The 461,373-nt window shown below is 53.5% G+C and carries 407 protein-coding genes, 2 tRNA genes, 4 pseudogenes and 1 riboswitch (2 of these 414 cut by a window edge); of the genes and pseudogenes, 188 read left to right on the top strand and 225 right to left on the bottom strand.

The window, feature by feature from the left end:
* A protein-coding gene (locus F1E05_RS05095; protein WP_150047270.1) for an adenosylmethionine--8-amino-7-oxononanoate transaminase crosses the window boundary here: on the bottom strand, positions 1–817 show its 5' portion. 533 nt of this gene lie to the left of the window's left edge; 817 of the gene's 1,350 nt are visible here — the first part of the coding sequence; it begins with the start codon at positions 815–817; its stop codon lies beyond the left edge, outside the window.
* Between the two features lie 322 nt (positions 818–1,139).
* Here F1E05_RS05095 and F1E05_RS05090 point away from each other — a divergent pair, with 322 nt between their 5' ends.
* The gene (locus F1E05_RS05090) at positions 1,140–2,249 is read left to right on the top strand and encodes a TolB family protein (protein WP_190303251.1); all 1,110 of its coding nucleotides are present in this window, start codon (positions 1,140–1,142) and stop codon (positions 2,247–2,249) included.
* Positions 2,250–2,459: 210 nt separating this feature from the next.
* The gene (locus F1E05_RS05085) at positions 2,460–3,740 is read left to right on the top strand and encodes a TolB family protein (RefSeq protein ID WP_150047268.1); all 1,281 of its coding nucleotides are present in this window, start codon (positions 2,460–2,462) and stop codon (positions 3,738–3,740) included.
* A gap of 15 nt (positions 3,741–3,755) precedes the next feature.
* Here the strand turns inward: F1E05_RS05085 and pqqE are convergent, their stop codons facing one another.
* The 8 genes from pqqE to F1E05_RS05045 all read right to left on the bottom strand — a co-directional run bounded on the left by pqqE (position 3,756) and on the right by F1E05_RS05045 (position 12,208).
* Positions 3,756–4,886: a pyrroloquinoline quinone biosynthesis protein PqqE gene (pqqE, locus tag F1E05_RS05080; RefSeq protein ID WP_150047267.1), complete on the bottom strand. Its 1,131-nt coding sequence runs from the start codon at positions 4,884–4,886 to the stop codon at positions 3,756–3,758.
* On the bottom strand, positions 4,864–5,136 hold the full coding sequence (pqqD, locus tag F1E05_RS05075) for a pyrroloquinoline quinone biosynthesis peptide chaperone PqqD (RefSeq protein ID WP_150047266.1): 273 nt from the start codon (positions 5,134–5,136) through the stop codon (positions 4,864–4,866). The genes pqqE and pqqD overlap by 23 nt, the downstream gene beginning before the upstream one ends.
* A 33-nt stretch (positions 5,137–5,169) precedes the next feature.
* Entirely contained in the window at positions 5,170–5,733 is a 564-nt protein-coding gene (locus F1E05_RS05070; protein ID WP_150047265.1) for a Uma2 family endonuclease, read from the bottom strand.
* Position 5,734: 1 nt separating this feature from the next.
* Positions 5,735–6,463: a pyrroloquinoline-quinone synthase PqqC gene (gene pqqC / locus F1E05_RS05065; RefSeq protein ID WP_150047264.1), complete on the bottom strand. Its 729-nt coding sequence runs from the start codon at positions 6,461–6,463 to the stop codon at positions 5,735–5,737.
* Positions 6,464–6,476: 13 nt separating this feature from the next.
* Positions 6,477–7,388, bottom strand: coding sequence for a pyrroloquinoline quinone biosynthesis protein PqqB (gene pqqB, locus F1E05_RS05060; RefSeq protein ID WP_150047263.1), 912 nt, complete (start codon positions 7,386–7,388; stop codon positions 6,477–6,479).
* Positions 7,389–7,492: 104 nt separating this feature from the next.
* Positions 7,493–7,567, bottom strand: coding sequence for a pyrroloquinoline quinone precursor peptide PqqA (gene pqqA / locus F1E05_RS05055; protein ID WP_054760176.1), 75 nt, complete (start codon positions 7,565–7,567; stop codon positions 7,493–7,495).
* A 393-nt stretch (positions 7,568–7,960) separates the two neighbouring features.
* Complete coding sequence (locus tag F1E05_RS05050; protein ID WP_150047262.1) at positions 7,961–8,161, bottom strand: hypothetical protein; 201 nt, start codon at positions 8,159–8,161, stop codon at positions 7,961–7,963.
* Positions 8,162–8,329: 168 nt separating this feature from the next.
* Entirely contained in the window at positions 8,330–12,208 is a 3,879-nt protein-coding gene (locus F1E05_RS05045) for a PKD domain-containing protein (RefSeq protein ID WP_150047261.1), read from the bottom strand.
* Positions 12,209–13,066: 858 nt separating this feature from the next.
* Between F1E05_RS05045 and F1E05_RS05040 the strand changes: the two genes are divergently transcribed.
* From F1E05_RS05040 to F1E05_RS04985, 12 genes are all read left to right on the top strand, one after another.
* Positions 13,067–15,760, top strand: coding sequence for a cytochrome C (locus F1E05_RS05040; protein ID WP_150047260.1), 2,694 nt, complete (start codon positions 13,067–13,069; stop codon positions 15,758–15,760).
* Positions 15,761–15,770: 10 nt separating this feature from the next.
* The gene (locus tag F1E05_RS05035; RefSeq protein WP_150047259.1) at positions 15,771–16,091 is read left to right on the top strand and encodes a hypothetical protein; all 321 of its coding nucleotides are present in this window, start codon (positions 15,771–15,773) and stop codon (positions 16,089–16,091) included.
* A 35-nt stretch (positions 16,092–16,126) separates the two neighbouring features.
* Positions 16,127–17,539, top strand: a complete 1,413-nt coding sequence (locus F1E05_RS05030; RefSeq protein WP_150047258.1) for a hypothetical protein — start codon at positions 16,127–16,129, stop codon at positions 17,537–17,539.
* Complete coding sequence (locus tag F1E05_RS05025) at positions 17,536–18,165, top strand: hypothetical protein (protein ID WP_232056787.1); 630 nt, start codon at positions 17,536–17,538, stop codon at positions 18,163–18,165. The genes F1E05_RS05030 and F1E05_RS05025 overlap by 4 nt, the downstream gene beginning before the upstream one ends.
* Position 18,166: 1 nt before the next feature.
* Entirely contained in the window at positions 18,167–19,186 is a 1,020-nt protein-coding gene (locus F1E05_RS05020; RefSeq protein WP_150047257.1) for a multiheme c-type cytochrome, read from the top strand.
* Positions 19,183–20,088 (top strand): hypothetical protein, encoded by a 906-nt coding sequence (locus F1E05_RS05015; RefSeq protein WP_150047256.1) that lies wholly within the window; start codon positions 19,183–19,185, stop codon positions 20,086–20,088. Before F1E05_RS05020 ends, F1E05_RS05015 begins: the two co-directional genes overlap by 4 nt.
* Positions 20,089–20,246: 158 nt before the next feature.
* The gene (locus F1E05_RS05010) at positions 20,247–21,278 is read left to right on the top strand and encodes a 4Fe-4S binding protein (RefSeq protein ID WP_150047255.1); all 1,032 of its coding nucleotides are present in this window, start codon (positions 20,247–20,249) and stop codon (positions 21,276–21,278) included.
* Between the two features lie 30 nt (positions 21,279–21,308).
* Positions 21,309–22,691 (top strand): multiheme c-type cytochrome, encoded by a 1,383-nt coding sequence (locus F1E05_RS05005; protein WP_150047254.1) that lies wholly within the window; start codon positions 21,309–21,311, stop codon positions 22,689–22,691.
* 3 nt (positions 22,692–22,694) lie between these two features.
* Entirely contained in the window at positions 22,695–23,474 is a 780-nt protein-coding gene (locus F1E05_RS05000; RefSeq protein WP_150047253.1) for a hypothetical protein, read from the top strand.
* A gap of 4 nt (positions 23,475–23,478) precedes the next feature.
* A complete protein-coding gene (locus F1E05_RS04995; protein ID WP_150047252.1) occupies positions 23,479–26,139 on the top strand; it encodes a 6-bladed beta-propeller in 2,661 nt (886 codons plus the stop codon).
* Positions 26,136–26,690, top strand: a complete 555-nt coding sequence (locus tag F1E05_RS04990) for a DsbE family thiol:disulfide interchange protein (protein WP_150047251.1) — start codon at positions 26,136–26,138, stop codon at positions 26,688–26,690. Before F1E05_RS04995 ends, F1E05_RS04990 begins: the two co-directional genes overlap by 4 nt.
* Positions 26,691–26,744: 54 nt before the next feature.
* On the top strand, positions 26,745–27,656 hold the full coding sequence (locus F1E05_RS04985) for an SAM-dependent methyltransferase (RefSeq protein WP_150047250.1): 912 nt from the start codon (positions 26,745–26,747) through the stop codon (positions 27,654–27,656).
* An 80-nt stretch (positions 27,657–27,736) separates the two neighbouring features.
* Here F1E05_RS04985 and ahcY read toward each other — a convergent pair whose 3' ends face one another.
* The 7 genes from ahcY to rpsU all read right to left on the bottom strand — a co-directional run bounded on the left by ahcY (position 27,737) and on the right by rpsU (position 34,684).
* Positions 27,737–29,026: an adenosylhomocysteinase gene (gene ahcY, locus F1E05_RS04980; protein ID WP_150047249.1), complete on the bottom strand. Its 1,290-nt coding sequence runs from the start codon at positions 29,024–29,026 to the stop codon at positions 27,737–27,739.
* 22 nt (positions 29,027–29,048) lie between these two features.
* Positions 29,049–30,209 (bottom strand): methionine adenosyltransferase, encoded by a 1,161-nt coding sequence (gene metK / locus F1E05_RS04975; RefSeq protein WP_150047248.1) that lies wholly within the window; start codon positions 30,207–30,209, stop codon positions 29,049–29,051.
* Between the two features lie 64 nt (positions 30,210–30,273).
* A tRNA-Ile gene (locus F1E05_RS04970) sits at positions 30,274–30,350 on the bottom strand.
* A gap of 3 nt (positions 30,351–30,353) precedes the next feature.
* Positions 30,354–32,165, bottom strand: a complete 1,812-nt coding sequence (gene rpoD, locus F1E05_RS04965) for an RNA polymerase sigma factor RpoD (RefSeq protein WP_150047247.1) — start codon at positions 32,163–32,165, stop codon at positions 30,354–30,356.
* A gap of 73 nt (positions 32,166–32,238) precedes the next feature.
* Entirely contained in the window at positions 32,239–33,969 is a 1,731-nt protein-coding gene (gene dnaG, locus F1E05_RS04960) for a DNA primase (protein ID WP_150047246.1), read from the bottom strand.
* A gap of 25 nt (positions 33,970–33,994) precedes the next feature.
* The gene (locus tag F1E05_RS04955; protein WP_150047245.1) at positions 33,995–34,444 is read right to left on the bottom strand and encodes a GatB/YqeY domain-containing protein; all 450 of its coding nucleotides are present in this window, start codon (positions 34,442–34,444) and stop codon (positions 33,995–33,997) included.
* A 6-nt stretch (positions 34,445–34,450) separates the two neighbouring features.
* Entirely contained in the window at positions 34,451–34,684 is a 234-nt protein-coding gene (gene rpsU / locus F1E05_RS04950; protein ID WP_150047244.1) for a 30S ribosomal protein S21, read from the bottom strand.
* 106 nt (positions 34,685–34,790) lie between these two features.
* Here rpsU and tsaD point away from each other — a divergent pair, with 106 nt between their 5' ends.
* The gene (gene tsaD / locus F1E05_RS04945; RefSeq protein WP_150047243.1) at positions 34,791–35,801 is read left to right on the top strand and encodes a tRNA (adenosine(37)-N6)-threonylcarbamoyltransferase complex transferase subunit TsaD; all 1,011 of its coding nucleotides are present in this window, start codon (positions 34,791–34,793) and stop codon (positions 35,799–35,801) included.
* Here tsaD and plsY read toward each other — a convergent pair whose 3' ends face one another.
* On the bottom strand, positions 35,802–36,374 hold the full coding sequence (gene plsY, locus F1E05_RS04940; RefSeq protein ID WP_150047242.1) for a glycerol-3-phosphate 1-O-acyltransferase PlsY: 573 nt from the start codon (positions 36,372–36,374) through the stop codon (positions 35,802–35,804).
* 89 nt (positions 36,375–36,463) lie between these two features.
* Here plsY and folB point away from each other — a divergent pair, with 89 nt between their 5' ends.
* The gene (gene folB / locus F1E05_RS04935; RefSeq protein WP_150047241.1) at positions 36,464–36,817 is read left to right on the top strand and encodes a dihydroneopterin aldolase; all 354 of its coding nucleotides are present in this window, start codon (positions 36,464–36,466) and stop codon (positions 36,815–36,817) included.
* 1 nt (position 36,818) lies between these two features.
* Positions 36,819–37,322 (top strand): 2-amino-4-hydroxy-6-hydroxymethyldihydropteridine diphosphokinase, encoded by a 504-nt coding sequence (gene folK / locus F1E05_RS04930; RefSeq protein ID WP_150047240.1) that lies wholly within the window; start codon positions 36,819–36,821, stop codon positions 37,320–37,322.
* Here the strand turns inward: folK and F1E05_RS04925 are convergent.
* From F1E05_RS04925 to F1E05_RS04910, 4 genes are all read right to left on the bottom strand, one after another.
* Positions 37,308–38,048 carry a pteridine reductase gene (locus F1E05_RS04925; protein WP_150047239.1) on the bottom strand — a complete coding sequence of 247 codons (741 nt, stop codon included), beginning with the start codon at positions 38,046–38,048 and terminating at the stop codon, positions 37,308–37,310. The two genes, folK and F1E05_RS04925, sit on opposite strands and share 15 nt — an antisense overlap.
* 11 nt (positions 38,049–38,059) lie before the next feature.
* Complete coding sequence (locus F1E05_RS04920; protein ID WP_232056786.1) at positions 38,060–38,293, bottom strand: hypothetical protein; 234 nt, start codon at positions 38,291–38,293, stop codon at positions 38,060–38,062.
* A gap of 322 nt (positions 38,294–38,615) precedes the next feature.
* Complete coding sequence (locus F1E05_RS04915) at positions 38,616–39,272, bottom strand: TVP38/TMEM64 family protein (RefSeq protein WP_232056785.1); 657 nt, start codon at positions 39,270–39,272, stop codon at positions 38,616–38,618.
* Between the two features lie 189 nt (positions 39,273–39,461).
* Positions 39,462–41,177, bottom strand: a complete 1,716-nt coding sequence (locus tag F1E05_RS04910) for a hypothetical protein (protein ID WP_150047237.1) — start codon at positions 41,175–41,177, stop codon at positions 39,462–39,464.
* A gap of 324 nt (positions 41,178–41,501) precedes the next feature.
* Positions 41,502–41,602: riboswitch (guanidine-I (ykkC/yxkD leader) on the top strand.
* Positions 41,603–41,665: 63 nt separating this feature from the next.
* Here F1E05_RS04910 and F1E05_RS04905 point away from each other — a divergent pair.
* From F1E05_RS04905 to F1E05_RS04860, 9 genes are all read left to right on the top strand, one after another.
* Positions 41,666–42,661, top strand: a complete 996-nt coding sequence (locus F1E05_RS04905) for an ABC transporter substrate-binding protein (protein ID WP_150047236.1) — start codon at positions 41,666–41,668, stop codon at positions 42,659–42,661.
* A 15-nt stretch (positions 42,662–42,676) separates the two neighbouring features.
* Positions 42,677–43,486 (top strand): ABC transporter permease, encoded by an 810-nt coding sequence (locus F1E05_RS04900; protein WP_150047235.1) that lies wholly within the window; start codon positions 42,677–42,679, stop codon positions 43,484–43,486.
* Between the two features lie 5 nt (positions 43,487–43,491).
* Complete coding sequence (locus F1E05_RS04895) at positions 43,492–44,331, top strand: ABC transporter ATP-binding protein (protein WP_150047234.1); 840 nt, start codon at positions 43,492–43,494, stop codon at positions 44,329–44,331.
* An 18-nt stretch (positions 44,332–44,349) separates the two neighbouring features.
* A complete protein-coding gene (locus F1E05_RS04890; protein ID WP_150047233.1) occupies positions 44,350–45,081 on the top strand; it encodes an urea amidolyase associated protein UAAP1 in 732 nt (243 codons plus the stop codon).
* 24 nt (positions 45,082–45,105) lie between these two features.
* Positions 45,106–45,744: an urea amidolyase associated protein UAAP2 gene (locus F1E05_RS04885; protein ID WP_150047232.1), complete on the top strand. Its 639-nt coding sequence runs from the start codon at positions 45,106–45,108 to the stop codon at positions 45,742–45,744.
* A 69-nt stretch (positions 45,745–45,813) separates the two neighbouring features.
* Positions 45,814–49,422, top strand: a complete 3,609-nt coding sequence (uca, locus tag F1E05_RS04880; protein WP_150047231.1) for an urea carboxylase — start codon at positions 45,814–45,816, stop codon at positions 49,420–49,422.
* Positions 49,419–51,227, top strand: coding sequence for an allophanate hydrolase (gene atzF, locus F1E05_RS04875; protein WP_150047230.1), 1,809 nt, complete (start codon positions 49,419–49,421; stop codon positions 51,225–51,227). Before uca ends, atzF begins: the two co-directional genes overlap by 4 nt.
* Before the next feature lie 122 nt (positions 51,228–51,349).
* Complete coding sequence (locus F1E05_RS04870) at positions 51,350–52,651, top strand: porin (RefSeq protein ID WP_150047229.1); 1,302 nt, start codon at positions 51,350–51,352, stop codon at positions 52,649–52,651.
* Between the two features lie 781 nt (positions 52,652–53,432).
* Positions 53,433–53,888 carry a hypothetical protein gene (locus tag F1E05_RS04860; RefSeq protein ID WP_150047228.1) on the top strand — a complete coding sequence of 152 codons (456 nt, stop codon included), beginning with the start codon at positions 53,433–53,435 and terminating at the stop codon, positions 53,886–53,888.
* A gap of 23 nt (positions 53,889–53,911) precedes the next feature.
* On the opposite strand, the gene F1E05_RS04855 is transcribed toward F1E05_RS04860, so the two are convergent.
* The 4 genes from F1E05_RS04855 to F1E05_RS04840 form a co-directional block, all read right to left on the bottom strand.
* A complete protein-coding gene (locus tag F1E05_RS04855; RefSeq protein WP_150047227.1) occupies positions 53,912–57,028 on the bottom strand; it encodes an efflux RND transporter permease subunit in 3,117 nt (1,038 codons plus the stop codon).
* Positions 57,025–58,140, bottom strand: a complete 1,116-nt coding sequence (locus F1E05_RS04850) for an efflux RND transporter periplasmic adaptor subunit (RefSeq protein ID WP_150047226.1) — start codon at positions 58,138–58,140, stop codon at positions 57,025–57,027. Before F1E05_RS04850 ends, F1E05_RS04855 begins: the two co-directional genes overlap by 4 nt.
* A 117-nt stretch (positions 58,141–58,257) precedes the next feature.
* Positions 58,258–58,917, bottom strand: a complete 660-nt coding sequence (locus tag F1E05_RS04845; protein ID WP_150047225.1) for a CerR family C-terminal domain-containing protein — start codon at positions 58,915–58,917, stop codon at positions 58,258–58,260.
* Positions 58,918–59,083: 166 nt separating this feature from the next.
* Complete coding sequence (locus F1E05_RS04840; protein ID WP_150047224.1) at positions 59,084–59,944, bottom strand: LysR family transcriptional regulator; 861 nt, start codon at positions 59,942–59,944, stop codon at positions 59,084–59,086.
* 116 nt (positions 59,945–60,060) lie between these two features.
* Between F1E05_RS04840 and F1E05_RS04835 the strand changes: the two genes are divergently transcribed.
* Genes F1E05_RS04835 through F1E05_RS04820 form a run of 4 tightly spaced genes read left to right on the top strand, consistent with a single transcriptional unit; the run spans position 60,061 to position 65,197 of the window.
* Positions 60,061–60,948: a hypothetical protein gene (locus F1E05_RS04835; protein WP_150047223.1), complete on the top strand. Its 888-nt coding sequence runs from the start codon at positions 60,061–60,063 to the stop codon at positions 60,946–60,948.
* Entirely contained in the window at positions 60,945–62,510 is a 1,566-nt protein-coding gene (locus F1E05_RS04830) for a DHA2 family efflux MFS transporter permease subunit (protein ID WP_150047222.1), read from the top strand. Before F1E05_RS04835 ends, F1E05_RS04830 begins: the two co-directional genes overlap by 4 nt.
* Positions 62,510–64,015 carry an efflux transporter outer membrane subunit gene (locus F1E05_RS04825; RefSeq protein WP_150047221.1) on the top strand — a complete coding sequence of 502 codons (1,506 nt, stop codon included), beginning with the start codon at positions 62,510–62,512 and terminating at the stop codon, positions 64,013–64,015. Before F1E05_RS04830 ends, F1E05_RS04825 begins: the two co-directional genes overlap by 1 nt.
* A gap of 24 nt (positions 64,016–64,039) precedes the next feature.
* Positions 64,040–65,197, top strand: a complete 1,158-nt coding sequence (locus F1E05_RS04820; RefSeq protein ID WP_150047220.1) for an efflux RND transporter periplasmic adaptor subunit — start codon at positions 64,040–64,042, stop codon at positions 65,195–65,197.
* A 31-nt stretch (positions 65,198–65,228) separates the two neighbouring features.
* Here F1E05_RS04820 and F1E05_RS04815 read toward each other — a convergent pair whose 3' ends face one another.
* The 9 genes from F1E05_RS04815 to F1E05_RS04775 form a co-directional block, all read right to left on the bottom strand.
* Positions 65,229–66,191, bottom strand: a complete 963-nt coding sequence (locus F1E05_RS04815) for a hypothetical protein (protein WP_150047219.1) — start codon at positions 66,189–66,191, stop codon at positions 65,229–65,231.
* Positions 66,184–66,948, bottom strand: coding sequence for a 4Fe4S-binding leucine-rich repeat protein (locus F1E05_RS04810; protein WP_150047218.1), 765 nt, complete (start codon positions 66,946–66,948; stop codon positions 66,184–66,186). Before F1E05_RS04810 ends, F1E05_RS04815 begins: the two co-directional genes overlap by 8 nt.
* An 8-nt stretch (positions 66,949–66,956) precedes the next feature.
* Positions 66,957–67,223 carry a DUF6129 family protein gene (locus F1E05_RS04805; protein WP_150047217.1) on the bottom strand — a complete coding sequence of 89 codons (267 nt, stop codon included), beginning with the start codon at positions 67,221–67,223 and terminating at the stop codon, positions 66,957–66,959.
* A gap of 67 nt (positions 67,224–67,290) precedes the next feature.
* Positions 67,291–67,491 carry a 4Fe-4S binding protein gene (locus tag F1E05_RS04800; RefSeq protein ID WP_150047216.1) on the bottom strand — a complete coding sequence of 67 codons (201 nt, stop codon included), beginning with the start codon at positions 67,489–67,491 and terminating at the stop codon, positions 67,291–67,293.
* A 2-nt stretch (positions 67,492–67,493) separates the two neighbouring features.
* Positions 67,494–67,715, bottom strand: coding sequence for a putative nitrogen fixation protein NifT (nifT, locus tag F1E05_RS04795; protein ID WP_150047215.1), 222 nt, complete (start codon positions 67,713–67,715; stop codon positions 67,494–67,496).
* Between the two features lie 107 nt (positions 67,716–67,822).
* Positions 67,823–69,394, bottom strand: a complete 1,572-nt coding sequence (gene nifK, locus F1E05_RS04790; protein ID WP_150047214.1) for a nitrogenase molybdenum-iron protein subunit beta — start codon at positions 69,392–69,394, stop codon at positions 67,823–67,825.
* Between the two features lie 153 nt (positions 69,395–69,547).
* On the bottom strand, positions 69,548–71,026 hold the full coding sequence (gene nifD, locus F1E05_RS04785) for a nitrogenase molybdenum-iron protein alpha chain (protein WP_150047213.1): 1,479 nt from the start codon (positions 71,024–71,026) through the stop codon (positions 69,548–69,550).
* Positions 71,027–71,157: 131 nt separating this feature from the next.
* Positions 71,158–72,030 carry a nitrogenase iron protein gene (gene nifH / locus F1E05_RS04780; RefSeq protein ID WP_150047212.1) on the bottom strand — a complete coding sequence of 291 codons (873 nt, stop codon included), beginning with the start codon at positions 72,028–72,030 and terminating at the stop codon, positions 71,158–71,160.
* A gap of 563 nt (positions 72,031–72,593) precedes the next feature.
* The gene (locus F1E05_RS04775) at positions 72,594–73,121 is read right to left on the bottom strand and encodes a DUF2062 domain-containing protein (protein ID WP_150047211.1); all 528 of its coding nucleotides are present in this window, start codon (positions 73,119–73,121) and stop codon (positions 72,594–72,596) included.
* A 160-nt stretch (positions 73,122–73,281) separates the two neighbouring features.
* On the opposite strand from F1E05_RS04775, the gene F1E05_RS04770 reads away from it, so the two are divergent.
* A complete protein-coding gene (locus tag F1E05_RS04770; RefSeq protein ID WP_150047210.1) occupies positions 73,282–75,162 on the top strand; it encodes a PD40 domain-containing protein in 1,881 nt (626 codons plus the stop codon).
* 82 nt (positions 75,163–75,244) lie between these two features.
* Here the strand turns inward: F1E05_RS04770 and F1E05_RS04765 are convergent, their stop codons facing one another.
* A complete protein-coding gene (locus tag F1E05_RS04765; RefSeq protein WP_150047209.1) occupies positions 75,245–76,573 on the bottom strand; it encodes a PepSY-associated TM helix domain-containing protein in 1,329 nt (442 codons plus the stop codon).
* Between the two features lie 91 nt (positions 76,574–76,664).
* Between F1E05_RS04765 and F1E05_RS04760 the strand changes: the two genes are divergently transcribed.
* Both F1E05_RS04760 and F1E05_RS04755 read left to right on the top strand, forming a co-directional pair.
* Positions 76,665–78,944 (top strand): DNA internalization-related competence protein ComEC/Rec2, encoded by a 2,280-nt coding sequence (locus F1E05_RS04760; RefSeq protein ID WP_150047208.1) that lies wholly within the window; start codon positions 76,665–76,667, stop codon positions 78,942–78,944.
* Positions 78,945–79,183: 239 nt separating this feature from the next.
* Positions 79,184–81,670 (top strand): diguanylate cyclase, encoded by a 2,487-nt coding sequence (locus tag F1E05_RS04755; protein WP_150047207.1) that lies wholly within the window; start codon positions 79,184–79,186, stop codon positions 81,668–81,670.
* 79 nt (positions 81,671–81,749) lie between these two features.
* On the opposite strand, the gene F1E05_RS04750 is transcribed toward F1E05_RS04755, so the two are convergent.
* Positions 81,750–82,139: a hypothetical protein gene (locus tag F1E05_RS04750; RefSeq protein ID WP_150047206.1), complete on the bottom strand. Its 390-nt coding sequence runs from the start codon at positions 82,137–82,139 to the stop codon at positions 81,750–81,752.
* A gap of 80 nt (positions 82,140–82,219) precedes the next feature.
* Positions 82,220–85,321 carry a TonB-dependent receptor gene (locus tag F1E05_RS04745; protein ID WP_150047205.1) on the bottom strand — a complete coding sequence of 1,034 codons (3,102 nt, stop codon included), beginning with the start codon at positions 85,319–85,321 and terminating at the stop codon, positions 82,220–82,222.
* Between the two features lie 277 nt (positions 85,322–85,598).
* Here F1E05_RS04745 and F1E05_RS04740 point away from each other — a divergent pair, with 277 nt between their 5' ends.
* From F1E05_RS04740 to F1E05_RS04700, 9 genes are all read left to right on the top strand, one after another.
* On the top strand, positions 85,599–86,717 hold the full coding sequence (locus F1E05_RS04740) for a pentapeptide repeat-containing protein (RefSeq protein WP_190303250.1): 1,119 nt from the start codon (positions 85,599–85,601) through the stop codon (positions 86,715–86,717).
* Positions 86,718–86,795: 78 nt separating this feature from the next.
* Positions 86,796–87,620 carry a hypothetical protein gene (locus F1E05_RS04735; protein ID WP_150047203.1) on the top strand — a complete coding sequence of 275 codons (825 nt, stop codon included), beginning with the start codon at positions 86,796–86,798 and terminating at the stop codon, positions 87,618–87,620.
* Positions 87,621–88,040: 420 nt separating this feature from the next.
* A complete protein-coding gene (gene nifB, locus F1E05_RS04730; protein WP_150047202.1) occupies positions 88,041–89,534 on the top strand; it encodes a nitrogenase cofactor biosynthesis protein NifB in 1,494 nt (497 codons plus the stop codon).
* Positions 89,535–89,706: 172 nt separating this feature from the next.
* A complete protein-coding gene (locus tag F1E05_RS04725) occupies positions 89,707–89,985 on the top strand; it encodes a 4Fe-4S dicluster domain-containing protein (RefSeq protein ID WP_150047201.1) in 279 nt (92 codons plus the stop codon).
* 5 nt (positions 89,986–89,990) lie between these two features.
* Positions 89,991–90,416: an ArsC/Spx/MgsR family protein gene (locus F1E05_RS04720; protein ID WP_150047200.1), complete on the top strand. Its 426-nt coding sequence runs from the start codon at positions 89,991–89,993 to the stop codon at positions 90,414–90,416.
* Complete coding sequence (locus tag F1E05_RS04715) at positions 90,404–91,693, top strand: FprA family A-type flavoprotein (RefSeq protein ID WP_232056784.1); 1,290 nt, start codon at positions 90,404–90,406, stop codon at positions 91,691–91,693. Before F1E05_RS04720 ends, F1E05_RS04715 begins: the two co-directional genes overlap by 13 nt.
* A gap of 175 nt (positions 91,694–91,868) precedes the next feature.
* A complete protein-coding gene (locus F1E05_RS04710) occupies positions 91,869–92,156 on the top strand; it encodes a 2Fe-2S iron-sulfur cluster-binding protein (RefSeq protein WP_150047199.1) in 288 nt (95 codons plus the stop codon).
* Between the two features lie 18 nt (positions 92,157–92,174).
* On the top strand, positions 92,175–92,525 hold the full coding sequence (locus F1E05_RS04705) for a 2Fe-2S iron-sulfur cluster-binding protein (protein ID WP_150047198.1): 351 nt from the start codon (positions 92,175–92,177) through the stop codon (positions 92,523–92,525).
* Positions 92,526–92,615: 90 nt separating this feature from the next.
* Entirely contained in the window at positions 92,616–93,191 is a 576-nt protein-coding gene (locus F1E05_RS04700) for a nitrogen fixation protein NifQ (protein ID WP_150047197.1), read from the top strand.
* Between the two features lie 35 nt (positions 93,192–93,226).
* On the opposite strand, the gene F1E05_RS04695 is transcribed toward F1E05_RS04700, so the two are convergent.
* The 21 genes from F1E05_RS04695 to serA all read right to left on the bottom strand — a co-directional run bounded on the left by F1E05_RS04695 (position 93,227) and on the right by serA (position 110,925).
* Complete coding sequence (locus tag F1E05_RS04695) at positions 93,227–94,066, bottom strand: HlyC/CorC family transporter (protein WP_150047196.1); 840 nt, start codon at positions 94,064–94,066, stop codon at positions 93,227–93,229.
* Positions 94,063–94,524, bottom strand: coding sequence for an rRNA maturation RNase YbeY (ybeY, locus tag F1E05_RS04690; protein ID WP_150047195.1), 462 nt, complete (start codon positions 94,522–94,524; stop codon positions 94,063–94,065). Before ybeY ends, F1E05_RS04695 begins: the two co-directional genes overlap by 4 nt.
* The gene (locus tag F1E05_RS04685) at positions 94,521–95,516 is read right to left on the bottom strand and encodes a PhoH family protein (RefSeq protein ID WP_150047194.1); all 996 of its coding nucleotides are present in this window, start codon (positions 95,514–95,516) and stop codon (positions 94,521–94,523) included. The genes ybeY and F1E05_RS04685 overlap by 4 nt, the downstream gene beginning before the upstream one ends.
* The gene (gene miaB / locus F1E05_RS04680) at positions 95,510–96,871 is read right to left on the bottom strand and encodes a tRNA (N6-isopentenyl adenosine(37)-C2)-methylthiotransferase MiaB (protein WP_150047193.1); all 1,362 of its coding nucleotides are present in this window, start codon (positions 96,869–96,871) and stop codon (positions 95,510–95,512) included. Before miaB ends, F1E05_RS04685 begins: the two co-directional genes overlap by 7 nt.
* Before the next feature lie 103 nt (positions 96,872–96,974).
* Entirely contained in the window at positions 96,975–97,703 is a 729-nt protein-coding gene (locus F1E05_RS04675) for an oxygen-binding di-iron domain-containing protein (RefSeq protein WP_150047192.1), read from the bottom strand.
* A gap of 31 nt (positions 97,704–97,734) precedes the next feature.
* Entirely contained in the window at positions 97,735–98,355 is a 621-nt protein-coding gene (locus tag F1E05_RS04670; RefSeq protein ID WP_150047191.1) for a chemotaxis protein, read from the bottom strand.
* Positions 98,356–98,428: 73 nt separating this feature from the next.
* On the bottom strand, positions 98,429–99,133 hold the full coding sequence (queC, locus tag F1E05_RS04665; protein WP_150047189.1) for a 7-cyano-7-deazaguanine synthase QueC: 705 nt from the start codon (positions 99,131–99,133) through the stop codon (positions 98,429–98,431).
* Positions 99,117–99,761: a 7-carboxy-7-deazaguanine synthase QueE gene (gene queE, locus F1E05_RS04660; RefSeq protein ID WP_150047187.1), complete on the bottom strand. Its 645-nt coding sequence runs from the start codon at positions 99,759–99,761 to the stop codon at positions 99,117–99,119. The genes queC and queE overlap by 17 nt, the downstream gene beginning before the upstream one ends.
* A 6-nt stretch (positions 99,762–99,767) precedes the next feature.
* Positions 99,768–100,604, bottom strand: coding sequence for a tol-pal system protein YbgF (gene ybgF, locus F1E05_RS04655; RefSeq protein WP_150047185.1), 837 nt, complete (start codon positions 100,602–100,604; stop codon positions 99,768–99,770).
* Positions 100,601–101,170: a peptidoglycan-associated lipoprotein Pal gene (gene pal / locus F1E05_RS04650; protein ID WP_150047183.1), complete on the bottom strand. Its 570-nt coding sequence runs from the start codon at positions 101,168–101,170 to the stop codon at positions 100,601–100,603. The genes ybgF and pal overlap by 4 nt, the downstream gene beginning before the upstream one ends.
* 41 nt (positions 101,171–101,211) lie before the next feature.
* Positions 101,212–102,495 carry a Tol-Pal system beta propeller repeat protein TolB gene (tolB, locus tag F1E05_RS04645; protein WP_150047181.1) on the bottom strand — a complete coding sequence of 428 codons (1,284 nt, stop codon included), beginning with the start codon at positions 102,493–102,495 and terminating at the stop codon, positions 101,212–101,214.
* 21 nt (positions 102,496–102,516) lie between these two features.
* Positions 102,517–104,169, bottom strand: coding sequence for a cell envelope integrity protein TolA (tolA, locus tag F1E05_RS04640; RefSeq protein ID WP_150047178.1), 1,653 nt, complete (start codon positions 104,167–104,169; stop codon positions 102,517–102,519).
* A gap of 13 nt (positions 104,170–104,182) precedes the next feature.
* Positions 104,183–104,590, bottom strand: coding sequence for a protein TolR (gene tolR, locus F1E05_RS04635; RefSeq protein ID WP_332095530.1), 408 nt, complete (start codon positions 104,588–104,590; stop codon positions 104,183–104,185).
* Between the two features lie 44 nt (positions 104,591–104,634).
* Positions 104,635–105,312, bottom strand: a complete 678-nt coding sequence (gene tolQ, locus F1E05_RS04630; protein ID WP_150047174.1) for a protein TolQ — start codon at positions 105,310–105,312, stop codon at positions 104,635–104,637.
* Positions 105,313–105,708, bottom strand: a complete 396-nt coding sequence (gene ybgC, locus F1E05_RS04625) for a tol-pal system-associated acyl-CoA thioesterase (RefSeq protein ID WP_150047172.1) — start codon at positions 105,706–105,708, stop codon at positions 105,313–105,315.
* Between the two features lie 17 nt (positions 105,709–105,725).
* Positions 105,726–106,760 carry a Holliday junction branch migration DNA helicase RuvB gene (gene ruvB / locus F1E05_RS04620; protein WP_190303312.1) on the bottom strand — a complete coding sequence of 345 codons (1,035 nt, stop codon included), beginning with the start codon at positions 106,758–106,760 and terminating at the stop codon, positions 105,726–105,728.
* Positions 106,760–107,365, bottom strand: a complete 606-nt coding sequence (ruvA, locus tag F1E05_RS04615; RefSeq protein WP_150047168.1) for a Holliday junction branch migration protein RuvA — start codon at positions 107,363–107,365, stop codon at positions 106,760–106,762. The genes ruvB and ruvA overlap by 1 nt, the downstream gene beginning before the upstream one ends.
* The gene (gene ruvC / locus F1E05_RS04610; RefSeq protein ID WP_150047166.1) at positions 107,362–107,859 is read right to left on the bottom strand and encodes a crossover junction endodeoxyribonuclease RuvC; all 498 of its coding nucleotides are present in this window, start codon (positions 107,857–107,859) and stop codon (positions 107,362–107,364) included. Before ruvC ends, ruvA begins: the two co-directional genes overlap by 4 nt.
* Before the next feature lie 24 nt (positions 107,860–107,883).
* On the bottom strand, positions 107,884–108,639 hold the full coding sequence (locus F1E05_RS04605) for a YebC/PmpR family DNA-binding transcriptional regulator (protein ID WP_150047164.1): 756 nt from the start codon (positions 108,637–108,639) through the stop codon (positions 107,884–107,886).
* A 64-nt stretch (positions 108,640–108,703) separates the two neighbouring features.
* On the bottom strand, positions 108,704–109,345 hold the full coding sequence (locus F1E05_RS04600) for an HAD-IB family phosphatase (RefSeq protein ID WP_150047162.1): 642 nt from the start codon (positions 109,343–109,345) through the stop codon (positions 108,704–108,706).
* Complete coding sequence (gene serA / locus F1E05_RS04595) at positions 109,342–110,925, bottom strand: phosphoglycerate dehydrogenase (protein WP_150047160.1); 1,584 nt, start codon at positions 110,923–110,925, stop codon at positions 109,342–109,344. The genes F1E05_RS04600 and serA overlap by 4 nt, the downstream gene beginning before the upstream one ends.
* Before the next feature lie 223 nt (positions 110,926–111,148).
* On the opposite strand from serA, the gene F1E05_RS04590 reads away from it, so the two are divergent.
* On the top strand, positions 111,149–111,646 hold the full coding sequence (locus F1E05_RS04590; protein WP_150047158.1) for a TlpA family protein disulfide reductase: 498 nt from the start codon (positions 111,149–111,151) through the stop codon (positions 111,644–111,646).
* Between the two features lie 319 nt (positions 111,647–111,965).
* Here the strand turns inward: F1E05_RS04590 and F1E05_RS04585 are convergent, their stop codons facing one another.
* The 11 genes from F1E05_RS04585 to F1E05_RS04535 all read right to left on the bottom strand — a co-directional run bounded on the left by F1E05_RS04585 (position 111,966) and on the right by F1E05_RS04535 (position 123,999).
* Positions 111,966–112,166 carry a hypothetical protein gene (locus F1E05_RS04585; RefSeq protein ID WP_150047157.1) on the bottom strand — a complete coding sequence of 67 codons (201 nt, stop codon included), beginning with the start codon at positions 112,164–112,166 and terminating at the stop codon, positions 111,966–111,968.
* Between the two features lie 432 nt (positions 112,167–112,598).
* Positions 112,599–113,447, bottom strand: coding sequence for a polyamine aminopropyltransferase (gene speE / locus F1E05_RS04580; RefSeq protein ID WP_150047155.1), 849 nt, complete (start codon positions 113,445–113,447; stop codon positions 112,599–112,601).
* A 148-nt stretch (positions 113,448–113,595) separates the two neighbouring features.
* Complete coding sequence (locus F1E05_RS04575) at positions 113,596–114,492, bottom strand: phosphoribosylaminoimidazolesuccinocarboxamide synthase (protein ID WP_150047153.1); 897 nt, start codon at positions 114,490–114,492, stop codon at positions 113,596–113,598.
* Between the two features lie 178 nt (positions 114,493–114,670).
* Positions 114,671–115,531, bottom strand: a complete 861-nt coding sequence (locus F1E05_RS04570) for an HDOD domain-containing protein (RefSeq protein WP_190303249.1) — start codon at positions 115,529–115,531, stop codon at positions 114,671–114,673.
* 32 nt (positions 115,532–115,563) lie between these two features.
* Positions 115,564–117,744, bottom strand: coding sequence for an EAL domain-containing protein (locus F1E05_RS04565; protein ID WP_269473506.1), 2,181 nt, complete (start codon positions 117,742–117,744; stop codon positions 115,564–115,566).
* Between the two features lie 484 nt (positions 117,745–118,228).
* Positions 118,229–118,666, bottom strand: a complete 438-nt coding sequence (locus F1E05_RS04560) for a hypothetical protein (protein ID WP_150047148.1) — start codon at positions 118,664–118,666, stop codon at positions 118,229–118,231.
* A gap of 328 nt (positions 118,667–118,994) precedes the next feature.
* Positions 118,995–119,465: a hydrogenase maturation protease gene (locus tag F1E05_RS04555; RefSeq protein WP_150047146.1), complete on the bottom strand. Its 471-nt coding sequence runs from the start codon at positions 119,463–119,465 to the stop codon at positions 118,995–118,997.
* A gap of 6 nt (positions 119,466–119,471) precedes the next feature.
* The gene (locus F1E05_RS04550; protein WP_150047144.1) at positions 119,472–120,962 is read right to left on the bottom strand and encodes a Ni/Fe hydrogenase subunit alpha; all 1,491 of its coding nucleotides are present in this window, start codon (positions 120,960–120,962) and stop codon (positions 119,472–119,474) included.
* A gap of 12 nt (positions 120,963–120,974) precedes the next feature.
* Positions 120,975–121,511 carry an NADH-quinone oxidoreductase subunit B family protein gene (locus F1E05_RS04545; RefSeq protein ID WP_150047142.1) on the bottom strand — a complete coding sequence of 179 codons (537 nt, stop codon included), beginning with the start codon at positions 121,509–121,511 and terminating at the stop codon, positions 120,975–120,977.
* The gene (locus tag F1E05_RS04540) at positions 121,498–122,217 is read right to left on the bottom strand and encodes a 2Fe-2S iron-sulfur cluster-binding protein (protein ID WP_150047140.1); all 720 of its coding nucleotides are present in this window, start codon (positions 122,215–122,217) and stop codon (positions 121,498–121,500) included. The genes F1E05_RS04545 and F1E05_RS04540 overlap by 14 nt, the downstream gene beginning before the upstream one ends.
* A gap of 3 nt (positions 122,218–122,220) precedes the next feature.
* Complete coding sequence (locus F1E05_RS04535) at positions 122,221–123,999, bottom strand: NADH-ubiquinone oxidoreductase-F iron-sulfur binding region domain-containing protein (RefSeq protein ID WP_150047137.1); 1,779 nt, start codon at positions 123,997–123,999, stop codon at positions 122,221–122,223.
* 35 nt (positions 124,000–124,034) lie between these two features.
* Between F1E05_RS04535 and F1E05_RS04530 the strand changes: the two genes are divergently transcribed.
* Both F1E05_RS04530 and F1E05_RS04525 read left to right on the top strand, forming a co-directional pair.
* Complete coding sequence (locus F1E05_RS04530; RefSeq protein WP_150047135.1) at positions 124,035–124,499, top strand: DciA family protein; 465 nt, start codon at positions 124,035–124,037, stop codon at positions 124,497–124,499.
* Between the two features lie 823 nt (positions 124,500–125,322).
* The gene (locus tag F1E05_RS04525; protein ID WP_150047133.1) at positions 125,323–126,051 is read left to right on the top strand and encodes a DUF445 domain-containing protein; all 729 of its coding nucleotides are present in this window, start codon (positions 125,323–125,325) and stop codon (positions 126,049–126,051) included.
* Positions 126,052–126,092: 41 nt separating this feature from the next.
* Here F1E05_RS04525 and F1E05_RS04520 read toward each other — a convergent pair whose 3' ends face one another.
* The 7 genes from F1E05_RS04520 to F1E05_RS04490 form a co-directional block, all read right to left on the bottom strand.
* Entirely contained in the window at positions 126,093–126,815 is a 723-nt protein-coding gene (locus F1E05_RS04520; protein WP_232056782.1) for a pseudouridine synthase, read from the bottom strand.
* 77 nt (positions 126,816–126,892) lie between these two features.
* Positions 126,893–127,840, bottom strand: a complete 948-nt coding sequence (locus F1E05_RS04515) for a DUF58 domain-containing protein (protein ID WP_150047129.1) — start codon at positions 127,838–127,840, stop codon at positions 126,893–126,895.
* Positions 127,837–128,304, bottom strand: a complete 468-nt coding sequence (locus F1E05_RS04510; RefSeq protein WP_150047127.1) for a CreA family protein — start codon at positions 128,302–128,304, stop codon at positions 127,837–127,839. The genes F1E05_RS04515 and F1E05_RS04510 overlap by 4 nt, the downstream gene beginning before the upstream one ends.
* Before the next feature lie 83 nt (positions 128,305–128,387).
* A complete protein-coding gene (locus F1E05_RS04505; protein ID WP_150047125.1) occupies positions 128,388–129,086 on the bottom strand; it encodes a DUF2490 domain-containing protein in 699 nt (232 codons plus the stop codon).
* Between the two features lie 93 nt (positions 129,087–129,179).
* Entirely contained in the window at positions 129,180–129,614 is a 435-nt protein-coding gene (trxC, locus tag F1E05_RS04500) for a thioredoxin TrxC (RefSeq protein ID WP_150047123.1), read from the bottom strand.
* A gap of 76 nt (positions 129,615–129,690) precedes the next feature.
* Positions 129,691–129,999 (bottom strand): chaperone modulator CbpM, encoded by a 309-nt coding sequence (locus F1E05_RS04495; protein WP_150047121.1) that lies wholly within the window; start codon positions 129,997–129,999, stop codon positions 129,691–129,693.
* 3 nt (positions 130,000–130,002) lie between these two features.
* Entirely contained in the window at positions 130,003–130,947 is a 945-nt protein-coding gene (locus F1E05_RS04490; protein ID WP_150047119.1) for a DnaJ C-terminal domain-containing protein, read from the bottom strand.
* 173 nt (positions 130,948–131,120) lie between these two features.
* Here F1E05_RS04490 and F1E05_RS04485 point away from each other — a divergent pair, with 173 nt between their 5' ends.
* Positions 131,121–132,359, top strand: coding sequence for an amidohydrolase family protein (locus F1E05_RS04485; RefSeq protein WP_150047117.1), 1,239 nt, complete (start codon positions 131,121–131,123; stop codon positions 132,357–132,359).
* A gap of 89 nt (positions 132,360–132,448) precedes the next feature.
* On the opposite strand, the gene F1E05_RS04480 is transcribed toward F1E05_RS04485, so the two are convergent.
* The gene (locus tag F1E05_RS04480; protein WP_150047116.1) at positions 132,449–134,362 is read right to left on the bottom strand and encodes a hypothetical protein; all 1,914 of its coding nucleotides are present in this window, start codon (positions 134,360–134,362) and stop codon (positions 132,449–132,451) included.
* A gap of 2 nt (positions 134,363–134,364) precedes the next feature.
* A complete protein-coding gene (locus tag F1E05_RS04475; protein ID WP_190303247.1) occupies positions 134,365–134,799 on the bottom strand; it encodes a putative lipoprotein in 435 nt (144 codons plus the stop codon).
* A 14-nt stretch (positions 134,800–134,813) separates the two neighbouring features.
* Here F1E05_RS04475 and F1E05_RS20200 point away from each other — a divergent pair, with 14 nt between their 5' ends.
* From F1E05_RS20200 to F1E05_RS04465, 3 genes are all read left to right on the top strand, one after another.
* Positions 134,814–134,966, top strand: a complete 153-nt coding sequence (locus F1E05_RS20200; protein WP_190303341.1) for a hypothetical protein — start codon at positions 134,814–134,816, stop codon at positions 134,964–134,966.
* A 721-nt stretch (positions 134,967–135,687) separates the two neighbouring features.
* Positions 135,688–138,033, top strand: coding sequence for a PKD domain-containing protein (locus F1E05_RS04470; RefSeq protein WP_150047112.1), 2,346 nt, complete (start codon positions 135,688–135,690; stop codon positions 138,031–138,033).
* Positions 138,034–138,206: 173 nt separating this feature from the next.
* Complete coding sequence (locus F1E05_RS04465) at positions 138,207–141,314, top strand: efflux RND transporter permease subunit (RefSeq protein WP_150047110.1); 3,108 nt, start codon at positions 138,207–138,209, stop codon at positions 141,312–141,314.
* A 77-nt stretch (positions 141,315–141,391) separates the two neighbouring features.
* Here F1E05_RS04465 and F1E05_RS04460 read toward each other — a convergent pair whose 3' ends face one another.
* The 3 genes from F1E05_RS04460 to F1E05_RS04450 all read right to left on the bottom strand — a co-directional run bounded on the left by F1E05_RS04460 (position 141,392) and on the right by F1E05_RS04450 (position 143,006).
* Entirely contained in the window at positions 141,392–141,655 is a 264-nt protein-coding gene (locus F1E05_RS04460) for a hypothetical protein (RefSeq protein ID WP_150047109.1), read from the bottom strand.
* A 136-nt stretch (positions 141,656–141,791) separates the two neighbouring features.
* Positions 141,792–142,625: an HDOD domain-containing protein gene (locus F1E05_RS04455; protein ID WP_150047107.1), complete on the bottom strand. Its 834-nt coding sequence runs from the start codon at positions 142,623–142,625 to the stop codon at positions 141,792–141,794.
* A 180-nt stretch (positions 142,626–142,805) separates the two neighbouring features.
* Positions 142,806–143,006: a KTSC domain-containing protein gene (locus F1E05_RS04450; protein ID WP_150047105.1), complete on the bottom strand. Its 201-nt coding sequence runs from the start codon at positions 143,004–143,006 to the stop codon at positions 142,806–142,808.
* 177 nt (positions 143,007–143,183) lie between these two features.
* Between F1E05_RS04450 and F1E05_RS04445 the strand changes: the two genes are divergently transcribed.
* The 8 genes and pseudogenes from F1E05_RS04445 to F1E05_RS20855 all read left to right on the top strand — a co-directional run.
* Positions 143,184–144,194, top strand: a complete 1,011-nt coding sequence (locus F1E05_RS04445) for a Gfo/Idh/MocA family protein (RefSeq protein WP_150047103.1) — start codon at positions 143,184–143,186, stop codon at positions 144,192–144,194.
* A gap of 42 nt (positions 144,195–144,236) precedes the next feature.
* Positions 144,237–145,994: an intermembrane phospholipid transport protein YdbH family protein gene (locus tag F1E05_RS04440; protein WP_190303246.1), complete on the top strand. Its 1,758-nt coding sequence runs from the start codon at positions 144,237–144,239 to the stop codon at positions 145,992–145,994.
* A 57-nt stretch (positions 145,995–146,051) separates the two neighbouring features.
* Entirely contained in the window at positions 146,052–146,249 is a 198-nt protein-coding gene (locus F1E05_RS04435) for a YnbE family lipoprotein (protein ID WP_150047099.1), read from the top strand.
* A gap of 11 nt (positions 146,250–146,260) precedes the next feature.
* Entirely contained in the window at positions 146,261–146,599 is a 339-nt protein-coding gene (locus F1E05_RS04430; protein ID WP_150047097.1) for a YdbL family protein, read from the top strand.
* Positions 146,600–147,247: 648 nt separating this feature from the next.
* Positions 147,248–151,573, top strand: coding sequence for an RHS repeat-associated core domain-containing protein (locus tag F1E05_RS04425; protein ID WP_190303245.1), 4,326 nt, complete (start codon positions 147,248–147,250; stop codon positions 151,571–151,573).
* Positions 151,570–151,953, top strand: coding sequence for a hypothetical protein (locus F1E05_RS04420; protein ID WP_197737413.1), 384 nt, complete (start codon positions 151,570–151,572; stop codon positions 151,951–151,953). The genes F1E05_RS04425 and F1E05_RS04420 overlap by 4 nt, the downstream gene beginning before the upstream one ends.
* Positions 151,954–151,997: 44 nt before the next feature.
* Positions 151,998–153,869: an RHS repeat-associated core domain-containing protein gene (locus tag F1E05_RS04415; RefSeq protein WP_150047093.1), complete on the top strand. Its 1,872-nt coding sequence runs from the start codon at positions 151,998–152,000 to the stop codon at positions 153,867–153,869.
* Positions 153,814–153,987 (top strand): annotated as a pseudogene (locus F1E05_RS20855) (REP-associated tyrosine transposase); the annotation flags it as partial. The gene F1E05_RS04415 and the pseudogene F1E05_RS20855, both read left to right, overlap by 56 nt.
* Before the next feature lie 58 nt (positions 153,988–154,045).
* Here the strand turns inward: F1E05_RS20855 and F1E05_RS04405 are convergent.
* A pseudogene (locus F1E05_RS04405) lies at positions 154,046–154,282 on the bottom strand (integrase core domain-containing protein); the annotation flags it as partial.
* Positions 154,283–154,342: 60 nt separating this feature from the next.
* Here F1E05_RS04405 and F1E05_RS20850 point away from each other — a divergent pair.
* Positions 154,343–154,693, top strand: coding sequence for an REP-associated tyrosine transposase (locus F1E05_RS20850; protein ID WP_408631326.1), 351 nt, complete (start codon positions 154,343–154,345; stop codon positions 154,691–154,693).
* A gap of 128 nt (positions 154,694–154,821) precedes the next feature.
* On the opposite strand, the gene F1E05_RS04395 is transcribed toward F1E05_RS20850, so the two are convergent.
* The 5 genes from F1E05_RS04395 to F1E05_RS04380 all read right to left on the bottom strand — a co-directional run bounded on the left by F1E05_RS04395 (position 154,822) and on the right by F1E05_RS04380 (position 156,912).
* Positions 154,822–155,202, bottom strand: a complete 381-nt coding sequence (locus F1E05_RS04395; RefSeq protein ID WP_232056781.1) for a HigA family addiction module antitoxin — start codon at positions 155,200–155,202, stop codon at positions 154,822–154,824.
* Positions 155,136–155,414, bottom strand: a complete 279-nt coding sequence (locus tag F1E05_RS04390) for a type II toxin-antitoxin system RelE/ParE family toxin (RefSeq protein WP_150047089.1) — start codon at positions 155,412–155,414, stop codon at positions 155,136–155,138. Before F1E05_RS04390 ends, F1E05_RS04395 begins: the two co-directional genes overlap by 67 nt.
* Positions 155,415–155,675: 261 nt before the next feature.
* The gene (locus tag F1E05_RS20525; RefSeq protein WP_232056780.1) at positions 155,676–155,912 is read right to left on the bottom strand and encodes a tyrosine-type recombinase/integrase; all 237 of its coding nucleotides are present in this window, start codon (positions 155,910–155,912) and stop codon (positions 155,676–155,678) included.
* Complete coding sequence (locus tag F1E05_RS04385) at positions 155,909–156,757, bottom strand: tyrosine-type recombinase/integrase (RefSeq protein WP_232056779.1); 849 nt, start codon at positions 156,755–156,757, stop codon at positions 155,909–155,911. Before F1E05_RS04385 ends, F1E05_RS20525 begins: the two co-directional genes overlap by 4 nt.
* Before the next feature lie 68 nt (positions 156,758–156,825).
* Positions 156,826–156,912, bottom strand: a tRNA-Leu gene (locus tag F1E05_RS04380).
* 377 nt (positions 156,913–157,289) lie between these two features.
* Between F1E05_RS04380 and acs the strand changes: the two genes are divergently transcribed.
* The 4 genes from acs to F1E05_RS20520 all read left to right on the top strand — a co-directional run bounded on the left by acs (position 157,290) and on the right by F1E05_RS20520 (position 162,209).
* On the top strand, positions 157,290–159,227 hold the full coding sequence (gene acs, locus F1E05_RS04375; protein ID WP_150047088.1) for an acetate--CoA ligase: 1,938 nt from the start codon (positions 157,290–157,292) through the stop codon (positions 159,225–159,227).
* 12 nt (positions 159,228–159,239) lie between these two features.
* Positions 159,240–160,118, top strand: coding sequence for a DMT family transporter (locus F1E05_RS04370; protein WP_150047086.1), 879 nt, complete (start codon positions 159,240–159,242; stop codon positions 160,116–160,118).
* Between the two features lie 21 nt (positions 160,119–160,139).
* Entirely contained in the window at positions 160,140–160,769 is a 630-nt protein-coding gene (locus F1E05_RS04365; protein ID WP_232056778.1) for a retropepsin-like aspartic protease family protein, read from the top strand.
* Between the two features lie 522 nt (positions 160,770–161,291).
* On the top strand, positions 161,292–162,209 hold the full coding sequence (locus F1E05_RS20520; RefSeq protein WP_232056777.1) for a VOC family protein: 918 nt from the start codon (positions 161,292–161,294) through the stop codon (positions 162,207–162,209).
* 74 nt (positions 162,210–162,283) lie between these two features.
* Here the strand turns inward: F1E05_RS20520 and F1E05_RS04355 are convergent, their stop codons facing one another.
* Positions 162,284–165,439 carry an efflux RND transporter permease subunit gene (locus F1E05_RS04355; RefSeq protein WP_232056776.1) on the bottom strand — a complete coding sequence of 1,052 codons (3,156 nt, stop codon included), beginning with the start codon at positions 165,437–165,439 and terminating at the stop codon, positions 162,284–162,286.
* A gap of 604 nt (positions 165,440–166,043) precedes the next feature.
* Between F1E05_RS04355 and F1E05_RS04350 the strand changes: the two genes are divergently transcribed.
* The 6 genes from F1E05_RS04350 to F1E05_RS04325 all read left to right on the top strand — a co-directional run bounded on the left by F1E05_RS04350 (position 166,044) and on the right by F1E05_RS04325 (position 178,779).
* Positions 166,044–166,745 carry a Cap15 family cyclic dinucleotide receptor domain-containing protein gene (locus F1E05_RS04350; protein WP_150047084.1) on the top strand — a complete coding sequence of 234 codons (702 nt, stop codon included), beginning with the start codon at positions 166,044–166,046 and terminating at the stop codon, positions 166,743–166,745.
* A gap of 394 nt (positions 166,746–167,139) precedes the next feature.
* Positions 167,140–169,917 carry an FG-GAP repeat domain-containing protein gene (locus F1E05_RS04345; protein ID WP_190303244.1) on the top strand — a complete coding sequence of 926 codons (2,778 nt, stop codon included), beginning with the start codon at positions 167,140–167,142 and terminating at the stop codon, positions 169,915–169,917.
* 198 nt (positions 169,918–170,115) lie between these two features.
* Positions 170,116–172,518, top strand: a complete 2,403-nt coding sequence (locus tag F1E05_RS04340; protein ID WP_150047079.1) for a TonB-dependent siderophore receptor — start codon at positions 170,116–170,118, stop codon at positions 172,516–172,518.
* A 16-nt stretch (positions 172,519–172,534) separates the two neighbouring features.
* Positions 172,535–173,155, top strand: a complete 621-nt coding sequence (locus tag F1E05_RS04335) for a YfiR family protein (RefSeq protein WP_150047077.1) — start codon at positions 172,535–172,537, stop codon at positions 173,153–173,155.
* Positions 173,156–173,170: 15 nt separating this feature from the next.
* On the top strand, positions 173,171–176,086 hold the full coding sequence (locus F1E05_RS04330) for a PAS domain S-box protein (protein WP_150047075.1): 2,916 nt from the start codon (positions 173,171–173,173) through the stop codon (positions 176,084–176,086).
* 5 nt (positions 176,087–176,091) lie between these two features.
* Positions 176,092–178,779, top strand: coding sequence for an EAL domain-containing protein (locus F1E05_RS04325; RefSeq protein ID WP_150047074.1), 2,688 nt, complete (start codon positions 176,092–176,094; stop codon positions 178,777–178,779).
* 49 nt (positions 178,780–178,828) lie between these two features.
* On the opposite strand, the gene gltX is transcribed toward F1E05_RS04325, so the two are convergent.
* The gene (gene gltX / locus F1E05_RS04320) at positions 178,829–180,226 is read right to left on the bottom strand and encodes a glutamate--tRNA ligase (RefSeq protein ID WP_150047072.1); all 1,398 of its coding nucleotides are present in this window, start codon (positions 180,224–180,226) and stop codon (positions 178,829–178,831) included.
* A 377-nt stretch (positions 180,227–180,603) separates the two neighbouring features.
* On the opposite strand from gltX, the gene F1E05_RS04315 reads away from it, so the two are divergent.
* Positions 180,604–181,773 carry an OmpA family protein gene (locus F1E05_RS04315; RefSeq protein WP_150047070.1) on the top strand — a complete coding sequence of 390 codons (1,170 nt, stop codon included), beginning with the start codon at positions 180,604–180,606 and terminating at the stop codon, positions 181,771–181,773.
* A 44-nt stretch (positions 181,774–181,817) separates the two neighbouring features.
* Here F1E05_RS04315 and F1E05_RS04310 read toward each other — a convergent pair whose 3' ends face one another.
* Positions 181,818–182,663: a thermonuclease family protein gene (locus F1E05_RS04310; RefSeq protein ID WP_150047068.1), complete on the bottom strand. Its 846-nt coding sequence runs from the start codon at positions 182,661–182,663 to the stop codon at positions 181,818–181,820.
* Here F1E05_RS04310 and F1E05_RS04305 point away from each other — a divergent pair.
* Entirely contained in the window at positions 182,662–183,222 is a 561-nt protein-coding gene (locus F1E05_RS04305) for a DUF1415 domain-containing protein (RefSeq protein ID WP_150047066.1), read from the top strand. The two genes, F1E05_RS04310 and F1E05_RS04305, sit on opposite strands and share 2 nt — an antisense overlap.
* 36 nt (positions 183,223–183,258) lie before the next feature.
* On the opposite strand, the gene F1E05_RS04300 is transcribed toward F1E05_RS04305, so the two are convergent.
* The 19 genes from F1E05_RS04300 to rpsB all read right to left on the bottom strand — a co-directional run bounded on the left by F1E05_RS04300 (position 183,259) and on the right by rpsB (position 200,856).
* Positions 183,259–184,845 carry a coiled-coil domain-containing protein gene (locus F1E05_RS04300; protein ID WP_150047064.1) on the bottom strand — a complete coding sequence of 529 codons (1,587 nt, stop codon included), beginning with the start codon at positions 184,843–184,845 and terminating at the stop codon, positions 183,259–183,261.
* Between the two features lie 76 nt (positions 184,846–184,921).
* Positions 184,922–185,863, bottom strand: coding sequence for a YbgA family protein (locus tag F1E05_RS04295; RefSeq protein WP_150047062.1), 942 nt, complete (start codon positions 185,861–185,863; stop codon positions 184,922–184,924).
* On the bottom strand, positions 185,863–187,236 hold the full coding sequence (locus F1E05_RS04290) for a cryptochrome/photolyase family protein (protein WP_150047060.1): 1,374 nt from the start codon (positions 187,234–187,236) through the stop codon (positions 185,863–185,865). Before F1E05_RS04290 ends, F1E05_RS04295 begins: the two co-directional genes overlap by 1 nt.
* Before the next feature lie 6 nt (positions 187,237–187,242).
* On the bottom strand, positions 187,243–187,755 hold the full coding sequence (locus F1E05_RS04285; RefSeq protein WP_150047058.1) for a hypothetical protein: 513 nt from the start codon (positions 187,753–187,755) through the stop codon (positions 187,243–187,245).
* 5 nt (positions 187,756–187,760) lie between these two features.
* On the bottom strand, positions 187,761–188,669 hold the full coding sequence (locus tag F1E05_RS04280; RefSeq protein ID WP_150047056.1) for a TIGR01777 family oxidoreductase: 909 nt from the start codon (positions 188,667–188,669) through the stop codon (positions 187,761–187,763).
* A gap of 35 nt (positions 188,670–188,704) precedes the next feature.
* A complete protein-coding gene (locus F1E05_RS04275) occupies positions 188,705–189,346 on the bottom strand; it encodes a protein-methionine-sulfoxide reductase heme-binding subunit MsrQ (RefSeq protein ID WP_150047054.1) in 642 nt (213 codons plus the stop codon).
* On the bottom strand, positions 189,346–190,305 hold the full coding sequence (gene msrP, locus F1E05_RS04270; RefSeq protein WP_150047052.1) for a protein-methionine-sulfoxide reductase catalytic subunit MsrP: 960 nt from the start codon (positions 190,303–190,305) through the stop codon (positions 189,346–189,348). The genes F1E05_RS04275 and msrP overlap by 1 nt, the downstream gene beginning before the upstream one ends.
* A 33-nt stretch (positions 190,306–190,338) precedes the next feature.
* Positions 190,339–191,166, bottom strand: a complete 828-nt coding sequence (locus F1E05_RS04265) for a sterol desaturase family protein (protein ID WP_150047050.1) — start codon at positions 191,164–191,166, stop codon at positions 190,339–190,341.
* A 20-nt stretch (positions 191,167–191,186) separates the two neighbouring features.
* Complete coding sequence (locus F1E05_RS04260) at positions 191,187–191,639, bottom strand: PAS domain-containing protein (protein ID WP_150047048.1); 453 nt, start codon at positions 191,637–191,639, stop codon at positions 191,187–191,189.
* Positions 191,640–191,669: 30 nt separating this feature from the next.
* Positions 191,670–192,149, bottom strand: a complete 480-nt coding sequence (locus F1E05_RS04255; RefSeq protein WP_150047046.1) for an SRPBCC family protein — start codon at positions 192,147–192,149, stop codon at positions 191,670–191,672.
* Positions 192,150–192,658: 509 nt separating this feature from the next.
* The gene (locus F1E05_RS04250; protein ID WP_150047044.1) at positions 192,659–193,369 is read right to left on the bottom strand and encodes a DsbC family protein; all 711 of its coding nucleotides are present in this window, start codon (positions 193,367–193,369) and stop codon (positions 192,659–192,661) included.
* Positions 193,370–193,433: 64 nt separating this feature from the next.
* Complete coding sequence (rseP, locus tag F1E05_RS04245; RefSeq protein WP_150047042.1) at positions 193,434–194,798, bottom strand: RIP metalloprotease RseP; 1,365 nt, start codon at positions 194,796–194,798, stop codon at positions 193,434–193,436.
* A complete protein-coding gene (ispC, locus tag F1E05_RS04240; protein WP_150047040.1) occupies positions 194,798–195,982 on the bottom strand; it encodes a 1-deoxy-D-xylulose-5-phosphate reductoisomerase in 1,185 nt (394 codons plus the stop codon). Before ispC ends, rseP begins: the two co-directional genes overlap by 1 nt.
* Positions 195,979–196,902: a phosphatidate cytidylyltransferase gene (locus tag F1E05_RS04235; protein WP_150047038.1), complete on the bottom strand. Its 924-nt coding sequence runs from the start codon at positions 196,900–196,902 to the stop codon at positions 195,979–195,981. The genes ispC and F1E05_RS04235 overlap by 4 nt, the downstream gene beginning before the upstream one ends.
* A gap of 29 nt (positions 196,903–196,931) precedes the next feature.
* On the bottom strand, positions 196,932–197,696 hold the full coding sequence (locus F1E05_RS04230; protein WP_150047036.1) for an isoprenyl transferase: 765 nt from the start codon (positions 197,694–197,696) through the stop codon (positions 196,932–196,934).
* 35 nt (positions 197,697–197,731) lie between these two features.
* On the bottom strand, positions 197,732–198,289 hold the full coding sequence (frr, locus tag F1E05_RS04225) for a ribosome recycling factor (protein ID WP_150047034.1): 558 nt from the start codon (positions 198,287–198,289) through the stop codon (positions 197,732–197,734).
* Between the two features lie 10 nt (positions 198,290–198,299).
* Positions 198,300–199,019, bottom strand: coding sequence for a UMP kinase (gene pyrH / locus F1E05_RS04220; RefSeq protein WP_150047032.1), 720 nt, complete (start codon positions 199,017–199,019; stop codon positions 198,300–198,302).
* Between the two features lie 88 nt (positions 199,020–199,107).
* The gene (tsf, locus tag F1E05_RS04215; RefSeq protein WP_150047030.1) at positions 199,108–199,992 is read right to left on the bottom strand and encodes a translation elongation factor Ts; all 885 of its coding nucleotides are present in this window, start codon (positions 199,990–199,992) and stop codon (positions 199,108–199,110) included.
* 120 nt (positions 199,993–200,112) lie between these two features.
* Entirely contained in the window at positions 200,113–200,856 is a 744-nt protein-coding gene (gene rpsB, locus F1E05_RS04210; RefSeq protein ID WP_150047028.1) for a 30S ribosomal protein S2, read from the bottom strand.
* A gap of 267 nt (positions 200,857–201,123) precedes the next feature.
* Between rpsB and map the strand changes: the two genes are divergently transcribed.
* Positions 201,124–201,888 (top strand): type I methionyl aminopeptidase, encoded by a 765-nt coding sequence (map, locus tag F1E05_RS04205; RefSeq protein WP_150047026.1) that lies wholly within the window; start codon positions 201,124–201,126, stop codon positions 201,886–201,888.
* Positions 201,889–201,905: 17 nt separating this feature from the next.
* A complete protein-coding gene (gene glnD, locus F1E05_RS04200; protein ID WP_232056854.1) occupies positions 201,906–204,530 on the top strand; it encodes a [protein-PII] uridylyltransferase in 2,625 nt (874 codons plus the stop codon).
* 137 nt (positions 204,531–204,667) lie between these two features.
* Here the strand turns inward: glnD and F1E05_RS04195 are convergent, their stop codons facing one another.
* Positions 204,668–205,888, bottom strand: a complete 1,221-nt coding sequence (locus tag F1E05_RS04195; RefSeq protein WP_150051789.1) for an FAD-dependent monooxygenase — start codon at positions 205,886–205,888, stop codon at positions 204,668–204,670.
* A 253-nt stretch (positions 205,889–206,141) separates the two neighbouring features.
* Between F1E05_RS04195 and F1E05_RS04190 the strand changes: the two genes are divergently transcribed.
* The 7 genes from F1E05_RS04190 to ilvD all read left to right on the top strand — a co-directional run bounded on the left by F1E05_RS04190 (position 206,142) and on the right by ilvD (position 220,226).
* Positions 206,142–211,625 (top strand): glutamate synthase-related protein, encoded by a 5,484-nt coding sequence (locus F1E05_RS04190; RefSeq protein WP_150047022.1) that lies wholly within the window; start codon positions 206,142–206,144, stop codon positions 211,623–211,625.
* Between the two features lie 154 nt (positions 211,626–211,779).
* Positions 211,780–213,522, top strand: coding sequence for a sulfite reductase subunit alpha (locus F1E05_RS04185; RefSeq protein ID WP_150047020.1), 1,743 nt, complete (start codon positions 211,780–211,782; stop codon positions 213,520–213,522).
* 136 nt (positions 213,523–213,658) lie between these two features.
* Positions 213,659–215,383, top strand: coding sequence for a L,D-transpeptidase family protein (locus F1E05_RS04180; protein ID WP_232056775.1), 1,725 nt, complete (start codon positions 213,659–213,661; stop codon positions 215,381–215,383).
* Between the two features lie 290 nt (positions 215,384–215,673).
* Positions 215,674–216,852, top strand: coding sequence for an acetylornithine transaminase (locus tag F1E05_RS04175; RefSeq protein WP_150047018.1), 1,179 nt, complete (start codon positions 215,674–215,676; stop codon positions 216,850–216,852).
* A complete protein-coding gene (argF, locus tag F1E05_RS04170; RefSeq protein ID WP_150047016.1) occupies positions 216,849–217,751 on the top strand; it encodes an ornithine carbamoyltransferase in 903 nt (300 codons plus the stop codon). The genes F1E05_RS04175 and argF overlap by 4 nt, the downstream gene beginning before the upstream one ends.
* Positions 217,752–217,799: 48 nt before the next feature.
* Positions 217,800–218,438 carry a TIGR04211 family SH3 domain-containing protein gene (locus F1E05_RS04165; RefSeq protein WP_232056774.1) on the top strand — a complete coding sequence of 213 codons (639 nt, stop codon included), beginning with the start codon at positions 217,800–217,802 and terminating at the stop codon, positions 218,436–218,438.
* A gap of 102 nt (positions 218,439–218,540) precedes the next feature.
* The gene (gene ilvD, locus F1E05_RS04160; RefSeq protein WP_150047012.1) at positions 218,541–220,226 is read left to right on the top strand and encodes a dihydroxy-acid dehydratase; all 1,686 of its coding nucleotides are present in this window, start codon (positions 218,541–218,543) and stop codon (positions 220,224–220,226) included.
* Positions 220,227–220,304: 78 nt separating this feature from the next.
* Here the strand turns inward: ilvD and F1E05_RS20710 are convergent, their stop codons facing one another.
* Complete coding sequence (locus F1E05_RS20710; RefSeq protein WP_269473493.1) at positions 220,305–220,436, bottom strand: hypothetical protein; 132 nt, start codon at positions 220,434–220,436, stop codon at positions 220,305–220,307.
* Positions 220,437–220,843: 407 nt separating this feature from the next.
* Between F1E05_RS20710 and F1E05_RS04155 the strand changes: the two genes are divergently transcribed.
* The 5 genes from F1E05_RS04155 (at position 220,844) to F1E05_RS04135 (ending at position 226,874) form a co-directional block, all read left to right on the top strand.
* On the top strand, positions 220,844–221,686 hold the full coding sequence (locus F1E05_RS04155) for an AlbA family DNA-binding domain-containing protein (protein ID WP_150047010.1): 843 nt from the start codon (positions 220,844–220,846) through the stop codon (positions 221,684–221,686).
* 17 nt (positions 221,687–221,703) lie between these two features.
* Positions 221,704–223,935 carry a spermidine synthase gene (locus F1E05_RS04150; protein ID WP_150047008.1) on the top strand — a complete coding sequence of 744 codons (2,232 nt, stop codon included), beginning with the start codon at positions 221,704–221,706 and terminating at the stop codon, positions 223,933–223,935.
* A gap of 8 nt (positions 223,936–223,943) precedes the next feature.
* Entirely contained in the window at positions 223,944–224,969 is a 1,026-nt protein-coding gene (gene lpxD, locus F1E05_RS04145) for a UDP-3-O-(3-hydroxymyristoyl)glucosamine N-acyltransferase (RefSeq protein ID WP_150047006.1), read from the top strand.
* 22 nt (positions 224,970–224,991) lie between these two features.
* A complete protein-coding gene (gene rpiA, locus F1E05_RS04140) occupies positions 224,992–225,693 on the top strand; it encodes a ribose-5-phosphate isomerase RpiA (protein WP_150047004.1) in 702 nt (233 codons plus the stop codon).
* Positions 225,694–225,794: 101 nt separating this feature from the next.
* Complete coding sequence (locus F1E05_RS04135) at positions 225,795–226,874, top strand: PA0069 family radical SAM protein (protein WP_150047002.1); 1,080 nt, start codon at positions 225,795–225,797, stop codon at positions 226,872–226,874.
* Between the two features lie 163 nt (positions 226,875–227,037).
* Here the strand turns inward: F1E05_RS04135 and F1E05_RS04130 are convergent, their stop codons facing one another.
* The 3 genes from F1E05_RS04130 to F1E05_RS04120 all read right to left on the bottom strand — a co-directional run bounded on the left by F1E05_RS04130 (position 227,038) and on the right by F1E05_RS04120 (position 231,160).
* Entirely contained in the window at positions 227,038–228,621 is a 1,584-nt protein-coding gene (locus F1E05_RS04130; RefSeq protein ID WP_190303243.1) for a methyl-accepting chemotaxis protein, read from the bottom strand.
* Between the two features lie 126 nt (positions 228,622–228,747).
* Entirely contained in the window at positions 228,748–230,553 is a 1,806-nt protein-coding gene (locus tag F1E05_RS04125; protein ID WP_150046998.1) for a PAS domain S-box protein, read from the bottom strand.
* 304 nt (positions 230,554–230,857) lie between these two features.
* Positions 230,858–231,160 carry a DUF6156 family protein gene (locus tag F1E05_RS04120; protein WP_150046996.1) on the bottom strand — a complete coding sequence of 101 codons (303 nt, stop codon included), beginning with the start codon at positions 231,158–231,160 and terminating at the stop codon, positions 230,858–230,860.
* A 232-nt stretch (positions 231,161–231,392) separates the two neighbouring features.
* Here F1E05_RS04120 and F1E05_RS04115 point away from each other — a divergent pair, with 232 nt between their 5' ends.
* The 3 genes from F1E05_RS04115 (at position 231,393) to F1E05_RS04105 (ending at position 234,854) form a co-directional block, all read left to right on the top strand.
* Complete coding sequence (locus F1E05_RS04115; RefSeq protein ID WP_150046994.1) at positions 231,393–232,739, top strand: (Fe-S)-binding protein; 1,347 nt, start codon at positions 231,393–231,395, stop codon at positions 232,737–232,739.
* A complete protein-coding gene (locus tag F1E05_RS04110) occupies positions 232,736–234,436 on the top strand; it encodes an AAA family ATPase (RefSeq protein ID WP_150046992.1) in 1,701 nt (566 codons plus the stop codon). Before F1E05_RS04115 ends, F1E05_RS04110 begins: the two co-directional genes overlap by 4 nt.
* Positions 234,437–234,635: 199 nt before the next feature.
* Positions 234,636–234,854 carry a Nif11-like leader peptide family natural product precursor gene (locus F1E05_RS04105; protein ID WP_150046990.1) on the top strand — a complete coding sequence of 73 codons (219 nt, stop codon included), beginning with the start codon at positions 234,636–234,638 and terminating at the stop codon, positions 234,852–234,854.
* A gap of 100 nt (positions 234,855–234,954) precedes the next feature.
* Here the strand turns inward: F1E05_RS04105 and F1E05_RS04100 are convergent, their stop codons facing one another.
* The 15 genes from F1E05_RS04100 to F1E05_RS04030 form a co-directional block, all read right to left on the bottom strand.
* Positions 234,955–235,269: a hypothetical protein gene (locus F1E05_RS04100; protein ID WP_150046988.1), complete on the bottom strand. Its 315-nt coding sequence runs from the start codon at positions 235,267–235,269 to the stop codon at positions 234,955–234,957.
* 127 nt (positions 235,270–235,396) lie between these two features.
* Entirely contained in the window at positions 235,397–238,174 is a 2,778-nt protein-coding gene (locus tag F1E05_RS04095; protein WP_150046987.1) for a glycosyltransferase, read from the bottom strand.
* 232 nt (positions 238,175–238,406) lie between these two features.
* Positions 238,407–238,604: a winged helix-turn-helix domain-containing protein gene (locus F1E05_RS04090; protein ID WP_150046985.1), complete on the bottom strand. Its 198-nt coding sequence runs from the start codon at positions 238,602–238,604 to the stop codon at positions 238,407–238,409.
* Positions 238,605–238,681: 77 nt separating this feature from the next.
* Positions 238,682–238,936, bottom strand: a complete 255-nt coding sequence (gene minE, locus F1E05_RS04085; protein WP_150051785.1) for a cell division topological specificity factor MinE — start codon at positions 238,934–238,936, stop codon at positions 238,682–238,684.
* The gene (gene minD / locus F1E05_RS04080; RefSeq protein WP_150046983.1) at positions 238,936–239,748 is read right to left on the bottom strand and encodes a septum site-determining protein MinD; all 813 of its coding nucleotides are present in this window, start codon (positions 239,746–239,748) and stop codon (positions 238,936–238,938) included. The genes minE and minD overlap by 1 nt, the downstream gene beginning before the upstream one ends.
* A gap of 21 nt (positions 239,749–239,769) precedes the next feature.
* A complete protein-coding gene (minC, locus tag F1E05_RS04075; protein WP_150046982.1) occupies positions 239,770–240,510 on the bottom strand; it encodes a septum site-determining protein MinC in 741 nt (246 codons plus the stop codon).
* Between the two features lie 72 nt (positions 240,511–240,582).
* Positions 240,583–241,941, bottom strand: coding sequence for a magnesium transporter (mgtE, locus tag F1E05_RS04070; RefSeq protein ID WP_150046980.1), 1,359 nt, complete (start codon positions 241,939–241,941; stop codon positions 240,583–240,585).
* Positions 241,942–241,972: 31 nt separating this feature from the next.
* Positions 241,973–242,830 (bottom strand): RNase adapter RapZ, encoded by an 858-nt coding sequence (rapZ, locus tag F1E05_RS04065; protein ID WP_150046978.1) that lies wholly within the window; start codon positions 242,828–242,830, stop codon positions 241,973–241,975.
* A gap of 57 nt (positions 242,831–242,887) precedes the next feature.
* Positions 242,888–243,178, bottom strand: coding sequence for a ribosome hibernation-promoting factor, HPF/YfiA family (hpf, locus tag F1E05_RS04060; protein WP_150046976.1), 291 nt, complete (start codon positions 243,176–243,178; stop codon positions 242,888–242,890).
* 41 nt (positions 243,179–243,219) lie between these two features.
* Complete coding sequence (locus F1E05_RS04055; RefSeq protein ID WP_150046974.1) at positions 243,220–244,656, bottom strand: RNA polymerase factor sigma-54; 1,437 nt, start codon at positions 244,654–244,656, stop codon at positions 243,220–243,222.
* A 14-nt stretch (positions 244,657–244,670) separates the two neighbouring features.
* Positions 244,671–245,396 carry an LPS export ABC transporter ATP-binding protein gene (gene lptB, locus F1E05_RS04050; protein ID WP_150046972.1) on the bottom strand — a complete coding sequence of 242 codons (726 nt, stop codon included), beginning with the start codon at positions 245,394–245,396 and terminating at the stop codon, positions 244,671–244,673.
* A gap of 1 nt (position 245,397) precedes the next feature.
* Positions 245,398–245,904: a lipopolysaccharide transport periplasmic protein LptA gene (gene lptA / locus F1E05_RS04045; RefSeq protein ID WP_150046970.1), complete on the bottom strand. Its 507-nt coding sequence runs from the start codon at positions 245,902–245,904 to the stop codon at positions 245,398–245,400.
* A complete protein-coding gene (lptC, locus tag F1E05_RS04040; RefSeq protein ID WP_150046967.1) occupies positions 245,891–246,457 on the bottom strand; it encodes an LPS export ABC transporter periplasmic protein LptC in 567 nt (188 codons plus the stop codon). Before lptC ends, lptA begins: the two co-directional genes overlap by 14 nt.
* A complete protein-coding gene (kdsC, locus tag F1E05_RS04035) occupies positions 246,454–246,999 on the bottom strand; it encodes a 3-deoxy-manno-octulosonate-8-phosphatase KdsC (protein ID WP_150046965.1) in 546 nt (181 codons plus the stop codon). The genes lptC and kdsC overlap by 4 nt, the downstream gene beginning before the upstream one ends.
* A gap of 6 nt (positions 247,000–247,005) precedes the next feature.
* Positions 247,006–247,986 carry a KpsF/GutQ family sugar-phosphate isomerase gene (locus F1E05_RS04030; protein WP_150046964.1) on the bottom strand — a complete coding sequence of 327 codons (981 nt, stop codon included), beginning with the start codon at positions 247,984–247,986 and terminating at the stop codon, positions 247,006–247,008.
* Between the two features lie 139 nt (positions 247,987–248,125).
* On the opposite strand from F1E05_RS04030, the gene F1E05_RS04025 reads away from it, so the two are divergent.
* Genes F1E05_RS04025 through hisD form a run of 7 tightly spaced genes read left to right on the top strand, consistent with a single transcriptional unit; the run spans position 248,126 to position 253,760 of the window.
* On the top strand, positions 248,126–248,944 hold the full coding sequence (locus F1E05_RS04025; RefSeq protein WP_150046962.1) for an ABC transporter ATP-binding protein: 819 nt from the start codon (positions 248,126–248,128) through the stop codon (positions 248,942–248,944).
* Between the two features lie 16 nt (positions 248,945–248,960).
* Entirely contained in the window at positions 248,961–249,743 is a 783-nt protein-coding gene (gene mlaE / locus F1E05_RS04020; RefSeq protein ID WP_150046960.1) for a lipid asymmetry maintenance ABC transporter permease subunit MlaE, read from the top strand.
* A gap of 1 nt (position 249,744) precedes the next feature.
* Complete coding sequence (gene mlaD / locus F1E05_RS04015) at positions 249,745–250,209, top strand: outer membrane lipid asymmetry maintenance protein MlaD (protein ID WP_150046958.1); 465 nt, start codon at positions 249,745–249,747, stop codon at positions 250,207–250,209.
* Positions 250,209–250,520, top strand: coding sequence for an STAS domain-containing protein (locus tag F1E05_RS04010; RefSeq protein ID WP_150046955.1), 312 nt, complete (start codon positions 250,209–250,211; stop codon positions 250,518–250,520). The genes mlaD and F1E05_RS04010 overlap by 1 nt, the downstream gene beginning before the upstream one ends.
* 27 nt (positions 250,521–250,547) lie before the next feature.
* Complete coding sequence (gene murA, locus F1E05_RS04005) at positions 250,548–251,813, top strand: UDP-N-acetylglucosamine 1-carboxyvinyltransferase (protein ID WP_150046953.1); 1,266 nt, start codon at positions 250,548–250,550, stop codon at positions 251,811–251,813.
* A gap of 13 nt (positions 251,814–251,826) precedes the next feature.
* Positions 251,827–252,462, top strand: coding sequence for an ATP phosphoribosyltransferase (gene hisG / locus F1E05_RS04000; protein ID WP_150046951.1), 636 nt, complete (start codon positions 251,827–251,829; stop codon positions 252,460–252,462).
* Positions 252,459–253,760: a histidinol dehydrogenase gene (gene hisD / locus F1E05_RS03995; protein ID WP_150046949.1), complete on the top strand. Its 1,302-nt coding sequence runs from the start codon at positions 252,459–252,461 to the stop codon at positions 253,758–253,760. Before hisG ends, hisD begins: the two co-directional genes overlap by 4 nt.
* A 46-nt stretch (positions 253,761–253,806) precedes the next feature.
* On the opposite strand, the gene mscL is transcribed toward hisD, so the two are convergent.
* The 3 genes from mscL to F1E05_RS03980 form a co-directional block, all read right to left on the bottom strand.
* Positions 253,807–254,223 carry a large-conductance mechanosensitive channel protein MscL gene (mscL, locus tag F1E05_RS03990; RefSeq protein ID WP_150046947.1) on the bottom strand — a complete coding sequence of 139 codons (417 nt, stop codon included), beginning with the start codon at positions 254,221–254,223 and terminating at the stop codon, positions 253,807–253,809.
* Positions 254,224–254,408: 185 nt separating this feature from the next.
* Positions 254,409–257,528 carry a DEAD/DEAH box helicase family protein gene (locus tag F1E05_RS03985; protein WP_150046945.1) on the bottom strand — a complete coding sequence of 1,040 codons (3,120 nt, stop codon included), beginning with the start codon at positions 257,526–257,528 and terminating at the stop codon, positions 254,409–254,411.
* Positions 257,519–261,037 (bottom strand): site-specific DNA-methyltransferase, encoded by a 3,519-nt coding sequence (locus F1E05_RS03980; RefSeq protein ID WP_190303242.1) that lies wholly within the window; start codon positions 261,035–261,037, stop codon positions 257,519–257,521. Before F1E05_RS03980 ends, F1E05_RS03985 begins: the two co-directional genes overlap by 10 nt.
* Before the next feature lie 333 nt (positions 261,038–261,370).
* Between F1E05_RS03980 and F1E05_RS03975 the strand changes: the two genes are divergently transcribed.
* The 3 genes and pseudogenes from F1E05_RS03975 (at position 261,371) to F1E05_RS03965 (ending at position 265,375) form a co-directional block, all read left to right on the top strand.
* Positions 261,371–262,615 carry a murein hydrolase activator EnvC family protein gene (locus F1E05_RS03975; protein WP_190303241.1) on the top strand — a complete coding sequence of 415 codons (1,245 nt, stop codon included), beginning with the start codon at positions 261,371–261,373 and terminating at the stop codon, positions 262,613–262,615.
* 190 nt (positions 262,616–262,805) lie between these two features.
* Positions 262,806–264,164: a S41 family peptidase gene (locus F1E05_RS03970; protein ID WP_150046940.1), complete on the top strand. Its 1,359-nt coding sequence runs from the start codon at positions 262,806–262,808 to the stop codon at positions 264,162–264,164.
* Positions 264,165–264,288: 124 nt separating this feature from the next.
* Positions 264,289–265,375, top strand: a pseudogene (locus F1E05_RS03965) (IS5 family transposase).
* Positions 265,376–265,754: 379 nt separating this feature from the next.
* Here the strand turns inward: F1E05_RS03965 and F1E05_RS03960 are convergent.
* Together F1E05_RS03960 and F1E05_RS03955 are read right to left on the bottom strand one after the other, a co-directional pair.
* Positions 265,755–266,213, bottom strand: a complete 459-nt coding sequence (locus tag F1E05_RS03960; protein ID WP_150046938.1) for a DUF934 domain-containing protein — start codon at positions 266,211–266,213, stop codon at positions 265,755–265,757.
* Positions 266,200–267,852, bottom strand: coding sequence for a nitrite/sulfite reductase (locus F1E05_RS03955; protein ID WP_150046936.1), 1,653 nt, complete (start codon positions 267,850–267,852; stop codon positions 266,200–266,202). The genes F1E05_RS03960 and F1E05_RS03955 overlap by 14 nt, the downstream gene beginning before the upstream one ends.
* Before the next feature lie 208 nt (positions 267,853–268,060).
* Between F1E05_RS03955 and nhaD the strand changes: the two genes are divergently transcribed.
* From nhaD to rpmE, 3 genes are all read left to right on the top strand, one after another.
* Complete coding sequence (gene nhaD / locus F1E05_RS03950) at positions 268,061–269,365, top strand: sodium:proton antiporter NhaD (protein WP_150051783.1); 1,305 nt, start codon at positions 268,061–268,063, stop codon at positions 269,363–269,365.
* Positions 269,366–269,396: 31 nt separating this feature from the next.
* Positions 269,397–270,752 (top strand): AmpG family muropeptide MFS transporter, encoded by a 1,356-nt coding sequence (locus F1E05_RS03945; RefSeq protein WP_150046934.1) that lies wholly within the window; start codon positions 269,397–269,399, stop codon positions 270,750–270,752.
* Between the two features lie 93 nt (positions 270,753–270,845).
* Positions 270,846–271,046, top strand: a complete 201-nt coding sequence (gene rpmE, locus F1E05_RS03940) for a 50S ribosomal protein L31 (protein WP_150046932.1) — start codon at positions 270,846–270,848, stop codon at positions 271,044–271,046.
* Between the two features lie 63 nt (positions 271,047–271,109).
* On the opposite strand, the gene F1E05_RS03935 is transcribed toward rpmE, so the two are convergent.
* Complete coding sequence (locus F1E05_RS03935) at positions 271,110–273,482, bottom strand: penicillin-binding protein 1A (protein ID WP_150046930.1); 2,373 nt, start codon at positions 273,480–273,482, stop codon at positions 271,110–271,112.
* A gap of 315 nt (positions 273,483–273,797) precedes the next feature.
* On the opposite strand from F1E05_RS03935, the gene F1E05_RS03930 reads away from it, so the two are divergent.
* The 5 genes from F1E05_RS03930 to pilQ are packed head-to-tail and all read left to right on the top strand — an operon-like array spanning position 273,798 to position 278,905.
* On the top strand, positions 273,798–274,859 hold the full coding sequence (locus F1E05_RS03930; protein WP_150046928.1) for a pilus assembly protein PilM: 1,062 nt from the start codon (positions 273,798–273,800) through the stop codon (positions 274,857–274,859).
* A complete protein-coding gene (locus F1E05_RS03925) occupies positions 274,859–275,431 on the top strand; it encodes a PilN domain-containing protein (RefSeq protein WP_150046926.1) in 573 nt (190 codons plus the stop codon). Before F1E05_RS03930 ends, F1E05_RS03925 begins: the two co-directional genes overlap by 1 nt.
* Complete coding sequence (locus tag F1E05_RS03920) at positions 275,428–276,039, top strand: type IV pilus inner membrane component PilO (protein WP_150046925.1); 612 nt, start codon at positions 275,428–275,430, stop codon at positions 276,037–276,039. The genes F1E05_RS03925 and F1E05_RS03920 overlap by 4 nt, the downstream gene beginning before the upstream one ends.
* Positions 276,040–276,042: 3 nt before the next feature.
* Positions 276,043–276,591 (top strand): pilus assembly protein PilP, encoded by a 549-nt coding sequence (locus F1E05_RS03915; protein ID WP_150046923.1) that lies wholly within the window; start codon positions 276,043–276,045, stop codon positions 276,589–276,591.
* Positions 276,592–276,604: 13 nt separating this feature from the next.
* On the top strand, positions 276,605–278,905 hold the full coding sequence (gene pilQ, locus F1E05_RS03910; RefSeq protein WP_150046921.1) for a type IV pilus secretin family protein: 2,301 nt from the start codon (positions 276,605–276,607) through the stop codon (positions 278,903–278,905).
* Positions 278,906–278,970: 65 nt separating this feature from the next.
* On the opposite strand, the gene F1E05_RS03905 is transcribed toward pilQ, so the two are convergent.
* From F1E05_RS03905 to F1E05_RS03895, 3 genes are read right to left on the bottom strand one after another with little or no spacing between them, the layout of a single operon-like run.
* Positions 278,971–280,479, bottom strand: a complete 1,509-nt coding sequence (locus tag F1E05_RS03905; RefSeq protein WP_150046919.1) for a YifB family Mg chelatase-like AAA ATPase — start codon at positions 280,477–280,479, stop codon at positions 278,971–278,973.
* Positions 280,480–280,485: 6 nt separating this feature from the next.
* Complete coding sequence (gene ubiK, locus F1E05_RS03900) at positions 280,486–280,737, bottom strand: ubiquinone biosynthesis accessory factor UbiK (RefSeq protein WP_150046917.1); 252 nt, start codon at positions 280,735–280,737, stop codon at positions 280,486–280,488.
* Between the two features lie 4 nt (positions 280,738–280,741).
* Entirely contained in the window at positions 280,742–281,317 is a 576-nt protein-coding gene (locus F1E05_RS03895; protein WP_232056771.1) for a MarR family winged helix-turn-helix transcriptional regulator, read from the bottom strand.
* A gap of 103 nt (positions 281,318–281,420) precedes the next feature.
* Here F1E05_RS03895 and F1E05_RS03890 point away from each other — a divergent pair, with 103 nt between their 5' ends.
* From F1E05_RS03890 to F1E05_RS03870, 5 genes are all read left to right on the top strand, one after another.
* The gene (locus F1E05_RS03890) at positions 281,421–282,347 is read left to right on the top strand and encodes an AAA family ATPase (RefSeq protein WP_150046913.1); all 927 of its coding nucleotides are present in this window, start codon (positions 281,421–281,423) and stop codon (positions 282,345–282,347) included.
* Positions 282,344–283,291, top strand: a complete 948-nt coding sequence (locus F1E05_RS03885) for a DUF58 domain-containing protein (protein ID WP_150046911.1) — start codon at positions 282,344–282,346, stop codon at positions 283,289–283,291. The genes F1E05_RS03890 and F1E05_RS03885 overlap by 4 nt, the downstream gene beginning before the upstream one ends.
* 318 nt (positions 283,292–283,609) lie before the next feature.
* Positions 283,610–285,796, top strand: a complete 2,187-nt coding sequence (locus F1E05_RS03880; protein WP_232056770.1) for a hypothetical protein — start codon at positions 283,610–283,612, stop codon at positions 285,794–285,796.
* Between the two features lie 193 nt (positions 285,797–285,989).
* On the top strand, positions 285,990–287,489 hold the full coding sequence (locus tag F1E05_RS03875) for an alkaline phosphatase (protein WP_150046909.1): 1,500 nt from the start codon (positions 285,990–285,992) through the stop codon (positions 287,487–287,489).
* A gap of 121 nt (positions 287,490–287,610) precedes the next feature.
* Entirely contained in the window at positions 287,611–288,309 is a 699-nt protein-coding gene (locus F1E05_RS03870) for a hypothetical protein (protein WP_150046907.1), read from the top strand.
* 768 nt (positions 288,310–289,077) lie between these two features.
* Here the strand turns inward: F1E05_RS03870 and F1E05_RS03860 are convergent.
* The 8 genes from F1E05_RS03860 to F1E05_RS03825 all read right to left on the bottom strand — a co-directional run bounded on the left by F1E05_RS03860 (position 289,078) and on the right by F1E05_RS03825 (position 294,200).
* Positions 289,078–289,488, bottom strand: a complete 411-nt coding sequence (locus tag F1E05_RS03860; protein ID WP_150046905.1) for a type II toxin-antitoxin system HicB family antitoxin — start codon at positions 289,486–289,488, stop codon at positions 289,078–289,080.
* On the bottom strand, positions 289,485–289,667 hold the full coding sequence (locus F1E05_RS03855; protein WP_150046903.1) for a type II toxin-antitoxin system HicA family toxin: 183 nt from the start codon (positions 289,665–289,667) through the stop codon (positions 289,485–289,487). The genes F1E05_RS03860 and F1E05_RS03855 overlap by 4 nt, the downstream gene beginning before the upstream one ends.
* Before the next feature lie 122 nt (positions 289,668–289,789).
* Positions 289,790–290,191 carry a type II toxin-antitoxin system tRNA(fMet)-specific endonuclease VapC gene (gene vapC / locus F1E05_RS03850; RefSeq protein WP_150046901.1) on the bottom strand — a complete coding sequence of 134 codons (402 nt, stop codon included), beginning with the start codon at positions 290,189–290,191 and terminating at the stop codon, positions 289,790–289,792.
* Positions 290,192–290,195: 4 nt separating this feature from the next.
* Entirely contained in the window at positions 290,196–290,429 is a 234-nt protein-coding gene (gene vapB / locus F1E05_RS03845) for a type II toxin-antitoxin system VapB family antitoxin (RefSeq protein ID WP_150046899.1), read from the bottom strand.
* A gap of 664 nt (positions 290,430–291,093) precedes the next feature.
* Entirely contained in the window at positions 291,094–291,567 is a 474-nt protein-coding gene (locus F1E05_RS03840) for a nuclear transport factor 2 family protein (protein WP_150046897.1), read from the bottom strand.
* A 31-nt stretch (positions 291,568–291,598) separates the two neighbouring features.
* On the bottom strand, positions 291,599–292,204 hold the full coding sequence (locus tag F1E05_RS03835) for a glutathione S-transferase family protein (RefSeq protein ID WP_150046895.1): 606 nt from the start codon (positions 292,202–292,204) through the stop codon (positions 291,599–291,601).
* A gap of 15 nt (positions 292,205–292,219) precedes the next feature.
* A complete protein-coding gene (locus F1E05_RS03830; protein ID WP_150046893.1) occupies positions 292,220–293,506 on the bottom strand; it encodes a pyridoxamine 5'-phosphate oxidase family protein in 1,287 nt (428 codons plus the stop codon).
* Between the two features lie 148 nt (positions 293,507–293,654).
* Positions 293,655–294,200 carry a carboxymuconolactone decarboxylase family protein gene (locus F1E05_RS03825; protein ID WP_150046891.1) on the bottom strand — a complete coding sequence of 182 codons (546 nt, stop codon included), beginning with the start codon at positions 294,198–294,200 and terminating at the stop codon, positions 293,655–293,657.
* Positions 294,201–294,339: 139 nt separating this feature from the next.
* On the opposite strand from F1E05_RS03825, the gene F1E05_RS03820 reads away from it, so the two are divergent.
* The 9 genes from F1E05_RS03820 to F1E05_RS20190 all read left to right on the top strand — a co-directional run bounded on the left by F1E05_RS03820 (position 294,340) and on the right by F1E05_RS20190 (position 302,029).
* The gene (locus F1E05_RS03820; protein WP_150046889.1) at positions 294,340–295,239 is read left to right on the top strand and encodes a LysR family transcriptional regulator; all 900 of its coding nucleotides are present in this window, start codon (positions 294,340–294,342) and stop codon (positions 295,237–295,239) included.
* Between the two features lie 455 nt (positions 295,240–295,694).
* Positions 295,695–296,045: a Swt1 family HEPN domain-containing protein gene (locus tag F1E05_RS03815; protein WP_150046887.1), complete on the top strand. Its 351-nt coding sequence runs from the start codon at positions 295,695–295,697 to the stop codon at positions 296,043–296,045.
* Positions 296,038–300,558 (top strand): AVAST type 2 anti-phage system protein Avs2, encoded by a 4,521-nt coding sequence (gene avs2 / locus F1E05_RS03810; protein ID WP_190303240.1) that lies wholly within the window; start codon positions 296,038–296,040, stop codon positions 300,556–300,558. The genes F1E05_RS03815 and avs2 overlap by 8 nt, the downstream gene beginning before the upstream one ends.
* 61 nt (positions 300,559–300,619) lie before the next feature.
* Entirely contained in the window at positions 300,620–300,856 is a 237-nt protein-coding gene (locus F1E05_RS03805; protein ID WP_150046883.1) for a DUF2281 domain-containing protein, read from the top strand.
* 37 nt (positions 300,857–300,893) lie between these two features.
* The gene (locus F1E05_RS03800; RefSeq protein WP_150046881.1) at positions 300,894–301,106 is read left to right on the top strand and encodes a hypothetical protein; all 213 of its coding nucleotides are present in this window, start codon (positions 300,894–300,896) and stop codon (positions 301,104–301,106) included.
* Entirely contained in the window at positions 301,106–301,366 is a 261-nt protein-coding gene (locus F1E05_RS03795; RefSeq protein WP_150046879.1) for a Txe/YoeB family addiction module toxin, read from the top strand. Before F1E05_RS03800 ends, F1E05_RS03795 begins: the two co-directional genes overlap by 1 nt.
* A gap of 79 nt (positions 301,367–301,445) precedes the next feature.
* Entirely contained in the window at positions 301,446–301,715 is a 270-nt protein-coding gene (locus tag F1E05_RS03790; protein WP_150046877.1) for a type II toxin-antitoxin system VapB family antitoxin, read from the top strand.
* Positions 301,708–301,869 (top strand): PIN domain-containing protein, encoded by a 162-nt coding sequence (locus F1E05_RS03785; RefSeq protein WP_232056769.1) that lies wholly within the window; start codon positions 301,708–301,710, stop codon positions 301,867–301,869. Before F1E05_RS03790 ends, F1E05_RS03785 begins: the two co-directional genes overlap by 8 nt.
* A 10-nt stretch (positions 301,870–301,879) precedes the next feature.
* Positions 301,880–302,029 carry a PIN domain-containing protein gene (locus F1E05_RS20190; RefSeq protein ID WP_190303239.1) on the top strand — a complete coding sequence of 50 codons (150 nt, stop codon included), beginning with the start codon at positions 301,880–301,882 and terminating at the stop codon, positions 302,027–302,029.
* A 376-nt stretch (positions 302,030–302,405) separates the two neighbouring features.
* Here the strand turns inward: F1E05_RS20190 and F1E05_RS03780 are convergent, their stop codons facing one another.
* From F1E05_RS03780 to F1E05_RS20510, 5 genes are all read right to left on the bottom strand, one after another.
* Positions 302,406–309,440, bottom strand: a complete 7,035-nt coding sequence (locus F1E05_RS03780; RefSeq protein ID WP_150046873.1) for a cadherin domain-containing protein — start codon at positions 309,438–309,440, stop codon at positions 302,406–302,408.
* 46 nt (positions 309,441–309,486) lie between these two features.
* Positions 309,487–310,566: a hypothetical protein gene (locus F1E05_RS03775; protein ID WP_150046871.1), complete on the bottom strand. Its 1,080-nt coding sequence runs from the start codon at positions 310,564–310,566 to the stop codon at positions 309,487–309,489.
* Positions 310,567–310,783: 217 nt separating this feature from the next.
* Positions 310,784–311,353 (bottom strand): PepSY-associated TM helix domain-containing protein, encoded by a 570-nt coding sequence (locus tag F1E05_RS03770; protein ID WP_232056768.1) that lies wholly within the window; start codon positions 311,351–311,353, stop codon positions 310,784–310,786.
* A gap of 20 nt (positions 311,354–311,373) precedes the next feature.
* Complete coding sequence (locus F1E05_RS03765) at positions 311,374–311,550, bottom strand: FecR/PupR family sigma factor regulator (RefSeq protein ID WP_150046869.1); 177 nt, start codon at positions 311,548–311,550, stop codon at positions 311,374–311,376.
* Positions 311,528–311,884 carry an RNA polymerase sigma factor gene (locus F1E05_RS20510; protein ID WP_232056767.1) on the bottom strand — a complete coding sequence of 119 codons (357 nt, stop codon included), beginning with the start codon at positions 311,882–311,884 and terminating at the stop codon, positions 311,528–311,530. Before F1E05_RS20510 ends, F1E05_RS03765 begins: the two co-directional genes overlap by 23 nt.
* A gap of 845 nt (positions 311,885–312,729) precedes the next feature.
* Here F1E05_RS20510 and F1E05_RS03750 point away from each other — a divergent pair.
* Genes F1E05_RS03750 through F1E05_RS03740 form a run of 3 tightly spaced genes read left to right on the top strand, consistent with a single transcriptional unit; the run spans position 312,730 to position 315,942 of the window.
* On the top strand, positions 312,730–313,212 hold the full coding sequence (locus F1E05_RS03750; RefSeq protein ID WP_332095529.1) for a hypothetical protein: 483 nt from the start codon (positions 312,730–312,732) through the stop codon (positions 313,210–313,212).
* 24 nt (positions 313,213–313,236) lie between these two features.
* Positions 313,237–313,965 (top strand): tetratricopeptide repeat protein, encoded by a 729-nt coding sequence (locus F1E05_RS03745; protein ID WP_150046863.1) that lies wholly within the window; start codon positions 313,237–313,239, stop codon positions 313,963–313,965.
* Between the two features lie 18 nt (positions 313,966–313,983).
* A complete protein-coding gene (locus F1E05_RS03740; protein ID WP_150046862.1) occupies positions 313,984–315,942 on the top strand; it encodes an ATP-dependent DNA helicase in 1,959 nt (652 codons plus the stop codon).
* Here F1E05_RS03740 and F1E05_RS03735 read toward each other — a convergent pair.
* From F1E05_RS03735 to apaG, 6 genes are all read right to left on the bottom strand, one after another.
* Positions 315,939–316,394 (bottom strand): ankyrin repeat domain-containing protein, encoded by a 456-nt coding sequence (locus F1E05_RS03735; RefSeq protein WP_150046860.1) that lies wholly within the window; start codon positions 316,392–316,394, stop codon positions 315,939–315,941. The genes F1E05_RS03740 and F1E05_RS03735 overlap by 4 nt on opposite strands.
* Before the next feature lie 14 nt (positions 316,395–316,408).
* The gene (locus F1E05_RS03730) at positions 316,409–317,098 is read right to left on the bottom strand and encodes a hypothetical protein (RefSeq protein ID WP_232056766.1); all 690 of its coding nucleotides are present in this window, start codon (positions 317,096–317,098) and stop codon (positions 316,409–316,411) included.
* A complete protein-coding gene (locus tag F1E05_RS03725; protein ID WP_408631325.1) occupies positions 317,076–317,852 on the bottom strand; it encodes a 4Fe4S-binding leucine-rich repeat protein in 777 nt (258 codons plus the stop codon). The genes F1E05_RS03730 and F1E05_RS03725 overlap by 23 nt, the downstream gene beginning before the upstream one ends.
* Positions 317,849–318,403 carry a flavodoxin gene (locus F1E05_RS03720; RefSeq protein WP_150046858.1) on the bottom strand — a complete coding sequence of 185 codons (555 nt, stop codon included), beginning with the start codon at positions 318,401–318,403 and terminating at the stop codon, positions 317,849–317,851. Before F1E05_RS03720 ends, F1E05_RS03725 begins: the two co-directional genes overlap by 4 nt.
* A 340-nt stretch (positions 318,404–318,743) precedes the next feature.
* Entirely contained in the window at positions 318,744–319,571 is an 828-nt protein-coding gene (locus F1E05_RS03715) for a symmetrical bis(5'-nucleosyl)-tetraphosphatase (protein ID WP_150046856.1), read from the bottom strand.
* Positions 319,571–319,948, bottom strand: coding sequence for a Co2+/Mg2+ efflux protein ApaG (apaG, locus tag F1E05_RS03710; RefSeq protein ID WP_150046854.1), 378 nt, complete (start codon positions 319,946–319,948; stop codon positions 319,571–319,573). The genes F1E05_RS03715 and apaG overlap by 1 nt, the downstream gene beginning before the upstream one ends.
* A 69-nt stretch (positions 319,949–320,017) precedes the next feature.
* Between apaG and F1E05_RS03705 the strand changes: the two genes are divergently transcribed.
* Both F1E05_RS03705 and mpl read left to right on the top strand, forming a co-directional pair.
* On the top strand, positions 320,018–320,551 hold the full coding sequence (locus F1E05_RS03705) for an ankyrin repeat domain-containing protein (RefSeq protein WP_150046852.1): 534 nt from the start codon (positions 320,018–320,020) through the stop codon (positions 320,549–320,551).
* Complete coding sequence (gene mpl, locus F1E05_RS03700; protein WP_150046850.1) at positions 320,548–321,921, top strand: UDP-N-acetylmuramate:L-alanyl-gamma-D-glutamyl-meso-diaminopimelate ligase; 1,374 nt, start codon at positions 320,548–320,550, stop codon at positions 321,919–321,921. Before F1E05_RS03705 ends, mpl begins: the two co-directional genes overlap by 4 nt.
* 249 nt (positions 321,922–322,170) lie before the next feature.
* On the opposite strand, the gene F1E05_RS03695 is transcribed toward mpl, so the two are convergent.
* The 33 genes from F1E05_RS03695 to F1E05_RS03540 all read right to left on the bottom strand — a co-directional run bounded on the left by F1E05_RS03695 (position 322,171) and on the right by F1E05_RS03540 (position 350,877).
* Positions 322,171–322,419: an EexN family lipoprotein gene (locus tag F1E05_RS03695; protein WP_150046848.1), complete on the bottom strand. Its 249-nt coding sequence runs from the start codon at positions 322,417–322,419 to the stop codon at positions 322,171–322,173.
* Positions 322,420–322,571: 152 nt separating this feature from the next.
* Positions 322,572–322,883, bottom strand: coding sequence for a DUF2802 domain-containing protein (locus F1E05_RS03690; protein ID WP_232056765.1), 312 nt, complete (start codon positions 322,881–322,883; stop codon positions 322,572–322,574).
* 107 nt (positions 322,884–322,990) lie between these two features.
* Positions 322,991–323,164, bottom strand: a complete 174-nt coding sequence (locus tag F1E05_RS20185; RefSeq protein WP_190303237.1) for a hypothetical protein — start codon at positions 323,162–323,164, stop codon at positions 322,991–322,993.
* Positions 323,165–323,188: 24 nt separating this feature from the next.
* Positions 323,189–323,662: a chemotaxis protein CheW gene (locus F1E05_RS03685; RefSeq protein WP_150046845.1), complete on the bottom strand. Its 474-nt coding sequence runs from the start codon at positions 323,660–323,662 to the stop codon at positions 323,189–323,191.
* A gap of 25 nt (positions 323,663–323,687) precedes the next feature.
* A complete protein-coding gene (locus F1E05_RS03680; protein ID WP_150046842.1) occupies positions 323,688–324,443 on the bottom strand; it encodes a chemotaxis protein CheW in 756 nt (251 codons plus the stop codon).
* On the bottom strand, positions 324,440–325,243 hold the full coding sequence (locus F1E05_RS03675; protein ID WP_150046840.1) for a ParA family protein: 804 nt from the start codon (positions 325,241–325,243) through the stop codon (positions 324,440–324,442). The genes F1E05_RS03680 and F1E05_RS03675 overlap by 4 nt, the downstream gene beginning before the upstream one ends.
* A gap of 14 nt (positions 325,244–325,257) precedes the next feature.
* Complete coding sequence (gene motD / locus F1E05_RS03670; RefSeq protein WP_150046838.1) at positions 325,258–326,118, bottom strand: flagellar motor protein MotD; 861 nt, start codon at positions 326,116–326,118, stop codon at positions 325,258–325,260.
* A 10-nt stretch (positions 326,119–326,128) separates the two neighbouring features.
* Positions 326,129–326,875: a flagellar motor protein gene (locus F1E05_RS03665; RefSeq protein ID WP_150046836.1), complete on the bottom strand. Its 747-nt coding sequence runs from the start codon at positions 326,873–326,875 to the stop codon at positions 326,129–326,131.
* Positions 326,876–327,083: 208 nt separating this feature from the next.
* Positions 327,084–329,282 (bottom strand): chemotaxis protein CheA, encoded by a 2,199-nt coding sequence (locus F1E05_RS03660; protein ID WP_150046834.1) that lies wholly within the window; start codon positions 329,280–329,282, stop codon positions 327,084–327,086.
* Positions 329,283–329,292: 10 nt separating this feature from the next.
* Complete coding sequence (locus F1E05_RS03655) at positions 329,293–330,003, bottom strand: protein phosphatase CheZ (protein WP_232056764.1); 711 nt, start codon at positions 330,001–330,003, stop codon at positions 329,293–329,295.
* Positions 330,004–330,035: 32 nt separating this feature from the next.
* Positions 330,036–330,410 carry a chemotaxis response regulator CheY gene (locus F1E05_RS03650; protein ID WP_456299306.1) on the bottom strand — a complete coding sequence of 125 codons (375 nt, stop codon included), beginning with the start codon at positions 330,408–330,410 and terminating at the stop codon, positions 330,036–330,038.
* Between the two features lie 97 nt (positions 330,411–330,507).
* Positions 330,508–331,260 carry an RNA polymerase sigma factor FliA gene (locus F1E05_RS03645; RefSeq protein WP_232056763.1) on the bottom strand — a complete coding sequence of 251 codons (753 nt, stop codon included), beginning with the start codon at positions 331,258–331,260 and terminating at the stop codon, positions 330,508–330,510.
* The gene (locus F1E05_RS03640; RefSeq protein WP_197737411.1) at positions 331,257–332,090 is read right to left on the bottom strand and encodes a MinD/ParA family protein; all 834 of its coding nucleotides are present in this window, start codon (positions 332,088–332,090) and stop codon (positions 331,257–331,259) included. Before F1E05_RS03640 ends, F1E05_RS03645 begins: the two co-directional genes overlap by 4 nt.
* A gap of 31 nt (positions 332,091–332,121) precedes the next feature.
* A complete protein-coding gene (gene flhF, locus F1E05_RS03635) occupies positions 332,122–333,531 on the bottom strand; it encodes a flagellar biosynthesis protein FlhF (protein ID WP_150046828.1) in 1,410 nt (469 codons plus the stop codon).
* A gap of 19 nt (positions 333,532–333,550) precedes the next feature.
* The gene (gene flhA, locus F1E05_RS03630) at positions 333,551–335,656 is read right to left on the bottom strand and encodes a flagellar biosynthesis protein FlhA (RefSeq protein WP_150046827.1); all 2,106 of its coding nucleotides are present in this window, start codon (positions 335,654–335,656) and stop codon (positions 333,551–333,553) included.
* 12 nt (positions 335,657–335,668) lie between these two features.
* Complete coding sequence (gene flhB / locus F1E05_RS03625) at positions 335,669–336,793, bottom strand: flagellar biosynthesis protein FlhB (RefSeq protein ID WP_150046825.1); 1,125 nt, start codon at positions 336,791–336,793, stop codon at positions 335,669–335,671.
* Positions 336,794–337,570, bottom strand: coding sequence for a flagellar biosynthetic protein FliR (fliR, locus tag F1E05_RS03620; RefSeq protein ID WP_150046823.1), 777 nt, complete (start codon positions 337,568–337,570; stop codon positions 336,794–336,796).
* Entirely contained in the window at positions 337,567–337,836 is a 270-nt protein-coding gene (gene fliQ / locus F1E05_RS03615) for a flagellar biosynthesis protein FliQ (RefSeq protein WP_150046821.1), read from the bottom strand. Before fliQ ends, fliR begins: the two co-directional genes overlap by 4 nt.
* Before the next feature lie 12 nt (positions 337,837–337,848).
* The gene (gene fliP, locus F1E05_RS03610; RefSeq protein ID WP_150046819.1) at positions 337,849–338,601 is read right to left on the bottom strand and encodes a flagellar type III secretion system pore protein FliP; all 753 of its coding nucleotides are present in this window, start codon (positions 338,599–338,601) and stop codon (positions 337,849–337,851) included.
* A complete protein-coding gene (gene fliO, locus F1E05_RS03605) occupies positions 338,594–339,037 on the bottom strand; it encodes a flagellar biosynthetic protein FliO (protein WP_150046817.1) in 444 nt (147 codons plus the stop codon). Before fliO ends, fliP begins: the two co-directional genes overlap by 8 nt.
* Positions 339,037–339,477 (bottom strand): flagellar motor switch protein FliN, encoded by a 441-nt coding sequence (gene fliN, locus F1E05_RS03600; protein WP_150046815.1) that lies wholly within the window; start codon positions 339,475–339,477, stop codon positions 339,037–339,039. Before fliN ends, fliO begins: the two co-directional genes overlap by 1 nt.
* 22 nt (positions 339,478–339,499) lie before the next feature.
* Positions 339,500–340,480 (bottom strand): flagellar motor switch protein FliM, encoded by a 981-nt coding sequence (gene fliM, locus F1E05_RS03595; RefSeq protein ID WP_150046813.1) that lies wholly within the window; start codon positions 340,478–340,480, stop codon positions 339,500–339,502.
* The gene (locus tag F1E05_RS03590) at positions 340,481–341,008 is read right to left on the bottom strand and encodes a flagellar basal body-associated FliL family protein (RefSeq protein ID WP_150046811.1); all 528 of its coding nucleotides are present in this window, start codon (positions 341,006–341,008) and stop codon (positions 340,481–340,483) included.
* 259 nt (positions 341,009–341,267) lie between these two features.
* Entirely contained in the window at positions 341,268–342,347 is a 1,080-nt protein-coding gene (gene fbaA, locus F1E05_RS03585) for a class II fructose-bisphosphate aldolase (RefSeq protein WP_150046809.1), read from the bottom strand.
* 112 nt (positions 342,348–342,459) lie between these two features.
* Positions 342,460–343,455 (bottom strand): transaldolase, encoded by a 996-nt coding sequence (locus F1E05_RS03580; protein ID WP_150046807.1) that lies wholly within the window; start codon positions 343,453–343,455, stop codon positions 342,460–342,462.
* 277 nt (positions 343,456–343,732) lie between these two features.
* Positions 343,733–344,200 (bottom strand): hypothetical protein, encoded by a 468-nt coding sequence (locus F1E05_RS03575; RefSeq protein WP_232056762.1) that lies wholly within the window; start codon positions 344,198–344,200, stop codon positions 343,733–343,735.
* Positions 344,201–344,435: 235 nt separating this feature from the next.
* Positions 344,436–346,445 (bottom strand): transketolase, encoded by a 2,010-nt coding sequence (gene tkt, locus F1E05_RS03570; RefSeq protein WP_150046805.1) that lies wholly within the window; start codon positions 346,443–346,445, stop codon positions 344,436–344,438.
* Positions 346,446–346,624: 179 nt separating this feature from the next.
* A complete protein-coding gene (gene hxlB / locus F1E05_RS03565; RefSeq protein ID WP_150046804.1) occupies positions 346,625–347,158 on the bottom strand; it encodes a 6-phospho-3-hexuloisomerase in 534 nt (177 codons plus the stop codon).
* A gap of 3 nt (positions 347,159–347,161) precedes the next feature.
* Positions 347,162–347,809 (bottom strand): 3-hexulose-6-phosphate synthase, encoded by a 648-nt coding sequence (gene hxlA / locus F1E05_RS03560; RefSeq protein ID WP_150046802.1) that lies wholly within the window; start codon positions 347,807–347,809, stop codon positions 347,162–347,164.
* Between the two features lie 231 nt (positions 347,810–348,040).
* The gene (locus F1E05_RS03555) at positions 348,041–348,364 is read right to left on the bottom strand and encodes a ComEA family DNA-binding protein (protein WP_150046800.1); all 324 of its coding nucleotides are present in this window, start codon (positions 348,362–348,364) and stop codon (positions 348,041–348,043) included.
* A 104-nt stretch (positions 348,365–348,468) separates the two neighbouring features.
* Complete coding sequence (gene cmoB / locus F1E05_RS03550; RefSeq protein ID WP_150046798.1) at positions 348,469–349,443, bottom strand: tRNA 5-methoxyuridine(34)/uridine 5-oxyacetic acid(34) synthase CmoB; 975 nt, start codon at positions 349,441–349,443, stop codon at positions 348,469–348,471.
* Positions 349,440–350,189, bottom strand: coding sequence for a carboxy-S-adenosyl-L-methionine synthase CmoA (gene cmoA, locus F1E05_RS03545; RefSeq protein ID WP_150046796.1), 750 nt, complete (start codon positions 350,187–350,189; stop codon positions 349,440–349,442). Before cmoA ends, cmoB begins: the two co-directional genes overlap by 4 nt.
* Positions 350,190–350,238: 49 nt before the next feature.
* Positions 350,239–350,877, bottom strand: coding sequence for an MlaC/ttg2D family ABC transporter substrate-binding protein (locus F1E05_RS03540; protein WP_150046794.1), 639 nt, complete (start codon positions 350,875–350,877; stop codon positions 350,239–350,241).
* A 143-nt stretch (positions 350,878–351,020) separates the two neighbouring features.
* On the opposite strand from F1E05_RS03540, the gene hemB reads away from it, so the two are divergent.
* From hemB to F1E05_RS03470, 15 genes are all read left to right on the top strand, one after another.
* The gene (gene hemB / locus F1E05_RS03535) at positions 351,021–352,034 is read left to right on the top strand and encodes a porphobilinogen synthase (RefSeq protein WP_150046792.1); all 1,014 of its coding nucleotides are present in this window, start codon (positions 351,021–351,023) and stop codon (positions 352,032–352,034) included.
* Positions 352,035–352,060: 26 nt separating this feature from the next.
* Positions 352,061–352,615 carry a hypothetical protein gene (locus F1E05_RS03530; protein WP_150046790.1) on the top strand — a complete coding sequence of 185 codons (555 nt, stop codon included), beginning with the start codon at positions 352,061–352,063 and terminating at the stop codon, positions 352,613–352,615.
* Positions 352,602–353,453 carry a shikimate dehydrogenase gene (gene aroE, locus F1E05_RS03525; RefSeq protein ID WP_150046788.1) on the top strand — a complete coding sequence of 284 codons (852 nt, stop codon included), beginning with the start codon at positions 352,602–352,604 and terminating at the stop codon, positions 353,451–353,453. The genes F1E05_RS03530 and aroE overlap by 14 nt, the downstream gene beginning before the upstream one ends.
* 69 nt (positions 353,454–353,522) lie before the next feature.
* On the top strand, positions 353,523–354,788 hold the full coding sequence (locus F1E05_RS03520) for an HDOD domain-containing protein (protein WP_150046786.1): 1,266 nt from the start codon (positions 353,523–353,525) through the stop codon (positions 354,786–354,788).
* Between the two features lie 5 nt (positions 354,789–354,793).
* Positions 354,794–356,092: an HDOD domain-containing protein gene (locus F1E05_RS03515; protein ID WP_150046784.1), complete on the top strand. Its 1,299-nt coding sequence runs from the start codon at positions 354,794–354,796 to the stop codon at positions 356,090–356,092.
* 5 nt (positions 356,093–356,097) lie between these two features.
* A complete protein-coding gene (locus F1E05_RS03510; RefSeq protein WP_150046782.1) occupies positions 356,098–357,459 on the top strand; it encodes an HDOD domain-containing protein in 1,362 nt (453 codons plus the stop codon).
* A gap of 33 nt (positions 357,460–357,492) precedes the next feature.
* On the top strand, positions 357,493–359,532 hold the full coding sequence (prlC, locus tag F1E05_RS03505) for an oligopeptidase A (protein WP_150046781.1): 2,040 nt from the start codon (positions 357,493–357,495) through the stop codon (positions 359,530–359,532).
* A 265-nt stretch (positions 359,533–359,797) separates the two neighbouring features.
* Complete coding sequence (locus tag F1E05_RS03500) at positions 359,798–362,095, top strand: coiled-coil domain-containing protein (RefSeq protein ID WP_150046779.1); 2,298 nt, start codon at positions 359,798–359,800, stop codon at positions 362,093–362,095.
* 33 nt (positions 362,096–362,128) lie between these two features.
* Entirely contained in the window at positions 362,129–362,761 is a 633-nt protein-coding gene (locus tag F1E05_RS03495; RefSeq protein ID WP_150046778.1) for a hypothetical protein, read from the top strand.
* A gap of 311 nt (positions 362,762–363,072) precedes the next feature.
* Positions 363,073–364,482 (top strand): hypothetical protein, encoded by a 1,410-nt coding sequence (locus F1E05_RS03490; RefSeq protein WP_150046776.1) that lies wholly within the window; start codon positions 363,073–363,075, stop codon positions 364,480–364,482.
* A gap of 160 nt (positions 364,483–364,642) precedes the next feature.
* Positions 364,643–365,167, top strand: coding sequence for an NUDIX hydrolase (locus F1E05_RS20180; RefSeq protein ID WP_190303236.1), 525 nt, complete (start codon positions 364,643–364,645; stop codon positions 365,165–365,167).
* Positions 365,168–365,178: 11 nt separating this feature from the next.
* A complete protein-coding gene (locus F1E05_RS03485; protein WP_150046774.1) occupies positions 365,179–366,372 on the top strand; it encodes an NAD-dependent epimerase/dehydratase family protein in 1,194 nt (397 codons plus the stop codon).
* A gap of 11 nt (positions 366,373–366,383) precedes the next feature.
* The gene (locus F1E05_RS03480; protein ID WP_150046772.1) at positions 366,384–367,340 is read left to right on the top strand and encodes an NAD-dependent epimerase/dehydratase family protein; all 957 of its coding nucleotides are present in this window, start codon (positions 366,384–366,386) and stop codon (positions 367,338–367,340) included.
* Between the two features lie 547 nt (positions 367,341–367,887).
* Positions 367,888–371,175, top strand: coding sequence for a glycosyltransferase (locus F1E05_RS03475; protein ID WP_150046770.1), 3,288 nt, complete (start codon positions 367,888–367,890; stop codon positions 371,173–371,175).
* 224 nt (positions 371,176–371,399) lie between these two features.
* Positions 371,400–372,488, top strand: a complete 1,089-nt coding sequence (locus F1E05_RS03470) for an IS5 family transposase (RefSeq protein ID WP_150046768.1) — start codon at positions 371,400–371,402, stop codon at positions 372,486–372,488.
* Between the two features lie 297 nt (positions 372,489–372,785).
* Here the strand turns inward: F1E05_RS03470 and F1E05_RS03465 are convergent.
* Positions 372,786–374,126: pseudogene (locus tag F1E05_RS03465) on the bottom strand (IS1380 family transposase).
* Positions 374,127–374,547: 421 nt separating this feature from the next.
* Here F1E05_RS03465 and F1E05_RS03460 point away from each other — a divergent pair.
* From F1E05_RS03460 to F1E05_RS03430, 7 genes are all read left to right on the top strand, one after another.
* Positions 374,548–375,396, top strand: coding sequence for a hypothetical protein (locus tag F1E05_RS03460; RefSeq protein WP_150046766.1), 849 nt, complete (start codon positions 374,548–374,550; stop codon positions 375,394–375,396).
* A 150-nt stretch (positions 375,397–375,546) separates the two neighbouring features.
* Positions 375,547–376,320, top strand: coding sequence for a glucose-1-phosphate cytidylyltransferase (gene rfbF, locus F1E05_RS03455; protein WP_150046763.1), 774 nt, complete (start codon positions 375,547–375,549; stop codon positions 376,318–376,320).
* Complete coding sequence (gene rfbG, locus F1E05_RS03450) at positions 376,317–377,426, top strand: CDP-glucose 4,6-dehydratase (protein ID WP_150046761.1); 1,110 nt, start codon at positions 376,317–376,319, stop codon at positions 377,424–377,426. The genes rfbF and rfbG overlap by 4 nt, the downstream gene beginning before the upstream one ends.
* Positions 377,404–377,619, top strand: coding sequence for a hypothetical protein (locus tag F1E05_RS20505; protein WP_150046760.1), 216 nt, complete (start codon positions 377,404–377,406; stop codon positions 377,617–377,619). Before rfbG ends, F1E05_RS20505 begins: the two co-directional genes overlap by 23 nt.
* Positions 377,609–379,270: a lipopolysaccharide biosynthesis protein RfbH gene (gene rfbH, locus F1E05_RS03440; protein ID WP_150046758.1), complete on the top strand. Its 1,662-nt coding sequence runs from the start codon at positions 377,609–377,611 to the stop codon at positions 379,268–379,270. Before F1E05_RS20505 ends, rfbH begins: the two co-directional genes overlap by 11 nt.
* Positions 379,267–380,139 (top strand): NAD-dependent epimerase/dehydratase family protein, encoded by an 873-nt coding sequence (locus F1E05_RS03435; protein ID WP_150046756.1) that lies wholly within the window; start codon positions 379,267–379,269, stop codon positions 380,137–380,139. The genes rfbH and F1E05_RS03435 overlap by 4 nt, the downstream gene beginning before the upstream one ends.
* A 189-nt stretch (positions 380,140–380,328) precedes the next feature.
* The gene (locus F1E05_RS03430; protein WP_150046754.1) at positions 380,329–381,315 is read left to right on the top strand and encodes a UDP-glucuronic acid decarboxylase family protein; all 987 of its coding nucleotides are present in this window, start codon (positions 380,329–380,331) and stop codon (positions 381,313–381,315) included.
* 11 nt (positions 381,316–381,326) lie between these two features.
* Here the strand turns inward: F1E05_RS03430 and F1E05_RS03425 are convergent, their stop codons facing one another.
* From F1E05_RS03425 to F1E05_RS03395, 8 genes are all read right to left on the bottom strand, one after another.
* Positions 381,327–381,770 (bottom strand): Lrp/AsnC family transcriptional regulator, encoded by a 444-nt coding sequence (locus F1E05_RS03425; protein ID WP_150046752.1) that lies wholly within the window; start codon positions 381,768–381,770, stop codon positions 381,327–381,329.
* Positions 381,763–382,311, bottom strand: coding sequence for a siroheme decarboxylase subunit beta (gene ahbB / locus F1E05_RS20175; RefSeq protein ID WP_332095528.1), 549 nt, complete (start codon positions 382,309–382,311; stop codon positions 381,763–381,765). The genes F1E05_RS03425 and ahbB overlap by 8 nt, the downstream gene beginning before the upstream one ends.
* Complete coding sequence (locus F1E05_RS20170; RefSeq protein WP_190303235.1) at positions 382,304–382,762, bottom strand: Lrp/AsnC family transcriptional regulator; 459 nt, start codon at positions 382,760–382,762, stop codon at positions 382,304–382,306. Before F1E05_RS20170 ends, ahbB begins: the two co-directional genes overlap by 8 nt.
* The gene (locus F1E05_RS03415) at positions 382,759–383,949 is read right to left on the bottom strand and encodes a cytochrome D1 domain-containing protein (RefSeq protein WP_150046750.1); all 1,191 of its coding nucleotides are present in this window, start codon (positions 383,947–383,949) and stop codon (positions 382,759–382,761) included. The genes F1E05_RS20170 and F1E05_RS03415 overlap by 4 nt, the downstream gene beginning before the upstream one ends.
* Before the next feature lie 153 nt (positions 383,950–384,102).
* The gene (locus F1E05_RS03410) at positions 384,103–384,522 is read right to left on the bottom strand and encodes a DUF3465 domain-containing protein (protein ID WP_150046748.1); all 420 of its coding nucleotides are present in this window, start codon (positions 384,520–384,522) and stop codon (positions 384,103–384,105) included.
* A gap of 37 nt (positions 384,523–384,559) precedes the next feature.
* Positions 384,560–384,835 carry a c-type cytochrome gene (locus F1E05_RS03405; RefSeq protein ID WP_150046746.1) on the bottom strand — a complete coding sequence of 92 codons (276 nt, stop codon included), beginning with the start codon at positions 384,833–384,835 and terminating at the stop codon, positions 384,560–384,562.
* Between the two features lie 23 nt (positions 384,836–384,858).
* Positions 384,859–385,167: a c-type cytochrome gene (locus F1E05_RS03400; protein ID WP_150046744.1), complete on the bottom strand. Its 309-nt coding sequence runs from the start codon at positions 385,165–385,167 to the stop codon at positions 384,859–384,861.
* A complete protein-coding gene (locus F1E05_RS03395) occupies positions 385,164–386,744 on the bottom strand; it encodes a nitrite reductase (protein ID WP_150046742.1) in 1,581 nt (526 codons plus the stop codon). Before F1E05_RS03395 ends, F1E05_RS03400 begins: the two co-directional genes overlap by 4 nt.
* Before the next feature lie 209 nt (positions 386,745–386,953).
* Between F1E05_RS03395 and F1E05_RS03390 the strand changes: the two genes are divergently transcribed.
* Genes F1E05_RS03390 through rsmA form a run of 3 tightly spaced genes read left to right on the top strand, consistent with a single transcriptional unit; the run spans position 386,954 to position 389,317 of the window.
* Positions 386,954–387,517, top strand: a complete 564-nt coding sequence (locus F1E05_RS03390; protein WP_150046741.1) for a MarR family winged helix-turn-helix transcriptional regulator — start codon at positions 386,954–386,956, stop codon at positions 387,515–387,517.
* 21 nt (positions 387,518–387,538) lie between these two features.
* Positions 387,539–388,519 carry a 4-hydroxythreonine-4-phosphate dehydrogenase PdxA gene (pdxA, locus tag F1E05_RS03385; protein ID WP_150046739.1) on the top strand — a complete coding sequence of 327 codons (981 nt, stop codon included), beginning with the start codon at positions 387,539–387,541 and terminating at the stop codon, positions 388,517–388,519.
* 6 nt (positions 388,520–388,525) lie between these two features.
* Positions 388,526–389,317 carry a 16S rRNA (adenine(1518)-N(6)/adenine(1519)-N(6))-dimethyltransferase RsmA gene (gene rsmA / locus F1E05_RS03380; RefSeq protein ID WP_150046737.1) on the top strand — a complete coding sequence of 264 codons (792 nt, stop codon included), beginning with the start codon at positions 388,526–388,528 and terminating at the stop codon, positions 389,315–389,317.
* 42 nt (positions 389,318–389,359) lie between these two features.
* Here rsmA and F1E05_RS03375 read toward each other — a convergent pair whose 3' ends face one another.
* Both F1E05_RS03375 and F1E05_RS03370 read right to left on the bottom strand, forming a co-directional pair.
* Positions 389,360–391,714, bottom strand: coding sequence for a penicillin acylase family protein (locus F1E05_RS03375; protein WP_232056761.1), 2,355 nt, complete (start codon positions 391,712–391,714; stop codon positions 389,360–389,362).
* Positions 391,715–391,848: 134 nt separating this feature from the next.
* On the bottom strand, positions 391,849–395,370 hold the full coding sequence (locus F1E05_RS03370) for an ABC transporter substrate-binding protein (protein ID WP_150046735.1): 3,522 nt from the start codon (positions 395,368–395,370) through the stop codon (positions 391,849–391,851).
* Between the two features lie 319 nt (positions 395,371–395,689).
* On the opposite strand from F1E05_RS03370, the gene adk reads away from it, so the two are divergent.
* The 6 genes from adk (at position 395,690) to F1E05_RS03340 (ending at position 403,351) form a co-directional block, all read left to right on the top strand.
* On the top strand, positions 395,690–396,328 hold the full coding sequence (gene adk, locus F1E05_RS03365) for an adenylate kinase (RefSeq protein ID WP_150046733.1): 639 nt from the start codon (positions 395,690–395,692) through the stop codon (positions 396,326–396,328).
* A gap of 92 nt (positions 396,329–396,420) precedes the next feature.
* Complete coding sequence (leuC, locus tag F1E05_RS03360) at positions 396,421–397,827, top strand: 3-isopropylmalate dehydratase large subunit (RefSeq protein WP_150046731.1); 1,407 nt, start codon at positions 396,421–396,423, stop codon at positions 397,825–397,827.
* Between the two features lie 2 nt (positions 397,828–397,829).
* Positions 397,830–398,468, top strand: coding sequence for a 3-isopropylmalate dehydratase small subunit (leuD, locus tag F1E05_RS03355; RefSeq protein WP_150046729.1), 639 nt, complete (start codon positions 397,830–397,832; stop codon positions 398,466–398,468).
* A 26-nt stretch (positions 398,469–398,494) separates the two neighbouring features.
* Positions 398,495–399,574 (top strand): 3-isopropylmalate dehydrogenase, encoded by a 1,080-nt coding sequence (leuB, locus tag F1E05_RS03350; RefSeq protein WP_150046727.1) that lies wholly within the window; start codon positions 398,495–398,497, stop codon positions 399,572–399,574.
* Between the two features lie 3 nt (positions 399,575–399,577).
* Complete coding sequence (locus F1E05_RS03345) at positions 399,578–400,600, top strand: aspartate-semialdehyde dehydrogenase (protein WP_150046725.1); 1,023 nt, start codon at positions 399,578–399,580, stop codon at positions 400,598–400,600.
* 57 nt (positions 400,601–400,657) lie between these two features.
* Positions 400,658–403,351, top strand: a complete 2,694-nt coding sequence (locus F1E05_RS03340; RefSeq protein ID WP_150046723.1) for a FimV/HubP family polar landmark protein — start codon at positions 400,658–400,660, stop codon at positions 403,349–403,351.
* Positions 403,352–403,625: 274 nt separating this feature from the next.
* On the opposite strand, the gene F1E05_RS03335 is transcribed toward F1E05_RS03340, so the two are convergent.
* Entirely contained in the window at positions 403,626–404,090 is a 465-nt protein-coding gene (locus F1E05_RS03335) for an NfeD family protein (RefSeq protein ID WP_150046721.1), read from the bottom strand.
* A gap of 2 nt (positions 404,091–404,092) precedes the next feature.
* Positions 404,093–405,013, bottom strand: coding sequence for an SPFH domain-containing protein (locus F1E05_RS03330; protein WP_150046719.1), 921 nt, complete (start codon positions 405,011–405,013; stop codon positions 404,093–404,095).
* Positions 405,014–405,116: 103 nt separating this feature from the next.
* Here F1E05_RS03330 and F1E05_RS03325 point away from each other — a divergent pair, with 103 nt between their 5' ends.
* Positions 405,117–405,374 carry a hypothetical protein gene (locus tag F1E05_RS03325; protein WP_150046717.1) on the top strand — a complete coding sequence of 86 codons (258 nt, stop codon included), beginning with the start codon at positions 405,117–405,119 and terminating at the stop codon, positions 405,372–405,374.
* A gap of 4 nt (positions 405,375–405,378) precedes the next feature.
* Here the strand turns inward: F1E05_RS03325 and F1E05_RS03320 are convergent, their stop codons facing one another.
* The 8 genes from F1E05_RS03320 to F1E05_RS03285 form a co-directional block, all read right to left on the bottom strand.
* The gene (locus tag F1E05_RS03320) at positions 405,379–407,370 is read right to left on the bottom strand and encodes a transglutaminase TgpA family protein (RefSeq protein WP_150046715.1); all 1,992 of its coding nucleotides are present in this window, start codon (positions 407,368–407,370) and stop codon (positions 405,379–405,381) included.
* Between the two features lie 50 nt (positions 407,371–407,420).
* Positions 407,421–409,019, bottom strand: a complete 1,599-nt coding sequence (locus F1E05_RS03315; protein WP_332095527.1) for a phytoene desaturase family protein — start codon at positions 409,017–409,019, stop codon at positions 407,421–407,423.
* 195 nt (positions 409,020–409,214) lie between these two features.
* Positions 409,215–409,802, bottom strand: coding sequence for a DUF4166 domain-containing protein (locus F1E05_RS03310; protein WP_190303233.1), 588 nt, complete (start codon positions 409,800–409,802; stop codon positions 409,215–409,217).
* Between the two features lie 4 nt (positions 409,803–409,806).
* Positions 409,807–410,280 carry a DUF2269 family protein gene (locus F1E05_RS03305; protein ID WP_150046713.1) on the bottom strand — a complete coding sequence of 158 codons (474 nt, stop codon included), beginning with the start codon at positions 410,278–410,280 and terminating at the stop codon, positions 409,807–409,809.
* Positions 410,277–411,566 carry an NAD(P)H-binding protein gene (locus F1E05_RS03300; RefSeq protein ID WP_150046711.1) on the bottom strand — a complete coding sequence of 430 codons (1,290 nt, stop codon included), beginning with the start codon at positions 411,564–411,566 and terminating at the stop codon, positions 410,277–410,279. The genes F1E05_RS03305 and F1E05_RS03300 overlap by 4 nt, the downstream gene beginning before the upstream one ends.
* A 202-nt stretch (positions 411,567–411,768) precedes the next feature.
* Positions 411,769–412,767, bottom strand: coding sequence for a helix-turn-helix domain-containing protein (locus F1E05_RS03295; RefSeq protein WP_150046709.1), 999 nt, complete (start codon positions 412,765–412,767; stop codon positions 411,769–411,771).
* A 23-nt stretch (positions 412,768–412,790) separates the two neighbouring features.
* Positions 412,791–413,000, bottom strand: a complete 210-nt coding sequence (locus tag F1E05_RS03290) for a hypothetical protein (RefSeq protein WP_150046707.1) — start codon at positions 412,998–413,000, stop codon at positions 412,791–412,793.
* A gap of 468 nt (positions 413,001–413,468) precedes the next feature.
* Positions 413,469–414,803, bottom strand: a complete 1,335-nt coding sequence (locus tag F1E05_RS03285; RefSeq protein ID WP_150046705.1) for an AMP-binding protein — start codon at positions 414,801–414,803, stop codon at positions 413,469–413,471.
* 81 nt (positions 414,804–414,884) lie between these two features.
* Here F1E05_RS03285 and F1E05_RS03280 point away from each other — a divergent pair, with 81 nt between their 5' ends.
* The 21 genes from F1E05_RS03280 to F1E05_RS03175 all read left to right on the top strand — a co-directional run bounded on the left by F1E05_RS03280 (position 414,885) and on the right by F1E05_RS03175 (position 434,858).
* Positions 414,885–416,111, top strand: a complete 1,227-nt coding sequence (locus F1E05_RS03280; protein WP_150046703.1) for an NAD(P)/FAD-dependent oxidoreductase — start codon at positions 414,885–414,887, stop codon at positions 416,109–416,111.
* Positions 416,112–416,113: 2 nt separating this feature from the next.
* Positions 416,114–417,307 (top strand): beta-ketoacyl-ACP synthase, encoded by a 1,194-nt coding sequence (locus F1E05_RS03275; protein WP_232056760.1) that lies wholly within the window; start codon positions 416,114–416,116, stop codon positions 417,305–417,307.
* Positions 417,307–417,762 (top strand): ApeP family dehydratase, encoded by a 456-nt coding sequence (locus F1E05_RS03270; protein WP_150046701.1) that lies wholly within the window; start codon positions 417,307–417,309, stop codon positions 417,760–417,762. The genes F1E05_RS03275 and F1E05_RS03270 overlap by 1 nt, the downstream gene beginning before the upstream one ends.
* Complete coding sequence (gene fabG / locus F1E05_RS03265) at positions 417,759–418,487, top strand: 3-oxoacyl-ACP reductase FabG (RefSeq protein ID WP_150046699.1); 729 nt, start codon at positions 417,759–417,761, stop codon at positions 418,485–418,487. Before F1E05_RS03270 ends, fabG begins: the two co-directional genes overlap by 4 nt.
* Positions 418,487–419,716, top strand: coding sequence for a beta-ketoacyl-ACP synthase (locus F1E05_RS03260; RefSeq protein ID WP_150046697.1), 1,230 nt, complete (start codon positions 418,487–418,489; stop codon positions 419,714–419,716). The genes fabG and F1E05_RS03260 overlap by 1 nt, the downstream gene beginning before the upstream one ends.
* A 12-nt stretch (positions 419,717–419,728) precedes the next feature.
* A complete protein-coding gene (locus tag F1E05_RS03255; protein WP_150046696.1) occupies positions 419,729–420,481 on the top strand; it encodes a beta-ketoacyl synthase chain length factor in 753 nt (250 codons plus the stop codon).
* A complete protein-coding gene (locus tag F1E05_RS03250) occupies positions 420,474–421,262 on the top strand; it encodes a lysophospholipid acyltransferase family protein (RefSeq protein ID WP_150046694.1) in 789 nt (262 codons plus the stop codon). The genes F1E05_RS03255 and F1E05_RS03250 overlap by 8 nt, the downstream gene beginning before the upstream one ends.
* Positions 421,237–421,512, top strand: a complete 276-nt coding sequence (locus F1E05_RS03245) for a phosphopantetheine-binding protein (protein WP_150046692.1) — start codon at positions 421,237–421,239, stop codon at positions 421,510–421,512. The genes F1E05_RS03250 and F1E05_RS03245 overlap by 26 nt, the downstream gene beginning before the upstream one ends.
* The gene (locus tag F1E05_RS03240) at positions 421,509–421,757 is read left to right on the top strand and encodes an acyl carrier protein (RefSeq protein ID WP_150046690.1); all 249 of its coding nucleotides are present in this window, start codon (positions 421,509–421,511) and stop codon (positions 421,755–421,757) included. Before F1E05_RS03245 ends, F1E05_RS03240 begins: the two co-directional genes overlap by 4 nt.
* Positions 421,758–421,763: 6 nt before the next feature.
* Positions 421,764–422,354: a COG4648 family protein gene (locus F1E05_RS03235; RefSeq protein ID WP_150046688.1), complete on the top strand. Its 591-nt coding sequence runs from the start codon at positions 421,764–421,766 to the stop codon at positions 422,352–422,354.
* Positions 422,351–422,734 (top strand): ApeI family dehydratase, encoded by a 384-nt coding sequence (locus F1E05_RS03230; protein WP_150046686.1) that lies wholly within the window; start codon positions 422,351–422,353, stop codon positions 422,732–422,734. The genes F1E05_RS03235 and F1E05_RS03230 overlap by 4 nt, the downstream gene beginning before the upstream one ends.
* Positions 422,727–423,461 carry a glycosyltransferase family 2 protein gene (locus tag F1E05_RS03225; RefSeq protein WP_150046683.1) on the top strand — a complete coding sequence of 245 codons (735 nt, stop codon included), beginning with the start codon at positions 422,727–422,729 and terminating at the stop codon, positions 423,459–423,461. The genes F1E05_RS03230 and F1E05_RS03225 overlap by 8 nt, the downstream gene beginning before the upstream one ends.
* Positions 423,458–424,399, top strand: coding sequence for an LpxL/LpxP family acyltransferase (locus tag F1E05_RS03220; RefSeq protein WP_150046681.1), 942 nt, complete (start codon positions 423,458–423,460; stop codon positions 424,397–424,399). Before F1E05_RS03225 ends, F1E05_RS03220 begins: the two co-directional genes overlap by 4 nt.
* A gap of 2 nt (positions 424,400–424,401) precedes the next feature.
* Entirely contained in the window at positions 424,402–424,821 is a 420-nt protein-coding gene (locus F1E05_RS03215) for an acyl-CoA thioesterase (RefSeq protein WP_150046679.1), read from the top strand.
* A 369-nt stretch (positions 424,822–425,190) separates the two neighbouring features.
* Positions 425,191–426,177, top strand: a complete 987-nt coding sequence (locus F1E05_RS03210) for an ABC transporter substrate-binding protein (protein ID WP_150046677.1) — start codon at positions 425,191–425,193, stop codon at positions 426,175–426,177.
* Positions 426,178–426,183: 6 nt separating this feature from the next.
* Positions 426,184–429,420 (top strand): EAL domain-containing protein, encoded by a 3,237-nt coding sequence (locus tag F1E05_RS03205; RefSeq protein ID WP_150046675.1) that lies wholly within the window; start codon positions 426,184–426,186, stop codon positions 429,418–429,420.
* 203 nt (positions 429,421–429,623) lie between these two features.
* Entirely contained in the window at positions 429,624–430,187 is a 564-nt protein-coding gene (locus F1E05_RS03200) for a hypothetical protein (protein ID WP_150046673.1), read from the top strand.
* Positions 430,188–430,290: 103 nt separating this feature from the next.
* Entirely contained in the window at positions 430,291–430,740 is a 450-nt protein-coding gene (locus tag F1E05_RS03195; protein WP_150046671.1) for a GNAT family N-acetyltransferase, read from the top strand.
* A 176-nt stretch (positions 430,741–430,916) separates the two neighbouring features.
* A complete protein-coding gene (locus tag F1E05_RS03190) occupies positions 430,917–432,656 on the top strand; it encodes an NAD-dependent malic enzyme (protein ID WP_150046669.1) in 1,740 nt (579 codons plus the stop codon).
* Positions 432,657–434,060: 1,404 nt separating this feature from the next.
* Complete coding sequence (locus tag F1E05_RS03180) at positions 434,061–434,465, top strand: hypothetical protein (RefSeq protein WP_150046667.1); 405 nt, start codon at positions 434,061–434,063, stop codon at positions 434,463–434,465.
* A gap of 18 nt (positions 434,466–434,483) precedes the next feature.
* Complete coding sequence (locus F1E05_RS03175; RefSeq protein ID WP_150046665.1) at positions 434,484–434,858, top strand: group III truncated hemoglobin; 375 nt, start codon at positions 434,484–434,486, stop codon at positions 434,856–434,858.
* Here the strand turns inward: F1E05_RS03175 and F1E05_RS03170 are convergent.
* From F1E05_RS03170 to gshB, 10 genes are all read right to left on the bottom strand, one after another.
* Positions 434,855–435,604 (bottom strand): methylenetetrahydrofolate reductase, encoded by a 750-nt coding sequence (locus tag F1E05_RS03170; protein WP_150046663.1) that lies wholly within the window; start codon positions 435,602–435,604, stop codon positions 434,855–434,857. The two genes, F1E05_RS03175 and F1E05_RS03170, sit on opposite strands and share 4 nt — an antisense overlap.
* Before the next feature lie 39 nt (positions 435,605–435,643).
* Entirely contained in the window at positions 435,644–436,624 is a 981-nt protein-coding gene (locus F1E05_RS03165) for an AAA family ATPase (protein ID WP_150046661.1), read from the bottom strand.
* A 30-nt stretch (positions 436,625–436,654) separates the two neighbouring features.
* Positions 436,655–437,362, bottom strand: a complete 708-nt coding sequence (locus F1E05_RS03160; protein ID WP_150046659.1) for an LOG family protein — start codon at positions 437,360–437,362, stop codon at positions 436,655–436,657.
* Positions 437,359–438,663 (bottom strand): dihydroorotase, encoded by a 1,305-nt coding sequence (locus F1E05_RS03155; RefSeq protein WP_150046658.1) that lies wholly within the window; start codon positions 438,661–438,663, stop codon positions 437,359–437,361. Before F1E05_RS03155 ends, F1E05_RS03160 begins: the two co-directional genes overlap by 4 nt.
* A 70-nt stretch (positions 438,664–438,733) precedes the next feature.
* Positions 438,734–439,699, bottom strand: coding sequence for an aspartate carbamoyltransferase catalytic subunit (locus F1E05_RS03150; RefSeq protein ID WP_150046656.1), 966 nt, complete (start codon positions 439,697–439,699; stop codon positions 438,734–438,736).
* A 2-nt stretch (positions 439,700–439,701) separates the two neighbouring features.
* Complete coding sequence (pyrR, locus tag F1E05_RS03145) at positions 439,702–440,220, bottom strand: bifunctional pyr operon transcriptional regulator/uracil phosphoribosyltransferase PyrR (protein ID WP_150046654.1); 519 nt, start codon at positions 440,218–440,220, stop codon at positions 439,702–439,704.
* 154 nt (positions 440,221–440,374) lie between these two features.
* Complete coding sequence (gene ruvX, locus F1E05_RS03140) at positions 440,375–440,824, bottom strand: Holliday junction resolvase RuvX (RefSeq protein ID WP_150046652.1); 450 nt, start codon at positions 440,822–440,824, stop codon at positions 440,375–440,377.
* Positions 440,825–440,826: 2 nt separating this feature from the next.
* Positions 440,827–441,393: a YqgE/AlgH family protein gene (locus tag F1E05_RS03135; RefSeq protein ID WP_150046650.1), complete on the bottom strand. Its 567-nt coding sequence runs from the start codon at positions 441,391–441,393 to the stop codon at positions 440,827–440,829.
* 15 nt (positions 441,394–441,408) lie between these two features.
* Positions 441,409–442,002, bottom strand: a complete 594-nt coding sequence (locus tag F1E05_RS03130; RefSeq protein WP_332095526.1) for an energy transducer TonB — start codon at positions 442,000–442,002, stop codon at positions 441,409–441,411.
* A gap of 302 nt (positions 442,003–442,304) precedes the next feature.
* On the bottom strand, positions 442,305–443,252 hold the full coding sequence (gene gshB / locus F1E05_RS03125; RefSeq protein WP_150046646.1) for a glutathione synthase: 948 nt from the start codon (positions 443,250–443,252) through the stop codon (positions 442,305–442,307).
* 132 nt (positions 443,253–443,384) lie between these two features.
* Here gshB and rpmB point away from each other — a divergent pair, with 132 nt between their 5' ends.
* Complete coding sequence (gene rpmB, locus F1E05_RS03120) at positions 443,385–443,621, top strand: 50S ribosomal protein L28 (protein ID WP_150046644.1); 237 nt, start codon at positions 443,385–443,387, stop codon at positions 443,619–443,621.
* Between the two features lie 21 nt (positions 443,622–443,642).
* Entirely contained in the window at positions 443,643–443,798 is a 156-nt protein-coding gene (gene rpmG / locus F1E05_RS03115) for a 50S ribosomal protein L33 (protein WP_150046642.1), read from the top strand.
* Positions 443,799–443,848: 50 nt separating this feature from the next.
* On the opposite strand, the gene F1E05_RS03110 is transcribed toward rpmG, so the two are convergent.
* Entirely contained in the window at positions 443,849–444,841 is a 993-nt protein-coding gene (locus F1E05_RS03110) for a cyclic nucleotide-binding domain-containing protein (RefSeq protein WP_232056759.1), read from the bottom strand.
* Positions 444,842–445,323: 482 nt separating this feature from the next.
* Between F1E05_RS03110 and F1E05_RS03105 the strand changes: the two genes are divergently transcribed.
* A complete protein-coding gene (locus F1E05_RS03105; protein ID WP_150046638.1) occupies positions 445,324–446,676 on the top strand; it encodes a DegQ family serine endoprotease in 1,353 nt (450 codons plus the stop codon).
* A 15-nt stretch (positions 446,677–446,691) separates the two neighbouring features.
* On the opposite strand, the gene rep is transcribed toward F1E05_RS03105, so the two are convergent.
* Positions 446,692–448,698: a DNA helicase Rep gene (gene rep, locus F1E05_RS03100; protein ID WP_150046636.1), complete on the bottom strand. Its 2,007-nt coding sequence runs from the start codon at positions 448,696–448,698 to the stop codon at positions 446,692–446,694.
* Positions 448,699–448,864: 166 nt separating this feature from the next.
* Positions 448,865–450,592, bottom strand: coding sequence for a multicopper oxidase domain-containing protein (locus F1E05_RS03095; protein ID WP_150051758.1), 1,728 nt, complete (start codon positions 450,590–450,592; stop codon positions 448,865–448,867).
* 433 nt (positions 450,593–451,025) lie between these two features.
* On the opposite strand from F1E05_RS03095, the gene F1E05_RS03090 reads away from it, so the two are divergent.
* Entirely contained in the window at positions 451,026–452,720 is a 1,695-nt protein-coding gene (locus F1E05_RS03090; protein WP_150046634.1) for a glycoside hydrolase family 17 protein, read from the top strand.
* 201 nt (positions 452,721–452,921) lie between these two features.
* Positions 452,922–453,611: a hypothetical protein gene (locus F1E05_RS03085; RefSeq protein ID WP_150046632.1), complete on the top strand. Its 690-nt coding sequence runs from the start codon at positions 452,922–452,924 to the stop codon at positions 453,609–453,611.
* 67 nt (positions 453,612–453,678) lie between these two features.
* On the opposite strand, the gene F1E05_RS03080 is transcribed toward F1E05_RS03085, so the two are convergent.
* Positions 453,679–457,590 carry a DUF3683 domain-containing protein gene (locus F1E05_RS03080; RefSeq protein ID WP_150046630.1) on the bottom strand — a complete coding sequence of 1,304 codons (3,912 nt, stop codon included), beginning with the start codon at positions 457,588–457,590 and terminating at the stop codon, positions 453,679–453,681.
* A 214-nt stretch (positions 457,591–457,804) separates the two neighbouring features.
* On the opposite strand from F1E05_RS03080, the gene F1E05_RS03075 reads away from it, so the two are divergent.
* From F1E05_RS03075 to F1E05_RS03050, 6 genes are all read left to right on the top strand, one after another.
* A complete protein-coding gene (locus F1E05_RS03075) occupies positions 457,805–458,254 on the top strand; it encodes an SUF system Fe-S cluster assembly regulator (protein WP_150046628.1) in 450 nt (149 codons plus the stop codon).
* A 16-nt stretch (positions 458,255–458,270) separates the two neighbouring features.
* Positions 458,271–459,719 carry a Fe-S cluster assembly protein SufB gene (sufB, locus tag F1E05_RS03070; protein WP_150046626.1) on the top strand — a complete coding sequence of 483 codons (1,449 nt, stop codon included), beginning with the start codon at positions 458,271–458,273 and terminating at the stop codon, positions 459,717–459,719.
* Positions 459,719–460,138, top strand: a complete 420-nt coding sequence (locus F1E05_RS03065; protein WP_150046624.1) for a nucleotidyltransferase substrate binding protein — start codon at positions 459,719–459,721, stop codon at positions 460,136–460,138. The genes sufB and F1E05_RS03065 overlap by 1 nt, the downstream gene beginning before the upstream one ends.
* The gene (locus F1E05_RS03060; protein ID WP_197737410.1) at positions 460,138–460,449 is read left to right on the top strand and encodes a nucleotidyltransferase domain-containing protein; all 312 of its coding nucleotides are present in this window, start codon (positions 460,138–460,140) and stop codon (positions 460,447–460,449) included. Before F1E05_RS03065 ends, F1E05_RS03060 begins: the two co-directional genes overlap by 1 nt.
* A gap of 166 nt (positions 460,450–460,615) precedes the next feature.
* The gene (locus F1E05_RS20165; protein WP_190303232.1) at positions 460,616–460,828 is read left to right on the top strand and encodes a hypothetical protein; all 213 of its coding nucleotides are present in this window, start codon (positions 460,616–460,618) and stop codon (positions 460,826–460,828) included.
* Positions 460,829–461,036: 208 nt separating this feature from the next.
* On the top strand, positions 461,037–461,373 hold the 5' portion of the coding sequence (locus F1E05_RS03050; RefSeq protein ID WP_150046618.1) for a hypothetical protein. It continues 140 nt past the right edge of the window; the window shows 337 of its 477 coding nt (coding positions 1–337); it begins with the start codon at positions 461,037–461,039; the stop codon falls past the right edge of the window.

Here is a 461,373-nt window from a genome sequence, read left to right as displayed (position 1 = left end):
CGGCTTGTTCGCAAGCGAACAGCGTGCCGGTGCGGCCGAAACCCACCGCGATTTCGTCGGCGATCAAATGTACTCCGTACCGGTCGCAGGCCTCGCGCAGACGGGCAAGATAGACCGGATGATACATGCGCATAGTGCCGGCACATTGCACCAACGGTTCGACGATCACCGCGCAAACCGAATCGGCATGTTGCTCCAGCGTTTGCCGCATGTGCTCGAAGCGGCGTAAGGAATAAGCCTCCCAACTCTCACCGGTGTCGCGGTGAAAGCAGTCCGGCCCCGGAACCGTGATCACCTCCATCAGCAACGGCGCGTAAGTATCCTTGTACAACGCCACGTCGCCGACCGCCAAGGCACCCAAGGTTTCGCCGTGATAACTGTTTTCCAAGGTGATGAACTTGGTTTTCTGCGGCTGGCCGCAATTGCGCCAATAGTGAAAACTCATTTTCAAGGCGATTTCGACGGCCGACGACCCGTTATCCGCATAAAAGCATTTGTCCAGGCCCTGCGGCGTAATGGCCACCAGCTGTTCCGCCAGTTCCACGGCCGGCAAATGGGTAAAGCCGCCCAGAATCACATGCTCCAGCGTATCGATTTGCCGTTTGACGGCTTGACTGATGTCCGGATTGGCGTGGCCGAACAAATTGACCCACCAGGAACTGACCGCATCCAAATAGCGCCGACCATCGAAATCTTCCAGCCATACTCCCTGCCCGGACTTGATCGGAATCAGCGGCAACCATTCGTGGTCCTTCATCTGGGTGCAAGGATGCCAAACGACGGCCAGATCGCGCTCGCTAATCGCTCGATTATTCACGGCAGCCACCGGTAAAGATATACTGCCCGTTAGAGAGTTTTCCTAATGCCGTGACCACCGCTCGCTCCAAGCTCAATGCTGCGTTAAACCGGTTATTTTGCCACAGCCATAGCACAAATCGGCAACCAACCGGAAACACAGCGGCAAGCCCATTGAATGGGGCTCGCAACATCCGATTCAAAATCGCGATTGAATGACGCAAAGCCGAGTTTCATAAAATCGTTTGTCAATCTCTGCTTTAATACCCGGCCTAGGCCGCAGGAATAAATAGGAACAGGCACTCTAGCCGATGCGCAGATACAATCAATACAGGAGACAATGGATGCTGACCATAGCAAAGCCCGAATCCGCCCGCTCCGGCGGTAAATCATTGCTGCTGGCGCTGTTACTGGGGACGCAGATGTGCCCCAGCGCCAAAGCCGCCCCCATTCAGGCATCGGTCGATTCCGCCGGAGCAGCCGGCAATGCGGCCAGCGCTCACGCTACGGTCAGTAGAGACGGTTCCGTGGCGTTCGAGTCTCTGGCCAGCAATCTGGTGGCAAACGACAGCAACGCTGTGCAAGACATCTTTTTGCACCGGCGCAAAACCGGGGAAACCGTGTTGGTTTCGGTGGATTCGTCCGGGGTCCAGGGCAACAAGGCCAGCTCGGCGCCCGGTATTTCCGCCAACGGCCGCCGCATCGTCTTTCAATCCAGCGCCACGAATTTGGTAGCCAACGATAGCAACGGCGCCGCCGACATTTTTTTGCGCGATCTGGAAAGCGGGGAAACCCGGCGCATTTCGCTGAGCTCGGACGGAACGCAGAGCAACGGTGCCAGCCAAGCGCCGACCATCTCGGCGGACGGGAACTGGGTGGTGTTTAGTTCGAGAGCGTCGAATCTGGTCGAGGGGGACGACAATGGCCTGATGGATATTTTTATACACAACGTAGAAACCGGAACCACGGAACGGATCAACCCCGATTTAGACATCGGCACTATCCTCAGCTTCTCGCCGTTATGGGCATCGATTTCCCTAAACGCCCGCCGGATAGGCTATAGCTATCAATTGATTTACCGCGCGCCAGACAATGAATTGACACAGGAAACCCGGACTTACGTGTTCGACCGTAAATTGGGAAAAACCGAACGGGTTTATCGTAGCGACGGTAAAGATCCGAGCTTCATTCAAACACCTCTGATCACCAACAACGGCCGAATCTTGGCCGATTTCGGAATAGTCTCCAAGAATCTGTGGATCGTTAGAAGCCTCAACCGCAAAACCGGCAACACATCGATTTACCCGGTCGCCGCCAAGGGACTGGCCGACAGCATCACGCTCAAGCCCGGCATCGCCGCCAACGGTCGCTGGATTGCCTATCAACTTGCGAAGCCAAACTCGGACGGCTCCAGTGGAATTCAACAAGTATATGTACGCCGGTTTAAACCGTAATCACCGTTACCCTTGCTTTCGCAGTTGAAGCGATGACTGCGGACACGGCGAGGCCAAGCTCGCCGCTAGGCATTTTGAGGCTCACCGAATCTTCGCAACCAGCCGGCGCGATGGGTTCCAAAGCCGGTCCGCACCAAAATTTACTCACAGGTTTACTCACTGTTTTCTACACTTAAGCCCAAGCTGACTTAAGGTTTTCCGGTTAACACCATGGCAAATCAGATTTTTATCCCGACCAACCTGGTTTCCGGCATTTCGATGCTTTGGCTGGCGACGGTCTTGTTGGGTCCTAATGTGCACGCCGCGCCTGCCGGCATGCTGTGCGCTTCCACAGACGCGGCCGGCCGGGTCGGTAACGAAGCCAGCTTCGGACAAACTATCTCAACCACCGGCCGCTGGATCGCTTATTCGTCGGTCGCTACCAATTTAGTCGCGGGCGACAGCGGCATAGAAGACGTGTTTGTGTTCGACAGGGTGCAGAAGAAAAATCGGCTGGTTTCGGTCAACCAAGACGGCGAATCGGGCGATTCCGCCAGCTTCGAACCCACGATGTCCGGCAACGGCCGTTGGCTGGCTTTTCGCTCCTTTGCCAGCAACCTGATAGAAACCGACGGCAACCAGTTTGGCGACATTTTTTTAACCGACCGCATCAAGGGCCACACCACGCGGGTTTCGGCAAGCAGTGACGGCGGGGACGGCAACGGCGAAAGCTATGCGCCTGCGCTGTCCGCCAACGGCCGCTGGCTGGCCTTCGCATCGGCTGCGAGCAATCTGCTGGTCGGAGACGACAACGGCGTGGACGACGTTTTTTTGTACGACAAGCAACGCAAAACGCTGAGCCGGGTATCGGCCGGAACAACCGGCGCCGTTAACGACGGTAACAGCAATTTTCCCAGCATTTCCGCGACCGGCCGCTGGATTGCCTTCACCTCTGCTGCCGACAACCTGGTCGGCAACGACGGCAACGGGCACGCCGACATTTTTCTGTACGACAAAAAAGCCGCTAGTCTAGCCTTGATACCCGGCCCCGGAGCAAACGGCGACAGTAAAAGCGCGTCGATTTCCGGCAACGGCCGCTACATCGCCTTTGCATCCGCGGCCAGCAATCTGGTGAACGGAGACAACAACGGCAAAACCGACATTTTCGTATACGACGTTAAAAAAGCCAGCACTACCCGCGTCACACAGGGCATTGCGGCGGAAAGCAACGGCGATAGCGCCGATCCGTCGATTTCCGCCAACGGCCGCTGGATCGTATTCGCCTCGTCCGCCAGCAATTTGGTCGCTGCTGACGATAACGGCGTGGACGACATATTTTTGTACGACGTGAAAACCCGCCAAACCCAACTGCTGTCGGTCGGGGGCAATGGCGGCAGTTATACGCCGACGATTTCCGCTAACGGCAAATGGGCGGCGTTTGCTTCCGAAGCCGGTAATTTGATTGATAATGACGACAACGGTAAACGGGATATTTTTTTGCGCAGACGCTGAGCGCGCGGCTTGGCACTAACTAAAAAAACCCTTGGAATTTTTACTGTTGCGAAAAATCAGCGGCCGCTCCTGTTCCGCCACGGCCGCTTGCCGGGCGTCGGCAATGATTTGATCCACTTTATTGCGGTTGGGCGACTTGCTGCATACCGGATCGGTACTGAAGATGTCTTGATTGAACAAATACGCTTGGCAGCGGCAACCGCCGAAGTCCTTGTGCTTTTCGTCGCAGCTGCGGCAAGGCTCCTGCATCCATTCGGTACCGCGGAAAAAATTGAAGGTTTTCGATTCGTTCCAGATCTGTTCTATGCTGAAGTCCTTGACGTTGGGACAGTCCAGTCCCGGCAACTCGCGGGCGGAATGGCAAGGCAGCGCGGTACCGTCCGGAGCGATAGTCAAAAAAGTCGTGCCCCAGCCGTTCATGCAGGCTTTGGGTCGGTCTTCGTAATAATCCGGCACCACGTAATAAATCTTCATTTTGCCGGCGACTTTTACCTTATACGCCTGGGCGATTTTCTCGGCTTCCTCGAATTGTTCCTTGGTTGGCAGCAAGGCGTCGCGGTTGATGTGCGCCCAGCCGTAATACTGGGTGTTGGCCAGTTCCAGGTAATCGGCACCGAGGTTTTCGGCCATTTCCAGAATTTGCGGCATCTGATGAATGTTCTGGCGGTGGATTACCACGCATAACACCATAGGGTAACCGTGTTTCTTGATCAGGCGGGCGACTTCCTGTTTTTGTTGGTAGGTCGCGGTACCGGCAATGTGGTCGTTCAGCTCCTGAGTGCTGGCCTGGATACTGACCTGAATGTGATCGAGACCGGCCTGTTTTAGCTCGACGATTTTGTCTTCGCTCAGCCCGTAACCGGAAGTAATCAGATTCGAGTAATAACCCAGCTCGCGGGCGTAGCGCACCAGTTCGGTCAAGTCTTGCCGGGTCAAAGGTTCGCCGCCGGAAAAGCCCAGTTGCACCGCACCCATTTTGCGCGCCTGACTGAGCACCCGTTTCCAGTCGTCGGTACTCAGCTCATCCGGGTATTTGGCGTAATCCAAGGGATTCGAGCAATACGGGCATTGCAGCGGGCATTTGTAACTCAGTTCCGCCAGCAGCCAGCGCGGCGGGGTGATGTTAGCCTTGTTTGATCCAGCCATGTTGCAGGGCGATGTTCAGGAAATTGTGGATGTCGTTGCTCAAGCCGCTGGTCTCGAATTTGGCTTCCAGTGCCTCGACGATTTGCGCCGGGTTATGAGCGCCATCGCACAGCTTGAGGATTTCGGCAGAGCTTTGGTTCAGCTCGACCATGCCTTCCGGATAGAGAATCACGTATTTTTGCTGGGCTTCTTCCCATTGCAGGCGGTGCAACGGCGAGAATTGCAGGATTTGGTCGGGGTTGATCGTCATTGGGCTTCGGATTTGAAAAAGGTGATTGCCGGTTTACACGGCTTCGATGTCTTCAAAAATATCCGCCATCGGTAAGCGGATATTCAAACTGCTCAAGTCGCAATCGGCTTCGCCGACGTAATCGTGCAGCAGCCAATCGTTGTCGGCAGTACGGCGGAAGCATTCCACCCGACGGGCTTCGATGTCGACGACCAGGTATTCTTTTAGTGAATCCAGCTTACGGTAAGCGACGAATTTGCCGCCGCGGTCATAGTTTGCGGTCGAGTCGGACAATACTTCGACGATCAGCGTCGGATTCGATATGAATTGCTCCGATTTACGGTCTTCCGGATGACAGGACACCATGACGTCGGGATAGAAAAACGCATCGGCGGCTTCGACTTTCAATTTCATATCGGCAACGTAAGCCCGGCAAGGTGTGCCGCGCAGGCGCTGTTTCAACGCCGCGAAAATATTGCCGGAGACGATAACGTGATCCTGCCGCGCGCCCAGCATGGCAAACACCTCGCCGGCGACAAACTCGTGCTTTTCAGCCTGGGTTGCTTCCCAAGCCAGATAATGTTCGGCACTGAAACGTAGCCGTGCGGCGGTTTGCATGTTATTGCTCGATATTGAAATACGGCGGCATGTCGGCGACGTAGGCCAGATACATCGCGTCGGCCATGGTCCACAGCACGTCGAGCTTGAATTTCAGGATGTCCAGCATGCTCTCTTGTTGTTCGCGGGTTTTGTACCAGTCCAGCGTCAGTTCCAGGCCGTGCTCAACATCGCGGCGGGCCTCGGTCAGGCGCTTTTTAAAATAGGCATAACCTTCTTGCTCAACCCAAGGATACACGTCCGGCCAATTGTCCAAGCGCTGTTGATGGATTTTCGGGGCGAATAGTTCCGTCAATGACGAGCTGGCAGCCTCGTGCCATTCGGCGCGACGGGCGAAATTGACGTAGGCGTCGACCGCGAAACGCACCCCCGGCAATACGTGTTTCAGCGAAGTGATTTCCTCGCGGCTCAAACCGACCGCGATACCCAGTTGGATCCAGGCCTCAATGCCACCGGTATCACCCGGGTGGCCGTCGTGATCCAAAATGCGCTGCACCCACTTGGCGCGGGTTTCCCGGTCCGGGCAATTGGCCATGATGTTGGCGTCCTTGATCGGAATCATCACCTGGTAATAAAAGCGGTTGGCGACCCAGCCTTGCAGCTGTTCTTTGGTCAGCTTACCTTCGTTCATCAGCACATGCATCGGGTGATGGATGTGATAGTACTTTTCCATGCCGCGCAATTTGGCTTCGAATTCTTCGCGGCTCCAGGGTTGATTGTCAGCAGTCATTTAACACCTTTTGTTATAAGTCGATTTCCAAACCGTCGTAAGCCACTTCGATGCCGTTGGCCTCCAGGATCTTACGCTCAGCCGAATCTTCGTCGAGAATCGGATTGGTGTTATTGATATGAATCAAAATCTTACGAGCGTTCGGCACGCCGTTCAACACTTCGATCATGCCGCCGGGACCGGATTGCGGTAAATGGCCGATTTCGCGAGCACGCTTTTGGCTGATGCCACGAGTGACCATTTCGTCGTCGGTCCAGAAGGTGCCGTCCACCAGCAAACAATCGACGTTTTGCATCGCAGCATACACTTGCCGTTCTATCTCGCCCAGCCCCGGCGCGTAATACAGTTTTTTTCCCGTGGAGATTTGCTCTATGATCACGCCGATATTGTCGCCGTCGTGCGGATCGTGACGGTGCGGCGAGTACGGCGGCGCCTTGCTTTTCAACGCATGGGCATAAAGCCGGATGTCGTCTATGCCGGGAATCTCGAACGGGGTTTCGTCGCAGGCAATGGCATGATGGTTGACCGTGCAGTAATCCTTCAGCATGATGAACAACGGAAAACCGCTGGTCAAATCCTGCTTGACCATTTCAGTGCAATACACGTCCAGCGGTTTGCCTTCGCGCAGCATCAACATGCCGGTGGTATGGTCGATCTGGCTGTCGATCAGCAGCACGGCCTTGATGCCGGTGTCGCGTATGCCTTGCTTGGGCTGGATGGCCGGAAAGGCTTCCAGTTGGGCGCGAATGTCCGGCGAGGTATTGAACAGCAGCCAGTTGCGGTCGTCGGTACTAATAGCGATGGACGATTGGGTGCGAGCTTTGCCGTTGAATTCGCCTCTGCGGTAACGGCCGCAATTGTCGCAATTGCAGTTCCATTGCGGGAAACCGCCGCCGGCGCCGGCGCCGAGAACTCTTATTTTCATGATGAGCTTGGTTGTAAGTCGGGTTTAAATGATAAGGGATAAGAAAACGGCAGGCAAAAAAAAGGGGCAGCTACTGCCCCTTTTTCGTACACAACTGTTAATGCTTAACGGTTGTAAATGTACATGGTCACTTCGAAACCGAAACGCATGTCGTTGTAAGCTGGTGTTTCCCATTTCATTTGCATACCCTCCAGAGGTGTTTTAGTTGTGTGCTAGCTTGATCAAGCTATCCGAAGTATACGATGAAGCGTTTCTCCGTGCAATAGCGTTGACGGCCCGTAAAATACCGACTTCAATTCAAAAAACCATTACTCTCCGCTTCGCGTAAACCGAGCAAACAGGCTTTAGCTTGGAAGAACATTAGCGGCAGGCTCGAGGTCTTTACGTTCGGCACCCTGCTCAGGTTTTCGGCACGAGAAAAAGTTCAAAAAATGCCCGCCCCAGCCTGAAAACCCTAACGCGCTTATTCTAGGCTGTCGGACAATCTAACGCCTATTTGTCTCTGTCCACGATTCAAGCAGGCGCAACGGCAGCAGCTCGCCCGACCGTCGACTCATAGCTCTGCCCACCGTTCAGTTGCGCCCGTATCGCGCCTTGCTTTGCTCTTCCCCGGCCAGGGCTACAGGCTTTTGGTTAGCCGCCTGCACCGAAGCCGTTTCAAGCAGTAACAGCATAGAGACGATAATCAGCATCCTATTCAAAAACCGGTGAAACCGCGCTTCCGCCGTCATCGCCTCTCGCAAGCCGCGACCTGAACAAACATTCCTATTCATTGATTGATCTTACCTATGTTTATCGCTCACAAAATTTTTAGCGTGTGGCCAATTCGAATAACTAGGGAACTGCTCAGAACAAAAACCTAGTCATTCGAATGGGCGAAACGAATAAAAGAAAGGGACGAAAATTCGTCCCTTTCCCTGACTATAGCGAGTTAACGCCTGTTAATGGCCGCCGCCGCCACCTCCGTTAGAACCGGAAGGGCTGATCGCATCCGGCATCGGCGGCGCATGCAATGCCGCCGCCGGCCAGCCGCCGTCCTTAGCCTTGGGATTGGGCGCACGCTTGAAGCTGACCTTCATCGCATGGCACAAATCGCAACCGATCACTTGTCCGGCTTCCACCTTGATTTTCTTGCCTTTGTCGCTGACAAATTCGCGAGCCACCAAGGTTTTGGACAAACGGGTACCTTTGTGATCCTTGCCGTGGCAAGCCGCACATTGGTCTTCGCCGTCCGGGCCTGGCTTATAAGCCATCTCGCTGTGCCAGCCGCCGTTGCCGACCTTGCTCTTGAAGTCGTCGACATGAATGCCGTCGGCGTTTTTCCACCAGGCTTCGTTGACCGTATCGCCGACCGGATGCAAACCGTGCGGGCCGGCCAGGAACGCGTTTTGCGCGGTATCGTTGACGTTCGGCACTACCGTCGCGGAACCTCGGTACCCTTGCGCTACGCCGAGCTGCTTGCCGTGCACCAACTTCCCGTTGTCGGCCACCAAACCGCTGTCGAAATCGTCCTTGACGTGGCAGACCGAACATTCGGCGATATTACCGTCGTAGCCTTGCAATTGCTTGGCGGTGACGTTGTCGTTGGCGTCCGGATTCGGGTTAGGCCAAATCGCGTGCGAACCGCCGTGACAGGTCGAACAAGTCAGGTTGCCGTTAGCCCCGGAACCGTGCACGTCCCCGCTTTTGCGATACAAGGCTTGCGATAACGGTTGCTCGGCATAACTGGTGGTGGTTTTTTCCAAGCGCTGTTCGGTCAACGGCATCACTGCAAAGCGCGCGTTGATCGGCGTCATCGACCACCCCGATTTGTCGCCATCCATCCAGGCCTGCTTGAGCGAGCCGGCACTGAACACGTTGGCCAAGGTGTGATTGACGTGGCCGCTGTCGCTATGCGAGCTGGACAAGGTATCGCCTTCTTTCAGATTGGCATCGCCGATATGGCAGGAACCGCAATCCGGCTCGTCCAACCACGGACGGCGAAAGTCGACCGGTTGACTTTTCAACAGATTGGCTTCCGCTGTCGCCAAACTGCTGTAGTCGTAACCATTGTCGACGTCTACCCCCATCGCGCCGGCCCACATCAGGTTTTGATCGTAGCTGTCGTTGGGAAACACGTTACCCACCGCCAGCATGTCGCCGTGACAGGCATCGCATTTCAAGCCGGCGGCGTGATGGATGTCGCGGTAGCTTTTCTCGGTTTTACCGGTATGACAGGTGACGCAGTTGTCTTCCATCGCCACGTTTTCCCCGAACGGCAACATCAACTCGGCATCGCTACGCATCGGAAACAAATCCGGACGCCAGTTGTTTTTATCAGGCTCATAGTATTCGTTGGTACGCACGCCATTACCGTCAAAACTTGCGTTAACCTTAAATTTGGTTGAATCCCAAGTCGAAGGATCAGTGCCTTTCAAGCCGGAGTTATCGGGAAACGATCCATCCTCTTGCAATACCAGTGGAATGCCATTGTCGTCGTCCATTTGCGAATCCCAACCGCGCCCACCGTACATCAAAGGATGACCGCGGCTGTCGCGGACCAATTCGCCCTTGAGGTGCGCTTTACCGTCGGCACCACTAGTGACATCCGCCTTATACACCTGAAACTTGCCATGGAACGCGTGGAAAGCCCTGGAGTAATCGGAACGATTGGTCGCCGGCGATTTGGCGCCTATACCGACATCGAACTTCATCTGACTTTGATGGTGGCCGGAGCAAAAGTACATCGGCTGCGATGCAGAGGTGCCAAGATCGTCCTCAGAATAAGCATCCGCCAATTGCGACGAGTAGCTTTTCGGCCAAACTTTATTCAAATCAGGGTTCGGCCCCCATTTGACCATGTAATCATGCATCACCAGCGTGTTAAACAAAGCGGCCTTCTCTTGTGCGACAGGGTCTTCCGCATTGCCATAATCGGCGCCGGATCTGAATTTAAGCCGGACTTGCTCGGTCCAGCCTTGCGTATCGGCCGGCTTAGTCGTGCTAATCTCGTTCGTCGCATTACCGTTGTCGTCCAATTTAACCCACCGTACTTCTTTCACCCTATCGGTACGAATATCGGTATCGGTGTGACGTGGAATATCCGCGCCGGAATTAATCAGATTATTAAAGCTGGAATTTTCCGGGTGTTTGTTGGTAAAACGGTTATGGATAGCCGGCGGGTGAGCTTTCGCAGCCACTCGCACATCGGAGTCATTTTTGAAAAAGCTGCCTTTACCGGTAGCCGGCCCGGGAGAGCCGTCAGTCAACGTCAGTTCTGCCTCGGTAACCGGCGTGCGCCAAACTTGATCGTCGGCAGCGATACCGCCCGGCAAATGGCACTCGCGGCAACGGGTTTCCGATGCGGTGGTATAAACGGTATCGGCTTTTGCCACGGTAGCACCGTCGACTTTTGCTTCCACTCGCATCACGGGGTAAGGATTCACCCGGCCTTTGTCGTCCACGTTAGACGCCGGAATGAACTGTGCCACGAAGGCATTTTGAGCGGAATTGTAAGGGATCGCCTGCGGATCGTTGGCGTTATACGGGTCGGCTATGCCCGGCATGGCCCTGACGCCTTCGCCCATATCGACAAAACCGCGTATGCCTTCATCCGGTTGCGCCAGCGGCTTGGCCGGGCTAAAGCGGTTTTGCTGCCAAGCCATGTCGAAACCGGTTTGCGTGGTTCGATTTTTTTGATACATCCTGTCCCACTGCTCGGTTTTACGAACGGTTGCATCGACGAAGTCCTGGCCGGCAATGAACTCGTTTTGGGTGGGATATTGATAAGTTTTACTGCTGGGATCGGTATCATGCTTCGAAGCTGCATAATCGACGTTAGACCCCACTTTGCCCTCGCCGAACCAGTTCTGGCTGGTGGAGTTGATGGAATCCGAACCCACGGGATCAGTCGGGTTGACGCCGGCCGAATAATACGCGGACGCCGTGCCGTCGCCGACGATAACCGGCTTATGCTCTATCTTCTGAATGACTTGGGCGTTCAGAGAGTTATAGGGAATTAACGGGTTGTAAGGAAGGTTGACCTGGCTGCCGCCCTGCATGCCGGTTTCTTCGAACGGCAACACCACGTAGCCGCCGTCCGCCGTGTTCAAAGCGGACGCAGCCGCCGGAGCCGAGCTCTTCGCCGACGCCGCCAAAGCCTCGCTGCTAGGCGAACTGGTTGGCGCCACGGAGACCGTCACCGAATCGCTACAGGTGCCGGCAGAGTTACTACCCTTCAAATCGACCCGGTACAAACCCGTGTAATCAAAGGTGTGACTCAGACTGTTGCCGGTCGCGGTTGGGGTCTGCGTAGCGCTGGCGGTGACGGTAGGCCCGGTGTTGCTGACCATCCAGCTAAAGCTCAGCGGATCTTTTTTCGAGGTTTTGCTAGCGTCCACGCTCAAACTGACGCCGGCACCGGCTTGAATCTGTTTATCGCCCTCGGCAATCCGGCAGGTTGGCGCTTTTTTACAGGTTTTGTCGGCCCCACCGATGGAAAACGCTTGTTGCGCGTCGCCGGCCACCACGTTGACTTTACACAAGGAATCGCTGTTCGCCGGCACCGTCCATTGGAATTTACCCTTGCTGTCTATGGTTTTGGAATACAACACTTGGTTGGTGGCCGCATCGTATACCGTGACCGGCGAACCGGCCGCCAGGCCTTTCACCCTACCCGACACCACCAGATTTCCGGTTTTTTTGTCGAATTTACTTTTCGCGGCAATCTTGGTGGCGGCGTCGGCAGGCGGGACCAGCATCGCCGCCATCAAAGGCGTTAGCAGCAACAGGCCCAGCCGCTTAGCCCCAGGCGGCCCTGAGCGATTGTTATTTTTAGCCATTATTATTCTCTCTCGTGAAGATAGTAAGCGCTGACGGCCGCATGACGTAGGTGAAAAACGGCCGGCAATTCATGCGATTTCGGTTAAAAGAATGAAATCACGAGAGTGGCGTCAGCAAAAACCGTTCCACTGACGATGAACTAAAAAAATACCTTTTTATTTCAATATGCTACAACACTCATCCCTTTTGAGCCGTTCTGAAAAAAATCAGGTCGAAGCCTCTCTCTCAAAAGCCGGACCCATAGTCCCGACAGCTTATGCTGCCGCAGCCGATGTAAGCTCAAAACTACGGAAGCCCGCTATTACCCGGCCTTATCGACTTTCTAAGCACTGGCTCCCTTGAGTCCGCCGGGTTAGCGCCTGCCCATGGCTTAACCGATTCGGCAAAGCCCCGCCGTACCAGCGAGTTCCGGCGCTATCGCCCACCGGAAAACACCCGACCTCAAACAATACAGTCCGAGTTTTTTGCGCCAAGCGCCGGACAGGCTGAATGCAGAACCGGCCCCGCCGGCGCAAATGCGGCATATCCCGCATTCCCATACTTTATAATCGCTAAATAACATAGTTCAATTATTAAGCGCCATTAGCCTCACTTTCCTTACCACAGCCAGGGTTTTAGCTCATGCAAAGGCATTAACCATGCCAAGCCTGCCGGTAAGTTAAAATTTTTCTGTAATCGATTGAGCAATTACCGAAAATCAATCAACTACAGCGACAACAGTCTCACGCTTGCATCGGTACAGGCGAGACCGCAACCGGCACAAACTTAGAATTGACAAGCCCTAAAGCAACACAGGACATGGCTTGCATTTTGCTAACTGTTATCACCAATTGTCTTTATTCGGCTGCCCCCACATCATGCGCTTATCGAAAATCCTAGTACAACGGAGTTTGTTATTCGGGTTATTACTCTTGTCGGTCGCGGGCGCAGTTGCCGCCGTCAACAACTTCGACAAACCGGTCCTGCACCCGGCCATACCGCTATTGGACGAAGACGGTAAACACGTCAAAGACAGCAACAAGCCCTATAGCACCCGCATGAGCTGCGGCAACGGCGAAGGCGGCGGCTGTCACGACATCGATAAAATCGCCCATTCCTACCATTTCGAAATGGGCCGCGACGAAGCTAACGATACCTTCGGCAGCCAACGCGGCGTGGTTCCGGTGGTATCGCCCGGTTATTTCGGCGGCTATAACTGCATGCTAGACAACAACCCCTTGTGGCTATCGAAAAAATCCAATGCCTTCGCCGGCGAGTTTCTGGATTACGGCGCACCCGGCTTGGTCAAAACCTGCGGCGGCTGCCACAACGGCGGCGGCTACGCGGAAAAAGACCGCACCGGCAAGCGCTACGATCAAACCGCGGACAGCGCGATAGCCGAATGGGACGGCGACTATTTCGAGTGGCAAGGCGGCGACACCCCAAGCCGCTGGGACTGGCAACAAAGCGGCGTCATGGAGCCGGATTGCCTGTTGTGCCACGCCGATTTGTCCCAATTGAAAAACAACAGCGCCGCCTCGGCCGACCGCATCGTCGAATGCAACGGTAACGATTGCGGCTTGACCGGCACCGATACCTGGAGCGAACTCCGCGCCAACCAACTCTTGAAAAACGGTCATTTCCGCGAGGCGAATTCGGCGATTTTCCAATTCCTCAACATCGCGCCGGATTCGGAAAACGGCAGCTTTCTGCTCAGATCCGTCAGCGGTACCGCCAGCGGCGCCACACCCCAATTGACCTGGGACTCCGGCGCCTTCGACGCCAACGGCAAAATGCAGATGCCGATGCTGCGCTTTCCGGACAACGACAACTGCATGCTATGCCATTCCACCAGCCATTGGCGGCGCGGCTTTTACGGCTACGGCGCGGTCTCCGCAGTCGAATACGCCGCAGACGGCACCCTTATCGACGACTACCGGGACGACATCCACAAAAGCAAAACCTGGACCGAAGGCACGGAGTCGCGCGACATCGAAAATTGCAACGCCTGCCACAGCAAGCAGTATTACAAGGCTGGCTATTTGAACGTGGACTTGGACGCCGACCACAACTTCCGGGTCGGCAATTCCGACCAGGACGTGCGCCGCGACTTGAACTACCAGCCCGGCCCTTACAGCTGCGAATACTGCCACGGCGGCGAACGCTTCGGCGGGGCCGAAAACGCTGCGCTACCGTCCGGCCAACCCACCATTTTGGACGCACACCGGGAATTATGGCGCGCCAACGGCGACATGGTCGGCTATCCGGCCAATAGTCTGGATAGAACTACGCTGGTGCATCTGGAGGAAATCGCTTGCCAGACTTGCCATATCCCCGAGGTCAAGCACGACGGCGCGGCCTTGAACATTCGCTTCCGCTACCGGGAAGCGGAAGACGGCAGCTTGCGCATGACGCCCTATCAAGCCACCCCGCGCTATTACTGGTGGGATAAAGCCAATCAACGCATGGTCAGCCGCCGCGAACGCCTGCAAGTCGCCGGCAGCGACGCAGCCCCAGCCAGTTACGACGAGGTTAAACAGCTAAAAGCAGGCCTGGACGCCTTGTTGAGCCAAAAAGGTTACAAAAACCCCGACACCCAGTTGGTCTGGACCGAATCCAACGACTATTTGCTGTCGCACAACACCAAGCCATCGGTGGCCACCATGCCTTGCGACGATTGCCATACCCGCGACAGCCGGGGCAAGGTCAGTTCCGCAGTCAAGCCGGACGGCGTATTGGGCAGTAAAAACGTGCGGGTGGTCGCCGGCATGAGCGATAAAACCGCCTACCCGCGCCTGGTGGAAGAAGGCGTGGTGAAATTGGACATGCCTTATTACTCGCTCAGCGACGGCAACATCGTCGAAAACGTGGACGGCATTCTGGACGCCACCAACGTCGAACCTTTTATGTCGGCCTTGCGCGCCACTTCGCACAGCATCGTCGAAGGCGAATTCAAACCGCTGGCCGCCAGCACCGTGAAAACCACGCTGGAACTGGACGGCGATGCCGCGGCCGTTTCCGCGCTGCAAGCCTTGTCCGAAACCGAGGTGTTTTTCTTCAACAACCGTATCGTGGACCGGGAGATGCGCAATTTGGGGATTGTGGTGACTTATAACGAAGCCAGCCGCAACATAGTCCCCAATTACAAACTGGAAGTCGGCAGCGACAACTTGCTGGATTTTTCCCGCCGCATAAACCGCAAAAAAACCAAAACGCTGAAAAACTACTTGCTCAAACAAGGCAAGCTGAAAGGTACGGTCACCAGCTCGGTGTTCGAGTTCGCGATACGCGATCAAAACCAGCAACGCGTGCAATCGTTGGGCGGCTACAAAATGCTGATCAAACTGCCTTACGCCGGCCGCGCCACCGACCCCGGCGAAGTCGGCTTTCTGGCCATAGACGCCGACGACGCCAAGGTGTTGGCCAAGAAAAAACCGTTTGCCGCAGTCGACGCGCAAATCGTCTCGGTCACTCCCGGCACCACGTCCGATTACGGCTACGTAACCGCACTGGTCGGCGAATTGCCGGTCCGCGGCGTGTTGTACGACATCAAGTCGAAAAAGAAACGCTGAGGTAAATAGCATGAACACGATCAACGCCGACTCCGCACTCGATCTCAACAACCCCGCGCCGGATGCCGCCGAGCCCGATAACGGCCGGCTTGCCAAAGCTCGGCGGCAATTTTTGCCTTGGTTGGCCGGCTCCGGCATCGCCCTGGGACAAGCCGCGCTTGCGACCGCCTGTACCTTGCCGACCGCCGGTAAATGCGCCGGCTGCGGCAGTTGCGTGGTCGGGGTCGCCAGCTTGTACACATGGGCGTTGAAACGCCGCAAGGCCGATAGCAACCGGCAAGCGACCAGCGGCCTGGAACCCTTCGAGGTCATAACCCGAGCGACGGATTGAAGCGCATTTTCAAAGATGGAACTTTCGGACCAACGATGACGGGGGATAATCACTGCGTGCGCACCTTAACTGCCGCGCCGGCTTTTTGTCTGGCCGGCTTGGCTTGGTGTTGGCTGACGGCGCTGCCGGCTATTGCGGATAATTGGAGCGGCTCGATACGCAGCAAGCTGCAAACCGACAACCGCTACAACCGCGACGGCGACTACACCGGCGAAGTCTGGGGCCAGTTCGCCTATACCAATCCGGAGCGGCAACTCAACGCCCGGATCAGCACGCTAGGCCGCGCCAGTACCGACATTTACCGGGAAGACCTGAAGGTTTACCAAGCCTTCTTGGAAAAAGCCCTGCCGGACTGGTCGCTGACGCTTAAAGGCGGCCGCTTCGAGCGTAGCGACAGCTTAGGGTTATACCTGCTGGACGGCGCCTCGGCCGGTTACAGTTTCAACGGCCGGCCCTTCACGCTGGAAGTCTACGCCGGCCGGCCCTTGCGAGTGGACCACGTCCGCTCGCTGGACGCCGCCTGGATCGCCGGTGCGGAGGGCTTGCTGAAGCTGGCGCCGCACTGGTCGTTCGCTGCGGGCGGCGCGCAAATCAACGTCTTCGACCTGCGTTTAGGCCTGCAAAGCCTGGAACGCAACCAACTTAGCGTATTGAACGATAGCTTGGGCGAACAACTGATTAGCGACGACCAGTTCGACGCCGACGAAAGCGGCAGCGGCGGCATCGTGCAACAGCACGGCAAAACCACCTACCGCATCAACGGTACCGCTCATTTCGCCGGACATTTGCTGGCTCAGGACAAGCCGTTGGAACTGTTTCTCCAAGCATCTTATGCGGCCGACAAAAGCCGGCTGGAAAACGTGATGCTGGACAGTTGGTGGGATCCGCTCAAAGGTCTGCGAATCCGCAACTATCTGGAAGCTTACCGGCCGCGCCAACCCTACGTCAGCTTCCGCGACCGCTTTTACAGCGCCTATGCCTTGGACGAACAACGGGTGTGGCGGGGTTCCGCCGAATACGCCTACAACGAGCGGCTGAAATATTCCGTGGGCCTGCAAGCGGCCGGCCGCGACCAAGGCTACAGCGGTACCGGCCTGAACGCCGGCGTCAGCTATCAATGGCGTCCCGGTTTCAATCTGCGCGGCGAATACGACTATCTGGAACTGAATAGCGGCGAAAGCGCCAACAGCGTGTATCTGTCGGCCAGCCACGCGATGAACGCCAAGACCCGCTACTTATTCAATCTGGCCTGGCGGGTGGAAGACAAACTGCTGTACGGTCACAACCAAGCCCGCGGCATCGAGAACGAAGTCCATTACATGCTGGACTCCAGCATTATTTTGGCCTTCAAGGGCAGTTACATCGACAACACCGCCCTGAGTAACGAATATTTGGCCGCACTGCAATTGACCTATTATTTCGACCGTTTTCAAGCCAGAACCCCATGACCCGCTTTCTGCTGTTTCTATTCCTGCTGCAACTGAGCTTGCCCAGTCCGGCACAAACCATCGCCCCGGCCGGCGTTGCCATGCCGGCGGACGACGACGACGAAAAAAAATGGTGGAAACAACGGGAAAAGCGTAGCGACGTGTATTACCCGCACAACGCACACATGGAAGTGATGAAAGAAGAAGGCGACAGCTGCCTGTTGTGCCATACCTTTAACAAAACCGACATTACCGATAGCGACAAGCTCAAGCAAATCACGGTCATCGCCAACGAAGCCCTGAAGCCGATCTGCCACAGCTGCCACGTGGACGAAATGCGCGGCCCGTGGCGCTGCGATCTGTGCCACGACGATAAAACCAAAATCTGGCCGGCCGACCACCGCCTGGACTACGCCAATCACCACAACGAAATCGCCCGCCAGGACGACAAGTGGTGTCAAACCTGCCATCTGGACCGCAACTTCTGTACCGATTGCCATTTGCGCCGCGACACCGCCGGCGCGGGTTACCACCCCCTGGGCTACCGCACCCTGCACGGCCTGGAGTCGCGGTTGGACAGCGGCCGATGCGGCCGCTGCCATAACGAAATTTACTGCAGCGATTGCCATACCGCGAGGGATCGTTGAGATGCTAGCTGTACCTTCTCTCGCCAACCACTCACGGCCCGGCCCGTTAGCAACGCTCGGCCTGCTGCTGATCTTGTGCTGCTCACTAGCGGCCAACCCCGCCTGTGCCCGCAACGTCTCGCAAGCCACCGGCAATCTGTTGTTGGACGCCAGCCACGGCAACGGTGAGGCCTGGGGCAAACCCAATTGCAGCAGTTGCCACGCTCTGCAACGTTTGCATAACTCGGTGCCGGACATCAAAACCATCGTCAACCGCAAAAAATTCCGCACCTGCACCGGTTGTCACGGTAGCAACGGCAGCAACGCCGGCCGGCAATGCATCGTGTGCCATAACAGCAAAGACTTGCCCCTGTCGCCGGTCCGCGGCGGACGCCACCGCCACGATTTCAACACCCCGAAAGATCTTCGCACCACCAGCAAGCAATGCGTGGTCTGCCACCAAAGCTCGGACATGGACGGCCAATTCGAATTGAACCGGGACTTGACCGTGTTCAACGACGCCGACGTCGGTAAAAAACCGTACAACAATAAAAGCGAGTTCTGCCTGCGTTGCCACAACGTCGACCACCAACAGAAAAAATGGCGCATCAAGCATGCCGGCAACCGCGACCAGTCGCTCAGAGCCGAAGACTATTACACGCTGATCGATGCGCACGGCGTACGCGACGGCGACGGTATCGGCCTGTACAACGGTTTGCGTAGCGGCGCTTACGCTTACCAAACCATCGTCGATTGCTCGGATTGCCATAGCCTGCACGGCACCCGCAACCCCAACCTGATCATCGAAAACTCCCGGCAAGGCGTGCCGCTGTTGGAACAAGACATTCGCAATCACCCCTATCCGGTCGACATCGTCGGCGACGACTACAGCGACCTGTGCGTGCTGTGCCACAACATGAGCCAAACCTTGGATGGCGGCGATACGGTCACTCGCAACGGCTTGACCGGCGTGCATTTCAACAGCGGCAGCGACTGCGCCGTGTGCCACAACCACGGCGAAAGTGTGCAAAGAGGCTTATGAAGACTATAGCCGCCTTGTTAATGGCACTGTGGACGCCGGCTCTGCTGGCCGATACCGCCGACGATTGGCAGCGCCAGTCCTACCGGCAATCCAAACGCTTGCCGGATTTACACCACGCGGTGGACGTCAAACTAGCCGACGGCATGCAACCGCCGGCGGCATTCGAACTGAAAGACGGCAAACTGAGTTGCCAAACCTGCCACGGCCTGGAAAAAATGGACGAAACGCCGTACGACAAGATAGACAAAAAGGCCGCCAACTTTCTGCGCGGCGGCCCGTATCGACCGCTGGAAAAGTTTTGCTACAACTGCCACGACAAAGAGTCGCACCAGCGCCCCAACGTACATCTGATGCTGGACGAAAGCGGCGACATCAAAAAAGAACATTGTTTGTACTGCCACGAAAAAGTCCACGAGCAACGCGACGAACCGCTGGCCCGGGAACAATTGAAGCTGCGTCTGCCGGCAGAAAAGCTGTGTTTCGGCTGCCATTTGAAGACTCCGCATCTGAACGCGCTGGAGCATCAAGGCGCCAAGCCCAAGGACAACATGAAAAAACACATGGATCAGGCCGCCCGCGAACACGGCATCATCCTGCCCTTGGCGGCCGACGGCCGGGTGACCTGCGTCAGCTGCCATTCGCCGCATCCGGAAGGCGTCATGGATATCAACAACCCGGCCGGCGCCCAAGTGTCGGCCGACGTCAAAAAAGGCGTCAAGTACCAAGAGCATAGCTGGGACCAGGTGTTTCGCGCCGACAAAGACGAACGCCTACTGGCTTTGGCCATGCAACACGGTGAACGCCCTGACCTGGGCTACCGGCGCTTAAGCAACGAAGTGCTGCTGAGACTGCCGGCCCTGGACGGCAGCTTATGCCTGAGTTGCCATGAATTCGAACGCTAAACCGTCAGCCGCTGTCCGGAAAGTCGACCGGCTTGCGGCGGAATGTATGAATAAAGGAAATAAAGGGGGTGTCGGCGCAGCGAGACGCCACCGAAACAACAAGGACGCTGCACACAACCTTTTGGTTTTGAAACTACCCGATCTTTCAGGAGGCTAGCATGAAGCTATTGGAACAATGGCGCGAAGTGCCTAAACCGCAACGTTACCGCTATATCGCAATCGCCGTATCCTGCGCCCTTTTTTTAGGGCCTTTGGCCGTACTGCCGCAACTGGCCGGCAATAGCGATTTGTGCGGCCGGCTGTGCATGCGCCGGTTTTACTTGTACTTTCCCGGCATGACCCTGGACGATTTCATCGTGCACGCCTCGGCGGCCATGGTCGGGGTGATTGCTTTCGGCTTAATCCTGCTGACCACCTTTTTCTTCGGCCGCATCTGGTGCGGCTGGATTTGCCCAGTCGGCGGCTTCAGCGAACTGGTCAGCCGCATGCTGAACGAACGCTGGAAAATCGAATACCGCTGGCTGCCGCAAATCCAGATCCGCTACGGCTATCTCGGCACTTACCTGGTGATCTTGCCGGCCCTGGGCATCAGCGCCTGTACCTTGTGTAATTTCATCACCGTGCCGCGCCTGGTGGAAGCCTTGTCCGGCGGTTTCGTCGGCCTGGCCTTCATCTTCTCGGCGGTCGGCTTGGCGAACCTGTCGCTGTTGCTGCTGCTCGGCTTTTTCGCCAACAAAGGCCGCACCTATTGCCAATTCATGTGCCCTATCGGCGCGTTCGACGCCCTGGTCAACCGGCTGGGCGCCCGCTTCGGCTCTATGCACCGAATCCGGGTCGACAAACAGCGCTGCACCGGCTGCAACGTTTGCGCCAGAAACTGCATGTGCGGCGCGATCAAAATGGTGGATAAAGTGGCCATCGTCGATCAAACCTCGTGTATGTCCTGTCACGAATGCGTGGACGTGTGCGACTGGAATGCGATCGAATGGACCACTGCGTCGCGCAACAAAACCCCGAAACGGATCAAAAAAGGCGTGGAAATCTTTCCGGAACCGGATTGGCAAATCGACCTGCTTTCAAGTCGCAAACCGGCGTTTACCGCCCAGGAAATCAACTGGGGCCGGGTAGTCAACGGTTTGATCGTCACCGGTTTCAGTTTGGCGGTGGCGGTGGCGGTGTTACTGACTTAATTTTCATTCGATCATCCAAACAACGCGAAAATGACGGACTTTAAGGGACGCGCCCGCGGAATCGGGCCAGGGCTTGCCGGACTCTGCTTACTGTGGGCACTGCTGGTATTTTGCCTGCCGGCCTTAGCGGAAAAGCGCCATCCGGACCCGGACGGCTGCTTTTCCTGCCACGGCCTGCCGGATTTGAAATATATCGATAAACACGGCCAATTACGTTCCGCCAGCATTTTGAAAGCCGACTATTACGGCTCGCTGCACGGCTCCGTCCCTTGCAAGGATTGCCACCGCAAAATCACCGACTATCCGCACGAGGAAAAAGACGGTCTGGTCGATTGCAGCGAGAGCTGCCACGTCAAGGAACCGTCCGAAGGCAAGGCATTCACCCACAAGAAAATCGTCGACGAGTACGAAAAATCGGCGCACGGCAAGGGCTGGAGCAAAAAATTCGCGGCCGGCAACCGCATCGAGGAGGACGAAGAGTCCAGTTTGCCGTCCTGCCGTCGCTGCCACGCCAACGTGCCTTATATCGCCGACAACCAATGGGAGGCGTTCAAGGAAGCCTTCGCCCACAACGACGCCGAATGCGGTACCTGCCACGAAGGCGATGTCTGGCGCGACCAGTTCAGCGGCCATATTTTGCGCCGCTACATCGGCAACCGCTTGAACAAAAACGAATCCAACAAAATTTGCACCGACTGTCACGGCGACGTCGCCAAAATGGCCAAGGTCGAGCAAGAGGATCCTAAAACCAAGCAAAAAGTACCGGTCAGCCTGGCCTTCATTCATTCGGTGGAAACCTACGACAAAATGCTGCACGGCCGCCTGCTGGCCGACGGCAGTTTGCACGGTGCGTCCTGTCTGGAATGCCACGCGCCGGACGGTTTGCATCACGCCGTGTACAACGACAACAACCCACTGTCCAGCGTACATAAAGACAATCTGGAAAAAACCTGCGGCCAAGCCGGCTGCCACCAGGGTTATGCAAAAAATCCCCTGAACCGCGGTTTCTTCACCGTGCCGCAACACGACGTGGCAATGATCAATGTCGGTCTGCGCGACAGTTTGGAGCAATTGTTGGGCAAACACAGCGGCCATTCGGGCTGGTTCGTCGCTGCGGCAATTTTGGGATTACTGTCGCTGATTTTCGGCTTGGGCAGCGTGTATTGGCAATGGCGCGGCGACCGCAGCAAGCTGAGCAAAAACACCAATAATTCGATTTTCGGCGCGGACAAATTCCAGACCATCATCATCGGCAGCAAACCCAAGAAAAAACAGTCCAAGCTGCAGTCCTTAAAACAGCACGTCAACCTGTTGCTGGCCAAAAGTTACCGAAAATACATTCGTCTGAACATCAAACGCTTGATTCGGCTGCTGCGCCGCCAGCAACGCCGCTATCGACGTCCGGGGAAATAAGCCATGAAATTGGAAATACAAAGCCTTGCGTTGCTGCTGATGGCTTGCGCGGCCTTACCCGCTCAGGCGGTGCCGCTTTATCAACAACGCATGGAACAAGCCGTGCCGGACCGGGAAGCTTTGGAGCATGCCGCCGACTTGCTGCAAAAACATAAGGACGTGGAAATCCGCAAAAAGCCGGTGATCCAGCCTTTTCACAAACAAGCGGGCGAACTGGAAACTGCGCCCGCCACCTTCTGCCGCGATTGCCACGGCCCGCTGCCGCACAGCAAACAGCTGCGCAGCCGCGCTTTCATGAACATGCACGTGCGCTTCATCGCCTGCGAGACCTGTCATTTCCGTCCACAAGACGCCAAACTGGATTACTACTGGTTCGACTATCAAACCGGCAGCACAGTCGACGGTGCCGGTTTGTTCCGCCTGGGCAAAGACCTCGACAACGAAAAACAGCGGCCGGACAATCCGAAAATCGCGCCGTTTTACCAAGGTCAACTTGCCATTGCCCTGAAAGACGGCGATTTCAGCCGCGGCATTGCCAAACAATGGGAAAACGCCACGCCGGAACAAAAAATTCCGCTACGCGCCAAAATCCACTGGCCGCTGGAAAAGAAAGGCCCGGAATGCCAAGCCTGCCATAGCAGCGAAAAGCCGTTGCTGGATTTACCGGCCTTAGGCGCCAATCCCGAGCAAACCCGAGCCATGCAAAAACACGTGATTGCGCAGTTCTTCGGCCGTTACCAGAAGGACGACCAGCGCATCACCATCCGCGACATGCTGCGCTAAGCCGATGCGGAGCTTATTGCTTGGCCTATTGTGGCTATGGAGCGGCTTGACTGCGGCGCTGCCGGCCACCGAAATACGCACCTTCGCTCAACATCTGGCCCAACCGGCCGCCCTGGCCTGGAACGACGCCGGCCAACTGGCCGTGCTGGACTTAAACGGCCTGACCGTATTTGCCGGCGGCACGCCAAGCCAAGCCGGCGGCGTCCCCGGTTCGGCGCTGGACGCATTCGGCTACCGAAACCATTGGTGGCTGGCCGACCCGGACGGCGGCCGCCTGTTGCAAATCGACGCCGGCGGCCAAATCCGCCAAACTCTGCCGGCCAAAAATTTGCTGCCTCCCCCGCCGGCAATTAGCGCCGATGCGGAACAACCCCAGCCTTTAGCCGCGCCGGAACCGGTGGCAGTGGCGGTTTACCAGGACGTGTTATTCTGGGCCGACCGCGCCAACCACAGGATTTGCCGCTACGATGTGCAAGTGTCTAAAGTGCTGGACTGCTTCGGCCGGCGCGGCGAAATGGACGGCGAGTTTCAATACCCCTATCAAATGCTGTTCGATAGCGACGGTTACTTATACGTGACCGACATTCTGAACGCCAGGGTACAGATGTTCGATCAAAACGGCCGTTTCTTCAGCCGGATCGGCAGCTTCGGCAGCGACGCTCATCACCTGTTCCGCCCCAACGGCATCGCCATGGACCGGGAGAATAAACTGCTGTTCGTCAGCGACAGTTATTTCGGCACCGTCAAAGTCTTCAAGGCCGGCGCGGCGGCCGGCGAACTGAGCGACGCCGCCGGCAAACCGGTGAAACTGCAATCGCCGACCGGTCTGGCTTACCGCGACGGCGTGCTGTATGCAGCGGAAACCCTGGCCGGCAAGGTGGTCGCCCTGCCGATCAAAGTCGGCGAGCAAACCATAACCACCGTCGATAACGACACCAGCCCCGACGCCTCGCAAAAAAACTGCCTGATCTGCCATTTATCCTGGGCCAAGCAAGGTAACGAAACGGACAAACAAGGCATGCTGCCGGAAGCGGCGCTGGCCATGTGCTACAGCTGCCACAACGGTGCGGTGTTGGATTCGCGCCTGCGCATCGGCCAAGGCGAGCAACACGCCACGATTTACGACGAGCAGACTCGCAAGGACAAGCGCCACGAAAAGGAACGCAAGGACAAACTGCCGGACGAATTTCCGCATACCAAGGACAAAGAGCTACCTTGCACCAGCTGCCACACCCCGCATACCAAAGGCGAAGGCAACGACACCTTGTACCAAGGCCACCAAAACGCCTGGCTACGAATCCCCAGCAAAGGCGGCGACATGTGCGAGCGCTGCCACGAATCCAAAATCAAGCACGCCCGGGAAACCGACGTCAAAAAGCGCGGCATCAATCATCCCCTGGCCCTGAAACTGGCAGAGCCTCCGACTAAAGACGCCCCGGGTTACCCCAGCGACAAGAATTTGCAGGAAGGTTTGGCCGATCCGTTAAAACAAGCCGGCAGCGCCTTGGGCCACGACAACGGCCTGATTTGCCAAAGCTGCCATCAAATCCACGGCGGCCACGGCAAAGACGCCCTGACCTCGCTGGCGGAAGACAAAGGCCGGTTGTGCGGCGCCTGCCACGAACGGCAATTTTCCAAAAACAAACAGGACGCCCGCCGCAAAGGCATTCATCCGGTCAACGTCAAACCCGACAAACCGATGAAACGCCACGACAAAAAAGTGGAGTTCGTCACGTGCGAGACCTGTCACAAGGTGCACGACGGCAAGCTGGGAACACCGCTGCTGGAAGACGAGTTGGACGACCTCAACGACTTTTGCGAAACCTGCCACGAGCGCCAGCACGCCAAAGACAAGGACGACGCCAAGCATAAAGGCGTGCATCCCGTGAACCTGAAAATGGACGACGAAGTGGAGATTGCCGGCAACAAGACCAAGGAAGTCAAATGTCTGACCTGCCATTCGGTGCACCGCGGCGAGCTTAACACACCGGCATTGGTGGAGGATCACCGCGACGGCCAGCTATGTTCGCACTGCCACGCCGGCAAACAAGCCGTGGTGGGCAGCGACCACGATTTGCGCATCACCGCCGAGAAAAAAGACAACCGCTTGGAAGAACTGCCGGACAAAGGCGTGTGCGGCGCCTGCCACACCCTGCACCGCGGCAAAAACGAAGCCCCGCATCTGGACGCCACCCGGCGGGTGACGGAAGGCGCGCCGGATCCGGACGCCGACCGAGTCGAACTGAAGGAAGACAAGTTATGCGTCAATTGCCATCAAAAGGACGGCATAGCCGAGAAAAAAGTGGTGAAACATTTCAGCCACCCGCACCAGGACTTGGTACTTCGCTCGGATAAACAACGTATGCCGCTGCTGGACAAGCAGGAAAAAATCGAGGAGTTCGGGGAAATCGCCTGCATCACCTGCCACGAGCCGCATTTCTGGGACGCCGAACAACTGGCACAATCGCGCAAGCAACCGGCGGCGGTCAAGCCTACCGGGTTTAAAGACAACGTGGAAGGCTCGCCGATCAACAGCTTTTTACGCAGCAAAGGCGTCAAAGACACCTTTTGCGTGGATTGCCACGGCCTGGAGGCCATCACCAAATTCAAGTATTACCACGACAAGGAGCTGTCCAGAACCCGCGAATTGGATTATTTAAAATGAATCCATCCAAGCCGGTTCCGACATTATTATTGTGGCTACCGGTTCTGCTCGGATTAGCTTTGGCTTTATTGTTTTGGCGCGGTCTGACCTTCGACCCCAACCGCACCGCGTCCCGCCTGATCGGCAAGCCGGTGCCTGCCTTCAGCCTGCCGGCCTTGCAAGACGGCGGCCGCCTGCTGGACAGCGCCGACATCAAAGGTCCCGCCCTGATCAACGTCTGGGCCACTTGGTGCACCGCTTGCCGCAACGAACACCCGTTGTTGTTGGAAATCACCCGCCAATACGGCGTCAATATATACGGTGTGGATTACCAGGACGAAGCCGAGTCGGCCAAAGCCTGGCTGCAACAACAAGGCGATCCGTTCGTTTGGGTCATGTTCGACGGTGCCGCCTCCGCCGGCCTGGCCCTGGACGTGTTCAGCCTGCCGCAAACCTATGCGATCGACGCCGAAGGCATCATCCGCTACCGGCACATCGGCGAACTGAACGAACCGGTCTGGCGGGCGATGTGGGCGCTTATTTCCGCCCATCAACCTGTTACCGGCTCTTAAACACCCCGGACTGGCTTATAATCTGCGGTTTTTGCCGTTTAAGCGTTCCCATCGATGTACAGCATTCAACCCAATCAGGATTACCGCGACCAACTTCAAGCCCCAAAGATCACAGGCGACCGGCTGAAAGCGGACGCCACCCGCCATTACGACGAATGTTACCGCGACTACTTGTTTGCCTGGTGTAACCGCGACAATCTGGCATTGCACTACGGTTATTGGGATTGCGCTAGCCCGTATGATCAGCATCAGGCTCTATTGAACAAAAATCAGGTGTTGTACACCAAAGCCGGCCTGCAACCGGATGATAGGGTGCTGGACGCCGGCTGCGGCATAGGCGGCAGCAGTATTTGGATGGCGAAACAGCACGGCAATCGGGTCACCGGCATCACCATCAGTGCCCAACAAGCCAGCCATGCCGGCCGCCACGCCCGCCGCCACGGCGTAGCCGACTTGGTCGATTTCCAAATCGCCGACTTTTGCGCGACGCCCTTCGCCGACGCCAGCTTCGACGCGGTGTGGGCGTTGGAAAGCTCCTGCCATGCTTTGAACAAAGCGGATTTTCTGCGCGAAGCGTTCCGTGTGTTGAAACCCGGCGGCAAATTGGTGGTTTGCGACGGTTTTCTGCTGCAGCGGCACTTCGACGAGCGTCAATGGCAAGCAGTGAAAACCTGTTTGAACGGCTGGGCGGTACCCAATTTATGCGCCCGGGATGAATTCGAGGCGTTATTGGAAAACCAAGGATATGTCAATGTCGTCTGCCACGACATTACCGCCCAAACCCTGGCCTCGGCGGAGTATATGTATAAGGTAGCCAAGCGTTTGCAACCGGTACAAAAACTCAGCCAATGGCTGGGCTTGCGTACGCCGGCGCAAACCGCCAATTACTTAGTCGGTCTGGCACAACAGGTATTGTTTGCCGAAAAGCTGACCGAATATTTGATTTTTACCGCGGGTAAAGCTTGATTAACCCGCACACTCAAGAACACGGCCGCTTCCAGTCCGGCGTTTGCGATTCGGAAACGCCGGACTGAAACGTTACCGAATCAATACCGGTAATGATCCGGTTTGTAAGGACCTTCAACGGGAACGCTGATATAGTCGGCCTGTTCAGCAGTCAATTGCGTCAATTTGACCCCGATTTGCGCCAAATGCGCCCTGGCGACTTTTTCGTCCAATTTTTTCGGCAATACGTAGACCTTGTTTTCGTAAGCGGAAGCGTTGTTCCACAATTCGATTTGCGCCAGTACCTGATTGCAGAACGAATTGGACATCACGAAGCTAGGATGGCCGGTAGCACAGCCCAAATTTACCAAACGTCCTTCCGCCAGCACAATAATCCGTTTTCCGTCCGGAAAAATCACGTGGTCGACTTGAGGTTTGATGTTTTCCCAGCGGTAATGCCGCAAGGCAGCGATTTCGATTTCGGAATCGAAATGGCCGATGTTGCAGACGATGGCTTGGTCGCGCATCGCTTTCATGTGGTCGTGAGTGATGACCGAAACGTTACCGGTTGCGGTAACAAAAATATTCGCCAGTGAAGCCGCTTCGTCCATCGTCACTACCCGGTAGCCTTCCATAGCCGCTTGCAGTGCGCAAATCGGATCGATCTCGGTCACCCAAACCGTGGCTCCCAAACCGCGTAACGATTGCGCGCAACCTTTGCCGACGTCGCCGTAACCGCACACCACGGCAATTTTTCCGGCGATCATTACGTCGGTAGCGCGTTTGATGCCGTCGACCAACGATTCCCTGCAGCCGTACAAATTATCGAATTTAGACTTGGTAACCGAGTCGTTGACGTTAAACGCCGGTACTTTCAAGGTCCCTGCTTTGACCATCTCGTACAAACGGTGCACGCCGGTGGTGGTTTCTTCGGATAAACCTTTAACGTCGGCCATCAATTCCGGAAATTTTTGGTGCATCATCACCGTCAAATCGCCGCCGTCGTCCAAAATCATGTTAGGCCGCCAACCGTTAGGTCCGATAATGGTTTGCTCTATGCACCAGTCGAATTCTTCCTCGTTCTCTCCTTTCCAGGCGAAAACCGGAACGCCCGCCGCCGCTATGGCCGCCGCCGCATGGTCCTGAGTGGAAAAAATGTTGCAGGACGACCAACGCACTTGTGCACCCAAGGCCGTCAAGGTTTCGATCAAGACAGCAGTTTGTATGGTCATATGCAGACAACCGGCAATTCTCGCACCTTTCAGCGGCTGGGAATCGCCGTATTCGCTACGTAAGGCCATCAAACCGGGCATTTCGGTTTCGGCGATATTGATCTCCTTTCTACCCCAGTCCGCCAAAGCCATGTCGGCAACTTTGTAATCGGTTTGCATCTTTGAAGTCTCCTGAGTCTACTTATAAACCTGCTGCGTCCCGTAAAGCCTCGGCTTTGTCGGTTTTTTCCCAGCTAAAGGTCGCTTCGGTACGGCCGAAATGACCATAAGCGGCAGTCGGCTGGTAAATCGGTTTTAATAGCCCCAATTGAGCAATCAGGCCTTTGGGACGCAAATCGAAATGCTCTCTGATGATTTTCACTAAACGCGCTTCGTCCACTCTACCCGTACCGAATGTTTCCACGGTAATCGAGGTCGGTTCCGCCACGCCGATCGCGTAAGACACCTGAATTTCGCAGCGCTCGGCCAAGCCGGCTGCAACGATGTTTTTCGCAACGTAGCGCGCCATATAGGCCGCGGAACGATCCACTTTGGACGGGTCTTTGCCGGAAAACGCACCGCCGCCGTGACGCGCCATACCACCGTAAGTGTCTACGATAATCTTACGCCCGGTCAATCCGCAGTCGCCTACAGGACCACCGATGATGAATTGGCCGGTCGGGTTGATGAAATATTGGGTGTCTTTATGTAGCCAGTCTTTCGGCAAAGTCGGCAGTATGATCTCGTCCATGACCGCTTCTTCCAAGAATTTGCCGCCGACTTCCGGAGAATGTTGCGTGGATAACACGACCGCATCGATGGCGACAGGTTTATCGTTTTCGTATCGGAAGGTAATCTGACTTTTGGCATCCGGACGCAGCCACGGCAAGGTTTTATTTTTCCGTAGAAATGCCTGTCTTTCCACCAAGCGGTGCGCATAGGTGATGGGTGCCGGCATAAACACGTCGGTTTCGTTGGTGGCGTAACCAAACATCAAGCCTTGGTCGCCCGCCCCTTGTTCGTGATTGTCCGACTCGTCTACCCCCATGGCAATATCGGCAGACTGCTTGCCTATCGCATTCAATACCGCACAGCTATTTCCGTCAAAACCGATATCGCCATGATCGTAACCGATGCTGCATACGACTTTCCTAACCAGCTCTTCCATGTCAACCCAGGCACTGGTAGTAATTTCGCCCGCCAACAGTACCATTCCGGTTTTTACTAGAGTCTCGCAAGCGATTCGCGCACGCGGATCCTGGGCCAGCAACGCATCAACGACGGCGTCGGAAATCTGATCCGCTACTTTATCGGGATGACCTTCTGATACGGACTCTGACGTAAAAAGGTAATTTTTATTCACAGCGACACACCTCTTGAAAATAGTGTGGAAAAAGAAAAGGCCGTTGAATACGGCCTTGAATTTATGGTGGGCCCTGTAGGACTTGAACCTACGACCTGCCGATTATGAGTCGGAAGCTCTGACCAACTGAGCTAAGGGCCCTATTTATTCATCGAGAAAACAGCGCAGCTGTTCCGAACGCGACGGGTGGCGCAATTTCCTTAACGCTTTCGCTTCGATCTGGCGTATCCTTTCTCTGGTTACATCGAATTGCTTACCCACTTCTTCCAAAGTATGGTCGGTATTCATGTTGATACCGAAGCGCATGCGCAGGACTTTTGCCTCCCGAGCCGTCAAACCGGCCAGAACGTTTTGTGTCGATTCGCGTAGCCCGGCAATTGTAGCAGATTCCACAGGCGACAGCATCTTGGAATCTTCGATAAAATCGCCCAAATGCGAATCCTCGTCGTCGCCGATAGGGGTTTCCATCGATATCGGCTCTTTGGCGATTTTTAGCACTTTGCGAATTTTGTCTTCCGGCATTTCCATGCGCTCGGCGAGCTCTTCCGGCGTTGCCTCGCGCCCCAACTCCTGCAAGATCTGTCTGGAAACCCGGTTCAACTTGTTGATAGTCTCTATCATATGCACCGGAATCCTAATCGTTCTGGCCTGATCGGCAATCGAACGCGTGATTGCTTGGCGGATCCACCAGGTAGCATAGGTGGAAAACTTATAGCCTCTACGATACTCGAATTTATCGACCGCCTTCATTAAGCCGATATTGCCCTCCTGAATTAAATCCAAGAACTGCAAGCCGCGATTGGTATATTTCTTGGCGATAGAAATCACCAAACGCAAATTGGCTTCTATCATTTCTTTTTTAGCTCTTCTAGCTTTCGCTTCGCCTAAAGAAATGTTGCGGCATAGGCTTTTCAAAATGGAAATACTCAGGCCGTATTGGCCTTCTATATCCGCCAAGCGCTGCTGAGCTTGCAGCACACGACTTCTATTATCTTCCAACAACGCCGCACAACCGGAGTTGGCCGCAATAAACCGGTCCAGCCAATCTAAATTCGCCTCGTTCTCGGCAAACGAATTAATGAAGTCGCGCCGCGTGATTTTAGATTTCTTGACGCACGCATCCATGACTTGTTTTTCGTGTTCGCGAATCGTAGCTATCAATTCTTCGGCAATAGACGTCATTTTTTTCAAATACTGCGGCGTCCATTTAAAAATAGAAAACACCTCGTCCACCGCTTCGTAGGCTTTTTCCGCCTTGTCATGGCCGTAGCCATGTTTTTTAACAGCGGTGTTTGCAGCCTTGAGCGCTTTTTTCAGCAGCTCAACTTTTTGCTTGACTTCTTCGTAGTCGACGGCCTTGACTTCCTCTTCGTCGGCATCCTCCGCAGGCGCCTCCAGATCTACATCCTCAACCTCGATTTCTTCGACTTCGCTATAGTCGACAAAACCTTGCAGCAAATCGCCCAATCGAATTCCTGCTTCCTCGTCCTCTATGGAATCGAAGGTTTCGATGAAGGATTCCACGATAAAGCCTGAACGAGCGACTGCGCTCACCACTTGACGCTGGCCTTCCTCGATACGTTTAGCAATTTTCAGTTCCTGCTCGCGTGTCAAAAGCTCTACCGAACCCATTTCACGCATATACAAACGCACGGGGTCGGTAGTACGGCCAAATTCGCTATCGACCGAAGCCAGAGCGGCAACTTCGGCAACTTCTTCGTCATCGTCGACAGCTACAACGGCATCCGAACTAATCAAAGAATCATCGTCGTCAGGTGCAACTTCGTATACCTGAATGCCCATGTCATTGATCATGCCGATAATATCGTCTATCTGCTCCGGATCAATGATGTCGCTTGGCAAATGGTCGTTTACTTCCGCGTAAGTCAAATAGCCTTGCGCTTTACCTTTTGCTATCAGTTGTTTGAGTTGAGACTGCTGTTGTTCTTGATTCATTCTTTGCTCACAATAGGTTATCAGCACCAATCGCCACAGAACACGAGATTATAGCAATGTTAGTGACGAACTTCTAGACGCGGTCTTTTAACAATGCCCTCAGCAATTGTTTTTCTTCATCGCCCAATCCGCTTCTTACCTCTTTATCCAATAACTCGTCGAGCTTTTGCCGCTTAACTTGTCTGACTAGCTGCGTTAACGCTCCGGTAATCTCGGCTTCCTCGCCGCCTTCCGGAACGCCCAAGTCCATGGCGGCTAAACTATTGACGATCTTTTCATGCGGACTACCACGATAAGACTCCAATAAAATGGCGCCACTTTCCGGCTTTTCAAGCCGGATCTTCGCCAAAATTTCCGCCAAAAATTCCATCCCGGGAAATTCCAAACCCTCCAGCCGCTTTAGCCTAATTTCCATTCCGCCCGCCAATTGCGGGTATTGCATTAACAATGCCAACACTTTTCGCAGCAAACTCGGCCTGCGTCCCACTCGACCGCCCTGCCCAACCGCATTTTTCGAGCTAAGTGTAGCTCGATTTTCCTTACTATCGCCCCCGACAAGACCGGTTTCATGCCGCAAGCGTTTCCACATCATTTCGCGAAAAAAACCCTGCGGAAGTTTCTCCAGCAAAGGCTTGGCTGCCGCCATCAACGCGGCCCGACCCTCAAGCGTCGACAGGCCGGAGCCGGCAGCCAAATGCTCGAAAAAATAGTCTGACAAAGCGGTTGCACCATGCAGATACTTATCGAACTCCGGCACCCCGTATTCGCGCACTAACGTATCCGGATCCTGACCTTGCGGCAGCATGATGATTTTTATTTGCCGACCATCGCGTAAACTTGGCAACGCGGCCTCCACCGCTCTCCAAGCCGCCTGCTTGCCGGCATTATCTCCGTCGAAACAAAACACCAATTCCGCGGCGAAACGGAACAACAACTCGACTTGAGTTATCGACGTAGCCGTACCCAACATGGCCACCGCATTACCGATGCCGAATTGGCTCAGCGCGATCACGTCCATATAGCCTTCCACCACCACAATGCGTTCCGGCCGCTTTTTACGCTGCAACAATTCGTATAAGCCGTAAACTTCGCTGCCTTTCGAATAAACCGGCGTTTCCGGCGAATTCAGATATTTAGGCAAAGAGTCATCCAGAACACGCCCACCGAAACCTATCACTCGACCGCGCTTGTCGCGAATGGGGAACATGAGACGACCACGAAACCGGTCGTAAACCTTGCCGTCGTCCTTAACCACCAACATCCCCGCCGCCACTAAGTCTTCGCGCGGGAAACGACGCAGCAACTCCTCCCAAGCCTGCGGCGCAAAACCCAGCAGATATTCGCGGGCTATGTGTTTTCCAATCCCACGCTTCGCTAGATACTGATCGACACTCCGACCGACCGGTGAGTTCAATTGGTCCGCATAAAACGCCGCCACGCCCTCTAACACCGAATATAAGCGCACCAACCGGTCTTTATGCTCAACGTCGAGCTCGGCATTACGATTATCAGGAACCTCGACGCCAGCCAAAGCAGCTAAGTCTTCTACCGCTTCAACAAAGCCCAAATGGCTATACTCCATCATAAAGCTGATAGCATTCCCGCTGGCACCGCAACCGAAACAGTGATACATCTGCCGGTTGCGACTCACTGAAAAACTAGGTGTTTTTTCTGAATGAAACGGACAACGGGCAACGTAGTTGCTTCCGTTTTTTTTCAAAGGAAGGTACGAGTCGATCAGATCGACGATATCGACTCGCAATAGCAGATCGTCTATGAATTGACGCGGTATCCTGCCGGACATACTACCGACAAAAATATCGCCGAGGCTAGCCGGCGAATTTTGCTTTTATCGTTGCACTGACGGCTGCCATATCGGCCCGACCCTGCATCTGCGGCTTTAATATCGCCATGACCGCACCCATGTCTTTGATGGAGCTAGCGCCCGACTCTTGAATCGCCTTATCGATCATTTGCTCGATTTCGGCCTCGGTCAAAGCCTTAGGCAAAAAATCCTGAATAACCGCAATTTCAGCCTCTTCGACTTCCGCCAAATCGACTCGATTGGCATCTCGGTATTGCTTGATCGATTCGCGCCGCTGCTTCAGCATTTTATCGAGCACAACCACTACCCTGTCGTCTCCCAACTCTATGCGCTCGTCGACTTCAACTTGCTTGATGGCTGCCAAGATCATGCGAATTACGCCCAATCTGGCTTTATCGCCACTCTTCATCGAAACCTTCATATCCTCCTTGATACGCTCTTTTAATTCGCTCATGACCGATTAGGTTTGCGGTCTGCCGCGGCGCAAATTTTTCAACGCATAACGTTCGCGCGCCAATTTCTTCAAATGACGCTTAACAGCCGCAGCACCTTTACGTTTACGCTCAGCGGTGGGCTTTTCGTAAAATTCGCGACGACGAACTTCGGCCAAAACACCGGCTTTTTCGCATGCGCGTTTGAAACGGCGAATCGCGATATCGAAATGTTCGTTCTCTTTAACTTTTACTGATGGCATTAGCAATTATCCAGTTGTGTTAGTATCTTGAAAAAACGTTAGGCGAAAACACACCCCGTGAAACCGCCGGATTATACCGACAAATCGGCTTTATTCAAAAAAATTAATGTACGTTTTAGGCATAGAAACTTCCTGCGACGAAACTGCGGTCGCCGTCTATCATGCGCAACGCGGTTTAATCGCCCACGCCTTGCATAGCCAAGTGAGCACGCACAACGAATACGGCGGCGTGGTACCGGAGTTGGCATCGCGCGATCATGTACGCAAATTGGTTCCGTTAATTAAAACGGTACTTGCCGACGGCGGCTTAGCCGCGTCCGACTTGGCCGGCATCGCCTACACGGCGGGCCCTGGATTGATGGGAGCCTTGCTAGTCGGCGCCGCCACCGCCCGCAGTCTGGCCTGGGCTTGGCAACTTCCGGCGATTGCCGTCCATCACATGGAAGGACATTTGTTAGCACCGATGTTGGAATCTAACGCCCCCGAGTTTCCATTCGTCGCCTTATTGATTTCCGGCGGCCACACTCAGTTGATAGAAGTCAGCGCCATCGGCCGGTATCGCTTGCTCGGCGAATCCCTGGACGATGCAGCCGGCGAAGCCTTCGACAAAACCGCCAAACTGCTTGGCCTAAACTACCCAGGCGGACCTGAGTTGGCCAAGCTGGCGCAAACCGGCAAACCGCGCTATCAGTTCCCGCGACCCATGACCGACCGCCCGGGTTTGGACTTTAGTTTCAGCGGCTTAAAAACCTTCACGCTGAATACCTTCCAGACCAGTAGCGGCTCGGAACGAGACAAAGCCGACATTGCTTATGCATTTCAACAGAGCATCGCGGAAACTTTGGCGATCAAATGCCGCCGCGCCTTGCAGCAGACCGGCTTGAAGCGTCTGGTAGTAGCCGGCGGCGTCAGCGCCAATCTGGAAATTCGCAGACAATTACAGCAAACGGCGAGCCGGGAAAGAGCATCTATCCATTTCCCACGCCCGGAATTTTGTACCGATAACGGCGCGATGATCGCCTACGCCGGTTGTCAGCGCCTGCTGGCCGGCCAAACGCAGCCTTTGGAAATTTTCGCCCGCCCGCGCTGGCCGATGGACGAATTACCCAAACTTTGATTAGGACTCGCTTCCCGCCAGCAAACGCTGGATATTGCTTTTGTGGCGCCACAACAGGATCAAGGAAATCGCGCCAAACGTAAGCGTTAACGACAGGTCTCCGACAATCAACCAAACATAAAGTGGGGTCAACAGCGCCGCGACCAAGGCGGACAAGGAAGAAATCTTGCCGATTTTATATACCGATAGCCAAGTAGCCAACACCGCCAGCCCCAACATCCAGTCGACACCCAAGGTCACGCCGAACGAAGTCGCCACGCCTTTACCGCCCTTAAACCCGAAGAATATCGGATACAAATGCCCCATAAACGCAGCGAACACCACGAGCGACAATACCAAACTATCGGCCCCCAGGACTTTAGCTAACAGCACCGGAATCAACCCTTTTAACGCATCGCCCGCCAAGGTTATGGCCGCCGCCTTTTTACCGCCGATCCGCATCACATTAGTAGCCCCCGGATTGCCCGAACCGTTTTCCCTGGGGTCCGCCAAGCCCATCGTCCGGCACACGATAATCGCGCTGGATACCGATCCCGTTAGGTAAGCCAAAGGCACGAGCAGCCATTCAATCATTCCATCAACCTCTCACGTCAACACTTGTACAAGCGAGTCAGATACTCGATACTGAAACATCAAAAAAATATGATAACTGGAAATTGACGATGGATATTATCTTTTTAGGCGGCCTGGAAATTGAGACCGTAATAGGCATTTACGACTGGGAGCGCAAAATCAAGCAAAAAATCGTACTGGATATCGAAATGGCTTTCGACATTCGGCAAGCCGCTAAAACCGATAACATTATCCATACGCTAGACTATAAAGCTGTGACCGACCGAGTCGTCAACTTTGTGGAAGCCAGCGAATACTTCTTGGTAGAAACGCTGATCGAGGAAATCGCTCGGCTGTTGTTAAGCGAATTTCCAATCCCTTGGGTGAAAATCGTATTGAACAAAAAGGGCGCGATCAGCCGAGCCCGAGACGTCGGCATCATCATAGAACGCGGACAAAAATAACATGCCTCAAGGATATATCAGCGTCGGCAGCAATATTGACAAGGAAATTCACGTTCCATCCAGCTTGCGGGCATTGCAATCCCTATTTGGCCGGCTAACCCTGTCCAGCGTTTACGAAAGCGAGCCGGTCGGTTTCATAGGGGATAGTTTTTTTAATCTGATCGTCGGTTTCCAATCCGAGTTGACGGCCAAAGAGGTTGCCAAACTGCTGAAGCAAATCGAGCTGGAACACGGCCGCAGCCAAGAATCTCAAAAATTTTCCGCCCGAACCTTGGACTTGGATTTGATCTTGTACGGCGATCAAGTGATACGCGACGGCCGCCTGCAAATTCCCCGCGACGAGATCGAACGTTATGCCTTCGTTCTGGAGCCATTGGCGGAAGTCGCTCCCGAAGGCATACATCCGACTAACGGCAAATCTTACCTGGAACTTTGGCAAGCGTTCGACAAGTCGCAGGTCAACCAGCATAAAATCGACTTTGACCCGATACTAGGAAAACAATAAGCGGCCACCGTCGACCGTCAGTACCTGCCCCGTCATGTAATCGGCATCGTCGGCCAAAAAAACCACCGCCTTGGCGACATCCTCGACCGCACCTAAACGCTGCAAAGCTATCCTCTGCAATATCTCGGCTTGCTCGGCACCCGTTCCGCCTTGGTTTTGTTGCTCCGGCCATAAAATCGCTCCCGGCGCGACCGCGTTGACCCGCACGGCGGGCGCCAACTCCTTCGCCAGGCTCTTGGTCATCGCCACCAAACCCGCTTTGGCAACGCTGTACACCGAAAATCCGGGCAAACCCCGTTCGGCATGAATGTCGACGATGTTCACGACGGCGCCACGACTTTGCGATAAAGCCGGCGCCAACGCCTGAGTCAGAAAAAACGGCGCCTTTAGATTACTCGCAAATAAATCGTCCCATACCGATTCGCTGACACTGCCAAACGGGGACGCATAAAACGCCGAAGCGTTATTTACTAACAGATCCAGCCTGCCCCAAGCCGCAACGACCGCTTGTGCCAAGCTCTCGATCCTATCAACATCGGACAAATCCGCTGCAAAAATTTTTACCGTATCGGCTCGGCCGGCGTTTAACTCGTCCGCCAAACGCCGTGCCTGATCCTGCGAACTACGGTAATGCAACACGACGTAATAGCCGCGCTGGTGCAGATATCGCACACACCCAGCCCCTATCCGCTTAGCGGCACCGGTGACCAACGCGACCTTACGCATCGTTTTCCGACTCAACTTGCGGTAGTAATACCGGCAATTAACTTTTTACGAATGAAATAACAAACTCCAAGCGCGAATGCCACCGGAGTTTGAGTTAATAAAAACTCCACAACCGAATGTTTAGGCACAATATCGGCAAGCGGCACCACAAATAACATTTTCGCCAACCACCAGGTCAACCAATAACCTATCAAACCGATAATAGCCCAGTTGACCAAAGGCGCCTTATGTTCTTTAGCCGCCAAATAAAACCAAACCAACGTCAATATTCCGCATAACTTCGCCAAAAACAACATACTCCCTCCCGCTTATAAATAATAATGATTATTAGAATGCCGTTAATAATAAGCACTAATATACGCATCCAACCTGCCGTATATCCGCCGCCGGTCATACCCGCCGCCTGCCGGCAAGAATGTAACACATGCATAGGGAAACTTACAGGGCGATAAAAGTCTGCAGCCCATTACGGCAAATGGCTAAGTGTAGGGTTGGAGTTTAAGACAAAAGCAAGAAGCTAGGCGGCCATGGCGGCAAGCTACAGCACAGCCCGGGGAGAAAAAATCTTTATTTGCGTTGCAACGCCGGCCACAATAGCGCACAAGCCAGCAAAACCAGCGAGACGACATACTCGGGTTGCAACAATTGCGCGACCGACTCGATCTGCTCCAATTTGCTGCCGCCGTTCGCGTAAATCAAGGAGCTGGGAATAACGCCTAATACGGTGGCAAACAAATAGTGCTTGAACGATACCCGAGAAATTCCGGCAATTACATTGATAATGAAATAAGGTACTACCATTACTAAGCGTAGACTTAAGAAATAATAAAAGCCGTTGACCTCTATTTCTTGCTCGACTTTTTGCAACCTTTGATAATACGCCGCCTCGAATAAGTCTTTCAGCGCGTAGCGGCTTAAGTAAAAGCCTAGCAAGCAGGCGATAAGCGTCGCCGATATATTATAAACGGCTCCATAATAAAACCCAAAAAAATAGCCGCCCATCACCTTAATAACCGCCGCCATCGGTAGCGGTGAATTAATAAAAACGCTGCAAGCGATAAAAAACACAGCCACCGATAAAATATAATGGTGTGCTATGATGTTTTTGATCCATTGCTTATTACTTTTAATCCCATCCAGAGTTAAATAATCGGCAAACCAAACAGAGACTAATAAAAACATTGCGAACAATACCAGCCAATAGTATTTTTTAATTGCTTTCACGGCGCGGATCTTAATTAATGACTAACGACAGCCCGCCGACTCGTTTCGAGCGGGTTAATCGCTTGTAAATAGCAGCGTAATGTGAAGATTTCGCGACACGCGTCGACTGCCGCAGTGCGACTACGAATAAAACGGGCACCGTGGTCCGGCCGAATAGCCGGGCCACGGCAGTTTCGCAAGGAATTTACTTCAAGAAACTTTGCTCCAGGCTATGGCATCAATCGCAGCCGATATAATCGCCGGCTTTGACGTAAACCGGCCGGCCTTTACCGTTGCTAAACGTGCGGTCGACCGGAGTTTTCGACAAGCGCGTACCTTTGTGGTCGGCCCCATGGCAAGCGGCGCACTGGTCTTCGCCGTTCGCTCCGGGCTTTTTAGCCCACACGTTATGCCAGCCGCCCTGTCTGGTTTGATCGCTGCTGTTGGTAGGCCCGCTATCGCGCTGTTTCCACCAGGATGCATCGTTGACCGGGTGCATATTGTGCGGACCGGCCAGAATGCCTGTTCCATAGCGCACGCCGTCCACAGTGCCGTCATTGAAAGCGCCTTCGGTATGACAAACGTTACCTTCCAACAGCGTGCCGGCATGCCCCTGCAACTGCAACGCGGTAACGTTATCGTTGGCGTAGGGGTTCGGATTAGGCCAAATCGCATGGGTAGCGCCGTGACAGGCCTCGCACGGCACCGCGCCATGCCGGTCGATACTGTCTTAAACAAACCGCGCACGCAGACATGCTGACCTTCGTCGCTCCGTGTATCCGAATAGGTACCGGGCGGGCAGCTTTGCCCGTCCTGCACCAGCAAGGTGTAACTGGAATCGTGCTTTTTCGGTAATAGATTTTCCGCGAATCGCTCGTTAGTCACTTCCTGCAACCTGAAAATACCGGTCGTCATATCGTAAGAACGCCGTCTGACCGGTTCGTCGCCCGTGCCGGTATGACAATTCGCGCAGGATAATTCTTCGGCCCACGGAATGCGCCCAAAGCTTACCGTCCAGGCGTTCACGGAAGTTTTCACCTTGTCCAGCAACTGCACCTCGCTCAAGGTTTCGCTCTGATCGCCGTTGGTCAAAACATACGTGCCGTCGCCGTTATCGACACCGGTACCGCCGGCAAATATCAAAGCCATGTCCAAAGTCGATACAACATTGCCGTTGCGCCGGTACAAACCGTCGTCGCCTTTGATCAGCAAGTAGTAACTACCATTTGCGTCGGGACCGTAACTGCTCTGCCAGCTCATATAGGCTTGCGCCAGTTTGTCCTTGTCGATAGGTGCGTTGTAATCCGGCGGATCCCTGGAATCGATATGACTGTCCCCTTTCCCCCGGCTGACCATGGCTCCGCCGCCCGCCAACACCGCCAAGTCGCCGTGGCAGTCTATGCAATTCACGCCGGCGGCGGTCATCACGTCGCGCTGGTATTTATCCTGCCGACCGGCGTGACAATAAAAACAACTGCCGTCCGGGGTACCGTTGTCTTTAGCACTCAACAGAAAAGCCGTTTTGGAATTATCTTCCGCCAAATCGGCCAATTTCAGTTCCCGATTCAAGCTGTCGCGCTGTATGCTGCCGGTGTAATCCGCGTTCAACATCCCGAGCAAACGCCCGTGTATGTTGTGGTTGCTGTCGGAATATTCGGGGCAGGCATTGTCGGCATCGTTATTCGGCGACATGTTATAGCGGCGCGGATCGGCGCGCGGTACCGACTTGTGACAATAATCGGTGCAATTGCCGGGCTGCACCCGGATTTCGCCGGCTTTGCCGTATGGCTGTTCGGATTCGAACTCCAAAGGCCCCAACCAGCCGGAATCTTCGATGAAGTTGTAGTAAAAATCGTGCAAGCGGGCGATATTGAGCATCGCCGCCTGCTCGATCACGTCCCTGTCGCCGTTACGCTCGGCATCCACGTCTTGCGGGGAGACGAATTGCGGTATCCATTTCTCGCGGCCTTGATAGGCCCTCTCGGGCCGGGCGGCCGACTGTGTAAACTTGAGCTATTGGACTGCGCTTGGTCAAATCAAAAACAGCTCCCTTTCGGAAATCAATGTTTTTAGTTTTTGCGCACCAATTTCGATCTTTTTTTCGCTGATTGCACCATTAAAAAACAAAATACTGGATTTTGTTATCGGCATTATTTCATATCTTATTGATTATAATATAAATAATATTTAGGCATATCATTTGCTAATATTTTAAGAAACACGTGAGGCGCGATCAGAAAAGCGCCTTATCAAAATGGCGACTAGGGTTCCGGCTCGTTTTCGAGTGTCAGCGACCGAGAGTTGCCGGCTTCTTTCGGGGAGCTACACGGCGGGATAAAAGCCCGGGAGGTCAGACGGTTTAACCAACCGATCCGCCTCCACGTGTAGCTTTTTCAACCCGACCGGAGCTGCTCATGACCTCAAATTCCTCCCGCAATTTCTTCCGACTCCCGGCACTGCTGCTTGCTGCGGCGCTGTTTTGCCTGTCGATCCCGGCGCGTGCCGAAGTCAAAGTCGGCGTCAGCGATTGGCCCGGCTGGGTGGCATGGTACGTCGCCGAGAAAAACGGCTATTTCAAAAAATACGGTGCCAAGGTCAAATTGGTGTGGTTTGCCAATTACACCGACTCGATCTCGGCCTTGTCTGCCGGCCAGTTGGACGCCAATTGCCAGACCTGGTCCGACACCATGGCGCCGCTGAGCAAGAACGTGCCGGTCAAAGCGATTCTGGTCAATGACAATTCCGACGGCAACGACGCCTTGATGGTCAATCCCGCCATCACAAGCTTTGCCGACCTGAAAGGCAAAACCATCGCCCTCGAGCAGTATTCGATTTCCCATTTCGTGCTCGCCACCGCGCTGAGCAAAAACGGCCTGAGTTTCGACGACATCAAAACCGTGAATCTGTCGGCCGGCGACGCGGCCGCGGCATTCCTGAGCGGCCGGGTCGATGCGACGGTGGTGTGGAATCCCTGGGTCAACAATATCCAGGCCAGCGGCAAGGGAACGGCGCTGTTCACATCCAAAGATATGCCCGGCCTGATCCCCGATTTGCTGGTCGCTCGAGTCAAAGCCATCGAAACCCACCGCGCCGAATTGGTCGGCATGATTAAAGCCTGGCAGGACACGCAACAGTTTATACGCGAACAACCCGACCAGGCCGTTGCCATCATGTCCAAGGTGGTCGGCATGAAACCGGACGCCTACAAAGTGTTTCTGCCGGGCACTCGTTTCTTTACCCTCGAAGACAATCTCAAAGCCATGACCGCGGCCAGCGAACCAGCCTCGCTGGCCGCGGTCGGTCCTACCATCGCCAGCTTTCTGAAAGACAATCGCCTAATCGAATCCGTGCCCGATTTGGCCGCCGGCTTTGACGCCTCGTTGGTGACCGAAGCGCTCGCCGCTCATTAGCTCAAGGTGGCGACTATGACTGACAATTCGAATCCGCGCCGACCGCTGTGGGCGATACGCGGCAGCTTGGATCGGCGTATCCATTGGCTGATCGCCTGCAGCGGTTTGCTGTTGGCACTGTTGGGGTGGTGGCTGGCCTCGACCGGCGGCACGATAGACCCGGTGTTTTTGCCGACCCCGCCGCTGGTGCTAAACAGCGCCTGGGAATGGCTGCACGACGGCGATTTGCTCGGCGACGTGGCAATCAGCGTTTACCGGGTGGTGGCCGGATTTTTATTGTCGGCGGTACTGGCCTTGCCTCTGGGCGTCCTGGTCGGCACTTATGCGCCGGTCAAGGCCTTGTTCGAGCCCCTGACCGATTTCATCCGCTATATGCCGGCGGCGGCCTTCATTCCGCTGGTGATGCTGTGGGTGGGCATAGACGAAGGCGCCAAGATCGCGATCATTTTCATCGGCACCTTCTTTCAGATGCTGCTGATGATCGCCGAGGACGTGCGCCGGGTGCCGATGGAGCAAATCGAAGCGGCGCAAACCATGGGCGCCGACCGCGACGAAATCGTCATGCGGGTGATCATCCTGTCGGCCAAGCCGGCGATTCTGGATACCTTACGAGTAACGATGGGCTGGGCCTGGACTTACCTGGTGGTGGCCGAGTTGGTTGCGGCCAATTCCGGGCTGGGTTTTGCGGTATTGAAGGCGCAACGTTTTCTGCAAACCGACAAAATCTTCGCCGGCATCATTCTGATCGGCCTGTTCGGGCTCGCCACCGACCAATGCTTCCGCTGGGCACATCGCCGCAGCTTCCCCTGGCTGTACCGGAGATAGCGCCGATGACGAGTCCAATCATTCAAATCCGCCAATTGCAAAAACGCTTTGCCGCCAACGGCGCGGACATCGTCGCGCTGCAAAATGCCGATCTCGACATTGCGCCCGGCGAGTTCGTCACGCTGGTCGGCGCCTCCGGCTGCGGCAAGTCGACCTTGCTGCGCATCGTCGCCGGCCTGGAACCAGCCAGCGCCGGCAGCGTCAGCGTCGACGGCGCGGCAATCGCCGGTCCCGGTATCGACCGGGCCATGGTATTCCAGCATTACAGCCTGTATCCGTGGTTGAGCGTGACCGAGAACATCAAGTTTTGCCGGCAACTGAAGGTGCACCGCGACGTGTCCACGCTGAGCGATGTCGAATCCGCCGAAGGCCGGGCCGACGCCTTGATCCGCTTGATGGGCCTAAGCCACGTGGCCAACGCCTATCCCAACCAACTGTCCGGCGGCATGCAACAACGGGTGGCCATCGCCAGGGCCTTGATGGCACGGCCGCGCATCCTGTTGATGGACGAACCGTTCGGCGCACTGGACGCCCAGACCCGCGAGGTGATGCACGATCTGATCCTGCACGTTTCCATCCTGGAAAAAACCACGGTGCTGTTCGTCACCCACGATGTGGAAGAAGCGATTTACTTGGCGCACCGGGTGGTGTTGATGGCCCCCCGGCCGGGACGCATCGCCGCGGTGCATACGGTACCGCTGCCGGATCACCGCGACCAGGACATGAAGCAGAATCCGGACTTCATTGCCTTAAAAAAACAAATTCTGGCCGGCATTCGCGAGACTTCCGGCATGCACACCGATTACGAACTACTCGAGCGTCTGGGCCAAAGCCCGGCGCCCTAACCGATTCAGGAGACTACGATGAGCTTAGCCTCGATCAATACCACCGACCTGCTATGGAGCGAAAACCTGCCGGCCGGCGCCCATACCTCGTTCCGGATGCGGCGCGGCAACCGCCTGCGGCTGACCGACAGCGAAGGCGGCGCCAATCTGGCGGCCTTGTTTATCAACTACGACGAACGCAGCGAACGCTACAACATGGCCGACACCCTAAAGGCCCAGCATACCTTTCATCTGACTGAAGGCTTTGTCTGTTATTCGGACATGGGCCGGGTGTTGTGCTCGATTACCGGCGACACGCTGGGCTGGCACGACACCGTATGCGGGGTGTCCGATGCCGCCCACGTGCTGGCCAAATACGGTACGGCCAGCTATCAAAGCCATCGCAACGCGATGTACCGCAACGGCCGCGACAGCCTGCTGATCGAATTGGAAAAATGGGGCTTGGGCAAACGCGATCTGGTCGCCAACCTCAACTTCTTCAGCAAGGTAGCGGTCGGCGCGGACGGCAATCTGCAATTTCAAGTGGGCCATTCCACCCCAGGCAGCCAAGTAGAGCTGCGCTTTGAAATGGACACGCTGGTGTTGCTCAGCACCTGTCCGCACCCGTTGGACCCCAATCCGCACTACCAGCCCAAACCGGTGTTGCTGGAGGCCTATCGCGGCGCTTTGCCGGATCAAGACGACAAGTGCCGCAATTTCCGCCCGGAAAACGGCCGCGGTTTTACCAATACCGAACGTTATTACCTGTAACACCGATTTTACGAGGAATACCCTATGCCCATCGTCGAAAGCACGCTCGATCCGAGCAGCGCCATATACGATTACACCCTGCCGGCCGGCGAACCGTGGCTGCATACCATCAAACAAGGCCAGACCTTTCGCATCCTGGATCTGGAAGGCAACCAAGCCGTCGACACCTTGTTTTACAGCGCGGCCGACCATGAAGAACGCTACAGCGCCAGCGACACCATCCGCCGGCAAGGCAATCTGTACCTGAGCGCCGGCACCCAGCTGATCTCCGGCGAGGGCAACGTTTTATTGACCATCGTCGCCGACACCTGCGGCCGCCACGACACCCTGGGCGGCGCCTGTGCCGCCGAGAGCAACACGGTGCGCTATGCCCTGGATAAGAAGCACATGCACAGCTGCCGCGACAGCTTTCTATTGGCCATCGGCCACGCCGACTGCGGCCTGGCCAAGCGCGACATCGCCAGCAACATCAATTTTTTCATGAACGTGCCGGTCACGCCCGACGGCCAATTGACCTTTGCCGACGGTATTTCCGCGCCGGGCAAGTATGTGGAAATGCGGGCGGAGATGGACGTGATCGCGCTGATTTCCAATTGCCCGCAGTTGAACAACCCGTGTAACGCCTACAACCCGACGCCGGTGCGGCTGCTGATTTGGGATTGACCTTTGAGCCGTGCCGGGACGACCCGGCGCCGGTATGCCAAGGCGGGACGGCCCGCCAAACGAGGATTCATGTTTAACAAGGTATTGATCGCCAATCGCGGCGAAATCGCCTGCCGCATCATGCGGACCTTAAAAGAATTGGGCGTCGCCAGCGTCGCGGTATATTCCGAAGCCGACGCCCATGCCCGCCACGTCCGGGAAGCCGACGAAGCAGTGTGCGTCGGCGGCGCAGCGGCGGCGGACAGCTATTTGCGCGGCGAGCGGATTCTGGCAGCAGCGCTGGCTACCGGCGCCGAGGCCATTCATCCCGGCTACGGCTTCCTGAGCGAAAACGCCGAGTTCGCCGAGCAATGCGCGGCCGCCGGCATCGTGTTCATCGGTCCCACGCCGGAGCAGTTACGGCGCTTTGGTTTGAAACACACTGCCCGCGAGATCGCCAAAACCTGCGGCGTGCCCTTACTGCCCGGCACCGGCTTGCTGGCGGACATCGATCAGGCTTTGCAGGCGGCTACCGATATAGGCTACCCGCTGATGCTAAAAAGCACGGCCGGCGGCGGCGGTATCGGCATGCGCTTGTGCCGCACCGAGGCCGAGCTGTGCGAGGCGTTTGCGGTGGTGCAGCGCTTGAGCGCGGCCAACTTCAAGGACAGCGGCTTGTATCTGGAAAAATTCATCGAGCGCGCCCGCCATATCGAAGTACAGATTTTCGGCGACGGCGCCGGGCGGGTGATCCATTTGGGCGAGCGCGATTGTTCGGTACAGCGTCGTAACCAGAAAGTGATCGAGGAAACCCCGGCACCGGGTCTCAGCGAAGCGACCCGCGCGGCACTTTACCGCCATGCCTTGGCGCTGGCCGAGGCAGTGAGTTATCGCTCCGCCGGCACGGTCGAATTCGTTTACGACCAGGACAGCGGCGAATTTTATTTTTTGGAAGTCAACACCCGCTTGCAGGTCGAACACGGCGTCACCGAGCAAGTCACCGCCACCGACCTGGTGGCCTGGATGCTGCGGTTGGCGGCCGGCGACCGGGCATTTCTGGATCAATACCGGCATGCGCCACAAGGCTGGGCTATGCAAGTCAGGGTGTACGCCGAAGACCCGAACAAAAATTTCCAGCCTTCATCCGGCTTGCTGACCGATTGCCGGTTTCCCGAGGCGGTCAGGGTCGATCATTGGCTGGAGAACGGCCTGGAGGTCACGCCGCATTACGATCCCTTGCTGGCCAAAGTCATCGTCCATGCGGCAGATCGCGAACAGGCCTTGGCGCAAATGGATGCAGCTTTGGCCGACACCCGCTTGTACGGCATCGAAACCAATCTGGCCTATTTGCGGCGGATCGTCGCCGACGACGTATTTCGTAATGGTGACCAGATCACCGCCTACCTGGCTGGCCTGAGCTACCAGCCTCGCACCCTGGACGTGCTGGAAGCCGGCACCCAAAGCATGATTCAGGATTATCCGGGGCGCTTGGGTTATTGGGACGTCGGCGTGCCACCGTCCGGGCCGATGGATATGCTGGCCTTTCGCTTGGCGAACCGAATTTTGGGTAACCCGGAGGATGCGGCCGGGCTGGAAATGGCCATCAACGGCCCCAGCCTGCGCTTCAATTTTGCCACCCGCATCGTGTTAACCGGCGCAGCGATGCAAGCCGAGTTGAACGGTCAAGCCATACCCTACTGGCAGGCGATTGCAGTTGCGGCCGGCGACGTGTTGAAACTGGGCAATATTGCCGGCCAGGGTTGCCGCAGTTATCTGGCGATACAAGGCGGCTTCGACGTGCCGGAATATCTGGGCAGCCGAGCCACCTTCACGCTCGGCCAGTTCGGCGGCCACGGCGGCCGGGTGCTGCGGGTCGGCGACGTGTTGCCGGTCGCGGCGGAAACAGCCTTTGCCGAGGAAATCGTGCCGAATCGAGGCGCGCTGCCCCGTTACGCCGAGCACTGGCAAATTGGCGTGCTGTACGGCCCACACGGCGCGCCGGACTTTTTTACCGACGCGGACATCGCCGAATTTTTCGCGACCGATTGGGAGGTACATTACAACTCCAATCGCACCGGCATCCGTTTGATCGGCCCGAAACCGCGCTGGGCCCGTAGCGACGGCGGCGAGGCCGGTTTGCATCCGTCCAACATCCACGACAACGCCTACGCCATCGGCGCGGTGGATTTCACCGGCGACATGCCTGTGATTCTCGGCCCGGACGGCCCCAGTCTGGGCGGGTTTGTCTGTCCAGCTACCGTGGTCGCGGCCGAATTGTGGAAGCTGGGCCAATTGAAGCCCGGCAATAGCGTGCGTTTCATCCGCTTGAACCGCGCGCAAGCGGCAAAACTGGATGCCCAGGTCGAGCAGGCCTTGGCCGACCCGGCTCATGCCGCGTTACCGGAACTGCCGGCACCACCCGATTTCGCGGAAAGCTGCATCCTGGCCCAGCTTCCGGCCGGCCAAGACCGGGTGGCGGTAACCTATCGCCAGGCCGGCGACCGCAATCTGCTGATCGAGTACGGTCCCTTGGTATTGGACCTTAATCTGCGCTTTCGGGTGCATGCCTTGATGACCTGGCTGCAACAACGCCGCATCGCCGGCATCGTCGATCTGACGCCGGGCATCCGCTCCTTGCAAGTGCACTACGACCGCCGCCTGCCGCTGGACGAACTGCTGCGGATTCTGGCGCAAGCCGAAGCGGAACTGCCGGCCATCGAAGACATGGAAGTGCCGACCCGCATCGTCCACCTGCCGCTGTCCTGGGACGACCCATCCACGCAACTGGCGATCGAAAAATACATGCAGTCGGTGCGCAAGGATGCGCCGTGGTGCCCGAGCAATATCGAGTTCATCCGTCGCATTAACGGGCTGGACAGTATCGACCAAGTCAAGGACATCCTGTTCAACGCCAGTTATCTGGTGATGGGCTTGGGCGACGTCTATCTGGGCGCGCCGGTGGCGACGCCTATCGATCCACGCCACCGGCTGGTGACCACCAAGTACAACCCGGCCCGGACCTGGACCCCGGAGAACGCGGTCGGCATCGGCGGTGCTTATCTGTGCGTGTACGGCATGGAAGGACCGGGCGGCTACCAGTTTGTCGGTCGCACCGTGCCGATGTGGAACCGCTACCGGCAAACCGCCGATTTTCGCGACGGCAAGCCGTGGCTGCTGCGCTTTTTCGACCAAATCCGCTTCTATCCGGTATCCGCCGAGGAATTGCTGCGTCATCGGCAGGACTTGATCAGCGGCAAGCTCAAACTGGATATCCGCGAGGAAACCTTCAGTTTGCGCCAGTACAACGAGTTTCTGCGCACACACGCCGGCGAGATCGCCGCATGTAAAAGCCGGCAACAGGCGGCCTTCGACGCCGAACGCGAACGCTGGGCGCAAGCCGGCCAGGTTTACGCCGACGATCAGGCCGTCGCGGCGGCGGCCATCGATACCGAGCTGGACTTGCCGGCCGGTGCCCGGGCCGTGGCCAGCCATATCGCCGGCAACGTCTGGCAAGTACTGGTCAAGGCCGGCGATAGGGTCAAGCAAGGCGATGCCTTGGTGGTGGTCGAATCGATGAAAATGGAGTTTCCGGTAACGGCACCAGAGGACGGTACGGTCTGGCAAGTGTTTTGCGCCGAAGGCGGACAAATCAGCGCCGGCCAGGATTTATTGGTGTTGCAGGCCGGGGAGGAGGCATGACAACCTGGAGCGAATTACCGGAAGTCCTGAGCATCGCTGGTCTGAGCCACGCCTACCGCGACGGTATGCTGACGCCGACGGCGCTGGTAAGCATGCTGTGGCAGCGATTGGAATCGGCACCGCAGCGCGGGGTCTGGATCAACCGCGTGCCGCTCGAACGGCTGCAGGCTTATGCCGAGGCGCTGGCAGACCAGTCGCCGGACGAGTTGCCCTTGTATGGCATTCCGTTTGCGATCAAGGACAATATCGATCTGGTCGATTTACCCACGACGGCGGCTTGCCCGGCCTATGCCTACCAGCCCGAGCAATCGGCGTTCGTGGTCCGGCAACTGATAGCCGCCGGTGCGATTCCGCTGGGCAAAACCAATCTGGACCAATTCGCGACCGGCTTGGTCGGTACCCGCTCGCCCTACGGCGTGTGCTGTAACAGTTTCGATCCAGAATACATCGCCGGTGGTTCCAGTTCGGGCTCGGCAGTCGCGGTGGCGAGCGGTCTGGCCAGTTTTGCCTTGGGCACCGACACAGCCGGGTCCGGTCGGGTGCCGGCGGCCTTCAATAACTTGGTTGGTGTCAAACCAACGCGGGGCTTGTTAAGCACGTCTGGCGTGGTGCCGGCTTGTCGTAGTTTGGATTGCGTCTCGGTGTTTGCGTTGACGGCCGCCGACGCCGAGCGGGTGCTACAAGTCGCCAATGTGTACGACGCTACGGACGCTTACAACCGGCGAGACCAGCCCTCGCCGGTGCCGCCCGGCTTTGCCGGCCGCTTTCGCTGCGGAGTGCCGAAGCCGGAGCAATTGCAATTTTTCGGCGACGATGCGGCGGAAGCCTTGCTTGCCGAGGCTGTCGCGCAATTGCAGGCCCAAGGCGGCAGCATGGTCGAAGTGGACATTCAGCCCTTGCTGGATGCCGCCGACTTGCTTTACGCCGGGCCGTGGCTGGCCGAGCGTTATCTGGTGGCCGGTGACCTCCTGCAATCCAACGCCGAGGCTTTATTTCCGGTTACCAGGGACATTTTGGCCAAAGCGTCGGACTTGTCGGCCGCCGATGCCTGGCGTGCGTTTTACCGCTTACAGGACTTGAAGCGGCAAAGCGATGCAATCTGGCGACAGGTCGATGTGTTGGTCACGCCGACCACCGGCACGATTTACCCGATTGCCGCCGTCGAAACCAATCCGGTCGAATTGAACAGCCGGCTGGGCTATTACACCAATTTCATGAATCTGCTCGACCTGAGCGCCATCGCACTGCCGGCCGGGTTTCGCGGCAATGGCCTGCCGTTCGGCATCACGCTGTGCGCGCCGGCCTTTGCCGACCGGGCTTTGCTGGCGTTGGCGAAACGCCGAGAACAGTTGGCGCCGCATACATTGGGTGTCTCCGAAACCTTAAGCTCAGAATTTCCCGCAGCGGACGGCGACGACTTGGCCGGCTTTGTTCGGGTCGCGGTGTGCGGCGCGCATCTGTCCGGCCTGCCGCTGAATCATCTGTTGACCGGTCGCGGCGGCATGTTGCTGCAATGCACGCACACCGCGCCCACGTATCGGCTGTACGCATTGCCGGACGGCAAGCGGCCCGGCATGGTACGCGACGACACCGGCGCGGCCATCGCCGTTGAGGTCTGGGCTTTGCCAATTCACCGATACGGCGAATTCGTCGCCGAAATCCCGGCGCCGCTGGGCATAGGCCGGGTGCAATTGCAGGATGGTACGAGCGTACAGGGCTTTGTCTGCGAGGCGGCCGCCGTGCGCGAGGCACTGGACATCACCGGCTTCGGCGGCTGGCGCGCTTATCTCACTCGCCCGGACTAAGCCGCCGGTTTTAGCCATTTAATTTTCCTCAATCCTAACCATTCAAGCCGGATTTTCCGGCTTGCGGGGGCGTTTGCGCCCGAAAAAAGTTTGCTGACTCATTGACCGACAGGAGAATACTCATGCCAACCCCTGCTTCCCGAACTCGCGACTGGCTGTATGCCGCACCGCTATTGTTGGCGATGTCGCCATTACCGGCCGAGGAACGCGCCGGTTTATTGAACGGCCTGTCGTTTATCAACGACTTGCCCTGGATGAAGGCCGCCAATTTACACGTCCGCAGTTGGGCCGACGCCGGTATCGTTTACAACGCCAACGATCCGGGCGACCGCTACAATGGCCCCGTGGTGTTTGCCGACCGCGCCAACGAGTTCAATCTGCACCAGCTCGGCGGCGAGTTGATCCGCGACGTCGATACCGGCGGCGACCATTGGGACATCGGTGGCATGCTGACCCTGATGTACGGCAGCGACGCCCGTTTTAACACCATCAACCCCTACGGTGGCGGGCATTGGGACAACCGCTTGATCGGCTCCGACGAGCGTTTCTACAAGCTGGCGATCCCCAATGCCTATCTGGATATTTTCATGCCGCTGGGCAACGGCCTGAAGACGCGCATCGGCCGGTTTTATACGATCATGGGCTACGAGACCGGATTGTCGCCGGACAATTTTTTCTACACCCATCCCTATACCTTCCAATACGGCGAGCCGTTTACCCATTTCGGTATGACCACCACTTATCCGCTAAACGACAATTTAAGTATCACCTTGGGCGCAGTCACTGGCGGCCACACTAAATTGAATGGTGTGCTGGACGGCAATGGCGCCTGGGACGGATTCGACAAAAACATGGAGAACTGGAATTTCCTGGGCGGCGCCACCTGGGCCAGCGACGATGCGGCGACCTCCTTCACCGCCACGCTGATCACCGGCGACGTCAACAGCGACAACAATCTGCGCGAATTCCAGCGCCAGACCGGCATCGACAAACGCGATAACCGCACCTTTTACAGCCTGGTCTTTCAGCACAACTTCGCCGAGCGCTGGCACTACGTGCTGCAACACGACCACGGTATCGAGCAGCAGCATCCGTTGAACAATTTCGCCGACGCCGAATGGTACGGTATTCATTCGCAACTGAAATACGACGTGTCCGATACGTTGGGAGTGGGCCTGCGCGGCGAATGGTTTCGCGACGACGACGGCGTTCGGGTCGGTCAAATGTGCCCAAGTTGCGCGGTACTGGCGACCGGAGCGGCCAACTATTATGCCGCGACGCTCGGCGTGAACTGGAAGCCGGAGAAGTGGTTAATGGTTAGACCCGAAGCGCGCTACGATTGGTCGCAAGGTGTCGATGCATACGACGAACGCAACAAGGACAGCCAGTTTATTTTCGGCGCCGATGTGGTGGTTACCTTTTAATCCGGTCGGCTTCATCAGTGCATATGGACATACCGAGTCCTAATGTTTTTTGAACAGATAGCGCGGGGTGTTGGCGAAGTCGGTTTCGATGTAGTAGAGCGCGGCCAGACTGCCGTCGGTTTTTTGGTCGACCACGGCCAGCCCCCTTGTCAGAAGGGTTGTCGCCCAGCCACACGTAGTTGCGGGCGCTGCCGGTTTGTTCGTAGATCAAGCGGCCGGCGGTGTCGTAGACGTAGCGGGTTTGCCCGGCCCCGTTGGTTTTCAACACCCGCCGCCGGCCGCTGCTGATACCGATGTCTATTCCGCCGGATAATCCACGGTCGAATCATTTACATTCCAAGCGCCAAACAAGCCGACACTCAGTTCTCATCGGCTTCGGATTGCGGCCCATTCGGCATTACCAGAAAATTGGCTTTTATTGGTTGCGTTACTATTCGACAAAGGATTCGAGCGGGGCAGGGTAACACGGAAGCCGGTAATTCCAGACGATAGCCTTGGGCGAGCGTAAAGACAATCGCTGCGGTTGGCGCTGGCCCAACCTGCACCGGGATCGGTGCAGACGATACCGGTGCAGGTAATTTTCGATAGCCGCTTAGCCGCTCCGTGAACATGCGGATATTAATCTGCTGCTCAATGCAGCACACCAATTGCGATGGACCACTGCGTTGCCATGGTTCCAAGATATTCGATCGCCATTCTTGATCCAAAAATCTCAGGCTGCACCCCGACGAATCTGTTTACCGGTGGAGCGGATGAGCCCTTACATTCCGGAGCCGGTTTAATGAAGACCACTAACCCCCATCCCTGGCTTGCAGCTTTCATCGGCCTATTACTCGTCTCTTTGTACGCCTTGATGGTGCATCTGTTCCAACTGTTCGGTTTGCCCTCAGGCACCGGTTTTTACAGCCTGCCTATGATCGCCTTTCGGGCCGAATTGACCGAAATAGTCATCTGTTGTATCGGAGTGTTACTCGGCGCTCTGCTAATAGGGCAACGTTGGTTAGCCGGTTTTTGGGTGTTCAGTTGGAACACGTTGGCATTGCCCTGGATCACCATAGCTTTGCTTGAGAACGTAGCTGTGGCAGCGGACTTTGCCGTGTTGTTTTTCCTGCCGATTTGGTTATCGGTTTACTTGTTTATTTTTCAACTGCTAGGCATAGCCTTAAACGGTGCATGGCATATTCTCCGTTCCGAACGTTTCAACCCAACAAAGCGGGCGGATTGGATGATCCGCTAAAAAAAGGAATTGACGCAACCGTCTTAGCTTATTCCGGGCCTCGTCTCATCGATAGCCACCGCAGTACCGGTAAGCCGCCGCCAAAACGCCAGCCCGCCCTGCTTGCAGTCGTCCAAATAGGTGTAAGCCACCGGAATGACCAACAAACTGAGCAAGGTTGAGGTCGCCAATCCGCCGATAACGGCGATAGCCATAGGGCTGCGGAAGGACGGATCGGCGTCGCCGGCGCCCATCGCGATAGGCAGCATGCCGGCTCCCATGGCGATGGTCGTCATCACGATGGGCCTAGCCCTTTTATGGCAAGCGTCCAGCAAAGCCTCGACCCGGCTTAAACCGTGGTCGCGGCGGGCGACGATGGCGTATTCCACCAGCAAGATGGAATTTTTGGTGGCAATCCCCATCAGCATGACCAAGCCGATCAGAGACGGCATGGAAAACGCCTTGCCGGTCAATAGCAAGGCCACAAAGCCGCCGCCGAACGCCAATGGCAGCGCCGCCAATATCGTGATGGGTTGCAAAAAATCCTTGAACAGCAAGATCAGCACCACCAGTATGCACAACACCCCGGTCAGCATGGCCAAGCCGAAACTGCCGAACAATTCCTCCATCATTTCGGCGTCGCCGATGTTGATTTGTTTCACGCCGGCCGGCAGGTTGTTGATGCTGGGCAGATTTTGCACCGCGGCGGTGACGTCGCCCAAGGGCAGGCCGGACAATTCGATTTCGAAATTGACGTTGCGCGAGCGGTCGTAGCGGTCTATCACCGCCGGGCCGCTGGACAACTCCAGCTTGGCCACTTGGCCTACCAACACCGTAGCGCTGCCGGCTTTGCTGGACGGCACCGCCAGCCGTTCCAGCACCGCCAAATCGCGACGGCCTTCCGGCGCCAATTTGACCACCATCGGCACTTGCCGTTGCGCCAAATTCAGTTTGGACAGCGACCAATCGTAATCGCCGACCGTGGCAATCCGCAGGGTTTCGGCCAAGGCCGTCGTCGTCACGCCTAAATCGGCCGCGCGGGCGAAATCCGGACGCACGGCAATCTCAGGCCGTATCAAAGCCGCGCTGGAAGCAATGCTGCCTAAGCCGGGTATGGTCCGTAAATCCTGTTCCACGGCACGGGCGGCACGACTCAACGCTTGCGGATCGTCGCCGCTCAACACCAAGACGTATTTTTCGCCGGAAGCACCCAAACCGATTTTGATGCGGACGCCGGGTAATTGCTGCAGCGCTTGCCGGATTTGCAACTCGATTGCCTGCTTGCGCAGCGGCCGGGCGTTGCGCCCGGCCAAGGTGATGGTCAAGGTGGCTTTTCTGACCTCGCCGCTGCCTTGCGAGCCGGCCATCGGATCGGTACCGGCAGAACCGGCACCTATGGTGGTATAGACGCGTTGCACATAGGGAATTGGCGCAAGTAGCCGCCGAGCGGTTTCCGCGGCCTGTTCGGTCTGATGCAACGTCGCGCCCGGCGGCAATTCCACGAACACTTGGGTTTGCGGATTGTCGTCGGCCGGCAGAAATCCGGTCGGCAACAGCGGAATTAACAGCAGCGAGGCGACGAAAAACAGCGCCGCACCGGTGATAGTCGTCAACCGGTGCGTTAAACACCAGGCTGCGGCCCGCATGTAATGCCGCATCACGGGCCCTTCGCTTCCGCCGGCTTCGGGATGGGCTTTTAACAGATAGGCCGCCATCATCGGCGTCAACATGCGCGCCACGACTAAAGACGCCATCACCGCTAGCGCCGCCGTCCAACCGAATTGTTTGAAAAACCGCCCGGCTACCCCGCTCATGAACGCCGTAGGCAAAAACACCGCCACTAACGCAAAGGTCGTGGCCACCACCGCCAGACCGATCTCGTCGGCCGCTTCCATGGCCGCCTGGTACGGGGATTTTCCCATCCGCAGGTGGCGGACGATGTTTTCCACCTCCACAATCGCATCGTCGACCAATATGCCTATCACCAAGGACAGCGCCAACAAAGTGATCACATTCAACGAAAAGCCTAAATAGTCCATACCGGCGAATGCCGGCAGAACCGACAACGGCAAGGCTACCGCCGAAATAAAGGTTGCCCGCCAATCGCGCAGAAACAGCCACACGACCAGTACGGCCAGCGCACTGCCCTCGTACAGCATAGACATCGAGCCTTCGAATTCTTCCTCCACCGGCGCGACGAAATTGAATGCCTCAGTGAATTCTATGTCGGGATTGGCCGCGGCCAATTCCGCCAAGACGCGTTTGACCCCGCTGCCGACTTCCACCTCGCCGGCGCCCCGACTGCGGGTTACTTCGAAGCCGACTACCGGTTTGCCGTCCAAAAACGCAGCGGCGCGCGGTTCGGCCACCGAATCGTCGATTTGCGCGACTTGATCCAGGCGGATGTGCCGACCGTCCGGCAAGGTCAATTGCAGCGGTCGCAGTTCGTCTACCGAGGCCACGTTCGCCAGGGTACGCACCGGTTGCTCGCCGCTACCCAAATCGGTACGGCCGCCGGCGCTTTCGCGTTGCATGTCGCGCAATTGCCGGGAAATGTCGGCCGCCGTAGCGCCCAAGGCTTGCAGCTTGACAGGATCCAACCCAATAGTCACTTCCCGGCTGGCGCCGCCTACCCGGGTGACCGCGCCGACGCCGTTGACAGCCAACAGTCGTTTGGAAACGGTGTCGTCGACGAACCACGACAAGGCCTCGTCGTCGCGTTGTTTGGAACGGACGGTAAACGCAAAAATCGGCGAGCCGGCCAAGTCCAATTTATTGACCACCGGATCGCGCAAATCGCCGGGTAAATCGGTACGGACTTTGGTAACGGCGGAGCGCACGTCGTCCACCGCCTCCTGCACCGGTTTCTCCAAGCGAAATTGCACGGTAATCGTGACGCTACCGTCTTGGACTTTGCTGGTAATGTGCTTCAAGCCCTGTAACGTGGCCAGCGCATTTTCGATTTTTCGCGTCACTTCGGTTTCCATTTGCGCCGGCGACGCACCGGGCAAAGTCGCAGTCACGGTGACCGTCGGCAGTTCCAGGTCCGGAAAATTTTGCACCTTCATGGCCTTGAAACTGTGCATGCCGGCAAAGCTCAGCAGCACGAACAACATCATGGCCGGAATCGGATTGCGGATGCACCACGCGGATACGTTCACGGCATGACCACCCTGACGTTATCGCCGTCGGCTAAAAATGACGCGCCCGACGCGACCAGCCTATCGTCGGCTTGCAAACCGGCCAGAATTTCCAAATGGTTGCCGTCCCGGCGGCCGATTTGGACTTTGACTTGCTCGACTTGGGCCTGGTCTTGGCTGTGCGCGTGGACCCGAAACACGTAAGAAAAGCCTTCCCGTAACGATAAGGCGTCTTGCGGCACGGTCAAGGCGGCGCTATCCCCCAATGCGAATTCGCCGCGGGCAAACATGCCGGCCCGCAAACCTTTGGCCGCAGCATCGGGCAAATCCACGTAAACCAAGCCGTTTCGGCTTTGTTCGTCCAAGGTCGGTGCTAAAAATCGTAGCGTCCCGGTCACGCTGCCGACGTTGGGGACCTCGACCGTAACGCCGACGCCCGGCCGCAACCGGGTCATTTCGGCGGCGGTGACTTCGCCGCGCCATTCCAGCCGATTGCCCCGAATCAAACGAAACAATTCCTGACCATTGGTAGCTACCGCACCCAAGGTCGCGGAGCGCGAAGAGATGACACCGTCGTCGCTGGCCAGCACCTTGGTGTGCTTTAAGCGCAACTGCTGAATCTGCAACTGGGCGTGAGCCGATTGCAGTTTGGCCGCCGCGGTTTTGGCCGCAGTAGTATATTGATCGACTTGCTGCGCACTAAAAGCCCCTGACAGCGAGGCTTTTCTGGCACGTTCCGCATTGACCTGCGCTTCGGCCAGATTCGCTTCGGCCTCGGCTACCAAAGCCCGGGCTTGCGCCAGGTCGGCCAACACGCTTTCTTCCGCAAAATCGGCCAGTACCTGCCCTTTCTTCACGAATTCGCCAACTTGCACCTTGACCGCCGCCAGACGCAAATCGCCGATTTCCGCGCCGATCACGGCTTCCTGCCAGGCGGCGATAGAACCGTTAGCCGTCAGGCGATTAGGCATCTGCCGCATTTGCGGTTGGACGATAGTCACGCTCAGCGCGGGATTCGCCACGTTTGCCGGCTCTGATTGCACCGGTTGCTTTTGGTTGTTGCCGACCGCTAAACCGATGCCTAACAGCATCAATACTAGGGTCAACGATATAACGATTTTGCTGATGGTCATAAATCCTCCAGTGAAGCTGACCTTTATCCGCGAACTTGGTTCGCTGGCGATTCGACGAATTTCATGGCACCCCGTCGTACCGACATCCGGGCGCGCCGCTAATGGAAATAAGCTGGATTACTCCAGGGATTGCCTGCGCCGGGCCGCTTCGCCTTCTATCATCGACAGGGCGAAGCCGCTCAATCTGTCGGCCAAGGTGTCGATAGCCTCGGGCGTATCCACTAACGGCAAATCTATTGCGGTCAGGATGTCTTGACCGACGTAAAAATGCACTACCATGCCGACAATGGCGAATGCCAAGCGGTGCAGGTCGGTATCGGCTTGCTCTAACTGCAAATGCTTTTGCAGCAGCGATACCAGCGCGTCGTGCTGCGGTTTTAACTCCGCATCGATTTCCTGCTGCCAAGCACCGGTCGGCTCGACCATTTCCCGGAAATGCAGCTTCATGACCAGCTTCAGTTCTTCGCCTTTTTTGAAGGGTTCCAGAAATTCGGTAAAGAAGCGGCGCAACAACTCCGGCAACGGCATATCGGCATAAGCACGGACATCGCCCCCGCAGCGGGTCTCGCCCATAGGTTCGGTGAACGCCGCCCGATATAGGCCGGCTTTATCGCCGAAGTAATAGCGAATCGCCGATATATTGACGTTAGCCGCTTCGCAAATCAGCCGGGTGGAGGCGCCTTCATAGCCTTTTTCGGCAAACAATTTGAGCGCCGCGCTCACTAACCGGCTACGCGCGTCGCCCCCCTCCTTATTGTCCGTCTTGTCATTGCCCATGTACTTTCGCCGCGTCCGGTATTCAATCAATCGATCGATTGAAACCATATCAATCAATCGATTGATTGTCAACACGCGAGCGGCGGCATCCTCGGCGTGACTGATAAGCGACGGGACTCATCCACGACGGGTCGCGCGGAACTTGCTAGAACCGAAACCGGAAACGCTAACTCTGGCGTTTTTGGCTTTCCAGCGCGGCTAAAGCGCGAAAGCGCTGCAATATGGGCGTCAGCACCTCGGCATCGCCGTCTCGTTGCGAAACCATATAGGCCGGCAAGCGGAAACCGGCGCCGTCCTGTAGCAAAAACAATTTGCCGGCCGCCAACCACGGCTCGGCCAAGCGAATCGGCAAAAAGCAGGATCCGCCGTTGCACAACACCAATTGCACCGCCAACCAACCGATATTCACCCATTGTCCCGGACGCTCCGGATTCGGGTAACTATTGCTGTGCTGAGCATAAAAACCCGGCCCCCAATCCACATAGATGTAATCGTCGTTCGGCCACGGCCGATAGGGATCGCTGCCGACCAGCACCAAAATCTCGTCGAACAAATGCTCGATGATCAAGGCCGGGTTATGCTGCGGGGTGTACATCAAGCCGATGTCGATACTGCCCTCGACCAAACCGCGCATCAAATCCTCCTCGAAACCGATCTCGCTACGCAACGATATGTTCGGCATCGTCCTGCGAATTTCGCCTATCCATCGCGGCAGCAAGCCTTCCCACAAGGCAATCCGGGCGCCTATGCTCACGCTGGCTCTATATCGGCTAGGCAATCCGATGTCGTGCCTGGCTTGCTCCAAAGTCAACAACAAGGTTTTGGCGTGCCGCAAAAAGCGCTTGCCGGCCAGGGTCAAACCGGCGCCGGCCCGGTTACGCACGAACAGTTGCACCCCCAGATAAGCTTCCAGACGCTGGATGCGGGTACTGACCGTGGATTGAGTGACGTATAAACGATTGGCCGCTTCCAGAAAGCTGCCGTTGGCGGCGACGCTTAAAAACGTTTTGATTTGGTCAATGTCCATGGATTTAGTATCGACATTATCGATACGAAAGTCTAATAAATATCGTTTTACTTATACAAAGGCTCTACCTATAGTGAATCGCTATCAAATTCCCGAACCAGCTGCGGAGAGCCGATATGCCGATCACCCACCGTTTAACGCCAGCCGACGCGGTTAGATCCGGAATCGGCCAACTACTCGCAGTGACAACCCGATCCGCCCGGTATGTGCTTTTGGCTTGTTTATTGACCGGTTGCCGGACACCGGCTGTCCGCCTGCCGGAAGCGGAACTCAGCAAACTGCAATCCGTGCTGATTGTGGCGCTGGAAACGCCGCCGCTGGACATCGAGCCCGACCCCATTGAAGACCGGATACCGGCTTATGCGCACTACCGCAACATGGCCATGCCGCTAGACCCGGAGCGGCACCTGTACCGCAATGCCGGCGGCATCGTCATTGCCGGAGCCATCGCCCCGAACGAACTCGATACCTTCACGCTAGTAACGGCAGCGGAGCAAGCGAGTGGACCGGCCCCCATCTGGACGCCGACCGTCGTTTTGGCCGAAATCGCTCGCGCCAATTTATCGGACCATTGGCTACACAGCCGCGTCCATCGCGATATTCGCCCGCTGCCGATCGTCAAGTCGGAACGGAACGCACAACTGCAGCACTGGCGCCGCGCAGTGGAAAATTGGTACGCGCAGGCGGACACCGACAGCCGTTACAGCGAGCTGCACGGTTACGACGCCGTTGTGGAAATCGGAGTAAACCGTTATCGAATTTTTGCCGGTCAAGTATCGTTGCAGGTGATGCTGAAACTGATCAACCCGAAAACCGGCCGGGTCCTGGCACGCACCGCGGCCGATTCTTATTGTGTCGACGATGCGGCGCTGCATTCGCTGCAAACCGACGGCGCAGCCTTCAAAAAGCTTATCTCCGAACTGGGCGAGCGTTTGCTGGCTCGCGCATTCGACGACTTAGGCTGGCATGTTGTGCCGGCTACCCCACCGCTAGCCCTGAAATGAGCGGGGTTTATTTCAAGCGCCTACGCGGCTGGCGCTTTTTACTCTTCAACCTGTGCTTAGGCGGCGGCCATGCGTTGGTCGTATTCAACGCCGGCGCCTATATCGCCATGCTGCCCAGGGTTGCCGGCGGCTTGGGCATTCCGCTCAGTTTCGCGGCCTGGACCCAGACCGATTACATGATAGGCCTGGCGTTGGGTTATCCGGTCGGCGGTTGGCTTTCCCGACGCATCGGCGAATACCGACCTTTCATCGCCTCGTGCCTGGTTTTTGCACTGAGCTCGGCTTGCTGCGCCTACGCTACCTCGCTGCTGCCTTATCTAAGTGCGCGTATTCTTTTAGGTTTTTCCGGCGGCGTGAGCCTGCCTATCGGCCAATCGCTGCTGCTCAAAGAATACCCGGAACGGCAAAAATCTCTGGGTATCGGGGTTTGGAATCTGGTCACCCTCACACCGTTTACCCTGGGCCCGCCTTTAGGCGGCTGGATAGCGGATAGCGTGGGCTGGCGCTGGCTGTTCCGGCTCAACATCGCGCTGGCGCTGAGCATTGCCGCCTGCATCGGCGCTTTGCTGTACGCTCGCGGCAGCCGTGCGATACGCCGCCGCTTCGATAGCGTCGGCTTTGCCCTCGCGGCCTGCACCCTGCTCGGTCTGCAAACCTTATTGAACCAAGGCAACGATAGTGACTGGGGCAACTCGCCCTACCTTTCGGCAGTAGCCGGGTTCTCCGTCGCCAGTTTGGTTTTCTGGATCTGGTGGGAAGCGCGGGTCAAACATCCCTATATCGACATTCGCCTATTCGAACGACGCAATGTCGCGATAGGCGTTGTCGCCTTGTGCTGTGGGTTTCTGATGTTTCAAGGCTTGCTATCGATGTTGATCGTGCAACTGCAAGTCACGCTGGGTTATTCGTCGTTGCTGGCCGGCCTGGTATTTTTACCGATGGCCATATTCGCCAAGCCGACCGCCGGCATAATGCACGAAATCGTCAATCGCACCGACGCCCGCTTACTGGCCAGCATCAACCTTACCGCTTTCTCCGCCGTGTATTTTTGGCTCGGCCGATTCGACGATCCGGCCGCTTTCGACCGGCTGTTTTGGGCGAAATTGTGGGAGGGCATTTGCCTGGGCAGTTTTTTCGTGCCCCTGACGCGATTGATGTTGCACGATTTACCGGCGGAACGGCACTGGCAGGCCTTGGAATTGGCGAACTTTTTGCGCATAGCGGCCGGTGGATTCGGCATCTCCTTGCAAGCCATCGTGCTGTATCGCCGGACCCCGCTGCACCTGCACAGATTCGCCGAAAACCACTCCGACTTTACCGCATTGCAACGCTTAGTCGACGCCGGTTACAGCGACGCGGCGGCCTTCGCCAAGTTTGCCAAACTGGTCACGCAAGCCCAACAAATTCGCAGCATCAGCGACGCCTACTGGCTGGCCGGCTGCGCTTTCCTGACGCTGGCAGCCTTGGTTTGGTTTGCCCATCCGCCGCGCAAGCCCAACGAAGCCGGCGCACAACCGGCATTGTCGCAATTAGCGGCTGAAGTCGTCGCGGAGGAAATCTGATGCCGCCGCTTACCCGGCTGCCGAGCCGTGTCTGGGCCGCAATCTGGTTGTCCTGCCTGTGTTGCGCCTGCGCCCGGCTCGGCAGTAACGGCGACACGCCTGCCCGCATGAAAGGCATGCCCGCCATTCGACAAACCCTTGACCTAGCCGGCACCGAAGCCACCGCCAAGCGGGCGTGGCCGGAACAAAACTGGTGGCGGCAGTTCAACGATCCGGTACTGGACCGGCTGATCGCCACCGCCTTAAGCGATAACCCGAACATCCATATCGCCGCTGCTCGGCTGACACAAGCGCAAGCCCTGGTGGACGCACGCGGCGCCGAGTTATATCCGACGCTGGAGTCCAGTCTCGGTTTCAGCGCGCAACGCTTCTCCGCCAACAGCGTTCAGGCCAAGCTGGCCGGCGAGCATTTTCGACAACTGCTGATCAATCCCTTGGTGTTGCGCTACCACCTGGATTTTTGGGGCCACGACCGCGCCGCGCTGCAAAGCGCGGTCGACCGGTCGTTGGCCGGCGCGGCGGAACTGGCAGACGCGCGCCTGCTGCTTACCGCCGAACTGACCGCTTGCTATTTCGACTTACAAACCAGCCTAGCGCAAACACAGCTGGCGGAACGGATTGCGGCGGACCGGCAAGGCTTGCTGGCTTTGCAGCAGGCAAAGCGCAGGGCCGGACTTAGCGGCGACGCCCCGACGCTGCAAGCCGAAATCGCGCTGAGTGAGGCCGCGCAAGAACTGGCCCGCTTGCACGGCACGACCGAAACGCAACGCAACCGTTTGGCCGTGCTGGCCGGGCGAGGCGCCGATTGGGGGCAGGCGCTGACCATTAGGCCTAACACGGCAGCTGCACTTTTACATCTACCGACCGATTTGCCTTTACGCTTGTTGTCGAAGCGCCCCGACCTGAGCGCCGCCAGACTGCAAGCGGAGGCCGCCGCCGAGGACGTCATGGTCGCCGAAACCGCTTTTTACCCGGACGTCAACCTTTACGCGTTCAGCGGTTTACATAGCGTCAGCCTGACGGACCTTGTATTGCAAGGCGCCAGCTTGGCCTACGCGGTCGGGCCGGCCATAGAATTGCCGATTTTCGAAGGCGGCCTGCTGCGAGCCAAACTAACTGACCGTCGAGCCGCCTACGACGCCGCAGTCGAACGCTACAACGCGGCGCTATTGCACGCGGTGCAAGAAGTCGCCGACGGCTTGAGTCGCTGGCGAGAATTCGCCGCCCGCCGCAACGAACAACGTGCCAAGTTGGAAGCCGCCGCAGCCGGAAGCCGGCTGGCCGCACGTTTGCTCCAGTCCGGACTGGCCGACCGGCTTCAGGTTTTACAAGCCCGCATTGCCGAAAATCAAGAGCACTTGGTGCTGCTTGGTCTCGAAGTCGCACAAAGAAAGGTGTCGGTCGGCTTGATCAAAGCCTTGGGCGGCGGCTACGACGCCGATTCCGTCAAGGTAAGCGATGCGCCGAACCTGGCCGAAAGCAACGGCACACCGCATTTGCCGTAACGATCTCAACACCAGGCCTAAGCCATGCATAAAAAAATCCGTCCGCGCGAAATCCTGCGTCAACGCCAGCGCCGTCTAGTTTCCCTGGCAGCCACACTGACTGTCGTCGCAATCACTGCATTATTATTTTGGTGGTTGGATCAGCGCGATTGGGTCGGCACCGACGACGCTTTCGTTGCCGGACATTTGATTACGGTAAAAAATCAAAGCGAAGGTACGGTCGTCGAAGTCCTGGCGGAAAACACCTCAAAGGTTCACAAAGGCGATATTTTGGTCAGATTGGACGGCGCCCAGGCGCTGATCGCTTTGCAACAGGCCCAAGCCGAACTGGCGGAAGCGGTACGCAACGTCATGGCCCTAAAAGCTCAACTCGCAGCCTTAACGCATCGTGCCGACGCCAAACAAGCGGCTCTGCAACGGGTACGACACGACTTGGCGCGCTTGTCGATCGCGGTCGCGGACGGTGCCGCCGCCGAGCAGGACGTGCAAAATGCTGAAGATAACATTGAGGAATTGATCGCCGGCCTGCGTGAAACCGAGGCGGAACGGCAAGGCTTGCTCGCCCAATTAGGCCGGTCCGAGCCCGGCGAACACCCGGCGGTCGAACGCGCCAAAAGCCGGCTGCGACGCGCTTTCCTGGACTATAGCCGGCAAAACGTGATTGCTCCGGTATCCGGTTACGTTGCCAAGCGCAAAGTGCACGTCGGCGACCGTTTAAATCCGGGCACGCCGTTGCTGGTCATTGTCCCGTTGGATCAGGTATGGGTGGAGGCCAATTTTCTGGAAACCCAGGCCGCACCGATACGCGTCGGTCAACCGGCCGAGATTCGCATCGACGCCCAGCAAGCCCAGAGGGTATACCGTGGCCGGGTACAAGGCATCAATCCGGCCACCGGCAGTACGTTCGCGCTATTGCCGGCCGATAACGCCACCGGCAATTTCATCCATGTGGCGGAGCGCCTGCAAGTGCGAATTGCCTTGAATGCCGACGACTTGCGCGCCCAACCCTTGCAACCGGGGCTGTCGACTGTAACCCGGGTTTACGTCGGCTCCGACTCGATAACACCGGTTGCAAACGCGATAGATTTGAATCACGAAGCCTACCGCACCGATGTTTTCGAGCGGGAACTGGAGGCTGCGGAACAATTGATTCGACAAGTTATTGCGGAAAATGCCGGTTGATCTTAATCACGCCCGGCTTGAGTAAATGGATTTACACGTTGTAGGGGCTGGCAATCCAATCGCGCAGCACCGCTTCGTCGCGTTGCGGCAAATAAGCAAAATCCCCGGAAATGTCGGCGAACACGGCTTCCGCGCTATGGGTGGATACCAATTTGCCTTTCAGCATGTAAAAGTACCAGGCAAAAGGATAACCGGCTTGCCGGTCGAAACGATTCAGTAAATTACTCAAGGCACTGCCTTTTTTGCCGGCAAAGTCTTCCAAATGCGGCAAATGGCCTTGGTGCACGTTGATTAATTCGACGTTGACGATTTGCTCGCCGAAACGGCCGGTATGGCTATAAGGACGAATGATCCAATCGTCGGACATCCTATGCTTTTGCCCGGCACTACTGCGGTTCCAATCGTCCATGAAGCGCTGTACCGGATGCTCGCCGCTGTGGCGTTCGTTGACGACTTCCATGAATAAACGCACGTCGGTTTTGCGCCGGTAAGCGTACCGGGATTGCCCGAAGCAAAAGCTGTCTATGCAAAAAGGGTGTAACGGGTCGATAAACTCTTCCAAATCTTCCGGCGGGCGGGTTTCGTTCGCCAACATCCGATCCGATACCTCGTGAGTTTTATCGACTTCGATCAAGGTGAAATCTTCGGCCTGCTCGCCGGTTTGCACGACGAAATACAGGGTATGGCCGGTCTGCTTGGTGGCAATCAAGCGTTGCTCCAGCGTGTAGTCGATCAAGGTCTGTAGGTTTTGCCCGCATTCGATGTAGGTTCGTTCCACCCACTCGGTCAAATCGTTGGCAATCCGGCTGCCGTCAGAGCCTACCACGCCACCCAAGCGGTACCACTCTTCGCCCACCTGTGCCAGATGAACCGGAAATTCGGGATACAGGCTCTGCAATTTTTGCGTCAGTAATTCGTCCGTTTGGCCTGGGATACACTTTTTGCAACATTCGGCAATTTCGGGTCCGGTTACGGTCAAGCGGGCGTCAGTCATGTTTCGAATCGGTATCGCTAGTTAGATGGAGACGATGGAGCACTAATTCTCGTACGTCCGGCTCGGGGTCGTTACGCAAGGGCGGCAGATTTTCCGGGCTAACTTTAGTCGCCGCCGTATACCGCACCACCCAATCGCTGTCGTTCAACAGCGCCACGGCCTCGTCGGCCGGCAAGCGCTCCGCAACGATGCGCCTCACTTCCGGCGAAGGATCGGCCATCATCAGGCCCAAACTGACTTCCGGAAGCCGCTCGGCTACCCGTTTGCGCACTTGGGTGTCCCTGTCTTTAATGAAACGAAACAAGCGGCCGGGCGGCAAGCGTTTAACCACGGTCAAGCGTACCAGATAATCCCTGTCATCCGCTAGTTGCTCTAAGTGTTCCAAGTCTATGCGTTCGGCTACGGTCATGCGCACGTCGCGGTCGGAATCGCTTATCCAAGCCTGTAATTGGTGGGAAGGCAATCGAAAAGCGACGACGCGACGCACGACTTCGTCGCTGTCTTCGATCAAGGCGTGCAAGGCTTTTTGCGGTGCATAGCGGGCGGCAACCGCGCGTCGTTCCCAATAGGGATCGCGCAGATAGTGTTCCGCGTAGACCGGGTTGACCCTAAAAAATCGGTCGATTTGCTTGCCGCTTTCCACGCGCACGCAGGTGTGGCCGGGCATGCAGCGACCCATCAACAAGGTTTTGTTTCTAAATGGGCATAAACTGCAATCGCCGAACGGAACCTGGATATGATTTGCCGGTTCTGCCATGCGCCTGCTTACTCGTCTATCACTTCTGCGATGACGATCCCCGAGGCATATTCGTGAACGCTAGTGAAACGCAAGCAGTGTTCGCGGCCGTCGACCAAGTAAAGGTTGAAGGTTCCGCATTCCAGCACAGGCTCGTGATTGGAAATGTCGTCGTCAAGGCAATAAGTGAAATGTAGGCCGGGATATTCCGCGCGCAACGAAGCTATCGTCGTCTCACTCAACACCCGACCTTTTACCGCCGTCGCTATCTCTTGTACTTGCTCGGGACTGATCATGTGGTTTTCCTAGATTCGTCGCTAATTTGGAAAAAAATAGAAGGTGTGTCCGCGAACCGGACCGATTTTAAGCTACTAAGGGCAAGATACAGTTATCTATGGGGCAAACTCTGACGCATTGCGGCTCATCGAAATCGCCTTCGCATTCGGTGCAGGTTTTTTTACTGATTTCGAACACCACTGCGCCTTCTTTAATCGAATCGGTAGGGCATACCGGTGCGCAATCACCGCAAGAAATGCATTCGTCTGCAACGATGTAAAGCGCCATGATTAGGCCTCCGCAACTTTTTTCGCCTGCAAAGTGATAGGAATCTTAGGCGGCGCATCCAGGACTTCAAAGAAATATTTGGAACCATCCCCTAAAATCACTTCGCCGCCCCATTTGTCCGGGCTGTCGAATTCTAACGATTCTATGGTCTCTTCCAAATCTTTTTTAGCAACGTAAAACAGTAGCTTGCCGTCTTCACGCTTTCTCAGCATCACGCTAGGCATAGATTTCTCCGATTGAGATAAGATTGTACGGGCTATGTTAACACCCGACTTGAAACGATGGGAGGGTGGGCTCGGGAGATCCCGAGCCCACCCTGGTACGTCTACGCTTAGCGGATCAAGTCGTAGTTGTAGTCGGTGGTTCCCATACCTTTGGTTTCTTTGTCCAACTGTTCCAGTACGCAGTTGACCAGGGTGGTCAGGATGTACATGGAGCCTTCGTAACCCAAGGTCGTCATTCTGTGCAGATGATGACGGTCGAAGATGGGGAAACCGATACGGATCAGCGGCACTTCAAACTCTTCACCTTTGTAATAGGTGTCGCGTTGAATGAACTTGCCGTACGAGTTACCGATCATGAAGTCCGGTTTGTTGGTGAACATCAATGAACGGAAATGCCACAAGTCGCGTCCGATGTGTACGGTGGTGTTTTTGCCGTAAGGAGATTCGGCCAACATCGCTTCGCACGCTTTTTTCCAGCGTTTGTTGGCGTGGTTAACCAATACGTCGGTTACTTCAGCGCCCAATTCCAGCAAGAATTTGGTCATACCCAACACGAAGTCCGCATCGCCGTACAATGCGAATTTTTTGTCGTGCAACCAAGCGTGCGAGTCGGTCATCATGTCGACCAAACGACCGCGTTCTTTTTCCAGCGATTCGGCAATCGGCTTACCGCTCAACTCGGAGATTTTCATCAAGAACGCGTCGGTCCATTCCAAGCCCATCGGAATGTTCAGTTTAGGCACGTCTTGTTTCCAAGTGGTTTCGACGAATTTTTTGGTTTTTTCCAATTGCCAAGGTTGCAACAGCACGGTAGTGATCGCGTTCGGCGCATCTTTGACTTCGTCGTAAGAAGTACCGCCCGAGTACATACGGAAAGTACCGTCGGCAGGCGTATCCAGAACTTCGGTAGGATCGCTCAACAAGGAATAACCTACGCCCATCTCTTTCATCATGCGATGAATCACGCGGTAGTTACCCAAGTAGGTTTCGAAACCCGGAACGAAGTTGATCTTACCGTTGGAACCGACTTCTTTGTCTTCCATGTAGTTCAGGGTGTAGTACCGGATGATACCCTCGAACATGTTGTCCCAACCGGTAACATGGCTACCAACGAAACTTGGAGTATGCGCAAACGGTACCGGATACTCTTTCGGAATATGGCCTTCGTTTTTGGCGTTGTTGATGAACGCGTTCAAGTCGTCGCCGATAACTTCCGCCATACAGGTGGTCGATACGGCAATTACGTCCGGTTGATACAAAGCTTTCGCGTTTTCCAAACCGGCGAAAATATTTTTTTGTCCACCGAATACCGCTGCGTCTTCAGTCATGGAGTCGGATACGCAAGACACCGGCTCTTTGAAATGACGGTTGAAGTAAGTACGGAAGTAGGCTACGCAACCTTGTGATCCGTGTACGTACGGCATGGTTTTTTCGAAACCCAATGCGCACAATACCGCGCCCAGGGGCTGGCAAGCTTTGGCGGGGTTGATTGTGATCGCTTCACGTTGGAAGTTCAGCTCTTGGTATTCTTTGGTAGTGGTCCATTCGAATACTTCATCGATTTGTTCTTGCGGAAAACGCTCTTCGTACAGGGCACGCTTTTCGGCAAGGTTGTCCTTGTATTCGTCGTTGCGAAATAAAGGGTAACTAGGTTCAATTTTGTCGACTTGTTGGCTCATAGTAATCTCCTAACGCGCCACTAATCTGTGGACAGGCGTGATTGGATTAAATCGGGTGTTATGCACCGATGTTCGTTGGGCATCGCGCAAAGCAGGCCGCTCTTGCTTCGGAGGGCAGGTGAGCAGCGGCTGCGCCCACCTTGCGCGTGCACATTACGCGACGGCTTTAACCGGCTCGCTTGCTGCCTCGGCTTTCCAAGGGGCCTTGACTTGTTTCCAGCAAGGATTGTTCAAGGTCATGTCCATATCGCGGGCGAAGATCGCGAAACCGTCGTAGCCGTGATAAGGGCCTGAATAGTCCCAAGAGTGCATTTGCCGGAATGGGATACCCATTTTTTGGAAAATGTATTTCTCTTTAATACCGGAACCGATCAAGTCGGGTTGCACTTTTTTAACGAATTCTTCGAATTCGTAACCGGTGACGTCGTCGTACAACAAAGTCGCATTGCCGATTTCTTTAATGGTACGGTCGTAGTCGTCGTTATGACCGAATTCGTAACCGGTACCGACCACTTCCATGCCCAAATCTTCATAAGCACCGATAACGTGGCGAGGACGCAGACCGCCGATGTACAGCATGACGCGTTTGCCTTGCAGACGTGGTTTGTATTTGGCGATAACCGCTTCGTATTCGGCTTTGTAGCGTTCGATTACGCGCTCTGCACCTTCTTTGATGGTGTCATCGAAGTGAGCAGCGATTTTGCGCAAAGATTCAGCAATTTTGGTCGGGCCGAAGAAGTTGTACTCGATCCAGGGGATGCTGTACTTTTCTTCCATGTGCCGTGCAATGTAGTTCATTGAACGGTAGCAGTGGATCAGGTTCAATTTAACTTTCGGGGTTTTTTCGATCTCGGCGATGGTACCGTCGCCGGACCATTGAGCTACTACGCGCAGACCCATTTCTTCCAACAAGGTACGTGAAGCCCAAGCGTCACCACCGATGTTGTAGTCACCGATAACGGCAACGTCGTAAGGAGTGGTTGGGAAGCTGTCGTCGCCGTCGCGTTTGTCCAAAACCCAGTCACGGATCGCGTCGTTGGCGATGTGATGACCCAGAGATTGCGATACGCCGCGGAAGCCTTCGCAACGAACAGGCACAACGGTTTTGCCGATGTCTTTGGATTTCGCTTTGGAAACCGCTTCGATGTCGTCACCGATCAAACCGATTGGGCACTCGGATTGGATAGAAATACCTTTGTTCAATGGGAACAATTGATCGATTTCATCGATACATTTGGCCAGTTTTTTGTCGCCGCCGAATACGATGTCTTTCTCTTGGAAGTCAGAGGTAAAGTTCATCGTTACGAATGCGTTAACGCCGGTGGTACCGATATAGTAGTTACGACGACCGGCACGGGAATATTGACCGCAGCCGACAGGACCGTGTGAAATATGGATCATATCTTTGATAGGACCCCATACCACGCCTTTAGAACCGGCATAGGCACAACCGCGGATAGTCATTACACCCGGCAATGATTTACGGTTGGAGGTAATGCATTTGTTGGATTTTTCCAACTCGTGATCGTTGACGGCTAAGTGTTTAGCCCGGTCTTTTTTTGCTTTTTCAGGGTAGATTTCGAGCACTTCTTGGATAAGCGCTTCGGTTTCTTCTCTAGTCATGGCAGCCATGATGTAATCCTCCTATGGTCGCGGGCAATCTCCCGACATAACCAGTTTTGAGAAATCGTTGGCAAGCAACGAGTACTGCTCGCCGTTTAAAGGGTGGGACAGCACAAGGCAACCCCACCCTGCTTGGCTAATTACTCTTGAGCAGCAGTTTTACCAATAGCGGATTCGTCTTCCGCTTCCATGATGCCGAATTCCATCAACAAGTCTTCCAGCTCGTCCATGGTGATCGGGCTTGGGATGACCAATTTTTTGTTTTCGATGATTTTTTGAGCCAAAGCGCGGTATTCGTTAGCTTGTTGCGCGGTTGGATCGTATTCGATAACGGTCATACGACGGATTTCAGCGCGCTGTACAACGTTGTCGCGTGGCACGAAATGGATCATGAAAGTACCCATGCGTTCTGCCAAAGCCATGATCAGCTCGTCTTCGCGGTCGGTGTTACGGCTGTTGCAGATCAAACCGGCCAAACGCACGCCGCCGGAGTTAGCGTATTTCACGATACCTTTAGCGATGTTGTTGGCAGCGTACATAGCCATCATTTCGCCTGAGCATACGATGTAAATTTCTTGGGCTTTGTTTTCGCGGATAGGCATAGCGAAACCGCCGCAAACAACGTCACCCAATACGTCGTAGAATACGAAGTCTAAGTCGTCGTCGTAAGCGCCTTCTTCTTCCAAGAAGTTGATAGCGGTGATAACACCACGGCCTGCGCAACCTACGCCGGGCTCTGGACCGCCGGATTCAACGCATTTAACGTCGCCGTAGCCGACTTTCAATACGTCTTCCAGTTCCAAATCTTCAACGCTACCGGCATCGGCAGCCATTTGCATGATGGAGTTTTGCGCTTTCGCATGCAGGATCAAACGGGTAGAATCGGCTTTAGGATCGCAGCCGACGATCATGACTTTTTTGCCGGCTTCAGCCAGAGCCGCAACCAGATTTTGCGTAGTGGTCGATTTACCGATACCACCTTTACCGTATATAGCACATTGACGTAATGCCATGACATTCTCCTCTTGTGGGCGTGTTGTTAATGACAATGCTATTAATGCAATGGCCATGCCAAACAGTTTTTTACCCACAACATCCTGTTTATATTATATTTTTTTAAAATAACCACAATCAAGGCGTGGATGCATAACGACAATTTGTTAGCCGATGTCATGTAACCAACATAGATCATGTGGTTTTGTGGCCGTCTGCTACCGGCGTTATCTCAACAAGGCATACCCTAAACAGAAGTTTGCGCATATCAAGGCCGTCCCTACCGATAGTGCGGGCTTGTTTTTAGCGATTTGATGACTTATGAGGCGCGAGGCTTGCGCTGGCCGGTCAAGCCCGAAAGTTCGGTTATGGCCGATTAAGATTGGAAACTTGGTAAACCAGTTGTATCTGCCGGTCATGCCGCCAGCACAAATAGTTTGGAACCTGTAAAATGGTTTTGTTAGCGCGACGAGCGCTTACAAACGGTAACTCCCTGCATTTGCCGTTTATTCGGCAAACGAGGCGAGGGCTTAGCGCCTAAGAATCAGGGCGGCGGCTAGCAGCATCGCCCTGATGCCGGCACTCAAGATTGCTGCCGTCTTTCTGCGCGCTGCCGTTTACGCACCTTCCAACGGTGGGCAACATGCCAATGCCAAAAAGCGTTCATTCCGAAATAACCGGCGGCGGAACAGGTAACCCCCACCACCAAGCAACCGAACAAAAACGGCCCGCCGATGTCGGCCATGCTGGAAAATACGCTGTCCAGCGCAAATTCGCCGTCGAAATGCGGTTTATTCAACAACCAAATGCCCACTAAATAAGCAAAGTAAAACAAGGGCGGCATGGTTATCGGATTGGTAATCCATACCAGCGCAACCGAAATGGGCAAATTAGCGCGAACGAACAATGCTCCGGCAGCGGCCATCGCCATTTGCGTCGGTGACGGCACCCAGGCGAAAAACAGGCCGACCGCGAATGCCAAGGCAACCGAATGGCGATTTAAATGCCACAAATTCGGGTCATGCAAACGATCGCCTAAAAACTGCAAGCTTTTTATCGATTTGATTTTTTCGGGATCCGGTAAATATTTTTTTATTATTTTTTTAGGCATTTCTACACTCTGCGTAGCTTGGGAAGCACTTAAGAATTCTATCAGGTTTAAGCAAGGCGCGGATACGCCTGCCTCCTCGCCCCAAAGTACATAGCTCAGCGACCGATTCAATTTGTTAACATATGTTTACATTTACTAATTTTCCGACAGGAGCGCATTTATGACCTGCTCTGCCGCCCGCATTGCATCGCGCGTGCACGGTTTCCCCTGGATATTACTGTTTTCGGCGATATTACTTTCCAACGCTGCAAACGCCGTACCGACGACGACCCGCATTTCTCTAACGTCCTCGGGACAACAAGTGGCGGGCGCCAACCAAAATCCGAGCGTATCCGCCGACGGCAGCGTCGTGGTCTTCGAATCGCTGGCGCCGCTGTTACAAGACGACAACAACGGCAAGGCCGATATTTATCTGGTAGATATCGTTTCCGGCGAAGTCGAACTGATTTCGGTCAATTCCGACGGCATCGTCGGTAACGCGGCCAGCAACCATCCGACGATCTCGGCTAACGGCCGTTACGTCGCCTTCGAATCCGCCGCCACTAATTTAGTCGACAGCGACAGCAATAAAGCGGTCGACGTGTTTTTACACGATAGGCAAACCGACGACACCATTCGAGTTTCGGTGAAAAGCGACGGCAGTCAAGCCGACAACTTCAGTCAACATCCGGCCATTTCGGCCGACGGCAGCACGATCGCTTTCGAATCCAAGGCGACAAATTTAGTCGCGGGCGACACCAACGGCCTGGTCGACATCTTCGTCCGCGAATGGGTGGCAGGCGCCACCGAGAGAATATCCGTGGCCGGCACCGATACCCAAGCCAACGGCCCCAGCGAAAGTCCTACCCTATCCGGCGACGGCAAATTCGTGGCGTTCAGTTCAATAGCCGGTAATCTGGTGGCGGGCGACAGCAACGCTAAATACCACATCTATTTACGGGATAGGGCTCAAGCGCAAACGCTTAGAGTCAGCCAAACCGCCGACGGCGTATTGGCCGACGGCGACAGCTACGCACCCAGCATTTCGGCTGATGCGGTTTACGTCGCGTTCGAATCCGATGCCACGAATCTCATCACAGGGGACTACAACGGCTTGCGCGATATTTACGTGCTGGACAGGAAGTACCAAGAACACAATAACCCGCCATTCGCCCGCATGGTCAGCCCTTCGTTGGAAAACGCCTATTCCTCGAATGCCACGATCAGCAGCGACGGTCGCTATGTGGTTTACAGCTATCGAGCGAACAACGTCAACCAAATCCTGGTCGGCGATACCCAATACGGGCGTGTCAACAATGTATCGGTAGCCACGTACATACCGCCCTGGATCGCGCCTTACGGGCAAGCCGGTAACGGCAGCAGTGCCAATCCCAGCATATCGGCTAACGGCCGCTTTATCGTATTTGACTCGGTCGCTACCGACATTGCCCTTGGGGATACCAATAACAAAGACGACGTGTTTTTGCACGACCGCGGCGCTTACCAATGTTTCGGTTTTTACCCGGATATTTTCGTATTTCCCACCCAAGTCACCATCAAAGGCAGCAATGCCTCCGACGTTATTATCGGCAACAGCAAAAACAACATCATTAACGGCGGTAAGGGTGACGATATCATTTGTGGCTTGGACGGCAACGACAACATCAAGGGCGGCGACGGCTACGATTCGATAGACGGCGGCTACGGCAAAAACGTCATCAACGGCAACAACGGCGACGATTATTTAATCGCCGGCCCGGACAACAACGTCATCAACGGCGGTAACGGCAACGACATTATCATTACCGGCCCCGGCGCCGACCGCATCAACGGCAACAACGGCAACGACGAAATCCACGCCGGCGACGGCAGCAATCGGGTTAACGGTCAAAACGGCGACGACACCGTTACCACCGGCACCGGCAACGACATCGTTAACGGCTCCGCCGGCAACGATACCCTGGACGGCGGCGACGGCACCGATAAACTCAGCGGCGGCCCCGGCACCGACACTTGCAACAACGGCGAAAAATACCGCAGCTGCGAAACACTCGACCAATAATGCCTTAGCTCTCAAGGACAAGATTCAGGCTAAGCGCTGCTCTTGTCCTTGAGATTTTGATGAAATGGCAGTACGGTCCGCTTTATTCGCCACGGTTTAAGCGCTCTCTACACTGCGCGGCGAAAACCCGAAATCGGCGCGCACCGGATGCGACCGCCCAACGTGTCAGGTATTTACAACCATTCCACCAAGTCAACAGCAGCAAAATTAGATTTTTACCCGCATTTAACAGCCTGGCCGGCAAAGCTCGCGCCCACAAGCCCGGCCGGACGGCTTTATCCTGCAAGTGCCCGTGGCGGTATAACCAGTGGGCAACGCCGCTAGTCCACAGCAACAACGGTACGAACCCCAGCAAAAACCATAACAAACGCCCCCCGCTACCGAAGGCCTCGCCGGTATGTAGCGGCCATTGCCAGGTGGTGAAGGTCTGGCCGGGCGTGTATAAAATCGGATTGTTGACCGCGCGAATCTGCCCGCTCCACCGGTCTATCCACACCGTAGTAAACGAGTGGCGTTGATTGAGTTCGCGCCGCTGCCGCAAATTGACTTTGTAAGTTCCCAATTCTCCGGCCGGGGTAGTGACTCGCCGCAATTCGGAACTCGGAAACAGGCCGCGGGCGACCAATACCGCTTCCTCAACTGAAATCGGTCTGCCGTTAGGCACCGCGGTACTGCGGACATTCGGCCCGGCATCGCCGTGCCCCATGCCGCCAGCCCCGGTCCACGCCTCCAACAATGCCGGATTGGCCAGATGAAAACCGGTAAATGCCAGCAGCAATAGCAAAATCGCGCTCGTAAGTCCCAGCAGCCGATGGCTGTCCATTAATAAGCGCATCAAACCCGCATCGTGGCGTAGGCGCAACGCCTTGAGCAAATTGCTCCGTCCCGGCCACCACAGGCACAAGCCACTGAGCACGGATAGCATCAGCAGTACAGCCAAACGTGCCACCCAAACTCTGCCGGCCGCGTCCAATAACCAATGGCTGTGCCAATCGGCCACCCAGGTAGTCAAGGTTTGCCCCCAAAACCGATTGGCGAGCACCCGCCCCGTATAAGGATCCACCGCAACCATCAGCGGTGCGTACCACAGATCTACGCTTTCGCGCGGTTTTTCGAACCAGGCCGTCAGCACACCGTCAGAACTTACCGGCATTTCCAAGACCCAAGAACCGTGTCTATCCGGGTGGGCTTTTCGAATTTCCGCTAATATTGTATCTAACGGCAAAAACTGATTCGCCTTGGCCTCGACATGCAGCTCGGGATTGAACAGCTTATCCAACTCTTCCCGGTAAACGCTGAAGCTGCCGGTAATTCCCTGCAGTACAAACAACAGCCCGACCGCCAAGGCTAAAAACACATGAGATTGACGCCAAATCTTACGCAGCAAATTGTGAGGCAGGTTGAACGACATGAATAAGCAACCGGTTAATAAAATCCGCCAGTGTACAAAACGCAGCCTAGCCGCGCAAAATTCTCCGGAGATGCGCTGACACCGCAACCCCATGTGGTGGTCGCTCGCCTTCGTAGCCGGGATAGCCTGGGTACAACAATTGACCCGCTTGCCGGATGTGCCGGAAGCTCTAGCGCTGTGCGCCTTGACTTTCACGTTCGGCCGCACCCGGCTAGGCTTGCGACACTGGGGGTGTGCGTTGTTGTCGGCAATATTGTGGGCGTCGTTATTCGGCCACTGGCGCTTGGCCCAGCGTTTGGATGCACAATGGGAAGGCCGTGATGTTCGCATTGAGGGCTATATTGCCGACTTGCCGCGCATCGATCAGCATAGGATCAGCTTCGAATTCGCGGTGCTGAAAGCCGCGCCCGGCATTCCCGGAAAAATTCGTCTCAGCTGGTACGAACCTACTCCCCTGCTAAAAGGCGGACAAAGTTGGGCATTGACAGTACGCCTGAAAGCCCCGCACGGACGCAGCAATCCCGGCGGCTTCGACTACGAGGCCTGGCTGTTCGCCAACGGGATAGACGCCACAGGTTACGTGCGAACCAACCCGACCGCGGCACACGTAACATCCCCGCCGTTCTCGCCGACCAGAACGCTAGCCGCCTGGCGGCAGCGCATTTCCGACAACCTCGATCTCGCCATGCCGGCCGAGGCTGGTTTAGGCATCGTCAAAGCGCTGACGATAGGCGATCAGCAACAAATCGATCGTCCGCAATGGCAGCTGTTCCGCCGCACCGGCGTGATTCATCTCATGGTCATCTCGGGCGCCCATGTCAGCCTGATCGCCGGCCTGGTGTTTTGGGCCGCCGGCCGGGCCGCCGCTTGGCTGGGGCCCGGCAAACTAGCGCCTCCCGCAATCGCGGCAGCGGCGGCATGGTCGGCGGCCTTGCTCTACGCCGGCTTAGCCGGCTTGACCATACCGGTACAACGCGCCCTGGTCATGTTAAGCATAGCCCTGCTGGCCTTGGCTTGGCAGCGGCATAGTTCGGCGAGCCGCACCCTTTGTTTGGCCTTGGTTGCCGTCACCGCTTTCGATCCGTTGGCCGTGATTTCGCCCGGTTTCTGGCTATCGTTCGCCGCCGTCGCTTGCTTGCTGTATATATCCGGCGGACGTTTGGTACCGGATTCGGCTTGGCGGCGCGCCGTTACGCTACATATCGCCATGGCGGCCGGCTTGACGCCGCTATTGATTCTGTTTTTTCAGCAAACCTCGCTGATCGCCCCCATTGCCAACGCGTTGGCGGTCCCACTGGTCGGCTTAATCGTCACCCCGGTTGCGTTATCGGCAGCCGCTCTAGGCTTGCTATCCAGCGAATTAGCCGGCGTTTTGCTTTGGCCGCTTGGTTTTATCATCAATGGCTTATGCGATGCGCTAAACCTGTTGGCTACCATTCCCGCCGCCAGTGTCTCACTGCCGGCGCCGTCGTCCTTCGCGCTCGCATGCGCACTGGCCGGCGTCGCTTTAGCCTTGGCACCGCGCGGCTTGCCGGGCCGGCACTGGTGCGCGGTGTTTTGCCTGCCGCTGCTGTTTCCGACACGCGACCTACCGCAACATGGCGATTTTCGCTTAAGCGTGTTAGATGTCGGCCAAGGTCTGTCGGCCGTGCTGGAAACCTCGGAGCACGTACTGGTCTTCGATACCGGCCCGCGTTTCTCCGAACAGGCCGACATGGGCGAAAGCGTGGTCTTGCCGTATTTGCGTTACCGCGGAATCCGCCGAATCGACACGCTAATAGTAAGCCACGCCGACAATGACCATAGCGGAGGCACCGCCTCTTTACTGGCCGAGATGCCGGTCGACACCATCTACAGTAGCGCCCCTTATTGGGCCAAACAACAGCGCGGTCGCTATTGCCGCGCCGGCCAGCAGTGGGAATGGAACGGGATTGGCTTTCGCATGCTTGGCCCGCTGGAACACCCCTTTGCCTCGGAAAACGACAACTCTTGCGTCTTGCAAATCAACGGCCCGCACTTTGGCGTATTGTTCAGCGGCGACATCGAACGCGCAGCCGAGGATAGTTTGACAAGCGGCTATGGCGGCAGCCTGGCCAGCACTATTTTGATTGCCCCGCACCACGGCAGCAAAACCTCTTCGAGCCCGGCATTTTTGCAGCAAATCAAACCGGCTTGGGTACTCATTCCGGCAGGTCACGCCAACCGTTTCGGCTTTCCGCATCCTGCCGTTAATGCCCGCTACCAACAATTGGGCGCTTCCGTATTGATCACCGGCCGGAGCGGTGCGATTGTAGCCTCCGTAACCGGCAACCATCTGGACATGCAAACTTGGCGCGCTTCGCAACGCCGCTATTGGTTAAGCCCACCATGACCGGCACTTCTCGAATGGCAGCAACCTTGCCGCAACGGCCAAGCTAAAATCGTCAGCACATGGAAAGACGCCGTGGGGCCACCCATTCGTTACGGTTTAACAACATTGACGCTATGATAGCTGCAGCTTATTTTTCAAACGCCTTCACACTATGTTTCGCAATTTTGTATTAAAGGCGCATTCCCGCCGATAATCACAACGTACCCCCTCTCTCAAACCATGGCATCAACAACATATCGATGAACTACCGCTTTTCCGACTTGGTCGACATCGAACAGTTTCACAGTTTGCTGCAATCGTTATATGAAGCGACCGGCATACTTCATGGTTTGATCGACACCGACAATCAGATTATCAGCGCGGCCGGCTGGCAAAAAGTCTGCACGGATTTTCACCGCGCCACCCCGCGAACCTTGGAGCGCTGCCAACAAAGCAACTGCGCCTTGGCGGACAGCGTGGCGGAAGGTCAATACTGCGGCTGCGCATGCACTAACGGTCTATTCGATTACGCCACGCCTATCATCGTGGAAGGCCGGTCATTGGCGACCTTACATTTCGGCCAGGTGCTGCACGAGCCGCCCGATTTGGAGTTTTTTCGCAAACAAGCGCAACAAATGGGTTTCGACGAGGCGGAATATCTTACGGCGATTCGGGCCGTGCCTATCATTGAGCGCGAGCGTATCAAACCTATCATGAACTTCTACGTGCAGTTGGCGCAAATGTTGGCCGGCAACGGTTTGAACCGCTTAAAACAGAGGGACACCGAAAAGCGTCTTGCGGACTTGAATGAAAATCTGTCCCGCCACGTCGCCCGGCGCACCGCCGAACTCACTGAAACGAACCGGCAATTATTGGCCGAAATCGAGGAACGGGAGCGAACGGCGGATGCACTACGCGACAGCCGGATACAACTCCAGGCCATCTTGGATTCTTCGCCCATCGGCATAGGCTGGTCGAATGTGAACGGCCAAATAGAGTACATCAATGAACGCTTTATCGATTTGTTTGGTTACAACTTAACCGACATTCCCACGATAGAGCATTGGTACCGGCTGGCTTACCCGGACGAAAACTACCGTAACCAAGTCGTCGCCAAGTGGGTGCAGGAAACCGCCGAGGCTCGCTCTAAAGGCCTCAAGCCGCCGCAACTGGAAGCTTCGGTGACATGCAAGGACGGCTCGATTCGGCGGGTGGACATGATCGTCAATTGGGTCGGCAACCGCCGCTTGGTCAGCTTTCACGACATCACCGACCGTTGGCGCGCCGAACAGCACGATCAAGCCCGAAAATCGACCCTGGAATTAATTGCTACCGGCGCATCGTTACCGCAGATTTTGCTGGACATCGTGCACAATTTGGAAGCCGAAAACCCGGGGATGCTGTGCTCCATCCTGTTACTGGACCGGGACGGCCAACACCTGATACACGGTGCCGCACCCAGTTTGCCGGAGTTTTACAACGAGGCGATTAACGGCATCAGCACTGGCGTCGGCGTAGGTTCTTGCGGCAGCGCGGTCGCCACCCGCAAACGAGTCATCGTGGAGAATATTCAAACCCACCCTTACTGGGCGCCTTATAAAGAACTGGCCGCATCGGCCAAGTTAGCGGCCTGCTGGTCCGAACCGATTTTATCGTCCAAAGGCCGGATACTCGGCACCTTCGGAATCTATCACCATCATCCGCAGGCGCCGAGCGAGCAGGACTTGGAACTGATAGAAAGCGCGGCCAACCTTGCCGCCATCGCCATAGAACATTCGCAAACGGAAGCCGAACTGGAACGCCAGGCGCATACCGACTTTTTAACCGAAATCGCCAACCGCCGGCATTTTATGGCATTGGCGGAAGTCGAATTGGCCCGTGCTGTTCGCTACGGCTCGGCCTTAACGCTATTGATGCTGGACATAGATTATTTTAAAGCGATCAACGATAGATTCGGTCACGACACCGGCGATCAAGTACTCAAGCAAGTGGCCGGCATTTTGCGTCAAACCTTGCGAGAAGCGGACCAAGTCGGCCGACTGGGCGGCGAGGAGTTTGCCGCGGTTCTGCCGGAGACCGCTTGCGAGGAAGGCAAACAGATTGCCGAACGTTTGCGCATAGCGGTATCCGCCGCCGACTTGGCGAACAAAGACGACATTCCGGTGCGGGCCACTATTTCGATCGGCGTTGCAACGCTGAATCATGGCCCGGAAAATTTGAACGTCCTGCTTAAACGCGCCGACCAAGCGCTTTACGCCGCCAAAAAACACGGCCGCAACCAAGTACAAGCCGCCGACTGTTCCGCGGCGAGTAACGCCCATTATCCGGCCGGCTTAGTGAAACTGAGCTGGAACAACACCTACAAAACCGGCAACGAATTAATCGATCATCAGCATGAAACCTTGTTCCAATTAGCGAACGATTTATTAGCGGCCGCTATCGCCAAAACCCCGTCCCCGCAAGCCGCGGCCATTCTGAACAATCTGGTCGCAACGCTGCAGCAGCATTTTCACGACGAAGAAACCGTGCTAGCCCAAATCGGCTTTCCCAATCTGGAGCACCACACGAGCTGCCATAAGCGCCTTAGCGAGTTAACCCTGCAGCGCGTAGCCGCGTTTCGCCGCGGCGAATTAGGAACCAGCGAACTATTCGGATTTTTAGTCCACGAACTCATCGCCAAACATATGTTGATCGAAGATCAGGAATTTTTACCCTACCTGAAAAACCATTCGTCAACCGAGAGCTAGCCATGCGTGCGCCCGAGCGGAAAGAGTGCTAAGCCTTTGTACATTGCGCTTCCAAGCCTTTAGAAACGCCGGGGGGCCGTTACAAAGCGCGACTCAACAGCGCCGCGCCCACTCCGATAAAACCGATAGTAGTTAGCGCAAAGCTGATTGCGGTGTATACCCGCCAATGATTTTTCTGCCAGAAATCCGGGTCGAATGCGGCGATGACGAATACCGTGGGATTGGCAAAGCCGCCGATTGCCACGCACCAACAGGCGAACACCGGCAAATCGATGCCCACGCCGTAAAAAGCCAAGTTGAACAAGGCCATCAGCGCATAATCGACGTGGGCGCGGATCATGGTTTTGTAATCCACCAGAAATTTTCCGTCTATGCCCGGAATCGGAAACCAGCGGGCGAAAGTCATCAGCCACGCCGATGCGATTAAGGCCGCCATGCAAGCGACCGCGCCTATCAATAAAATCTCCATGTTGCTCCTGTTTGTGTCTGATTATTCGATGGTTTAAAGCGGCGCTATGGTAACCCGAACCGGCACAATGCAGGACGCGCTTAAAAGTTCAGCTCCACCCCGGCCCAATAGGCGCGCGGCGCGCCGGGGCCGATGAAGGTGCTGCTCAGCCATTCCGCGGAATTGTAATTCCAACCGCTGCCGCCCACGGCGCCGCGAATAGACGGCGAGAACGGATTGACCCCCAGCCGACTGGCGGTGGCGTATTCGCGGTCGAACAGGTTGTTGACCATGGCAAAAAATGCCAAACCGTTGCCGACTTCGTATCGGGTTTTCAGATGAAACACCACGTAACCCGGCGTTTTGCCCTCGTCGGCGAACTGCCGGCCTTTCAACAACACCCGCTCGCCCTGCTCGTTAAAGCCATAGTAATATTCGTAAGCCCCCTGGCTGTGTTGGTTGTTTTCGTTACCGCGCGCGTACGACGAGGAATGCGCCACCATGGTGATGCCGAATTGCCATTGCTCGGTCAGGTGCAAGTTTAACGAAGCGTTGATGTTGTGCAGCGGGATGCCCGGCATGCGGTCGCCCGGTCGCACTTCTATCATATCGTTCAAAGCCCGTAGCGGGCGGCCGGTCTCGTCGTACAACACTTGGCCGTAGCTGGCGTCCGGGCTGACCACGGCTGCGCTGCTGTTGTGTGCGCTGAGCATGAACAAATGCGATTGAAAAGTCGCATCGGTATAGCCGTAATTGACGCTGATGTCGGCAATGCCGGCCTTGCCGTTGAAGCCGAATTCGATGCCTTGCCGCCGGGTTTCGCCTATGCTGTCGAAAAAACTGCGGTCGGCGGTGATGCCCACCAAATAAATATCGTCGCGAATATCGGTGCGATACAAACCGGCATTCCAGTTCCAATCGCCGAAGGCCTTACCGCGCAAGCCGACTTCATACGAATCGGCGAAAATTTGCGGCAGATACGGATCGCCGGACAAGGCAGTAGGCAGGGTGCAAGCGCCGCCGACCGATGCCAAGCTTTTCGGGATCAGCGGCGAATTGGGATCGCCCGGCGTTTGTCTGACCAAGGTACCGTCGTAAGCACAACCCAATTCGACGCTGGACGGGGTGCGGGTACCTTGGCTCCAGTTGAAAAACGGGTTCAGGTCCCGATACGGCACGTCTTGGTCTTTAAACGGCAAATAGCTGATGCCGGCCGACGGATTGAACGACAGATAGTCGAACACTTCCGAGGTCGGCGTTTCCGAATATTGGCCCAAGCCCCAATACGGATCTTGCGACAAATACACGTCGGACAACCAAGAACGGTCCTGATAATTCGGATCGTTGGGGCAGGAAGCCGGATCGTTCGACGGACAGACGATGACGTTGGGCCGGTATTGATTGAGGTTTTGAATGTCGCTCAAGCTTTCGAAACCGGCCCGGGTCCGGGCGCGCATGCGGTTTTTGACTCGGGTGCGGTTAAAGCGCCCCGATACGCTCAAGTGCAAGTTGTCCCAAGGCGAATAGGTTTCGCTGAAATAGGCGCTGAGAGTAGTCGACTTGCCCGCAAAACTATTGTTGACGATATCTTGCTGCCCGGCGGTATAAATCGGATCCAGTGCACTCGGATCGCTGTACACCCTATGGCTGGCGTCTATCAGAGCCAAACGCTGGCTGGTGGCGAAATCGGTATTGGCGTCGTCGATCGAACCGCCGAACATGAATTTATGCTGTTTGCCGTTCCAGTTCAATTGCAAGGAAGCGCCGTCGGTCAATTGACCGACCGCAGTCTTGCTGATGACACCGATGGGCGTACCCTGGACGACCCCGCTGGGCGAATGCCTGGGATCGGTGGAAATCGGATCGGTATTGTCGCCGGCCGCACCGTCGCGCGGCCCGCTGGTACGGTCGTATTTGACCTTGCTGCATGGAAAATTCAACGACGGCAAACGAACCAGATAGTTGCTGTCGGCTAGAGACAAATTTTCCATGTTCAGCGTGCCGCTATCGACGTAGCCGTCGCCGTCGCGGTCCAAGCCGTAATCCGGCAAGCCGTCGTGGTTGACGTCCTGATACAGACAAACCGGATCGCCGGTCAGCGTGCCGTTCGCCTGCATCGGCCGGTCCAAATCCCCGGCCTCCATCTCGGAAAAGTCCTCGTAAATATCCCCGGCTACCGCCTGGCGGCTACTGTCGCGCCGATAAATTTGTCCGGTCAGACTGAGCTCGTCGTTAAAAAACAATTCGCCGCCCAAGGTGAATTGTTGCAGCTCGTTAGTGGTCGCGTCCGGCGAAGTGAATACGGCACTCGGATCCTGCCGGTACAAACTGGTCGGTACCAAGCCGTTGCCCAACAATTCGTTGCCGACCAGCAAGCTGCTGAAGCGCAACGCGTAATTGTCCCCACGTAAATCCAGGCGGGCGAAACCTTGATTGACTTGCGACGGCGAGTTTTGCCGCCAGCCTTCCTCGTCGAAACCGGTAAAGGCGATAAAGCCGCCCAAGGTGCCGTTATTCCAACCGGCGGTCAATTCGCCTTTTTTTCTATCCCAGGAACCGCCGGTAAAGCGCAACGAGGTTCCGGTATCGTCGAAACCGTTCTTGGTACGTAGCGACAGCGCCCCGCCCAGAGTATTCAAGCCGAATAGCGGGTTGGAGCCGGGAAACACATCCACGCCGGACAAGGCATTCATCGGCACCAAATCCCAATTGACGACGTCGCCGAACGGCTCGTTGACCCGTACCCCGTCGACGAACACCGACAAGCCTTGCGGGGTACCAAGCTGCGGCGACGCGGAAAACCCGCGAAAACTGATGTCCATTTGAAACGGATTGCCCTGGTAATCGTTGACGTTGATCGACTGCAGCCGGCTGTTCAGCAAATCGCCCATACTGGTGGCGAACGAGGCCTTGATCTCCTCGCCGCTCAAGGATTGCACGTTACCGGGGATTTGCTCCTTTTCCAACAGCAGACCTTCCAATGGCCCGAGTTTGGTTGCGGCTTTCTCTTCCACCACTACGGTTTCCAGTTCGGTCGCCTCGTCTACCGCAATTTCCTGCAAAACCGTTGGCGACTCCTCCGCTTGCGGTGCTTGACACCACGCCGCGTCGGCGGCCAACCCGCATAGACCGGCTAACAAAACGCGTTGAACACGGCCCGCCGGGCCGGCGGCGAAAACAATTCGGGAGAGTAATGCGGGCATGCAAGCGGTGAAGGGTTGACGGGCAAACGAAATCAATCGACCAGCCGCCTCTAACGGCCTAAGGCATTCTACAAGACCACACCCCGGCCATATATGGGAAAAATTCCTTTATATTTCAATGAATTTAAGGAGTTTTTCCTATACGCAAATCCGCCTTATCCCACTAGTCTTTTGCGGCCGGTATGTCCGGCTCGCACTGCAACCTCCCCGCTGATCCCGGTACCGCATGATGACTAGTCGCACCAGACCCTTAGGACTCTCACTACTCGCCGTAGTTATGGCTATCGCCTTGGCCGAATTATGGCTCGACGGCCGGCAAACGCAGGCGAGCGGACACTCAGCGCGCGCGCATACTGCACACGCCTCGGCCGGGACGGATGTCTCCGCGCGGCAATCCCCATCAGGGAATGACGACAGCGATCTCGGCTGGGACCGGGTATTCGTCGGACTGGGCCTCGACGGTGACACGCAAGCCGCTCCGACCGCCAGAGCGGCCGGCGAATTTCGTGGCGACTGGGGCGAGCAGCCGGTGTACGGCCTGAACGACAGCGTGCGCTACCGGCAAGTCGTCTATCAAAGCCTGATAGACGCCAACCAAAATCTGCCGCCGGACGAACATCCGCAAGCCTGGCAGCCCACCGAACGACAAGCCGGCCCGGACCCTTTCGCTTGCGCCCATCCCGAACTGTTGCGCGACATGAGCCAGTGCGATTTCAGTACCGCAGACCATTTGAAGGACTTGAACCTGCAAGGCGCGATTCTGCGCAACGCCCGCTTGGCCGGAGAGTTGGGGCAAGCCAATTTACGCGGCGCCGATTTGAGCGGTTCTGCGGTCATAGGCTCCCTGACTTTGAGCCCGCAGACCCAAGCGGCCGGCGCCAATTTCTCCAAACTGCAAACCGGCGGCAACAACCCGCTAATCGCCGCCGGGGCCGATTTGAACCATGCCGATTTTTCCGACGCGAATTTGTACGGCGCCCAACTGAATCAAGCCGACTTAAGCGCCGCCAAGTTGAACGGCGCCACGTTGAGCGGCGCGCAAATGGCGGAAAGCAATCTGCAAGGCGCGCAACTGGCCAACGGCAAACTGGCCTACGCCAATTTAACCGGCGCGAGTTTAGCCGGAGCCGAGCTGAACGCTGCCGATTTGAGTTCGGCCTACTTAGCGGATACCGATTTCAACGGCGCCGACCTGCAAAACGCCGATCTGGCCGGCGCCGATCTGGCCGGCAGCGATTTCTCCGGCGCCGACCTGCACGGCGCCAATTTGGCGGATGCGCAAAACACGGAGCACGCCGTGATCGACGCCGCCACCGATTTCACCGCCGCCGTCTGTCCGGACGGCGTCACGGTAGATGGAGTGCAGGTCACGACCTGCATAGGACACGGTTTTTAACCGCGCTCCGGCACGGATGCCTTTTCTTACCGGCTTTGCTAAGGCGCCGGCTTACTTTCACTTCAAACGGAAACTACTATGCAAAAACTCTCGATGATCAGCGGCTTGCTCGGCGGTCTGGCCGTCTCTTCCGGCGCGTTGGCGACCGGTCTAGTCAGCCTGCCGGACACCGGCGTGCCGGTGTCCGGCGGCACCTCGGCCTACGTCACCTGTAATTTGACCGGCGATTTCGGTTCCGACGAATCCACCCCGCCGACATTTTCGCCCAACGGCGGCGAAAACAACACCTGCGCCGTACCGTCCAACAGTCCGCCGGTATCCGGTTACTCGCAAAAAGCCTCCACCTCCCGCAACATCATAATCAACGGCATCACCATCGGTACTCTGACCGACCGGGTGTGGCGCAACTCCGCCGGTACCAGTTGCGTGTACGGGGTGAAAATTCGCTTGAACAACGTCGATTACGACCCCAACACCGCCGGCACCCAATATTTCGAAATCAACGACGTGGTGCGGGCAGGGTATAGAGACCGCGGCCCCATTGCCGCCGGCTATAATTTCGTCACCCGCGGCGCCCAGCAATCCGACGAAGTGTTATACCGGGCCGGCCTGACTTACACCTCGGTCGTGCACCAGCCGGGCGACAGTGCACAACCTTTGACCAGCGTGGCGCCTATCAGCACCAATTGGGTGGATTTCACCACCGACGTCAATTACCAGGATCCTGACGGCTCCTCGCAACGCGATTCCTCCTGGTTTTTCGTCCAAAGCGGCTGCACCTCCGCCACCCCGGCTTCGTTGAGCGGCGCCTTGCGCTTAAGACAAAAAGGCCAGGAAGGTCAACCGGATTTGGAGATCAGCGTCAGCGCTTACGCGCCGGCCGGCGCCAACACCTCGCAGTAATTTGGTGCTCGCACGACCGGTTTAAGCGAAGGCAAACCGCCCCCCTGACCCGGACACGGACGTCGGGTCGGCCGCCCCTGCCGCAACCTGTGATTTATCTGCCATTCCCAATGCATGGTATCCGTCCATAACGGCGAACCGATAGGCGCTCCTAACCCTACGCGGGTTACACAACCCGCGCGTCATGCCGATGGCTCTTGTGCCATCCACCTCTATTCATTGCCATAAAAATCAAACCCTTCCGTTAAATGTGGAAATTACAAATTTGTCAACTAAAACACATCGGCGAGAAGGCATCCTGTTTGGTTTCCGACAAATACAGGCGGTATTTAACCAAAGAAATCATATATTTCAATAAATTATGATTTGGCACAACCTATGCTTGAAAGCAATCGAACCAAATCAAGCGAGGTGACATTCATGGAATTGCCAGTATTAAACGAAACCCCAGCTGCCAGTGCAGGCGGCTGTTCATCCCATTCTTGCGGCTCATCCGACGACCAACTGGGTCATTTGTCGGACGAAATCCGCGCCAAGGTGGAAAATCATCCCTGCTATTCGGAAGACGCTCACCATTATTTTGCCCGCATGCACGTAGCAGTCGCGCCGGCGTGCAATATTCAATGTCATTACTGTAACCGTAAATACGATTGCTCTAACGAATCCCGCCCAGGCGTGGTTTCCGAGCTGCTGACCCCTGATCAAGCCGTGAAAAAAACCATGGCGGTGGCGGCTACCATTCCGCAAATGACGGTATTGGGCATTGCCGGCCCCGGTGATCCGTTAGCCAATCCGGACCGGACGTTCGAAACCTTCCGCCGCCTGAGCGAAGACGCGCCCGACATAAAGCTCTGCGTGTCCACCAACGGTTTGGCATTGCCGGAATCGGTCGAAGAATTGTCCAAACACAACATCGATCACGTGACCATCACGATCAACTGCGTCGACCCGGAAATCGGTGCGCAAATTTATCCTTGGATTTTCTGGGAAAACAAGCGCATTAAAGGTGTGGAAGGTGCCCGCATCCTGATCGAACAACAGCAAAAAGGCTTGGAAATGCTGGTTGCAAAAGGCATTTTGGTCAAAGTCAATTCGGTCATGATTCCCGGCATTAACGACAAGCATTTGGCCGAAGTCAGCAAAATCGTCAAAACCAAAGGCGCTTTCCTGCACAACGTCATGCCGTTGATCGCCGAAGCGGAACACGGCACGTTCTTTGGGGTAATGGGCCAACGCGGACCGACTCAAGACGAATTGATGGATCTGCAAGACGCCTGCTCCGGCGACATGAACATGATGCGCCATTGCCGCCAATGCCGGGCGGACGCGGTTGGCTTGTTGGGTGAAGACCGCGGCGACGAGTTCACGCTGGATAAAATCGAAGAGATGGAAATCGATTATCAATCCGCCATGGTAAAACGCAAAGTCATCCACGAAGCCATTGCCGAAGAGATGCACAGCAAACGCGCCAAGAAAGATGAAGCGGCCGCTAAGCATGCCGAAGCGAAAAAACTCGACACCCGTCCGGTATTGATGGCTATCGCGACCAGCGGTCAAGGCGTCATCAACCAACATTTCGGCCACGCGAAAGAGTTCTTGATTTACGAAGCCTCTCCGAACGGCGTTCGTTTCATGAGCCACCGTAAAACCGATTTGTATTGCAGCGGCGACGACACCTGCGGCGACGGCGAAAGCGTATTGCAACGCACCATTCGTGCATTGGAAGGCTGCGAAGTCGTTCTGTGCTCTAAGATCGGTTATGAACCTTGGGATATGCTGGAAAAAGCCGGCATCCAACCCAACGGCGAACACGCGATGGAGCCGATCGAAGAAGCCGTCATGGCCGTCTACGAGGAAATGGCGGCTGCCGGCAAACTGGACGACGCGGAAGGCAGAATACGCGCTACCGCTTGATCGATAACCGGCTAGGCACCCCGCCTAGCCGGCTTCGAAAAGAATAGCCTTAGGCACCTTTTCGAACAGATCGATGCATAGCGCAGATGGACTCGTCGGCAGGCTGGCTTATGGATAAGCAAGCCGGCCTGCCACTTTAATTAAAAACGAAAGAACAAGTTAAGGTGATGTCATGGCTTTAAAGATTATCAATACCTGCGTTAATTGCTACGCCTGCGAACCTCTGTGCCCAAGCAAAGCCATCTACAAAGCCGAGGCACATTTTCTGATCAACCCTAGAAAATGCACCGAATGCGACGGCGATTACGATACGCCGCAATGCGCAACGATTTGTCCGATCGAAGGCGCAATCCTGGATGCCAAAGGCATGGAAATCAATCCGCCCGGCTCGCTGACCGGCATTCCACCGGAAAAAATGGCGGAGGCCATGGCAGCATTGCAAGCGCATTAATTGTTATGGCAATAGTGCATTTTTATGAAAAGCCCGGTTGTATAAACAACAACAAGCAAAAGCAACTCTTGTCCAAAGCCGGACATTTGCTGATAGTGTACGATCTACTTCAGCAACCTTGGAAACAAGATCGCGCTAAATTGCGTTCATTCTTCGGCTCCATGCCGGTACAGGAATGGTTTAACCGAAGCGCACCGGCGATTAAAAGCGGTGCCATCAATCCCGATATTCTGAGCGAACCGGAAGCAATCGAATTGATGGTCTCAGACCCGATTTTGATCAGACGCCCGCTGCTGGAAGTCGACGGCAAACGGCGCGCCGGATTCGAGGCGGAACAGATAGACGCGTGGCTGGGTTTGGATACGAATCGGGACGCCAACGATCCGGAAACCTGTACCCGGCAACATAGGCAACAAGCATGCAGCCCATGAACGCCGCCATATTGACAAATGCCGCAGGGGCCCCTCAAGCGGTAGCATTGTCTGAACGCGTCCATTGGGTCGGTGCGCTGGACCCTAATCTGCGCACATTCGATATTATCTTGAGAACCGCTAACGGTACCAGCTACAACGCCTATGTGATCCGTGGCAGTACCGGCGTTGCAGTGGTCGACACCGTTAAAGAAGGCTTTGCCGGCGACTTTTTTGCCCGCTTGGAAAGCATCGCCGACTATTCCGAAATCAAAGTCATCGTCCTCAATCATCTGGAGCCCGACCATACCGGCGCACTTCCGGAACTGATGCGCCGCGCGCCGCAGGCGCAACTGTTCATCTCGCAAAAGGCGCAATCGATGTTAAAAGGCCTGCTCAAACAGGACGAGTTGAGCTACAAACCGGTGTTAACCGGCGATTTTGTCTCGCTAGGCGATCGCAGCATCCATTTTTTGCACACCCCTTACTTGCACTGGCCGGATACCCAATGCGCCTACGTACCGGAAGAACAAACCTTGTTTTCCGGGGATGTCTTCGGCTGCCACTTTTGCGACCAACGTTTATTCAACGATCAGGTTGGCGATTTTCGCTTTTCGTTCGAATACTACTACGCGCATATCATGCGCCCATTTAAAGAATACGTACTGCACGCCCTGGAGTTGATCGAACCCTTGCCGCTCAAACTGATCGCCCCTACCCACGGGCCGATATTACGCGACCGCCCCGATCGATACATCAATCGTTACCGGCAGTTGTCCAGCCCCGCGCTGCATAGCGAAATCAGTCCCCAGCAAAAATCCTTGTTGATTTTCTACATCAGCTCTTACGGCAACACCCGCCGCATGGCGGAGGCCATTTACCAGGGAGCCATGCAAGTACCTGAAGTCCGGGTTTCTTTGTACGACCTGGAAGGCGGCGAAGTCTCTCCATTCGTAGATTTAATCGAAGAAGCGGACGGTTTGGTGCTAGGCACGCCGACCATTAACGGCGATGCCGTCAAGCCGATTTGGGATTTGTTGTCTTCGTTAACCGTCGTCAACTTGAAAAACAAGCTGGGCGGGGTATTCGGCTCTTACGGATGGACGGGCGAAGGCGTCAGACTGGTCGAAGACCGGTTGAGAGGTTTGAAGTTAAGAGTTCCGGTACCCGGACTCCGAGTTAAGTTGATCCCTACCGACGCGGAAATCGTGGAGTGTAAAGCATTCGGCCTCGAGCTTGCCCAAGAGCTGATGGGCATCAGAGCCGCCAAAACTCTCGATATTTCAGACCTGATGTGAGGCCTTCCGACTCTGAATTAGACGAGTCCGAAGACCAAACCCGCACTTGACGCGCGGGTCACCCGCATTCGGTACGAAGCGGGTATTTATCGCCGCTAAATTGGGGCGAAAACCAAACGAAGATACCGCGGAGTCGGTTATTTTCGTGCTTGTTATTATTTACGGAGTGTTATCAATGGCGAAAGCGACCATTACGTTTGAAGATATAAGTGTGACCGTAACCGTTCCGGCTGGAACTCGGGTAATAGAAATATCCGAAAAAGTCGGTTCAGGCATTACCTACGGCTGCCGCGAAGGCGACTGCGGCACCTGTTTGATGAAAGTGACCGAAGGCTGGAATCATCTCAGCGAGCCTTCGGTATTGGAAGACAAAATTCTGAGGGAAAACATGGCCGGCAAACACAACCGTTTAGCCTGCCAAGCACAGGTGTTAGGCGGCAAAATCTGCGTCAAACCCGCATAACGTTTAGAGGTACTCATCATGGCTTTAATTACATTTACCAGTCCGGAATACCGGGACAAAACGGTTTACGCCGTTGCCGGCAGCCATACTCAAACCGTGCTGAAGTTAGCGCTGGAAAACAAAATCCCCATTAACTTTTCTTGCGAGGACGGGGAGTGCGGCACCTGCATCGTGCAGGTTTCCAGCATCGACAAGAAAAATCAGCGCATGGGCGGTCCTTTGACCGATAAGGAAAAGACTGTATTGAAGGAACTCGGCAAAATCACTCAAGAGCAAATCGACACCATGGCTGTCGACGATTTGCCGACCGATTGGCGCCTAGCCTGCCAAATGATCGTGCGCGACGAAGATATCCGCGTTCAATACTAACTTAACCTGCACGTAAAAAATGTCACACTGGCCTTGCAGCATACCCATGCGTCACCGGTGCGGCATTTCCAACCGAAGGGGAACCGCATCATGTCTATACCCGCACTCGCTTCGTATACTCGAGAACACTATTACGCGGAATTGATCGCCCACTGCGAACCCTCCGCCAATAGCCACTGGCTGGCGCAAATCGTGGCGAGCTGGCTGGTCGGCGACGGTGTATTGCCCGATGCCTTGGGCATGACTGGCGAACAATTCGAACAGTTTTCGTCTAGCCTGTTTCCCGCCTATCCACTGGCCGACTATGCAGTTTCCGGCAAATCGTTGGATTTCAGCCGCATGCTGGAAAAGCAAGACCTGGAACACTTGCTGCGTCAGTATGCAAGGGAACAATCCAATGTCACGGAATTTTTGATAACGATTATCGTGGCGGCCTGCTTGGGCAGCGACCATCTTTGGCAGGATTTGGGCTTATGGAGCCGAAAAGAACTAACGGCTATGCTTCAACACAATTTTCCGGAATTGGCCGCGCATAATAGCCGGGATATGAAATGGAAAAAGTTTTTATATAAACAATTGTGCGAAACGGAAGGTTTATACGTATGCCGCGCTCCGTCTTGCGAAGTATGCCACGACTACTCAAGCTGCTTTGGCTCCGAGGAATAGCAATAATGCGATACAAACAAGTTGAATCATGCGGCTTATTTGAGCTTAAGCCTTAGCAAGTGAACGCGACGGTTGTCGGCGCGTAGAACTTCGAATACGAAATCGTCTATTTCCACCTTCTCGCCTTTTTTTGGAAAATGTTCTAATCGCTGCAAGATTAATCCACCCACCGTATCGCAATCGTTGTCTTCCAAATCCGCAGAGAAATAGTCGTTAAATTCTACAATCGGCGTTAATGCTTTCAGGATAAACTCCCGTTCGCTGCGCTGCGAAATATATTCCTTGGTATCGTCGTCGTCGTGTTCGTCTTCAATCTTGCCGACGATTTGTTCCAACACGTCTTCTATTGTGACCAATCCGGCGGCGTTTCCGTATTCGTCGACCACGATAGCCATATGATTGCGCTCGGTACGAAACTCCTTGAGCAATACGTTCAAGCGCTTGCTTTCCGGCACGACTACGACCGGACGCATGATGTCTTCCACTTTAGCGGTTTTATCGCGTAAAGCATGCGGTAACAAATCCTTAGCCAGCAAAATACCGACAACCTTGCTGCGGTCTTCCTCGATCACCGGAAACCGGGAATGGGCAAACTCGATGACCAAGGGGAAAATAGTTTCTAACTCGGCTTCTCTGGGTACCACCACCATTTGCGAGCGCGGGATCATAATATCTCTGACCCGCAACTCCGAAACCTGCATCACCCCTTCGATCATCGCCAACGAATCGGCGTCCAATAAATGCTTTTCTTCCGATTCCCGCAGAATTTCCAACAAATCTTCTTGGTCCTGCGGCTCTCCGGTCAAAAAATGACTGATTCTTTCCAATAAGCTTTTCTGATGGGATTGACTCGTCGGGGGGATACCGTCGCTCATGGCGTACTCGCTTCCTGATAGGGATCTGGGATATGCAATACTGTTAAGATTCTGACTTCCACGGCCTCCATCTCCTCGGCGTCCTGCTCTGCGATGTGATCGTAACCTAATAAGTGCAGTATACCGTGTACGGTGATATGGGCCCAATGATGGTCAATGGGTTTATGTTGCTGCAAGGCTTCTTCGGCAATAAGCGGGGCACAGATTACCAAATCGCCGAGTAAATCGGACTCGACTTCCGCCGGCGGCTCGAAAGGAAAAGACAAGATATTGGTCGGCCCGGTTTTATTCCGAAATTGTTGGTTTAATTCGGCGCTTTCGGCAAAGTCGACCAGACGAATCACAATTTCGCTATCTCGGGTTGCGTCGCTCAACACCGTATCCACCCAGTATTGGAACTGCTGCTCGCCCGGAATATTCGCGCATTCGGTTGCAATTTGTACTTCTAGGAAATTCATGGATTGGAGCGGGACGCTTCCTGTTGTTCGTAGCGGTCGTATGCCGCGACGATGCGCTGTACCAAGGGATGCCTGACCACGTCTTTTACGCCAAAAAACGTGAAACTAATACCCTCTACGTCTTTTAACACTTTCAATACGTGCTTCAACCCGGACATCTTTTCGCTGGGCAAATCGATTTGGGTGACATCGCCGGTAATAACCGCAGTGGAACCGAAACCGACGCGAGTCAAAAACATTTTGATTTGCTCGGTCGTCGTATTCTGCGCTTCGTCCAGGATAATAAAAGAATCGTTCAGCGTTCTACCCCGCATAAAAGCCAAGGGGGCAACTTCTATCACGTTTTTTTCCAATAACTTTTCGACCCGTTCGAAACCTAACATGTCGTACAGGGCATCGTACAACGGACGCAAATAAGGGTCTACCTTTTGCGCCATATCGCCCGGCAGAAAGCCCAATTTTTCCCCGGCTTCCACTGCCGGGCGTACCAGCACGATACGTCTGACATATTCATTTTGTAAGGCTTCCACCGCGCAGGCGACCGCTAAATAGGTCTTGCCGGTACCGGCCGGACCTACGCCGAAATTAATGTCGTGAGTCAGAATTTTACGCAGATAGTCCTGTTGATTGTGCCCGCGTCCTTTAATGAAGCCGCGCTTAGTCTTGATGGCAACCGGCTCCGTTTTCGTTCCGGAATCCGCAGCCAATAATTGATCGATATTGGCGTCCTGCAAACTGAGGTGGACTTGTTCCGGAGTAATTTCTTCTTTTTCCGCCAGCTCGAACAATTTTTGCACCACTGCACAAGCCGCCTTTACCGCTGCGTCTATGCCGGTAATTTGGAAACGATTGCTGCGATTAGAAATATCGACATGCAACCTTTGTTCGATTTGCCTTAAATGCACATCCAACTGACCGCATAGGTTGGATAAGCGCTGAATGTCGGCGGGTAATAACGTGATTTCTTGAGTGAATTCGGCTGTGTTCAACATGCAACCTTAGCCACTATGCCGTCAAGCGAAGATTCCACTATCCGGCCGCGTAGAGAATTAGGTAGCGCTTCGGTAATCAGCACGTCGACGAACTGACCGATCAGACGCGGATGTGCCGCGAAATTAACGACTCGATTGTTTTCCGTGCGCCCGGTCAAATGCAGCGGATTTTTCTTGGACTTACCTTCCACCAGAACGCTTTGCACTGAACCTACCATACTCTCGGATATCGCCAGCGTCATTTCCGCCAAACGCTGCTGCAAACGTTGCAGGCGTTGCTCTTTCACATCCATGGCAACGCTATCCGGAAATTCGGCGGCGGGGGTGCCGGGCCGCGCACTAAATATGAAACTATAGGAAAAGTCGTAACCTACTTCTTCTATTAGCGACATAGTGTCCTCGAAATCTTGATCGGTTTCGCCCGGAAACCCGACGATAAAGTCGGAGGAAAGTGAAATTCCGGGACGCACCGCCTTAATTTTGCGCATAATTTCCAAATAATCCGCCCGCTTATGGCCGCGCTTCATTTCCGCCAATATGCGGTCGCTGCCGCTTTGCACCGGCAGGTGTAAATGGTTGACCAATTTCGGAATTTCGGCGAACGCGTCGATGATGTCATCGGTAAACTCCAGGGGATGCGAGGTCGTGAACCGAATTCTATCGATACCGTCGACCGCTGCAACAAAATGCAGCAGCAATGCGAAACCGGCAATTTCGCCGTCCGGTAGAACACCGCGGTACGCATTTACGTTTTGTCCCAGCAAATTGACTTCCCTGACGCCTTGTTTTGCTAAGGTTTCGACTTCCGCAACGACATCGGCAAGCGGCCGGCTGACTTCTTCGCCGCGGGTATAAGGAACTACGCAATAAGTGCAATATTTGCTGCAGCCTTCCATCACCGATACGAAAGCCTTAGGCCCTTCTGCCCGTGGCTCGGGTAAATTGTCGAACTTTTCTATTTCCGGAAACGAAATGTCGACGACGTGTTTAACCCCATTGCGCGCCTGATTCAACAATTCCGGCAAGCGATGCAAGGTTTGCGGACCGAAGACGATATCGACATAAGGTGCGCGCTGTTGAATCGCTGCGCCTTCTTGACTGGCTACGCAACCGCCCACGCCGATAATCACGTCAGGGCGTTTGTCTTTGATTTTTTTCCAGCGGCCTACTGCCGAGAACACCTTCTCTTGCGCTTTTTCCCGAATCGAACACGTGTTCAACAACAATACGTCGGCAAGCTCCGGATTTTCGGTAAACTCCATGCCGTGCGAGGCCTGCAATACGTCCCGCATCTTGTCGGAATCGTATTCGTTCATCTGACAACCGTTTGTCTGTATGTAAAGCTTTTGCGCCATGTGCGACGAGACACTCCAAAACACTGTCTAACAAAAAACCCCCGTCTCTCGACGAGGGCTATTGGTGCGCAATTATAAACATTATTCGCAGCAAATGCTTGTTTTATACGGCAATACCAACTTGTAAACCGTCGAACCATTCCAGAAAGCGCTTGACATCGTCGCCTTTGAACATTCGGCCGTGCTGGGGGGCAATGATGTCGATATCCAAGCCACGCACACGCTCTATCCATGCACGTTTAGCTTGATTAGAGGGCATCCAACGCTGATGAAAATATCGCATTTTTTCGATATGCGCTTCGAAATTTTCTACGAATAAAGGAGACTCGTTTGACTCCAGCGACGCCCCCACGTCACCGGACATCAAAATTTTTGCCTGCGGATCGTAAACATGAAAATTCGCTGTCGCATGCAAATAATGTGCAGGAATGAATTCAATCTCTAAAGCTCCCAGATTAATAGTGCCGCCATGATCCGGAATGCCGACATAGTCGATATTTTCACAGCCGAAATGCCGAATAAAACCCTCCCAAATTTTCGGGGCATGCAGTTTAGCGTTAGGCAACACCTGATCCCATAAACCCAAGGAGGATACGATATCCGGATCTTGGTGCGACGCAAACAAATCGGTGATTTCCTCGACAGGTGCATAATGCAGCACCGCCGACAACATCGGCGCAAACAGCTCCACGCCACCGGGCTCCATCAGCAAACAACGCTTGTCGGTGCGAATCATATATTGATTGGTATCGATAAGCTTTTGAGGCTTGTGCGGATCTCTACCAAACATTATCCATTGATAATTGCCTTCATAAATTTTGGTCGATTTCATTGTGTTGTTTACCTCTTCGTCTGACTGGATACTAGTGAGTATTGGTGATCAAGCCTAACGCGCTACGGCATTTATGCACTTTATCGTTAATAACTTGCGCGGCGTTATCGACACTTTCGGCTACTGCCTGCAGACTTTGCATATATTCTCCCGCTTGAGAAGCCTCGATTCGAGAATTCGCAGCGATTACCCGTGCCGCCCGGGCGGGATACATGATCTCGGTCAGCTGCATCACCAAACCACTAGCCTGATCGACAAAAGCAAAATATTCATCCTTACGCCTTTCTTCGAACCGGCGGATAGGTTCAGCTAACGAGTACGCATAGGGCGCTTTGGTCGTCGCAACCGCGGCGGCTATTTTTTGCAATTGAGCACTCGTGTAGGTCATGCGGTGTTCGCTTACCGTCATTCGGTACAGTTGGGTAGCGTGCTCGTGGATGCGGGTAACCAGATCCATCGCATCTTTGGCCAGCTCGTTGATGTAGTCGGTAATCGGTTGAAAACCTTTGGCCTTCTCCCCGGCTCGAAAGGCAATAGCTTTGGCGTTCGCGGCAGCCAATGAAATTTCTTTGGCCACTTCCATTACCGAGGTTAATTCGGCCGCAATGGACGCTACCGCAATAAATTGGGATTTCTCATGATTGATTTGCATGACGCAGGTTCCGTTTCGATTTGTAGATCGCGATTAAGCATAATCCACAAATCCGAGCCCTGCACGGCTGCCGTTAAGAATTGTTGCACTGATAACGAGTTGGGTCCGGCCGCTTCAAAGCCTCGAAGCCAGCCTTGCGTAAGCGACAGGCATCGCAACTACCGCAAGCTCTACCGTCCGCATCGGCCGCATAACACGATACGGTAGCGGAATAATCAACGCCCAACGCCAGCCCGCGCGCAATGATTTGCGCCTTGCTTAAATCGATTAGCGGCGTGTGAATGCGGATTTCCCGCCCTTCGACGCCGGCTTTGGTCGCAAGATTTGCCATGGTTTGGAACGCTTGAATGAATTCCGGGCGGCAGTCCGGATAGCCGGAGTAATCCACCGCATTCACTCCAATGAAAATATCCTGCAACTCCAAAACTTCGGCCCAAGCTAATGCAAACGCCAAAAATAGGGTGTTGCGAGCCGGCACATAGGTGACAGGAATACCTGGCTGCGGGGTCAGCGGCACATCGATATGCGGGTCCGTCAAAGCCGAGCCGCCAATATTGCCCAAGCCCAATTCGATGATCTTGTGCGACTGCACCTGATACTGGTGAGCGATACGCTTAGCCGCAGCCAGTTCGGCGTTATGCCTTTGACCGTAATTAAAGCTTAACGCATGACAGAGGTAACCCTGCCGTTGCGCACCGGCCAATACTGTAATGGAATCCAATCCTCCGGACAGTAAAACGATAGCGGACTTAGCCGTTAGCTTATTTTCCACGGGCATCGTTCCAGAGTAGCTTATGCAGTTGAATTTGAAAGCGCACGGGCAATTGGTCCGCCAATACCCGGTCCGCTAATTCGGTGGGTGACATCATTCCCATCACCGGCGAGAACAAGACCTGACAACGACCCGAAAGATTAAAATCGACCAACTGTTGTTTGGACCAAACGTAATCGGAGTCATCGCCAATTACAAATTTCACCTGATCCTGTTGCGTCAAGTGCTCGATATTTCCGTACAAATTTTTGTGCATTTCCCCGGATGACGGGGTTTTTAAATCCATCACCTTAACCACGCGTCCGTCGACTCCGGATAAGTCGATAGCACCGCTGGTTTCTAGTGAGACCAAATAATCTTCATCCGCCAAGGTTCGCAGCAATTCCTTGCATCCGGGCTGGGCCAACGGCTCGCCGCCGGTAACCGTCACATATTTTGTACGGAACCCTTTAACCTGAGCAACAATGTCGGCTAACGGCACTCGTTCGCCGCCGTTAAACGCGTAGGCCGTATCGCAATAGGCACAGCGCAACGGACAACCGGTCAAGCGCACGAATACGGTGGGGATTCCGACCGTATTCGCTTCACCTTGCAAAGAGTAAAAAATCTCCGTGATACGGAGCGAAATGGACATCGCTGCTTATTGCGGCAGTTGAGCCAGTTTTTTGGCCGCCAAATGCGCAGCGGTAGTGCCGGGGTAACCGGTAGTCACCCGCGTCAAATAGTCGCGGGCTTTTGCGGGATTTTGTTGTTCGATTTCGATATAACCCAATTTCAGCAAGGCATCCGGAACTTTGCTGCTATTCGGGTAATTACTGACTACTTTGGCGAAGGCTAGACGGGATTTATCGTAATCGCGCTCGATTTTGTAGGCCTCCCCTAACCAATACTGCGCATTATCGCTATAAGCGCCGGCCGGAAAATCGGCCAACAAAGCTTGCAGCATTTGAATTGCCTGACCATTATGACCGTTGCGCAGGGTATCGTAAGCCTCTTTGTAACGGTCTTGCTCACTGGCTGACGGCGCGGGCGCGGATTTAGGCGCTTCGCTAACCGCTGCCGGTTGTGCGGCCGCAGCCTGAGCGACAGCTTGCGGCGACGGCTGACTGGCCTCCGCCGCCGGCGGAGCGGCAACTACCGGATTCGGCGTTTGCGCTGCTAAAGCTTGAGCAGATGCCGGTTGGGCGGAAAGCAACTGTAATCTTTCGTCCAAATCGGAATACATATTGCCTTGCTTGCGTTCCAAGTCGGCGATAGTTTGCGCCTGCTCTTCCACCATGCCGCGCAGTTGCTGCACTTCCAATTGCAGTTGTTCCAAACGTCCTAACAACTCGAAAACAGCGCTGTCACTCGCCGATTCGGCAGGTGCCGCGTAATTAACGCTATTGCCATAAGCATCGCTATTAGGCTGAACCGCGCAAGCGTCGGCGCTGACTCCGATGCTTGCGCACAGCATTAGAAGTGCGTTTTTTTTCATTGATAGCCTACTTCGACCCGACGATTCATTTGCCAGGCCGACTCGTCATGGCCGGCGGACGCCGGTTTTTCTTCGCCGTAACTGACAATTTCCAATTGGCCGGCGGTTACGCCTTGCGCGCGCATCATGCGCTCCACCGCTTTAGCGCGCTGTTCGCCTAAAGCGATGTTGTATTCGCTGGAACCGCGTTCATCGGCATGGCCGGCCAAAATCACGTGTTGATTCGGATGCGAGGCCAAATACTGAGCGTGTGCGGCAACGACCGGAACGAATTCCTGTTTGACTTGGCTGCTATCCAACTCGAAGTAGATGACTTGTTTGGACAGAGGATTGTTCGGGTCGCTAAACTCCGGGCCCAAATTACTGCCGGAACCCGAACCGTATCCGGACGAATAGCCGTCTCCGTTACCGAATTGGCTACCGGACATTGACCCGTTGTTATAACCGCTGGTCGAAGCGTCGCTACCTTGCCCTTCGGTGAAACTGCTTTCTTCGTCCGTCGAACCGCAACCGGACGCCAATACCGCCAGCATTGCCAAGGCCAAACAAGATTTACTGAATTTCATACTTCGTCTCCAAAATTTTGCTAAGTCAAATAAAAATAAGGTTAAGGGGCCCAGGCCGGTTCGCGGACGCCGCCGCTTTGGAAATCCAATTTTTGCTGCATCGCGCCGTCGCTAGCGACTACTGATAATACCGAACGTCCACCACGGTTTGCCGCGAACAATATCATCGCCCCGTTCGGCGCAAAACTCGGAGATTCATCCAAGTTACCCTCGCTTAGCAAGGTCGTCGTGCGAGAAGCCAAGTCCAACACGGCAATCCGGTAACGCCCGCCGCTGCCGTTGACCATCGCCAAGCTACGGCCGTCCGGAGAAAATCGTCCCCTAGCGTTGTAGTCGCCTTGAAATGTCAAGCGAGTCGCTCTGCCCCCCGAAATCGGAATGCTGTAAAGCTGCGGTTTTCCGCCCATGTCGGAAGTGAACACAATGGAACTGCCGTCGGGCGACCAGGTCGGCTCGGTATCAATCGACAAGCCGGAGGTCAACCGGGTTAATCCGCGCGTAGCCAAATTCAATACGTAAATATCCGGGCTACCGTCCTTGGACAAGGTAATTGCCAGTTTACTGCCATCAGGCGAAAACGCCGGCGCACCATTGATTCCGGGATATGCGGCAACGCTTTCCCGCTGCCCGTTCGCCAAAGTCTGCACATATATAGCCGAGCGCTTGGTATGGAACGATACGTAAGCGATTTTGCTGGCATCGGGCGACCACGCCGGCGCCATGATAGGTTCCGGCGACTCCGCTATGGTCCTGGGATTGTAACCGTCGGCATCGGCCACTTGCAGCATGTATTGCTTGCCGCTTCCGCGCGCCGCACTAGTCACATAGGCGATGCGCGTGTTGAAAACACCTTTACGCCCGGTAAGTTTCTCGTAAATCAAGTCGCTGATATGGTGGGCCGCGCGCCGCAGCTCTTGGGGACCGACAGTCAGGCGATAACCCATCAATAACTGGCCGTTATGAACGTTGAACAAGTGAAATTCGATGTTGAAGCTATTGCCGTTGCCCTGGATTTGACCTATTGTCAAGTAATCCTGGCCCAGCGCTTGCCAATCGCGAAAATTGACTTTGTCAGGCTCGCTTGGCTGAGTGAGCATATCTTCCTCGGCCAAGGTTTTAAAAAAACCGCTGCCGGCCAGGTCCGAATCGATCACATCGGAAAGCTTGACATTGCCTATGCTGCCTTGTTGTGCAAAGGGCACGATGGCGATCGGCACCGCCGTTTGCGCGCCTTTGGTAATTTCTATTGTGAGCCCTTCCGCGCTTGCACATTCGGATATCAAAATCAGAACGCTCATGCAGAATATGTTTGCGAATAGTTTCATTGCAAGTTTTCCGTGTAATACCTAACCAGGATTGAATATCAATTTGAACACGCGATATTTTTGATTGAACAACACTTTGTCTTGCGGCACCGGTAAAGGCGTTGCTTTTCTGACCGCATTTTCCGCAGATCGATCGAATACGGGATCGCCGCTACTTTCGACCACGACGGCATCCATGACATCGCCGCCAGGTAGTAATTTTACCTGAATTGCGCACTTCAGACCGGCTGCAGCACTCATCGGTCTTATCCAAGCCGCCTCGGTTTTATTTTTGATCAATTGATTAATACGTGCTTCTTCGGCTGCCGCCGCAGCTTGACGCTCTTGTTCAGCCTTGGCCGCAGCAGCGGCCTCTGCCGCTTGCCTTTCTTGTTCCGCCTTAGCTTTAGCGGCTGCTTCCGCGGCTAGACGCTCTTTCTCGGCTTTAGCTTCGGCTTCAGCCTTTGCCCTGGCGGCGGTTTCGGCGGCCAGTCTCTCTTTTTCCGCTTTAGCCTTGGCTTCCGCCTCCGCTTTGGCCTTAGCCGCTAACTCGGCCTTTGCCTTGGCGGCGGCCTCGGCGGCCAGTCTCTCTTTTTCCGCTTTAGCCTTGGCATCCGCCTCCGCTTTGGCTTTAGCCGCCGCTTCGGCCTTTGCCTTGACGGCAGCCTCGGCAGCCAGTCTCTCTTTTTCCGCTTTAGCCTTGGCGTCCGCCTCCGCTTTGGCTTTAGCCGCCGCCTCGGCCTTTGCCTTGGCAACGGCTTCGGCAGCCAATTTTTCTTTTTCGGCTTTAGCCTCTGCCTCCACTTTGGCTTTAGCCGCCGCCTCGGCTTTTGCCTTAGCGGCAGCTTCGGCAGCCAATTTCTCTTTTTCGGCTTTAGCCTTAGCCTCTGCCTCCGCTTTGGCTTTAGCCGCCGCTTCGGCCTTCGCCTTGGCGGCAGTCTCTAGGGCCAACCGCTCTCTTTCCGCTTTTGCCTCGGCCTCGGCCTCCGCTTTCGCCTCAGCCTCTTTTCTAGCCTTTGCTTCTGCGGCCAGTTTTTCCTTTTTATGCTGTTCGGCTTTTTCAACTGCCGCTTTTTCCGCCTTGACTTGCGCTTCCTGCTTAGCTTTTTCAGCTAGCAGTGCAGCTTGTTTTTCTTGTTCGGCTCTTGCTTTAGCCTCCGCAGCGGCTCGTGCCGCCTCCTCAGCTCGTTGCTTTTCAGCAAGCAATTTGGCTTGCCGCTGTTTTTCTGCGACCTCGGCCGCTTGTTTAGCCTTTTTCTCTTCCAACAACCGCTGTTGCCGGGCTTCTTCTAATCGTTGCTCTTCCTGTCTTCTCTCGGCCTCCAGCCGTTCTTGTTGCTTGCGTTCCTCCAAGGCTTCACGCTTTAACTTTTCCGCTTGCTCCAGGGCTTTTTTTTCTTCTAATACCCGCTGAGCTTTAGCCTGCTCCAACATTTGCTGCTCTTTATTTCGAGCCTCTTCTATGGCTTGTTGTCGCTGCTGTTCCATTACACGTTGGATTTCTTCCGCCTGCCTTAAGCGCTCCGCCTCGGCATCGATTTCCGCTCCGTCCAAAACAGTCGCTTCGATAATGTCGGCCGGAGAGATTTGCGCCGTTTCGGGCTCAGCGCTGAAATTAAAACTCAATAAAAAAACGGCGAAAATGAGCACGTGCAACAGCACGGCCAACACTAGCGAAGGTCCGAATTTTCTCATAATCCACGGCAAATCATTGTTCGGGCGGCGGCGATGTCATCAAACCGACTTTGGGCGCACCGGTTTTTTTCAATTCGACCATCACTTTTACGATACTGCCGTAATCGACCTCGTGGTCGCCGCGCACATATAACTGAGCTTTGGGATTATTGCGAAACACCGCTGCTACCCGAGTTCGCAAAGCATCCTCGTCTACCGGGGTATCGGCTTCTTCGTCGCCATTGCCAATATCAACGTAAAAGCTACCATCCTTTTTGATCGATACGATCACCGGAGTCTGATCTTGCAAATCGACCGATTCCGCCTCGGCTTGCGGCAAATCGACGTCTACGCCTGTCTGGACTAAAGGTGCGGTGATCATGAAGATGATTAAAAGCACAAAGGTAACGTCGATATACGGAACAACGTTAATTTCAGCCATAGGCGCACGGCGTTTCCGTGACCGACGATTACTGTTCGCTACATTCATTTGCTGTGCGCCTGTCTTTGCAATAACACGACGAATTCGTCGATGAACAGTTCGTATCGTCCGGCCAACCGGTCCAAGCGCGTGGAAAACCGGTTATAAGCGATTACCGCCGGGATTGCGGCAAATAAACCAATAGCAGTAGCGATAAGCGCTTCGGAAATGCCGGGCGCCACGTTGGCCAACGTAGCATTTTTGACTTCGCCCAAAGCCTGAAACGAATTCATAATGCCCCATACCGTACCGAACAAGCCGATATAGGGGCTGGTAGAACCGACTGTTGCTAAAAACGGCAAAGTTTCATCCAACCGATCCAATTCCCTGGACAACTCGATGCGCATGGCCCTTTGCGCACTTTCTACCTGTATGGCCGGCTCGACATCCCCTTTTTGCCGCATACGCGCGAACTCTCGGTAACCCGCTAAAAATATTTTTTCTATGCCCTCGGGGTCGAACCGATCGCCGGACATGCGCTTATAAAGCTCCGCAAGGCCGACGCCGGACCAAAATTCGTCTTCGAACTCGTCGGTAATGTCGATGGCTTGATTCAAGTCGCGCCGCTTACTGAATATAAAAGTCCAAGATACTATCGACGCCGAAAGTAAGATAAACATGACGAACTGCACAACGAAGCTGGCTTCCTTAACCAGCGTGATAATCGACAAATCAGCGTTCATTTATGTTAACTGCTCCATAATGGCAACGGGAATGGGTTGGGGTTTCATAGTTCGCACGTCTATACACGCGATGCGTACACTACCCGTACATAATATGTCCAGGTTTCGCGTGACCGCTTGTTCGAAGGTAAGACTGGTTTTTTTGACTTCAACGATGCCGGCGCTGACGTCGAGTTGGTCATTGAATCGGGCAGGCTTTAAGTAGTCGACCCCAACCGAGCGCACCACGAAGAGGACGCCCAGTTCTACCATCAGTCTGTCTTGCTCGAAGCCCGCTTGCCGCAACATTTCAGTACGGGCGCGTTCGAAAAACTTTAAATAGTTCGCGTAAAATACCACTCCGCCGGCATCGGTATCTTCGTAGTAAACGCGAACCGGCCAATTAAATGTCTTCATGCGTTTCGGCAAATCCATTAACGATCAAATAAGTCCTCTGTTGCAGGTGGGCGCCCTGGCGGGTTCAAACCAAAATGATCATATGCTTTTTGCGTAACAACCCTGCCGCGTGGCGTTCGCATGATAAAACCTTGCTGTAACAAAAAGGGTTCCAAAACGTCTTCTACCGTACCGCGTTCTTCGCTGATCGCTGCAGCCAACGTATCTAAACCCACCGGCCCGCCGTCAAAATGTTCGAGCATCGCCAACAACAATTTACGATCCAACATATCGAAACCATGCTTATCGATTTTCAACATTTCTAACGCTTGCCGGGCTATGTTATCGCTGATTTGTCCGTTCCCTTTGACTTGGGCATAGTCTCTGACCCTACGCAACAGCCGGTTTGCGATTCGCGGCGTACCGCGCGAACGTCTGGCAATTTCTTCGGCGCCGTACTTATCGATTGCGATACCCAGCATGGCCGCCGACCGGCACACAATGTCGGAAAGCTCTTCTATACTGTAAAACTCTAAACGCTGGACGATACCGAAACGGTCTCGTAACGGGGATGTCAGCAAACCGGCACGCGTTGTCGCACCGACTAAGGTGAATGGCGGCAAATCAAGTTTTATGGAACGAGCAGCAGGACCTTCGCCTATTATAATATCAATCTGATAGTCTTCCATAGCCGGGTATAGCACTTCTTCTACGGCCGGATTCAACCTGTGGATTTCGTCGATAAACAATACGTCGTGTGCTTGCAAATTGGTCAATAAGGCGGCCAAATCGCCGGCTTTATCCAGCACAGGCCCGGAAGTCTGGCGTATGCTCACGTTCATTTCCGCAGCCACGATATTAGCCAACGTTGTTTTGCCCAAGCCCGGCGGCCCGAAGATCAACACATGGTCCAGCGCTTCCGAACGGCTCACAGCGGCCTGAATGAATATTTCCATCTGCTGCCGTAACTCGCGTTGGCCGACATAATCTTTGAGACGCTTGGGGCGAATTGCTCGGTCTAGGCGCTCTTCGTCTTTGACGCCATGAGCCGTCAGCAAACGATCGCTTTCAATCACTTGGCCGCTCCTCTCAGAGCTTGGCGAATCATGTCTTCACAACTCAACTCGTCGCCGGCAACCGCCTGTATCATCCGATTGGCATCTTGCGGCTTATAGCCCAACGCACATAGGGCGCTGATTGCTTCTTGCTTAGCATGGCTCGGCTGCGTCTCGCTTGCGGAAACGAGAGAACTCCCTGAGCCGTGCACGCTGGAAAACGCCGGCAAACGACCGCGCATTTCCACGATCAGCCTTTCCGCAGTTTTTTGGCCAACTCCAGGCAAGCGCACCAAGGCTTTAATGTCGCTATCGCTCACGCAACGTTGAAATTCCTCGGCACTTTGGCCGGATAAAATGGTTAAGGCCAATTTCGGCCCAACCCCATTTACTTTGATGAGGTAGCGAAATAGGGTGCGATCCGCCAGATTGCTAAAACCAAACAAAATATGGGCGTCCTCCCGAACAACCAAATGAGTATGCAAGCAAACTTGCTCGCCCACGGCCGGCAACTCGTAAAACGTGGTCATAGGCGCTTCGATTTCGTAACCGACGCCGTGTACCTCCAAAAGCAATTGCGGCGGGGATTTTTGAATTACCTGGCCGCGTAAATAACCAATCAAGAGATAACCCCGGCTAATCGCTGAGCGGTTTGCTGGTAATGGAAGTGGCACAAACCAATGGCTAATGCATCGCTGGCATCGATTTGCAAATCGCCCCTGATGCTTAACAGAATTTTTACCATGTGCTGTACTTGGTGTTTATCGGCGTTTCCGTTACCCACCAGAGCCTGCTTGACCTGTCGAGCCGCGTATTCGAAAACCGGCAGACTTTGATTCATGCTTGCGCAAATCGCGGCCCCCCGTGCTTGTCCCAACTTTAATGCCGAATCGGCATTTTTGTGCATGAACACTTGTTCGATAGCCATTTGCCGCGGCTGGTATAAGGCAATGATCTCGCTGATACCATCGAATATTTGCTTCAGCCGGGACGGAAAGTCTTCGGCATGAATGCGAATACACCCGCTTGCTACGTATCGGATGCCGCCCGATGTGGGTTCCAAAACACCGTATCCTGTTATTCGAGAACCGGGATCTATCCCAAGAATTCTACTCAAAGCCTTACGTATGCAGTTTCGAACTCAGCCGGCAGCAACGGCGTCCATAATCTCATCGCTAATATTGGCGTTGGTATAGACGTCTTGAACGTCATCCAAGTCTTCCAAGCGATCGATCAGTTTGAGCATTTTTTCCGCTGCCTCGGCATCCAGTTCGGTTTTTGTATCCGCATGCATGGTAATTTCACTGTTCTCGGGAACCCAGCCTGCGGCAATTAGAGCCTCTTTCACGTTCAAATAATCTTCAGGCGCCGTGAATATATCCACGGAACCATCGTCGTTGCTGACAATATCTTCGGCACCGACTTCCATAGCCGCTTCCATTAACGCATCTTCGTTAATCTCGTTACCGAAACTTATGATACCGACTTTCCGAAACATATACGCTACGGAACCGTCGGTACCCAAATTTCCGCCATGTTTGGAGAAGGCATGCCTGACTTCGGCGACGGTGCGATTACGATTGTCGGTTAAACAGTTCACCATCACAGCCGTACCGCCGGGTCCGTAGCCCTCGTATCGAACTTCTTCGAAATTGTCGCCATCCAGTGCTCCCGTGGCCTTTTTAATGGTGTTATCGATGGTGTCACGCTTCATATTGACACCCAAGGCTTTATCGATCGCAGTGCGTAGAGCGGGATTATTGGCCGGATCGCCTCCACCTGAGCTTTTAGCGGCAACGGAAATTTCACGGATTAGCTTGGTGAAAATCTTGCCGCGCTTGGCGTCTTGCGCGCCTTTACGATGTTTGATGTTCGCCCATTTACTATGCCCAGCCATTGTCTCTCTCTTAACTGTAAATTTTGAATTTTATCATTGCCCTAGCGGTTTTTTCGAGTTCTTGTTACAACACATGGGGCAATACCGCCGTCAACGATCGATCGGTTACGAACACATCGGCTTGCTCTTGTACCAGAGGTCTACTTACTACGCCACCGAAACCTATCATAAACGCACCCGCTTCTTTCGCCTCTAAATCGGTTTTTCCATCACCTACCATAGCAAGCGCTCTAAACTGCATTTTCAATCGTCGGCAAATCCGCGCCTTTCCGCCGTTAACCGCTAGCGGAGAATGGCGCACGTAATCGACGTACTGACCGGTTTCGCTTAACAGCAACTCCACGGCATGAACATTCTCGTCGGGAATACCCAGACGCGCCGCGAGCGGTAAAATCGCCTGACGCAAGCCACCGCTAATAATGTGTACGCCTACGCCGTTGGCTAACAAAGTGCTTACGGTTTCGGCCACCCCATCCACCATTTCGGCAATATACAAATCCGCCAACCAGTCGATTGCCGCTTGATCCGGCTTGATAAGCTCCAGTCTTTTGCCATAGACCTCGTTTAAAGCCAATTCGCCATTCATCGCCTTATCGGTTAATGCCGAGACTTCCTCGAATAAACCGTTGCGACGCGCCAATTCGTCTATGCCTTCAACGCGGCTTAACGTACTGTCACAATCGAAACAAACAACCTCAAAACTCATAATTTGATCTGCTTTGCACTATGAACTGCAGGAACGCTACAAACGGATTGCAGCAATTTCTCGTCTAATAAATCGGATACGCCAATAGCCATCATCGCCAACTGCTCACCATCCGCAACGCTCACCGCCATGCGTGTAATGTTTATATTACAACTACCCAATATCGAGCTAATCGCCGCGATGACTCCCGGCCTATCGGTATGACGGGTAAACAATAACACGCCTTCAGGCACCACTTCGATTTCGAATTGATCAATACTGACCAGACGCGGATGATGGTCCGCTAATAAGGTACCGGACAAGCTTAATATCCCGTCACCACAATATCCGGTGAGCTTGATCAGCGATTGATAACCTTCCGCTTCCTCAGCCTGAGACTCATGTAAGGTTATACCTTGACGCTTTGCTATACCGTCCACATTGACCCGGTTAACCGGGGTGGACAACTTATCGGCTAACAACCCGATCAAAGCCTCGTCCGAAATTGCCCGAATCTTGCAGGAAGCCGCTTTGCCGTAAACTGAAACCTCCAATTTATGGATAGGTTGATCGATCAAGCCCACCATCACTTTTCCCAGCGTACGCGCCAAGTTCATAAAGGGCTGCGCCTGTTTCAACTCCTCTGCGGTCATCCGCGGCAAATTCAAGGCATTGACCGCTTCCCCGGTCTGCAGGAATTTCACGACTTGTCGAGCGATTTCCACGCTAACCGCCACTTGCGCTTCCTTGGTGGAAGCGCCCAGATGCGGGGTAAACACAATGTTGTCCAGCTTGAACAACGGAGAGTCTTTGGGAGGCTCTTGCTCATACACGTCCAATGCCGCCCCGGCGATTCGCCCTTCGTTCAAAGCATCGAATAAAGCCTGTTCGTCGACCAATCCTCCACGCGCACAGTTGATCAGCCTCGCACTTTTTTTCATCATTGCCAACTGCTTCATGCCGATGATGTTACGCGTCTTTTCTAACAAGGGACAATGCAGAGTCAAAAAATCGGCTTGCCTGATCAGAGCATCCAAATCCACCATCTCGGCTGCATATTTTTCAAAAATTTCCGGCGCCACATAAGGATCGTACGCGATCACCCGCATACTTAAACCGTTGCCGCGTTGCGCTACGATGCGGCCTATTGTGCCAAAACCCAAAATTGCCAGTGTCTTATGGGCAATTTCGGCACCCATCAATTTGCTACGCTCCCATTTCCCTTGACGCACCGACAAGTTGGCGCTCGGCAAATTCCGGCTTAGAGAAAACATATGTGCGATGGCCAACTCTGCGGTTGTGACAGCATTCGCATCCGGGGTGTTCATTACAATGACGCCTTGTTCCATGGCCGCCTCTAAATCGACATTGTCGACGCCAATCCCGGCCCTTCCCACCACTTTGAGGCACTTAGCCGCTTTCAATACCTTAGCGGTAACTTGAGTATCGCTGCGAATCAACAACGCATCGAAGTCAGGTATGATTTCGCAAAGCGTGACTTCCGACACCCCGGTTTGTATATGAATTTGAATTCCTTCTTGCGCGTTTAAAAAATTAATACCATCATCGGCCAGTTTGTCGGAAATAAGGATTCTTTTCATCGTGTCACCCTAGGCCACAGTCAATTGTGCAATATTTTACAGAGGTATAGCTATGGAACAAACATATTCGCAGCTTCATCAATACACCGACATGCTAACGTCTGTTGTAGCGTCCTAATTAAGTGGCTTAAGCGAAAATATGTGATGAACGAAAAACGAATCCGATACAAACCAAACCCGCGTTCTTGTTACAGCCCCATAACGCACATGTCAATATCGGCCTATGCGCACTAAAAAACTTTTAATTTTTGCTTCAGGAGTATTGATAGCATGCATGTCCATTGTTTCCTTATATAGACACAATCATGACGATCACATCCCAAAAACCAGCTTTGTAACGATAAAGGGGGAGACAATCAATTCAGCTGATTTGAAACAACATCCTGTGATCGTTAGCTTTTGGTCTACCGACTGCCGGACTTGCATTCAAGAAATTCCGATACTGAGCTCTTTGCATGCCCGATACAATCATCGCGGATTAAAGATTATCGCCATAGCCATGTCTTACGATCCACCTAATCGCGTGTTGGAAATTGCAACAGCCATGCAGATACCGTATTCCATTACTTTAGATCCAACCGACGCTTTAGCAAAAGAATTCGGCGGAATAACATTCACTCCGACCACTTTACTTATATCGCCGACTGGAAAAATTGAATGGAAAAATATCGGAAAATTGGACCTAGAAAAAATTGAAAAGCAACTGGAAAGTTTTATATAGAGGGGACTTGAAAAACACTATAACTTACAGACAGGTAAATTTTAAATGGGGAGTATACATATTGTGGCTGACCCTACAACCTCATTTTTTACTTCCTAAGTAGAAATACTTTTTTTAACAAACTCAATGTAAAAATAAGTTTCATATTTAATTCCAATCGCCATTGTCGTTTTTTGTTTTGAAGCGAAAGAATCAAAAGCCCGTTTTAATATATAAAGTCAAACAATACCTTAGACAAGCTCAATAAACAAAAAGCCAATTACAACAACGATTCAAATTACCCATATTTAAGCCTTAAATTCAACTTATTACAAAACTATTAGACGGCTCTCAAGTAGCCGCTGTCTGTTGTAGTCGACTGCTTTTCATTAGATTTGGTAGAAATGTTTTCTTTACTTGAATAAGTTTGTTGTTTGCTTTTAGTCGCTTGAGGCAAATCTTTATCTGCAGGTAGCAAAAACACCAATGCAGCAAATGCTGCCAACGTAATTACAATATTAAACATCTTAACCTTAACCATTAGGATCACCCGAATTATTGTTGTTTATTCTCTACGAGCTTGAAAATTCGCGTCAGCAAAAGCAGCGCCCAAAATCGGCCTCGAGATTACTAGGGAAAATGCTATTTGTATGCCAAGTTATTCACAATTGCCCACCATTCCCGGAAAGATTCGAAAACAAATGTCTCGACTGAGCACTACCGCCTGATTTCGTTAGAGAATTTATCCCGTAACGCAATATTATGACTAAGTTTGCCTTGAAGAAATTAAGCGTAAATTAAAGCGGCTTAGAACTTTACTGATGACTAGACTGCCAACACATGACAGATATGTCATGTGTTGGCAGAGATGGAAACGTGCTAGCAAACACATTCGACTGCGTTTAAATGTAGATGTCTACAGCAGCAAATGACTATATATCAATGATTAGACTGCTAAAACAGCTTGACGCCTTTATTTCAACACATGTTTTCTGAAAAACTCAGGCATGGCTAAACTGGCCAGATGAATTTCTCGATTGTAATAGGTCGTGTCGAAATCTTTGCTAGCGCTAGCTTGCTCCCGAAATGCTGACAAGTCGCACTTACCCGCCATAGTCGCACTCCACCATCCGGACGGATAAATGCATTGTGGAAAAAACACAGTTTGCATGTTTTCGAAGCCACCAGCGCGCATTTCTTGCCGCATTTCATTTAGTATATCCATATGCAACAACGCCGATTCGCTTTGTTGGATCACTATTCCATTTTCAGTCAACGCATTAAAACAATCCTTATAAAAATCTGCACAGAACAACCCCTCGGCGGGTCCGACAGGATCGGTACTGTCGACAATAATGACGTCAACGCTATTCGGCTCAGCATCTTTTACCCATTTGATACCATCGATAAATTTCAGCTCGGCACGCGGGTCGTTGTTTGATACGCACAGTTCGGGAAAATAAATTTCCGCTAAGCGAGTAACCCTTTCATCTATATCGATTTGCACGGCTTGTTCTACGGATTGGTGCTTCAAGACCTCACGCAACGTACCACAATCCCCGCCACCAATAATCCAAACTTTTTTCGGATCAGGATGGCTGAACAAAACCGGATGACTCATCATCTCGTGATAAAAAAAATTATCTCGAGTGGAAACCATGGTACAGCCGTCGATGACCATCAGATTACCGAAATGCTCGGTTTCATAGATTTCCAAAAACTGAAACTCGGACTGCTCTTCGTGCAACTTTCGCTTAATTTTTAGAGAAAATGCAGTACCGTTTGCATGCTGCGCTTCGCTGAACCATTCCGCGTCTAGCATAAGTATTCCTCGGGTGTTATTAAAGATTCCTGATTATACTTAAAAACCGGCGACCAACTTAACAATCTTTTTAAATCAATAATTTATTACAACTCAATGACAAAATGAATAGACGTGCGCATGCTCTTAGCTACGTGAATACGGGATATTAATCCCCTATCAAAATGGCTGCAGCTTCGCGATATTTGTCGCTGCATTGCGCAGCAACTTGTTCGGGCAACCGAGGGCCGGGAGGCGTTTTATCCCAGTCCAATGTCTCCAGATAATCCCGCAAGTATTGCTTATCAAAACTTGGCGGACTAATGCCTACGCGATATTGGTCCGCAGGCCAAAATCGAGACGAATCAGGGGTAAGGACTTCGTCTATTAAATGTAAAACGCCATTATCGTCCAAGCCAAACTCAAACTTGGTATCGGCGATGATAATGCCGCGCTGACGGGCAAACTCTGCAGCATAACCGTAGATCTGCAAGCTAACGTTGCGGACTTGCTCGGCAAGGGTTTCACCTAACATACCAACCATTTGACTAAAGCTGATATTCTCGTCATGAACTCCGACTTCCGCTTTACTCGATGGCGTAAAAATCGGTTCAGGTAATTGCTGGGCTTGCTTCAATCCGTTGGGCAAGACAATGCCGCAGACCTTACCGTTTGCTAGATAATCTTTCCAACCTGAACCAATTAAATAACCTCGCACAATAGCTTCTACCGGCAGAGGTTTAAGGCGTTTAACCACAATAGCCCGCCCTTCGATTTGCCGGCGCAGCTCAGGATCGGAAACCGCCTGTTCCAAGCTCAGATCGTCCGCGATGTGATTCGCAATGATATGTTTAGTTTTGTCGAACCAAAAATTGGCTAGTCGAGTTAGAACAAGCCCTTTACCGGGAATCGGATTTGGCAATACCACATCGAACGCAGACATCCTATCCGTGGTGACGATCAAAAGATGCTTCTCGTCGACTTCATACATATCCCGCACTTTTCCACGTCCTAGCAACCTTAGATTTGGCAAATCTGATTGATAAAGTGCGGCTATGTCTGTCATAAAAATACACGGCGAAGAAAAAGATCGCTTATTTTACCATTATTTAATCCGCCCCTCTTTTTAAGTGAGTGCGTGCAACCGTTTTCCTAAAAGGATCCAAGAAATTGGTCGCGCCTAATCAACAATGGCATGAAATGTAAGCAGTTAACAGTCGTGACTTTATGCTTACCGATAATCCTCAGGAAAATATAACGCTAGACAATCTCGAGATTTCTTGGCGTTTCTCGCGCAGACGTTGCAACACCTCGTCTAAACGCTGATGATCGAGCGCTATCCCGCCCCGCTCCCGCAAAGACGGGCTTTGTTCGCTCTCCGAATTCAAAGCATCCATAAGCTCTAACGCATAGCCGACCAATACAGCACTCGGTTCCGCACAATTGGGATAATCCTCGGCACTGTGATACTCGATTGCGGACACCAGCACCTGAGGCAACTTCCACGCCCTGCCGAGCACGCCACCCGCTTCGCAATAATCGATGCCAACGACTTCGCGCAAGGCGGCTCTTACCGAAATGTCATCCCGTTCAGATTTGAGCTGCAACGCCCTCGAAGTTTCTTCGGACCAATTTCCCGCTAACCACAACAAACCTAAATTATGCAGCAATCCAGCCGTATACATCGTGGCGTTATCAGGAACATCAATTCCGACACACATGTCCGCCAATAAAGCAGAAGCCTCGGCAGCCATCAACGCGGTACACCAAAACCGTTCCGGCTCGAACGCCGGGCAACGGCTAATCACATCGAATGAAGCCGTGATGCACAACGAAATGCTTACGCTACGAACTAAAGTTACTCCTAAGCGAATACAAGCTGCTTCCAAACTTTCTATAGGCACCGAAGGCGGAGCCCACGCCGAATTTGCAACAAACAGCAGCCGCGCAGCGATAGCAGGATATTCCGAAATGACTTCGACCAAATCCTTGGGTGTGAGCGAATGCGCTTCAAAGGCTTGTAACAGGCGATTCAAACCGGTAGGCAAAATCGGGGCGGGACGATTGGATAACAAAATTTGCTCTAACTTAGATTTGGCAGCCACGCTAGCAATCCATTATTACCGTAAAAAATTCACTATAGCGGTAAAAAACCGGATACCGCCAATTCGGAAATCCGCTCCGCAGGTACCGGCTTGCTAAAATAATAGCCTTGCGCCAAGTCGCAGCCTACGGCATGCAAATAATGCAGTTGCTCCAGGGTTTCCACTCCCTCTGCAACAACCTTAAACTTCATAATTCTACTCATCGCTAATATTGTGGCTACAATCGCCGCATCATTGGTATTGTTTAAAACATCGCGGATAAACGATTTATCGATTTTCAAACAATCGAGCGGCAATTGAGTCAACGAATTCAAACAGGAATAACCGGTGCCAAAGTCGTCAATGGCGATTTTAATTCCCAAGGTCTGCAACTCCTTAAAACAATCCGAACAATCCACATTCGTTTGCAACACGCTTTCGGTGATTTCCAACTCCAGTGCAGAAGCAGGTATGGCGGTTTCGCGCATGACTTTATCGATTGTTGCCGGCAGAGACTTCGATTCGAAGTGCATAGCTGAAATGTTCACGGCGATGTAATCCAGCTCGACACCTGCCTGCCGCCAAACCATGAATTGCTTGCAGGCAGTGCTTAACACCCACTCTCCTATCGGCGTGATCAAGCCTATACGCTCCGCAACCGGAATAAACTCGTCCGGCGATACCATCCCCCTTTCCGGATCGATCCAACGAATCAACGCCTCTACGGCAACCATTCTGCCATCAAGCAACGCAATCTGAGGCTGATAATGCAAAACAAAACTCCCTAATTCCACCGCTTTTCTTAAATCGTTTTCCAAACTCAACCGCTGCTCCGCCAAGCGCGTCATTTTCGGGTTGTAGAAGGTATACCGATGTTTACCCGCGGTCTTGGCAGCGTACATTGCGCTATCCGCGCACTGCAGCAATGCTTCCGGCGTTTCGGCATCGTCGGGAAATAGAGTAATGCCTATGCTCGCCCGTGGATAAATGCAATTGCTTTCGATCAAAATAGGCTTAGCCAACTGAGTTAAACAACGCTCGGCGACAGTCTCCGGTCTAAAATAGTCTTGCTTATCTTCCAAAATCACACAAAACTCGTCGCCACCGAACCGAGCAATAAAGTCATCTTTACGCAAGCAACGGTCGCTCAGAGTTTTTGCTATGCCTTTAATCAACTGATCGCCAGCCTCATGCCCTAAACTATCGTTAATATCTTTAAAACCATCCAGGTCCAAGAATAAGATGGCCAATCTTCGGCCGTTTCGTGTAGCTTCGGCCAATGCGATTTTTAAATGGCTGACAAACAAACTGCGATTGGGCAAACCGGTTAGTTCGTCATAGGTCACCAAATACGCTAACTGCTCCTCGTTACGTTTACGCTCAGTCACATCCAACATCAAGCCTCTCAGCAAAGTGACGTGGCCTAGCGCATTTTTTTCGGCACTCACCCGTTCGCTTACCCACACCGTGCTGCCGGTTAGCGTAAAAACCCGATATTCAATCGCAAAATTTCCGCCTTCCTGACACGCTTTGGTAAACGCTTCAGCCGTATCGCGCTGATTATCCGGATGAACGATGCGCTGACGCAAACCCGAGTCTTCTAACCACTGTTGCTGCGCGTATCCGAGCAGTTTCTCTACTTTGTTGCTTACATAGCGAAAACGGCACAACGCGACATCGTATTCCCAAACAAAGCCGTCTATGCCTTGGATCAATTCGTGCAAGCGCTTATCCAGCGCCAAAACTGCCTGCTTGTTGGAAAAGTTATAGGCGTCTATGGCAAGTCCCGCGTCCAACAACACGACTTTGCCCAATGCTGCAAACATTCGGTGTAACAACTCGATGTCACCGGACAGCTGGCCGTGGAGCCGGTCGTAAACTTCCGACAAGTATTTCCGGTAAGCGCCGACGTACCATTTAATATCCAAACCGATACGTTCGTGCGCCAAACCAACGTTGAGGCGATCGCAAAAGTAATTTAGGTCGTAATTTCCATCAAGCAGAGAGGTGAAATAGTCCCCTTGGATGCGTTTGAGCTCTTCAATGCCGGTACCGCTAGCGTCGACTATATTTTTTAGTTCCGGAAAAGACAGGATAAATTCGTAAAATGCCTCGGCAATTTCAACCTGCAGAGGTTGCAGCAAATCCTTCGCTTGGGCCAGCATCCGTCTATCCTCATCCGCAAACTCTAAAAAGGACATGCGCCGAGTGATTTCGTCTTCCCCGATGCCCAAAGCGTCGGCAAGCTGGCAATTTGTATCTAGAGAGCTGTTCTTCAAGGTGGGTACAAACTGGATTAAATTTTCCGAAACCGCATCGCGAACCGGGTCAGGCTAATCAAGGCTGCAAGACGGCAGCCATCGCATAAGCATAGCGGTTGATTTCGAGACGGAGAAGCGACGGCAAAAAAATGCTATTCATTGTATTGCTTAAAGTGACGCAACATCTGATTTTCTTGACCTAGCCGGCAAGTTGAAGAGGATGATTGATCCGAATGTATATCAAATTCGAAGCATCAACAACACGAGCGGCTTACCTAAAATAGGTTACCTACTTAAGGCAAACATGGACTGCCTAACCAAGGATGACTGCCGCCACCCTCCGGGCTCACTGAAAAGCCGAATCTTCTCTCTAAAAAAATCCGGCTCTATGTTATGCACAGGCTGCGAGCGAGCCTGTGCGGGAATCTAAGAAAACTCCCAAACGGAATCTTTTCGCTTAAAGGTCCGGCAATCCTGTTATTCCGACTACCGACCAATTGTCGCCATTGTTCACGCCGGACAAATCGTCACCCTCAGTGTACTGAATCCTGCAGACATAGTGGTATAAATTAGTCGGTACATCTTTCAAAGTCACTTCCACTTCCGCGTTAACGATGTATTCGTAGTTTCCCAAACTCCAGGCATTTGCCGGTTGACTGGCAAACTGAGCGCTACCCTCTGAACCGATTTGATTGCTGACATATCGATTACATTGCAAAAACGCCAGATTCGTCATGTCGTTGGAAATAGGCATAGGGTTTGCTGTATCTTTAGACTCGACTAAAAACAAATCCGATGCGGCGATATCGTACATCCACGGTAATAAAAACTTTATTTGCAAGGCTAAAAGGCCTGCTAAACAAGCGACAAACAGGATAATTTTTTTTTTGTTCATAAGTGTGTTGTGCTGGTGTTGTAGTGTGCTTATTAAAATTCTAACAAAAAAAAACGCTTAGATAGCGAATGCTCTATTAGGATACCAAGCACCTAGCAATCATAATCTCGAAACGCTTGATAGACGAATTTCCCCGGCAGTCGCATTTCGTCTGATGGCGGACCTTGAATTTTGGGAGCTGTGAGTCGATATGTCAAAGAAAAAGATTCGATCTTAAGGGGAAAGGTCCATGCGGCTAAACCTCAATCGCATCATTTGACGGCGGTACTGAACTCTGGCCATTCGGCAAAGATTCAGGTTAAAGCGGGCAAAATGGCTTTCCACCCGCTCAATTTGCCGTTATGTTTTCACGAAAAAGCTGGGTAATCCACGCATCGACAAACCCGCAAGCCTGGATCAAATGTTCGGCAGCCGCATGGCTGAGTCCGCTTCCCAATTGAAAGGAACGCGCACGTATACTCAACATATAACTGCAGGGTGGATTTTGCCCCATAACCGCTTGATATACAGCGAGTAATGCCGACGGACTCATAGCATGACTGCTATAACTGTTATCCCGTTCAGGTTGAAGCAACGATAAAGCGTAAGGTCCATCGCCGATAACCGCAGCATCCACAAACAACACCGTCCGACGTCCGCTTAGATCCAGAACATGCTCAATCTGCAACTGAAAATCCGTTAACAGCTCAACGTCCTGCGGGCTATATCGCGACTGCAAATATTCGATTACCTTTGGCCCCAGCGCATCGTCGCCACGACTGGGATTGCCGTAGCCGAAAATCAAAACCGGCGCAACCATCGGTACTCAGCGTACAAAACCGCCGTCGCTATCCCGCGTCAAGCGGTCCAGCAAACGGCCTGCCGAATCGACCAATTCCAGTTGCAAAGGCATTTTGCCGATAGCATGGGTAGCGCAAGACAAACATGGATCGTAGGCGCGGATAGCTACTTCCAAGTTATTCAATAAAGGCTCGGTCAACTCGCGGCCGGACAGATACTCCGCCGCGACTTGCCGTATCGATTCGTTCATCCCCATGTTGTTGCTCGTGGTCGACACGATCAGATTGGCCTTAGTGACAATATCGTTTTCGTCGACTTGATAATGATGAAACAAAGTACCTCGCGGCGCTTCTATCACCCCGATGCCCTCGTAGCGCTTTTCGCCCTTAACGATGAGATCCCGACTTAACACAGCCGCATCGTGCAATAAATCCCGAATACTTTCCGCACAATGCAACAACTCGATCAAGCGCGCCCAATGAAAAGCCAACGTACTATGCACCATCATCGCGCCGCCGTGCAGCTTGAAGTCCACTCGGGCAGACTCGGCCAATGGCGTATCGATGTAATCGCAGTTGTTCAGCCGCGCCAGCGGACCGACCCTATACCAGCCTTGCTCCTTGCCGATTGAAGTCAGATACGGGAACTTCATATAACTCCATGACCTTACTTCTTCCCGTATCAAGTCGTAATATCGGCAATAATCGAAATGGTCGACCAAGATTTCTCCATCGGCATTTTTTGCGCGAATACCGCCGTGGTATAACTCTAAAGCACCATTCGGTTTAATAAGGCCCAAGTAGCTGCTGGGAACGGTAGCGAAAGTATCGTAAAAAGCCTGGTTGGACGTATGCACCTTTTTGATCAAGCCTACCGCCTCCTGCGCCCAAACGATCACTTGTTCGATGTCTTGTAACAGGTAATCCCGCTCGTCTTTGTCGAGCGCCTTATTCATTCCGCCGGCAATCGCTCCGGTTCCGTGCACCCTTTTACCGGATACCATGCGTATCACTTCCTGACCGTATTTGCGTAGTTTGACGCCTTGCATGCCGATGCCGGGATAATCCGCCAACACCGCAACAATATTGCGCCTGCTAATATCGCTTTCGAAACCGAATAACAAATCGGGGCTGGATAGGTGGAAGAAATGTAAGGCGTGCGATTGCAACACCTGGCCGAAATGCAGCAAGCGGCGCAACTTGTCGGCGGCCGGGGTTAAATCCGGCGGATCTACGCCGACTAACTGGTCAATGGCTTTAGCGGCGGCGAGATGATGACTGACCGGGCAAATGCCGCACAAACGCTGCACCATCACCGGCAGCTCCCAGTACGGGCGGCCTTGGATAAATTTTTCGAAGCCGCGAAACTCGACGATGTGCAAGCGCGCTTGTCGGACTTGATTATTCTCGTCCAGTAACAGCGTGACCTTGCCGTGTCCTTCCACGCGGGACACCGGATCCACGGCAACCCGCTTCAACCCGGCCGGATTAGCGGCAGTTTCGAGATGTTCGTACATTTGTCATCCTTATTAGTCGTAATGAACTAATTCATAAGGTAAACTCGGTTCGCGCCCAGCCAATAGCGCACTCAGAAATGTCCAGAACACGTCGGCCGATGGCGGGCAACCGGGTAAAAAATAATCAACCTTAACGATTTCGTGGATGGGATGAACCTTGTCCAGCAACAGAGGAAGTTCCGGATCGTTAGGAATATGCGGATTCTCGACGCCAATTCCGTCCCGATACGCCTCCAGCAAACATTCCTCCAAGGCAAACTGGTTACGCATGGCCGGTAAGCCGCCGTTGATTGCGCAAGCACCAACTGCAACCAGCGTTTTGCAATTTTTGCGAAATTCGCGCAACACGTGCACATTTTCCGCGTTACAAACACCCCCTTCTATCAGGCCAACATCGCAAGGACCGCAGTGCTCTATGTCCGTCAATGGCGAACGATCGAACTCAGCGACCTCAAGCAACGCGATCAGGCGCTCGTCTATATCGAGGAACGACATGTGACAGCCGAAACATCCGGCCAATGACACGGTAGCGACTTTAATCTTGGCCATGTTCCACCTCCCCGGAAAGCGCCACATCACTGATTTGCCGTTGGTCGTAAGTACGCTGACCTATGGGTAAGCGATAAGCACTGCGCTTGATCAGAATGGCTCCGGTAGGACAAATATGAGCAGCGCAATCGTCGACGCTAATGGCGCTGTCTTTCAACGTGCCGCTGACCGAGTTGACGATCAAGCGTTTATTGATCCCGCGTCCGGCGATGTCGAAAACGTTTTTCCGGTCTTTTTCCCGGCTGGCGCGCACGCACAAATTACAAAATATGCAGCGATTATGGTCGATCATGATGTCCGGGTGCGACGCGTCCACCCGCCGATCGGCGTAAAAATGCGGGAAGTGGTTATCCAGCATATTCAAATGGTAAGCAACACCCTGCAACTGGCAATTACCTGATTTCTCACAGGACGGACAAAAATGATTGCCTTCGACGAACAGCATTTGCGTGATTCGCCGCCTGTCTTGCAGCAACTCGTCGCTAGTGTTGATCACCACTTGACCGTCCGCCGCCGGAAACGTACAAGCGGAACAATTGCGCCCGTTCACCTTAACCGTGCAGAGCTTACAACTGCCGTGCGGCGTAAACCCCGGCTTATGGCATAAATGCGGAATATAGATACCCGCCGCAATGGCCGCGTCCATAATGGTTTGGCCGTCCCGATACGGCACGGTCTTACCGTCGATGTTTATCGTGCCCGACATGGTTTACTCCTCCACTTGCGACAAATGCGCCGCGGCGTCGTCGCGATTCGCCATGCGCCGGGCAACAGCCAAAGCGCCGTCCAAATCGAATCCCGGCTCGTAACTGATACGCTTCAGCTGAGCTTGATAAACGTCGGGATAGCGTTGCAAAGTCGACAAAATCGGATTCGCCGCAGTTTGTCCCAAACCGCAATGGCTGTATTGCTTGACCAACCGGCACAGACTTTCCAGCTCCGCCACATCGCCGGCCGAACCGTGACCCTCCACGATTTTATCCAGTTGTTGCTTCAATAACGAAGTCCCCACCCGGCACGGCGTACAAAAACCGCAGCTTTCGTGTGCGAAGAAATGGATAAAATTTTGGGTGATTTGCAAGATATTCCTGCTGTTATCGAACACGATAAACGATCCGCCAGTAGGCAGGTCTTCAAACGCCAAGCAGCGACCGAGTTCCCTATTGGATATAAACGTCCCGGACGGCCCGCCCACTTGAACGCCGAGTACGTCGCGTGCACCACAGTCGTTCAGTATTTGCCGGACCGGGGTACCGAAAGGATATTCATAAATGCCGGGCCTTAAACAATCGCCGCTAACGCTGAGAATTTTGCTACCCGGAGATTTTTCCGTCCCTTGCACGTTAAACCAATCCGCCCCGCGCACGACGATCTGCGCCGCCGCCAGAAAAGTTTCCACATTGTTGACTACCGTGGGTTTTTGCAAATAGCCGCTGCTGACCGGATAAGGCGGACGATTGCGGGGAATGCCCGGCTTACCTTCCAACGACTCGATCAGCGCGGATTCTTCGCCGCAAATATAAGCGCCTGCACCTAACCTAATCTCGATATCGAAATCGAAAGCTTTGTTCAGAATGTTATTTCCCAACAAACCGGCTTGTCGGCGCCGCTCGAGAACAGCCTCCAACTTAGAGTGCAAAAATTCGTATTCCGCGCGCAAATACAAAAACCCTTGCCGGGCGCCTATCAGAAAGGCGCATACCGTCATGCCTTCAAATACCTGATCGGCAAAACTATTCAGCAGCACTCTATCCTTGAAAGTACCGGGTTCCCCCTCGTCCGCATTACACACCACGTAATGGCGGTCGGAAACCTCTTCCGCACAATAACGCCATTTCAACGCGGTCTTAAAACCGGCACCGCCCCGACCGCGCAACCCGGATCGTTCCAACTCGGAAAAGACCTCAGCTCGGTCATGCGCGCATGCGGCCCGAATCGCTGCGCCGCTGTCGAGCGAAGATTTGAGCAATAAACCGGCTTTATATAGATTGTCGTTGACGGCGAATAAGGAGGCTGGCCACTGAGCTAACGGCGCTTGCCGTTCGATCAGTTCCGCGATGAGATCGATTTTTGGCCGATTCAAATTCGCAATAGCGATACCGTTGATCAAAGCCGCCGGGCCTTGATCGCATAACCCGGTGCAAGACGTCGTATGCAAACTGACCATGCCGTCGGCGCGAACCTCGCCAATCGCGACATTCCATCGCTTGGCCGCGTAATGCAGCAGATTTTGCTGGTCCAGCATACGGTCAGTAATCGAATCGCTGAACAGTACCGCGTAACGCCCTTGTGGCGTCAAATGCAGAAAACTGTAAAATTCCGCGACCGCTAGGATTTGAGTGCGTGAAATCTGCAAAGCTTCGGCCAGGATGTCGACAGCCGAAGACGGAATATGCCGAAACTCGGCTTGTACGGCCCTAAGAATAGTCAACAAGCGAACCGGCTGGAATTGCGTCTTTGTCAGTAAAGCCTGTAAAAACGTTCTCATCGTACCACCACCGTTTCCTGATCTATTGCGAGAGTATGAATCTATCGAAAAAAACCGTTTTCAAATCGGCCCTAGGCTATGAAAACCACGCCTTGGCCTATTGTCTGGTGCAGATAGCCGAACAACGGCAGTTGCTGCAGCAAGTGCGCTCCCTATTACCCCAAAATATAGCGGAAAATATCGTACATTGCTTACGTAACCGGCAACGCTTGACGATATATGCAACCTCCTCCGCCTGGGCTACGCAGCTGAGGTTTTATCAGGACACCCTGCTCAACCTTCCGACTACTATCGCTTCCGGCAAAATCGACAAGGTACGCATCAAGATTTTACCGCCGTGGCGGGACATCCGCCCGTTGCGGCCGGCCAGACTGCCTTCGGCCGATACGATTGCAGCATTGGCACCGCATAGTCCGGCTGATAGTGGTGACGAGTTGACACAAGCGATGTCCCGTTTAATGACAACGCTCAAAAGCAAGGCCGAACGACAAACAGACTGAGTAGCGGGCCTGAGCCGGGCTAACCCAGCCTCTCGCGGCTTTCGCCCCTTCCGTACTCGGCAACTGCTCCTGCGTTGCTCTACCTCCTGCCTCCATGTAGTCGTATCGAGCTCTGACGCCTGCCCGGTTTCGCGCCACCGCACAGAGCTCCTCGCTTATCTCGCACACACGTCCCAACGATCCACCTCCAGCCACAGAGCCTTGGCATACCCTGACATGGACTTTCACCATCCGATGTGTGCGCCTTCACGAGCGCACTGGGAGCGGCGTATAGTCGCGATGATGGCCTTGCAAATCGCGGCTATACGTCGCCCCCACCATGACTTTCATAGTAAACATGAGGATTACCGGTAACGGCCGCTAGCATCGCCGTAAACCCGGCCGGCTCCCTGCCTAAAGCGCTCTCAAGAAACAGCTTTTTTGTACATATAAAATCAATTACTTATAGTTGAGTAAAAGATTTAAAAAATCGCCTCAAACAGCGGTTGTTTTTGAGTAACGCCATGCCCCCCCCGAAGGAGGCTTACTTTGCTCAGCGGAATCGGCCGCATCTAAAAAGCCCATGCCGGCAGGAGCTTAACAAACGCCGGCATAAAAGCATGCTTCGATCCGAGCATCAATGCAGCAACCGGACCCTGAGCCCAACACAGAAGCTCGGCCGCCCAAACACCGGCTCCCAACGCTTATAGACCGCTTGCACTACGAACCATAGTAATCTTGAATTTTTCCAAACCGCACCCATTGATGATTCGGTCAACCTTGGAGCGCCGCCTTATCTGCGTTTCGCAACGTTAACTTCCAATCACTCGATACATCATCACTCATGGACACAAAAAAATTCCTCGACAAAAGCTTTCTCACCAATTCAATTTCCGCCTTGATCATTCTGCTTGGCTATATCAGCCCGGTAGGTTCTGATACTTTCAAGGCCATCGGTTTTTTTGCCTTCTCCGGTGCCATCACCAACTGGCTGGCCGTTCATATGCTGTTCGAGAAAGTACCTTATTTGTACGGCTCCGGGGTTATTCCCGCTCGGTTCGAAGAATTTAAAGCCTCGATCAAAGCTCTGATGATGCAGCAATTCTTTACCGTCGAGAATATCGAAAATTTTATCGAAACCGAAGAAGCGCAAGGCAGCCGGGTATTGAATTTACAGCCTTTGTTGGAGGCGGTCGATTACGACAAAATTTACCAAGGCTTGGTCGTTTCCATCATGGCTTCTCCGTTCGGCGGCATGGTGATGATGATGGGCGGCGAAGAGGCACTGGCGCCGTTGCAAGCACCGGTGTGCGAAAAAATGCGGCATACCCTGCAGGAAATGGTCGAATCCGAACGTTTTAGGCAAGCGCTGCAGCACGGTTTGAACGCGCACAAAATCGGCGAGGATTTAACCGGAAAAATCGAAGCCGTCATCGATAAACGGCTGAGCGAACTGACCCCGTTAATGGTCAAAGAAATCGTGCAAACCATCATCAAACAACATTTGGGCTGGCTGGTGGTTTGGGGCGGCGTATTCGGCGGCTTGCTGGGGCTGCTGTTCGGCTTTGCTTGATGAGGTGCATCACCCCGGCGCCAGTCTCCGGCGGACGCCTGTTAAAATATCGACAACACTTGCATGAAGCTGGCGTCCGGCTCGGCATGCAAATGCAACTCCGCGCCGGTGGCGGGATGCCGGAATCTCATTTCGGTAGCCGCCAGCATCAAGCGGCCATAACCGAAACGTTCGGCGAAATAACGATTGTGACGACCGCGTCCGTGGTTGGCGTCGCCGATGATGGGGTGACTGATGTGCTTCATGTGTCGGCGCAATTGGTGCTTGCGGCCGGTTTCCGGATACAACTCGACCAAGCTGTAGCGGCTGGTGGCGTGACCTTCGATTGCTACCGGAATTTCCGTAGTCGCCAAACGTCGGTAGCCGGTGCGGGCTTGGCGCACCGCGTGCGGCTCGCTCTTCAGACGCCGATCGTCCGGCTCATCGCGTAACGGATGATCGATCAAACCTTGCTCGGGCGGCCATCCTCTTACTACGGCCCGATAAGTTTTGCGGACTTCGCCGGCCATCAGCGCTTTACCCAAACTGCGGGCAGTCCGGGCATCGCGAGCGAAGACTAACAGCCCGGAAGTTGGCCGGTCCAACCTGTGCACCGGGTAAACGTGCGCGCCTGCGTTCAGGGCCCTAGCATACTGCAAGGCAAATTCGGTTTCGTGTTTGTCGATGGGACTGCGGTGCACCAACAAGCCGGCCGGCTTATGTACCGCCAGCAACCAACGGTCGCGATAGATTTCCTTAAGCGGATTTTCGTCGAGCGGCGTCACTGTCTTTCCTATATCCAACGTAGGTAGAAACGGATCAAACTCGAGCCACATTTACACGACGCAACACCAGCCAACACCTAAATTCGCACGCTTTTATTCGACTGAGTGGACAACGCATGGACACTGAGCACTTGTTGCGGCAATTGCCGGGTGTCGCAAGTCAGTAAGGTTAAACTCAATTTTTGACACAGCTGCATCAATCGGGCCTGACGCTGCTCGAAGCGTCGGCCATATTCCTGTCTCAGGCCAATGTCGCCGCTGTCCACGACCAAATCGCGTATTTTGTCGGTAAACCGGTAGCGGCCGGTTTGCGGCAATTGCGTTTCCAGGGCATCGTAGACTTGCAGCAATATTACTTCGCAGTGCCGGGACAGCAAGGTCAAGTGGCTTTCAACGCCGGTCGTCAAACCGCGAAAGTCGCTGATCACATACACCCGACTCCCGGGGTGGGCATGGTGTTGCAAGCGAACCAAAGCCCGCTCCAAGACACTGGAGCCTTCCGCGCCGACACTCGTATAAACCGGTTGTACCAAGGCATTCAGAAAACGCAGCAAGGCTGCTTTGCCGTTGCGCGGCTTCAATTCCATGCACCCGGCTTCACCGAATATTTGCCCGCCGATACGGTCGCCTTGTTTCAAGCCGCTCCAAGCCAGCAATGCGGCCAATTTAGCGGCTTGCACACGCTTGAACACTCCCCGGCTGGCAAAAGCCATGCAGGCCCGGTAATCCACCGAAATAAACAATGGTCGCTCGCGTTCTTCGGCAAAAATCTTGCTGTGCGCTTTGCCGGTGCGCGCGGTCACCCGCCAATCCATGCGCCGCACGTCGTCTCCCGGCTGGTACAACCGGGTTTCCAAAAACGCCATGCCGCGCCCCTTGAAACCGGACAAATAATTGCCGCTTTGCGCCGCGCGTATCCGGCCAGGCTGAAGTTTCAGCGCGGCAGCCGGTTGAGCCAGATCGATCAGGGTTTTCAGACTCACCGCAATCCGTTCTTCGGCCGCACGGGGTAATTCCTGACTCATTGCCCGCCGCCACCCCAAGGCCTAACAGCCACCGTCGAGATGCTGTTAGCCGGCGCCCCTTCGATGATCTTGCGGCTGATCGCCAAGTACACCAAGCTGTTGTGTGCCTCGTCCCACAAGCGTATGACCTTGGTTTCCTTGAATAACAACGACGTGCCTTCCGAAAATACTTCCTTTTGCTCCGGCATCTTGCCGGGTAATTGAATCGGCCCGGTTTGCTGGCAAGACAACGAGAACTGTGACGGGTCCTGCGCCACGCCCAAGGCACCGGAAATACCGCCGGTTTTGGCCTGGCTGACGTGACAGGTAACTCCAGCAATATCCGGGTCGGCGAACGCCTCGACGCAAACTTTGTGATTGGCGCCGATCAACTTCCAACTGGTGGTAACGCAACCGACGGTTTCGGCATGCAGAGGTAGGGAAAACCACAGCAAAGTCAAAGCAACTAATCGTAATTTAGGCATAAAAACTCACTTATCAAATACGCGACGCACTGCGCGTTCGAAGCGCAATGTCCGCATAAAAACCGCCGGCTTTCGGCTGCCGACTAAAAGTTGAGGTTGAAATTGGTCAACCAAACATGGTTCAACAAATCCGGCGTGCCGTAATTATGCACATAGTGCAATTGATAGCCGGTGTCGACATTGATCTTGGGCGTTAATTTGTAACCGACTCCGACATAACTTCGATTTTGGTTGACGCCGGTTTGAACCGAATGCGCTCTCGGTCCTTCGTCGATAGAGTTGAAATACACGAACAATTCGTCCAGCGCAATCAGATAGGCCTGGCTGGCGGGCAATGAATACAGCCAACGCAAACGATGACGCATGCGATGTCCGGCATCGGCTTCGTCGGCGAAAAAACGCTGTTCCACTCGAAACCGGTACTGGAAGTTGAGCTGCGGCGTCCAGTTGTCGATCCACTGCAATTGCTGCACGGCATCGTGAGTCGCCATGTCAAAATCGTTATCTTTGCTGTATTCGCCCTGCCAGGTGTAGCCGGCCCACACTTGCAATTTCGGCGTGATTTTGTATCCCAACAGCGGTCGCACAATCATCTGGGCAAATTCGCCGTTGTCGTTCTTGGTACGCGGCGCCAACTCCAAATAAGCTAGATAGGGGCTGCCGCCGAAATCGGTTTGCAAGGTGCTGTTTAGCCAGACCGACCAATCGTCCTCAGGTTCGGCAACCGCCCCTGAAGTGGCCAAGCAAAAAGACGCCAAGGCTAGAGAAACACGTTTCAGCATTGCAAAATCAATCCGTTTGAAGAAAGCGCCGATTCTATCATCCATCGAGCGCAACCCCGATTCGGGCGCAGTAAAAACCAACCGCCGGCAAGCTCATTGAGAACGCAATGCCCAGTTGACAATATCGCCGGCCGCCATGGCGCCGGCCTGCCGCGCCACTTCCCGGCCGCCGCGAAACAAAATCAGCGTGGGAATACTGCGGATAGCGTAACGGGCGGCCAGTTCCGGCTCCGCCTCGGTATCGACCTTGGCCAGCCGCATACGCGGCTCCAAGGTCCGAGCCGCTTGGGCGAAAGCCGGCGCCATCATTTTGCACGGCCCGCACCAATCCGCCCAAAAATCCACCAGCAACGGAAGCGCATTGTGCTGCAGTTGTTTGTCGAACCCTTCCGCATTCAATGCAATCGGATGACCGTCAAACAGAGCCCTATGGCACACACCGCATTTAGGTCCTTGCGCCAACCGTTCGGCCGGCAGACGGTTGACCGCCAAACAGTGCGGACAAGCCAAGTGGAGTAATTCGCTCATGCCATTTCCCCCTGATCGGAAAACTTAAAAACAAAGTCCTGCCTTGCGATGGCGGCCCCAGACACGCGCATCCGGATCAATCCAGCCCGGCCCGCTGCAAACGCTTGCGCAAAATAGCGATTTCTTCTTCCAAGTCGGCAACCAGTGCCGCCAGTTCCGGTACGGCTTCGAAATCGCGCTCCAGGCTGACGATGCGGCGTATTCTTAACAAGCTGGCACTGGAAAATCGCCATTCTCCGGCCTGTTCCTTGCCGGGCGACAATAAACCTTCGGCTATATGCCGGCTAATCCATTCCGGCTCTACCTCTGATAATTGGGCCAGTTGTTGTAAAGTCAATCCGCCTGCTTCGAGTATGGCGTCTATCACCTGCTTCGCTTCCGGCATCGCTTATATCCTCCTGTCTGCGCGCGGATCGAATGCCAGTTCCCGCGCCATTGTTTCATAGATTTCCCGCGCTTTAGCGCTAGTCGCGGGCGGCAACAATACCTGAATGTCCAAAAACAGATCCCCGGGCGGCGTACTGGGTATCCCTTGGCCACGCAAGCGTAACTGCTGACCGCTCTGCGTGCCGGCCGGTATGCGTACTTTCAGCACTGTCGAGAATAAATTGACCGAAATCGCCGCGCCCAGTGCGGCTTCCCAAGGACTGACCGGCAAACTCATGTGCAGATTGGCAGCGTCGACGCGCAACGACTTATGCGGGTTGAAATGCACTTCCAGCAACAAATCGCCCGGCTTGCCGCTACCCAATCCCGGCGCTCCTTGGCCGGCCAAGCGGATTATTTGGCCTTCGTGCACGCCTTTGGGAATTTTGACGTTCAACGTGCGATTGTCCAAACCGACTCGGCCTTGCGCATCGAGACGCGGCACCCGCAGACTCACTTGCCGGGTGGCACCGCTAAAGGCGTCTTCAATATCCAGCAATACTTTGGCATGATGGTCTTCGCCGCGGCCGTGAACCGAGCCGCCGCTTGCAAACGGACCGGTTTGACGCCTGCCCGCTCCCATGCGCCCGAACAATTGGCTGAAAAAATCGCCGAAGTCGCCGGCATCAGTAGTGGAAAACTCGAAACCGGCATCCCAATCGGGCGGAGGATGAAATTCCTGACCGGGCCGATAGCCGCGCCCCAACTGGTCATAAGCCGCCCGCTTCTCGGTATCGGACAATACCGCGTAAGCTTCGTTGACTTCTTTCATCCGCGCTTCAGCGTTGGCTTCTTTGGAAATATCCGGGTGATACTTGCGGGCCAGTTTACGATAGGCTTTTTTGATGTCCTCTACCGCCGCATCCCGATTTACGCCTAAAATCTGGTAATAATCTTTAAATTGCACTGTCGATCTCCTACCGGATATTGAGCGGCATGGCGGCTGATGCACAACCTAGCAGGACGTAGCCAGGCTTCCTCGCCGGACAAAGCGGCCACCGAATGTTGAAATGCGCCCAATATATAGCGGATAGCCTGAATCTATACAAGCGATGCTATAAGCCCGTATACAAGGATAAAATGCCTAGCTCAACCTCGCCTGAACAGCCGCACCAGGTTTCGCGCCGCCGCTTTTTGAGCATGGCCGGCCTGGGTTTGACGGCTTGCAGCCCGGCAGCCCAAGGATGGTGGCGACTGAGCAATCAATGCCTGGATCCGCGCCAAGCGCCGGCCTCCGCCTTGGAAACCGAAGCTTGGCAGGGGATAGACCCGAACGAGTGGTGGGATTGCCACGTGCATATTCTAGGCTCCGGCGACGGCGACAGCGGGATTGAACTCAATCCCGCCATGAGACAACCGCTGTTACATCCGCTGCAATCGCTGCAATACCGGGCTTACTCCAACGCGGCGTGTACCGGCCGTCCCGGCGGGCAGGACCTGGGCTATCTGAATCGCCTGTTGGCATTGCTGGACAGCATGCCTACCGGTGCCAAAGCCATGCTGTATGCCTTCGACCGCACCCATGGCGCGGCCGGCGACGCGGATCACGTCCATTCATTTTTTTACGTACCCAATGCCTATGCCCAAACCCTTGCGCAACGCTACCCGGACCGGCTGGAATGGGTAGCCAGTATTCATCCCTATCGGCAGGATTGCGTACAAGCGTTGCAACAAGCGGTAAAAAACGGCGCCCGTGCGGTTAAATGGCTGCCGCCGGCGATGGGCATAGACCCGGCCTCGCCGCTGTGCGATCGCTTTTATCGAGCCGCCGCGGCTCTGGACATCCCCGTCATCAGTCATAGTGGGGAAGAAAAGGCCGTAACCGGTGCCGACCGACCGGAGTTCGGCAATCCGCTACGTCTGCGAAGGGCTTTGGATGCCGGCGTGCGGGTCGTGGTCGCCCACTGCGCCAGCATAGGCAGCGATAGAGACGACAACGGCAAGCACGTCAGAAGTTTCGACTTATTCGCGCACATGATGACGCAATCCCAATGGCACGCTCAGCTGTTCGGCGACATTTCGGCAATAATATTGCGCAACCGCGATGCGAACGTCATCAAAACGCTGCTTAGCGAAACGGCTTGGCACCCCCGCTTGCTGTACGGCTCGGATTATCCTTTGACCGGCATTTTGCCGCTGATTTCGCCGGCCTCCTTCGCTACAGCGGGTTTGTTAGCCGAAGACGCCGTCGCGCCGCTGCAAGCTTTGCAGGATTATCACCCTTTCCGTTTCGATTTCGTGTTGAAGCGTAGCTTGTCCTGGCAAGGCAAACGTTTTTCGCCGCAAATTTTTGCTACCCGGCGTTTTTTCGCGGCTTGAGCGCCCGGTCCATGGCCACATAGTTAGGCACCAAGGCGCCTGTCCGCGCTTTGCGTATAACGATTGCCTGCCATACCGGGCACGATAATTTATGGCGTGTTCACGGCCATGTTGACAGGACCATCCCCGAGTAAATCCGGAAACGAGCCTTTGCGAATGTTGAAAAACAACAATTCCGGCAAGCTGACCGCGGCGCCCTTGAGACTGTGTTGTAAGTGCCTGCCGTCGTCCCAAGGCCAACTGAACAAGCCGAACAGGCTTTCGCCGGCCGCTGCGGCTAAATTTAAACCGCCTTGTAGCGGCCTGAACCAAATAGAGTCTTGCGTAAAAAACAAGAAGACTGCGTCGGTTTCGTTCCAACGATACACACCAGACGTTAGCGTATTGGCTTCCCTTAAGCCGCGCCAAAAATCCGCATTAGCGGCCATGGCAGCCAATGCGCGCTCGCGATAGGGTGAAATGCGGTAACTGCCGGTGATGCGATATTCCGAGCCGACTTGGGAAAATGCCTGGTTGGGAATGAAATCCCATCCTGCCGGCGGGATGTATCCGCCGAATATATCTGTTGCGGCTTCCGCCTCGCTTAGCGAAACCGCGTGCCGGTTGGCATGATAGTCGGAAGCGGCAGCATTGAGCTGGCGGAAAATTTCGGTGACGCAATTGTGGGTCAGAATTCGATACCGATAGCGCCGATCCAGGTCGGCAATCTGCTTATCAAGCTGATTTTGCAAGCGGTTTCCATATTCCCTTAGCGCGTCTGCGGAATGTACACTGGGCAGTAATTCGCTTTCGGCGGCGAGCGCCGGCGTATGGGTCAACGCTGAAACGGCCAAAGTGCCGGTTGCGGCATGCAATACCTGCCATAGCGCATTGACGCTCATTTCCCAATCGGCATAGCTCCGCTCGTCGGGTAACCGGGCCGCAGCCAGCCCGGCAGCAGCGTGCGCAACTGTTTGCAGCCCGCGTTGCAATAAGGCAGCAAATTTATATTCCGGCACCGGGCCGGCATCGGCGTTGTCGATCAGGCGGGACAACACCACCGGATAACCCGTTTGTAACGATGCGTCGACTGCGTGCAATCTGGCCAAAACCACCAAAAGTGGATAGCCCCAATCGGGGCGTTCGCTATGCAATAGGCGAAGCGCGTCTTGAATCAAGCGCTCGCGAAAATCGCCCAACGCGCGGTGCTGTGCATCTGTCAATCGCGGCGTTTGCCCGGCCAGACTTAGCATGCTTTCCGGGCGCGGCGGGACGGCTGCTTGCAATACGTCTAATGCGGCTAGTTTCGTTAATTGGTAGCGATAGCGTTGCACGAAAGGCAGTGGCGCGTTAGTCGAATGTTCCGCTTCGCTCTCTCCGGGCGAGGCGCCGGATTCCGGCGTCAAAGTCAACAACTCGTGCAACACGTTTAGCCGTTTGCGTTGGATGAATCCCGCGCCGTCGCTGCGCTCTGCCAACAATGTGACTTCGCTGAGCAAGGCACTCGACTGCGTGCGCGGCGGACTATCGGTTTCCGTGGGCCTGTAATGCTGCCGGAAATAACCGGCGCCTTGTAAATCGATCAGCGCATGGCGATCTTGTTTGGATAATCCATCGATTAAACTGAGGCCGTCGCGGGTGTTTGCCAAATTAGCCAATTGCCGGCGTTGGCTTAATAACAAGCGATCGAAATGATCTTGTAAAAAGCCGAGAAAATCGGCGTCGACCTGAATGCTATGACCATGGATGGGTCGATTCTCCCGGTCTGCATATTGAAAACGGAAAGCCGAAAAACTATCTCGGTATAGCTGCAGCCAGCCGGAGTCCTCGTGTTGGAAATGATAAACCCGGTCGCCGAAACGCAAGGCCGCATGGCCGCCGCTGGCCAAGCCTTCGTTAGCTTCGATATATAAAAAGTCGAATGTGGCTGCCCGTACCTGAGTACAAGCGGCAATGGCCGCGCACAGACAGGCGCGTAACAACAAGCCGGATACGCGCACTGCGGCCTTAACCCAAACAGGCAAGCCTATTTTTTTAGCCCTTCGTCGATGATTTGCATTTTTAAAGGATCTTTGTTGGTCAGACTTTCGCTGAATGCGGAAATTTGCGGTCTGCCCAACTTGGCTTTTTTGAGCCCGCGGCCGATGCCGATAAAGGTGTTACGATCGTTCTCCCAATCGGTGATGCCGTATTCCTGTGCCATTTCGCCGACATCGGCGCGAAAATTATCCAACGTGCCGTGATCGGATTCGACGAATTGAGCGGTATAGTTGGCGATGTCGTTTTCGTAACGCTCCTGTTTGGTCAACGAAGAATCGGAACTGGAAGTAAGCGGGCTCGACACGAGATTAAAAATTCCCGCGGAACTGTCGGACGAACTTTCGAACAACGAGCAGGCGGAGGTTAGGCCGGCAACCGCGATGACGGCACTGGCGGTAACAATGGAATGACGAATAAGCATGACAGCATCCTTGAATGTTGAAACGGCTAAGCAAAAACGAAGTCGGACAAATGTATAGCAAATACCGGCTTTATGTGCAGGAAAATATCCGACGCGGTCAACAGGATGCCGCACAAGGCAAGGCCACACCCGCGGAACAGGTGTTGCGAGATATTCAGACATGGTGAAATGGACTGATCACGCCTTGGCCCAGGGTGGCCATTTTTATTAGACCACTACAGTTCGCCGCCGGCCGGAACGCCATGCCTTCACCATCAAAGCCCGATGAAACTGCTGCCGGACGAAAACCTGTCACGCCGCCAGTATCTGGATTAATATCTAAAAAATTGAGATCATGTTGAGTTGGTAATCGAACGAATGGTTTTGTGTTGACATCATTTTTACCGGTTCAAAGATCCTATTTTTGCGAGAGCGGATGCTTTAGTCCCCGTTATCAATATGTTTCGTCGAAGCAGCCTTCGTGAGTTACCGAATGCGATAGCCTAATCGCACTCGTATTGTCGTCATATTGCTAACTGATAATTTGCTCTACCCATGATTCGTCAGGCCGCCAATCCGGTTCCTGCCTCCAAAAAGCGCGAACTATTTCGGATATTTCATCAAGAACCCCATTTGCCCCGTGCTGTTTTAAGCGGTTTAGTCCAATTCTGCCGGATTGCGCAAAGAATTGTGCTTAAAGCGACTCAAAGTGTTGTTTTATAAATATAAATAAGCAACGTCGCACAAATTGATGCGCAATTCGCTTGCGCCGCCATACGGCTGTGGCCGACTGAAAAGTAATTCACAGATTACACGCACCGTTTTTCGTTTACTAAGCCCCGACCAAATAAAAAAAACATCTTGGCAAAGACATACCCACTCTTTACCCAATCAAGCGGACAGAAGACTATGAACAGAACAACTTTTATCGTATCTGCCGTATTCACGGCTCTGGTAAGCGACACATCAACGGCATTTGCTCAAACACAGGCCCATCACACGGTATTTAACGACGCTTTCGCAAATGCGCCAGTCCAATTTCCAATCGAGCGTTTACATTTTTTCGATGTTCAAACCGCCCGGCAAGCGCTGCTTGGTTATAACTATGCATTAACCGCTCAACTCGACGGTAGCGTAGAAGCGATCGTTTCCGGCTTAAACGGTTCGGGATTGCAACAGCCCCTCTCCGTGGTTCGCGCCAATGCGCAAAGCTCCGCGAACGCTGCTAATACTCTTGTGGCGAATAATGATGCGGAAACTCCGTTTCCGCAAATCAGCTTAAAATCTAAAGCGAACGGGCAAGCGGCTATCGATGCTTTGGGCGAAAGATTGCCTGAGGTGGCTAAAGCCTACGATATGTCGGCTGAAAAACTGACCGAAATATTACGTACCGATTCAAGCGCATGGATAGACGAAAGCGGCCGCCTGCTATATGTTGAAGAAGAGAATCAAGCCGCGGCCCCTACTGTCCCCGGCCCTAAAAAAAGTGGCGCTACTGATTTTGAACAGGCGGCAACGGTAAGTTCTACCGATACCTTTAATACCATTGCATCCGGAACCGACGCCTTCGCATTGCACAGTAAACCCGGATCGAATCGGGTGATTTACCTGGATTTCAACGGTCATGCCGCAAGCAGCACCGCCTGGAATAGCGGCACGCTAAACGCGCAAGCTTACGACACCGACGGAGTTCCCGGCACATTTAGTTCGGGCGAATTAAGTAAAGTTAAAGAAATCTGGCAACGGGTGGCGGAAGATTACGCACCCTTTGATGTAGACGTCACCACCGAAGAACCGAGCGCCGATGCCTTGCAACGAACCAGTAGCTCGGATGCTCAATACGGCACTAGAGCCGTCATTACCCGTTCGATGCCGGAATTATGCAGCCAATCCTGCGGCGGCATTGCTTATCTAAACGTATTTTCCTACTACTCTTCGTCGAATCCGGATTACTACCGGCCAGCTTGGGTATTTTTCGATAAATTGGGCAATGGTGCGCCTAAATACGTGGCTGAAGCGGTATCGCACGAGGTGGGCCACAATTTGAATTTAACCCATGACGGCAATTCCAGCGTCACTTACTACGCAGGCCATGGTAGCGGAGCTACCGGATGGGCGCCGATTATGGGCTCCGGTTATTACAAACCGGCCACCCAATGGAGTAAGGGCGAATATCCCAATGCCAACAATTTGCAAGACGACATTGCAGTCATCAGCGCTGCCGGAACTCCGCTACGCGCCGATGATTTCGCCGATACGCTGGCAAACGCCGCGCCATTGGCTGGCGACGCTAACGCCGTGGTGCAAACCGGCGTGATAGAACGCAGAACGGACTTGGACATGTTCACTTTTTATACCGATGGCGGTGCAGTGCAGTTCAATGTAGCCTCCGGTACCATTGCATCCGGTTCTAACCTGGATATTTCCGTAGAATTGTTGGATTCTGCCGGAAAAGTGGTTGCTAGCGCCAATCCGGCCACCAGCTTGTCGGCTTCTATCAGCGCGACGTTAGGATCAGGACAATTCTATTTGCGCATCGACGGCGTGGGTTACGGCGATTTGACCACCGGATATTCGGATTACGCTAGCTTGGGCCAGTACCAAATAACCGGTAGCTATCCGAAAAGCACGGTTTCTATGATGGCACCGACCGCAGTGATGTCGGCCACGCCTACCGAAGGGGATGGTCCGTTGACGGCCTCTTTCAATGGCAACAGTTCGTACGATCAAGACGGTTCCATTGTCGGATTCGATTGGAACTTCGGCGACGGCTCTACCAATGCAACGGGTTCCAGCGCCAATCATACTTACAACACCCCCGGAAACTATACCGCTACCTTGACAGTAACCGATAATACCGGTCTGAAAAACAGTTCAACTCAAACCATCACTGTCATTCAAGCAGCTTCCGACGCCAATATGCTGGTAGGAAGCACCAACGTCACTCGCCAACTGTTGAGCGGCGGCAAATCCAGATGCGTAGCTACCGTTACGGTTGAATCGGCCGGTTCCATAGTCAGCGGCGCCACGGTATACGGCACATGGAGTGGATCGTACATGCCTACCAAAGGCAGTTCTAAAACCATATCCGGCACATCGTCCGTAACCACCAACAACGCCGGCAAAGCGATCTTCTACGGCGCAACCTTGTCGGCCAGCACCAGCGGTACTTGCAGTTTCGCGGTAACCAACGGCGAAAAAATCGGGTTCAGTTACGACGGTAGCGGTGCGACCTCCGGCAGCTTCAGTTGGTAATGTTTGAAAGCTAACCCCGGCAACAAGGCGTGGTTCTCCACGCCTTTTTTGTATCTACCCGCCCAGAAAGCAGACTACCAGTCCGCGGCCACTCAATCCTTGTCGGCATTAAATTAGACCGGAATCCGGCGAGCAAGGCACAATAGCGGAGTTTTTACCGATTCGCCCACGCCATGCTAGCCGCGCTAATCCGTTTCTCAATTCGCTACTCCGGTATTGTGGTTACCGTTGCCGTTCTGTTAGTCGCATACGGCATTTACCGATTTTCGGACGCCGGACTGGACATCTTTCCGGAATTCTCGCCCAAACGCGTCATTATCCAGACTGAAGCGCCCGGTTTAGCTGCGGAGCAAGTGGAAGTTTTGGTTACCCAGCCGATAGAAACCTCGATAAGACCGTTAATCGGTTTGGAAGCCCTACGCTCGGAGTCGATTCAGGGCTTGTCCATCGTTACCGCAACGTTTGCGGACGACACGGATATTTATAGAAACCGGCAATTGGTCGCCGAACGCCTGGTTAGTTTGGGACAAAAATTACCGGCCGGCATCGGTACGCCGGTTGCCGTACCGCTGTCCTCGTCGTCCGCAACGGTAATGACTTTAGGTTTGAGCTCCGACACCCGGTCCTTGATGGAATTGCGCAGTCTGGTCGATTGGACGCTCGCTCCCCGATTGCTCGCCATTCCCGGAGTGGCCGACGTCAACGTATTCGGCGGCGACGTCGCGCAACTGCAAATTCAAGTACGTCCGGAGGCGTTGCAACGCTTCAACTTAGACATCGAGCAAGTGGCCGCCGCGGCGGCTGCGGCGGCGGAAATCAAAGGCGCCGGTTTTTTGGAAAACAGCAACCAACGTTTCACCCTACAAGTGGTAGGCCAGTTAGTCACGCCCGAGCAATTCAGCTCGGTGGTGATAAAACGCTTAAACGCCGGCAACATCACATTGGCGGATGTCGCGGAGGTACGCTATTCGGCGGAACCGCCGATCAGCGCCGCGCAAATCATGGGCAGGCCTGGCGTGGTATTGATGGTCATCGGCCAATTCGGCGCCAACACCTTGTCCGTCTCTAAACAAGTCGAAGCCGCATTGGCCGCCTTCGCTCCCTTGTTTAAGCAGCAAGATATTCGCTTTTTTCCGCATTTGTTTCGTCCGGCGGATTACATAGAGACCGCAGTTAACAACTTAGCCGGTCATTTATTGTTTGGCGGCGGCTTCGTCATCCTGGTTTTATACCTGTTTTTATTCAATTTTCGCAGCTCGCTGATTGCCGCATTAGCGATTCCGGTATCACTGGTATCTGCGGTAATCGTGTTGTTGGAGATGGGCGTCAATCTGAATATTATGGTATTGGGCGGCTTGGCTATTGCGCTAGGTGAAGTTGTAGACGATGCCATCATCGATACCGAAAACATTTTTCGCCGCTTGCGCGAAAATCAAAGCCGCTTGCTCCCTGAAACGGCCGGCACTGTCATTCAACGTGCTTCGCTTGAGGTTAGAGGGTCGGTGGTATACGCCAGCTTCATCGTTGCCTTGGTGTTTGTACCCTTGCTGACCTTGGACGGCGTAACCGGGCGTTTATTTTCTCCCTTAGGCTATGCCTATATTTTGGCGATCTTGATGTCGCTGCTTACCGCGCTGACGCTTACGCCTGCACTTTGTCACCTGCTGCTAAACAAAAGTCAGCTAACGGCCGCAGAGCCACCTTTGGTGCGCTGGCTAAAGCGAGGGTACGCTCAACAATTGCAATGGGTTATCGGGCATTTTCGCATGGTGATGCTATGCGGAGTACTGGCCTGCGTAGCCGGCATCTGGGGGTTTTCCCGCTTGGAGCATCAGTTTTTACCCGAATTGCGCGAAGGGCATTTCATCGTCCATACCGCGAGCATCCCGGGAAGCTCGCTGCAAGAATCGATACGGATAGGGCAGTTGCTGACGGCGCGCTTTTTGGGCGTAGACGGCGTGGAGTCTGTATCGCAATGGGCCGGACGCGCAGAACGCGGTGCCGACACTTACGGCAGCCATTACAGCGAATACGAAGTACGCCTTAAGCCCTTGTCCGGCCGAGAACAACAGCGGGTGCTGGATCAACTCAGAACCCTATTGAACGAATTCCCCGGCATCAATTACGAAGCCAACACCTTTCTGACCGAACGGGTGGATGAAACCATATCCGGCTACACCGCATCGGTAGTCGTCAATATTTACGGCAGCGATCTTGCGGTATTAGATGAGCAAGCCGGACGGGTCGCCGAATTAATGCGCACACTTGCCGGCGCTATCGACGTACAACAACGCTCGCAATCCGCGACGGCGATGTTGCAAATCAAACTGGATTTGGACAAGTTGAAGTTTCGCGGCATCACGCCGGCACAAGCGATGACGGCACTGGAAACCGCCTACGGCGGTCGAATTGTCGGCAAAAGCATACAGGGTAACCGCGTCGTCGACGTCACGGTTACCTTAGCGCCGGAGCTGCGTTCCAGGGCCGCATCCTTGCAACAACTGGCTATCAAAAATGCCGAAGGCGAGCGCGTGCTGCTCGGTCAAATAGCCGATATCCGCCATAGCGAAGGCAGATACAACATTCTGCATCAAGGGGCTTTGCGAGCGCAAACGGTTACCTGTAACGTCGATCAGCGCGACATGGACGGTTTCATCGCCGAACTTAAGGATAAATTGTTCAAACAGCTATCGTGGAGTAGCGACAGCTATCCGGAAATCATCGGCGCCGCGTTGGAGCAAGCTAAAGCGCGGCGGGTGTTAATCGTGCATGCTCTCATCGCCGGGGCCGGGGTATTGATTTTTATCTCGCTGGCGTTGGGGAGCATACGCCACACCGCGCTAACCTTAGTGAATTTGCCCTTTGCCCTGCTCGGGGGCGTTGCGGCGGTGCTAGTGACCGACGCGTCCTTGTCGGTAGGCTCGTTCGTCGGCTTTGTCACCTTATTCGGAATCACGGTGCGCAATTCGATCATGCTCATTTCGCACTATCGTCATTTGATAGAACAAGAAGGGCAAATCTGGTCTCAGGCTACCGCGTTGCGGGGCGCTCAAGAGCGTTTGCCGTCAATTTTGATGACGGCTTCCGTTACGGCATTAGCCATGCTGCCTGTCGCATTCGACAGCGACAATCCCGGCCGAGAAATCATGGGGCCGATGGCAACCATCATCATCGGCGGTTTAACGTCTTCAACCATTTTAAATTTACTGTTGCTGCCGGCTATTTTGCTGAATTACGGCCGCTTTGAGCCGGTGGATGAGGTAAAAGCGCGGCCTAACTGAGCCGGAATTTGTAAGGGTCGTTGCCGTTTGAAACACATAATGACTATCGGCCGGCAGGATAAAGAAACAGCCGGCTGTCAGGCTGCCTGTTGCAACTGTCCGTTACGCAGGCAAGCCACGGATTTCCGGCCGGGCTCGCGAATGCAATCGTGATTGCGTAGGCGGTAGCAGATTGCACAGCGATTGAGGCGGCGTTGGTAACGGGCTTCGGCCCTCTCGAACAAGCTTTCCAATCGACTCAGCTCGGAATCGGCGGCGGCGACCCTGCGGGCATGTAGTGCGGCGTAAAGCGCTCGCGCTTGGTCTATCAATATGTCGTAATCGAATAACGATGTTTTCATCCCTACCTCCTGGCATTCGTAAAGACTAACGACTTACCGGCAAAACCATTCGAACACACGCCGCCCCGTTAAGTATTGACGTCCGTCAATCAAAAACCGCTTCTAATCGAACAGTGTTCCTGCCCGGCCTTGACGATTAAGCGGCGAGATCTTCCAGCGGCGATTCGAGCAGGAGTAGCTCGCATAAATCGGCATCGACCGCGTCTCGGTCCAGGCCGAGTTTCTCGGCCACGGGATAAGGGAAATTTTGCTCGATCGTTTCTTTAGGCATATTGCAATCGATGCAATAACTAATGAATTGTGCCAGATGCACGACGTAAGCCAAGGCGGATGGGTTTTCCCAAGTGAGGGGTTCGGCGGATTGATTGATTGCATCGATTAACTCGTCCGCAAATTTCCAGCGTCTGAACAGTTCCGCACACGCTTGTTGGTTGGTAAATCCGATGCGTTTTCGTTCCACGTCGGGCCGGCTTAGGTGGCCGGCTTTGGCGTGTTGTTCGATTTCGTTGGATTCGCTTGGGTAAGCCATGTGGATGAGTAACTTACCCATGCCGCCTATCAGGCCGGCGGTAAATGCCACGTCGGCGTCTACCCCGGCTCTTGCGGCGAACCATTTGGCGTACTCGGCCGCTCTGAAACTAGTGCTCCAGAATTTCCTTAAATCGAAATTTTGTAGGCTGGGCACCGAGGCAACCAGGCCGGACGCAATCACCAACGTCTTGAGCTGCCCCATGCCAATCAGCAGCACGGCTTCACTCAACGACCCGACTTTTCGCGATAGACCGAAGTGAGCGGAGTTGACCAAACGCAACACTTTCAAAGCAATCACCTGCTCTTTTTCGACGGTTTTAACAATATCGAGCAGTTCGGCATGAGGATCGTTGAGTTGATTAATCAAGGTTCGCACTACCTCGGGAACTTGGGGGAGTTTATGCAGGTTGTCGAATAATTTTTCGATAGATGCGGACATAATGAATTCCTTTTAGTTGACGGCAGGGTAAGTCTAGTAAAGCTGTGTGGAGTGGAGCCGATTGCAACGAAAATATTTTTGTTGCAAAAACGCCTTGCAGCGTAAGCCTGTACACGTTGCGAAGGCTAGCTTGCTTTGTACCGTCCGCCGCCGTCGGAAACTGAAGCGGCAGCGTCAGGCTCAACTCGGAAAAACTCCCAAGATGTGGCGTTTGAAAAACCTATTCTTAGAGCGCGCATGCAAAAACGCGTTGAAGACCGCTTCCGGCACGTGGCAGAAATCCAACGAGGAATCTCCCCGAAACGACACCCGCATTTTGTGCGTCGCGTCGTCGTAGCCGATCACATCGATTTTGCTGGATTTTACGGGATGCATTTTCATAACTACCTCCTTGACCGCAATGCCGATTGGATTAGCCGCAAATTCACATAGTTCCGCCGGGGATGCGTCCGTCCCTCAGCCGCTTTTGCCCGAAAATGGCGTGCGGGTTTGACTGTTCGGCATTAAGCCTGCAAACTCGGATTCGAAAATAAAACTTATCAGCAGGAGCCGAGCATCATGAACCAAGCCGAAAAACTACGTTGGGGCATTCTGGGCGCAGCCCGCGTCAACGAGCGTTTGTTGCCCGCTATCTTAGAAGCCGACAATGCCGAACTGGTTGCAATCGCCAGCCGGCGGCCGGGGGCCGCGGCGGAAACGCTCAAAAAATACGCCCCTTGCTATCCCGGCATACACGCTTACGACGACATGGAGGCCTTGCTAACCAACCCGGACGTGCAAGCGGTTTATTTACCGATGGCAAACCACGAACATGCCGAATGGGCGTTACGGGCAATAGCGCATCGCAAGCATGTGCTATGCGAAAAACCGATGGCATTATCTTTAAGCGACATCGAAGCGATCGATAAAGCCGCCCGCAACTACGATGTCAAAGTCATGGAAGGCTTTATGTACCGATTTCATCCGCAACACCGGCGCGTGATGGAAATCATCCAATCCGGCTTGATAGGCGACGTCCGTTCGGTACGCAGTTGCTTTTCGTTCATGATGCGTCCGGCCCGCATGTACCGGCTGGCCGAACACGTCGACCGGGGCGGCGGCGCCATGTGGGACATAGGCTGTTACGCGATACACGTCATCCGCATGTTTTTCGAGCAAGCGCCGTCGGCGGTTACCTGCATGGCTAAATACGCCGATAGCGGCGCCGATATTGCCAGCAGCGGAATTTTAGATTACGGCGACGGTCGCTTTGCCCAGTTCGATTTCAGCTTCCAGCGGGCTCGCCGCTGCGAATACGAAATCGTCGGCAGCCAGGGAGGGCTTAAATGCCATGTGGTTTGGCAATTGCCCGGCGATATTCCGATCATTTCCTGGTGGAGCGAAGACGGCCGCCAAGGCGAGGAGCGCTTACCCGCGGCCAATCACTTCAAACTGGAAATCGAGCATTTCAGCGACTGCGTGCTGCAAGATAAACTGCCGCTTTTATCCTTGGACGACGCCAAAGCAAATTGCCGCGTTATTGTCGCCGCGCTCAAATCGGCCGCCAGCGGACAAACGGTGAGCATTTAACCAGGCATGCGGACGGCTTCCTCGCCCGGCCGGCTTGGCCGGATGCGCTTCAAAATCGGTTTGGCCTTGTGTTGTTTGCTGACAGTATCGGCCGGATGGTTAGTCTGGCAACAACGGGATTGGCTGGGCGAACAGGCGTTACGGCGTTTAATGGCACAAAGCTTATTTGCCAATCCCGCCGTTTCCGGATTGAGCTTGACTATGGATCACGCCGCATTGGCGCATCTGCAATTCGAATTAGAGACCGGGAAAGGCTTATTGGCGGCGGAACTGAGCGAGGCGAATCTGAATTACGACTGGCAAACCTTGCAGCCGGATACCGGCGTTATCGAAAAAGCCAAGTTGACGTTTCACTATCGAGCCGACAGCGATACCGATACCACCCCGGCCGAGGATTCCGCGGCGGCGCTACGCTTGCCGCTACGCAGCCTCTCTATCAAGCAACTGGATCTGACGGTAATCGCGCCCTGGGGAGAGTCCCGATTTATAGGTCAGGCGGAATTTAATACTGCCGAACAACAAACTGTACAGGTTTTACTCAACGACTCCGAATATGCCTTGAGCATAGGGCAGGATTTCGGCGCCGGCATGCTTTCGCTGCAACTGCGCAAAGCGGACGGCAGTGCGATAGCGGCCGGCAACTATGGCCGAAATCCGCCCGATAACAGTCCGCTCATCGGCTTGCAAGCGAACGTGGAGTTGCTGCGCGGCTGGCTAACGCAATGCGCATGGCTGCCGAACCAAATCAGGCAGCCACTCGCCGCGCTCATCTGGCCGGCTTTGGATAAGATACAGGCGCAATTGCATTTGCACGGCAACAGTCCGGAAGACCATAAGCGCTTCAAAGGCTATCTGCAGTTAACCGAACATAACGACTATCTGGCCGGCGCGGAACTCGAATTAGCCGCCGACGAGTTGGCGGTAGACGCTCATCTGGCACTCAGCGCCGCTCAAGCCCGCCGGCTTGCAGCGCCTTGGCTGCCGGCGGCAACCTCGGCTTGGCAAGTTAACGCCGGCGAGATCATGGGAGCCGTGCGCATGCACTGGCAGGCCGGCAAGCCTATGACGCACGCGGTTTTTCTAAAAGGCTATGATTTGGGGCTAGCAATAGGCTCTACTCACATCTCTAAAGGATTTGTGCAATTGGACGCCGCCGAATCGACACTACCCTCATATATTGTTTCATTGACAGTGCCGAGCTGGCAATTAAATGAAAACACCGAATTTCGCGACATACAACTTAACGCCGCTTACCAAAACGGCCGCTTGGCAATCGATCAAGCCAGTCTGCCTATGTTTGGCGGCAAGTTACAGCTGGAACCGGCCGAATTGGAACTGACCGGTGGGCCGATACGCTTGATTTTAGTCGTCAACAATGTCGATCTGCAGCAGCTACTGCAAGCCATGAACTACCCCAATTTGTCGGGAACCGGCATGCTGAACGGTAAGTTGCCGTTAAGCGTCGAATCCGACACTGTGGAACTGAAGGACGGAACGTTAACGGGGATAGTGCCGGGAGTCCTGCGCTACACAGGCCCGGGGGACGACGGAAATTTGGCTTTCAGCGCGCTGAGAAATTTGCAATACCACGCCCTGCAAGCCGGCGTGGATTACCGGCCGGATGGCAGTTATAGTTTAGGTTTGCGTTTGGAAGGCAAAAATCCGTCGGTATTGTCCGGTCATCCTTTGGCGTTTAACTTGAAATTGCACGGGCAGTTGCCGGAACTCTTGCAAAAAGGCGTACTGGCAGGCGATTTCGAGCGGCCGATTCTCGAACAGGTAAAAAACGCCAAACCGTAAAACAAAATGTTCCGAAACCGTCAATACTGCGCCGCACAATGCGGCTTGGAGAACTCTATGAAATTGAAAGCGGCATTTATTGCCGGCCTAGTCTGCGATACGCTGTTAATGACAGCCTGCTCGCCGTCCGTCAGATTGGAAGCGCCGGAAAAACCGATAGAAATCAATATGAACGTCAAAATAGAACACGAAATTCGCCTCAAAGTGGAAAAAGACGTGGATGCCCTGATCAGTAGCGAAAAAGGTTTGTTTTAAAGGAGCCCTCAATGAGAATCAAAGCAACGCATTTTTTGTTGGCCGGCTTATTGTCGTTTTGGTTGGCTGCAAACCCGGTCGCCGCGGCCGACTTAGCGCAAGCAAAGTCAGCGGGACTAGTCGGCGAACTGATGAACGGTTATTTAGGCTTGGTTAATCCCAATGCACCCAGTGACGTAAAAGCCTTGGTGAACGACATCAACGCCCAACGGCGGGCCGAATACGAGCGGATAGCCGCCAAAAACGGCGTATCGGCGGAAGAGGTGGCTAAGCTGACAGCGCAAAAAGTTATAGAAAAAGCGGCGCCCGGACAATTTATCCAAACGCCGTCGGGTTGGAAGCAACGTTAAGCAAGCACGATAAATTCCCCGGCTCCGCCGGGGAGGCAGCTAAAGTTTTATGCTCATTTAAAGTCGGCGGGGAATGCCATGCGTACCTTAAGGCTTTGCATGCCGCGCAATGTATTACTAGATTACATGCCAGCGCGCCTATCTTGATAGCCTGTAAGAATATGATTACATAACTTATTAATGTATATGGAATATTGTCTCGACTGCGATTTGCTAAAGGTATTGAGTCGGCGTATTTTTTAAGTTAATATCAGCCCGCCGTATTTCGCATGGCTAATGGCGTTAGCCTGTCGGAGTCGGTTAACCGCTAACGTTATAGACAACTCAACTCAAAAGCTATTTATTGAAAGTAAAGCTTAAAGCCATGGATGCAGACCAGTGCAAGTCAACGTTGGAAATCGGGAAACCTTCCGTCACAGCCAGCCCCGGCTTATGGCTTTTTTCCTTTTTTGTTCCGGCCGGCCCGGATGGGGCGCGCACCCCTGTCCGGGCAAACGGCCGGATCTCGTCTTCCTTGCAGGCTCAGCCGCCGCGCTTTTAATGCGTTGTTTAACTGCCGTTATCCATTCAAACATCGGGATTTTTAACATGTTCAAACACCACCACCGAAACCTTTTCGTTTACGGCTGCTTGCTCTTGATCGGGCTAATGAGTCCGCTCATCGGCCGGGCCGACGAGTCCGGACTCGGTTACGAAGAATTCTCCGGCCCGCTGCAATCGACCGAAGACAAAAAGCGCATTCCGGAGGTGAAATTCGACACCGACCTGCGGGGCGGTTTCACCCTATTAAGCGAAACCGATTACCGGGGTACGGGACAGTTTCCGTTAGAGTTTACTCGCTACAACGTCTCGGCACGATCCGTCACCAGCCCGGGCTGCGATTACCGCAACAACATGGGCACGCTGTGGGGGCACAATTATTCCAGTTGCATTCTGAACCAACTGAGCACGGTGGAAAAAATCAAGGTGTGCACCATGGGCGTCTGCATCACCTTCGGCAAAAATTTAAAGCCGTTACGCGACGATCTCAGAGATACCTTGGAGAAAAAAGGCGTCGTCAACGGCCAAACCTACGATTGGGTCTATACCCAATTTTCTAGCGGCATGCGGGAAGCGTACGACAAAAACGGTAATTTATTGGCCCGGTTTAACCGGCAAGGCATCGAGCACCGGTTGGACTATGTCGACGATAAGTTATCGACCGTCACGCACGTGCCGAGCGGGCGGCAATTGCGTTTTACCTTCAACCCGGACAAATCGGTGTTAGTTACCGATCCCGACGGCCAGATTTATAAATATGTACTTGGGCTGAAAGAAGTCGTCAACGGCGTAACTCTTTACAAAAACCAATTCACCTTCCCGGCGGCGCTGGAAGGCAGCGAGCCGCTTACCAGAACCTACCGACCGGAATTCATCAATTGCGATACCAAAGATAATTTTAGGTTTTCTTATTTAAAGTCGGTGGTGGAAAATGGCAATACGTTAATTAAAAACGAATTTCTTTGCGCTGGCGCGGACTCAAGGCCAAGGTTTACAACCATCGCAATGGCCGGTCATAACGAAAAGAATTTGATTAGCGAGCGCACGCTGCGCGCCAGTCTGGCCGATCCGCACGAATTAACTTTAAAATTCGCCGACTCGGATACCGACAAATACCGCTCGTTTGTCACCCGAAAAAATTTCGATATAGTCAGTCAAGATACCGGCCCTTATTCCAGGATTTACCGAGCGGTTTCGACCAACACCCGTTGCGCCGACTGCGAGGAGGATTTTAAGAAGTCCACCTACAATATCAAAGGCGACCTGCTAACCCGTACCGATTTTCTCGGCCGGGTTACCCGCTTCACCTACCCCAAGGGCACACTCAACCGCGGCCTGCCGCTGACCCGCACCGAAGCCGACGGCACCAAACAAGAGCGCCTCACCACCTGGACCTGGGACGAGCGCTTTCCGCTGAAAACCTCGGAAGTGGTCGGCGAAGTCGCCAAGGATTGGCGTTACGACGACAATGGCCAGGTGATTCGGGAAATCGTGCGCCCGGCTACGGAAGCCTTGGTCGACGACAGCTGCCCGGCAACATCCACCACCTGCCATCAGACCGACTATGCCTACGTTTACGACAACAGCAGCCACGTCACCTTAAAAGTCAGCAAAACCGGGCCGCGCGCGGAAAACGGCAGCACGGTCACCGAATACCGCCGCAACGGCGATCTGTGGCGCACCACCGACGCCTTGGGTCGGGTGTCGTCCGTGCTCAGCGTCAACGCTCACGGCCAAATCACCGAGCAAGTCGACATCAACGGCGTACACAGCGTGACCGAATACAACACGCTGCGGCAGCCGGTCACGGAAAGCGTAGGCGACGACGTGACCCGCTACAGCTACACCACCAACGGCCGCCTGCAAAGCCAAACCCGGCCGGACGGCAGCGTACTCAACTACAGCTATACCCCGGCCGGCTCGGTAAAAACCGTCAGCCTGACGCACGGCGAGATTACCGACACGCTCGAATACCGGCGCGACAGCCGCGGCAACATTCTGCAAACCATCGCGCAACGTAGTGACGATAGCGGCCAAACCTGGAAACAAAGCTTTGACGAAAAAGGCCTGCTGATCGAAACCGCCGACGGCACGGGCGCATGGGACAAAACCCTGAGCTACGACGGCAACAATCATCAGACCCGATCCTGTATCAGCGGCGAAATCTGCGACTTGACCGACTACACCGTGCTGGATCAAATCAGTGATCGCTCCCTGGCCACACTGTCGAGCAAAGGCAAATTAGGCCCCAAAATTCCGCTGTTCAGCCTGGACTACGACGTGGCCGGCCGGGTCACGCAAGTGGTCGATCCGGTCAACGCCACCTCCTTATTGACCAACAACGAACTGGGCAAACACATTGACGAAGACTCGCCGGACTTCGGCAATCGCGGCTCGCTATACGACTTGGCCGGCAACGAAATCTACCGGGAAGACAGCGACGGCAACAGCGCCCGCAAACACTACGACGCCCTGGACCGCTTGACCCGGGTCGATTACTCCGACGGCGGCAGCGAAAGTCAAACTTGGGACAAAGCGCCGTCAGACGATAGCGCCCATGCCGCCCATTATGTAGGCCGCCTGGTGGAAAGCAGCCGCACCTCGGCCGGCGGTTTGAACGTCACCGACCGCATGCGCTACGACGCCCGCGGCAACGTCACCCACAGCGAGCAAGCCGTTACCGGCCTGCCGGCCTTGAGCACGGCCTACGAATACGGCCCCGGCAACCGCCTGCAAGCCGTCGCTTATCCCAAAGGCTTGCGCATCGAATACGCCTATGCAGACGGCGATTTTCGCATCGCCCAGGTCGGCGCCAGCCTGAACGGCACCGCCAACACCTTGGCCCGCGACGTCAGCTACCAACCGTTAGACAAGCGCCTGCGCAGCCTGACCTTCGGCAACGGCTTGAAATACATTCGTTCCCGCGATAACGGCGGACGCTTAATCGTTGTGCGGATGCGACAGGCTAACAACAGCGACATGTATAACCATTATCTCGCCTACGACAGTCGCAATCGGGTAACTGTTTACGACATAACCTCCTTCTACTACGACGACTTCGATCGCTTGGTTTCGCAAAAGTCACGCGCCAGTGCCGAAAAAACCCTGCTGGAACACGACAACAACGGCAACCTGACCCGCTTGGAAAACTACACCGCTAGCGGCACCTTAAGACGTACTGACGTTTTGTCTTACAGCGACAACCGCCTGGCGAGGGAAGACATCACCCCGACCCCGCCGGCTAACGGTAGTCAGGGCTATACCGCGGCTTACCGCTACGATCAATCCGGCTTTATTACCGGCTACGGCAGTTTTGCCTACCGCTACGGCGCCGACCGCACCCTGATCACATTCACCCAAGCCGCTACTAGCGAGCAATACCGCTACGACAGCGGCCGGCGGCGGGTGTTGAAAACCAACGGGGCCGGGCAAACCCGCTACGTCTACGACACTGCCGGCCGCTTGATCTACGAACAGGCCGGCAACGGCAGCGCCCGCAACTACGTGTGGCTGGGCGACGTGCCGCTGGCCGTGGTCGACCAAAAAACCGACGGCAGCCTGGCGGCGATTTATTACATCGAAACCGACTTCGCCAACACTCCGCGCTATCTGCGCCGCGCCTCCGGCAATCTCAGCCAGCCGGTGTGGCACTGGCCGTTCGCGCCCTACGGCGATGCCGCCGCCCAGGAAGACCCGGACGGCGACGGAATAAAGGTTACGTTCAACCTGCGCTACCCCGGCCAATACTACGACAGCACCACCGGCCTGCACTACAACCACACCCGCTACTTCTCGCCCCGCACCGGCCGCTACCTGCAACCGGACCTGATCGGCCTGGAAGGCGGCACCAATGTGTATACTTACGCCAACGGCAACCCGGTGATGTTTACTGACCCGACGGGGACGTCCGCTGAATCCAGTTTGTCGCAGCAAATTGGAAGCTATTTAGACAGTGCACTCTCCTGGTTTGGGTCAACGTCGTTTCCCAGCTATTACGGGCAATTCAGCAGTTTGGCGCAAGATACCTTTCAATTGCCGGGTGTCCAAATGTGCTTCATGCCGGCGATGTTTACGCCGATGGGTATTGAGGGGAAGGTTGCAAAGGGCGTAGGGAGCTTCGCAAGTGACGCGAAACTTCTAAGCCATTTTGAAAAGCATGGGGCAGAGTTCGGCGCACGTAGTGCTGATGACTACCTTCAGGTAGGCCGGGACATCATGCAAAGTGGTCAAAAGATCGAGTACCTCTACAAAGGGGAAACTCGAACAGGGTACGTGCAATTCATGGGCAACACGTCACGAGGTGATGCTAAGTTCGGGTTTGTTGGAACAAGCGCGGATGGTGCAATTACCACCATTCACACGCAAAGCAGCAACAGCTTTTGGAAGCTGCTTAACGGCAATCCGGCGGACAAGACGATAAGGCCAGTGCCATGATTTATGAAGCATTAGTTCTATGTGTGGATGAAGACATCGAAGAAGAGGTCATGCTTCGGATTGATGACATTGAGCTTGCTGGCTTTGCGAGTGTGTGCCCCTACAACATTGAGGTAGGTCTGTCTTACCCGGTGGAATTGCACCCCGTGGTGTTTGATGACTACAGCGTTAACGCGCTGCCAGATGGAACACTGCCATCGATTGATCGCGTCGGAACTGGTTTTGCCTATGTGATTACAGGCAAGCTTAGTGGTAGTTGTTTGGAATCTGGCGGATTGGTCATCGAAGATGAGATGCTGCAACGGAACTTTAGCTACCTTGAAGGAAAAATGGTTGCCATGAAGATTGACCGCATGGATGTGGAGTTTCTCTCTCGTTAGGCGGTGTAACGCGATAACGTGCGTTAAATTTGATAGCCGATAGTATGCTGCCGACGCAAGGAGGCGCATCGTTCGCGACCGTTGCGCCTCGCCGCTGGCTCTGCACAACCTACCCTAGGCGCATCTTCTCGCGTTTGACCGACTACACCGTGCTGGATCAAATCAGCGACCGCTCCCTGGCCACACTGTCGAGCAAAGGCAAATTAGGTCCCAAGATCCCGCTGTTCAGCCTGGACTACGACGTGGCCGGCCGGGTCAAGCAAGTGGTCGATCCGGTCAACGCCACCTCCTTATTGACCAACAACGAACTGGACAAACACATTGACGAAGACTCGCCGGACTTCGGCAATCGCGGCTCGCTATACGACTTGGCCGGCAACGAAATCTACCGGGAAGACAGCGACGGCAACAGCGCCCGCAAACACTACGACGCCCTGGACCGCTTGACCCGGGTCGATTACTCCGACGGCGGCAGCGAAAGTCAAACTTGGGACAAAGCGCCGTCAGACGATAGCGCCCATACCGCCCATTATGTAGGCCGCCTGGTGGAAAGCAGCCGCACCTCGGCCGGCGGCTTGAACGTCACCGACCGCATGCGCAACGACGCCCGCGGCAACGTCACCCACAGCGAGCAAGCCGTTACCGGCCTGCCGGCCTTGAGCACGGCCTACGAATACGGCCCCGGCAACCGCCTGCAAGCCGTCGCTTATCCCAAAGGCTTGCGCATCGAATACGCCTATGCAGACGGCGATTTTCGCATCGCCCAGGTCGGCGCCAACCTGAACGGCACCGCCACCACCTTGGCCAGCGACGTCAGCTACCAACCGTTAGACAAGCGCCTGCGCAGCCTGACCTTCGGCAACGGCTTGAAATACATCCGTAGCCGGGATGGCGGCGGACACTTATCCGCAGTGCGGATGCGACAGGCTGACAACAGCGACCTGTACACCCATTACCTTGGCTACGACAGCCGCAACCGGGTAACTGTTTACAACACAGTCCATTTCAAGTATGACGACTTCGACCGCTTGATTTCGCAACAGCTAAGCGGCAGCGCCGAGAAATCCCTGCTGGAGCACGACAACAACGGCAACCTGACCCGCCTGGAAAACTACACAGGTAGCGGCGCCTTAAGACGTACTGACGTTTTGTCTTACAGCGACAACCGTCTGACCCGGGAAGACATCGCCCCGACCCCGCCGGCCAACGGCAGTCAGGGCTATACCGCTGCTTACCGCTACGACAGCGGCCGGCGGCGGGTGTTGAAAACCAACGGGGCCGGGCAAACCCGCTACGTCTACGACACCGCCGGCCGCTTGATCTACGAACAGGCCGGCAACGGCAGCGCCCGCAACTACGTGTGGCTGGGCGACGTGCCGCTGGCCGTGGTCGACCAAAAAACCGACGGCAGCCTGGCCGCGATCTATTACATCGAAACCGACTTCGCCAACACCCCGCGCTACCTGCGCCGCGCCGCCGGCAATCTCAGCCAGCCGGTGTGGCACTGGCCGTTCGCGCCCTACGGCGACGCCGTCGCTCAAGAAGACCCGGACGGCGACGGTGCGAAGGTGACGTTCAACCTGCGCTACCCCGGCCAATACTACGACAGCACCACCGGCCTGCACTACAACCACACCCGCTACTTCTCGCCCCGCACCGGCCGCTACCTGCAACCGGACCTGATCGGCCTGGAAGGCGGCACCAATGTGTATACTTACGCCAACGGCAACCCGGTGATGTTTACTGACCCGACGGGGACGTCCGCTGAATCTAGTTTGTCGCAGCAAATTGGAAGCTATTTAGACAGGGCCGTAGGGCGGATAAGCTTGCGTCATCCGCCGAATGAAATAAACTTGTTCCATGCCAAACTATCGACGCAATCGCATTCCGGGCGGGACTTATTTTTTCACGGTTAATTTGCTTGAGCGAAAATCGGCATTGTTGATCGAGCATATTGCCGAATTACGGGAAGCGGTCCGCGCAACTCGGCAACAACAGCCCTTTCATATCGACGCCTGGGTTGTTTTGCCAGAAGTGGCCCCATTGGTTTGAACAGTAAATCGATGATTTAAAGTGAAATCCCTGCCATGGTTTAGGCGGCCAACTTGAGGGTTAGCAACCCATCGTTATACGCCTGATGAGGCGTTTTTCGTTTCAAACTGGAATGCGGTCGTTCGTGGTTGTACCACTCGAAATAATCCAGGATTGAAGCGCGGGCTTGGCCGACGGAATCGTAGGCATGCAGGTAAACCCGCTCGTATTTGACCGATCGCCATAGGCGCTCAACAAAGACATTATCCCGCCAAGCACCCCGACCGTCCATACTGAGCAGACAGGGCCGTAGGGCGGATAAGCTTGCGTCATCCGCCGAATGAAATAAACTTGTTCCATGCCAAACTATCGACGCAATCGCATTCCGGGCGGGACTTATTTTTTCACGGTTAATTTGCTTGAGCGAAAATCGGCATTGTTGATCGAGCATATTGCCGAATTACGGGAAGCGGTCCGCGCAACTCGGCAACAACAGCCCTTTCATATCGACGCCTGGGTTGTTTTGCCGGATCACATGCACGCCATTTGGACATTGCCATCTGGTGATGATCAATACTCCAATCGATGGCGAGCTATCAAAAAAGCTTTTTCAAAAGCACTCTCAAAAATCGAATATCGCTCCCAAATCAAGGCCGTAAGACGGAACGCATCGCGGTTTCGCCGTATGGTGGCTTTGAATTGCGGATAGCCTACGACCGTGCGGCGGTTTAATCTGATGTTGCGTCACTGGGTGATAGGTTGCCCAGGTTTCGCCCCGTCGGGCTAGGCGGTTTATCGGGTGTCAGCCGGCCTCATCAATGGCCTTGCCGGGTTGCTTCAGTGCGGTATCACCGCCCGTTGCACGGTAGGCGCTCCCGCTTGGCGGGCTTGCCAAAGGTCGTAGGCGGCTTGGTGGGCTATCCATAGATCGGCCCGGCCGCCATTCTCGACGCCGAGCCAGCTTTCGATTCTGAGCGCCATTTCCGGCGATATAGCCGCCCGGCCATTCAGCACTTTGGACAAGGTGCCCCGGGTGACGCCAAGCTGCTTGGCGGCTTCGGTGACCGTCAGCGACAGCGCCGGCAAGATGTCTTCGCGCAAGGTTTCGCCGGGGTGTGGTGGGTTGTGGATTTGCGTCATGGGGTTGCCTCTTAGTGGTAGTCCATGTAATCGACCAACACCACGTCTTCGCCTTCGAACTTGAAGGTCATCCGCCAATTGCCATTGACGACGATGGAGTAATGGCCGGCCAGATCGCCGCTCAACGGGTGCAAGCGCCAGCCGGGCAAGTTCACGTCGTTGGCTGTCTTGGCGATGTCCAGGCGCAACAGTTGCCGGTTGAGCTTGGCAGCGTGTTCCGGCTTGATGCCGACCTTGCTGCCCGTTTCGAAAAAGGCTTTCAGGCCTTTGTGTTGGAACGATTTAATCATGCCGGCATTGTATGCTGTAGCGTTACACCAAGCAACAGCATTCGACACAATCAAACACTATCAAGGGTGATGATGTGGGTAGCTTGTCGTTACGAAATGCGGCCGGTACCGGCGCATTGATGAGGTGTTGGTAATTTGCCTTGCTGATGTTGGTATCCAGGCCATAAACGGTGCCGGATTCGAACCGGATCATACCATCACTTTCGCGCCTGTAACCGTTCCCATTGGAAACAACCGCCCATGGCGTTTGGAGTATAGCGCTTAGGCGCTCTTGCGTTGAAACGGCACCACCGCCGCGCCTTCCTTCAAGCTGTCCAAATAATCCGCCCACCACTGCAACATCTTCACCCGTTCCGGCAGGTATTGCGCTCGGTTGTAGGCGGCGCGGACACTGTTTTGCTCGCCGTGGGCAAGCTGACGCTCGATGGCATCCGGGTTGAATAGGTGGGCTTCGTTGAGCCGGGTAGAAGCCATGCCCCGGAAGCCGTGGGCGGTCATTTCAGCGCCGGTGCTGGTGTTTCCGACATGGGCCTGGCGTTACTGCGTACCGACGGAAACACAAAGTGGCCGGTACCGGTCAGCGGCTTGCTTTCCTCGAAGATGGCTAGCGCCTGCCGGGATAACGGGCTGATGTGTTCCTCGCGCATCTTCATTTTGGCGGCCGGAATGCGCCATTCGGCCCGCTCCAGGTCGATTTCAGACCATTCGGCCTTACGCACTTCGCCAGGCCTCAACATGACCAAGAAGGACAAGCGCAACGCGCAACGGGTGGTAAAGTGACCGGTATAGCCTTCGCAGGCTCGCAGCAATGCGCCGATTTGTACCGGGTCGGTGATGGCGGCATGGTGTTTGACAGTGGTTGGTACGAATGCCCCTTGCAGATCGGGAACCGGGTTTCTAACGGCGCGGCCGGTGGTAATGGCGTAGCGAAACACTTGGCCGTTGGCTCGCCGGGTCTTCGAGGCGCTTTCATTCGCGCCGCGTTGTTCGATGCGTTTGACTGCGGCCAGCACGTCGGGTGCCTCAATGTTGACGATGGGCATTCGGCCCAGCCAGGGGAAAACGTCCCTTTCCAGGTTGAGCAAGGTTTTCTTGGCGTGGTCTGCGGTTTTGTTCGCCATGTGGGTTTCGTGCCATTCGCGGGCAATGACTTCGAAGCTGTTGGCGGCGGCGTCTTGGCTGGCCGCTTTGGCGGCTTTTTTGGCGGTCGATGGATCGATGCCGTTGGCAAGCTGCTTTTTGGCCTCTTCGCGCTTGGCGCGGGCATCGGCTAGGCCGATAGCCGGATATTCGCCAATCGCCAAGATTTTTTGCTCGGTGTTAGGTGTTGCCACGTGAGGCATAAAAAAACCCGCTAAGCCTTACAGCTTGCGGGTTTTGTTGTCAGATGCTACCACCTGAAACCGTAATATGGTGCCGAGGAGAGGACTTGAACCTCCACGGGGTTACCCCCACTAGCACCTGAAGCTAGCGCGTCTACCAATTTCACCACCTCGGCTTGACTACGACTGGCGTGTCAATTCGGGCATTATATAGTAAGCGCTTATATTGTCAAAACATAATTGTAGAACCGAATGCCTCGGATTAAAAATACCCCAAGCCCTCGGTAAGCTGAATCGCCCTGTGTTTCCTCACAATTCCTTGACAAAGCTTGAACGTCGCCAAGCTGCGCGACCAATATTGGCCTCTGGCCTTGATCGGCTTACTGTGTTTGGCCAACGCCGGCTGGCTATTTCGTCGCCGTCTGTATTGACGTGCGCCCTCTTAATCCCAGTGGACGCGGCGCCTGGCTTAGGATACGCTTGGTGGCTTTACATTTTCCCGAATGCCAGCGTCTACCACGCACAAGAACCGGACCCGACCAAAGGAATTACCATGTCAGAGCATCATGTCTATCCCGTAAAACCCGAGATCGCCCGCCGGGCGCATATCGACGCCGATACCTACCATAGCATGTACCAGCATTCGATCAGCGACCCGGAAGGTTTTTGGGCCGAGCAAGCCGCACAGTTTTTGAATTGGGAACAACGCTGGACACAGGTAACGCATTGCGACTTCGCGCAAGGCGACGTGCATTGGTTCGTCGGCGGGAAATTGAACGTCAGCGTCAATTGCTTGGATAGACATCTGGAAACCCGCGGGGACCAAGTCGCGATTATCTGGGAAGGCGACGACCCGGCCGACGACAGTACCTTGACTTATAAGGAATTACACCGGGAAGTATGCAAATTCGCCAACGTGCTGAAAGCGCAGGGCGTTAAAAAGGGCGATAGGGTGTGCATTTACTTGCCGATGATCAGCGAAGCGGCAGTAGTTATCTTAGCCTGTACCCGCATCGGCGCGGTGCATTCCATCGTTTTCGGCGGATTTTCGGCCGACGCCTTGCGCGACCGCATCCTGGATGCCGACTGCCGGGTGCTGATTTGCTCTGACGAAAGCTACCGCGGCGGCAAAATCGTCCATTCCAAGCAAACCGCCGATAAAGCCGCGGCACAGTGCCCCAACCTGCAGACCCTCATCGTCATCAAGCACACCGGCCACGACATTCCGTGGCATCCCGAGCGCGACGTCTGCTATCGCGCTGCAATGGCCGAGGCGTCGCCGCACTGCCCGGCGGAAACCATGGACGCGGAAGATCCGCTGTTCATCCTGTATACCTCCGGCTCCACCGGCAAACCCAAAGGCGTGCTGCATACCACCGGCGGTTATTTGTTGTATGCGGCGATGACCCATAAGTACATTTTCGATTACCACGACGGCGACATTTACTGGTGTACCGCCGACATCGGCTGGATTACCGGACATTCCTACGTGTTGTACGGCCCTTTGTGCAACGGCGCTACCACCTTGATGTTCGAAGGGGTACCGACCTATCCGGCCGCCGACCGTTTCTGGCAAGTGGTCGACAAACATAAGGTAAATATCTTCTATACCGCGCCGACCGCCATTCGCGCGCTGATGGCGCAAGGCGACGATTTCGTCAAACGTACCGGGCGCAGCAGCTTGCGCATTCTGGGCAGCGTGGGCGAACCGATCAACCCGGAAGCCTGGGAATGGTATTACCACGTGGTCGGCGAAACCCGCTGCCCTATCGTGGATACCTGGTGGCAAACCGAAACCGGCGGCATCATGATTACCCCGCTGCCGGGAGCGATTGCCTTGAAGCCCGGCTCCGCGACCCTGCCGTTTTTCGGAGTACAACCGGCCATCGTCGACAACGAAGGTCGTCTACTGGAAGGCGAGGCCGAAGGCATTTTGGTGTTGACCCAAAGCTGGCCGGGACAGATGCGCACGATATACGGCGACCATCAACGCTTTCTGGACACCTATTTGCGGCACTTTCCGGGCAAATATTTTGCCGGCGACGGCGCCCGCCGCGACGCCGACGGCTATTACTGGATCACCGGCCGGGTGGACGATGTAATTAACGTCTCCGGCCACCGCCTGGGCACAGCGGAAATCGAAAGCGCGCTGGTCTTGCACCACGACGTGGCCGAAGCGGCCGTGGTCGGCTATCCGCACGCCATCAAAGGCCAAGGCATCTACGCCTTCGTCACTTTGAATCTCGGCGTGCAACCCAGCGACGAGTTGAAAAAGCAATTGGTCGATTTGGTCAAGGAAGAAATCAGCGCCATCGCCTTGCCGGACGTCATTCAATGGGCGCCGGGTTTACCTAAAACCCGTTCCGGCAAAATCATGCGGCGCATCCTGCGCAAGATTGCCGCCGGCGACGTGCACGAACTGGGCGATACATCGACCCTGGCCGATCCCGGCGTCGTCGACGATTTGCTGGCGCAGCGCGCGCATCGTTGACGCCGGTCCAAGATGCGCGTTGCGTTTGCGTACGTGGTCGTCGTGGCGATTTGGGCCACCACGCCGCTGGCTATCAAATGGAGCGGCGGCGAGGTCGGTTTCGTATTCGCCGCCACCGCGCGCATGAGCATAGGCGCGTTATGCCTGTTACTGGCCATGCCGCTCGCCCGCCAACATCTGCCGCTGCACGGCAAAGCCTGGCAGACTTACGCCGCCGTCGCCTTGCAGCTTTACGCCAGTTTGCTGCTGACCTATTGGTGTACTCAATATTTGCCGTCCGGCTGGGTATCGGTGATTTTCGGCTTAAGCCCGTTGATGACAGCGCCTATGGCGGCTTTTGCGCTGAACGAAGCCAGTTTGGGCTGGGGCAAGCTATCGGCTTATTTGCTGGGAGTAGCCGGCTTGGTATTGATGTTTCAATCGGCATTGGCACTGCCCGGCGGCGCCATCCCGGCATTGGTGGGCATGCTGCTGTCAGTGCTGTTGCAATCGGCCGGCTCGGTATGGGTGAAACGGATAGACGCCGGCTTGCCGGCCATGACTCAAGTCTCGGGCGGCTTGCTGTTGTCGCTGCCGCTGTATCTGGCGACCTGGTACGCGGCGGACGGCGGCGCGTGGCCGCCGAGCATGACGCCGCAAACCCTATGGTCTATCCTGTATCTGGGCCTGCTGGCGACCCCGTTGGGCTTGGTGTTGTACTATTTCCTGCTGATCCATCTGAGTGCGACTTCGGTGGCGCTGATTACCTTAATCACCCCGCCTTTGTCCTTGCTGCTGGGCTATAGCGTGAACCACGAACCCATGACCTGGAAAATTATCGTGGGCACCGGCTTAATTTTGCTGGCCTTGGCCTTGCATAGCTTAGCCAACCGTAGACCGCGGGTAGGTTAACCGTCCTACCGGGAGGAAACCATGAGCAAACCAACCGAACGCGCCGGCTCCTGGCCGTATTTGTTGTATCCCGCCGCAACCTTGGCCTTGCTGTGGTTGGCCGCCGATGGATACTTGAACCGGGTAGCCGCTAACGCCGCCCGCGGCGAAACCGAACAGGCGCTGGTTTCTGTGGGCGAAACCACGCTCAAAATCGACCGTTACGGCCATTTTCGCGGCACCGCACTGGTCAACGGCACTCCGATACCGTTTTTGATCGACACCGGCGCGACCAAGACCGTCATACCAGCCAAGCTGGCCAGCGCAGCGCATCTGCAATACGGCCAATACATTCCGGCCAACACGGCCGGCGGCAGGATATTAGAACGCGAGACTCACATCGACAGCCTGAAAATCGGCAGCCTGGAAATCCGCAACCTGGACGCCCACATCAACGACAATTTGAACGAAGCGCTGATCGGCATGAACGCTCTTAGGCACTTTCGCATCACGCACGACGGCGAAACCATGACCCTTAGCGCGGGCGAGGCGATGGAAACTCCGGTGCAACCGGCTGCAGCCGAACCCGAACCGCGCAAAAATCTCAATATCCGCAAAAACGTAGTCTGCGACGCCCGCAACGTTTGCAAAACCGTCTATAGCGACCGTTAAACCTAAAAACAGCAGTTGCCGTGTATTGTAGGCCGTTCGTGCTGAGCAACGTCGAAGTTCGGACGATCTACAACACACCCACCCTCCGGATATTTGAAAAATTCCGCTCACCCTTCGATAAACTCCGGGCGAACGGGATTTTTCAAGACTCAACTGCTCTTTACTATGAAAGTCATGGTAAGAACGACAGATAGCCGCGATCCGCAAGGCCATCATCGCGACTATGCGTCGCTCCTACCAACTACCTTTCATTTGCCGGGGCGATTCCAGACCTTCATGATCGTTAGGTTAAAGCTGCGTGAGCAGACCCCGTGTCCGGCAACATCCCGCAACCGGCGGCCGGCCATGGTTAACGCAGGACAATTTAGATGTTAGACTAACCCGTCGGCGCCCGCTGCCGATAAGGGGATAATGTCTTTTGCCGCGCAAATGCGGACATGCTTCCATTCCCGCTACATCATCCTTTTCCAAGCAAAGGCAAATTCAGCCCGTGACAAACAATAACCACCGGAGAGTAATTCCATGAGCACCATCAACCCGATTCCGGATAGCCACCGGAGTGTAACCCCGTACTTAACCGTAAAAAACGCCGCGGCGGCATTGGCGTTTTACCGCGCAGCCTTCGGCGCCACCGAGACCATGCGCTTGCACATGCCGAACGGCGCCGTCGGCCATGCCGAATTCACCATCGGCGCATCCCATTTCATGATTGCCGACGAATACCCGGCGGCGACGTCCACCGCACCGCATACGCTAGGCGGCAGCTGTGTCAAACTGCATTTGTATGTCGCCGATGTCGACGCCTTTTTCGCCCGCGCCATCGCCGCCGGCGCAGTGGAAACCATGCCGCCGGCCGACCAGTTTTGGGGCGACCGCATGGGCGCATTGACCGATCCGTTCGGCCACCACTGGATGATCGCCAGCCACCTGGAAGACGTGGACCCGGCTGATTTGCAAAGCCGCATGGATGCTTTGTTCGCCGGCAGCGGCAGCACCCCTGAGCCGGCCGACGCCGCGCCCGGCTGTGAAGGCCACTATAACGCCCTGCAACACGGCATGTTCAGTTGGTGCGAGCTGTTAACCAGCGACGCGGAAGCGGCAAAAACCTTTTATAGCAGTTTGTTCGGCTGGCAAATGGAACCTGCCCCCACCGCCTTACCGGGAGTCGATTACACCTTGATTAATTGCGACGGCCACCACATCGGCGGCCTGATGGCGATACCGGCCGACAAAACCGGCATGCCGCCGCATTGGGGCACCTACGTGACCGTGGACGACGTCGACGCAACCGCCGCGCTGGCGCAACAACTCGGCGGTGCCGTGTGCCTGCCGCCGCAGGACATACCGGAAGTCGGCCGCTTTGCCGTATTGCAAGACCCGCAAAACGCCGTCATTTGCGTGATCCAATATGTGGCGGCAAAGAGTCCTGCCTGTGGTTGACCTGCCCCCCGGGCTAGCCCCCTATTTCAAGTCTGCCCAAGTTTGCCGGCGGAATTGGAGCCCCCGCCGGACAGCTACCAAGTCTCGGTAAAAGGGGCTTTTTCTTTTTGATCGCTGCGCCGATGTTTGTCGGCGGCACCGGCAAACACCACATACAAGCCCGGAATAACAATGACACCGAACACGGTGCCGAAGATCATGCCGCCGGCCGCCGCCGAGCCCAAGGTGTTGTTGCCGATTTCGCCGGCCCCCGACGCGAACATCAACGGAATCAGGCCGGCGACGAAGGCGAACGAGGTCATCAGGATGGGGCGCAAACGCAACACGGCACCCGCTATGGCGGCCTCGAACGCCGATTGGCCTTGTTTGTGTTTCAAGGCGGCAAACTCGATGATCAAAATCGCGTTTTTACCCAGGATGCCGATCAGCATGATCATGGCGATTTGGGCGTAGATATTGTTTTCCAGCCCCATCATCAGCAAAAAACATAAGGCGCCGAAGATGCCGATAGGCAAGGACAGGATCACCGGCAAGGGCAACAGAAAGCTCTCGTACTGGGCGGCCAGCAGCAGATAGACGAACAGCAGACAGATCAGAAAAATAAAAACGGCCTGATGGCCGGCATTGGCCTCGTCGCGCGACGAACCGGCCCAATCGTAACCAAACCCTTTGGGCAATTTTTGCGCCGCCACCTGCTTGATGGCTTCGATGGCTTGGCCGCTGCTGTAGCCCTCGGCGGGCTGACCATTGACCATGGCCGAGGTATACATGTTGTAACGGGTAACCTGTTCGGGACCGTAAACTTTTTCCACCCGTAAAAATGCAGAAAACGGCACCATATGACCGTCTTTGTTTTTTATGTACAGCTTCAGCAAATCGTCCGGTTTGGCGCGGTATTCCGGCAAGGCTTGTACCATTACCCGGTACATCTGGCCGAAGCGAATGAAATTGGTGGCATATTCGCTGCCTATCAGGGCTTGCAAGGTACTCATGGCGCTCTCGGTGGTCACGCCCTTTTGCGCCGCCTTGTCGATATCGACGTGCAGCAGAAACTGCGGGAAGCGGGTGTTAAAAGTGGTGAACGCGTTGCTGATTTCCGGCCGCCGGTTAAGTTCGTCTACGAACTCATCGGCGACTTTCTGCAAATTTTCCAGGCTGCCGCCGGTTTTATCCAACAAACGCATTTCGAAACCGCTGGAATTTCCGAAGCCTGGCACCGGCGGCGGGGTAAAAAACTCGATGCCGCCGTCTTTAATGTGGCGGGTTTTTTCCTCCAGCAGTTTGATGACCTGCTTATCGGACAGACGTCTGTCCTGCCAGTCCTTCAAGCTGATCAGATTCATGCCGTAGACCGCCCCGGTACCGTCCGACAACACGCTGAAGCCTGCCAGACTGGATACCGAATCCACCGCATCCATCTCCGACGCAATACGCTGCACGTCATCCACCACGTGTTCGGTGCGTTCCAGCGTGGCGCCGGACGGCGTAGTGATATTGGCGTAAATCGTGCCTTGGTCCTCCTGCGGAATAAAACCGGAAGGTACCTGCTTGCCGATTAAACCCGCCCCGAACGAGAACCCCAGCAAGATACCGAAGGTAATCGATCTACGGTTGGCTATCCTGCCGATCAGTCTTTTGTAACCTTCCGCCAAACCGTTATACCGGCGGTTGAAGCCGGCGAAGAATTTTTGCAAGCCGGTTTTGTGCTGCGGATGATGGTGCACGGCTTTCAGGAAAAACGCGCACAGCGCGGGCGTCAAGGTCAGGGCGGTGATGCCGGACAGCACGATGGCAAACGCCATGGTCAAGGAAAATTGCCGGAAAAAAATGCCGGCGGAGCCTTCCATGAACGACACCGGCAAAAACACCGCCGACATCACCAGGGTAATCGCGACAATCGCACCGCCGATTTCCCGCATGGCTTGTTCGGTGGCCCGTTTCGGGCCTATATTGCCTTGCTCCAGCTTGGCGTGCACTGCTTCGATCACCACGATGGAGTCGTCGATGACGATACCGATCGCCAGCACCAAGGCAAACAAGGTAATCAGATTCAACGAAAAGCCCATCAGTTGCAGGAAGAAAAACGTGCCTATCAACGAAACCGGCACGGTGACCACCGGAATCAGGGTGGAGCGGACGTCCTGCAGAAAAACGAACACCACCAAGGCCACCAGCACAAAGGCTTCCAGCAAGGTCTTAACCACTTCGTGGATGGAAGCGTCCAGAAATTTGGAGACGTCGTAGCTCAGACTGTAATCCATGCCGGGCGGAAACGACTCGGCCTTGATCCGTTCCATAGTGGCCTTGATGTTGGCTATCACTTCCTTGGCATTGCTGCCCGGCCGCTGTTTCAGCATGATGGCCGCGGAAGGTTTGCCGTTTTCCTTGGACAACACGTCGTAATCCTGCGAATCGAAAGCGACTTCGGCCACATCTCTCAAGCGTAAAATTTCGCCGTCGCTTTTACCGCTCAAAACGATGTTTTCATACTCTTCGACGGTGTTATATTTGCCGGTATATTTCAAAATATACTGCATGGCCTGGGCGTCTCGCCCGGAGCTTTCGCCTATCTTGCCGGGCGCAGCCTCGACGTTGTAGGCGCGCAATTGCTCGATGACTTCGGCCGGCGAAATGTTGTACATCAGCAATTTCTCGGGTTTCAACCAAACCCGCATCGCGTATTCCCGCGCTCCCATGATGTCGGCAAAGCCCACGCCTTCAATGCGTTTCAGCTCCCTGAGCACGTTGATGTCGGTAAAGTTGTACAGAAATTTTTCATCCAGATTCGGGTCCCGGCTGAGAATATTGATGTACAACAACATGCTGTTTTGCACCTTCTCGACGATAACCCCGGCTTTGATCGCTTCTTCCGGCAACTCGTCCAACACCGAGGCCACCCGGTTCTGCACGTTGACCGAGGCCACTTCCGGATCGGTGCCGGCTTTAAAGATAATCTGTATCACGCTGACGCCGTCGTTGCCGGACACCGACGCCATATAGGCCATGCCCGGCACCCCGTTGATCGCCCGTTCCAGCGGCGTGACGACGGTCTTGACCACGGCCTCGGCATTGGCGCCGATAAACTTGGCGGTCACACTCACCTCGGGCGGGGCGATGTCGGGAAATTGGGTAACGGACAACCGAGTCAGCGACAGCAGGCCGATCAAGATAGTCAGGATGGCCATGACGATGGAAAGCACCGGGCGGTGCACGAATTTAGAGGTGATCATGCTATCGCCTGCTTAGGCCGGCCGGCACACACGGCAGCAAACCGCTATCGCATGCCTGTTCCCGGCTACGGACGGCGTCCGTCAAACGGCAAGCAATCGCTACCGGTTGTCTGGTTTTCATAACGCTAGCGAAACCGAACCCATCGCTGGCACATAGAAACGACGAAGGCATAAGGCTGAATGGAAAGTGGCGCAAAGTCGAAATTCTAATCAGCCAAGCTTACAACAACCTTTCATTCGTGGCAGCTCAACCGGCCCGCCTATGATCACAGACCTAACCTAGCGGGCGCGGTTGAATGCGGTCAAAGTGCGGTCGTCCGGCCTGGTCGCCGAGCCGCGTTCGACAAAAGCTGCGGAGCGGATTTACCCCGGCTGTTAGTCAAGCAAGCCGGAGCACTCAGGTAAGGTATATCGAGCCGCAAACTGCACGGTGAACCGGTTGCCACTCGACTATCCAACGGTCAGCATCAAATCACGTCTTTGTCATCCGTTAAAGAGCAAGGGATTGTCAAGAGCGGCTATAGAAACACTTGACCCGAGCCCGCAAAGCTCGCATCATCGAGCCACCCACCTTAAAGACTTGACTCCTGCATGCGAGGCAATCATGGCTTACCATCGCTACACTGTTCACGATGTCAATCAACCGGCCGAATCCCTTGGCGTGTATTGGCGCTTGAGTTTCTTCGCCTCGCCGATAGCCATGGTCATAGGTTATGCGCTGCACGCGATTGCCGACTCGTCGCCATGGCTAAGCATCAGCTCCGTTCCGGTTTCGACGCCCATCGTATACATTCTGCTCGGCAATCTGACCTCATCGCACTTGTGGCGGTGCTCCGTCGCCCGCCGCTTGCTGGGCATCACCACGCCCAACATCAACGGAGTTTGGCAAGCCGGCGTCGACAAAAGTCTGGCCGGCGAACAACAGTCTCAAACCGGAACGTTCAGCATCGAGCAGACTTGGCGAACCATCAGCATTGTTTTGTCGACCGCGGAATCCACCTCGCGCAGCACCTCCGCCGCCTTAATTGTCGATGCCGGGGTGGTGCGTCTGGAACACCAATATTTCGCTACGCGCATCAACCGTCCCGGCAGCGATTTCAAATGCCACCAAGGCGCAGCTTTCGTCGATTTTCCGCTCGATAACTGCGATAAGGCCGACCATCTGACCTTGAGCTACTTCACCGAAACCGGAGAATTCGGCGTTGTCACGCTAATCCGCAAGCCGGACACTATCCAACCGGATTGCATGCTTCGGTTCTGTCGGCTATTGCGAAACGAATATGAACGGTTTTTTCGTAAACCCTGATGTCTGGTCAACACTAACTAGCCGGTTTGAATTTCAGGAATCCACAATGCCTAAGACCAACACGCCATTGCCGTTAAAGATTGATCGGATCAATCATTGGTTTCGCTTCTTTTTAACATTGTGTTCAATACGGCGCTTTGAGAGGCGTGGAAGGCTGATCCAAGCGATTTTTTTATGCGGCTTGGTTTTAATTCAAGGATGCACAAAATCATCTGATATAGATTGCGCAGATGGATCCAAAAGTAAATCAACGGCATCGAGTTCAAATTCGCTCCAGTTTTCCACGGCCAATGTCGCATCAACTACCGAGAACATCTGGCTAAGCAATCTGGGGAACGGGGAATCGTTGGTTCAGGCGCTAAAAAAGGAATGCGGCACGCATGGAGGATCTAAAGTGTTGGTTGCAACGGTTGGCGGCAAGCCCCATCGCTTTGCCGTAACCAATGCGCTGGGGCCGATCGACCTGATTTTTACCGATGTTAACGGCGATGGAATAAGCGATGCAGCCTCGGCCAACGAACCCACCAATAACATTTCCATTTACTTTGGCAAAGGAGACGGAAGTTTCGACGCCTCGACGGCAGTTCCCACCGGCATACGCCCGCAACGCATCCAGGCCGGCGATTTCAACCGCGACGGCCATATCGATCTGGTCACCGCCAATCTCGGCGATCCGTTTGCCGGCGTCGGCGACGTGTCGTTACTGCTGGGCGACGGCAGCGGCGGCTTTGCCGCGCCGCAGTCGGTTAGCATCGGCAAATTACCTTTCGACGTCGCGGTGGCCGATTTCAATCGCGACGACAAGCCGGACCTGGCGGTGGCCGATTACGACTACGAGACGCAAACCATCGCCTTGCGTCTGGGCAACGGCGACGGCAGTTTTCAGCCGATCCAAACCTTTCCGGTACCGGAGTTGGCGCAATCCTTGGCGGCAACCGACCTGAACGGTGACCAGAATCCCGATCTGGTCAGCAACGGCGCGGTGCTGCTCGGCGACGGCGCGGGCGGCTTTCTGCCGGCCAGCCGTTTTCCGCTCGGCGCGCCGCCTTATTTGGTGCGGGTCGGCGATTTGAACGCCGATAGCAAACCCGACGTGGTGCTGGCATCAGGCGGCAGCAACAACGTCAGCGTATTGTTGAATCAAGGGGACGGCAGTCTGGCACCGCCGCGTTATTACCAGACCGGAAACAATCCGGCCGAAGTGTCCATAGTCGATCTGGACGGCGACGACAAAACCGATTTGCTGGTTTCCAACAGTTACGACGACCACCTAAGCCTGCTTTACGGCAAGGGCGACGGCTATTTCAGCGGCTTGCCGGCCTATCCGACCACCGACGGAACCGGATACATCCTCGGCGCGCTCGATAGCGTGGCCGCCGACTTTTCCGGCGACGGCATCGCCGATCTTTTGGTCGCCAACCACAGCCAACAAGCCGCGCTACTGCTCGGTCTCGGCCAAGGCCGCTTCGACAGCCCCACCCTATTACCCAGGCCGATTGACGGCGTCAAGGTGGTCAGCGGCGACTGGAACGGCGACGGCAAACGGGACGCCGCCTTTCTGAACTCGGGCAGCTATCCCAATCTGCTCATCAGTTTGGGCCAAGGCGACGGCAGTTTCACCGACGCCGAGACGATAGCCCTGCCGGAGCCTAATTATTCGGCTAATCAGTTTCTGACCAGTGCCCGGCTCAACAACGACTCCTATCCCGATTTAATCGCGACCGATCCGACGCATAACAGCCTGTCACTGCTGTTGGGCAACGGCGCGGGCAGCTTCACCTTGCAACCTGCCCTGGCGGTCGGCGTGGTACCGGTCGCGGTTGCCAGCGCCGATTTCAATGGCGACGGCAAGCCGGATTTGGCAATCGCCCACTACGGCGACAACGAAAGCGCGCCGAACGGCAGCTTGCAACTGGCTCTCGGTAACGGCGACGGCAGCTTTCAGACGGCGCAGATCGTGCGCGCCGACGTCATTGCCAAGTCACTGGCCACGGCGGATTTCAACCTGGACGGCAAGCTGGATCTGGCCGCGATCATCGGCAGCAACAACCAGGACGATATTGAGTTTTTCGCCGGCCAAGGCAATGGCGGTTTTGCCGGTTCGCAAGCCTTGGGTTTGAATTTGGGCAGTTTGGCGGGTCTACAGGCCGCCGACGCCGACCGGGACGGCAAACCGGATTTGGGCTTTAGCATTAGCAGCTCGTCGCGCGCGGCCGGCCTGCGCGGCAACGGCGACGGCAGTTTCACGTTCAGCGGCTTTATTTCCTTGGGCAGCTATGGCGACGCCAAACTGGCGCAATTGAACGACGACACTGAGCCGGATTTGATCGTTTCCACCGGCATCGGCTTCATCGCCGCCTGCCTGTCGCAGGATTGTCCGCTGACGGCACCGAGCGACGATAGCGGTAGTTTGGATCCCTTCCTGTGCTGGCAAGCCAGCCCGGCCAAGGCAGCGCGCGGCACCGGTCCTTATCCCAAATTCAGTCCGGTCAATGCGTTGCCGGTAGCCGACGCCCTCGGCGTGGCCGAGGTAGAACAGGCCAGAAAAATGAACCTGCGCAAACCGGCTCAACTGTGCAATCCGGTTGCGATCGGCTCAAACGACACGCAAACAGCCAGCCACCCCGCCCATCTGACCGAGTATTTGAATCAACCGACAAAAACCAAACCGGCGCAAAGCAAATTCCAACCCAAAACCGTCGCCATCAGCAATCAACTCGGCGAACTGAGTTTAAATCTGTCCGCCCCGGCCAGTCTGTTGTCACCCGGCGCCAAAGCAGCAGGAGACGGGGGCGCCACCGCCTTGAACGACACCCGCCTGACACATTTCCAATGCTACAAGGCGAAAGTAGCCAAGGCTAAGCCCGGCCAAGCCGCATTAGCGAAATTCACGCCTACGGAATTGTTGTTGCAAGACGATCAGGCCGGTCCTCTCAGGTTTAAATTAGCGCCGCCGTCTAAGTTATGCGCCCCGGCCGCACTAGACGACAGCAGCGCTTCCGCTTTCGGCAAAACCGATTTACTGACGTGTTATCCTGTACGCTTGGCCAAAACCAAACCGGCCCAAACCAGGCCCAACTCACAGATCAGTTCCGTCAACGACCGTTTCGGCGCTCAGGTATTGATTAGCAAAACGGCAAAAACGCTGTGTTTGCCGAGTCAATTGCAATAACAGCAAGGCTGCGGATCATCGTGAAAAGAAAGTTACGCTGCCGCTAGCCCATTCTACTCAAGGCGAAACAAACCTTTAGCGCAAGGCTTCCAAATCTTCCCAGCTCGGCATAGCGCGCAGCCGTATTGCCTTCGGCCGGGCCGCCAAAAAACCTAAATTCGGTACTACAATAAGGCGGTTCCTGTCAGGAGACTGAGCATGAGACGCGACAGCCCGACATTCTTGGTTAAAACCATCGGCGCAATAGCATTGTTGTTAAGTCAGCCTGCCCGCACGGAAGACTTTTGGCAGGAAAATCCATCTACGGGCGAAAACGCTTCGCGTCCTACAACCGCCAAAACACCTGCCCAGGCCGTAGCGGATATGGACATCAGCGAACTGGTCAACGTGGTCGTTTCCCCTTTCGAGGTATCGGCACAATTGGATAGCGGCTACAAAGCATCCAATTCAGTCTCGGCGTCGCGCTTGGATACGCCGATTCGCGACCTGCCCTTCGCCGTTCAGGCGTTTACACCGGCTTTTATCAAAGATCAACAACCGCGCGACATTTTCGACATCGCCCGCTACTCGCCGGGGGTGACTTACCGCAGCAACGATTTCAACGAAGGCAACGCCAACCTGGCCATCCGCGGTTTCACGGTCGGCTCGCTACCCGGCGGCAATATCCAGGTTCTACGCGACGGCATGCACGGTCCGTCGATTTTCGACTTCACCAATATCGCCCGGGTCGAAGTCGTCAAAGGGCCGGCATCGTTTTTGTACGGCCAGGTCGCGCCGGGCGGTATCGTCAACGTCATCAGCAAAAGCCCGCAACGGCAATTCGCCGTCAATGCGGACGCCCGCTACGGTTCCTACGGCGAATACCGCTTCGACACCGACGTAACCGGTCCGGCGTCCAACACCCTGTTTTACCGGTTGGCGGCCTCTTACGATCAAGACATGCATTACTGGGACGCTTACGACGCCCATTCCTGGAATATTTCCCCGTCGCTGTTGTGGCAGCCTAACGATAGAGTCAGCGCCTCGCTGAAATACGAACATTTCGAGAAAATCGAAGAACCGCAGCTGATGCAAAAACCCGGCTACGGTACCTGGGCCGGCGTAGTGCCGACAGCGACCGATCCGAACTTGTCCGGAGTGGACGTGCCCGGCTTGCCGGATAATTGGAACAGCATGGCTTATACCGATTACCGACACAGCAACACCCACAATTTGAGCGCTTGGATCGATTTCAAGGTCGATTCCAACTGGTCGTTGCGCAGCAGCTATTCGCATCTGGAATACGATGTAGACGCTTTGTTCACCGGCAATTTGGGCATGGCCAACAACCAATCCGTGGTACAAGGCCGCCGGGTCAGGCATCAGTTCTATAGCAACCGCGACGACAGCATAGAATTGCAAGGTGTTGGAAAATACGATTTCGGCTTCGCCAGCTTGCGACTGCTGCTGGGCGGGCAATACGTCGACCGCAATTTCTATCGCACGGCCGGCCAAGCCCCCAACAATCCGGCGTTAGGCAGCAACCCTATCGGCTCGCCGTTGCCGCGCTGGGATTTAAGCGACCCCACCACTTGGAACCGCAACACCTTCATTCCACTGTCCATGCTGACCGCCGCCCGCTTCGATCAAAACGTCAATGCGGTGGACAAATCGTTGTACGGCGGCTCGACGCTAGGCTTGTTCGACGACCGTCTGTTGATCTTGAGCGGCTGGCGCTGGACCTTGACCGAATCGCAAGTATCGGACCGCCTGTCCGGTATCGACCAACCCAGCGCGGCCGTCAACCGGGTGACCCCGCAATACGGCGCCCTGTTCAAACTAACGCCGCAATGGTCGCTGTTCGGCAGCTATTCGGAATCCTTCGTGCCGGGCACGTTTTTGATCAACAACCTGGACGGCAGCCAATCGACCGCCAAACCCAGCGAAGGCCGCGGCTTCGACGTCGGCCTCAAAGCCGACCTATTCGCCGGCCGCATCAGCAGCACGCTGACCTACTTCGACATCGAAAACCGCAACATCGTCAACGATCTGGCGGTCACCGATGCATCTGGGGTCACGACCATTTACAGCGTGCAAACCGGCGCACAACGCTCGCGCGGCATCGAGTGGGATGCCAGTGCAAAACTCTTGGACGGCTGGCAAATGTATCTGTCTTACAGCTACATGGACGCCAAAATCACCGAGTTCAGCGGCCAAGACGCTGCGATTTTGGCGCAAAACCCGGCGACGCTGGACGCGGCCGGCCGCACCAATTACAAAAACGTATTGCGCTATCACGACGCGCCGCTGCAAATGAGCGCACCGCACCTGGCCAATCTTTGGACCCGTTACGATTTTCAAGACGCCAACTTAGCCGGCCTGCACCTCGGCGGCGGGGTTAACTTTGTCTACGATCAAACCTTGCTGCCGGACACCCCGAAATCGGCGCATCAAACCTATGCCTTGCTCAACGCCTTGATCGGTTACACCTGGAAATTCGGTAACCATGCCTTAACCATCGATCTCATCGGTAAAAACCTACTAGACGAACACTATCGTCCCTCGCAAAGCAGCCGGGGCCGGCCGCGCGAGTTGATGATCAACTTTTCGCTCAACTACTGAGACGTCGGAGCCTATCATGACAAGGACAGGCAAACTCCGGCTCCGTTTAGCGCGACGAACTCGGCTCACCACGCGCTTGTTCGCCGCATCCGTCTCCGGTGCTTTCGTTTTCCTGTATGCCGCCTCGGCGCTTAACGCCAACGCCATGGCACAAGAAAACCCTTATTCGGTCAAAGCCGCTTTTTTGCGCAACTTCGCTCACTATGTCGACTGGCCGGATAGCGCGTTTAATGGCGTCGCGGACCACTGGCGCATTTGCGTGATCGGCCCCGATCCCTTCGGCGAAATTTTGGACAATACCCTGCAAGACCGCAATGAAAACGGCCGCAGCTTTACCGTCGTCCGCGTCAGCAACGCCAAAGAAGCGCGCAATTGCCACATCGCCTACGTCACGTATCAAGACGACACGCTACGCCGCGCGATACTGGCCGAAACGCGCGGCATGCCTATTTTGACGGCCGGCGATGCCGATACCTTCCTCGACGAAGGCGGCATCATCCGCTTCAACGTCCGCGACCGGATAGGCATGAGCGTCAACTTGGATCAAGCCCGTTCGGTAAGTTTGAAAATTCAAACCAAGATGCTGGAAGTGTCTAACGATGTCTTGGTCAACGGCGCTTTCATCCGTGTACGCTGATTAGGGCAGTGAAGCATGAGCATTCAAACTCGGCTGGCATCGGTACTTTGGACGGCGGCTCTGCTGGCCTTGCTGCTAGGCGCAGCCGGCTTGGCCGTTTATCAGCGTTTGACCTTGGAACAAAGAGTCCGGCAAATCATAGAGCCATACGCCCGGTTTGTTGCGGTAGGCAGCGATGCCGCCATTGCCTTTCAAGACCCTAGCCGCGCCCAAGAGATTTTAGAAACGCTGCACGCCAATCCTGAAATACTCGGCGCCGAGATCGTGCTGCAAAACGGCGAACGCCTGGCCGGCTTTACCAGCGGCGACGCGCCGTCCGTAACGCTGCCGAGCAACGGTCTGCACCTCAACGGCAAGCACGCGCAACTGCGACTGGCCTTGAGCCACGGTGCGTATTTGCAGTTGCACATGAGTCTTAGACAACTGGAAAATCAAACCGCGCAATTGGCATGGTTGTTTGCCTCCGGCCTATTGGTCATGCTGACCGCCACCGCGATTCAATTGCACGTTTTGAAATGCACGGTAGCGGAACCTATCGCAAAACTGACGGCGGCCACCGAAACCATTCAAGCGGCCGCCAATTACCGGCACCGCGTGCAAACCGGCGGCAGCGACGAATTGTCCAGATTGGCCGGCAGCTTTAACGCGATGATGGATGCGATTGAGGAACGCGAAGCCGAATTGCTTAAATTGAGCAATTTTCGCCGCACCATCTTGGATAACGTCGCTTACGGCATAGTCACCACCGATGCCGACGGCATCGTCACCAGTTTCAATCCGGCCGCCGAACGCTTGCTCGGCTACCGTGCCGACGAAGTGATAGGCCGCACGACCCCGCTAAGCTGGCACGACCCGGACGAAATCGCCCGTTACGCGACAACTTTATCGGACGAACTCGGCTATCCGGTAAGACCCGGATTTACCGCCTTCGTTACCCGGCCGTTGCACCATCAGTCGGAAGAACATGAGTGGACGTTTATTCGCAAGAACGGCCAACGCTTCCCGGTCAATCTTTGCATCACCGCACTACTGAACGCCGACGGCTCTGTCGGTGGTTTCGTCGGTCTGGTTTACGATTTAACCGAACGCAAACAGACCCAGCACCGATTGAATTTACTCAGCTTCGCCCTGGATAAAGTGCGAGAAACCATTTTGCTGACCGGCGAGAAGGATCCGCGTTTTTTATACGTCAATCAAAGTACCGCCGATACCTTAGGCTATAGCCGCGCTGAATTGACCGGGAACATGGGTATCGCCGACATCGACCCGAAATGGCAGGCGGAACGCTGGCAAAATTTTTGGCAGGATTTGTCGTTCAAGCGGCAAATGCAATTCGAATCCGTCCACCGCACCCGTTCGGGCAAACTGTTTCCGGTCGAGGTGACTTGCAATTATTTCGAATACGACGGCAGCGTTTACAACCTGGCCATTTGCCGGGACATCAGCGAACGCAAACACGCCGAAGCCGAACGTTCGCGCTACAAAGACTTGCTGGAAGAAACGGTACAACGCCGCACCGAGCAATTGCGCCTGGCCTGCGAGGCAGCGGAAGCGGCTAACAAAGCTAAAAGCACCTTCCTGGCCAACATGAACCACGAGCTGAGGACGCCGTTAAACGCCATATTGGGATTCTCATCTTTGTTGTTGAGCAACGCCGAAATCCAAGGCGACGACCGTTGCAATTTGGAAATCATTCAGCACAGCGGCGAACACTTGCTGACGCTGATCAACAACGTATTGGAAATGGCCAAAATCGAAGCCGGAAGGACTCAATTGGAACAAGCGCCTTACGATTTACCGGCCATGGTGGAACAAGTTGCGAACATGATGCGGATACGCGCCCTGGATAAACAATTGCAGCTAAAGGTGGAGTCGGCGGCCGATATTCCCCGCTACCTGATCGGCGACCAAGCCCGCTTACGGCAAGTGCTGATCAACTTGGTCGGCAATGCGATCAAGTTTACCGAGCACGGCCAGGTCATCATTCGCATCGCTACCGCCTCGGGCAAACTCCCTACGTTAACCATAGAAGTCGAAGACAGCGGGCCGGGAATTCCCGCACCAGCGCGGCAGCGTATTTTCGAACCCTTCGTACAACTCAATCCGGCGGCGAATGTCAAAGGCACCGGGCTGGGCTTGAGCATTTCCCGGCAATTCGTGCAACTGATGAACGGCAAGATCAGCCTGGAGAGTACAGTGGGCAAAGGTTCCTTATTCCGCATCGAAATCCCCTTGCAGCTGGCCAGCGCAAGCGAATTTCAACGCAACAGAAAAGTCGATGAGCGCACGGTGATCGGCCTCGCCCCGGGCCAAAAACCGTTGCGCATTCTAATCGCCGAAGATCAGCCGGAAAACCGCTTGTTGTTGACGCAACTCATGAAAACTATCGGCCTGGACGTTATGGCTGTGGAAAACGGCGAAAAAGCCGTCGCCTTGTTCGAAAGCTGGCAACCGGATTTCATCTGGATGGATAGACAAATGCCGGTATTGGACGGATTGCAAGCCGCTAAAATCATCCGAAAGTTGCCCGGCGGAAACAAGGTGAAAATCGTCGCGGTATCCGCATCGGCTTTCACCGAACAGCGGGCGGAAATGTTAACCGGCGGCATAGACGATTTCGTCGGCAAACCCTTTCAAGCCGCCGAACTATACGCCTGCCTCGGCAAACAACTCGGCGTGTCGTTTCTTTACGCCGATTATCCGGACGCGGCTGCGGCCGAACCAGGCCTGGGCGCCGACATGCTGACAGGAGTGAACGCAGCACTCCGAACCGAGCTGGAAGCGGCCTTGATCAGTCTGGACGGCGCCCGCATCGAACAGGCCATAACCCGAATTCAAGAACAAAACCGCACATTGGCGCAAATCTTGGCGAAGTTGGCTGCCGATTTGAATTATCCCGCTATTCTGACTGCGTTGCGTGCCATTTCCTGATTGCTATGAGCGAAAAAAGCCAAATTTTGATAGTCGACGACACCCCGGCGTCTTTGAAATTGTTGTCCGACTTGCTCAAGAACGAAGGCTTCGACGCGCGTCCGGCGCTTAGCGGCGAACTCGCGTTGGAAGCCGTTCGCAGTCAAACCCCGGACCTTATTTTATTGGACATCATGATGCCGGTGATCGACGGTTTTACCGTCTGCCGCCGGCTGAAAGCAGACCCGCACACTTGCAACATCCCGGTGCTGTTCATCAGCGCCATTAGCGAACCGCAAGAGATACTGCAAGGCTTCGAACTCGGCGCGGTCGATTACGTCACCAAACCGTTTCGGCGCGAAGAATTGCTGGCCAGGGTGCGCACCCATCTGGAAATTTCCCGTCTGCGCCATCATCTGGAAGACGTCGTCAAAGAACGCAACCGCCAGTTGCTGGCCAGCGAACAGCAACTGAAAACGACCTTGAACGATTACATGATCGCCCATGCGCAACTGCATACCTTGCTGCGCACCATTCCGGATCTGGTCTGGTTAAAAGACCCTAACGGGGTGTTTTTGGCCTGCAACCGGCGTTTCGAATCCTTGTACGGCGCAAAGGAGGCGGATATTGTCGGCAAGACCGATTACGATTTCGTAGACAAACCGCTCGCCGACTCTTTTCGCTGTCATGACCTGCGTGCAACGGCAACGGGCCGGGTATGCGCCAACGAAGAATATTTAAACTTCGCCGACGGCAGCCACCACGGCTTGTTCGAAACCTTGAAAACGCCGATGTACGACAAAGCGGGCGGTTTGATCGGCGTGCTGGGCATCGCGCGCGACATTAGCGAACGCAAAAACGCCGAGGCCCGCATCCACAGGCAAATGCAACTTTACGCCGTGTTAAGCCAATGCAACAAAGCCATCTTGCACTGCATTCGCGAAGACGAATTGTTTTCGCAGATATGTCAAATCGCGGCCCAGTTGGACGGCATCCTGAGCGCCTGTATCGTGCTGAACGACGGAGAAAGCGGGAAACTTCGCGCCATTGCTTGTGCCGGCCGGGAAGCACGCAGCTTAGCGGAGTTGGATAGATTGATTGCGCAAGATGCCGGCCACCCGTGCAAGGCCGCCATTCAAGAACAGCGTGCGTTGTGGTCTGTCGCCCCGAACGGCACGCCGCAAGACGATAATGCGGATCATCATGCCATTTCGGCGTTACCGCTTTGGCGCGACGGCACGGTGATCGGCGCCTTGTTGTTGCAGGCCTCCATGGCTATGGCCTTCGACGAATCGGCCCGCAATCTGTTGTCGGAAATGGTCGATGAAATCAATTTCGCTCTGGAAAATTTCAGCCGCGAGCGAGCCCGCCTCGCCGCGGAAGCCGAAATCGAACGGCTGGCGTTTTACGATCAATTAACCCATTTGCCGAATCGTAAACTGCTGTACGACCGTTTGCAGCAAGCCATCGCCACAAACGCCCGTAACGGTAGCTTCGGCGCGGTACTGTTCATCGGTTTGGACGATTTCAAAAGCTTGAACGACACGCGGGGCCATGCCGTCGGCGACTTGTTGTTGACCGAAGTCGCCGGACGTTTGCAAAATTCGGTGCGCGAGGACGACAGCGTGGCCAGACCCGGCGGCGATCAATTTGTCGTGGTGTTAAACGGTGTAGGCGACGAAGTTTGCCGGGCGTCCGCACAAGTCAAAGTGCTGGCCGACAAAATCTTGACCTGCATAGATGGGCCTTATCTACTTAAAGGCCAACAACACCATTGCTCGGCAAGCGTCGGCGTCAGCGTGTTCGGAAACAGCAACCATTCGGCCGGCGAATTGTTGAAACATTCGGAAACGGCGCTATACCAGGCAAAACGCAAAGGCCGCAACAGCCTGATGTTCTACGATCCTGCCATGCAAGCCGCTTTGGAGGCCAGAACAGGGCTGGAAAACGATTTGCGTCTGGCCATAAGGGAAAATCAGTTCGTATTGTTCTACCAAATGCAAGTAGACCACCTAAACCGCATTGTCGGTGCCGAGGCCTTGTTGCGTTGGCAACATCCGCAACGCGGTTTAGTGTCGCCGCAGGATTTTATCCCACTCGCCGAGCAAACCGGCTTGATCGTGACCTTGGGCCAATGGGTATTGGAACGCGCCTGTCAACAGTTAATACGCTGGGACGAGGACGCCGGCTTGTCCAGGCTGACGCTGGCGGTGAATGTCAGTGCGTTACAGTTTCATCAAACCGATTTTGTCGAACGAGTCTGCCGAACGATACAAGGGCTGGGCAGTGCCGCCTCCCGCCTGAAACTGGAATTAACCGAATCGTTGGTGCTAAGCGACATCGACGATACGATAGATAAAATTCAGCGTTTGCGGGAAACCGGCTTACAGTTTTCGATCGACGATTTCGGCACCGGTTATTCGTCGTTATCCTACTTGACCAAATTGCCTATAGACCAACTCAAGATCGATCAATCTTTCGTACGCAATATCGGCGTGACCCCTAACGACACGATAGTCGTGCAAACCATCATTGGCATGGCCGAAAACTTGCTGCTGGAATGCGTCGCCGAAGGAGTGGAAACGCAAGCTCAGTACGAGTTTCTGAAACAATCGGGCTGCAAAACCTACCAGGGCTATTGGTTCGCCAAGCCGCTGCCGCTGGCGGAATTCGAACAGCAGGCGGCGGCAAAACTGAATACCAACCCGGTTTAGACCGAAACGTCCGTGTCCTCGCCTATACCAAGCCTGCCGGCTTTTCCGCTCAGCAATGTTGCTTGATGTATTCGATGGCGCGCGCGATTCTATCCAGCGTCTTTTCCTTGCCTAACAGATACAAGGTCTGGTCTATGGCCGGAGACACTCCGCATCCGCATACGGCAATTCGCAAGGGTTGCGCCACTTTGCCCAGGTTGAGCTCCAACGCCGCTGCGCTGTCGATGACGACTTGATGCAAAGCCTCCGGCTGCCAACCTGACAAACTGTCGAAGCGGCTCCATAAATGCTGTAATACGTCTTCGACGCCGGCCTTGAAATTTTTCTTGACGGCTTTTTCCTCGTAACTATCGAAGTCGCGGTAGAAATAGACACTTTGTTCTGCCATTTCCACCAACGTCTTGCAACGCTCGCGTTGGGCCAGCACCACATCCGTCAACGCCGGCCCGGTAGCCGGGTCTATGCCCAATTCACCAAAATGCCAGCTCAAGTGATGCGCCACCCTGGCCGGATCGCTATTCATCAAATATTGATGATTAAGCCACAACAGTTTTTCGGTGTTAAAGGTAGAAGCCGAGACGTTGACTTTTTCCAGATCGAACAGTTGTATCATCTCGTCGACGCTGAACAATTCCTGATCGCCGTGCGACCAGCCCAACCGCACTAAATAATTCAGCAAGGCCTCCGGCATATAGCCGTCCATGCGGTACTGCATCACACTCACTGCGCCGTGGCGTTTGGACAAGCGCGCTCCGTCCGCCCCCAAAATCATCGGCACGTGAGCGTAAACCGGTAAACTCGCCCCTAAAGCCTTTAGTATGTTGATTTGCCGCGGGGTGTTATTGACGTGGTCGTCGCCGCGGATTACGTGAGTCACTCCCATATCCATATCGTCGACCACAACGGTCAAATTGTAAGTAGGGGTGCCGTCCGAACGGGCGATGATCAAATCGTCCAGTTCTTTGTTGGCGACCACGATACGGCCCTTGACCAAATCGTCGATGACCACGTCGCCGTGATCCGGATTTTTGAAACGCACCACCCGCTCGCCGTCTGCGGCCTCCGCAGTACGACATTTGCCGTTGTAGCGCGGTTTTTCTTTATTGGCCATTTGTTGTTCGCGCAAGGCATCCAGCTCCTCGCGACTGCAATAGCAATAGTAGGCGTCGCCTTGATCCAGCAATTGCTGGATCACTTCTTTATACCGGTCGAAGCGGTGAGTTTGATAAAAAGGGCCCTCGTCGTATTCCAGCCCCAACCAAGTCATGCCTTCCAAGATCGCATTCACCGACTCCTGACTGGAGCGTTCCAGGTCGGTATCTTCGATACGCAAAATGAATTTACCGCCGTGTTTGCGCGCATACAACCAGGAAAACAAAGCCGTGCGGGCTCCGCCTACGTGCAGATAGCCGGTGGGACTCGGAGCGAAGCGGGTTCTAATCGTCATTTCAATAATTACCTAAATTAAGCTATAAAAAACGGTACTCATTCAGCGTCAGCCAAGATAAAGGAGTGCTCCCTGTCCTCACCCTCTCCATCGGAACAGGGATTTTTGCCTCGCGCCGAATAGTTACTAAAAACCTACAAACACCGGCTGGTTGGGATTAACCGGCGGCGCTATAGTACGCTCGCATGCCAAACTTTAAGTCCGCTTGACGTACTCTAACAATGCAAGCAAAAAACGCCGGTATTTTAAGTCCAAAAACTAAGCAGCACGTAAGCTTTAAAAATTACGCTGGTATTAGAGAGTTAGTCACAAAAAATGCTAGACTCTAAAACCAGGCCTACGAGCCGAAATTCATATAACGCACCAGGAGACCATTCATGCAAAAAATGCTCACTCTTACGGCAACGCTGACAGGCGTGATCTTGTCCGGTTGTGCAACGCAATCCAGCAATACTTTTCAACCTTTTCAAGCCGAAGACTTGAACGCTCAAGTCAAAGCCGGCCTGCTCGTACAGAAAACCAACAGCTTCTTTGTCTTGAACGACTCGTCTTCGTCGATGAGCAAAACCTACCTGGGCGCTTCCGAGTACAGCGGAACAAAATTAGACGTAGAAAAAAACTTGCTGAATAAATTCAATAAAAGCATTCCGGCCATTCCGCTGTCTTCCGGCCTGCGCAGCTTCGGTTTCGGTCCCTGTGTGGACTGGAGCACGTCCCAACTGAATCAAGGCATCCAGCCTTATTCGGCATCCGGTTTCGAAAGCGCGATTCTGTCCATGCAATGTTCGAGCGGCGGTACGCCTTTGGCGGAAGCGTTGAGCGCAACCAATGCGGATTTAGCCTCGGCACCCGGCAACATCGCCCTGATCGTCTTCAGCGACGGCATGGACGAAACCTCGCCTATACCCGCCGCAGAGGCGCTTAAGGCTCAATACGGAGACCGTTTATGCATACACACCGTCTGGGTCGGCAACGAGAGCGATGTCGGCGGCCAAGCGGTATTGCAGGAAATTTCCCAAACGTCCGGCTGCGGCGTTACGACCGATGCTACCAGCGTCGCCAATGCCGGCGGCATGAGCGCATTCGTCAAGCAGGTGTTTTTCAATGACGGCAAACCCGGGCCTAAAGACGACGACCAAGACGGCGTACTCAATGACAAAGACAAATGCCCGGACACCCCGAAAGGCGCGATTGTCGATAAAGACGGCTGCTGGGCGTTCCACGGCGTCTTGTTCGATTTCGACAGCGACGTCGTTAAATCAAAATACGATCCTTTGATCGACAATGCGGTTAAAGTGATGAAACTGAATCCGACGCTGACGGTAGAAATCGAAGGCCATACCGATAGCGTCGGCAGCGAAGCCTACAACCAAGGCTTGTCCGAACGCCGAGCACTATCCGTCAAGAAAGAAATCGTCAACCAAGGAATAGACGGCAACCGTATGACCACAGTAGGTTTCGGCGAAAGTCAACCGGTAGAATCCAACGATACCGATGCAGGCCGCGCCTACAATCGCCGCGTGGTCTATAGACGTACCGACAAATAACCCCCCACCCTCGCGTTCCAAAGGGGGCTTTATGCCCCCTTTTTTTACTTTATTTCCTTGATTTCGCCCGGATGGCGCACGCCCAACACAAAACGCTGCCGGGACTTTCTCACCCACCCCCTGGCTTCTATGCGCCGGCCCAGATATCCCTCCAGAGCCGGAAAAAGGCTTAGATTGGCGCTATCGATGCGTACCGAAACTTGATCGGACAGTTCTAAATAGCCATATTTTTTGCCCAATTTCACATCGTGCACGCGCCCGGTAATACGTTTCCAACCTTTGTAGTTGCCGTCCGTCAATTGCTCGGCCGGAACAGCCGCGTAATCAGCCTCCCGCCAAATCCCCAAACGCTCGCGCTCGGCTTGTGCCTGGGCAGCCAACAAGGTCCCTGCGTATTTTAAATTCGGCGGATGGATCGCCACCGCGGCATAACCCAACTTAACCAGCTCTACATTGATGTGCTTGCGGTCCGAGCTAAAAAGATGGGCCAACACCCGCCGGTACGCATCCTGTTTTTCCGCGTCGTATTCCAGACGGACGGTTTTTCCTTCCAGCGCCCGAATCAACCACGCCTTGGCCGCTTCCCCGCCCGTTTCGGCGGCTTTGTATCGTCCCGCCACCTCCGGGGTATTGATGCCTAACAGACGGACTTTCCAGCCGTTTGCCAATAATACGGTATCGCCGTCGTAGACCTTTTTTACCAAGTAATAGTCTGCACCGGGCTCAATCTGTAAAATTCTGGCTGGCTGCTGCGAACGGTCGGAATAATGGTGCTTACCCGCCGCGTCGTGCCACTCGAATATCTCGTTTGCGTGCGAGGCCGAAAATACCAAACACACCGAGGCTAAGCAGCCAATCGCGAAAACTTTATTAACGGTTCTAACAGCCATGAATGATCAACACATTATTGAAGCTACCGGAAGATGGCTCACCGATTTCGTGATTGCCTATGAAATCTGTCCCTTCGCTAGACGCGAACATCTCTCCAACAGTATACGTTATCAGGTGTGCCGCACGCCGCTGCCGGAACAGACTTTGGCAGCCGTAGTCGAGGAATGCGAGCATTTGGATAAAAATCCGGAAACTGAAACCACGCTGTTGATACTGCCCGAAGGTTACGAGGATTTCGACGATTATTTGGACATACTGGCTATCGCCGAACAATTGCTAATCGAGCTGGGATACGAAGGCATTTATCAAATAGCCAGTTTTCATCCCGACTATCATTTCGAGTTCAGCGAGCCGAGCAGCGAAGACGACGCCGCCAACTACACCAACCGATCGCCCTTCCCTATGCTGCATTTGCTCAGAGAATCCAGCATAGAACGGGCGATTGCCACCTTTCCGGATCCGGAAAACATACCGGCTCGCAACATACAAAAGACCAGACAACTAGGCGCTGAAACGCTGAGCGCCTTATTGGCACAATGCCGCCGAACGGCTGGCTGAGGCCGACGGAGCTTCGGCCCCAAACGGAAAAACGGTTTACTTGCCCGGTTTAAGTTTTTTCATCCAGCCGGACAGCGATGCCTTTTTCGCCGCTTCGCCATTATCGGCAAGCTCAATGCGTTCGTCGGCCTCAGCCGGCTGTGCATTTTTTTTCCGGACCGGTTTCCCGAATCCGCCCAACAGACCGCCTAGTTTGGCGGAAACGCCGTCCCCAAAGGCTTGGGTCTTATCGGCGGCATCCGCTTCAGATTGCACAGCCGTAGCGGCCAAGGTTTCGACCCTTGCGGGCTGTTCCGCTTCAACCGCTGTCATGTCCGGTTTCATGCCGAGTTTTTCGTCGATTTTAGCGATGGAATCCAGGGTTCTCGCAAAAAATCCTTTGCCTTTCGGCTGGGTATCGGGTTTGGCCGGCTCGGCTGCTTGAATAGGCAGCGTTGGCGTTTCCTCCGGAATTGCCGGTTGATTGAACATGCCGAAAATGCCGGACTTTTTGGCAACGGCGCTTGTTTCCACGCTTGCTGCTGCGCTTATCGGTGACAGCTCTTCTTCAGAAATGGCCGGCACTTCGCCGAGAACGGCATCGGTTTGCAATTCTTCTACATCGGCAGCCGTTTTCATACCCAATCTGCCGTCGATTTTGCTGAAAGAACTCATCGCCCGGGCGAATAAGCCTTTGCGCGGTCCGTCATCCTCTTTCCGACTTTCCATAACATTTACCGGCTCGGCGTCCATCGGCGCCTTCGGCGAAACAACCTCCTCGCCGGCTGCCCAATCTGCCGTTGCGGACTCTTGTTTGACGGTGCCGTCGTCTAAGTCGGCAAGCGTGTTAACCGCTACAGGTTCCAATTCCGCACCGACAGCAATCGTCGGCGCCGGCGGAGCAGCCGGAACGCTTGCCGACGCTTGCGCCAGCGCGGCTTGCGCTTTCAAGCCCTGAATTTCCGTGGTGAGACGTTGTTTATCGGCTTCCCATTGTTGCCGCGCATGCTGCAACTGTTCCAATTCCAATTCCAACTTCGCCAGCTGTTGCGTTTGAATGTTCAACCGGTCTTGCAAGCCGTTGGCCAGCATTTCTTTTTCGGCGGTTTTCGTCGCTTCCGCATGTAACGATAGTTGCAACTGCGCCTTGGCCTGCAACTCATTTCTAAAGCGCTCCGCCGCCCGGTTCAGGATGGCCGCATAGGCTTCCGGCAAATGCGCCGCATCGGCTGCCGGCAGTTTCTCCACGCTCAACTCGAAACATTCGGTCAAGCTAGCCGCACTTTCCGCCAATTGTTTGTTGCGCCGGGACAAACTCTCTGCGTTGCTTGCCGCTTGGCTGGCTTGAGCCTGGGCATCCAACTTGGCTTGCTGCAGTTCGCCATCCAATTGTGCGATTTGCTGTTGCAAGGCGGCAACATGGGTCCCGGCTTCCTCGAGTTCGGCTTGTGCGGCAGCTCTGGCCTGTTCCAATTTTCGGTAGGCGCTTTTCAGAAATCCGATGCGGATACTGTAAAAAATTGCAGTGACCAAAACCGCACACACCACCAATGCAACGGCGTATTCCCGATTGTGTAGGGTCAGTTGATACCATTGTTGCCAAAGATCTTGGCCGACCGGGACAAGTTTTTGCCATGTTTCCATAAAGTTACCTTATCGAATTTTGATGTGAGACTGCAGAGCGTTGGCCGAAAAACACCGGCATTGTATAACGAGGTCGTCAAATTTCGTTAAGCAAGGCTAATTGCGCAGGATGAGGAACCATGTAAAACGACGCATCGATAAAAGGATCGGGCTGCTTGCGAAAATGATGCCGCAACAACGTCAACGGCACGATTAACGGTACCTCGCCACGCCGATAGGATTCGATGGTCTCCACTAATTCCTTTTTGTCCTCGCCGTCTAATGTATGCTTTAAATAACCCTGTATATGCTGCAACACATTGACGTGATTACCGCGGGTGGCAACGATTTGCAAGCAGGCCATTAATTCGCCGAAATAACGGGCGGCAAGCTGATCGATAGTGCCGGTCTCGGCATCGGCCAGCATACGGCCTAAACTTTTGGCACGATTTTGCTCGTGACTCATCGCAATCAATTTATGTCGGCTGTGAAAGGTGATCAAGCCATGCTTGCTCAAGCCGCTTCGCTTTAATTCCAACCAACGATGCCGTACGAAAACCCGTTGAATGAAATTTTCTCTCAGCATCGGATCACCTAGTCTCCCTTCTTCTTCTACCGGCAAATCGGGAAATTGCCGTTGCATGAATTGGGCGAACACACCTACACCGGTCTTAGCCGGTATGTCGTTCTTATAAATCTTGACTCGCTCCATGCCGCAGCTTGGCGAATCCTTTTTCAGGATATATCCCGACAGCGGAGCAAGCCAGTCGCTCTGACGGGCGCTGGTTTCCCGCAGTTGCTCGGTAACGTCGAAACTATGATCTTTTACCCCGACGACGCGCACCTCGCCACCGAATTCTCTCAGCTGAACCGCCGGACGCGGCACGCCCAACCCGGCGGCATACTCCGGGCAGAACGGTTTAAACTGAAAATACTGACCGAGCGTGCGTTCGATATAACTGTGGTATTTATGCGCACCGTCATACCTAACCGTATGACCCAGTAAACAACTGCTTATACCGATTAATATGGGTTCCATTATTTATCAGAGGCTATGTCATGAAATAGCACTTTGGCTTGACGACTACGCTCGGCGTGGTCGAGCATGGGCGGCGGATAATCGCAGGCCAAAGGATTAATGTGCCAATTATGAATGGCATGCGGCGCGAACTGGGCAAGTTCGGGCAGCCAACGCGAGATGTAAGCACAATCCGGATCGTATTTTTTTTGCTGTAACCAAGGATTAAAAATTCGAAAATACGGCTGCGCGTCACAGCCGGTTGAGGCTGCCCATTGCCAATTGCCGTTATTCAAACAAGGATCGTAATCGACCAATCGCTGGGCGAAATAGCGTTCTCCCCAGCGCCAACTGACGTGTAGATCTTTGACTAAAAACGACGCAACTATCATTCTAAGCCGGTTGGGTAGCATGCCGGTTTGATTCAACTGCCGCATCCCTGCATCCACTATCGGAAAGCCGGTACGTCCCGCCGCCCAAGCTTCAAATTCGGCTAAATCGTTACGCCAAGACAAATGGTCGAATCGCGGCTGGAAAGCGTGGCCGAATACGTGTGGAAAATCAACGGCGATATGGTAAAAAAAGTCCCGCCAATAAAATTGTCTGAGCAGCGCGTGGTCGGAGCCAAGATTCAAAACCGCGGCGAAGTAGGCTTCCCGTATCGAGCAACAACCGAACTTCAAATCAGCGGACAATCCGCTAGTTTGCTCCAGCGCCGGAAAATCGCGTTGCAGACTATAAGCAACCAGCTTGGACAATTGCTGCAGGCGTTGCAATGCCTGAGCGCGCCCGCCCCGCAACGGACTGCTGCAGGGCCCTGCAAATCGCGCTGGTGACTCGATTTCTTCCGGTACGGCGTCGATCACGAATTCGCCGGCCGCTAACTCGCGAGGTTGCGCGACGGGAATGGCGTGCGCTTGTCGGTAGAAAGCGGTAAACACCTGATAGCGGCCGCCGTCGGCTTTGACCACTGCTTCCGGCTCGTTCAACAACGCATCGGCATGCTGAAAAAAGCCTAACCCGTGATCCCCGCAATACGCCGCCAATTCGGAATCTCTTCGTTTGCTGAACGGCGTGTAATCGCGATTGACGAAAACCGCGGCCAAATTCAACCGCCGATGCAAGACGGATAACACCTGGATGGGAGCAGCATAAAAAAGATGCAAGCGCGCACCGCGTGCGCGCAACTGTTCCTGCAAATCCTGCACGGCTTCCAACAGATAGTTCAAGCCGAAACGGCTTTGGTAGGCATGAGGCTCGATTTGTTCGGGGTCAAAAACAAATGCGGCAAACACCCGCTTGGAGTTTGTCAAGGCCGCATTCAAGCCGGCATTATCATAAAGGCGTAAATCTCGCCGAAAAATGAACAACGAGGTTGAATAACTGCGATGCATGGGCGTTTAAACGCAATCGCCCCAATGAATAATCATTTGCTGACAATTGAACATAATGTTCGGGTAATGCTGATAAATCACCCAGCGTAGTGCCAAGTCTAAATAGGCGGCAACGACCAGCCAACGCGCCGCCACCCCACTCCACCGCCGTTGACAATTTTTGGAGCAGCGCCACACCGCTCCGGTCCAGTAAATCAACGGCATAGCCATGATAATGTGCATGGTCACCCAGCTTGCGACCGTAAAAGTACCTTGGTCGATCCGGTAATCGATGTAAAACAATAAACTGTTATACAGAATAAAAAACGGCCAAAATGCGTCTTTAAGTTTGATGTAGCCCAACCAAGTCCACTGCAAATAAAAATACAAGCTCGTCGGAGTACGCGGCTCGTAGCCGACATCGGGCTCAGGGGTAACAGCATAAATCAATAAGCCAAGTGCCAACGCAATCAAGCAGACTTCGTAACCGCTTAGGAACGAGGTAAATGCCAATAATAAAGACAAAGAATCTATCAACATGCGGATTAAACCGGATTTAAAATATTGTGTAGCGCTTGACTTAACTGATTGAATTGAAAGCGAAATCCACTCGCTAAAAGGCGCTTAGGCACGACTCGTTGACTACCCAGCAACACATCGGCCATTTCGCCCAAAACCAATCTTAGCAAGCGTTCCGGCATAGGCATGAGCATGGGTCTATGCAATTGGCCCGCCAGTGCCGCGCTGAATTGGCGGTTGGTCACGGGTTCCGGCGCCACCGCGTTATAAGGGCCCGTCATCGTCGAATCGGTTAACATCGCCATAACAATGGCGATCCAATCGTCGATATGTATCCAAGACATCCATTGGTTCCCGCTACCCAATCTGCCACCAAACCCCATTCGGAACGGCAGCAACATCCTGTTTAGAATGCCGCCTTTGTCACCTAACACCAAACCGGTACGAATCAAACACACTCTTATCCCAGCAAGCTCTGCCGTGCGGGCCGCCGTCTCCCAATCCGCACAAAGCTGCTGGCTGAAATCGTTAACCGGCCTACTGTCTTCGTCCAGGATTCGCTCCGCTTGATTACCGTAATAGCCTATCGCCGAGCCGCTAACGAACGCCGGCTTGCTCTTAGCCGCCGTCATCCAAGCGACTAGCTGCAAGGTGAACTGGATTCGGCTATTCCTGATTAATGCCTTGCGCGCAGCCGTCCAAAAACCGTCGAAAATACCCGCTCCGGCCAAATTTACCACGGCAAAAAATTGATCCGCTTCAGGTAATTGGTCAATGCGAGTGACGGCTTTAACGGACGCATCGAACCGGCCGGCCACCTTAGCCGAACTTCGGCTGAATACGGTAACGGCATATCCGCCGGCCAGTAATCGCTTCACTAAAGCGCTACCCAGAAACCCTGTTCCTCCGGTCACTAATACGGCTGGCTGGTTCATGTTTCACCTCCACATATAGCGAGTTTTATATCTCCTCAATCGCTCTGATCGAGATGTACGGATTTTCCGCGGGGCAACATCAATTTACTCAACTGGCGACTTTTTAACCAAACCATCATTCTGAAAACTAATAGCAAAATCACTAAAATCAAATAAACCAAGGGTTGGATTAAATTGCCCTTCAGCTGCCAAATATAGTGAGTGACAGCAATGATTGCGGCATAATATATAAAACGGTGTAATTTTTTCCAATTTTTGCCTAAACGTTTTTTAGCTGAATTTGGAGAAGTCACCGCCAACAACAAAATGACGAAATAAGCGATTACCCCCATCCATAAATAAATGCTTTCGATTATATCCACATATATGGTATGCCAGGCCGCTGCATGGTCAACGAATAAGTATGCCAACAAATGTAACGAAGCATAAAAAAAAGCATACATTCCGAACATTTGCCTAAAATCGGCCATGCCACGCCAATTCGTAATCGTTTGAACCGGCGTTATCGCTAAGGTGATGCAAATAAATCGGAGCGCCCAATCCCCTAACCTAATAGTAATGGCTTGAATCGGATTGCCACCCAATCTATCCAATAAAATATCCAACAACAACCAAAACAAAGGCAACAAACAGCAAAGCGCCACCGGAATTCTGATATTATCAAGCTTCAATGACATTAGAAAAATTGCCGCAGATCCATTTGACTATACATTGATGCTACTTCGTCCCCGTAGCCGTTGAATAATTCGGTGTTACGTCTGGGCGTAAAAAAACCCGTTCCCAACACCCGTTCCGAATGTTGACTCCAACGAGGATGCGGCACTTTGGGATTTACGTTTGCATAAAACCCATATTCATCGGCTGCAAACTTATTCCAACTTGTTATCGGCTGCCTTTTCAACAATTCTATTTTGACAACCGCTTTTATACTTTTAAACCCATATTTCCATGGCACAATCAATCTAACCGGCGCCCCATTTTGCTTAGGCAAATATTCACCGTACATGCCAACCGCCAGGATGGTTAATGGATGCATGGCTTCATCAATTCTTAAACCCTCTACGTACGGCCAGTCCAACATGGCACCCTTAGCTTGCTTGGGCATATTTTCCGGCTGAAATATCGAGGTAAACCTTACGAACTTAGCGGACGACAAGGGCTTAGCTGCACTCAATATTCCGGATAACGGAAGCCCTATCCAAGGCACGACCATAGACCAACCTTCCACACAACGAAGTCTATACCTATATTCCTGAAGCAACGCCGACTTAAGCAAGTCTTCGATATAAACCCTTTTCGGAACCTCCACCTCGCCGGCTATTTCCAAGCTCCAATTGGATACTACAAGCTTGCTTGCCAATTGCGAGGATTCTTCTTTATCAAAAGAAAACTCGTAATAATTAGTGAAATTTTTGACGAATTGTGGCGGAGTTAGGTCCACATTTTCCAAATGAGGCGCCACCTTGTTCAGCTTAGCAAACGATTTATTCTCTATGCTATCGCGATTTGCATAGGTGTTTTGCAAAGGCAAAACAGGTGCCAGAGCGAGCGCTTTTATAATCCGCCTTCTTTGCTGAAAAATCTTCGGATCGGTTATTCCGCTATCCGGGATTTGTTTTTTGGTTTTAATAATCATCCCGATGCCTAGTTAACGTACTACATTGATTTGTTATCGTTTGCCTTTTGGAATTAAGCCTAAAAGCTGCCTGATTTTTCGTTCGGTAATAAACGCCAGCGAAAACAATTGCACGAAGTTTTCCGCCTCGATTAAATCCAAACCTATATTTGCAGGAACCAACTCCTTTCTGGTACCGAACATCTTATCCCAAACGGACAAAACAATGCCGTAGTTACTATCGTGTTCTATGCGTATTTTCGAATGATGAACTCGATGCAAATACGGGGTGATAATAAAATTAGAAACATATTCTTCATTAGGCACTTTAATGTTGGCATGATGAAAAAATATAAAAAATAATTCGATAATTTCTATCGATAAAACCAAATAGGCATTTACACCTATTAAAATAACAAATATGCATTTGTAAACTATTTCCAACAGCAAGTCGAGCACGTGAAACCTAAACCCGGTAGACACGTTAAAACTTTTATCGCTGTGGTGCACCTTATGAAATCGCCATAACCATTCAAACTTATGACCGGCAACATGCCAAAGATAAATTGCAAAATCAAATAGGGCAAATACCAACAAAAATTTAACGGGCCCGGTTTGCATTCCGTTTAACAAACCTAAATATGAAAACTCTTGCGCCACCAGAAATAATGAGGATGCTTTGAGTACGGTAAGAATGATGTTGTTAACCAAAAATGCCGTGGTATTCGTCACAATTGATTCTTTATACACTTTGGACGGAAACTGCCTATAAGGCTTTCGCTTCTCAATCACTAATAATACGACGAAGGCTAAAACCGCTAGTCCGAGTAAACTTTGATTAAGTAGCAAATCCGGATTAGAACCGTTATTAATTGAGCTCATACCTTATACACGCAAATGTTTTATTTTTTTAAAGCATTAATAATGCCGTTTAGCTCTAATAATTCATTAGTATTATTTACCTGTACCGTAATATCGTGCTGCACACCCAAAAAATAAATAACTCTTTGTTTTTTATCAAACAAAGGAACTATTTTCAATCTATTGTGAAATAAAGTTCCATCTTTTTTATAATTTCTCAGAGTTACTTCTACGGTTTCTCGATTTTTAATCGCCTCGGCAATTATAAACCTAGCTTCTTGATCTCTATCGTTACCCTGTAAAAATCGGCAATTTTTACCTACAATATCTTCTCGACTATAACCTGTTAATTTTTCAAACGCTTTATTAGCGTAAACAATTGGTGCATCTTCCAGATCAGGATCAGCTAACGTAACGCCATTGACGCATTCATCCAGGATGGCGGCCAACACTTGTGGAATCAATCCCGTATCTTTATGAACTACAAACTCCATATTGACAACTCCGAATAAATAGGTTTTATATCAGCACTCAGCCGCGATTAGGTTTTTTATATTTTCTACAGTATTTTCCGCCCCTTCTTCGATCGCATAGCGTATCAATTTTTCGAAGGGCCGCATAAATACGTCCAGCTCCAAAAGTTCGAAGCGAAACGTCAGTTTGGTTGGTTTTTCGGTTTCTTGTCCCTGCAATTGATAGTGGTGTTTATAGGGATCTCGAATGCCTTGAAACACTACTGTGGCATAAGGTTGATATTCAATGATTTCGAATATCGATTCGAATGTTCCATCGGGCTCCTGCCGTAGTTGCTTGGCTTTTGCCCCGACTCTGGCTTCAACACCATCAAGAGCCTCGAAACCAATAACTTCCTGCGCCCATTTAGGATAATTATCGAAAAATCGCTCACCTATGAAATAAAATACTTCTCTCATGGTTTTATCAATTTCGACGCTCGCTTCTCCCGCGATTGGAATATTCATTTCGAAAGGCAACTTAATTCGCATTTTCTCTCCTGATTCAGTAAAACCCGTCAATTAAATCCGGTCGCTCATATCTCAATTGTTTAGATCCGACACAAAAGCGTTGTCATCGTTCAATCAAACCATCTTGAGCTTGACTAACTTTAGACGCAAACCCAGTATGAGTGATCTTAACATTTACCAAAATAACGGATTTTACGTCTCCTATAAGATTAACGCATTAGGAGCAAACAGGATGATACCGAGCGAATTCGGAAAAACAATGGGGCCCGAACACGACTTCTGTTCTAAGGATGGGCATGCTTCAAAGTAGAAATAGCAAGACTGAATAGATTTCGGATTATGCAGGCCGCACTAATCCGGACAGCGCTTATGTCGGTCCGATTTATAGAATGGAAAGCGAATGCCCTCAGACATTCGCACTAGCTAATAAAAAAGAAAGCGTAGATGGGATAGCGGAATAGGACCTGATTGTGTTTCGGCAGACAGGTTTTTTAGGACGTCAGTTTTAGCAAAACATACATGACCGTAAACTATTCGGCATTAAGAATTTTGGCCAGCTTTTCCGCGGGAACATAACCCGGCAAAACATTGCCTTTTTCCGTCACAATCATCGGCGTTCCGCTCATACCGAATGCCTCGCCCAATTGCATATGCCGGTCTATCGGATTATCGCAGGACTTGGCTTGCACGGTTTCGCCCTTTTTGGCCGAAGTCAGAGCTTTTTGTTTGTCTGCAGAACACCAAACAGCAACAGCTTTTGCGTAAGAGTCCGAACCTTTGCCGGCTCGAGGGAAAAACAAATAACGCACGGTGATGCCCTGTGCGAGATATTGATCGATCTCCGAATGCAGTTTACGGCAATAACCGCAATCGATATCCGTGAAAACAGACACTATGTGTTTGTTAGCATCAGGCTTGAAGACAATCATGTTTTGCTCGCCAACCTTATCTAACGCCTGTTTTCTTACGCCTGCCATTTTATCTTCGGTAATATTTTTCTTTTCGACCGAATCGAACACTTGGCCTTGCAGTAAATAACGACCATCCTCAGAAACATAAAAAATGTTGCCGTCGGCAATCACTTCGTACAGACTTTTAATCTCCATCGGGGCAATCGAGTCTATACGAGCTCCGGGAACAAACTCGCCTAAAGTCTTTTTAATGGCTAACTCATCGGTATATCCGGTCGTTAAAGCAACTAACGCTGACATCGTAGTCAAAACGCGCATCAATTTTTTCATAAGATGAACCAATTAGGTTTTGGAAGATAATGGGCAGACAAGGCGGCGTTGCGTTCGTTCAGATCTACTGAAATAAACGGTCCAGGTCTAAAAATAGCGCCAAGGTCATCAAGGACATCAGCAAAAACATACCGATTTGCTGAAAATACCATTGCATCTTATCCGGTACAGGACTGCCTTTGATAAACTCAATGAAATAAAACAGCAAATGGCCGCCATCCAGAACGGGTACGGGCAATAAGTTCAATACGCCCAAACTGACGCTAACCAATGCGAGAAACTTTAAAAAGGCAGTAAACCCCACTTCAGCAGATTGGCCGGCATACTGCGCTATGCTAATAGGCCCGCTCAAGTTCTCGACAGAGGCGGCGCCGATAAACATTTTGCCTATCATTTTTAACGTACTAACCGAATAAAACCAGGTTTTATTCAACGCAACCGGCACAGCAGCCAGCGGCGACATCGAGTATTCCACCTGTAAATCCTGCATCAGGTTATCGGGAATTAAAGGACCGGCGCCAATTTTTCCCACGACTTTACCGTCTTCGGGCTCTTCTCGAATCGGCGTCAGTTGTAACGAAGTTTGTACATCGTTCCGCTCAAGCAGAACGGTAATTTCCTTATCAGGTCTAGCTTGAACGTACTCTACCCATTGTTGCCAATCGGCTATGGGACGGTTATCGGCACTAACGATAAGATCACCGACTTGCAAGCCTACCTGCTTCGCCACGCCCCCGTCCAATAGTTTTCCGATAATCGGCTTTATCTTGGGCATCCAAGGCTGCAAACCCAGACGGCTATTTAATACGTCCGGACTCACCAAATCGGCGGAAGCGAATTTCAATACCCTAAACTTCTGACTGCCGTCGCCGGCTTTTACGTCTACAACAATATCTTGAGCGCCGTCTATCGCTAAGGAAAACAATTCATCGAATGCCAAACTCCAGGTCGGAGTGCTTTTTTGGTTGACGGCGATAATTTCATCGCCGACTTCAAAACCGGCCTCGTACGCCAAACTGTCAGGGCTGATATTTCCTACCACCGGCTTTAGACCGGTTTCGCCGATAATCAATACCAACCAAAACAAAGTGACCGCCAACAGTAAATTCGCCAAAGGACCGGCCATCACTATCGCCGTGCGGACACCGACTGATTGACGGTTGAATGCATAGGGCAAGTCTTCCGGTTTAACCTCGCCTTCGCGTTCATCAACCATCTTGACATAACCACCTAGAGGTACGGCGGACAATACGAATTCGGTTTGCTCGGGCGTTTTTTGATACGCCCACAATTTCTTCCCGAATCCGATCGAAAATCTAAGGACTTTGACACCCGCTAGCCGCGCGACCCAATAATGCCCGAACTCGTGAAAAGCCACGAGCACTGCGATTGCCACGCTGAAGTAAAACAGGGTATGCAAAGTATCCATTAAGCGGACAGCGCCTGGATCACTTGTTCGGCTACATCGCGGGCCTTCCGGTCGGCGGCTAACACCAAGTCCAAGGTATCGGCCGATTCAGGTGCAAACCGGGCCATACTTTGTTCGATAATCAGCGCTATATCGGTAAACCTAACCTTCTCCGATAAAAACGCGTCGACCGCGATTTCATTGGCCGCATTTAATACGGTTGGCATAATCCCTCCTGCTTTTATCGCTTCATATGCCAATTTCAAGCATGGAAAACGCTGTAAATCCGGCTGTTCGAAATCCATATGCGCTACCTCGAAAATATTCAAAGGAGCAACGCCGGAGTCGAAACGCTCCGGCCATGCCATGGCGTGGGCAATCGGCGTCCGCATGTCGGGATTACCCATTTGCGCAAGCACGGAGCCGTCCACGTAATCTACCATCGAATGAATGATACTTTGCGGATGTATGACCACTTGAATGTCGTCAGGCTCCATGTCGAACAACAAACAGGCCTCGATTAATTCCAGCCCCTTATTCATCATGGTAGCCGAATCGACGGAAATCTTTCTCCCCATGTCCCATTTGGGATGGGCCACCGCTTGTTCAGGAGTCACGTCGGGCAATGCCTCCAAGGGGGTTTTTCTAAACGGCCCGCCCGACGCCGTCAGCAAAATCCGTCTGGCCTGTTTGGCGCGATGACCTGCAACGTAATTTGCCGGCATACACTGAAAAATAGCGTTGTGCTCGCTGTCTATAGGCAACAAGGTTGCACCCGAGGCACTAACGGCCTGCATGAATATTTGCCCGGACATCACCAAGGCTTCTTTATTCGCCAACAATACCGTTTTACCCGCTTTGGCAGCCGCAAGAGTAGGCAACAAACCCGCCGCTCCGACGATTGCCGCCATCACGGTATCGACGTTAGCCAAGGTCGCGACCTGTTCCAATGCCCGAGGACCCGACAATACGGACATATCGGCTATTGGCGACGCCGCAATTTTTTCGCAAAAATCGGCGGCCTTGGCTTCATCCACCACGACGGCATATTCGGGACGATGCTGCATACATTGTTGAAACAACCCATCGATATTGCCATTGGCCGTCAACGCAACAACTTTGTATAAGTCGGGATGCCTGCCGACAACGTCTAAGGTGCTGACGCCTATCGAACCCGTTGCCCCCAATATGCAGATTCCTTTCATGAGTAGAATATCCGGCCGATTAATAAAATACCCGCATAAAAGAACGGGGTGGCAGCAATAATGCTGTCGACTCTATCCAATACTCCGCCGTGTCCGGGCAAGAGATTGCCGCTATCTTTCACGCCTTTACGCCTTTTCATTAAACTGAAAAATAAATCGCCGTATATGGATATTAGCACGGTTAGCACTGACAGAATGATGACGTCGATTAAGACCAATTCGTTCAAAAACCACAAAGAATCGTCTTGATTTTCGCCCGAATCTCCGAATAACAATTTGCCGAATACATAAAATCCGATTCCGCAAACCATCGCCGAGGTTAAAGCTCCGTACATGCCTTGCACAGTCTTTCCGGGACTAATTTCAGGTGCCAACTTATCCTTGCCCCATTTTTTCCCTGCGAAAAAGGCCGAGATGTCGGCGGCGCTGATTAAAACCAAAAAATACAGCACCATGCTGGAACCGTAATAAGCCCGCAACTTGCTTAGGAACATCCAGGCAGAGAGTAATATCAACCATCCGACAAAGAATTCCAGCCGTGGTTTAAACTCCGCCTTCAACAGCTGCGGCGCCGCTTGGCGAATCAGTACCATGGCTGTAATCCAGAACAATACCGGTACGACAACGAACCATTCGAGCGCATCGGAGTATTCTTTCACTTCCGGCCACTCCATCGCCTCCCCCAGCAGCTCTAAAAAGAGAGTCCAATAGGTTACTCCCAACATCGGAAAAATTAACGCAGCCAAAAATATCAGCCTCCGACTCAACTTTTCCACGCCGCTCAAGGCCAACCATTCCCATGCGCCGGCCAGCGTAATCAAAGCTACAAATAACGAAAAGTAAATCGCTTCCAATTGAAATACGGCCAAAACAACGACTGCGGCCAATATGCAGGCGGTAAGAATGCGGTGGTGTAACATAATCGTAAATTTATAGTTGTAGTTATTGGTTATAAAACGCGTTTATCGACGACTTGCTCTCCGGTATGCCCAAAGCGCCGTTGCCGGCTTTTAAAACTGTCGACCGCTTTTTGCATCATTTCTTGATCGAAATCGGGCCATAATACGTCGGTAAAAAACAGTTCCGTATAAGCGAGTTGCCATAACAGGAAGTTACTGACCCGTTCCTCGCCGCCGGAACGAATGAAAAGATCGGGGTCGGGCAAATCGACCGTGGTTAAATGTTGGCTGATCACTTGCTCGCTAACCTCGTGCTCGGCGATTTCCCCTGCGCCGATCTTGGCAACAATGGTCCGCAGCGCTTGGGTAACGTCCCAACGTCCGCCGTAATTAGCGGCTATCACCAAGGTCAGTCCGCTATTTTCGGCGGTTTGACGCTCGGCCGCGTATATTTTATTTTGCAAACTTTCCGGAAATACCGATTTGTCACCGATTATCCGTAGCCGGATATTGTTTTTATCCAGCTTATCCACCTCGGATTGCAACGTGCTCATGAATAACTCCATCAGCAGGCTGACTTCCTCTTTCGGTCTGCGCCAGTTTTCGCTACTAAACGCAAACAGCGACAACACTTGAATTTCTTCCTTCGCGCAATATTCAACCACTTTTCGCACGGCTTTAACGCCGGCATGGTGTCCCATGATCCTCGGCATCATGCGCTTTTGCGCCCAGCGTCCGTTGCCATCCATGATAATGGCAATATGCTTAGGTTTTTCGCCGTTAACGATTATTTTGCCGCCAAGATCGCGAGCCATATCGGAATTCCAAAGGTCTGCAGCTAATTCGTATGTTAAATAGACAGCAGATCGGCTTCTTTCTCTTCCAGATGCTTCTCTACCTCTTTGATGTATTGGTCGGTCAATTTTTGAATCTTATCTTCACCCTGACGCGCATCGTCCTCGGAAACCAGCTTGTCTTTCAATGCATCTTTAATGGCCGCATTGGCATCGCGACGGATGTTGCGAATCGAAACCCGGCCTTGTTCCGCTTCGGCTTTGACTATTTTGACTAAATCCCGCCGACGCTCTTCGGTCAATGCCGGTAAAGGTATGCGAATGACCGTTCCCTGCGTAGCCGGATTTAAACCCAAACCGGAGGACATAATCGCCTTTTCTATCGCCTGCACCATGCCTTTTTCCCACGGCACTACTTTTAATGTTCTGGCGTCCTCAACAGAGATATTAGCAACCTGAGAAAGCGGGGATTCGGAACCGTAATAACTGACGCTGATTTGATCCAATAAACTCGGGTGAGCGCGCCCGGTACGAATTTTACTGAATGCTTTTTGCAACGCTTCAATACTTTTCGCCATACGCGCCGCGGCGTCTTGCTGAATATCACTGATCATTATTGTTTCCTCAATTCCTCACGATTAGGGAGCCTATATCTTCGCCGCGCATTAAACGCATTACTGCTCCAGGTTCAAAAACATTCATCACCCGCATCGGCAGATTATTATCCCGACATAATACCAACGCCGTCGTATCCATGACGTTTAAGCGTTGATCGATCGCTTCGTCGTAAGTCAAACGCGAATAAAACACCGCATCAGGCTCTTTATTCGGATCGGCCGAATATACGCCTTTCACTTTAGTCGCTTTAATCATCAACTCGGCGTCGATCTCAATCGCACGCAAACTCGCCGCGGTATCGGTGGTAAAAAAAGGATTGCCGGTACCGGCGGCAAATATTGTCACCCGGCCTTTTTCCAAATGCCGTACCGCTCGCCGCCGAATATAGTCTTCGCAAACCTGATTAATCTTCAACGCCGTCATCACGCGGACGGGTTGCCCGAGATATTCCAGCGCATCCTGCATCGCCAAAGCATTAATCACCGTCGCCAACATCCCCATTTGATCGCTGGTAACCCGGTTTAAACCATCCGAAGCCTTTTCAGCGCCTCGTAAAATATTTCCTCCGCCGATGACCAGGCCAACCTGCACACCCGCATCACACAATTCTTTAACTTCTTGAGCCAAACGTTGAACGATATCGGGATCAATACTGCCACCCTTTTCGCTCATCAACGCTTCGCCACTTAATTTAAGTAAAATTCTTTGACAAATAATCTGGCTCATATTCAACCGGCTAATCCTCTAGCGTGATTTAGGCAATCTTTTGATACAGAAAAAACCCGGTAAGAACCGGGTTTGTCTTTCCGAGGCATTAACCTCTGACTTGCGCCATCACTTCCTCGGCGAAGTTCTCTTCTTTTTTCTCTATGCCTTCACCGACTTCAAAACGGGCAAAGCGTACCACGTCATTGCCTTTTTCTTTCAACAGCTGAGCAACCGTTTTGCTATCGTCTTTAATGAAAGCTTGGCCTTGCAAGGTCACTTCCGCCAAAAATTTATTGATGCGGCCGGAAACCATTTTTTCGACGATATCCGCTGGTTTACCTTTGATTTTTTCTTCTTGTTGCGCCAAGAAAATTTCTTTTTCCTTTTCAATGGATTCAGGCGCAACTTGATCCGCCGAGACACACATAGGTTTACTGGCCGCAATGTGCATCGCAACATCTTTGCCTAATTCGGCATCGCCTTTTGCTAGCTCAACGATTACACCGATTTTGGTACCGTGTAGATAGCATGCTTGACCACCGCTAGCGGTGGCAAATTTTTGAAAGCGTCTTACCGTAATATTTTCGCCCAATTTAGCAATCAACGCACGGCGGGTATCGTCAACGCTCTGGCCGCTCGCCAGGGTTAAAGCTTGCAATTGCTCGTCGTTTTCCACCTCAGCCGCTAGTAAAGCACCGGCAACATCGTTCACAAAGCCGGTGAAATCCTCGCCTTTAGCCACAAAATCGGTCTCGCAGTTCACGTCGACCATGACCACGGTTTTGTTGTCGTCGGAGACTTTTACACCGATGATGCCCTCTGCCGCAATCCGACCGGACTTTTTATCCGCTTTGGCAAGGCCGGCTTTACGCATATTCTCGATAGCCAATTCCATGTCACCATTGGCTTCCACCAAGGCTTTTTTACATTCCATCATGCCGGAACCGGTTCGCTCACGCAGTTCCTTCACCATCGCCGCACTAATACTCATTCTCTATTTCCTCAAATTCGTTAACTAAAAAAACGCCTCACAATGGAGGCGTTTAAATCAAGTTGATAGCAAAAGCTAACGCCGTCGCTGTCAGCGTTAGCTAATGCCGGGCAGCGAATGTTACGATTCGGAGACAACTTCCTCGACGAACTCGTCAGACTTACTGCCCGCATCCATACGCAACGCTTTAGCTTCCAAAACCGCCGCAGCGGCGCTTTGGCAATACAAAGTGACTGCGCGGATCGAGTCGTCGTTACCGGGAATAACATAGTCGATGTTTTCCGGGGAATTATTTGAGTCAACGACGCCTACAACCGGCACGCCTAATTTTTTCGCTTCCATGACGGCATTTTTTTCATAACCGACATCCAGCACGAAAATCGCATCGGGAATACCGCGCATGTCTTTTATGCCGCCCAAGCTACGCTCGAGTTTCTCCAATTCACGTTCCATTCCCAAAGCTTCTTTTTTACTGAATTTTTGATACAAGCTACCATCCGCCTTCATCGCTTCCAATTCTTTCAAACGATTGATAGACTTTTTGATGGTTTTGAAGTTGGTTAGCATACCACCCAACCAGCGGTGATTCACGTAAGGCATGCCGCAGCGTCTCGCCTCTTCGGCCACCGCCTTGCGAGCGGCTTTTTTGGTGCCTACAAACAGAATCGTGCCTTTGTTGGCGGTCATTTGACCAAGATAATTCATTGCATCGTTAAACATAGGAAGCGTTTGTTCCAGATCGATGATATGAATCTTATTGCGGGCACCGAACAAGAAGGATGCCATTTTCGGATTCCAATACCGGGTTTGGTGCCCGAAGTGAACGCCCGCTTCCAACATTTGACGCATTGACACTGCTGCCATTGATTTCTCCTAAAAATTGCCGTTTACGGCATGGGTTACGCCTCCGCACCGCCCCGCCTGATGACCGTCATAAAAATGACCGGCACCCTATCAGACGTGTCGACGAGCGTGAGTATTAAACATAGTGAACTTGGCTTTATACCATGATTGTGATTTTACAACAATACCAAGTCTGGTAGACTGGGCGGCATAACAAGCCGCACACAGCGCCATGCCGCTAGTCCGGCCAGTCAATCTATACATCTTTTTTGAGCGCACCGCCTCACCATGAGCATCCCAATAAAAACCCCGGACGAAATCGAAAAAATGCGCATTGCAGGCAGGTTAGCTGCCGAAGTACTCGAAATGATAGAAGCTCACGTCACAGCAGGTGTCACCACCGAAGAACTTGACCGTATCTGCCACGATTACATTGTCAACGAACAACAGGCAATTCCCGCTCCGTTAAACTACCGAGGTTATCCGAAATCGATTTGCACCTCGATCAATCACCAAATTTGCCACGGCATTCCCAGCGACAAAAAATTAAAAAGCGGCGACATTGTCAACATCGACATTACCGTTATCAAAGACGGCTATCACGGCGATACCAGCAAGATGTTTTGCATAGGCGACACCAGCCCGCATGCCAAACGCTTGGTCAACATCACGCGCGAATGCCTATTTCTGGGTATAGAACAAGTCAGACCCGGCGCGCATTTCGGCGACATCGGACATGCCATCCAAACCTACGCCGAAAGCAATCGCTACTCTGTCGTTCGAGAGTTTTGCGGGCACGGCATCGGAAAACAATTTCACGAGGAACCCCATGTCATGCATTTCGGCACACTCGGCGAGGGCGCTATGATGTTACCGGGTATGATTTTCACCATAGAACCCATGATCAACATCGGTAAACGCCACATGAAAATTCTGCCGGACGGCTGGACCGCGGTAACCAAAGACCGCAGCCTTTCCGCCCAATGGGAACATACTATTCTGGTGACGGAAAGCGGATACGAAATTCTGACCTTGCGGCGGGAAGAATTTTGAACGTATCCCCAAGCCGATTGACGTTCAATTTTTCTGATTACTTTTCAGAACACGCGCCGATTTCGGCTTACAAACAAGCCATACAACAAGCCAACGCTCAACTAAAGCAGCGCTTCGACCCGACCGCATCACCGCACCTCCTGCTTGCTGAAAAAGCCCAATTCATCGACGACTTGCTGAGCACATGCTGGCAACATTTTCTCGGCGACGAGGCTAACAAACAAGCCATTGTCGCAACCGGCGGGTATGGCAGGCGCGAATTATTCCCCTATTCGGACATTGATCTTTTGATCTTACTGGACCAAAATTTTTCCGAAAATGTCCAGGAGCGGCTGTCGGCATTCAGCAACTTCCTCTGGGACATCGGCTTGAAACCCGGCCTCGGCACTTGCTTCGTATTCGAATGCACCGCTTTAGCCAGCCAGGATCAAACCATCTTCACCAGCCTGCTGGAAATGCGCCTGATCACCGGCGACCAATCCTTGTTCAGAGCCCTGAAAAAACAAGTCATCGCCAGCCAACTGTGGTCGTCGGAGCGGTTTTTCCTGGCCAAAATGGAAGAACAAGAACAAAGGCATGGCAAATACCACGATACGGCTTACAACCTCGAACCGAATATCAAAGAAGGTCCCGGCGGCTTACGGGATATACAAGTTATAGGCTGGGTGTTCAAACATCATTACAACGCCGATTCGTTGCACGAACTGATCAAATACGGCTTTTTGCCGAAATCGGAATACGACAGCTTAATCGCCGCGCGCGACAATTTATGGCGACTGCGCTTCGCCCTGCACACCGTCACTAACCGTTGCGAGGACAGGCTGCTATTCGATTATCAGCGCGAGCTGGCCAAACTATTCGGATTCGCCGATCACGAACAGCAACCGGACGTCGAAGCCTTCATGCAGTTCTTTTTTAAGACGGTGGCGGAAATTGAATGCTTGAACGAGATGCTGCTGCAGTTATTGAACGAACGCCTGATCAACAATTCTGAAACCCTAATTCCAATACCGATTACCGCAAATTTTTCGGCCATTGCCGGCTACCTGGAAGCCAGCCACGAAGACGTATTCGAGAAAGAGCCGCTCGCCCTTTTGGAAATTTTTTTGTTGTTGCAGCAAGCGCCTTCGTTAAAAGGCATCAGGGCCGGCACCATTCGCTTGATTCGCAAACATCTGCCACTGATAGACGCGCAGTTTAGACAGAACAAAACCGCCAATCGGCTGTTCGTGGAAATACTCCGGCAACCGCGCGGCATTACCCACCAGCTTAAACGCATGAACCGATACGGCGTGCTGGCCGCCTACATGCCGGATTTCGCCAACATCGTCGCGCGCATGCAGTACGACTTATTCCATATTTATACCGTCGACGAACACACGTTGTTCGTCATCCGGAATTTGCGCCGCTTTGCACTGGATAAGCACAGCAAGGAACTACCGTTTTGCAACAACATCTTCATGCTGGTCCCCAAACCGGAAGTACTATACGTCGCCGCACTGTTTCACGATATCGCCAAAGGCCGCGGCGGCGACCATTCCATGCTCGGCGAAACTATCGCCAGCCAGTTTTGCCAGCAACACGACTTAACCCAGCACGACACGAAATTGATCACTTGGCTGGTGCGTAATCACTTGCTGATGTCTATGACCGCGCAACGCAAAGACATCAGCGATCCGGACGTGATACACCAATTCGCATTGCAGGTCGGCAGCATCGAATACCTCAATTATCTCTATCTACTGACCGTCGCCGACATCCGTGCCACCAATCCCAGCCTTTGGAACAACTGGAAAGACGCGCTGCTGAAAGACCTGTACGTCGCCACTCATAGAGCACTACACCGCGGCTTACACAACCCCTTGGCCCGTTCCGAATGCATCAAAGAAAATCAAACGGAAGCCACAGCCATTTTGCGCCAACTCGGGTTAAAACAAGACACCATAGAACATTCGTGGCAGCACTTGAGCGAAGATTATTTCATGCGTTATTCGGCGGACGAAATCGCTTGGCATACCATTGCGATTGCCGCAAGCTCCGAACACGATTTGCCTTTAGTACTATTACGACCGCAAACCCAGCGCGGCAGCGCCGAAGTATTCGTCTATACCCAAAACCAGGAGCAAATCTTCACCATCTGTACAGCGACCCTAGACTATCTGGGCCTAACCATCTTGGATGCGCGTATCATTACCTCCGACGACGATTATGTACTGAATAGCTTTCAGGTATTGGAACAGTCGGGAGAAGCGATTATCGATTTGCATCGCGAAATCCACATCTGCGACGCATTAAGACAATGCTTGCGCGAAAAACAAGTCAAAACCTCTAAAAATTTTCACAAACAATCCCGTCAGGCCAAGCATTTCCCGATTCAAACACGTATTACCTTTTTGGAAGACACGCCCAAGCGCTTGAGCAGCATAGAATTGGTAACCACCGACAGAGCAGGCTTATTGTCCTCGGTAGGGCACGCGTTCAACGAACTGGGAATTCAATTGCACGACGCCAAAATCACTACCATAGGCAGCCGCGCTGAGGATATGTTTTACATTACCGACCAAAACGCCCAACCGATAACCGACCCGGACTTCAGACAACGTATCGTCAACACTTTATCTCGATACGTATCCGGCAAATAAACACAACAACCGCCTCATAGCGGCTTGAGGCGCTTGCCAAGAATTAATATACCCGAATGGCACCGGATTTTTGCTCTTTGCAACAGCAGCCGAACAAAAAAACCGATCAGCCGAGTATATTGAGGCCGGAAACCGCCCTATCTCAAGTTTAAAGATTCGCCGCGCGCCAGCTTGGGCAACTGCCCCTCCAAGCCCATCGCCGCCTTCATCACTTTTTTCCGCACCGGGGATAAACGTTGCGCCAGCCCCAATCCTATATTTCTGATTAATTTGATCGGCATGATGTCGTTGCTGAACGACTGATAAAACACGTCCATGACCGTCATCATTTTGAGATTTTCGTTGCGTCGCATGGCTTCGTAACGCCTTAACACCGTGACATCCGCAATGTCCCGCCCGGCATGCGCCGCATCGACCAACACTTCGGCCAAAGCTGCGGCGTCCAACAGGCCGATATTGACGCCTTGCCCGGCTAACGGGTTTATCATATGCGCCGCATCGCCGGCTAACGCCACCCCCTGCTTGACATACTGCTGCGCATGCTGGCGCCGTAACGGAAAACTGCCAACCGCAACGATGCGCTTGATAGTACCCAGACACTCGGGAAACGCGGCAACCAACTCCTGTTGCAATGCGTCGAACGGCAAGGCTTTCAAACGCCGCACTTCATCCGGCGAGTGATACCAAACCAACGAGGCGAAATGCCCGGTCAGCGGCAGAAAAGCCTGAGGCCCACTAGGCACAAAGCGCTGCCAAGTGATGTCTTGTTGCGGATAATCCGTTTCCACATACAACACCAAGGCGTGCTGATTGTAATCCCAGCTGGTGACGCCTAAACCGACCGCCTGCCGAACTTTGGAATGTCCGCCGTCGGCCGCCACCAATAAACGCGCATGCAACTCGGCACCGTCGGTTAATTGCACCCGAGCGGAACAGCCGTCATATAGAATTTTGTCGATCGCCTGCGGCATTAACACGCTTACGTTCTCAAAATCCGCAAGACGCTCGAGCAAGGCTAATTGCGTGACTCGATTCTCGACTATATAGCCTAATTCCGGAAAACGGATATCGCCACTATCGAACGTGGTATCGCCGCTACTTTCCCAAACCCGCATGCGTCGAAACGGACAGTATCTTCTGGCAACCACGCCATCCCAGGCGCCGACGGATTCCAAAATTTTTCTGGATGCGATGCTTAAAGCCGAAACCCTTAAATCGTGCGCTTGTTCGGGAGCAAAAGGCTCCGGTGCTTGCGCTTCTATCACGGCAACCTTCAAAGCGCTGCCACCCAGGCCGCAAGCAATCGCAGCACCGACCATTCCGCCGCCAACCACGATGACATCGAACTCTTGTTGCAGATTAGTCATAAATCAATACTCGCACCTTTTAGCTAAAGGCTAACGCTGCCACGCACACCATGACAGAGAAGCCGGCGCATGGTATCATTAGTAAGTTTCTCTAGCCGAAAAACTTAAGAAAATCTCACAGAATTTTTGCTGCTATTGGCGACTGTAACACGCAGCTGCCATAAACACCATTTCGGCACAGTCGCCCTCTGCGCAAATCGGCACGAGGGCGCGTTTAAACCAGCAAGACAGGATCTGGATAGCAATGATCAATAACGCCCAGAAATATAACGCAATTCACATGCTCTACGATGCCGACCTATCGCAAGACAGTTGCGGCGTAGGTTTCATCACACGCAAGGATAGCAAACAGACGCATGACCTGTTGTTGAAATCGCACGAAGCCTTGTGCACCATCCCTCACCGCGGCGGCATGAGCGCCGAAGGCATAGGTGACGGTGCCGGCGTCAATATAGATCTGTCGTTAACCTTCTTCCGCAAGATCACCGGCAATGAGAGTTTGCAACCGGGTCAATTCGGGGTTGCCAATTTCTTTTTTCCGGAAAATCACGCCCAATACGACGCGATTGCCACACAATTAATCGAAACGCATTTAAAAGAGTTCGATCTGCCGGTTATCAAATGGCGCGAGGTCCCGGTCGACAAAGCAGTGCTGAACGCCGCATCAGTCAAAGCGCAACTGCCGATCAAACAGCTTATTTTCGGGCGTCCCGCTTCTTTAACCGACGCAAGCCATGACGCCTTCGAAAGACATATTCAACAAGCCTTGCTGGCCATAGAGGCGGACGGCTTCAAACGCCCGGAATTGCAAGGTTTTTATCCGCTGTCCATGAGTTCGCGCACCTTGGTCTACAAAGGCCGCCTGAACTCGTTTGAAGTCATTCCGTACTTCGTCGACTTGTACGACAAAGACCACGAAATCAGCACCCTGTTTTTCCACACCCGCTTCTCGACCAATACCGCGCCGGCCACGATGATGGCACAACCGTTCCGTTACATGGCGCATAACGGCGAACTGAACACCGACAAAAAAAACCGCCTCAGCGAAAACGCCATTGCTCGACAAAACAATAAACACATCGTATTCCCCTGCGGCCAATCGGACTCCGGCCGCCTGGACCAAACCCTAACCCGCCGCATTAACGAAGACGAACTCGACATCGTTACCGCCATTTTGGCCATGATGCCGCCGGCCTGGGAAAACGACCCGACGCTGTCTCCGGAAGTCCGGGCCATGCTGGAATATTTCAGCCTGTACGAAGAGAAGAACGACGGCCCGGCGGCCTTGATTTTCAACGACGGCATTCGGGTCGGCGCCCGCCTCGATCGCCTGGGCTTACGCCCGTTGCGTTCGGTCGAAACCGCGGAGTATCTGGCGGTAATGTCCGAAGCCGGGCAAATCGATTTTCCGCCCGAGCAAGTGCTACGCCGCGGCCGTATCGAAGCCGGCGGTATGTTGTACTTCGACCATCACAGCGGCAAGTCCTACGACAGCCGCCAAGTCATGGAACGCTTGGCCGGCGAAAAAGACTACAAATCGTTATTGGCACAACGTTGTATACACATCGACCAGTTACCCAAGGTCGAGCTTGCCGAAGTCGGCAACGACCACGAATTGAACATCGACCAGCGTCATACCGCCTATTCGCTGAATCAGGAAAGCTTTAAATTCCTGCTCGATCCGATTCTGCAAACCGGCCTGGAAAAAGTCACGGCCATGGGCTACGGCCTGGCGCCCAACGCATTGAGCGCGGCCGAAGGCGGCATGTCGCGCTACTTCAGCCAGCGCTTCGCCCAAGTCACCAATCCGCCGCTGGACTCTTTACGGGAAAGTGACGGCATGACTTTGCGCGTCGCCCTGGGCGCCAAACCGACATTCGCACCTAGCGCCAGTAAGCAGCTCATGATTGAGTCGCCGATTCTGCAACGCACGCAACTGGAACAAATCCGCCGACAAACCCAGGTCAAACACGTAACCCTGGACATGCTGTACACCCCTGATTTCGCCGACCCACAGCGTAACGAACAGCTGCTGGAACAAGCATTTTTAGCAGTATGCAATCAGGTCGAACAGGCTGCGCGCGCCAACACCGGCATCATCATTCTAAGCGACGCCAACATCAGCAAGACCCACGCAGCGATACCCGCCTTGCTGATGATTGCCGCAGCCAATCAACATTTGGTCAAGCAAGGCTTGCGTTTCAACTCGTCGCTGATCATGGAAACCGGACAAGCGGCCAGTCCGCACGACGTGGCGACGATTTTGGGATTCGGCGCCTCGGCGATTTGCCCGCTCAGCGTGCATAACCGGGTAGTGACCGAATACGTCGACGCGGCGGCACGGCAAAAGGCCTTGTACCACTTCCAAAAAGGCGTAGAAAAATCGTTGATGAAAACCATGGGCAAATTCGGCCTGTGCACTGCGGAAAGTTATATCGGCGGCGAATTTTTCGAATCCAATTATCTCGATACCGATGAACCCAAGCTGAAGCCTTATTTTCCGAACATTAACTCGTCGGTCGGCGGCGCGCGGTTTTCCGATATAGCCGCCAGTGCTTGCGAATGGCATCATAAAGCCCTGACAGTACAAAGCGAAAGCGACATCCCCTTCCTCGGCCTGTTCAAGGAACGTCAAGACGGCGCCGGCCATACCTTCGGCAACACCGCGGTACGCGAATATATCGCCATGACCGACGAAGCGATTCTATACGTACCGCAACAGCAAGCCGCACAGGCCAGCGATACCGCTTACCTGGATTTCGGCTACGAAAAACGCACGCCGGCGCAGATCGACGCGTTCGGCATTACCCCTGCCTATCGCAGTTTTACCAAAAATCTGGCGCAGGAGCGCGCGGTTCGCCCGGCTGCGCTACGTGACGTCATGGAATTTCCCGTCGACGTCAGCACAGCACAGAGCAAAGCCGATTTCGACCGCTTACTCGGAAGCCAAAACCTACCGGGGAACAACAACTTTTTGATTCGCGGCCTCAGCGTTACTCAAAGCAACGGCGCGGTGTTCCGGATCGAACTGACGTCCGATAACAATGCAACACGGCTAAAAGAACTCGCGGAACATTTTAAAGCCCGCTTCTTAGGACAGGATTTTGCGGCGTCGATAGAAGACGGCAATCTCAACATCCGCGTCAACGATAGCGACAGTCTGTTGTACCACTACTTGAGCAAGGTAAAACCCGGCCGAGAACGGATAGCGCTGGATCAGGTACAACCGGCTCACCAAATCACCCCGACCCTGGCTTCCGGCGCGATGAGCCACGGCGCGTTGTTGGCCGAAGCCCACGAAGCCGTCGCCCAGGGCACCAACATCGCCGGCGGCATGAGCAACTCCGGCGAGGGCGGCGAACACTCCAGCCGCTTCGGCACCATACGCTCCAGCAAGATCAAGCAATTTGCGTCCGGCCGCTTCGGCGTTTGGGCCGGCTATTTAGCCGACCCGAATCTGGAAGAAATCGAAATCAAGATCGGCCAAGGCGCAAAACCCGGAGAAGGCGGCCAACTACCAGCGCCTAAGGTCTCGGTGGAAATAGCCGCTTTACGCGGCGGCACGCCGAAAGTCGAACTGGTCAGCCCGCCGCCGCATCACGACACCTATTCGATCGAAGACTTGGGCCAGCTGATCCACGACGCCAAAGCCGCCCGCGTTCGGGTGATCGTCAAACTGGTATCCTCAGAAGGCATAGGCACTATCGCGGTCGGCGTCGCCAAAGCCGGCGCCGACGTGATCAACGTAGCCGGCAATACCGGCGGTACCGGAGCGGCAGCGGTCACCAGCTTGAAAAATACCGGCCGCTCTCCGGAAATCGGCATCGCCGAAGTGCATCAAGCGCTGGCGGTCAACGGCTTGCGCGACAAAGTCGTCCTGCGTTGCAGCGCCGCCCACCAAAACGGCGCCGACGTAATCAAATCGGCCATACTCGGCGCGGACTCCTTCGAATTCGGCACCACGGCGCTAATGATGCTGCGCTGCGTGATGGCCAAAAACTGCAACATACGTTGTCCGGCCGGTTTGACCACCGCCCACGAAGAGTTCAAAGGCGACCCGCGGGTATTGGCTCAATATTTCATGAATTTGGCCCACGAAGTGCGCGAAATTTTGGCGGATTTGGGCTACCAAAGTTTGAAAGAGATTCGCGGCAAAACCGAATTGCTGCATCTGATCAATCACCCAAGCATGATAGGTCAGTTGCACTTGCAAAAATTGCTCGCCGAAGTCCAAGAAGTCAAAATTGAAAAGCCGATCTATCTGGAAAAAAACTTTGCCATCGACGACCTGATCTTCGCTCGGGTGAAATCCGAGCTGTTCGACAAAGGCCGTAACGCTATCGTGATCGAAGGCAGCGAATTCAAATTGAACAACCGCAACAAAAGCGTAGGCGGACAAACCGCCATCGATTTGGAGCGGCTACTGCAATACGAATTGTCGGCAGAACAAATATCCGCAAGCAAAATCATCTACACCAACCAGCACGGCCGGCGTTATCTGGCCGACGACACCATCACCGTCCGCACCTACGGCTCGGCCGGCCAGAGCTATGCCGCTTTCAACAACGACGGGTTGCGCATGGAACACACCGGCACCTGCAACGATGGCGTCGGTAAAACCGCATGCGGCGGCACCATCGTGGTTAAATCGCCGGGCGGTGGCTCCAGTCAAGCCGGTGAAAACGTGTTAATCGGCAATTTCGCCCTGTTCGGCGCGTCCGGCGGCAAAACCTTCATCAACGGAGAAGCCGGCGACCGCTTTGCGGTACGTAACTCCGGCGCGATGGCGGTGGTGGAAGGCGTGGGCGATTTCGCCTGCGAATACATGATCAACGGCGCGGTATTGAATTTAGGCGGTTTCGGCAAGGGTTATTGCACCGGCATGTCCGGCGGCAACGCCTATCAATACGATCCACACGATCGTTTGGAAGCCCTGTACGATAAAACGTCCGTCACCCTGCATCGTTTGACCGAAGACAGCGAAATGGCGCAAGCGCATGAGCAATTTATTTTGTACATGCTGCAGCAGCACATCGAACACACCGATTCGGAAACGGCCAAACGCATCATGGCTAATTGGCCTGTAGAGCGTCAATTTTTCAAATTTGCACTACCGACTTGGTTGAACCGTACCCAAACCGCCGACTATTTACAACAAAGCATGGACCGCAAAGCCATGATCGAAGAACTGTCGGTGGCGTTCGCTCAACAGCAAATCGAGCAAATCAAACGCGCCTACCTATCCGGTGCCGCGTTATTCGGCGGCGCCATCCCGGCTTATGGCGAAACCGACACCGAGTTGACGCTGAAATTGATCAATAGCTACGCAGTGATCGACAAAGCTCAGCAAATCGCCAAGGATCAGCTCGACAAGTCCGGATTGCCGGTGACACCGGCCTTGATCGATAAACACGCCTATAAACTGATCACCGAAAGGCCGCGCAAATTGCAAGATGCGTTAATCAAAAACATCCGCGAAGCGTATAGCCAATACGACGACAAGCAACTGGCCGCGTTAATGGCGCAAAAACGCTTGACGGATTACAAAACCACATTGATGTTGCGCGATGTGCAAAGCATCTATTCAATCGGCTCCACCGCTTGGATCATTCAACAAAACCGAATCAATCGGACAGCATTGGCCGAGGTGCCCTCGGTCGACAAAAATTTGGCGAGCTTGGAAAGCTTAGCCATCGTAAAGGAAATGCTGGACAGCGAAATAGCATAGCCTTAAATTCCGGTTGGCAATGCCGGCATTCTCCGGCTCTCGTCGCCCGGCGACGGGGCCGGCGATTAAGTGCGGTTAAACATTCAGCGACACACAGCGAGTATTGATTTGTAAAGCGACCGGGTCTGTTTGACACGACCCCATTGGTATAGAAATGAAATCACCTTTTATTCCCGAAAACGCCCCTTTTAGTGAAATTCAGCGCGCTTGGCTAAGCGGATTTTTTGCCGGCATGCATAGCCACATGATCCAGAGCGCCGGCAGCGTCAACCCCGCAAATGCCCGAACTTTGCACATCTTGTACGGTAGTCAAACCGGTAATTCGGAATCCCTGGCCCACGATACCGCCGCCAGAGCCAAAAGCCACGGCTTGCTGCCGGTCGCGAAAAGCATGGATGAAGTGGAAATCGGCCAGCTGGCGCAAATGGAATATTTGCTGATCATTACCAGCACCTATGGCGAAGGGGCGATGCCCGACAATGCCGAAATGCTGTGGGAGGCGGCCAACGGCGATAACGCGCCGCGCCTGGAAAACGTCAAATACTCGGTACTGGCTTTAGGCGATACCAGCTACGATTTGTTTTGCCAAGCCGGGATAGATTGGGATAACCGGCTGAGCGCATTGGGGGCCAAGCGGATTTTCGATCGGGTGGATTGCGACGTCGACTTCGAAACTCCGGCCGAAAAATGGATTAGCGAGGTCATCCCACTGATGGCCGAAGGTGCCGCCACCGTCGCCGTGGTCGATACTGGCAGTCAAGACAACGGTAAACCGGCCTACAACCGCAAAAATCCATTCCCGGCCAAACTGCTGGCCAACCGTCTGTTGACCGCGGAACATTCGTCGAAGGAAACCCGCCATTACGAAATCTCGATTGCCGGGTCCGGACTCAGCTACGAAGCCGGCGACGCCCTGTGCGTCGTACCGACCAACTGTCCCGACCTTGTCGCACAAATCGTCAAGGCACTAGGTTGTACCGGCAGCGAGGACGAGCCGGTCGGCGGCGAATTGATGCCGCTGTCCGAAGCCTTGCGCACCCATTTCGAAATCAAAACCCCCAGCAAGGAATTGGTCGAGGAAATAGCCAGACGCTCGGGCGATCAACAGTTGAACGCCCTTCTGCAAGCCGGCGATAAAGATCAACTGTCCGACTATCTTTGGGGTCGAGACACCCTGGATTTGCTGTTACAGTTCCCGTCCGTCGAATTATCCGCCGCGGAATTCCTGGCCTTGCTGAAACCTTTGCAGCACCGTGCCTATTCGATCTCCTCCAGCAGCAAGCAACATCCGGACGCGGTTCATCTGACCGTCGCCAGCGTTCGTTACGACGCACACGGCCGCCATCACAAAGGGGTTTGCTCCACCTATCTGGCGGACTTGGTCGACGCAGACAGCGACGTGAAGATTTTTTTCACCCCAAACAATAACTTTCGGGTTCCTGCCGACGATAATTTACCGATGATCATGGTAGGCCCCGGCACAGGGATTGCGCCGTTCCGCGCTTTTTTGCAGGAACGCCGCGCCCGCAACGCCAATGGCAAAAATTGGTTATTCTTCGGCGATCGTAACGCAGCCACCGATTTCATTTATCGCAACGAAATCGAAGACATGCAAGCTACAGGCATTTTAACCCGCCTGGATTTAGCTTTCTCCCGCGATCAAGAACAGAAAATCTACGTGCAAGATCGTATGAAGGAACACGGTGCCGAGCTGTTCGCCTGGCTAGAACAAGGTGGCTATTTTTTCGTCTGCGGCGACGCTTACCGGATGGCTAAAGACGTCGACCAAGCCTTGCACGACATCATTAGGGAACACGGCAAACTGACGCTGGTCGACACTGTCGAATACGTCAATAATTTGAAAAAAGAAAAACGTTACGTCAGAGACGTTTATTAAAGCGCCGGCGAAAATCAGGGGGGATCAAGCCGTTGCATCCCCCGCTTCTCAAACCGAACGGCTTAAGGTTTTCCTGTCGTCGGCGAGTTAACTAAACACTCGCCTTTCCTATGGGCCTTTGTGTATCGAGTCTATTATGCAAAATCATGGGCGCCAATCCGGGACTATTCCCCGCGCGTTTTATCTGATGCTGTTGGCATTACTGCTGTTTTCCGCGCAAACCGAATCGGCAACCGATAACGCCGGTGCAAAAGACGCAACGGCCGATGCGCTCAAAACCCTCATCGCCGGCAAACGCAATCCGCTGCTGAGTTCGCCGGATTTTTCCCCACTCGCCGAACAGCTAGCCTCACTATATCGGCAAACCGGTTACCAACTGCTCTGGTTACCCCCAAATCGAAATCATACGGCGGTCGAACAAGGTCTGACGATGATTGCCCAGGCCTTTGCGGACGGACTCGACCCGCGCTATTACGATGCCGAACTGCTGCGGAAAAATTTGACCCTGGCCGGCTCGATAGCGACCGGCGCCGTGCAAGAACTGGCAGAATTCGACACCGCTTTTTCCATCGCTTTTTTGCGCTACGCCAACGACTTGCATTTTGGCAGGGTCAGCCCGCAGCAACTCGATTATCCGCAAACCTTCGGCAAAAACCGAACCCTCGACATTCCGGCGTTGCTGGCGCAAGCGCTCGAACATCAAACGCTCAATAAACTGCCGGACCAACTGCGGCCGAAATTCAAACAATACCGGCAATTACAAAACGTATTAGCCGCTTACCGAAAGTTACCCAAAGAAGCCAACCGGGAAGCCTTGCTGTTCAATGCATCACTGCATCCGTTCGAGACTCACCCGCAAATGCCATTGCTACGGCAACGTTTAATTCAAGCCGGCGCGATGAGCCCGCAATCGCTCGCAGAAGACACAATCTATTCGGAAGTGCTGCAACAAGGCGTAAAAAACTTTCAACTGCAGAACGGCTTGCTGGCCGACGGCATCATCGGCACGGAAACCGCCGCTAAATTGAACGAAACGCTGCAACAAAAAATCTTGCAGATCGAACTGGCTTTGGAGCGCTTGCGCTGGCTGCCGGACGACATCGACGGTCCGCTGATTATTGTCAACATCCCGGCTTTTCAATTATGGGCCTTCAACGATAACGACGATAGCGAACCGTTGAATCTGAAAGTCATCGTCGGCAAAGCGCTGCAGAACCCAACGCCGGTGTTGTTCGAAAAAATGCGTTATCTGGAATTCATGCCCTACTGGAACATCCCGCAAAGCATTCTCGATAAGGAAATTCTCCCCAAACTATACGAAGACATCGGCTACTTGGAGAGCCAGGACATCGAGCTGGTGGAACGTAACGAAAGCGACGCCGACTCCTGGGACAGCGTATTCGAAGACCTGAAAAGCGGCCGGGTTCGGGTCAGACAACGCCCCGGCAAAAATAACCCGCTGGGCAAAGTCAAATTCGTCTTTCCCAATAAAGAAGACGTGTATTTGCACGACACCTCATCGCCCAGACTATTCGAACGCAGCCGCCGCGATTTCAGCCACGGCTGCGTGAGAGTTGCCCAAGCCGATAAATTGGCCGAATTCGTATTAAAAAACCAACCGGACTCCGATTGGAATAACGAAAACATTCTGCAAGCCATGTCGGACAGCAAAACCCGCCGCGTATCCTTAAAAAATCCTATCCCTGTGTTATTCATCTATTCGACTTCTTTCGTCGATCAGCAAGGCCAAGTCCATTTTTATCGGGACATCTATCAACAAGATCAGCTGTTACTGAAAGCCTTGGACAAAAACCTCGACCAGTCCGGACAAAATATATTGAGCGTAAAATCGCAGGGTTAAGGCGATTGCCAACATAAATGTAACCGAATGCCCCGGGATTGTTGTTCAGCTCAAAGGCGTCAGCCGGATAGTTTTTTCGCAGGAAAACGCCTCCCCCAACAATCGTCAATCAAGGGCTTGCTAACAAACGCCGTCGCCCGCCCGTGATCAGCAAGCCGAGAACAAACGCGGGATGCGACTTGGCTAAACCGAACACAAGAATCCTGTTGCTAAGCGGGGAGCAAAAAAATATAATCGCGGCTTTTTTTTAGCTCCGTCCGAACTTGTAACTCCTTCTTGCTCTTAACAAAATGACCACACACCTTATGCCTACCTATGCCCGGCAAGCAGTGAAATTCGAGCGCGGCGAAGGCGCTTGGTTATGGGATTTGGACGGAAACCGCTATTTGGATGCGGTCGCCGGCATCGCGGTCTGCAACTTGGGACACGCCCATCCGGCGGTGCACGAAGCCCTTTGCCGACAAAGCCAGCGCTTGATTCATAGTTCCAACTTATACGGCGTCCAATTGCAAGAAGACTTGGCCGATAAGCTGTGCCAACTGAGCGGGATGCACAACGCCTTTTTTTGCAATTCGGGGGCGGAGGCCAACGAAGCCGCCATCAAAATCGCCCGCAAATACGGCCACGACAAAGGCATCGCCGAACCCATAGTTGTGACTATGGATAAAAGCTTTCACGGCCGCACCATGGGTTCGTTAAGCGCGACCGGCAATCTTAAAATCAAACAAGGTTTTGCTCCGCTCTTACCCGGATTCGCTCACGTCCCTTATAACGACATCGGTGCGATCCGCGCCGCGGTACAAAACAACCCCAACGTCGTAGCCATATTGGTCGAACCGATACAAGGCGAAGGCGGAGTCAACATCCCGGCCGCCGATTATTTAAACCAGATTCGCGGTTTATGCGATCAATTCGACTTGTTGCTGATGTTGGATGAAATCCAAACCGGCATAGGCCGTACCGGTCGTTTCTTCGCCTATCAGCACAACGGCATTCTGCCCGACGTTTGTACCTTGGCCAAAGCCTTGGGCAACGGCGTGCCAATAGGCGCCTGTTTAGCCAGCGGCAAAGCCGCATCGGTGTTGACAGCCGGCAATCACGGCTCGACTTTCGGCGGCAACCCGTTGGCCTGCAGCGCGGCGCTCGCAGTATTGGACACCTTGACGCATAGCGATTGGGTGCAACAAGCCGAAATCAAAGGCGCACAAATTTGTAACGCTATCGCCGAACAAACCGCCGGCAATCCGCATGTCGTATCGATCAGACATAAAGGCCTGATGATAGGCATAGAACTGGATAAACCCTGCGGCGCGCTGGTGGGGATGGCCCTGCAAAAGCATTTGCTGATCAACGTCACTGCAGACAACACCATCCGCTTGCTGCCGCCCCTGGTCATAGACGACCGGCAAATCGCCCAACTAACGGACACGCTATCCGCGCTCATCCAAGCATTCACCGTTACCCCATGAAACCCATCAGACATTTCACCAGCCTGCTCGATTTGACCGGCAGCGAGTTACGCACTCTGATTCAGCGGGCCATCGAATTGAAAAATCATCGCGACCCCGACTTTCAACCTTTGAAAGGCCGAGTGTTGGCGATGATCTTCGAAAAATCGTCCACGCGTACCCGAATTTCCTTCGAATCCGGCATGGTGCAATTCGGTGGCAGCGCGATTTTTCTATCGCCGCGCGACACCCAATTAGGCCGCGGCGAACCCCTGGAAGACAGTGCGAAAGTCATCTCCAGCATGGTCGATTGCATCATGTTGCGTACCCACAAACACGAAACGGTCACCACCTTCGCCCGACACTCGCGGGTTCCGGTCATCAACGGCTTAACCGATTTGCTACACCCCTGCCAGCTGTTGGCCGATATGCAGACCTATTTCGAACGGCGCGGCGACATCGCCGGTAAAACCGTGGCCTGGATAGGCGACGGCAACAATATGTGCCATTCCTATATCAACGCCGCCAGACAATTCGACTTCAAATTGAACATCGCTTGCCCGGACGATTACCGGCCGTCAAGCGCCATCGTCGAACCGGCTACCGACCGAGTCGCCTTTTGCGCCTCGCCCGAACAAGCCGCTCAAAATGCCGACCTGGTCGTCACCGACGTCTGGGCCAGCATGGGCCAGGAAGAGGAACAAAAAAAACGCGAAGTGGCGTTTCGCCACTTTCAAGTCAACACGCAAACCATGCAAGCCGCGCATCCGGACGCCTTGTTTATGCACTGTTTGCCGGCTCATCGCGGCGAAGAAGTCAGCGCCGAGGTGATAGACGGCCCGCAAAGCGTGGTATTTCCGGAGGCCGAGAATCGCCTACACGCGCAAAAAGCGCTGTTGGAATTTCTCATCTGTGGATAATTTCGATAAAATCGTCGGCTTATTGTCGATCTCATAAAGAGCCTTGCCGTGAAAAAATGCATACTCCGCCTACTGATTTTCATCGCCGGCAGCGGTTTGGCACATGCCAGAACGGGTTACGTAACCGACAGCGTAGACCTGCCCATACGTAGCGGCGAAAGCGAACGCAGCCGCATCGTGCGCATGCTGCCTAACGGCACGCCGCTAAACATCCTGGGCGACAACACCGAAAACGGCTACACCTACGTGCAAGCCGCCAACGGTGCCGAAGGTTACATACTCACCCGCTACATCAGCAAGGAACCCAGTGCCAAAGCGCAATTGGAAGCGCTGAACAAAAAGCTGGAAACCTTGCAGGAAGAAAACAAAGCCTTAAAAACCTTGCAAGTCGGCAGCGAAGAAATGGGTAAGGAAAAAGACCGCCTAGGCACCGAATTGGCCGAACTGCAACAGACAGCCGCCAACGCCATCCAACTGAAACAACAACGCGACCAATTGCAAGAACGGGTAGTGACCGTCGAACGGGAATTACAGCAATTGAAACGCGAAAACCAAGCGTTAACCGACAGCACCAATCAAGACTGGTTTTTGTACGGCGGCGGCTTGGCGCTGTTCGGCGTATTATTAGGCTACATTCTACCCAAGCTTAGCTGGCGCCGCCGCTCCAGCGGCTGGGACACGTTTTAGCCGCCTACCAACCATGATTCGCCACCGCCGTTAACCGGCACCCCCGCTTTGCCGAGCCCGCGCAAGGCAACATTCGATTCATTCATTATTCGACGTAAAGCCATGACCGACAAAACCCGCCAATTTTCCTCGCTCGTCGTCGACGGCATGGAGCGCGCGCCCAGCCGCGCCATGCTGCACGCCGTCGGCTTCAACAACGAAGACTTCGCCAAACCGCAAATCGGCGTTGCGTCGACCTGGAGCATGGTTACGCCCTGCAACATGCACATCAACCACCTGGCCGACGACGCGGCACGCGGGGTGGACGCTGCCGGCGGCAAGGCGGTGATATTCAACACCATTACCATCTCCGACGGCATCTCGATGGGTACCGAGGGTATGAAATACTCGTTGGTGTCGCGGGAAGTGATTGCCGATTCGATCGAAACCGTAGTCGGCTGCCAAGGCTTCGACGGCGTGGTCGCCATCGGCGGTTGCGACAAAAACATGCCGGGCTGCATGATTGCGCTGGCCCGTCTGAACCGGCCGGCCATCTTCGTCTACGGCGGCACCATCCTGCCCGGCTGCCACAACGATAAAAAGCTGGACGTGGTGTCGGTGTTCGAAGCGGTCGGCGCCCGCGCCAACAACCAGATCGACGACGCCGAGTTGGCGGCCATCGAAGCCAAAGCCATACCGGGCGCCGGCTCCTGCGGCGGCATGTATACCGCCAATACCATGGCGTCGGCGATAGAAGCGTTGGGTATGAGTCTGCCGAACAGTTCGGCACAAGCGGCAATCTCCAACGACAAAAAACTCGATTGCGAGCGCGCCGGTGCGGCGGTGCTGGAACTCTTGCAAAAAGACATCAAGCCACGCGACATCATGACCAAAGCGGCCTTCGAAAACGCCATTACCGTGGTGATTGCGCTGGGCGGTTCCACCAACGCAGTGTTGCATTTATTGGCGATGGCCAACGCCACCGGCGTCGATTTGACGCTGGACGACTTTACCCGCATCGGCGCCAAAGTCCCGATGCTGGCCGACCTGAAACCCAGCGGCAAATACCAAATGGCCGAATTGGTGGAAATCGGCGGCATTCAACCGTTGATGAAAGAATTGTTGAACATCGGCCTGCTACACGGCGACTGCCTGACCGTGACCGGCAAAACTTTGGCGGAAAATCTGGCCGGCGTCCAAGACTATCCGGCCGGACAAGACATGATCCGCCCGCTGGACAACCCGATCAAGAAAGACAGTCATTTGGCGATTTTGTACGGCAATCTGGCGGCGCAAGGCGCGGTGGCCAAAATCACCGGCAAGGAAGGTTTGGTGTTTACCGGCAAAGCCAAAGTGTTCGACGCCGAAGAACAAGCCTTGAAAGCGATTTTGGACGGCAGCATCGTCAAGGGCGATGTGATCGTGATCCGCTACGAAGGTCCAAAAGGCGGCCCCGGCATGCGGGAAATGCTGTCTCCCACCTCGGCGATCATGGGTAAAGGCCTGGGCAAGGACGTCGCGCTGATCACCGACGGCCGTTTCTCCGGCGGCACCCATGGCTTCGTGGTCGGCCACATCACCCCGGAAGCGCAGGTCGGCGGCACGCTGGCCGTCGTGCAAGACGGCGATCAAATCACCATAGATGCCGAAACCAAGCAATTGACCCTACACGTCAACGAGCACGAAATCGCCCGTCGTTTCGAAAAGTGGCAAGCGCCCGCCCCGCGCTACACCCGCGGCGTATTGGCCAAATATGCCAAATTGGTCAGTTCGGCTTCGCAGGGCGCGGTCACCGACAATTTGGACTAAGCCGACGCCGCGCCGGCGGAGTGCGAGGGCCGCCGCATCGCCCTCACCCGCCTGGCGCGCCGAGTGCAATCGACCGGGTCAGCGCCGTTTCAGGCCCATGCCGCCTAGCAAGGCCGAAGTAAACAACCAAACCACACCTGGCAAGTCGCAACCGGCACTTCCAGACAGGGCCGGTATCAAATTCATTTTCCGCACTGCGTTATTTCGCATGTTGACTCCGCGTATCGTTCTAACGGGCATAGCAACTGTAACGTTAACCGGCCGCGTTTAGCCGCCTTCGGTTAACTAAGCGCTAAAACACTGAATAAATCCGCGGGTTTCAGTTAACATAGCGGCTGCAGCTCGGCTCAAGCGGCGAACATACCTCTAACACGGTAACGCCCATCTTTAGTGCATCTACGGTGAAACACCTATTCAACAGCGCATGCTCATCATGGCAAATCTCTCGTTTAGAACGGTTTAATCCGGTAAATGCCACGATTTAAAAAACCACAACGTCCCGACGTGCTAAGGCGTTTTATCGACGCTGCCTATGCTGCATTCAACAAGCGCGGCACCGCCTGTCGGCTAACGGTTTCAATGCATATATCCCCATCGAATTCGGACATTCCCGCGCCATGAAACGCTTTTTGCTGCAGTTGCTGGAAATCTGGAAACAAAAACTGAAGATTTATTTTTTTGCCGCCTGGATAGGCGCCGGCATGGGCATTTTCCTATTGGCGCCCAGCTACGACTACATCAGCTCCAGAGAGCGCAACGCCGACCCGCTATCGTCTATCGAATTCGTCCTGACCCAATTTTCGGAAGTCGTCACCGGACAGATCAACCAAAACAACATCATCGTGTTTTACGCCGAAATCGGCGCCTTGCTCGGTTTGTTGTCGCTGGGTTTTTACCAGGTGTTGCACAAACGCCTGCTGGATTTGGACGCATTGAAGGCCGAACTGGACAAAGATTTGCCCTCCATTGTCCGTCAAGGCGAAGGGCCGTTGTTGGAATTCAAATCGTCGCTGCGCTGGGACCTGCAGGAATTGCGGGTCAACCGCAATCTGGAAATGGTGATCATGAAAACCTTGGCGGGTTTTTTCAACAGTCACCTCGGCGGCACCTTGTTGATAGGCGTGGCGGATAACGGCGAAATCCTGGGTTTGGAGCCCGATTACCAAACCTTGAAACGGCCGGACCGCGACGGCTTCGAACAAGCCTTGATGACCGGCATTTCCGCCAATTTAGGCGCGGATCTCTGCCCTAGCGTGCACGTGCTGTTTCACGTCGTTGACCATAAAGACGTGTGCCGGGTTATCATTTCCCCGGCCATTCGACCGGTATTTCTAAACCAGGGCAATACCCCGAAATTTTTCGTGCGCACCGGCGGCGGCACCCGCGATCTCAACATACAAGAAGCGCTGGATTACGTAGCAGGCCGCTGGAAAACCACCGCGTTACGCAGCCGAGTCTAATAACAACAATAGCTGACATGACCTCTTCTTCAAAACATGCTTTATCGCCGGTGGCATTATTCGCCACCACCTTGTTCCTCAGCGCGATGCTGATGTTCGTGCTGCAACCGCTGTTCGGCAAATTATTACTGCCTCTGCTGGGCGGCACGCCGGCGGTCTGGAACACCTGCATGGTGTTTTATCAGACACTGTTGTTCGGCGGTTATTGGTATGCCCATCGCTTGAGTAGCCGGGCCGGCGACTTGCGGCAAATTCAGATTCACACCGCACTGATGATATTCAGTGTCTTGGTATTGCCGGTGGCCCTGCCGGAACAAGCCGAGCCGCCCACCGACGGCAATCCCGCGTTTTGGCTGATCCGCACTTTGTTCGTTGCAATCGGTCTGCCGTTTTTCGTGGTCTCCGCGACGGCGCCGTTACTGCAAAAATGGTTCTCTCACTTGGGCCACCGCAGCAGCAGCGACCCTTACTATCTATACGCCGCCAGTAATGCCGGCAGCTTGCTGGCCTTGCTGAGTTATCCTTTTTTGCTGGAACCCAATATCGGTTTGGCCGATCAACGGCTGCTCTGGAGCATAGGTTACGGCTTGCTATGCCTGCTAATCTTGTCCTGCGCTCTAGCCCTGTGGCGCAAACATCCGGAATTACCAAGCGACGATGGCGCGGATGCCGAAGCGGATCCTGAAACCGACCTGCCGCCGCCCGGGCGTTGGCAGGAACTGCATTGGCTGGCTCTGGCTCTGGTGCCGTCCAGCTTGTTATTGGGCCTGACACAATACATCAGTACCGACATCGCCGCGGTTCCGCTGCTGTGGATAGTGCCGCTGACCTTGTACCTGCTGAGTTTCATTCTGGTATTTTCCAAATGGGCCGCTTGCATACACCCCGCCATGCTTGCCGCTCAACCGGCGGTACTTTTGCTGTTCATCGCTTATTCCTTCATTAATCCGGCGGTGCTGCCTTATTGGCTGGATCTGATTCTGCATTGCTTGGCGTTCTTTCTGGCCGTCATGGTCTGCCACGGCGAATTGGCCAAACAACGGCCGCCGGCTCGTTACCTAACCCGGTTTTATTTGATCATGTCGTTTGCCGGCATGTTAGGCGGTCTGTTCAATACCTTTGTAGCGCCGTTTATATTCAACGCGGTCTACGAATATCCGATCATGATAGTGGCCGCACTGTTACTAAGGCCGGGTTTCCGCAGCGGCCGCTGGTGGTGGCAAACCATATTCCCGCTTGTCCTTTTGGCATTGGGTTTTGGCATCTACTTCGGCAGCGACGACTTGTTTCAGTATCTCGACGTCATCGGCGGCGCCTTGATCCTGCTGGCCGGCCTGACCTATTCCGTACGACACCACCCGCTGGGACTCGGACTTTTAACTGCGGTGATCCTGATATTCGCACTAGGCTTGCATAGTTTGGCCAGCAACACCTTGTTTCAAGAACGGACTTTTTTCGGCGTGTTGTCAGTACGCGCAACCGTGATAGCGGACGAACGCAGCCGGCCGGAAAAAGTTCACGAACTGTACCATGGCACTACCAAACACGGCGCCGAACGTTTGACCGCCAGCCAGATCACCACGCCTTTAACCTATTACAGCCGCCCTGGTCCTATCGGCCAGTTGTTCGCCGAATTCGACGATCAAAACGGCAACTGGCGGATAGGCGCGGTCGGCCTGGGCGCGGGTGCCTTAGCCTGCTACGCCAAACCGGAACAAAACTGGAGTTTCTACGAAATCGATCCTTTGGTGGTCAAAGTCGCGCAAGACCCGACCTGGTTTCATTATCTGCAACGCTGCAACCCGCAAGCGCACATGGTCATCGGCGACGCCCGCTTATCCCTGGAAAAAGAAAGCGAGCAAAGTTTCGATTTATTGATCATGGATGCCTTCAGCTCCGACGCGGTGCCTACCCATTTGCTGACCCGGGAGGCCTTGCAACTTTATTTGAACAAATTGAAGCCGGACGGCCTGCTGGCATTTCATATCACCAACCGCCACCTGGCTTTGAAAAAAGTTTTGGCCGACCATGTCGAAAGCCAAAAACTCGCCGGCTTGCTTCAAGAGTTCAAACCGGAAACCGACATACCCTTGGTAGTCGCTACCGACTGGGTGGTGATCGCTAAAAACCCGCAGCGCCTGGACAAGCTGCAACACAGTCCGCTCGGCCATTGGCAAAAATTGCCGCTAACCTTCGGTCTAAAACCCTGGACGGACGACTTCACCCACATCATAGGCATTTGGAAATAGGACACAGCATGCAAATAACGGAATTAGCCCGCTTATGCGGCGCCGAAACACGCGGCGACGGCGGCGTGGACATTTTATCGGCCGCCGACATCATGTCGGCCCAAGCACACCAAGTCACGGTACTCAGCGACGGCAAATACAAAAAATATCTGAAAGATTGCCGCGCATCGGCCTGTTTCATTTCCGAAGCGTTACTGGACGCCGATGTGCCGGCCGGCTTAACCCTGTTGGTTTGCGCAGACCCGGAAATCAGCTTCATTGACGCCGTCAAAGCCCTGCACCCGGAACCGGCTCTCGAGAGGCAACTATCGGAACGTGCCGCCATCGCCGCCAGCGCCGAACTCGGCAGCGACGTACACGTAGGGCCGTTCGCCAGCATAGGTCAACATAGCCGGGTCGGCGACGGCAGCACCATAGACGCCAATGCCCATATCGGCAATCAGGTGGTGATCGGCAAAAATTGCCGGATTTACCCGAACGCGGTGATCTACGATCGCACCCAAATCGGCGATAACGTGACCATTCATTCCGGGGCCATCATAGGCGCCGACGGCTTCGGCTATAAATACCGCGGCAACCGGCACGTCAAAGTCCCGCACGTCGGCAACGTGGTCATAGAAGACAACGTGGAAATCGGCGCCAATACCTGCGTAGACCGCGGCGCTTTGGGTTCCACCCGCATCGGCTGGGGCAGCAAAATCGACAACTTGGTGCAGCTGGGCCACAACAATCAGGTCGGCAAAAACGTCATCGTCTGCGGACAATGCGGCATCTCCGGATCGTGCGAGATCGGCGATGGCGCTATCTTGGCAGGCAGCGTCGGCGTGGCGGACCATGTCAAAATAGGTAGTCGGGCGGTGGTGATGGCGCGCAGCGGCGTCTCGCAAGACATAGCGCCCGGCAGCCAAGTCTGGGGCAGCCCGGCCAAAGACCGCAAAGTGATCTGGCGCGAATTGGCCGCGCTGGCTAAACTGCCGGAATTGTTGCAAAAAGTCAAAGACCTGGAAAAGCGCTTAAATCAATTAGAATCCTAAACCCTCTTGCCCGGAGCCCGCCATGAAGGATAAACAACGCGTCGCCGAACATGCCGCCCAATTGATTCAAGCCGATATGCTGGTCGGATTAGGCACAGGTTCCACCGCCAATTTTTTTATCGAAGCTCTGGCGCGCCGCCAGCAACAGGAAGGCTTGGCGCTAGAAGTCGTATCCAGCTCGGTGGTCAGCGCAATAAAAGCCCAGCAGCTAGGTCTCAAAATTCGCGGCATGGAACATATCAGCCGGCTGGACGTTTACGTGGACGGCGCCGACGAAGTCGCGCCGGATCTGACCTTGTTGAAAGGCCGCGGCTCGGACTTGGTACGGGAAAAACTGCTGGCCAAAGCCGCCAAGGCCTTCTGGGTATTGATAGATCCTAGCAAACGCGTGGAACGCATCGGCCAGAACTTCCCTATCCCGATAGAAGTGCTGCCGTTTGCCTGGCAATTGCTTAGCCGCAGCTTGGAACAAATCGGCGGTCAACCGAAGTTGCGCGCCAACGGCGACGGCTTGTTCGTCACTTCGTCGGGTAGTTTGGTGCTGGATACCGTATTCGATCCCGCACTGGACGGCAAGACCCTGAACGACCGTCTGAACGCGCTGCCCGGCATCCCCGAACACGGCATCTTCGCCGACCTGGCCACCGCGGTATTCTGCGGCCAAGACGGCGCGGTGCTGGAACACCGCGACTTGCCGCGGGTACCGCCGCGCCGGCCGGAATGAAGCAAGCCGTAACTTGCCGCCGGCCACCCCACCTCGCGATCGGGAATGAACCGTGCTTGCCCTGCTGGCCTGGGTAAACCGGTTTTCCGCCGTGCCGACCGATGACAAAGCGCCCCTTGGTGTATAAAGGCCGCGGCAGCGTCAGTAACGCAGCCGGCCGCTTCGAAAAGCAAACCACACGCTGGGAAGACGACGGCTGGAACGGTTTGGACGCGGATTTGCCGCCGCTAGCGACCGAGACCATCGTCGATACCAGCCGCAGCCTGATCACTTACAACCAATCGCCGGACATCCCGTTCGACCGCTCCATCAACCCTTACCGAGGTTGCGAACACGGCTGCATCTATTGTTTCGCCCGTCCCAGCCACGCCTACCTGGGCTATTCCGCCGGCTTGGATTTCGAAACCCGCATTCTGGTCAAACCGGACGCCGCCGCGATCTTGCGCGACGAACTCGGCCGGCGCAACTACCGCTGCGCTCCCTTGGCCTTGGGCACCAATACCGATCCTTACCAGCCTTTGGAACGGCAATTCGGCATCATGCGGCAGATATTGCAAGTCTTGGCGGAATGCCGTCATCCGGTGAGCATCGTCAGCAAATCCGCGCTGATCGAACGCGATATCGATATTTTGGCGGACATGGCGGCACAAGGACTGGCCTCGGTGTTCATCTCCATCACCAGTCTGGAGCGGGAATTGGCGCGTAAACTGGAGCCGCGTGCCGCCGCACCCCAGCGCCGACTGCAAACCGTAACCCGGCTGCGCGCCGCCGGCATTCCGGTAGGCGTCATGGTCGCTCCGGTCATACCGGTATTGACCGACCCGGAGCTCGAGCGCATCGTCCGCTCCGCCGCCGAAGCCGGCGCGCAAAGCGCCGAATACATTCTGCTGCGCTTGCCGTTGGAGGTAGCGGATTTATTCCGGGAATGGCTGCAGCAGCACTATCCGCTGAAGGCCGAACACTTGCTGAACCGGGTACGCGACAGCCGGGACGGCAAGGTTTACGACCCCAGCTTTCATCAACGCTTACGCGGCACCGGTGCCTACGCCGACTTGATCGGCCAACGCTTTCGCTTGATCAGCAAGCGCACGCAACTGCATACGGCGCTACCGGCTTTACGTTGCGATTTGTTTCGCAAACCCGCGCCGGGCGGACAAATGAGTTTCGATTGCTTCGATTGATTTCCAAGCGGGCATAAAAGCATGCAACCGCCAACGATTGCGACAAAGCCCGCCTAGCCTGTGGTCGCAAAGCCTATTGCCGATTGAAAATATGCTGCGGCGGCCAGCCTGCAGCATTTCTAACGCAAAGGCGCCCGACAATTCAAGCGACGGAATAGCCGGGCTAAATTTTGAATTTTTCTGTTGTTTGGCTGAGCGCCGCAGAGATTTCTTTAATCTGCTCGGCCAACAAGGCCGTTTCATCCGCCGCTATGCTATTGTTGATCGCACCGTGGGAGACCGTCACGATGTGTTGCGAAATATCCTTGGCCGCCAGTGCCTGTTCCTTAAGCACCCGGGTAATCTCGATCACAGCATCGCATACTTGGCTTGCTTCGGTTCGGATGCCTATCACGGAATCACCGGTCTTGTGTGCCAGCTTTACCCCTTCGGCGGCATTGACGACTGCCGTATCCATGTTGATTACCGCGTTTGCGGTTCCGGCCTGAATCTTGCCGATCATTGCGGCAATTTCACAGGTGGATTCCGCAGTCCTGACCGCCAGCTTGCGCACCTCATCCGCAACAACCGCAAACCCCCGCCCGCCGTCCCCCGCCCGTGCGGCTTCGATAGCCGCGTTTAAGGCCAGCAGGTTAGTCTGGGTGGCAATCTCTCGAATCACATTGACGATCCCGGTTATTTGTACAGACATCTCCTCCAGTTGCTGGATACTCTGGGCGGTCGTATGAACCGCTTCGCCTAGTTTGCGCATCTCCTCCGCGGCGTCATGGATGATTTGACCGCCGGTGTCCGCTACCGCCGAGGACCGTTCGCTTGCCGAAGTCACATTGTTGACCCTGTCTCCGATAGATTCGAACGATGCCAATAATTTCTCCGTTGCCTCGGACATGCTTGAAACCGCCTCGTATTGGGATACCGCAGTTTGCGCCCCATTTGTCGCGGATGCGCTGAGCCTGTTGGAAAATTGGGTAAGCACTTCCGAGTTACGCTTTAAGGTAGCGATTACCTCATGCTGGTTGTTGCGCATGATGGCTATCGAAGCCACCAACGCGCCGATTTCGTCGTCCAGACTGGCAGGAATAGGCTGGAGCAGGTTGCCTGTGGCTATGGCAATCGAAGTTTCCGCAGTCTGTTTTAGGGTAGCGGTGAGATAACGAATAACACTGATCGCGATCAGAAGAATCAGCATTACCCCGAGAGCGGAACTGAAAAGGATTTCTTCGCTTCCGGCATATTTCAGCGTCAGTGCCAAGATAAAGGCAATCGGCGCCAGCGTCATCAACCACAAACGTTGACAGATGTTCAATCTGTCGAGCGGGTTGAGCGATGCGTTGGCGACTCTGCCTTCGCGCAACTTGATTTTTTCCCCCTTGGCCATGCGTTTGTAGAGCGCTTGCGCCGAGCTTACTTCCTCAGTGGTCGGCATGACGCGCACGGAGGTGTAGCCGCTTTTATCCGGCAATGGTGTGATTGTTGCCCGCACCCAGTAGTAGCCGCCGTCCTTGCGACGATTCTTAATGATGCCACTCCATGGTTTGCCCCGTTTAAGGGTATCCCACAAATCTCTGAACGCTTCCTTCGGCATATCGGGGTGGCGCAATATGTTGTGCGGCTTGCCGATCAGCTCTTCCAGGCTATACCCCGAAGCCTGGACGAAGTCGTGATTGCAATGGGTGATGATGCTCTTCCCATCCGTGTGGGAAATAATGGTCATGTTGGGAGATAACTTGTACTCATCTTGCGCCATGGGTCGTGCTGTAATGAAGTTCGGGCAGGAAAGCATACGTAATTGAACCCCAAAAATAACCACCGCTATGTGGTATTTTTCTGGCTCATATATGCTAAATAAATGCAGACGAGGCGTTGGTTTGCGCTAGTTGCTTGTCAACAGACCGTGATCGATTGCAAATCGGGTGACTTCAGCGGTGCTGTGCAGACCTAACGTTGCCATCAGGTTGCGGCGATGCGAAATGACCGTTGCGGTAGACAGGTGCAAACGCCTGCCGATTTCCGCCGATGTCATACCGGAGGCAATCATACCGAGCACTTGCCGCTGCCGCTTCGTCAAGTTTTCGACCGATTTTTTTTCGTCCGCTTTGCCTAGCGAATGCGACGAACTCTCGCGGATCAGCGCTTCGATCCGCTTCAGCAAATTCAACCCTTCTTCATTCAGGCGCTTGCGCTGGCTGACATCCAGTATCGTACCCACCATACGCAGCGGGGCATTGTCTTTGAGCCTTCGAGTCACCTTGCCTCTGGCTTCGACCGAAACCCAATGGCCGTCCTTGTGCCGCAACTGGAGTTCACTCTCGAAACTAGCGGTTTCGCCGTGCAAATGAGATAAAAGTTTCTGTTTTAAAGCTTGTAGACCTTTGGGATTGATCAAATTCATCCAATCGGCTTCATCGTCGCCCAGCTCTGCTTTGGTATAGCCCAGCAATTCGAACCAGCGATTGCCCGCCGTGACTTTATGCTCAGGAATTTTCCAGTCCCATATGACCAGTTCCGATCCCGCCAGCGCCATTTCCAGACGTTCATCGCTTTCCCGCAGGTCGGACTCGATTTGCTTGAGGTCGGAAATGTCTTGTACCGTCCCGACCGCCCTGATTAGCTGCCCGTCAACATCGAATTGCAGATCGGCCATTGCCCTGATCCAGCGGATCTGGCCTTGCACCACGATGCGGTAGGTCATGTCATACGGTGCACCTCGCAAGGCGGCACGCCAAGCAATTTCAACGTTGCGTTGATCGTCGGGATGCACGCGCGCGAACCATTCAACGAATGTCGTTACCCCCGTATCGTCAAGATCGAACAATCGAGCCGTTTCTTTGGTCATACTGAAGGTTTCAGTATCGCTGCCCATCGCGAAACTACCGATTCGCGCGACCGACTGGGCACGTTGCAGCCTTTCCTCGCTTTCACGCAGGTTTAATTCAACCTGCTTGAGCTTGGTAATATCTCTGCCAACCGACTGAATTTCCTTGAGGACCCCATCAACGCCATAAAACCCTCGATTGACGAATTGCATCCAACGTACGTCGCCATTGCCGTCAAATACCCGGTTTTCGATGGTCACGACCGGATGGTCCTGCGACATTTCGCGGAGCTTGGCCTCGATCATCGGCAAATCGTCCGGATGAGCTATTGGTTGCCAGCAGTGATTACCCACCAATTCATCAGCGGATTTTCCAAATACCCGGCAATAGACGTCATTGACGAACAGGAAGGTGCCGTCCGGCAACAATCGACTGATCACCTCGATCTGATCTTCCACCACCGACCGATAACGCGATTCGCTCTCTTGCAGTTCCCGGGCCGTTCGGTACCACGCGGTTCTGTCGACGATGGCACCGACTATCGCGTCAGGCTCGCCCACAAGACTTGAAACATTGAACTCATACCAACCCGTCGTACCGTCCTTGCGTTGCTGCGGAATGGTTCCGGAGTAGCTGTTCCCGTTGGCGATCGCCGAATTCGCCTCACGTCGGAATGATTCATAGCTCTCTTGATCGAGAAACAGCATGCGGATGGGTTGCCCGATCAGTTCATCCGGGTCGTAACCCAAAATGCGGTGCAAGGCCGCATTGCCCCATACGATGCGCATGTCCTCGACTATTAAAAGAGCAACAAAATCGCTGTTCAGAATGGCGGCTGATTGGCCGATTGAATGCTTAAACACGAAGTAGCCTCGGCTTATGGGTAACAGGGAATTTTGGCAGATGAAGACGCTTTAACCGTCGAGTAATTGCTCCCTGCGCAGCTTACTCACGGCTTGCGCGGTTCCCCCCCAAATAGGACAGAGCGCCAATGCCAATTTTGGCGTTACGATAGTATGGCAGCTCGGAGAATAAGCTGCCTTTGGGTTGCTTGTTAATTGACCAACACAATGCCCCCGGTGTAACACGGTCGAACGCCGTATCCGGGGTTGACAAGCCTAACCGATAGGTCGGCGCCGGGAATCAACGCGCCGAGGCTATGACTGTTTATTCTTCTACGGCTTGCCCGGCCGCATCAAAATGCAACACGGTCAGTTCGCCGTCCGCATCGGTAATTTCGGCGCGTCTCAGTACGCCGCTGTCGTCGTATTGGTAGTCGTGCAGTAGTTCGGTTTCGCCGTATACCAGTTTTTCGCAGCGGATTAAACGCTGGTCGGTATCGAAATAGCCGCGAAAATAGGTATTGCGGTTAGCCAAACCGCTGCCTTCGAATTCGTTGACCAGCTTCAACGGCAGTTTTACGCCGCTATAGCTAATGAAATAACGGCAAGTGTAATCGTCCAAGTTCATAAAGATTTCGCATTGATAAAACCATACCAAAAGCAAGGTTTGTGCCTCGTGACCTTTGCGCTAAGACCAAGCTTGGCGGCGACCTCATGGAAATTGGCTGTCGGTTTAGCGGCCGAAAGTCGGAAAATTGTAGGACTTACTACATTGCTTCGCCGCCGCCGCCCCCAAGGTAAGGACTTTGTTGGCTGGCGCCGAATTTGCTTGAAGCCGGTTTTAAACTCGCTACGACATTATGAAACTGTTTCTCGATTGGTCGTCTTACGAAAACGCCGGGATGGGCGATGCGTATGCCGACATTCCCAAACACGGCGCCGATTTTGCCAAAGCCGTGGCTGTCTGCATCGGTAGCCGGCAATGCGAACAAAAATCCGCTAAAGGGGTGATGTGTCCGAGTTACCGGATCAGCGACAATCCGTTGCTGTCGCCCGGCGGCAGAGTCAAGTTATTGAAAGCGGCGTTGAACGCCGAAAATCCCCTGGCCTTGTTCGACAAAAGCCTGGAACAAGCAATGGCGCTGTGCGTGAGTTGTAAAGGCTGCAAACGGGAATGCGAAAACGAAGTGGATATGGCTTTGATCAAGGCCGAATTCTTGGCGCAAAAAACGGCGCAACAAGGCATACCGCTCAGGCGCCGCTTATGGGCCGAAACGCCGCGTTTGCTGGCGCTGCCGGGCGTACGCCGTCTGATCGCCCGGCGTAACGCCAGCCTCTGGCTGAGAGCACTGGGAGAAAAGTACTTGGGTATTAGCGCGGCGGCGCCATTGCCGTTACCCGCCGAGCGGGCGTTTCAGTGTAAACCCGCCCTAGCCGACCGGAATGATCGCTCCGTGGTGCTGTTCGTCGACACCTTCAGCCGCTATTTCAACCCCGCCGCTGCGGACGCCGCTGTGCGTTTGTTGGAATCCGGCGGTTACCGCGTGCACGTGGCCGGCGCGGAAGATAAAACCCGCCGTCCCTTGTGCTGCGGCCGCAGCTATTTTTCCAACGGTTTGATCGACCGGGCCAAGAGCGAGGCTCAGCGCTTGCTGGCAGCGTTGTTGCCGCACATCGACGCGGGCAGCACTATCATCGGCTTGGAACCGTCTTGTATCTTGAGCTTGCGCGACGAATACCTGAAATTGGGCTTGGGCGAACCGGCGCGCAAGCTAGCCGAAAAAGTTTTGTTACTGGAAGAGTTCATCGTCCGGGAGCAAACCGGCAACCGTTGGACCCTGCAGTTCGCGGCCATCCCCGCGCTGCCCAAAGTATTGATGCACGGCCATTGTCACCAGAAAGCGGTCGGGGCCGTCAAGTCCATGCGTAAGCTGCTCAAACAAATTCCCGGCTTGCAATTCGAGTTGATCGAGTCGTCGTGTTGCGGCATGGCCGGCAACTTCGGCTTGGAGGCCGAACATCACCCGCACGCCCAACAAATGGCGGAATTAGCGTTATTCCCCGCCTTACGGTCCACACCCGAAGCCGTCTTGCTGAGCAACGGATTTTCCTGTCAGCAACAAATCGCCAACGGCGGTTTCAGCCAACCGTTGCATTTAGCCGAATTGCTTTGTCTTGCCTTACCTTCCCCGGAGTCGTGTTCATGAAACTAATCATAGAAAAACGCCATCTCGAACCCTTGATGTCGGAACATCCGCGTTTGCATAGCCTGTCCGAGCATTTACGCTTCGGCAACAAGGCACACGTGCTTTACGACCAATTAAGTCCCGCCGAGTTAGGCAGTCTCGCCGATTTGTACGCGCAGGAAGGCGATACCTTGCAGCAACAGGCTGCGATGTTGAAGGCATTGAGAAGCGCCCTGGCCGACCAGGGCAGCCGATACGGCGCCGACCAATTGGAAATGTTGCTGCCCGACATCGCCAGTTATTTGCTGGAGGGCGCGATTCGCGGCTGGTTGTTTCAAGTGCAGGGCAACGGCCGTACCCACGCCTACTTGATTACCCGCTTGGATTACACGCCGCCGGGCGAAGAAGAAGCCGGGCGGATTATGCTGGAGTTGAAAGCCAATAGTCGCGGCAAAATTGCCATCGAAACCTTAATCATCCGCGCCAAAGATTTGGACGGTAAAACCATCCCCGAGATTTTCGCCGCCAAAGGCTTTTTAAAAGAAACCGCCGATTTGATTGCCAGTTACGACGAAACCTCCGCCCGCTACTTCGATTGGCGGGCGCGTTACGGCGAACAGTTTTCAGGTTGGGGTACCGGAATTTACGCCGAGGACCCCACCGCTAACCAGCGCAGCAACGATTGGACCCGCAAAAGCACCGTGATTATGTCGTCGGGCGGCGGCGCCTGCCGTTTAGTCAACGACGAAAACATTTTGGCGGAGCGGGCGCTGAGTTTGGACGCCTCCGGCGACATTCTCGGCAAATACCTGCGCAAGGCCGGTAGAAGCATGCGTTACGACAGCAAGGCCGAGCAAGCCATGGAGTCGTTTAAAGAGGAAATTCCGGCCGGCCTGTTCACCGAGCTGCCGGTACACGGTTATATCTTGATGTTTCATTTGGAGCTACACCACCACGTGTGGGTATACGTCGACGATATGCTGCCCTACCAATACCAGCCGGAACTGAAACAAAAGTTGATTTTGCCGCCCGAGCAAACCGATCTGATCGATATATTAACGGCGGAAATGGACATGTTGATGGACGACATCGTAGCCGGTAAATCCGGCGGTACTACAGTGTTGTGCGCCGGTCCGGCCGGGGTGGGCAAAACGCTGACGGCGGAGGTGTATTCGGAGATCATCAAACGCCCCTTGTACCGGGTGCACTCCGGGCAATTGGGCCTGAACGTCGCCGAAATGGAAAAGACCCTGAAAGACACGCTGATTCGTGCTCAACGTTGGGGGGCTGTCATGCTGATCGACGAAGCTGACGTGTACATCAAAAAGCGCGCCGACAATCTGGCATCCAACGCGGTGGTCGGGGTGTTTTTAAGGGTATTGGAATATTTCAACGGCTTGTTGTTCTTGACCACCAACCGGGTGGACGACATCGACGAAGCCATCGTGTCCCGCTGTATCGCGATGATACGCTATCACTCCCCCGACCACGTCGACCGCTGCAAAATCTGGCGGGTCATGACCGAGCAATTCTCGTTGCCGGTGGCGGAAGGCTTGATCGACGAATTGGCGGCGGTCTTTCCCGAGGCCACCGGCCGCGACATCAAAGGGCTGACCAAACTGGTCGCCAAATTTTGTCAACAAAAACAATTGGCACCGACCATGGAGGTATTCAAGCGCTGTTCGGTATTTCGCGGCTTAGCCTTGGCGCAAGCTTGACAGACTATCAAAGCGAGGATTGTCGTAAAAGCGACAAACGCCTCGCGAATTGTCGGCCAATCGAATCACCGTAATTCCTTGTTGACTGTAAGGCATTGATATTCAATGATTCGATTAAGCCGGATAAATTGGTCATATTTTTGCTTATAGAGATAACGGAATATTCCACTTAAATTGTGTTTATTTTACGGAGTCATCTATGTCTGTTAAGGTCATTAAAGAATTTTCAGAAAAGTCTAAGGTTGACGAGGGCTTGAAAGAAAAATTGAAAGCCTGTATGAAAATTAAAGAACTGATTGCGCTGGGCGCCGAATACGGCTTCGAAATCGACGAAGTGTCTTTGTATCCGCCTAACGAGCCGCAATTCGTCGAAGAGCAATTGTCCGAAAAATTGATCAAAGCTTTGCTGCGCGCATAGGGAGCTGCTCGATAGGAACTGCGCTGCTCAAGGTTTGGCGGGCACCGCGCCCGTTCCCAAAGCAGCGCATACCGCCGCCTGAGCGGCGGAGGCCAGGGAATCAATGGCGTCTGTATCTTCCATCCGCGTCGGGAGTGAGGACGCCAACCGGCCTGTCGAAGGTAAAGCCGGCCGGTTTGTAAATCAGCATGTCGGCAGTCAGATCGAAGGCATCGTGCGGCGGACTGATGTTGGCGAACGCCGTGAAAGGCACTAGGGCCACGAAAGCCCCGCAACCCGCTACCGTAGCCGCAAGACCCAACGGTCTATATAGAATCAAATCCAAAAATTCGCTGCCTTGCGGTTCCTGGGCGTATACCGGCAACCCGGCGAGCAGTGTCAACGTCACAACCAGTCGTTTCACTTTAAACTTCATTGTTTTCTCCTAAATTAGACCGGCGGCTTGCTTTACCTCATTCGTAAAAACCGCCCGTCTCCTATTGCGCGTCCGGCATTGCTTAAGGCGAGCGGCCACGGGCGGCCTCCCGCCTGCTTCTGTAGGATTAAGCTTCTGCGTCCAGTTCGTCCGCCGATAGCTTGCCGGGAAAGTAATTGGGCGCGACGCTGATGATGATGGTCAAAAAAGTCGCGATATAGGGCACCGCTTGCACGGCGAGTACCGCCACCCATAGCCGGCCGCTGGTAGTGTCGAATTGTTCGGTCATCCGCATCGCGACGATACCGGCGACCAACAGACTCAACAGCAACAGCTCTTGCCAAATGACCAACAAGCCCGCGATTAACGGGCCTTGAGCCTCGTATTTAGGCGTGCGCATAAACGGTTTGCCGGAAGTGAACAAGCCTTGCAGGGTACCGCGGGCAACCGTGTGCGTTAACGACAAGCCGGCTAAGGCCGCGCCCAAGGCTTGTAGTATCGAACAGGCCACCCTGGCCTTGTACAGCCATAAGCCGCGCAACACCTTGAACACGAACAGGCCTATGGTGGGTAACAAAAAGGCATTGATCGGCAGTTCGGTATGCAGCGGGTTAGCTACCAGGATGGCGGTCAAAACCAAGCTGGCCATGGTGAACAGCAAAGCCAAAGCATCGGAAAACCACGGCAACCAACCGGCCACGAAATAATAACGTTGCGCGGAAGTCAGGGCCGAGCGCTTGTTAGGCAAGAAATGCCGCCAATGTTTTTTGATGATCTGCATGGCGCCGTATACCCAGCGAAACCTTTGGGTCATGTAACCGGAAAAGGTGTCCGGCATCAAGCCGCGTCCGAACGATTCCTTGCAATACACCGAATCGTAACCGGCTTCGTACAAGCGTAAGCCCAATTCGCTATCCTCGCAAATACACCATTCACCCCATGGGCCGACTTTTTCGAAGGCCGATTTACGTACCATGGTCATCGTGCCGTGCTGGATAATCGCGTTATATTCATTGCGTTGCACCATGCCGATATTGAAAAAACCGGCATATTCCCAGTAACACATATCCTTGAACCAGCTTTGATGCGCGTCGCGGTAATCCTGAGGCGACTGCACGAAACCGACGTTTTCCCTATCGAAATACGGCACCATGCATTTCAACCAATCCGGCGACAGGATGTAATCGCTATCGATCACGGCGATAATTTCCGCGTCGGCTGCGGTATTTTCCAAGGCATAATTGATAGCGCCGGCTTTATAGCCCGGCCAGTTGTCCAGATGGAAAAATCGAAACTTCTCTCCTAAGCGGTCGCAGTCGGTTTGCACCGGCATCCAAACCGCCGGGTCTTTGGTATTGTTGTCCATCACCAATACTTCGTAATGCGGATAATCCAGCTTGGCCAGCGCATTCAGAGTCTTGCGCACCATTTCCGGCGGTTCGTTGTGGATAGGCAAATGAATCGAGACTTTCGGAAATTTGAATTCCGGATGCGGCGCCAACGGGCTAAAGGTACGGCGGCCCTTGCGGTGCCACAACACTTCGGTGAGTTCCAGGGTTTCGGTCAACAATACCAATATCGCCATGGCTTGCATCATCAAGAGTATTCCCCAGAACACCACCGAAAAATCGGTTTGATATTGCTCGGCCGCAATCGATGCGGACCAGAACAACACCGAAGCCGCCAAGTTGGCGATAACACCGAATACCAGCTTACCCGGCAACTTCAGGCTGCGCCGCGAAAACAAAAAGGCGCCCATCAAGATCACGCTGAGTATCGCCGCGCCGGATGCGAAGTTACGCCACATCGGATTGGCGACCACTTCGCCTTCCATGGGAAATTTGGGCTGACGTTCGGCATTGAACAAGCCCCAATAAGCACCTGCCGTCCCCTCGATCGAAATCTTCCAGGGTTGGTCAAAGGCTTCGATGACGTAATAAAGCACTTTTTCCGCGGTCGCCCGGTTCAGGAACGCCCGTAAAAATTTGGCTTGGTTGATTAATGAGGCCGTGGCCGAACCGCGCTCCGGGCCGACCGACGGCCAGCCGGCCTCGGTGATCACAATCGGTTTGTCCGGATACAGCTGTTTCAATTCGTAATAACGTTGGAACACATACTCGACGGCGCTGGTACCTTCGGCACCTTCTGGAAGATCCACGGGGACGTTTTCCCAGTAAGGCAAAATGTGCACGCCTATGTAGTCGACCTCGGCCACCAGCTCCGGATTGGCAACCCAGATATCCCAAGTCTCCGAGGTGCTGACAGGCTTCCAGGTGCGCTTTTTGACTTCGCGAATGTATTCGATTAATTGTTTGGCTTTTTCGGCTACCCGCAGCTTGATTTCGGCCTCGACCTTGTCTTCGAACGCCTGCGGGCTCAATTGATCGCCGTATTGCGCTCTCATATCGGCTTTGACGGCGTCGGCCATCATGCCGCGGGCGCGCAACAAGGATTCGTTACCGACCAAGGTGCGAACGATGGTCTTAGGATATTGATTCGTCAGGTTGACCAGACTTTCGATTTCACGGCGGTTTCTTTGCTCTATCGTGGCCTTATCCTGTTCGGTGGTGGTGTCGGCGAACAGGTCTATCCACGCGCCCATGGCCAGATTAATGTCGTTTTTGGCGGCGATTTCCGGTACGACTTCCATACCTTCCAAAGCGGTATAGGTACGAATCGAATGAACTTTACCGGCAAGCAATTCGAAATCTTCCTGCACTTGCTCGCGGGTCGGGTAATTTTTAAGTTCCGGACTGAAATCCTTGCGTAAACCGTTATAAGTCACCCCCATCATGGTACTGTTCCAAGGCGGGAGCTGGAGTGGATTGTTGACGTAAGTCCAGATGGCGAAATTCAACAACACCAGGAAAATAATCGAAAACAAAGTAGCTATTTTGGCTTTCATATCGAGTGTAAAACTCCGAAGCAATAGGCGAGAAAGTGGTAACGAATGGTAAGCGGGTAAGCTTGTAATACTAACAAATGTAGTAGATTTGCCGCACGGTGCGGAGAATGACAGCAGCAAAAATCGCGCAATAAAAAACCCTGCAGTTCATACCCGAGCTCGGCATCATGGTTGTGCCACGATGCCGGTAATCGCTTAGGCTGAACTTAAAGCAGGGTTGAGAAACGTAAACTTATTTTAACGACACGGTTTCGGCGCGGCCGACTACCTCGATGTTCAATTTATCTTCCATTAACAACCAGCCGATGGCGCGTTGCACCTCGTTTTTACCCAAACCGGTTTCCGTGGTGATTTTAGTGACGCTGGCGGCGCCGTTGTCGTTCAGATAGTGCCAGATTTTACCGGCGGCTTCACCTATTACTTCTCTCATTTCAACACCTCACATTGCAGCAAAAAGACCGGTTACGGACGCCGCTCGGCGGCATCCGGACAATGGTGCCATGAGAATCAACGCTCGTCCGGCAGCACGATGTTCAACTCCAAGGTTTCCTGATTGCCGTCCTGTTCGAAATTTACAGTAATGGCATCTTGGCCGACGTTGACGTATTTGCGTATCACTTCCAGTAGTTCTTGCTGCAATTGCGGCAGGTAGGACGGCTGATTGCGCGACGCTCGTTCGTGGGCCACCAGAATTTGCAGGCGTTCTTTGGCTACCGAAGCGGAACTGGGTTTAGATGCCCTGAAATAATCCAAGAGACTCATCATTTTCTCCCTAACAGCTTACTAAACAAGCCTTTTTTCTCTTCCTCAATGAAACGGTGGGGTTTATCTTCGCCCAGATAACGGGCGACGATGTCTTGATACGCTTGGCCGGCGTCGCTTTGTTCGTCCAGGATAACGGGTGTACCGGAGTTTGACGCGTTCAAAACCGATTTGGACTCCGGGATTACGCCCAACAAATGCAGGGATAGGATTTCCTGCACGTCCTCGACGCTGAGCATTTCGCCGAGTTTGACTCGATCCGGCGAATAGCGGGACAGTAACAAGTATTCTTTAATCGGCTCTTCGCCACGCTCGGCACGGCGGGATTTGCTGGCCAGTATGCCTAACATCCGGTCGGAATCCCGGACGGAAGAGACTTCCGGATTGGTCACGACGAATGCGTCGTCGGCAAAATACATGGCCAAAGTCGCACCTCTTTCTATGCCGGCGGGAGAGTCGCAGACGATGTATTTAAAATCTTTGGACAGCTCTTCGAGGATACGCTCGACGCCTTCTATGCTCAACGCATCTTTGTCGCGCGTCTGCGAGGCCGGCAGTATGTAGAGCTGGTCGCAACGCTTGTCCCGGATCAACGCTTGATTCAAACTGGCTTCGTTGTTGATTACGTTAATCAAGTCGTAAACCACCCGGCGTTCGCAGCCCATGATCAGGTCCAAATTACGCAAGCCCACATCGAAATCGATCACGGCGGTTTTGTGGCCTCTTTTTGCCAGGCCCATTGCGACAGCCGCGCTGGTTGTGGTTTTGCCCACTCCACCTTTTCCCGACGTTACCACGATAATTCTGGCCAATGTTGTTCCTCCGAAACGTGCTTATATTTCTTTAATTATCAATGTTTGATTGTCCAAGCTGATTTGCACCGGCTTGTGTGCCATGTCCGGCTTAATATCGTCGCTCAATTGGTAAATGCCGGCAATGGAAATCAGCTCGGCTTGTAAATCGGAGCAGAATATCCGGCTATCCGGATTGCCTTGTACGCCGGCCAAGGCTCTGCCGCGTAGGCTACCGTACACATGAATATTGCCTTCCGCCATGATTTCCGCGCCGGCGCTGACGGTAGCGGTAATGATCAAATCGCCTTTGGCATACACACGCTGCCCGGAACGAACGGGCTGGGTCAGCAATTTATTTTCGACGGACTGAGTTTGCGGTTTTTCCTGACCGGTTTCCGGTACCGTCAGCGGCTTAGGCGCGGGTTTGGCACTCGGCGATGAAGCACTGCCGTGCAATGCGTGTACCGGTAAACCGTTGGCTAACGCCATGCGGTTTTGCGCTTCGGTCCCGCCGCGGATCCCGATAGGGAGTAGTTCCAAACCGCGCACCAAATGAATAAGGGCTTCGGCATCAAGCTCTTGCTCGCTAGCGTTTAACTTTTGTAAGTCGATCAAAAGCGGAGAATGCTTGAAAAACTCGGGTGCCTGGGCAATTTTATCTTGCAGTTGCTGTTCTATCAGGTTTAGGTCAGTGCTGGACAGAAGTAATACCGGGAGGGTCAGGGACGTGCTTTTGAACTCCAAAACGATTTTCTGTACGGGCATTGGACTGATGGACATAGATTTTTCATACCGGATCAGCAGGTTGTTTCAGAATACTATCATCTTCCATAGGAAAAAGCATGGCCGCACTTAAAGCAGAAACAATGTCGCCAAACCCAGAAAAGCCATAAACCCGACCACGTCGGTAACGGTGGTCAGCAGCACCCCGCCGGCCAGCGCCGGGTCTATGCCGATACGTTCCAGCGCAACCGGAATCGCGACGCCGGACAAGGCGGCACAGACTAGATTGATCATCATCGCCGCTCCCAGCATCAGGCCCAAATCGACGTTGTGGAACCAAAAGCTGGCGACGCCGGCAACAATGGCGGACCAGATCATGCCGTTCAGCACACCGACCGAAATTTCCTTGAACAATAGACTCCAGACGTTTGCTGCCGAAATTTGTTGCAACGCTAAACCGCGAACCACTAGGGTTAGGGTTTGGCTGCCGGCGATACCGCCCATGCTGGCGACGATGGGCATCAATACCGCAAGCGCGACAATTTGCGAAATCGTATCTTCGAACAAATCGATCACCCAAGAAGCCAAGAACGCAGTCAGCAGGTTGATTCCCAGCCAGATAGCCCTGCGGCGGGTGCTGGTCGTCACCGGCGCAAACATATCGTGTTCTTCGTTCAAGCCGGCCATACCCATCAGAGAATGCTCGGCTTCCTCGCGTATTTCGCCGATCACGTCGTCTATGGTAATCCGCCCCAACACCTTGCCGTCGTCGGCAAGCACCGGCACGGACAATAGTTTGCGTTGCTCGAATAGTTTGACGACGTCGCGCACAGGCATGTTGTAGGGCACGCCTTTAGCCCGGTTGTCCATCACGTCGATCACTTTTTTGTGCGGATCCTTGGATAAAAACTGGCTTAACGGCAATACGCCTTGAAACTGTTCTTTACGGTCCACCACGATCAAGCTGTCGGTAGTCGCCGGAATTTTTCCGCGCAAGCGCAAATAGCGCGCGACTACGTCCAGCGTGACGTCGGCACGCACGGTAATCACGTCGTGCGACATCAACCCGGCCGCACTGTGCTCGTCGTAGCGCAAATTGTGTTCCAAACGGCTGCGGTTATGCGTACCGATGGCTTCCACCACTTGCGACAGCAGCGGCTCCGGGAGCACGTGCAATAGGTCGACTACGTTGTCGGAATCTACGTTTTCGCAGGCGGCGATTAAGTCCTTGCGATCGGTCATTTTCACCAAGTTGCCGCCGACCTCGGTGTTGACTTCGACCAATATTTCCCCCATCACGCTGGGTGGTATGACTGCCCATATTTTCGCACGCTGCTCCGGCTCCAAGGCTTCCAGGATATGCGCGGTTTCGGCCGGATATAGCGTGTGCACGAAATTGCGAATTTCGACGATGGAACCTTTCTCCAAAATCAAGCCGGTTCTATCTAACAGGTGTCTGGGATTTTCTAACTGAAGTACGGCAGTCATAATCAAGGCATGGATTGGCGCAAAAAGAGGGTTAACGCAATTCGCGGTGTCTGACGATGATGTTGGACGCAGTTTGGCGAAATTGCTTGCCCAGCATTTCCACTAAGTACACCGAACGGTGCTGACCGCCGGTGCATCCGACGGCAATCGTCAGATAGCTGCGGTTATCCGACTCGAAGCGCGGCGCCCAACGTTCAATGAATTGGCTGATGTCGTGTAAATATTCTTTAACGATGGTTTCGTTTTGCAGAAAGTCGATCACCGGCTGATCTTGTCCGGTCAAGCCGCGCAATTCGGCCACCCAGTACGGATTGGGCAAGCTACGGGCGTCGAACACAAAATCCGCGTCCAGCGGGATGCCGAATTTAAAGCCGAACGATTGAAACAACACGGATAAATTGCTTTTGCCCTTCTCGCCCAAGCGGTTTTTGAGCAAATCGCGCAATTGGTAATATTGCGTGTAACTGGTGTCGATGACGATATCGGCATGCAAGGCTACGGGACGCAACACTTCCTGCTCGATTTCCAAGGCTTCCGGCAGGGTGCGTGCCGCGGTGGTCAGAGGGTGGCGGCGGCGGGTTTCGCTGTAGCGTTTAAGCAATATGCGTTCCTCGGCCTGCATGTAGACCACTTCGCAGTCTATGCCTTTATCGCGGATGTATTTGAGATTGTCGGGGAAATCCGCCAACTTCTCGGTTTGATTCCTGGCGTCTATGCCGATTGCAGTCTTGTTGTAAGTGGTATTGCGCTCCAACAGAATATGATCGATGAAGCCTTGCAGCAAGGTTACCGGCAAATTGTCGATGCAGTAATAACCGCAATCTTCCAATGTATCCAGGGCGATACTCTTTCCCGAGCCTGATAGGCCGCTGATGATGACCAGTTTCATAAATGGAGCCGGAAAACAGGGCGAATCCGGCTTCGCCCTGTCGAAGTTAGGGTACGCTTAACGGTGATTTTGCAATTTTTCCTTGTGTTTGACGATTTGTCTATCCAATTTATCGACCATATTATCGATAGCGACGTACATGTCTTCTTGGGTATCGTCGGCGTACAGTTTGGCACCGGATACTTGTACCGTGGCTTCGGCTTTTTGTTCCAGCTTTTCGACGGTCAGAATGACATGTACATCCACCACGTTATCGAAATGGCGTTTCAGCTTGCTGATTTTATCTTCTACATGGGCTTTTAACGCTTCGGTAACTTCAACGTGATGGCCTGTGATACTGATTTGCATGGAAATACTCCTGTTTATAGAAAATGTGCTTCCTGTTTCGGTTAAATTAGCCGTTTCCTTTGGCTGGTGGAAGGAATCGACATGGCTTCGCGGTATTTGGCGATGGTACGACGCGCCACATTGATGCCTTTCTCGTTCAATAAGTCGGATATTTTACTATCGCTTAAGGGTTTGGCCGGGTTTTCGTTGCCGACCAGTTCTTTGATTAACGCCCGTATTGCCGTAGCCGAGCATTCGCCGCCGCTGTCGGTGCTGACGTGGCTGGAAAAGAAATATTTGAATTCGATGACGCCTTGCGGAGTGTGCATGTATTTTTGCGTGGTGACCCGCGAGATGGTCGATTCATGCAAATCCAGTTCTTCGGCGATGTCTCTTAGCACCATGGCTTTCATCGCGATGGGGCCATGCTCGAAGAACTCGCCTTGTTTTTCCACAATGCTTTTGGCCACCCGCAACAAGGTATCGTTGCGGCTGTGCAGGCTTTTGATGAACCAGCGTGCTTCCTGCAAATGGTTCTTCATGCTGACATTGTCTTGACTGTTGTCGGCCCGTTTGATCATGCCCGAATAAAACGGATTGATGCGCAATTTGGGCGCGATGTCGGGATTCAAGGCCACTTGCCATTGGTCTTTTACCTTGGCAACGAACACGTCGGGGACCACGTATTCGACGTCGGCTTCCTGCAGCCTCGCGCCCGGCTTAGGGTCCAGGCTGCGAATCAGGGCCAGAACACCTTTCAGCTGTTCTTCGCTGAAACCAACCCGTTTGATCAAACGGGCTTGATCGCAACTGGTCAGCAACTCCAGATGGCGGCCGGCAAATTCCAGAGCATCTTCCTTGTAAGGGGTATCGTCCGGCAGTTGCCTTAGCTGTAAACACAGGCAATCGGCCAAGTTCAACGCACCCACGCCGACCGGATCGAAATTTTGAATCATGTGCAGCACGGCCTGCACTTCGTCCATTTCCAAATCGTCCAATTGTTCCAGCAGACCTTGGTAAATATCGTGCAATTCGCCGGTGATGTAGCCGTCATCGTTGATAGCGTCGATAATGGCGGTGGCTATTGCGTAGTCGCGTTCGGAGAGATGCGTTAAATCCAATTGCCAAAGCAAATGATCTTGCAAGGTTTGGGTTTTACCGCGAAAAGTTTCGAATTCGCTACTGTCCGAGCCATCTTCTCCGGTCGGCAGCGTGCTTTCGTAAACGTCGTCCCAACTAACGTCGACCGGCAGTTCGTCCGGCATATCGGTTTGCGAACCCTCGCTGGTCATTTGGTCGTTGTTGTCGGCTTTCTTATCCCGATATTCCAACGTCGGCAGATCGTCTTCTTCGATTTCCAGCATCATGTTGGATTCGAGTGCCTGCTGAATTTCTTGTTGCAGGTCCAAGGTCGACATCTGCAGCAGCTTGATGGCCTGCTGCAGCTGCGGCGTCATGGTCAAGCTTTGACCGATGCGAAGTTGTAAGGATTGCTTCATAACTATTCGGATCGCTATAGACTAAATGTGTCGCCCAGATAAACCCGGCGTACTTCCTCATTATCGACCAACTCGCGCGACGGCCCTTCGGCGATCACGCGGCCGGCATTCATAATGTAGGCCCGGTCGCATATTTGCAGAGTTTCCCTAACTTTGTGTTCGGTGATCAATATCCCTATACCGCGATTTTTCAAATGCGCGATGATTTTTTGCAATTCTAATACCGAGATGGGATCTACGCCGGCAAAAGGTTCGTCGAGCAAAATAAATTGCGGCTCGGAGGCGAGAGCCCTGGCTATTTCGACCCGACGCCTTTCTCCGCCGGACAATCCCAGTGCGATTTGGCTGCGCAAGTGGCTGATGCCGAACTCGCCCAACAGTTCGTCTATCATCAATTCGATCTGGCCGTCGGTCAAATCGTTACGGATTTGCAGCACCGCCCGCAGGTTGTCGGCTACGTTCAATTTGCGAAACACCGACGCTTCCTGGGCCAAATAACCGATACCCAGGCGGGCGCGCCGGTGCATAGGGTGATGGGTGATGCTTAGCTCGTCCAGAAAAATTTCGCCGGCCTCGGCCTTGATCAGACCGACCAGCATATAGAAACTGGTAGTCTTGCCGGCGCCGTTTGGACCGAGCAAGCCGACTACCTCGCCGGTATCGACCTGCAGGCTGACGCCGTCGACCACGTTGCGCCGGTTATAGCTTTTGAAGAGTTGGTTCGCGCGCAGCCGGGCCATATCAGGGAGTTTTTTTCGCTTTAGGTTTGATCACGGAATGTACGCGTTTCCCGTCCGAACTGGCCTCGCCGGCTTTCAGCAACGAATTTTTGGTGTCGTACTCGATGTAATCGCTGGATTGCCGGGCGTCGCCCTGCCACACCGAAGCGTTTTTGGTGAAAATCAACAGATTTTTGTCCGGATAAAACTCGTTCACCAAGCCCTCGCCGTGAATTTCGTCTTTGCCGGCGGCCGGCAATTGCTTGAATTTGGACGGATTCCCGGTCGCGACCAGCTTGACGATGTCGCCGTTTTTCAGATACACCACCAGCTTGTCGGCATCGATTTTGATACTGCCCTGGGTCGCTACCACGTTGCCGGTATAAGTACTGGTTTCGGCTTTTTCGTTGTAAGTGGCCTGGTCCGAGTCGATGTAAACCGGTTGCTCGGGATCCGATTCTAAGGCGGCTATCGGCTGTACGGCCAATAACGGGATAAAAACGCTCAGCATTATTTTATTTAACTTCATAACGCCCTTTTACCTTGGACAATAGCTTCAAGTTAACCGGACTGACAAAGGTCACTTCCATACCGATGCCCGCGGTTTTGTTGGGCACACTGACAATCTCCGCCCACGCCGCGGTTTCGGCGTAATGCGTCGAGAGTACGACGTTTAAGTCGGAAGTATTGACTCGCAACGCAGGCTTACCGACACGCGCCTCCCGGCTGATGTGGGTTTCGCCGTTTAGCTGCAAATGATCGCCGTCGGCCGCCAAGATTGCGCTATCGGCGGTTATCAGCCAAGGCGCCGCGTTGGCGTTGAACAAGGTCATCACCGGCTGCTGCAAGTGGGTTGTCCCGTCCGCTTTGTAATGTTGCATCGCTTTGGCGTGCAATTGGTTTTTCGGTAGGCCGTCCGTGTCCATTTGTACTTTGCTGTAGCTTTCGCTATAAAAATCCGGGCTGTTTTCGGCCACTTTGATTTCCGCTTGTTGTTGTTCGTAACGCTGCTGCAGCCACCACGAGGCCAGCGCCAGCAAAGCTACGTAAACGTATAGCTGATATTTGTCCCAAAAGCTCATAAGTAAGCCTTTAGCGCCGCGTCGAAGGTGTTTTGTACCAGCATGATCAGATCGCATACCTCGCGAACCGCGCCTAAACCGCCGGGATTTTGAGTACACCAATCGGCGCGTTGCCTGACCGCGAAATGCGCGTCGGCAACCGCCACCGCAAATCCGACCTGAGTCATGATGGGCAAGTCTAAAATATCGTCGCCGACGTGGGCGGCTTGACCGGCTTTTAGATCCAGCGCGTCCAACAGCTCGGCGAAGGCGGCCCGTTTGTTTTCGTGACCTTGATAAACCCGGTCAACCCCCAAACTTTGCATCCTAAGCGTCACGGAATGCGACTTGCGACCGGAAATGACCGCAACTTCCACGCCGGTTTGCCGCAACAATTTAATGCCGTGGCCGTCGCGGGCGTGAAAGCATTTGTACTCCTTGCCGCTATCGTCGAAAAACAGCCTGCCGTCGGTGAGTACGCCGTCAACGTCCAAAATCAGCAATTTCAGCCGGCTGATTTTGGCGCGCTGTTCGCCGCTTAAATGATTGAGCGCTTCCGTCATCGCCGATTAGCGCAAACCCGCGCGCAACAGATCGTGCATATTCAACGCGCCGAGCAGGCTCTTGTCGGCGTCTACCACAAGCAAGGCGTTGATTTTCTTGGTTTCCATAATTTGCATCGCTTCTGCAGCCAGGATGTCCGCCGCAATCGTAGTACAGGTTTCGGTCATAACCTCGGACACCGGCGTCGTGTGTACATCCAGATTTTTCTCCAGCATGCGGCGCAAGTCGCCGTCGGTAAATATGCCCCTCACTTTGCCCTCGCCGTTGACCACGGCGGTCATGCCGAGTTTCTTGTCGGTCATCTCCAGCAAAGCCTGTTTAACCAAAACGGCATCGGACACCTTAGGTATTTCCCCGTTGCAGTGCATGACGTCCTGCACTTGCAACAGCAGGCGCTTGCCCAAGCTGCCCCCCGGATGCGACAGCGCGAAGTCGTCGCGGGTAAACCCCCGCGCCTGCAACAAAGATACCGCCAATGCGTCTCCCATCACCAAAGCCGCGGTGGTACTGGAGGTGGGAGCTAAACCCAGCGGACAGGCTTCCTGCGACACGCCGACGTTGATATGTACGCTGGCAAACTGAGCCAACGGCGACTCCGGATTGCCGGTCATCGCGATTAACGGCACCCCCAAGCGCTTAATGATGGGTAGGATAGTCAAAATTTCTTCGGTGTTGCCGGAATTGGATAAAGCCAACACCACGTCCTGGCGAGTGATCATGCCCAAATCCCCGTGACTGGCTTCGCCGGGATGCACGAAAAACGCCGGGGTACCGGTACTGGCCAGGGTTGCGGCGATTTTGCCGGCGATATGTCCGGACTTGCCCATGCCGGTGACGACCACGCGGCCTTGGCAAGCCAGCAGTTGCCGACAGGCGGCTACGAATTGCCGGTCTATGCGTTCCACCAGATCGGCCACGGCCTGCATCTCGGTTTGTATCACCGCGAGCGCCAATGCCTGAACGTCCTGATCTTGCTGAAAACCCATCGCCAATTTGCCGCGTTAAAAAAGGTACTATTATTGCATGTTATGGCCTGTGTTTTCATCCCGAGTCATTGACTTGTTCTCGGCGGGTCGGGGACAATAGCCGATTACAGTTGCCGCCATTTTCCGCAAATTCAAGCAAATGCCTAGCCGCGCCGTCTCTCACGACTCTATCGTCGCCGTCAAAAATCTTAGTTTCTCCCGCGGCGCCCGGAAGATTTTCGACGACGTCAGCCTGACCATACAGCGCGGCAAAGTGACTGCGATCATGGGCCCGAGCGGCACCGGTAAAACCACCTTGCTGAAATTGATCGGCGGGCAGTTGTATCCGGATGCCGGACAAATCCTGGTAGACGGACAAGACGTGCATCGTTTGAAAACCAAGCAACTTTACGCGCTACGCAAACGGATGGGCATGTTGTTTCAAAGCGGCGCGCTGCTGACCGACATGAACGTGTACGATAACGTGGCGTTTCCGTTGCGCGAGCACACCCATTTGCCCGAATCGATGATCCGTACCTTAGTGTTGATGAAATTGAACGCCGTGGGTTTGCGCGGCGCGCGCGAGTTGATGCCGGCCGAATTGTCCGGCGGCATGGCGCGGCGGGTAGCGTTGGCACGGGCGATTGCCTTGGACCCGATGATGATCATGTACGACGAGCCGTTCACCGGCCAAGACCCGATTTCCATGGGCGTGTTGGTGCATTTGATCAAATCGTTGAACAACACCTTGGGTTTGACCAGCATCGTGGTGTCGCACGACGTGCAGGAAACTGCGGCGATTGCCGATTACGTCTACGTATTATCGGACAGTAAAATCATCGGGCAAGGCACACCGCAACAATTGGCGGTGTCGCAATCCGAGTGGGTGCGCCAATTCATGAACGGCGATGCGGACGGACCGGTGCACTTTCATTACCCCGCGCGCGACTATCTCGACGATTTATTAGCCTCTAAATAACGCGGTTCGGCAAAACATGTTGCATTACTTGGAATCATTGGGACAAACCACCCGCGTCGGTTTCGCCAAATTGGGGCGCGGCACGTTCTTTCTGCTGCACACCCTGTCCGGCATAGGCGAAGTGCTGCCGCGCCTGAATTTACTGACCAAACAAATGTATTCGGTCGGCGTGCTGTCGTTTTTGATCATCGCCATATCCGGGCTGTTCGTCGGCATGGTGCTGGCACTGCAAGGTTTTTATATCCTGTCGGACTTCGGCGCCGAAGAGTCCTTGGGGCTGATGGTGGCCGCCTCGCTGGTGCGCGAATTAGGCCCGGTCGTTTCGGCCCTGTTATTCGCCGGCCGGGCCGGATCGGCCTTGACCGCCGAGATCGGTTTGATGAAAGCCACCGAACAATTGTCCGGCATGGAAATGATGGCGGTAGACCCTATCAACCGCATCATTTCGCCGCGCTTTTTGGCCGGCTTGCTCTCCAACCCGTTACTGGCGGCAATTTTCAGCACCATAGGCGTAATGGGCGGTTATCTGGTCGGGGTCGGCATGCTGGGCGTCGACGACGGCTCGTTCTGGGCACAAATGCAAGCCGGCATCGATTTTCGCGAAGACATCGTCAACGGCTGGGTGAAAAGCTTGGTATTCGGTTTTGTAGTGTCTTGGATCGCATTGTTCGAAGGTTACGACGCCGTCCCGACTTCCGAAGGGGTTAGCCGCGCCACCACCCGTACCGTGGTCAATTCGGCGTTTGCCATTTTAGGCTTGGATTTCATTTTAACGGCTTTGATGTTCGGAGACATTTAACATGCAGCACTCGCACACACAGGACACCCTGGTCGGCTTGTTCGTGGCCGCGGGCATAGGCGCCCTGTTTTACATGGCGCTACAAATCAGCAACCTGGGCACTTACACCAGCAACGACAGCTATACGGTGACCGCGCGGTTTCAAAATTCCGGGGGATTGAAAGTCAAATCGCCGGTCTCGGTCGCCGGCGTGCGCATCGGTCGAGTATCTTCGATCGCTTTGGATAAAGACAGCCACGAGTCGATAGTGACAATGCGCATCGAATCCCGGTACGACAATCTGCCTATGGATTCCGCGGCCAGCATCTATACCGCCGGCTTGTTGGGCGAGCAATACATCAGCATCGATCCGGGCTCGTCGGACGACTATCTACAAGACAAAAGCCAAATCGACATCACCAGTTCGGCCATCGTGCTGGAGCAAATGATAGGCAAGTTTTTGCTGAACAAAGCGGATAGCAAATAATGGGCAGATTGAACCTTACCGAGCAAGCGCCCGGCTATTTCAGCGTGGAAGGCAATTTGACCTTTGCCAACATCGACAAGCACAGCTTGCAGTCGTTTCGATACCTGAAAGGCATAGACGAAATCTGCATCGATTTGGCCCAAGTCAAGACCACCGACAGTGCCGGCTTGGCGTTAATGATCGAATGGATTCGCCACAGCAGGATGATACGCGCGCGCTTAACCTTCAAAAACGTACCGGAACAATTGTTGGCCCTCGCCAGATTAAGCGGTTTGGATAAAACCGACTATTTTTCCGGCGCCGGCGCTTGAACCGCTTCACTTCCTTTACAAACATCGATGGATAAATTACTGATTACCGGCGGCAACCCCTTATCGGGCGAAATCAAAATATCCGGCGCCAAAAACGCCGCTTTGCCGATTTTAGCCGCAACCATACTATCCGAACTGCCGGTCAGTATCGGCAACGTGCCGCATTTGCGCGACATCACCACCAGCCTGGAACTGTTGGGGCAAATGGGCGTGCGGCTGCTGGTCGACGAAAAAATGAACGTCGAAGTCGACAGCAGCCGCATCGACAAATACGAAGCGCCCTACGAACTGGTCAAAACCATGCGCGCTTCCATCCTGGTATTAGGTCCGCTGCTGGCCCGCTTCGGCGAAGCGCACGTGTCGCTGCCGGGCGGCTGCGCGATAGGTTCCAGACCGGTGGACATCCATATCGACTCGTTGGTTAAAATGGGTGCGGATATCGAGGTCGAGGCCGGCTACATCCATGCCAAAGCCAAGCGCTTAAAGGGCTGCCGCCTGGTACTGGAAAAAATCACCGTGACCGGCACCGAAAACATTCTGATGGCCGCCACCCTGGCCGAGGGCACTACCATTATCGAAAATGCCGCCAAGGAACCCGAGGTTTCCGATTTGGCGCATTTTTTAAACAAGATGGGCGCCAAAATCAGCGGCATAGGCACCGATATTTTGACGGTAGAGGGCGTTGAACGGCTGGGCCGGCCGGGTTTGCACTATGACATTCTGCCGGACCGGATCGAAACCGGCACCTATTTGGTAGCCGGCGCGATCAGCCGCGGCCGAGTCAAATTGAAAAATACCGATCCGACCTTGCTGGACGCGGTGCTGGACAAACTGAAAGAAACCGGCGCAAAAATCACCTGCGGCGATAACTGGATAGAATTGGACATGGAAGGCCGCCGCCCGCACGCCGTTTCGGTGCGCACCGCCCCCTATCCGGCGTTTCCGACCGACATGCAAGCCCAATTTACCGCATTGAATGCGGTGGCCGACGGAGTGGGCGTGATCACCGAAACGGTATTCGAAAACCGCTTCATGCACATGCAAGAGTTGCAACGCATGGGGGCGCAAATCCGGCTGGAGTCCAATACCGCGATTATTTCCGGCATAGAACGTTTGACCGGCGCACCGGTCATGGCCACGGACCTGCGCGCCTCGGCTAGTTTGGTGTTGGCCGGTTTGGTGGCGGACGGCGACACGTTGGTCGACAGGATTTATCACATCGACCGCGGTTACGATCACATCGAAGAAAAATTGACTCAATTAGGCGCGACCATACGCCGGGTACCCGAATAAGCGAAACCTTCCCATGCTGACCATCGCCGTTTCCAAAGGCAGGATTTACGAAGAAGCCTTGCCGTTTCTCGAACAAGCCGGCATTACTCCGGTAGACGACCCGGATAAAAGCCGCAAGCTGATTTTGCAAACCACCCGCCCGGACGTACAACTGGTGATCATTCGCGCCACCGACGTGCCGACCTTCGTCGAATACGGCGCGGCCGACCTGGGTATCGCCGGCAAAGACGTGCTGATGGAGCACGGCGCGGAAAGTTTGTACGAACCCTTGGATTTAGGCATAGCCGGCTGCCGGCTGATGACGGCCGGGCCGGTCGGCGCACCGCCGGTCAAGGGACGCTTGCGGGTGGCTACCAAGTATGTCAAATCGGCGCAACGTTATTTCGCGAATCTCGGCATCCAGGCCGAGATCATCAAATTGTACGGCTCGATGGAACTGGCTCCGCTGGTCGGTTTGGCCGATTGCATCGTCGATCTGGTCGATACCGGCAATACCCTGAAAGCCAACGGCCTGGAGCCGCGCGAATTGATCGCCGACATTACCTCGCGGCTGGTAGTCAACAAGGCGGCCATGAAAATGAAACATCAAGCTATTCAGGCTTTAATCGACCAATTCGAAACCACCCTGGCTAAGAGGGCACAGTCATGACTGCACTTTCCATGTTTCGGCTGGATTATGCCGCCGCCGATTTCGCTAGCCGACTCAAGCAACGTTTGGCATGGGATGCCGGCGAAGATTTGGAAATCCACAAACGGGTGCTGGACATCATCGCCGACATCCGCCGGCGCGGCGACGCGGCGCTAATCGAATACACCAACCGCTTCGATGCCACGGCTTTTACTTGCGGCACCGAGTTGGAACTCAGCAAAACGGCCTTGCAACAAGCCTGGGAAAGTCTGCCCGCCGCTCAAGCCCAAGCCTTGCAAACCGCGGCCGCACGCATCCGGGCTTACGCCGAACGGCAAAAACTGCAGTCATGGCAGTTTGTCGAAACCGACGGCACCCTGCTGGGGCAAAATGTCACGCCGCTGGACAAGGCCGGCTTGTACGTACCGGGCGGGAAAGCGGCTTATCCGTCCTCGGTGTTGATGAACGCGATTCCGGCCAAGGTTGCCGGGGTCGGCGAATTGATCATGGTGGTGCCTACGCCGCGCGGCGAAACCAACGCGATGGTATTGGCGGCCGCCTATCTCGCCGGCGTCGACCGGATATTCACGATAGGCGGCGCTCAAGCGGTCGCGGCTTTGGCCTACGGCACCGAAACCGTGCCGGCGGTGGATAAAATCGTCGGCCCCGGCAACATCTATGTAGCAACCGCTAAAAAACTGGTATTCGGCCAGGTCGGCATAGACATGATCGCCGGCCCCTCCGAAATCCTGGTAATTTGCGACGGCCAAACCGAGCCGGATTGGATCGCGATGGATTTGTTTTCCCAGGCCGAACACGACGAAAACGCGCAAGCGATTTTGATCAGCGATAACGCCGAGTTTTTGGAGCGGGTCGAAGCCAGCATCAACCGCCTGCTGCCGACGATGGAGCGGGCCGACATCATTCGCGCCTCCTTGACCGGACGCGGTGCCTTCATCAAAGTGCCGGATTTATCGGCAGCGGCCGAAGTCGCCAACCGCATCGCCCCGGAACATCTGGAACTGTCGGTGGCCGAGCCGCAAGCCTTGGCCGAACAGATCCGCAACGCCGGCGCCATCTTCATGGGCCGCTACACCGCCGAAGCCCTGGGCGATTACTGCGCCGGCCCCAACCACGTGCTGCCGACATCCGGCACCGCCCGTTATTCGTCGCCGCTTGGCGTATACGATTTCCAAAAACGCAGCAGCTTGATCAATTGTTCGGCTCAAGGCGCTGCGGAACTAGGCAAAACCGCCTCCGTGCTGGCTCGCGGAGAAAGTTTGACCGCCCATGCCCGCTCGGCGGAATATCGGATCTGAACGCCGGGCTACAATCCCAGCGTTCTAAGCGATTGTCTGCTAAGGATTATTTGTTTTTCAATAAATCCCGGATTTCTGCCAGCAGCAGTTCTTGATTGGACGGGACCGGTGGAGCTTCCGGGGCCGGCTCGGCTTTTTTCTTGAACGAGCTGAGAATTTTGATCATGCCGAAAATCGCGGCGGCCACGATCAGAAAATCGATGACGGTCTGAATGAATTTACCGTAGCCAATCACCACCGCCGGTATCACGCTGCCGTCCGCCGCTTTAGCGGCGGCCTGTATGGTCACGGCCAAGTCGGTAAAGTCGACGCCGCCCAGCAACACACCTATCGGCGGCATGATCACGTCGCTGACCAGCGAGGTGACGATTTTACCGAATGCTGCTCCGATGATCACGCCGACCGCCATGTCGACGACATTGCCCTTCATGGTAAATTCTTTAAATTCCTGCATGATACCCATAGGTAAACTCCCGCGGCATAGTTTGCTTGTTATTGATTTTAGGGTGTCGCGCCGAGCGGTTTCCGCTCGGCCGGCGGTTTTTATACCATAGCTGGAACGCTGGCGAAAACGCAAACCGGCCCGCCCGGTAAAACCGCTAAAACCTTTCAGGTTCGCCCTCCGGCCCACCCGCGGAACGAAGCAGCTCAGCTACCCGATTCTTGCCCGGCAATTTGGGCGAATAGCCGGCTCAGACAGGTTTCGCCGTTATCCAGCCTGAACCCCCGGCTACCGTTTTCCCGTTTTTCGTGCCAATCCAGACGCAGAATATGCTGCCGGATCATCTCTTCGGCTAAGGCGAGTTCCTTATCGGTCAGCGAACTGCCTTTCGGCCTGCCCAGCTTGGAACTGTCCCGCAACAGAATGAACGAATGAATCATGACTTTGCGGCCGGTTTTGGCCGTCAATTCCCGCGCCAGTTCGGCCAGATGCCGGCCGGTCGCCACCGTGACTTTTTCGTTCAAGGCCGCTTTGCCGCTGATGCCCAGCTCGGCTTCATCGATGATGCCGGTCTGGCCTTTCGGGTCAAATAGCACAATCGTCGTCTCATTTTTCTTGTCATTCACAATCCATAACACGAAATCCGGATAAAACACCCGCGTTTCGCCTTCCAGATACAAACCAATCGAACGCAAGGACTCGACATTGCGCATCAGGTAAAACTCGCGCTGATCGTGGGCAAAGTTCAAATCGATGTAGGCCAAGATGTCGCGCAAAAACTTCTTTTCGCCGCCGTTCAGTTTGTCCGGCGAAATCCCAATACGCTGGAGTTTATGCGGTTTCAGCAAGTCCGCATCGGCTTCGCCCAACAGCGGTTCGTAGATATGGTAAGCCCCCCGATTTTCCTGCAAGGCCTGTTCGATGTCCGCGCGCGTGCCGGCCTTGGCCTCGAAATGTTGCTTGTCTTGCTGATTGGCAAACTCATACGTCAAGGTATAGCGCTCGATGAAGTCGCCCGGCTCGTCGCCCACGGCTTGCTTGACCGCTTCGTAGCGATAAGCCCGCTTGTCGATCACATAGCGGATTTTGTGGAAGACCTTGTCCAGCAGGTCGCGTTGCACCTCCTCGGCGATACGTTCGATCACGTCCAGACTGCGGCTGTCCAGTTCGCGGTCGTATCGGACTTCGGCCAGCAAGGGCAGCAGAACCGCCAGCGTCAAGGGCTGCAAATCGTTGGCTTGCCCCACATAAAATTGCACTCGCTGCTGAACCGACCAGACCGCCAGTTGCCGTTGTAAATGCCCCGGCGTCATGAAGCCGCCATAGTGGGCTAAGGCATGGCTCAGATCATGGACGACATTCACCCCGGCCGATGCCGGATTGGAACGATAGTCGAGAGAAATGGCAAACGGCTGCAACACGCCGTCGATATCCCCGTTCGCATCCCGGTAGCGCCACTGCCATTCGTGGCTGGCCGGATTCAACACCGCTTGCAGCGGCGCGTCGAATTCGCTCAAGCCCACTTTGAAGGCCAATAACTTGTCTTGGTAATCGGCAAAGGTTTTGGCTAGCCGTTTTTTGCCGAGCCGCACCACGGCGGGCTGAACCTCCACGCAGTAAGGCCCGGAAATCGCCGGAATATCCTGATTCAAGGCCTGCAAAAAGGTTTCCAGCCAGGAGCGGTTCAAACTGAATACGTTCAAGGTTTCCAGCCGCCGCAATTGCTTATCCGCCGAATCAGGCGCTGCCAATAAGCCTTGATAATCCAGACAATGCTCGCTGTTACGGCGCTTGCCGTCTTCCTTCAAACCCTGCAGGCGCACGCCGCGGCCGAAGATCTGGATGATCATATTGCCCTTGGCCGCCCCCAAATTGATCAGGCCAATCAACGACACCCGGTAACAGTTCCAGCCCGCCGAAAACTTGCGGCTGCCGACCAGTACATTGATCGGGCTGGCCAAATCGTCGATACCGGCAAAACCGTAACGGCTGCCGACAATCGCCGCCTTGCGCAAGGTGATGTGCAACTGGCCGTGTTCGTCCTGCAATTGCGGATGTTCGGCGCAATCGTTGAAAAACTTGTCGCCGTTGCCGACGTTGATCAAGCCCCAATAATCGCCGTCGCCGAACGACAACCAGATTTCGTCCGCGATACCGGGGCTGCGGGTCAGCGTCAATTGGCCAAGATATTGGCCGTTGAAGGCCTCGGCGTAACGCTGCTTGTCCGCCGTGGACAAGTGCGCCAGCCAGACCACGAACTTGCGGATGTCCGATACCTCGTCGCGGCCCTTGCCCTCGTTTTTCGGGTCTTCCACCGTATTGCCCATATAAGCCAGCAGCGGCTTGTGCGGAAAACGGCCGCTGAACGGCAATTCGCCGCTGTGTCGAGCGTGGTTGACCGTCAGTTGTTCATAGGTCGCCAGTTTGTCCTGCAAACAAGACAGGGTGGCGTCGAAAAACCCCGCCTCGGTCTGGCCGGTATCGGCAAAACGGTCGTCATTCAACGACTGAAATGCATAATCCTTACCGTAACCGTCCTTGAAAAAGCGGTAATAGTTGTAGTCGTAGACGATCTGTTCCTGGTATTCCTGCACGTATTTGTCGGCGATGCCGTGGTAGGTGGCGGAATACTCGAACAAAAAGCTGTTTTCCGGCGCCAGCAATTGACTGCGCAAGGCCTTGAACGCGCCGACCTCGCGGCCGCCGCCGGCCAGGCCGATATGACCTTCGTCCACCAGCACCAGCCGGAACAACCGTTTGTTGTCCGGCAAATTGAAGAAACCGGCTTCCTTGTTCAGCAGTGCGGCGGTGGTTTCGCAGGTCAGCTTGATGCGGTTGCTGTAAAACCGGTTCAGATGCCGCACGGTTTCGCTGAGTTCGCGCTGATGCTGTTCGATCAGATTCACACCAGGCGTGGTCAGGATGATGTGCAACTCGTCGAAGGCGCTACCGCCGCCGATGTGGTCTATGTATTGCAACAGGTTCAAATGCATCAGCAGGGTTTTGCCGCTGCCGGTCGCCATCCAGTATGCCAGCGCCTTTTGTTCGGAAAAACCCTTACCGGCCCGTTTCTCGCTTAACACGTATTCGGTGAAATACAGCGCCAGAATCTGGTAATAGCGCAGTTTGAACGGGCGGGACAACAGGCTGTTGTATTGCCGTAGCCAATCCTGGATGCGGCGGGCGTAGACTTTTTTGATGCCGGTCGTGGACGCGGAGGCGAAATCTTCCACCAACTTTTGATAAGCAGTGTCGTTGTTTTCGGCGCTCCCGACCAACTCGCCCAGCAACTCGCGCTTGACCCGGTTGTACAGCTTCAATTCCATTGCGCGCCCCGCAGAAAATCGTGGGCCTGAATCAGCGTAGCCGGCAACGGCAACTGGCGCAGATCGGCGTCCAAATTCAGCTCCAGCCGTTCGATGCGGTACAGGCTTAAAATGGCGCGGATTTGCGCGCTGTCGTCCTCGCCGATTTGGATGTCGCGGAATAGTACCAATGTGCCGTAGGTGGTTTCGGCGGCCAGATAATCCCTGTCCAGTGTCAGGCCGGATTCGGTTTCGCCCTCACCCAGCGCCTCTCCCTCAGGGAGAGGCCGAGTATTTTTACGGTACAGGCGGCGAGATTTCAGCCAATAGCCTTGCAGATAACACCAGGTTTCCAGCAGGTCTATGGTTGCGGTTTGCCGGGCCTTTCCTACGGTCAGGGTATTGGCGAACGGCCGGCGCAAATCCAGCGTGGACAATATAGCTTGCTGCTCCGGACGGAACAGGTATTTGACCGGAACCGGCGGCGGCAGGCTGGCGTCGTCCCACACCGGGTGCAGGTTATCCAGCAGGTCTTCGTATTGTTCCAGGCCTTGCACCTTGATCAGACGGTAGACATGACCGGCTTGGGTCGGCAGGCCGTCCTGCCAATGCGTCGAGTACATCACCCGCTTGATGCGCGGTTTTAAAATACTGTCGAAATAGCCGCCCATTTCGGTCAGCAGAAAGCGGCGTTGCCGGTCGCTGTGCATCACCGCCTGGCCGGTGGTGCCGGAGCCGGCGAAAAAATCCAGCACCCAGTCGCCGGCATTGGCGGTTTGCTGCACGAAACGCTCGATCAGCGTGGTGGGTTTGGGATTGGGGAAGCTGCGCGATTTACCCAGCAAGGTTGTGAGTTCTTTTTCGCCGTCGGTGTAATCAGTTATAACTGAACGCCCGACATTGGTGTCCACTTCGTGAATGAAACGCTTTAAACGTGGAATTTTTTGCTCGGTTTCGCCGTAGGCAATCCGGTTGTCGTCATCCCATTCACTGAACGATTGGGAGAATCCTTCCAAGGGATGACGAGGCCAAACCCAACCTCGTTTGGGTGGCTGGCAAGGTTTGCCGGTAATTGGATGTAACGGTTGATAGAAACGGTAATTGGGGTCGTTCGGGTCTTTGACGCTGGGTTTTTTCGAACCGGCGGACACCAGCGGCATTGAGGCGTCAGCCTCCTGCCAAATCCAAATATTGGCCTCGCGTCGGCGGGCCTCGTCTTCCGGCACGTAACGGCCGTCGGCGTCGCGGTATTCGGCATGGCTGTAATTGTAAAGACCCTTCCACAAATCCAGACTCTTATCGAACTCTAGGCCTTGTGCTTCCAGCTCGGCCCTGAACTCGCGGCGGTGCTGCTCGAACAGCGCGGCGATTTCGGCCTCGATCTCAGCGATGCTGGGATAATCCGGGTTCAACCGCGCCACCAGTTCCATCATCTCTTCGTAACCCGGCTTGGGTTCGCGGAACATCATCGGCTCGGCCTTGACGGTTTCCAGATCCTTGGCGAACACTTCGATGTATTCGTGGTTGTTGGAATAGGTCGGCGACTGGTTTTTGGTGGAGTTTTGCGCCCAGATCAGTTCCTCCACCCGATTGCCGGCGCCGAATACCTGCCGCAACTGAGTTTCCAGTTGGATGCGTTCTTTATCGTCTATGCTGGCAAACAGTACGCCGTTTTTACTCAGCAGCGGGTAAGCCAGTTGCAGACGGTCGTGGATCATGCTGGCCCAACTGGAATGCTTGAAGCTGTCCTTGTACAAAAAACCGTCGCCGCCGGTGTTGTAGGGCGGGTCGATGTAAATGGTCTTGATTTGTCCGCGGAACTTGTCCTGCAACAGGTTCAGCGCTTGCCAATTTTCGGAATTGACCAGCAGGCCGTCGGTTTGTTCGTCCAGATTGTCGAAAACCGGGTGGCTGAGCAAATCGTCTTGCAGCGGGTTGCGGGTGATGCCGCTGTCCGGACCGGTTTCGGCGTAATAGCCGGTATCGACCACCAGGGCCGGATGCTCGGCCAGTTGTTCCGGCGCGGCGATGTCGATGCCGTACACCTCGCGCCATTCCCCAACTTGGGCGGCATTGTCCAGCAGGCGCGGGTAAAACTCGGCCGGTATCTTGCCGAGCGAAATCAGATAGTGGCTATCGACCACCTGCTTTTTCAGTTCGAACAAGCCTTTCTGGAAGTTTTCGATGGCAGCCAAAAACTGAATCAAACGGTCGGCCACTTGGTTGAAGGCTTGGGCTATCAACACGGTGGCGTTGTCCTGGCCGGCGTGCAGCAGGCTGTCCAGATCGGAGAACACCACTTGCTTTATGAAGCGGCTTTTCTCCCGGCTCAAAAAGCCCAGCAAGTCTTTATGAATAAAGTAGTCGGCGTCGTTGCCGACATAGAATTTGTTGAGGTTTTTGTCGAGCTGAAACAGGGCATTGGCAATCGCGTCGCTGGCCAGGGCCTCGATGCGCTGTTCGGCGTTTTTGCCTAAGTTGGCGAATTCGTCACGCTTGGCCAGTTCGTCCAGATATTTATCCCATTTCAGGCGTAATTGGGCTATGCCCTTGATCTGGCCGCCCTCGGCGTTGCCGGCGTCGTCTTTCAAGTCATTGAACAAGGGCGCGCCGGGCAAGGCTTCGTGTTTGCCGGGTTTCTTGTACAGATAAGGCGTTAAATCGCTATCGCCGAACAGCGTTTGCCATAGCCTTGGGTAAAGCTCGGTTTTGGGTGTGTTGGCGTCGGCCAGTTCGAAACGTATTTGCCAGACGGTTTTATCAACCTCTGGTATGGAATCGATTGCAGCCAGCCGGTAGCGTTTGCTCTGGCTGTCTTTGTTATTGTTGCGCTCGGCGCTTTGCGCGGCGGCGGCGCTGCCTTGAGTCAGGCGGAACTCCAGCCAGCGCTCACCGAGTTCACCGGCATCGAGCTGAAAACGCACGCTGTGAAAGCCGTTGCCGGTTTTGATGTAGTAGCTATCCTTGTGTTTCCAGTGAAACAGGACGTCCGAGCCGTCGTAGTCGGCCTCGTAAGCCACCTTGAAGGCGCTGGCGGCGCGGCTGTTATAGCCGAAGTCGCCGTTTTGGTAATACAGCTCGAAGAAGTTCAGCAGGTGGTTGTAAACCTTGGCTTCCAGATTGCCGCTGTCAAGCTGCCGAGCTTCCAGCCAAGTGGCGAGGTGCTGTTCGCCGTGTTGTTGTTCCTCGGGGCTGAGCTGGAACAGCAGTTGGTATTTGTCGAGAGCGGCCTGGTCGAACGGGTTGTCATACAATTTTTGCCAGACCGGCGCGCCGTTTTGGCCGAAGCGTCCGGCAAACCCCGCCAGCCAGTGTTCGGAAGTCTTGACTTGCGCGTTCTGCACGCTGCTCAAGGCGTTTGTCACCACGGCGCGCAAGCTGTCCCGGCCGTCGCCGGCTATGAAGTTTTCGATGAATTGCCGTTTCAAGCGGGTGATGCGGTACAGGCCGAAGTCCAGATCATGTTCGCCGAATTGGAACATGTCTTTAAGAAAAGCCTGAAGCTGGGTAAATGCATTGCTGCTGGTCATGGAGAGTCCAAATTTTTTAGGCGTTCGGGCCGAGATGAATGCGGGCCGCCTGTTAAATTGCGCCCAAGCCGGAAAACGCCGGGAATCGAGCATTTTACCGCCCGCCGTTAGCTTAAGCAGCACGACTATGTGCGAAAGCACCGCTCGTTGCGGTTTAAACTGTCGTAACGAGTAGCCAGGACGGCACGCAGGAATCGCCAACCATCTGATTTCATTGAAATATGATTCATTTGTCCCACCTTGGATTCGCTAAGCGTGTTTTTGAAGGATAAAATGTAAGCTGTACCTTTCAACTTTCCGATTCAGTCCGACTAGTCATCGATGAGATACGCAATGCTGCTCTGTTTGGCCGTTCTGTGCTGTTTGCGCCCGGTATACGCGACCTCGGAAACGGATGCCAAACAGCAGCTGGACGAGATTCAGGCGCAGAAGCTGAAAGTTAACGCTCAGGTAAAGCGCTTGACCGAGGAAAAAGCCGCGCAGCTCGAAGAGTTGCGCAATCTGGAAACCCAATACGGCGAACAGGCTAACGCGTTAAACGAGTTAAAAATCAGCATTCAAGCCTTCGAAACCCGGTTAAAAGCGTTGCGTACGGACATCGCCGCCACCCAACAGGATTTGTCCAAACAACACGAGCAATTGGCATACACGGTCAAATCGGCGTTTATCATGGAAAAAAGCCGTCGTAGCGGGCTGGATTTGCTGCTCAAGCAACACGATCCGGCGCTTACCGGCCGCATGCTCAAATATTACGACTACATCGTCAAAGCAAGAGCGCGGAATCTGCGCGCAATCCAGGACGATTTACAGAAATTGCGCGCGCTGGAACAACAAAACCAATCGGAATCCCAATTGCTGCAAATCGCTTTGAATAAAAAACAACGGGAAACCGAGCGCCTTTACAGCCTTAAACAACAAAGAGAGCGCTTAATCGGCGAATTGGAGCAAGATCAGGCGGAAAAAAAACACCAACTCGCCGACTTGCTGCATGACGAACGAAAGCTGACCGCGCTGCTGGCATCGCTTCCTATATCCGACGATAATAGCGAACAAGGTTCGCATGCGGATTCACACGTCAAACGACGCAATCCCGACCCGCCGCCTGAAGCGACACAGTCAAAACCGCAAGCGGAGAAACCCGTATCCGCCAAGCCTGACACTCCGCCCGCCGGCAAGTTGTTTGCCGAGTTGAAAGGCGAGTTACCGTGGCCGGTGCAAGGCGCGATTTTGGAACGTTTCGGCAGCAAACGTTTCGAAACCACTTGGGACGGCACGGTGATCGCCGCCAAAGAAGGCGCCGCCATCCATGCGGTGGCAGCCGGCCGGGTGGTTTACGCCGATTGGTTGCGCGGCTACGGTTTAATGATTATCGTCAACCACGGCAAAGGCTATATGAGCTTGTACGCATTCAACCAAAGCTTAAACAAAAGCGTAGGCGATACCGTCAAAGCCGGGGATAGCGTAGCGTCGGTAGGACGTAGCGGCGGCCGATCGCAAGCGGCGCTGTACTTCGGTATTCGCCAGCAAGGCAAGGCGGTCGATCCGGAAAAATGGTGCCGAAGATTAGGTAAAAGTTAACAATCACCCCATGACGGCCTAATTCCGATTAAAATCGACAAAAAATTCGCTATCACGCTTATTGCCGAGTAGTTCGCCGCTTGTATTTAGTTCACAAGCCCCAAATCCGGCCTACTTTACATATTGAGCATACACCCCCATCTTTAATTTATTTACGTTTAGGACAAAGGTTGTCGGAGACTTATTACACATGCGAAACAAAACTCACCTGTTAGTGTTATCGATCGGTTTCATGCTGGGTACTACCATCAGCTTGTGCGCCAACGTACTGGCGCAAAAACCCGGCGCTCCAGCGGCTCCCGTTGCCGCATCGGACACTCTGCCGTTCGAGGAACTTCGCACCTTTACAGAGATTTTCGGCCGCATCAAACAAGACTACGTCGAACCGGTTTCCGATAAGAAATTGTTGGAAGACGCCATTCGCGGCATGCTGTCCGGCCTGGATCCGCATTCCGCCTATTTAGCGGACGAAGAGTACAAAGAGCTGCAAGAAGGCACCACCGGCCAATTCGGCGGATTGGGCATAGAAGTCGGCATGGAAAACGGTTTTGTCAAGGTGGTATCGCCGATAGACGATACCCCGGCGCAAAAGGCCGGCATCAAAGCCGGCGACTTGATCGTCCGCTTAGACGACAGACCGGTTAAAGGCATGACCTTGGCGGAAGCGGTAAAACTCATGCGCGGCGAACCGGGTAGTCAAATCGTGCTGACGGTGATACGCGAAGGCGCCGAAGCCCCGCTGAAATTCGAGCTGACCCGCGACATCATCAAGGTAAAAAGCGTCAAAAGCCGCATGCTGGAGAAAAACTACGGCTATCTCAGAATCAGCAGCTTCCAATCCGGCACCGGCGAGAGCTTGGTCGATGCGATTTCGGAGTTGAAACGCGAAAACGAAGCACCGTTGAAAGGGATTATTTTAGACCTGCGCAACAACCCGGGCGGGGTGTTGAATGCCGCGGTGGACGTCAGCGACGCGTTTATCGAATCCGGCTTGATCGTTTATACCGAAGGCCGCATCAAAAACTCCGAGATGCGTTTCTCCGCAACGCCGGACGACATTATCGACGGCGCTCCCATCGTGGTGTTGATCAACGGCGGCTCCGCTTCCGCTTCGGAAATCGTGGCCGGGGCCCTGCAAGATCACAAGCGGGCCATCATTATGGGCGAAAAATCGTTCGGCAAAGGCTCGGTGCAAACCATACTGCCCACCAGCAACGGCGGCGCGGTCAAATTGACCACCGCGCGCTATTACACGCCGTCCGGACGCTCTATTCAGGCTCAAGGCATAGAGCCGGACGTCACGCTGGCCAGAGTCAAGCTGGAAGCTCTGGAGCAAGCGAAAATCGAATCGATCAAAGAAGCCGACCTATCCGGACACTTATCTAACGGCAACGAAGTCGATAAAAAAACCGGCGATGAGGACGATACCGACGGCAAAGAAAGCAACGAAAAAAGCGCCGATGCCACTGCGGAATCAGATCTGCGGGACTACCCGTTGCATGAAGCCTTAAACCTGCTGAAAGGCATTAGCATCATGAAAAGCCGCTAGCAGGCTGTTGATTTTATCTCCCCTGTAACCCGCATTGGCTGGTTGAGTCAGATGTGTTGGTAAATCATAAAGTATTGTTCTAAATGATAAAATAGTTCTATCTCCAATATATTGCACTGTCCCCATGCGCGGCGCCGACATTACTCAAGAAGACCTGTTCAGTTACCGAACCCTGGAAAGCCGGATTCCCAAAAAGCATCCGCTACGCAAGCTGCGTCAAGTGGTCGACTTGTTGCTCGCCACGCTAAACGACGAGTTCGACGCGCTCTACGCTCGTCGCGGTCGAGATTCCATTCCGCCGGAACGCTTGTTGCGCGCCAGTTTGTTGCAAGTGCTATTTTCCATCCGTTCGGAACGGCAACTGGTGGAGCATATCGACTTCAACCTCTTGTACCGCTGGTTTGTCGGCTTGACGATAGATGACGAGGTGTGGGATCACTCGACCTTCAGCGCCAACCGCGACCGTTTGCTCAACGAACGGATCAGTCGTTTGTTTTTCGAACGGGTACTGGCCTTGGCGGAGTGGAAACAGCTGATCTCTGACGAGCATTTCTCGGTGGACGGCACGCTGATTCAAGCCTGGGCCTCGCACAAGAGTTTCGTCAAGAAAGACGGCTCGACCCCGCCGCCGGAAGATGGCGGCCGCAATCCCACGGTCAACTTCAAGGGCGAGAAACGCAGTAACGAAACCCACGCCTCGACCACCGATCCCGATGCTCGGCTGTACAAAAAGAGCGAGGGCGACAAATCGCAGCTGGCTTTCCTCGGTCATGCCTTGATGGAGAACCGTAATGGCTTGGTCGTCGACGTCGAAGTCACCCAGGCCACCGGCACCGCAGAACGCGAGGCGGCCCATGCCATGGTCAAACACGATCCACAAACCGGGCGCGACCTTGGCCGCCGACAAAAATTACGATACGCAGGATTTTGTCGCCAAGTTACGCCAGCGCAAAGTCACGCCGCATGTCGCCAGCAAAGACAAAGGCTCCGCCATTGACGGTCGCACAAGCCGGCACGACGGTTACCGTAAAAGTCTCAAAATCCGTAAGCGGATCGAAGAAGTCTTCGGTTGGGCCAAGACAGTCGGCCCGCTACGCCAAACCAAGTTCCGGGGGTTAAAGAAGGTCGCCGCGCAAACGATTTTTACCTTTGCCGCCTATAACCTGACGCGCATGGGTACCATTTTCGGCTGGCGATACAGTACCGCCTAGGCGGTGGTGCGCCTGAAATCCGCCAAAAGGCGGAATTTAACGCCCTTCGGGGCGAATATAACCGGCTAAAACCGGTTTTTGAGGTGTGATCGGGCTTCCAGAAGCCCAACAAAACCAAAAAATGGTTTTGAAGCCGAAGGCATATAGGCAAATTTCAACACCCTGCTAGCGCGGCGTCGAAACGCAGCCGATAGCAAACCGCTATCGGCTGCGTCACTCTTCGATCTTTGTTGAAAGGACAATGAAGGCGATTGGAAAAAAATTCCCGCCGTAGAATGCAGTTGCCGGTCCGGCGGATTCGGGCTGCAACCCCGCCGGGAATTCGGCAAAGCGATAACGCTAAACTGAATACACCGTTCCGGAACGGAACCTTCGCTGTTTAGTTGTTGACGGACGCTTGATAGAAAACGGAAAAATCGTCTAACGCAGCAAGAGCCAATGCGATGTCTTTTTCGGTTTTGCAGTCGAACGCATTGACGCCCACCCGGTGCAAATAAAACACTTGGTCGGCGAGAAAGTTGCCGATCGCCCGAATCTCACCGCGGTACCCGTAACGGTCGCGCAAAATTCTGGCTTGCGAAAACGCCCGCCCGTCACCGTAATTTTGGAAATCGAGCTCTATCAAGCCTAAAGCTGTTACATCGCCCGCAATAGCCTCCACCGGCTCCGTAGAAATCAAACGGACGCCGGCCTGGCCGGCACGTTGCAACAGCGAGGTTTTTTCGCTTAACCAGCGATGCAGAGAAACCGAAATATTTCCGGCCTCCGGCAACGGCTCGTCGTCGGCGACAAATCGCCATGAGTTCTCTATAAGCTGTCGATCTTTAATGAGTGGCATACACTTGCGTTTTAAAGGGTTCCAATCCGATACGTTTTACGGTTTGCAAAAAGGCCTCGCCGTCCAGACGTTGCTTTAAGTAGACGTCCAATATATCCGTGATAGCCTTAGTAATTTCGTTTTTAGCGACGGCCGGACCCAATCGTTCTCCAATGGCTGCTTCGTTGTCGGAAGAGCCGCCCAGGGTGATTTGATACCATTCTTCGCCTTTCTTATCGACGCCTAAAATACCGATATGCCCGACGCTTTGATGCGCACACCCGTTCATGCAGCCGGACATGTTGATTTTCAGATCGCCGATGTCGTGCACGTAATCGATGTTGTCCAAAACCTGGTTGATTTCTTTGGCAACACCAATGGAAGCGGCATTAGCCAGCGAGCAAAAATCCAAACCCGGACAACAAATCATGTCGGTAACGGTGCCGATATTAGGCGTGGCCAACTGCAATTGCGCCAACTTTTGCCACAGTACGTATAAATCGGCTTGTTTTATATCCGCCAGTACCAGATTCTGCCGGTGGGTAGTTCTAATTTCCCCGAAACTGTAAACGTCGGCCAACTCCGCCAAGGCATCGAGTTGATCGGCGGTAATGTCTCCGGGCGGCGAATCGGGCGCTTTCAATGAAACGAATACGGCCCGATATCCGGGCACACGGTGCTCGACCGTGTTATATTTCGCCCAAGTGGCAAAGTCGGGATCGGCTGCTAACTGTGCTGGGTAACCGGTTTCGTTCGATGCGCCGGCATCGTAAGCCGGCGGCAGAAAATGGGCTTTCATCGCTTCGATTTCCTGCTCGCTGAGCAGTAAATCGTCGCGGATACGCAGCCATTCTTCTTCCACCAAAGCAGTGAATTTCTCTAAACCGATTTCTTTGACCAGGATTTTGATCCTGGCTTTGTATTTGTTATCCCGCCTGCCCAGCAGGTTGTAAACCCGCAAGATCGCTTCCAGATAGGACAGCAGATATTTTTTCTCCAAGAACGGCCTTACGGTTTGCCCTATCATCGGCGTTCTGCCCAAGCCACCGCCGGCCAACACTCTGAATCCGACCTCTCCGGCCGAGTTTTTTACCAGGTAAACGCCTATATCGTGTAACTGCACGGCCGCCCGGTCGCGTTCTGAGCCGCTGACGGCAATCTTGAATTTACGCGGCAAATACGCGAACTCGGGATGCAGCGTGGTCCATTGTCTGATGATTTCGCAATAAGGCCTTGGATCTTCGATTTCATCGAGGCAGACGCCGGCCAGATGATCGGAAGTCGTGTTGCGCAAACAGTTGCCGCTGGTTTGAATCGCGTGCATCTGCACGGTGGCCAAGTCGGCCAGCAAGTCCGGCACTCTTTCCAAAGCCGGCCAGTTGTACTGTACGTTTTGCCGAGTCGTGAAATGGCAATAGCCTTTGTCGTAATCTCTGGCTACCTTAGCCAACATGCGTAACTGCTTGGACGATAACAAACCGTAGGGAACGGCCACCCGCAACATCGGCGCGTGAGTTTGAATGTAAAGCCCATTCATCAAGCGCAAGGCTCTAAACTCGTCGGGCCCTAATTCGCCATTCAAAAAACGCTGGGTTTGTCCGCGAAACTGAGCAACCCGCTCTTCAATAAGTTTCTGATCTCGCTCGTTATATTGATACATTTACTAAGGTTTTACGCAAGGCAGGCATGTTGTATTGAGCGCGCAATAATATACTGCAGGGCTTTAAATGACAAAGATTAATATTAGGTGATAACATGCCCAGTTGATTTTTTCACCATTAAAACAACCATAACTTTTTAATAAGGGGGCTAACTTGTTGCGCTTACTGTCAATTTTGGCCGGTCTCTTGTTCTTGCCGGAACTTGCCATGGCCGAGGAATTTAGTAACCTGGGACTAACCGGTACGGAACGAGGGATCTACACCGTTCTGATCTTTATAATCGCATACGGATTTGTGATGGCGGAAGAGTTCACCCACTTACGCAAATCCAAGCCGGTTATTTTCGCCGCGGCCGTCATTTGGGCACACGTCGCTATCCTGGCTCAAGAGGCCGGGGTACCGGGCGAGCAATTACATGCGGCCTTCGAACATGACCTGAAAGAATATGCGGAACTGATGCTGTTCCTGCTGGTTGCCATGACCTACATCAACGCCATGGCGGAACGCAACGTTTTCGAAGCCTTACGCTCCTGGTTGATCAGAAAACAATTCGGCTATAAGCAATTGTTTTGGATTACCGGCATCATCACCTTCTTTTTATCGGCTGTTGCGGACAATCTGACTTCCGCATTGTTGGTCGGCGCGGTGGTATTGGCGGTCGGCAAGGACAACGAAACCTTCGTCTCCATCGGCTTCGTGAATCTAGTAATAGCGGCAAACGCCGGCGGCGCGTTTTGCCCGTTCGGCGACATCACTACCTTGATGGTCTGGCAGGCCGGTTACGCCGAGTTCTTCGACTTTTTCAAACTGTTTATCCCATCCGTAGTCAATTTTGCGGTCCCGGCGTTTTTCATGTCGCGAGCCATTCCCGACGCCCAGCCGGAAGCGGTGGATGAAGCCGCCGTCGAGTTGAGACCCGGCGCAATCCAAGTCTGCGGTTTGTTTTTATTAACCATCGTCAGCGCGGTCAGTTTCAAACAATTCCTGCATCTGCCGCCATTCATGGGCATGATGCTGGGCTTATCGGTATTAATGCTGTACGGCTATAGCCTGAAGGTACGCTACACGGTAGAAGGTTCGAGATTCGATATTTTCAACAAAGTTAAAGCCGCGGAATGGGATACTCTGCTGTTCTTCTTCGGCGTGGTGTTCGCTGTGGGCGGTTTGGGCTACATCGGCTATTTGGAGCTGCTGTCCGCCGCTATGTACGACGGCCTAGGCGCCACCACCGCCAACATTCTGGTTGGTATTATTTCCGCGGTCGTCGACAACATTCCGGTGATGTTCGCGGTGCTGAACATGAATCTTGACATGGATTTATACCAATGGCTGCTGGTAACGTTAACAGCCGGAGTAGGCGGCTCATTGTTTTCGGTCGGTTCCGCGGCCGGCGTGGCATTAATGGGCCAATCCAATCATAAATACACCTTTTTCAGCCACTTGAAATGGACACCCGTGATTGCCGGCGGCTATTTCGCCAGCATCCTGACCCATTATCTGATTAACGGTTAACAGCCCTACGTCCAAACCACGGAATTCGCCGATGCCTAAGACGCATTCATCTTGGCGTCGCGCGTTCTCCGTGTATTGCCAACCCAAGGTGCTGGCAATGATCTTTCTCGGCTTTTCCGCCGGACTACCCTTCATATTGGTGTCGTCGACCTTATCCGCCTGGCTGGCCGACATTAACATCAGCCTGGCGATCATCGGTTACTTCAGCCTGGTCGGTGCCGCCTATTCCGTTAAAGTCATATGGGCTCCCATTATCGATAAAGCCCCCCTCCCCTTACTTACCCGATGCCTGGGCAAACGACGCAGTTGGATGCTGCTCTCGCAACTAGGCATTGCCTTAGGACTTTGGAGCATAAGCCGTCTCACTATCGCCGATCAGTTGGAACAGGCAGCCTTATTAGCCGTGATTGTGGCCTTTTGTTCCGCCACCCAAGACATCGTGATCGACGCTTACCGGATAGAAGCAATCGCTCAAGAATATCAGGGCGCGATGGCTGCAGCGTATATCTTCGGCTACCGGGTTTCATTGTTGGCCGCAGGTGCCGGCGCACTATATATCGCGGAATATTTCGATTGGTCGACTGCCTATCAAACCATGGCCTACCTGATGGCGGCGGGCATCGTCACGACCTTCCTCATCACGGAGCCGCATCACAACGCCAACTTAGCGACAAAACAAAGCAATCATCAGGCCGGACAATCCAGCAAACAAAGCCACTTTACCGGACTCGCGGCATGGTTTTTCGACGCCGTCGTCGGCCCCTTCGTAGAATTTTTCCAACGCAACGGCCGGCACGGCATCACCATCTTGGCGCTGATCAGCCTCTATAAAATGAGCGATATTGCAATGGGCGTCATGGCTAATCCATTCTATTTGGATTTGGGGTTCAGCAAAAAAGAAATCGCCGACGTCACCAAATTGTTCGGCTTTTTCATGACGATATTCGGCACGTCATTAGGCGGCGTTTTGGTGGTACGCTACGGACTCATGCGCCCTTTACTACTCGGCGCGGTTTTGGTGGCCCTGACCAATTTGCTGTTTGCGGCTTTGGCGATTATTCCGCCGAATTTATGGTCACTGGCGGCCGTGGTCAGTGCGGATAATCTGAGCGGCGGCATAGCCTCCGCGGTATTCATCGCTTATCTATCCAGTTTGACCAACGCCAATTACACCGCAACCCAATACGCGTTGTTCAGTTCATTGATGACGTTGCCAGCGAAACTGATCGGCGGCTTTTCCGGGCAAATCGTAGCCGGCGTCGGATACGGCGGTTTTTTCGTCTACGCGGCCGTTATCGGTATTCCGGCTATCGTGTTGTCGCTAATGATTCGAAATTCGCCGCCGTCTTTTCGCGCTCAGGTCGAAACCGCGTCTACAGCCGACTAATGCCATAGCGTTTTTTACTATTGCGGCAAGGCTTGTTAGATCGTATTATAAGCAGTTCTCTTTAGATGTAGCCCAAACGGGTGTGTGAGCAATATGAAACCAGAAATTCATCCTGATTATAAACAGATTACAGTCACGTGCGGTTGCGGCAATACTTTTGAAACCGGTTCCGTGCTGGGTAAAGATTTACATATCGAGGTCTGTTCTTCGTGCCATCCTTTTTACACCGGCAAACAACGCGTAGTCGACACATCCGGCCGGGTAGACAAATTCCGTAAAAAGTTCGGCAAATAAACGCAAATACCCTTGCGCCACTAACCGCCCAAACATTGCCGGGCGGTTAGCAGCGGAAGCGGGTCAAAACAAAGCCTCCTGCAAACCCTCCGCATTTTCATCCCATTCGAATTCCGGCGGCTTAGGCATCGAATAGCTTTTCGGCGCAGTTTCCTCGGCAAAGAATTCCCACAAGCCGTTTTTGTTGGATTTATCCAATAACAAACCATCCTCCGGATTGACGTATGCTTGAACGATACCGTCGGGCGCGACCAGCGGCATTTCCGGCTTGTCTTTTAAGGCTTTGCGCATAAATTCCATCCAGATCGGAATCGCGGCTTTTCCACCGGTTTCCCCTCTCCCCAACGAATTGGAATTATCGAAACCCAGCCAAACGGAAACCGCAAAATCCTGGGTATAACCGTTAAACCAGGCGTCGCGCTGGTCGTTGGTAGTACCGGTTTTGCCGGCCAAATCGCTACGCCCCAATTGTTTCGCCGTAGTTGCCGTGCCCCGCTCAACCACGTCGCGCAGCAGACTATTCATCAGAAAATTTACCTGAGGGGAAACGACGCGCCGGGCGGAGTTGGCGGATTCCAAACCTTCGGAACAATGCCGACACACGCCGGCCGGATTGGCCTGAAACACGACTTTGCCGCTGTAATCATCGATTCTTTCAATCAAATAAGGTTTGACGGCGTAGCCGCCGTTTGCAAATACGGAATAGGCCTGCGCCATTTTCAGCGGCGACGCGTATCCGCTACCCAAGGCTAGCGACAAGGTCCCGGGCAATTGCTCCTTTTCGAAACCGAACCTCATCGCAACCTCTAATGCGTAAGGAATACCAATGTCCTGCAATAGCCTGATCGACACCAAATTAATCGATTGCCTAAGTGCAACCCGCAACGGGGTAGGCCCTAAAAATCGGCGGGTATAATTTTCCGGACGCCAATCGTTGGCTTGAGACGGATCCGCTATCACTATCGGTGCATCGTTGATAATGCTGGCCGGGGTAAACCCCTTCTCCAACGCAGCTGCATAAATGAACGGCTTAAAACCGGACCCGGGTTGCCGCTTGGATTGCGTGGCCCGATTGTAACGGCTACGATAAAAATCGAAACCGCCGGAAATCGCCTGAATGGCTCCGGAAAAAGGATCGACCGCTGCCAGCGCAGCTTCCGCCGCGGGAATTTGGCTCAAAGCCCAGCGACCGTCTTCCAACTGCCGCAGCCAGACAATATCACCCGGTTGAATGAAAAAGCCCTGCCACGGCTTACTGCGAAACCGCTCTACCTCGGCTCGCCGCCAAGGCACCTGCTCCCAGGCCACCATCAGTTCCGCTCCATCCGCTGCCATTGCAACAAATCCGGATTCCGACAGCGCGGAGACGACTGCCTGACGACAATCGCCAAACGCCGGCAAGCTTTTCAGCGCACTCTGTTTAGCGAGTTTTTTGTGCGGCAAACCGCGATAGCCGTAACGATCGTCGTACAAATGCAAACCGGTGCGCACAGCGTTATCCGCCGCCTGCTGCAAACCGGAAGAAACCGTCACGTAAGCCTTCAGGCCCAGGGTATAGGCATCGTCGCCGTACTTCTCCAACAATTCCTGCCTCGCCATTTCCGCCACGTAAGGCGCATCAAACTCTATGACAGTCGGCTGAATGGCCGCATCGTCTTTGCTGGCCAAGGCTTGGCGAAACTGCCCGGCGGAAATAAAATTCAAATCCAACATCCGCTTTAAAACATAATTGCGCCGCTCCGTTGCTCTCTCTACGTTAACGATGGGGTTGTACAGCGAAGGCGCCTTGGGCAATCCCGCCAACATAGCCTGCTGCGGCAAACTCAATTCCGATAGGCTTTTACCGTAATACGTTTGGGCTGCCGCCGCCAATCCGTAGGCGCGCTGGCCGAGATAAATCTTGTTCAAGTACAGTTCGAAAATTTCGTTTTTGGAAAAACGCCGTTCCAACTTCAAGGCCAGCAAAATTTCCTTCAATTTGCGCAAATACGTTTTTTCCTTGCTGATTAAAAAGTTGCGCACCACTTGCATCGTAATCGTACTGCCACCCTGACTTTTTTTGCCGGTTTTCAGCAAATGATTCGCAGCACGCAGCAATCCTTTGTAATCCACGCCCGGGTGGGTAAAAAACCGTTCGTCTTCCGCGGCTAAAAAAGCATTCAACTGCTGCTTGGGAATCTCGCCGATTGGAACCGGAATACGCCGCTTCTCGCCGAATTGCCCTATCAACAGCCCGTCCCGGCTATAAACGCTGAGCGGCATTTGGTACTGAACGTGCTCCAACTGCTCGATGTCCGGCAATTCTTTGTCCAGCTCGACGATAAAAAAATAAGCGGCAACCAGAAAACTGATGCCGAAAATGGCGATGGCGATAAAAAACCATTTGAACAGGGCCGCTAACATTCTCAACGGCCTGATTTGATGTCTGACCTGCACGGGTACTCTACGATAGAAATTTGAAAGATTTTAGCGTAATTCGCAAAGATGCCTGCTTTTGCTAACTTTCTTACGCTGGTTTCATCCTTCCGCCGGTACGCATTCCTTAATGCACGATCCGACACATGCAATTCGACAGCTCAAAAAATTGATCTATACGCGCTATATTTACAGGGGAAAGTTAAAGTTATTTTTAACTTGTGTTAAGGTATGAAAATAGCAAAACCTTACTATACTTGGCTCCTAGCTGAGGGGCGCTCGCGATAGCGCTGTAGATATAGCACACGATTTAGAGGTTTCAATTGGGTTTAGTTCATGAGCTGGTTTAACAGGAGTCAGGCCGCTTTACTCGGCATAGACATTAGCACTGCAGCCGTCAAACTGTTGGAATTGAGTCGGACGGGCGCGCGCTATAAAGTCGAGAGTTACGCTGTCGCTCCTCTGCCACAAGACGCCGTGATCGACAAAAACATTACCAATGTCGAAGTAATAGGCGAAGCGATCAAAGCTGCGGCCAGACAATCCGGCACCCGTGCGAAACGCGCTTGCGTCGCGGTAGCTGGTTCTTCGGTGATGACCAAAATCATCACCATGCCGGCCTCCCTGACCGAGGCCGACATGGAAGAACAAATCATGGTCGAAGCCGATCAATACATTCCTTATTCGCTGGACGAAGTGAATTTGGATTTCGAAGTACAAGGCCCGTCCAAAAGTAATCCGGAAATGCTCGATGTGCTGCTGGCCGCTTCCAGACGCGAAAACATAGAGGATAGAGTAGCGGCGTTGAATTACGCCGGATTGAAAGCTGCCATCGTAGACGTGGAAGCGTTTGCAATGGAAAACGCGTTTACCTTGTTGGTCGATCAATTACCCGAAAACATGGCCAATAAAACCGTTGCGATTGCCGACGTCGGCGCAACCCTGACTTCGCTGAACATCTTGCACAACGGCAAAACCATTTACACGCGGGAACAGGGCTTCGGCGGCAAACAACTAACCGAAGAAATCCAACGCCGTTACGGCTTGTCTTACGAAGAAGCCGGTTTGGCGAAACGGCACGGCGGCTTGCCGGACAATTACATTCCCGACGTGTTGGAGCCTTTTAAAAAGGCCATGTTGCAACAAATCGCCCGCTCGCTGCAGTTCTTCGTATCCTCCAGCGCCAACCGCGGCATAGACGCTTTAATTTTAGCCGGTGGTTGCGCATCGATTCCGGGCCTGGAAAAACTGGTCGAACGGGACTTGGGTTTGTCGTCGTACATCGCCAACCCGTTTATCAACATGGCGTTATCCAACAGAGTCAAGCCGCAAAACTTGAGTAACGATACCCCGGCGATGATGATCGCTTGCGGTCTGGCCTTGAGGAGTTTCGACTAATGGCCAAAATCAACTTACTCCCGTGGCGAGAAGAACTCCGTAAAAAACGCCAACAAGACTTTGCCGCCGGTATCGGCGCCGGCGTGTTGTTTACCTCATCCATCCTATTGTTGGTTTATCTGCAAATCGATGCGATGAAGGAACATCAAAACTACAGAAACCAAATACTGCGCGATCAAATCGCCGTCCTGGACAAAAAAATAGCGGAAATCAAAGAAATCGAGGAGAAAAAGAACAAACTGCTGACCAAGATAGACGTCATTCAAAAATTGCAGGAAAGCCGGCCGGAAATCGTGCATTTGTTTGACGAACTGCCAAAGACCACGCCTGACGGCATTTACCTGACCAAGTTCGTACAGGCAGACAACAACCTGACCATAGACGGTAAAGCGGAGTCCAACGCCCGGGTGTCGACTTTCATGCGGGCAATCGATAATTCGTTTTGGCTAAGCTCGGCCGCGCTGAACGTCATCAAAGGTCAAGGCAAGGACAGCGAAACGCTGAACGACTTTTCGCTGACCGCGAAGCAGGAAAAAGACTCCGATAACGAGCAAAACGGCAAAACACCATGAACCTTTCCGAAATCAATTGGGACATCAATGCGGCCGGTACCTGGCCCACGCCGGTAAAAATTGCCGCGGGAGTAATCGTTTCCGTTCTGGTGGTCGCCGCGGACATTTATTACATCACCAATCCGCAATTAGACGAATTGAACGCCTTGGAACAGGAAGAAGCCAATTTAAAAGTATCGTTCGAAACCAAACAAAAAAAAGCCATCAACCTCCCCGACTACCTCGCCCAGCTCGAACAAATAGAATCGTCCTTGGGGGAAATGTTGAAACAAATGCCGACCAAAGCCGAAGTCGCCAATCTGTTGGTGGACATTTCCCAAACCGGCTTGGCGGCCGGATTGGAGTTCAAATTGTTTCAACCTAACGCCGAAGTGCGTAAAGACTTTTATTCGGAATTACCCATCAACATTCAAGTGATAGGCAACTACAACGAATTAGGACTCTTCGTCAGCGGACTCGCTTCGCTGCCTAGGATTGTCACCGTACACAACGTCAACATCGCTCCGGCTCCCAATTCCAAAACCGAACTAGCGATGTCGGCCGTGATAAAAACGTATAACGAAGGCGACTCCGGCGCCTCCCAGAAAAAACCGAAAAGGGGTCGGTAAACGATGACAGGCCATTACCCCGGAAAGTCCCGCCGATTCAACTTCACGCCGATTGCCGCACTGCTGCTGCTGAACGCTTGCGTCAACGACGACATTAGCGATTTGAGCAAATACATTGCTGAAGTAAAAGCTCGTCCCAAAGGCAGCATAGAACCGCTGCCGGAAAACAAAATTGTCGAAGCATTCGTATTTAAACCGGATGGTTTGCGCGACCCCTTTCACTCGGCGGAAAAAACCGCCGAAGAAAACCAGGCGCAAATTGCCGCAACCGGCGGCATCATTCCCGACTTTAATCGAAGGAAAGAGGAACTGGAAGCCTTTTCGTTAGACTCGTTACGCATGATGGGAACCTTGACGGATCAAAAAGGCTTATGGGGATTGGTTAAAACCAAGGAGGGCACCATCCACAGCGTACAAGTCGGAAATTATATCGGGCAAAACCACGGCAGAATCATACGTATTCTCGACGATAAAATCGAATTAACGGAAATCGTACCCGACAAACCGGGCACCTGGCGCGAACAAGCGGCTACCTTGGCCCTAGTCGAGTAAAAAGGTTATGAATATGAGCACTACGCAAATTAAACCCCTCCGGCGCGCACCGAACCGATACTTCTACCGGTGCTTTTTTAGCCTATTGCTGTGGTCCACGCTGGCTACGGCCGAAGAAATCTCCATCAACAACCTGGAGTTCTCGAGTTTGGGCGAAAACCAATTGCAGATCCAGTTGGAGCTCAGCGCACCTGTCGGCCAGCCCAAGATCTTCGAGACCGACAATCCGGCGCGTCTGGCTCTGGATTTCAACGGGGTAAAAAGCAATCTAGCGAAGAAAAGCTTCCCTATCAACCAAGGCGCCGCCAATACCGCCTACGTGATGGAAACGCCGGAGCGCACCCGCTTGGTCATCAACCTGACTCAAAAAGTCCCTTACGAAACCAAAACCGTCGATAACAAGTTCCTTATCGTCTTAAAGTCCGCCGCGACTATCGCCGAAGTCAGCAAAACCTTGCAACGTACGGCGGCTAAAGACGCTTCGCTCAGCCGGTTCATCCCCGAACAAGCCATTAAGAGCATCGATTTTCGCCGCGGCCCTAGAGGCGAAGGCCGTTTGCTGTTGTCGCTATCGTCGCCCAACACCTTGGTGGACGCCAAACAGCAAGGCACAAAAGTCATATTGAATTTTTTGAATACCAAATTGCCGGAATCGCTGATAAAAAGCTTCGACGTTGCCGATTTTGCTACACCGATACAAAAAATCGACGCGATACCGCGCGGCGACAACGTCAGTATCTCGATCACCCCCAATACGCCTAACTACGAGTATTCGTCGTTTCAAGAAGATAATTTGCTGACGGTGGAATTCCGTCCGTTGACGCCGGCCGAAAAAGAAGCGAAGTTGCGGGAAAAAACCCCGTACGTGGGCAGCAAGCTATCGTTGAATTTCCAGGAAATCGACGTTAAATCGGTGTTGATGATTCTAGCCGACCACATCAAAACCCAAGAGGGCAAAGAAATTAACATTGTGACCACCGATTCGGTAAGCGGCTCCATTGCCCTGCACGTCAACGACGTACCGTGGGATCAAGTCCTGGACGTCGTGATGAAATTACGCGGTTTATCCAAACGTGAAAACGGTAACGTGATTCTGGTGGGACCTACCGAGGAAATCAAAATTCTGGAAGAAAAAGAATTGGAGGCCAGAAGAATTTACGAACAATTAGAACCGCTGAAAACCGAAAACATACAAATCAATTACGCCAGAGCCACCGACATTTGTAACGTGTTGATGGGTAAAGGCAACTTTAATCAAGGCGGCGGGCCGCTGTCTCAATCGACCAAAGGTGGCGGCGCGGCCGGCGCGGCCGGCGCCGGTTGCGGCGGTACCAGTTCAGCCACCACCAGCCTGGTCAGCAATCCCGGCGGGCTTCCCGGCGGTGGCGGCACCCAAGCCAACGACTTACGCTTGATCTCGGCGCGCGGCACGGTCATCGTCGATGCCAGAACCAATACACTGATCGTCAAAGACACTGCCAAGCAATTGGAAGAAATTCACAAGATGATCGTTAAATTGGACATTCCGGTACGGCAAGTATTAATCGAATCGCGCATCGTGATCGCAACCACCTCGTTCGCTCAAGACATCGGTACCCGATTCGGTGTCGCCAAAAGAGCCGATGTAGGCGGCGGCAAGGAATTCGGCTTTACCGGTACCGGCACCACAGGCGTCAACAGCACCGGCTTCGATAATTCCCAAATTCTGCAAGACTTGGGCACCGCCTTAGCGGCCTCCAGCGGCGGCTCGTTAGCGATGACGTTGGCACGCGGGGCCGATTATTTGCTGAATTTAGAAATCAGCGCCCTGCAAGACGACGGCAAAGGCGAATTGGTTTCCAATCCCCGAGTCATGACCACAGACCGGGTGCCCGCTACGATCAAACAAGGTTTGGAAATCCCCTACACCACCGTCAGCCAAAACGGCACCCAAACCGAATTTAAAGAAGCGGTGCTGGAAATGCAGGTCATCCCGCAAATCACCCCTACCGGCAGCGTCATCATGTCGTTGCAAATCAAACGCGACTCACGCGGTAACCAAGTCACCACCGGCGGCTTGAGCACTCTGGCGATAGACAAGCGCGAACTGGAAACCATGGTACAAGTGGAGGATGGCGAGACCATCGTATTGGGCGGCGTGTACGAATCCGACACCAACCAAACCGTCAGCACCATACCGTGGATTTCGGATTTGCCTTTAGTCGGCTGGATGTTCAAAAAGACGCTCAAAGACCAAACCAAACGTGAATTGCTGCTGTTCATTACCCCTAAAGTGGTCAAAGACAGCCTAACCAACGTCAGTTATTCGCAATAGCCCTGTCCGGTTGCGAGCTACGGGCCAGCCCCCAACGCTCGCAACCTGCGTTGTTTCGGCCATGCCTAACGACTGCGATCCAGTTTGCGGTAGCCGATTGCTTCGCTCAAATGCGACGTTTCTATTGCACTCGAATCGGCCAAATCGGCCACCGTCCTGGCCACTTTCAAAATGCGGTGATAGGCTCTGTGCGACAAGCCGAATTTTTCCATCGCCTGTTCCAACAACTGGTGTCCGGTATCCGATAAACGGCACAACGCTTTGATTTCCTTGGCACCCAGTTCGCTATTACATTTACCTTGACGCAATTCGGCTAACTTGCGGGCCGCGATTACCCTGCGGCGAATTTCGCCACTGGCCTCTTCCACCGTGGAATCGCCGACCCGCAACACCGCTAACGGTACCCGCGGCACTTCCAAATGCATGTCTATCCTATCCATCAAAGGCCCGGATACCCTAGCCCGGTAACGCGCCACCTGCTCCGAGGTACAATGGCAGCGGCCGGACGCATCGCCCAGATAACCGCACGGACAAGGATTCATCGCGGCAATCAATTGAAAGCGCGCCGGAAACTCCGCTTGCCGATTCGCCCGGGAAATCGTGATATGCCCGGTCTCCAAAGGCTCGCGCAGTACCTCCAGAACCCTACGGTCGAACTCCGGCAATTCGTCTAAAAACAAGGCCCCATTGTGCGCCAATGAGATTTCGCCCGGCTTGGGATTGCTGCCGCCGCCAACCAAGGCCGCCGCCGATGCCGTGTGATGCGGCGCTCTAAACGGCGGCTGACGCCATTTCGATACGTCCAAACCGCTGTCGCTGATCGAGGCGATTGCCGCGGTCTCCAGAGCCTGTCTTTCGGTTAACGCCGGCAATATGGTCGGTAAGCGCGCCGCCAACATCGACTTCCCGGTACCCGGCGGTCCCAGCATCAACAAATTGTGACGCCCGGCGGCGGCGATTTCCATCGCTCTTTTCACGTGATATTGACCGTGCACGTCGGCAAAGTCGAGCGCAAACTCCTGCTCGACCGAAGTTAACGGCGTCCGATAACTATCCAGCGCGTGGGTACCGGCTAAATGCACGCAGACTTGCAACAAGGTTTCGGCCGGCAATAGCTCGATATCCGAGATCAAAGTAGCTTCCGCCGCGTTTTCTACTGGCAGGATCAGTTGCCTATGCGCATCCCGGCTTTGTATGGCAACCGGCAATGCCCCGGTGATCGGACGCAGCTGACCGCCCAGCGACAACTCGCCGACGAACTCGTAGCGAGCTAGGCCGTCTTTGGGGATTTGCCCGGATGCCGCCAAAATGCCCAACGCAATCGCCAAATCGAATCTCCCGCCTTCTTTCGGCAAGTCGGCGGGAGCCAAATTGATTGTGATTCTTTGAAACGGAAACTCGAACTGGGAATTGATAATGGCGCCGCGCACCCTGTCTTTGCTTTCTTTAACCGCCGCTTCGGGCAAGCCGACGATGTTCAACGCCGGCAGGCCGTTACCGACGTGGACTTCAACCGTCACTAACGGCGCGGCGATTCCGGTTCGGCCACGGCTGTAGACAACCGCCAGCGACATAAGACACTATTCGCCGGCCAAGCGTTTTTCCAACTCTTCGACACGTTTTTCCAAGGCTTCCAAGCGGCTGCGGGTTTTTGCCAAAACCGCTTTTTGCACTTCGAACTCTTCCCGGCTGACTAAATCCAGCTTGGATAAGGCGCTCTGCAAAAAAGCGTGCAGGTTTTTCTCCATATCCTCCTTGAAATGGCTGAAACCGGGCGGGATGGCGCTGGCGATACGGTCGGCGATACCGTCTATAGCTTTTGGATCGAACATAGGATTACTCTCGGTCGTTACTGGAATGTGTTTTAGGCACGTGGTCTCGGCATAGTTTATCAGTATCCTCGCGATCCAGCGCTTCGTCGGTTAAGCCGCACAGATAATGGTTAGCCTGAACGGCGAAATGATGACAGGTCCGGCAAGCGCCGAAACTGCGGCTTTGATTGGCAATTTGCAAAATTTCCAGGGTTTTGAGCAAAGCCGTTTCGATACTGCCGAACGCCTGACGGCTGGCGTCTTGTTCGGCTTGCTTGAATAGTTCCAAGGGCTTCAAGCCTGCGACCAAGCCGCGTCCGCTGTCGGTCAGGGTCAGATGAACCACTCTACCGTCCAAACTATCGGTTTGCTTTTGCAAAAAGCGTTTGCGCTCCAGAATTTGGATGGTCTGCGAAACGGTACCTTTAGTCAGGCCCAAGTATTCCGCAACCGCGGAATGGGTATTGCTATATTTATTGCAACCGGATAAATATTCCAAAACTTGGCCGTGTATCGGCTGCAACCCCAGAGCGGCATAGCGCTTACGTTCTTCGGAACGTAAAATCGAGCTAATACGCTCGATCAATTTAAAGGTTTCCATCTCACTCATCGAAAAATTTTAACATAATCGGCTGGGCAAACTTTGCTGCCGTCTCGCAGCCAACAGTCCATCGCCCCGGTCTCAACCCTATTTACAGCCCATCATGCCAACCAAAGCCGACCCAACCATTTCCGCCTTACGCCAATTGCTCGAACAGGCGGAGCACGTCATCTTAGGCAAACAACGGCAAATACGCCTAGCGGTTTGCTGTTTACTCGCCAAAGGCCATTTGTTGATAGAAGACTTGCCGGGGGTCGGCAAAACCACGCTCGCCCATACCCTGGCCGGACTGTTCGGCCTGGAATATCAACGTATCCAATTCACCAGCGACATTTTACCGGCCGACATCATCGGCAGCTCGGTGTTCGACGCCCGCCAACACAGTTTCAGTTTTCATCCCGGGCCGATTTTCAATCAATTGATTTTGGCGGACGAAATCAACCGCGCCACGCCGAAAGCGCAAAGCGCGTTACTGGAAGCCATGGAAGAACGTCAAGTCACGGCGGAAGGGGTAACCTACCCGCTGCCCCAGCCCTTTTTTGTGGTGGCCACCCAAAACCCGTCTCACCAAATCGGCACTTTTCCGTTGCCGGAATCGCAGCTGGACCGTTTTTTAATGCGCATCGCCTTAGGCTATCCCGATTCGCAAGCGGAGCGTCAACTTCTGCAAGGCCAACCCCGGCACCGGCTGATCGCGGACCTACCGGTGGCGCTAGCGCCGGACCGGCTAAGGGAACAGCAATTGGCGGCGGAACAAGTTTACGTCTCGCCGGCCTTGCTGGACTATTTGCAAGCCATTTTGGAATTTACCCGCCAGTCGGAGCACTACCCTTGCGGGCTATCGCCCAGAGCCGGACTGGCTTTGTTGGCCGCCGCCAAAGCCTGGGCTTATCTGCACGGCCGCAATAGCGTGCTGCCGGACGATCTTCAAGCGATATTGCCGGCCGTCGCCGCCCATCGCTTGCTACCCGACGTTGCCGACCCGGAAGCGGTAATCGCCCCCATTTTTCGGCATATACCGGTCCATTGAAATTAACCCTAAAACAACGACTGGACATCAGCCGGTTTTTGCGCGGTGAAGCGCCCGGCGACGATCCCATTACCCTAAACCAGCGGCGGATTTTTATCCTACCGACCCGCAGAGGACTGGGTTTCGCACTGCTGATCGTCTTGTTGATGTTGATCGCCTTTGTCTACGGCAACAATTTGGCGTATTTTTTAGCGTTCCTGCTGGCCGGCGTGTTCTTCGTGACCATATTGCACACCTACAATGCGCTGGCCGGCTTGACGGTCGGAGCCGGACAGCCGGCAAACGCCTTCGCCGGTACCGCAGCAGGATTCGTGTTTTACCTGCAAAACCCCACTTGGCAAACGCGTTACGGCATTCATATCAAATTGTCCGACGGCCTCATGTTGGACTTGCCGGCCAAGCAAACCCAAACCGTTACGCTATACACGCCGGCCAGCCAACGCGGCTGGCTGGTGTGCGGCACCGTAACACTATCCGCTTGTTTTCCGCTCGGCTTGTTCCGCGCCTGGTCACCACTGCGTTTCGACCGCAAATTGTTGGTATACCCCCAACCGGCCGCCTACGCGCCGCCTCTCCCCCAAGCTCAGCAAGACAACGGCACACAGTTTAGGAGCCGGCTCCAAGGTAGCGACGAGTTTTACGGCGCCCGGCCCTATCAACTCGGCGACCCGCTACGCCACATCCATTGGAAAACCTTCGCCAAAGGCCGGCAACTTCAAACCAAACAGTACGCCGGCAGCAGCGACGCCAATCAACTATGGCTGGATTACGCCGTGACCCCCGGCAGCAACCGGGAGCAACGGCTAAGCCTGTTATGCCGTTGGTTGATAGACGCGGAACACAGCGGACTGCGCTACGGTTTACGCTTGCCGGGCCAAGAATTTGCTCCGGACCGTGGCCGCAAACATTATTTATCCTGTTTAAAAGCCCTAGCCTTGTTTTAAGTCTTTAATCCCCCTTGTCTTAAAGCGATTCGGCTTCAGCCCTTGCCCCATTAACCCGAAGATTAATGCGGGAAATCACCCAAACTAAGTTTTTTAACGCACTTTTTCATAAAGCGCTCGCATTGCCTGCCCTATGCAGACCGAATCGGCGCATTGGTCTGAGTATTGCTTTAACCGATTCACAGAGCGGGATTGCTCTTTAAAAGAACGAAACCTTCGGCCTTATTGCGTACCGGATCATCACCATGGTTAGCGGCGGCTTTTGATTGCAAAAGAGAATACCGATAAGCGCTGTTGTTGACAGAGCACAAACCAAATATGAAAAAACACACACCAGCCAACCAACTCTTCCACCACTCCAATCCGAAAACATACCGACTATCGGCTCTACTGTTAGTACTGGCGATATTGAGCATTTCGCTGGGCACAAGCCGGCAAACCCCGCAAACGCCCTATACCGGTTTAGGCGATTCGGCCACCTTAAACGGCCTTTACCAACGTTGGAAAACCAGCCACGAAGCGCGTTCCGACCGGGAAAGTATGCAGATACGCGTGGCCTATTCGAAAACGTCGTCCGCCGCCGCAAACCTGGGAAAAGGTGTGGTATCGATCAACTTGATCGACGGCCGTTTATCCGCGGCTATCGACGGCTTACCGGAATCCGGCGATTACCAATTATGGCTGCTGAACAACCAGCAGCGAGGCGGCGGGCAACCCGACGCCATCAACCTCGGCCAATTGCAGCGCGTAGGCGATCATCACCGACTAACACTGGCCTTGAACCGTGAGCTGATGCAGGACTTTACAGTGGATGCCGCAGCGATTGCCGAAGCCGGCGATAACCCGCGAACCCACGCGCTGCTAAGCGGTTCGCCCGGATTACTGCAACGTCTGTACTTCAGCGAACGCGCCTTGCCGTTGACCAACGTGTCCGCAGTTTCGGCCCCCCGTAGCGAGGATGCCGGCGGGTTTTCCTTCCTACTTCCTAAGCCGGCTTACGCGGCTAAAAGCACGACGCAAACCCCCGAACAACAATTAGCGGCGCTGATAGCGACCGGCCAACGCTTGTTTACCGAAGAAACCTTCGCCGGCAACGGTCGTACCTGCTCGACCTGCCACCGTCCGGACAACAACCACACGATAGATCCGGCCTACATCGCTACCTTACCCGCCAACGATCCCTTGTTCGTCGCCGAATACAATAGCCAACTGGCGGAGTTGGAAAAACCGACGCTGATTCGCCAATTCGGCTTGTTCAGCGCCAACATCGACGGCTTCGACCGGCCGCCGGTCGAGCGTTCCGCCTCGCAGCTACTGGGCATAGGCCAAAGCTTGGTATTCGAAACCACCGAGCTGGGCGGCGAATTCAGCCAAGACACCGACTACTACGCCACCCATAACCCCATTGCCGAAGCCGGAAACCGGGAAACCCAGGCGATAGGCTGGTCGGCGGACGGCGCTCCGGACGGCGGCAGCTTGCGCGACTTCGCTAAAGGCGCGATCAAACAGCACATGACCCAATCCCTGAACCGGGTGGAAAACGTCGATTTTCGCATGCCCAGCGAAGACGAACTGGACGCGCTGGAAGCCTACATCCTGTCCTTGGGCCGCAGTCAGGACATCAATCTGGCGGCGATGACGTTTAAATCGCCGATCGTACAGCGCGGCAAATTATTGTTCGACACCAAACAGAATCCCATCGATAGCGAAAGCGGCCTGCCGATATTCGGCACCACCGCAAACTGTAACGGCTGCCACATGAACGCCGGCGCCATCAGTTCCACCACCGGCGGCAATCCGACCCGCGATACCGGCATAGAGCGGATGCGCGACCAACCGCACCACTTGGTCGATCCGAACGTCGCCTACGACGGCGGCTTCGGTCAACAACAACAAGACGATTGCGGCCCCGACCAAGACCAAACCTGTTATAGCGACGACAGCGTAGTCCCGCAAAAAGACGGATTGCCGTTAACCGCCGGCAAACACCTGCACCGCTTCAGCACCCCGTCGTTGATCGAAGCGGCGGATACCGCGCCGTTTTTCCATAATCACAGCATCAGCACCCTGGAAGAAGCGGTAGCCTTCTACAACACCGAAGCGTTCAACAATTCGCTGGGCGCCTTCACTTCCAGCGCTAAAAACCGCCAAGTCAAATTGGATTCGTCGCAAGTCGTGGCGGTGGCAATGTTTCTGCGCAGCATCAACGTGCTGGAGAACATACGCAGCTCCAATCAAATGGATCAAAAAGCGATCGATTACAAAGGCAAAACAAGCAACAACGCGGTCAAATTAGCCCTGGCCGACACCGAAGACGCCGTTCAAGTGTTGCAACAAGCCGTCATCAACCCGTATCCGGAAGCCCTGAACAAATTACAGAAAGCCCTGGATTACGAGAAGAAAGCCTTAAAACGCTTAAACTTCGGCAATCAACGCAAGAAGCTGCTGAACGCGGCAATGGCCCTGAAACTGGAAGCCAAAGCCCTGATCGTCGACGGCGGCTGACGCTCCGAACGCCGGGCCTTGCCGAACAACGGCGGGCTCGGCCAAACCCAGGCACAGTATTTCGGTTTTCGAAGATTGACAACACCGATTTGCAACAATCGCGTTGTACTATGTGGGTAGCAAGCGGATGCGCGAATCGGTCGCCACCCGCCGTCACGCCAAGCTTTCAACCATGTACCGCACTCCTTTTCGAATGAATATCCACACCGCACCGTTAACCGCCCTGTTGTTCTCGATGCTCAATCAAACCGCCGCCGGCACGCCCCTGGAAACCGCCGAATTTTGGCAAAAAAACGGCAAAGACAGTCTGCACGCCGCCGAACAATTAACGGCGAACCAGCGCTTCGCCAAAAACGTCATTTTATTCGTCGGCGACGGCATGGGGATTTCCACCGTCACCGCCGCGCGCATTCTGGAAGGGCAAGGCAAACCCAATCACAGGGGCGGAGAAGAAAATCAACTGGAATTCGAGCGATTTCCTTATGTCGCTTTATCCAAAACCTACGGCGCCAACCAACAAACGCCGGATTCCGCGCCAACCATGAGCGCGATCATCACCGGGGTAAAAACCAACGAAGGCGTGCTATCGGTCAGCAGCGAAGTAAACCGCAAGGAAAAAGACCTCAACGTCGTCAACCGCTACCAGGTAAAAACGCTGCTGGAACAAGCCGAACAACACGGCCTATCGACCGGGGTGGTCACGACGGCCCGGCTGACGCATGCCACGCCGGCCGCCTGCTACGCCCATACCTCGGAGCGGGACTGGGAATCGGACGCGCAACTGCCGGCGGATACCGCCATCGGCGATATTGCCAGGCAACTGGTGAATTTCGGCTACGGCAACGGTTTGGAAGTGGCGCTGGGCGGCGGACGCAGCATGTTTCTCCCGGCCAGCCAAGCCGATCCGGAAGACGAGGGCAAAACCGGCGGACGCAAAGACGGTTTGGATTTAACCCGGCAGTGGCTAAAACAATATCCCAAAGCGGCCTACGTTTACGACAAAGCCGGATTCGACGCCGTAGACCCGGAAACCACCGAGCATTTACTGGGATTATTCGAACGCTCGCATATGGAATACGAATACGATCGCCCTAGCGACCGCGGCGGCGAACCGTCCTTAAGCCAAATGACCGAGAAAGCCATCGACCTATTGGCCAAAAATCCCAAGGGTTATTTTTTGATGGTGGAAGCCGGCCGCATCGACCTGGCCCACCACGCCGGCAACGCATTCCGGGCCTTGACCGATACCATAGAACTATCCAATGCGGTACGCACAGCGGTGAACAAAACCGACGCCGCCGACACCTTGATCGTCGTTACCGCCGATCACAGCCACACCTTTACCATCGCCGGCTACCCGGAACGCGGCAATCCCATCCTGGGTTTAGTCAAACATCCGGGCGCTAAGAATTTCGCGTTGGACAAAAACGGCCAGCCCTATACCACCTTGGGTTATGCTAACGGTCCCGGCTACCGCGGCCCCGGCAAGCGCCCGGATTTGCGCAGCCTGGATAGCGCCCATCCGGATTTCTTACAGGAAGCGGCGGTACCTTTGGAACTGGAAACCCACGCCGCCGAAGACGTAGCCATCTACGCCACCGGCCCTAAGGCGTATTTATTCCACGGCGTGCAGGAACAAAGCTATATTTATCAAGTCATGGCGCACGCTCTCCAGTTCAAACCCGGCCGATAACCCTTGATTACTGCAAAAGCCTACATTTTCAGGAGCGCGGATTGAATCCTTACCGCCCGTTTTCCGTCTGCGCCTCGCCAGCCGCAACCCATCCATGCCTCATACACTCGCCGGTTTATACATGCTTTGTTTACTTTTTCTGAGCGCGTGCGCCGACCAGCCGGGCCAACCGCTGCCCGCACTGCGTATCCAAGAACCGTTACCCAGTCTAGCCGCGGAGTACCAAACCACGCTAAGCGATACCTACGCCAAGCGCCCCAAAAACGGCAGCCGGCACTATCGTTGGCGCCTGTACCGCGCCGCCGATCGAATCGAAACGCACAATCTATGCGCCGAAAGCAGCGAAGTGTGGAGCCGCACCCATTACGGCGAGATCAACCACCAACAATTGTTTCACGCCCAAAAACGACTGATCGAATACGTATCCGGCGACTTGAAAGCGATTGGCCAACTGCCGATCTGGACCACGCTGGCCACCCTGATTTCCCCGACCGACTTATCCGCGTTGCACGCCGTCGGCGAAGAGCGATACGGCGAGTTCAGCGCGATTCGTTACGCCGGCAGCATAGCCGAGGAACAAGAGACCCTGGAACTGTTGTGGCTGCCGCAACTGCAATTGCCCGCGTTGATCAAGCGCCAGCGCCGCGACCATGCCTTGCAGACGCGCTTGATAGAATGGCATCACTTGGGCGATTCCCCCTGGCCTACGCCGGAAACGGCCGATTACCGAGTGATCGATTTCGCCGATTTAGGCGACAAGGAACACGACCCGGCCCTAATCGGCCTTTTACCGGGATCGCCGCATCCGCATTCGGATTGACCGGCATGCTCTAAGGCTTTAGGCGATTGCCCGAAAAATCGATCCGACTGACCGACCCTTTTGGTCCTCTACCGCTTTACCCATAAAGGCGCAAGCGGCAAAGATATTTCCGGGAATACGCCACGCAATAAAGAGGATGATGCGCTCCACCCCAACTCTATTTCTAACAATCCGGTCAAGCGCGCTTACGTAAAACGCCGGCATGCGCAAGACTATCATTTGGAAAGCCCGGCATTCCCTGCCGAGGAATGCAGCAAGGAACTCGATTGGTGAGCCGGGAAATCATTTACAGCAAACAAGCGCAAAAAGACGCCCGTAAACTCGCGGCGGCGGGATTGAAGGACAAAACCTCGCAACTCTTAGTTAGTCTCAAAAAACGATCCCTTTCAGAACCCGCCGTATTATGAACAACGGGTTGGCGATTTAGCCGGCGCATCAATATTCAGCATCGTTTGATTTACCAAATATTGAGCGGCGAGAAGCACGTTAAGGTCTTGCGGTTGTGGAGTCATTATGAATGAGGTGGCGGTTTTATTGGTTTGATGCGTAGCCTGGATGAAGCGAAGCGGAATCCGGGATTGGGGGGCTATTGATTATTCGGTGTCGCTATTGCGACGGATGTTTTATGTGTCGGGTCTCGGCATTTAAACAAGCCTTCGCGCTAGCGACACCAAAACGAATTAACTTAAAAGAGCAGTTAGTCCATGAAAAATGCCGCTCGCCCTTCGACAAGCTCAGGACGTACGGCCCACAACATACGGAATTGGATCAAGCTTCCGAATGTCGCTCGACATATTCCAATGCCGCTTTAGCCAGCAATCCGGAACGGGTGTCGCCGAATCGCGCGGCGGCTTGGTCAATCGCTGCCAGCACCCGTTCCGGCAGCGTGATGTTGACCCGCTTGGCTTTGCCTGACAGTTTGGACAGATCCACTTCCACGACCGCCCAAATCCAGCCGGCAAATTCCGGGTCGGCTTGATGCTTGGCAATCGGCGCTGCTTCCGGGATGGCTTGACCGTCTTCGATGACTGTCTCCATCCATAATTCGATGGCGTCCTTGGCATTGGCTATCGCTTCGTCCAAACTGTCGCCGGCGGAAAAACAACCGGGCAAATCGGGCACCACGACACCGTAGGCGTGGGTTTCGTCGCCGCTTTCTATCGCTATCGGGTATCTCATTTCAAACCTGCCTGCTTCAGTAGTTTGTTGACCAGTCCGTGACCCAAGTCCTGGCGCGGATGCGGTACGCTAATATGCCCAGGCTTGGATGGATGGGTAAAAACGTGATGCGAACCTTTCACGCCTCGTAATAGCCAGCCATCGTTTTGCAGCTGCTTGATTAATTCCGCGCTATTCATGGTGTGTATTATACATACTGCTTGCTTAGAAACAGTCCCGGAGGCAACGGTAAACAACGTGCACCGCATCGTTCGCAATTGATGCGCTTCGCTACCGCTCAGCACACCCTACCCAGAAAAAATCACCCCAACCAATTCTCCATCAACAACCCCGGCACGCGCTCGAACTCCCGCAAGTTGTTGCTGACCAGTATCAAACCCTGGCTGCGAGCATGAGCGGCGATATGCAGGTCGTTTACACCAATCGGCTGGCCGATTTTCTCCAACGCGGCGCGTATGCCGCCGTAATGCAGCGCGGCGCTGTCGTTGTAAGGCAATACCTGCAAACGGCTGCAAAAATCTTCTACCGTGGCGAGATTTCTTTCGGGGAATTGGCTTTTTTCGGCGCCGTGGATCAATTCGGCCAAGGTCACGGCTGAAATCGCCATGCGGCCGTGATGCCGGTTGAAGGTTGCCAATACCTCGATCGGTCGCCGCTTAATCACATAGATGACGATGTTGGTGTCGAGCAGATATTTCAGCATGCGCTTAAAAGCTCTCGCGCTCGCCTTGCTGCTGGCTAGGCCGTTCGTTTAGAAAATCGTCGCTGACGCTCGGGCCATCGAGAAAAAAACTGTCCCAGGCCGCGCCCGCCGGGGCAATGATGCGCTCCTGCCCGACGGCACGAACCTCAACCTTTTTGACGCTGTCGGGAAAGCGCATGTCGGCGGGTAGGCGCACGGCCTGACTGCGGTTGTTGGTAAATACGGTACTGGTCGCCATGGGTGACTCCGAAATGCTATATACAAGAAATATATCCCTGCGCCCGCATGACGTCAATCAAGTCTCGTGGTATGCAGTAAACAACATGGCCCGCGTTGTCCGCGCTTCGCTAGCACTCAAGGCCGTAAGGCGCAATCGTAGGGCGTCAATAGGCGCAGCCGTATTGCGCCGCATGGGGGATTTCAAGGATTCGACGCATTACGCTATCGCTAATGCGCCCTACAAAACCTCGCAAATATTAGACGGTTTTGATTTTCACGGCGGGGGGGTTCTCCCGTTATGCCGCGTCGAGCACCGCAGGACAAATCGGCAGGATAGCCGATTTGCGTGCATCGCACCCGAAGGGCGAGGCACATGGATGTGCCGAGTGAGCTAAGCGGCATCCTGGGCGCCTGCTGACTCATGCCATCCAGGCATTCGCACTCCGTGCGCCGCTGTCGCCGAAGCGAGAGGGCGACGGAGGGATAAAATCAGCGAGCGAGCCTTCGCAAGCTCTATCCGCCCAACCCGATTGTTCAAACTATGCCGCGATCGATTTGCGCACACTTGAAGGTGGCGACTGCGCGATCACCGCCTTGTCAATGATCGGCAATGTTGTGTTTCAGAACGGCACCAGCACCGGGCACAACCAGTGCCGGATTTCCATACAGGCGCCGAAACCGGGTTACAAACCCAAATCGCTCAAGCCGGCATGCTCGTCGGGCCGCCGACCCAACGGCCAGTGAAACAAGCGCTGCTCTGCCTTGATCGACAAATCGTTGATACTGGCAAAACGGCGCTGCATGAAGCCTTGCGGGTTGAATTCCCAGTTCTCGTTGCCGTAACTGCGGTACCACTGGCCGGAATCGTCATGCCATTCGTAGGCAAAACGCACGGCAATGCGGTGGTCGGTAAACGCCCACAATTCCTTGATCAAACGGTAATCCAGTTCCTTGGCCCATTTGCGTTGCAAAAACTGGCGGACTTGCTCGCGTCCCTGCGGAAACTCGGCGCGGTTGCGCCACAACGTGTCTTCCGTGTAGACCAGGACAACGCGGTCCGGATCGCGCGAGTTCCAAGCATCTTCGGCCATCCGCACTTTTTGCGCGGCGGTTTCGGCGGTAAAGGGTGGGACGGGGGCTTTGACTTCTTGAGTCATCTGCTTTCTCCATGCTAAACGATTGGATGATTTAGGCTTGCCACATGCCCGGCATGGCCACGTATCCGGGCAAGGCGCATAGGCGTTGAAACCAGGCAAGGATGTTGGGATAAGCGGCTATGTCCAAACCGCCTTCCGGCGCCAATGCCAAATAGGGGTAGACGGCGATGTCGGCGATGGATACCGAATCGCCGACCAGCCAATCGCGGCTTTGCAGATGGCGGTCGATAATGCCCAGCACCTTGTCGGCGGTTTGCCCGGCCGCCGCCGTATCGATAGGACTACCGAATTTATGGTGTACCCGCAGTTTGGCGGGACCGTTGGCAATTTCGTTGGCGGCGGTCGATAACCAGGCGGCGATCTGCGCCAACGAGTAAGCATCGTCCGACCACCACGATTCCCCGCCGTAACGCTTGGCCAGATACACCAAAATGGCCTGACTGTCGCGGATGATAAGGCCGTCGTCGTCCAACACCGGCACTTGCCCGAACGGGTTGCGTTGCAAATGGCCTGGGCCGCGCTGCTCGCCGCCGCGTAAATCCACGGCTTGGATTTGATAGGGCAAAGCCAGCAAACTCAGTAGTAAGCGAACTTTGTGGCAATTGCCGGATAGCGACATGTCATACAGAGTGATCATGCTGAACTCCTTCAGTTAAATGAAACTTTCAAATTGCACCCGTTCGTCGGCGATTCCGAGCCGGCGGGCGGCTTGGCGCACACTTTCGATCAGGCGAGTCGGGCCGCAGACATAAATGACGGTGTCGGTGGATGCCTTACCCAGCAAACCTGGTATGTCCAACCGGGTCGGGATTTGCGCCTGACTGAAATAAAACCGGCATCGCTCGGAAAACTGCCGTTGCAAGTCATTGACGAACGCCATCTGCTGCGGCGTGCGGCCGCTGTAATGCAGTTGAAATTCTGTGCCGCGCGCGGCCAAGGTTTCGGCCATGGCCTTGATGGGGGTGATACCGATGCCGCCGGCAATCAACAGCGCCGGACGTCCGTCGTCGTGTAGCGGAAAATAGTTTTCCGGCACCTCGACGTTGATTCGGGTGCCGAGTTGCCAGCCGGCGTGCACGGCGCAGGATCCGCCGTCGCCGTCATCCAGCCGCAGCACTGCGATACGGTAGCAATCCGGATCGTTAGCGCCGTCGGTCAGCGAATAGGCCCGGTTGGTGAGCGTACCGTCGGGTAGCGCAATCGGCACGCGCAGATGCGCTCCGGCCCGGAAAGCGGGCAATGGCGCGCCGTCGGCATGGCGCAATTCGTAAGCGCGAATGCTGGGCGTTAATTGGCGAATGCCGCTCACGCTCAAAGGCAATGGACCGTTGCCCGGAGCGGCCGGCACATGCGTTGTGTCGGCCACCGGTTGTTGCTGACGGGCCTGAACCAATAGCGCTTCGACCTCGCGTTGGCTGTAACGCGGCGTAATGTATTTCGGACAATTCCAGTCGTAAGCTTCGACCCGGATGACGATGCCGCGCTCGACCGGGGCGCGAAAGTCGGGTAATTCCAGTCTTGTCAGCAAATCCGGCGCGTCTCGTTCGTTCACCACCCGCGCCCTTCCCCAAATTTTCAAGCGCTGCCGGCCGGGATAGTCCATCAGCAGCAAACTGACCCGGTCGTCGCCGCGTAAGTTGCCGACCGACAGGTATTGACGGTTGCCGCTGAAATCGGCGTAACCTATCGTTTGCTCGTCCAATACTTTCAAAAATCCCGTCGGCCCGCCGCGGTGTTGCACATAAGGCCAACCGGTTTGGCTCACGGTAGCGAGATAAAAGCTGTCGCGCTCGGCGATGAAAGCTTGTTCAAATTCGCTTAGCGCCACCGTTTCGGTCTCGCCCAGCTCGGCGGCGCGATAGGCCGAGCGGCTGCCCCGTTCGGTTTGTACCGCTTGGACGTTGGGTGTAAAGCTGATCTTGGCAAATGCACGGGCCATGCGGGCGTCTCCGGACGGGGTTGAGAGGTTGACGACTACTCCGGCACAGGCCTTAACCGTGCTGAATAGTCATAATTTGCAATACCTAATTCCATTCAACGCAATACACCGGGCCAAACGCCCTCCCTGCGTCTCGCCCGGTTAGGGCTTAAGCGGCTTGTTTTAACCCCACTTTCGGAAAATCGATGTCGACCCGACTGGCTTTGCCCAATAGGTTGGTCAGAATGTTCATGCCGACGTGGGTAATCACCTCGACGATGTCCGATTCGCTAAAGCCGGTGTCGCGCATGGCTTGCAACTCGGCATTAGTCACCTCGCCTTTATGTTCGACCAGGGCGCGGGCGAATTTGACCGCAACCGCCGCCTTGGCGTCCTGGCTGGTACCGGCGCGGTTGGCTTCTATTTCCGCGCCATTCAAACCGGCTTTGCGGCCGATGGCGGTATGAGCGGACAGGCAATATTCGCACTGGTTCTGCTGCGCCAACGCCAGCGCGATACGTTCGCGGGTGCCGGCGTCCAACGAGCCGTGCTCGGCGATGTGATGCAAGCCGAGAAAGGCTTTCAGAGCATCCGGCGAGTGGGCGAATACCCGCAGAAAGTTCGGCACCATGCCCAGCCGGCCCTGGATGGCTTCGAACAATGCGCGTTGTTCGACATTGGCGGTTTCGTTGCTGACGCTGCTAATACGGCTCATCGATGTTCTCCAAAAATGAAATAAAGGATTTGTCATTGGCCCGGCTGAAATTCAACAGGCGGGTACAGTGTGCTCTATTGCGATCAATTAAAGAATAACTAAAATTATCAATTAACTATTCCGGTAAGTGGAATTCAAGATGGATAGATTGCATTTAATGAGTGTGTATGTGGCCGTGGTCGAAGCCGAGGGCTTTGCCGGCGGCGCGCGCAAGTTGCAGATGTCGCCGCCCGCCGTAACGCGGGCGGTGGCGGCATTGGAGGAGCGTTTGGGGGTTAAGCTATTGAATCGCACCACCCGCTACGTGCGGATGACCGAAGCCGGCCAGAAGTATTACGAAGACGCCAAACGCATCATCGCCCTGGCCGACGAAGCCGACGACGCGGCGCTGGGCATCAACGCCGAACCGCGCGGCCAACTGACGGTAACCGCCTCGGTATTGTTCGGCCGCTTGTTCATCATGCCAGGCATCATCGACTATTTGCGCCGTTATCCGGCGGTGGAAGTCAATGCCTTGTTCGTCGACCGGGTGGTCAACATGCTGGAAGAAGGCGTGGATGTGGCGATACGCATCGCCGAGTTGCCCGATTCGACCTACCGGGCACTGCGGGTCGGGTCGGTCAGGCGGGTACTGTGCGCCGCGCCGGATTATCTGGCCGAGCACGGCATCCCGCAATCCCCGGACGATTTAAGCCGACACCGCATCATTCTGGCCCGCGGCCTGAATCCGAACAACGAACTGCGCTTTCAACAGGACGGCCGGCAGCAAACCGTCAAAGTACAACCGATGTTGAGCGTCAGCGACAACGACTCGGCCGCCGTTGCCGCCAAGGCGGGACTGGGCATTACCCGCCTGCTGAACTATCAGATTGCCGAAGCGTTACGTAGCGGCCTATTGAAAATCGTACTGGGCGACTACGAAAGTCCGCCGGTTCCGGTGCATATCCTGCACCGCGAGGGCCGCCATTCCTCGGCCAAAATCCGTTCGTTCGTCGACTTGATGGCGGAACGGCTTAGGGCGGAATTGAGCTTGAACTGAGGCAGAGTGGCAAACGCTTCCGGCGCTTTTCTTGTTAATGGAACACGACATTCGGCAAATCGGCATGAAGCCGGACAAGGGGTAGCCCTCTTTCTGCCTGTCATCGGCAAACTTGCGCTGGCTCTACGGCCTGGTTTTATCAAGAAAAGTCGTAACCATTCAGCCATTCCGGCAGTTGAGAACTGTAGGCAAAACCGGCCACCTGGCTGCCCCCAGGCTTCGATCCCGGCAGGCTGAAATCGAATGTAGCCCGGCGACATTCAAGTTAAACAGTTTAAGCACCTGCTACCCCAACCGATACGCCAGATATGAACGGGTAACCCAGCGCCGTTGAGCAAATCAAGACCTTGGCTGTCACGCACTGATTGCCACGTGACTTTGCCCGGAAAATTAGCTAAAACACCTAAATGACCAACTAACCAACCCTTCCGTCAGCCGGAATCGGACAATCAAATATGGAAATCCTCGGCCTGCTCAAGCAACAACTGCTCAAACTATTGTCAGCCACATTGCCGGCGCTGGATTCCGACTGGTGGAAATCGCTGGTACTGGACAAATTAACCTACCAGCAAAAAACCTTCGCAGCTTCATTATTACCCTCGCATACATTGGAGCGGCTCGACTTAGCGGCTTTATTGCGAATAGCCAACCAAAACTGGTACGAGATAGCCAACCAAGGCGGCTTTAACCGGGACGCGCGAAACTGGCTGAAAGAAGCCCAAACCATCCGCAACCGCTGGGCGCATGCGCCGGCAGAGGGATTGGGGAACGATGTGCGCCATCGAGATGTCGACGACGATGACTAACACCGACCTGCTAAAAATTCGTTCATTGAATGGTAGCCAACACTATGGCTTTGAAGAGTTATGTTGCCAGCTTGCATCTCTTGAACCAAGAGTAGTAGGCGATGAGTTTCTTCGTAAAGGCCATGGTTCAGATGCAGGGGTTGAATGCTATGTGCGTCACGCTGACGGAACGGAAACAGGTTGGCAAGCGAAGTTTTTCGATAAGTTCGAATCCGGTCAAATAACACAGCTTACAGAGTCATTTAGACAAGCTATCGAGAAGCATCCCAAACTGACGCGTTACATTGTCTGCCTACCAATAGATCTTAAAGATGGGCGAACCGGAAAAAATAAAACAGAAGGGCAACGTTGGATAGATTGGAAAACGACTCGTCTCTCTGAGTTAAGCGAAGATCGCAATATCGAAATTATACTTTGGCAAGCTACCGATATTCGCGAGCGCTTGCATCGCAATGATCCGTTTTACGCCGGGAGGATGTGCTTTTTCTTTGATGAACTTCGCTTTACTCCTGTTTGGTTTTCTCGGCACATCAACGCTGCCAGTAATTCGTTAGGTTCCCGATATACGCCTCAATTTCATATATCGTTACCAATACGGCAGGTATTTTTAGGCATTAGTCGATCACCTTGGCTTGAGGAGCAACGCGAGTATTTCATTAAGTCGTTAATAAAGCGATGCAATGACTTTAAACAGAAAAATATACCGGAAACTGATTTACAGGCGTTATTAAACCAAAGCGCGAAACTAATCGACCTACTAAATCAAAGCTTTCCTGTAACAAAGTCTTATCCTACCGCCGAATGGTGCAGTCAAATTCAACCAATCCAAATCATTGTCAATCAATGTCAAGCTCATTTATGGCATATTCGGTCAGAGGAAAAAGACAAATCAGAGATAGATAAAATTAGCAGCGCATTAAATGATGTAGATACGTTCGGACAAACACTTGAAGAAATAAGCGAAAAACTCAGTTCAGATACTTGGATACTGGCAAATGAACAGGCTGTGCTTCTTTACGGCGAAGCGGGAACTGGCAAATCTCATCTGTTGGCTGATATTGCCAATGATGCAATCAAAAAAGGTTACCCGGCTATTTTTTTGATCAACAGTCAGTTTTTCTTACAAGACCCTCGTACGCAAATTCTTGAGCAGTTGGATTTAAGGCATATCTCATTTTCAACCTTTCTCGGAGCGTTGGATGCGGCGGGACAAGCTGCAGGCGTGAGAGCATTGCTGATAATCGACGCATTAAACGAACGTTTCGGTGTAGAAATTTGGCCTCAATACCTGGCACTGTTAATCGAGGAAGTTAAACGCTACCCTCATCTTGCCCTTATCGTTTCATGCCGCACAACTTACCTGCCATTTGTTTTGCCTGCTGATTCTCTTCTGCGCGATAGCTTGAAGCAGATAGAACATCACGGTTTTGCCGACGGAGGCGGGTACGCAGCCAGAACTTATCTGGCCAAGCGCAAAATTTTCCGGCCCAGTATTCCGCATTTATTGCCAGAATTTAACAACCCGCTTTTCCTTAAAACCTTGTGCGACAGTTTGGAACGACAAGGGCTTAACTGTTTTCCACGAGGAATACAAGGTTTAACGGAATATTTCGATTTTTATCTAAAATCATTAGCCAACCAAATTGAATTGCGGATGGGGCTGGATAAAAGGCAGAACATTATTGCGCGGGCGTTAAAGGCATTTACTGCGAAACTACTATCCAATCAATCTTCCTACCTGTCAATTGAAACAACTATCGCTTGTTTTGATTCGATATATGCATCTACGGGCCAACATGACCGCAGCTTGTTGAGCCAATTCGAACATGAGGGAATTTTAACGATTGAGCCTGTTTATATCGAAAATAATCAGTTAGAAGAACAAGCACGTTTCACGTTCGAGCGTTTCAGCGATTTTCAAATAGCGACGCATTTGTTAAATGAGCAGCTTTCTTCGAATAATAGCGTTCAACCGTTGGAGGCAGGGACTCCGCTACATAATTTTCTTTCTCGTAAAGATGTTTACAGGGTTGCCGGTATTATCCAAGCATTATCGGTTTTACTACCGGAAACGAGAGATTGCGAATTGCTCGATATATTTCCATCAGCCAACGGATCATACAAATGGACAATTAATGAAGCATTTTTGAACAGTTTGTTATTGCGCCGACAGGATTTTTTTACCGATAGAACCCGTGAATTAGTGATTGATTTATCACAAAATTATCGCAATCCCTGGCTGGAAACACTTGTTGCTGTCAGTACCGAGCCTAACAACCGCTTCAATGCCAATTACTTGCACGATAAATTGGCCCCTTTGACGATGCCTGAGCGCGATGCGAAATGGTCTATTGCTATCGCTAATCTTGACCTAGAGAATGGTTCACCACTTGATACCCTGCTTTCCTGGACAGTGGAATCGGGTTTTGAGGAAATAGACCCGATACGCGCTGAATTGGCGGCAACTATGCTGACTTGGCTATTTTCGACTTCCTATCGCACCGTTCGAGATAGAGCCACTAAAGGATTGTCTGCATTGTTAGCGCCGCGTTTGCCGTTAGCACTTAGCTTGTTGGAACGTTTCCAGCAAGTCGATGACATTTACATTTTGGAGAGATTATTGGCCGCCTGCTATGGCGCTGCATTACAAGCACAAACCCAGAAAAATCTTGCCGAACTTGCTCTTTTTGTTTACCAATGGATTTTTGCCGATGGTAAGCCGCCAGCCCATTTGCTTCTGCGCGACTATGCCAGGGGTATCATCGAATACGCATTGCACTGCGAGTTATTGCTTGAACAAATAGAAATTGAAAAAGTCAGGCCACCGTATCAAAGTGATTGGCCGATTGAATTTGTCGACGAAAAGGATTTAGCGAAATATGGCGACAAATACAAGGATGATATTGTTAGGTCGGCAAGTAGCGAGTGGCTTGGCGATTTTGCCAAATATATTATTAAGCCCTCCGTTCATCATTGGACAGTAACACCGTTGGGCGTAGATAAAGCATTAACACCGTACGAAAATTTTGAAGCCTTCCGTTCAATGCTAGCCGATCATGCAAATTCTGATCAACTTTCGGCATTTAATGACATTCTGAAATTCTGTATCGACTGCAATAGTTCGGAGCTAAATTCAGAAAGTCAAAAATCAAAAAGCCAAGCCTCCGATACTGAAGTCAAAATTGAAATTGTCGCTTACGATAATAAGAAGTTGGAACAAAGGAAGCAAAACGACGCTAGATTCGAAGAGCTTGAGAAAATATTTATTAACTTACTCGATGACAAATATAAATATCAATATTGGTCTGGATGCCGACAAGGAATAAGGCAAATTCTGAATCGATATTCAAATAATCGACCGGAACATTTTGACGATATTTTAGCCCAGCGATGGGTAACCAAACGGGCTCACGATTACGGGTGGACCTATGACTTATTCGGCGAATTCGATGGCAGAATTGGTTCCGGCCGGGGCAGACACCATAAACAAATGGAACGTATTGGTAAAAAATACCAATGGCTAGCATTGTATGAATTATTGGCCCGTATAGCGGACAATTTAATTTATGACTCCGGTTATAGCGATGACGCTGGCCGATATGAAGGTCCTTGGCAAATATACAAACGAAATATCGATCCTTCATTGCTTATTAGCAAAACCAAAGACGACAATTGGGAAAATCATCCCCATGCCTGGTGGTCTCCGCAAACACTTAAACTGCGCTTATTGAATAAGCAAGAGCAAAAACTGTGGCTACAAAACGAATCCGATCAATTGAATAGTGCATCGTTGCTGGATGTAACCGATCCAGCTTCGGAACAGCGCTGGTTGGTTATGAAAAGTTTTAAGCATTACAGCACCTCGTATGATTTGGACTCGCGTATCGACTCATGGTGCAGATGCTGGTGTTTAGTCGTCAAAAAACAGCATAAAAACCAATTCATAAATGCGATTTCTACACATAACATGATTGATCCTGATGCATTTCCGAAAGTCGGCGAATTTTATGGTTCATTTATCGGTGAATACCCTTGGTATCCGTCATACGAATTAGACGATGACTGGAAAGCCATTGATCGAGACTATGGCTTTCGGTACAAAGCGCTACCAACATATGCCGAATATACTGCGGAACGTGGCGGATATGATTACTCGATTGAAGGGACGATCAATACTTATTTGCCTGCGCCGTGGCTAATACAAAAGCTTGGTTTAAGGCTAATTAATGGAAGCACGCTATGTTTTGCAGACGAGAAAGGCCAAACTTTGTTCAAAGATCCATCGGTACATGAAGAAGGACCGACTACGGCACTGATCGACAGAACAGCATTGCTAGATTTACTTGATAAAGAAAACTTGGCTCCGGTCTGGATTATTGCCGGAGAAAAAGGCGCATATGGCGAGCATCACGATGATTTCGTTGGGCGCAGAGTTCATTCTTTCGTTTATTCATTGAATGAGCAAAATGAAATCGTTTGCGTAAACAAAAAAATTGATATTGAAGAACGTTAAAACATCAGACTTTGCAAGTTTTTGGACTTTTTTAAATTAAGATTCCTGGAGAACAAGTTAAATGACCATCGCCGACACCATCTACCAACACGTCAAAGCCCTGCCGCCCGCCAAGGCGTTGGAGGTTTTACGTTTCGTCGAATTTCTGGAGTCCAAACCGAATTCACTGCCGCAACCCGCAGCCAACGAAGCCTTGGCCGCTTTTCTTCACAGTCTGCCGGCCGGACAGCGTAGCGACGAAGAGATCAATTCCGAGTTTCTGACAATACGCAACGAGTGGAATGAACTATCAAACTAAATTAGTTCGCTACCAAACGACAAACGGAGATTAAAAAATGAATACCCTGCAAGAAAAAATTCATCAAGAAATCAACACACTGCCGTTGACTTCCCAGAAAGAAGTCCTGGATTTCGTGCTATTTCTTAAAAACACCCTCAATACCGAGAGCGACAGCGATTATTTGTCTAAAGACCCGAAAATCAAGCAAGCGATTATCGATGGTTTGAATACGCCTTTGGACGAGTGTTCGGATCGTTTGGATTGGTAATGTACAAGCTTTACTTTACCCAGCGCGCTAAAAAAGACGCTAAATTAATCAAAGCCTCTAATTTACAAAATAAAACTCAGGCGCTTTTAGACTTAATTGCTCAGGATCCTTATGCGTATCCACCTGAATTTGAGTTTTTAAAAGGCGATCTAAAAGGTGCGATTTCCCGGCGTATCAACAAACAGCATCGGCTCGTATATGAGGTTTTGGAAAACGAGCAGGCGATTAAGATCATCATGATGTGGACACATTACGAATAATTTAACGAATAGTCTGGGTGCGGTGAGGAATGTACGCATCAAGCGCGAATTCTGAAATATTATTACGAGGTTATCTACAATGAAAACCACTATCTCCCTGGATAATTCCGTTCTGGAACAACTGTTGATTTACACCCAAGCCAAAACGACCAAGGAAAGCATTGCCGAAGCGATTGAGGAATACATTCGCTTTAAGCAGCGTCAAGAATTGCTGAATTGCCGGGGACGATCGATGTTGAAGACAATTGGCAAGCATTACGAGACTTGGAAAGTCCGTCATGAAACGGGTGTTAATCGATACTTGTGCCTGGATCGACTTTTTCAAATCCAAAAATGGTCAGATGGGTGATCAGGTTGCCACTTTGATTGAAGCCAACCAAGCCGCAATAACGGGTGTAGTCATTGCGGAATTGTTGCAAGGCGTTAAACAGGAGAAGGAAGCCCGGCGGTTAAGATTACTGTTCCAATCCATTCATTACCTGCCAACCGAGGATAACGATTGATTCGGCTGGCATGCTTGCCCAACAACTACGCGCTAAAGGTTTAACCTTGCCGTTGACCGATATTTTAATTGCCACGGTCGCCCAACGTCACGGCATAACGGTTTTAACCCTGGATAAACATTTTCAGCACCTTCCGGTTGCGCATTTTTCGGTTGGGTAAACAAAAATGTGCCCATTGAGAAACACAGTCATGCTACAAGACCAAATCATCGCCGAAATCAAGCAAATCCCGGATGACAAACTGGCGGAAATTTACGATTTGATCCATTACCAAGCCGATAATTTGCCGGGAACCGGATTCCGGCCATGAGGTTCAACTCACAGGTAAAGTTTAGTGGCTTGTATTCCAAGCTTATTTTGCACATAGCCGAAGAAACGACGCGGGCCGACCTTTCTATATTACTCTGAAAGTCACGAGGCAGCGGCTCAAAAAACTAACGGCATAACACCGTTGACTTGCATTTGCCGGGGCGATGCCGTCACCTCATGAACGTTAAGCCGGCCCGCTCGAGCCGCAAGCATGCGGCTGGAAAGGCTTACCCGAAATCCAGATCGTCGAAGCTCAGTCCATGGCTATCCGAGCCTTTCAAGCCTACGATTTTGATCGCCGCTCCGGCGCCGGAGCCGTCGGCGTCGTACCACAGCACGCCTTTCTTGTCGTCGAATATCAGGTAGTCGTCGGCGTCGACCGCGGCTTTGCCGACCGCGAAGTTGGCGGCGGTAGCGCCTAGCAGTTGCGTGAATACCGAGGTATCGAGGCGCAGCAGGTCTTCCTCGGCGAAGTCCGTGACGGTATCGGCGCCGCCGACGGCAAGGTCGGCGAATACGAAAATATCGCTGCCGCTGCCGCCGCTCAATTTATCGGCAGCTTCGCCGCCCAGGATTATATCGTCGCCCGCGCCGGCGTTAACTCTGTCTTTACCGGCGCCGGCCTCTATGTCGTCGTTGCCGGCACCGGTAGCGATGTTGTCGTTGCCGCTGCCGGTAGTGACCTTATCGTCGCCGGCCCCGCTGACGACTTTGTTTTTACCGTCGCCGGCGTCGATTAGATTCTCGCCGTCGCCGGCATTGATAACGTCGTTTCCGCTGCCGGCTATAATCTCGTCGGCGCCGCTACCGGCTTTAACGTTGTTCTTGCCGCCGCCGGCATCGACGCTGTTGTTGCCCTCGCCGGCATTGATTTTGTCGTTGCCGTCGCCGCAACGAATAGCGTCGTCTCCGGCCCCGGCTTTGACGTTGTTGTTGCCGCCGCCGGCGTCTACGCTGTTGTTGCCCTCGCCGGCATCGATTTTGTCGTTGCCCTCGCCGGCCGTGATGTCGTCCGCGCCGATACCCGCTTTCACGCTGTTGCGGCCGGCGCCGGCGTCAACCAAGTTGTCGCCGTCCCCGGCGTCGATTCTGTCGTTGCCGGAATCCGCCGTTATCGACTCGTTATTGCTGCCGCCCAAGTATTTACCGGGTTTAACCGCAGTCAGTTCGTTGTATTCGCTGGCGCCCGACACGCCTATCGTCACGGTTTGCCTGCTGCCGTCCGCCGCCAGCACGCTGAAACTATCGGTCAGCCGTACACCGCTACCCAAGGCTTGCACGGCGTCGGCAGCGTTACTCAGCAGATAATGCCAAGTTTTATCGGCCGCCAGACTGAACGTACCGTAGCTTCCCAGCGTAGCGGTTTGCACGACGATATCGGCGCTGCCGTCACGGTCGGCGACGATCAGGCTTCCGGCCGCTTCCAACTGCCCGTCTTCCTTGACTTCGCCGTTCAAATCGCCGCCGATCTCGGCCGCGTCGTTCGCCCCGCTTATCTCGACGGCCAAATCGGCGTTGGCCAACGTATTGCCGTCGCTGACGGTCACAGTGAAATGTTCGGCCGCAGCTTGAGTGAGCGACTCCAAGGCCGCATCGTCGGGATCGTAACGGTAGCTTCCAGCGGCGACGTTGACGCTCAATGTACCGTACAGCCCGGCCAGCACAACGGCCGCCCCGTCGCCGGACAAGCTTCCGCCTACGATCCCGAAGCTCAGGGCGGCCGTTTCGGGATCGTAGGCTGCCAAGGATCCGGTCTGCGCCGCGAAATTGTCGTCGCCGGCGGTGTCGGTATAGGAAATTGCCGCCGGGGCGGTCAGACTCGGCGCTTCGTTGACGTCGGTCACAGTCAGTACCACGTCTTTGCCGGCACTCAATTCGCCGTCGCTGACGACTACTTGAAAGGCGTAGCTGGCTTTGGTTTCGAAATCGGCGGCGGATTGCAAGCGCACTTGGCCTGTGCCGGCGTCGATGCGCAACAAAGCCGCGTCGTCTCCGGCCAAACTGAATAGCAGTTCGCTGCCGGGATTGGCATCGCTGGCGGTCGCGCTGTAGACCACACTATCGCCGGCGGCATTTTCAGCCACGCTGGCGGTGGCGGCGGAGGTAATTTCCGGCGCCTGATTGACGAAGCCGACGCTGATCGTTACCGCTTTGCCGGCCGACAGTTCGCCGTCGCTCGCTATTACCTCGAAGCTATAATCCGCTTTGCTGTTCAAGTCCGCAGCCGCCTTCAAGGTCACTTGACCGTTGGCCGCGTCTATGTTCAGCCAATCGGCGTCGGCGCCGGACAAGCTGTAGCTGAGCGTGGCGCCGGCGTCCGGGTCATCGGCGAGCGCGGTATAAATCACCGTACCCGCCGCCGCGCCATCCGGAACGCCGCCTATGCCGGCGGAGCCGATGGCCGGCGCTTCGTTCAGGTCGGTTACGTTAACTTGCACCGCTTGACTGGCGCTCAAACTGCCGTCGCTGACCACGACTTCGAAGACATAACCGGACTTGGTCTCGAAATCCGCCGGATTTTTCAATGTCACCGCGCCGCTGCTGCTGTCGATATTCAATAAATCGGCATCGTCGCCGGCCAGGCTAAAGCTCAGGCTGCTGTTCGCGTCGACGTCGCTTGCCGTCGCAGTATAAATCACGCTGCCGGTCGCGGCGTTTTCGGCCACGCTACCGCTCGCGCCGGAAGTGAATTGCGGCGCCTCGTTGACGTTTTCGACCGAAACGGTCACCGCCTTGCCTACGCTGGCGCTGCCGTCGCTGGCCAACACTTGGAAACTGTAAAAGGCTTTGGTTTCGAAATCCGCGGCATTCTTGAGCGAGACCTGGCCGCTGCTGCCGTCGATGTTCAGCAAGTTAGCGTCGGCTCCGGCCAAACTGAAGCTTAAAACCGTGTCGGCATCCTGATCCGTCGCGGTTGCGGTATAAATGACCGTGCCCGGCGCGGCGTTTTCCGCCACGCTGCCGGTACCGGCCGAGGTAATCGCCGGGTTATGGTTGCCTGCAGGCGACGCGGATAGATTCACCCAGCTGATCAAGCTGGCCGACAATGCCCCGCCGTCGCCTTGCTCGCCGCTATTGCCGTCATTGAATAGCCATGCTATTTCCACCGCACCGCTTGCGCTGCCGACATTCTCGTAAGCAATTTGCCGCAGTGCAGCGCTAACCAACTCCGAGCCGGCCTGATCGTTAAAGGTCAACCGCAAGATCCCGGCGCTATTTTGGCTGACCGTGCCGATGACGGTTTGCTCTACTTTCAACTCGCCGCCTTCGATCAATTCGGCCAAACTGCCGCCTTGATTTGCCGAGAATTGATCGTCGGCAGCGGCTTCGCCCCGGCGTTGCAGCGTCACCGTGGCGTTAGCCCAACCGTAAGCGTCCAATTCCGCGTCCGCCACGCTAACCGTAGCATCCAACAGCACGGGGCCGGCGGCGTCCGAGGCCGCGGCGAAACTGCGGTCGACGGAGCCGTCCGGGTTCAAGCGCAGCAGGGACGGCAAGCCGCCCTTATCGGCATCGCCGGAGTCGTCGGCATAATCCAGGCGAATCAATAATTGTCCATCGTCCGAAATCGACAACACGTCGATACCGCTCACTTGGCCGGCCATCGCTATGCTACGGCTACCGTCAAGCGCGCTATCCAAACTACCGTCGGCGTTGTACAAGGCGAATGCAATTTGCGGATTGCCTAAGCTTGCGGCGGCACCGGCGTCTTGCGCGACTAGAATGCGGCCGTCGTCCAACAGGCCGACTGCGGCGACCGCGGCATCGATAGCGATTTCGCCGTCGGCGTCGAAACTGTCGTCGAACGCGCCGTCGGCGTTGAGTCTGGTAAGCGTAAATGACGCGCCGTCGAATGCGGTGGCGCCGATCAACCATTTGCCGTCGGCCGTTTGCGTCAGCAACTGTCCGTCGACGCTGCCGCCCAAGCCGAATTGATCGTCGACCGCACCGTCTGCCGCCAGCCTGATCAATTGGTCGGAGCCGTCCAAGCCGCTGCCCGTCAATTGCAACAGGATGCGGCCGGTAGTATCGACGTCGATAATGCGGGCGTCGGCGGCTACGAATCCGGTATCCGCCACGCCGGCACTGCCGAATTGGTCGTCGGCGCTACCGTCGGCCTGATAGTGCGCCACCACGACTTCGACGCCGCCGGTACTGCTGTTGGGAGTCAACTCGCTGACCATGATCCCGCCGTCGTCCAGTACTCGCACCGAAGTGACCGGAAAGTCGATCTCCAAGCGGCCGTCGCCGTCGAAATCGCTGTCGAAACTACCGTCCGCCTTCAAGCGGCTGACCACGTATCGAACGTCCAACGAGGAATTCTCGGAACCTTCCAAACCGCCGGCCACCAGTTTGCCGTCGTCGAGAACCGCTATCAACTCGCCGTGCAAGCGGCCGTTGTCGGCGAATGCGCCGTCCAGGCTGCCGTCGGCATTGACCCGAATCAAGGCTGCGTCGTGACTGCTAAGGTTGGTTTCCTGTTCCAGACGCAACAGCAATTGACCGTCGGCGTTTACCGCAACCAAGTCCGCATCTGTTGCCAAGAAGCCGGTTTCCGCCAGACCGTCGCCGGCAAAACCGGTATCCAAACGGCCGTCGGTACCGTAACGCGCCACGGCGAACTGATAATCGCTGCTACTGCCGCTGTCGGCTATCAATTCGCCAACCAATAGTTTGCCGTCGTCCAACAACTTGACAAAACCGACCGAGGCATTGATTTTGACGATGCCGTCGCTGCTAAACCCGCTATCCGAACTGCCGTCCGCATTCAAGCGATGGATCCGATAATCGCCCGATGCTCCCCCGCCCATCAACAATTTTCCATCGCTCTGCAACGCGGCGAATTTGTCGCCGTACGGCAACCACGTAGCGAATTGACTGCCTTCGAATTCCATCGCGGAACTACCGTCTTGCGCCAGCAGCTTGAAAACAAAGTTGTAGGATTCATTGGCAACGTAGACCTCGTTGCGCACATAGCTAATACCATCCCCGCCATAGCCGTAGAGATAATCGCCGTCTATCGAGCCCCCGCTGCCGAACGCGGTATCGACGCTGCCGTCGGTATTGAAGCGGATGAATAAGCCACTGTAAGGCAAACTCAAACCGCTGTTTTGGAAGGCGTCGACCAATATTTTGCCGTCCTGGTCGATGCCGGTGATATAGGCCCTACTGACCAGATAATCGGTAACGACCCTGCCCTCGGTACCGAAACCCTGATCCAAACTGCCGTCGGCATTGAAGCGTTCCAAGGCCAGGAACCGGTCACTGCTGTTTTGCTCCAATTCGCTGACCACCAGCTTGCCGTCGTCTTGTACGGCAACCCATGAAACATTCTTGTCGAGCAAGCTCAAACTGCCGTCCCCGTCGAACCCGGTATCGAACGAGCCGTCCGCATTCAGGCGGGAAATGGTGTAGGCATTTGGGGCCGCATCGTTATCGGTATGACCGTGGTCGTTACCGACCACAATATCGCCGTCGGCCAAGATCGCCAGCAAATCGCCGTCTATGCTGCCGTTGTCGGCGAACTCAGTATCGACGCTGCCGTCGGCATCGAGCCGCAGCAACGAAGGCGCAACGTAGGTCAAACCGCTGGCGGACGACGATCCACCGCCCCAATAACCGCCGGATAACGACAGCAGCAGCTGTCCGTCGTCGTTTACCGAAACAAAACCGGCATACGAAGCTCTATGCCCGGTCTCGGCAATGCCGTCGTCGCTGAACGTGGTATCCAAACTGCCGTCGGCATTGTATTTAGCCACATAAAAATCCCCGGAATTTCCGCTGGAACCGCCGCGGGTCGATTCCCCTAACACCAATTGGCCGTCGTCGCTGACCTCGACGAAAGACACGTAACGGTCTGCTATCGTGATACTGCCGTCGCTGCCGAAGCCGGTATCCAACGAGCCGTCGGCCAGTATGTGGCTCAAGGTGTAGTTAGTGTCCGAACTGCCCGTCGAACTATCGGATGAGGTATGGCTGTAACCTACCCATATACTACCGTCCGCCGAACTGGCAACCACGCTGCCTTCTATCTTGCCGTCCCCTGCAAAGCCGGCATCCTGCGAACCGTCGGCGTTAAATCGAATCAGATAGCTACCATAGCTGTTGCTTCCAAAGCTGCTGCTACCATAGTTGTACAAACTCACCAAAATTTGGCCGTCGTCATTGACACTGACTATGTTGGCTGTACCATGAAACTCGGTTTCGGCGATGCCGTCGCCGGCAAAGTCGTTATCCAGGCTGCCCTCCGCGTTATAACGAGCGAGCCTAAACGCTCCGCCGCCACTATTACCGCCGGATTCCGTTTCGCACACCAAGATTTTCCCGTCGTCTTGCACGCTGAGCGAAGACAACTGCCCCTCTATTTGCAGCCTGCCGTCAACCCCGAAACCGCCGTCGGCGCTGCCGTCACTATTCAGCTGCTGTATCACATACTGCACAGCAGCCGAAGAACTGTTGTTGTCATCCGGATAATAGCCCCCCAGCAGCAGCTTGCCGTTGTCCAATACATCCACACTGGTTAGCTGAATGCCTAATTCCACGCTGCCGTTTTGACCGTATTCGCCATTCAAGCCGCCGTCGGCCGATAGCTGACTCAAACTCGATGTCACATGATAGTGAGCGAAGAAGCCCGAAGAACTCGAATTCAACCCTAGTGCGCCGTGTTGCGCCACCAACAATTGTCCGTCGTCGAGTAAGGCCACAATGTCCGCGTAATCGCCGGCATGGCTGACTAATTGCGGTGCATTGTTCACCGCGGTGATTTGCAGCGCCGTTGTACTTTCCGCTTGCAACGCGCCGCCGTCGCCCTGGTCTCCACTATTGCCGTCGGACAAACGCCAGCGCAAATCGAGCGAGGAAGGCGGCGTCGCATCGTTCAACACCAGGCTGCGCAGCAAGGCGTTGACGATGTCCTGGCTCGGCGTATAGCCGTAATCGACGAAACTCAACGAAAAACTGCCGGCGCTTGCCTGATTGATTTCGGCGACGGGCAAAGCGCCGGATTCGCCTTGATAGAGCAGATAACCGGATTCCTTGTCCAACAGGAAGCTACTATCGGCGATGCCTATGGCCGCCAATCGTCCTTGCGCGTCGGTCAGCGTCAGCGTCGCTCCGCTGTAATCGCCGCCGTCGCCCAGCGCAGCCAATTCGGCATCGTAAACCGAGGCCGTGTCGCCGCTTAAGCGTAGCGTTCCGTCCGAACTTTCAGTCACGTTCGAATCGGTAAAATTGGAAAAAACCGGTGCCGTATTCGTAGTCATGCTCACTCCGCGTCAAGTTCTGTTTGATTGTTCGTTACCGCTTCGCTCACCAGGCTTCCATCAGCTCGTCCAGCGGAAACGCTTTCCCCGCCGCCGCCCAGGCATCCCTGACCCTGAGCAACGCCGGTTCCGCTTTGCGCAGCCAATCCGCATGACGGTCTTGTTTGGCAAATACATAAAACTTTTCCGCATCGTTGTCGGAGCCGTAGCGCCGGTAAAAACCTTGCGCCGTTGCCTGTATCCGCGCTTCGCCGTATGCCACAGTACGCCAGTGCGGACTAGCGGCTAAACCGCTATGTATCAGCTGGTAATGGTAATATTCCCAATAGCGTAAATACACGTCGAAGTAATCCGGCCTGGTTGCCTCGATCCATTGCGCCCCGGCCAGTTGGGCGTCTCTACGCGCCCATTCTTCGATATTGCCTCTAACCGCGAATTTTCCGTCGACGGGTAATCCCCCGGATTTTTCGTAAGTGGAAATGCACGCGGCCACCGGATGACGCAAAGTGAGCAGATACTCGGTTTCGCTGCCTAACAATTGATGAAAAAAACCGCCTTGATACGCTGCTTTAGTGGCTTTTTTCGGCACTACCACCCGGTTGTCGAACAAGCGGGCGTTGGCGTAAAACAGCTCGACCATGGTGAGATATTCCGCCATACCCTGCATCGAATGGGTAACGCTATTCACGCCTTGTTTAATCTCGAAAGGACCGGCATCCGGAAAGCCATCGTGGGCAATCGCGTTGGGAATTTGCTCCGGCTTCCAGCCCAGCGCCAGAAACAGCTGCTTGGTTAAATACGAACCGCCGTGCCGGGGACAGCCGACTACGCAAACGAAGCGATAGCGTTCATGAATCGGCCGTAAGCGCGCTACGTCTCCGGTCAAGATAGCCACAAACAATTCGTAACTGCGTTGCAAGGCGTTTTTCCCGCCGGCGGATGCCAACACCTCCGCCGCATGCGTGACGGCTCGTTGCTGAGCTTGACTGTCTCTATTCAACGTTTCGCTCAACTGATCGTGCCACGGCGATTCGAACGGCAGGCCGTTGTCAAAGTGATACAGGAAATTGATAAACGCCGGAGATACGGGAAAATGTTGATCGGTAAGCTTAATTTCTATGCTCATTGTTATTGGTATTCCGGTACTTAATAAAAGACGCACCGCGCATCGATTGCATCCTGTTTATGCCGGATCCAATACGCACCGATAGGACACGCGTCAAATTTGGCGGCTAGATCATACACTACGCCGCTTCATCCGCAATCGCAGTTGGGGGAGATAGCCAACTCACTCCCAGGACTTAACACTCCGGCAACATGGGCCGCGGTCATGGGGCACGTGATTAAAGCCAACGGCGTTCTGCCACACTAAGCGGCCGGCCCCGCCGCTTCGCGCCGGCTTTTTGCAGCCAGCGAATCAGGCCGGTAACGAACAGCAGCGGGCAGGCCAAGCCGGAAATCGACACCAATATTTGCCCGCTCAAACCGAAGGCTTCGCCGCTATGCAAGGGGTGCAGCCAGTTGATCAGCGTGTCCGAAGCGCCGAGATCGGCGGGATTGCTGACCGCCAATATCCGGCCGCTGTATTGGTCGACCCAGACATTGGTTTTCGGGAAGCGCCGGTTAGGCTCGCCGTCTTGGCGCAGATTGATGCGGAAACTACCGCCGGCGTCGTGCGGGGTTTCGATCCAGCACAAGCGGGCGTCGGGAAAAACCGACTGGCCGGCGGCGACCGCTTGATCGAGGCTAATCCGTTGTTGTCCGATCACTGTTGGTGAGGATTGCGGTTTGGGCATCGCTTGCAACGGCGAAAAATAGCCGAACAGCGGATTGGCGTATTGCGGGATTTCCAGGGCAACGCCGCCGCGCGCTGAATGTCGAGCCCGCGGACGCGTCGAACGCGCAGCATCCAATCCCGGCACCTCGAGTTGTTTCAGGTTGTCCAGATTGCCCCACAGGTTTGCGCCGCCGCATAAGCTTCTCGGTGCGAGGTGTCGCTGGCCAGCCAACGCTCGAAACGGGCGCGGGTTTTAGCTTCGCAACGCTCATCCTGCAAAGCAACGAACCAAGCCACGGCTTGGTCGAAACTACGCTGATCGAAGGCCGTCATGATGCGGCGGCATCCTATCTTTCGAAACCACGGTGGCAATGCAGCATGGCCTTGACCAAATGGCGCTGCACGGTTTTTTCGGAAATGCCCAGCTGAGTTGTATCAGGGTGTCCGGCTGCGTGCGCGGGCAAATCAAATCGTCGTTCAGTTGGTCGTGCTTGCTCGTTACCCGTTGGTCGTAGCGAAGAAAATCCAGGGCCAAGCGCTCGGCGATGCGGTATAGATAACCGATCAGATTATCGGCATGCGAAACTTGCTCCTTACGCAACATGCGCAAATAGGCTTCCTGGCTCAAGTCTTGCGCCGTCTCCGGGCAACCAACCCGTTGCAACAAGTAGTTTTGACGATATCGTCACGATGGCTGACGAATAAATCGGCAACCTGATTGCGGTCTAGGGAAACGGAGGACACGGGTGGGTAAAGCTCCTGTGCTTCGGTGCGGCTCAATGAACGATCACCCAATAAAGCAAAAGCCGGTCCAACGAAATTGATCCGACACGGACAAGAATATCGAACATCGACCGGAAATGTTTGTATGGCATATATCAAAGGCATAAAGACTCCCGACTCAAGCTACTGATAACCAAGGCGGCCGAATTTGCGCGAAGCAAGGCAAGAAACTGTCGGAAACAAATAAAACTATGTTATTTATCAATACAATTTAGGCCGGCATATCCCTGAACTCCAGCTTGACCCGCCCTGGCAGAGAACGAGTTTTACAAACTCAGATTGGCCGATTGCAAACTGCCATTGTCCGCCGCGCGGGATTGAGTCCGTCAATACTCGATATCGTTTGCAGACTTTGCGGAATCGCCTGAATGCTGCCGACACTGATTTTGGTACCGGCGCTGATTTTCCGGATACTCAATCCGGCACTCAGACTAGATCTTAAAACTGCTCGTATTTGACGCATTGTCATTCTCTCCATGATCCCAACCTTTGCGCCTCCAGTCCCATCCTCACTGTGGAAATACAGCGCCTCGCCCAGGCTCATTCGTTATTGGACAAGGCTGTTTGTGTTACCGGATGTATTCAACTAGAATGCCTTATTTATAAGGGTGTTACATCGATCAACCTACCTGTATCACAGGCGTATAACGTATTATGGTATCGAAATTGACTTATTCTGGCTCCTCCCAGCCTGACTTGGACTGGAGCCAAATCAGGGAAACGGTTAAATTGCTAGCAGTAACTGTCGCCCAAGTAGAAGGGGGCATGAAAGTGGGCGACGAGGCTGTCGACGTACTGGTAAACTCCTTTACCAGCATGGTCGAGGATCTAAGCTCGATACACGAGATTTTATCCAGCATGGAACAAAGCCCCAAATCCGAGGAAGCATTAAAATATTGCGCAGCCATTCAAAACAGGATTCAAACATCGGTAGTGGCTTTCCAATTTCATGACCGTCTCCAACAATGCCTGCACCACGTATCAGTCGGACTGAGAGGCTTGTCCGATATTATCGAATCGCCGACGCGCCTGTATAACCCTATGGAATGGTATAAGTTCCAAGAGGAAATTCGCGGCCGCTACACCATGGAATCGGAAAAAATCATGTTCGATGCGATTCATCAAGGCAAAAGCATTGATGAGGCAATCGCCTTGGTGGAAGCGGCCAACCAACAAAATAACGAGGACGACGACGAAGTCGAACTTTTCTAATCGGCCGTCTTGCCGAAAACTTACATGAAATCTAAATCTCTATTGCTCGTTATCCCGGTTTTGCTTGTCAATGCCGCTTGCAGTACCTTTCAAGAACCTAAAAAAGCCAAACCAGCCCCGCAAGTGGTAAGACCTAAGACTTCGACGCCGCAACAATCGCAAAATCAGCAGGCTAAGAAACCGTCTCCCCCGGCTCCATCGAAACCGCCGGTCTCGAATGGCACGGCGACTTACGCCATCGATCCGGGAAGACGCGAGTTTAAAATCGAACCCAGTCAACCGACTCTACAGGCTCAACCGCTGGAACAACCCGTCATTACACAACCCCCTATCGAGCAACCCGATACGAATTTCGGGCAGGTGCAGGTACCGCCGCCCCCCCAACCTGCAATTTCAATCGAAGACGCTCAACTCCCCAGCGGCTCTCCGCCCGCGGTTATTGCCTTGTTGACGGACGCGGATCGAAGTCGGGCATCCGGCGATCTCGACGCGGCGGTTTTCGCTACGGAACGCGCTTTGCGCATCGACTCCCGAAACCCGGTACTGACCTATAAACTTGCGCAGCTTAGACTTAAACAAAATCGTCCGCAGCAAGCCGAAGAATTGGCGGGTAAAGCGGCGTTACTCGCCGGAAATAACTCGGATCTGAAACGGAAAAGTTGGCTTTTAATTGCCGAAGCGCGCCGCATTCAACAAAACTATCAAGGCTCTAAAGACGCCAAAGCCAAAGCCGACAGCTTTATCGGCCGTTAAACGCAATAGGGAAAAAACGTGTCCGAATTGACCGAGATATTCGGAGCAGAAGGTGAATTAGCTAAAGTCATCAACGGTTATTCTCCAAGGCGCGCACAAATCGAAATGGCGCAAGCGGTTTACGACGCAATCAGCAAGCGTGAGCATTTAATAGCGGAAGCCGGCACTGGCACAGGCAAGACATTCGCCTATTTGATTCCGGCGATTTTGTCCCGCAAGAAAGTCATTGTCTCTACCGGCACCAAAAATCTTCAAGACCAATTATTCAACAAAGATCTGCCGCTGATCCGCAAGGCCTTGAGCGGAGTTCCGTTTAAAGCCCGCTTGCTAAAGGGGCGGGCCAATTATTTGTGTACCTATCGGCTGGAATTGGCGCTGAATTCGGCTTTCGGTTACGAACAGGCGGAAGCGCACGCCCTGTCGCAAATCAAAATCTGGTCTCAACGCACGCAAACCGGCGACATTTCTGAAATCGCCGACGTACACGACGGCGATAGAGTATGGTTTAACGCCACGTCCACCACCGATAATTGTCTAGGGCAAAATTGTCCGGACTACACCGATTGCTTTGTATTAAAGGCCCGTAAAGAAGCGCAAGAATCGGATGTCGTAGTGGTTAACCACCATTTGTTGTGCGCGGATTGGTCGATTCGGCAAACCGGTTTCGGCGAGTTGCTACCCGATGCGGAAGTCGTCATCATTGATGAAGCACATCAACTGGCCGACACGGCATCCGGCTTTTTAGGCGAAACTGTGAGCGGTAAACAACTCGTCGATTTAGCCGACGATACTTTAGCGGAGTACTTTAGCCACGCCAAGGACATGCCCGACTTACGCTCGGCCTGCGACAATCTGCAATTGGAAGTCAAAAACCTGCGCTTAGCCTTCGGCCTGGAACTGCGACGCGGCGATTGGCAAGACATCGATTCCGATCCGAAATTAATAGACGCGTTAGGTACTTTGCAAAAACAACTGGCCTGCTTGACCGATCAACTGGAACGCGCGTCGGTTCGCAGCAAAGGCTTGGAAGCCTGCTTCGAACGGGCCGAAACCTTGGACGCCCAGTTGGAAACCTTGATAAACGATACGGCCGGCCAATGGATCAAATGGTACGAAACCTTCGGCAAATCATTTACTTTGAGCCGTACCCCGCTGGATATCGCGAAAGAGTTTCGCAGTTTTATGGCAAGACATAGAGCCAGCTGGATTTTCACCTCGGCCACGCTGAGCGTCGCCAATAATTTCAACCACTTCTCCAGAAATCTGGGCTTAAGCAAAACCACCAGCCATAGCTGGGAAAGCCCGTTCGATTATCCCAACCAAGCGTTGTTTTACCATCCGCGCGGCCTCCCCCAACCCAACGATCCGCAGTTCACCGATAAAATCGTAGACTTCGTCTTACCGGTATTGGAGGCCAGTCGCGGACGGGCGTTTTTTTTGTTCACCAGCCATAAGGCCCTGCAACGCGCCGCTCAGCGGCTGGAAGGCAAATTGAGTCATCCTATTTTGATTCAAGGCAGCCGTTCCAAATCGGCTTTACTGGATCAATTCAAGAGCTTAGGCAATGCAGTCCTGCTGGCGACCGCCAGTTTTTGGGAAGGGGTAGACGTACGCGGCGACGCACTCTCTTGCGTGATCATCGACAAGCTGCCTTTTGCCTCTCCGGGCGACCCGGTGCTTAAGGCTAGGATGCAGGCACTGGAGAAACAAGGCCGCAATCCCTTCTTTGAATACCAACTGCCCAATGCGGTCATCATGTTGCGCCAAGGGGTGGGAAGATTGATTCGCGACATTAACGATCGCGGCGTGTTGATGGTGTGCGATCCGAGGTTGCTTAAACGCGCTTACGGGCAAATGTTTTTGGATAGCGTGCCGGCGATGCAGCGTAGCCGGGATTTGGAAGACGTCCGCCGGTTTTTCGCAGTCGAACAGCATACTTCCGAAAGCGCCGAAACACCCCCCGCAACCCGCGCCTAACCTATCGCTTTAACGGCATTTCGCAGTAAATACAAGCACTCGCGGGTTGCAGCCAGATCCAAGGCGCTAAAATCGTCCTGAGTCGTTAACAGTGGATTCGCGCCCATTTGCAGCAATTTCGCAACCATGGCCGCTTTACCGCTGGACGATGAATAAATTAACGCCGTTGCCCCGCTGGGATTTCGATAATCGGGGTCTATCCCCGCATTCAGCAACAGCTCGATACAATCGATTGATTCGGCAAAACAGGCCGCCCACAAGGCGTTATTGCCATAAAGATCCAGAACGGTTAAATCCGCGCCGTTGGCGAGCAGCCATTGCAACACCTCAATTTCCGCTTGCTGGGCAGCCAATATCAGAGGGTATTGTCCGGCGGCATTCGTCGAAGCAATAGATTCCGTTGAAAATCCGTTTCTGCTTAACCATTCCGCGACCTGTTGATTCAAATTCATCGACAAATCTCCCGTTAAACCAACGAACGTCTATGCAACAAGGAAAGCCGGCCTATGCCGGCCGCATTGAGCCGCTCCAACATGATCCGCCGGCCTTGTTCCCCTTTGCCGCGCAGAAAGCGTAACTCCGGCAAGGTCAACAACACCGCAGCAATCAGAGCGACTTTGCCGCCCCCTACTTGCCATTCGGCATCGTCCACCATAGGCACTAGCAAGGCACCGACTCTGCCACGGCCGTCTTTAATATGATCGATGTTAAACTCTAAAGACAACAACTGCCCTTCCAGCAATTTCACTGCCAAGCGCGGATAACTGGCCAAGGTATGGCTGATTTCCGCTACCATCGGAAACATCCAGGTATCGGCCAAAGCCGTCAACGGCGCATCGTCCGCTATGCCGGAATCCGGCGATTCCACGAAAACCTCCAGACCCAAACCGTTTTCGGGCCTGTCCCGCTCCACCCAAGGATCAGACAGGCCGTCGGACACGACGAAACAAGCATCGTCTTTCCTGCCGGCTGCCCACGCCGCGCCCGCCGGCCATTCCGGTCCATCGCTCATCGGCCCCATCAACGAGGTTAAAGCCGCGAGTTCCCGGGTGCCTGCCCAAGTCCGAATTGCCTCGTGACGGGCGCTAGAAGCGAATTGCAAGCGGTCGGCATACGTCAATCCGACGATAAACTCATTCATTATGGGCAGGTTCATGACTCGTGTTGTTTTCCAAACATTGACTGGCGGCTAATCTCACTTCTTCCTCGGGATCGTCCAACAAACTCTGTAGCAAATCCGGGGCAGCGCGTAGCGCGACTTCGTATCGCACGGTCCAATCCGGATCTTTACTGATCAGGGCCAAATCTTCGATTTCCATGCGTTGGGCAACGATTCTGCGGATTTCGACTTCCGCGTCGTGCGCCATCAAACCCAGACTCACGGCCGGAATCCGCGTCGCCACGATGCGCCTGACTTCGCTGTCGGGATCCGCTACCAAGCGGAACAAGCGCCCTTGCGGCAAACGTCGCGCCACATAAACGCGCACCAAGTAATCAGGATCGTCCGCCATCGCTTCCAGTTCTTCTTCCGGTAGACGGTCGGCCACGGTTATCCGTACTTCCCTATCCGAGTCGTTACGCAGCTGTATCAGCAAGTCGAAAGGTACCCGATACGCCAACACCCGCCGCACCGCCTCATCCGGATCTTTCAACAAAGGCGGCAGCAAATTGGTCGGCAAATATCTGGCGGCAATTGCCCTGCGTTCCCAAAAGCCGTCTTGAGCATAATCCGGTGCGAATTGCGGATTGGCTTTGAAAAAACGGTCGATTTGCCTGCCGCTATTGGCGGCCACACAGCAATCGCCCGGTTTGCAAGCGCCTTGCGACAGCAAATTCGCCCTAAACCGGCATGCGCCGCAATCCGCCAACGGCGTTAAATCGGTTTCTAAATCGGCGGCCGGCATAGTCATGCTGCCTTAGCCGCCGCAGGCAACAATTGCGGGGTAACTTGCGCCAACCAAGTTTGTACCCGCTGATCGGTCATATGCGGTTGACCGCGCTGATCCAACACCAAGCCGACAAATTGGCCGTCGATGATGGAATCCGAATGCTCGAATTGATACCCTTCGGTGCTCCAACGCCCGACGATGGTTGCACCGTAACCGTAAAATACCCGATACAGCTGAATCAGCGAACTGGCGAAGCGAGAAGCATAACGTTCTTGATGTCCTAAACCGAACAGCGCCACGCGCTTGCCGCTTAAATCCACATCATCCAGATACGGCACGAATTCCGCCCAATTGGGCTCTTGGCAACCTACGGCCAAACCCGGCATGTCGCCCACTCCGTAACTAGGCGTACCCAGGATCAACGCGTCGTAAGCCAATAGCTCGTTCGGCCGGGTACGGTTTATGTTTTTAGGCTTGTCGGCCAATTCGTCGCCTAATACGCTGTATATTTTTTTTGCTACCAATCGGGTGCTACCGGTATCGGTGCCAAAAAAAATGCCGATTTTGCTCATAAATCACCTGTGAGAAATAACCTACCGTTACTTGCTCTTCAAGCAATATCCAAACCAAAATCGAAGCGAATGTTTTTTGTTTTTTCTCGTTACAATTCAAGCAATTAATTTTGAGCCAAGCGATATCCCCCCCATTCGCTTGCTCAATTGACGACAATTGTCGGCGTTATGGCCTGTTTCTGACAGCAGCAGCGGCTTTTTCTAGCTTTAAGACTTATTCAGTGCCAAGTACGGTTACTCACCCGGTAGAGCGGGGGACGAGGCAAACCGCCCTCATCTTGTCAAACGCTGAATAGTTACTGGAAATCTAGCTTGTGCAGGGTTTAACCTAGAAGTGTGATCAGCTTACGTTCGGGGCCAAGGTTCGCCGACAATCGATACTGATTCTGCGCGGCGAGGAACTAAGTTCCAATGCGGTTAACTGCCCCCCCCATAGACAACCGGTATCGATGCCGTAGACATTGTGACCATGGTAGAAACCAAGCGTGGACCAATGTCCGAAAATGATCCGCATAGACGCGCTTCGCCGTCCGGGTACCGAAAACCAGGGCAGCAAATGAGCCGGCTGACTGCCGACCGGGCCTTTGAAATGAAAGTCGAGCTCACCGGACGCGGAGCAATAGCGTAAACGGGTCAAACAGTTAATGGTGAAGCGAATTTTTTCCATGTCCGACAATCCCTCTTGCCACAACCTTGGCTCGTCGCCGTACATCGACTTCAACACCGTAGCATAATCGTCGCTTTGTATCGCTTGTTCGGCAAATAGCGCCATCGCCTTCACCGCGGTCAAATCCCATTGCGGCGGCAAACCGGCGTGCAACATGCAATAGCTGGCATCGCCATGAAACAAGGACCGATGCCTGAGCCAATGCAACAACTCGTCTCTATCGGGTGCAGCCAGAATCGGCTCCAACGTATCCTTGCGCCCTAGGCTACGCGCCGCAGTGACGGTGGCCAATAAGTGCAAATCGTGATTGCCAAGCACGGTAACTGCGGATTCGCCCAGGCTTTTTACAAACCGCAAGGTTTCTAACGACTTAGGCCCGCGATTGACCAGATCGCCTGCTAACCATAGGGTGTCTGACGCGGGCTCGAAACCGATGGCATCCAATAGGCGCCGAAATTCGTCGTAACACCCCTGGATGTCACCGATTGCGTATATCGCCATCAGTGCAAAGTACGCGGAATGGACAGGGTAAACTTAGGAATATTCGCGCTGAAACTTTCGCCGGTATCCGCTTGCATTTGATATTTTCCCTGCATTACGCCGACCGGAGTTTCAATCATTGCTGCGCTGGTATAACGGAAGGAATCGCCCGGATTCAAATAAGGATGCTCGCCAACCACGCCTTCGCCATTGACCTCCTGCACTTTTCCGTTCGCATCGGTAATCAGCCAGTGCCGGGTCAACAAACGTGCAGGTACCGAACCTACATTGGTAATCGTCACGGTATAGGCAAACACAAAACGGTTTTGCTCGGGCGACGACTGAGATTCAATATATTGCGGCCTAGCCTCAACTAAAACTTTGTTTTTCTCGCTCATTGATAGAAGATGTGTCGCATAAATGATTCCTTATTTCACCCCAACTATTACGCAAACGCAAGCTAATCGATGATTACCCGTACCCTGTTGCGCTACTGGTTGCTGGCCTTTTCTATCGCGGTACCGGCTGCGGACGGCCGGGATCTTTTTGCCGCCTCTGCGAGCGGAAATCTGGAACGCGTTCGCTCTTTACTGGCCGACGGCATAGACGTCAACAGCAAGATTGACCAAGACCGCACGCCGTTGATGGTTGCAAGCTACAACGGCAACATGCGGATTGTAAAACTACTGCTAAGTTACGGAGCAAACGCCAATTTAGCCGATAAATCAGGATCGACGGCGCTAAGCGACGCAATCCTGAACGGCAACGCGGATATAATCAAGCTATTGATCTTGTCCGGTGCAGACTTAAACGCTAAGGATAGCCGCGGAGAAACCGTTTTAGACAAAGCCAAGAAAACCGGTCGCGAATCTATCGTGAAATTATTAGAGGACGCCGGCGCCAAGCCCGCGCCCGCTCCGGAGCAACAACCGACAGATCAACAACCTACGGCAGAAGCCCCAGCCAATCCAGAAGCCACTCCGGAACCAGCCAAACCATGACAGCCAACGATCAATCCCGTTTACATATTCACATCATCGGCATATGCGGCACATTCATGGGAGGACTGGCCTTGATTGCCCGCGAACTAGGCTATCAAGTCAGCGGTTCGGACCAAAACGTTTACCCGCCTATGAGCACTCAATTGGAACAACAGGGCATAGCGTTAATGCGCGGTTATCGTGCGGAGAATTTGGATGGCGCCCCGGACATCGTGGTAATCGGCAATGCCCTTTCTCGCGGCAATCCGGAAGTCGAGGCCGTATTGAATCGCGACCTGAACTATCTATCCGGGCCGCAATGGTTGGCCGAACACGTGTTACGGCATAAATGGGTGCTAGCGGTAGCCGGCACTCACGGCAAAACCACCACCACCAGCATGCTCAGCTGGATACTGGAATACAACGGGCTAAAACCCGGCTTTTTAGTCGGCGGAATTCCGGTGAATTTCGGAGTGTCCGCACGCTTGGGGGAATCCGATTTTTTTGTCATCGAAGCCGACGAATATGACTGTGCTTTTTTCGACAAACGCTCCAAATTCGTGCATTACCGCCCGCGCACGGCCGTATTGAATAACCTGGAATACGACCACGCCGATATCTTCGAAGATCTGGATGCAATCAAAAAGCAATTCCACCATTTAATCCGTACCATTCCCGGCTCGGGCTTGATCGTCGCGCCCGCTGCCGAGCAGCACATCAGCGACGTACTGTCGATGGGTTGCTGGACACCGGTCACTCGCACGGCAATCGGCAGCGAGAGCGAATGGCAAGCGGACTTATTGCGTTCCGACGGCAGCGCTTTTACGGTTTGCTTTCAGGGCAAACAGCAGGGCGAGGTGTCGTGGAATTTGACCGGATTGCATAACGTTAGCAATGCGTTATCGGCCATAGCCGCGGCCCGCCACGTCGGAATCGCCCCATCCGACGCCGTACCGGCACTTGCGCAATTCAAAAATGTGAAACGCCGAATGGAAGTCATAATCCGCAAAAACGGCGTCACCGTATACGACGACTTCGCCCATCACCCCACCGCCATCAAAACAACTCTGGACGGACTGCGGAAACAAGTCGGTTCCGAGAAAATAGTCGCGATCGTCGAGCCGCGTTCCAATACAATGCGCTTAGGCATACACACGCAATCTTTAGCCGAATCGTTAACGGCAGCCGATACGGCCATCGTATTCCAGCCGGACAACTTAGGCTGGGATTTAAGCTGCCTTAAGCAATATAACGACAAGATTATCTTTCATAACACGCTGGATGACATCATCGCTGTGGTGAAAGCCGAAACCAATAAACCATGCCATGTACTGTTGATGAGCAACGGTAGCTTCGGCGGCATTTACCGGCGCTTACAACAAGAACTTTGATCAGCCTCTCTCGTCGCGCCCGGAACCCAGGCAAAAAAAAACGGCCTTTAGGGGCCGTTTGAGGAAGAGGGTAAAGCAACTCAGCTGCGCAAAACAATACTAGAGTTGCGCGCAGTCTAATGCTAATTTTCGAATTTGTGAATGTGACCGATTGTCACAGGCGACAAACTGTCGCACAAATACAACACACTATTAACGCGGCAATCATCATGTTAAAACCTTGTGGCTTTAAACCCTTTAACAGGTCAACTAATTGCCGCCTTTAAAGCTAATCTGCAGTGCGTGTAGCGCATTCTGACAGTCTTCGGTATCTTTAAGATTCGGATCGTCATAGCATTGTTGGTTCTTGGTCTTCGCGTCCTTGATATTTGCGACATACCAAGCGACGGATTTATTGGGTTCGATTTGTTGCGCCTCTTCCTCGGCACTAGTCACTTTAAATGCGGTTAACACGAGCACCAACGATGTGATCAACAAAATAGCGGTATTTTTTTTCATGCCTAATCTCCCTATAGTTTGAATAACTAGACTCGCCACACAATTGGCAAGCAGGCCAAAGTCTAGTAAAAAACATCCGCGCCGAAAATGTGGCTAATTGCCGCGCGACAAATTGTCAATTCACTGCAAATCACAATGACGCCGCAAAACAACTAACGCCCGGATTTAGCGCCGTGCAACCGCATCAAAAGCACCGCTTCATCGCGGGTTAATCCACACTCTTTCACCAATTCGTCTAAACTTATTCCCCGGCGAATCTTCTGAATCACACCATCATAACTTTGTTGCGTAGATGCCGTAGGCACCTCGGCAAACTTTTCCATGTCGGCCTGACCCTGATCCTGCACAAACTCCCAAACCTGATCCAAACGCGCATCATTAGCCGCCAAGCGTTTATCGACCATTACGGCCGCAGAGCAGATGCCGGCCAAATCCTCATGGGTTTGTTGCAAGCCGGCTTCCAAACTCCTAATCCGCCGGCCGAGCTTTTTAGTCTCACGCCAAAACCCGATTAAGCCAAGCAATAGTAAAGCAACCAACACTATTAATGAATAAAGCAAATAGTCCACGCTCATACGAACTGATCGATATGCTGAGTCTGCGGTAATTCCTGATCCGCACCCTTAGGGTCTTGCGGCGCGGATCGCAGCCGGGGCTGTGGTTTACGTTTGCGTTGCGGCTGAGGACCGGCTTTTTCCACCACTTGCAGCGGCAAACTCGGTCCTAAGGGCGGGATTTCAGGCATACCGATTTTTCCCGGTTAACGGAGTCAGAACATGTCCAATTCGGCTTTTTCATCTTCGCTAAGAAATTTATTGAGATCGACCAAGATCAATAACTTGTTATCGCGACTCGTCACCCCCTGAATGTATTTGGAACTTTCTTCGTTGCCGACGTTAGGGGCTGTCTCAATTTCGGAAGCCCGCATTTCCACTACTTCCGCGACGCTGTCGACTAGTATGCCGATAATATGCTTATCGGTCTCGATAATGACCACTCTTGAGGCATCATCCGGCTCCTTCGAGGGTAAGCCGAAACGGTTTCGAGTATCGATCACCGTCACGACATTACCCCTAAGATTAATAATACCAAGCACATAAGACGGAGCGCCTGGCACCGGAGCAATCTCGGTGATTCTTAGAACCTCTTGCACCTGCATCACATTGATACCGTACTTTTCATCCCCTAAACAAAACGTCACCCACTGCATGATCGGGTCAGTTTGTTTTCTATCTTCACTCATAATTATGCATCCACTTAAATTAAAATCATTTTCTGCGCTGCGGAACCAAAGCCTGTAAATCGATGATCGCCGTCAATTCCTCGATCACGGTACCGATCAGCCAAGGCTTTTTTTGTCGACTCGTTCGCCATCGTACTTTATCCGGCCTTACCCTTCCTATAGATAAAACTTCGTCGCACGCCAAGCCCCAGCGTTTATCTTGAGTAATCAAAATACTTTTGAACGGATTCTTTTCCAGATCGCGTTGACTGCCGCGTAATTTCCCGAAAATGAGTTGTCCCATGTCCAACACGCCGATTCGGCTGTCTTGCTCGTCTAATAACCCCATGAACCAAGAGGGTTGACCGGGAATTTGGCCGGGTTTTTTATCTATCTTGATGGTTCTGGCCAATTCCGTTAACGGGGTAGCCAATATCAAATTGTCGACTTTAAAAAACAACGCTTGAAACTCGTGCTGCGCCCAATAAGGCATTACCGATAAGGGATGCAACTTAGCCGGCGCCTGATATGCAACCAGATTAGACGGCAAAATATGGGCAGCAGGCTTATCGTCAAGCGCCTCTCGCGTTACTTGCGGCGGCAATTCAATTGTTTGAGTGATAACTTTAGCGGTCTGCCTCTTCGGCGTTTCCGCCCCCTGCTGTGCAATCTGCCGCTCGTTTAACGGCTGGCGGCCTATCTCGGCGTCGCCATCCGGAATTTCTTCCAATAAAGTCGTTAAATAGGCATCTAATGCCAATTGTTGCTGAACGATGTGCTGAGGCGGCTTTGAGCGAGTCATAATCTATTCGCCACGAGTTTGTCTTCGCCTTTTTCCAACAACAATTGCTCCAATAATTCGGAATAGGCTTCTACGGCCTTGGCACTTTTATCGAACAGAGACAAAGGCACCCCCACTCTACTGGCTTCTCGTACCTTGGTATCTACCGGGATTACCGAACTCCAGACATTGTCGGGATATTGTTGATGCAACCCTATCAAGCTGTCTCTTGCCGCTCTGGTTCGTTTATCGTACATCGTCGGAACGATGGTGAATTTAGGCGGCGTTTTTCGAGAATGAAAAACCATATTGATGGTATGGACCATTCTATCCAGCCCTTTCAAGGCCAAAAATTCGGCTAATACCGGAATGATTAAATGATCGCAGGCGGCGAGCGCGTTGATCATTAGCACACCGAGCATGGGGGGGCTATCAATGATCGCATAATCGTAACGGTCTTTGAGCTTGCCGAGAGCCGTTGCAACCACTAATCCCATTCCACCCATTTGAGCGACTTGCCTGTCCAGAGTAGCAATTGCGGTCGATGCGGGTAAAACCGACAATCCGTCGAATTCGGTAGACGCCAAATAGACTTCGGGATTAACGTTTTTCTTTTTTTCGCTCGCGTCGCGAAATAAGTTGTAAACGCCTTGTTCGACTTCATCGGGATTCATTTTGAAATAACTGGTCAGAGAGCCGTGCGGGTCTAAATCAACCAATAGGGTCCGAAAGCCCCATCCGGACAACAAACCACCTAAAGTAACCACTGTAGTGGTTTTTCCTACCCCGCCTTTCTGATTGGAAACTGACCAAATTTTCATAATGACGCCACTTTTTACCGCACGTTACCGGCAGATTCAGAGTGATCGGTTTCCGATTTTAAGTTCAGCGCCTTGGCTCTTTGTTCGTCTGTCATTCCGTAACGCGCAAAAGCCTGTGACATCAACACCAAAACAACACGCCGATTCTTGAACCGCCCCTCTTCGACACTGTTATCGGCAATAGGATGAAATTCTCCATACCCAACGGCTGATAAACGAGCAGGCGGGACACCGTTTTTGACTAACTCCTTCACAACCGTAGTAGCACGGGCTGAGGATAAATCCCAATTCGAAGGGTACAAACCTGTCGATATAGGCACATCGTCGGTATAGCCCTCTACATTGATGACATTGGGGACCGCCAATACAACCTCAGCCACTTTTTGCAAAACGGGCAGAGCTTTGCCGGATAACTCCGCTTTACCGCTAGCAAAAAGCAACTCGCTGTTCATTTCCAACTCAACCCAAAATTCGTGCTTGTTTATGCCGACTAATTGGCTTTCGACAAAAGGCTGCAATGCACGCTGAAACTCGTCGGATACTTCATCCAACCTTTGCTTTTCCTGCTTTATTTCTTCGCTAAGTTGATGCTCTTGTTCCGTAACCGTCATTAAATCCGGCAACTCGATAGGCTGTACACGGGTGGGAATAACCCCGATTTCTATCGGCTCGGCTTCCTTGACGATTTTTTCACTGTGAAATAAGGCTTGATCCAACGACTCGGAAAACGTCTCGTACTTCCCTTTGTTAACAGAGGATATCGAATACATCACGACAAAAAACGCGAACAGTAGGGTAATAAAATCCGCATAAGACACCATCCAGCGTTCGTGATGCTCCGCCTCCTCTATCATTTTTCTTCTGCGTCTGGCCATGGTACGAGCGTTATTTTTCCAACATAAAACCGGATAATTTCAGTTCTATGTTTCGGGGATTCTCGCCTTCTGCGATTGAAGAAACGCCTTCGATCACCATTTCCCGAGCTTGAGACGCCCTGAAAATGTGGGCTTTTAGTTTGTTAGCGATGGGAATAAACAATAAGTTCGCCAAGCCCACCCCATAGATAGTGGCAACGAATGCAGTGGCTATTCCGCTGCCGAGTAATTCCGGCTTTGCCAAGTTTTGCATCACGTGAATTAAACCAATAACTGCACCGATAATACCGATAGTCGGCGAATAGCCGCCCATAGCATCGAATACCCGTGCCGCTTGCATGTCCAAATGCTCTCTGGTCGTTAGTTCGACCTCCAAACAATCACGGATCACGTCCGGCTCGTTACCGTCTACTAAAAGTTGCAAGCCTTTTTTGGCAAATAGATCCCGTTCGGTTTCAATCAAGGATTCCAAGCCCAATAGGCCCTCTTTTCTGGCCATAGTACTCCAACGCACGATTTTCTCGATCTGCCGATTCAATTGAAAATTTTCCGGCCTAATGACCCAGATTGAGATACGTAAACAACGCAAAAACACTTTAGGCGGAAATTGCAACAGAGTAGCTCCCAATGTACCGCCAACCACGATCACGAAAGCGTGGAGGTTGATCAATGAATCCACATGGCCGCCCGCCATCATATTTCCACCAATGATGGCGGAAAACCCGACCAGAACACCAATAATGCTTAATATATCCATTCAATCAACTATTTGAAGCTGGTAAAAGTTTTGACCGCTAACTGTTCACGACCCTTTATCGCACTGACTCGCACCGGCGCTAAAACGTGCTGAAACTCGAGTTGCTTTAGATTACCCGCTTCAATCCCCCCGACTTTATCGACGCGACACTGCGCCAAACCCATTGAGGTTATCCGGCTTTTCTTTTATCTATCAAGAGAAATCCAGGTTAACCTGCATATCGTTTCATCAGGCCCGGAACATCCAAAATTAATGCTATTTTGCCGTCCCCGGTAATGGTCGCTCCGGCTAAACCATCCAAGCCGTGTAGTTTTGCGCCAAGAGCCTTAATCACAACTTCTTCCTGCCCTATCAATTGATCGACCACGAACCCCACCTGTCTGCCGCCGGCATTAACAACCACTACATGACTGCTGGTCACTTTTTTATTCACGGTGTAATAAGGGTCGTTCACCAGCCATTCGCTCAAGTAAAACAACGGCAAGGCACGATTTCTAACCATCACTACCAGTTGATTGTCGACTTTATTGGTCTTGGTCAGGTCCAAATCCAAAATCTCCAACACATTCGCCAACGGCAACGCAAATGCTTGCGCCCCCAGCTTCACCATCAAAGTGGGCATAATGGCCAGGGTCAGCGGGACTTTGATAATAATGTTGCTGCCCTTGCCTTCTACGGAATCGATTTCGACGACGCCGTTCATCTGCGCAATCCTGGTCTTAACCACGTCCATGCCAACGCCGCGGCCGGAAACGTCGGAAATTTCCGATTTGGTAGAAAAACCGGGTAGAAATATCAGGTTAAAACATTCCTTATCGTCCAATCTGGCAGCCGACTCTTCATCCATTAGGCCTTTTTCCACTACCTTGGCGCGCAACACATCGGGATTCATTCCTGTACCATCGTCGCGAATGGATAGCTCGATATGGTCGCCTTCCTGAGAGGCTTTCAACACCACCACCCCTTCCCGCGGCTTGCCTTTCGCCAAGCGCTCTTCCGGCATTTCTATACCATGGTCTACCGCATTTCTGACCAGATGCACCAAGGGATCGGCTAAGGCCTCCACCAAGTTTTTATCTAAATCGGTTTCTTCCCCCACCAATTCCAGGCGTATTTCCTTTTTCAAACTTCTTGCCAAATCGCGAACGACGCGAGGAAATCGTCCGAATACTTTTTTGATCGGTTGCATGCGGGTTTTCATAACCGCCAACTGCAAATCCGCGGTGACTACATCCAGGTTTGAAATGGCCTTAGATAATTGCTCATTGGCTTCCGCGCTGGCTTTGAGCGTTTGAAAACGATTTCTAACCAGCACTAACTCGCCGACCATGTTCATAATGTCGTCGAGAATTTGCGTATCAACCCTTACGGTTGTGTCAGTCTGCTGCGCCGGGACTTTTGACTTATCGCCCGGACTTTCCAAGGCTCCCGCTTTGGAAGCCGGTCTTACAAGCGGCTCCGAATCGGACTCGGCGACAGCAGGCGCAATAGGCTCGGGTTTCCGAGCGGCTACCGTAGGTTCCGATTTCGGCGGCTCCGGTGTTTTTGGGCTTGCAGGCAAGGAGGGCAAGTTTCGCACGTCGAACTTTCCTTTGCCGTGCAATTGATCCATGAGGTCGTCAAATTCCTGCTCGGTGATTTCTCCGGCATCGGCAATTTGAGGACCAGCTTGGCTTGGCGCTTTAAATTTTCCTTTGCCGTGCAACTCGTCCAATAACTCTTCGAATTCGTCTTCGCTAATCTCGTCGCCGATCGGCGGTTTCGGTTCTGCGGCTGGCTGCTTGATGGTTGGCGAACCGCCTTTTCCATGCAATGCGTCCAGTAAGTCTTCAAATTCCTGTTCGGTAATTTCGTCGCCGGCGTCGCCCGGCTCCTCACCGTCCCCCAGCTCATCCATGTTCAGCATGGACTCGAACTCTTGCACGACAATATCTTGTGCGGAACCAGACTTTACCTGCTGCACCGATTCTTGTTCCGCGGTAACGGCAGCCGGTTCGTTCGGCACTCCGTTACCACCGTCCGGAGTGGAATATAGCTTCAATCGCCCCATCAATTTAGGCGGTGCGGGCTGAGGATCGCGTCCGGCGCGTACCTCTCCGAACATTTCGTTAACCACATCCAACGTTTGAAGGATGACGTCCATTAAATCTGCCGAAACCGCACGCTCACCTTGCCGCAATACGTTAAAAACATCCTCGGCGGTATGACAAATTTCTACCAATTCGTGAATCGCCAAAAAACCTGCACCACCTTTTACGGTATGAAATCCTCGAAAAATCGCATTTAGCAATTCAGGGTCGTTAGGCGACTGTTCCAATTCGACCAATTGTTCGCCCAACTGATCGAGAATTTCACCAGCTTCAACCAAAAAGTCCTGCAAGATTTCGTCGTCAAGATCGATAGCCATGCCGTTCCCCTCAGAATCCCAGGCTAGACAATAAATCGTCCACGTCGACTTGACTGGTGGCAACGTCGCCCTGTCTGTCGTCGATACCGGGTACGACGGGGCCCGGCGGTGCATGCTGGGCGTCCTCTATCGCTCCTTTTTCGAACTTGCGTTTGCCCGAAATACTGATCAGTTTGACCATACTGCTTTCCAGCTCCTGAACCAGTTCTATCACTTTACGGATGATTTGACCGGTAATATCTTGAAACCCTTGTGCCATCAGAATGTCGTTCAAACCGGCTTGAACCTGTTCCAACTCGCCTTTGGATTTTTTAAAATGCCGGGAAATCTCGCCGGACATGGCTTTAAATTCCTCCAAAGGCATTTCTCTATCCAAAAAACGCGACCATTTTCCCGACAAAAGATCGACTTGATCGTTGAGTTCTTGAGAAATCGGCAGCAAATTCTCAACGGCAGTTAACGTTTGATTGGCTGCCTGCTCGGTCATCGCAATGACATAATGCAAACGTTCTTTAGCATCGGGAATATCTTGCTCCGTCATCACGGCGAACTTTGCATCCAAATTGAAACTGATCATGGTATCGTGCAACTGGCGCGTCAAACGCCCCAACTCTTTAAACAGTTGAGTTTCCCTGAGCCCGGCTAATTCGTCCAGCAATTCGTCCGCCATTGTTTGGTCTTTCGCCTCCAGTGCCGCCACCAAATTTTTGGCTAAGTCCAAAAGATCGCTCGTTGTATTCGAATCCACTACTTTCAACCTTCAATGCGTTCAAAGATTTTTTCGATTTTTTCCTTAAGCGTAGCCGCCGTGAACGGTTTAATGACGTATCCGTTCACCCCGGCTTGCGCAGCCATGATGATCTGCTCGCGCTTGGCTTCCGCAGTCACCATCAAAACCGGTAAGTTCGCCAAATGAGGATTAGCCCGAACGGCCTTCAACAAATCGATTCCGGTCATACCCGGCATGTTCCAATCGGTAATCAAAAAGTCGATGCCGCCTTTTTCCAAAATCGGTATCGCGGTTTTACCGTCGTCCGCTTCCACCGTGTTGGTAAACCCAAGGTCTTTCAATAAGTTCTTCACAATTCTCCGCATTGTCGAAAAGTCGTCGACAATCAGAATTTTCATGTTTTTATCCAAGGAAAATCTCCACCCAGATTACGTCGTCAAATTAAGTCGAAAAGGTCTGAAAACCAATGCAATTATCCTAAAAAACCAATAATTACTATGGTTTAATGCGGCCGCCATTATCATTTCCTTCCAGCCAATCTGCAAGCCTAGCCCTAAGACGCAATAATGCCTGACTACAGATTTGGCTCACTCTGGATTCGCTGACTTCCAACACTTGCCCAATCTCGCGCAAATTCAATTCTTCATCGTAATACAACGAAATGACCAAGCGCTCTCTTTCCGGCAAATCTGCGATCGCGTTGGCAAGTGCCTGTTGAAAACTTTGCTCTATAAATTGCTGCTCGGGATGATGCTGAGTATGGATTTCATCGATAACGCTATCTTCTCCTTGAATCAGCTCTTCCACGCTAAAGGTCTTACACGCCGCGGTATCCTGCAGAATATGCCGGTATTCCTCAAGCGATACGCCCATTTGTGCCGCGACTTCGGTTTCGTTAGCGTCTCTTCCCAGGCGATTTTCCACATTGCGTATAGCTTCGGCCGCCATACGCGCTTTTTTATGTACCGAGCGAGGCGTCCAATCTGCGCGACGTAATTCGTCCAGCATGGCTCCGCGGATGCGGATGCCGGCATAGGTTTCGAAACTGGCGCCCTGGCTGGCATCGTATTGCTTGACCGCTTCTAAAAGCCCCAACATGCCGGCCTGAATTAAATCTTCGATTTGTACGGTGTCGGGTAAACGCCCCATCAAATGGTAGGCAATGCGCTTGACTAACGGTGCATGCTGGATGACCCAATCATTGGCTCCACCCGCTTGCACAGCAGCATACATTGCCGCTCCGCTCATGCAACATCCTCTTGGGTACTGTACTGAATCATGCGTTCGACGAAAAATTCCAGATAACCGCCGGCTTTAGGCTTGATAGGCCAATGATCGATTTTTCTCGCCAAATTTTTAATGGCTAAAGCCGACTTGCTTTGCGGAAACGCCTCGACTACCGGCGTTTGCTTCTGAACCGATTTTTTCAGGTAATCGTCCATAGGCACCGCCCCGACGTAATGTAAGGCTACATCCAGATAACGGTCGGTCACCTTGCTTAACTTGCTGAACAGTGCTTGGCCGTGTTCGGCCGATTGCACCATGTTGGTAATGATGTGAAAACTATTCAATCCGTAATCGCGGTTGAGCAACTTGATATAGGCATAGGCGTCGGCCAACGAAGTCGGTTCGTCGCACACCACGACAATAATTTCCTGCGACGCCCTGGCAAAATTCACCACACTGGCGGAAATGCCGGCTGCGGTATCGACGATCAGGATATCCAGCTCTTTATCGATCTCGCTGAACGCTCTGATCAAGCCGGCCTGTTCGGCACTGCTCAATTCCGACATGCGTTGCACGCCGGAAGAGGCCGGAATAATTTTCAATCCGGCCGGTCCCAGCATCATGATTTGCTTCAAGGTTTTTTCGCCGCTCAACACGTGGGACAGGTTGAACTCCGGAAACATGCCCAACAAAATATCGACGTTGGCTAAGCCCATATCGGCGTCCAATATCGCCACTTGCCGGCCCGATTTGGCCAAAGCCACGCCGATGTTGACCGACAAATTGGTTTTGCCAACGCCACCTTTACCACTGGTGACCGCTATTACCCGAACCGGTTTCATCTGTCTCATGTTTCGTATTCCCGCTGCTTGATCCGACGACTTACGCATGGCCTTCCGCCAACCAACACTCTTGGTCCAGATCATCCATGTCGGAGTGCTCATCGTCCAACGTCATACAATGCTGTATCAAAGCTTCGGCTTCCGGCATATAAATGTCTTCAGGTACTTGTTGCCCGTCGGTTATATACGATAAAGGCATACGCCTTTCGATGAGCGCGGAGAGCGCTGAGGCCCTGCAAACCGCTTCGTCGAACTTGGTAAGTATAGTTGCTTGCGGCTCCAGCATACTAAACGCATCGATAATTTCCAGAGCCGCTTTATATTGAGTATTAGCCGACATGACTAAGTAGGAACGAATCGGTAAGTCGCCGTGCCGCAAAGTTTTGATTTGCTCGGCCAGGCGCAAATCGCGCTGACTCATGCCGGCGGTATCGATAAGTATTAAACGCTTGTCGCTAAAATCTTGGACGTGTTGGCACAATTCCTCGGCATCGCCGGCGATACGCACCGGAATATCCAGAATTTTTCCATACGTATTGATTTGCTCGTGAGCACCGATACGGTAATTATCCGTAGTGATCAAAGCAATTTGCCTGGAACCGTGCTTCAAAATATATTGCGCCGCCAGCTTCGCAATCGTAGTAGTTTTTCCGACTCCGGTAGAACCGACCAAAGCCGCTATGCCGCCCTGCTCCAGCAATCGGTCTTCCGCAATCGGCATCGCTCTGGCCAACATCTCTTGCGACTTGGCCCAAGCCTGTTCGAATTGTTGGTGGCCACCCAATCGATTGGCGACTTTGGTAGCCAATGTTTTGGAAAAGCCGCAATCGCTCAGCTTTTCCAACAATTCGCCGCGCAAGGGCTGGGCGTCGGGTAGCGGCAGTTGCGAAATATTCGACAGCTTGGCATCCAACAAAGCCCGCATATCCTTCATTTCACGGCGCATTTCTTCGAAAAACTTATCTTGAGCCAGATTGTTTAGCGCTGCCGGGTTTGCAGGCTCGTGCGGTTGCGGCTTATGCGCGCTTTCGGCACCCAATGCCCAGGCGGGCTTATCCGCCGCTTTCATTTTATCGGCAATTTTTTGCGCATTCACATTGCCTAACTGCACCTTTTCCGCATAGCCCAAGTACTGGTCCATGTTGCGCCGGATCGGACTTTCCGTTTCATTACCTTTCTTGCGAGCGCTGCTCAGCACGTGTATCGGCTTGTTCTCCCCTGAGAACTCGGGCAAATCGTGTTTTTTTTGCCGTCTGGCCGCCGCTTCCTGTTCCTGCTGTTGCTTTAGATTTTTTTGGATGACTTGTTCGTCGAAATCCCGAGCCGCCACAATTTCGACGCCGCCGTCCACCGAGCGGTTGGACATAATCACGGCATCCGCACCCAGCTCTTCTTTGACCATGCGCATGGCTTGGCGAATATCTGTTGCAAAAAAGCGTTTAATTTTCATCGCTTAACCTCGTTAATCGTTAACCGCGCTGTCCAACCGTAGACACCACGCGAATTTGCCTATCTTGCGGGATCTCGTTGTACGCCAACACGTGCAAGCCTGGAATCGAATGACGGACGAAACGAGCCAACCAAGGCCGGATGAACGAAGAAACCAGCAGCACTGCCGCTTGACCTTCCAATTCCATCCGTTGCGCACTTTCTTCCAAAGATTGGTGCATTTGTTCGGCCAATCCGGGCTCCAGCCCGGCGCCGCCTTCGCCCGCCGTCTGCAATGACTTATGCAATATTTGTTCCAGCCCCGGCTCTAAAGTTATTACCGGAATTTCCGCTTGTACTCCATTGATTTCATGGACAATTGACCGCCCTAAGGACGACCTCACGGCGGACGTCAACACGTCCGGATCTTGACTCTTGACCCCGTACTCCGCCAAAGTTTCGGCGATGGAACGAATGTCTCTTATCGGCACTCTCTCCTGCAGCAAATTCTGCAAGACCTTGACCATTAAACCGAGCGGCAAGGTCTTAGGGACCAGATCCTCGACCAACTTCGGCGCTACTTTCGCCAAGTTATCCAGTAATTGCTGAGCCTCCTCGTAGCCGAACAGTTCGTGCGCATTATTTTGCAAGATATGGCTCAAGTGCGTAGCCACGACGGTGCCCGGATCGACGACGGTATAACCTAAGGTTTGCGCATGATCTTTTTGTGCGACTTCAATCCATACCGCATCCAAGCCGAACGCCGGATCCTTACAGGCCACACCCTGCAAATTGCCGAATACTCGTCCTGGATTGATGGCCATTTCCTTTTCCGGCATGATGTCCGCCTCGCCTACGGTAACCCCCATCAACGAAATTCGGTAAGCGGTCGGCGACAAATCCAGATTATCGCGAATATGCACGGACGGAATTAAAAAACCCAATTCTTGCGACAGTTTTTTTCGAACCCCTTTGATACGGGTCATCAACTGCCCGCCCTGATTCCTGTCCACCAAGGGAATCAAGCGATAACCGACTTCCAAGCCTATCGTGTCGACCGGCATGACATCGTCCCAGCTCAATTCCTTGATTTCCGCTTTGGCCAACTGCTGCTGCGGAATCAGCATCCGCTCCATTTCCAACGCCTTTTCTTCTTCGCGTTTGCGCCGCTTGTCCAACAAATACGCCGCACCACCCAGCACCGAGGCCAACAAAATAAACACGACATTAGGCATGCCGGGGATGATGCCGAGCAGACCCATGACCACCGCGGTAACAATCAGGGTCCTAGGATCTTCGAACAATTGCGACGATACTTGCTGCCCTAAATCCTGCTTACTTCCCCTGACGCGCGTGACGACCATCGCCGACGCGACCGATAACAACAAGGCGGGAATCTGCGCCACCAAACCGTCACCGATAGTCAGCAATACGTAACGGTTTGCCGCATCCGCAAAACTCATGTCGTGTTGGCCGACGCCGATCGCCAAACCGCCGATGACGTTGACGAACAAAATGATGATGCCGGCCACGGCGTCGCCGCGCACGAATTTGCTGGCACCGTCCATGGAACCGTAAAAATCGGCTTCGGCTGCGACTTCTTCCCTACGCGCTCTCGCCTCGTCTTGATTGATTAAACCCGAGTTTAAATCGGCGTCTATCGCCATTTGCTTGCCGGGCATGGCGTCCAAGGTAAAACGGGCACTCACTTCGGCCACCCGGCCGGCCCCCTTGGTCACTACCACAAAGTTGATAATCACCAAGATCGCGAATACCACCACGCCTACCGCGAAATTTCCGCCAATCACGAACGACCCGAATGCTTCGATCACCTTGCCGGCCGCATCGCCCCCTTCGTGTCCTTTGATCAATACCACCCGGGTAGAAGCAACGTTCAAGGACAAGCGCAGCAGGGTTGCCACCAAAATCACGCTGGGAAACGAAGCGAATTCCAGCGGTTTCAGGGTGTATATCACTACTAGTAAGATGATGAGGGAAAAAGCAATATTGAAGGTAAAGAACAAATCCAGCAAAAATGCCGGCAACGGCAGCACCAACAGCGCCAAAAGCATGACGATAACCAGCGGAGCCCCCAAGCCCATGCCGGTCAGCGATTTGACGGTAGCAAATAATTTGGCGAAATCCATGACTGCTTGCGTTTAGGTTCTAAATTCGTCGGGCACTTGCACGTCGCTGGGCGGAGCCGGCTTAGTCCAGCCCTGTTTGGCGGCCGCCCGCAGTTGAAACACGTAGGCCAACACTTGAGCCACTGCCAGAAACAAGCCGCGCGGAATTTGCTGATTCAACTCGGTGGAATAATACAAAGCTCTGGCCAGTTGCGGCGCGGCCACCAAGGTCACTTTGTGCTCCAAGGCTATATTGCGTATTTGCGCGGCAATCAAATCCGTACCTTTAGCGACCAACACCGGAGCACCGGGCCCGTGCTGGTCGTATTGCAATGCGACGGCGAAATGAGTCGGATTGGTTACCACCACATCCGCCTTCGGGACAGCTTCCATCATTCGCCGCTGGGCTGCCTGCATCTGCAATTGACGAATCTTGCCTTTGATTTCCGGATTTCCTTCGGCGTCTTTGGCTTCGTCTTTGACTTCTTGCTTGGTCATCTTCAGCTGGCGCTGGTGATTCCATAACTGATAAGGCACGTCCAGCATCACTAACAGCAGAAAGGTCGCGCTCAAAATCAGCACGGCAAACACGATTTTGTTACCCACCTGGGTTAGCGCGGCTTCTAAATTTTGTTGGCTCAAGCTCATGAAATAGTCAATGTTTAACTTAAACAAATTCCATGCAACGAAGCCGATTAACACGACCTTGAGTATGGCCTTGACCAGCTCTACGACACCTTGAATCCCGAAAATTTTTTTTATGCCCTGTAAAGGATTTAATTTGGAAAACTTGGGTTCGAACGCCTCCGAGCTAAAATTCCAGCCTCCCATCATCAATGGCGTCAATAAATCGGCCACCAGCAATACAAGCATAAACGGCGCCACAATCGAGAATCCGGTTTCGAATGCCTGCTTGAAATAAGCGACGGATATGGCCGGGTCGAAAATTCTCTCCCGCGGCACATAAAGGTGGCGTCTTAGCATTTCCAACAAGTTTTGCGTCATATAGCCGCCGGTATAAAAAAACAGGGCGGCACTAACCATCAAGGTCACAAAAGTGTTCAATTCCTTGGAACGGGGAACCTGGCCTTTCTTACGCGATTCGGAGATTCGCTTACCGGTAGGGTCTTCGGTTTTGTCGTCGGAATCGTCCGCCATCTAAGACAGCCTCAACAATTCGCCGACCAATTTAAAGCCTTGCTGCAGCATGTCGGTAAAGGCGTCCAGCATCTCTACGATACCTATCCAAACCAATGCCATACCCAACAATATCGTGATAGGAAAGCCGACCCCGAACAATTGCAGTTGCGGGGCCGCTTTAGAGGCAATCCCAAAACAAATGTTGACGAACAACAACGTCGAGATGACCGGCAGTGCCAACAGCAAACCGCCGGCGAAAATTTGCGAACTCCAACTGATCATGCGCCATAAATCGTCCGTTTGCAGACCGGAAACGGCAACAGGCAAGGTATAAAAGCTTTGCGCCAACATTTCTATCAACAGCAAATGCCCGTCTACCGCCAAAAAAGTCAAACTGGAAGCAATGATGAACAATTGGGCGATCACCGGCGTTTGCACGCCGGTTGTCGGATCGACCAACGAGGCAAAGCCTAATCCCATGCTGTAGGCTATCGACTGTCCGGCAAACAACATGATGGAAAACACCATTTGTAAAATAAAGCCGGTCGCTAGACCTATGAGCAATTGCTGTACGGTCACCATCCAGCCGGCCGCGCTGAACGGCGGAATGTCCGGCATTTGGGGTAACACCGGATAAAGGGTCATGGTAATCAACAAGCTCAAAAACACTTTTAATTTTGCCGGCACCGTATTGACGCTAATCACGGGCATCGACAAAAACATCGAACTGATGCGTAAAAATGGCCAGAAAAACGCGACAAGGTAAGCGATGAGCTGGTCTTCGCTGAAGTTCATCCTATGATATGCGGTATTTCGCGCATCAAATCTTGAAAGTAATCGATCAGCATTTGCAGCATGCCCGGTCCGGCTATCATCAGCACGATAATGATGGTGGCCAATTTCGGGATGAAGGTTAGGGTTTGTTCCTGAATCGACGTAGCCGCCTGGAACATGGAGACGAGTAGCCCCACCGCTAGAGAAGACAACAACACCGGCCCCATTAACTTCACCGATATCCATACCGTTTCTTGGGCAATGACCGAAATCGTTTCCGGAACCATGGTTTTAGCCGATTAAACGTAAAAACTTGCCGCTAGCATTTCCAGCACCAGCGACCAACCGTCCGCCAACACGAACAGCATCAACTTAAAGGGTAACGATACGATCATTGGCGAAAGCATCATCATGCCCATAGACATCAATACGCTGGCAACCACCATGTCTATCACCAGGAACGGCAAAAAAATTAAAAAACCGATTTGAAAACCGGTTTTAAGCTCGCTGGTCACGTAGGCCGGGACCAAGATCGAAAAAGGTACCTCTTCCGGCTTATCGATGCTCTCCCGCCCGGAAATCCTGACAAACATGTCGATATCCGTTTCCCGGGTTTGCCGGAGCATAAATTGCTTAAAGGGCTCGGAGGCATTAGCAATGGCCGTTGTAATATCGATTTTCTCTTCCAGATAGGGCTGAATCGCGGTGTCGTTGACCTTGTCCAGAACCGGCATCATGATAAATGCGGTCAAAAACAACGATAAGCCCAACAATACTTGATTGCTCGGCGCTTGCTGGGTACCTATCGCCTGACGCAACAAACCAAGCACTATCATGATGCGCGTGAAAGACGTCATGGTCAGTAGCAATGCCGGCAGCAAGGTCAGCATCGTCATGATGGCCAAGATCTGGATGGTAACCGTGTAGGTTTCACCGCCCTTCGCATTGCTAGTCACGGTAATCGCCTCGATTCCCGGGGGCGCCGCTTGAACCTCAGCCAAGCCTAACAACCATAATCCGACGCATGCCCCCAAGCAATAAAGCTTACGCATGGTTCTTGGCCTGAATTAAGCGTTGCAATTTATCGGCGAACGTTTCGCCGTCCGCTCCTGCGATTGGATCCCCCACAAACAAGCGAGCATCGCCGTCCAATTCCAATAACTTGTCGATACGCCCCGGCGTAACACCCAATAGCAATTGTTTGTCCCCAACCCGGACTAACACCAGTCTTTCCCGCATACCGATTGAAAGTCCGGCGATGACGGACAATTGCCCTTTTTCGCTACGCGTCAGAGTTCCGCTACGCCTTAACAGCCAAACCAAGCCGGCAAAGATAGCCAGCACCAGCAATAACGACACCAACCATTGGCCGACCGTGGCCAAGCTCAACACGGAATGATGCGCCTCATCCGCCCCACCGACGCCGGCATGACCGTCAACATAGATCAGAGTGACCGCAATGCAGACAAGCGCTCTTAGAATAGGCATCAGCCTAACTTTCTCACGCGTTCGGACGGACTAATAATGTCGGTCAACCGAATTCCGAATTTATCGTTTACGACGACGACTTCGCCGTGTGCGACCAAGGTTCCATTCACTAACACGTCCATAGGTTCGCCGGCGAAGCGGTCCAACTCCACTACCGAACCTTGATTCAATTGCAAAAGGTTGCGAATGTTGATTTTTGTCCGCCCTATCTCCAACGATACGGTTACCGGCACGTCCAAAATCACGTCTAATCTAACTTCGTCGCCGCCTATCGGCTTAGTCTTGGTTTCGCTAAGATGCGGAAACTCGGCCGCTTCGTAACCCGGATTCTTGCCTGCCGCACTTTGTTCTTTTAGAGCATCACCCCAATCCGCTTCGGCCTGGGCTTGTTCATTCATGGCAGCAGCCCAATCATCGCCCATTTCATCGTTTTCGCCCATATCACTCGCCTCGTCTTATTCGTTACAGGTTATCAAGCGACATCTTCTCAATTATTTCAACTGCATAATTGCCGTCCGACAAACCAAGCTTTCCTCTGAAGATAGGGACGCATTCCACTTCCAACACCACAGTTTCGGGCATTTCTATGGGAATGACATCACCTTTCTTCAATTCGATAATTTCGCTGATCAACATTTCCTTTTCTATTAAATTGCTATTCAGCGTCACCTCGCTACGCATTACTTCAGCACGCAACGACTCTTGCCAACGACCATCGACCTCGCCCCTGTCGCTCGTCACCGCATCAAGCAGTTCCCGGATGGGCTCTATCATGGTGTAAGGCATGGCTACGTTGATATCGCCACCGCCGCCCTCTAATTCGACGTGTATCGTCGAAATCACCACAATTTCCGACGGGCTGACGATATTGGCGAATTGCGGATTGACCTCCGAATTGATATATCCGAAATCCATATCCATAACCGGCTTCCATGCTTCGGTCAAATCTTTGAATATCATGTCGATGATCAATCGAATGATACGCATCTCAGTCGGAGTAAATTCCCTTCCTTCTACTTTGTTATAGAATTGGCCGCCGCCTCCGAAAAAGTTGTCCACCGCGGTAAAAACCAATCGAGGTTCCATGACGATCAACGCTCTGCCGCGTAGCGGCGACATTCTGATGACGTTCAAATTGGTCGGAACAAACAAACTTTGGATAAATTCCGAAAATTTTTGTACTTGAATCCCGGAAACAGAGATTTCGGCGGCTCTACGTAAAAAATTGAATAACGAAATTCGAAAATAACGAGCAAACCGCTCGTTCACCATTTCCAGCGTCGGCATCCTGCCGCGCACGATACGTTCCTGACTGGTAAAGTCGTAAGTCCTTATTGCCTTACTGAGTTCCTCATCTTCGAATCCGGTATCGATATCGCCGTCGTCGACGCCATGCAATAGCGCATCGATTTCGTCTTGTGAAAGTAAATCCGCGGTAGACATTTACTGCATCACAAATTCGGTGAAATACACGTCTTTGACGCTGTTTTTGCCAGCCATCTTTTCAAGCACCTTGCCAACCTCGCTAAGCATCGACGCTTGCAGCTCTTTTTTGCCTTCTAAGGTTTTCGCCTTATCGGCGCCTATGGCACTAATCGCCATCAACAAATTATTCCTAATCATAGGCTCATGTTTTTTCAAGGCTTCTACACTGGCGTCACCTTTAGCCTGAATCGATACCGATATTTTAATGATCCGCGCGCTTGAACCGGCAGGATAATTCACAAGTAACGGACTGGACATTTCATAATAAACGTCCGGCTCAACTACCGGGTGCTCAGCCTCTTCCGGTTTTGCCGCCTTTTCCTGTTGATCGCTTTTATGCTCCTTCGATACCTCATCGGCTTTGTTTAATACCAGAAAGTAATAACCGGCACCGCCACCTCCTAAAAGCAAAATGATCAGCACGATAATGATCAACCACTTTTTCGAAGACTTGGTTTCACCTTCTTTAGAAGTCTTTTCCGCCATAACTTACCTTGTGAATGTGTTTAAGCACGAATTGAGCCACTGTATTCGGACAACTACCCGCCTAGTCTAGACTTACTTTTAGTGAATTTTTACTAGAAATCGGCCGGCTATGGAAGTGTAGGCAGCAAGCGGCCTATTGTCATCTGTCGCACCAACAGAAATAACGCCGGGTCAGGGTTAACGCGCGTCAAAAACTCGGCGCGTCAAAGAAGGGGAGCGGCACTCACATTTACTTGCGAATGCCGCAGGAAAAGAAGGCTTAAAGCGAATTTGTAGCGTTTAAATCTTGGAAAGCCTGCTCCAACCTAGTCGCCATACCGACTTGACCGGCACGTTGCCATACACGCGGATCATAGTATTTTTTGTTCGGCTTGTCGGCACCTTCCGGATTACCGATTTGCCCTTGCAAATAGCCTTCGTTTTTCTTGTAGTAATTCATCACACCTTCCCAACTTGCCCATTGCGTATCGGTGTCGATGTTCATTTTCACTACACCGTAGCTAATTGACTCTCTGATTTCTTCCGGTGACGAGCCTGAGCCACCGTGGAACACGAAAGTTAAGGACTTATCGGGCAAGCCGAATTTTTCGGACACATACTTTTGCGAGTTATCCAGAATTTTCGGAGTCAGCTTGACGTTACCGGGAGAATACACGCCATGTACGTTCCCGAAGGAAGCCGCAATCGTGAAATTAGGACTGATTTTGCTCAAATGCTCGTAGGCATAGGCCACATCTTCCGGTTGGGTATACAACGCCGAATGATCCATGCCGCTGTTATCCACCCCATCTTCTTCGCCGCCGGTACAGCCCAGTTCGATTTCCAGGGTCATACCCATTTTATTCATGCGTTCCAAATACTTGGCACAAATTTCGATATTTTCTTGCAGACTCTCTTCCGAAAGATCCAGCATATGCGAACTGAATAAAGGTTTGCCGGTAGCCGCAAAATGTTTTTCGCCGGCGTCCAGCATACCGTCTACCCAAGGCAACAATTTTTTCGCTGCGTGGTCGGTGTGCAAAATAACTGGCACACCGTAGAGTTCCGCCATTGCATGTACATGGTGAGCTCCTGAAATCGCACCGGCAATGGAGCAACCTTGTCCTTCCAATTTCAAGCCCTTACCCGCTACAAATGCTGCCCCACCGTTTGAAAACTGGATAATTACGGCCGAGCGGGCTTTTGCCGCCGCCTCCAATACCGCGTTAATGGTGTCGGTGCTAATCACGTTAACCGCCGGCAGCGCAAAGTTATTAGCTTTGCAAACTGCAAAAACTTTTTGTACATCGTCCCCGGTTACGACGCCCGGTTTAACTACATCTAAAATTTTTTGAGACATCTAATATTCCTGTTAAAAACAAACTAAGGCCGCGTACTCGATTCGGCGGCCTTATTATTAAATTGCTGCGCGCGAATCGAATTTCGCGCGCAATAGCATTGGCGATACGGTTTTAAGCCGCCAATGCTTCCAAAGCGACCAAGCGGTCTGCCAACAATTTTTCCAGAGTTTCCAAAGCTTTTGCAAAACCGTCTATACCTTCGGCAAGCTTTTCTTTAGCCATGCGATTTTCTTCGTGCATGCGGTCAAAAGTATCTTTGTCGACACTAATTTTCTCAATATCCGCATCCATAGATTTAGCCGGGTCCAACTTGCGCGGCAGTTCGCCTTCAACGGATTGCAACTCGGCCAATAGAGACGGAGCGATAGTTAATAAGTCGCAACCGGCCAATTCGGTAATTTCTCCAATATTTCGGAAGCTGGCACCCATTACTTCTGTTTTATAGCCGAATTTTTTGTAGTAGTTATAAACGTCGGTAACCGACACTACGCCCGGGTCTTCTTGAGGCGGGTATGAATCACGGCCGGTGTCTTTTTTATACCAATCCAATATGCGGCCAACGAAAGGCGATATCAGCGTAATACCGTTTTCCGCACAAGCGATAGCTTGATGCATGCCGAACAACAAGGTCAAGTTGCAATGAATTCCTTCTTTTTCCAACACGGAGGCCGCTTGGATCCCTTCCCAAGTTGCCGCTATTTTGATCAAAACGCGTTCTTTAGAAACGCCTGCGGCTTCGTATTGCTTGATCAAATCGCGGCCTTTGGCAATAGTGCCCTCTACGTCGAAAGACAAACGGGCATCGACTTCGGTAGAAACCCGACCTTCGATGATTTCCAGAATTTTCAAACCGAAAGAGACCGCCAAGCGATCGAACGCCAACGATACCACTTGAGCCGCAGAAGCCGCTGCACCTAAGGTGGCGCGTGCGCCCTTCAAGGTATCGTCTACGATCTCTTGGTATTGCGGCATTTGCGCGGCCGCGGTGATCAGAGACGGATTGGTGGTAGCGTCGCGCGGCTTAAAGGTTTCGATAGCCTGGATATCGCCGGTATCAGCAACCACGACCGTCATTTCTCTTAGTTGCTCAAGTAAATTTTTTGCCATAGGAGTATCCTCGTTATTTAGATTGATTTGTTTCCCTGATGATGAGAATGTGATTCCATAAAGCGCAATCACTCTAACTACGCATTAAATGACGGCAATCAGTATGCCGCGAGATTTATTATTATTGGAACAGTATCGCCACTGTCTGCGGCTTCAAGCATCAAGATACTTTAAAGTACATGAGTGGCGATATTGATTAATGCATGTTAAAGAATTACGGAAGCCCACATATCTTGCATTACTCAGTAGTCATGCGTGGGTAAAACCCTTATAGGAATTAACCGTTATCCCTTTTAGCAGCCGCGGCCTCTCTGTCTTTGACCACTTGTTTGGCCATGTATCTGGATACGCCGGTAGCCGGCACTTCGGTTTGTTTTTCCAGATATTTAGCAACACCGGTTTTATTGGCACCCATTTTTTCCAGATATTTTTCAACGCCTGTAGCACCTTCATTCGCTACTGAATAATCCGCCGCACCGGCAGTACTACTACCACCTTTTTTATTCATTAAGAAATAGCCGGCAACTGCGGCAACTGCGATCAAGCCGAACAAAGTGGTATCCGAAGAACCGGATTTTGCCGGAGCACTAGCTTCGACCTCGGCACTCGCAGACGAAGCGACAGCAGCTGCCGGGCGGCTGGCACCCGGAGCAACAGGGGCAACCGAACTATGCTTGTAGCCAGGATCGTTAAACAGCACTTTAGGTTGATAATTGGCCGCCGGGAAGTTTGGATCGTTTTCCACGGCTGGCGCCGCAGCCGCCGGCTGCGGCGCCTCGGCTTTGTAATTAGGATCCGAATAGACTACTTTCGGCTGAAAATCCGCCGCCGGATAATCGGACTCAGCTAAAGCCAGAGGGCTAGCCAACACCAAAGCCGCCATAACGCCTGTTAATACTTGTTCTCTTTTCACGTTTTTCACCTAATGATTCGTTAAAACCGTTCGAGCCTAGACGAACTAGGCTCATTAGTTCTTTGGGTTAAAGCACAGCCTCGACGTTGGCGACGACGTTATCGACAGTGAAGCCGAACTCTTTGAAGAGCTGGCCGGCTGGCGCCGATTCGCCGAAACGATCCAGCCCGACGATTTTGCCATGGCTGCCCGCGTATTTCCACCAGCCGTCGCTGACCCCCGCTTCCACGACCACCCGCGCGCTGACGCTAGGCGGCAATACGCTGTCTTTGTAAGCCTGATCTTGGGCTTCGAATACGTTGGTGGACGGCATGGACACCACGCGGATGTTTTTGCCTTTCGCTGCCAACGCTTCGGCGGCTTTGACCGCCAATTCAACTTCGGAGCCCGTGGCGATGATGATCGCGTCCGGCCTGCCTTCCCCGCGCAACACGTAACCGCCTTTGGCGATGTCGGCGATTTGCCCGGCGTTGCGTGTCATGTGCGGCAGGTTTTGACGCGAGAAGATCAAGATGCTAGGGCCGTCTTTACGTTCGATAGCCGCTTTCCAGCTGACTGCCGACTCGACCGCATCGCAAGGCCGCCAGACCTGCATGTTGGGTATCATGCGTAAGGTGGCGGTTTGCTCGACCGGCTGGTGGGTAGGGCCGTCTTCGCCCAGACCGATGGAGTCGTGGGTGTAAACGAAGATGCTCGGCGCTTTCATCAGGGCCGACATGCGCAGGGCGTTGCGGGCGTATTCCGAGAACATCAGGAAGGTGGCGCCGTACGGTTTGAAGCCACCGTGCAAGGTCAGGCCGTTCATGATGGCGCTCATGCCGAATTCACGCACGCCGTAGTAGACGTAGTTGCCGTTGTAGCCTTCGGCGCAGACGTCTTTGCAGCCGGACCACAGGGTCAGGTTGGAGCCGGCCAGGTCGGCGGAACCGCCCAACAGTTCCGGCAGCAACGGGCCAAAGCCGTTCAGGGTGTTTTGCGAGGCTTTGCGGCTGGCGATGGTTTCGGCTTTGGCGTCGACCGCCGCCACGAATTCCGCCGATTTTTCCGCCCAGTCGGCCGGCAGGTCGCCCGCCATGCGGCGTTGGAATTCGGCGGCCAAGTCCGGATGCGCGGCTTGGTAAGCGGCGAATTTGTCGTTCCAGGCGCTTTCCAGACGGTCGCCTTTGGCTTTGGCGTCCCATCCGGCGTAGATGTCGGCCGGGATTTCAAACGCCGGATGCGGCCAACCCAGTTGTTCGCGGGTAGCGGCGACTTCGGCTTCGCCCAAGGCAGCACCGTGGCATTCTTCTTTGCCTTGTTTGTTGGGCGAACCAAAGCCGATGATGGTTTGGCAGCAGATGATGGACGGTTTGTCCTTGACGCTGCGCGCCTCTTCGATGGCTTTTTTCACCGCATCCGGATCGTGGCCGTCGACTTTGGGGATGACGTGCCAGCCGTAGGCTTCGAAGCGTTTTGGGGTGTCGTCGTGGAACCAGCCGGCTACGTTGCCGTGGCCGCGCACTTCGCCGTCGATGGAGATGTTGTTGTCGTCGTAGAAGGCGATCAGTTTGCCCAGTTTCATCGAGCCGGCCAAAGAGCAGGCTTCGTGCGAGATGCCTTCCATCAAGCAGCCGTCGCCCAGGAACACGTAGGTGTAATGGTCGACGATGTCGTGGCCCGGACGGTTGAATTGGCCGGCCAGGGTACGCTCGGCCAGAGCAAAGCCCACGGCGTTGGTGATGCCTTGTCCCAAAGGACCGGTGGTGGTTTCGACGCCGTCGGTGTAGCCGTACTCCGGATGTCCCGGGGTTTTGGAGTGCAGTTGGCGGAATTTTTGCAATTCTTCGATCGGCAGATTGTAGCCGGCCAAGTGCAGCAGGGAGTAGATCAGCATGGAGCCGTGGCCGTTCGACAGGATGAAGCGGTCGCGGTCGGCCCATTTCGGGTTAGTCGGGTTGTGTTTTAAATAGTCGTTCCATAGGACTTCTGCGATGTCCGCCATCCCCATCGGGGCTCCAGGGTGTCCAGAGTTGGCTTTTTGCACGGCGTCCATGCTGAGTGCGCGGATGGCGTTCGCTAATTCTCGGCGCGAAGGCATGTGGGTCTCCTGTTATTTATTCTTTTGGCTCGATGTTTGACATGCAAACACCGCGATAGCTGAGGCTCAATGATTTAAAGGGCCGACACACCCACTCTGTCGAGCAAGCAGACAAGCCCCCTCTGTAACCGGCGAAAAACCTGCGACTCGATAGAGTCACAGGTTTAAAGCAAGCTTTCTTATTCCAAGTTCGCGTGGCGCGATCTCATCTCTTCTTCAGGAATACCTTTCTCATGAATTACATGAGAGATAGTCGCTTCCAAAAACAGCAAGGTAGACAATTCGAAAACGGTACCCATAGGCATGCCTTTGACTTTACCGTATTGTTCCGATCTACCGATTTGCAAGGTAATTTCCGCCAAATCGCCGATAGTCGAGTCGTCTTTTGCGGAAATCAGACAGATTTTGGCGCCGACTTCTTTAGCTTTTTTAGTGAATGCGATTAGCTGCTCAGTTTCGCCCGATCCGGAAATCACGATCAGAAGATCCCCGTTTTTGATACTTGGCGTAACAATTTCGCCGACAACGCTGACATCGTAGCCGGCGTGCATCAGACGCATTGCGAAAAAATTACCTACCAGTTTCGAACGACCTGCGCCCGAAATAAATACGCGCTTGGCGCCGTCGAGCATGTCGACCAACGTTTTGTCGTGCGAATCAGGAGTAGCTTCGAGAATGCCGGAGATTTTTTTGATGACTAAATCTTGATGCATGATTCACACCGCCGCAGCTTCTACCAATTCACGAATTTCGCGCGCGGCTTCGGCCGGAGAGGGCGCGCCGTAGATGGCAGCGCCGACAACGATGATGTTGGCACCGGCTTTAACGGTTTGATCGATAGTGGCAGGTTTGATACCGCCGGCGACGGATACGCGAACGTTCAAGCCCAATGAAGCGACGTCGTTCAGGTCGGCAAACGGGGTTTGGCCGGCGGCTTGCGCGTCCAGACCGGTATGTACGCCCATGATTTGCGCGCCCATTTTTGCGGATTCGCGTGCGCACTCGGCTTTGTTCGGTACGTTGATCAAGTCAACTTGTACTTCAGCGGCGTGTTTTTTCGCCGCTTTGATGACGCCGCCGATGGTAGCCAAGCCGGAAACGCCCAATACGGTGCAGATGTCCGCACCTGCTGCATAAAACGCACCGGCTTCGTATTCGCCGGCATCCATGGTTTTTAAGTCAACCAACAGCAGTTGGTTTGGAAAACGTTGTCTCAATTCTTTGACTAAGTTGATACCGTTATATTTGATGCAAGGCGTGCCAATTTCGAAAATATCGACGTAAGGCGCTACTTGCTCAGCCAATGCTACGGTTTGGTCGAAATCCAAAGAATCCAACGCCATTTGAATTAATGGTCTTGCCATGTGATGTGCTCCGAAAGGTTTTATTATAGGAATGCTGATTATCTTGTCGCCACAATCTGCTGGGCCAGTCACATACTCGTGATGCGCCGGTAACTGTAAGGTAGAAATAGCATAGATGTCAATGCCCGCGCAGCCTAAAGCCGGTTTTGGACGGCGCTCCAAATGAACATGGGGCGCCCGCTGATTTAACGATGCCGCCATATTTCGGCAGCATCGACCATCTATTGAGGGTTATTGGCTGTTATTTTGCGGCTGAGCAGGCGGTGGATTTTCGGCCGGAGGCATAGAGCCGCTTTGCTCTACAGCCTGCTCAATAATAATATCTTTTTCAATAGCCTTTAGCGTTTTACTACCTATCCCATTGACGTTTTCAAGCTCCTGCACGGATTTGAAATGTCCATGCTCGGTGCGATATTTGACGATCTCCTCGGCTTTCTTGGGGCCGATGCCGGGTAACGCTTCCGCAATTGTCGCCGCATCTGCGGAATTGATGTTGACCGGGGCAGTAAGCGCTTGCACCGGCACCAGCAATAGCATTGCAAGTAACATTTTCATCGTTCTACTCCTAAAATCACAAGCAAAGTTAAGCTATACAAGTATGTCAGCATAGCCAGATTACTAGTGTAGACGACGGCAACTGAATTTCAACACCAGTCTAATCATCGATTTTTAGCGATAAAAATAGCCCTGACCGGCGCAGGCAACCCTTCAACGGTCAAGCTTCCATTCTCCGGATGCAAAAAGTCCCGAAGCGAATTAAATCTCATCCATTCAGTACTCCGTTGTTCGTCTACCGTAGTGCTCGCGACATCGCACAACTCAATATCCCGAAATCCGCAACGATACAGCCATTTTTCCAGCGCAGCACAACTCGGCAAAAACCAAACATTGCGCATTTGCGAATAGCGCTGCCGCGGCAGCATCGCCGTATTCTCATCGCCTTCAACGACCAATGTTTCAAGTACCAATTCACCTCCCGGACGTAGGCAACCTTGCAACTCCAACAAATGATCGATAGGCGAACGCCTGTGATACAGCACCCCCATGGAAAATACAGTGTCGAATAAATGCGAGTCCGGCGGGATTTGCTCTATGCCAAGCGGCAACAGGTAAATAGGCGCCATAGAGCCATACAGCCGATTGACGGCCTCGAACTGCATGACACTCAACAGGGTAGGATCAATGCCCAACACGAGTCGCGCACCGGCCCCTAGCATGCGCCAGCAGTGGTAACCGTTGCCGCATCCTACATCCAACACCATTCGACCAGTCAACGGCGAAATACGCTGCCTGATTCGCTCCCATTTCCAGTCCGACCGCCACTCGGTATCCAATTCCACGCCGTACAAGCCATAAGGTCCTTTTCGCCACGGATGCAACTGTTGTAACGCCTCTATCAATTGGGAACGCTGCGCGGGATCAATTTGCCCCGCGGAACCGATTCGCACCCCATCTCGCAGATCCACGGCATCCGGCACCAATAACGGCAACCGGTTTATCGCAGCCTGCCAACGAGCAAAATCTCCGTGAGCGGATGCGGATAGAATCCGTTCGACTTCCGGTTTAACTTGCGCCGCCCATCGAGCGTCGCCCGCTGCTTGCAGAGCTTCGTACAGCGCTTGATAGTCCGTCATTTCAAGGCAATGATAGAGGCGAAATTAAAGTACTGAAACCAAATTTCGGCACTGGCAAATCCGGCTTCTAGTAAGCGTTGTTGATGTTTGACAAAGGTTTCCGGAATCAGCACGTTTTCCAATGCGGTCCGTTTCTGACTGATTTCCAATTCGCTATAGCCCTGCATTTTTTTGAAATGGTGATGCATATCTATTTGCAAAGCCTGCTGCCTAGCGTCGTCGAACATCAATTTTTCCGACAAGATCAACACGCCCCCGGGCAACAAACCGCGATAAATGGCCGCCAACAAAGCCGGCCTGTCTAGCAGGGGAATGAACTGCAAGGTGAAATTCAGCACCACGACCGAGGCATTTTCGATTTCGACATTCCGAATGTCATCGCATAACACACTGACTTCCGGTTTGGATTCGCCACTTTCCGCCGCGTCTATCTGTTGCAAATTCTGTCGAAAACCGGCCACCATGGCATCCGAATTATCCACGGCGATTATTCTGCAGCCCGGCACGCAAATAGCTTCCCGCATCGCCAACGCAGCTGCGCCTAGTGAGCATCCTAAATCGTAGCATTGAGAATTTGCTTGACAGAAGCGCGCCGACAAATGTCCGACAGCGGAAATCATGGTTTGATAACCCGGCACCGAACGCCGAATCATATCCGGAAAAACGTTAGCAACCGTATTATCGAATTGAAACGCCGCCACTTCACCCAGCGGGTAAGCGTACAAAGAATCTTTCTTGGATGTCATGGGACAACACCTCCGCTCGGGGCGGAGGTGCAAAACGACTGATGAACGTTTAAGAGTTGGTATTACCGGAAAGCGCTTCCGAATTCCGTTTGGCCAGTTGATTGATGACCTCTCGCAACGAACCGGTACGTTCGACTTCGTTTTTAAAACTGGTGCGGTAGTTGGTCACCAAGCTAACCCCTTCGATCAAAATATCGTAAACCTTCCATTCGCCCTTACTTAACAACATTCGATAGTTGACCGCAATAGGCTGCAAGCCTGGCTGCAAAATTTCGGTTTTAACCATGGCCTTGCGCTGATCGCCTTCGGAATCGCCCATTGGTAAAAAACGTACCGACCACTCTTTAAATTCGACGAACGCCCGGGAATAAGTTCTGATCAGCAAGGTCTGAAACTCTCGCTTGAACGCTTCTTTTTCAGGCTCGCTGGCTTCCTTCCAAAGCTTGCCCAACACCAGCGACGAGATCAGATCGAAATCCGCCCTAGGATAAATAACCGAATGCACAAACTCGGTAATCTTACGAAAATCTTTGGTAAATCCGGGGTCTTGCATCTTCGTTTTCAGTTGCACCGAAGCGTCGTCGATCACCTGCTGCGGCGCGCTGAGTTCCGCAGCGCCGACAACCGTGCTTATACTTGTCAACAATCCGAACAGTAAAACGAATACGACGTTTACATTCAATCTCATAGTAATTTCAACTGCCTCTACTGACGCATCATCCGGCAAAATCAGATAATTGCCCGCGATACACTGTTACAATGTTTTAATGATCCGACAGCGAACGGCTTTCGTTCACCTCGGCCCGAAACAAATTTCGGCGATATTTTACTATGGAAAAGATTCCCGCCCCTAACGACTTTTATCCGGCCACTCGCTTGCGCCGCATGCGTTACCAGAATTTTTCCCGTCGACTCATGCGGGAAAATCGCCTGAGCACGGACGATCTAATCTACCCCATGTTCGTTATCGAAGGCCAGGGCCGGCGCGAAGCGGTTGCTTCCATGCCCGGCGTCGAGCGGCTCAGCATCGATTTGCTGTTGCAAGAAGCCGAGGAAGTACAGCGTTTGAAAATTCCTGCTATAGCGCTGTTCCCGGTAATCGACCCACGGCAAAAGTCACTAGACGCTAGCGAAGCCTACAACCCGGACGGCCTGGCGCAACGTTGCGTCAAAGCCTTAAAAACCAACTTTCCGGAATTAGGCGTAATTACCGATGTCGCCTTGGACCCATTTACCTCGCACGGCCAAGACGGGCTGCTGGACGACGACGGCTATGTGAGCAACGACGCGACGGTAGAGGTGTTATGCAAACAAGCCTTGTCGCATGCCGAAGCCGGCGCGGACATCGTCGCACCGTCCGATATGATGGACGGCAGAATCGGTGCGATTCGCGCGACGCTGGAACAGCACCGGCACGTTAATACCCGCATCCTTGCCTATTCCGCCAAATACGCCTCCAGCTTCTACGGCCCGTTTCGAGACGCGGTAGGCTCCGCCGGGAATTTAGCCGGCGGCAACAAATACAGTTACCAAATGGACCCGGCCAACTCGGACGAAGCCCTAAGGGAAATCGCCCTGGATTTACAAGAAGGCGCGGACATGATCATGGTAAAACCCGGCATGCCCTATCTGGACATCATTCGCCGCGCTAAAGCACAGTTCGGCGTACCGACTTTTGCTTATCAAGTCAGCGGCGAATACGCCATGCTGAAAGCCGCCGCCCAAAATCAATGGCTGGACGAGAGACAAACGGTACTGGAATCGTTGTTGTCGTTTAAACGGGCCGGCTGCGACGCCGTCCTGACTTATTACGCCAAAAACGTCGCCCAGTGGCTCAGCGAATAAGCCATGCCTTTATCGAGAGATTGACTATGGACATATCCGAAGACGAAGAACCGCAGCTGCCAAGCAAACGCCATGTCGGCCTGGAAGAGGCCGTTTTCATCTTGCTGGTCATCCTTTCGCTGACCGGCATTAGCATCACGCGTTTTTCGATTCACGACGGTTACGGCTATTGGCTATTCATGGTGTTCGTATTCGCGGCTTTGTCGATTTTCGTTTCGTGGCTGCAAGCCAAAGCGGGCGCACAAGATTTCGGCGAAATTGTAAAACAACAAGGCATGCATTGGCTGCACACGCTGCTGATCGTCGGCGCAGCGTTCTTTCTGAACAAGTCAGGTCAACTGACCGAAATCGGGGCGAGCTTGGTGATATTGCTGATCCTGGCGCTAGCCACCATCCTCGACGGCTACCGCATCGGCTGGCAATTCCGTTTACTGGGTTTCTTTTTGGTGGCCTGCTCATTGATTGTCGCTTATATCGAACAATACATTTGGACCTGTATCGGCCTGGGTGTATTGCTGATCATAGTGACCGTGTTTTGGAGCTACCGGACGACACAGCGCAGACAATATGCAGACGATTGATCATTATGCGGTGTTCGGCTATCCGATAGGACACAGCAAATCGCCACGCATTCATCGTTTGTTTGCCCAACAAACCGGGCAAGACCTTGAATACGCCGCGGTCGCGGTGCCTGCCGACACGTTTTCCGCTTGCGTCTCGGCTTTCTTGGCGGGAGGAGGCAAAGGTTTAAACTGCACAATTCCCTTGAAAGAACTCGCCTGGCAACGAGCGGAGCAGTTAACGGAGCGCGCCCGATTAGCCAAAGCCGTCAATACCCTGGCGCTGCAAACGGACGGAACGCTGCTGGGCGATAACACGGACGGCTTCGGTCTGGCGAACGATTTAACCCGCAACCATCAAGTGAAAATTTCCGGAACCCGCATCTTGGTGCTGGGCGCGGGCGGCGCTACCCGCGGCATACTGAGCGCCTTATTCGGTCTGGCTCCGGACAGCGTATTGCTTATTAATCGCACTGTCGAAAAAGCCGACAACCTGGCGCAAGAATTTTGCCACTTAGGCCCCATTCGTAGCGGCGGCTATGCCGATCTGCATAATTTGTCCGGGTTCGATTTGATCATCAATGCGACCGCCAGCAGCCTTAGCAACGAGTTGCCGCCTTTACCCGATCACGTACTGCGCGACGGCGGGGTCTGCTACGACTTGGCATACGGCAATCAACCGACCGCGTTCGTCCGCTGGGGACAAACCCATGGCGCGGCCAAAAGCGTGGACGGCTTGGGCATGCTGGTGGAACAGGCGGCTGAAGCGTTCCGGCTCTGGCGCGGGTTAAGCCCCGACACGGCAGCGGTCATCAATCTATTAAACCGGGAACGCAATCTCCACGCCTCGGAATCTTGACCTAAACTACTAGTCGGCATTTAATTCCTTAAACCTCCAACCAACGGATCGTTCATCTAAGGACCGACTATGGCTTTCCCAGGCAAATTCAGCAAATGGCACAATTTAGCCGATAAAGGAGCGAAAGTTTCTCCACAAATTCTGGAACAGCTGTTCCCGGTCCGTAACCTGAGCGAAGAAGTCCGCCTGAGCTTCGCCGAAGAAAACCACATGGAGTCGATCCCGGCCGGCGCCACATTATTTACTATCGATACGCCGACCGACTCCGCCATTTACTTGATCAAAGGCAGCATTAATTTTACCGACCAGAACGGCCGCAGTTACTCGATAGAAGCCGGCAGCCCTAAAGCCAAATTTCCAATCTGCAGCGGCAACAAACATACGACCACGGCGGTCACGGAAACCGAGGTCAGCTTATTGCGCGTTTCGCTCAGCATCATGTCGTCCTGTAACCGCAATCAACACCAGGCGTTGGAAATACCGCCGAAACTCAGCGATAACCGCCTGTTAGCCTTATTTGCGGACCATTACCTCAATCACGAACTGGAAATCCCATCGCTACCCGAAGTCGCCATCCAAATTCGCAAAGCCATCCAGGCCGACGTCAACTTGGACGAGATCGTAAAAATCGTTAACCTTGATCCGGTGATTTCGGCAAAACTAGTGGAAGTGGCCAACTGCCCACTATATATCGCGCAAGCGCCAGCCAAAAACTGCATGGACGCGATCAAACGCATAGGCTTAAACGCAACCCGCAGCATGGTAGTCTCGCTAAGCTTGAAGCAAGTGTTTAAAAGCCGTTCGCAACCCATCAAACTGCGACTCGAAGAATTGTGGAAAAAAAGCCTGTATCTATCCACGCTTTGCCACATTTTAGCCAAGGCCGGTAAAGAAATTAATCCAGAAGACGCCTTACTCGCCGGCTTGGTCAGCGACATTGGCGGCATTCCTTTTTTGAATTTCGTCGCCAATCTTCCGAACGAATTCACCAAAGACAAGGAAATTTCCGAAGCATTACCGATAGTCACTCCCGTTGTCGGCACTACCGTTTTAAAAGAATGGCAGTTCGCGCCGGAGTTCATCGACGTCAGCCTCAATTCGCACAACTGGTATCAAAACTCCGGCGATAACTTATCGCTGACGGACATTGTAGTACTGTCGCGTCTGCACACCCTGATCGGCAACAGAGCCTTGCACGACCCCTTGCCCGCCATCACCTCGATTCCCGCCGCAGGAAAATTTAAAGGTATCGCCCTATCCCCGGAAAATACCTTAGCCATCCTCCACGATGCAAAATCGAAAATCCACTCCGCCTTACGCCTCTTCCTGACTTAAGTCTCATGATTTGGAATTTCCTGAAGAAAAAAACCGCCGCGACGCCGCTACCCGAGCCGCAATCACCGGTCCACAGCCGTTTAAACCTGCCGATCGGTTATTTACAAAACTTGATGCCTATCGGCGAACTGCCACCCGACGAACTGCAACAACTGGTGGTGAGCGTTCGCAGTTTTCTGCCGGGACAAATCATTTTTAACCGCGGCGAAAGTGCCGACCAAATCATCTATTTGTATTCCGGCAAAGTCTATTTGGAAGCGAATAGCGGCGCGGGCTACAACGTCGAAGAAGCCACCTTCAAGGCCTGCTATCCGTTGTCGACCGGAACAGAACACCAATTCAGCGCCATCGCCAAATCCGCCACGCAAATCATCTATTTGCCGCTTTCGGCATTAAGACGCAGCTCGCAAGTCGCTTCCGCTTACAATCCGTTGGACAATTTGCAAAACACCGCCGACGCGCTACGGAAAAGCAATTTATTTCACGGCTTTTGTAACGCGATTCGCCGCGACGAATTACACGTTCCAACCTTACCGGATGTCGCATTACGGCTAAGAAGCGCGATGCAGCAAGACATCAGTATCGCCGACGTCGTGAAAATCGTTAATTTAGACCCCGTCATCGCTTCCAAATTGATCCAAGTGGCTAACAGCCCGTTGTATCGAACCGTCAAACCCATCGCCAAATTACACGACGCCATCAACCGACTCGGCTTGAAAGCCACTCAAAACTTGGTAACCAGCATTAGTTTGCATAATTTGTTTCGCAGCAAAAGCCGCCTGCTGAATAACCGCATTCAACAACTATGGCGGCAAAGCATACAAGTCGCCAGCTTGAGTTACACCTTGGCCGGCTTGACCAGCAGCGTAAACCCGGACGAGGCATTATTGGCCGGTTTGGTGCACAACATCGGTGCCTTGCCCATTATCACTTACGCCGAAAGCTTGTCCGAAAGCGCATACAGCGAGCTGGAACTGGACGAAACCTTTTCGGTTTTACAAGCCATGGTCGGCGTCATCATTTTGAAAAAATGGAATTTTCCGGAAAACTTGCTGCAAATCCCCGCGCAAACCGACAACTGGTACTGCGACGACCAGCCTGATCTGCAACTGAGCGATATTGTGTTACTCGCGCGTTTTCATGCGCAGTTAGGCGGCACGCAAAAGCAAAAATTACCGCCGTTGAACACCCTGCCGGCTTACATCAAACTAGGGGACAAATCGTTAACACCGGATATGTCTTTGCAAGCGCTGCAAGACGCCAAACAGCAAATCGCTGAGGCGCTCAGTTTCTTTAGGGCTTGACAGCGATGACCTGGCTAACCGGATGGTTGAAGAAATCCCCCCCCAACAAAGATACCCACGCACCTTCGGATAAACAAAACATCGCCAACCTGCCGGCCGGCGAATCCGGAACCTGCACACCTCCCTTAGTGACCTGCCAGCAGAACTTGTCGGTTGCCGAACTGAAAAAATTCGCGCCAATACGCGACTTAGACAACGAAACCGTGGCTAGTCTGTCCCATGCGACGATGTTCTACAGTGAAGGCAGCACCCTATTCGAACGCGGCAAGCCGGCCGATTTCGTCTATTACTTGCTGGAAGGCGAACTCATCATGCAACCGGAGAGCGTGAATGCCTATACCGTAAAAGCCGGCAGCACCCTAGCCTTCTTGCCGATTAATAGCGGCAAGCTTTTCGGGGCAACAGCCAAAGCCTTATCCGACGTCAAAATTTTGAAACTGCCCGCCGACATCAACAGACTCTGGCAAGCGCAACAAACCACCGATCCGGAAAGTCTGACGTATTTAGACATCACGCTTCCCGCCGAAATTAGCAACAACCGTTTTTTCAGCAGCTTCGCTCAGGCCTACCTGGACAACAAACTACGCCTGCCCAGTTTGCCGGACGTCGCATTTAAATTGCGCGAAGCCATGCAGCGCAACATCGGCATACAAGACGCGGTGGAAATTATTCATATCGATCCCGCCATCGTCACCAAGCTCATCCAAGTCGCCAACAGCCCTCTTTATGCAACGGCCGTGCCGATCAACAATTGCCTGGACGCCGTGAACCGTATTGGCCTGAACGCCACCAGAAACCTAGTATTAAGCATCAGCTTGAAACAATTGTTTCGTTCCAACGACAAGGCGTTGACACACGCCATGTACGAGTTATGGCGAACCAGCATCTACACCTCCAGCCTCGCCTTCGTATTGGCGCAAGAATGTAGCGACCTTAACCCGGAGGACGCGCTGCTAGCCGGCTTGATCTGCGATATAGGCGCCATTCCCCTGTTCAACTTCGCCGATCAGCACCCGGAACAATATCCGAGCTTATCGGAATTGAAAGCGGCTTTACCGCATTTAAAAGGACCGGTCGGCTCGTTGCTGCTGCATACCTTAGGCTTCTCCGCCGAATTGAGCAAAATTCCGCTAGTAGCGGAAAACTGGCTTTACGACGGCGGCACCGAGCTTGGCATCCCCGACATTGTTATTTTGGCGAAACGGCATAGCTATTTCGGCGACCCCAAAATTAAAGGCCTGCCCTATATCAATTCCCTTCCCGCCTATGCCAAAATTGCCGACGGCAAACTTGACCCGGATTTCTCGTTAACCATTTTGCAAAAAGCCCAATCGCGTATACATGCCGCTATGCAATTCCTATCCTGACGCTTTATTGCTACAACCGAATTCCACATCACGATGAACAACCCTTTACTCGAAATTACCGAACTGCCGCAATTTTCCAAAATTCTACCCGAACACGTCGAACCTGCCGTCGAACAGCTATTGACGGACGCGCGCGCCGTTATCGAACGTCAACTGACCGGCGGCGGCTCGTACACCTGGCATAACCTGATAGAACCTATCGAAGAAGCCGAAGACCGTCTGAACAAAGCCTGGTCGCCGGTCAGCCACATGAACTCGGTGGTCAACAGCGACGCCATGCGCGACGCTTACAACGCCTGCCTGGGCAAACTCAGTGCTTACGCTACCGAAGTCGGACAAAACAAAGCCTTGCAGCAAGCTTATCAAGCGATTCGCGACAGTGCGCAATTCGCCGAACTGGACCGCGCCCAACAAAAAATCGTCAACAACGCCTTACGCGACTTTCATTTGTCCGGCGTAGACCTGCCGAGCGAACAACAAGCTCGCTACAAAGACATCAACCAACAACTGTCGAAACTGGCCAGCCAATTCGAAGAAAACCTGCTGGACGCCACCAACGCCTGGCACAAGCTGATTAGCAACGCCGACGATCTGGCCGGCCTACCGGAATCCGCGCTGGCCCAAGCCAAACAAGCCGCCGCAGCCGAAGGCCAAGAAGGCTGGCTGATCAACTTGCAGTTCCCGTCCTATCTGGCCATCATGACCTACGCCGACAACCGCGAGCTGCGCCGCGAACACTACGAAGCGTTCTGCACCCGCGCCTCCGACCAAGGCCCGCACGCCGGACGCTGGGACAACAGCGACGTAATGGAGCAAATACTGGCGTTGCGCCACGAAAAAGCCCAATTACTGGGCTTTGCCAACTACGCCGAATATTCGCTGGCCACCAAAATGGCCAAGTCCACCGACGACGTGGTCAACTTTCTGGAAGATCTGGCCGACAAATCCTGGCGTCAAGCCCGCCGTGACCTGGCCGAATTGAAACAATACGCGGCACATCAGCACGGCCTGCACGATCTGCAAACCTGGGACATCGGTTATTACTCGGAAAAAATGCGCCAACACTACTATCAACTGTCGCAAGAAGAAGTAAAAGCCTACTTCCCGGACAACAAAGTGGTACCCGGCTTGTTTGCCATTGTCGAACGCCTGTACGGCCTGCAAATCAGCGAAATCGACGACGTCGATACCTGGCATCCGGACGTACGCTTCTATCAAATCGTCGACAAAGACGGCGCATTGCGCGGCCGCTTTTTCCTGGATCTGTATGCCCGCGCCAAAAAACGCGGCGGTGCCTGGATGGACGATTGTGTGTGCCGCAAAAAAACCGGCGCCGGCCTGCAAACCCCGGTCGCCTACTTAACCTGCAATTTTACCCCACCCGCAGGCAACGACCCGGCTCTGCTCACCCACGACGAAGTGGAAACCCTGTTCCACGAATTCGGACACGGCCTGCACCACATGCTGACCCGGATCGACCACCTCGGCGTATCCGGCATCAACGGCGTGGAATGGGACGCGGTGGAACTGCCCAGCCAGTTCATGGAAAACTGGTGCTGGGATAAAGAAGCGCTGAATCTGATCTCCGGTCACTATCAAACCGGCGCGGCATTACCGGACGAGCTATTCCAAAAAATGTTGAACGCAAAAAATTTTCAGGCCGGCATGATGATGGTACGACAACTGGAATTCAGCTTGTTCGATTTCAAGTTGCACCGCGACTACGATCCTCGCAAAGGCGGCCGCATCTATCCAACCCTGCAGCAGGTGCGCGATCAAGTCGCCGTGGTCAAGGTACCGGCGTTCAACCGCTTCGCCCACAGTTTTTCGCACATTTTTGCCGGAGGCTACGCTGCCGGCTATTACAGTTACAAATGGGCGGAAGTGCTGTCAGCCGACGCGTTTTCGCTATTCGAAGAAAGGGGGATTTTCGACCGGACAACCGGCGAATCGTTTTTGCATAACATCCTGGAGCAAGGCGGCAGCAGCGACGCGATGACCCTGTTCAAGAACTTCCGCGGCCGTGAGCCCAATATCGACGCCTTGTTGCGGCATAACGGTATTGCGGCTTAATTCACAAATTCCAATACTGGTCTATCTTTGCTTTGGATTTAAGCACCGAAGCAAAGAGCCCTCCTACGCTAACCACTATGCAAAACTGTTCCGAGTGCAGCCGATCCGGGCAAGACTATGAACTGAAATACCCGGTTTGCAATGCTTCTTACTAAAAAGACTTCCCCGCCGATGCGCTTGCTACCATTGCCGAAAGACCACGTAAACAATCGGTATTTTCGAAAAACACACCGCAACAACACATTTTAGATTCCGCAATTCAGCCATGAACCTGATCGCCAAAACCACCCTGGAACTTCTGCAATCGCTACTGCCACCGCAAACCGTAATCCACGTCGGCGCCGGCAAAGGTTTTGGCGAATTACACTTTTGGAGAAATTGGCACATCCCGCAGGCGTTATTGATAGACGCCGATGAAACCCGGTTGGCATGGGCACAAGCGCTGACGGAGCAGAATTCGCAATGGAAAACCGCAGCCAGGGTATTGAATGAAAAAGATGGTGAAGCCATCTTTTACTCCGCCAGCAATCCGGACGAAGACGGCCTTTTTGACCCTAACCAGCTTCAACCATTCTGGCCCAATTTACGCGTTAACACCGAATCCACCCGCCAAACCGGCAAGCTGGACGAACTGTTAGCCGAAACCGAATTCGCGTCGTTTGCCAAAATGCCGCATCAATGGCTGATCATCGACTGCCATCCCGCCAAAACCATCATTGCCGGCTCGCTTGGCCATTTGGCCAATGTCGATGTGCTGATCGTGAAATGCGCACTGGTCGATAGCACAGCCAACTTATCGCCCATTTCGCGCTCAACCATTCAACAGTTACTCGCTCCGCTAGGCTTCAAACTCGCGGTTACCCTGGAAAGCAATAATCCGAAAATTGCTCATGCCGTATTCTGTATCGATACTGAAGCCAAACAAACGCAGTCGTTCGCGCAACTGGAAGCTAGGACGCACCAAATCAATCAGCAGCAAACCGAAATCGCCGCTATTTCCGCTCAACTTTTAGCACAGACCAACCAGCTCACCGACAGTCACAACCTCGCAAGCCGCCTAGCCGACGAAAAAGATGCGCTAACCCAAACCATCAACGACCTCCAACAACAAGTCTCTCGAGTAAATAAAGCGCTAGAAGAACAAACCCAACTTGCCATTCAACGCAAAACCCAAATCGACCAGCTCAGCACTGAGCGTGATTCCACCAAGCAAACTGCCGAGCAACGGCAGCAAACCATCGAACAGCTGACCAAGGCCCGCGACGAGCAAAAACAACTCGCCGAACAGCGTAAAACCCAAATCGACCAACTCAGCGCGGAACGCGACGCCGCCAAGCAAACCGCCAACCAACGGCAGCAAACCATCGAACAGCTGACCAAGGCCCGCGACGAACAAAAACAACTCGCCGAACAGCGTAAAACCCAAATCGACCAGCTCAGCACTGAGCGCGACGCCGCCAAGCAAATCGCCGAGCAACGGCAGCAAACCATCGAACAGCTGACCAAGGCCCGCGACGAACAAAAACAACTCGCCGAACAGCGTAAAACCCAAATCGACCAGCTCAACACGGAGCGCGACGCCGCCAAGCAAATCGCCGAGCAACGGCAGCAAACCATCGAACAGCTGACCAAGGCCCGCGACGAACAAAAACAACTCGCCGAACAGCGTAAAACCCAAATCGACCAGCTCAACACGGAGCGCGACGCCGCCAAGCAAATCGCCGAGCAACGGCAGCAAACCATCGAACAGCTGACCAAGGCCCGCGACGAGCAAAAACAACTCGCCGAACAGCGTAAAACCCAAATCGACCAGTTAAGCGCGGAACGTGATGCCGCCAAGCAAACCTCCGAGCAACGGCAGCAAACCATCGAACAGCTGACCAAGGCCCGCGACGAGCAAAAACAACTCGCCGAACAGCGTAAAACCCAAATCGACCAGTTAAGCGCGGAGCGCGACGCCGCTAAGCAAACCGCCAACCAGCGGCAGCAAACCATCGAACAGCTGACCAAGGCTCGCGACGAACAAAAACAACTCGCCGAGCAACGTAAATCCGAAATCGATCAATTGATCACCGACCGAGATGCCGCCAAGCAAACCGCCGAGCAACGGCAGCAAACCATCGAACAGCTGACCAAGGCCCGCGACGAACAAAAACAACTCGCCGAGCAACGTAAATCCGAAATCGATCAATTGATCACCGACCGAGATGCCGCCAAGCAAACTGCCGAGCAACGGCAGCAAACCATCGAACAGCTGACCAAGGCCCGCGACGAACAAAAACAACTCGCCGAACAGCGTAAAACCCAAATCGACCAGTTAAGCGCGGAGCGTGATGCCGCCAAGCAAACTGCCGAGCAACGGCAGCAAACCATCGAACAGCTGACCAAGGCCCGCGACGAGCAAACCGCACTACGCATCGAAAAGCAAAAAGAACTGCAAGAACTAACGGAAAACCATCAAGAGACCATGCGCCGCCAACAACTTTTACAAGAAGAACTTATCAAAGCGGAAGGTCAAATTGAATTAATTAAAGACTTATTATTACGGGAATCGGACTCATAATTCAATTCACACTATTTAATCATTCGATTATAAATGCTGACCAAATTAATTACATGGCTCAATAAAAAACTTCGTTTCAAGCCCAAGCACTTGAAACCTATGTACGATAATCCACCGGCATCAAGACGAATGGAAGAAATCCATTTTCACTGGCATTTCGAATCCAACAATCCCAGGCATGCGGCATTATTTAGTCAAATCCCCAGCGGATTGACAATGAATCGCGGTTTCTGGAATGAAGAGTTAACGGCAGCCGAAGTTAATTACGATACACCCAAAAAAACATTGGAAAATGCGTTGAGCCATTGGCAATTCGGAGATTGGGAGAGTTTAATCGCATTAGATAATGAAACAATCGAAGCCGACGCCCAGCGCGCAAAACTGGCGTTACTAGTAGCAGCCGCGCATTATCAGCTCGGCGACATACAAAACGGTAAACACTATATTCAGTTAGCTAAGCAATGGGGTTGCGATAAGAAATTATTAGGTAGAATATTAATTTCAGGGGTACATAACAATTTGGCAAAAGCCGCCTGCCTGCTGCAAGACCACAACAGAATGATAAAACATTTTCAAATTGCCGTTAAAGGGGGCTATGGCGACGAACGTTTATATAGTAACGTACGTCAACATCAAGAAATGGCACGCCTGGAGAATAAAAGCTAAGTCATGCCTTTAAGCTTGACTCAACCAATAGTCATTATTCAGTAAGTATTTTATCTTATGCAGGAATACCGATAGTATGCAACAAGTGAAGATGCAGCAGCGACGCGAGTCGCGATTCTACGAAATATATAGCTAAACAGTTACAGCCTAACTAAGCAAAAACAACTAGATGACATCAATATTCCCAACAAATTCGATATGTGAGTATTTAGGAATGACTCCAAAGCTATTAGCGCCAAACTATAAATATATAATAGCTACCGTGTTGTTGAAGCAAGCACATTGATTCCGGCTTAGTTTTATAATTTCCTATGTTTAAAGCCTTGCAAAAATTATTTGGATTCGATTCAGTTAAAGCAGAGGGGCTCTCCGAAATAAGTGCTATTACCGATATGGGTACCGCCCCTTCCACAGCTATTGAAAGGAATTTACTTGCAGACGCCAGCGACCTTAACGACAACTCTCCTGAAACAGGATTTGCTTCGGACAATATCCTAGCCGGAATACAAGACGAATGGCGCGTGGGAAATTGGGAAAATTTGACGCAAGTTAAATTTGAAACCATTAATAACCACCCTGAGCGCGCAAAACTAGCCGTTTTAGTCGCAGCGGGATATTTACAACTTGGCAACAAAACATACGCTCAACAACTCATCGACGCTGCCAGCCAATGGCATTGCGACAGATTGTTTCTTTTCCGAATATTGATCTCCGGTGTATATAATACCTTAGGCAAAACTGAATCGTTAATTAACCATAATGATCGTGCCCTAAATTTTTTTGCGGCAGCGCTTAACGGGATCGATACGGACGAAGAACCCGATTATAGGGACAGAATAAACACTGAACTTAAGCGTCTAGGAATTTCCTGGCGTTCTGACGTCGTCAGCGAAACGGAGATTCACTTCCACAATCGAGCCGTAAAAAAACCAACGTCAAAGCCCATAGTCAGAGTGATTCATCACTTTTCCTGCACTGGCGGCACATTATTTTCCAAGTGTCTGGCCGCACAACCTGATACGGTATTGTTAAGCGAAATTGATCCGTTTAGCCGGTTAGGTTTAAGCAAACCGCAAAATCCTACATTTCAGCCGAGAGACATCATATCGATACTCCACCAGTCCGACGGTGCTTTCGATAGAGAATTAATTAAGGATATATTCTGCAACGACATCGGACTAATATTAGAGCAATTATCAAAAACCAATAAATGCCTGATACTCAGAGAACACACGCACAGCATCTATTTGACTGGCGACAAAGCGCGCAATGAGGTTTTATTGGACAATATACTTAGCGAACACTATCTCGTTAAATCAATTGTTACCGTCAGAAACCCTATTGATAGTTACCTGAGTCTTCGTGAAAACAAATGGCTACACTTTTCTCCTCCCAATTTCGATGAATATTGCATTAGGTACCTTAATTTTTTACGCGATCATGCTAATGTAAAGACCTTTAGATATGAAGATTTTGTGAAACAGTCAAACAAGATTATGTTCGATATGTGCCGCGAACTATCTATTCGCTTCGACCCCGGCTTTACAGACACGTTTTCGCAATTCAAACTCACCGGCGACAGCGGACGCAAAGGAGATATTATTTCGGAACGCCCCAGGCGCGCTTATGATTTGAATTTCGTCAACGAGGTAAATAACTCGGCGAATTTCAAAGAGGTTTGCAAATTATTGAGTTATGATGATAATATCGCATTGCAATAATGTAGTTCGATACGTATTCATGCCGGAAATCACGCCCTACCGCAGCGACACCCACACAGCGAATAGGGTGAAGGCTGTACAACCTGTTAGCTCTTACAAACCTGCCGTGGCTGAAGACTACGCCAACTAGCGCGGCCGCTTACGGTGCTTTAGTTTATACATGTGGACTTACATTGCAAAAATTGCCTCTTTCAGCTCACCGTGGATAGAGCTGATAGGCGAGAGATGGCAAGACCCAAACAACCGGTTGATCGATTATTGGCGTACCGTTTCCGCTGATTCGGTCATTATTATCCCGATCCAAAACAAGCAAATTCTGGTTCCTGACAAAACGTTCAGGCCTGGTATTGGCATTGAAACCCTGGACTTTCCCGGCGGCCGATTTTCCCATGTCGACACGATTGAAACAAGCATAGAAGAAATACTTAATCGAGAGCTAGGAATATCGATTAACCAGATAGAAAGCATTAGCAGCATTTATAGCAACCCAAAGTATATAAATAGCTCGACATCGAATCAAAAGCTATTTGGCTATTACGCAAACATCCGCTCGTGCGAAGAAAACAACTTCCTCCCCCATTTTAGATTCAATTTAAACCAACATGACTTAAACGACTTATTAAGCCAACTAGACTGCTTACAATGCCGAGCGCTATTGCTCGAATATTTAAAATCAAATAATTAGGAGAACCCAGGATGAAAGTATTGGTATTAGGTGGAGACGGTTTTTGCGGCTGGCCAACCTCATTACATTTATCGAATATAGGCCATGACGTTATTATCGTAGACAACTTATCGCGCCGCAAGATAGACATAGATTTGGAAGTCGAGTCCTTAACCCCGATCAAACCCCTATCCGAACGCTTGGCGGCATGGAAAGAAATCACCGGCAAAACCATAAAATTTTGCAATATTGACGTTTCTCAACAATATCGCGAATTATTGGACTTAATAATTAGCGAGGAAGTCGACGCGATTGTCCATTTTGCGGAGCAGCGTGCCGCCCCTTACTCGATGAAGTCTTCAAAAGAGAAGCGTTATACCGTCAACAACAACTTGAATGCGACCAATAACGTCCTATGCGCGATTGTCGAATCCGGCCGCGACATACATTTGGCCCATCTTGGCACCATGGGCGTATACGGATACGGCACTGCAGGCATGAAAATACCGGAAGGTTATCTAACCGTTCAAGTCGTAACCGACACCGGCGCCGTGGTCGAACAGGAAATACTGTATCCCGCCAATCCCGGCAGCATTTATCACATGACCAAGACGCAAGACGCCCTGCTGTTTGCGTTTTACAATAAGAACGACGGCTTGCGCATCACCGACTTGCACCAAGGCATCGTTTGGGGAACCAACACCGCGGAAACGTCAATGGACGAACGCCTGATCAATCGTTTCGATTACGACGGCGATTACGGTACCGTGTTAAATCGTTTCTTAATGCAAGCCGCCATCGGCTACCCGCTTACCGTACACGGAACCGGCGGCCAAACACGCGCGTTTATTCACATCCGCGATACCGTCAAATGTATCGAAATCGCCTTAGCCAACCCGCCTAAACGCGGCGACAAGGTGATGATCTTTAACCAAATGACCGAAACTCATCGGGTGCGCGAGCTGGCGGAACTGATTTCCCGATTGGCAGGCGCGCAAGTCTCATATTTATCCAATCCGCGTAAAGAAGCCGACGAAAACGAACTGCATGTCGAAAATAAGTGCTTCCTCAGCCTAGGCTTAAATCCAACCACCTTGGAAGACGGCTTACTACTCGAAGTAACCGACATTGCCAAAAAATACGCCGCGCGTTGCGACCGCACAAAAATACTTTGTGTATCTTATTGGAACAGCGAACGCAAACAATCCAGCGAGCAAGCAAGCTAACGAGAAATACGATGGCCAATATACTAATCACCGGCGGCTGCGGCTTTATCGGCGCCAATTTAGCGCCCATGCTGCGCCTTGCCGGACACAACATTACCATACTCGACAACCTGAGCCGCGGTGCCGTTGAATATCTCGACGCCCCCGATGCATATCAAATAATAACGGCCGACATACGGGACGAAGCAGCCTTAACATCCGCATTCACCGGCAAAGATGCCGTTATCCATCTCGCCGCTTACGGATCTGTCGTAGAGTCCGTCGCCTCGCCGGAAGAAAATTTTTCCATTAACGTCGAAGGCACATTTAAGGTACTGAACGCCGCCCGTAGCGCCGGGATCCAACAACTCATATTCTCATCGACCGGCGGGGCATTAATCGGCAACGCATCCCCACCGGTGAACGAACAATCAGTACCTCGGCCAATTTCTCCGTATGGCGCCAGTAAACTGGCTGGCGAGGGTTATTGCTGCGCCTTTGCCAACGCCTACGACATGTCAATTACCGCCTTAAGGTTTGCAAACGTAGTCGGTCCTATAAGTTGGCATAAGAAAGGCGCAGTGACTACGTTCTTTAAATCCATCATGGATGGAATACCAATTTGCATATACGGAGACGGTTCCGCAACTCGTGATTTTCTATTCGTAGACGATCTTTGCAGAGGCATTATCGCTGCCTTGAATGCTCAAAAGCCTGGGTTCAACGTATACCATCTCGCTAGCGGCCGCGAAGTTTCTGTAAAAGAACTTGCAGAAATCGCTCGAGATACTACTGGCGCATTCGAACACCCGATTCTTTTTGATTCGAAAAGAAAGGGCGAGGTGGACCGAAATTTTGCTAATTTTGATCTAGCACAAAAAGAACTGAACTTTTGTCCTACGATATGCATAGAAGATGCTATGAGCGCAACTTGGAAGTGGTTTCAGCTGTATAAATCCGGGCTGAATATAAATTCCAACCAGCAATAATTATAGCTTGATGCTTCTTAGGCTTTTTCGAATTACAAAAAGTCGAAAAAGCCATATATAACTTTAAACAGGCCGGTCAAATTTAATAACTCAGGCGCTAACAAAAACAGGATAAAAAATTTTTGTTACATATTGTATCAACAACATAGCATTACCAATATTTTACCGGCCCGTTAAAAAATAGTCTGGAGCTTTATGTTTATTACTGAATAAAATAGTATTTAATGCTTAGCAAAAAGTCGACATGTCCGGCGAACTTGTTTGTGCGCATTCACTCGAGAATACATTGATTGAAATGCACGCCAACTTTTTGCAAAGCTCTTATCTTTGCTCGAAATAAGCATTTTTTGCTCATCGCTTAATATTATTAAACGATTACTATATTCTGCAAAAACGATAATAAACCAGTGCCCGAGCACTATCTCACCCCGGCTAACATTTTAGAAGACGGAGCACATTGCTAATTTTTGTTCGCTTAATTCTTGCGGATTGTCGAATTAGCAACTGACTTTTAATTGCGACACATAGCGATAAGAACTGATCCGAAATGAATTCAAATCAACAAACTTTACCAAAAACTGAACGCAATCTCGCAACTTCTAACAATTTTTTAGGTAAGTTTTTACGTTACCCTGACAATACAGGAAAGCGCATATCCGATGGAGGCAGCCGAATAAAAGGCGTGATTAAGAAATCAATACCAAATTTACCACTCATTACAGTGGTCACGGTATGCTTTAATTCAGAAAACACACTCTCTCAAACGATTCAATCTATACGGCAGCAAACCTATAATAACTTTGAATACATTATTATTGATGGCGGCTCAAAAGACAAAACTATAGATATTATTCTCCAAAACGAAGATATCATTGACTATTATGTTTCCGAGCCGGATGGCGGCATTTATGCTGCAATGAACAAAGGTTTAGAACTTGCCTTAGGGGAATACATTATATTCCTCAACTCAGACGATTGGTACGAACCGGAAGCGCTCGAACTATTAATGAAAGCACAGCTTACACAAAAATGTGATTTCGTATCGGCACTGGCTAATTATACCGATGGCAATGGCAAGTTTATGAGAGTTCAGCCAAGCTCTTCGTTCGATGCTTCCGTTGACTTTAGAATGCCCCTCCGCCACGAAACGATGCTAATCGCGGCTAAAATATATGAAGAAGTCGGACTCTATGACACTAGTTATGCCGTAATTGCAGACCGCATTTTTACCGCTCATTTATTCTGGAAAGGGTATACCCACTATGAACTTCAGATACCGCTTTTAAATTTCCGAACATCCGGTGTATCAAGTGCAAATATAAGTCAATTATACGAAGAGCGTCGTCGAGCTTTGGAAGAGCAATATCCAGGCATATCGATGACCGCACTACTGGATATAATGACGCTTGAAAAGCTTACCCCTGAAAGACTATGCGAAATCTCAAGAAATTACAAGTCTCCAAGATTTCGCGCATCAGCTCGCGCTTATGTGACTGATCGAGCGAATCAAGGACATAATGCTTGGCAGAACATCGACCTGGATGCATTCTCTTCTGTTTTAAATAAGAAACCATTACGAAAAACCATACCTTTCTCCCCACAAGTTACTCATCCTGCAATAAGTATTATTTTGCCAATATTTAATTGTGAGGATACTATTGCCAATTGCCTAGATAGCATTATGGTGCAAACCTTCAAAAATTTTGAAATTATTTGTATTAACGACAGATCTACGGACGGATCACAAAAAATAATCGACGAATATGCAAAGAATGATAAACGCATCCAGCGACGTTTTAACGAAATAAATTCTGGTCATGGGGCATCAAGAAACAGAGGAATTTTTCTAGCACAAGGCGATTATATTTTCAGCATTGACCCGGATGACAGAATTCCTCCTAATGCACTTGAGACACTTTACAAATATGCCATTAGATACAAAAGCGAGATGACTAAAGGTTCGTTTATTCACGAACAACAAATTGCTGGTCAAAAGTCCAATGCTGTTCGAAAAGGCCTAAATGACGGAAGTGAGCATATTGTCAATCAAACACTAAAAAGCTACCCAGATTTCTTAAAGTCGACCGAAGGCCACTGGTCATACCTCTATAAAAGCTCTTTTGCAAAACGAGTTTTTTGGCCTGAAGACCTGAAAATGGGACAAGATAGCGTATTTATTGTAGATGCGTTAACCACAGCGAGGTCTATCAGCGTTATTCCGGATGTTGTATATCATTATCTAGCCAATCCCAAAAGCGCAATGAATACCTTCAATTTTCGTAAAAACATGGACGAAATTGAATGGCGGCGAAGAGATTGGCACACACTCAAGAAACATGGATTTATCGATATTGCTGATTTTCTACTTTTTAGCTATTGGAATGTCCCGTTCTTTGAAAACATGAGAAAAAATTTCTCAACTGAACAAAATAAAACATTCTTCGAAACTTTACAGTCTGCATTCGAAGAAGCTGGCGGAATAACCTTAGAAAAAACTCGCAACCCTAAAATCAGAGAAATTTTCGAATTCGGATTTCGGCAGTTTCCTTATACACCACCTCCTAAAGCAAACTCACTTTCTATATGTGCAATTTCTACACAAGATCATGGTGGAGCCGGTATCTCAGCGCTTAGAAATGTAGAAGTTTTACGAGAACGGGGGCATCAGGCATATTTGGCGACCATATTTCGCAAATCTACTAATTCCCCCTATGTTGTCAAAGTTCCGACGACTATATCTGGCTCGGACCTCGAAATTAGAAATCGTTGGCGGGAAGTAGCCGTGGTTACTCAAAAAGACGTTGACACCTTGAGTGCTAGAGAACTTTTCTCTAAAACGGGTAGCATTGCCGATCTTGAAAAATTGCGTTACATAATCTCCAACGCTGACGTGATACATCTTCATTGGATAATAGGTATTTTAGATATACAAAATTTACCTACTATCGCCGGAAATCGCCCGATAGTATGGACACTACACGATATGAATCCATTTACCGGGGGATGTCATTATTCAGAAGGATGCATTCAATATCGCAATGAGTGCGGCAACTGTCCATTGCTTGGAAATAAGAGCAAACACCTAGCCAACGAAATTTGGCACACAAAGAAAAAGGCGTATGCTCAGTTAAAAAATCTTCACATTGTCTCCCCTTCGCAATGGCTAGCCGATTGTGCAAAAGAAAGCTCGCTATTTAAAGGTCGCGACATACGCGTAATAGCAAATCCAATCCCGTCTGAAGATTTTAATCCTACCAACAAACTGGTTGCGAGAAGTAAACTAGGCCTTCCATTTGATGCCAAATTTATCGTCTTCGGCGCAGATGCATTGAACAACTTACGAAAAGGCGGCGATCTTCTAGTCGATGCCATTCGCGTATTAGTTAATAAAGGCCAAGCAAACAATGTACGCGGATTATTATTTGGGGCAGCTAGCCTCGATTTAGGAATCCCTATGCATAATATGGGTTATATCACCGATCCAAAGGCGCTATCATTAATTTACGCCGCAGCTGACGTGTTTGCATTTCCATCACGAGAAGACAACGCTCCTCAAACGGTTCCAGAAGCATTATTATCCGGCACGCTGGTCGTAGCATTTCCCGTTGGCAATGTACCCGAATTAGTTGAACATATGAATACTGGATTTATTGCGCGCTATGAGGATACAAGTCATTTTGCGGAAGGCCTTGCCTGGGCACTCCATCACTCAGACGATATACTAAGACACGGATTACGTGGCCACATAACCGCTCGTTCGTACCACAATACTGATGTTACCGTGAGCAAGTACGAAGCTGTTTTCAAAAGCATGATCGATCAGAACTCTACCTGAATCCGTGACTTCAAATATTGTCAGCCCTTTTATTCGGAAACTATTACAAAAGTGGCTGAATTTAAAATTACATTCCTTGCAATCGAGTGTAACGGCTTAGCAGGCTGTTGATTTTATCTCCCCTGTAACCCGCATTGGCTGGTTGAGTCAGATGTGTTGGTAAATCATAAAGTATTGTTCTAAATGATAAAATAGTTCTATCTCCAATATATTGCACTGTCCCCATGCGCGGCGCCGACATTACTCAAGAAGACCTGTTCAGTTACCGAACCCTGGAAAGCCGGATTCCCAAAAAGCATCCGCTACGCAAGCTGCGTCAAGTGGTCGACTTGTTGCTCGCCACGCTAAACGACGAGTTCGACGCGCTCTACGCTCGTCGCGGTCGAGATTCCATTCCGCCGGAACGCTTGTTGCGCGCCAGTTTGTTGCAAGTGCTATTTTCCATCCGTTCGGAACGGCAACTGGTGGAGCATATCGACTTCAACCTCTTGTACCGCTGGTTTGTCGGCTTGACGATAGATGACGAGGTGTGGGATCACTCGACCTTCAGCGCCAACCGCGACCGTTTGCTCAACGAACGGATCAGTCGTTTGTTTTTCGAACGGGTACTGGCCTTGGCCGAGTGGAAACAGCTGATCTCTGACGAGCATTTCTCGGTGGACGGCACGCTGATTCAAGCTTGGGCCTCGCACAAAAGTTTCGTCAAAAAAGACGGCTCGACCCCGCCGCCGGAAGACGGCGGCCGCAATCCCACGGTCAACTTCAAGGGCGAGAAACGCAGTAACGAAACCCACGCATCACGCACCGATCCCGATGCCCGGTTGTACAAAAAGAGCGAGGGCGACAAGTCTCAGCTGGCTTTCCTCGGTCATGCCTTGATGGAGAACCGTAATGGCTTGGTCGTCGACGTCGAAGTCACCCAGGCCACCGGCACCGCAGAACGCGAGGCGGCCCATGCCATGGTCAAACGCACGATCCACAAACCGGGCGCGACCTTGGCCGCCGACAAAAATTACGATACGCAGGATTTTGTCGCCAAGTTACGCCAGCGCAAAGTCACGCCGCATGTCGCCAGCAAAGACAAAGGCTCCGCCATTGACGGTCGCACAACCCGGCACGACGGTTACCGTAAAAGTCTCAAAATCCGTAAGCGGATCGAAGAAGTCTTCGGTTGGGCCAAGACAGTCGGCCCGCTACGCCAAACCAAGTTCCGGGGGTTAAAGAAGGTCGCCGCGCAAACGATTTTTACCTTTGCCGCCTATAACCTGACGCGCATGGGTACCATTTTCGGCTGGCGATACAGTACCGCCTAGGCGGTGGTGCGCCTGAAATCCGCCAAAAGGCGGAATTTAACGCCCTTCGGGGCGAATATAACCGGCTAAAACCGGTTTTTGAGGTGTGATCGGGCTTCCAGAAGCCCAACAAAACCAAAAAATGGTTTTGAAGCCGAAGGCATATAGGCAAATTTCAACACCCTGTTAGAATTCACCCTATTAGCAGGCGTTTTTTCCAGGCATGGATAAATTGGCTGGATTTTAAGCGCAGCGATGTGCTCACTGCCGTATTTACGCAGTGATAGGTGGCGGGCTTTGAGGGTTAGAAATCAGTCGCTAGCCGGCGGCAAGTTTGGCGTAGGTGGCTTCAAAGGCGATGAAGCCCGGGCAGAGCTGCGAGAAACGCAGCTTGAGCCGGCGGCCACTGCGGATGAGTCGCGCGGCCAGATACATGAGTTCCTGGACCACGGTTTTGATGCGGCGCCGCTTGGCAGGATGTCTGACCGGGCTTTCTTCGCCCAGCAAGCCGATCCAGCGCAGGATGTTGTAACTGTAAGCACTGAGCGTCATGATCAGATCGTTGGTGGCGAATTTGCCGGATGGGAGGCGCTCAATGTCCGGATCGGTCTTGAATTCGCTGTGAAATTGTTCGGCAGTGGCATGGTCGCGGTACAGGGCGATGATCGAGGCGTCGTCGTAGTCGGTTGTCGGCAGACTGGTCCACCAGCCTTCGATTTCGATGTCCGGCATCAGCAGCCATTGGCCTTGCGGCGTCATGGTGCGCTCGGTCATTTGCATGACTCGACGGCAGGTATAGGTTTTGCCGTGTCGAGTCTGTTCATCCGTGACGCTAAACAGCGCCACCCGTTTGCCGTCGCGCGGCGGGGTCCACTGGCCGTGTTGTTCGGCGTAGGCCAGCCAGGCGTCGGCATCCTGTTTGCGCGGGTTCCATTTGATGATGAAGTCGACCCGATCGGCGTCGTGTAAGTCGATGCGATTGTCGAGCGCGTCGTGACCGCCATCCAGGTGCACCAGCAAAGGCAAAGCGGTCAAGCGTTTCGCGGCGGCGAGTCCACGCTCCAGCGCATAGCGGAATTCGTATTGGCAATGCTGCTTGCCTTCGCGCAGTTCGTTGCCGATGCACCAGCCCTCTTTGCCCAGATACAGGGCAATCGGGGCATACCCAAAGGGCATAAATAGCCATCGAAGCCTTTGTAGGTTCGGGAGACGCCTTCCTTGCGGGTTTTTTCGTTGTTCATGGGATAGACGTCGATATCCAGCGCGACATGGCCGGTGGCTAACGGCGTGACCGGCACCTGGGCATGGGCCAGAAAATCGAGGTTGCTTTGATAAACGATCGGCAATAGGGCCTCGGCGTGTTCATCCAGGCGTTGTCTGAGACGGGCACTGGACGGCACTTGATCAATGGCCAGCGGCTTTGAAATACTCGTCGTCGCGATGGTTTTCGATGGCTTCGAAATCGCTTTTGCCCAGGCACAGTGTGCCAATAATGCTTTTGATAATATCGGCGTGAAAAATACCGTGTCGCAACGGAATACCTTTTTCCAAGGCCTGATTCAGTTGGCCATACCGATTCAAACATAAACCGACCAAGGCTAAACCGGAATGGCTGGTATAAAATTCAGTTTCAGACTGCTCCAGAATAAACCGCTTCATGACTCACTCGCTGGGTGAAAATGGAATGCGCGTATTATCCAATAATATACCTTATAAATCAATATGATAGAGTCTTATGCGCCTTGTTAAGTCACGGATTCAGGAATAACACAACGATGCATCACTACTTCGACTCAGATAAACTAACCGAATGACTGATCATCGCCTAATATTGCTTCATTTGCCACCTTACAGTCCCGAGCCCAATCTGATCGAATCGTCTGGAAACACGCCAAACACCACTGGCTTCGATTCATCACTCGGTCGAAAGAACAATTACGCGAGGGAGTCACAAAACCTATGAATTCCGTCGACCATCAATTTAAAATCTATTTTACGCGATTCTTAAAATAAAAAAACAACGCACTATTATCACAGATAATATACCACATAAATCACAAAAACTCGAGTGCCATTAACCATGCCAAACATTTATTTTATAATAAAAACGCATTACATTTCACAAATGCATATAAATGTATGGCTCGATCTCCAATCAGACCTTCGAGTTGCAAGATGCATTATTTTACTAAACAATGAAAACAACTCTCTGTCACATTTCATACAATATTTATTTGACGAAATAAAGAATGACATATTTACTTTCACATCAGACTCATTTCGAGATTTAAATCTTCCAGTCACACCATTCGAACCAGCCTCTATTAATAGCTGGAGGAATGGCGACTATGGCACGTATTTAGTAAGAACATTATTACCCGATCTAAAGCCAACTGATTGGATAATACAGATAGATAATGACATTATTTTAGCCGGCGGCACATGGAGCCAATTTTTTGATCTTGTAAAATTTGATTCAATTGAGTTTTTTTCTAAAACTATCCGACACGTCAACGCTGATTGGCCACATTTCGAAGCTGCTCGGCATTACTATGGACAAAACAACGTGTATCAGACACTTTTCGGGCTGCAGGGCTACACTGTTTCATTAGTTGATTATTTGTTTTCTCAAAGACGTCAAATTGCGGAATTTTACTCTTCAATTTTAGAAAAAATTAATTTAAATATAAAACAATTGGATAAAATTCAAGCCAATAAGTACTGGCCCTTATGTGAAGCATTTGTTGGCTCTGAAATTATTAAAACAAATGTAGCAAGACAAGATATGGAAACCGACTACCCAGAAATGTTCAAAACTTTCGTATATAGTGAAAAACTCTGGCCAAAACCAGGCGAAAGATTTAACTATAAAGGACTTAGACTTGTACACCCTGCCAAATGTCCTGTTTATTGCGCCTATGGGGATTGAAAGTGATAAATCTAGTATCAAGCAGCTACAACTAACCAAGTCATTAAAGCAGAGTCATTGAACGAAGCTTATTACCTTATCGTATAATTAAATATAAATTTACCAAAAGCATTTACCTACAATCCTCTTTAACTTTTATTTAACTACATCATGAAAGCAGTAATCCTAGCCGGCGGGCTTGGCACTCGCCTCAGTGAAGAAACTGACACTAAGCCCAAGCCCATGGTAGAAATTGGCGGAAAGCCAATACTATGGCACGTAATGAAAACCTATTCCGCACATGGCATAAATGAATTTATTATTTGCTGCGGCTACAAAGGTTATATTATAAAGGAGTATTTCGCAAATTACTTTCTACATACTTCTAACGTCACTTTCGACATGCAATCCAATAAAATGCACGTCCACGAAAGCAAGGCAGAACCTTGGAAAGTAACATTAGTTGACACAGGCGATAAAACCATGACCGGAGGTCGATTGAAGCGTGTCAAGGAATATGTACAAAACGAAGAGTTTTTTTGTTTTACTTATGGGGACGGTGTTGGAGATATTGATATTTCCAAACTTATTAAATTTCATCGGGAACAAAAAGTCTTAGCCACCTTAACAGCTACCCAACCACCCGGTCGCTTCGGCGCACTGGCCTTAAAAGGCACCAAAATAGAAGGATTCCAAGAAAAGCCCCAGGGGGACGGGGGCTGGATCAATGGCGGCTTTTTCGTTTTGTCGCCTAAAGTGATTGATTATATTAGCGACGACTCAACAATTTGGGAAAAAACTCCAATGGAACTACTAGCAAAAGACGGCCAACTGGCGGCTTACCAACACTCTGGCTTCTGGCAACCCATGGATACTTTACGCGATAAAATTCATCTGCAATCATTGTGGCAGTCTGGTAGCGCTCCCTGGAAAATCTGGCAATGACTAATTTTTGGAACAACAAAAACGTGCTATTAACCGGCCACACCGGTTTCAAAGGCGGTTGGTTAGCACTTTGGCTCAAGCAGCAAGGCGCAAAAGTCACTGGTTTCGCACTTGAACCGGCGACCACACCTTCACTATTTGAAGTCGCTAAAGTAGCAAATAGCATTGATTCGGAAATCGGCAACATTTGCGATTTAGAATCAGTAAAAAGTATATTCTTACAAACACAACCGGACATTGTGTTCCATTTAGCCGCGCAACCCCTAGTTCGTTATTCTTATCAAGCTCCGGTAGAAACTTATGCCACTAATGTAATGGGAACTTTACACGTCTTAGAAGGAATTAGATCAGTAAACAGCGTTCGCGCAGCTGTGATGATTACAACGGACAAATGCTACGAAAACAAAGAATGGCACTGGGGATATCGTGAAAACGAGCCCATGGGAGGCTTTGACCCTTATAGCAGTAGTAAAGGCTGTTCGGAATTGCTAATTTCTTCATATCGTAACTCTTTTTTCCCAACCCACCTTTATTCTGAGCATAGAACTGCAATAGCCAGCGCGCGCGCTGGCAACGTAATAGGCGGAGGCGACTGGTCTGAAGACAGGCTTATCCCCGACATCATAAAAGCACTTCAACGCAACCAAACTATATACATCCGCAATCCTCACGCGATCCGTCCCTGGCAACATGTACTTGAGCCATTATCTGGTTACCTGATGCTGGCAGAAAAACTCTATTGCGAAGGAGCTCCATATGCAGAGGCTTGGAATTTTGGCCCTTACCATCAAGACACTAAACCTGTTGAATGGATAGCCAGGCGAATGTCTGAATTATGGGGCTCGGACACTCCGTGGCAAATTGACAATGACAGTCATCCGCATGAAGCCCATTATTTAAAGCTTGATTGCAGCAAGGCTAATTCCCTATTGAACTGGAAACCTGCGTGGTCACTTACAACAGCGTTACAAGCAATTGTTGATTGGCATAAAGCCGAAATTACCGGCAATAATATGCAAGAATTTTGCTTAGCTCAAATCGCAGCTTACCAGCAATCCGCGACAACTCTAGGAAATGAACATTATGAGCACAAAAATACTAATTAAAACTGTCCCTGAAAACGGGAACTTGTTGCTAGTGTTACCCGAATTCTCTAATCAACAAATCGAAATCCGAATTTCACCCGTTACTCAAGAGAGAGTACCTTTTTCTGATGAAACAGCAATACGACAGCCCCAGCAAGGGTTCGCTCAATCTGTGCTAGCCGATGCTGCCGAGGATATCTGGAATGACCTTTGAAACTTCAATTAAACGTGGCGATATCTGCTTGTTGCCGTTTCCATTTGATAACCTGGCTAGCCGGCAAAAACGCCCTGCGCTAGCATTATCTTCCGCTGACGAATATGGTGAAATTATATTTGCCTTTATTACAGCAAGCTCGAATAGCAGTTCGACATCAATAAAGCTAGAAGCAGAACATTATGAAAACAACTTCACACCGTTACCACATTCCGGTTATTTACATATTAATCAGCACGTTCGTTTAAACCAGAACATTGTTATAAAAAAAATATCTCGACTCACCGATAGATTTTTAGAATATTTATTCCGCCAATTAATATTACAACATATTCCTGCATTTAGCGAAATAAAATATAAGTCCACACCATTTACACCAACCCTACAACACATTCCTGTTTCAGGAAAAGTACTCGGCGATAGAGAGCTAACATTATTAGTCGAGTCGTCTCTGGATGGCTGGTTAACAACAGGCAGGTTCAACAAGGCTTTTGAAAAAAAGTTAGGACAATTTATAGGAGTTAAACATTTATTAACCACTAACTCCGGTTCTTCGGCAAATCTTCTAGCCTTAGCTGCACTAACATCCCCAAAATTAGGCGATAGAGCGCTAAAACCAGGTGATGAAATTATTACAGTTGCAGCAGGCTTTCCAACCACTGTTAACCCCGCACTTCAATACGGCTTAATTCCTGTTTTTGTCGACGTTGAATTAGGTACTTACAATATAGATACAGATAAAATTACTTCCGCAATCAGCGATAAAACACGGGCAATTATGCTGGCTCACACATTGGGCAATGCATTTAACCTAGATGTAATAATACACTTAGCACGTAAACACAATTTATGGGTCATAGAAGACTGCTGTGATGCATTAGGTACGACTTATTCCCCAAGTAGAGCTCTTACCGATTATAAGGGAAAGCCTATCGAAATCGGCAAATCATACCATGTCGGTACTTTCGGGGATATAGGCACACTTAGCTTCTATCCAGCTCACCATATTACTATGGGTGAAGGAGGGGCAGTATTTACTAACAGTGGTATATTAAAACCAATTATTGAATCATTTAGAGACTGGGGGCGTGATTGTTATTGCGCGCCGGGAGAAGACAACTCCTGTGGCAAGCGTTTTTGTTGGCAATTAGGAGATTTGCCCAAAGGCTACGATCACAAATACTCATATTCGCATGTTGGCTATAATTTAAAAATTACCGACATGCAAGCAGCCGTTGGATTAGCACAATTGGATCAATTAGAAGCTTTTATCGAAAAACGTCGTGCGAACTTTTCATATTTGTATAACGCCCTAAACGACCTAAAAGATAAAATCATCCTTCCCAAGGCAACACAAAATTGTAATCCATCCTGGTTTGGTTTCCCCATAACCATTCGAGAACATGCCGATAAGAAAAGAGTTGACTTATTACAACATTTAGATAGTAAAAATATAGGCTCGCGCTTAATATTTGCCGGCAACCTTATTAGGCAACCGTATTTTGAAAATCAGCCACACCGCATAGTCGACAACTTGACTAATACCGATTTAGTCATGAACAATAGCTTATGGATAGGTTTAGGTCCCATGCTGAATAAAGAAATGCTCGATTTTATGATCAGCGAACTAAAGGCCTTTTTTCAATCATGAGATCTGTTTTAATCACGGGGGCAACAGGTTTTTTCGGTAGTCATATTGCAGAAGTGCTACTGAATCATAATTATCAAGTTGCAGCATATTATCGAGAATCAAGTGACTTTTGGCGCGTATCAGCAATACGCTCTTCTATTAATTGGTTTAACATTAATAGCGAACTAAGCCGGCCATTCGAAAGTAAATCCGGCATTTCTCACATCATCCATGCAGCAACTAATTACGGCCGCAATTCAGAGTTAAACAGTGCATTAATAGAAACCAACTTATTATTCCCTTTAAAGCTACTGGAATTAGCCAATCAATATAACGCTAAAACCTTTTTCAATACTGATACAGCCTTACCAAAAACCGTTAACGCCTACTCGCTATCAAAGCATCAGTTTAGCGAATGGTTAAAAAAATCCGCATCTAATACAAAGATTTTTAATATAAAACTAGAACACATTTACGGCCCCAAGGATGATAATACTAAGTTTGTCACATACATAATTAACGAATGCTTACGCAACATAGACTGTATCAATCTAACAAGAGGGGAACAAAAACGTGATTTTATTTATGTCACTGATGCTGCAAATGCCTACCTTAGTTTGTTGGAAAACTATCAAAGAATCAATGACAATTATTGCGAACTAGAACTTGGCAGCGGTGAGGGAATACGCATTAAAAAACTAGTGGAGTTAATTCACGAGCTTACAAACTCTAGTTCTATCTTAAAGTTTGGCGCGTTACCTTATCGGGAAAACGAATCTATGGAGAGCGTAGCAAATTGCATTATTTTGAATAAAATCGGCTGGAAAACCAAACACAATCTTATCCAGGGATTGATGGAGCTAATTAATTACGAAAAGAAAAAAATATAGCCACAAAATAACCATAAAATGCTAGCGCAATTTACAAGATGGGTCGAAAAAACTCACACCAAAGTCGATTAAAACTTACTAATAATAGTAGCCAACTCTTTGTTTGACTCAATTCCTTATCTTTAGATTACTATCAAACACATACAACAGCACTAAGCGACATTAAGTTTTACTAGCCAATACTTTCTCATGCGCCAATACAACCCTCGTAAACGGATATTAGTTACCGGCGGTGCCGGATTTCTCGGCTCACACTTGATTGACCAGCTCATCAATAACGGGGATGAAGTTGTCTGTGTGGATAATCTTTTTACCGGCACTAAACGCAATATTGAACATTTATTCGACAATCCGCGCTTCGAATTCCTACGTCACGATGTAACCTTTCCGCTTTATATCGAAGTCGATCAGATCTACAACTTGGCTTGTCCGGCCAGCCCTATACACTACCAGCACGACCCGGTAGCGACCACCAAGACCAGCGTACACGGGGCAATCAATATGTTGGGCTTGGCCAAACGTTTGAAGGCCAGAATTTTTCAGGCCAGCACCTCCGAGGTATACGGCGATCCGACCGTACATCCGCAAACGGAGAGTTACTGGGGAAATGTGAACCCCATCGGCAGCAGAAGTTGCTACGACGAAGGCAAACGTTGTGCCGAAACCTTGTTTTTTGATTACTACCGCCAACACAATTTGGATATTCGCGTAGTCCGTATTTTCAATACCTACGGTCCCAGGATGCATCCCAACGACGGGCGGGTGGTTAGTAATTTTATCGTCCAAGCCTTACGCGGTCAGGACATTACCTTGTATGGCGATGGTCAACAAACCCGCAGTTTTTGCTACGTCGACGACATGGTGGACGGGTTTATCCAATTTATGAATTTGCAGCCCGGCCCGGCTAGCAACCAGCGATGCCCCGGCCCTATCAACCTTGGCAACCCCGGCGAATTTACCATTCGGCAATTGGCGGAAAAAATCATCGACCTCACCGGCACCGGTTCCAAATTGGTATTTCGACCGTTGCCCGAGGACGATCCGATGCAGCGTAAACCGGATATAAGCAAAGCCAAGGAATGGTTAGATTGGCAACCTACCGTCAACCTGGACGCAGGCTTGATCAAAACGATAGCTTATTTCGATGACCTTTTAACCGCCGACGACGCGGTTTGACCGGCTTGCCGTTACACGGCGAAATTGAGTCCTACATAATACTCGCGGTTTTTCGGCATATCGTACACCCTAAGGCCGGTAGCGGACTCGATTGCGGCAATGACTTCCGCTAGCCGCTCGGCTTGGTCGCTGGCCAGTACAAACCACATATTCAATGCGTGGCTGCGCGCGTAATTGTGCGCTACTTCGGGAAAACTGTTGACGATGCGGGTCACTTCGTCGAAACGCTCCTCGGGGACTTTAAGCGCCGCTAGAGTAAGCGCGCCGCCCATCTGCTCGGCGTGGTACATGGGACCAAACCGGGACAGTACTCCGTCGGCCTGCATTCGTTGCAACCGCAGCAATAAGTCGTTTTCGTCCACTCCCAGTTGTTCTGCAACCTTTAAAAAAGGAGAAGCGCAAATCGGGAAACCTATTTGCAGCCGGTTCAGAATGGCCCGGTCTATCTCATCCATAAGCGGCGACCGGATTTGAGGTCGGAATTTGCGGATTGGCGCCGTTTGTCGCTCCTTGGTTTAATCGGGCGTATTGTGCACCGCGCTGTTTGAAGCAGCGAGCGCTGAACAACATTTCGAACGGATAGGCCTGCAATTGGCACTCGTCTTGCAGGTGTTGCCACTGAACCCAAACGGCATCCCGGCTTTTACCGTGTATCATGCAGTACAAGTTATACGGCCAAACGCCTGGGTAACGCGGTCGCTGGTAACAGAGATTTACGCAGTCGTAGCGGCTGATAAGCCGGCCAACTTGATCCACCTGACTGTCGGGAATATCCATCACTATCATCGCATTCGCCCGGTAACCCAGTGCTCGGTGCTGCACAACCACCCCCCAGCGCTTGATCAAACCGCATTGGCGTAAACGCTGTAGTCGCTCCAGCACCTGTCCTTCCGTCAAACCGATCTTTTCGGCGATCAGCGCGTACGGCCGGGCCGCAACAGGCAAACCGGCTTGCACTGCAGCAATCAACGCGAAATCTTTAGCATCTTCAATCATGCAAATCCAGTTCGAAGCCTAAGTCGATGAAATAATCGGCCAACATCGGCAGAACCATTGCCGAATAGCCGGTTTGCAATTCAATGCGCGCAACCAGCTCGTCCAACCGGTTTTTATCTTCGGCAATTAGGACAAACCACAAATTGAAGCGGTTTTCCCGTTCGTAATTGTGATTGACTTGGGGTATCGCACTGACGACGGCGGCAACCCGCTCCAAATCGTGATCAGGAATAGCCATAGCCACCAAGGCGCTTTTTCCGATTGCATTTGGGGTGATGACGGGTCCTATGCGACTAATGGCATTACACTCGGTCAATTCCGCAAATGCATCTAACACTTGTTCTTCGTCAACACCTAACTGCTGGGCAATTTCGTTAAACGGCGCGGAACTCAGCGGAAAATCCTGCTGAAAATCGTTTAGCAGCCGCTTATGCAAGGGCGAAAGTTTCATAAGCCGATTTTATTGGCGCGAGAGGAAAAAAACACGCCGCTCGGTTTGCGCGCATTTAAGGCGGCGGCTTCCGCAAAGCTTTCGGTATCGTAAATCGCTACCTTGTCCTCGTCGCGCAAGGCCAGCCAAACCCGTTCGCCTCGCGGCGTGAATTCCATATGCATCACCGCTTTGCCGGGGCTCAACGTTTTGATCACGCTAAAATCCTTAACGTCGATCACTTGCACGGTTTGATTGTCCGGAAAAGCAAAATTGACCCATACCTGACGTCCGTCCGGTCTAGCCATTACGAACACCGGCTGCCCGGCTACCGGTATGCGCTTGTACAGTTCCCAGTTGCGTTTGTCGATCACCAAAACCTCGTGTTGGCCCATCGCCGGAACCAGCAACCAGTCGCCGGCTTGCGCCCAACCTTCCAGATGAGGCATCTTATAAACCGGCAACTGCTCGTCATCCTTGCCGTAGCTTTGCAAAATGTGCCGAGCGCCGATTTCGGGCTGCCATAAATCCAATAAAGCCAAGCCTTTTTCTCCAAAAAGCCCTGCGGCATAAAAATGACCATCGGGCGTCAATAAGGCATCGTAAGGCTGTTTGCCGACATCCTTAAAGACCTGCAACTGCGGGTGGCGCGGATTATGGGCATCGATCAACCAAATCCGGCCGGCATCGAACAAACTGCAAACAAAGCGTTGCCCGGGCGCGTCGACCAAGCCGACTACCTTGGACAACTTATCCTCGCTTTGACTATCCTCGCCGTAAACAGCCGGTATGTCGGCAAGCTGTTCCAAACTATCGGCCGCAAACAATTTGACCCCGCCCGGAGCATAATTGGAAACCGCAATGACGTTGCCGTCCTGGGAAATCGCACCGCCTATGCTGTTGCCGGCTTGCACGATGCGCTTGTCGATCACGTCCTGCAGCAAGTCGATCTTGGTCAAGCCGCCGTCGCGCCCGAACACGTAGGCGTAGCGTTGATCGCGGGAAAATACCACCGAGGCATGCGATAAATCGCCCAAACCTTCGATACGGCTCAGCATCGCCGGCCGGCTGGTGTTGACGATCTGCACGCTACCGGTTTCGCGTTCGATAATCACGCCCAAATCGCCGCTGCCGCGAGGCTCGGCAGAGGCCGAAGCACCGGTTAGCCAGAGCGCCGCCAGTAAAACTTTCCCTATGCGTAATGTCATCGTTGCCGCCTAATCATTTATAAGCTAACGCGCATGAAAGCACGGCCAATGCAAGTCAACGTGGCTATGTCGTTAGTCTTTCGAGCGCCTGCCATTTCAGAGTAATCCATAACCTTAAACATAGTCCGCTAGCCGCGCGGCATTCCTGCGCTTCTAATCGTATTGCCGGCCGTTATGCCGTATCCAGCCGTGCGCATGCCGTTGCGCGGGGTCCCGGTGAGTCCAGTGCAGCGTGCCGCCTTTCTCGCTCCATTCGTATTCTCCGAACAGCTCGACACTATCGCCGGTTTTCAGGTTTTCGACCCGCGGGGCCAGATCGATATTATGCGCTACCAGCAATGTTTGTCCGTTCGCCAACCTAACAATGAATTTTTGATGACGGCTACCCTGATTGTCGTCGGGCAAGCGCTTGACGATGGTGCCCTTGAGTTGGATCTGAAAATCGCTACGATGCGACTGGAAGGCTTGGGCAACCACTTGCTCCGGTGCTAAAGCGCTATCCGCACCTACTGGCACCGACAAAACCGCACTGATGGCCAGCGCCCCTATCAACACTCTAGCAAAACTATTCATAACGCCACTCCCGCGGCACAAAGCTTAGTGATTTTGTTTAGGGTTGGCGCAAGCGCTGCACCAACCATTCGGTTTCGTCGGAACTTAGAAAAGTGTTCCACGGCGGCATCGCCGTGCCCGGCCTGCCGTGCAGTATCACGGCAACTAATTCGGCGTCGCTTTTAGAAGCCAAAGCTTCCGGCATCAGCGAAGGCCCTAGGCCGCCTTTAGGCGGCAAGCCGTGGCAGGAACCGCAATCGTGCTTTAGCAAATCGATCAATTCTTGCTGCCGCTGCAAACCGGGCTCGGCCGCAACGGCACAACTACCGATCATGATAGCCAAGCAAACCAACTGTCTCACGGTTTTAAATGGCCGTAATAACTGGCGACATCGTTAATCTGCGCATCGGTCAGCGAACCGGTTATCGCATTCATAATATCGGACGGTCTGGTTTTATCCCGATACTGTTTCAACGCCATTTTCAGATATTCGACATCCCGGCCGGCCAACGGCGGAAACGGTGCATCCGCGCTAGGAGAACGTATGCCGTGGCATTGAGAACAGACTGCCGCCGCCCTGCTTTGCCCGGCAAATAGGTTAGCCGCTTGGGCCGTACCGCCGGCAGCCAACCCCAACAACGTAATCGCAAACACTTGCTTAATCATTTGCCGGCCTCCATTTCATCCGGGGACAAACCGCGGGTCATGTATTTGACCCGGCCGCGCGAGAAAATACCGGCCGGACTTTCCATCGGAACAGACGCGACTTTTTCCAGCGAGTGCGAATCGTAAACCACCACTTCGTCGCCGTTATAGCCCGCGCTAATGTACAAAAATTTGCCGTCGGCGCTGTATTCCGGGAAGTAGGCGTGGCCGCCGACATCCAGGGTTTTGACAACTTCAAGCGACTTTTTGTCGATCAACTGCACGGTACGAGCACGTCTGTCCTTGCTGATGATGTCCACTGCGACATAAGGCGCGTTGGCATGAGCGGCCGGCGATTCGGTGCCGCCGGAAACCGGCACTTGCTTGACCACTTCCATTTTGTCCAAATCCCACACGCTGACCACCATCTTGTCGCAGTCGCCGAAATTGGTGCCGAAGCCCAAGGTACGGCCGTCCACCACCACCGCCGAACCGCCACCGACGTGCGGCACGCAACCGGCCGGCAATTGCTTGATCAATTCGCGTTTTTCCAGATCGATCGCCGCGACGATACTGTCGTCATAGGACGCCACCATCAGCTTTTTGCCGCCGTGGGTCAGGAACGCATCGTGCAAATGGCGGCCGACTTTTTCGATTTTGGTGACCGGAAAGCCTTCTTTTTTATAATCGACAATCCAGACCTGACCGGCGTTTTCCAAGGCAATAGCGAAAATATCGGCGTACGGCGTGCCGATGATCATGCCGGAATCAGACGACACGTGTTTGCCGTCCGGATCGATGCCTTCCAGTTCGAAGGTTTTCAACGGTTCCAGCGTGTCGGCATCCAGGATCACGGCGTTATGCGGCACGAACGAGCCGGCCATGATGTATTTGCCGTCGCGCGACACCCCCATACCGGGGCCGTTCCAGCCGGTTTTGATGCTGCGCACCGCTTTCATCGAATACAAATCGACCTTAAAAATCTCGGCGGTATCGGTTTTGACGTAAGCCCAGCGCGGATTGGCCGGATTGAAGTCGATAATATGCGCCGCTGTGCCGGTCGCTACTTCGCCAACCGGCTGATGGGTAACGCTATTGATGAAAATGGCTTTGGAGCCCTCGCCGCGACCGTATTTGCCACGTGCGGCCACTCCGATCAGATTGTCCATGCTATCGATTTGATAGCCGGGTTTATCCGGTAAAGTGCTTTCGTCTTTGACGTAAACCTTCAGCGACTTTTTCATGTCATCCAAAGTCCAAGCCGGATTCGGTTGCTTAGGCGTGCTTTGCAGGTGTTTAATGACCCCACGGATTTCGTCGTCGCTCAACCTACCGTAAAACGGCGGCATCAACGTATCGAAGCTTCCGGCCATGACTATGGTGCGCAATGCGGTGGGACTGCGACCTTTCAACGTTTCGGCGTTCAAAGCCGGCGCCAGATAGCCGCCGTGGTCGGAGCCGTGGCAACTGGCGCAATTATCCTGGTACAACCGGTGCATGTCGTCGGAATTCGCTGCCGCGCTCAGGGAGAACAACAAAGCGGCAATGGCGCCGGCCAGCACGGATTGATTCAGTCGTTTTATAGTTGTGGTTTTCATTTACAATTCCTGTAATCCGTCGTAAAAAAAGAAGAGCCAAGCCGGGGCATTAAACCATAAATGCAGGAGCGGAACAGCGCTCGCTCTATTGCGTCAAGCAATTCTCGGCATGGCTCCAGGCCGAATGTCACAAAGTAGTTTCGAATCGATATTTAAGCACTATAATAAGATTTGTCAATTTTCTTTCCAAATATATTTGCATCGCCGTTATGCCCGAAACCGACATCTACGAACTCATCGAATGCATGACCTCGCTAATACGCTCGGAAGAACGTAAGAAATGCACCGAACTCGGCTTGCAGCCGGTACATTTTCAAGTCTTGAATTATTTGTCGCGCGCCAATCGCTTCAGCAACACCCCTGCCGCAGTCGCCAACTATCTGGGCATGACCCGCGGTACCGTTTCGCAATCGTTGATCATTCTGGAAAAAAAAGGCTTTATCGAAAAAGTGCCGGATGCCAGCGATCGCCGGGTCGTGCATTTGCGCTTATTGCCCGACGGCGCGGACGTATTGAGACAAGCGCGTCCTTCGGATTTATTTTCCAGCGCCACCGACATTTTGCACAGCAGCGCCCCGGCCCCCGCGGACGCCAATGTGTTTCAACAAGCGTTGACCGCGTTGCAAAAAGCCAACCAATCGCAATCTTTCGGCGTCTGCAAGACTTGCCGCAACTTCAGCGAAAAAGACGGTGAATTTTTTTGTCAACTCACGCAAGAAAAACTCAGCGTTGAGGACAGCGAACAAATTTGCCAAGAACACAAGCCGGTTTGATCGTTCGGTACCATCGCTAACATGACAATCGCCCGCATCGCCATAACTCCCGGCGAACCGGCCGGCATAGGTCCCGAGTTGTGCGTGCAATTGGCGCAACTGCCGCACCGTTGCCAGCTAATCGCGATCGGCTGCCCGGAATTATTACGGCAGCGCGCTAAAAAACTGGGTTTGCCGCTAAATCCGGTACCTTTCGAAGACGCCGCCCCTGCCCGCATCGCACCGCCGGGCACGCTGAGCATTGTGCCGGTCGACATGCCGGAACCTGCCGTGTGCGGCCGCCTTAATCCCGCCAATAGCGACTACGTCATCGAAACGATTTGGCTGGCCACCCAAGGCTGCCTGCAACGGCGGTTCCAAGCCATGGTCACCGCACCGGTCCACAAAGGCGTCATCAACGACGCCGGCATCCGGTTTAGCGGCCATACGGAATTTATCGCCGAACAAACCGGCGGCACGCCGGTCATGATGCTGGCCACTCCCGGTTTGCGAGTTGCCTTAGCCACCACCCACCTGCCTTTGTCTGAGGTCAGCGCCGCCATCACCGAACATCGGCTGGCCCATGTCATTCGCACCTTGGACCACGATCTGCGCCTGCGCTTCGGCATCGCCAATCCCAGGATATTGGTGTGCGGCTTGAACCCGCATGCCGGCGAAGGCGGCCATTTGGGCAGAGAAGACATGGACGTGATAGAACCCACGCTGGAAAGCTTGCGTACCGAAGGCTTGCATTTATACGGGCCGCTGCCGGCCGACACGCTGTTTACCCCGAAATATCTGGAGCACGCCGACGCGGTGCTGGCCATGTACCACGACCAAGGGCTACCGGTATTGAAATATAAAGGTTTCGGCCAAGCCGTCAACATAACTTTGGGCTTGCCTATCATCCGCACCTCGGTCGACCACGGCACTGCGCTCGACCTAGCCGGCTCGGGTAAAGCCAATTTAGGCAGTTTGCAGTTCGCGTTGCAAACCGCCTTAGAAATGATCCAATCTAAATAACCGATTATGAACCATCAAGCGCGCAAGCGGTTTGGACAGAATTTTCTGCACGATCACAGCATCATTAACGACATCTTGAGCTACGCTCATCCGCAACCGGGCGAGCATTGGGTGGAAATCGGCCCCGGCCTGGGCGCCCTGACTAATCCCCTGTTAGTAAGCGGCGTTGACTTGGACGTCATCGAACTGGATAGGGACTTGGTCGCCCGCTTACAAAAGCAATTCGCTACCAACCCCAAAATCGCCATACATAGTGCCGACGCTTTGCAATTCGAATTTAGCAGCCTGGCTAAAAACGCGGAAAAACTGCGGATCATCGGCAATCTACCCTACAACATTTCCACCCCGCTGCTGTTTCACTTGCTGGAAACAACCTGCTGCATAGAAGACATGATCTTTATGCTGCAAAAAGAGGTCGTCAACCGCATTTGCGCCCAAGCCGGCAGCAAGCAATACGGCCGTTTGAGCGTAATGATCCAATATTACTGCGACGCCGAATGGCTGTTCGACGTACCGCCGGAAAGCTTCCACCCGGCCCCGCAAGTCATGTCCGCGATTGTACGCCTGACTCCCCACGCCGCGCCGCCGGTACCAATAGCCGACCTGTCCGCTTTCGGGACTCTGGTGACTCAGGCGTTTTCCCAACGCCGCAAGACGCTACGTAATTCCTTGCGCAATTTCATATCGGCGGATGAACTCAGTGCACTCGGCATTGATGGCGAATTGCGGGCCGAAGCCATCACGCTGGCGGAATTTGCCAAAATCGCTAACGCCCTAGCGTCTAAAACCGAGCATTGAGACGCCCCGAGCCATTCGAGGCGATCGACAGCATGGCCGCGTCTAATCCGGCAGCACTTGTAATACCGCACCATCCGTATCGCCACGCAACGGCACGGCCCGACCATCTTGCCAAAACGCTTGCTGATCGGCATAGTGAGCCGACAAGAAATGTCCGGATTGCCCGCCCGGCATCTGCAGCAGCGCATCGTCCGGATGAGCGGGCGATAAGGCCAAGCGCTCACTGGCACCGTGCCCGCTACCCATCACCATCACACAAACGCTGGCGCACCCGCCGCTGTCAAAACTCGGCATATCCAGCCATTCGGCTAACTGAGGCAGCGTTTTACTAAAAGGATGCTGTAAATCGATGCGCTGAGTCTCGCCCCAAGTCAAGCGAGACGGTTCGCGATGGGGGTATTGTTTGCGGAGCGCTTGGCCGGTTTGCCGCAGTGCCGCGATTATCATCCGCGTCCAATCGTCGCGATATACCGTCGGCAAAAAGCCTTTGGGCCGCTCGCTTAACAATTGGCGCAACGGCGTCTCCATTTCCCGCCAGGCGTACCTAAACTCCGGATCGTAAGCTTGCCCGGCAGCCACGACCCGTGCAAATACCGTCTCCGCCAATTGTTTACGAAACTCCGCGACAAAAGCCGCACCCAAGCTTTCGGCCCGCATATAACCGTCCCAAACCGTTAAAGCTTGTTGCGCCTCCCGTAATTCCCGGTCTAGGTCGGCTACAGCCTGCAATTCGCGCAACCCCAGTTCCCGGTAAAAATCCAAGGCGGCGCTGCGGCTATCGAGTTGAATGGCCAGCATGTCCCGCTCGGTAAACACTTTATCTTCACCCAGCAATTCCGCGATACGATAAGCGCGGTAGCTCAGGGCCCAGTTGTGCCCGATCACATAGGGATAGCCGCTACCGAGGGTGCGGTTGTTGGCGGTCGCGATAAAGCCCTCAGGCGGATCGTACAATCGCGGCAATTCTTCCGGCGGAATGAATCCCTGCCAGCTCACCGTTCCGTCGGCCCAAGCGCGGACCTGTAGGCCATCGAAACCGACGCGTTTAGGAAAGCGCCCCATATAGGTCCAACCGATGTGACCTTCGTCATCGGCAAACACCACGTTCTGCGGCGGACCGCCGGCTCGATTGATGAGCGCCATCGCGTGCTTAACGTCTTGTGCGGCATCGAGATCGATCAAGCCCAAATCCACGCCGCCCCGCTCCAGCGCCGTCCATTTAATCGCGACCGGCTTGCCTAATAGCGGCTGATCGGAAACCGGGCCCCAAATCGTGTCTTGCAGCGTCAACTCAATATCGCTGCCGCCTTTGACTTTGATGGTTTCGTTATGACTGTCGAACGGCCGCCAACCTTGCGGGGTACGGTAAGCACCCGGATGTTCGGGATCTGTTTCCAAAGCAATCAGATCCAACAAGTCGGCGGTAACGTTGGTGAAGCCCCAAGCCACGTGCCGGTTAGCTCCGACGATGACGCCGGGCACGCCGGGCAAGGTCACTCCGTACACCTGCCGATCTTGATAGCGCAAATCGGCGCGGTACCAGATGTTCGGCACGCCCAGAGTCAAATGCATGTCGTTGGCGACTATCGCCCGTCCGTCGGCCGTTTTACTGCCGGCTACGGCCCAGTTGTTGGAGCCGGCTACGACATTTTCCAGATCGACGCCTGCTTGCGCGAATTGCACGAACGCTTCCGGTAAAGCGACCAACGCCGCTATCGGCACGGATTGGCTAGCGCGGCGCGGCGCGGCTCCTCCGACCAAAACCGTGGCGTAAAGATCCGTGTCCGGCGTCAGGAAGCTAACCAAGTCTGCCGGCATTGCGCGCTGCATGACGCTGACCATGCGCTCGTCCTGCTCTTGACCGTTGAGCGTCTGAAACATCGCCAAAATCACCAAAATGCTATCCGCCGCTTGCCAAGGTTCCGGACGAAACCGCAACGCCAAAAACTCCGGCGGCAATACGCCGGTTTGCTGCAGATAAGCGTTAACCCCTTCGGCATAGGCCGATAAGCCGCGCCGCTGCGCATCGGGTAAATCGGCAACGATTTGCCGGGCCGTCCGTGAAAATTGGTAAACCCTTTGCTTGCGGTCGATAGACACAGCCGGCGCGCCGAACAATTCTGCCAAACGCCCGGCCGCTTTCCTACGCATCAGTTCCATTTGAAATAACCGGTCGCGCGCATGCCAATAGCCCAAAGTGCGGAATGCATCTTCGCGATCGGCGGCGCTGATATAGGGCACGCCCAATTGATCGCTACGCACCTCGGCTGCTGCACGCATTCCCGGCAATCGCGCCTGCCCGGCGCGTTCGGGTATGGAAGCCGCCAACAAGCCATAGGCCGCCGCGGTAACGAAAACAACGGCAGTCAGACTGACTAACAAGACATTACGCATCATGAGTGCTTAGTTGAAACCGGAGAAAAGCAAAACGCTAGCGAACCCATACGTCTAAAAATCGGTTGCGGCGCGTAAACAAAACAGCCTGCCGAAACGTGAGCGTTTGATACGCGCTCAACCATCGTTCAAGCCTTTTAAATTCCGTTCGCTTGTCGACCGGGCTCAGGGCAAACCGGCCCAGGGAGGCTTAACGGATTGTTCTCGGGCATGAACGGATCGCAAGCAGTTTGTTCCTGCCGCACGCCGATTAAGCGCTGCAACACCATCATTAACTGATCTACATCGAACGGCTTGATTAAATAATCGGCAAATCCGGCGTGCTCCTCGGCTATCCCCGCACCGTTCAGCGCATCGGCGGTAATCGCCACAACAGGTAGCTCGGCCGTCGCAGGATTATTTTTAATCCTGCGTAGCGCTTCGACACCGTTCATTCCCGGCAAATTGACGTCCACGAAAACCAAATCGGCCTCAAGCTGTTCCAGCTCCGTCAGCGCCGGTTCCGCGGCCTGAAAATGCCGCAGGGTAATCCCGGGTACCCTACGCAAAATATGCTGCATCAACATGGCGTTAGTCAAATTGTCTTCTATGTACACGACAGTGCCGTGTACATCCGGCAACGCTCGGGTATGCTTGGCTTCTTCCCTTTGCTCGCCGATGCCGGCGCCGTTCAAGACGGAAAAATCGGCTACCGGCAATTCTATCCAGAAGGTACTGCCTACGTCCTGTTGAGATTCGAAACCGATAGCGCCGTTCATGGCTTCCACCAACTGTTTGCAGATCACCAAGCCTATACCACTACCTTCTATAGCGCTGTTTTCTGCGCCTAAACGGTGAAACGGCGTGAACATTTCCGGCCAATACTGTTCCGCAATACCTTTTCCGCTATCTGTTACGCTGATTCGAACCGAATCGCCGCGCACCGAACAGCGCAGATTGACACTGCCGCCGGCTCGATTGTATTTGATTGCGTTAGACAACAAGTTATTCAACACCTGCCGCAAACGCGATCTATCCGCCATGACCGCCAACATGCCGGTTTGGCAGATTGCCTGCCATTCGGACAGGCCCTCGCTGTCCGGGCCTTTCGGACAAACCCCGCAGGTATTCATTGTGACCTGTTTTTCCGCCGCCATGTTGGCAAATAACGGCAAACACTCTTGGAACAAGCTACGCAACAAAACCGGGGCAATTTCCAAATCCATTTTGCCGGCCTCGATTCTGGCCAAATCTAAAATTTCGTTAACCAATTTCAGCAAATGCTGGCCGCTACGGGCGATATAGCTTAAGGATTCGGCCTGACTTTTGCTCAGCGGCTCCTCGACGTCGGTTTCCAACAGATGGCTAAAACCTATGATAGCGTTCAGCGGCGTGCGCAGTTCATGGCTGACGCTGGATAAAAACACCGACTTCGCCCGGTTGGCCGCTTCCGCGGCTTCTTTGGCCCGGGCAAGGTTTTCTTCGATGCGCTTGCGCTCGGTAACGTCCAAAATAATCCCGCTCCAAACGGCGGACTCGTCCGCTGTCGCCGGATTGGCTTGGGAAACAATCTGTATCCATTTGGCCTGCCCCGAGGCAAGTTTAATTCTGCATTCAACATTGAATACCCTGCCGTTCATTTCGGCCGCCTGCTGTTCTAGCGCCAACGACACCAAATCATCCGGGTGCAGCATTTGCAAAAACAAGCTGAAATCAGCCAACAAAGCCTCCGGCTCTAAACCCAAAATATCCCGGCAACGCGGGCCGGCATATAAAAATCGGGCGTTTCGGTGCGGGGGAAATACGTAATCGCACAACATACCCGGCACGGTTGCGGCAATGTTTCGAAACTTATGCTCACTTTTCGTAATCGCCTCCTCCATGGCTTTACGCTCGGTGATGTTATGCAAAATACAATGAATTCTCTGAAATCTGCCGCGTTCGTCGCGTTGCACCCGACAATCGATCAAAACGGTTACCGGGATGCCGTTTTGCCGTAGCAAGGTCAGTTCGTCGGAAATCGATTCTTGAATTTCCAAGGATGCAAACAAACCGGCCCAAGCCAAATTGTCGTCGTCATGCCACAAATCGCTAAAACACATGCCCAGCAGTTGTTCGCGGTTATATCCCAACAGATGCTGTAATCCGTCGTTAAAATCCACGAACTTGCCGTTGACGTCCAAAGCCTGATAAGCGACCGGAATATATTCGAACATCTGTCTGAAGCGGGTTTCGCTTTCCTGCAGCTGCCGCACCAGCTGTTTACGCTGGCTGATATCGGCTATGAAACCATGCCACAACACGTCGCCGTTTTCGGTGCGCATAGGGCTGGCCCTGCCTTCGACCCATATCTCGCCTTTCACAGGATGTTTGACGCGATATTCGTCCTGCCACACCGTCAAGCGCTCCGCGGACGTGCGAATGCCGTTTTTAACCCTTTGCACATCGTCCGGATGCATCACCTGGAAAATCGGCGACGCATCTTCGCCGACTTGGTCCGGGGGCACGCCGAAAACGTCGTAAAGTCCGATACTGGCGTAAGGAAAACAGGCGCTGCCGTCCGCACGGAGTAAATATTGGTAAATCACGCCGGGCAAATTGGCGGCCAACATTTCCTGCCGGTTATGCAAGCGGTACAAAGTACGCCGTCCGTGCTGCGCAAACGCCGCAAACCCGGCAAACAACAGCACTAAGACCGCCAAACCTATCAACCAGGGATAAACGCGACCGAAGTCTAATGCCTCGGTTTGATAAAACATGCCGCGCATATCGAAATCGGCCGGCAACATCCCCAAGCGAATGTAAACATCCGCGATGTGCCGCCAGCGGGAAACGCTGTTGTGGCCTAGCTCGATCAAATCGGCCATGATGAAAGGCCGATACTGCATAGCCTCCCACAATAAATGCTCCATGGAACGATCCGGGGCGTAACGCTGGTGTATCAATAAGGCAACTTCCTCCGGGTGCTGCATGGCATAGGCCCAGCCCTTCAAGGATGCCGCTCGAAAGGCACTCACCTGTTCGGGATGCCGGGATAGATAATCTTCCGAAGTAAATAAGGTATCGCCATAAAAGTCGATGCCGGCGTTGATGGCCCGCAGCTCCAGGTAGTCCACCCCGGCTTTATATAAGGTATAGGGTTGGTCGGGCGTGTAAGCCGACAGGCCGTCGGTACGATCGTCGATCAGATCGTGCACATCTTGACTATGCACTTGGCGCTGGTAATCCCCGGCTTTCAATCCGGAATCGCGAAAATACGCCTGAAGTTCAGCGTCGTCCGGACCTATCATCAAGCGTTTACCTGCCAGATCCGCCACAGTGCTAATGCCGCTGTCCCGCTTGACTACCAAACTAAGGGGAGAATGTTGGATGATCGGCGCCAACACCACTACCGGTTGACGTTTGCCGCGTTCCAAAATCAATTGCGAGTTACTGACGCCGAAATCGGCCAAACCGGCTACAACAGTCTCCACCGGGGGACGCTCCGGTCCGCCTTCGACTATCCGGACGTCTAAACCGGCATCACGATAAAATCCTTTTTCCAGGGCGGCGTAATACCCGGCAAATTGAAATTGATGCTTCCATTTCAATTGCAGCCTCACGGGCTCAAACCCATCCGCAGCCCAAACACCCGGCGAAATCCAAAACAATAGGCCTAAAGCCAAATACCGGTAAACCATTTATATTCCTCTGGAAATCGACGCATGTTTGCGACAGGAGCGGATCGAATGTTCGGCTATGAAAATTTGAATATAGTAAAGGTTTGCGGCAACGGACAAAAACCGCTAAATGTCCGGTTTTTCGCGGAAACGCCTTATCGCTCGTCACTTTTAGAAAATTTGTGCACCCAATAACACCATCGCCCGGCACCGGTAGGCCAACGCTTCCGTAAGATAATTTGATCGAACTTGCCGCAAGATTTCGGCAAACCCCGGCCGGTTAAGCTAGAATGTGGCCCTTTTTATTTTAATAATCATCTGACTCTTTGGAGATGTTGCGATGCGCATTATGCTGTTAGGCAGCCCCGGCTCCGGCAAAGGCACCCAAGCTCAATTCATTACCGAAAAATTTTCGATTCCGCAAATATCCACCGGCGACATGCTGCGCGCCGCGGTTCGGGAAGGCAGCCCGCTGGGCTTGGAAGCCAAAAAGGTGATGGACGCCGGCGGCCTGGTATCGGACGACATCATTTTAGGCCTGATCAAACAGCGCATCGCCCAGGCGGATTGCAAAAACGGCTTTTTGCTGGACGGATTTCCGCGCACCATCGCCCAAGCCGAAGGCCTGCAAAAATTAGGGGTCGAATTGGATTATGTCGTGGAAATTTCGGTCGACGACCAAGACATTATTCAACGCATGAGCGGGCGCCGGGTACACCCGGGTTCCGGCCGCAGCTACCACGTCGCATTCAATCCGCCCAAACAGGAAAACGTAGACGACCTGACCGGCGAACCCTTAATCCAACGTGACGACGACCAAGAAGAAACGGTGCGCAAACGTCTGAGCGTTTATCACGAACAAACCAAACCCTTGGTAAATTTCTATTCCGCCCCCGGACAAAACGCCAAATTCGCATCGATTTCGGGCGTCGGCAGCGTGCAGGAAATTACCGAAAGGCTGTTTGCCGCGTTAAGCTAATCCGTTGTCACAAACCGGCCGCAAGTCCGGCAATACAACCGGACCGACTTCGGCAGATGCTTAGTAGCTCGTTTTGAATTAGAGATCCCGTAATGGCAGGTAAAACTTTATACGACAAACTTTGGGACGACCACATCGTACACGTCGAAGACGACGGTTCGTGCTTGATCTACATCGATAGGCAATTGCTGCACGAAGTCACTTCTCCTCAGGCCTTCGACGGCCTGAGGCTGGCGGGGCGCAAGCCCTGGCGCACCTCGCGCAATCTGGCGGTGGCCGATCATAACGTGCCGACCACCGATAGAGCCAAAGGCATTGCCGACCCGATTTCTCGCCTGCAAGTGGATACGCTGGACAACAATTGCCGCGCATTCGGCATTACCGAATTCGACATGAGCGACATGCGGCAAGGCATAGTCCACGTGGTAGGTCCGGAACAAGGCGCTACCTTGCCGGGCATGACCGTGGTATGCGGGGATTCGCATACCTCCACCCACGGCGCTTCGGCCGCCTTAGCCTTCGGCATCGGCACCTCCGAAGTGGAGCATGCGCTGGCCACTCAATGCCTGGTGCAAAAAAAAGCCAAAAACATGCTGATCAAAGTCGATGGCCAAACCGGCCCCGGCGTGACAGCGAAAGACATCGTACTGGCCATCATCGGCAAAATCGGTACCGCCGGCGGTACCGGCTATACCATCGAATTCGGCGGCGCAGCGATCCGCGCCCTAAGCATGGAAGGACGTATGACAGTTTGCAACATGGCGATAGAAGCCGGCGCCCGCGCCGGACTCGTAGCCGTCGACGAGACCACCATAGATTATTACCGTGACCGGCCTTATTCGCCCAAAGGCGACGACTGGCATATGGCGGTACGCTACTGGCAAAACTTGCATTCCGACGCCGACGCCAAATTCGACAAAGTCGTCGAACTAAACGCCGCCGACATCAAACCGCAAGTAACCTGGGGTACCTCCCCGGAAATGGTAGTACCGGTCGATGCGCAGGTGCCCGATCCGGCCCAAGAACCCGACCCGGTCAAACGCGAAAGCATGCTGCGCGCGTTGCAATACATGGGCCTGCAGGCCGGGCAAAAAATCACCGACATCCGCATAGACAGAGTCTTCATCGGTTCCTGCACCAACTCGCGCATCGAAGACTTACGGGCCGCAGCCGGCGCGATCAAAGGCCGCCGCAAAGCCGACACGGTGAAACAAGTGTTGATCGTGCCCGGCTCCGGCTTGATCAAACGGCAAGCCGAAGCGGAAGGCCTGGATCAAATCTTCCTCGAAGCCGGATTCGAATGGCGGGAACCCGGCTGTTCGATGTGTCTGGCTATGAACGCCGATCGCCTGGAAGCCGGCGAACACTGCGCCTCGACCTCCAATCGCAATTTCGAGGGCAGACAGGGTTACGGCGGACGCACCCATCTGGTCAGCCCGGCCATGGCCGCCGCCGCCGCCATTGCCGGCCATTTCGTCAACGTTGCGGAGGAGTTGTAACCATGCAGGCATTTACCACCTTGACGGCCTTGGTGGCGCCATTGGATCGCGCCAACGTTGATACCGACGCCATCATCCCCAAACAGTTCTTGAAATCGATTCGTAGAGCCGGATTCGGCCCGTATCTGTTCGACGAATGGCGCTATCTGGACCGCGGCGAACCGGAAATGGATTGCAACAATCGCCCGTTGAACCCGGACTTCGTATTAAATCAACCGCAATATCAAGGCGCCCAAATATTGTTGACCCGGGAAAACTTCGGCTGCGGCTCGTCGCGCGAGCACGCACCTTGGGCGCTGGAAGACTACGGCTTCAGAGCTATCATTGCCCCAAGCTTTGCCGATATTTTTTTCAACAATTGCTTTAAGAACGGCATCTTGCCCATCGTGTTACCCGCCGAACAGGTAGATCAGTTATTCAAAGAGTTGATCGACGGCTATCGACTGACTGTCGATTTGGCGCGGAAAACCATCACCACACCCGACGGCCGGCAAATCGGCTTCGACGTGGACGACAACCGCCGTTACCGTTTATTAAACGGTTTGGACGATATAGGCCTGACGTTACAACATGCCGAGCGCATCAAAGCTTACGAGGCGGAGCGCGCCAAACGCGCACCTTGGCTGTTTCACGACGCATAACACCTTTTATATATCCAGGTAAATCAATGACGAAAAAAATCGCAGTATTGCCGGGCGACGGCATCGGCCCCGAAATCGTTGCCGAAGCGCTTAAAGTGTTGAAATTTTTAAACTCCGACATGGATCTCGGCTTAAATTTTGAAACCGCACTAGTCGGCGGCGCCGCATACGACGCGTTCGGTACGCCGCTGCCGCAGCAAACCCTGAATTTATGCAAACATTCCGACGCGGTGCTATTGGGCGCGGTCGGCGGCCCCAAATGGGAACCTCTGCCGCACGCGGTCAGGCCGGAACGCGGCCTGCTGGGCATTCGTTCCGAATTGAACCTTTTTTCGAATTTGCGCCCGGCTATCTTATACCCGCAATTGGTGGCGGCCTCCACACTGAAACCGGAAGTGGTATCCGGCTTGGACATCATGATCGTGCGCGAGCTGACCGGCGGCATCTATTTCGGTCAACCACGCGGCATTCGTTTACTGGAAAACGGCGAACAGCAGGGCTATAACACACTGGTATACAGCGAATCGGAAATCCGCCGCATCGCGCATTCCGCTTTCAAAACCGCGCAAAAACGCCAACGAAAACTGTGTTCGGTCGATAAAGCCAACGTACTGGAATGCACCGAACTGTGGCGGCAGGTGGTGACCGAAGTCGGCAAAGAATATCCCGACGTACAGCTCAGCCATATGTACGTCGACAATGCCTCCATGCAATTGGTGCGCGCGCCGAAACAATTCGACGTCATCGTCACCACCAATATGTTCGGCGATATTTTGTCGGATACGGCCGCCATGCTGACCGGCTCGATCGGCATGTTACCGTCCGCCTCTTTGGACGCCAACGGCAAAGGCATGTACGAACCGATACACGGCTCCGCGCCGGACATTGCCGGCCAAGGGATAGCCAATCCTTTGGCCACCATTTTGTCAGCCGCGATGATGCTACGCTATACCTTTAACGAAGCAGGCGCCGCAGAGCGTATCGAACAAGCCGTAAACACCGCTCTGGACGCTAATGTCAGAACCGCGGACATCTATTCCGACGGCATGAAAAAAGTTAGCACGGCGCAAATGGGCGACGCCGTCGTCACCGCCTTAGGAGGCTAATATATGTCGAAAACCTACGACGTCGCGGTTGTCGGTGCCACCGGGGCCGTTGGCGAAACCATGATCAGCATCTTGGAAGAACGCAATTTTCCGGTGGGCAATGTATATGCTCTGGCCAGCGAACGCTCCGCGGGCAAGCGCATTCCGTTCAAAGGCGGCTCGCTGGTCGTCCAGGACTTGGCGAGTTTCGATTTTTCCAAAGTGCAGATAGGCCTATTTTCCCCCGGCGCGTCGGTCTCCGCGGAATATGCGCCTAAGGCCGCCGCCGCCGGCTGCGTGGTGATAGACAACACCTCGCAATTTAGGTACGACGCCGACATTCCGCTGGTGGTCCCGGAAGTCAACCCGGAAAAAGTGGCCGAATACAAAAACCGCGGCATCATCGCCAACCCCAACTGCTCCACCATCCAAATGCTGGTGGTGTTGAAACCGATATACGACGCGGTGGGCATAGAACGCATCAACGTCGCCACCTATCAGGCCGTTTCCGGCACGGGCAAAGAGGCGATCGAAGAGCTGGCCACCCAAACCGCTAACTTGTTGAATGCCAAGCCGGTGCAGCCCAGCGTTTATCCCAAACAAATCGCCTTCAACGTGTTGCCGCAAATCGACGTGTTCATGGACAACGGCTATACCAAAGAAGAAATGAAAATGGTCTGGGAAACCCGCAAAATCATGGGCGACGACAGCATTCAGGTTAACCCGACGGCGGTCAGAGTTCCGGTGTTTTTCGGCCATTCGGAAGCCGTACACATCGAAACCAAACGTAAAATCAGCGTCGAGGAAGTCAAAGCCCTGCTCAATGCGGCTCCCGGCGTCACCGTATTGGATGAACGCGTAGCCGGCGGCTATCCGACCGCGGTAACCGAATCGGCCGGCCACGACGACGTCTACGTTGGACGCATCAGAGAAGACATATCCCATCCTATGGGTATAAACCTTTGGGTGGTTGGGGATAATGTCAGAAAAGGTGCGGCGCTTAACAGTGTGCAGATTGCCGAAGTGCTGGTAAAAAAATACATCTAAGCTAAGATTACCAAGCGTATCAAGCGCATCCAGTCGAAAGTGCCGAGGTGTAACTCTGTGAAGGAATCGAACGTAAAAGCTGTGTCCCAACTGTTGGCGATGGTATCGTTATTGGCGCCGATAACCGCACAGCCGTTAGGTATCGGAGATATAGAATTACATTCGGCACTCAACCAAAAACTGGAAGCGCAAATCAAACTTCATATCGCTTCCGGCGAAAATCCTGCCGACGTTAGCGTGCGTTTGGCGCCGCCTGAAAAATTCGATCAAGCCGGCATCCCTTGGAGTTATTTTCTTTCCAAAATCAAATTTCAACCGGTTGTTCAAGCTAACGGCGACATCGTCGTCAAAGTATCCTCGCGCGAACCGATCACCGAGCCTTTTCTGAATTTCTTGCTGGAAATCAATTGGCCGCAGGGTAGCCAATATCGCGAATACACCGTCCTGATCGATCCGCCGGCGGAATACCAACCATCGCCTCTTCCAAGCGCGATTAGTCCGGAATACCGTATCGAGCCGTTGGAAGAGCCGAGCGCGCCCAAGGCTACGCCACGCCGCAGCCGCAGTCCGATTCGCACCGCTTCGACTATTTCACCGCAAACGCCGACCGACGGAGAATACGGACCAACGCAAAGCGCGGATACCTTGTGGCACATCGCACAACAATTAGCTCAGCAACGCGAAGTCCCCACCAAGCAAATGCTGACGGCGCTGTACCGCGCCAACCCCGACGCATTCAATCACGGCAATATCAATTCGTTAAAAACCGGAGTCGTTTTAAAAATTCCCGAAACAGCGGCGATTATGCAATCCGGGCCAAAAGCCGGCGCTAAAGCAGCCGCACCGGTCAAGCCGCAACCTAGCGATGTCAAACCGTCTAAACCGCTGGAGCTTGTCGCCCCCAGCGATGCAAAAATAGCCGAGAACGCCGAAGTCGGCGCTCAAGTCAAATCCGGCGGAACCTCTACCGGCGGCAATATCAGCGGCGATAGCGGAGCCGGTGAAGCGGACGCCGGTCAAGCCGATCTACAAGCCCGTATCGACCGCCTGGAACAGCAGATCAACATGATGCAGCAATTGTTGGCGTTGAAAGACCAACAATTGGCGACGTTACAAAACCAAGGCGCGGCCGTACCCAGCCAACCCGCGCCAACGCCTGAGCCTGAGGCCAAAACACAGCCGGAAACTCCGGACGTACAGCAGGAAGTCCCGACACCGACGGCGCCTATAGAACCGGCGCAACAAACAACGCCGGCACCGCAACCGCCTCCCACAGCCGAGCCGACGCCGATTGTCCCCAAACCTGTTCCGCAACCGCGTAAACCAGTTCCTCCACCGGTACCGGAAGTGGTTGCAGAAGAAGAGGGCTTCTTTTCTTCGTCCGTATATTACCTGACAGCCGGGGGACTAGGCCTTGGCATTCTAGGTGCACTGGGCTGGCTATACCGGCGTAAACGCAAACCGGAAGGGCAACCCGATACCGAAAGCATGTTTGCCTCGGCCACCCAAATCAGAATGCCGGACGCAGACAGCGCATTATCGGTACCGGTTCTCGACATGACCTCCAGCGGCAATTACGATGTCGGCACGGTAGGGGAAAGCTCCTTCATCAGCGACTTTACTCCCAGCGATTTCGAGGCTTTCGATACCGATCAAGCCGAAGTGGACCCATTATCGGAGGCCGATGTTTATCTGGCTTACGGCCGCTACCAACAAGCGGAAGATTTGATCAAAGAAGCGATCAAAGAGCATCCTCAGAAAGACGAATTTAAGCTCAAACTGCTGGAAATCTTCTACGCCAACGAAAACCGCGAAGCCTTCGAAAATTACGCCCAAGAACTCGCCAAGGCCGGCAAACAGGCCGATAAAGGGTTTTGGAACAAAGTGACCGATATGGCTAGCGAAATCGTTCCGGACTCGCCGTTATTCGGCGGAACGGCCGCATCCGAAACGGCAACCGCCAGCCCCGCGCAGCATAGCAAAGAGACTAAAGCCTCATTCGAACCGAAATCGGAACCCGCAACGCCGGAGACTGACGCAGCAGGCGAATTGCAGTTGGACGACGACTTAAGCGAATTACGGCTGGACGAAGACGCAGCGCTGGACGACAACGGCCTGGACTTCGATTTGAGTTCGTTTTCTATCGGCGATGATGAAGCCGAGGAAGACAAACAAAATACCGCGGATACCGACATCGAATCGATAGAATTTAACTTCGACAATTTAGGTTCGGTTGCAGAGCAAAAATCTACAGGGGAAAAATCGCCGGCCGAAGAATTCGAAACTTTCGATTTCAGCTTCGATTTGGACGACAGCCTGCCCAAATCCGCCGAACAAGCCCCCGCACCGCAACCGGAAGAAACGGCGTCGGCTACCGAGGTCGAAGAACCGGACGGCTGGGATTTCCCCGAATTTGTCAGCCCGGCACAAGACAAATCCGCGACTCCGCTGACGCTAGCCTCTTCCGGCAGCAAAGAGCCGGAGAACATCGCCGCTGGCGACGCGGACGAATTCGACTTCAATTTCGACTTCGATGCCCCCGCCCTGGGCGCGGAAGAAGAAAGCGATTTCGGCTTAGGCGTTTCCGATTTAACCGATATGGATGAATTGGAAACTAAAATCGACCTCGCCAAAGCCTATATCGACATGGGCGACACCGAAGCGGCCAGAAAAATCGCGAGCGAGGTTCTGGAGAAAGGTTCGAAAGAACAAAAACAAGCGGCACAAGCTTTGCTGGACGAACTCATCTAAGGCGATAGCCAAGAATGTACCTACCCGAAGGCGCCGGATTTTTGCCCTTCGGGTATGCTCCGCAGTCTATAGGCAAAAAACCGGTCAGCCGGGCATCTTTTCGCCGAAAATCACCTAACGATCTTGAAGGGCTGGCAATCGCTCCGGCAAATGAAAGGTAGCTTGGTAGGAATGACGCCTAGCCGCAATGAGGGCCTTGCCAATCGCGGCTAGGCGTCGCTCCCACCATGACTTTCATAGTCCCTGCATTCCAAACAGCGTTGCGATTTGACAGCTATTTTCCCGGCTCCGTAGCTTCGCCGCAACGCTCCACCTCGAATACCACGCCTTTCACGTTAAGCACCTTCACCTTGCTGCCCAACGGGCAATCCGGCCCCTGCACTTTCCAAGTCGTATCGTCCACTTTGATCTTGCCTTGGCCGTTTTCGATGGCGGTAACCAAATTAAAGGTACGCCCGATATATTGCGCCCCTCGTTTATTCAGCAAGGGTTGATCGCTTTGCTGGTCCTTGGCGTGGAAATAACGGCGCCAAACCAACACTGAAGCCACCGCCAGTACCGAAAAAATCAATAACTGTATTTCAAACGATACGGCCGGCTGCATCCAGACCAGCGACCCCACCACAAAACCGGAAACCGCCAGCCACAGGAAAAAAAAGCCGGGGGCCAATAGCTCTATTGCCAAAAAACCGGTCGCCAACACCCACCAATACCAAAATTCGATTTGCGTCGCCTCCATGTCTAGCCCTTTTTATTCAAGGCTTCTTTGGCCAATTCGCCGATACCGCCCAACGCGCCGATCACGCTGGAGGCTTCCAACGGCATCAAAATAAGTTTGCTATTGTCCGCCGCCGCAACCGCTTTCAACGATTCGATATATTTTTGTGCCACAAAAAAATTGATCGCTTGCACGTCGCCCTTGGCTATCGCTTCCGACACCATCATCGTGGCCTTAGCCTCGGCTTCCGCCATCCGTTCGCGCGCCTCCGCTTCGCGAAAAGCGGCCTCTTTACGGCCTTCCGCTTCCAAGATTGCGCTTTGCTTCAAGCCTTCCGCTTTCAAAATTTCCGCCTGCCGCAAGCCTTCCGCCTCCAAAATCTGTGCGCGTTTTTCCCGCTCGGCTTTCATTTGTCTTGCCATAGAGTCGACCAAGTCCTTGGGCGGCGCGATATCTTTGATTTCTATACGGGTCACTTTGATGCCCCAAGGCGTAGTCGCGTCGTCCACCACCGCCAACAACCGGGCATTGATTTCGTCGCGCCGCGATAACAGCTCGTCCAAATCCATGGAACCCATCACGGTGCGGATATTGGTCATGACCAGATTGATGATGGCTACATCCAAGTAGTTGACCTCATAAGCCGCCTTGGCGGCATCCATGATTTGGTAAAACACCACGCCGTCTACCCTGACCATCGCATTATCCTTGGTAATCACCTCCTGAGACGGCACATCCAGCACTTGTTCCATCATATTCAAGCGCCGACCGATACGATCGATGATAGGTACGATGATATTCAACCCCGGCGTCAGGGTATTGATGTATTTACCGAAACGTTCGACCGTGTATTCCATGCCCTGAGGTACCGATTTCACGCTCATGAACACCATTAAAATGGCAAACGCAAACAATACGGTGACAAACAAACTGAACCCGCCCATAAGGCCTCCCGGATTTTTCGATTCGAAATAGTAGATATTGCAAACTGCTAACCAACTAATAATAATGCATACTTCGACAACCTGCCGGTTTAAGGGCCTAAGCATGAACACGCTAATTTACTATTCGTTCAACATCTTCATCTTGATGGCGGTTATTTTGATCGTAGGGATGATCAAACCTAAATGGATCTTTTTTTGGATGGATTCTCCGGGACGGGCGCCGGTACTGGTCATCAGCGCAGTGCTGTTCATGGTTGCCGCCACCATGTTCGGCGAAGGGAACAAAGAATTGCAACAAGAAAAAGCCAAACAGCAGCAACCGGCTAGAACGCTGAATTCGGAAGTGCCGGACTTGCATTGATGAGCTAGATACGCAGCCCGCGCACCCTATTTTTCAATGTCCGTAAATCGGCCGCATCGCTTTGCGCTTGATAGCGAATACGAATGTACAAAGCGGTAATCCGCTCGATTTGCTCCGCCAATTCCGGTTTTGCGGCTGCGGCGCGCTCGGCGAAGGCTAGCGCGCCTTCGCTGTAACCGATTTCTACGCCGGCCTTGGCCATTTTCCTGCAAAACTGCCGATAGCATTCCACGCTTCGATCCGCCGCGACGCGCGTTTTCAATAACCAAGCGGTTAACGGCAATCCGACGAGTAACAGACTCGCAAACAACCACTGCGCCAGCTTGAACGTGCTATCGATGTCCCAATCGCGAAAAAATTGCGCTTGATTTTCGCTGTTGTAATTGACCACCCAGCGTTGCCAGTTGTAATCGATGCTTTGCCATAATTGCCGGCTGCGTTTCAGCCAATCTCCGGCCGATCCTATGCTGACGGACGTAAAGCTGACTTCGCCGCTGGCGATTTGCAAATCTACGTTCACCCCTCGCTCTATGCGCTCCGGCGCCACTGCCGCGGTAGGATCCACGCGGACCCAACCTTTATCCGGCAGCCACGCCTCCGCCCATGCATGCGCATCCGCCTGCCTGACTTCCAGAAAATTGCCGACCGGATTGATTTCGCCGCCTTGATAACCGCCGACCACCCTAGCCGGAACGCCGGCAATTCTCAGCAAATACACCAAGGCGGTCGCGTAATGGCTGCAAAATCCTCGCCGGGTTTCGAACAGAAAGGTCTCGACAGGCTGATCCGGCATCAACGGCGGCGTCAGCGTGTAATAAAAATTTTCGGTGCGAAAATAGCGCAGCAGCCCATCGATCAAGTCTTGCGGACCGGCGGCCTCTTGCTGCATACCGGCGACGAAATCGCGCAGGCGCCCGGAAACCGGCTGCGGTAATTGCAAGGCTTGCCGGCGCTCTTGGTCGCTGAGCGGCAAAATCCTGTATTCCGCCCCGGACACGATGCGGTATTCGGCGCGCTCCAGCGGTTTTTCCTTGACCTGCAATTGGTAATAACGATTGCGCCTCAGCTCGGGACCGAAAGACTCAGCCATTTCCAAACCGTACACCAAATTCTGCGCTTGCGGCTCCAACAACAAGGTATATGCGTACCGATCGCCGACTATCTCCGGCGGATCGGCACGTTGATCCGCCTGCTTTACCGCGCGCCAGCCGTTGCCGTCGGTTTCGACATATACCGGTCCGCGCCAATAGCGTCGGGCGGGCGGCGGAATCGGCCCATCGAAGCGCACTCTGAACACCAAAGCGTCGGACAGGCTCAGCTCGCTGATCGAGCCCGGCTCCAATCTGTCCGTCAGACCGGACACGGCTTTGTGCTGATCCTGCAACCACATCCAACGCGGCGCTTCGACCCTGGGAAAAAACACGAACATCAGCAACGCCAGGGGTAGCGCGTGCAAGCCGATAGCAAATCCCGTTTTCAGCATCCGCCCTATCGGCAGCGTAGCCGAATGCAAGCTGAGCAAAGTCACCACCAACAGGCCGGATACCGTTAACACATACCCGGCCATCCACAAGCTTTGCTGATATAAAAACTGCGAAGCGGCCACGATGAAAGCCAGATTGACGACCAGATAAGCGTCGCGCCGACTGCGCGTTTCCAGCAACTTCAAGCCTAAAGCCACGACAAACACGGCGGTACCGGCGTCGCGCCCGAAAAAACTGCGCTGCTGACTGACCAACAGCGCAATGGCCAGCAACGTCAGCAAGGTCAGCTGCGTGCGATTCGGCAAACCGTACTGCCGATACAAGGTCACTGCCCGCCATGCCGCCAGCACGCCGAAAAACCCAAACAAGGGTAGCGGAATGTGCCAGGCGTGCGGCACGGTAATCAAGCACACCGACAGCAACAGCAAGGCCAACGCCCGCCGGTCCGGAACCGGTTCTATCGCTACGCTGCCGGCCGTCCTTGTGCTAGGAAAATTCAGGGTAATCGCCATCGGCCGGTCAACTGCGTTGTAAGGAACATAAACCGGGGGCGGACATGTGACTAAGCCTGCAAGGCTTGCCAAAAATCCTGCAGCTTAGGCCGCTCTAATACCGCTTGCGCGGCCAATACTGCGGAAACGCTGACGCCGGCCACGCCGCCGCCCGGCCGGGTCCAATGGCCTACGTGATATAAGCCCGGCACTGCGCCGCGCACGTCCGGCCGGTTGGGCCCTATTTGCTCCGGCGTTGCGGCGAAACCGTAGGCGGCGCCGTGCCGGTTCAAGGTGTAACGTTCCATGGTGCGCGGCGACCCCGATTCCACCAGCAAAATGCGGCCACCCAAGCCGGGAAATTCGCGTTCCGCCAATTCCAGCAAGCGCTGCTGGAACGCCGGTTTCGCCTCCCGCCACGAGCGCCCGACCTGGAACGGACATAAACTGGTCAGCATCATTACCTGACCGCCCGCCGGGGCGACAGACCGGTCGCTGACGCCCGGCATAGTCGCCGAAAACCAGGTCATTTCTCCGGCCAAGCTGCGGTGGTAATTCAGCTCGTGATCGTAACTCGGGAAAAAAAATGCTTCGTGGCTGAGCTGCGACGCCGGCGGCACCCTGTCGGTGGCCAGGTAACAGGCAAAAATCGACAGCGACACTTGCATGGCCGCGACCCTGTCCCGCCATGCCGCCAAGTCGTTGCCACCGGCGGACAACATCTCTGCGGTCAGCAGCGCATCGGCGTTCGAAACCACCGCATCCGCGCCGATCACTTGCCCGTTTTCCAATACGACGGCGTCGGCGCGGCCGCTTTCGCAGCATATGCGCCTGACGCCGGCATTCAGCATCACTTCGCCGCCGTGCGTTGCAATGGCACCCGCCAGCGCATTCGCGAACTGCTGAAAGCTGCCCCGGCAATAATAGCCACCCTCGTACACATAGCCGGCCATCATGACCGCCCAGTACAAAAACGACAGTCGCGACGGCGACAGCCCCAAATAAGGCCAGAGCGCCGCGCACGCGCTTTTTAAACGGGCGTCGACGAGATATTCGTCCAATACCTGTGCCAAGCTTGCGCGCCTGTAGCGAAACAAATCGGCTAAGGCTTGCGCCGGCGACCCGCTACTCTCTCGGCCTTGCGCCAGCCACTCGTCGGCCATTACCGACTGCTCCGCAATCTTGCGGCACAAGCGCAACAGCGCCAGCAAACCGGCGTGCTCCGACCCGAACCGGGAACACAGAGCGTCGACATACTCGGCTTCGCCACTATACAACCAGAACTGTCCGTCCGGATAAACCACCCGGCCATAACGCGGCACGTCGATGAACAAGCCGTCGGCGTCTATCCCGACCGCCCGGCAAATCCGGTAAATCGTACTGCCGTTGGCATACCCCCTGGCGCTGCAGCCACTGACCAAATGCACGCCGGCATCGAAGTGGAAGCCACGCCGCTTGAAACCGTGCGCATAGCCGCCGGGCCTGTCGTGGCGCTCGACCACCAACACCGACTTACCCGCTTTGGCCAACAACGCCGCGCAGCTCAAACCGCCGATCCCGGCGCCTATCACCACCACGTCGTAACGTTCTTGTTTGGATTCTGTATGGATGCCGCGCATGCCGCCGGGAGTTTTGTCCGTTGTCTTAAGGTAAGCCGTCAAGCCGGGCAAAGTAACAGATTCGGCTGACGACCTCAATTTGAGGTCTTCGAGCCCTCAGTCAGGAAAATATCACGATAGCAACAGTGAGGCACATTTGAAAAAATAACGGAATGAGCATTAAGGCCTGATCCGTCGGTACTAAATAGCGATGGGTTGGATTGCAACAATTCATTGCGGTAAGCCATTTTTTAAACGCCTTAGTGGTTATTGAGCGGGAGAATACAGAAAGCCACCCGCGTAACGATAAGTGATACCCCATAATGGATGAGTCAGCTTAAAATCCAGTCGAAACCCATCACCGAGCGCATGCTCCCTGATTTCGGCACTTCCCAATAGCAGCCAGTCCGGTATCTTCAGCTTGAAATTTCGCCACTGCCAAAAGTGCTCCAGGCTACGGTAAAGCAATTCGCCTTCGTCGACTTCGACTCGCATCCGCAAACCGAATCCAAAACCGATGTCTTCGATCAGCTCGTTGTCCGCAGCAAAACGCATACTCGAATAAAAACAATCGCTCTTGCCGTCGGCATAACTCAGCGTGCGCCGCCACTGCAAAACGCCGCCGTCGGCGCGTTTGTCGACTTCCGCCGCTACCGCCTTGCCCGGCCACAGCACCAAGCCTCCGAACAGGTGTATCGTCCAGACCCATGGAAACAAATAACCAGGATAAGTTATTTCCATCTCGCCGTGCAGCCGGCTTTTGCCGCCGTCGCTGATGTCGTAGTGCCGACGTATGCTGTCCGGGAGCAGGTACCAATCTTCACCTAAAACTTTCTGCATCAATGCTTTTGTCATGGGCTTAGCTCCAAAGTGAGTTATGAAACACCATCAACGTGGTGATGCTGATCATGCCGAAGAAAGCAGGTACCCCCAGCCACAACCAGAGTTTCGAATAATAATGGTACAGATAGGGTAACGGTTTGCCTTCCGCAAGACTTTGCACGGCAATGTCGCGCATGCGGATTTGCAACACGACTACCGGCAGCCAGCACAAACCGGTGATTAAATACAGCAGCAAAGTCCACCACAGCCAGCCGTCGTCTAACGAAGCCGGCAATTGCCCCGCTAGCAACACACCGGTAGCAGGTTGTATCAATACGGTTGGCGTCGTGAACCACCAATCTGCCAATACTACATGGCGGCTAGTCGCGGCAATCGCGGCATGCTCCCCGGTTTTATCGGCCATAACCTTATAAAACACTGTACCGCAACCTAGCCCGAATAAAACGACGGCGCTGAGGATGTGAGTCAACTTCAAGCTTAAATACATCATGGTCTTTCTCCTTCCAATACGCGGTAAACCAGCAACAAGACTAAGAACGGCAGGTTTTTCAATAAGGGCCCGAATGGATGAAATATGAACTCGGGCAAACGGCAGGCCACGACGATACTGTAGGCGAAGACGATGTAACACTGCCAAAGCAACAACGATTGAATGCGGTAACGGCACAACGTCGCGACGCCGAAAACGATGTCCATCAGCGCCAGAGCATACAAGGTCAAGGCAGCTATCCAACCTTCTATACCGGTATCGGCCAGCATACGGTAACTGAGGTCGTGCGGATAGAAAAATAGCGATGTGACGCCGCTCCACAGCCAAACCAATGCGATCACCCATCGGGCCGCCGGCCGTAAAAAATACAAGCCGGCCTGCCAGCGTTCGGCTTGGCTGGCAGGCCGTTCGAACAATCGGCTAGTAACGTTGACGGGCGGGCGACCAAGAAAATCGGTCAATACGGAAACATCCGCACTATTACCTCTAGCCAGCATCGCAATACTGTCCGGACTCAGAATGGGCTCACCTATCCAGCGCCCGAGACTTGCGGCAAGCTTTGCGTAACGTAGCGGTATGGATACCGCCGTAGCTCCCGTTTTACCCAGCCGCCGACGCAAGCCTGCCAACCAATCGGCATAGGTGATAGCTTCGGGGCCGACCAAGGCCAACGTTTTGCGGCCCGTCGTGTCTGCGTCCAAGCAACGGCCAACCGCTTCGGCGACATCATCAATATAAACGGGTTGTATGAATTGCCGTCCGCCATCGGGTAGACAGTGTATTGGTAGGGAGGCCAGCGCATAAAACAGCGCTGCGCTTTGACCGCCATCACCGTAAACCAGCGACGGTTGCAGCACGAACCAATCCAACGGCAATTGCCGCAAGGCATCGTCGGCGGTCCTCTTGCTTACATGGTAGGGCGACTCTGCTGTGCCGTCCGCTCCAAGGGCCGAAATCTGCACCGCTTTGCCGACGCCGGCCCGATCCGCCGCAGTAAACAACGCCGATGCCGCCTGGTTATGCAGGGCTTCGAAGCGTTGATTGCGGGTTTCCGCGATAATACCGACGCAGTTAACGACGGCATCTATGCCCTGTAGACGGGGCCACCACGCCGCTACGGTATCGGCTTCGTTGAAATCGACAGCAAATGTGGCGAGGCGTTCATGTCGGATAGTGAGTTGTTCAGGATTCCGGCAGCAGGCCGTTACCCGATGTCCCCGGCCGAGCAGTTCGGCCAATACCGCACGGCCGACAAAACCGCTAGCGCCGGTCAGTAAAATGTCCATGCTTTGCTCCTTAAAATCGAAAGGCAGGAGCAAGATAAGCCACGCGACGCGAGCAATCTTCCTGATTGATCATTCAGGAACAATAAATGGCCGCTACTGTTTAACAGGCTTTATTTTCAAAGCCTTATAAACATCCAAAATGATCATTTCGGAGTAAACGGCCGCAGCAAACAGGGGGCTTGATCGGTTAGCGCCGGCCGATTCAGTCGGGCTTTTTGCGGTATTGGCCCGGCGTGATGCCGGTAACGTCTTTGAAGGCGGCATAAAAATTGGATTGGGTGGCAAAGCCAACCGTCAATCCAATCGACAACACCGAAGCCTGCGGGTCGGCTAGCAATAATTGTTTGGCCGCAGCAACGCGGTGTTCGCGAATATAACGGGAAAAGCCCTGGCCGAATTCGGTGTTGATCAATTCCGATAACTGGTGAGGACTAATGGCCAAGGGCTCGGCCACAGCGGCCAGACTTATGCCCTCAAGCGTGTACAGTTTATCTTCGCTCATCAACTTATCGAGTTTCGCAAGCACCGCCGCTTTATCGATATTCTTCAATGTAGACTCGGCATAGGCCGCCTGCACCGCTTCCGACACCTCGCCGGCAAGATTCGGGAAACGCAACAAGGTCAGTGCCACGGTGAAAAACGCCAAGCCAAGCAACAGACTGTAAACGCTGATAAAACGGCCGTCGTCCAGTAGCGGACCTAGCAAACCTAATACGATTACCGCCACGGCAATCGCCAACAGGCCGGCCAACGACAGCAATTCCAGATGAAAGCGCCGCCGCTGGCCGCGTAAGCCGTAAACCGTCTTACACAGCCAAAGCAAATAGCCGCTGCCAACCGCGAAAGCCGATAGAAACGCCCAATGGTATGACAACAGCGTCAATGTAAACGGCAGCCAATGTAAAACGTCGCGCCGGCGGTAGGCTGCCACGCCACCCAGCAATTGCCGGCTGTAAAAGTAAAAGCTGGGAGCAACACCGAACAACAGCCCCAGATAAACTTTAGACAACACGGCATCCGGGCGACCGAGCAGGTATTGCAGATGCAACCACTGCAAAGCTGTCAAATCCGCTAACAGCAAAAATCCTGCCGCCTTGGCCTGGAAACTGACCGGCTCGCGTCTTTGCAAAAGATTTCCCAGCAATAACAGCGCTGCCGCACCGAACGAAAAGCCTATAGTCAGTAATGAAGCAAGTTGCATTTGAAACAGAGGCCTCGTGCCTATCAGTCGACCACCCGCCTGACTTGCGCACCGCAAGTTTGGCATTTACCGCACAAAATCACCTCATCGCCCAATGATTGGACTGAATAATCGACCATAGTCGTATTACCTCGGCATTGTCCACACCAAACCGAGGACAGAATGGCTTCCCGATTCGATTTAGGCATGGCGCGCCAGATTTTTTCAGCCGCAAACGAAAAGAGAATAGTCATGATCAGCCTTTAATACGTTCCAGCATTGCACCCAAATTAATCCTCACAGTTTTCTAACGCCTGTTCATTCCAATAGCAAACGACCTGACACCCTCTTGCTCCTAGTGGACGATCTTAGAACTAGAGGAGACCCCGGCCAATGTCATTGACCACGAAAAAGTTTAGTGCATTCGGATGCCGAGCGAATAAAGCCGGATAAAGGCATCATAGGCTCGCTACTATAAAGTTAAGGAACAAGCACCTGAGCGGATTGTCACCCAAATCACCCCGGAAAAGCGGCGGTGCGAAACTTGATTGTAAACCCAGCTTTTTTGGAGGGGTAAAGCAAAAAAAATCCGGCGCGACGGCCGGATTTGGAGGGAGGACGTTATTGCAATGAGCTGAACAGCGTTGCAATGACCATAGATTATCAGTATTTCCTAATATTAAAAATGCGTCACGTTGCCGCAGCTCGCTTGCCGCCGGGTTTTACCAATTTTGCAACAGCTGTTCCAAAGCCTGCCGGGTAAATTTGCCGGTCGCCGAGCGCGGGATGGTCGCCACCCGCTGGATTTTTCGCGGTAAGAACACATCGTCTATCCGCGCACGTAACGCGCTACGCAACTCGGCAGCCGATAAGCTGCTGACCACGAACGCCGCCAAACGCGGCTCCGTGGAACCGTCGTCAACCGAATAGAAAACCCCGTCGTCGACCCCGGCGATTTCGCACAAAATGCGATTCAAATCGCTCAGCGAAGCGCGCTTGCCGGCCACTTTCACCATATCGACATCGCGGCCTAACGCCGCAAACCGCTCGCCGTCCAAAAGTCGCAACCGGTCGGATAAAACGGCGGCCTCGGGCAAATGCCGGGCCTCCAGCCAAACCGGCCCCCGGTTCCGTTCCCGGTACAAGCGACAGCCCGGGTACAAGCGCCACGCGCGTGCGCTTAACGCCTGCCTGCAGGCGAACGACAAAGTTTCGGTACTACCGTAGATTTCCCAAACCTCCAACCCTAACGCGGCTTTAGCGGCGGCGGCTAAGGCATGCGGCAAGGTATCGGTGGCGCTCAGCACCCCGGCTAAGTTGGTCCAAGCCTGCCGGGTTTTGCTCAAGGAGCGTAAATGCGCGGGCGTCGTAAGCAATAGCGCCGGCCAAGGCGCGGCCGCCAGCGCGGCCTGCACGTCGCCCGGATAAAACGGCCGGCCGTCGTATAACAGCAAATCCGAACTCAACGGCCAAAACACCGAGGTTTCCAAACCGTACATGTGCTGCGGCGGCGTGGTCGAAATCATCACGCGCCGGCTTGCCGCCAAGCCCAACGCCGCTAGCGCCATGCGCGCCGAAGTCAGCAAGCTGAGCAAACTGTGCGGGCAAGGCTTGGGTTTACCGGTACTGCCGGAGGTAAACGCGACGACTCCGGCCCGCGCCCAGTCTATCTCGGCCGCATGAATGTTGCCGCCGCCGCCCGCTGCGGGTCGGCCTACCTCGAAACGGCAAACCCCAGCCATCTCCGGCATCTGTTCGCCGACCAAATAGGCATCGGGATAATCCTTTAAAATATCGTAAAGTACCCGTTGATGGGCGGAAGACGGCAACAGACAAATTTGCCCGCGGCTGGCTGCCGCCAACAAGCACACGCAAAACAAGTAACGGTTTTGGCACAGATTGAGCGCATGGGTTTTGGCTGGCAAGCGCTCGGCCAAAGCCGATACGTCTCGCCACAGTTGCCGGCGGCTGATCACCCGACCTTGGAACAGGGCGAACGGCCGCTCGTCCTGCATGAAAACCGTCTGCTGCGGTATTGTTGCCGACTCAATTGGCATGCGTGTGCTGGCGACCTTGGCGCGATTGCAGTCAATGAAACAAAACTTATATTTTACCCATAGACAGAGACAGACTCAGCGATGGATGCCGAAGTAATCATCATAGGCGCCGGCCCGGCCGGCAGCGTTGCCGCGCAACTATTACACCAAGCGGGCCGCAAGGTATTGGTGCTGGAAAAACACCGCTTCCCGCGTTTTTCCATCGGCGAAAGCCTGTTGCCGCAATGCATGCCGGTCCTGGAACAGGCCGGGCTGTTGGACGCCATAGTGGCCGAAGGCTTTCAATTGAAAACCGGCGCGGCCTTTTCTCACGCCGGCAAACTTAGCGAATTCGACTTTTCCGAAAAGTTCACCCCGGGCTGGGGCACGACCTTCCAAGTGCAACGCGCCCGCTTCGATCAACTGTTGGCCGACACCGCCGCCGCCAACGGCGTACCCATCCGTTACGGCCATGAGATTACCGCCGCCGATTTTTCCGAGCCGGGCTGCGCTCGCCTGAGCGGCTTGGACGATCAGGGCCGGCCTCGGCGCTGGCAAGCAGCCTGGGTACTGGACGCCAGCGGCTTCGGCAGAGTGTTGCCCAAACTGCTGAACCTGGAAACGGCTAGCGGTTTAGCACCCAGACAAGCCTTGTTCACCCATATCGAGGACCGAATCAAGGTCGCCGACTACGACCGCACCAAAATTCTGATCGCCATCCACCCGGAATGCCACGAAGTTTGGTATTGGCTGATTCCGTTCAGCAACGGCCGCAGTTCCCTTGGCGTCGTAGCGCCGGCCGGCTGGATCGAACAGCGGCCGGGCAAACCCATCGATGTGTTGCGCGGCATCGCCATGGAAGAGCCGCGCTTGGCGCAACTGCTGGCCGACGCCGGGTTCGACACCCCGGCCAACCGCATCGGCGGCTATTCCGCCAACGTCACCGCCTTGCACGGCCAAGGCTATGCGCTGCTAGGCAACGCCGGCGAGTTTTTGGACCCGGTGTTTTCCTCCGGCGTCACCATCGCGCTGAAATCGGCGGCATTGGCCGCGCCCTTGCTGCATCAACAACTCAACGGCGCGGCGGTGGATTGGCATAGCGATTACGAACGGCCGTTACGCAAAGGCATAGACGTATTTCGCGCCTTCGTCGACGCCTGGTACGACGGCCGTTTCCAGCGCCTGCTGTTCGAGCCCTACCAGTTGACCGGGATTAAATCCATGATCAGTTCCATTTTGGCCGGCTATGCCTGGGACGGCGACAACCCGATGACGCAACGCAGCGACAAGCGGCTCAGCGCCATCGCCGAACTTTGTCCGCCGCTATAGTAATGATGCGAGCGGCAGCCTACCTGCACGACGTCGGCATCGTCTCCGCGCTCGGCTGCGACAAACCGAGCGTGCTGCAGGCCTGGCTGGACGGCCGCGCCCCGCAGCCGCAAACCCTAAGCTGCGGTGAGGCGTCCATTCCCGCCATGGCCGTGCAAGCCGAATTACCGCGTATTCCGCCCCGGCTTAACCGCTACGATTGCCGCAACAACCGACTGCTGTTGGCCGCCCTAGGTCAAATCGAAGCCGTTACGACACAAGCCATTGCCCGCTACGGACCGCACCGAATCGGCATAGTGCTGGGCACCAGCACGTCGGGGATTGCCGAGGGTGAACGCGCGATCGCCGAATTGCTAGCGACGGGGATTTTTCCGGAGTCCTACCACTACAGCCGACAAGAACTGGGCGGTGCAGCCGAGTTTCTGGCCGAATATTTGCGTATCGCAGGTCCGGCCTACACCCTATCGACCACCTGCTCGTCCAGCGCCAACGCCTTATTGTCCGCCCGCCGCTTGCTCCGCCTGGGCGCATGCGATGCGGTGCTGGTAGGCGGTAGCGACAGCTTGTGCCGCACCACCTTGCAGGGATTTTCCGTACTGGCCGCCATCAGTCGCACCCGCTGCCTGCCGTTCAGCGCCAACCGGGACGGCACCGTGCTCGGCGAAGGTGCCGCTTTATTCATGATGAGCCGAGAACCCGCCCCGTTCGTATTGTCGGGAGGCGGGGCCAGCGCCGACGCCTACCACATTTCCGCACCCCGCCCGGACGGCAGCGGCGCATTGGCCGCAATGCAAGCGGCCTTGAGCGACGCCGGCCTCAGCCCGCGGCAAATCGAGTACCTAAACCTGCACGGCACCGCCACCGTCCAGAACGACGCGATGGAAGCCTTGGCGGTACACGCCTTGTTCGGTACTACGCCGCCGTGCGGCTCCAGCAAACAGGCTACCGGGCATTGCCTGGGCGCGGCCGGCGCCATCGAAGCGGCACTGTGCTGGTTGCTGTTATCCGAGTTCAATCCCGAGCGCAGGCTGCCGGCACACCGCTGGGACGGTCAAGCCGATCCAACCTTGCCGAGCTTGAACTTCGTCGCACCGGGACATCGCTGCAACCAGCCGTTACAATATTGCCTCAGTAATTCTTTTTCGTTTGGTGGCAACAATGTGTCTTTACTGCTCGGTAAGTCGGAACTTCTCTGATGCCGGATAATTTTCCGCTGGCCGATTTATTGCCGCAATCGCGCAACATGATATTGATAGACCGCTTGTTGGCGGCCGACGATCAACACGCCTTGGTGCAGCTGAGCGTGCGCGACGACGGCTTGTTTTCCGGCCCCGACCGTTGCGTCCCGGCCTGGCTGGGCTTGGAATACATGGCACAGACCATAGGCGCCTACTCCGGCTACCAGCGCCGCCGCGCCGGCCTGGAGATAGGCTTGGGATTTTTATTGGGCACCCGCCATTACCAAAGCTCGGTCGACCGCTTTCCGTGCGGCGCCGTGCTGACCGTGCGCGCGGAGAAAATCATCGAAACGGCCAACGACATGGCGGTTTTCGATTGCAAGATAGACGGCGCCGGCATCCAAGCGGCGGCCAAACTCAACGTGCTGCTACCGGAAGACTGGCAGCGCTTTATCGCTCAAAAAGCCGCATGAGCCCCAAATCGGTATTGGTTACCGGCGCCAGCCGCGGCATAGGCAAAGCCATCGCCTTGCGCCTGGCACGTGAAGGCTACGACGTGGTTGTCCATTGCCGCAGCCGGATACAAGACGCCGAACAGGTTCGCGGCGAAATCGAGATATTGGGCCAACGCAGCCGTATCCTGTGTTTCGACCTGGCCGAGCGCGAAGCCGCCAAAACCAGCTTGGAAGCCGATATGCAGACCCACGGCGCCTATTACGGCGTAGTCTGCAACGCCGGCCTGTCCCGTGATAATGCCTTCCCGGCCCTGAGCGGCGACGATTGGGACACGGTACTGCGAGGTAATCTGGACGGCTTTTATAACGTCTTGAATCCGGTGGTGATGCCAATGATCCAGCGCCGCCGGCCCGGCCGCATCGTCACCCTGTCCTCGGTATCCGGCCTGATCGGTAACCGCGGTCAAGTCAATTACAGCGCCGCCAAAGCCGGCATCATCGGCGCCAGCAAAGCGCTGGCCGTCGAACTGGCCAAGCGCAAAATCACCGTCAACTGCGTCGCACCCGGCTTGATCGAAACCGATATGCTGGAAGGCGTGCCGGTGGACGAGATCGTCAACGCCATTCCGGCCAAACGCCTGGGCAAACCGGAGGAAGTGGCTGCCTTAGTGGCCTTTTTACTGTCCGACGACGCCGCTTACATCACCCGCCAAGTGATTTCGGTCAACGGAGGTTTGTGCTGATGCGGCGGGTGGTGGTTACCGGCATGGCCGGCTTTTCGCCGATAGGCAACGACTGGGCGCAGATCCGCGACCGCCTGCAGCGCGGCGCATCCGGTATACGCTATTTACCGGACTGGGAACGTTACAACGGCTTGCTGACCCGCTTGGGCGCGCCGGTCGAAGGCTTTGAACTGCCGGCACACTACAGCCGCAAACGTACCCGCAGCATGGGGCGGGTATCGCAAATGGCCACCCGCGCCACCGAATTGGCGCTGCTGGACGCCGGCTTGTTGGACGATCCCGTGATCGGCAGCGGCCGCACCGGCGTATCCTACGGCTCGTCGGTGGGCTCCACCTCGGCCATCGCCGATTTCGGCAACATGCTGCTGCACCACGACATTGGCAACCTGAACGCCACCACCTATTTAAAAATGATGGGCCATACCACCTTGGCCAACGTGGCGGTGTTTTTTCAAGTACGCGGCCGCATGCTACCGGCCGTTAGCGCTTGCACCTCCGGCAGTCAGGCCATAGGCTTCGGCTACGAAGCGATCAAATTCGGCCAGCAAGACGTCATGCTGGCCGGCGGCGGCGAGGAATTGTGCCCGACCATGGCGGCTCTGTTCGACGCCTTGTACGCCGCCAGCACCCGCAACGACCAGCCGCAGCTGACCCCGCGCCCGTTCGACCGACGGCGCGATGGCTTGGTAATAGGCGAAGGCGCTTGCACCTTGGTGTTGGAAGAACTGCAACGCGCTATCGAACGCGGCGCAACGATACACGCCGAAGTGGTCGGCTTCGCCACCAACGCCGACGGCGCCCACGTCACCCAACCCAACGCCGACACCATGCAGGTAGTCATGCGTCAGGCATTGGCCGACGCCGGCCTGGCGCCGGCGCAAATCGGCTATGTCAGCGCCCACGGCACCGCCACCGAGCAAGGCGACATCGCCGAGAGTCAGGCCACCTTCGCGGTATTCGGCGGACAAACCCCTATCAGCACGCTGAAAGGCTATACCGGTCATACCTTGGGCGCCTGCGGCGCGCTGGAGGCTATGGTGGCGATCGAGATGCTGCGCGAAGGCTGGTTTCACGGCAATTTGAACCTGGACGACCCCGACCCGCGCTGCGCGCCGCTGGACTATCTGACCGGCAACGGCCGCGCTATCGACACCGACTACCTGATCAGCAACAATTTTGCTTTCGGCGGCATCAATACCTCGCTGGTACTGCGCCGCTGGCGCGGCTGACGGGTGCGGCCCATGGCGGCGCTCTTGCAATCAGCCACCCCCGGCGACACGCTCCGTTTCAAATTCGCTTTATTGCATTGGTGCGGCTGGCAGGCCAACCCGGCAACATCCGACGACTGCTGGCCGGAAGGCGGCCTATTGACCGGCGAGCATCCGGATCTGGAGTTTTTGCCGATAATGCAACGCCGCCGTCTGTCGCCGCTGGCCAGGGCCGCCTGCGCAAGCGCTTGGCGCTGCCGGCAAGCCTGCGGCGACATGCCGTCCATATTTTTTTCCCGCCACGGCGAAAGCCGCTATTACTTCGAGATGCTGACCGATCTGGCGCGCGGCGAAGCCCTATCGCCCAGCCGGTTCAGTTTGAGCGTGCATAACGCCATCGGCGGCTTGTACGGATTGCAATGCGCCAGCCGCCAGCCTTATCTGGCTTTAGCCGGCGGCGGGGACGACGTGTTTGCCGGCTTGGTCGAAGCGGCCGGGCTGTTGCTGGAAGTTCCTCGGGTATTGCTGGTCGCTTACGATCAAGCCTTGCCGGAGGTGTATCTAACCCATATTCACGGTCCGGAACAGACTTGGGCCTTGGCCATGGTCTTGGCCAACCCCGGCGCGTCCGGTTCTGCCTTAGAGCTGTGCCGCACGCCGGACAGAAGCCGGCCGCCGTCGCCGGACGCCGGTTATGCCCTGCTGCAAGCCGCCTGCAGCGGGCAACTGAACGGCAGCGTTGCCACCCGGCGCGCACTGTGGCAGTGGAGATTAACTCTTGGCTAACCGCCTGAATTACTTGTGGCGCTTGTTCGCTACCGGCCTGAGCTTCTTTTTGTTCGGCGCGGTCGGCGTCCTGCTGTGGGGTGGTGTATTCCCGCTGCTGGCGCCGTTACTGGGCCGCAACCAAATCCGAACCCAACGCTCGCGCCGCCTGATGCAGCAGGTTTTTCGCCTATACATGAATTTCATGCGAACCGTCGGCATATTGGATTACCGGGTCAGCGATCCGGAAATTTTGAACCGATCCGGTCAAATCGTCGTGGCCAACCACCCCTGCCTGCTGGACATCGTGTTTTTGATTTCGCAAATCCGCAACGCCAGTTGCATCGTCAAACCGGCGTTAATCAAAAACCCGTTCATGCGCATTCCGATCCGGGCCATGGGCTATATCTACGCCGAAGACCCGGAAACCTTGCTGGAGCGCTGCGCCGAAGAATTGCACGGCGGCAGCGTGCTGATCGTATTTCCCGAAGGCACGCGCACCACGCCGGGACTGGCCATCAAATTCCAACGCGGCGCCGCGGCAATCGCTTTGCACGCCCAAGCCCCGTTATTGCCGGTGTTATTGGGCTGTCGCCCAACCACCCTGACCAAGCAGGAGCGGTGGTATCAAATCCCACAAAAGAAGTTTACTTTAAGCCTGATTGTAGGTGATCATATCCGGCTCAGCCCGATTTCCGGCAGCGACAATCGCTCGTTAGCAGCCAGACGCGTCACCCGGCAATTGGAAACCTATTTTACCGACCGGCTGGCCGACCATGGACTCACTCGAAGCCGAGCTTAAACAATTAATCATCGATATTTTCGAACTGGACGCCTTGAGCCCGCAAGACATCGGCAGCGAAGCGCCGTTGTTCGGCGAAGGCTTGGGCCTGGATTCCATAGACGCACTGGAACTGGGTGTGGCATTGAAGAAAAAATACTGCATAGACCTCGATGTGCACACGCCCGCCGCCTCGCTGGCCCGGCATTTCGCCTCGGTACACACTCTGGCCGCCTTCGTCGTATCGCAACAACACGCTACCCACTTATGAACACCCAAGACGAAATTTTGGCCACGTTAAAGCAAATCATGTCGGAGATCTTCGAGCTGGCGCCGGAAGACATCGTCCTTAGCGCCGACTTGGGCAAAGACTTGGACATAGACAGCATAGACGCGGTCGACCTGATGGTGAGGCTGCGGGAAATTACCGGCAAACGCATCAACCCGGAAGATTTCAAAAACGCCCGCACCGTGCAAGACGTGGTCGAGACCGTACACCGGGTCGTCGTCGGCTGATGATAGATGGAGCGAGAAGCCGCATACCGCTGGCCTACGGCCGTTTTGAACGGCTTGTTTTGGCTGGTCACGCTAAGTTACCCGTTTCTGTTGTGGCTGTTGCTGGATAGCTTTCAACCGCGCGGCATCGCTTTAGGTTTAGCCGGCCTTGGCCTGCTGCGTCTGGCCCGGCAAGGTAAAACCCGAAAGCAAAGTCAAAGTCCCGCCAACCGTTTGGTGCTACCTGCCGCCATAGTATTTCTGTTATTCGGCGCATTCATGAACGACAGACTATGGCTGCTAAGCTATCCGGTCGCCGTCAGCCTGAGTTTCGCCGCCGTATTCGCGCACAGCTTGTACCAGCCGCCCACTGTGGTCGAACGGCTGGCCCGACTGGAGTATCCGAATTTGCCGCCGCACGGCATTGCTTATACCCGCCGGGTGACCCAAGTCTGGACCTTGTTTTTTTGCCTGAACGCAGTGATTTCGCTGCTTACCGCTTTACACGGCGATGCCGCGCTGTGGAGCCTTTATAATGGCTGCATCTTTTATGTGTTAATGGGTATCCTGATGGGCGTGGAAATGCTGATCCGCCGTAAAGTAAAGGCCAGCTTTTGAATCACCAAAATCAAGCCGAACCGGCGGCTGTATTATTACCCGAAGTCATAGGCAAGGCCGCGATTGAAAGCGGCGTGGAATTGAGCCTTTGCATTCCACCGCAGTTAGTTTATTTCGACGGCCATTTCGACGCCATCGCCATCGTTCCGGGCGTGGTACAAATCCACTGGGCCATGCACTACGGACAAGTCTATTTGCCGCTTGCCGGCCGCTTCGCCCGCATGGAGGCAATAAAATTCAAGGAGCTGTTGTTACCCGGACAAGCGTTGCAACTGCGTTTGCGTTATAACGCAGCTCAGCAAAAACTGGAATTTCGTTACGCCGCCGCCGATACCGAATTCAGTTCGGGCCGGATCTATCTTTACGCCGACCATGTTTAAACCTTGTTTTCTGATCCCGGTGTATAACCACGAAGGCCCGCTGCCGGCCATCGTCCGGCAGTTGGCGCGGTTCGACTTGCCCTGCATCTTGGTGGACGACGGCAGCGCAACCGGCTGCGCCGAAACGATACAGCATCTGGCGCAGCAATATCCTTGGGTCTGCACGATTCGGTTGCCGCATAATCTGGGCAAGGGCGGCGCGGTGAAAGCCGGCTTGCGCCACGCCGAACGGCAAGGCTACAGCCACGCCCTGCAAATCGACGCCGACGGCCAACACGACCTGCAAGACGTTCCGCAATTTTTGGCCACTGCCCAAGCCAACCCGGCCGCCATGGTGCTGGGCCGTCCACTATTCGACGCCAGCATCCCCAAAGCGCGTTATTACGGCCGCTACCTGACCCACGCTTGGGTTTACATCAACACCTTGTCGTTGGACATTGCCGACGCCATGTGCGGTTACCGGGTTTATCCTTTGGCGGCGACGGCCGAACTACTGCGCAATGCCGCGCTGGAAAACCGCATGGCTTTCGATATCGAAATTCTGGTAAGGCTTTACTGGCAGGGCGTCCCGGTGCTGTCTATTCCCACTAAAGTCGGCTATCCGGCCGACGGCGTCTCGCATTTTCGCGGTTTGGAAGACAATCTGCGCATCAGCCGAACCCACGCCAAACTGTTCTTCGGCATGCTATACCGCTTGCCTAACTTGCTGGCGAGGCATTTTCGATGACGGAAACCGGCCATTGGGCGGCGATGCAGGAAACCAGCGTTATCTGGGGCATCAAAACGTTGGTGTGGATTTACCGGCGGTTCGGCCGTCACGCGTTCCGGCTGATATTGCGGCCGGTGGTCAGCTACTATTTTTTGACCGGCCGGGTAGCCCGGCAAGCTTCGCTGGAGTATCTGCAACAGCTTGCCGCCTACTTTCCGGATTTGGGACTCAGGCCCGGCTGGCGCTTGAGTTACCGGCACTTCGTCGGTTTCGGCGAAACCCTGCTGGATAAAATCGTCGCCTGGATGGGCTTGATCGACCCGGCCTCGGTCGACTTTCCCAACCGGCCTGTACTGTTGGAGATGATTGCACAAAAGCGTGGCGCCCTGCTGCTCAGCGGCCATATCGGCAACCTGGAAATTTGCCAGGCGGTCGCTCACCAGCGCGGTCAAATCCGCCTCAACATATTGGTACATACCCGGCACGCGGAGAAATTCAACCGCTTACTGGGCGCCAGCGGCAGCAACACCATCAAATTGATTCAGGTGACCGAACTGAATCCGGCGGTCGCCATCGACTTGCAAAGCAAAATCGAAGCCGGTGAATTCGTAGTGATGGTCGGCGACCGGATTCCGGTCAGCGGCGTACGCACCGTGACCGCGGATTTTTTGGGCCGGCCGGCCGAATTCCCGCAAGGCCCGTATTTATTGGCATCGCTGCTACGCTGCCCGGTGTTCACCTTGTTTTGCTACCGTACCGAGGGCAGGTTTCAAATTCGCTTGCAACCCTTCTCAGAGCCTATCCGCATTCCTCGCAATCCTGAGCAACGCGAACAGCACTTGCAGCAACTGGCCCGTCGCTACGCCGAACGACTGGAACAACACTGCCACGCGGCGCCCCTGCAATGGTTTAATTTTTATCCGTATTGGGGCAAGCGACCCACCCTGGAAAAATAGCCATGATCAGCGCCGAAGTGGAAGTTATCGTACCGTTTTTCGACATCGACATCCTCGGCATCGCCTGGCACGGCCATTACTGCAAATATTTGGAGCTCGCCCGCTGCGCCTTGCTGGACAAAATCGACTACGGCTATATGACCATGCGCCAAACCGGTTACGTCTGGCCCATCGTCGATTTGCAATTGCGTTACGTCAAACCGGCCCGCTTCGAACAAAAGCTTACAGTCCGCGCCGAACTGGTGGAATGGGAATACCGGATGAAAATCAAATACCGCATCAGCGACGCTCATTCCGGCGAAATACTGGCCAAAGCCCAAACCATACAAGCCGCGGTTAACAGCGACACCGGGGAAATGTGCTACGCCTCGCCGCCGATTTTCTTGCACAAGTTGGGTTTGGGCGAAGCGCCTGAGCAATAACCCGGCCGAATCCGCCGACCCAACGTTGCCGTTTTTTTATGACGCCTTGGCGGCTGACTGCTCCGGCAGGCAATAGTGCACACATGGATATTTGCGTGAGACGCCGATAGAACCACGGCATGCGCCTTCGATCATTCAAGATCGCCGAGCGATGCAAAAGTCGCCTAACGACTAAGTTAATCAATAAGATAGAGCATTCAGGTTTTTTCGAATAATTGTTGGTTAACCAAGCGAGTCGTTGTATAACTGTACCGCTTACACAGTCATTGACCAGCATTTCTCCACCCGTGTCGCTTTGACCCTGTTAGCCAAATTGATCGATTTTTAGAGTGTTGAATAGTGGTTTATGTTACGCAGCACAAGCTCATAATGGCTAAAGCTTTCCTTCTATCGATGTGCTTCACGCTGTTGGCCGCCTGCCGAGAGTCCCCGCCGCAAAACCCGGGGCTGATAAGAAAAATCACCGTTGCCTTCACCAATCAACCGGAATCGGCGCTGATGCATGTCGCGTTGGCTCAAGGTTTTTTTACCGAGGAGGGATTGGAAGTGCTGCCTCAACTGCATAGTTTCGGCAAAACGGCCTTGCAAGCGGTGCTTGAGAATAAAGCCGATTTCGCAACCGTTGCCGAAACGCCGCTGATGTTCAGCATATTGCGCGGCGAACGGGTCGCCGTAATTGCCAATATCGTCACCAGTTCAAGTAATCATGCCATTGTGGCCAGACGAGATGCCGGCATTACCAAACTCACGGACTTAAAAGGAAAGCGCGTCGGCTACACCCCCGGCACGACATCCGAGTTTTTTCTGGATTCCATTTTGACGGCATCCGGCCTGACCAGACCGGAAATCGAGGCGGTTGCCATCCATCCTCAAGACATGCTGCAGAGTATCGAACTCCGGCAGGTCGATGCGGTTTGCACCTGGAACTACCCGCTGACACAAATTCAACGGCAATTAGGTTCCGATGTGACGGTTTTTTACGACCGGGACATCTACACCGAAACGTTTAATATCGCCGCACAACAAGCGTTTATCGAAAAAAACGCCGATACGATCAAGCGCTTTCTACGCGCCTTGCTCAAGGCCGAAACCTTTGTTGCCGAACACGCGGATAAGGCCCAAATCATTATGGCTAGAGCTACACGGTTGGAATGGAGTCTGATCAAGAATGTTTGGGCTGATTTCAATTATGCTGTGACACTCGATCAAACGCTGCTGATTACCTTGGAAGACGAAACCCGCTGGGCCATGAAAAACCGGCTGACCGATCGAACCGCCATGCCCGACTACCAACAACACATTCATTTCGATAGCCTATCGGCTATCAAACCGTCCGCCGTAACTATCTACCGCTAGGCTTTCATGCGGATCATCAAACGGTTAAAAATTCTGTCTGCGTCTACGATCGTCGCAGTGATTCTATTGCTGCCAATCCTGTTCTGGACCATGGCGCATTACCAGCGGCAAAAAAACGACTACATGCTGGTCGATAATCTGGTGCGCAGTTTCTTCGAATTAACCGTATTTCGGGATCAATATCTCTTATATCGAGAAGAGCGGGCGCAGAGGGATTGGGACAAGCACAAGGATAATGTTGCGCAACTGATAGAGCGGGTCATTGCACAACACACTCACGCAGACGATAAGCCTGAATTGAACAAGCTGCGCGGGAGTTTCGAGCAATCCACAGACATTTTTCAGCGCATTGTCAACAACAGCGAGTCATTGAATCAAGTCACGGACAAACAAGGCGTTTATGCGGAGTTAGACAAACGACTGGTCAGTCAGCTACTGCTACGGATATCCGAGAGCCTTAATCTGGCTACGACTTTGCTGGATGTCAGTACCCATAGGGTGGAGAAAAGTTATCAATATTTAGTCGGCATTGTCAGTCTATTTGCATTTCTGTTGGCACTGGCCACCATTTTGAACTCGATGCAGCTGAGCAGGCTGATTAAAAAACGCTTATTACCTTTACATCAAGGAGCCAAGCGGATTGCCGAGGGCAATCTTGATTATCGGATTGACTGCGTCGGTACGGATGAATTTAGCGAACTCGCCGCCGCTATCAATCAGATGACGGCCCGGCTGCAAAATTTTACCGGCCAGCTTCAGGCGGAAGTCTTGGAACGCGAACGGGTCGCGCAACAAAGAGAGCAGTATTTTCGATTTTTCCGGCTCACCCGGGAGCCGATGTGCATTGCCGACCCGCAAGGTTGTTTCAAGCAAGTCAATCCGGCCTTTGTTTTATTGACGGGCTTTGGCGAATCCGAATTGTTGGCCAAACCGTTTCTGGACTTTGTCTTTGCGGACGACAGGCAAAAAACCGCAGAGGAAATGGCGCGGCAGATATTGGGTCATGAGTCGCTTGCCTTTGAAAACCGTTACGTTTGCAAAGACGGCAGGCTGATACATTTGTCTTGGACAGCTTATTTCGACCAAAACGACGGCGCGACATATGCCACTGCACGCGACATTACCGAGCGCAAACAGGCGGAAATCCAACTGGCCGAAAGCGAATTTCGCTGGAAATTCGCCATCGAAGGTTCCGGCGACGGCGTTTGGGACTGGAACATCGCCACCAATGAGGTGAACTTTTCCCGGCGTTACAAGGAAATGCTGGGTTACGGCGACGACGACCTGCTCGCCGTTAAACAAGAATGGGAAGATCGGCTTCATCCCGACGATAGGGCCGGCGTCACGGCAACCCTTCAGGATTACCTGACGGGCAAGACCCCGCTTTATTCGGTAGAGTTTAGGATGAGATGCAAGGATGGCAGTTATAAATACATTCTTGCCCGCGGCATGGTAGTGAGCCGCAATATTGACGGCAACCCGGTGCGGATGATCGGCACTCACACCGATATCACCGAGCACAAGCAGGTCGAGCAAAAGCTACAACTTGCCGCCAGCGTATTTACCCATGCGCGCGAAGGCATCATGATTACCGGAACCGATGGAACCATCATTGACGTCAATGACGCTTTCAGCCTGATAACCGGCTATAGCCGCGAGGAAGCCATCGGCCGATTCCCTCACTTTCTCCATTCCGGATGTCACGATCCAAGTTTTTACGCCAATTTGTGGCAGCAATTGCTTGAGAAGGGCCACTGGTACGGGGAAATATGGAATCGCCGTAAAACCGGCGAGATCTATGCCCAAATGGAATCCATCAGCTCGATACGCGACGCGGCAGGCAATGTTAGCCAATATGTGTCGTTATTCTCCGACATTACAACACTCAAGGAGCACGAGAAGCGACTGGAACATATCGCACACTTCGACGCGCTCACCAACCTGCCCAATCGCATTCTGCTGGCGGATCGATTGCGCCAAGCGATTGTGCAGGCGCAACGCAATGGCGATAAATTGGCGATAGCCTACCTTGATCTGGATGGTTTTAAAGCCATCAACGACACTTACGGACACGAAGCCGGCGACCATTTGTTGGTGTCTGTCTCCGCCAGAATGAAACAAGCACTGCGTGAAGGCGACACCTTATCCAGAATCGGCGGCGACGAATTCGTCGCCGTATTGCCGGAGCTGGCCGATATGGAATCGAGTACGCCGATATTAAACCGCTTGTTGATAGCGGCTGCCGAGCCGACAGCGTGCGGTGATTTGGTATTCAATGTTTCGGCCAGCTTGGGGGTAACTTTTTATCCACAGGAGGAAGAAGTTGACGCCGATCAATTGTTGCGTCAGGCCGATCAGGCCATGTATCAAGCAAAACTATCCGGCAAAAACTGTCTCCATACGTTTGATGCCTATCAGGACAGTTACATTCGCAATCGCCACGAATCCTTGAACCGCATAAGTCAGGCCATGCTCGCGCGCGAATTTGTACTGTTTTACCAACCCAAGGTAAATTTGCGCACTGGAGCATTAGTCGGTGCGGAGGCGTTAATACGCTGGAATCACCCGGAAACCGGCCTGTTGCTGCCCGGTGAATTTCTGCCGGTCATCGAGGATCATCCGCTCGCTGTCGAAATCGGCGAATGGGTGATAGATACCGTCCTAACCCAACTTCAGATCTGGCACAAAGCCGGGCTGAAAATTCCGGTGAGCGTCAACATCGGCGCACGCCAATTACAACAAAAGGACTTTGTCGAACGCCTACGACAGTTGCTTGCAGCCCATCCATCGATAGGTGCCGATTGCCTGGAGCTCGAGGTGCTGGAAACCAGTGCGCTCGAAGACATAAACCATGTATCCAATGTTATTTATGCGTGTAAAGAACTGGGGGTAGCATTTGCCCTGGATGATTTCGGCACCGGATACTCGTCTTTGACTTATCTGAAACGTTTGCCGGTAACCACGCTAAAAATAGATCGGAGCTTCGTGAGCGACATGCTTGACGACCCGGACGATCAATCGATTCTGAATGGCGTCATTAATCTGGCCGCCGCTTTTGGCAAACAGGTGGTTGCCGAAGGCGTTGAAAGCGAGAAACACGGGGAATTGTTGCTGCAGCTCGGCTGCGAATTGGCGCAGGGGTACGGCATAGCCCGCCCTATGCCTGCCGAGCAAATGCTCGATTGGCACATGCATTGGAGCGAGCAGCCGTACTATTCGCTCCCAAATCGCATATCGTGCTGAATATTTGATCGCAAGGATACTTCAGTAGGCCTCTATCGGCGGCGCCTTACCCCAAACCTTCCTACCAGAATGCGCCGCCTCACTCTATCTCGCCATACCTGTTTATCAAGATTTGTTGCGTGTATCATGCACGGCTTGCCGCTTTGCGGTTTGTCCGAGTACATATCCGCACGGCCTCGCCCATCACGACCCGGAGCTTGTCGATGACTAAACGCCGTTTTCTATTCGCGCTGCTAGGCGCCGCCCTGTCGGTTGCCGGCTGCAATAAATCCTTGAAACCCGAACAAATGCCGGCCGAGGTACAAACCGGCGAGGTGTACTACACCCAGTTCAGTTTGTTCGAGGAGAAGAATACCTACCGCACCACCAATTACCGCAAAGGCGTGTTAGTGCCGATCAACACCGAAATCGTGCTGGAAGCCATGAGCAGCGGCGACGCTAAAATCCGCCTGCTCGGCACCGGGCAAATCTTGACCATCGAAAACGTGCCCAAATACAGCAAAGATGCCATGCCGGAGGCGTTCAAGAAAATCGCCGCCCCGAGCAAAGTGGATTTAAGCCGTTTCAATGCCGCCGAACAAGCCGCGATCAGGACAGGCAAAGCCATCACCGGCATGAGCCGCGAGGCGGTGCTGGCCGCCATCGGCCACCCGCCGCAACACGAAACCCCGTCACTGGCCGCCGACAACTGGACGTATTGGACCAACCGCTTCGACCGTTTCGTGGTCCGCTTCAACAACGGCAAGGTGGCCGAGATTGTCAACTGATGGTTTTTTTGTCGCTGCAACGGCGACCGTCGCAGCGCCCCCCGACTCACTCGGCAAGCCATGGGCTCGCCGTAGCCGCCGATCCTGCTGCTTGCCTGCCTGAATGCTGATCCAGTTCGAGCCGGCTAACGCCCAAGACAAGAATTTCTTTTGGAATTTGCACGTGTTATCGTTTAAAGAAGTGTTTTTGTCGCAATTCGGCGGTTGGGACCCTGCGGATCAATACCGTTATTTCGAACAAAAATGGGCGAGCGGGGACTTTAGAAAAATTCTTGCCAACCGGCGCATCGTCGGCGGCATCGCGCTCAAAGATTACCCCGACCACCTCGAGTTGACCGAAATCCAAATTCACCCGATGTTTCAAAACCAAGGCCTGGGCAGTTGCATCATTAGCGATTTGATCGATAAAGCCGGCGCAGCCGGCAAACCCTTGCGGCTGCACGTATTTTTGCACAGCCAAGCCTTTCGCTTGTACCAGCGGCTAGGCTTCAAAATCATCAGCCAAGATCACTACCAATATCACATGGAATATGCGCCGCCCGCTCGGGATTAGACGCAGCCGGTATTGTTCGCCGATATTAAATTCCGAATTTCCTGATTGCACGGCGCCCGGCGGCCTAATTCCACGCCATTTTGTGTGATATTGCCGCTGAAGTACGGTAGGATGAAAGCCGATACATTGCCGCCGTCTTAACCGCTCGCGACGCCTGCGCCGCTGCAAGGAACTCCATGACCAGCCCAATAAGCGATTACTTCGATTACCGTTTGGACGACAACGGCGCACCGTATTTGGCGGTGTCGATTCGCGGCATCATGCTATTGCGCCTGCCGGCCACCAACAAAGGCACCGCATTTACCATCGAGGAACGCATAGCGCTGGGCCTGGACGGCATGCTGCCGCCGGAGGTCACCGATTTGGAGCGTCAACTGCAACGGCTTTACGCCAACTACCAAAAGCAGCCCGAGGACTTGTCCAAATACCAGTATTTGCGCGCCTTGCAGGAACGCTCGGAAGTCGCGTTCTACGCCTTGTTGGAGCGCCATTTGGAAGCGATGGTACCCATCGTCTACACCCCTACCATCGGTCTGGCGGTACAGCAATTCAGCGCCTCTTTCACCACCGCCCGCGGCCTGACCGTATCCGCCGAGAACGTCGGCCGCATCGAGCAAATCCTGCACAACTACCCGTGGCAGGACATCCGCATGCTGGTCGTCACCGATTCGTCGGCGATACTCGGCATCGGCGACCAAGGCATGGGCGGCTTGGCGATCTGCATCGGCAAGTTGGCGCTATATACCGCCGGCGGCGGCTTGTGCCCGTTTCAAACCCTGCCGGTCAATCTGGACGTCGGCACCAACAGCGAAGAATTATTGAACGCGCCCGACTATCTGGGTACTCGCAACAAGCGCCTGAGCGGCGAAGCCTATCTGCAAGTGGTAGACCGCTTCGTCGCCGCGGTGCGGCAACAATGGCCGAAAGCCGTGATCCAATGGGAGGACTTCGCGAAAAACGTGGCTTTCGAAGTGTTGGAACGCTACCGGGATTCCATACCCTGCATCAACGACGACATCCAAGGTACCGGCGCGGTGGCGCTGGCCGGCTTGATCAATGCCTGCCGTAAAAAAGGCGAAACCCTGGGCGAGCAAACCGTCGTAATCGCCGGCGCCGGCGCCGGCGGCATAGGCGTGGCCAGCGTGATAAGAGACGGCTTGATCCGCGCCGGCTTATCCGAAGCCGACGCCAAGCGCAAAATCTACGTGATCGACGCCCACGGCCTAGTCGCCACTAACGCCCCGCACGACGCCTACAAACTGCCGCTGGCGCGCAGCCCCGCCTGCTTCCAGGATTGGGGCATGGGGGAGCGCAACCCCAGCTTACTGGATGTGGTCCGCCACGCCAAACCCAGCGTGCTGATCGGCTTATCCGGGGTAGCCGGCTTGTTCGACGAAACCCTCATCCGGACGATGGCTAAACATCACCAGCAACCAATCGTATTCCCGCTGTCCAACCCCAACGCCAATTGCGAGGCTACGCCGGCCGACATTTTTGGCTGGACCGACGGCCGAGCCATCGTCGCCACCGGCAGCCCGTTCGGCGAGGTCGAATGGCAGGGACAGCCCCGTCCGGTCGGCCAAGGCAACAACGCCTTCATCTTTCCCGGTCTGGGTTTCGCCGCGGTATTGGGCGAATGCCGGCGCATCAGCGACGCCATGGTGCTGGAATCCGCCTACGCGCTGGCCGACTACACCGCCGAACATTGGTTGGAGCAAGGCCTAATCTACCCGCCCATCGCCGATTTGCGCGAAGTCAGCCTACTGGTTGCGGAACGGGTACTGGCGCAAGCCTTGGCCGACGGCTCGGCAACCCGCAGCGATTTAGCCGAACTGGACTTGGCCGCCTTCATCCGCGCCCAACAATGGCAAGCCCAATACCTGCCGTTCAAATATCGGCCAGCCGCAACCCCCTAACTCGATTACGCCCAAGCCTACTTTGCCGGCGTAAGTTGACTAATGATTGACCGGGCACTCAAGAGCTGCACTGCGATGCATGGGCGAAACCGCACAAAATCGGCTGGTGCATCCCAGGCTTGAACGCGTTCCACATGCCCTTGGATACTCGGCTTGATCGCCCGCTGTAGCACCGAACTGCAAACATTAACCCGATGCGCCCCATGTAACCCCAGTTGCGATTTAGCGCCCAATCTGATTCAATCGCCCCAATTCGATCATCGCCTTACTACCCGGCTGATATACAGTTATGGAAACCGCATATCAATCAATAAACTACCGAGAGATGAACCAATCCCGGTTGCTATACGGAAACTGTTTAATTACTTGTTGGGCGTCACAATAGCTCGCACCCATGGCCGGCTTTAAACATCACACCTACTTCCCAAAGGCGCGCGACATTCAGCGCTACCTTTTCCCTTTTGTTTGCTTCGGCTGCCGCAAGTCGTTCCGAAAGCCTCACTCGCCCGGCGTTCGCCTCTGCCCACAGTGCGCAGCGCCAATGACAATGCTAGGCCGCAAGTTTCATGCACCGAAGAAGGCCGAGGTAATGCAATGGAAGAAAGTCCAATTTCTCGTAGCCCATGGTTTTCTCTTTCAATCGATCTACACACCCAGTCCAGCGGGTGGAAAACAAGTCGCGCCCTACCCACGAACGCTCAAGGAGGCAATAACGTTTGTGGCAACTTATCGTGACCAAGCTGTTTCAAGCAGTCCATCTGCTTGGCGCACTCCAAGAACAGCGGCCTTGGGCTACATAAAGTGACGCCCAACCCTGCAGTCGAGCGGACCTGCGCGAAAAGCCGCGCAGGCCGCTCACTTCCACGCTAGGCTAGCGGTAGTTTTCTATAGTGATATTTGACTATTTAGCAAATTTGACGAAAGGAAAGATTGTCCTGTGGTGTTACCTGATTTGGTACATCGTAGTAGTCTTTTTCTACTTTGATCCAGATCCACGATTATGGATTAACTCCATTGGGATTTGCGTTGTAATTGGCATTGCCCTAATACTTAGTGTGTCGGGAAAGCCAGGATCGAAGGCGGATAAATGGCAGATTTTTAGGCTGTTTGCTATGCCATTCTGTGTTTCCAGTTTTTCATCCTTAATAAAGGGACACGGATTTATATTTGTCATTCCACCGAATAGTCGCGAACAATTAGTGGCAACTGGTGCGTGCGCTGCTTTCGTGTTTATAGTCTGTTTGGTAAAACAGCTAAAAAAGCTGGTCGCCTAATCGGGTAAGGGCGAGTTTCTCTCTCACCCTCCCCACACCACCTAGCATACGGGTCCGCTACTCAAGCGGTTGAAACAGGGTAATGAAAACGAACCCACTGATCTTTGATCGATACTAATCGTTAGGCCACATGACACCCGCACCGCTCGGAATATTACGCTGGGTTTTATTCGTCTCGGCCGTTGCGGCTGGTGCGTACCTACTGAACGACGCGATCTTCAGTGCGAGGCTGGCTGGAGACCCAGTCAGCGAACACAAGCTCGGGTGGGAGCGCCGCACCCAGGCTAGTCTGGCGCTGTCGTTCGCTTGCTTCTTCGCTGCTGCCTTCTTGTTTCGTGCGCTCGACCGCCTTCCAAAGTCGGATCGCTTAATCTGGCTGTTCGCCGCATTGGCTGCCCTTCTTGCACTGGCACCATTGGCAGCGCGGGAGATTCTGATCGACCGCTGTCTCGATGGCGCAGGCCGCTGGAACCCCATGTCCATTGAATGCGAGCACTATTCAAAAAACATGTTGTTACCGGAACGTACACCTTAACTTACCGAGCGGAGATATATGGCACACAGCGAGTTAAACGAACAAGCGATAGCGGAGTTGGTACAGCGTTTTTATCGACGCGCCGCTAGCGACGCCGATTTGAAACCGATTTTCGACGCCGTTATCGACGATTGGGACGCTCACCACCGGATCGTGAGCAATTTTTGGTCGCGGGTATTGCTGAAAACTCCGGACTACCAAGGCAGCCCTTACCCCTTGCATGCCAGACTGCCGATCGAAATCGAGCATTTCGACATTTGGTTGGGCTATTTTCGCGAGACCGCCCGCGAAGTGTTGACGGCGGATGCCGCCACGCAAGCCATCGCCCACGCCGAGCATATGGCGGAGAGTTTTAAACTGGGTATGTTTCCTGAGTACCAACCGCTGCGCTAAGGCTTGCCGGGCAAGTTGATGCCGGCAAAATATTTAACCAAATCAATGCGTATCGGCATGAAATAAACGTGCAAGCGATTGCGTTGCGCCGATTCGATCAACCGGTTGGCGAATTCGACGTTCCAGTCGTAATTGGCTTGGAAGCCTTTGGGAAATTTGACTTTGTTTTTGACTTCCCAATAGTTTTTGGATGCCTGGGTGGTGATGGGACTGATGCCGATATAGGTATCCAAGCCTTCCATATGCTCGGCGTAGATGTCGACCATGCGCTGGTCGTAAAACGGCTGCGAGAAAAACCCCCCGGCACCGGCATCCGCTTTGCGGCTGATGTAATCGCATTCGTCTTGCACACCTTGCCGGTGCGGATCGAAACCGGCGTAAATGCGTAACCGGGGAAAGCGTTGCCGGGTGGCGCGAATCAAATCCACCACGCTGGTATTGTAAAAGGCCCGTTTCAGACCTTCCGGCGGATCGCCGCTCACCAATAACACGTCGTCCAATTGGTACTGTTCGATAATCCGATACAGTTCACCGCTTTCTATCCGAAAGTCTATAGCCCGAAAATGCGGAACGAAACGGTATTTGCCGCGGTCGACGCGGGTGGCCAATTCCCAGCTGCGGGTGTCGAAGCGCTGAATATCGGGCACGTTGATGGTATCGATGCCATCGTTCAATTGCTGCACGAACGCGTATTGCTCGGCGAAGGCTTCCAGGCTGCGCGGGACGATTTCGAAGGAGATATTCATAGTTGTGTCGGTTTATGCGGCGTGCGCTATCCGCCGCTGTTAGGGAACCGGAATGCGGCTAATCAATTGTTTGATCACGTCGTCGCTACGCAGACCTTCCGCTTCCGCTTCGTAAGACAGGATGATTCTGTGCCGCAACACGTCATACGCCATGTCTTGTATGTCGCCCGGGTCGACGAAATTGCGCTGGTCCAACCAGGCTTTGGCACGGGCGCAGCGGTCTAAGGCGATGCTGGCTCGAGGGCTGGCACCGTATTCAATCCAATTGGCCAGGTCGTCGCCGTAGGCTTTGGGTTTACGGGTGGCCAACACGATTTGCAACAAGTATTGCTCCAACGGGTCGGCCATATAAATATCCAGCACTTCCCGGCGAGCGGCGAACAGCAGCTGTTGCGTGACTTTGCAAGGCGCAACGGCGGCAAGCGGAGTGTCGTTGCGCGCTTCGGCTCTGGCTAAATGCAAGATGGCTTTTTCGTGCAAGGCTTCGGGATAATCGATTTTAACGTGCAGCAAAAACCGGTCTAGCTGAGCTTCCGGCAGCGGGTAAGTGCCTTCCTGTTCGATCGGATTCTGGGTAGCCATGACCATGAACAAGGGCGGCAAAGGGTAACTGGCTTTGCCGACGGTAATCTGCCGTTCGGCCATGGCCTCCAATAGCGCCGCCTGCACCTTGGCCGGAGCACGGTTGATTTCGTCGGCCAACACTAGGTTATGAAACAAGGGGCCTTTTTGAAATTCGAAATTGCCTTGCTGCGGGCGATAGATTTCGGTACCGGTCAAATCCGCCGGCAACAAATCCGGCGTGAATTGCACCCGATGAAAATCGGCTTCCATGCCGCGGCTCAGTACGTTGATCGCCCGGGTTTTCGCCAAGCCCGGCGCGCCCTCCACCAATAAATGACCGTCCGCCAACAGCGCAATCAACATCCGCTCCACCAGCAGGTCCTGGCCGATAATTTGCGTGTCGATGTGTTGTTTTAACTGCTGCATAGCGGCTTGCGCCGACATCGAATCAGCCATGATGTATGTTTCCTCCTTTGGACGATGGGTTTACGGTATTAAATGTTGACGCTGTTTGTTTTTCCATTCGCGGTGGGTCACCATGATCTCGACGACTTGTTGCGGATCGTCGGTCACGGTGATCAATTTCAAATCGTCCTCGGAAATGGTGCCGTATTCCAATAATTTAGTTCCCAGCCAGGCCATCAAGCCACCCCAAAAATCGCTGCCGAACAACACCAACGGCAAAGGATAGATTTTATGGGTCTGCATCAAAGTCAGAGCTTCGAAAAACTCGTCCAGAGTACCGAAACCGCCGGGCATGCAGACGTAGCCCATGGAATAACGCACGAACATTACTTTACGGACGAAAAAGTATCGAAAATTCAGCGATAGGTTTTGATAGGTATTCGGCTTTTGTTCTCTAGGCAGCTCGATATTGAGGCCTATGGAAAGCTGATCTTGCAGCTGGGCGCCTTGGTTGGCGGCTTCCATAATGCCCGGTCCGCCGCCGCTGATAATGGCAAAGCCGTGCTTACTCAACAACTGCGCCAGTTCCACGGTTTTTTGATAATAGGCGTGCTCAGGTTCCAAGCGCGCCGAACCGAAAATGGATATGGCGTCGCACAGCCCGGACAATTCGTCGAAGCCCTCGGTAAATTCGCTGATGATGCGAAAAATACGCCAGGATTGGTCGCCTTTCAAATCGTCGATGAAACTGGCCGTATCCGACGACAGGCGGTTTTTCACACAAATCATGCTCGCTCCCTTGCGTCCGAATCGGCCAACCGGTAAACCAACCGCCCGCCTTGAATGGTATGGGTGACTCTGCCGCGCATGGTTTTATGCCAATACGGCGTGTTCCGGCCGGCGCTCAGCCAGTTGGCTTCGTCGATCCGCCATTCGATATCCGGGTCGAACACGCAAACGTCGGCCTTGAACCCCGGCGTCAAGGCCCCGGCCTGCAACCTTAAAATGGCAGCGGGTTTTTGCGTCAAACCGGCGATGGCTTTGGTTAAACTCATGCCGGTTTGCCGGGTTAATTGCAAGCTGAGCGGTAGCAAGGTTTCCAGCGAGGCAATCCCCGGTTCCGTTTCCGGAAATGCCCCCAGTTTGGCGTCCAGGTCGTGCGGCTGATGATCGGAAACTACCGCGTCTATCGTGCCTCTGGCCAAGCCTTCGCGCAAATAATGACGGTCTTCCTGAGCCCGGAACGGCGGCAATACGTGGTAACGGCTATCGAAGGGCTGCATGTCGTCTTCGGTTAAATGCAGCTGGTGAATGGCGGTATCGGCGCTCACATTCAATCCGTATTTTTTGGCTTGCTGAATTTTGATCACCGATTGTTTGCAGCTAATCTGGCTGACGTGCAAACGGCAGCCGGTCAATTGAGCCAGCTCCAAACATTGCGCCAGCGCGATGGATTCGGCCGCGTACGGTATGCCCGGCAGACCGTAACGACTGGCGACGGCGCCTTCGTGCGCGCAGCCTTTACCGCTCAAGGACGCCACGTTGGCGCGATACATTAGCAACAAATCGTGGGTCGCCGCGTATTCCATCGCGCGTCGCAAGATCAATAAGTTCGCCAGCGGCGCATGGCCGTTGCTGACCGCAATACAACCGGCCGCTTTTAGCGCGAACATGCTGCTTAATTCGCTGCCGTCCAGCCGTTGAGTCAAAGCGCCTATGCTATACACTTGCGGAAACCCGGCCGCTTCGGCTTTGTCCTTGATATATTCCACTACCGCGGCGGTATCGATGCACGGTTTGGTATCAGGCGGCAAACACAGAGAAGTGACGCCGGCCGCCAAGGCCGCACGCGTCTCGGATTGGATCCTACCTTTCTGGCTATGCCCCGGCTCGCGGAGGCGCACGCTCAAATCGATCAAGCCCGGACAGACGATGCGACCGCCCGCGTCTATCCGCACATCCGCACTAAAGGTATCGACTTTGTCGAGAACCGAGACGATTTTGCCGTCGGCAATATAAACAGGGCCTACCGAATCGATGTCATTGGCCGGATCGATGACGCGGCCGTTGTCGATTACTAACTTGGTCATGCCGCACCTCCATGTGCGGCACCCCGCAGGGTCGCCTGCGGCGATGCAAAATGTCTATCCTGACATTTAGTCATGCCGCACCTCCGTATCCGCCCAAAACCATAGTCATTACCGCCATACGCACGGCTACGCCGTTACTGACCTGTTGCAAAATCACCGAGCGTTCGCCGTCCGCGACCGACGACGCGATTTCCACGCCGCGGTTAATCGGACCTGGATGCATGACGATGACGTCCGGTTTAGCATAGTGCAGTTGCTCTTCGGTCAAACCGTAACAATTAAAAAATTCGCTTTCACTGGGTAAAAAAGCCGAATTCATTCTTTCCTTTTGCAAACGCAACATAATCACCACATCGACATCTTTGAGACCTTCCCGCATATCCTGCAGCGCAATCACGCCCATGTGCTCAACTCGAGCAGGTAACAACGTCTTAGGGGCAATCACCCGAACTTCGGCAACGCCTAAGGTGTTCAAGGCCAAGATTTGCGAACGAGCCACTCGCGAATGCAAGATGTCGCCGACTATCGCCACTTTCAAGCCATCGAATTGCTTTTTATGTTGGCGAATCGTGAACATATCCAACATCGCCTGGGTCGGATGCGCGTGCTGGCCGTCGCCGGCGTTGATCACGCTGATGTGGGGAGCGGTGTGCTCGGCAATGAAGTGCGCGGCCCCGCTCAAGGCGTGCCGTACGACGAACATGTCGACGTGCATGGCTTCCAAATTGCGGATGGTATCCAGCAAACTTTCGCCTTTGGCGGTGGCCGAGGTGGCGATATTGACTGTCAACACGTCCGCCGACAAGCGGGTGGCGGCCAATTCGAAGGTAGTGCGGGTGCGGGTACTATTTTCGAAAAACAAGTTGACGATGGTCTTCCCGCGCAGCAGCGGGACTTTTTTTATCTGATGTTCGGACACTCCGGTAAAGGACTCGGCCGTATCCAAAATCTCGGTCAACAACGCCTTATCCAGACCTTCTATCGTCAAAAAGTGCTTCAGCCTGCCGGATTCGGTCAGTTGGATATGTTTAGGCATATTCAGGCTGCGCAGGCCAGGGTTTGGATTTCGATTCTCAAAGGCTGCGGGCCGGTCAATTTGATGCGCTGACCTTCCGGCAATTCGATGCGAACCCCGCGGCAATCCGGCTGCAACGGAATTTGCCGGCCGTTGCGCTCTATCAATACCGCCAATAACACTTGGTTAGGCCGCCCGTAATCGAAAATTTCGTTCAAGGCCGCACGTATGGTTCGCCCGGTATAAAACACGTCGTCTACCAGAATGATGTTGCGCCCTTCCAATTGCGGCGGCAGCTGGCTGGATTTGACGTTTGGATGCATGCCGATTTGAGAAAAGTCGTCTCTATAAAAGGTAATATCCATTAATCCCAAAGGGCCGGCGAGTTGCAAGCGGCTGTGCAAATGTTGTGCAATCCACGCCCCCCCGCTGTGAATGCCGATCAACAAAGGGTTGTCAAGTTTACGCTCCTTGATACTACGGCGAATATCGCTCTCCAGTGTGTCGAGCAAATTTTCCAGGTCGAGTGAATTAATCGGCATAACGAATTGGGATATGAATGAAGGTTATTCCGGACGAGCCGGCAATTGACGCCGGCCGCCGCTTAAAGCCGCACAGCCCAAGCATTTTAAACAATTGATTTAAAATGGGAAATAAATTACTGCCACAACGACGGGAAATCAACGGCCTAAACCGCTAACGATCAAACCAGCTTTGTAAAATTAACTGGGCAGCCAATTGATCTTGGACTGCCCACAGCTTGCCGGCACGCACTTTAAGATCGTCGAACAGCAATTGTTTGGCGGAAAAAGTCGTCAGCGCCTCGTCGACTTCGAACACCGGCAAATTGTAACGGCCTTGCAATTGCCGACAAAATTTGCGCATGCGAGGGGTAATCACGTTATCGGAACCGTCTTGCTGCAGTGAAATACCCACGACCAAACCTATCGGCCTCCACTCCGCGACCAGTTGCGCAATCTTAGCCCAATCCGGAACTTGATTTGGCGAACGTAAAGTCGTTAGCGGGCTGGCTATTCCGGTACCGGCGTAGCCGACCGCCACCCCGATTTTTTTATTTCCAAAATCAAACCCCAAATAGGCGTCGCCCGCTAAGGCAGCCGCCAAGGGATCGCATGATGCGGGCATGCTCAGCTGTGTCCGGCCGGCGCGGTCAAGCGGTTAATGTCGATGCCCAACTGACCGGCCGCGGCATTCCAGCGTTGACTCACCGGGGTATCGAATAAAATGGCTTCCCCGCAAGGCGTATTCAACCAGGCGTTTTCGACGATTTCCCGCTCCAATTGACCACTGCCCCAGCCTGCATAGCCTAGTGCGATCAAATAATGTTGCGGCCCCTCGCCTTTGGCTATCGCTTCTAATACGTCGCGGGAACTGGTCAAAACAATATTGTCCGCCGTCGAGATACTGGAATCCCAATGCCGTTCGCAAGGTGTGTGAATGACGAACCCGCGCTCCTGTTGCACCGGTCCGCCGGCAAATACCGGTGCGTTTAACACGTGTTCGAGCTCGGAATCGATTTTCATTTGCTGAAATATATCCTTTAATTTCATGCCGGTCGGCCGGTTAATTACGATGCCTAATGCGCCTTCTTGATTGTGTTGGCACAAATAAGTGACCGTGTGAAAAAAATGCGGATCGAACAAGCCCGGCATCGCTATCAAAAACTGATTATTCAAGTAGGTGGCGTCTGTCATAACGATAATTGTTGGCTAGCGGGCAGTCATGCCGGTTTCGTCGGAAAACTTCCATACCCGGGTAATTACTAGGACGTTTACTTCCTTTAATAATTCCGTGGGGATTGCTGCAAAAGGGGCGCTCATTTTCACGATTCGTTTTGCCGCCTCATCCAGGGCCGAGCTCCCGGAGGAGCGCACCACACGCATACTGTAAATACTGCCGTCGGCCCGGATACCAACATCCATCGTCAACGTCTGAGACTTCCCTTTGTTTCTTGCCGCTTCAGGATAATTGAGATTACCCGTCCTCTCAACTTTATCTTCCCAATCTTTTACGTATTGAGCGGCCAAGTACTTATGGGTGCTGATCGAGTTGACAAACTTAATTTTGCTTTCCTCGGAACTTAGTTTCGCATGGCGAATTTGTTCGCCCAGTTGGGCAATTTGTTGTTGTAACGTTTCGACATTGAGCTTAGGCGCCTCTTGAACGGTCTGCTCCGCCGGCTCTGCCGTCAATTCTGTCGGCTGCACCGCTTTGACCGGCGAGTCGACTTGAGTGATTATTTTCTGCGGAGCCGGTTTTTTTACCTCGCTTACCCGCCGATTTTGCTGATCGCTTTTCGGCATCCGCAACACTTCGCTATGCGGCGACGGCAAGCTTTGCGCTAAAGGCTGGGGTTTTTGCGTATCGTTCCCCGCCCCGAGCTGATGCTCGTCCGCTAAAAGCCTGGCCTGCTTAGGCGGTTTTTTTAGCGGCGTATGCGATAACGTCACCTCTATGGATTGGTCGATTTTCGGCGCTTTCGGCGTTTGGAAATTGATCCCGAACAACACGCCGATATGTACAACCGTAGCCACAAACAGCGCCAAAAATAGCGTGTCGCTAGCGCTTGCCGAAACATAAGGCGTCGGAGATATCGGCATAAGGCTTACCGAATTTGATCTTGAATGTAATCCATTAGCTGACCGCTAATATTGATGCCGAATTGCTTATCCAATTCCTGTACGCAAGTCGGACTAGTCACATTCACCTCGGTCAAATAATTACCGATGACATCCAGGCCGACGAATATCAAACCCTTTTCGCGTAGCGTAGGCCCTACTTGCGCCGCTATCCAGCGGTCGCGTTCGGTTAGCGGCCGCCCTTCCCCGCGCCCGCCCGCAGCCAAATTACCGCGGGTCTCGCCGCTGGCGGGAATTCGCGCCAAGCAATAAGGAATGGGCTCACCGTTCACCATAAGAATTCTTTTATCCCCGTCTTTGACGTCCGGCAAATATTTTTGGGCCATGATAAAGCGAGTTGCGTGCGCTGTCATGGTTTCCAGGATGACGGTAAGGTTAGGGTCATCCAAACGCACATGAAAAATCGAAGCCCCGCCCATACCGTCCAAGGGCTTGAGAATGATTTCCCCTTGCTGCTGCAAAAACGCACGAATCTTGTGCGGATCTCTCGCCACTATAGTGTCCGTGCAGCATTGCGGAAACCAGGCGGTATACATTTTTTCGTTAGCGTCGCGCAAAGACTGCGGCTTGTTAACAACCAGCACGCCTTGGCGTTCCGCTTGTTCCAGCATGTAAGTGGCGTAGATATACTCCTGATCAAACGGCGGATCCTTGCGCATCAGAATCACATCCAACTCGGCTAAGGCCAAGTTTTGCTCGGACTGAAATTCAAACCATTGTTCCGGATTGCGCTGCACCGTTAAAACCCGCGTCCTTGCATAGGTTTGGCCGTTGTGCAAGTACATATCGCCCAGCTCGATATAATGCAGCTCCCAGCCGCGCGCCTGCGCTTCCAGCAACATAGCAAAGCTAGTATCCTTTTTGATGTTGATACGATCGATGGGATCCATGACCATACCGAATTTAAGCGCCATACGTCTAACCTTGTTATTGAAAAATACCGCTAGATTCTACCAAATTTAATTTACCGGGCACTGTTTACCCAAAACCTAATTTTTGGTATAAAGTTCGGCTAATTTGAATCTTAAGCTCGCATTGAGGTAGTCATGTCTAGAGTTTGCCAAGTAACAGGTAAGAGCCCGGTCACCGGGAACAACGTTTCGCACGCCATGAACAAGACCAAACGGCGTTTTACCCCCAATCTGCATCATCACAGATTTTGGGTTGAAAGTGAAAACCGCTGGATCCGCCTAAGAGTGTCTTCTAAAGGCATGCGCATTATCGACAAGAAAGGCATAGACGCAGTATTGGCCGACATCCGCAGCCGCGGCGAAAAAATTTAACAGCGCTAAAGGAGACCGAAAATGCGTGACAAAATCAAATTAGTGTCAACTGAAGGCACCGGGCATTTCTACACAACCACAAAAAACAAAAAAACCATGCCCGAAAAAATGGAAATCAAAAAGTACGACCCTGTCGTACGTAGACACGTGATTTACAAAGAAGCGAAAATTAAATAAGTCATAAGCAACTTATTAGGAATCAGCGCAGCCCAGCCGATTTACACCGGCTAGCTGCCACCTTCTTTAAAGCGTCCTAATTCGGCTTTCGCCAATTTCAATTGCCTGCTCAAAGACGTGCATTTCAACTGCAAAGTTGCTTTTTCAGCCTCCAACAACATACAACGCTCGCGCAACTGCTGAACGACCACCTGCAAATCCGGCTCTACCGCTTCGGTAAGCTCGGCTACCGTATTATCTTCCAATGCAAATAGCATTTTGCTCGCCGGCGTTTCGGCCGATTCGGTTAGATTACTGGTTTCCGTACCGTCGTCGATGTTAAACAACGCCTGCTCGGACTTCAATTGCTCTTGCGGCAATTTATCCAGCCCGCCCCTTAAAATCAACGCATTGAATTTATTACGCTGCAACACGAACGCCGCCGACTCGCTGGTACGTCCGTCGCCGCAAACCACCACGATAGGATGATGCCGATTCATCGTTTTGATATACATGCGTAACGAAAAAAACGGCACATTGATACTGCCGGACAAATGACCGCTTTGAAACTCATCCGGCCCTCTAACATCGATCAATTCAGCGCCGTTACGCAAATAGCCCGGCAACTCGTCGACCTCAATATATTTGAGCGTTGGCTGTTTGATTAACGCAATAAATTCGTCCTTGCTTAACCGCAACAGGCAGATATCGGTAATCGCAGTAATCGAAACGTTCCGCGGACTACCCGATATTAAGGCGTCTTCGCCGAAAGTATCCGAATCACCCAGTTGCAACAATTTAATTTCTTTAGCATTCGGATAAGGCCGGCGACTGATCAAAACCTGGCCTTTTTTGATGATGTAATAATAATCGCCGGGATCGCCTTGCCTGATGATGACGTCACCGGCTTTGAAATACACTTCTTCAAGCCCGATCATAATTTTTTGCAAATTCGCGGGCGGCAATGCTCTGAACACCGGCGACCTAAGCAAAGTAGTCATCCAATCGTCGCAATCTTCAAACTCTTCGACCATCATAGTGCTTTCACTTTCTTCATAAGGCATACCTTGAATTGACCTTAACAAGTCAGACTTTAAGCGGAGAAATTGAACGCGCCCCTCGGCCAAGGCATCAATTTTTCGCGGTATTTGGTGGGCAATGGCAAAGCGGGCCGAATCCGTCCCCGATTCGATAGTCTGAATCTTAAATGATTCAGTACACAAGTTTATTGAACCATTGAGCAGATAAATCAAATCACTCTGTTCGTCGCCTCGCCTGAATAACACTTCTCCATGTTGCTTTTGCTCGACAACCAATTGCTTGCATAAGCGGGCGAATTGCGCGGACGGCAAGGTTGCCAACGGAATAAGGCGCCGTATGATTTGTGCTTGCTCCGAATCGATATCGATTGACATGCGAACCAACTAAAACAGGTTTAGATTGCTAACAACAGTTATCATAGTGCATTAGCAGACACAGTTTCTGCTGAAACGTTTTTGCAAATCGCTTGTCCATGCAGCCGAATTAACTTCCAGAACGATTAGTCATGAGTAATTACACCAAGCTTTTTCTAATTTTTATCTTGAGCTTAATTGCCGCGCCGGGAATTGCGGCCTGGCCGACCGAAGTGGACGGGCAATCCTTGCCGTCGCTTGCGCCGATGTTAGAACGCAGTATGCCTGCCGTGGTCAATATTTCCACCTCTACCAATGTCAATACGCAAGAAAATCCGCTGATGAACGATCCGGTGTTTCGGCATTTTTTCGGCATTCCGAATCAACCGCGCCGACAACAACAGCGCAATAGTTTAGGTTCAGGAGTGATTGTCAACAAGGAAGAAGGTTACGTACTGACGAACAATCACGTAATCGATAAAGCCGACAAAATCACCGTTACCTTAAGCGACGGCCGCCAACTGAACGCCAAATTGATCGGCACGGATCCGGAAGCCGATGTGGCGATTATCCAAATCCCAGCCGACAACCTAACCGCGTTAAGCATCGCCGACTCCAATCAACTGAAAGTCGGCGACTTCGTCGTCGCTATCGGCAACCCTTTCGGCCTCGGCCAAACCGTAACCTCGGGGATAGTCAGCGCCTTAGGCCGTTCCGGCTTAGGCATAGAGGGATACGAAGACTTTATTCAAACCGACGCCTCCATCAACCCCGGCAATTCAGGCGGGGCGTTGGTTAACCTACGCGGAGAATTTATCGGCATGAACACCGCGATTTTGGCGCCAAACGGCGGCAATGTCGGCATCGGCTTCGCCATTCCCTCCAACATGGCGATGACCATCATGGAATCTTTGGTGCAACACGGCGAGGTACGGCGCGGCCTACTTGGGGTAACCACTCAGGATTTAACCCCGGAATTGGTTAAAGCCTTTAACCTGCAAAGCCAACACGGCGCGGTAATCAGCCGGGTGGAAACCGGCTCGGCCGCAGAAAAAGCCGGGATAGAACCGGGCGACATTATCGTCGCGGTCAATGGACAAGCGATTAAAAATGGCAGCAGCCAAATTCGAACCGCCATCGGCTTACTGCAAGTGGGCGACACCGCCACCATCGAGGTAATCCGCGGCGGCGAACGCTTGAGTTTTCAAGCCGTCATAGGCAAACCGAAACGCCAGGAACTAGCCGGCGACAAACTGCACCCGCTGCTGAAAGGGGTATCGTTAATTGCTACTCCTAAAGGCCAATTGGAAGGGGTAGAACTGGAAAAAGTCTCACAGTCTTCGCACGCTTGGAAAGCCGGATTACGGCCCGGCGATGTGATCGTTAGCGTTAACCGCTATCGAATTAGAAACATCGACGAGCTAAAACAGGTGGTCGATCCACGTTCCGCATTGTTGATCAACCTGCAGCGCGGCGGAGATGCGTTCTTTGTAGTCTTGCAATAACCTGAAATAAAACGGCTAGGTCAACATAGTCTTTAAGTGAGCTAAGTTGGCCTTGCCCCGCTGTTTGACTTCCTCTTGATCCAATTGCTTACGGTTAGCCCATTCCAAATCTTCTTCCGGTAGCTCACTCAAGAAGCGGCTGGGCTCGGACTCGGTCAATTCGCCGTAACGTTTGCGGTGAGTACAATAGCTAAAGGTCAGCGTGCGCTGCGCCCGGGTAATGCCGACATAGGCCAAACGGCGCTCTTCCTCGATATTCCCGGTTTCCAAACTATTTTGGTGCGGCAACAGATTCTCTTCCATGCCGATCAAAAACACGTGCGGAAATTCCAAACCCTTAGCCGCATGCAAGGTCATCAGACTAACCTGATCCCCGGCTTCGGCTTCCTGATTTCGTTCCAAAATATCCAGTAGCATGACTTTGGCGATGACGTCGGCCAAGCTTTTTTCGCTGCCTTCCTCGTTTCCGGCCATGCGCTTGAGCCAATCCACCAGTTCGAAGACATTGTTCATCCGCCGTTCCGCCACACCGGGAGTCTTGCTGTTTTCCTGAAGCCAGTGCTGATACTGAATGCGCTCCAGCAAGCGGTGAATCCCGGCAAACATATCGTCGCGCCCGACTTGTATCGCCGCTTCGGCAATCATGTCGCAAAATTGCTGCAGGCGCACTGCCGCCTTGTCCGCAATACGCTGCTGCAAGCCGAATTTCTTACAAGCATCGAACAAGCTGATATGCCGCTCGGTTGCATATTCCCCCAGCTTCTCCAACGTAGAGGGACCGATTTCCCGGCGCGGGGTATTAACCACCCGCAAAAACGCCGCATCGTCGCCGGGGTTAGTCAATAAGCGCAGATAAGCTAATACGTCTTTAATCTCGGTTAACGCAAAAAACGAGGTACTGCCGCTTAAAAAATACGGCACGTTATTTTCACGTAATTCGCGTTCCAATAAGCGCGACTGATGATTACCGCGGTACAAAATCGCATAATCGCCATAATTGCCGCCGTGACGGAAGCGGTGATGAATGATCTCCGCAACCACTTGCTTGGCTTCGGTCACGTCGTTTTTATGCGCCAGCACGCGCAACGGATCGCCGTATCCCAGCTCGCTCCACAATTTTTTCTCGAAAGCATGCGGATTGTTGGCAATCAATTGATTGGCGACTTTCAATATTCTGCGGGTCGAACGGTAATTTTGTTCCAACTTGATTACTTGTAAGCGCGGAAAATCTTTCTGCAATTGACGCAAATTTTCCGGTTGAGCGCCGCGCCAGGCGTAAATAGATTGATCGTCGTCTCCGACCACGGTAAATCGCCCCAAATTACCGGTCAGCGCTTTGACCAGCTGATATTGGGTGACATTGGTATCTTGATATTCGTCTACCAACAAATAGCGGATTTTGTTCCGCCACTTTTCCAGCACCTCGGCATGCTGCTGAAATAACATGACCGGCAGCAATATCAGGTCGTCGAAATCCACCGCGTTATACGCCTTGAGGCTGCGTGAATACTGCGCATACAACTCGGCGGCCGCTGCGGTGGCGGCATCGACATGTTGCTTGGCGATCTGCCAGGTCACGAAGGCGTTTTTCCACTGCCCGATTTGCCAATGATAGTGTTCCGCCTGATCGATATCGCAGCCTTGGATGCCATGGTTGATTAAATTTTTCAACAAACTTAAGCGGTCCTGTTCGTCGAACAAACTGATGCCGGCTTTGTAACCCAAGATTTTGTATTCGGCCCGCAGTATGTCCAACCCCAAGGAATGAAAAGTGGACACTCTGAGCCCGCGGCTGTTTTTGTCGTCCAGTAATTTGCTAACCCGGGACTTCATTTCCCTGGCCGCTTTGTTGGTAAAGGTAACGGCGGCGATATGTCTAGCAGGAACCCCTTGGGCTACCAAATAGGCAATCTTTTCGGTAATCACCCGGGTCTTGCCGCTTCCCGCTCCCGCCAGCACCAGTAACGGCCTATCGATGGTCCTCACGGCTGCAAGTTGCTGCGGGTTTAATTTGGACGTCATAAAATGGGTTACGGAAATTTCGGCTGTATAGCCACAGTTTTAAGCTCCACCTTGACTGCGGACCAGCATAAAAGAAAACGCCGCATACAAACTGTATGCGGCGATTATGTGGTCAGGCTAGCAAGGCACTTGGCATCGCGAGTGATGTCGACGCCGGCTATTAGGGTTATTTTCCGATCATGCCTAGCAGTTTTTCGCGATTGAAATACAGGGTATAGCCGATTAAACCCAGCAAGATACCTTGCAGCAATTGACCTATGAACGAAGGCTTGTCCGCCTTAGGTGCGGCTTGCACATCGGCAGCCGTGTTACTCGCCACCGGCGCCGCCGGCACGAAAGGTTTTTGCGCCGTAGTGCGAATTTCCGGCAAGCCTAAACTCTTCCAGGCGTCATAATCCTGCCAGCTTGCATACTTGCCCTCCCAATATTCCTTGGTGAAATACGGCAACAAGCTCGCGCCGTGCACCTCGGGAATGCCTTTTGCATCCAGAAAATTTTTATACACCAACAAGCTGATATCACCACCTTCACCAATCCCATCGGTGGTAAAGGATTTTTCCACGTGGTCGTGAAACATCCAAACACCCTGACCGAAACTATTCAAGCCATCGTCGGTACCGTTAATTTCCAAGTCGATACGCTGCGCGGGTACCATCGCATGTACGTCGCGTTTGATATAGGAAGACGGACCGTTATCAACCCCGTCGTAATGAGTCACCATCGGTTTATGACCGTGAACGTGCATGGCAAACGCTTCTTCGTGCCCGTTCAGGACTCTCACCTTGGCTTTTTTGTTTTCTTCCAAAACGATCAGCGACTCCCTTAAAGTGTACGGGAAGGAGCGGCCGTTGAGCATGAAATAATCCGGCGCGGAATCGGTGATGTCGTATTCCAAATTCAACCGTTTGCCAAGCAACCTGGGGTCGTTGGCGGAGCGCGCCATCAAATGCAATTCCTTGTCGGCCGATTGATAGTGCAAGTCGTATTCGTAGGCGTATTTCTCTGACACGGCTACCGACGGATGCCGTACTTGACCGGCGCCCACGTTAAAAACCTGCACCCAGTTGTTGGGCCGATTTTCTTCAACGACGAAAATCCCTTGCAAGCCCATAGGAATATGGGTGTGGGGCTGAACGTGGCAGTGATAATACATGGTGCCGGCTTGGCGGGGCTTTATCACGTAAGTCTTGCTGCTACCCGGCATCACATCCATTTGTCCGGTTTGCCCTACACCGTCATTGCCTTCTCCGCCCATATCCATGTAGGGATGGTCGACTCCGTGCAAATGAATGGAATGCGGAAAATAATGGCTGTTTTCCAGCACCAGCCAAACGATATCGCCTTGCTCAACGCGAATGACGGGCGACGGTACCCGCAACAGCGGGTTTGCAATCGGTTCATACAAGCTTAAGGTCGACATATCCCGCGTTTTCGGCGCATAAACCCAAAAAGTGGGTCTAATCCCGGGAGCGATGTCGAACGTAGTGGTAGGCTCGCGCGAATCCGGCGTATGCCCGTTCAATTCGGCGATTTCTAATTTAATGATGTAGTGATCGGGGTCGCCGTCGCCGTCCATGTCATTGCCGACCGTAATCGCGTCGGCAGCCAACTGGGTCTGCATCAACGTGGCCATGGAGATATTGTTGGTTCCTTTTACGAATGCGGCAATATCGGCAGGATTGTCCGGATTACACATTCTGGACTCCTGAATCTCAACACCGTCTATGACTTGCGCATCCCGCCATTTCGGGTCTACAAAATCGGAACACACTTCTTCTGCGACACCCATTTTGACATTGCTGGATTCGGGCAATTTGTTGACTACTGCGGTAGCCACGGACGCCATCGGTAACAATATGGCCCCGCACAGAATGGGAAGTACTTTTTTATGCATAAAAGCCTCATAAAAAGTTGACGACAAGCTTATCGAATGCCCGGTAAACAAGGCAACCAGTAATAAAATTTTCATACTGTAACCAGAACCCGTAGGCAAAGTACAGTAATTATTTGCTTACCTTCCTTGGAGGATTAAACCGACAACGATTAAAATGTCGAGTTGTCATTATAATCGGATGACCGGGGCAAAGCCCGCTATTGTGTGTAACGGATCATCGTTTCACCCAAACGGGCGGCGGATATGTAAATCAACATCGTCTTGCAATGCTCAATGACAAACCGCTCAGCCGGAAGCCATGCACAGGCATTGGACTCAACATTATCAACCGACAGCGAATCCTATATGATCACGAACAGCTAAATCCTTGCCTCTCGGTAAAGTTAAGCCTCATCCATTTCAAACTCATACCTCTCTCGTGTCCCTGTTATCAATGCCCAAAGTACGCTTATTGCTTTGTATCATTTTGCTTTGTTTAGTTCACGCTATCTTGGCTTGGCAAATCAACCGCCCGGTAGACGCCGGAATCGACGTGCCATCAGGCAAATTAGCCAGCCTGTCGTTTGCACCGTTTCCGGAAGGCTACAACCCGTTGGAAAAAACTTTTCCCTCCTACCAGTTAATCGACGAAGACATGCAGCTGCTAGCCGACAAAACTCGCAGCATCCGAACCTATACCAGCATGGGCGGCGCCATAGCCGCGGTTCCCGAGATTGCGCAAAAATACGGCGTAGAGGTTATACAAGGCGGCTGGCTAGGCTCTACTTATGCGGATAATCAAAAGGAAATCGCCGCCTTGATTAAGGCCGCCAATAGTTACCCAAATACCGTCAAACGGGTTATTGTCGGTAACGAAGTATTGCTGCGCGGCGACTTAGAAATTGACCGGTTAATCGAGTACATCAGAGAAGTCAAACGTGCGGTCAAACAGCCCGTGTCCTATGCCGACGTCTGGTCGATGTACGTCAAACATCCGCAATTAATTAAAGAAGTCGACTTTATTACCATACACATTTTACCGTATTGGGAAGACGAACCGATTGCCGTAGAACGAGCCCCGGAACATCTGGAAGCAATCGTTAATCAAGTAGAAGAAGAAGCACGACAAATAGCACCCGGTAAAAAGATTTTGATCGGCGAATCGGGCTGGCCCAGCGCCGGGCGCCAACGCGGCCTCGCCGCACCCAGCGTGGTGAATTCGGCAAAATACATCCGCAGTATGATTGAAGTGGTGAATAAACACGGCTTCGATTACAACATCGTCGAAGCCTTCAATCAACCGTGGAAAAGCGATTTAGAAGGCGTAGTCGGCGCCAATTGGGGGCTGCTGTCCGCCGATCGAAAACCCGTATTTCCGCTTACGGGCCCGGTCAGCGAAAATCCGAGCTGGGCCTTCCATTTTGTCGTTGCCACCCTAATCTTTTTAACGCTATCCGTTTACTTTGCTACCGGTTTAACCGGCGTAAATCTACCTAAATTAGCGGCATTCTCCACGCTAGCCTTGCTTTTCAGCATTTGCATTACCACAGTAGCACGCTTGGAATGGTATACCAGTTACGACTGCCTGCAGCGCTTATATACCGCGACGGTCGTGATTGGCAACGGCTGGCTCGGCCTGTTGTTACTACGCCGCTACCTCGATATTTTTGCCAACGCGGAGCCCAACCCCGGATTAGCCGGCCAACTACGCGTTCTCTATTATCTATTTATCGCCCTGGCATTATTTAAGACCTGCGCTTTGGCGTTCAACGGCCGGTATTTAAGTTTTCCGACGGAACAATTCTACCTGCCCTGCTTAGGTCTTTTAGGCTTGATCGGCTGCCTGTCCTTGCAGTTGCAAAAGCTTTCAACAACTCATCTCGGCTTCGATCAGCTTATCGGCGACTACGCTTCGGCAAAACGCTACCGCGTACTGGCATATTCGCTAACTTTCGCCGCAACCGCCTTAATTGTCGGCGAAACCAGCGCTTTCTTCGGAGCCAGAGACTTAATCCAGGCCCACCCGGCATTCTCCGGCCGGTTGGCCGCGGCGTTGAATTACACCCTGACTAACGGACAACTGATTACTTGGCTACTTTGTTTGCTCGTTCTTTCGATACCTTTTTGGCTTAAAACCAAATTGAAATAAATTTCGAGGGCATTAACGCAAAACCGTGAACCATTCCCCGAAAATCAGGCGTACGCGTCAATTTGTCACATTCTCAAACCGCTGCGGAAAACTTAAACTGCATGCAACTCTTGTATGCGCTCCCTCTCCTAAGGGTAAAGAGTTTTAATATCCTTCCTCAATGCGGCTTTTAGCCGCATCTTTTTTTGGATGAGGTCGCTTATGGAACGAAACTATTCGCTAACGGCAGCTTCAGCCTTCGTAAAAACAGACGAGCTCCGCTCGCGCACGGCATTTCACGAAGCAGGCCACGCCGCCGCAATACATATCAGAAATCGGCAAAAGCAACTCCCCCCGGTTTTTTTTGAAATCCAAGTCAAACACTCATCAGCCAATAACAGCAAATTCTACGCCAAAGTTGTTGATGGCAACTTAACCCAGAACCTACCGATTGCAGTTATCGAAAGCTTCTCCTTTCTGACTGCCGACGAGCAACACAGTTGCCAACGAGCATACGAAGCCGATATCGTCAATTTACTTTCCGGCCCGTTAGCGGAAGCTAAACACGTATTAATTAGCGACGGCGAACCGTTCAATATTAATTTAATCGACATCAACGCACTGCGTTTTTACGGGGGACACTCGGATTTGGAGCGCGCCCAATATTACCTGGAAAGCTTTATTACATCTAAACTATTACGCGAGCAGAAACTTTCGGAACTATTGATCCAAGCTTATGAGTTTGTTGACGACTTCCGCTATTGGAACTGCATACAGAACTTAGCGCAATTTATTTTGGACAGCCGGCAAGAGGTCATCACTTGTGACGAAGCAATTAACGTGTTTGAACAAACGTTGACGGCTCCACCGAATATTCATTGGCCACGTAACGTCAGTCATGCCGGCCGCTAAGCGCTGAGATTCGCTATCGGCGGGCGTTTTCCAATTTTCCATTCGAAACGCGCCACGCCGAATCGTTTTATACCAAAACCCGCTCAATCCCACCTTCGCCAGCTTGCTTAATGTAGTTGCGCATCCAATCCTTGCCCAAAATCTGCTTGGCTATTTCCACCACGATATAATCCACCTCGATCTGCTCGACATCCCCTTGGTAACGCTGCAGACCCTGCATACACGACGGGCACGAGGTCAAAACCTTTATCTGCCCGAGAGTATCGTCGACCCGTAATTGACTGCAATCCTTGTGCAACTCTTGCGCCTTACGGTAACGAACTTGGGTAGAAATATCCGGGCGCGCCACGGCCAAAGTGCCGGATTCACCGCAACATCTGTCGCTTTTTGCGACCGGCGCATCCAATAGCCCTCTGACCGTAGCCATGGGATCTTGCTGCTTCATCGGGCTATGGCAAGGATCGTGATACAAATAGCGCGCGCCGTTAATTCCGTCCAACTTCACGCCTTTTTCCAATAAATATTCGTGTATGTCGATTAAACGGCAGCCCGGAAAGATTTTGTCGAATTCGTAATCGACCAATTGGTCCAAGCAGGTTCCGCAGCTGACCACGACCGTCTTAATATCCAGATAATTCAACGTATTGGCGACACGGTGAAACAATACCCGATTCTCGGTGGTAATCGTTTGTGCCTGATCGCTTTGTCCGGCCGCCCGTTGCGGATATCCGCAACACAGATACCCAGGCGGCAATACGGTTTGCACGCCGATGTGATACAGCATGGCTTGCGTGGCCAAACCGACTTGCGAAAACAAGCGCTCCGAACCGCAACCCGGAAAATAAAACACCGCTTCCGAATCGGTTTGAGTTTTTTGCCGATCACGAATAATGGGTACGATTTCCTGACTTTCGATGCCCAATAAGGCTCTGGCGGTTTTTGTGGGCAATTTCCCCGGCATTTTTCTATTCGTGAAATGCAGCACGTATTCGCGCAATTCCGGCCTACCCGTAGACGACGGCGGATGCGCCAACTGCGCTTTTCCCCATGGCCGCAGAAATAGGCTACCCATGCGCTGAGCCTTATACGCCCATTCGATCAGCAATTTGCGCATGAGCTTGACACTACCGGGCCTGCTGGCAGTGAGGAAGGCAATCGCGGCCGTTTTGACCGGGTTAAAACTTTGCTTACCCATCTTGCGCAGCAGGTTGCGCATGTTCATCGATACTTCGCCGAAATCGATGTCGACCGGACAGGGATTGAAGCACTTGTGGCAAACGGTGCAATGATCGGCGACGTCTTCGAACTCCTTCCAGTGGGTAATGGAAATGCCGCGCCGGGTCTGTTCTTCGTACAAAAACGCTTCGACCAATAGCGACGTCGCCAGAATTTTATTGCGCGGAGAATAAAGCAGGTTTGCTTGCGGTACGTGCGTAGAGCAAACCGGCTTGCATTTGCCGCAACGCAAACAGTCTTTGACCGATTCGGAAATCGCGCCGATATCGCTTTGCTGCATGATTAACGACTCAAAGCCCATCAGGCTGAACGAGGTCGTATAGGCGTTACCCAAATCCGCTCCGGGCATCAACTTGCCGCGATTGAAACGGCCTTCCGGATCGACTTGCTGTTTGTACGCATGAAAATCCGCTAATTCTTCCGGGCGCAGAAATTCGTATTTGGTGATGCCAATGCCATGCTCTCCGGAAATCACCCCCCCCAGCGAACGCGCCAGTTCCATGATGCGTGCCACGGCGGCATTAGCTTCCTGCAACATCTCGTAATGATCGGAATTCACCGGCAAATTGGTATGCACATTACCGTCGCCGGCGTGCATGTGCAGGGCAACGAACACCCGTCCGCGCAATACCTCTTTGTGAATGGCCTGAATGCGCTCCAAAATCGGCCGAAAATTATCGCCGGCGAAAATTTCGCTCAATAAAGGCAGCAATTCATTCTTCCATGAAACCCGTAGCGAATAATCCTGCAAGCGGTGAAACAAGGTCGGCGCCGCCGCCCGGTTGGTCAACTCGCCGCACACTATCCGATATTCGGGAAATGTCGCTTCCGCCTGGTCTAACGACACATCTAAATGCTCGTAGATCCATTGCCACCGGCAACGCACAGTCTCTACCGCCTCCAGGGCTTGTTGGCGGCGCTCGGAAAGCACTGCGTTTTTGTTATGGTCTTCCTCGTACACTCGTAGCGGCAAATCGCCGGCCAACCATTGCGCCAACACCTGGCACAGCCGCAATTTATTACGCAACGACAATTCGATATTGATACGTTCGATGCCGTCGCAGTAGTCACCCATGCGCGGCAAGGGTATCACTACGTCTTCATTGATCTTGAACGCATTGGTGTGCTTGGCGATGGCCGCGGTGCGCGCCCTATCCAGCCAAAACCGTTTGCGACTTTCGGCGCTGACTGCAATAAACCCCTCCGCGCCGCGGTCGTTGCACATACGCACCACTTCGGAGGCGGCTAACGCGACTTGGTTTTCGTCGTCGCCGACGATATCGCCGATCAACACCATCTTGGGCCGGGCTTGCCGCCGGGCTTTGCTGGCATAACCCACGGCTTTCACGTACCGCTCGTCCAAATGCTCCAAGCCGGCTAGCATCACCCGCGTATTCCCGGTTTTCGGCAAAGCCGCCAGATAATCGCGAATTTCCACGATAGCCGGCACCGCTTCCCGCACTTGGCCGTAAAACTCCAGACAAAAAGTGCGGGTATGCGGCGGCATTTTGTGCAATATCCAGCGGGCGGAGGTAATGATCCCGTCGCAGCCTTCCTTTTGCACACCGGGCAAACCGCCCAGAAATTTATCGGTCACATCCTTGCCCAGCTCGCCTTTGCGAAACTGCGCCCCGCTCATGACCAAACGTTCTTCGCTCAGCAACTTTTGAGTTTTGGCGTCCAAGGACTTCAAATTAAAAGCGACTTCATCCTGGTCGTGTATCTTGCCCAAGTTATGATTCAGACGTTCCACTTCCAACCAATTGCCGTCCGGCATGACCATGCGCCAGGACAATAAGTTATCCAAGGCCGTCCCCCACAACACCGCTTTTTTGCCGCCGGCGTTCATCGCGATATTTCCGCCTATGCAAGACGCGTCGGCGGAGGTCGGATCGCAAGCAAACACCAAGCCCGCATGTTCGGCCGCATCCATGACCCGGCGGGTAACCACCCCGGCCTCGGTGAAAACCGTGGCATAGGGCTGAGCGACCCCCGGCAGCTGGGTTTCCAAGTCGATAGCGCCTATCCGTACCAACTTCTCGGTGTTGATTACGGCGGAATAGGGCGTCAAAGGCACGGCACCTCCGGTATACCCGGTACCGCCGCCGCGCGGAATCATGGTCAAGCCGAGCTTAATGCAACCGCGCACCAACTGGCCGATTTCGGCCTCGCTATCCGGATACAACACCAGAAACGGATATTCCACCCGCCAATCCGTCGCGTCGGTAACGTGTGCCACCCGCGCAAAACCGTCGAAGCGGATATTGTCTTTACGCGTATATTTAGTCAGCTGAGACATGGCTTTGCGCCGCAAATCCCGAGTCCTGTCGAAATGCGCTTCGAAGCTATCCACCGCTTGATGTGCAGCTTCTATCAACACGCCGACCCGGCGGGCACGATCCGGGAACTCGGCTTCGTGCTCGTGATGGCGCACTTCCATTTGTTTAAGCCGATGCCGCAACGCATCGAGCAAAGCGCGCCGACGCTTGCCGTTATCGAGCAGATCGTCTTCCAGATAAGGATTACGTTGCACCGCCCAGATATCGCCTAACACCTCGAACAGCATGCGCGCCGAGCGCCCGGTAATGCGCTCGTTACGCAACGACTCCAAAACGCGCGCATTTTCCGCCCCCAACAAACGGACGACGATTTCCCGGTCGGAGAATGAAGTGTAGTTGTAAGGAATTTCGCGCAGCCTCGCGGGCTGCGCATCGACAAACGTCTGAGAAATTTGGGAATCCACGAAAATTCTGACCAATCGCCTGATTGAAATGCTGGCATTGTATCACCGGCGTTCGCGCGCAAGACCATAATCAATCGGGCCAATCGTGGCACACGCAAGGGAAAAACACTATTTCTCCTTTGGAAATTCAACACCTTATAGACACATTCCAATAACCAAGCGCTTTACTAAGAAATTAAACAAGACTAGAATAGTCCTAATTGTTGAGAGCCCTATGTTCAAATTAAGCAAACTGACGGACTATGCCACTGTAATACTGAGCGTATTGGCCAAAGACAAAGCCCGGCTCCACGGCGCTTTGGAAATTGCCGAGACCACGGGTATCGCTCTGCCTACCGTCAGCAAGATATTGAAAATTTTGACCAAAGCCGGCGTGTTGGCCTCCGTGCGTGGCGCCAAAGGCGGCTACTTATTGGCTAAAGATCCCGATAGAATTACAGTGGCTACCATCATTAGCGCGCTGGAAGGCCCGATAGGCCTGACCGAATGCTCGGTTTCGCACAAAGGCTGCGAACAAGCCGCAGGCTGCCGCATCCAGGGCAACTGGCACTTGGTCAATCAAAAAATCGCCTTGGCACTGGAGTCGGTTACCCTGGCCGACATGATCCAGCCCTTTAAACAACCCAGCGAAGTCAGCATTCCTGTCAGCCGCTTATACCGTTAACGAATAGAGAAAGCCTATGTCTGCCACCGCCAAAGAAATCGAACAGCTGATACGTAAAGAGTACACGCCCGGCTTCGTTACCGAGTTGGAAGTCGACACGTTTCCGCCCGGCCTGGACGAAGACGTGATCCGCAAGCTGTCCATCGTCAAAAACGAACCGGAATTCATGCTGGAGTACCGGCTCAAAGCGTTTAGACATTGGCAAAGCATGCCGTCACCCAACTGGGCCCAGTTAAAAATCGATCCTATCGATTATCAGGCCATCAGTTATTACTCCGCGCCTAAGTCGAAGAAAGACAAACCCAAAAGCCTGGACGAAGTCGATCCTGAATTGCTGGAAACCTACAAAAAGCTGGGCATACCCTTGGACGAACAAGAACGACTGGCCGGCATCGCCGTCGACGCGGTGTTCGACAGCGTATCGGTAGCCACCACATTTAAAGAAAAGCTCAAGGAAGCCGGCGTCATTTTTTGCCCAATCTCCGAAGCGTTGCAGGAACACCCCGAACTGGTCAAACAATACCTGGGCAGCGTGGTACCGGTCGGCGACAATTTCTTTGCCGCGCTGAATTCGGCGGTGTTTACCGACGGATCTTTCGTTTATATCCCCAAAGGCGTGCGCTGCCCGATGGAATTGTCCACATACTTTAGGATCAACGCCGCCAACACCGGCCAGTTCGAGCGCACGCTGATCATCGCCGACGCAGACTCGCACGTATCGTATTTAGAAGGCTGCACCGCACCTATGCGCGACGAAAACCAGCTACATGCCGCAGTGGTGGAATTGGTGGCATTGGATAACGCTCAAATCAAATATTCCACTGTGCAAAACTGGTATCCGGGCGACAAAGACGGCAAGGGCGGGATTTACAACTTCGTCACCAAACGGGCGGAATGCCGCGGCCGTAATGCCAAGGTTTCCTGGACCCAAGTCGAGACCGGCTCGGCTATCACCTGGAAATACCCTAGCTGCGTGCTACTGGGCGACAACTCGATCGGCGAGTTTTATTCGGTGGCGCTCACCAACAACCTGCAACAGGCTGACACCGGCACCAAGATGATCCACATCGGCAAAAACACCCGCAGCACTATAGTGTCCAAGGGTATTTCCGCCGGTAGGGCGCAGAACACCTACCGCGGCTTGGTCAAAGTGGCCAAATCCGCCGAAAATGCCCGCAACCATACCCAGTGCGATTCGCTGCTGGTCGGCGACCGCTGCGGCGCGCATACCTTTCCGTATGTCGAAGTCAAACAACCCACGGCGCAAATTGAACACGAAGCCACTACCTCCAAAATCAGCGAAGACCAGCTGTTCTTCTGCCAACAACGCGGCCTGTCGCCGGAAGATGCAGTGTCGATGATTGTGAATGGGTTTTGTAAGGAAGTGTTTAAGGAATTGCCGATGGAGTTTGCGGTCGAGGCGCAGGCGTTGTTGGGGATTAGCTTGGAAGGGGCGGTTGGCTGATGGCCGAACTCAACACTGATTATTTCACCCGTTGCATCGTCACCTTGGAGCGGGCGCAAGGGTATCTAAGCGAACGCGCCGACGATGAAGCGATGTATGACATTTACCGCGCCGCTTGTGTGAAGGAATTCGAGATCATCCTGGAACAGTCCGGCAAATTGTTGAAAAAGGCTTTAAAACCCTATTTTGCGTCACCGAAGCAGGTCGATGCATTGACCTTCAAAGATGTATTTCGCCATGCCGCCAAGCATGGTTTGATTTCGGTGGAGGCTGTAGAGCGTTGGTTACAGTATCGGGACAACCGTAACGATACTGCCCATGATTACGGCGAGGGTTTTGCGGAGGAAACTTTGAATCTGTTGCCGCAATTTATTGCCGACGCCAAGCAGCTAAACGACGTGATCAGCGGGCAATTTTAGTGCCGGACAAATTGCTGTTAAGAGAACAGGATAGACGGCGTTTGCGGGATTTGTTGGTGCAGCATTTGCCCGGCGTCACGGCTTGGGCTTACGGTTCCAGAGTCAACGGCGATGCCCACGACGCGAGTGATTTGGACATTGTGTTGCGATCGGCGGATTTGGACAAAATTCCTTTAAAGGCTTTGGAACGTTTTCAGGAAGCGGTGCGGGAGTCGAATATCCCGATACTGATTGAGGCGAGAGATTGGGCGCGCTTGCCGGAGTCGTTTCATCGGGAGATATTGCGGAATTACGTAGAGTTGGGGGAGTGAATTTCGGTTTTTGTAGGTTGGGTTAGGCGGTAGCGGTAGCCGTAACCCAACATGACGGCTTTTCATTTGAAGGTGTCGCTGTCGCGACGGGTGGTTTTTGATGTCGGTTCGCGGACCGACGGCCGCGATACTTTCTTTTGCTTGGCGAGCCACAGGAATGTGGCGAATGCCGAAAATGCAGGAGCAATTTTCGGCCAAAAGAAAGTATCCAAAGAAAAGGCCACCCCATGCCGCTTGGATTCTGCGCTCCGAAGGCTTTGAACGGGGTTTTTCGAAAGGGCATCTCAGCCATTGCGAAAAACGCGATGCATCCCTGCATCGCCCCAGCGGGCAATTCCGTTCAAACCCTCCGGTGCTCGGCGCGGCATCAGGGGGTTAAACCTGTAACGAGCTTGAAAGCGGCCTGGTGTTCTTGCGTTAGCAGAAATTCGTAGGATTTGACGGCGAATAGAGGTTTATCTCTACGTTCAGAAAATCCTACGAATTAGGATGGGCTATAAAACCCAGGTATTTTTTTACTTGGGATGACAATTTTATTTCAGCAAATGAAATTTGAATGTCTCTAACTTTTCTAAAGCGGCAATTCCATGAAAGTAAATATCGAATTTGAATGGGTTAGTAAATTTGAAATTACCAAAAGACAGCTGAATAGAGCTATCTTGTTATTTCTGCATGAGAAATATTATATATATGCCACGACTTTAGCTGGTGCCAGCGAAGAAATCCTTGGAGCACTTGTCAGATTAAACGGCGATAATAGTTATATCGACATTTATATGAAGAATATTGACCAAGTTAAACAAGAAAATCAGCCTAAAAATGAATACATAAAAAGAAATTTATTGAATTATCTCAGGAATAAATATAAGCATTCAAACGATAATTCTGACAAAGATCCCCCAATATCACAAAACATAGCGGAAG

Origin of the sequence: Methylomonas rhizoryzae (assembly GCF_008632455.1) — a bacterium.
GTDB classification, from domain to species: Bacteria; Pseudomonadota; Gammaproteobacteria; order Methylococcales; family Methylomonadaceae; genus Methylomonas; species Methylomonas rhizoryzae.
This window is presented reverse-complemented; position numbering and strand designations above follow the sequence as displayed.

Bases quoted from the DNA above. Each gene is read 5' to 3' on its own strand.
- F1E05_RS05090 (WP_190303251.1), top strand. From the start codon at position 1,140: ATGCTGACCATAGCAAAGCCCGAATCCGCCCGCTCCGGCGGTAAATCA.
- F1E05_RS05085 (WP_150047268.1), top strand. From the start codon at position 2,460: ATGGCAAATCAGATTTTTATCCCGACCAACCTGGTTTCCGGCATTTCG.
- pqqE (WP_150047267.1), bottom strand. From the start codon at position 4,886: ATGGCTGGATCAAACAAGGCTAACATCACCCCGCCGCGCTGGCTGCTG.
- pqqD (WP_150047266.1), bottom strand. From the start codon at position 5,136: ATGACGATCAACCCCGACCAAATCCTGCAATTCTCGCCGTTGCACCGC.
- F1E05_RS05070 (WP_150047265.1), bottom strand. From the start codon at position 5,733: ATGCAAACCGCCGCACGGCTACGTTTCAGTGCCGAACATTATCTGGCT.
- pqqC (WP_150047264.1), bottom strand. From the start codon at position 6,463: ATGACTGCTGACAATCAACCCTGGAGCCGCGAAGAATTCGAAGCCAAA.
- pqqB (WP_150047263.1), bottom strand. From the start codon at position 7,388: ATGAAAATAAGAGTTCTCGGCGCCGGCGCCGGCGGCGGTTTCCCGCAA.
- F1E05_RS05050 (WP_150047262.1), bottom strand. From the start codon at position 8,161: ATGAATAGGAATGTTTGTTCAGGTCGCGGCTTGCGAGAGGCGATGACG.
- F1E05_RS05045 (WP_150047261.1), bottom strand. From the start codon at position 12,208: ATGGCTAAAAATAACAATCGCTCAGGGCCGCCTGGGGCTAAGCGGCTG.
- F1E05_RS05040 (WP_150047260.1), top strand. From the start codon at position 13,067: ATGCGCTTATCGAAAATCCTAGTACAACGGAGTTTGTTATTCGGGTTA.
- F1E05_RS05035 (WP_150047259.1), top strand. From the start codon at position 15,771: ATGAACACGATCAACGCCGACTCCGCACTCGATCTCAACAACCCCGCG.
- F1E05_RS05030 (WP_150047258.1), top strand. From the start codon at position 16,127: ATGACGGGGGATAATCACTGCGTGCGCACCTTAACTGCCGCGCCGGCT.
- F1E05_RS05025 (WP_232056787.1), top strand. From the start codon at position 17,536: ATGACCCGCTTTCTGCTGTTTCTATTCCTGCTGCAACTGAGCTTGCCC.
- F1E05_RS05020 (WP_150047257.1), top strand. From the start codon at position 18,167: ATGCTAGCTGTACCTTCTCTCGCCAACCACTCACGGCCCGGCCCGTTA.
- F1E05_RS05015 (WP_150047256.1), top strand. From the start codon at position 19,183: ATGAAGACTATAGCCGCCTTGTTAATGGCACTGTGGACGCCGGCTCTG.
- F1E05_RS05010 (WP_150047255.1), top strand. From the start codon at position 20,247: ATGAAGCTATTGGAACAATGGCGCGAAGTGCCTAAACCGCAACGTTAC.
- F1E05_RS05005 (WP_150047254.1), top strand. From the start codon at position 21,309: ATGACGGACTTTAAGGGACGCGCCCGCGGAATCGGGCCAGGGCTTGCC.
- F1E05_RS05000 (WP_150047253.1), top strand. From the start codon at position 22,695: ATGAAATTGGAAATACAAAGCCTTGCGTTGCTGCTGATGGCTTGCGCG.
- F1E05_RS04995 (WP_150047252.1), top strand. From the start codon at position 23,479: ATGCGGAGCTTATTGCTTGGCCTATTGTGGCTATGGAGCGGCTTGACT.
- F1E05_RS04990 (WP_150047251.1), top strand. From the start codon at position 26,136: ATGAATCCATCCAAGCCGGTTCCGACATTATTATTGTGGCTACCGGTT.
- F1E05_RS04985 (WP_150047250.1), top strand. From the start codon at position 26,745: ATGTACAGCATTCAACCCAATCAGGATTACCGCGACCAACTTCAAGCC.
- ahcY (WP_150047249.1), bottom strand. From the start codon at position 29,026: ATGCAAACCGATTACAAAGTTGCCGACATGGCTTTGGCGGACTGGGGT.
- rpoD (WP_150047247.1), bottom strand. From the start codon at position 32,165: ATGAATCAAGAACAACAGCAGTCTCAACTCAAACAACTGATAGCAAAA.
- dnaG (WP_150047246.1), bottom strand. From the start codon at position 33,969: ATGTCCGGCAGGATACCGCGTCAATTCATAGACGATCTGCTATTGCGA.
- F1E05_RS04955 (WP_150047245.1), bottom strand. From the start codon at position 34,444: ATGAGCGAATTAAAAGAGCGTATCAAGGAGGATATGAAGGTTTCGATG.
- rpsU (WP_150047244.1), bottom strand. From the start codon at position 34,684: ATGCCATCAGTAAAAGTTAAAGAGAACGAACATTTCGATATCGCGATT.
- tsaD (WP_150047243.1), top strand. From the start codon at position 34,791: ATGTACGTTTTAGGCATAGAAACTTCCTGCGACGAAACTGCGGTCGCC.
- plsY (WP_150047242.1), bottom strand. From the start codon at position 36,374: ATGATTGAATGGCTGCTCGTGCCTTTGGCTTACCTAACGGGATCGGTA.
- folB (WP_150047241.1), top strand. From the start codon at position 36,464: ATGGATATTATCTTTTTAGGCGGCCTGGAAATTGAGACCGTAATAGGC.
- folK (WP_150047240.1), top strand. From the start codon at position 36,819: ATGCCTCAAGGATATATCAGCGTCGGCAGCAATATTGACAAGGAAATT.
- F1E05_RS04925 (WP_150047239.1), bottom strand. From the start codon at position 38,048: ATGCGTAAGGTCGCGTTGGTCACCGGTGCCGCTAAGCGGATAGGGGCT.
- F1E05_RS04905 (WP_150047236.1), top strand. From the start codon at position 41,666: ATGACCTCAAATTCCTCCCGCAATTTCTTCCGACTCCCGGCACTGCTG.
- F1E05_RS04900 (WP_150047235.1), top strand. From the start codon at position 42,677: ATGACTGACAATTCGAATCCGCGCCGACCGCTGTGGGCGATACGCGGC.
- F1E05_RS04895 (WP_150047234.1), top strand. From the start codon at position 43,492: ATGACGAGTCCAATCATTCAAATCCGCCAATTGCAAAAACGCTTTGCC.
- F1E05_RS04890 (WP_150047233.1), top strand. From the start codon at position 44,350: ATGAGCTTAGCCTCGATCAATACCACCGACCTGCTATGGAGCGAAAAC.
- F1E05_RS04885 (WP_150047232.1), top strand. From the start codon at position 45,106: ATGCCCATCGTCGAAAGCACGCTCGATCCGAGCAGCGCCATATACGAT.
- uca (WP_150047231.1), top strand. From the start codon at position 45,814: ATGTTTAACAAGGTATTGATCGCCAATCGCGGCGAAATCGCCTGCCGC.
- atzF (WP_150047230.1), top strand. From the start codon at position 49,419: ATGACAACCTGGAGCGAATTACCGGAAGTCCTGAGCATCGCTGGTCTG.
- F1E05_RS04870 (WP_150047229.1), top strand. From the start codon at position 51,350: ATGCCAACCCCTGCTTCCCGAACTCGCGACTGGCTGTATGCCGCACCG.
- F1E05_RS04860 (WP_150047228.1), top strand. From the start codon at position 53,433: ATGAAGACCACTAACCCCCATCCCTGGCTTGCAGCTTTCATCGGCCTA.
- F1E05_RS04850 (WP_150047226.1), bottom strand. From the start codon at position 58,140: ATGACCATCAGCAAAATCGTTATATCGTTGACCCTAGTATTGATGCTG.
- F1E05_RS04845 (WP_150047225.1), bottom strand. From the start codon at position 58,917: ATGGGCAATGACAAGACGGACAATAAGGAGGGGGGCGACGCGCGTAGC.
- F1E05_RS04840 (WP_150047224.1), bottom strand. From the start codon at position 59,944: ATGGACATTGACCAAATCAAAACGTTTTTAAGCGTCGCCGCCAACGGC.
- F1E05_RS04835 (WP_150047223.1), top strand. From the start codon at position 60,061: ATGCCGATCACCCACCGTTTAACGCCAGCCGACGCGGTTAGATCCGGA.
- F1E05_RS04830 (WP_150047222.1), top strand. From the start codon at position 60,945: ATGAGCGGGGTTTATTTCAAGCGCCTACGCGGCTGGCGCTTTTTACTC.
- F1E05_RS04825 (WP_150047221.1), top strand. From the start codon at position 62,510: ATGCCGCCGCTTACCCGGCTGCCGAGCCGTGTCTGGGCCGCAATCTGG.
- F1E05_RS04820 (WP_150047220.1), top strand. From the start codon at position 64,040: ATGCATAAAAAAATCCGTCCGCGCGAAATCCTGCGTCAACGCCAGCGC.
- F1E05_RS04815 (WP_150047219.1), bottom strand. From the start codon at position 66,191: ATGACTGACGCCCGCTTGACCGTAACCGGACCCGAAATTGCCGAATGT.
- F1E05_RS04810 (WP_150047218.1), bottom strand. From the start codon at position 66,948: ATGGCAGAACCGGCAAATCATATCCAGGTTCCGTTCGGCGATTGCAGT.
- F1E05_RS04805 (WP_150047217.1), bottom strand. From the start codon at position 67,223: ATGATCAGTCCCGAGCAAGTACAAGAGATAGCGACGGCGGTAAAAGGT.
- F1E05_RS04800 (WP_150047216.1), bottom strand. From the start codon at position 67,491: ATGGCGCTTTACATCGTTGCAGACGAATGCATTTCTTGCGGTGATTGC.
- nifT (WP_150047215.1), bottom strand. From the start codon at position 67,715: ATGCCTAGCGTGATGCTGAGAAAGCGTGAAGACGGCAAGCTACTGTTT.
- nifK (WP_150047214.1), bottom strand. From the start codon at position 69,394: ATGAGCCAACAAGTCGACAAAATTGAACCTAGTTACCCTTTATTTCGC.
- nifD (WP_150047213.1), bottom strand. From the start codon at position 71,026: ATGGCTGCCATGACTAGAGAAGAAACCGAAGCGCTTATCCAAGAAGTG.
- nifH (WP_150047212.1), bottom strand. From the start codon at position 72,030: ATGGCATTACGTCAATGTGCTATATACGGTAAAGGTGGTATCGGTAAA.
- F1E05_RS04775 (WP_150047211.1), bottom strand. From the start codon at position 73,121: ATGCCTAAAAAAATAATAAAAAAATATTTACCGGATCCCGAAAAAATC.
- F1E05_RS04770 (WP_150047210.1), top strand. From the start codon at position 73,282: ATGACCTGCTCTGCCGCCCGCATTGCATCGCGCGTGCACGGTTTCCCC.
- F1E05_RS04765 (WP_150047209.1), bottom strand. From the start codon at position 76,573: ATGTCGTTCAACCTGCCTCACAATTTGCTGCGTAAGATTTGGCGTCAA.
- F1E05_RS04760 (WP_150047208.1), top strand. From the start codon at position 76,665: ATGTGGTGGTCGCTCGCCTTCGTAGCCGGGATAGCCTGGGTACAACAA.
- F1E05_RS04755 (WP_150047207.1), top strand. From the start codon at position 79,184: ATGAACTACCGCTTTTCCGACTTGGTCGACATCGAACAGTTTCACAGT.
- F1E05_RS04750 (WP_150047206.1), bottom strand. From the start codon at position 82,139: ATGGAGATTTTATTGATAGGCGCGGTCGCTTGCATGGCGGCCTTAATC.
- F1E05_RS04745 (WP_150047205.1), bottom strand. From the start codon at position 85,321: ATGCCCGCATTACTCTCCCGAATTGTTTTCGCCGCCGGCCCGGCGGGC.
- F1E05_RS04740 (WP_190303250.1), top strand. From the start codon at position 85,599: ATGGCTATCGCCTTGGCCGAATTATGGCTCGACGGCCGGCAAACGCAG.
- F1E05_RS04735 (WP_150047203.1), top strand. From the start codon at position 86,796: ATGCAAAAACTCTCGATGATCAGCGGCTTGCTCGGCGGTCTGGCCGTC.
- nifB (WP_150047202.1), top strand. From the start codon at position 88,041: ATGGAATTGCCAGTATTAAACGAAACCCCAGCTGCCAGTGCAGGCGGC.
- F1E05_RS04725 (WP_150047201.1), top strand. From the start codon at position 89,707: ATGGCTTTAAAGATTATCAATACCTGCGTTAATTGCTACGCCTGCGAA.
- F1E05_RS04720 (WP_150047200.1), top strand. From the start codon at position 89,991: ATGGCAATAGTGCATTTTTATGAAAAGCCCGGTTGTATAAACAACAAC.
- F1E05_RS04715 (WP_232056784.1), top strand. From the start codon at position 90,404: ATGCAGCCCATGAACGCCGCCATATTGACAAATGCCGCAGGGGCCCCT.
- F1E05_RS04710 (WP_150047199.1), top strand. From the start codon at position 91,869: ATGGCGAAAGCGACCATTACGTTTGAAGATATAAGTGTGACCGTAACC.
- F1E05_RS04705 (WP_150047198.1), top strand. From the start codon at position 92,175: ATGGCTTTAATTACATTTACCAGTCCGGAATACCGGGACAAAACGGTT.
- F1E05_RS04700 (WP_150047197.1), top strand. From the start codon at position 92,616: ATGTCTATACCCGCACTCGCTTCGTATACTCGAGAACACTATTACGCG.
- F1E05_RS04695 (WP_150047196.1), bottom strand. From the start codon at position 94,066: ATGAGCGACGGTATCCCCCCGACGAGTCAATCCCATCAGAAAAGCTTA.
- ybeY (WP_150047195.1), bottom strand. From the start codon at position 94,524: ATGAATTTCCTAGAAGTACAAATTGCAACCGAATGCGCGAATATTCCG.
- F1E05_RS04685 (WP_150047194.1), bottom strand. From the start codon at position 95,516: ATGTTGAACACAGCCGAATTCACTCAAGAAATCACGTTATTACCCGCC.
- miaB (WP_150047193.1), bottom strand. From the start codon at position 96,871: ATGGCGCAAAAGCTTTACATACAGACAAACGGTTGTCAGATGAACGAA.
- F1E05_RS04675 (WP_150047192.1), bottom strand. From the start codon at position 97,703: ATGAAATCGACCAAAATTTATGAAGGCAATTATCAATGGATAATGTTT.
- F1E05_RS04670 (WP_150047191.1), bottom strand. From the start codon at position 98,355: ATGCAAATCAATCATGAGAAATCCCAATTTATTGCGGTAGCGTCCATT.
- queC (WP_150047189.1), bottom strand. From the start codon at position 99,133: ATGCCCGTGGAAAATAAGCTAACGGCTAAGTCCGCTATCGTTTTACTG.
- queE (WP_150047187.1), bottom strand. From the start codon at position 99,761: ATGTCCATTTCGCTCCGTATCACGGAGATTTTTTACTCTTTGCAAGGT.
- ybgF (WP_150047185.1), bottom strand. From the start codon at position 100,604: ATGAAAAAAAACGCACTTCTAATGCTGTGCGCAAGCATCGGAGTCAGC.
- pal (WP_150047183.1), bottom strand. From the start codon at position 101,170: ATGAAATTCAGTAAATCTTGTTTGGCCTTGGCAATGCTGGCGGTATTG.
- tolB (WP_150047181.1), bottom strand. From the start codon at position 102,495: ATGAAACTATTCGCAAACATATTCTGCATGAGCGTTCTGATTTTGATA.
- tolA (WP_150047178.1), bottom strand. From the start codon at position 104,169: ATGAGAAAATTCGGACCTTCGCTAGTGTTGGCCGTGCTGTTGCACGTG.
- tolR (WP_332095530.1), bottom strand. From the start codon at position 104,590: ATGGCTGAAATTAACGTTGTTCCGTATATCGACGTTACCTTTGTGCTT.
- tolQ (WP_150047174.1), bottom strand. From the start codon at position 105,312: ATGAACGCTGATTTGTCGATTATCACGCTGGTTAAGGAAGCCAGCTTC.
- ybgC (WP_150047172.1), bottom strand. From the start codon at position 105,708: ATGAAGACATTTAATTGGCCGGTTCGCGTTTACTACGAAGATACCGAT.
- F1E05_RS04605 (WP_150047164.1), bottom strand. From the start codon at position 108,639: ATGGCTGGGCATAGTAAATGGGCGAACATCAAACATCGTAAAGGCGCG.
- F1E05_RS04600 (WP_150047162.1), bottom strand. From the start codon at position 109,345: ATGAGTTTTGAGGTTGTTTGTTTCGATTGTGACAGTACGTTAAGCCGC.
- serA (WP_150047160.1), bottom strand. From the start codon at position 110,925: ATGAAAAGAATCCTTATTTCCGACAAACTGGCCGATGATGGTATTAAT.
- F1E05_RS04590 (WP_150047158.1), top strand. From the start codon at position 111,149: ATGCGCACTAAAAAACTTTTAATTTTTGCTTCAGGAGTATTGATAGCA.
- F1E05_RS04585 (WP_150047157.1), bottom strand. From the start codon at position 112,166: ATGGTTAAGGTTAAGATGTTTAATATTGTAATTACGTTGGCAGCATTT.
- speE (WP_150047155.1), bottom strand. From the start codon at position 113,447: ATGCTAGACGCGGAATGGTTCAGCGAAGCGCAGCATGCAAACGGTACT.
- F1E05_RS04575 (WP_150047153.1), bottom strand. From the start codon at position 114,492: ATGACAGACATAGCCGCACTTTATCAATCAGATTTGCCAAATCTAAGG.
- F1E05_RS04560 (WP_150047148.1), bottom strand. From the start codon at position 118,666: ATGAACAAAAAAAAAATTATCCTGTTTGTCGCTTGTTTAGCAGGCCTT.
- F1E05_RS04555 (WP_150047146.1), bottom strand. From the start codon at position 119,465: ATGGTTGCGCCGGTTTTGATTTTCGGCTACGGCAATCCCAGTCGTGGC.
- F1E05_RS04550 (WP_150047144.1), bottom strand. From the start codon at position 120,962: ATGTACGAACATCTCGAAACTGCCGCTAATCCGGCCGGGTTGAAGCGG.
- F1E05_RS04545 (WP_150047142.1), bottom strand. From the start codon at position 121,511: ATGGCCAAGATTAAAGTCGCTACCGTGTCATTGGCCGGATGTTTCGGC.
- F1E05_RS04540 (WP_150047140.1), bottom strand. From the start codon at position 122,217: ATGTCGGGCACGATAAACATCGACGGTAAGACCGTGCCGTATCGGGAC.
- F1E05_RS04535 (WP_150047137.1), bottom strand. From the start codon at position 123,999: ATGAGAACGTTTTTACAGGCTTTACTGACAAAGACGCAATTCCAGCCG.
- F1E05_RS04530 (WP_150047135.1), top strand. From the start codon at position 124,035: ATGAATCTATCGAAAAAAACCGTTTTCAAATCGGCCCTAGGCTATGAA.
- F1E05_RS04525 (WP_150047133.1), top strand. From the start codon at position 125,323: ATGGACACAAAAAAATTCCTCGACAAAAGCTTTCTCACCAATTCAATT.
- F1E05_RS04515 (WP_150047129.1), bottom strand. From the start codon at position 127,840: ATGAGTCAGGAATTACCCCGTGCGGCCGAAGAACGGATTGCGGTGAGT.
- F1E05_RS04510 (WP_150047127.1), bottom strand. From the start codon at position 128,304: ATGCCTAAATTACGATTAGTTGCTTTGACTTTGCTGTGGTTTTCCCTA.
- F1E05_RS04505 (WP_150047125.1), bottom strand. From the start codon at position 129,086: ATGCTGAAACGTGTTTCTCTAGCCTTGGCGTCTTTTTGCTTGGCCACT.
- trxC (WP_150047123.1), bottom strand. From the start codon at position 129,614: ATGAGCGAATTACTCCACTTGGCTTGTCCGCACTGTTTGGCGGTCAAC.
- F1E05_RS04495 (WP_150047121.1), bottom strand. From the start codon at position 129,999: ATGCCGGAAGCGAAGCAGGTGATAGACGCCATACTCGAAGCAGGCGGA.
- F1E05_RS04485 (WP_150047117.1), top strand. From the start codon at position 131,121: ATGCCTAGCTCAACCTCGCCTGAACAGCCGCACCAGGTTTCGCGCCGC.
- F1E05_RS04475 (WP_190303247.1), bottom strand. From the start codon at position 134,799: ATGCTTATTCGTCATTCCATTGTTACCGCCAGTGCCGTCATCGCGGTT.
- F1E05_RS20200 (WP_190303341.1), top strand. From the start codon at position 134,814: ATGTTGAAACGGCTAAGCAAAAACGAAGTCGGACAAATGTATAGCAAA.
- F1E05_RS04470 (WP_150047112.1), top strand. From the start codon at position 135,688: ATGAACAGAACAACTTTTATCGTATCTGCCGTATTCACGGCTCTGGTA.
- F1E05_RS04465 (WP_150047110.1), top strand. From the start codon at position 138,207: ATGCTAGCCGCGCTAATCCGTTTCTCAATTCGCTACTCCGGTATTGTG.
- F1E05_RS04460 (WP_150047109.1), bottom strand. From the start codon at position 141,655: ATGAAAACATCGTTATTCGATTACGACATATTGATAGACCAAGCGCGA.
- F1E05_RS04455 (WP_150047107.1), bottom strand. From the start codon at position 142,625: ATGTCCGCATCTATCGAAAAATTATTCGACAACCTGCATAAACTCCCC.
- F1E05_RS04450 (WP_150047105.1), bottom strand. From the start codon at position 143,006: ATGAAAATGCATCCCGTAAAATCCAGCAAAATCGATGTGATCGGCTAC.
- F1E05_RS04445 (WP_150047103.1), top strand. From the start codon at position 143,184: ATGAACCAAGCCGAAAAACTACGTTGGGGCATTCTGGGCGCAGCCCGC.
- F1E05_RS04440 (WP_190303246.1), top strand. From the start codon at position 144,237: ATGCGCTTCAAAATCGGTTTGGCCTTGTGTTGTTTGCTGACAGTATCG.
- F1E05_RS04435 (WP_150047099.1), top strand. From the start codon at position 146,052: ATGAAATTGAAAGCGGCATTTATTGCCGGCCTAGTCTGCGATACGCTG.
- F1E05_RS04430 (WP_150047097.1), top strand. From the start codon at position 146,261: ATGAGAATCAAAGCAACGCATTTTTTGTTGGCCGGCTTATTGTCGTTT.
- F1E05_RS04425 (WP_190303245.1), top strand. From the start codon at position 147,248: ATGAGTCCGCTCATCGGCCGGGCCGACGAGTCCGGACTCGGTTACGAA.
- F1E05_RS04420 (WP_197737413.1), top strand. From the start codon at position 151,570: ATGATTTATGAAGCATTAGTTCTATGTGTGGATGAAGACATCGAAGAA.
- F1E05_RS04415 (WP_150047093.1), top strand. From the start codon at position 151,998: ATGCTGCCGACGCAAGGAGGCGCATCGTTCGCGACCGTTGCGCCTCGC.
- F1E05_RS20850 (WP_408631326.1), top strand. From the start codon at position 154,343: ATGCCAAACTATCGACGCAATCGCATTCCGGGCGGGACTTATTTTTTC.
- F1E05_RS04390 (WP_150047089.1), bottom strand. From the start codon at position 155,414: ATGATTAAATCGTTCCAACACAAAGGCCTGAAAGCCTTTTTCGAAACG.
- F1E05_RS20525 (WP_232056780.1), bottom strand. From the start codon at position 155,912: ATGACCGCCCACGGCTTCCGGGGCATGGCTTCTACCCGGCTCAACGAA.
- F1E05_RS04385 (WP_232056779.1), bottom strand. From the start codon at position 156,757: ATGCCTCACGTGGCAACACCTAACACCGAGCAAAAAATCTTGGCGATT.
- acs (WP_150047088.1), top strand. From the start codon at position 157,290: ATGTCAGAGCATCATGTCTATCCCGTAAAACCCGAGATCGCCCGCCGG.
- F1E05_RS04370 (WP_150047086.1), top strand. From the start codon at position 159,240: ATGCGCGTTGCGTTTGCGTACGTGGTCGTCGTGGCGATTTGGGCCACC.
- F1E05_RS04365 (WP_232056778.1), top strand. From the start codon at position 160,140: ATGAGCAAACCAACCGAACGCGCCGGCTCCTGGCCGTATTTGTTGTAT.
- F1E05_RS20520 (WP_232056777.1), top strand. From the start codon at position 161,292: ATGAGCACCATCAACCCGATTCCGGATAGCCACCGGAGTGTAACCCCG.
- F1E05_RS04355 (WP_232056776.1), bottom strand. From the start codon at position 165,439: ATGATCACCTCTAAATTCGTGCACCGCCCGGTGCTTTCCATCGTCATG.
- F1E05_RS04350 (WP_150047084.1), top strand. From the start codon at position 166,044: ATGGCTTACCATCGCTACACTGTTCACGATGTCAATCAACCGGCCGAA.
- F1E05_RS04340 (WP_150047079.1), top strand. From the start codon at position 170,116: ATGAGACGCGACAGCCCGACATTCTTGGTTAAAACCATCGGCGCAATA.
- F1E05_RS04335 (WP_150047077.1), top strand. From the start codon at position 172,535: ATGACAAGGACAGGCAAACTCCGGCTCCGTTTAGCGCGACGAACTCGG.
- F1E05_RS04330 (WP_150047075.1), top strand. From the start codon at position 173,171: ATGAGCATTCAAACTCGGCTGGCATCGGTACTTTGGACGGCGGCTCTG.
- F1E05_RS04325 (WP_150047074.1), top strand. From the start codon at position 176,092: ATGAGCGAAAAAAGCCAAATTTTGATAGTCGACGACACCCCGGCGTCT.
- gltX (WP_150047072.1), bottom strand. From the start codon at position 180,226: ATGACGATTAGAACCCGCTTCGCTCCGAGTCCCACCGGCTATCTGCAC.
- F1E05_RS04315 (WP_150047070.1), top strand. From the start codon at position 180,604: ATGCAAAAAATGCTCACTCTTACGGCAACGCTGACAGGCGTGATCTTG.
- F1E05_RS04305 (WP_150047066.1), top strand. From the start codon at position 182,662: ATGAATGATCAACACATTATTGAAGCTACCGGAAGATGGCTCACCGAT.
- F1E05_RS04310 (WP_150047068.1), bottom strand. From the start codon at position 182,663: ATGGCTGTTAGAACCGTTAATAAAGTTTTCGCGATTGGCTGCTTAGCC.
- F1E05_RS04300 (WP_150047064.1), bottom strand. From the start codon at position 184,845: ATGGAAACATGGCAAAAACTTGTCCCGGTCGGCCAAGATCTTTGGCAA.
- F1E05_RS04295 (WP_150047062.1), bottom strand. From the start codon at position 185,863: ATGGAACCCATATTAATCGGTATAAGCAGTTGTTTACTGGGTCATACG.
- F1E05_RS04290 (WP_150047060.1), bottom strand. From the start codon at position 187,236: ATGCATCGCAGTTATTCAACCTCGTTGTTCATTTTTCGGCGAGATTTA.
- F1E05_RS04285 (WP_150047058.1), bottom strand. From the start codon at position 187,755: ATGTTGATAGATTCTTTGTCTTTATTATTGGCATTTACCTCGTTCCTA.
- F1E05_RS04280 (WP_150047056.1), bottom strand. From the start codon at position 188,669: ATGAACCAGCCAGCCGTATTAGTGACCGGAGGAACAGGGTTTCTGGGT.
- F1E05_RS04275 (WP_150047054.1), bottom strand. From the start codon at position 189,346: ATGTCATTGAAGCTTGATAATATCAGAATTCCGGTGGCGCTTTGCTGT.
- msrP (WP_150047052.1), bottom strand. From the start codon at position 190,305: ATGATTATTAAAACCAAAAAACAAATCCCGGATAGCGGAATAACCGAT.
- F1E05_RS04265 (WP_150047050.1), bottom strand. From the start codon at position 191,166: ATGAGCTCAATTAATAACGGTTCTAATCCGGATTTGCTACTTAATCAA.
- F1E05_RS04260 (WP_150047048.1), bottom strand. From the start codon at position 191,639: ATGGAGTTTGTAGTTCATAAAGATACGGGATTGATTCCACAAGTGTTG.
- F1E05_RS04255 (WP_150047046.1), bottom strand. From the start codon at position 192,149: ATGCGAATTAAGTTGCCTTTCGAAATGAATATTCCAATCGCGGGAGAA.
- F1E05_RS04250 (WP_150047044.1), bottom strand. From the start codon at position 193,369: ATGAAAAAATTGATGCGCGTTTTGACTACGATGTCAGCGTTAGTTGCT.
- rseP (WP_150047042.1), bottom strand. From the start codon at position 194,798: ATGGATACTTTGCATACCCTGTTTTACTTCAGCGTGGCAATCGCAGTG.
- ispC (WP_150047040.1), bottom strand. From the start codon at position 195,982: ATGAAAGGAATCTGCATATTGGGGGCAACGGGTTCGATAGGCGTCAGC.
- F1E05_RS04235 (WP_150047038.1), bottom strand. From the start codon at position 196,902: ATGTTACACCACCGCATTCTTACCGCCTGCATATTGGCCGCAGTCGTT.
- F1E05_RS04230 (WP_150047036.1), bottom strand. From the start codon at position 197,696: ATGGCTCGCGATCTTGGCGGCAAAATAATCGTTAACGGCGAAAAACCT.
- frr (WP_150047034.1), bottom strand. From the start codon at position 198,289: ATGATCAGTGATATTCAGCAAGACGCCGCGGCGCGTATGGCGAAAAGT.
- pyrH (WP_150047032.1), bottom strand. From the start codon at position 199,019: ATGAGCCAGATTATTTGTCAAAGAATTTTACTTAAATTAAGTGGCGAA.
- tsf (WP_150047030.1), bottom strand. From the start codon at position 199,992: ATGAGTATTAGTGCGGCGATGGTGAAGGAACTGCGTGAGCGAACCGGT.
- rpsB (WP_150047028.1), bottom strand. From the start codon at position 200,856: ATGGCAGCAGTGTCAATGCGTCAAATGTTGGAAGCGGGCGTTCACTTC.
- map (WP_150047026.1), top strand. From the start codon at position 201,124: ATGAGCATCCCAATAAAAACCCCGGACGAAATCGAAAAAATGCGCATT.
- F1E05_RS04190 (WP_150047022.1), top strand. From the start codon at position 206,142: ATGATCAATAACGCCCAGAAATATAACGCAATTCACATGCTCTACGAT.
- F1E05_RS04185 (WP_150047020.1), top strand. From the start codon at position 211,780: ATGAAATCACCTTTTATTCCCGAAAACGCCCCTTTTAGTGAAATTCAG.
- F1E05_RS04180 (WP_232056775.1), top strand. From the start codon at position 213,659: ATGCAAAATCATGGGCGCCAATCCGGGACTATTCCCCGCGCGTTTTAT.
- F1E05_RS04175 (WP_150047018.1), top strand. From the start codon at position 215,674: ATGACCACACACCTTATGCCTACCTATGCCCGGCAAGCAGTGAAATTC.
- argF (WP_150047016.1), top strand. From the start codon at position 216,849: ATGAAACCCATCAGACATTTCACCAGCCTGCTCGATTTGACCGGCAGC.
- ilvD (WP_150047012.1), top strand. From the start codon at position 218,541: ATGACCGACAAAACCCGCCAATTTTCCTCGCTCGTCGTCGACGGCATG.
- F1E05_RS20710 (WP_269473493.1), bottom strand. From the start codon at position 220,436: ATGCGAAATAACGCAGTGCGGAAAATGAATTTGATACCGGCCCTGTCT.
- F1E05_RS04155 (WP_150047010.1), top strand. From the start codon at position 220,844: ATGAAACGCTTTTTGCTGCAGTTGCTGGAAATCTGGAAACAAAAACTG.
- F1E05_RS04150 (WP_150047008.1), top strand. From the start codon at position 221,704: ATGACCTCTTCTTCAAAACATGCTTTATCGCCGGTGGCATTATTCGCC.
- lpxD (WP_150047006.1), top strand. From the start codon at position 223,944: ATGCAAATAACGGAATTAGCCCGCTTATGCGGCGCCGAAACACGCGGC.
- rpiA (WP_150047004.1), top strand. From the start codon at position 224,992: ATGAAGGATAAACAACGCGTCGCCGAACATGCCGCCCAATTGATTCAA.
- F1E05_RS04135 (WP_150047002.1), top strand. From the start codon at position 225,795: ATGACAAAGCGCCCCTTGGTGTATAAAGGCCGCGGCAGCGTCAGTAAC.
- F1E05_RS04130 (WP_190303243.1), bottom strand. From the start codon at position 228,621: ATGGCGCAAGATGAGTACAAGTTATCTCCCAACATGACCATTATTTCC.
- F1E05_RS04120 (WP_150046996.1), bottom strand. From the start codon at position 231,160: ATGAACTTGGACGATTACACTTGCCGTTATTTCATTAGCTATAGCGGC.
- F1E05_RS04115 (WP_150046994.1), top strand. From the start codon at position 231,393: ATGAAACTGTTTCTCGATTGGTCGTCTTACGAAAACGCCGGGATGGGC.
- F1E05_RS04110 (WP_150046992.1), top strand. From the start codon at position 232,736: ATGAAACTAATCATAGAAAAACGCCATCTCGAACCCTTGATGTCGGAA.
- F1E05_RS04105 (WP_150046990.1), top strand. From the start codon at position 234,636: ATGTCTGTTAAGGTCATTAAAGAATTTTCAGAAAAGTCTAAGGTTGAC.
- F1E05_RS04100 (WP_150046988.1), bottom strand. From the start codon at position 235,269: ATGAAGTTTAAAGTGAAACGACTGGTTGTGACGTTGACACTGCTCGCC.
- F1E05_RS04095 (WP_150046987.1), bottom strand. From the start codon at position 238,174: ATGAAAGCCAAAATAGCTACTTTGTTTTCGATTATTTTCCTGGTGTTG.
- F1E05_RS04090 (WP_150046985.1), bottom strand. From the start codon at position 238,604: ATGAGAGAAGTAATAGGTGAAGCCGCCGGTAAAATCTGGCACTATCTG.
- minE (WP_150051785.1), bottom strand. From the start codon at position 238,936: ATGAGTCTCTTGGATTATTTCAGGGCATCTAAACCCAGTTCCGCTTCG.
- minC (WP_150046982.1), bottom strand. From the start codon at position 240,510: ATGTCCATCAGTCCAATGCCCGTACAGAAAATCGTTTTGGAGTTCAAA.
- mgtE (WP_150046980.1), bottom strand. From the start codon at position 241,941: ATGACTGCCGTACTTCAGTTAGAAAATCCCAGACACCTGTTAGATAGA.
- rapZ (WP_150046978.1), bottom strand. From the start codon at position 242,830: ATGAAACTGGTCATCATCAGCGGCCTATCAGGCTCGGGAAAGAGTATC.
- hpf (WP_150046976.1), bottom strand. From the start codon at position 243,178: ATGCAAATCAGTATCACAGGCCATCACGTTGAAGTTACCGAAGCGTTA.
- F1E05_RS04055 (WP_150046974.1), bottom strand. From the start codon at position 244,656: ATGAAGCAATCCTTACAACTTCGCATCGGTCAAAGCTTGACCATGACG.
- lptB (WP_150046972.1), bottom strand. From the start codon at position 245,396: ATGGCCCGGCTGCGCGCGAACCAACTCTTCAAAAGCTATAACCGGCGC.
- lptA (WP_150046970.1), bottom strand. From the start codon at position 245,904: ATGAAGTTAAATAAAATAATGCTGAGCGTTTTTATCCCGTTATTGGCC.
- lptC (WP_150046967.1), bottom strand. From the start codon at position 246,457: ATGAGCTTTTGGGACAAATATCAGCTATACGTTTACGTAGCTTTGCTG.
- kdsC (WP_150046965.1), bottom strand. From the start codon at position 246,999: ATGACGGAAGCGCTCAATCATTTAAGCGGCGAACAGCGCGCCAAAATC.
- F1E05_RS04030 (WP_150046964.1), bottom strand. From the start codon at position 247,986: ATGGGTTTTCAGCAAGATCAGGACGTTCAGGCATTGGCGCTCGCGGTG.
- F1E05_RS04025 (WP_150046962.1), top strand. From the start codon at position 248,126: ATGCCTAGCCGCGCCGTCTCTCACGACTCTATCGTCGCCGTCAAAAAT.
- mlaE (WP_150046960.1), top strand. From the start codon at position 248,961: ATGTTGCATTACTTGGAATCATTGGGACAAACCACCCGCGTCGGTTTC.
- mlaD (WP_150046958.1), top strand. From the start codon at position 249,745: ATGCAGCACTCGCACACACAGGACACCCTGGTCGGCTTGTTCGTGGCC.
- F1E05_RS04010 (WP_150046955.1), top strand. From the start codon at position 250,209: ATGGGCAGATTGAACCTTACCGAGCAAGCGCCCGGCTATTTCAGCGTG.
- murA (WP_150046953.1), top strand. From the start codon at position 250,548: ATGGATAAATTACTGATTACCGGCGGCAACCCCTTATCGGGCGAAATC.
- hisG (WP_150046951.1), top strand. From the start codon at position 251,827: ATGCTGACCATCGCCGTTTCCAAAGGCAGGATTTACGAAGAAGCCTTG.
- hisD (WP_150046949.1), top strand. From the start codon at position 252,459: ATGACTGCACTTTCCATGTTTCGGCTGGATTATGCCGCCGCCGATTTC.
- mscL (WP_150046947.1), bottom strand. From the start codon at position 254,223: ATGGGTATCATGCAGGAATTTAAAGAATTTACCATGAAGGGCAATGTC.
- F1E05_RS03985 (WP_150046945.1), bottom strand. From the start codon at position 257,528: ATGGAATTGAAGCTGTACAACCGGGTCAAGCGCGAGTTGCTGGGCGAG.
- F1E05_RS03980 (WP_190303242.1), bottom strand. From the start codon at position 261,037: ATGACCAGCAGCAATGCATTTACCCAGCTTCAGGCTTTTCTTAAAGAC.
- F1E05_RS03975 (WP_190303241.1), top strand. From the start codon at position 261,371: ATGCTGCTCTGTTTGGCCGTTCTGTGCTGTTTGCGCCCGGTATACGCG.
- F1E05_RS03970 (WP_150046940.1), top strand. From the start codon at position 262,806: ATGCGAAACAAAACTCACCTGTTAGTGTTATCGATCGGTTTCATGCTG.
- F1E05_RS03960 (WP_150046938.1), bottom strand. From the start codon at position 266,213: ATGCCACTCATTAAAGATCGACAGCTTATAGAGAACTCATGGCGATTT.
- F1E05_RS03955 (WP_150046936.1), bottom strand. From the start codon at position 267,852: ATGTATCAATATAACGAGCGAGATCAGAAACTTATTGAAGAGCGGGTT.
- nhaD (WP_150051783.1), top strand. From the start codon at position 268,061: ATGGCCGAGGAATTTAGTAACCTGGGACTAACCGGTACGGAACGAGGG.
- F1E05_RS03945 (WP_150046934.1), top strand. From the start codon at position 269,397: ATGCCTAAGACGCATTCATCTTGGCGTCGCGCGTTCTCCGTGTATTGC.
- rpmE (WP_150046932.1), top strand. From the start codon at position 270,846: ATGAAACCAGAAATTCATCCTGATTATAAACAGATTACAGTCACGTGC.
- F1E05_RS03930 (WP_150046928.1), top strand. From the start codon at position 273,798: ATGAGCTGGTTTAACAGGAGTCAGGCCGCTTTACTCGGCATAGACATT.
- F1E05_RS03925 (WP_150046926.1), top strand. From the start codon at position 274,859: ATGGCCAAAATCAACTTACTCCCGTGGCGAGAAGAACTCCGTAAAAAA.
- F1E05_RS03920 (WP_150046925.1), top strand. From the start codon at position 275,428: ATGAACCTTTCCGAAATCAATTGGGACATCAATGCGGCCGGTACCTGG.
- F1E05_RS03915 (WP_150046923.1), top strand. From the start codon at position 276,043: ATGACAGGCCATTACCCCGGAAAGTCCCGCCGATTCAACTTCACGCCG.
- pilQ (WP_150046921.1), top strand. From the start codon at position 276,605: ATGAGCACTACGCAAATTAAACCCCTCCGGCGCGCACCGAACCGATAC.
- F1E05_RS03905 (WP_150046919.1), bottom strand. From the start codon at position 280,479: ATGTCGCTGGCGGTTGTCTACAGCCGTGGCCGAACCGGAATCGCCGCG.
- ubiK (WP_150046917.1), bottom strand. From the start codon at position 280,737: ATGTTCGATCCAAAAGCTATAGACGGTATCGCCGACCGTATCGCCAGC.
- F1E05_RS03895 (WP_232056771.1), bottom strand. From the start codon at position 281,317: ATGGAAACCTTTAAATTGATCGAGCGTATTAGCTCGATTTTACGTTCC.
- F1E05_RS03890 (WP_150046913.1), top strand. From the start codon at position 281,421: ATGCCAACCAAAGCCGACCCAACCATTTCCGCCTTACGCCAATTGCTC.
- F1E05_RS03880 (WP_232056770.1), top strand. From the start codon at position 283,610: ATGAAAAAACACACACCAGCCAACCAACTCTTCCACCACTCCAATCCG.
- F1E05_RS03875 (WP_150046909.1), top strand. From the start codon at position 285,990: ATGAATATCCACACCGCACCGTTAACCGCCCTGTTGTTCTCGATGCTC.
- F1E05_RS03870 (WP_150046907.1), top strand. From the start codon at position 287,611: ATGCTTTGTTTACTTTTTCTGAGCGCGTGCGCCGACCAGCCGGGCCAA.
- F1E05_RS03860 (WP_150046905.1), bottom strand. From the start codon at position 289,488: ATGAGATACCCGATAGCGATAGAAAGCGGCGACGAAACCCACGCCTAC.
- F1E05_RS03855 (WP_150046903.1), bottom strand. From the start codon at position 289,667: ATGAATAGCGCGGAATTAATCAAGCAGCTGCAAAACGATGGCTGGCTA.
- vapC (WP_150046901.1), bottom strand. From the start codon at position 290,191: ATGCTGAAATATCTGCTCGACACCAACATCGTCATCTATGTGATTAAG.
- vapB (WP_150046899.1), bottom strand. From the start codon at position 290,429: ATGGCGACCAGTACCGTATTTACCAACAACCGCAGTCAGGCCGTGCGC.
- F1E05_RS03840 (WP_150046897.1), bottom strand. From the start codon at position 291,567: ATGACTCAAGAAGTCAAAGCCCCCGTCCCACCCTTTACCGCCGAAACC.
- F1E05_RS03835 (WP_150046895.1), bottom strand. From the start codon at position 292,204: ATGATCACTCTGTATGACATGTCGCTATCCGGCAATTGCCACAAAGTT.
- F1E05_RS03830 (WP_150046893.1), bottom strand. From the start codon at position 293,506: ATGGCCCGTGCATTTGCCAAGATCAGCTTTACACCCAACGTCCAAGCG.
- F1E05_RS03825 (WP_150046891.1), bottom strand. From the start codon at position 294,200: ATGAGCCGTATTAGCAGCGTCAGCAACGAAACCGCCAATGTCGAACAA.
- F1E05_RS03820 (WP_150046889.1), top strand. From the start codon at position 294,340: ATGGATAGATTGCATTTAATGAGTGTGTATGTGGCCGTGGTCGAAGCC.
- F1E05_RS03815 (WP_150046887.1), top strand. From the start codon at position 295,695: ATGGAAATCCTCGGCCTGCTCAAGCAACAACTGCTCAAACTATTGTCA.
- avs2 (WP_190303240.1), top strand. From the start codon at position 296,038: ATGACTAACACCGACCTGCTAAAAATTCGTTCATTGAATGGTAGCCAA.
- F1E05_RS03805 (WP_150046883.1), top strand. From the start codon at position 300,620: ATGACCATCGCCGACACCATCTACCAACACGTCAAAGCCCTGCCGCCC.
- F1E05_RS03800 (WP_150046881.1), top strand. From the start codon at position 300,894: ATGAATACCCTGCAAGAAAAAATTCATCAAGAAATCAACACACTGCCG.
- F1E05_RS03795 (WP_150046879.1), top strand. From the start codon at position 301,106: ATGTACAAGCTTTACTTTACCCAGCGCGCTAAAAAAGACGCTAAATTA.
- F1E05_RS03790 (WP_150046877.1), top strand. From the start codon at position 301,446: ATGAAAACCACTATCTCCCTGGATAATTCCGTTCTGGAACAACTGTTG.
- F1E05_RS03785 (WP_232056769.1), top strand. From the start codon at position 301,708: ATGGGTGATCAGGTTGCCACTTTGATTGAAGCCAACCAAGCCGCAATA.
- F1E05_RS20190 (WP_190303239.1), top strand. From the start codon at position 301,880: ATGCTTGCCCAACAACTACGCGCTAAAGGTTTAACCTTGCCGTTGACC.
- F1E05_RS03780 (WP_150046873.1), bottom strand. From the start codon at position 309,440: ATGACTACGAATACGGCACCGGTTTTTTCCAATTTTACCGATTCGAAC.
- F1E05_RS03775 (WP_150046871.1), bottom strand. From the start codon at position 310,566: ATGAGCATAGAAATTAAGCTTACCGATCAACATTTTCCCGTATCTCCG.
- F1E05_RS03765 (WP_150046869.1), bottom strand. From the start codon at position 311,550: ATGACGGCCTTCGATCAGCGTAGTTTCGACCAAGCCGTGGCTTGGTTC.
- F1E05_RS03745 (WP_150046863.1), top strand. From the start codon at position 313,237: ATGAAATCTAAATCTCTATTGCTCGTTATCCCGGTTTTGCTTGTCAAT.
- F1E05_RS03735 (WP_150046860.1), bottom strand. From the start codon at position 316,394: ATGAATTTGAATCAACAGGTCGCGGAATGGTTAAGCAGAAACGGATTT.
- F1E05_RS03730 (WP_232056766.1), bottom strand. From the start codon at position 317,098: ATGAACCTGCCCATAATGAATGAGTTTATCGTCGGATTGACGTATGCC.
- F1E05_RS03725 (WP_408631325.1), bottom strand. From the start codon at position 317,852: ATGACTATGCCGGCCGCCGATTTAGAAACCGATTTAACGCCGTTGGCG.
- F1E05_RS03720 (WP_150046858.1), bottom strand. From the start codon at position 318,403: ATGAGCAAAATCGGCATTTTTTTTGGCACCGATACCGGTAGCACCCGA.
- F1E05_RS03715 (WP_150046856.1), bottom strand. From the start codon at position 319,571: ATGGCGATATACGCAATCGGTGACATCCAGGGGTGTTACGACGAATTT.
- apaG (WP_150046854.1), bottom strand. From the start codon at position 319,948: ATGAGCGAGAAAAACAAAGTTTTAGTTGAGGCTAGGCCGCAATATATT.
- F1E05_RS03705 (WP_150046852.1), top strand. From the start codon at position 320,018: ATGATTACCCGTACCCTGTTGCGCTACTGGTTGCTGGCCTTTTCTATC.
- mpl (WP_150046850.1), top strand. From the start codon at position 320,548: ATGACAGCCAACGATCAATCCCGTTTACATATTCACATCATCGGCATA.
- F1E05_RS03695 (WP_150046848.1), bottom strand. From the start codon at position 322,419: ATGAAAAAAAATACCGCTATTTTGTTGATCACATCGTTGGTGCTCGTG.
- F1E05_RS20185 (WP_190303237.1), bottom strand. From the start codon at position 323,164: ATGCCTGAAATCCCGCCCTTAGGACCGAGTTTGCCGCTGCAAGTGGTG.
- F1E05_RS03685 (WP_150046845.1), bottom strand. From the start codon at position 323,662: ATGAGTGAAGATAGAAAACAAACTGACCCGATCATGCAGTGGGTGACG.
- F1E05_RS03680 (WP_150046842.1), bottom strand. From the start codon at position 324,443: ATGACTCGCTCAAAGCCGCCTCAGCACATCGTTCAGCAACAATTGGCA.
- F1E05_RS03675 (WP_150046840.1), bottom strand. From the start codon at position 325,243: ATGAAAATTTGGTCAGTTTCCAATCAGAAAGGCGGGGTAGGAAAAACC.
- motD (WP_150046838.1), bottom strand. From the start codon at position 326,118: ATGGCCAGACGCAGAAGAAAAATGATAGAGGAGGCGGAGCATCACGAA.
- F1E05_RS03665 (WP_150046836.1), bottom strand. From the start codon at position 326,875: ATGGATATATTAAGCATTATTGGTGTTCTGGTCGGGTTTTCCGCCATC.
- F1E05_RS03660 (WP_150046834.1), bottom strand. From the start codon at position 329,282: ATGGCTATCGATCTTGACGACGAAATCTTGCAGGACTTTTTGGTTGAA.
- F1E05_RS03650 (WP_456299306.1), bottom strand. From the start codon at position 330,410: ATGAAAATTCTGATTGTCGACGACTTTTCGACAATGCGGAGAATTGTG.
- F1E05_RS03645 (WP_232056763.1), bottom strand. From the start codon at position 331,260: ATGAGCGGAGCGGCAATGTATGCTGCTGTGCAAGCGGGTGGAGCCAAT.
- F1E05_RS03640 (WP_197737411.1), bottom strand. From the start codon at position 332,090: ATGAGACAGATGAAACCGGTTCGGGTAATAGCGGTCACCAGTGGTAAA.
- flhF (WP_150046828.1), bottom strand. From the start codon at position 333,531: ATGAAAATTAAACGCTTTTTTGCAACAGATATTCGCCAAGCCATGCGC.
- flhA (WP_150046827.1), bottom strand. From the start codon at position 335,656: ATGGATTTCGCCAAATTATTTGCTACCGTCAAATCGCTGACCGGCATG.
- flhB (WP_150046825.1), bottom strand. From the start codon at position 336,793: ATGGCGGACGATTCCGACGACAAAACCGAAGACCCTACCGGTAAGCGA.
- fliR (WP_150046823.1), bottom strand. From the start codon at position 337,570: ATGAACTTCAGCGAAGACCAGCTCATCGCTTACCTTGTCGCGTTTTTC.
- fliQ (WP_150046821.1), bottom strand. From the start codon at position 337,836: ATGGTTCCGGAAACGATTTCGGTCATTGCCCAAGAAACGGTATGGATA.
- fliP (WP_150046819.1), bottom strand. From the start codon at position 338,601: ATGCGTAAGCTTTATTGCTTGGGGGCATGCGTCGGATTATGGTTGTTA.
- fliO (WP_150046817.1), bottom strand. From the start codon at position 339,037: ATGCCTATTCTAAGAGCGCTTGTCTGCATTGCGGTCACTCTGATCTAT.
- fliN (WP_150046815.1), bottom strand. From the start codon at position 339,477: ATGGGCGAAAACGATGAAATGGGCGATGATTGGGCTGCTGCCATGAAT.
- fliM (WP_150046813.1), bottom strand. From the start codon at position 340,480: ATGTCTACCGCGGATTTACTTTCACAAGACGAAATCGATGCGCTATTG.
- F1E05_RS03590 (WP_150046811.1), bottom strand. From the start codon at position 341,008: ATGGCGGAAAAGACTTCTAAAGAAGGTGAAACCAAGTCTTCGAAAAAG.
- fbaA (WP_150046809.1), bottom strand. From the start codon at position 342,347: ATGTCTCAAAAAATTTTAGATGTAGTTAAACCGGGCGTCGTAACCGGG.
- F1E05_RS03580 (WP_150046807.1), bottom strand. From the start codon at position 343,455: ATGGCAAAAAATTTACTTGAGCAACTAAGAGAAATGACGGTCGTGGTT.
- tkt (WP_150046805.1), bottom strand. From the start codon at position 346,445: ATGCCTTCGCGCCGAGAATTAGCGAACGCCATCCGCGCACTCAGCATG.
- hxlB (WP_150046804.1), bottom strand. From the start codon at position 347,158: ATGCATCAAGATTTAGTCATCAAAAAAATCTCCGGCATTCTCGAAGCT.
- hxlA (WP_150046802.1), bottom strand. From the start codon at position 347,809: ATGGCAAGACCATTAATTCAAATGGCGTTGGATTCTTTGGATTTCGAC.
- F1E05_RS03555 (WP_150046800.1), bottom strand. From the start codon at position 348,364: ATGAAAATGTTACTTGCAATGCTATTGCTGGTGCCGGTGCAAGCGCTT.
- cmoB (WP_150046798.1), bottom strand. From the start codon at position 349,443: ATGACGGACTATCAAGCGCTGTACGAAGCTCTGCAAGCAGCGGGCGAC.
- cmoA (WP_150046796.1), bottom strand. From the start codon at position 350,189: ATGACATCCAAGAAAGATTCTTTGTACGCTTACCCGCTGGGTGAAGTG.
- F1E05_RS03540 (WP_150046794.1), bottom strand. From the start codon at position 350,877: ATGAGATTGAATGTAAACGTCGTATTCGTTTTACTGTTCGGATTGTTG.
- hemB (WP_150046792.1), top strand. From the start codon at position 351,021: ATGGAAAAGATTCCCGCCCCTAACGACTTTTATCCGGCCACTCGCTTG.
- F1E05_RS03530 (WP_150046790.1), top strand. From the start codon at position 352,061: ATGGACATATCCGAAGACGAAGAACCGCAGCTGCCAAGCAAACGCCAT.
- aroE (WP_150046788.1), top strand. From the start codon at position 352,602: ATGCAGACGATTGATCATTATGCGGTGTTCGGCTATCCGATAGGACAC.
- F1E05_RS03520 (WP_150046786.1), top strand. From the start codon at position 353,523: ATGGCTTTCCCAGGCAAATTCAGCAAATGGCACAATTTAGCCGATAAA.
- F1E05_RS03515 (WP_150046784.1), top strand. From the start codon at position 354,794: ATGATTTGGAATTTCCTGAAGAAAAAAACCGCCGCGACGCCGCTACCC.
- F1E05_RS03510 (WP_150046782.1), top strand. From the start codon at position 356,098: ATGACCTGGCTAACCGGATGGTTGAAGAAATCCCCCCCCAACAAAGAT.
- prlC (WP_150046781.1), top strand. From the start codon at position 357,493: ATGAACAACCCTTTACTCGAAATTACCGAACTGCCGCAATTTTCCAAA.
- F1E05_RS03500 (WP_150046779.1), top strand. From the start codon at position 359,798: ATGAACCTGATCGCCAAAACCACCCTGGAACTTCTGCAATCGCTACTG.
- F1E05_RS03495 (WP_150046778.1), top strand. From the start codon at position 362,129: ATGCTGACCAAATTAATTACATGGCTCAATAAAAAACTTCGTTTCAAG.
- F1E05_RS03490 (WP_150046776.1), top strand. From the start codon at position 363,073: ATGTTTAAAGCCTTGCAAAAATTATTTGGATTCGATTCAGTTAAAGCA.
- F1E05_RS20180 (WP_190303236.1), top strand. From the start codon at position 364,643: ATGTGGACTTACATTGCAAAAATTGCCTCTTTCAGCTCACCGTGGATA.
- F1E05_RS03485 (WP_150046774.1), top strand. From the start codon at position 365,179: ATGAAAGTATTGGTATTAGGTGGAGACGGTTTTTGCGGCTGGCCAACC.
- F1E05_RS03480 (WP_150046772.1), top strand. From the start codon at position 366,384: ATGGCCAATATACTAATCACCGGCGGCTGCGGCTTTATCGGCGCCAAT.
- F1E05_RS03475 (WP_150046770.1), top strand. From the start codon at position 367,888: ATGAATTCAAATCAACAAACTTTACCAAAAACTGAACGCAATCTCGCA.
- F1E05_RS03470 (WP_150046768.1), top strand. From the start codon at position 371,400: ATGCGCGGCGCCGACATTACTCAAGAAGACCTGTTCAGTTACCGAACC.
- F1E05_RS03460 (WP_150046766.1), top strand. From the start codon at position 374,548: ATGCCAAACATTTATTTTATAATAAAAACGCATTACATTTCACAAATG.
- rfbF (WP_150046763.1), top strand. From the start codon at position 375,547: ATGAAAGCAGTAATCCTAGCCGGCGGGCTTGGCACTCGCCTCAGTGAA.
- rfbG (WP_150046761.1), top strand. From the start codon at position 376,317: ATGACTAATTTTTGGAACAACAAAAACGTGCTATTAACCGGCCACACC.
- F1E05_RS20505 (WP_150046760.1), top strand. From the start codon at position 377,404: ATGAGCACAAAAATACTAATTAAAACTGTCCCTGAAAACGGGAACTTG.
- rfbH (WP_150046758.1), top strand. From the start codon at position 377,609: ATGACCTTTGAAACTTCAATTAAACGTGGCGATATCTGCTTGTTGCCG.
- F1E05_RS03435 (WP_150046756.1), top strand. From the start codon at position 379,267: ATGAGATCTGTTTTAATCACGGGGGCAACAGGTTTTTTCGGTAGTCAT.
- F1E05_RS03430 (WP_150046754.1), top strand. From the start codon at position 380,329: ATGCGCCAATACAACCCTCGTAAACGGATATTAGTTACCGGCGGTGCC.
- F1E05_RS03425 (WP_150046752.1), bottom strand. From the start codon at position 381,770: ATGGATGAGATAGACCGGGCCATTCTGAACCGGCTGCAAATAGGTTTC.
- ahbB (WP_332095528.1), bottom strand. From the start codon at position 382,311: ATGATTGAAGATGCTAAAGATTTCGCGTTGATTGCTGCAGTGCAAGCC.
- F1E05_RS20170 (WP_190303235.1), bottom strand. From the start codon at position 382,762: ATGAAACTTTCGCCCTTGCATAAGCGGCTGCTAAACGATTTTCAGCAG.
- F1E05_RS03415 (WP_150046750.1), bottom strand. From the start codon at position 383,949: ATGACATTACGCATAGGGAAAGTTTTACTGGCGGCGCTCTGGCTAACC.
- F1E05_RS03410 (WP_150046748.1), bottom strand. From the start codon at position 384,522: ATGAATAGTTTTGCTAGAGTGTTGATAGGGGCGCTGGCCATCAGTGCG.
- F1E05_RS03405 (WP_150046746.1), bottom strand. From the start codon at position 384,835: ATGATCGGTAGTTGTGCCGTTGCGGCCGAGCCCGGTTTGCAGCGGCAG.
- F1E05_RS03400 (WP_150046744.1), bottom strand. From the start codon at position 385,167: ATGATTAAGCAAGTGTTTGCGATTACGTTGTTGGGGTTGGCTGCCGGC.
- F1E05_RS03395 (WP_150046742.1), bottom strand. From the start codon at position 386,744: ATGAAAACCACAACTATAAAACGACTGAATCAATCCGTGCTGGCCGGC.
- F1E05_RS03390 (WP_150046741.1), top strand. From the start codon at position 386,954: ATGCCCGAAACCGACATCTACGAACTCATCGAATGCATGACCTCGCTA.
- pdxA (WP_150046739.1), top strand. From the start codon at position 387,539: ATGACAATCGCCCGCATCGCCATAACTCCCGGCGAACCGGCCGGCATA.
- rsmA (WP_150046737.1), top strand. From the start codon at position 388,526: ATGAACCATCAAGCGCGCAAGCGGTTTGGACAGAATTTTCTGCACGAT.
- F1E05_RS03375 (WP_232056761.1), bottom strand. From the start codon at position 391,714: ATGATGCGTAATGTCTTGTTAGTCAGTCTGACTGCCGTTGTTTTCGTT.
- F1E05_RS03370 (WP_150046735.1), bottom strand. From the start codon at position 395,370: ATGGTTTACCGGTATTTGGCTTTAGGCCTATTGTTTTGGATTTCGCCG.
- adk (WP_150046733.1), top strand. From the start codon at position 395,690: ATGCGCATTATGCTGTTAGGCAGCCCCGGCTCCGGCAAAGGCACCCAA.
- leuC (WP_150046731.1), top strand. From the start codon at position 396,421: ATGGCAGGTAAAACTTTATACGACAAACTTTGGGACGACCACATCGTA.
- leuD (WP_150046729.1), top strand. From the start codon at position 397,830: ATGCAGGCATTTACCACCTTGACGGCCTTGGTGGCGCCATTGGATCGC.
- leuB (WP_150046727.1), top strand. From the start codon at position 398,495: ATGACGAAAAAAATCGCAGTATTGCCGGGCGACGGCATCGGCCCCGAA.
- F1E05_RS03345 (WP_150046725.1), top strand. From the start codon at position 399,578: ATGTCGAAAACCTACGACGTCGCGGTTGTCGGTGCCACCGGGGCCGTT.
- F1E05_RS03335 (WP_150046721.1), bottom strand. From the start codon at position 404,090: ATGGAGGCGACGCAAATCGAATTTTGGTATTGGTGGGTGTTGGCGACC.
- F1E05_RS03330 (WP_150046719.1), bottom strand. From the start codon at position 405,013: ATGGGCGGGTTCAGTTTGTTTGTCACCGTATTGTTTGCGTTTGCCATT.
- F1E05_RS03325 (WP_150046717.1), top strand. From the start codon at position 405,117: ATGAACACGCTAATTTACTATTCGTTCAACATCTTCATCTTGATGGCG.
- F1E05_RS03320 (WP_150046715.1), bottom strand. From the start codon at position 407,370: ATGGCGATTACCCTGAATTTTCCTAGCACAAGGACGGCCGGCAGCGTA.
- F1E05_RS03310 (WP_190303233.1), bottom strand. From the start codon at position 409,802: ATGACAAAAGCATTGATGCAGAAAGTTTTAGGTGAAGATTGGTACCTG.
- F1E05_RS03305 (WP_150046713.1), bottom strand. From the start codon at position 410,280: ATGATGTATTTAAGCTTGAAGTTGACTCACATCCTCAGCGCCGTCGTT.
- F1E05_RS03300 (WP_150046711.1), bottom strand. From the start codon at position 411,566: ATGGACATTTTACTGACCGGCGCTAGCGGTTTTGTCGGCCGTGCGGTA.
- F1E05_RS03295 (WP_150046709.1), bottom strand. From the start codon at position 412,767: ATGCAACTTGCTTCATTACTGACTATAGGCTTTTCGTTCGGTGCGGCA.
- F1E05_RS03290 (WP_150046707.1), bottom strand. From the start codon at position 413,000: ATGACTATTCTCTTTTCGTTTGCGGCTGAAAAAATCTGGCGCGCCATG.
- F1E05_RS03285 (WP_150046705.1), bottom strand. From the start codon at position 414,803: ATGCCAATTGAGTCGGCAACAATACCGCAGCAGACGGTTTTCATGCAG.
- F1E05_RS03280 (WP_150046703.1), top strand. From the start codon at position 414,885: ATGGATGCCGAAGTAATCATCATAGGCGCCGGCCCGGCCGGCAGCGTT.
- F1E05_RS03275 (WP_232056760.1), top strand. From the start codon at position 416,114: ATGATGCGAGCGGCAGCCTACCTGCACGACGTCGGCATCGTCTCCGCG.
- F1E05_RS03270 (WP_150046701.1), top strand. From the start codon at position 417,307: ATGCCGGATAATTTTCCGCTGGCCGATTTATTGCCGCAATCGCGCAAC.
- fabG (WP_150046699.1), top strand. From the start codon at position 417,759: ATGAGCCCCAAATCGGTATTGGTTACCGGCGCCAGCCGCGGCATAGGC.
- F1E05_RS03260 (WP_150046697.1), top strand. From the start codon at position 418,487: ATGCGGCGGGTGGTGGTTACCGGCATGGCCGGCTTTTCGCCGATAGGC.
- F1E05_RS03255 (WP_150046696.1), top strand. From the start codon at position 419,729: ATGGCGGCGCTCTTGCAATCAGCCACCCCCGGCGACACGCTCCGTTTC.
- F1E05_RS03245 (WP_150046692.1), top strand. From the start codon at position 421,237: ATGGACTCACTCGAAGCCGAGCTTAAACAATTAATCATCGATATTTTC.
- F1E05_RS03240 (WP_150046690.1), top strand. From the start codon at position 421,509: ATGAACACCCAAGACGAAATTTTGGCCACGTTAAAGCAAATCATGTCG.
- F1E05_RS03235 (WP_150046688.1), top strand. From the start codon at position 421,764: ATGGAGCGAGAAGCCGCATACCGCTGGCCTACGGCCGTTTTGAACGGC.
- F1E05_RS03225 (WP_150046683.1), top strand. From the start codon at position 422,727: ATGTTTAAACCTTGTTTTCTGATCCCGGTGTATAACCACGAAGGCCCG.
- F1E05_RS03220 (WP_150046681.1), top strand. From the start codon at position 423,458: ATGACGGAAACCGGCCATTGGGCGGCGATGCAGGAAACCAGCGTTATC.
- F1E05_RS03215 (WP_150046679.1), top strand. From the start codon at position 424,402: ATGATCAGCGCCGAAGTGGAAGTTATCGTACCGTTTTTCGACATCGAC.
- F1E05_RS03210 (WP_150046677.1), top strand. From the start codon at position 425,191: ATGGCTAAAGCTTTCCTTCTATCGATGTGCTTCACGCTGTTGGCCGCC.
- F1E05_RS03205 (WP_150046675.1), top strand. From the start codon at position 426,184: ATGCGGATCATCAAACGGTTAAAAATTCTGTCTGCGTCTACGATCGTC.
- F1E05_RS03200 (WP_150046673.1), top strand. From the start codon at position 429,624: ATGACTAAACGCCGTTTTCTATTCGCGCTGCTAGGCGCCGCCCTGTCG.
- F1E05_RS03195 (WP_150046671.1), top strand. From the start codon at position 430,291: ATGCTGATCCAGTTCGAGCCGGCTAACGCCCAAGACAAGAATTTCTTT.
- F1E05_RS03190 (WP_150046669.1), top strand. From the start codon at position 430,917: ATGACCAGCCCAATAAGCGATTACTTCGATTACCGTTTGGACGACAAC.
- F1E05_RS03180 (WP_150046667.1), top strand. From the start codon at position 434,061: ATGACACCCGCACCGCTCGGAATATTACGCTGGGTTTTATTCGTCTCG.
- F1E05_RS03175 (WP_150046665.1), top strand. From the start codon at position 434,484: ATGGCACACAGCGAGTTAAACGAACAAGCGATAGCGGAGTTGGTACAG.
- F1E05_RS03170 (WP_150046663.1), bottom strand. From the start codon at position 435,604: ATGAATATCTCCTTCGAAATCGTCCCGCGCAGCCTGGAAGCCTTCGCC.
- F1E05_RS03165 (WP_150046661.1), bottom strand. From the start codon at position 436,624: ATGGCTGATTCGATGTCGGCGCAAGCCGCTATGCAGCAGTTAAAACAA.
- F1E05_RS03160 (WP_150046659.1), bottom strand. From the start codon at position 437,362: ATGATTTGTGTGAAAAACCGCCTGTCGTCGGATACGGCCAGTTTCATC.
- F1E05_RS03155 (WP_150046658.1), bottom strand. From the start codon at position 438,663: ATGACCAAGTTAGTAATCGACAACGGCCGCGTCATCGATCCGGCCAAT.
- F1E05_RS03150 (WP_150046656.1), bottom strand. From the start codon at position 439,699: ATGCCTAAACATATCCAACTGACCGAATCCGGCAGGCTGAAGCACTTT.
- pyrR (WP_150046654.1), bottom strand. From the start codon at position 440,220: ATGCCGATTAATTCACTCGACCTGGAAAATTTGCTCGACACACTGGAG.
- ruvX (WP_150046652.1), bottom strand. From the start codon at position 440,824: ATGCCCGCATCATGCGATCCCTTGGCGGCTGCCTTAGCGGGCGACGCC.
- F1E05_RS03135 (WP_150046650.1), bottom strand. From the start codon at position 441,393: ATGACAGACGCCACCTACTTGAATAATCAGTTTTTGATAGCGATGCCG.
- F1E05_RS03130 (WP_332095526.1), bottom strand. From the start codon at position 442,002: ATGCCGAAAAGCGATCAGCAAAATCGGCGGGTAAGCGAGGTAAAAAAA.
- gshB (WP_150046646.1), bottom strand. From the start codon at position 443,252: ATGGCGCTTAAATTCGGTATGGTCATGGATCCCATCGATCGTATCAAC.
- rpmB (WP_150046644.1), top strand. From the start codon at position 443,385: ATGTCTAGAGTTTGCCAAGTAACAGGTAAGAGCCCGGTCACCGGGAAC.
- rpmG (WP_150046642.1), top strand. From the start codon at position 443,643: ATGCGTGACAAAATCAAATTAGTGTCAACTGAAGGCACCGGGCATTTC.
- F1E05_RS03110 (WP_232056759.1), bottom strand. From the start codon at position 444,841: ATGCCTTATGAAGAAAGTGAAAGCACTATGATGGTCGAAGAGTTTGAA.
- F1E05_RS03105 (WP_150046638.1), top strand. From the start codon at position 445,324: ATGAGTAATTACACCAAGCTTTTTCTAATTTTTATCTTGAGCTTAATT.
- rep (WP_150046636.1), bottom strand. From the start codon at position 448,698: ATGACGTCCAAATTAAACCCGCAGCAACTTGCAGCCGTGAGGACCATC.
- F1E05_RS03095 (WP_150051758.1), bottom strand. From the start codon at position 450,592: ATGCATAAAAAAGTACTTCCCATTCTGTGCGGGGCCATATTGTTACCG.
- F1E05_RS03090 (WP_150046634.1), top strand. From the start codon at position 451,026: ATGCCCAAAGTACGCTTATTGCTTTGTATCATTTTGCTTTGTTTAGTT.
- F1E05_RS03085 (WP_150046632.1), top strand. From the start codon at position 452,922: ATGGAACGAAACTATTCGCTAACGGCAGCTTCAGCCTTCGTAAAAACA.
- F1E05_RS03075 (WP_150046628.1), top strand. From the start codon at position 457,805: ATGTTCAAATTAAGCAAACTGACGGACTATGCCACTGTAATACTGAGC.
- sufB (WP_150046626.1), top strand. From the start codon at position 458,271: ATGTCTGCCACCGCCAAAGAAATCGAACAGCTGATACGTAAAGAGTAC.
- F1E05_RS03065 (WP_150046624.1), top strand. From the start codon at position 459,719: ATGGCCGAACTCAACACTGATTATTTCACCCGTTGCATCGTCACCTTG.
- F1E05_RS20165 (WP_190303232.1), top strand. From the start codon at position 460,616: ATGCCGAAAATGCAGGAGCAATTTTCGGCCAAAAGAAAGTATCCAAAG.